The organism is Bordetella parapertussis, from assembly GCF_020735925.1.
Lineage (GTDB): Bacteria > Pseudomonadota > Gammaproteobacteria > Burkholderiales > Burkholderiaceae_B > Bordetella > Bordetella pertussis.
Genome location: NZ_CP085971.1, coordinates 2445711 through 2898402, shown reverse-complemented (window position 1 = coordinate 2898402; position 452692 = coordinate 2445711). Strand labels below are relative to the sequence as shown.

The following is a 452692-nucleotide window of genomic DNA, read 5'->3' as shown; positions in this document are numbered from 1 at the left end:
TTGCAGGCCGCCGGCCTGACGGCCGGCCCGGCTGCGCCGGCCGCGGGCGCCAGGCCCGAGGCCAGGCCGGCGGGAGGGCCGCGCGCCAAGGCGGCTGCCGGCCGCTAGCCTGGCCGGCGGCGCGGGAGTCCCTGGCGCCAGCGCGGCTAAACCGCCTCGGCCGATCCGGGGCGGTTATTATCGGCGGCATGAGCACTCCTACCTACCCCACTATCGAGCAAACCGTCGGCAATACGCCGCTCGTGCGCCTGCAGCGCATTCCTGGCGCGGCCGGGCAGGCGCGCGGCAACGTGATCCTGGCCAAGCTGGAGGGCAACAACCCTGCCGGCTCGGTCAAGGACCGTCCTGCCCTGTCCATGATCCTGCGCGCCGAAGAGCGCGGCGAAATCCATCCGGGCGATACCCTGATCGAGGCCACCAGCGGCAATACCGGCATCGCGCTGGCCATGACGGCGGCCATGCGCGGGTACCGGATGGTCCTCATCATGCCCGACAACCTGTCGCTCGAGCGGCGGGCCGCCATGACCGCCTATGGCGCCGAACTGATCCTCACGCCTGCCGCCAAGGGCGGCATGGAATACGCCCGCGACCTGGCCACGGCCATGCAGGCCGAAGGCAAGGGCAAGGTGCTGGACCAATTCGGCAACCCGGACAACCCGCGCGCCCATATCGAGGGCACCGGCCCGGAAATCTGGAACCAGACGGATGGCCGCGTCACGCATTTCGTCAGCGCGATGGGCACCACCGGCACCATCATGGGCGTGTCCACCTACCTGAAGTCGCGCAACGCGGCGGTGCAGGTGGTTGGCGCGCAGCCGGCCGAAGGCTCGCAGATCCCGGGCATCCGCAAGTGGCCCGAGGCCTACATGCCGAAGATCTTCGACCGTTCGCTGGTCGACGCCTATGAGTCCATCGCGCAGGCCGAGGCGGAGACCATGGCGCGCCGGCTGGCCGCCGAAGAAGGCATATTCGCCGGCATTTCGTCGGCGGGCGCCCTGGTGGCGGCGTTGCGCGTGGCCGAGCGGGTCGAGAACGCCACCATTGTATTCATCGTGTGCGACCGCGGCGACCGCTACCTGTCGACCGGCGTCTTCAACTGACGCAGGGCCGGGCGCGGCGTCCGCCCGCGTGGCGGGCCGCGCCGCGGCACGGGGCATCAATAGCCCGTGCGGGCCTGCAGTTCGGCCGCCAGGTCGGCCACCGCCGTGGCATAGAAGTAGCTGCGGTTGTATTGCGTCAGGGCAAAGAAATTGGGCGTGGCGGTACGGTATTGCACGGTGCCGCGCGCTTCCTCGACCAGGTCCACGATGCCCATGGGGTGCTCCTGCCAGGCGCCGCGTCCGGCGCCCGCCGCCGGGCGCGCGCCGGCGGCCTGCAGACCGTTCCAGTCCAGCGTCGGCGTAAGGCCGCCGGCCACCAGCGGCGCCGGATCGGCCGGCAGCGCGACCGGCGCGAACACCGGCAGGCCGCGCTGCCAGCCATGTTCGACCAGGAAGTTGCCCACCGACATGACCGCGTCCGCGACGCTGTTGGTCAGGTCGATGTGGCCGTCGTCATCGCCATCGACCGCATAGCGCATGATGCTGCCGGGCATGAATTGCGGCATGCCGATGGCGCCGGCGTACGAGCCGCGCGTCTCGGGGTCCAGCTTGTCCTGCAGCGCCAGGGTGATGAAGTCGCCGAGCTGGCCGCGGAACATGTCGGCGCGCTCGGGCTTGGCGGGATCGGGGTAGTCGAACGCCAGCGTCGCCAGGGCATCGACCACGCGGAAGTTGCCCACGTTGCGGCCGTACAGGGTTTCCACGCCGATGATGGAGGCGATGATCGAGGCCGGCACGCCGTAGCGCTGGGCGGCGCGGTTGAGCAGGTCCTGGTTGGCGGTCCAGAATTCCACGCCCCAGGCGATGCGCTTGGGTTCGACGAAACGCCCGCGATAGGTCAGCCAGCTGCGCCAGATCTTCTTGCCCGACGCGCCGGACGGGGCGATGAGGCGGGCGACGGTCGCGTTGTAGCGCGTGCTTTCCAGGCTGGCCAGCACTTGCGGCAGGGGCAGCTCGCGCTGTGCCGCCAGCTGTTCGGCGAAGGCGCGGACGTCGGGCCGCAGTTCGCCGGTCGGCGTCAGCGTGGCGGGGCCTTCGTCGCTCGATACGGGTTTGTCCGGGCCGATGCGGACGCGGTCGGCCTGGCCTGTGGCGGCCTGCGCGGGAAGATGCTGGGCTTGGGGTGTTTGGCTGGAGGTGGCACAGCCGGCCAGCAGGGCCGACAGCGTGCCGATTTGCAGGAATCGCCGACAGTTGAACATAATCTTCCTTATGGAGACTATGTATCTTACCCACCCGTCATGCCGCTTGCATGAAATGGGCGACTGGCATCCCGAGAGCCCGCAGAGGCTCGATGCCATTTCCGATCAATTGCTGGCCAGCGGCCTGCTGCCCTACCTGCAGGAGCGGCAGGCTCCGGAAGCCTCGCGCGCCGACATCCTGAGGGTGCATACGCCGGCCTACCTGGACAGCCTGCGCGCGCACCAGCCCGAGCATGGCTATTACGCGATAGACGCCGACACGTCGATGAACCGCCACACCTACGAGGCGGCGCTGCGCGCCGCCGGCGCCGGGGTGGCGGCGGTCGACGCGGTGCTGGGCGGCGAGGCCATTACGGCATTCTGCTCGGTGCGTCCGCCCGGCCACCATGCCGAGCGCGACCACGCCATGGGATTCTGCTTCCTGAACAATGTCGCGATCGCGGCCCGCCATGCGCTGGACTTCCATGGCTTGCAGCGGGTGGCGCTGGTGGATTTCGACGTCCACCATGGCAATGGCACCGAACATGCCTTCGCGGGCGATCCGCAGGTGCTGATGTGCAGCTTCTTCCAGCATCCGTTCTTCCCCAGCAGCGGCGCCGACGATCCGGCGCCCAATATGCTGAATGTGCCGGTGGCGGCCTACACCGGCGGCGCGTCGATACGGACGATCGTGCGTGAGCAGTGGCTGCCGCGGCTGCACGAGCATCGCCCCGAACTGATCCTGATCTCGGCCGGTTTCGACGCCCATCGCGAGGACGATATGGCCCAGATGGGCCTGGTCGAGGCCGATTACGCCTGGATCACCGACCGCCTGGTCGAGGTTGCCGACCAGCACTGCCAGGGCCGTATCGTCAGCACCCTGGAGGGTGGTTACAACTTGTCAGCCTTGGGCCGCAGCGTGGTCGCGCATATACGATCCCTGTCGAAGCTGTAGAATCGAGAAAAAATTGTGCAATGCGGTCCCGGGTTTCGCCGGGTAATTATTGTTATTTTGGAGACTGCTGGATGAAGGTTCTGGTACCAGTCAAGCGCGTGGTCGACTACAACGTCAAGGTGCGCGTCAAATCGGATCAAACGGGGGTAGACATCGCCAACGTGAAGATGTCCATGAACCCGTTCGACGAGATAGCGGTCGAGGAGGCCACGCGGCTCAAGGAGAAGGGCGCGGTGGCGGAGGTGGTGGCGGTTTCTTGCGGCGCCGCACAATGCCAGGAGACGCTGCGCACGGCGATGGCGATCGGGGCAGACCGCGCGGTGCTGGTGCAGACCGACGCGGAGCTGCAGCCGCTGGCGGTGGCCAAGCTGCTCAAGGCGCTGGTGGACAAGGAGCAGCCGCAGCTGGTGATTCTGGGCAAGCAGGCGATCGACGATGACGCCAACCAGACGGGGCAGATGCTGGCGGCGCTGCTGGATTGGCCGCAGGCGACGTTTGCGAGCAAGGTGGAGCTGGGCGATGGTCAGGTGACGGTGACGCGCGAGGTCGATGGGGGGCTGGAGACGCTGTCGCTGAATCTGCCGGCGATCGTGACCACGGACCTGCGGCTGAACGAGCCGCGCTACGTGACGCTGCCCAACATCATGAAGGCCAAGAAGAAGCCGCTGGAGACGGTGAGCCCGCAGGATCTGGGGGTGGATCCGGCGCCGCGCCTGAAGACGCTGAAGGTGAGCGAGCCGCCGGCGCGCCAGGCCGGCATCAAGGTGCCTGATGTGGCCACGCTGGTGGACAAACTGAAGAACGAAGCGAAGGTGGTGTGATGACGACGCTGGTAATAGCCGAACACGATAACGCGCAGCTGAAGGGCGCGACGCTGAACACGATCGCCGCGGCGTCCAGGCTGGGCGGCGAGGTGCATGTGCTGGTGGCGGGCTCGGGCGCGCAGGCGGTGGCCGAGCAGGCCGCGCAGGCGGCCGGGGTGTCCAAGGTGCTGCTGGCCGATGCGCCGCAGCTGGCCGAGGGGCTGGCCGAGAACCTGGCCGCGCAGGTGCTGGCGGTGGCCGGCGGGTACAGCCACATTCTGTTCGCGGCCACGGCCTCGGGCAAGAACGTGGCGCCGCGGGTGGCGGCCAAGCTGGATGTGGCGCAGATCTCGGACATCATCGGAGTGGAGTCGGCCGATACGTTCCAGCGGCCGATCTACGCGGGCAACGCGATCGCCACGGTGCAGTCGGGCGATGCGGTCAAGGTGATCACGGTGCGCACGACCGGTTTTGACGCGGTGGCCGCGCAGGGCGGGTCGGCGGCGGTCGAGGCGCTCGATGCGGTGGCCGATTCGGGGCTGTCGCGCTTCGTGGGCCGGGAGGTGGCCAAGAGCGACCGTCCGGAGCTCGCCGGCGCGCGGGTGGTGGTCTCGGGCGGGCGCGGGCTGGGCAGCGCGGAGAACTTCAAGATCCTGGACCCGCTGGCCGACAAGCTGGGCGCGGCGCTGGGGGCCTCGCGCGCGGCGGTGGACGCGGGCTACGCGCCCAACGACTGGCAGGTGGGGCAGACGGGCAAGATCGTGGCGCCGCAGCTGTACGTGGCGGTGGGCATCTCCGGGGCGATCCAGCACCTGGCGGGCATGAAGGACTCCAAGGTCATCGTGGCCATCAACAAGGATCCGGAAGCGCCGATCTTCGGCGTGGCCGACTACGGCCTGGTGGGCGACCTGTTCCAGGTCGTGCCCGAACTGACCGGCGCGCTCTGAGCGGCGCGCCGCACGCAGAGAGAAAGCCGCGGGCTGTCGCCCGCGGTTTTTTTTTCGGCCATGCACGGCATGGGGCCGTCGGCGAGGGCGCTCGCGTGGTTACATCTGCCGCCCGGAATGAGGTTGCCCTGCGTGGCGAGGCCGATTATCGTCGCTTGGCATACTCTACGAAATCCGCCGGCGCGCCGCGCCGGCACGCACCCTGCAAATGCCCGGCCGACCTGACCGCCAGCCCGCATCAAGACTACGGAGACAAAATGACTTACGCCACACCGTTGCAGGATTTCCGCTTCGCGCTCAATGAGCTGGCCGGGCTGGAGGAAATCCTGAAACTGCCCGGGTTCGAAGAAGTGACCCCGGACCTGGTGGACGCCATCCTCGAAGAAAACGCGCGCTTCGTGCAGCAGGCCATCGCGCCGCTGAACGTGGCCGGCGATACCAAGCCGCCGGTCTGGAACGACGGCCAGGTGACCACCACGCCGGGTTTCAGCCAGGGTTTCGCGGACTATACGGCGGGGGGCTGGCAAGGCCTGCAGCATCCGCAGAAGTGGGGCGGGCAGGGCCTGCCCAAGGTCGTGGCGGCGCCGGCGGGAGAAAACATCCAGGCGGCCAGCCTGGCGTTTTCGCTGTGCCCCATGCTGACCGATGGCGTGATCGAGGCGCTGCTGACGGTGGGTTCCGAGGCGCAACGGCAGACCTACGTGCCCAAGCTGATCGGCGGCCAGTGGACCGGCACCATGAACCTGACCGAGCCGCAGGCCGGCTCGGACCTGGCCCAGGTGGCCACGCGCGCGGTGCGGCAGGACGACGGCAGCTACCGCCTGAGCGGCCAGAAGATCTTCATCACCTACGGCGAGCACGACCTGGCCGAGAACATCATCCACCTGGTGCTGGCGCGCACGCCCGATGCGCCGGCCGGGGTCAAGGGGATTTCGCTGTTCATCGTGCCCAAGTACCTGGTCAACGAGGACGGCTCGCGCGGCAAGCGCAACGATGTGTGGTGCGCCTCGCTGGAGCACAAGCTGGGCATCCACGGCAGTCCGACCGCGGTGCTGCTGTACGGCGCGGGCAAGGGCGAGGTGGGCGAGGGCGCGGTGGGCTATCTGGTGGGCGAGGCCAACCGCGGCCTGGAATACATGTTCATCATGATGAATGCCGCGCGCTATTCGGTCGGCCAGCAGGGTATCGGCGTGTCGGAGCGTGCCTATCAGCATGCGCAGGCTTACGCGCGCGAACGCGTGCAGGGGCGCGCCATCGAGGGATCGGCCGCGCCGGTGACGATTGCGCACCACCCCGATGTCCAGCGCATGCTGCTGACCATGCGGGCGCTGACCGAAGGGGCCCGCGCCGTTTCCTACGTGGCGGCCGCTGCGCACGACAAGGGCACGCATCATCCCGACGCCGAGGTGCGCGCCCGCAACCGCGCCTTCTATGAATACCTGGTGCCGATCGTCAAGGGTTTCTCGACCGAGTCGGCCGTGGAAGTGGCGTCGCTGGGCATCCAGGTGCATGGCGGCATGGGTTTCATCGAAGAGACCGGCGCCGCGCAGCATTATCGCGATGCGCGCATCCTGCCCATCTACGAGGGAACGACCGCCATCCAGGCCAACGACCTGGTGGGGCGCAAGACGCTGCGCGACGGCGGGGCCACGGCCCATGCCTCGATCGCGGCAATGCGCGACACCCTCAAGGCGGTGGCGGCCGAGGCGCAGCGCGCCGATACGGCCGACCATACCGCCTTGCGCGTGCTGCGCGACAATTTCGACCAGGCCATCCAGTCCTATGAGGGCGCGGTCGAATTCATTCTGGCGCACGCCGCGTCCAATGTGCGCGCGGTGTATTCGAGCAGCGTGCCTTACCTGATGCTGGCCGGCGTGGTGCACGGCGGCTGGCAGATGGCGCGCGCGGCATTGGCGTGTCGCCGCCATCTGGCGGCCGGCTCCGGCGATGCGTTCCATCACCATAAATTGGGCACGGCATTGTTCTACGGCGCGCACATCCTGCCGCGCGCCTTGGCCCTGGCGGCGGCGGTGCGCGCCGGCGATGTGGCTGATTCGTGCGGCAGCATGGCTGATATCGCATAAAGTTATATGCCTTACGTATTTCCCCCCAAATAAGTTTGATGCAAGAATCAGAGCGCCACTCAACCTGAAGCAGGAGACGTCAATGGGTCAACTCCGTCTGGGCGATACCGCCCCCGATTTCGAACAAAAATCTTCCATCGGTCCCCTCCGTCTGTACGACTATCTGGGCGACAGCTGGGGCGTGCTGTTTTCGCATCCGGCCGATTTCACGCCGGTCTGCACCACCGAGCTGGGCTACACCGCCAAGCTGGCCGGCGAGTTCGCCAAGCGCAACGTCAAGGTGCTGGCCTTGTCGGTGGATCCGGTCGATTCGCACACCAAGTGGATCGACGACATCAACGACACGCAGTCGACCACGGTCAATTTCCCCATCCTGGCCGACGACGACCGCAAGGTGTCCGAGCTGTACGACATGATCCATCCCAATGCCAACGCCACCCTGACGGTGCGCTCGGTGTTCGTGATCGATCCGGCCAAGAAGGTGCGCCTGACCATCACCTATCCGGCCAGCACCGGCCGCAACTTCGACGAGATCCTGCGCGTGATCGACTCGCTGCAGCTTACCGACAGCCACAGCGTGGCCACGCCGGTCAACTGGAAGGACGGCGAGGACGTGATCATCGTGCCGTCGCTGAAGGACGAAGCCGTCATCAAGGAGAAGTTCCCCAAGGGCTACAAGGCGCTGCGTCCGTATCTGCGCATCACCCCGCAGCCGAACAAGTAAACCGGCCGCTTCGGCGAGAACGCCCCGCAAGGGGCGTTTTTTTTGGTTCATCGCGCATTGCCGGGGAAGGCGGCACGGATTTTGAGGAAGAAGTATTCCTGGTCGCGGTAGCCGTAAGCGTGCCGCTTGATGACCTTGATAGTGTTGTTGATGCCCTCGACAATGCTGGTGTTCAGGGGATGTCGGCATCTGGCCAGGATGCCGTGCAGATAGCCTTTCAAGCGCTGAGCGAAGGTGTTCAAGGCGGCTATTCCGCTTTGCTCGGCCTGCTCGTACCAGTGGTTCCAGGCTTGTCTTGCCCAGGCAGGTCTTTGGTAGAACCAGAGCCGTTTGAGTTCGTCACGCAGGACATAGACCGTCAGCAGCGGCTGGTTGGCTTGCAGCAATTCGTCGAGCCGGACGGCCTGCTGCCGATCCAGGTTGTCACGGTTGCGCAGCAGCAGCCAGCGACTCGATTTGATGATCCTGCGTGCGGGACGATCCTGGCGTAGTTGATTGGCCTGATCCACGCGCACCCGATCAATGACCTCTCGTCCATACTTGGCCACGACATGGAACAAGTCATAGACGATCTCCGCCTGTGGGCTGTGGGCCTGGATCTCCAACTCGTAGGCGGTGGTCATGTCGATGGCAACGGCCTTGATGCGTTGGGCGGCCCCAGGCGGCAATTGTTCGAAGAACGCCCGGGCCGTCTCGCGTGAGCGTCCTGGGCCAATCCACAGCACCTGCCTGCCGATCGGATCGACCACCACTGTCGCGTAGCGATGCCCTTTGTGCAGGGCAAACTCGTCCATCGCCAAATACTCGATCTTGGACCAATCCGGTTCGCGCACCGACGCACGCAGCCGAGCCTTGTCCAGCGTCTTGACGGTATGCCAACCCAGCTCGAAGAACCTCGCCACCGCCTGCACGTTGCTCGATTGCAGCAATTGGCTGCAGGCCTGCGCCAGCCGATCCGTCACCCGTTGATATCGCCCCAGCCAGGCAAGCCGCTCCAGGCGCGGGCCGCCGCATTGCTCACACCACAAGCGTCGGCGCGGCACGTGCAGAACGACCCGATACTCGAATAACGGCAGATCTCGCACCCGTCGAACCGTGGTCTCATGCACCTGGCGACACCGCGCGCCGCACTGCTCGCACAGCATCACCTTGGCCGTTGGCTTCAAATAGATCGACAGCGTGCGCCCTGGGTCTTCGGGCCATTCCACGCGTTCGACGCCATAGCCCTGCCAGCCTCCCAGCGACTCCAGCAACTTGCGATCCAGCATCTCCCTGCACTCCTGATGGCAAATACCTGCCGTCAAGAATACGAAAACTTGCCAAACCCCTCCACGCTATTGCGCGATGAACCCTATTTTACCGGGCGGCGGCCCGGGCGTTTGCCGCCTTCGGCAACAGGCGTAGACTGGCGCCCTATGCTGCATGTATTGGGTTCCCTCTATCTGGACGAACGCGAGCTGGATTTCGACATGATCCGGGCGCAGGGCGCGGGCGGACAGAACGTCAACAAGGTGTCCAGCGCCATTCATCTGCGCTTCGATGTGCGTGCTTCGTCGCTGCCCGACAGCGTCAAGGAAACGGTGCTGGCATTGGCGGACCGGCGCATTTCCAGCGATGGCGTCATCGTCATCAAGGCGCAGACGCATCGCAGCCAGGAGAAGAATCGCGCCGATGCCGTCGAGCGCCTGCTGGCGCTGCTGCGCGAGGCCCTGCGGCCGGTGCGGCCGCGCCGCGCCACCCGGCCGACCCTGGGCTCGCAGCGCCGGCGCGTGCAGCGCAAGGTCCAGCACGGCGAAACCAAGCGCCTGCGCGGCAGGGTGCGCGATGACTGAAGCGCGCGCCGGGCTGTTTGCCCGCCGGCGCTATCTGCCGGCGCTGGCCGTGCTGTACGCGGCGCTGTAGCTGGCGCTGGCCATCGAGCCCCATGACCGCTCCGACTGGCTGCTCGAGAACGCCCTGGTGCTGGGGTTCGGCGTCGCGCTGTATGCGACGCGGCGCTGGTTCGTGTTCTCGCGCGTGTCCTACACCTTGATCTTCCTGTACCTGTGCCTGCACGCCGTGGGCGCGCACTACACCTATTCGCTGGTGCCCTACGATGCCTGGTGGCAACGCCTGACCGGCCACAGCCTGGACCAGCTGCTGGGCTGGGAGCGCAACCAGTTCGACCGGCTGGTGCACTTTTCGTATGGCCTGCTGCTGGCCTACCCGATCCGGGAGATCTTCCTGCGGGTGGTGGAGGTGCGCGGCTTCTGGGGCTATCTGCTGCCGCTGGACGTGGCCTTGTCGACCTCGGCCCTGTACGAGCTGATCGAATGGGGCGCGGCCGAATTCTTCGGCGGCGAACTGGGTGTGGCATACCTGGGCACGCAGGGCGATATCTGGGACGCGCAGAAGGACATGGCGCTGGCCGGGCTGGGGGCGCTGATCGCCATGCTCCTGACGGCGCTGTTCAATCGCGGCGCGCGGCGCGATCCGGCGCGCGATTGGGTCGACCGCATGAAGCCGGGGCATACGTAGCGGGACGCCGCCATTGACGCGCCATGGCCGGCGGCGGCAAGATCGAAGCCTTTGGGCTTCGGCCCTGGACCCACCAGGCGCGCGCATGGCGCCGCAAAGGACTTCCATGAACGCAACCGCAGCATTCCTGCTCGCGGCGGCCTTGTTGCCGCTGGTTCCCGCGATCGCGGCCAAGGCCGGCGGCCGCCGCTACGACAACAATGATCCGCGCCCCTGGCTGGCCGGCCAGGCAGGCTGGCGGGCGCGCGCCAATTCGGCCCAGGCCAATACCTTCGAGGCCTTGCCGTTTTTCTTTGCGGCGGTGCTCTACGCGCTGCATAGCCAGGCGCCCGCCGCCACGCTGCATGTGCTGATGGGGGCATGGCTGGTGGCGCGCCTGGTCTACGTGGCGCTGTACATCGGCGGCCGGGGCAATCTGCGTTCGCTGATATGGCTGGCCGCGCTGCTGGTCAACGTGGCGATACTGCTGGCCGGGTCTTGAGCGCGGCGCCTGCCCGCGCAGTGCGCCTGTCCCCGCATGGAGACCGGCGCCTGCGGCATGGTGTGCCTGTCCCCGCCGGGACAGGCACACCGCTCTACGCCATGAACGGTTGACTGCCAAGACGGTATCTGTCTCCGCCGGGACAGGCACACTGCACGGGCAGGCGCCGCGGCATCCGCTCAGCCGCCGTAGCCGGGCCGGCTCGACGGGCCCTGCAGTTTCCGGTGTATCTCATGCATTTCCGCGCGCAGCGCACGCGCGATGCCGGGCCATCTGTCGGCGGGCATTCTGTGGCTCACGGCGGACACGCTGAGCGATCCGATCGGCCGTCCGTCCTCGATGCAGATCGGCACGGCAACCGCCGTCACGCCCAGCGTCACCCAGTTGCCGCACACCGCGTAGCCGCGCTCGCGCGTTTCCTGCAGCAGCATGCGCATGATGTCGGTGCTCATGCGGTTGTACCGGTCCAGCTTGGATTCGCTGGCCTGGATGACGGTTTCCGCTTCTTCCTCGGGCAGGCAGTCCAGTATGGCCAGCCCCGCGGCGCCCACGCCCAGCGGGCGGCGGCTGCCGATGTCCAGCGTCAGCACGCGTATGGGCGATGCGCCCTCGCGCCGGTCGATGCACACGGCATCGAATCCGCTGCGCATGGTCAGGTAGCAGGTGTCCTGCGTTTCGGCCTGCAACCGGTCCAGCGAATCGCCGCACAGGCCCCGGATGTCGCAATGTTCGGCCGCCGCCAGGCCCAGCTCGAAGGTCAGCGTGCCCAGCCGGTATATCTTGGTCGCGGGATCCCACGCGACCATGCCCAGGCCGGTCAGGTGGCGCAGCAGCCGCAAGACGGTAGGGTGCGGCAGGCCGGTCATTCTCGATAGTTCACTAAGTGAAAATCCTCGCTTCATTGGTGCGGACAAGGCCTTCAGGATTTCGATCGATCTGCGCAGGGATTGCGCGGTATCGCGTGGGGCGGATGCGGGGATGTTTTTCATGTTTACTTAGTGGACAATTTAATTGAGGCTGCCTGGTGATTTTCCTATAGTCCGCCTGCGTTTTGTGTATTGTTTTCGGAAACTCAGGAGCATTCATGGCAGCAAGATTTCCCGGTTACGTACCCGCGGGCGTGATCCCCGCGGCGCTGATGCCGTTCAACGAAGACCTTTCCATCGACGAGAAGTCCCTGCGCGCGCATATCCGCGACCTGGCGTCGGTCCGCGGCATTTCCGCGCTGTGCGTCAACGGCGTCTCGCAGGAGATCCCGGGGCTCACGCTCGACGAGCAGCGCCGCGCATTGGACGTGATGGCCGACGAGGTCGGCGACCAGGTCCCGCTGATGCACGGCGTGTATGCGCACGGTCCGCTGGACGCCGCGCGGATCGCGCGGCAAGCCGAGGCCGGCGGCGCTTCCTGCCTGCTGGTGTTTCCGCCGGCCGTGTTCGCGCGCGGGGCGGCCATGTTGCCCGAGATGACGCTGGGCCACTACAAGGCCATCGCCGACGCCACCGATCTGCCGCTGATCGTTTTCCAGTACGAGACCTCGACCGGCATGGCGCATCCGCTGGACACCCTGGTCAAGCTGGCCGAGGCAGTGCCTTCGGTGATGGCCATCAAGGACCGCAGCAACAATCCCATCGAGCACGAACGCAATATCCGCGTGCTGCAATCGCTGGCGCGCCCGGTCAACGTGCTGACGACGCACAGCGCATGGCTCATGCCCTCGCTGGTGCTGGGCTGCAACGGCATCCTGTCGGGCTCCGGCAGCGTGCACGCGGACTTGCATGTCGCGCTCTGGGAGGCGGTGCAGGCCAACGACCTGGCGGCCGCGCGCGCCATCAACGACCAGATCTATCCCATGGCCAGCTGCTTCTACAGCGCGCCGACGCTCGACATGCACACGCGCATGAAAGAGGCCCTGGTCATGCTGGGCCGCCTGCCCAGCGGCCGCGTACGCCTGCCGTGGGTCGACCTGAGCGACGCGGAGCGCGCGCGCGTGCGGGCCGCGCTGGTCCAGGCGGGCAGGCTGCCGGCCTGAGCGACGGCCGATCCACGAAACCATACAAGGAGAAAAGGGTGAGAGTGATGCAGAAAGGCCTGATGGCCGCGCTGCTGCTGGGCAGCGCCTTGGCGAGCGCGGCAGCGGCGGATTCGTTTCCGCAACGGCCCGTGACCATCGTGGTGCCGTTCACGCCGGGCGGCGCCGTCGACATCGTTGCCCGCACGGTGGCGGCGGGCTTGTCCGAGCAGTGGTCGCAATCGGTCGTGGTCGAGAACAAGGCCGGCGCCGGCGGCGCCATCGGCATCCAGTCGGTGGCCCGCGCCAAGCCTGACGGGTACACGCTGCTGCTGGGCTCGGTCGGGCCGGTCACGGTCAACCCCAGCCTGGGGCCGGTCGGCTACGACGTGGCCAAGGAGCTGGCGCCGGTGGTGCTGCTGGCGAAGACGCCGGCGGTCCTGGTGACGCTGCCCTCGGCGCCCGTCGACGATGTCGCGTAATTCGTGAAGCAGGCCAAGGCGCAGCCGGGCGGCCTGAACTATGGCTCGGCGGGAACCGGCAACATCACCCACCTGGTCAGCGAGTACTTCCTGAGCAGCGCCGGGCTGGCCGCCAACCACATCCCCTACAAGGGCAGCGCGCCGGCCATCACGGACATGCTGGGCGGCCGGCTCGACTTCATGTTCGATGTCGTGCCCACCGCCCAGCCGCTGATCAAGTCGGGCAAGTACAAGGCGCTGGCCGTCACCACCATCAAGCGCTCCGATGTGCTGCCGGACGTTCCCACCCTGGACGAGCTGGGATACAAGGGGTTCGACGTCAGTTCCTGGTTCTCGCTGATGGCTCCGGCCGGCACGCCGGACGCGGTCACCGGCCAGATCAATGCGGCCGTCAACGAGGTGCTGCGCTCGGATGCGTCGCGCGAACGCCTGGCCGCCATCGGGGCCTACAGCGCCGGCGGCACGCCCGAGCAACTGGGTGAGTTCGTGCGGTCCGAAACCGCACGCTGGAAAAAGCTGATCGACGAGCGCGGGATCCGCGCGAATTGACGGCTGCGGCCTGGTGTCGGGGCCGTGGGCGCCTGTCCCAACCAGGGGGCTGGCGCCCGTGGCCCGCCGCGCTTCAGCGCCGGTACGGCCTCAGTCTTTCCATTCGAACACCGCGCGTGCGGTGCTGCCCGGACGCACGCTGACCTGGCGGGTCTGTTCGACGCCGCCCGAGGTGGCCTTGACGCGGTAGGTGCCGGCCGGCAGCTTGGCCAGCAGGTAGGGGCCGTCGGCCTTCGCATCGAGCACGGGTTTGCCGGTCCGGTCGAGGATCTGCACCGCGACGTCGGCCAGGTACAGGCCGGCGCGGCCATTGCCGCGCGCCGCGAAGGTCAGGGCCAGCGGATAGTCCTTGCTGGCGGCTTTCATGGCCTCGGATTCGTCCAGGCCGACGCCGCCGGTAACGAATTGGACACTGCCTTGTTGTTGCACCGCGGGCAGCGCGCCCTGCGCCTGCACGGCGCCGCCCAGCGCAATGCTGCCGGCGGCCAGCGCCGCCGCCATTCATGCGCGTTCATGACGTTTGTTCATGGAAAGTTCTCCTGTAAGGCGGGCGCGCGCGCCAGTCGGAACTGCTTAGACACAGGAGGCGCGGTGAAGTTCGGCGCGCGCGGCGCGCCACGGGAAGTCCAGGTCGGCCTGTCCGGCGATGGCGCCGTCGGGACGGAAGCGCCGCTCGTGCAATTCGCCCCGGCCATCGTCATGCAGCGCCAGGATGCAGGCGCTGCGGGTGCCATAGTCGGGGCTGACGATGAAGGGGCTGCTGAGCAGCCGTTCGCGCTCCAGGGCGAGGCCGGTGGCCGGCAATTCGTGGTCGGCCGCGGGCGTGGGGTCGGCCAGGGCCGCATACAGCGCGGCCAGGTCGGGTTGCGGCGTGGCGGCGATGATGCGTTCGAAGGCGGCCTTGGTGCGCGCCAGCTTGGGCCAGGGCGTGTCGAGCAAATGGTTCGACAGGGCGTAGACGCCCGCGGCCAGGCGCCGCGGCGCGCCGTCGCGGTTGCTGCAGTACCAGGCGCCGCCGGCGTCGCCGACGATCAGGTTGAAACCGTTGTAGCGCGCGCCACGGGCATGTACGTCGCGCAGGTACTCCTGCGCGCTGGCCGCGCCGCGCAGGAAGGCTTCCACCAGGGCGCCGCGCGAGGGGGCGTCGGGCTGGATGTTGCGGGGATCGCGGAAATTGGTGACCACCGCATAGCGGCCCTGGTCGCTGACGCCCATCCAGGTGCCGCCGGCCTGCAGGTCGCGGCCGGCGTATATGGCGGGGCTGCCGGGCCAGCGCGTGGCCTCGGCAGTGGGGCGGGCATGGAATTCGTCGCGGTTGGCGGCGATCAGTACCGGCAGGCCGGGAATGGCGTGCAGGGCCAGGACGGCAAGACACATGGCGGATTTCCGGGAAGCGAGCAGGCTCGATAGGGCGATGATACGCCGCAGGCGTAAGAATTCTTGTGTCTTTCCCATGGCGTCGCCGGCCGATGGTGTAATGGGCGGGTCATGGCCGGCCGCCCACGCCGCGGACCGCCTCTTCCCCAGGAGCGACGCATGAAAATACTGATGGTGCTGACTTCGCATGACCAGCTGGGCGACACCGGCCGCAAGACGGGGTTCTGGCTCGAGGAGTTCGCCGCGCCTTATTACGTATTCGTCGACACCGGCGCCCATGTCACGCTGGCCTCGCCGGCCGGCGGCCAGCCGCCGCTGGATCCCAAGAGCGACGAGCCCGACGCCCAGACCGAGGCGACCCGCCGCTTCGCGGCCGACCCCCAGGCGCAGCAAGCGCTGGCGCACACGGCGAAGCTGGCCGATATGCGCGCGGCCGATTTCGACGCGCTGTTCTACCCGGGCGGACATGGCCCGCTGTGGGACCTGGCCGAAAGCGCGCATTCGACCGCATTGATCGAGACCTTCCTGGCCGGCGGCAAGCCGGTGGCGGCCGTGTGCCATGCGCCTGGCGTGCTGCGGCACGCCCGCGCCGCCGACGGCGCGCCGCTGGTGGCCGGCCGGCAGGTGACCGGCTTCAGCAACACCGAGGAAGCGGCCGTGCAATTGACCGAGGTGGTGCCGTTCCTGGTGGAAGACGAATTGGTCGGCCTGGGCGCGCGCTACAGCAAGGCCGAGGATTGGCACGCCTACGTGGTCAACGACGGACTGCTCATCACCGGCCAGAACCCGGCCTCGTCCGAGCGCGCCGCCCGCGCCATGCTGACGGCCCTGGACAACGGCCGCGGGGGCTGACGCCCCGACGTGGCGACACGCGCCCGCAAGGGGCGCGTGCGCTGCGCGCGCTTTCTTTTTCACTCGCCATTCGTTGACGTGTCATTTTTGCCGCCCTATAATTTGTCCAATAAATAGACATAGCGTCTAAATAATGGACATTCAAGGCGCGGACCAGCCCGGCCAGGGCCGGCCGCCATCCAGGGAGGGGCACATGGCGTCGAGTCATCGAGCGGTGCGGCCGGGCAATCCGGCCGGGGAGAGCGTGCAATGATTGTCGATCTGCGGTTGCGCCCGCCTATACCGGGCTTTGCGCGTTCCACGCTGTACCAGGCCGGCCCCAAGACCAGCCATCCCGACTTTCCGGTCGAGCCGTCTGTCGGGCAGTGCTCGCTGCCCCTGCTGATCTCCGAAATGGACGCGGCCGGCGTGGCGGTCGGCGTGGTTCCCGGCCGGTATTCGATGGAGCCCTTCGGCATCGTCTCCAACGATGAGCTGGCAACCCTGTTTGCCGATTATCCGGGCCGGTTCGTCGGCTTCATGGGCCTGGATCTGGGCTGGCCCATGCAGCGCATGCTCGACGAGATCGATGCCCGCGTGGGCACGCCGGGTTTTCGCGGCGTCGCGCTGGAGCCGACGATTTCCGCCGATGCCAGTTTCTGCGGCATGAACGACAAAAGGCTCTATCCCATTTACGAAGCATGCGTAAAGCATGGCGTGCCGGTCAGCGTGACGCTGTCCGCGGTGCTGCAGGCATTCACGAAGCGGCCTTATGAACACAGCAACCCGGTGCAGGCCTATCAGGTGGCGATCGATTTCCCCAGCCTGGATATCGTGATCGCCCACGCGGCCTACCCTTGGGTGATGGAGATGATCGGCGTCTGCCTGACCTGTCCCAATGTCTGGCTGTCGCCCGACCTTTACCTGACGAACGTGTTTCCCGGCGCGCAGGAGTACGCCAAGGCGGCCGCGACGTATCTGCCTCGGCGTACGCTGTTCGGCACGGGTTATCCAGCCAAGCCCTTCAAGCCCATGATCGATGCCTATGCCGCCTGGGGGTGGCCGCAGGATGTCGTCGCGGCGATCCTGGGCGGCAATGCCGCGCGCCTGCTCCGGCTGGCAGACCAATGAGCACGCGAACCACTTGATCAAGGAGGCGGGAAATGAGTGCCCAGGAAGTGAAGGAAGTGGATGTCGTCGTCGTCGGAGGCGGGCTGGCCGGGCATAGTGCGGCGATCGAGGTGTCGAAGGCGGGAAAGAGCGTGGCGGTGCTGGAAAAAATGCCCGACATCGGCGGAAGCACCGTGCTGAGCGGCGGGTCGTTCGCCTTTGCCGGGACGCCGGAGCAGGCCGGGCAGGGCATCGACGACAGCCCCGAGCGGCTGCGGCGCGACCTGCTCGCCTGCGCGGCGCGCGAGCAGGCGCGCGAGCTCATCGACGTTTACGTGGCGCACCAGCTCGACGCCTATCGGCTGCTGCGCCACCTGGGCGTGGTGTTCGACCCGATCCAGTTTTCGTCCAACCAGTCGGTGCCCCGCAGCCATCCGACTTCGCCGGCGCGGGTCATGGCGTTAATGAACGAGCATTTGCGCCAGCAATACGGCGTCGCCGTGCAGACCTCGGCGCCGGTCTCGGCCTTGTACCGCGACCCGGCCAGCCGGCGCATCGTCGCGGTGACGGCGCGGCATGCGGGCCGCGCCGTCGAATACCGCGCGCGGCAGGGCGTCATCCTGGCCAGCGGTGGCTTCTCGCAAAGCCCCGAGCTGATGTCGATGCTGGCGCCGCACCTGGAGAACGTGCTGCTGACAGGCGGGGCGGGCAACCAGGGCGACGGCTTGAAAATGGCCTGGGCGCACGGCGCGGCGATCGCGGACATCGACGCGCTGGTGCCCACGTTCGGGGCCTTGCAGGAGGCCGTGCCGAGCGAGCCCAACACGATTCTGCTTGCGTACTATCGCGGCGGAATCGTCGTCAACAGCGCGGGCGAGCGCTTCGTCGACGAATCGAAATCGTACAAGGCGATAGGCAAGGCAAGCATGGACCAGGCCGGCGCGCGCGGCTTCCAGATCTTCGACCAGAAGGTGATGGACCTTTCCGTACGATCGCCCAAGACGCTGGACTTCCAGCGGGCTTTCGACCTGGGGCGGGTGACGGCGGCGGACACCATCGTCGAGCTGGCCGAGCGGATCGGCATCGATCCGCAGGCGCTGGCGCGCACCGTGTCCGAATACAACGACGGGATACGCCAGCAGCGCGACAGGTTCGGCCGCAGGCATTTGTCCAACCAGGTCGGCGAGGCGTTCCCCCTCGAACATCCCCGTTACTACGCCTACGCCACGGTTCCCTATATGGCAACCACGTATGCCGGCATCAAGGTCGACCGACGGATGCGGGTGGTCGACGTATGGGGCAAGCCCATCGACGGCCTGTACGCCGCCGGCGAGATCATCGGCGGCGCCCACGGGCGTGGCTATATGACCGGCGCGTCGCTGGGCAAGGCCCTGATATTCGGCCGCGTGGCGGCATGGTCGGCGATATCGGGTTGAGCGGCGCCGCGCCGACAACCCGCGAGGAGACAGGAAAAATGAAGACATCCATGCATTTCGTGCGTACCTGGTGCGGCGCCCTCTGCGCACTCGTCGTTCTGGCTGGCGCTTCGCTGCCCGCCAGGGCGGAGTACCCGACCCGCAGCGTCACGCTGATCGTGCCGTTTCCCGCCGGCGGCTCCGTGGACATGTTGGCCCGGCTGTTTGCCGCGCACGTCGGCGAGCCATTCAAGGACAAGGTGGTCGTCATCAACCGCCCCGGCGCCAGCGGCGTGGTCGGCGAGACGGCCATGGCGCGCGCCGAACCCGACGGCTACACCATCATGTTCCAGGGGGCGCCGGCCGCCATCAATGCGGAGATCTACAAGCAGCCGCTCTACGACGCGAAGGACCTGCAACCCGTGGGGCTGATCATGACCGCGCCCTTCGTGGTCGCGACCTATCCGGAAAGCGAAATCAAGACACTGGCCGATATCAAGACGGTGGCGGCCGGCATGCCCAATGGCCTGACGACCGCCGAGGCGGGGATATCGACCCGGCTGGTCGCGGAAATGTACCGCCTGATCACGAAGGACAAGCTGTACCTGGTGCCCTACAACGGCGGGCCGGCGGCAGCCATGTCGTTGGTGCGGCATGAGACCGGCCTGTATTTTTCCGACCTGACCTCGGTCACGCCGTATATCCTCTCGGGCCAGTTCCGTCCGCTGGCCGTGACTTCCGCCAAGCGCGTCAAGGACCATCCCACGATTCCGACCACCGCCGAAGCTGGCGTTCCCGAGTTCACGCCGCAGACGTGGTTCGGTGTATTCACCCGCACGGGCACGCCGCCGGAGATCGTGCAGGCACTGAACCAGGCGGTCGACGGTTTTCTCAGGAATCCTGCGGTCATCCAGAAGATCGAACAGGTCGGCGGTACGCCCACGCACATGTCGGTTGCGCAGTTCGAGGATTACTACGGCCGCCAGCGCCTGTTGTGGCGGGATGTGATCAAGCGGGCCGAGATTCCGCTGCAATGATGGCCACGCCAGCGGGCACGGAGGATGAGGCTGGGCAGCGCGCGCGCCGCACCTACGTGGTCAGCGGCAGCGCGTGGGGCATCGGCGCGGCGACGCGGCGCGCGCTCGAGGCGGCGGGCGCGACGGTGATCGGGATCGATCTGCGCAATGCGGAAATCGAGATCGACTTGTCCGATGCCGGGCAGGTCGGCCTGGTCGGGGCGCGCCTGGCCGCGCAGGGTGTCTCGGTGGTCGATGGCGTGCTCACGTGCGCGGGCGTGAGCGGAAAAACCGGCAGCCCGGAAGCGATCGTGGCGGTCAACTACTTCGGCACCACAGGCGTGCTCGAACAATTGCACCCGTTCCTGCGCCGTTCTGGTCACGGGCGCGCTGTGGCCCTGTCGTCCATCGCCATGCTGCGCCAGGCCCACGCCGGCCTTTATGCCGCATGCCTGGATGGTCGTCGCGCCGACGCGCTGGATCTGGCCCGGGCCGGCGGCCTGCACCCGCGCACGGCGTACGAAACGACCAAGCGCGCTGTCTCGGCCTGGATACGGCATCAGGCCCTGCAGGACAGATGGGTCCGGCATGGCGTCCTGCTCAATGCCGTGGCGCCCGGGATAATCGATACGCCGCTGACGCGGCACATCGTGCAGGATCGCCAGGCGCTCGACATGGCGCTGGCGCGCGCGCCGCAGGCCTTGGGCGTGGGCAGGCCGGAGCACGTGGCCGCGCTGGCCGCGTTCCTGGCCGGTCCGGCCAATGGATTCATCACGGGGCAGACGATATTCGTCGACGGCGGCCATGAGGCGCAGGTCGGGGCCGGCCTGCCGGCACTGTCGGCGCAGGCCCAGGCGGATTACGACGCCTTGGCCTCGCGCGCTTGAGCGCGCGTTAGCCGCCAATACGGCGCGACAGCTCGCGGGCGGCCTCGACCAGGACCGGCGCGTAGCCGTCCAGCTTTTTCAGCGTCACCCGGGTATCGGGGCCGGTGACCGAGATCGCGCCGAGCGCTTCGCCGCCCGGTGCGGTGATCGGCACGCCCAGCGAATTCACGCCCTCGCGCCATTCGGACGTATTGATGGCATAGCCCCGCTCGCGGGCGATGGCCAGTTCGGCGATGAGCGCGTCGCGCGTGGTGATGGTCTTGGCGGTGTAGCGTTCGAATTTCTCGGGCAGGGCCAGCAGCTCGCTGTGCGAGCAACGCGACAGGATGGCCTTGCCCGGGGCGGTGCAATGCACCGGCGCCCGCGCGCCCAGCAGCACGAACGTCCCGACGGGCTTTTCGGTCTGGATCTTGTCCAGGAAGCAGACTTCGAGCCGCTGGCGCACCGCCAGCAGGATGGTTTCGCCGGTATGCGCGGCGAGCGCCTGCATGGTGGGATAGGCCTGCTTGCGGATGTCGAAGCGCTGCACGACGACGTTGCCCAGCTCCCAGAGCCGCAAGGTGGGGCGGTACTTCGCCGAGTCGGCGATGGCCTCCACGTAGCCTGCATGCGCCAGGGTCTGCAGGGTGCGATGCACGTTGCTGCGCACTAGGCCCAGCTCCTGGGCGAGTTCGCCGGCCGACCGGCTTTCGCCCGAGCGCACCAGCGCCTCGAGGACAGTCAGGCCTTTCAGCGTTGTCGTATCCATGCTTGCGTCCTACCTCGTACCGGGACCGGGCCTGCGCCCCAGCGCTGCAGGGCGCTGCGAAATCGTCGGGGCTAACTATATCAGGCCAGCCGGTAGTGCGCGGCCACGGCCTCGAACTCGGCCAGCGTGGCGCGGCTCCAGGCTTCGTCGTGGCCGAGTTCCTGCGCCAGGATGCGGGCCACTTCGGGCGCGGCCAGCAGGGCGGCCTCGGCGTCCAGGAACAGGGCGCGATTGCGGCGGGCCAGCACGTCCTCCACGGTGCGCGCGAGTTCGTGGCGGGCGGCATAGCGCACGTGCGCCTCGGTCAGGGCGCTGGCCTTGACCAGCATGCGGTCGGCGCCAGGCAGCGCGCGCAGCGTCGCCAGGTCGGTGCCGTAGTAGCTGTCGGGCGTGCCGTGGGGCGCGCCGCTGGGCTGCCCGTCGGTCGGCGCGCCATGCAGCGGCAGCTCGGACGTGCGGCATGGCGCCGCGGCCAGCAGCTTGTGCTGGATGGCGGTGTCGACCACATCCTGGGCCATCTTGCGGTAGGTGGTCCATTTGCCGCCGGTGACCGTGACCAGCCCGCCCTTGGAGACCACGATGGTGTGTTCGCGCGACAGCGACTTGGTCGAGGCTTCGCCGGTGGCCTTGACCAGCGGGCGCAGGCCGGCCCACACGCTGGTCACGTCGGCGCGGGTGGGCTTGCGGCTCAGGTAGCGCGCCGCGGTGGCAAGGATGAAGTCGATTTCGTTCTGGCCGGCCTGCGGATCGAGCGGCAGGTCGGTGCGTGGCGTGTCGGTGGTGCCGACGATGGTGTGGCCGTTCCAGGGCACCACGAACAGCACTCGGCCGTCGTCGGTCTTGGGTATGAGAATGGCGTCTTCGCCGGGCAGGAAGTCGCGCGGCAGCGTCAGGTGCACGCCCTGGCTGGGCGCCACCATGGTCTGCGCGGCGGGGTCGTCCATGCGGCGCACCGCGTCGACCCACACGCCGGTGGCGTTGACCACGCATTTGGCGCGCAGCGTCACGCGCAGCTCGCCCAGCGCGTCGGCCACCGTCACGCCGTCGACGCGGCCGTCCGTGCGCGTCAGGCCGACCGCGCGCGCATAGTTCAGCGCCACGCCGCCCAGGTCGTACAGGGTGCGCATCAGGGCGATGGCCAGGCGCGCGTCGTCGAACTGGCCGTCGTAGTACAGGATGCCGCCGCGCAAGGCTCGTCCATTGACGCGCTCGGCCACGGTGGCGGCGTGGCGCAGCGTTTCGCCGCGCGACAGCCAGCGGCTGGGCGCCAGGTTCAGCTTGCCGGCCAGCATGTCGTACATCTTCAGGCCGACGCCGTAGAACGGCTGGTCCAGCAGGCTGTAGGCCGGCACGACGAAGCCCAGCGGCCACACCAGGTGCGGCGCGTTGCGGTTGAGCAGGCCGCGTTCGTGCAGGGCCTCGCGCACCAGGCTGATATTGCCCTGCGCCAGGTAGCGCACGCCGCCGTGCACCAGCTTGGTGGCCTTGCTGGAGGTGCCCTTGGCGAAGTCGGCGGCCTCGACCAGCAGGGTGCGGTAGCCGCGCGCGGCGGCATCGACGGCGGTGCCCAGGCCGGTGGCGCCGCCGCCGATGACGATGACATCCCAATCGGGGGCGCCTTGCAGGTCGGCAAGCAGTTGCGCGCGCGCGGGCGGGTCGATGGGAGCGAGGGTAGGGGCGGTCATGGATTCTGTTCGGGGCGGGAAAAGGGGCTGGGCAGGCGCTCAGGCCGTGGCGGCGCCTGCCGACTGCGCGGCGACGTCGCAGCGCACGCCGGCGTCCTGCAGCACCTGGGCCAGCGACTCTTGCGGCTGGGCGTCGGTGAAGAAGCGGTGGATGCGCGAGACATGCGCCAGCTCGACCATGGCCTGGCGCTGGAACTTGCTGCTATCGGCGGCCAGCCAGACCTCGCGCGATTGTTCGATGATGGCGCGCGCCACGCGCACCTCGCGAAAGTCGTAGTCGCGCAAGGTACCGTCGGCCTCGATGCCGGATATGCCGATCAGGCCGATGTCGACCTTGAACTGGCGGATGAAGTCCAGCGTGGCCTCGCCGACGATGCCGCGGTCGCGCGAACGCACCACGCCCCCGGCCACGATGACTTCGCAATCCGGGTTGTCGGACAGGATGTCGGCCACGTGCAGGTTGTTGGTGATGACGCGCAGGCCGCGATGGCGCAGCAGGGCGCGCGCGATGGCTTCGGTGGTCGTGCCGATGTTGATCAGCAGCGAACAGCCGTCGGGCACCGCGCGGGCCACCGCCTCGGCGATGCGGCGCTTGCCCTCGGCGTGCAGCCCCTGGCGCTTGCGGTAGGCGATGTTCTCGATGGTCGACGACTCGATCCGCACGCCGCCATGAAAGCGCGACAGCATGCCTGCTTCGGAAAGCAGGTTGACGTCGCGCCGCACGGTCTGCAGGGTAACGTCGAAATGGCGCGCCAGCGCTTCGATGGTGGCCGAGCCCTGGGTGCGAACCAGTTCGACCAGGGCGCTTTGTCTGGGATTGAGGGTCATGTTCGCATCATAAAACAACAAAACCGAAAAATAATGACGCGGTGCAAGATTGTTTTTCTTTCGCTTGTTCGTTAAAACGCAAAGAAAGCAACGAAAGCAATCGTACCGCGTTTGCCGGAGGAGAGATGCAGCTGGTTCTGGACGGAATTCAACTGCGCGCGGGGTCACAGGTACACCTGTACCCGCTCAGCTTGCAGCCCGCGCCGGGCGCCATGACCGTGCTGCTGGGGGCGACCCTGGCCGGCAAGACCTCGGTGATGCGCATCATGGCCGGGCTGGACCGCCCCACCGAGGGCAAGGCGCTGGTCGACGGGGCCGATGTCACCGGCGTGCCGGTGCGCCAGCGCAACGTCGCCATGGTGTACCAGCAGTTCATCAACTACCCGTCGATGCGGGTGGCCGACAACATCGCCTCGCCGCTGCGCCTGCGCGGCGCCGCCGATATCCCGGCGCGCGTGCGGGCCATGGCCGAACGCCTGCATATCGAGCACCTGCTGGAGCGCTATCCGTCCGAACTGTCCGGCGGCCAGCAGCAGCGCGTGGCGCTGGCGCGCGCGCTGGTCAAGGATGCGCCGCTGGTGCTGCTGGACGAACCGCTGGTCAATCTGGACTACAAGCTGCGCGAAGCCTTGCGCGAAGAGCTGGCCGGCCTGTTCGCCCAGGGGCGCTCGACCGTGGTCTATGCCACCACCGAGCCCGCCGAGGCCCTGCTGCTGGGCGGCCATACCGCGGTGCTCGACGCCGGCCGGCTGCTGCAATACGGTCCGACCGCCGAGGTCTTCCATCGCCCCAATTCCATCCGGGTGGCGCGGGCCTTCAGCGATCCCCCCATGAACCTGTTCCCGGCGCGACGCGCCAACGGCGGTTTCATGCTGGCCTCGGGCGTGATGGTGCCGTGCGCGCTGCCGCCGCCGGAGACCGGCGACGATGCGCTGACGGCGGGACTGCGCGCCGGGGTGTTCCGCACCGAGGCGCGCGCCGCCGACGTGGCCTTGCCGGGCGTGGTGGAGCTGGCCGAGATTTCCGGATCGGATTCGTTCGTGCATGTGCGCACGCCCGCCGGCCCGGTCGTGGCGCAATTGACCGGCGTGCACCGCTATCCGCTGGATTCGCGCCTGACGCTGCATTTCGATCCGGCCGACAGCTACGCCTTCGGGCCGGACGGCGCGCTGCTGGCGGCGCCGCGCCGCGCCGGGGAGGAGCGCTGATGGCCAGCATCGAGCTTGACCTGGCGCACGCCTATGGCTCCGATCCGCGCGGCGAGGACGACTACGCGCTGCTGCCGCTGCGCTTCACCTTCGAGGACGGCGGGGCCTACGCCTTGCTGGGGCCGTCGGGCTGCGGCAAGACCACCTTGCTCAATTGCGTGTCCGGCCTGCTGCGGCCTTCGCAGGGCCGGGTGCTGTTCGACGGCCAGGATGTGACCGGCCGCACGCCGCAGCAACGCAACATCGCCCAGGTCTTCCAGTTTCCGGTGGTCTACGACACGATGACGGTGGCCGACAACCTGGCCTTTCCGCTGCGCAACCGCGGCGTGCCGCAGGCGCATATCCGCGAGCGGGTCGGCCGCATCGCCGAAATGCTGGAGCTGTCGGCGGTGCTGGAGCGCCGCGCCAGCGGCCTGACGGCGGACGCCAAGCAGAAGATCTCGCTGGGGCGCGGCCTGGTGCGCAGCGATGTGTCGGCCATCCTGTTCGACGAGCCGCTGACGGTCATCGACCCGCACCTGAAGTGGGAGTTGCGGCGCAAGCTGAAGGAAATCCACCACGAGTTCAAGCTGACCCTGATCTATGTCACGCACGACCAGACCGAGGCCCTGACGTTCGCCGAGCGGGTGATGGTGATGTCGCGCGGACGCGCGGTGCAGGTGGGCACGCCCGACGACCTGTTCGAGCGGCCCGCGCATACGTTCGTGGGTCATTTCATCGGTTCGCCCGGCATGAATTTCCTGCCGGCCGAGTGGCGCGACGGCGCCCTGCGCATAGGTTCGCAACGCCTGGAGGGGCTGACGGCCGGCCAGGCAGAAGCGCTGGCGCAGGGTGGGCCGGTAAAGCTGGGCGTGCGGCCCGAGTACCTGCGCCTGGTCGCCCCGCACACGCCTGGCGCGCTGCCGGTGCGGGTGGTGCGGGTGCAGGACGTCGGTACCTATGCCTTGCTGGGCGCCGAGTTCGAATCCAACGCGCTGCGGGCGCGTCTGCCGCTGGATGCGGCGCTGCCCGGCGCCGGCGACACCGTCTGGCTGGCGGTGCTCAATCGCCATACCTGCTTTTACCGCGACGAGGAGCTGATCCGATGAAACCGATCGATCACCGGGCCTGGCTGCTGGTGCTGCCCGTGGTGCTGTGCGTGGCGTTCTCGGCCATCCTGCCGCTGATGACCATCGTCAACTACTCGGTGCAGGACATCATCGCGCCCGACCGGCGCGTCTTCGTGGGCACCGAATGGTTCGCCGCGGTATTGCAGGACGAAGAGCTGCATGGCGCGCTGTGGCGCCAGATCGGCTTTTCGCTGGCGGTGCTGCTGATCGAGATCCCGCTGGGCATCCTGCTGGCGCTGGCCATGCCGGCCAGCGGCTGGCGGGCTTCGGCCGTGCTGGTCGTCATCGCGCTGTCGCTGCTGATTCCCTGGAACGTGGTGGGCACCATCTGGCAGGTGTTCGGGCGCACCGACATCGGCCTGCTGGGCGCGGCCCTGGCGGCGCTGGGGCTGGACTACAACTACACCGGCGACGCGCTGGACGCGTGGCTGACCGTCCTGGTCATGGACGTATGGCACTGGACCCCGCTGGTGGCGCTGCTGTGCTACGCCGGCCTGCGCGCGATTCCGGACGCCTATTACCAGGCCGCGCGCATCGACGGCGCGTCGGCCTTCGCGGTGTTCCGCTATATCCAGCTGCCCAAGCTGCGCGGCGTGCTGATGATCGCCGTGCTGCTGCGCTTCATGGACAGCTTCATGATCTACACCGAGCCTTTCGTGCTGACCGGCGGCGGGCCGGGCAACGCCACCACCTTCCTGTCGCAGTACCTGACCCAGAAGGCGGTGGGGCAGTTCGACCTGGGCCCGGCGGCGGCGTTTTCGATCGTCTACTTCCTGATCATCCTGCTGCTGTGCTTCGTGCTTTACAACTGGATGCAGCGCGCCGGCACCGCCGGCGGGCTGGACGAGGAGAGCCGCCATGGCTGAGCGCCGTTCGTCCTGGCGCGGGATCTTTCTCGCGCTGTACCTGCTGTTCGCCGTGCTGCCGCTGTACTGGATGGTCAACATGTCGTTCAAGACCAATACCGAGATCCTCGGCAGCCTGACGCTGTGGCCCAGCGACTTCACGGTCGAGCACTATCGCACCATCTTCACCGATCCGGCCTGGTATTCGGGCTACATCAATTCGCTGATCTACGTGCTGATCAACACGGTGATCTCGCTGGCGGTGGCGCTGCCGGCCGCCTATGCGTTCTCGCGGTATCGCTTCATCGGCGACAAGCACGTGTTCTTCTGGCTGCTGACCAACCGCATGACGCCGCCGGCGGTGTTCCTGTTGCCTTTCTTCCAGCTGTACACCTCGCTGGGACTGATGGATACCCACCTGGCGGTGGCGCTGGCGCACCTGGTGTTCAACGTGCCGCTGGCGGTGTGGATCCTGGAGGGGTTCATGTCGGGCGTGCCGCGCGAGATCGACGAGACGGCCTATGTGGACGGCTACAGCTTCCCGCGTTTTTTCCTCACCATTTTCCTGCCGCTGATCAAGGCCGGGGTGGGGGTGGCGGCGTTCTTCTGCTTCATGTTCAGCTGGGTGGAACTGCTGCTGGCGCGCACGCTGACCTCGGTCAACGCCAAGCCCATCGTGGCCACCATGACGCGCACCGTGTCGGCCTCGGGCATGGACTGGGGCGTGCTGGCCGCCGCGGGCGTGCTGACCATCGTGCCGGGCGCCATCGTGATCTGGTTCGTGCGGCACTACATCGCGAAGGGCTTCGCGATGGGCCGGGTCTGAGGGGAGGGCGCCATGTTCGGCTGGATGGTATGGACGACGCCGGTGGCGGTGTTCTTCGCCTGCATCGCGCTGATGCTGGCGGGCATGACGATCTGGGAGCTGCGCTCGCCCACGCGCCTGCGCAAGGGGTTCCTGCCCATTGCCACCACGCGCGGCGACCGCCTGTTCATCGGCCTGATGATCGCGGCCTGGATCAATCTCGCCTACGTGGGGCTGGGCAGCAAGGCGATGGAGTGGTTCGCGCTGGACCAGCCGCCCACGGTCTGGATCGGTTTTGTGCTGTCGATGGTGGTGCTGGCGCTGGTGATGCGCAAAGGGTAGCGGCACGCATCCGCTGCCCCGGAAAATCGTTGGGGGTCTTACCAGGACAACGGCCCAGCCTTCCCCGGCCCGGCGTCCCGCAGCAAAGACAGGGGAGGCGCATCGAGGAGACAAGTCATGAAAATGCGCATGCATGCCATGGCGGCCGCCATCGCCCTGATCGGGACGCAGGCGGCCTGGGCTGGCGAGCCGGAGGCGAGGAAATGGGTGGACAGCGAGTTCCAGCCCTCGTCGCTGTCCAAGGACCAGCAGATGGCGGAAATGAAGTGGTTCATCGACGCGGCCGAGAAGCTGAAGGCCAAGGGAGTGAGCGAGATCAACGTGGTGTCCGAGACCATCACGACGCACGAGTACGAAGCCAAGACACTGGCGCGCGCCTTCACCGAGATCACCGGCATCAAGGTCAACCACGACCTGATCCAGGAAGGCGACGTGGTCGAGAAGCTGCAGACGTCCATGCAGTCGGGCAAGTCCATCTACGACGGCTGGATCTCCGATTCGGACCTGATCGGCACGCACTACCGGTATGGCGCCATCCTGCCGCTGTCGGACTACATATCGGGCGCGGGCAAGGAGTACACCAATCCCGGACTGGACCTGAAGGACTTCATCGGCACCAAGTTCACCACGGCGCCCGACGGCAAGCTGTACCAGTTGCCCGACCAGCAGTTCGCCAACGTATATTGGTTCCGGGCCGACTGGTTCGCGCGCAAGGACCTGCAGGACAAGTTCAAGGCCAAGTACGGCTACGAACTCGGCGTGCCGACCAACTGGTCGGCCTACGAGGACATCGCCGAGTTCTTCTCCAACGACGTCAAGGAGCTCGATGGCAAGCGGGTCTATGGCCACATGGACTACGGCAAGAAGGATCCCTCGCTGGGGTGGCGCTTCACCGACGCCTGGCTGTCGATGGCCGGCGCGGCCGACAAGGGCCTGCCCAACGGCATGCCGGTCGACGAATGGGGCATCCGCGTGGCCGACGACAAGTGCACGCCGGTGGGCGCCTCGGTGGCGCGCGGCGGGGCCACTAACAGCCCGGCCGCGGTCTATGCGCTGACCAAGTACGTGGACTGGATGAAGAAGTACGCGCCGCAGCAGGCCACCGGCATGACCTTCTCCGAATCCGGCCCGGTGCCGGCGCAGGGGCAGATTGCCCAGCAGATCTTCTGGTACACCGCCTTTACCGCCGACATGACCAAGAAGGGGCTGCCGGTGGTCAACGAAGACGGTACGCCGAAGTGGCGCATGGCGCCGTCGCCCTATGGACCGTACTGGAAGGATGGCATGCAGAACGGTTACCAGGACGTCGGTTCGTGGACATTCTTCAAGTCCACCGACGCCAACCGCCTGGCCGGCGCGTGGCTCTACGCGCAGTTCGTGACGTCCAAGACGGTGTCGCTGAAGAAGTCCATCACCGGCCTGACCTTCATCCGCGACAGCGACATCAACAGCGAGTTCTTCACCAAGAACGCGGCCAACTACGGCGGCCTGGTCGAGTTCTACCGCAGCCCGGCGCGCGTGGCGTGGACGCCCACCGGCAACAACGTGCCCGACTATCCCAAGCTGGCGCAGCTGTGGTGGAAGAACGTGGCCACCGCGGTCACGGGCGAGAAGACGCCGCAGCAGGCCATGGACACGCTGGCCAACGAAATGGATCAGGTGCTGGCGCGGCTGGAGCGCGCCGGCATGGCGCAGTGCGCGCCCAAGCTGAACCCCAAGAGCGATCCGGCCAAGTGGCTGTCGGACCAGCACGCGCCATGGAAGAAGCTGGCCAACGAAAAGCCCCAGGGCCAGACCATCGCGTATGAAAAGCTGCTGCAGGCCTGGAAGGAGGGCAAGGTGCGCTGAGTCAGGCGGGCCGGGGGAAGTCGGGCAGCACGATGTCGGTATGCCCCGGCCCGACCCAGCGCGCGCATTCGCGCGTGGCATCGATGCAGCCGCCCTCGGCGTAGATGCCCTGCGGATCGCGGATGCGCACCATGCGTTCGAGCACGCGCGCGGTGGCCTGCGGGTCGGCCATGGTCGCGTGCACGCGCGCCTCGACAATGGACTCGTCGATGATCAGCTTGCCGGCCTCGTTGCGGCGCGCGCCGTGGCGCCAGTGGTAGATCTCCACGCATTTGCCGGCCAGCGTGTACGGCTGGTCGCGCTTCCAGAAATTGTTGAACAGTCCCGAGCCCAGGTAGAACACCCACGACCCTTCGTAGCCTTCGACGTTGGACGAATGCTCGTCCGGGTTGCGGAACCACAGGCGGTCGCCCGGCACGTAGTAGCGCGGCGGCAGCGGGTCCTGCAGCGAGCCGTATTCGCGCAGGAACGTGTCGTGGAACAGCCCGGACATCACCGCGCGGGTTTCCCACTGGCGCTGCAGGCGCGCGGCCAGTTCGGGGTTGCAGGCCTGCAGCTCCTGGGCGATCCCCAGCACGGTCACGTATTCGGTGGCGCGGTAACAGGAGAACGAATACAGCCGGCCCGACTCGTCGGGCTGGGTGGCCTTGCGCAGCGCCTCGACCAGCGGGCGGCCCGGCAGCACGGTGAAACCGCGCTGCTCGTCGTAGACCCAGTCGTCCTGCGGCCGCTCGGCCTGCTCGGTATCGAACGCCAGCGCGGTGCGTCGCGCCGCCTGCACGATGTGGCGGCGGATGCGCACCGCCGAGGCCAGCTCGGCAGCGTCGGGCAGGGGAAAGGCCACCGGGCTGGCGAGGATGGCAAGCAGGATCTCGCGCTCGAGGTCGCCGCTGTCGTGCTCGGGACGCAAGCCCAGCGAGGCGGCGATACCGGTCGTGTCGTGGCCGGGCGCATGGCGCGCCTGGAACGCGGGCGCCAGGGTCATCGACAGGGCCGCGGTCTCGCCGCGCCGGATGCAGGACAGCGTGACCGCGTCGGCCAGGCCCAGGCCCTGGACATATTGCAACAGTGCTTGCTGGCTGGCGTCGGCCGCGGCGGCGGCGCATGCGATCAGAATGCCGCCCGGGACGGGCGCTGCGGTGGACATGGATAGGCTCCCTGAGCCGTCGTGGCGCCGGAGGGGCCCGGCGCGGGAGGCAATCATTGCCAATCGGCGCGAAATCCGCAAGAGGCGGCGCGCCGATCCGCCCCGCCGGCGCGCGGGCCTGGGGCGGATCAGGCCTGCGGGCCGCCCGCCGCCGGCGGGGCGGGGGGCGCGGGCGGCGCCGGCGGCGCGGCCACCGTGCCGCTGGCCGCGCCGTTCTCGGCGCGCGCCATCCAGGCGATCAGGGACGAGCGCATGGCTTCCTCCACCGACATCTGGATCGGATGCACCCACTCGGTGGGCACGAATACGGTGTAGCCGCCGATCATGTAGCCCATGGGCAGGTAGACGGCCACGCGGTCACCCTGCGTGAACCCGTCCGGCAGGCCCTCCAGCGTGCGGCGGGTGACCAGGCCCACCAGTTCCAGCGGATTGCCCGGCATGCGCAGGATCACGACCTGCTGCGAGCTGGTCTTGGCGCTGGGCGAAAAATAATCGGCGAAGCTCTTGAGCGACGAATAGATGCTCTTGACCACCGGCAGGTTGGTAAACGGCATTTCCAGCAGCAGCAGCCAGCGCTGCACGCGCTGTTTCGACACCAGGTAGCCGATGGCCAGGATGCCGAGGATGCCCAGCGCCAGGCCCATGCCCGGGATATAGAAACTGCCGATGAACGGGCGCAGCAGGGTGAGCGCCAGCGCTTCGGTCCAGGCCAGGAAAATGAACAGCAGATACAGCGTCAGCGCGATGGGCAGGACGGTGATCAGGCCGCGGAAGAAATATCGGTACAAACGGCTCATGGATGAGGCTCCTGCGCCGCGCCGGCGGGCGCGGACGGCGGGCATGAAATGAAATACGGCTCAGAATGGTACAGAAAAAAGATGAAGCGTCCCCGATTCATGGCGGGCGGCGGGATTCAGCGGTCCACCGGCAGGTAGAGGGTTTCCTTGATTTCTTCCATGACCACGTAGCTGTGCGATTCCGCCGAAGCGGGCAGGCGCTTGAGAATCTCGCCCAGCAAGCGGCGGTATTCATTCATTTCCGATAGCCGCGCCTTGACCAGATAATCGAAATCGCCCGAGACCAGATGGCATTCCATGACCTCGGGCACGTACAGAAGTTCCTGCTTGACCTTGTCGAACACATCGCCGGACTTGGCCGAAAGGCGGATTTCCAGGAATACCAGCAGCGTCTTGCCCAGCGCCGCCGGATTGATGCGCGCATGGTAGCCGGTAATCACGCCCTCGCGTTCCAGGCGCCGGACGCGCTCGGAACAGGGCGTGGCCGACAGGCTGATTTTCTCCGCCAGTTCGGTAATGGATATACGCCCTTCACGTTGCAGAATATCGAGGATTTTGCGATCGATGCGGTCCAGTTCGCGCATTTCACTTCCAAAGGTAAGAAAACCCGCGGCGGCCAGTGGAAAGGCCGGCGTTCCGGAATGATTTTAGTGATTATCACTGCCTGGGGCCTCCTAGACTACAGGAATTCACGTATGTAAAAGAGTGTGGGAGATTCTATGCACGTCATCGTCCTGGGCAGCGGCGTCATCGGCACGACGACCGCCTATTATCTGGCGCGCCAGGGCGCGCAGGTCACGGTGCTGGAGCGCCGCGCCGGGCCGGCCGACGAAACCAGCTACGGCAATGCCGGCCAGGTGTCGCCGGGCTACTCCACGCCGTGGGCGGCGCCCGGCATCCCGCTCAAGGCGCTGAAGTGGATGTTCCAGAAGCATGCGCCGCTGGCCATCCGCGCCGACGGCAGTTTCTACCAGTGGCGGTGGCTGGCGGCGATGCTGGCCAATTGCTCGGCCGGCCGCTACAGCGTCAACAAGGAACGCATGCTGCGCCTGGCCGAATACAGCCGCGACTGCCTGCGCACCTTGCGCGCCGATACCGGCATCCAGTACGAGCAGCGCACCCAGGGCACGCTGCAGCTGTTTCGCACCGCCGCGCAGATGGAAGCCGCGCGGCGCGACATTGCCGTGCTCGAAGAGTGCGGCGTGCCGTACGAATTGCTCGACCGCAACCGCCTGCCCACCGCCGAGCCGGCGCTGGCGCGCGCGCTGGACAAGCTGGCCGGCGGCCTGCGCCTGCCCAACGACGAAACCGGCGATTGCCGGCGCTTCACCCTGCAGCTGGCCGACAAGGCCAAGGCGCTGGGCGTGCAATTCCGCTTCAACCAGCAGGTCGAGGGGCTGGACGTGCGCGGCGGGCAGGTGGCTGGCGTGCGCGTGGGCGGCGAGCAACTGGCGGCCGACTGCTACGTCGCGGCGTTCGGCAGCTATACGCGTGGCTTTCTGCGTCCGCTGGGCCTGGATCTGCCGGTCTACCCGGTCAAGGGCTATTCGCTCACCATCCCCATGACCGACGAGTCCGCCGCGCCGGTTTCCACCATCCTGGATGAAACCTACAAGGTCGCGGTCACGCGCTTCGACCAGCGCATCCGCGTCGGCGGCATGGCCGAGCTGGCGGGCTTCGACCTGCGGCTGAAGGAGGCGCGCCGCAAGACCCTGGAGCTGGTGGTCAACGATTTGTCCCCCGGCAGCGGCGCGGTCGAGCAGGCCGAGTTCTGGACCGGCCTGCGGCCGATGACGCCGGACAGCACGCCCATCATCGGCGCTACCAAGTATGGCAACCTGTTCCTGAACACCGGCCACGGCACCCTGGGCTGGACCATGGCCTGCGGGTCGGGCCAGTTGGTGGCCGACCAGGTGTGCGGGCGCCAGCCGGCCATCCGCGCCGACGACCTCGCGCTGTCGCGCTACGGCGCGGGCGGGCAGGCGGGCGGCGGCGTGGCGCGCGCGCAGCACAACGCGGCCTGAGCCGTCGGCGCGCGCCGGCGCCTGTGCCACAATCCGGGCATGACGACAGGCGCGGCGCGCGCCCGACCGGAGCTTCGTGACCCGATTCATTCATACCGCGGATTGGCAGATCGGCCGCCAATACGGCCAGTTCGACAGCGATGACGCGGCCGTGCTGGCCGAGGCGCGGCTGGAGGCCGTGGCCCGCATCGCCGCCCAGGCCAGCGAACTGGCCGTCGACGCCGTGCTGGTGGCCGGCGACGTCTTCGATACGCAAAGCGTTTCCGATCGCACGATCCGGCGCCTGTTCGGCGCCATGCAGGCCTACGAGGGCCCGTGGGTGCTGATCGCCGGCAACCACGATGCGGCGCTGGCCGACAGCGTCTGGTCGCGCGCGCGCCGGCTCGAGTGCATCGGCACCAACGTCCACGTTCCCCAGGGCACGGCCGCGGTCGAGCTGCCGCAGGCGGGGCTGGCCGTGCTGGCCGCGCCGCTGACCCAGCGCCATACCTATGACGATGTGACCGCCGCGTTCGACACCATGGACAGCGCCGCGGGCCTGGTGCGCGTGGGGCTGGCGCACGGCAGCGTGGCCGACCGGCTGCCCGAGCAGGCCGATGCAGCCAACCCGATCGCGCCGGACCGCGCGCAGCGCGCCCGGCTGGACTATCTGGCGCTGGGCGACTGGCATGGCTGCCTGCGCATCGACGAACGCACCTGGTATGCCGGCACGCCCGAGCCCGACCGCTTTCGCGGCAATACCCCGGGATATGCGCTGCTCGTGGAGGTGGCCTCGCCAGGCGCGCCGCCGCAGGTGCGCCAGCTGGAGGTCGGCAAATATCGCTGGTCGCACTGGGTCGAGCGGCTGGACCTGGCTTCCGATGCCGAGGATCTGGGCCACCGGTTGGCAGGCCTGCAGGCCGGCGACGTGCTGCGCCTGGAACTGCACGGCGCGCTGTCGCTGGCGCGCTGGGACGCATTGCGCCGCGATGTCGAGCGCGCCGCGGCGCGCGTGCGCGCGCTGGTCGCCGACAGCGCCGGACTGGTGCTGGAGCCGGATGCGGCCGACCTGGCCGCGCTTTCGGTCGATGGCTACGTGGGCGCGGCCGCCGCGCGCCTGCAGGCCATGCAGGGCGACGGCGCGCAGGCCTCCGCAGCGCGCGTCGCGCTGCGGCTGCTGCTGCAATACCAGCGCGAACTGGCGGAGGGCGCTTCGTGAAGCTGCGCCGCATCGCCCTGGAGGCGTTTCGCAAATTCCGCCAGCCTGTCGCGCTGGAAGACCTGGACGGCGGCCTGAACATCATCGTGGGCCCCAACGAGGCGGGCAAGAGCACCTTCGTCGCGGCCCTGCGCGCCGCGTTCCTGGAGCGCTACGCCACCAACAAGCCGCTGGCCGACCTGGCGCCCTGGGACATGCCGGACGCGCGCCCCTCGGTGACGGTGGATTTCACGCACGACGGCCACGCGTATTCGCTGCGCAAGCAGTTTCTGCACCGCGCGCGCTGCGAGTTGCTGATCGACGGCGGCGCGCAACGCCATGAAGGCGAGGAAGCCGAGAACCTGTTGGCGCGGCTGCTGGGCTACGAGTTCGCGGGCCGCGGCCTGAGCCGGCCCGAGCACGCGGGGGTGCCGGGTCTGTTGTGGATCCAGCAGGGCGAAGGGCAGACCCTGCTGGCGCCGGCCGGGCATGCCGGCATGCACGTGCGCGCGGCGCTGACCGAGGTGTCGGGCGAGCTGGCCGCCACCGACGGCGATCGCCTGTTCGAGCGCGTGGCGGCCGAGCGCGCCGCCTTGCTGGATGCGCGCGGCGGCAGGCCCAAGGGGGCCTACAAGGAAGCCGAGGAAGCCTGGGCGCGGGCCCGCGAGCAATGCGAGACGCTGGCCGCCGCCAAGCGCCAGGTCGACGACGACGTCGACCGGCTGGCGCGGCTGCGCGCCGAGTATGAGCGGGCCCAGCGCGAACAGCCCTGGCAGGCAATGGCCGAGCGGGCCGCGCAGGCGCGCCAGCGCCTGGAAGGCATCGCGCGCGAACGCCAGGCCCTGGAGCAGTTGCAGCGCGAACTGGCGCAGGCCGGCGAGACCCTGGCGCTGCTTGCCGAGCAGGTCGGGCGCGACCAGCATGACGCCGAGGCGCTGGCCCAGTTGCGCAACGACGCGCAGGCCGCGCAGCAGGCCATGGAGCCGGCCCGGGCCGCGCTCGAGCGCGTGCAGGCCGGGCAGGGCGAGCTGGCTGCCCAGGTGGCGCACTGGCGCGAACGCCTGGCCGGCGCGCAGGCCGGCGCCGAACGCGGCGATCTGGCCGAGCAACTGGCTCGCCTGCAGGCCGATGCGCAGCGCCAGCAGCAGGCCTTGCAGCAGGCTGCCGAACTGGCGGCGGCGGTCGCCGGGCATCAGGCGCAATTGGCGGAGTCGGCCATCGATGCCGATACCGTCGCGCGCCTGCGCGAGCAGGAGCGCCTGCTCAACGAATTACGCGCGCAGCAGCGCGCAATGGCCACGCGCCTGCACCACCGGTTGTTGCCGGGCAAGCAGGTCGAACTCGACGGCGTGGCGCTGGCCGGCGACGCGCAGGTGCTGATCACCAGCGCGGCGCGCGTGCGCATCGACGGGGTCGGCGAACTGGAAATCCTGCCCGGCGGACGCGACCTGCCGGCCCTGCTCGACGAGCTGCGCGCGCGCGGCGCCGAACGCGATGCGCTGCTCGGCAAACTGGGCGTGCCCGACCTGGCCGGCGCCGAGGCGCGCCTGGCGGCCAGCGAGCAGGCCCGGCGCGACCTGGACATGGCGCGCAAGGCCTTGCGCATCCACGCTCCCGACGGTGTGCCGGCCCTGCAGGCCGAGCAGGCCGCCACGGCCCGGCGCCGCGACCAACAGCAGGCGCGCCTGCAGGCCTTGCCGCCGGCGGCGGCGGGGGACATGCCGCCGCTGGCCGAAATCCAGCAGGCGCTGCGGGCGGCCGAACAGGCTGCCGAGCATGGCGCTCGGGCAACGGTGGCGGCACGCACCGAACTGGATGCCCAGGCCGCCCGCGCACAATTGCTGCAGGCCCAATGGCAGGCGCGCCAGCAGGATTACGCGGGCGAGCAGCGCAGCGCGCAGCGCGCCCAGCGGGGCTTGCGGCTGGTCGAGGCGCGCGCCTTGCGCGACAGCCTGGCCCGCCGCGCCAAGGAGGCCGGCGCGGCGCTGGCGGCGCACCAGCCCGAACTGGTCGAACAGGATCTGCAGCGCTACGAGCGTTCGGCCGCGCTGGAGCGCGAGGCCCAGCATCGCCGCCATGGCGAGTTGCTGCAATTGCAGGGCCGCCTGGAGCAGGCCGGCGCCCAGGGACTGGGCGAGCAGTTGCTGCTGGCCGAGGCCGACTTGCAGCGGCTGGCCCGGCGGCGCGCCGAATACATGGAACGCGCCGAGGCGCTGGACTTGCTGTGGCGCCTGCTCGACGAACACCGCACCGCCGCCACCCAGCGCCTGCTCGAACCCCTGGCCCGCCGCCTGCAGCACTACCTGGCGCTGCTGTTCCCGGGCGCGCAATGGCGCCTGGACGAGACGCTGATGCCGGTGGCGCTGCGGCGCGACGGCCTGGAAGATGGCCTGGAGGCGCTCAGTTTCGGCACGCGCGAGCAACTGGGCGTGCTGGCGCGCCTGGCCTACGCGGATCTGCTGGCGCAAGCCGGCCGGCCCGCGCTGCTGGTGCTGGACGATGCGCTGGTCCATGCCGACGACGCGCGGCGCGACCTGATCAAGCGCGCCCTGTTCGACGCCGCCTCGCGGCACCAGGTGCTGCTGTTTACCTGCCACGCCGAAGCCTGGCGCGACATGGGCGTTCCATTGCGGGAACTGCCGTCGGGCGGGTGAGGCAAGCATCCAGCAGGTGCCTGTCCCCGCGGGGACAGGCACCCCAGTCAGTTGAGCTGGATTTTCTGTTCGGTGGCGATGCGTTTGCGCAGTTCCAGTTCGCGCTTGATGAGGCTGGCGTATTCGGTGGGGGTGCTGCCTTCCACGATGGAGCCGCCGTCTTCCAGGCGCTTGCGGATCTTCGGGTCCTGCAGGGCCTTGACGGCCGCGTCGTGGACGCGCTTGACGACTTCGGGCGGTACGCCGGCCGGCGCGACCAGGCCGTACCAGGCCATGTTGTCCATGGCGGGGTAGCCGGCTTCACCGAAGGTCGGCACGTCGGGCAGGGCGCTGACGCGCTTGGGCGCGGCCACGGCCAGGGCGCGCAGCTTGCCGGCCTGGATGTGCGGGATGGACGACGGCAGATTGTCGAACTGCGCGTTGACCTGCCCGGCGATGGTGTCGTTGAGCGCCGGCCCCGAGCCGCGGTAGGGCACGTGGACCATGTCGGTGCCGGTCAGCGATTTGAACAGCTCGCCGTCCAGGTGCGAGATGCTGCCGGTGCCCGACGAGGCATAGCTGTACTTGTCCGGGTTGGCCTTGACCAGGGCGATGAATTCCTTGAGCGTCTGGGCCGCGATCTTGGGGTTGACGGTCATGACGTTGGGCACGCTGACCAGGTTGGTGATGGGCGTGAAGTCCTTCAGCGGGTCGTACGGGGTCTGGGGGTTGGTGGCCGGGTTGGTCGCCATCGTGCTGACCGTGGCCACGCCCAGCGTATAGCCGTCCGGGGTGGCCTTGGCCAGCGCGTCGGCGCCGATCGCGCCGCCGCCGCCGCCGCCGCGGTTTTCCACCACGACCGGCTGCCCCAGCTCGCGTCCCAGCCCCTCGGCCACGATGCGGGCCACGATGTCCGTGGTGCCGCCGGCGGCAAACGGCACGATCAGGCGCACCGCATGGTTGGGGTAGGGCTGGGCCTGGGCAGCGGCGCCTGTGACACAGGCGCCGGCCACCAGCGCGCCGAGCAGGATCTTGATGGAAGCGGGTTTGCGCAAGGTTGTCTCCTGGTTGTTCCAGAGGGGCTGCATGGGCGGCCGTTCGTGACGGCCGCGTCCTGGGGTGCGCCATTGCACCGAAAATGCAGACAGGCGGAAATGCGGATCAACCCCAACATGCGATAACCTGCTTTCAGCTGGTAGACAGCTACGGGAAAACTGCCGCAAACAGCCCGCTTTTGCATAGATCCGTGCGTAACTTACAAGAATCTGATATTTTTCGGGTGAGATTCTTGGCCGGTCTTACCAGAACGCTACCCGATATTTCGATTGACAGCGCTTGTTCTCCGGGCGATCTTGCCTTCGAGACGCGTGGGTGTGAGTTGTTGCGACGTGCTGGGCCAGGGTTCCGCCGATAGCCCCCCGGCCACGCTCGCCTTTCGCCGCCGCGAGAGAGAGGGCCGGACCCTTCCCGGAGCGCCATGTCGCTATTACTAGTACTCGCCCTGCCGTTTCTCGGCAGTCTGTGTGCCGCTTTGCTGCCGGCCAATGCCCGCAATGCGGAAGCCTGGCTGGCCGGCCTGATCGCCCTGGCCTGCACCTTGCTGGTGGCCAGCCTCTATCCCCAGATCGCCGCCGGCGGCGTGATCCGGGCCGACCTGTCGTGGGCGCCGGCGCTGGGGCTGCAGTTCACCCTGCGCATGGACGGCTATGCCTGGCTGTTCGCCCTGATCATCTCGGGCATGGGTGCGCTGGTCGTGCTGTACGCGCGCTACTACATGTCGCCGGAAGACCCGGTGCCGCGCTTTTTCTCGTTCTTCCAGGCGTTCATGGCCGCCATGCTGGGCGTGGTGATGTCCGGCAACCTGATCCAGCTGGTCATGTTCTGGGAAATGACCAGCCTGGCCTCGTTCATGCTGATCGCCTATTGGCACCACCGGCTCGATGCCCGGCGCGGCGCGCGCATGGCCCTGACGGTCACTGGCGCCGGCGGCCTGAGCCTGCTGGCCGGCGTGCTGATGCTCGGCCACATCGTCGGCAGCTACGACATGGACCAGGTGCTGGCCGCGGGCGATATCGTGCGCGCCGATCCCTGGTATCCGGCGGTGCTGGTCCTGATCGCGCTGGGCGCGCTGACCAAGAGCGCCCAGTTCCCGTTCCAGTTCTGGCTGCCCAACGCCATGGCCGCGCCCACGCCCGTGTCGGCCTATCTGCACTCGGCCACCATGGTCAAGGCGGGCGTTTTCCTGCTGGCGCGCTTCTGGCCCGTGCTGGCGGGTACCGACGAATGGTTCTGGATCATCGGCGGCGCCGGCCTGTGCTCGCTGGTGCTGGGCGCCTACGCGGCGATTTTCCAGCAGGACATGAAAGGGGTGCTGGCCTATTCGACCATCAGCCACCTGGGGCTGATCACGCTCATGCTGGGCTTGAACAGCTCGCTCGGCCTGGTGGCGGCGATCTTCCACATGGTCAACCACGCCACCTTCAAGGCCTCGCTCTTCATGGCCGCGGGCATCGTCGACCATGAAACCGGTACGCGCGACGTCGGGCGCCTGAGCGGCCTGTACGGGGCCATGCCCATCACGGCCACGCTGGCCATGGTGGCGGCCGCCTCGATGGCCGGGGTGCCGCTGCTCAATGGCTTCATCTCCAAGGAAATGTTCTTCGCCGAGACCACCTTCGTCAGCGGCGACGTGCTGGTGCGGTGGGGCCTGCCGCTGATGGCGACGCTGGCCGGCGCGTTCAGCGTGACCTATTCGCTGCGCTTCATCCTGCAGGTGTTCTTCGGCCCGCCGGCCGAAGACCTGCCGCGCGCGCCGCACGAGCCGCCGCGCTGGATGCTGCTGCCCAGCGCCTTGCTGGTCATGGTGTGCCTGGTGGTGGGCGTGCTGCCCGGCGTGACGCTGGGGCCGATCCTGCACCTGGCCGCCAGCAGCATCCTGGGCGAGCACATGCCGCAGTACAGCCTGTCGGTGTGGCATGGCTTCAACCTGCCGCTGGCCATGAGCTTCGTCGCGCTGACCGCCGGCGTGCTGCTGTACCTGGCGCTGCGGGCGCGCCAGCGCGCCCATCCGGGGCTGGTGCCGTTCATCTATCGCTTCGACGGCCGGCGCACCTTCGAGTACCTGCTCGATGCCTCCAGCGTGGCGGCCGCCTGGCTGCTGCGCTACCTGGCGTCCTCGCGCATGCAGGTGCAGATGCTGGTCATCGTGCTGGGCACCCTGTGGGTGGCCTGGCTGCCGCTGCGCGCGGGCGGCTGGCTGTCGGGCCAGGCGCGCCTGACGCCGGCCGACCCCGCGTTCGCGATCCTGTGGGTGGTCGGGGCGGCCTGCGCGCTGGGCGCGGCCTACCAGGCCAAGTATCACCGCCTCGCATCGCTGACGCTGTCCGGCGGCGCGGGGCTGATCACCTGCCTGACCTTCGTCTGGTTCTCGGCGCCCGACCTGGCGCTGACCCAGCTGGCCGTGGAGGTGGTGACGGTGGTGCTGCTGCTGCTGGGCCTGCGCTGGCTGCCGCGGCGCATCCAGACCGGCGGCGACGAAGAGCGTCCCGACCTGCGCGCGCGGGTGCGCCGCCTGCGCGACCTGGGGCTGGCGGGCGTGGCCGGCGCCTGCATGGCCGCGCTGGCCTACGCGGTGCTGACGCGTCCGGTGGGCGACACGATCTCCAGCTTCTTTACCGAGCGCGCGCTGCCCGATGGGGGCGGGACCAACGTGGTCAACGTGATCCTGGTCGATTTCCGCGGCTTCGATACCCTGGGCGAAATCACCGTGCTCGGCATCGTGGCATTGACGGTCTACGCGCTGCTGCGCCGCTTCCGGCCGGCGCCCGAAAGCGTCGAGCTGCCGCATCAGCAGCGCGAGCAGGACGGCATGCCGACGGTCGACGAGACCGGCGAGCGGCCGGCGCCGGACACCAAGTCGCCGTTGCCGGCCGGGCCGATGATGATTCCGGCCGTGCTGGTGCGGCTGCTGCTGCCGGTGGCGGTGCTGGTGTCGGTTTACCTGCTGCTGCGCGGCCACAACCTGCCCGGCGGCGGCTTTGTCGGCGGCCTGGTCATGGCCACCGCGATCATCCTGCAGTACATGGTCGGCGGCGTGTACTGGGTCGAGTCGCGCAGCCGCTTCAATCCGCAGCACTGGGTCGGCCTGGGCCTGCTGGCCGCCGGCGGCGCCGCGGTCTCGGCCTGGCTGGCGCTGCGGCCGTTCCTGTCGGCGCTGGCCTGGGACGTGGCGCTGCCCGTCGTCGGCCATGTGCACCTGTCCAGCGTGCTGTTGTTCGACCTCGGCGTCTACATGCTGGTGGTCGGCGCCACGGTGCTGGTGCTGGTGGCGCTGGCCCACCAATCGTTGCGCGCGCAACGCCAGGCGGCCGTCGAGGCCCAGGCGGTCGCGCAAACCGGGAGTCCTGCCTGATGGAAGTCGTTTATGCCCTGGCCATAGGGGTGTTGGCCGGTTCGGGAGTGTGGCTGCTGCTGCGGCCACGCACCTTCCAGGTCATCATGGGCCTGTCGCTGCTGTCGTACGCGGTGAACCTGTTCATTTTCGGCATGGGGCGCCTGACGGTGGGCAGGCCGCCCGTGGTCAGCGCCTCGGCGCCGGTCGACGCCGCGGCTTATGCCGACCCCTTGCCGCAAGCCCTGGTGCTGACCGCGATCGTGATCGGTTTCGCCACCACGGCGCTTTTTCTCGTGGTGCTGTTGGCCTCGCGCGGGCTGACCGGCACCGACCACGTCGACGGCCGGGAGCCTGAATCTTGATCGACTGGCTGCAACACCTGCCTATCTACCCCATTACGGTGCCCCTTATCGCGGGCGCGCTCATGCTGTTGCTGCCCGATACGCAGCGCAAGACCCGCGCGGGTATCGGTTTGCTGTCCTCGCTGCTGCAGCTGGTCAGCGCCATCGCCTTGCTGAGCCTGGCCGCCGGTGCCGGCGGCCTCTGGCCCGACGGCATCGGCGTGTACCTGCCGGGCGATTGGCCGGCGCCGTTCGGCATCGTGCTGGTGGTCGACCGCCTGGCCGCCGTCATGCTGGCGCTGACCGCCGTGCTGGGCCTGGCCGCGCTGATCTACTCGCTGGCCCGCTGGGACCGCGCCGGGGTGCATTTCCATTCGCTGTACCAGTTCCTGCTGATGGGGCTGAACGGCGCCTTCCTGACCGGAGACCTGTTCAACCTGTTCGTGTTCTTCGAGGTGCTGCTGGCGGCGTCCTATGGGTTGATGCTGCACGGCTCGGGCATCGCGCGCGTCACGGCCGGCCTGCAATACATCGCGGTCAACCTGGTGGCTTCGTTCCTGCTGCTGATCAGCATCGCGCTGATCTACGGCGTGACCGGCACGCTCAACCTGGCCGACCTGGCCTTGCGCGCCGGCACGCTGACGGGCGGCGAGCGCAGCCTGTTCGAGGCCGGCGCGGCCATCCTGGGGGTGGCCTTCCTGGTCAAGGCCGGCGCCTGGCCGCTCAACTTCTGGCTGGTCAAGGGGTACGGCTCGGCGGCCGCGCCGGTGGCGGCGCTGTTTTCCATCATGACCAAGGTCGGCATCTACGCCTTGCTGCGCATCGGCTCGCTGCTGCTGCCCACCGGCGCGCCGGCGGCTTTCAGCCTGGACTGGATGTTCGCGGCGGGACTGGCCACGCTGGTGTTCGGGGGACTGGGCCTGCTGGCCAACCAGCAGCTCGAAAAGCTGACCGGCTATTGCGTCATCGTCTCGGCCGGCACGCTGCTGACGGCCTTGGGCATGCCCGGCGTGACCTTGACCGGGCCGGCGCTGTTCTACCTGATCAGCTCGGTACTGGCCACCGGGGCGCTGTTCATGCTGGTCGAACTGATCGAGCGCACCCGCAGCTTCGGGGCCAACGTGCTGGCCGTCACCATGGACCTGTTCGACCTGGACGACCCGTCCACGCCCAACCGGTCCGACGACGTCGTGGGCGTGGCGATTCCGGCCGCAATGGCCTTTCTCGGCCTGGCCTTCGTGTCCTGCGCCTTGCTGGTGACGGGGCTGCCGCCGCTGTCGGGCTTCGTGGCCAAGTTCTCGCTGCTGTCGGCGGCGGTGACGGCGGCCAATACGCCGTCCGTGGCGCTCGATGCCTGGGTGTTGGTGGCGCTGGTGCTGTTGTCGGGCCTGGCCGGGCTGATCGCGCTGGGCCGCGTCGGCATACGGATATTCTGGAGCTCCGATGACCGGGTCACGCCTCGCCTGCGGCTGATGGAGGCCGGGCCGGTCGCGGTACTGCTGCTGCTGTGCGTGGTGCTGGCCGCGGGCGCCGGGCCGGTATCGGCCTACCTGGACGCTGCCGCCCAGTCGCTGGACCGGCCCGCTACCTACGTGAACGCGGTGCTCGCCAAGCAGCCGGCGCGCGCGCTGTCGGAGGGCCTGTGATGCGGCGCTACTACCTTGCCTTGCTGCCGCTGGCCATGCTGGCGCTGTGGCTGATGCTCAACCAATCCGCCTCGGTCGGCCAGCTGGCGCTGGGCGCGGCGCTGGCGCTGTGGCTGGGCTGGGCGTCCAGCCGGTTGCGGCCGCTGCGCGGCAAGCCGCGCCGCCTGTGGCTGCTGCCCGGGCTGGCCGCGCGCGTGTTCGCCGACATCGTCCGCTCCAACGTCGCGGTGGCGCGGCTGGTGTGGCAGCGGCGCCCGGATTTCTCGCCCGGCTTCATCGCCATTCCGCTCGACCTGCACGACCCGCACGGCCTGGCCATCCTGGCCTGCATCGTGACCTACACGCCGGGTACGGTGTGGGTCGACATCATTGACGGCAAGCTGGTCCTGCACGTGCTGGACCTGCAGAATGAAGAGGCGTGGATCGCGCTGGTCAAGCAGCGCTACGAACGCACCCTGATAGAGGTATTCGAATGATGAACATCGTCCTGTACTGGTCGGCGTCGTTCGCCTTGCTGTGCTTTGCGCTGGCGATGGCCTGCGCGGCGATCCGGCTGCTGCGCGGGCCGACCGCGCAAGACCGCGTGCTGGCGCTGGACTCCCTGTACGTCAGCGGCATGCTGACCATGCTGGTGTTCGGCATCCGCGCCGGCACGCCGGTGTATTTCGATATCGCGCTGCTGATCGCGCTGTTCGGCTTCGTCGGCTCGACCGCGATGGCGAAGTTCCTGCTGCGCGGCGAGGTGATCGAGCCATGATCGACGTCGACATTCCGCTGTGGGCCGGCATCCCGGCCGCCATCCTGCTGGTGCTGGGCGGGCTGCTGACCCTGACCGGCGCGCTGGGCATGCTGCGTTTCGGCCATTTCTACGCCCGCATCCATGCGCCCACGCTGGGCAACACCATGGGGGCGTGCAGCGTGCTGACCGCCTCGATCCTGGTGTTCTCCAGCCTGTCCATGCGGCCGGTGGTGCACGAATTCGTGATCGGCATGCTGCTGGTGCTGACTTCCCCTGTCACCGGCATGCTGCTGATGCGCGCGGCCGTGTACCGCGCGCGGCGCGCCGACGACAGCGCCTGAGGGTAGGGCGGCGCCGGTTTACGTGTGCCAGGGTCTTGTAACATTTTCGTAGCCCAGGCGACCGGGTAATCCCTTATGGTAGAAAGGTCAGCGGCAGGCCATGACGGCCGCCGCCTACTTCAAGGAGCGAAACATGTCGAAGATTCGTATCCAACGATGGTGCGGGGCCCTGGCGCTGGGCGCGGGCAGTCTGATGGCCTTCGGCGCGCATGCGGCCGGCACGGGTTCCGGCCAGAGCCAGTACCAGATGGACGTGCAGCGCTGCAATAGCGGCGACACCAGCCAGGACCGCGCCACCTGCCTGCGCGAGGCCGGCGCCGCGCGCCAGGAAAGCCAGCGCAACCGGCTGGACGACAAGCAGGAAGGGCGCTACCAGGACAACGCCATGATGCGTTGCAAGAACCTGCCCGCCTCGCAGCAACAGGATTGCATCACGCAGATGACCTCCGGCAACACCACCACGCGCGGCAGCGTCGGCGGCGGGGGCGTGCTGCGTGAAACCGTCATTCAGGTGCCGGCCGGCACGCCGGGCTCGACGCCGGGCACGCCGATGCCCGGTGGCCAGATGCCCAGCGGCCAGATGCCTGGCGCCGCTCCGGGCGGGCTGCAGCCGCCGCCCGCCGGTACGGTGGCGCCGCCGCCGGTCATGCGCTGAACGGACACGCCCGGATGCGCGAGCGGGCCCGGCCAGTGCCGGGCCCGCTCGCATTCAGGCAAAATGTCGGCTGTCCGACCCTTTAAGTCCTTTATCCATGTCCGACGTCATCGCCCTGGTTTTCGATTTCGACGACACGCTGGCCTCCGACAGCACCACCGGCTTTCTCGAGAGCATCGGCGTCGATACGGCGTCGTTCTGGAAAGACCAGGTCGATCCGCTGCTTTCGCAGCAGGACTGGGATCCGGTGCCGGCCTACCTGTACCAGATGATCCAGCTGTCCAGGCAGGGCAGCCACGGCCTGATCACCCGCGAGCGCCTGCGCGAATGGGGCGCCCGGCTGGCGTTGCACGACGGCGTGCAGACGCTGTTCGGCCGCCTGCGCGCCGCGGTGCGCGCCGAGCACCCGAAGGTCCAGCTGGAGTTCTACCTGATTTCCAGCGGCATCGGCGACGTGGTGCGCGCCACGCCGATCGCCCACGAATTCACGGAAACCTGGGCTTCCGAGTTCGTCTACGGCGAAGACGGCGGCATCAGCTTCCCGCGCCGCATCGTCAGCTTCACCGACAAGACGCGCTACCTGTTCCATATCCAGAAGGGCCTGATCGGCCGCGAATATCGCAACAAGCCGTTCGAGGTCAACCGCAAGGTGCCCGAAGACCGTCTGCGCGTGCCATTCGACCAGATGGTGTTCGTGGGCGACGGCTACACCGACATCCCGTGTTTTTCGCTGATCCGCAGCGCCGGCGGCTTTGCCTTCGGCGTCTGGGATCCCAAGCACCGCGACAAGCGCAGCCGGGCCTGGGGCTTCATCGAGGAAGGGCGCGTGTCCAACCTCAACCAGGCCCGCTACGACGAGCAGGCCGAGCTGTACCAGTGGCTGGAAGAGGCCGTCACCAGCCTGGCCGGGCGCATCGCGCTGAAGTCGCGGGTCTATCGTGGCTGATGCGCTCGTGAGCGAAACCGATCCCTGCGTCGCCGACGACGCGCGCCTGATGGCGCTGGCGCTGGAGCAGGCGCAAGAGGCCGCGCGCCTGGGCGAAGTGCCGGTCGGCGCCGTGGTGGTCGATGCCCAGGGCGAGGTGCTGGGCGCGGGCTACAACCGCACCATCATCGACCGCGACCCCACCGCGCATGCCGAGATCGTGGCGCTGCGCGCCGCGGCGCGTCGGCTGGACAATTACCGGTTGCCAGGCGTGTCGCTGTACGTCACGCTGGAGCCCTGCGTGATGTGCATCGGCGCCATGCTGCACGCGCGCCTGGCGCGGGTCGTCTACGGCGCCCGCGATCCCAAGACGGGCGCCTGCGGCAGCGTGCTCGACGTGGGGGCCGTCGGCCAACTGAACCATCACACGACCATTACCGGCGGCGTGCTCGCCGAGCCCTGCGGCGAATTGCTGCGAGGTTTTTTCCGTGCCCGCCGCGCCAAGGAATCCCCAGTATGACCAAGAAGAAAAACCCGCCGGCCTCCCACGGGCACGACCACCACGAGCATCACGGCCACGAACCTGGCCATGTCTGCGACGCGGGCTGCGTCCACGCGCCGGCGCAGGCCAGCGGCATTTACCTGGTATCGCCGTCGTCGGCGGTGCGCGACGCGGCCGAGCTGGAACTGGCCTGCCAGCGGCTGGCCGCCGAGGGGTTCCAGGCCAAGGTCGACCGCGCCGCGCTGGCGGTGCACCAGCGCTTCGCCGGCACCGACAAGCAGCGCGCGGCCGGCCTGCAGCGGGCGATCAAGCAAAAGCATCCCATCGTGATGGCCACCCGCGGCGGCTACGGCCTGATCCGCCTGCTGCCCATGATCGACTGGCGCGCCATGGCCGACAGCGGCAAGCGTTTCGTCGGCATGAGCGATTTCACCGCCTTTAACCTGGCCTTGCTGGCCCAGACCGGCGCGGTCAGCTACAGCGGCGCGACCGCCGTGCGCGACTTCGGGCTGGCGAAAACCGATGAACTGACCGTGGCGCTGTTTGGCGAGATCATGCGCGGCGAGCTGGAGATCCTCAGCTTCGAGACGCGCGACGCCGATGCCTTCGACGGCCGCGGCGTGCTGTGGGGCGGCAACCTGGCCACGCTGGTGTCGCTGCTGGGCACGCCGTACATGCCCAAGGTGCGCGGCGGCATCCTGTTCCTCGAAGACGTGGCCGAGCATCCGTACCGGGTCGAGCGCATGCTGGCCCAGCTATGGCAGGCTGGCGTGCTGGAGCGGCAGAAGGCGATCGTGCTGGGCAGCTTCTCCGACTACCGGCTGGCCGCCCACGACAATGGCTACGACATGCATGCGGTGGTGGGCTGGCTGCGCAAGACGGTGAAGGTGCCGGTCGTGACGGGCCTGCCGTACGGCCATACCGATACCAAGGCCACGCTGCCCATCGGCAAGAAGGTGGGCCTGGCCACCGAACGCGGCATGGCCCACCTCGTCATCGACGAGCACACCCACTGAACGCAGGCCCCGCTACTGGTCCTGCTGGGGCACCCAGGCGGGCTGGCGTTTTTCCAGGAAAGAGGCCAGGCCCTCGCGGCCGTCGGCGCTGGCGCGCTGCTCGGCGATGCGGGCGGCGGTTTCTTCCAGCAGGGCGGCGTCGATCGGCGCGCCCGCCACGTCGCGGATCAGCCGCTTGGCCTGCGCCACCGCGTGGGGCGAGGTCAGCATGAAGCTGCCCAGCAATTCGTTGATCTGGCCGTCGAGCCGGTCCGCCTCGCACAGTTCGTGCACCAGCCCGATGCGCCAGGCCTCGGTCGCCTCGAAGGCCTCGGCGCTCAGGAACCAGCGGCTGGCGGTGCGGGCGCCCATGGCGCGCAGCACGTAGGGCGAGATCACCGAGGCGATCAGCCCCAGGCGCGTTTCGGTCAGGGCGAAGCGCGCCTCGTGCGAGGCCACGGCAATGTCGCAGGCCGCGGCCAGACCCATGCCGCCCGCCATGCACGGGCCGTGGATGCGCGCGATGGTGGGCTTGGGGCAGGTGTAGATCGTGTGCAGCATGGTCGCCAGCGTCTGCGCGTCGGCGCGGTTCTCGGCGTCGCCGGCCTGCGCGCTGCGCCGCATCCAGTTGAGGTCCGCGCCGGCGCAGAACGCCTTGCCGCGCCCGGCCAGGACGATGGCGCGCACCTCGTTGTCGGCCCCCAGCGCCATGAAGGTCTCGGTCAGCTCGGCGATCATCCGAGGGTCCAGCGCATTGCGCACATCGGGCCGGTTCAACCAGACCACTGCGGTCTGCGGCCCGTAGGCAACTTCCAACGTTTGCAGCATATGACGGCGACTCCATGAAACGGGGACCGGCCACGCGGGGCAGGGGTTCTAGCGGTACAGGACCGTGGGCAGCCACAGGCCGATGCCAGGGAACATGTACAGCAGGAAGATGGCCAGCAACTGAATGCCCATGAACGGTATCATACCCAGGAAAATCTGGTTCAGCGTCACGTGCGGCGGCGCCACGCCCTTCAGGTAGAAGGCCGACATGGCCACCGGCGGCGACAGGAACGCCGTCTGCAGGTTCAGCGCCACCAGCAGGCCGAAGAACAGCGGGTCGATGCCGAAGGCCTTGAGCAGCGGCACGAAGATCGGCATGAAGATCACGATGATCTCCGTCCACTCCAGCGGCCAGCCCAGCAGGAAGATGATGATCTGCGCCAGCAGCATGAACTGGATCGGCGTCAGTCCCAGCGACAGCACCCATTGCTCCACGAGGCCCTGGCCGCCCAGCAGCGCGAAGGCCGCCGAGAAAATCGACGAGCCGACGAACAGCCAGCACACCATGGCGCTGGTCTTGGCCGTCAGGTATACCGACTCCCTGAGCACCGGCATGGTCAGGCGCCGGTAGGCCAGCGCGAGCAGGGCGCCGCCCAGCGCGCCCATGGCGGCCGCCTCGCTGGGCGTGGCCAGGCCGAACACGATCGAGCCCAGCACCGCCACGATCATCAGGGCCAGCGGGAAGAACGAGCTCATCAGCAGCCGGACCACTTCCAGGCGGGTCCAGTTCAGCAGGGCATAGAAAACTGCCAGCAGCGCCACGCAGACCGCGAAGAAGACCCAGAATCCGTAAGGCGCCGGCAAGCGTTCGGCGGTGGCGTCCTCGGCGTCCTCGGCGGCCTCGGCCGCCTCGGCCTGCGCGGCCGCGGCCTCGGGGGCGGCGGCCGCGCCGGGCGGCTCGGCCAATCCGCCGTCCTCGCTGGGCGGCTCGGCCAGTCCGCTGTCGAAGCTGTCGCCGCTGCCCAGCCGCAGTTCGTCCGGGATCTCGTAGACGACAGGCGGTTCGGTCACCGTGCTGTAGGTGGCGCCGGTGATCAGCACGAAGGCCGCCAGCGGCGCGGCCACCAGCATCAGGTTGCGCGCCAGGAAGCTGCCGGTGATTTGCGGGTCGCGGCGCTTGAACAGCCCCGCCAGCAGCCCCGGCACGGCGTGGCGATAGCCTTGGCGCCGCAGCGCCTCGGCGCCCGGCTGCAGCGGGATATGGCGTTCCTCCTTGGACAGCGGCGGCGCCATGTCCGGGCGCAGCTTGGCCACGATCATGACGTACAGCACATACAGGCCCGCCAGCATGATGCCCGGGAAGAACGCGCCGGCGTACAGCTGCACCACCGACACGCCGGTGGTCGCGCCGTAGACGATCAGCATGACCGAAGGCGGGATCAGAATGCCCAGGCAGCCGCCGGCCGTGATCGAGCCCGCGGTCAGGCGCACGCTGTAGCCGGCCTTGAGCATGGCCGGCATGGCCAGCAGGCCCATCAGCGTGACCACCGCGCCGACGATGCCGGTGGCGGTGGCGAAGATGGCGCAGGTGATCAGGGTGGCCACGCCCAGCGCGCCGGGCAGGCGCGCCAGCGCCAGGTGCATGGAGCGGAACAGCCGTTCGATCAGGTTGGCCCGTTCCACCAGATAGCCCATGAACACGAACAGCGGCACCGAGATCAGCGAGTCGTTGGTCATGGTGGCGTACGTGCGCTGCACCATCAGGTCCAGCGTCTGGCGGACCGCGCGCGCGCCGTCCTCGTGCTGCATGAAATAGGCCAGGAAGGTGAACAGCACGCCCATGCCCATGAGCGTGAAGGCGGTCGGAAAGCCCAGCATGATGGCGACGACGATCAGGGCCAGCATCAGCAGCCCGATGTGCCCCGTGGTGAGGTGATCCCACGGGGTCAGGAAAGCGATCATCAACAACACCAGCCCGATGCACGACAAACCGAACCACAGTGCTTTGTGGATTTTCATCGGGTCTGCTCTCCCTTTTCAACGTATTGGTCCAGCTCGGCGATGTCTTCGTCCTTGACGTGCACCATTTCCTTGAGCTTGTCGACGTCGACCTCTTCCACGTCCTCGGCGCGCGACGGCCACTGGCCCTTGCGCAGGCACAGCAGGCAGCGCGCGATCTCGGCCAGGCCCTGCAGCAGCAGGAACGCGCCGGCGATCGGGATGAAGGCCTTGAACGGATAGATGGGCGGCCCGTTGGCCATCAGCGACGAGTGTTCGCGGATGGCGATCGACTCGCCGGCGTAGTACCAGCCGGCCCACACCATGGCGACGACGCCGGGAATGAAAAACAGGATGTACAGCAGCAGGTCCAGTCCGGCCTGCACGCGCGGCGGCAGAAAACCGTAGAGGATGTCACCGCGTACGTGGCCGTTCTTGGCCAGCGTATAGGCGCCCGCCATCATGAACAGGATGCCGTAGTACATCAGTTGCAGGTCGAAGGCCCAGGCGCTGGGCGTGTTGAGGATGTAGCGCGCCGAGACTTCCCAGCATATGTGCAGGGTAAGGACGACAATGAGCCAGGCAAAGGCCTGGCCCACGAAAGTGGACAGCCTGTCTACCAAACGTATCAATCGCAGCATGAGCGCGGGCCCCGTTCATGGGATGGGAGGAGTAACGCGCTGCGCGGGCGCGTCGCGACGCGGCACGGCTTGCGCCGGCGCTGCGCGCCGTGGGACGGCGGGCAGCGCCGGCGCAAGGCGGTCCGGTCAAGCGGGTTGCTTGCGGGCGAAGTAGTGATTGAACGCCATGCGGAAATTGACGTTGGTATCGTTGCTCCAACGACCGGCGCGTTCGGCGAACTGGCGTTGCGAATCCAGCACTTTCTTGAACAACGGATTCTCGGCCGAGCGCTTGGCGATCATCTCGTCCCAGATCTTGAGCTGCTGCTGCAGTATCGCGTCGGGCGTCTTGTAGAACTTGACGTTGTGGTCCTTCTGCAGCTTGATGTAGTCCTTGGAGTAGCGGTCCGCGGCCTTCCACGACATGTCGGCGCTGGCCGCCTGCGCGGCGTACGCCAGGATGTGCTTGAGATGCTTGGGCAGGGCGTCGTACTTGTTCTTGTTGAACAGGATCTCGAACTGTTCCGCGCTCTGGTGGAAGCTCTGCAGCATGCAGATCTTGGAGACGTCCTGGAAACCCAGCGCCAGGTCGGACGAGGCGTTGTTGAATTCGGCGCCGTCGAGCAGGCCGCGGTCCAGGGCGGGCACGATTTCACCGCCGGGCAAGGCGTTGACCGCCGCGCCCATGGCGCTGTACATGTCGATGGCCAGGCCCACGGTGCGGAATTTCGCGCCCTTGACGTCGTCGGCCTTGGTGATGGGTTTCTTGAACCAGCCGAACGGCTGGGTCGGCATGGGGCCGTACATCAGCGAGGTCACGTTCACGCCCATGGCCTTCTGGATTTCAGTCAGCAGTTCCTTGCCGCCGCCATATTCGTGCCAGGCCAGCAGCATGTTGGCGTCCATGCCGAACGAGGGGCCCGAACCCCACAGCGCCACCGCCGTATTCTTGCCATACCAGTACGCCACCACGCCGTGGCCGCCGTCCAGCGTACCGGCCGATACCGCGTCGAGCAGGTCGAAAGCCTTGACCACCGCGCCGGCCGGCAGCACCTCGATCTTGAGCTGGCCTTCGGCCATGTCGTTGACCTTGCGGGCGTAATCCTGGGCGAACTCGTGGAAAATATCGTTGGCGGGCCAGGTGCTCTGGAACCGCAGGCTCACCGGGGAGCCCTGGGCGCGCGTGACGGCGGGAAATCCCAGCACGGCGGTCCCCGCGACCGCTCCGGCACCGGAAATGAATTTGCGACGGGACTGCGTAACGTGTTGCATGGCGTGTTGTCTCCTGAATGGACTACAAGGACCAGCTTTTTGTTACTGCGGTAAGTCTGCGCGAGGGATCGCGCCGCTGCGCGAGCCGATTGGTATTGAATACTGAAGGGCACTGGCAGCGCCGGACGGGGTATGCAAACATTTGCATACAAAACCGTGTTTCTTTCAGTAACCTTTCATTATCAATCGGCCCTGGGGGATTAAACCTTGCATGGCGCTGCCTGACAATCAGCCTAACGTCGGGAATAACCCTAGCACCTGCACAGATATCTCCGCGGCGGCAGCGGCGGCGCGTTGGCGAGGCGAGCGGCGCAACTTGGTACACTACCGGGTTTATCTCCATTGCGCCCTTGCGGCGCGTCAGGCTCGCACATACACCGTGATTTCCACTGCCAATCTCACTATCCAGTTCGGCCCCAAGCCGCTTTTCGAAAACGTCAGCGTCAAGTTCGGGGAAGGCAACCGGTATGGTCTGATCGGGGCCAACGGTTCCGGCAAGTCGACCTTCATGAAAATCATCGGCGGCGACCTCGAGCCCTCGGCGGGCAACGTGTCGCTCGAACCCGGCGTGCGGCTGGGCAAGCTGCGCCAGGACCAGTTCGCCTTCGAGGAGGTACGGGTGCTGGACGTGGTCATGATGGGCCACACCGAGATGTGGGCGGCCATGTCCGAGCGCGACGCGATCTACGCCAACCCCGAGGCCACCGAAGACGACTATATGCGCGCGGCCGACCTGGAAGCCAAGTTCGCCGAATACGACGGCTACACGGCCGAAGCGCGCGCCGGCGAACTCCTGCTGGGCCTGGAGATCGCCGTGGACCAGCACAACCTGCTCATGCGCGAAATCGCGCCCGGCTGGAAGCTGCGCGTGCTGCTGGCGCAGGTGCTGTTCTCCAACCCCGACGTGCTGCTGCTGGACGAGCCCACCAACAACCTGGACATCAATACGATCCGCTGGCTGGAGAACGTGCTCAACGGCTACCAGAGCACGATGATCATCATCAGCCACGACCGGCACTTCCTGAACCAGGTCTGCACCCACATGGCCGACGTGGACTATGGCGAGATCCGCGTCTACCCCGGCAACTACGATGACTACATGCTGGCCTCCACCCAGGCCCGCGAGCGCCTGACGGCCAACAACGCCAAGGCCAAGGAGCGCATCGTCGAACTGCAGGACTTCGTGCGCCGGTTCGCGGCCAACAAGTCCAAGTCGCGCCAGGCCACGTCGCGCCTGAAGCAGATCGACCGCATCAAGGCCGATCAGGTCGAGGTCAAGCCCTCGTCGCGCCAGAACCCGTACATCCGCTTCGAGCAGAACAAGGTCATGCACCGCCTGGCGGTCACGATCGAGAAGCTATCCAAGTCGTACGACCAGCCGGTCATCCGCGATTTCTCGGCCATGGTCGACGCCGGCGAGAAAGTCGCCATCATCGGCGCCAACGGGGTGGGCAAGACCACGCTGCTGCGCATGCTGGCGACCGACCTGGCGCCGGATTCGGGCACCGTCAAGTGGTCCGAGAACGCCGACATCGGCTACATGGCCCAGGACGTGTCCGACCAGTTCCAGCAGGGCGACATCAACCTGTTCGACTGGATGGCCGAGCATCGCCAGCCGGGCGACGACGACCAGTCGATCCGGTCCGCGCTGGGCCGGCTGCTGTTCTCCGGCGACGATCTGCCCAAGGCGCCCAAGGTGCTGTCCGGCGGCGAGAAGAACCGCATGACCTTCGGCCGCCTGATGTTGGGCCGGCACAACGTCATGCTGCTCGACGAGCCCACCAACCACCTGGACATGGAATCCATCGAATCGCTGCAGTTCGCGCTGGAAAAGTACGAAGGCACGCTGATTTTCGTGTCGCACGACCGCGAGTTCGTCTCGGGGCTGGCCACGCGCATCATCGAGATCCTGCCCGACGGCGAGCTGGTCGACTACCGCGGCGGCTACGAGGATTACCTGGCTTCGCGCGGCATCGAGGCGTAAGCGGGGCGCCCGCGCGCGGCCTGGCCGGCCGCCCGCGGCGTGCTTATAACGACAGGTAGTTAAAACATTCTATAAATATAGTTTGTGTTCATATAACCGATTGTTAGATTAGGGCCTGTCCTTTCGTTTGGCGCCGCGGCGCCCGAGCAAGCCCATGAATCTGACTTTCGATCACGTCCACAAGAGCTTCGGCTCGCTCAACGTCGTGGACGGCTTTTCCAGCGAATTCAAGACCGGCGAGCTGGTTGCGCTGGTCGGTCCCTCGGGCTGCGGCAAATCGACCCTGCTGCATCTGGCGGCCGGCCTGGAGCAGGCCTCGCAGGGCCGTGTGCTGGCCGACGGCAAGCCGGTGCAGGGGCCGCACCCCAGCCGCACCCTGGTGTTCCAGGAGCACGCCCTCTATCCGTGGCTGACGCTGCGCGACAACGTGGCGCTGGCGCTGGAATTCCAGAACGCGCCCAAGGCGCAGGCGCGCCAGCAGGCCGTGCACTGGCTCGAGCGCGTCGGCCTGGGCGGTTTCGACGCCTACTATCCCCATCAGGTTTCCGGCGGCATGCGCCAGCGCGCCGCCTTGGCGCGCGCCTTCATCGCCCAGCCGCAGACGCTGCTGATGGACGAGCCTTTCGGCGCGCTGGATGCCCTGACCCGGCTGAGCCTGCAGGACGTGCTGCGCCAGCTGATCGAGCAGGAGAAGCCGTCGGTGGTGCTGGTCACCCACGACGTCGACGAAGCCCTGTTCCTGGCCGACCGCATCGTCGTGTTCAGCCAGCGCCCGGCCCGCGTGCTGCGCGAATTCAACCTGGCCCACCGCGCCAGGAGCCACGACCTGTCCGACCTGGCCAGCGAGAAGCGGGAAATCCTGCGTCTGCTTGGCATCGAAGTCGACAGCCATGGCCACGGCCATGGCCCCAAGGTGGCTCTGGCCGCCTGAGGCAGGCCTCGTTCCGTCATACCGATACCGTGTCGCGGGCCCGCCGGCCCGCGGCCTATTTGCCGATCCCTGGAGACTCGCATCATGAAACTGAAGCAATGGCTGTCCCTGCCGCTGGCCGCGGCGCTGCTGGCCGCCGCCCCGGCGATGGCCGCCGAGAAATTCCGCGTGGGCTATCTGCGCGTGATGGACGATGCGCAGGCCATCGTCGCGCAAGAGGGCGGCTACTACAAGAAGGCCGGGCTGGACTCGGAGCTGATCGAATTCAAGTCGGGCACCGACCTGATCAAGGCCATCGTGGGCGGCCAGCTCGACATCGGCGTGCTGGGTTTCACCAACGCCGTGGCCTGGGCCTCGAAGGGCGCCGACCTGAAGGTGGTGGGCGGCGCGCAGCAGGGCTACCATTCGCTGCTGGTGCGCGACGATTCCGGCATCAAGGATATCGCCGGCCTGAAGGGCAAGACCCTGGCCTCGCAGGCCGAAGGCAGCACCGCCGACGTGGTGCTCAAGGGCGTGGTGCTCAAGGAAGGCAAGCTGGGCGCCGACGACGTCAATGTCATGGGGGTCAGCCCCGCCGTCGCGGTGCAGTCGCTGGTCGGCAAGCGCGTGGACGCCGCGTTCCTGTTCGAGCCGTACGACCGCATCGCCCAGCTGGTGGCGCCGGTCAAGCAGATCTACGAAGTGGGGCAGGCCTGGCCGTTCCCCTGCATGGTGGTGATCACTTCCGGCGATGTGCTGGCCAAGCGCAAGGATGACGTCTGGAAGGCGCTCGACGCGCAGAAGGAAGCCATCGAGCTGCTGCAGAACAAGCCGGCCGGCGCGTCGCGCCTGATCGCTTCCTATTTCATCGCCGAACCCACTCTCAAGACCCTGACCCGTGGCGAGCTGCCGCGCGAGACGGTGATCTCCGAGGCCATCAGCACGCAGGTGTTCACGCCCAAGCTGACCGACAAGGACACCAACCGCATGCAGGAGATCGCCGATATCCTGCAGGCCCAGGGCTCGCTCAAGACGCGCGACGGCAAGCCGTACGACGTCTCGAGCATCGTCGACCTGTCCTGGCAAGAGGCGCGTAAGCTTTGAGCTCCTCCACCCGTGTAACCGGCGCACGCAAGCACCTCGCCGGGGTGCTGGGCGTGCTGTTCATCCTGGCGCTGTGGCAGGCGGCGGCCTGGGTCCTGCCTGATTTCGTGATGCCGGGTGTGCCCACCGTGGCGCAGCGCCTGGTCGAGGACCTGGGCCAGGCTTCGTTCCACCAGAGCCTGCTGGGCACGCTGGGACGCCTGGGCGCGGGCTACGGCCTGGCGCTGGCCGCCGGTATCGGCTTCGGCCTGGTCGCCGCGGTGCTGTTCTTCTTCCGCGAAGTGCTGCGCAGCGCCATCGTCATCCTGCAGTCGATCCCGTCGATCGCCTGGGTGCCGCTGTTCCTCATCGTGATGGGCTTCGGCAACACGCCCATCATCGTGGTGGTGGCGCTGTCGGCGTTCTTTCCGGCCGCGCTCAGCGTCATGAACGCGACCGAGTCCGTGCAGCGCGTGCACGTCTCGGCCGCCCGCGTGATGGGGGCGACGCGCTGGGGGCTGGTCAAGCGCGTCTACCTGCCGGCGGTCATGCCCGAGCTGATCACCGGCGCGCAACTGGCCTTCGGCAATGCCTGGCGCGCGCTCATCTCGGCCGAGATGCTGATCGGCTTCGGCAAGGGGCTGGGCCGTTCGCTGGCCTACTCGGGCGAGATCGCCGACATGACCGGCGTGATGACCAACATCCTGGTCATTGCCGTGCTGGCCGCGTTGATCGACCAGTTCGTGCTGGAAAACCTCAAGCATCGCCTGTTGCGCTACCAATACGTCTGAACCACGCGCGGGCCTGGCGCCCGCGCCTTGATCGCCATGACCGCGCCGTCTACCTCCCATCTTTCCCGCCTGTGCCTGGCCGCGCTGCTGGCCATGGCGCTGCCCGCGCTGCCCGGCGCCGCGGCCGACCCGCTGGCGGCGGCACGCGCGCGCGGGGTGCTGGTCGTCGGCGTGCCGTTCCTGGCGGATGCGCCGCTGGCCGGCGCGAAGGTGCGTACGCCCGAACGCCTGGACGGCGTAGCGGCCGAACGGCTGGCCCGGCAACTGGGCCTGCCGCTGCAGTTGCGCCGCCTGGCGGCCGGCGACGCCGCCGCGCAGTTGGCGTCGGGCGCGGTCGACCTGGTGCTGGCCGATCGGCGCGATGGCGCGCCGCTGGCCGCGCAGGCGCCCGGCATGGCGGTGGTGGGAACGGGATATGCGACCGCGCCCAAGGCGGTCATCCGCGGCGATACCGCATTGCGGCGCTGGCAGGACGTGGCCGGGCACAGCGTATGCATGGCCGATGCCGCGCAGGGCGCGCAGGCGCTGGCGCAACGCCATGGCGCGACCGTGCGCACCTATCGCGCGCCGTCCGATGCGTTGGTGGCGGTGCGCGAAGGCGCCTGCGACCTGGCGCTGATCGACGACGCGGTATGGGCGCCGCTGATGAAGTTTCCCGAGTGGAAGAAATTCTCGGCCACGTTGGCGCCGCAGGGGCCGCGCGCCGAACTGGTATGGGTGGCCGCGCCCGCCGACGCGGCCTGGCTGGCCGCGCAGATGCAGGCCTGGCGCCGCGAGGGCGCCTGGACGGCCATGACGGCCAAATGGGCGCGCGACGTGGCCTTCGACGTGTACCTGGACCAGGAAGTGCCCGACTGCCACGGCTAGGGGGTATCCGGCGCGCCGCCACGTACAATGGCGCCGTATGATGCACACGCTTGCCGCCGCCTGCCGCCACCAGGAAGAAATCAAGAAAAGCCGCTTTGCCGCCTATGCCGCGCCCGTGGGCACGATCGCCGAGGCCATGGCGCATTTCGCTGCGCACAGCGACCCGGCGGCCACGCATAATTGCTGGGCCTACCGCATCGGCAACGAATACCGCTTCAATGACGACGGCGAGCCGGGCGGCACGGCCGGGCGGCCCATCCTGCAGGCCATAGACGGGCAGGGGCTGGACCGCGTGGCGGTGCTGGTGGTGCGCTGGTTCGGCGGCATCAAGCTGGGCGCAGGCGGCCTGGTGCGCGCCTATGGCGGCTGCGCCGCCAACTGCCTGCGCGCCGGCGAGCGCTTGCCGGTCATCGCGCTGGCGACGGTGCGCTGCCGCTGCGGCTTCGCCGAGCTGCCGCTGCTGCAGGCGCGGCTGGCGCAGGCGGGCGCCAGCGTGCGCAGCGAAACCTTCGACGCCGACGGCGCGCAACTGGAGCTGGACGTGCCGTGCGCCGCGCTCGAAGAGCTGGCGCGCACGTTCGCCAACATCACCCGCGGGCGCGGCGGCTGGGACGTGCAGGCCTGAGCCAGGCCCGCCGCGGCCTCAGGCCTGTTCGCCTTCGCCGTTTTCGCGCGCCTGCGCGATATCGCGGTGCACCTCGGCCATGTCGACTTCCTTGACCTTGGTCAGCAGCTCGCCGAGCTGGCCGGCCGACAGGGCGCCGGGTTGCGAGAACAGCAGGACCTTCTCGCGAAACACCATCAAGGTCGGGATCGAGCGGATGCCCAGCGCAACGGCCAGCTCCTGTTCGACGTCGGTATTGACCTTGGCGAAGGTCACGTCGGGGTGTTGCTCGGCCGCCTGCTCGAACACGGGGGCGAAGCCGCGGCACGGGCCACACCAGGGGGCCCAGAAGTCGATGATCAGGGTGCCGTCGGGCGTGATGGCGTCCTGGAAGGTGTCCTTGGTCAGTTCAACGATGCTCATGCGTGTCGTCCTTGCCGCCCGCGTAGGGTGGCGTCTGGGGCCCGTGGGCCCGGTTGGCGCGGCCGGGGCCGCGCAGTGGATGTTCCGTCCGTGGTCGGTGGGCGAAACGCGTGGCGCGATCGCGCGCCGTGCCGGTCAGGCGTTCGCGGTGCGGGTCGATACGCCTGCGTCCTGCTTGAGCGAGGCGACGATCTCGTACGAACGCAGCCGATCGGAAAAGTCGTAAAAATCGGAAACGATCATCACCTCGTCGGCCTGGGTCTGCGCGACCAGGCTCTCCAGTTCGCGCTTGACCGTATCGGGGCCGCCAACGATGGCCGCGCCCAGTCTCTGTTGGACCGCGGAGCGCTCCCACTCGTTCCATATGCCGTCCATGCTTTCCACGGGCGGCTGCAGCGGCAGGCGGTTGCCGCGGATCAGCGACAGGAATTTCAGTTGCTGGGTGGTGGACAGGAAATGCGCCTGCTCGTCGGTGTCGGCCGCCACCACCGGCACGCCTATCATGGCATGGGCGCGCGCCAGCGTCTGCGACGGCTTGAACAGTTGCCGATACAGGCGCATGGCGGCCATGCCTTCGGGCGAGAAGTGGCCCGCGAACGAGAAGGGCAGGCCCAGCTCGGCGGCCAGCCGCGCGCTGAAATCGCTCGAGCCCAGCAGCCAGATGGGCACGTCGGTGCCGGCGCCGGGAATCGCGCGCACCGGCTGGCCCGGCCGCGCCGGCGCGAGGTACGCGCGCAGCTCGTGCAGCAGTTCGGGAAAGTCCAGGCCGCTGCGCGGCCCGCGCCGCAGCGCCTGCTGGGTGGCCCCGTCGCTGCCGGGCGCGCGGCCCAGGCCCAGGTCGATGCGGCCGGGAAACAGGCTCTCCAGGGTGCCGAACTGCTCGGCGATGATGAGCGGCGCGTGGTTGGGCAGCATCACGCCGCCCGAGCCCACCCGCAGCGTGCTGGTATGCGCGGCGACGTGGCCGATCAGTACCGCCGTGGCGCTGCTGGCCACGCCGGTGATGTTGTGGTGTTCGGCCAGCCAGAAGCGGCGATAGCCCCAGCCTTCGACGTGGCGCGCCAGGTCGACGGTGTTGCGAAACGCCTGCGCGGCCGTGCCGCCCTGCACGATGGGGGCAAGGTCGAGGACCGAGAACGGCACGCTGGCCAATACACTCATGCGGGTGCTCCGGTTGTGTCGCGGCGCGGCGCGCCCGACGGGTCAGGAATATATGGAGAGTGTATCGGCGATTTCAACCGCGCACCCGAACAACCTTGGGCGCCATCGGGTCGATAGTCTCGCTGTATCGCGGCGATTGAAGGCCTCGAAAGCAGGCAGGCCGCGCGAGGCGGCCTGCTTGCGGGGCGAGGCGCGCGGCCCGGCCTTATTCGGGGAAGAAGGCGTAGCGGACGATGAACAGGATCGCCACCAGCCAGGTGGCCGGGTGCACCTCGCGGATGCGGCCGGTGCAGGTCTTGAGCACCACGTAGCTGATGAAGCCGAAGGCCAGGCCGTTGGCGATGGAGTACGTGAACGGCATGACCAGGGCGGTCAGCGCGGCCGGCGTGGCCTCGGACACGTCGTTCCAGTCGATGTCGATCAGCTCGCGCATCATCAGCCCGGCGACATACAGCAGCGCGGGCGCGGTGGCGTAGGCGGGCACCGAGCCGGCCAGCGGCGCGATGAACAGCGCGGCCAGGAACAGCAGCGCCACGACCAGCGCCGTCAGGCCGGTGCGTCCGCCCGCCTGTACGCCCGAGGCGCTTTCCACATAGGCGGTGGTGCTGCTGGTGCCCAGCATCGAGCCGGCCACGATGGCGGTGCTGTCGGCAAACAGCGCGCGTCCCAGGCGGTTGGGGCGGTCTTCCGGCACCAGGCCGGCGCGCTTGGCGATGCCCATCAGCGTGCCGGTGGCGTCGAACACCTCGACCAGCACGAACACCAGGATCACGTGCACGAAGCCGGTGTGCAGGGCGCCCAGGATGTCCAGTTGCATGAACGTCGGGGCCAGGCTGGGCGGCGAGGAGAAGATGCCGTTGAACTGGTTGTAGCCCAGCAGCATGGACAGCACGGTCACCGACAGGATGCCGATCAGGATCGCGCCGCGCACGTGCAGCGCACCCAGCGCCGCGATGATGAAAAAGCCCAGGATGGCGAACAGCGGGCCGGGCTCGCGCAGGTCGCCCAGCGTCACCTTGGTGGCGGGGTGCGCGACGACGATGTTGGCGTTGGACAGCGCGATGATGGCCAGGAACAGCCCGATCCCGGCGGCGATGGCGCTGCGCAGCGAGTGCGGGATGCCGCGGATGAGCCAGGCGCGGATGCCCGAGATGGTCAGGAACAGGAAGATGACGCCCGAGATGAACACGGCGCCCAGCGCCTGCTCCCAGGTGTAGCCCATGGTCTTGACCACGGTGAACGCGAAGAACGCGTTCAGGCCCATGCCCGGCGCCATGCCGATCGGCCAGTTGGCCACCAGCGCCATGATCAGCGAACCCAGGGCGGCGGCCAGGCAGGTCGCCACGAACACGGCATTGCGATCCATGCCGGTGCTCGACAGGATGTCGGGGTTCAGGAAGATGATGTACGACATGGTGAGGAATGTCGTCAGCCCAGCCACGATCTCCGTGCGTACGGTCGTGGCGTGGTCACGCAGTTGGAATAGCTTCTCCAGCATGGAAGTCCCCGGGGGTTTGAGAGCGGTTGTTGTGTGCTTGCGCCGGCGCCGCCTGCCGCGCTGGCGATAATGTAAGCGCAAAACCCGTATTTTTGCACCAGGGCCCGCGGACCCTGGTTGTAAACTCTGCGCCCATGATCATTCTCGGCTTTGAAAGCTCGTGCGACGAAACCGGCGTGGCCGCCGTCTGCACCGAGCGCGGCCTGCTTGCGCACGCCCTGCATACCCAGATCGCCATGCACCAGGAATATGGTGGCGTGGTGCCCGAACTCGCCTCGCGCGACCATATCCGGCGCGTGGTGCCGCTGACCCGCCAGGTGCTGGCCGAGGCCGGCCTGACGCTGGCCGACGTGGGCGCGGTGGCCTACACCGCCGGGCCGGGCCTGGCCGGCGCCTTGCTGGTGGGCGCCAGCGTGGCCCAGGCGCTGGCCTGGTCGCGCGCGCTGCCGGCCATCGGCATCCATCACCTGGAAGGACATCTGCTGTCGCCGCTGCTGGCCGAGCCGCGTCCCGAGTTTCCGTTCGTGGCCTTGCTGGTCTCGGGCGGGCATACCCAGCTGATGCGGGTCGACGGCGTGGGCCGCTACGAACTGCTGGGCGAGACGCTGGACGACGCCGCCGGCGAGGCCTTCGACAAATCGGCCAAACTGATGGGCCTGGGCTATCCGGGCGGCTCCGCGCTGGCGCGCCTGGCCGAGCAGGGCGACGCCAGCCGCTACGACCTGCCGCGTCCCATGCTGCACAGCGGCGACCTGGATTTCAGCTTCAGCGGATTGAAGACCGCGGTCCTGACCCGTGTGAAAGCGGCCACGCGCGATGGCGGCGAACTGGGCGAACAGGACCGCGCCGACCTGGCGGCGGCAACGCAGGCCGCCATCGTCGAGGTGCTGGCGGCCAAGGCGATCCGCGCCTTGAAGCAGACGGGCCTGCGCCGCCTGGTGGTGGCCGGCGGGGTGGGCGCCAACGCGCTGCTGCGCGCGCATCTGGCGCGCGCGCTCAAGCCCTTGCGGGCCGAAGCCTATTTTCCGCCGCTGTCGCTGTGCACCGACAATGGCGCCATGATCGCGTTCGCGGCGGCCGAGCGGGTCAAGGCCGGACTGGCCGACCTGCGCGAGGGCGACCACGCCTTCACGGTGCGGCCGCGCTGGGACCTGGCGGATATCCAGGCCGGGTAGGCTGACGGGGGGCCTGTCCCCGCGGGGGCAGGCTCCTGAGTGGGTTACTTCTTCTTCCCGATGCGGCTTTCGGTGCCCTTGAGCAGCCGCGCGATGTTGGCGCGGTGGCGGTAGAACAGCAGGGCGCTGATGACGGCGATGGCCAGGCCGACTTCCAGCCGCGCATGCCAGGCTGCGCCCGAGCCGAATACGTAGTAGACGGGCGCGAAAAATGCGGCGACCAGGGCCGCCAGGGACGAATAGCGCGAGAACACGGCCACGATCAGCCAGGTTGCGATGGTGGCCACGGCCAGCCATGGCTCGATGGCCATCAGTACGCCCAGCGCCGTGGCGACGCCCTTGCCGCCCTTGAAGCGCAGGAACAGGGGGTAGAGGTGGCCGAGGAACACCGCCAGCGCCACCAGCGCGTAGGCGCCCCAGGAGAGTTCGGGGACCAGCGCGCGGGCCAGCCACAGCGCGAACCAGCCCTTGGCCGCGTCGCCCAGCAGGGTCAGCGCGGCGGCGGTCTTGTTGCCGGTGCGCAGCACATTGGTGGCGCCCGGATTGCCGGAGCCGTAACTGCGCGGATCCTGCAGCCCCATCAGCTTGCTGACCACGACGGCAAAGGGGATGGAGCCGATCAGATAGGCCAGGACAATCAGTGCCGAACTGGACAGGAGCGAAGGGGCGGTCAGGACCATGGTGGCAGGCATTCCGTTACGGTTGCGTCGTTTGGCTGCGGATTCTACCTCGGGCGGCGATTCTGACGCGATGATGCCGCTTCATGACGGTACAATCGGTCGCGGTTTGTGGCGATCCCCACGATTCAGGAAGATTGATGCGTATTCTGGTTTCAAACGACGATGGTTACAACGCCCCCGGGCTGGAAGCGCTGGTCGAGGCGCTGTCCGGGCTGGGCGAACTGACCGTGGTCGCGCCGGAGACGAATCACAGCGGCGCCTCGAATTCCCTGACCCTGAACCGGCCGCTGACGGTGCGCACCGCTTCCAACGGCTTCATCTACGTCAACGGCACGCCGTCCGATTGCGTGCACGTCGCCCTGACCGGCCTGATGGATGCGCGCCCCGACCTGGTGGTGTCCGGCATCAACAATGGCGCCAACATGGGCGACGACACGCTTTATTCCGGCACGGTGGCCGCGGCCAGCGAGGGCTACCTGTTCGGCATTCCCTCGATCGCCTTCTCGCTGATCGAAAAAGGCTGGCAGCACATCGAATCGGCCGCGCGCGCCGCCCGCCAGGTGGTCGAGCGCCAGATCGCGCAGCCGCTGGCCGCGCCGGTCCTGCTCAACGTCAATATCCCCAATCGCCGCTACGAAGACATGAAAGGCTACGCCGTCACGCGGTTGGGCAAGCGCCATCCGTCCGAGCCGGTGGTGCGTACCACCACGCCTTATGGCGACACGGTGTACTGGATCGGCCCGGTCGGCCTGGCCGCCGACGCCACGCCGGGGACGGACTTTCACGCCACGGCGCAGGGGCAGGTCTCGGTGACGCCGCTGCGCCTGGACCTGACCCAGCACAGCCAGCTTGACGATGTGCGCAACTGGGCGGAGCCGCTATGCGTAAACGCGTAGACCCGCCGGCCGGCGGCCGCCTCGCGCCCGGCATCACGCCGGCCAACAGCAACACCCGCATTTCGGCCGGCGCCTTGCCGCGCGCGCCTGCGCAGCCCGCGCCGCTGGCCAGCGGCAACCTGGGCCTGAACTCCGACCGGCTGCGCCAGGCGATGGTGCAGCGGCTGCGCACGCAGGGCATCGTCGACGAACGGGTGCTCAACGCCATGGCGGCGGTGCCGCGCCATCTGTTCGTCGATGAAGCGCTGGCCAGCCGTGCCTACGAAGACGCGGCGCTGCCCATCGGGCACTCGCAGACCATTTCGCAGCCGTGGGTGGTGGCCCGCATGATCGCCGCCGTCTGCGAGGACCGTGCCCCGGCCCGGGTGCTCGAGGTTGGCGCCGGCTGCGGCTACCAGGCGGCGGTACTGGCCCAGATCGTGCGCGAGGTGCATGCCATCGAGCGCATCCGCGGCCTGTACGAGCTGGCGCGCGGCCATCTGCGGGCGCTGCGCCTGGCCACCCGGGTGCGCCTGATCCATGGCGACGGCATGCTGGGCGTGCCCGGCGTGGCGCCGTTCGATGCTATTGTTGTGGCTGCGGCGGGCCTGGCCATTCCGCAGGCCTTGCTGGATCAGCTTGCGCCGGGCGGGCGGCTGATCGCGCCCGAAGGGTCCACCCACCAGCGGCTGGTGCTGATCGAACGCACCGGGGCCACCGCCTGGAGCCGAAAAGAACTCGAAGCTGTACGTTTTGTGCCCCTCAGGGCCGGAATACAATCTTGAGCAAACAGGAGAATCGTATGCTCAACGGGCAGTTGCAACTGACCGAATCCCAATCCGTGGCTGGCGCATCCGCCGCCGCCGCTTCCCGACCCGTTCTCTGGGCGGGCGTGCTGGCCATCGCCTTGCTGGCCGGCTGCGCCTCGAAGGGCCCGCGCGCGCCCGTGGTCGACCTCACCGGACAGCCCGGCGCCTCCGGCCCGACCGACGGCAGCTATGTCGTCAAGCCTGGCGATACGCTCTACAAGATCGCGCGCGCCAACAATGTCGATATCGAAAACCTCAAGCGCTGGAACAACCTCACCGATCCCAACCAGATCAGTGTCGGCCAGGTGCTGCGCCTGTCGAGCTCGGGCGCCGGCGGCGCGCAGACCACGCCGGTGACCTCCTCCAAGCCGCAACCCAAGCCGCTGGACCAGGGAAGCGCCGAAACGCCGGCCGGCGGCATGGAAGCCGGCGCCGGCGGCGAAACCGGCGGGGCCACCACCCCGCCCGCGGCAACGCTGCCCGATCCCAAGCCCGCGCGCGCGGCCGATGCCGCCGTCATCAACTGGGGCTGGCCGGCCAATGGCGCCATCCTGCAGACCTTCAACAGCAACACCAAGGGCATCGACCTGGCCGGCTCGCTGGGCGATCCGGTGATCGCGGCGGCCGATGGCAAGGTGATGTACAGCGGCAATGGCGTGCGCGGCCTGGGCAACCTGATCATCATCAATCACCAGAACGGCTTCATCACGGCCTATGCGCACAACCGCGCGCTGCTGGTCAAGACCGGCCAGAACGTCAAGCGCGGGGCCAAGATCGCCGAGATCGGCGAGACCGACACCACGTCGCCGCGCCTGCATTTCGAGATCCGCCGCCAGGGCACGCCGGTCGACCCGATGCAGTATCTGCCGCCGCGATGACGCCCACGCTCGTTTTCGATCTGGAGACCATCCCCGACGTGGCCGGCCTGCGCCGGCTCAACGACTGGGGCGGCGAGGTGTCCGACCTGGAAGTGGTCGAGCGCGCTTTCGCCGCGCGCCGCGAAGCGGTGGGGCACGACTTCCTGCCCCTGCACCTGCACCAGGTCGCGGTGGTCGGATGCGTGTTTCGCGACGACCAGGGTTTCCGCGTCAAGACGCTGGGCCAGCCCGACGATCCCGAGGCGGCGCTGCTGTCGGGTTTTTTCAAGACCATCGAGCGCTACACGCCGCGGCTGGTCAGCTGGAACGGGTCCGGTTTCGACCTGCCGGTGCTGCACTACCGCAGCCTGATCCACGGCGTGCCGGCGCCGCGCTATTGGGATACGGGCGACGAAGACCGCGATTTCAAGTTCAACAACTACATCAGCCGCTACCACAACCGCCACATCGACCTGATGGACTTGCTGGCCAAGTACAACGGCCGCGCCAATGCGCCGCTGGACGAACTGGCCAAGCTGTGCGGCTTTCCAGGCAAGCTGGGCATGGACGGCAGCAAGGTCTGGGAAGCCTGGAACCAGGGCAAGGCCGACGAGGTGCGCGCGTACTGCGAGACCGACGTGGTCAATACCTGGCTGGTGTACTGCCGCTTCCGCTTCCTGCGCGGCGAACTCGACCGCGTCGCCTACGACGCCGAGATCGCCCTGGTGCGCGACACGCTGGCGGCCAGCGACGCGCCGCACTGGAAGGAATACCTGGCGGCCTGGGACGCGGCATAAGGCGCGTCGGCAATCGACTGAAACAGATGGGCCGGGTGCGAAACCCGGCTGAAACCGCGCCGCCCGCACAATGGCAGCGCGTTTCAACCTTTCAGGAGATCACCATGTCCCGACACGCTATCCGTTCCACTCTGGCAGGCCTGACCCTGGCGCTTTCGGCGGGCGTCGTGGCGGCTCCCGCCCTCGCGGCCACCCAGGAAGGCCCGGCGGCCGGCCATATGAAAGAGCAGGGCCGTCACCACCACAAGAAGATGATGCGCGACGGCGTCTGGTTGCCGGGCGTCGGCCCGCTGTCCAAGGCGCAGATCGAGTCGCTCAAGCTGGACGCCAAGCAGCAGGGGCTGGTCGACCAGGCTCGCCAGGCGCAGCGCGATGTGCACAAGAGCCGCCGCGACGCGGGCGCCACGGGCCGCGACGCGCTGAAAGCGCAACTCGACAGCGGCAAGCTGGATCCGCGCGCGCTGTTGGCCGAATCGGACAAGCGGCACGAGCAGTTCCGCGCCCAGGCTACCCAGGTACGCGACAAATGGCTGGCGGTCTGGGATAGCCTGAACGAGGTCCAGCGCGGCCAGGTCACCGAGATCGCCAAGGCCAACCAGGCACGCATGAGCGAACGCCACGCCCGCATGCAGGAGCGCATGCAGGAGCGCATGCAGAAGCGGCACGCCGAAGGCGGCCAGTCCGCCGCGCCGGCCGGCGCCGCCACGGCGAACTGATCCACGCCGATCCGCAGGAATGACGCCCCGGGGCTGCAACGCCCCGGGGCGTTTGCGTTGGCGCGCGAGCCAGCCTGGCGCGCCATGCGCCGAAACAAGGCGGAGCAGGGCCGGGGTGCACCGCTGCGGTGCGCCGCGGCGCCGTGCGCGCGCGCCATGCCGGCGCGGGCGGGCTGGCATGGAATGTGCTTTTCATGGGGTAAGCCGTCAGGGGAGGGGACTTGCCCCGCGGCTGGGAGGACGGCTGCATGCCGCGTCCTTATTCCAATCGATCAGGAACCGCACATCATGAAAAAGCCCTTGTTCGCCTTGCCCCTGGTACTGGCCGTCTGCGCCGCCGGCGCGCGCGCCGAGCCGACCGACCTGGGGGCGGGATTTTCGCTGAGCGGCAACGCCGCCATGGTCAGCGACTACCGTTTCCGGGGTTACTCGCAGACCGATTTCCGGCCTGCCATCCAGCTGGGGTTCGACCTCACCCACACTTCCGGCCTCTACCTGGGCAACTGGAATTCGAACGTCTCCGACTTCGTCTTCACCGACGGCAATCTCGAAATGGACTTCTATGGCGGCTGGAAGGGCGAGGCGGGCGGCGGCGTCGGCCTGGACGTGGGCGTGCTGCACTACTACTACCCGGGCTCCAGCTCGCCCAAGGGCGGCAACTACAACAACACCGACCTGTACCTGGGCGTGAGCTATGCGAACTACTCGCTGAAGTACTCGTACACGCCCGGCGATTTCTTCAGCACGCCCGATACCAAGGGCACCTGGTACCTGGACGGCACGGCGACGTTCGACCTGGGCGATGGCTGGGGGCTGGTCGGCCACCTGGGCTACCAGAAGCTGAAGAAGGCGCAGGACATGGACGGCGACGCGCTGGGCCACTACGTGGACTACAAGCTGGGCGTGACCAAGGACCTGAGCGGCTGGGTGCTGGGCCTGGCCGCAGTGGGCGCGACCCGCGACAATTGGCTGCCTACCAAGAACGGGCATCCCTCGGGCAGGCTGGGAGCGGTGTTTTCGGTGGCGCGGACCTTCTGAGGCGCTGCCGGGGACGTCCCGTCCGGTGGGGGACGGGGCGTCCGCTCGGACAGCCGTTTCCGGCATGGCCCGAGCTCTTTTACAATGCCGGCCTGCCTGTGTATCTGGACTGTGCGAGATGGTCGACGTTTTGAATATTGAGTCCCTGGACCTCGAGGCCCGGGGGATAGCCCACCGTGACGGCAAAGTGCTGTTCGTGGAAGGCGCCTTGCCCGGCGAGCGGGTCACGGTGCAGACGGTGCGCCGCAAGCCGTCCTACGAGATTGCCAAGGTCGAGGAGATCCTGCGCCCGTCCTCGCAGCGCGTGGCGCCGCGCTGCCCGCATTTCGGCGTTTGCGGCGGCTGTGCCATGCAGCACCTGGCGCCCGCGGCCCAGGTCGCCATCAAGCAGCGCGCGCTCGAAGACACTTTCTGGCACGTGGGCAAGCTCAAGCCGGCGCGCATCCTGCCGCCGCTCTATGGCCCGACCTGGGGCTACCGCTATCGCGCCCGCCTGTCGGTGCGCGTCGTGCCCAAGAAGGGCGGGGTGCTGGTGGGCTTTCATGAACGCAAGAGCAGCTACGTGGCCGACATGCGCGAATGCCATGTGCTGCCGCCGGCGGTCAGCCGCCTGCTGCTGCCCCTGCGCGCCATGATAGCGGCCATGTCGGCGCCGGACCGCATGCCCCAGATCGAGGTCGCGCTGGGCGATGAGGCGATCGTGCTGGTGTTGCGCCACCTGTTGCCGCTGACCGACGGCGATATCGCCGTGCTGCGCGCGTTTGCCGCCGAGCACGGGGTGCAGTGGTGGCTGCAGTCCAAGGGCCCGGATACCGTGCATCCGCTGGAGCGCGAGCATGCCGACGCGCTGGCCTATACCCTGCCGGAGTTCGGGCTGCGCATGCCTTACCGGCCGACGGATTTCACCCAGGTCAACCACGCCATCAACCGCGCCATGGTGTCGCGCGCCCTGAAGCTGCTGGATGTGCAGCCGCAGGACCGCGTGGCGGACCTGTTCTGCGGCCTGGGCAATTTCACGTTGCCGCTGGCCACCCAGGGGCGCGAGGCGGTGGGGGTGGAGGGCAGCAAGGCGCTGACCGACCGCGCGCACGAGGCGGCGGCGCGTCATGGGCTGGGCGAGCGCACCCGTTTCGCCACGCTCAACCTGTTCGAGGTCGATGTGCAATGGCTGCGCGGGCTGGGCTACTTCGACCGCATGCTGATCGACCCGCCGCGGGAAGGCGCGCAGGCTGTCGTGCAGGCGCTGTCGCTGCTGGCCCCCGGCGAGCGGCCGCGCCGCATCGTGTACGTCTCCTGTAATCCGGGCACCCTGGCGCGCGACGCCGCCATCATGGTGCACGAAGGCGGCTATGCGCTGCGCAGCGCTGGCGTCATCAACATGTTCCCGCATACCGGCCATGTCGAATCGATCGCAGTGTTCGAGTCGCTCGACGAGGCGACGGTGCTGCAAGCGCAGGCACAGGCGCGGCAGAAGGCGCGCGAGGAGGCCGAGCGCCTTGCCGAGGCGGCCGCTGCCTGAGGCGGCCGGCCGGGCGGCGGCGTTCAGCGCTGCCCGGTGTTGCTCAGTTCTTCGATGATCGGGCAGTCGGGCCGGGTGTCGCCATGGCAATGGTGCGCCAGGTGCTTCAGCGTGTCGGCCATCTGGCGCAATTCGTCCGCTTTGCGCTCCAGTGTGGCGACATGCTCGAGCGCAATGCGCTTGACGTCGGCGCTGGTGCGGCTGCGGTCGCGCCACAGCGCCAGCAGTTCGTTCATCTGTTCGACCGAGAAACCGAGATCGCGGGCGCGCCGCACGAAACGCAGCGTATGCAGTTCCGCATCGCCATAGACGCGATAGCCGGATTCGGTGCGCGCGGCAGGGCCGATCAGTCCGATGCTTTCGTAGTAGCGGATCATCTTGGCCGAAATGCCCGAGGCCTGGGCGGCGTCTCCGATATTCATGGGCAGTGTCCCTGGCCCGCCGACGGCGGGCCGGTTGCGCGCCTTCCGGCATGGAAGGCGTCGCTTCCATTCTACGCTTGACCTTCACATCATGGGAAGGTTTAAGCTCTCTCCAACGTTCGAAAACCGGACGCTGTCCGCCGGCGCAAGGCCGGCCCTCATCCAGGAGAAAACCATGACTATCGCCTTTCACGTTCCCGACATGACCTGCGGCCACTGCGTCAAGAGCATCACGCAGGCGGTGCAGCAGGCCGTGCCCCAGGCGCTGGTCCAGATCGACCTGGCGGCGCGCCGCGTGACGGTGGAAGGCGCGGCAGCGGCCGAGCCGGTCGCCCAGGCGATCCGCGCCGCCGGCTATGCCGTGCAAGCAGCTTAATCAATATTGAGCAGTCGATTGTTTATGGCTATCAATTGATTGGATTTATTAAATTTGATTAATTGATAGCCAACGATTATCATCTCTTCATGGTGGTTGTTCCACAGAATGTCGCAAAGCTAATCCAAGGAGATATGAATGCTGCAGAATCGCGAAGGTCAACGTGTACCGAGCGTGACGTTTCCCGTCCGTGAAAACAATGCCTGGAAGCAGGTGACGACCGACGACGTCTTCAAGAACAAGACCGTCGTGGTGTTCTCGCTGCCCGGCGCCTTCACGCCGACCTGCTCGTCCACGCACCTGCCGCGCTACAACGAGCTGGCTCCCGCCTTCTTCGCCGCCGGCGTCGACAGCATTGTCTGCGTTTCCGTCAACGACACCTTCGTCATGAACGAGTGGGCGAAAGACCAGGAATCCGCCAATGTGACGCTGTTGCCCGACGGCAACGGCGAGTTCACCGATGGCATGGGCATGCTGGTCGACAAGAAGGACCTGGGCTTCGGCAAGCGCAGCTGGCGCTATGCCATGCTGGTCAAGGATGGCGTGGTCGAGAAGATGTTCATTGAGCCCGAGAAGGAAGGCGATCCGTTCGAGGTCTCGGATGCCGATACGATGCTCGCCTACGTCGCGCCCCAGGCCAGGAAGCCCGACCGGGTCGTGGTGTTCTCGAAGCCGGGCTGCCCGTTCTGCGTCGACGCCAAGGCCCTGCTCAAGGGCAAGGGCTTCGATCCGATCGAGATCCCGCTCGACAACAAGGTGCGCGGCCGTGTGATCGGCGCCGTCTCGGGTGGCGATACCGCGCCCCAGGTGTTCATCAACGGCAAGCTGATCGGCGGTTTCGACGCCCTCAAGGCCTACCTGGCCTGATGCCTGGCCGGCGGCGCTGCCGCCGCCGGCTTTCCCCTCCCTTCGTGCCGACGCTGGCCGCTTCGCGGCGGCCAGCGCGTCTGCCTGTCCGCGCGCCGCCTGGGCGGCGCGCCCGCACTCATGAGGATAATCGATGAAAACCTTGCACACTGACGTGGCCATCATAGGCGCCGGCACGGCCGGCCTGGCGGCCTATCGCGCCGCGCGCGCCGCCGGCAAGCGCGCCTTGCTGATCGAAGGCGGCCAGTACGGCACGACTTGCGCGCGCGTGGGTTGCATGCCGTCCAAGCTGTTGATCGCGGCCGCCGAGGCGGCCCATGCGGCGGCGCACGGCGGGCCCTTCGGCGTGCATATCGATGGCGCGGTGCGGATCGACGGAGCGCAGGTCATGGCGCGCGTCAAGAGCGAGCGCGACCGCTTCGTCGGCTTCGTGCTCGAGGGCGTGGAGAACATCCCGGCCGAGGACAAGCTGCGCGGCATGGCGCGCTTTGTCGAAGACACGGTGCTGCGCGTGGATGGGCACACCGAGGTGCGCGCCGGCAGCGTGGTCATCGCCAGCGGCTCGCGGCCCGCGGTGCCCCCGCCGTTCCTGGCGCTGGGCGACCGCCTGGTGGTCAACGACGACGTCTTTGCCTGGGACACGCTGCCGGCGCGCGTCGCGGTGTTCGGGCCCGGCGTGATCGGGCTGGAACTGGGCCAGGCGCTGGCGCGCCTGGGCGTGCAGGTGCGCGTTTTCGGCGTGAGCGGCAGCCTGGGCGGCATCACCGACCCGCGCGTGCGCCAGAGCGCCCGCAAGGCCTTCCAGCAGGAGTTCTACCTGGATCCGGACGCGCGCGTGCTGGAAACCAAGCGCGTCGGCGACGAGGTCGAAGTGCGCTACGTGGCGCTGGACAATACCGAGTGCACCGAGCGCTTCGACTACGCCCTGGTCGCGACCGGCCGGCGACCCAATGTCGATGGCCTCGATCTGCACAACACCAGCCTGGCGCTCGATGCGCGCGGCGTGCCGCATTTCGACCGCCATACCATGCAGGCGGGCCAGGCGCCGGTGTTCATCGCCGGCGACGCCAACGCCGACGCGCCGCTGCTGCATGAAGCGGCCGACGAAGGGCGCATCGCCGGCGAGAACGCCGCGCGCTATCCGGACGTCGCGCCGGGCCTGCGCCGGGCGGCGCTGGGCGTGGTGTTCTCCGATCCGCAGATCGCGCTGGTGGGCACGCCGTTCGCGCGGCTGGAAAGCGGCACCTTCGTGGCCGGCGAAGTCGATTTCGGCGACCAGGGCCGTTCGCGCGTCATGCTGCGCAATCGCGGCATGCTGCGCGTCTATGCCGACATCGAGTCGGGGCGTTTCGTGGGCGCGGAAATGGTCGGTCCCAGCGCCGAGCACATCGGCCACCTGCTGGCCTGGGCGGCGCAACAGTCGCTGACGGTGGCGCAGATGCTGGAAATGCCGTTCTACCACCCCGTGGTGGAAGAGGGGTTGCGCACCGCCTTGCGCGACGCCGCGGCGCGCCTGGCGCAGGCCCGCCCGCAGCGCCTGGCGGCCTGAGCCTCAGGGGTTCTCGCGGTACTGCAGCGTGAAACCGGCCCGGTCGTCCTGGGTCAGTTCGCGCGCCAGCAGCGGCATGGCCGGCTTGAGCGCGTCGTGCAGAGTCCAGGGCGGGTTGACCAGGAACATGCCGCTGCCGTGCAGCCCGAAGCCGTCGGCGGCGGGTTTGCGTACGGTCAGCGTGGCGTGCAGCCAGCTCTTGACCGGCAGCCGCTCCAGCTGGCGCGCCATCTCCGATGCCTCGCGGCGCTGCACCAGCGGGTACCAGACGACAAAGGTGCCGGTGGCAAAGCGCTTGACGCCTTCACGCACGGCAGTCAGCGTGCGCCGGTAGTCCTGCTTGTCCTCGTAGGAAGGATCGATGAGCACCAGGCCGCGGCGCGTCGGCGGCGGCAGCAGCGCCTTGACGCCCTCGAAGCCATCCGCGGCGAAGACCGTGGTCTGGCGCAGGGCGGTGCGCTCGTTGCGCCGTTCCAGGTTCCTGACCAGCACGTCCGACTCGCTCGGGTGCATCTCGAACAGGCGCAGGCGGTCGCGTTCGCGCAGCACGTCCAGGGTCAGCCAGGGCGAGCCCGGGTAATGGCGCAGGACGCCGTCCGTGTTGTAGTCGCGGATGCGGGCGACATAGTCGGCCAGCAGCGCAGGCAGGCCGGAGAGCTCCCACAGGCGCGCCACGCCGTCGGCATGCTCGGCGTTCTTGCTGGCCCAGTCGCTGCCGAGCGCGTACAGGCCGGCGCCGGCGTGCGTGTCCACCACCCAATAGGGCGCTTCCTTGCGATTCATGTAGTCCAGCACGTGGACCAGAATGGCGTGCTTGAGGACGTCGGCGTGGTTGCCGGCGTGAAAGGCGTGTCGGTAACTGAACAAGGCGGCTCCGCGTCAGACGGCGGGCCGGATGGTGGCCAGCTCGTCGGTGAAAATGGCGTCCATGCCCCAATCCAGCAGCAGCCGGGCGCGGGCCGGGTCGTTGACGGTCCAGGCGGCGATGCGGTAGCCGGCCTGGTGCACGGCGTCGACCAACTCGCGGCTGGCGTCGCGCTGGTTGATGTTCAGCGCGATGCAATCGTATTTGCGCAGCCGTTCGAGCCAGTCGGCCGGCACGCGTTCCACCAGCAGCGCGCGGGGCAGCTGCGGGGCGGCGCCGCGGGCCGCGTGCAGCGCGGGCTCGGCAAACGAGGACAGCAGCGGGGCGGGCTGGGCATCCTGCCACAGCGCGGCGGCCGCGCGCGCCACGGCCGCGCCGGTCTCGGCCTTGCGGCCCGGGCAGGGTTTGATCTCGACATTGCAGGCGATGCCGTTGGCCAGCGCATAGCGCGCCACCGCCGAAAAAGTGGGGACGGGCTCACCCGCGTACTGCGGCGCATACCAGCTGCCGGCGTCCAGCTGGGCCAGCTCGGCGTACGTCTTGGACGCCGCCGGGCCGTGGCCATTGCTGGTGCGGTCCACGTCGCCATCGTGCAGCAACACCTCGACATTGTCGCGGCTGAGCTTGACGTCGAATTCGAACATGGTGAACCCATGGGCCGCGCCGACGCGCATGGCGGCCAGGGTGTTTTCGGGCGCCAGGCGGCCGCCGCCGCGGTGCGCGATATAGGGAGAATAGGGCCAGGCGGGAAGGGGTGCGGTCATGATGCTCGGTTTCGGGAAATGGGGCTGCGCACAGCCGCGCTCAAGCCTGCAAGCATACCCTGAACGCCGCCTTCTTCCGTGCACGGCGGGGGTGGTTCGCCGGCCTGTTGGTGGTAAACTCCGGCGGCTGATCCGGTACAGTTTCCGGCACGGAGTAAGGCGAATCGGGTTCGCCTTTTTTTATGCGTTTTCTTGCGGCTTGGCGCGGCGAAGGTTCGCGCAAGCGCGGCAACAGGGGTTCCATGTTTGAAATAATTCGCACCCATCGACGCTGGATGCAACTCATCCTGCTGCTATTGATCGTGCCGTCGTTCATGCTGGTCGGCGTCCAAGGTTACGACAGTTTCATCAATCGTGAACCCGAACTGGCCACCGTGGCCGGGCAGCCCGTCACCCGCTCCGAGTTCGACCAGGCCCACCGCAACCAGCTCGAGCAGCTGCGCCAGCGGCTGGGCTCGCAGTTCGACCCGGCCATGATCGATACCCCGGCGATGCGCGAGCAGTTGCTCAACCAGCTGATCGACCAGCGCCTGCTGGCCGTGGTCGCCGCCGACAATGGCTTCTCGGTGTCGGACGGCACGCTGCGCAACACGATCGCCGCCATCCCGCAGGTCCAGGACAACGGCCGCTTCTCGCCCGAGCGCTACCGCCAGGTGCTGGCCGCGCAAGGCATGTCCCCGACCTCGTTCGAAGCCGGGCTGCGGCGCGACCTGGCGGTGGCGCGCGTGCTCGATCCGATCAGCCAGTCGGCCAGCGTGCCGGCCGAAGTGGCCAGGTCGGTCGAAGCCGCCCTGACGCAGCGGCGCACGGTGCAGCTGCGCCAGTTCGCCGCCTCCGACTTCCGCGCCAAGGTCACCGTGTCCCCGCAGGACATCCAGGCCTGGTACGACGCCAACCAGGAGCAGTTGCGCGTGCCCGAGCAGGTCCAGGCCCAGTACCTGGTGCTCGACGAGGCGGCCGCGACCGAAGGCGTGCAGGTCAAGGACGAGGACATCGCCAGCTATTACGAGCAGAACAAGTCGCGCTTCGGCCAGCCCGAGCGGCGGCGCGTCAGCCACATCATGATTTCCATCCCGCCCGGCGCCTCGGAGGAGGCGCGCAAGGCCGCCGCGGCCAAGGCGCAGGAAATCGCTGCCCAGGCGGCCGCCGATCCGGCCGGGTTCGCCGAGCTGGCGCGCAAGAACTCGCAGGATACGGGTTCGGCCGCGCAGGGCGGCGACCTGGGCTGGGCGCCCCTGCCGGCGCCGCTGCAGCAGGCCGCGCAGGCCCTCGCCAAGGACCAGGTCTCGGGCGTGGTGGACACCCCCACCGCCTTCCACATCCTCAAGGTCACCGACTTCCAGCCGGGCTCGGTCAAGCCCCTGTCCGAGGTCAAGGACGAGGTCGTGAGCGAGATCCGCAAGCAATTGGCCTCGGCCCGCTTCGCCGACATGGCCACGGACATGACCAGGCTGGTCTATGACCAGCGCGACAGCCTGCAGCCCACCGCCGACAAGCTGGGCCTGAAGCTGCGTACCGCCGGCGGCATCACCCGCACCGGCCTGCTGCCGGCCGAGCAGGCCGGCGCCGGTTCCGCCGCCGGTGGCGACGATGCGCAACTGCTGGACAACCCGCGCGTGCGCCAGGTGCTGTTCTCGCCCGATGTGCTGCGCGAGAAACTCAATTCCGGCGTGATCGAGCTGACGCCCGATACCATGCTGGCCGTACGCGTGGCGGCGGTCGAGCCCTCGCACATTCCGCCGCTGGAGCAGGTCCGCGCCAGCATCGAAGACCGCCTGCTCGGAGAGCGCGCCGCCCAGGCTGCGCGCCAGGCCGGCGAGGCCGCGCTCAAGAGCGTGCAGGCCGACGCTTCGGCAACGCCGGAGGGGTTCGCGCCGGCCATCGTGGTCTCGCGCCAGGATGCGCAGAACCTGCCGCGCCGCGTGCTCGACGCCGTCATGCGCCAGGCGCCGTCGCCGCTGCCCGCCTACACCGGGGTGGAACTGGGCGCCGACTACGTCGTGGCGCGCATCGAGAAGGTCGAGGCGGGCCAGAGCACCGAGCAGGACCTCGACCTGCTCAAGACGCAGCTCTCGGGCGCCTGGGGCCAGGCCGAGGACGCGGCGGTGCTCAGGCAGCTGCGCGACCAGTACAAGGTGCAGATCCTGCCGGAGGCCGCCGAAGCCATCAAGGGCGACGCTCAGTCGGCCGCGGGCTGAGCCAGCATCGGCTCGAGCACGGGCCAGACATTGTCAAGCAGCGCCGGCTGGGCGTCCTCGTTGGGATGGATGCCGTCGGCCTGGAACATGGCCCGGTTGGTGGCGATTCCTTCCATGAGGAACGGCACCAGCCGGGCTTTTTCCTGTTCGGCCACGGCTGGAAAGACCTGCGCGAAGCGCTGTGTGTAGTCGCGGCCGTAGTTCGGCGGGATCTGCATGCCGACCACCAGCACCGATGCGCCGGCCTGGCGCGACGCCTGCGCCATGGCGCGCAGATTGCGCTCGGTCATGTCCAGCGCCAGGCCGCGCAGGGCATCGTTGGACCCCAGTTCCAGCACGACGACGGCCGGCGCGTGCTGGCGCAGCAGCGCCGGCAGGCGCGCCAGCCCGCCGCTGGTCGTATCGCCGCTGATGCTGGCATTGACGACGCGGTAGTTGGGGTATTGTTGCGAAACCCGCTGGGCCAGCATCGGCACCCAGCCGGACCCGCGCCGCAGGCCATATTCGGCCGACAGGCTGTCGCCGACCACCAGGACGGCGTGCGGTGCGGAACCTGTGGGCGCGGCCGCGGTCTGAGCCTGGGCCGGCAAGGTGGCGGCGAGCGCGATGGCGGCAAGGCAAGGTGAGAGCAAACGGAAAACAATGCGCATGGATAACGGCAACTCGATTGAAGTGAAAGGGCTGGGCAAGCGTGTGGCCGACGCCGGCGGTGAACTGTCGATCCTCGATGGCATCGATTTTACGGTCCGGGCCGGCAGCGCCGTGGCCATCACCGGCAGTTCCGGCTCGGGCAAGTCCACCTTGCTCGGACTGCTGGCGGGCCTGGACGTTCCCTCGTCAGGCAGCGTGCACCTGGCCGGCCAGGATCTTTTCGCCCTCGACGAGGATGGCCGGGCGCGCCTGCGCGCCAGCCATGTGGGCTTCGTATTCCAGTCTTTCCAGCTGCTGCCCAACCTCACGGCGCTGGAAAACGTCATGCTGCCGCTGGAGCTGGCCGGCCAGCCGGCGCGCGAGGCGGCGCAGGCGATGCTGCGGCGGGTAGGCCTGGGCGAGCGGCTGCACCACTACCCGCGTACGTTGTCCGGGGGCGAGCAGCAGCGGGTGTCGCTGGCGCGCGCCTTCGTGGTCCAGCCCGATCTGCTGTTCGCCGACGAGCCCACCGGCAGCCTCGATGCGGCCACCGGCGAAACCGTCATCGACCTGATGTTCGATCTGCACCGCGAGCACGGCACGACGCTGGTGCTGGTCACCCACGACCCCGAACTGGCCGCGCGCTGCGGCCGGCAACTGGTGCTGGCCGCGGGCCGCCTGCAGGACTGAGCCTCAGGTGGCCGCGGGCGCCAGGCGGCGCCCGCGGCGCCATTCCAGCACGCCGATGACGCTGCCGCTGGCGCAGATGATGGCGATGCCCAGCCAGGTGATCGCGTCGGGGAAATGCCCCCAGAAGAGCCAGCCTATGGTGGTTGCGCTGACGATCTGCAGGTACACGAAGGGGGCCAGCGTGGAAGCGGCCGCATTGCGGTAGGCGCCGATCTGCAGCAGGTGGCCCAGCGCCCCGGACACGCCGGTCGACAGCAGCAGCCAGTTCCCCAGGCTCAGTTCGCGCAGCACCGGCATGGCCGGCGGCAGGATGAAGGGCAGGGCCGCGGTCAGGCACAGCGCGCCGACCGCGCCGCTCCAGATGAGCGAGGTATAGGGATCGTCGCCGGCCACCTTGCGGGTGGCGATGTACTGCGCGGCAAAGCAGCAGGCCGTCAGCAGGCCGAACATCACGCCCAGCGGATGCAGGCCGCCGTCGGGCCGGATGACGATCAGTACGCCCAGGAACGCCACGCCGGCCGCCACCCAGCGCGACAGGCGCGGCGGCTCTTTGAGCACCCAGGGCGCGATCGACAGCACGATCAGCGGCGCCAGGAAATTGATGGCGGTGGCCTCGGCCTGCGGCAGGTAGCTCAGGGTCGTGAAAAAAAGCAGGGTGGCGCAGAACATGGCCGCCCCGCGCACGATCTGTTCGCGCGGACGGGTGGCGCGCAGGATGCGCAGGCCGCGGGCGGGCAGCACCAGCGTCAGCACCAGCACCAGGTGCACCAGGTAGCGCACCCAGCACAGCACCAGCAGCGGCACGCCGGCGGCCATGACCCACTTGCCGCTCGCGTCCAGCCCCGACAGCGTCCACATGGATAGGATCAACAGCGCCACCCCGATCAGCGGGCGCGCGGTGAAGGGCGTCGGGGTGGTCGAGGCCGGCGGGCGCGCGGCCAGGCCGGACTGGCGCCGGTGCATGGTGGTCTCCTGTTTCGATCGCGGTTGCGCGGCGGCCGCCGCCGGTGGGCGGCCAATCCGGCACGGCGGTCATGATACGCTCATCCGGCTATAGGAACGGCACATGATAGACCTCAAACACATCGAGACCTTCTTCTGGGTGTCCACGCTGGGCAGTTTCCGCGCCGCGGCCGAGAAACTGAACACCACGCAGCCTGCGATTTCGCAGCGCATCGCCTCGCTGGAAGCCGACCTCGGTGTGCGCCTGTTCGAGCGCGACGCCCGCGGGGTCTCGCTGACCGGCAAGGGCCAGGAGCTGCTTTCGCATGCCGAGCGCACGCTGCAGATGCGCCACGACCTGATGCAGGCCGCGCGCGAGCAGAATGTCATGAGCGGCACGGTGCGCATCGGCGTGGCCGAAACCATCGTCCAGACCTGGCTGCCGGCGCTGATCGAACATGTGCACGCCGCCTATCCGGCCCTGGTGCTGCAGATCGAGGTCGACACCACGCATGTGCTGCGCGGGCAACTGATGGCGCGCCAGATCGACGTCGCCTTCCTGATGGGCCCCATCCTGGAGGCGCGCATGGAAAACATTCCCTTGTGCGCCTATCCGCTGGCCTGGGTGGCCAGCCCCTTGCTGGAGCTCGGCCCCGAGCCGCTGACGCTCGAGCGCATCGGCACCTTGCCCGTCATTACCTATCCGTCCAGCAGCGAGCCGTACCGCCAGGTGCGCGACATGCTCACGCGCGCCGGCGTGGCGGCGCCGCGCATGTACGGCAGCGCATCGCTGGCCATGGTGGTGCGCATGACCAAGGATGGCATCGGCACCAGCGTGATCGCGCCGGTGTTCCTCGACGAGGAACTGGCCCGCGGCGAGCTGCGCCTGCTCAACGTGCAGGCCGACCCGCTGCCCGACCTGAGTTTCACCGCCAGCTGGGTGCAGGGACCGGACAGCCACGCCGCGCGCGCCATCGCGCTGCTGGCGCAGCGCACCGCGGCCGAGCACGGCGGCGCCATCGGCGCCGGCTAGCCCCAAGGGCCTGCGTTCGCCGCTTCGGGCGCCGCAAGCGCCTAGGGGATTTCCCTGACGAAACGCCTGCGCCCGGCTGCGGGCGCGGCGTCGGCGCGTCCATGGCGCGGCTGGCCCGTCACCCCGCAAGCCACGTGGATACTGGCTTTGCGCGACACGCCCGGGCGCGGCGCCGCGAGGGTTAAGAAAAATTTATACCCCCTCATCCCAACTAACGATTGGACGCTGCCGTTGGCGTGCAGTGCAATGGCGCCGATTGACAAGGCCGATGGCATACGCGCGCCGCCAGGGTAACGGGGCCCCGGCGCGTATCCGATATCCCGCCTGCAAGGAGAGTTGCCCATGAAGAAGCCTTTTGTTTTCGCCGCCGCCTTCGCCGTGGCCGCGTTGACCGGCGCCGTGCACGCGCAGGACCTGCCCAAGACCAAGGTCAAGGTGGTCGGCGGGCTGAGCAACCTGACTGCCTACAACGATTACGAAAAGCCGTTCTGGACCAAGACCGTGCCCGAACTGTCCAAGGGGCAGGTCACCGCCGACATCAAGGGTTTCAACGAGATGGGCCTGAAGGGGCCCGAGATCCTGCGCCTCATGTCGCAGGGCGTGATCGAGTTCGGCACCGCGACGCTGGCCTATTTCGCCTCCGACAACCCCATCAACGAAGCGATCGACCTGGCCGGCCTGGCGCCCGACGTCAAGACGGCGCGCCAGGTGACCGACGCGTTCGAGCCGGTGTATGCCAAGCTGTACGGCGAAGGCGCCAACGTCAAGCTGCTGGGCATCTCCACCTATCCGGCGCAGGTGCTGTTCTGCAATGCCGAGATCACGGGCCTGGCCGACATCAAGGGCAAGAAGGTGCGCACCAGCAGCCGCACCACTGCCGAGTTTGTCGAGGCGCTGGGCGGCTCCAGTGTCACCATGGCGTTCGGCGAAGTCGTTCCGGCCCTGCAGAACAAGGTAGTCGATTGCGCCATCACCGGCTCGCTGTCCGGCTACTCGGCCAAGTGGTACGAAGTGTCGACGCACCTGTATGCCTTGCCGATCAACTGGAACCAGCAGATCCACGCCGTCAACCAGAAGGCGTGGGACAAGCTGGACCCCAAGGTGCGCACGTTCCTGCAGGACAACATCAAGAACCTGGTCGACCAGATCTGGGATGCCGCCGCGCGCCAGACGCAGGAAGGCTATGACTGCAACACCGGCGCGGCCGCGTGTGCCCGTATCCGGTCAAGGGCAAGATGGTGCTGGTGCAGCCTACCGACGCCGACCGGGCGTTGCTGAAGAAAGTGACCGAAGAGGCGGTGCTGCCCAAGTGGGCCGCCCGGTGCTCGGCGCAGTGCGTCAGCGACTTCAACGCCACCATCGGCAAGACGCTGGGTCTGGTCGCCAAGAAGTAAGTCCGGACGCGGGCCGGCCGGCCCGCCCCAATGCTGCAACGCGCGCCGCGGCCCGGTCGCGGCGCGCCTGGTTTTTCGCCACCGCGGGCATGCCCGCAGAGGTTCATTCATGACCCGATCCGAACATTTTCGCGCCCTGGGTGGGCCGCTGCGGCGCGCCGAGTCGCTGTCGCGCCTGGCCGTATGGGTCGGCGGCGCGTTGACCATCGCCAGCGTGCTGCTGATTTCCTTCGACGTGCTGGCGCGCAAATTCTTTGGTTTTACTACCGGAGGCGCCGACGAGCTGTCGAGCTACGCCTTTGCGATAAGCACCTCGTGGGCGCTGGCCTTCGCCACCTTGCAGCGCGCCAACGTGCGCGTCGACGTCGTCTATCAATACCTGCCCGTACGCGTATCGGCCGTGCTCGACTGGATCGCCCTGGTCGCGTTGGGCGTCTTCATGGTTTTCATGACGTATTACGCCTATGAGGTCGTGCAGACCTCCTGGGCGCAGAAATCGGCCGCCAACACGCCGTTGGCCACGCCGCTGTGGATTCCGCAAGGCCTGTGGGCGCTGGGGCTGGCGTGGATGTGCGTGACAGTGGCATTGATGCTGGTGCGTGCCTCGGCCGCGTTGGTCACTGGCGACCTCGACCTGGTCAAGGAAATCTGCGGCGTGCGCTCGGCGCAGGAAGAAGCCGAAGAGGAAGCCGCCGCCGGCGAACGCATGGTCAAGGGAGCCTCCGCATGATCGCCACCGCCCTGATCCTGCTGCTGGTCCTGATCGGCATTTCCATTCCGGTGGGCGCCGCGCTAGGCGTGCTGGGCCTGATCCTCGATCCGCTTTACTCGATGCTGCCGCTGACGCGCGCCATCGGCGAGGTGACCTGGAGCGCCAACAACGAATTCCTGCTGGTCGCCATCCCGCTGTTCATCATGCTGGGCGAGGTGCTGCTGCGCGCCGGTTTTGCCGAACGCATGTATGCCGCCATGAGCCTGTGGCTGTCCTGGCTGCCGGGCGGGCTGATGCACGCCAACATCGGCGCCTCCACGCTGTTCTCCGCCACATCCGGCTCCAGCGTGGCCACCGCCGCCACGGTGGGCACGGTAGCGATCCCGCAGATCAAGAAGTACGGCTATAACGAGCCGCTGTTCCTGGGCAGCCTGGCCGCCGGCGGCACGCTGGGCATCCTCATCCCGCCGTCCATCAACCTGGTGATCTACGGCGTGCTGACCAACTCGTCGGTACCCAAGCTGTACCTGGCCGGCATCATCCCCGGGTTCGCCATGGCGGCCTTGTTCATGATGACGGTCGTGGTGGCCTGCGTCGCCAAGCCGTCATGGGGCGGACACCGCATCTAGGCCTCCTGGGCCCAGCGCATCGCCAGCCTGGTGCACCTCGGGCCGCCCATGGCGATCTTCTTCCTGGTGGTCGGGTCGATCTACGCCGGCCTGGCCACGCCGACCGAAGCTGCCGCGCTCGGCGTGCTGGGCGCGCTGATCCTGGCAGCCTGGTTCCGCCGCCTGACCTGGACCATGCTGCGCGAGGCGATCGAAGGCACCATGCGCTCGACCGCCATGATCATGCTGATCGTGCTGGCGGCCAGCTTCCTGAACTTCGTCATGTCGGCCACCGGCCTGACCGATGCGCTGGTGCAGTCCATCACGGGGCTGGGGCTGTCGCCGGGCTGGATGCTGCTGATCGTGGTGATTTTCTATCTGGTGCTGGGCTGCTTCATGGAAACGCTGTCCATGATGATCACCACGATCCCGATCGTGGCGCCCATCATGATCGCGCTGGGCTATGACCCGATCTGGCTGGGCATCCTGATCATCGTGCTGGTCGAGGCCGCCCTCATCACGCCGCCCGTTGGCCTGAACCTGTTCGTGGTGCAAAGCCTGCGCAAGAGCGGTTCGATGACGGCCGTCATCAACGGCGCGCTGCCATTCGTGCTGGCCATGTTCGTCATGCTGGCGCTGCTGGCCTTCTTCCCCGACCTGGCGCTGTGGCTGCCGCGCGTGTTCGGGTAATCGTCCAGGGACAGGCGCGGCCATGGCGGCCGCGCGTTTTACTGCAAGGTATCAAATGAAAATCGCATTCCAAGTCCAGGCCGATGGCGCCACCCGCACTGTCGAGACCGAAATCCGCAACCTGGTCGTGGCCGGGTGGGCCGGACGCGACCGCGCCGCCATCGAACACCACATCGAGGAGCTCGCGGAACTGGGCGTACCGCGCCCGAGCAGCGTGCCGCTGTATTACCGCATCGCCGAGAACCAGTTGAGCCAGGCCGGCCGCGTGCAGGCCGTCGGCCCCGATTCGTCGGGCGAGGCCGAAACCTTCGTCTTCAGCGTCGGCGGCGAACTGTACGTCAGCCTGGCCTCCGACCATACGGAGCGCAAGCTGGAGGCCCATAGCGTCGCCCTGTCCAAGCAGGTCTGCGTCAAGCCGGTGGCCAGCGACGCATGGCGCCATGCCGACGTGGCCGAGTACTGGGACGAACTGGTGCTGCGCTCGTATATCGTCGAGAACGGCGCCGAGGTGCTGTACTAGGAAGGGACGCTGGCCTCGCTGCGTACGCCGCAGGACCTGATCGCCGGCTACACGCAGGGCCAGGCATCGCTGCCCGAGGGCACGGGCATGACCTGCGGCACGGTGGCCGCCATCGGCGGCATCCGCGCCTCGACCACGTTCATCATGGAGCTGCACGACCCGCGCCGCCAGCGCACCCTGCGGCACCGCTATGATGTGGAAGTATTGCCGGAAATCGCCTGAGCGGCCGGCGGGCCTTTCCTCAACCCCCAACCGCCGCGGCGCGGCACACGGATTGTTCCCATGCTACCGACGTTGACACAACAAAGCCTGGCCTTGCAGGAAGGCCGCGACACTTCCAGCGGGCTGACGCAAGCCGCCCTGGCGCGCGCCGCCGATCCGGCCGGGGAGGGCGCGCGCGTCTTTACGCGCGTGTACGCCGAGCAGGCCCGCGCCGAGGCCCGCGCGGCCGATGCGCTGCGCGGCGCCGGCGTCACGCGCTCGGCCATCGACGGCCTGCCCATCTCGATCAAGGATCTGTTCGACGTCGCGGGCGAAACCACCATGGCCGGTTCGGTCGCGCGCCAGGGCGAGCCCGCCGCGGTCCGCGACGCGGTGGTGGTGCGCCGCCTGCGCGCCGCCGGCGCGGTCATCGTCGGACGCACCAACATGACCGAGTTCGCCTATTCGGGCCTGGGCCTGAACCCGCACTACGGCACGCCCCGCAACCCCTGGGACCGCGCCACCGGGCGCATTCCCGGCGGCTCCTCTTCGGGCGCGGCCGTCTCGGTGACCGACGGCATGGCCAGCGGGGCCATCGGTTCGGACACCGGCGGATCGGTGCGCATTCCGGCCGCGCTGTGCGGCCTCGCCGGTTTCAAGCCCAGCGCGCAGCGTGTGTCCATGCAGGGCGTGTTGCCGCTGTCGGCCAACCTCGATTCGATTGGCCCGCTGGCGCCCTCGGTGCGGTGCTGCGCCACGCTCGACGCCATCCTGGCCGGCGGCGACGACGCGGACATACCAGCGCCGGCCGCGTTGCGCGGCCTGCGCCTGGCAGTACCGACCACGCTGGCGCTCGACGGCCTGGATGCGCATGTGTCGGCCACTTTTGCCGCGACGCTGGCGAAACTGGCCGAGGCGGGAGCGTGTATCGACGAAATCGCCGTGCCCGAGTTCGCGCAACTGGCCGACATCAACAGCAAGGGCGGCTTTACCGCGGCCGAGGCCTGGGCCTGGCACCGCGACTTGATCGAACGCGCCGCCGATCGCTACGACCCGCGCGTCGTGGCGCGTATCCGCCGCGGCGCCGACATGTCCGCGGCCGACTACATCGATCTGCTGGCGGCCCGGCAAGCCTGGCGGGCCCGGGTCGAGGCGCGCATCGCCGGCTACGATGCCCTGGTCCTGCCGACCGTGCCGGTCGTCGCGCCCGCCATCGCCGACCTGGAAGCCTCCGATGCCTTGTTCGGCTCCACCAACCTGCTGATCCTGCGCAATCCCACGCTGATCAACTTCCTCGACGGCAGCGCGCTCAGCCTGCCTTGCCACGAGGCCGGCACCGCCCCGGTCGGGCTGATGGTCGCCGCGGCCAATGGCTCGGACCGGCACGTGCTCGCCATCGGCATGGCCATCGAAGACCTGCTGGGCGGGTAACCATCCGGCGGGCCGGCGGTGCGCCGGCCCGTCCCTTACCATCGAGTTGCTGCCATCATGACGATTCTTTCCCTGGCCGGCGCGGGCCATCAGGCGCGCCTGGACGCGCGCGGCGGGATGCTGACCGGGCCCACGGCCAACCTCGCGCCCGGCCATGTACAGGCCAACCTGGCCATCCTGCCGCAGGCCGTGGCGGGCGACTTCCTGCGCTTCTGCCAGCGCAATCCCAAGCCATGCCCCTTGCTGGCGGTCTCCGAACCCGGCGACCCGTCCTTGCCCGAGCTCGGCCTAGATATCGACATCCGTACCGATGTGCCGCGCTACCGCGTCTGGCGCGACGGCAAGCTGGTGGACGAGCCGCTCGACGTGCGCGGCCTGTGGCGCGACGATCTGGTGGCCTTCCTCATCGGCTGCTCCTTCTCGTTCGAGGAGGCCATGCTCGAGAATGGCCTGCCGGTCCGCCACATCGAGCAGGGCTGCAACGTGCCCATGTACCGTACCAACATCGCCACGCATCCAGCCGGCCCGTTCTCGGGGCCGCTGGTGGTTTCGATGCGGCCGCTGAAGGCGGCGGACGCAATCCGCGCCATCCAGGTCACGTCGCGCTTTCCGTCCGTGCATGGCGCGCCCGTCCATCTGGGCGACCCCGCATTGATCGGCATCGCCGACCTCGGCCGCCCGGACTACGGCGACGCGGTCGAAATCCGCGCCGGCGAGATACCGGTTTTCTGGGCCTGCGGCGTTACCCCGCAATCGGTTGTCGCGGCCGTGCGTCCGGAATTCTGCATCACCCATGCGCCCGGCCACATGCTGGTCACCGATCTGCTCAACAGCCGGCTGGCCGCCTTCTGAGAGATGGGCGAACGCGCCCACGCAGTACGATTGGGAAAAGTACGGCGGACATGTGAGTTGTGTCCTATGGCTTGGATGGCATCGGTCCATTCCAATATGATGTTGTTCATTTCGCCAACGTCAGTACTGCTCCATGATCCACTGGACCAACAGCGCTCGCAGCAGCTTCGAGGCTTCCCTCAGTCCGTCCCGGCGCACCCTGCGCGCCCGGCTGGCGCCCGTCGAAGGGCCCACCGTCGCAGAACTGCGCGCCGCGCTCAAGCGCGATGAATTCATTCCCGCATTCCAGCCCGTGGTCGATGCCGGCACGGGCAGCCTGTTCGGCGTGGCCACGACGATACAGTGGGCGCACCGGCATTGGGGGCTGGTGCCCGAGCACTGCTACATGGCCGCCTTGGTGCGCGACAACCTGCATATCGCGCTGGCGCAACAGCTGCTGGCGCAGGTTTTCGACCTGGCCGCGGCCATGCGCCGCGGCAACCGCCATGTGGGGCTGTTCATCCAGCCAGAGCCCATATGCCTCATGAGCCGCAGCTACAGCGACGACGTCCTGCGCAATCTGGACCACCGCGGCCTGCCCCCGTTTGCGCTGACGCTGGCCGTTTCGCCCAGCCTGCTTCAGTCGCCCTATGGCCAGCAAAGCCTGCATAGCCTGCGGCGGCTGCACCGGGCCGGATGCAACCTGGTGCTTACCGTCAGTACGTTCGATGCCGAGTCGCCGCCGCACCTGGACGCGCTGGAAATCTGCGGCATCGCCCTGATGCCAGAACTCATGTATGCCCTGCGCCAAGGCGGCAGGGCCGGCGAGGCGTGCCGTGCCATCGCACAGCAGGCCTCGGCGCAGCGGATTCCCGTCATGGCCACCGGCGTGGTCGACGAGGCCATGGCCCAGGCCGCCGATCTGCTGCCATGCCGGTATCTGCTGGGCGACCATGTGGCCCCGCCCATGACGGGCCAGCGCTTCCTGTATTGGTACTACCGCCGCGAGATGCCGCCCAATTATCCGTAAGGTCCGCGCAAGCAGGGATGCCTGTTCGGGCGGGTGCGTCGTGGCTTCAGGGCTGGCCTTGATGCGGCCGTTGCTCCAGCCAGGCGCGTAGTTGCGTCTCCAGCGCGGCGGACTGCGCCGCAAGCGTACGTACCAGGCCGTCGATTTCGGGCGAGGGGCCAGCCTGGCCTTGCGCTTTTTTCTCCAGCGCCAGCGCAGTGTCTATCATGGCCTTGGCATCGACCACGCGCGCGCCGCCGGCCAGCCTGTGCGCCATGTCCGAGACCTTCGGCCAATCGGCCTGCTGGTGCAGCTTCTGCAATTGATCGACGTCCGCCCGGTTGGTGCGAATCACTTCTTCGAGCAATTGCCGGATCAGCGCCTCGTCGTTCTGCGTCAGGGCAAGAATCGACTCGGCCGAGAACGCCGCCGGGGTGGCGTCGTGCGTGGCCGGCGCGGCAGCCTGGGGCGAGGGGGGCGTGGGGAGCGCGGCCCGTGCCGCGGCTTCGTTCAAGCGTTGCCGCAAGGCGTCCACGCCGATCGGCTTGAACAGGCAGTCGTCCATGCCGGCGGCGCGGCAGCGCTGCGCTTCGTCCATCTGCGCCGAAGCCGTGAAGCCGAACAGAATGCACCGCGTACGTCCGTAACCGGGCGCGGCCTCGGCGGCGCGTATGCGGCGCGCCAATTCGTAGCCGTTGATACCGGGCATGTTGCAATCGGTGATCACGACGTCGAACGCATGCTCGTGCCACAGGGCCAGGGCGGCTTCGCCGGAGTCGGCGGCGACGACACGCTGGCCCAGGTAGTCCAGCTGCTGGCGCAGCAGCATCAGGTTGGGCTTGTGGTCATCGACGACCAGCACGCGCAGCGATACCTGCGGCTTGGACGGCGTGGCCTGAGCGGCCGCAGCGGGCGGCGTGGCCTGCGCGGATTTTTCGATCATGGTCAGCCTCAGGTCCACCGAAACCGTTGTGCCCACGCCTGGCGCGCTGCGCATGACCAGCGTTCCCCCCATCAATTCGACGAGGCGGCGGCTGATGGACAGGCCCAGGCCAGTGCCCGGCGCCGGCCCGGCCTCGGCGCTGCCACCCACCTGCGAGAACGGTTTGAACAGCTGCCGTTGGTCGGCCTCGCTGATGCCGCAGCCGGTGTCGCTCACGCTGAACTGCACGTGCGCGGCCTCGCCGTCGGGGCGCGCGGTTACGGTAAGGACAACCTGGCCTTCGGTGGTGAACTTGATGGCGTTGCCCACCAGGTTCGAGAGCACTTGCTTCATGCGCAAGGGGTCTATCAATACATCGTCCACGCCCACGATGTCGGTCTTCAATACCAGCTCTATGCCTTTCTGGCGCGCCAATCCATCGAAGAGGCGGATCGCCCCTTCGGGCAGGGCGCGCAGCGCCGTGCGCACCGGCGCCAGGTCGAATTTTCCCGCCTCGATCTTCGCAATGTCCAGGATGTCGCCTATCAGCTCCAGCAGGCTGCGGGCCGAGTCGTACGCGACCTGGATGGACTGGCGGTCCGGCTCCTGGTCGGCCGGACGGAGCAGCGCCAGCTCCAGCATGCCGATGATCGCGTTCATCGGCGTGCGGATCTCGTGGCTCATCGTTGCCAGGAACGTGGTCTTGGCCCGGTTGGCGGCGTCGGCGCTTTCCTTGGCGTCGTGCAGCTCGCGCAGCAGCTCGGCGCGTTCGGTAATGTCGATCCAGCCGCCGATGATGCCCTTGAGTTCGCCCAGCGAGTCGCCGTACGGAACCGTCCACTGGTAGACATGGCGGGTGCGGCCGTGCAGCGTGACATCGCGGTCCTCGAAGCGCGGCTCGCGCTCGGCGGCCATGCGCGTGAGCAGGAACTCGTGCATCTCGCGAGCCAGCGCCGGGTCGCCCACCACGTTGGCCTCCGGGATGGTCTTGCCCAGTACCGCATCGGCAGTCACGCCAAAGGTGTCGAGGTAGGCGTCATTGCACAACAGCATGCGGCCTTCCTTATCGCGCACATAGATGGGGTTGGGCGTGCCGTCGATGAGCACGCGCATGAATTCCAGCTGGTCGTTCAGCGCCCGCTCGGCCCGCTTGCGCTGGCGGATCTGGCGCCGCAGGTAGACGATCCAGCTCAGGAACAGCAGGGCCGACAACAGGCCCAGCCCGATCAGCAGGTAGATCTCGTTGCGGTAGGCGTACCAGGTGCGCGGATCGCCGTCGCTGCCGCGCCAGCGGCTGACGATGGAGGCGAGTTCGTCGTTCGAAATGCTGTAGAGCGCCTTGTTCAGGATGGATATCAGCTCGGTCTGGCCGCGCGCCGTCGCCAGCGCGATCTCGGCCGGCGGCAGGTCCAGCGCCGAGGCAATGCGCAGTTTTCCGGCGAAGTAGCGGTTGACGTAGTAGCTGGCGCTGATCTGCGTCTGCACGACGGCGTCGGCCTGGCCATCGGCCACCAGCAGCATGGCTTCGGTCGGGTTGTCGGCGGTCACGACCTTCGCCTGGGGATAGCGCTGCTGCAGGAGCGGGATGGCGGCGCTGTTGCGCACCATCGCAATCGTGCGGCCGTCGAGGTGATCGGCGTCGGCGGGCGCGGCGGGGTCCTGGCGCGTGACGATCACCATGCCATTGCGCACATACGGCCGGCTGAAGCTGAGGACGGATTCCCGCGCGGCATTGACGAACAGGGCGCCGGCCATGTCGGCTTCGCCCGAGCGCAGCTTGGCGATCAGCTCCTCGACCGTGTCGACGCCGATGATCTGGAAATCCAGGCCGGTGCGCAACTGCAGCAGTTGCAGCACGGCGGCACTGATGCCGCCGAACTGTTCATCGGTGCGAAACAGGGTGAAGGGCGCGAACAGGTTCAGGACCGCCACCTTGACGACCGGATGGTTTGCCATCCACTGCTGCTCGCGCGCTGAATAGGCGGGGCGCGCGAAATCGAGCGAAATGCTGCTGCCCAGGCCCCAGCGGTAGATCAGGCTGCGGCGCTCGGAGGCCGGAATGGCTTCGAGCACGGCATTGACCACCCGCAGCAGGCGGGTATTGTCGGCGCGCACGCCGAAGGATTCCCCGCCCGTCACGATCTGGGCCGGGGCGACGACGCGAACGTCGTTGAAGTAGCTTTGCGAAACGAGGTGCGAGGTGGTCAGCGCATCGCCGATGAACACGTCGGCTTGTCCATAGGCCACCGCGGCCAGCGCCTGCTCGGACGATGGGAAGTAATGCAGCGTTGCCTGGGGATAGGCCTGCTGCAGCGTTTCCCTGGGCAAGTAGTTGGCGTCAACCGCCAACCGCTGGCCTGCCAGGTCCGCGGGCGGAGCGCGGCGCGCGCCGATGGGCATGACCAGCACCGGGTGGTCGGCCGCGTAGGGAACACTCAGGCGCAGGCTCTGCAGCCGGCCCTCGATGCCATTGACGGTGCCGATGAGGTCGATCTGTCCGCTTTCCAGTGCGCCGACGGCTTGCTCGCGCGTGGGGTAGCGCAGCACTTTTGCCTGGACGCCCAGGTTGTGCGCGATGATCGCCATATAGTCGGCCGTCAGGCCTTCGTAGCGCTCGTCATAGGTGACGTCGAACGGGGGAATGTCCGGCGCGTACACGCCCAGCGTCAGCACCCGCTTGCGCGCCAGCCAGCGCCAGTCGTCGCCGTCGAGCGCGATCTCGACGTCGGGAACGGCAGCCTTGCCGACCAGGGTCAGCTCCTGGCTTGCCTGCGCGGGCGCCCATGCCAGCAAAGCCCATACCAATAGCGCCTGAGCCAGGCAGATCAGACTGCGGGGGTACAGGCGGTGCGGGGCGGGCATGCGCGGCGCTAGGCGAGATTGTTGCGTTTGGCGAGGTCTATCAGTTCCACCAGCGACGTGGCGTTCAGCTTCTGCAGCAGGCGCGTCTTGTAGGTGCTGACGGTCTTGTTGCTGAGGAACATGCTGTCGGCGATGTCCTTGTTGGACATGCCTTGCGCCAGCAGTTGTAGGACGGTCAGTTCGCGGTTGGACAACACGCTGATGAGCGTACTGTCGCTCTTGGCGTTGTCGCCCATGCGCATCTCGCTGAGCGTGGTGCTGGGGAAGTAGGTGTAGCCGGCCATCACCGCCTTGGCGGCATTGATGACCTCGTGCAGGTTCTCGTGTTTGCACACGAAGCCTGCGGCGCCGGAGTTCAGGCAGCGGCGGGCGAACAGCGAAGGCGGCTGGCCGGTCAGCACCAGAACGCGCAGCGGCAACCCCAGCGATTGCAGCCGGGCGATGACTTCCAGCCCGTCCAGCTTGGGAATGCCGATGTCGAGTACGACGAGGTTGGGAATTTTCTCGCGGGCGATCTTGAGCCCGTCGATACCGTTATCGGTTTCGCCGATGACTTCGAATCCTTCCTTTTCCATCAGGACCCGGACGGCGAATCTCAGTACAGGGTGATCGTCAATGATGAGGACTTTGTTGTACATGATAAGAAGAATATGCTTTAAGTTTCGTGGCGAGAAAAAAATCCTGCAACGCATAATGCATTGATGCGTCAAAGGAATGGCTGCGAAATTTCATATTCTCCTATACGTCAGCAAGCGACGATACGGGCATGAGTGCTGCTAAACGGTATCCTACGCCAAAATAGGAAAATTCTGAATTCCCGCGCTGGCGCCCGCGGCGAGCCAGGGGAGTGGGTTGTCGGCGCGCGCCCATGTGTGCCGCACGGGTTTGATGGTTGGTATAGGAATTTTCCTACAAGTCATGCAGAAATATCCGCTGATGGATGGGCGCATTACTGACTGACGAAGTGCTGAGGTTTATCCAGACTACTACGCTGGATTTCAAAACCTAAAACGAGCAGGCCGATAACGGATTCTGCCGATTGCTTCACTTCGCTGGTCGGAATATGAACACGAACCTGTATAGGCTGGTCTTCAGCCATGTTCGCGGCATGCCTGTTCCCGTGAGCGAGCATTGCACCGTCGGAAACACCTCCTGCGGGCGCACGCGTGGTCAAGCGCGAAGCGGGGCCCGCGCCACGAGCCTGTCCGTAGCGCCCAACGCGCTGGCCTGGGCCCTGATGTTGGCGTGTGCGGGCCTTCCGTTAGGAACGCACGCCCAGGGCTTGGTTCCTCAGGGGCAGACACAGGTGCTGCAGGGCGGCAACAAGGTTCCCGTTGTCAATATCGCCAACCCAAATTCCGGCGGCGTCTCGCACAACAAGTTCCAGCAGTTCAACGTCGCCAACCCTGGCGTGGTCTTCAACAACGGCCTGACCGACGGCGTATCCAGGATCGGCGGGGCGCTGACCAAGAACCCCAACCTGACTCGCCAGGCCTCGGCCATTCTTGCCGAAGTCACGGGCACTTCGCCCAGCCGCCTGGCCGGTACGCTCGAAGTCTATGGCAAGGGCGCCGACCTCATCATCGCCAACCCCAACGGCATCAGCGTCAACGGCCTGAGCACGCTCAACGCCAGCAACCTGACGCTCACGACGGGTCGTCCCAGCGTCAACGGCGGCCGCATCGGCCTTGATGTCCAACAGGGCACCGTCACGATCGAACGAGGCGGCGTCAATGCTACCGGCCTGGGCTATTTCGACGTGGTGGCGCGCCTGGTCAAGCTGCAGGGCGCCGTGTCGACCGAGCAGGGCAAGCCCCTGGCCGATATCGCGGTGGTCGCCGGCGCCAACCGGTACGACCACGCAACCCGCCGCGCCACGCCGATCGCCGCAGGCGCGCGCGGCGCCGCCGCTGGCGCCTACGCGATCGACGGCACGGCGGCGGGCGCCATGTACGGCAAGCACATCACGCTGGTGTCCAGCGATTCAGGCCTGGGCGTGCGCCAGCTCGGCAGCCTGTCCTCGTCATCGGCCATCACCGTGTCGTCGCAGGGCGAAATCGCGCTGGGCGATGCCACGGTCCAGCGCGGCCCGCTCAGCCTCAAGGGCGCGGGGGCCGTGTCGGCCGGCAAACTGGCTTCCGGTGGCGCGGTGAGCGTCGCGGGCGGCGGGGCGGTGACGGTCGCGTCGGCCAGCAGCGTTGGAAACCTCGCGGTGCAAGGCGGCGGCAAGGTGCAGGCCACGCTGTTGAATGCCGGGGGGACGTTGCAGGTGTCGGGCCGCCAGGCCGTCCAGCTTGGTACGGCGAGCAGCCGCCAGGTGCTGTCCGTGAACGCGGGCGGCGCCCTCAAGGCGGACCAGCTGTCGGCGACGCGGCGGCTCGACGTGGACGGCAAGCAGGCCGTCACGCTGGGTTCGGCCGCCAGCCGCAATGCGCTGTCGGTGCGTGCCGGCGGCGCCCTCAAGGCGGACCAGCTGTCGGCGACGCGGCGGCTCGACGTGGACGGCAAGCAGGCCGTCACGCTGGGTTCGGTTGCGAGCGACGGTGCGCTGTTGGTAAGCGCTGGCGGGAACCTGCAGGCGAAACAATTGGTCTCCAATGCCGGACTGGACGTGCGCGGCCAGCGGGAGGTTTCGCTGGAAGCGGCGTCCAGCGTGCGCGGCATGACCGTGGCTGCCGCAGGAACATTGGCGGCCCGCAATCTGCAGTCCAAGGGCGCCATCCGCATACAGGGCGGACAGGCGGTCAGCGTGGCCAACGCGAACAGCGACGCGGAACTGCACGTGTCCGGGCGCGGCCAGGTGGATCTGGGCGATCTGAGCGCAGCGCGCGGCGCGGATATCACCGGCGAGCAACGCGTCAGCATCGGCCGTGCGCACAGCGATGGCGATGTGAATGTCGCCGCGCGCGGCGCCTTGTCGATCGATAGCATGACGGCCCTCGGTGCGATCGGCGTCCAGGCAGGCGACAGCGTGTCGGCCAAGGATATGCGCAGCCGTGGTGCCGTCACAGTCAGCGGCGGCGGCTCCGTCAACCTGGGCGATGTCCAGTCGGATGGGCAGGTCCGCGCCACCAGCGCGGGCGCCATGACGGTGCGAGACGCCGCGGCTGCCGCCGACCTTGCGCTGCAGGCCGGCGGCGCATTGCAGGCCGGATTCCTGAAATCGGCCGGCGCCATGACCGTGAACGGCCGCGATGCGGTGCGACTGGATGGCGCGCAGGCGGGCGGGCAACTGCGGGTTTCCAGCGACGGGCAGGCTGCGTTGGGCAGTCTCGCGGCCAAGGGCGCGCTGACGGTATCGGCCGCGCGCGCGGCGACCGTGGCCGAGTTGAAGTCGCTGGACAGCATCTCCGTGACGGGCGGCGAACGCGTATCGGTTCAGAGCGTCAACAGCGCGTCCAGGGTTGCCATTTCGGCGCATGGCGCGCTGGAGGTAGGCAAGGTTTCCGCCAAGAGCGGTATCGGGATCGAAGGCTGGGGCGCGGTCGCAGCGGACTCCCTCGGTTCCGACGGCGCGATCAGCGTGTCCGGGCGCGATGCGGTCAGGGTCGATCACGCCCGCAGTCTTGCCGACATTTCGCTGGGGGCGGAAGGCGGCGCCACGCTGGGCGCGGTGGAGGCCGCCGGTTCGATCGACGTGCGCGGCGGATCCACGGTGGCGGCGAACTCGCTGCGCGCCAATCGCGACGTTCGGGTCAGCGGCAAGGACGCGGTGCGCGTAACGGCCGCCACCAGCGGGGGCGGTCTGCATGTGTCGAGCGGCCGCCAGCTCGATCTGGGCGCCGTGCAGGCGCGCGGCGCGCTGGCCCTGGACGGCGGCGCCGGCGTGGCGCTGCAATCGGCCAAGGCTGGCGGCACGTTGCATGTGCAGGGTGGCGAGCACCTGGATCTGGGCACGTTGGCTGCTGTAGGGGCCGTGGACGTCAATGGCACGGGAGACGTGCGCGTTGCGAAGCTGGTGAGCGATGCAGGCGCCGATCTGCAAGCGGGGCGCTCCATGACGCTGGGTACCGTCGACACGACCGGCGATCTGCAGGCACGCGCGCAGCAGGCGCTGGAGCTCGGGTCGGTCAAGACCGAGGGCGGCCTTCAGGCCGCCGCCGGCGGGGCCCTCAGCCTGGCGGCGGCGGAAGTCGCAGGGGCGCTGGAGCTCTCGGGCCACGGCGTCACCGTGGACCGGGCCAGCGCCAGCCGGGCACGCATCGACAGCACCGGTTCGGTCGGCATCGGCGCGCTGAAGGCAGGCGCTGTCGAGGCCGCTTCGCCACGGCGGGCGCGCCGCGCGCTGCGGCAGGATTTCTTCACGCCCGGCAGCCTGGTGGTCCGCGCCCAGGGCAATGTCACGGTCGGGCGCGGCGATCCGCATCAGGGCGTGCTGGCCCAGGGCGACATCGTCATGGATGCGAAGGGCGGCACCTTGCTGCTGCGCAACGACGTCTTGACCGAGAACGGGACGGTCACCATATCGGCCGATTCGGCCGTGCTCGAGCATTCCACCATCGAGAGCAAGATCAGCCAGAGCGCGCTGGCTGCCAAGGGGGACAAGGGCAAGCCGGCGGTGTCGGTGAAGGTCGCGAAGAAGCTGTTTCTCAATGGTACGTTGCGGGCCGTCAACGACAACGAGGAAACCATACCCGGGCGCCAGATCGACGTCGTGGACGGACGTCCGCAGATCACCGACGCGGTCACGGGCGAAGAGCGTAAGGACGAATCGGTTGTGTCCGACGCCGCGCTCGTGGCCGATGGCGGTCCGATCGTGGTCGAGGCCGGCGAGCTGGTCAGCCATGCCGGCGGTATCGGCAACGGCCGCAACAAGGGGAATGGCGCCAGCGTCACCGTGCGCACGACTGGCAACCTGGTCAACAAGGGCTACATCTCGGCCGGCAAGCAGGGTGTGCTCGAGGTGGGCGGCGCCTTGACGAACGAGTTCCTGGTCGGCTCGGACGGCACCCAGCGCATCGAGGCGCAGCGCATCGAGAACAGGGGCACCTTCCAGAGCCAGGCTCCGTCCGGCACGGCCGGCGCCCTGGTGGTCAAGGCTGCCGAGGCCATCGTGCACGACGGTGTCATGGCTACCGAAGGCGAGATGCAGATCGCCGGCAAGGGCGGCGGGTCTCCGGCCGTCACCGCCGGCGCAAAGGCGACGACCAGCGCGAACAAGCTGAGCGTCGACGTGGCGAGCTGGGACAACGCGGGACGCCTGGATATCAAGAAGGGCGGCGCGCAGGTCACGGTGGCCGGGCGTTATGCCGAGCACGGCAAGGTTTCGATACAGGGCGATTACACGGTCTCGGCCGACGCCATCGCGCTGGCGGCGCAGATCACCCAGCGTGGCGGCGCCGCGAACCTGACCTCGCGGCACGATACCCGTTTCTCCAACAACATTCGCCTGATGGGGCCGTTGCAGGTCAACGCTGGCGGCGCGGTGTCCAATACCGACAGTCTGAAAGTGCGCGAGGGCGTGAGCGTGACGGCGGCGTCGTTCGACAACGAGGCCGGGGCCGAGGTCATGGCCAAGAGCGCCGCGCTAACGACTTCCGGGGCCGTGCGCAACGCGGGCAAGATGCAAGTCAAGGAGGCCGCCACGATCGTTGCCGCCAGTGTTTCCAATCCCGGCACATTCACGGCCGGCAAGGATCTCACTGTTACCTCGCGTGGAGGATTCGACAACGACGGCAAGATGGAGTCCAACAAGGACATCGTCATCAAGGCGGAACAGTTCGGCAATGCCGGGGTTCTCGATGCCAAGCATGATCTGACGGTCACGGCGAGCGGGCAGGCGGACAACCGGGGCAGCCTGAAGGCCGGCCACGATTTCACGGTGCAGGCCCAGCGTATCGACAACAGCGGAACCATGGCCGCCGGCCACGACGCCACGCTGAAGGCGCCGCACCTGCGCAATACGGGGCAGATCGTGGCGGGACACGACATCCATATCATCAACAGCGCCAAGCTGGAGAACACTGGGCGCGTGGATGCGCGCAACGACATCGCTCTGGATGTGGCGGATTTCACCAACACGGGATCCCTCTACGCCGAGCATGACGCGACGCTGAGGCTTGCGCAAGGCACGCAGCGCGATCTGGTGGTGGACCAGGATCATATCCTGCCGGTGGCGGAGGGGACGTTACGCGTCAAGGCCAAGTCGCTGGCCACCGAAATCGAGACCGGAAATCCCGGCAGCCTGATCGCCGAGGTGCAGGAAAATATCGACAACAAGCAGGCCATCGTCGTCGGTAAGGACCTGACGCTGAGTTCGGCGCACGGCAACGTGGCCAACGAAGCGAACGCGCTGCTGTGGGCCGCCGGGGACCTGACCGTCAAGGCGCAGAACATCACCAATGAACGGGCCGCGCTGATCGAGGCGGGCGGCAACGCCAGGCTGACGGCGGCCGTTGCCTTGCTCAACAAGCTGGGCCGCATTCGCGCGGGCGAGGACATGCATCTGGATGCGCCGCGCATCGAGAACACCGCGAAACTGAGCGGCGAGGTGCAACGCAAAGGCGTGCAGGACGTCGGGGGAGGCGAGTACGGCCGCTGGAGCGGTATCGGCTATGTCAACTACTGGTTGCGCGCCGGCAATGGGAGGAAGAAGGCGGGAACCATCGCCGCGCCGTGGTATGGCGGTGATCTGACGGCGGAACAGTCGCTCATCGAGGTCGGCAAGGATCTCTATCTGAATGCCGGGGCGCGCAAGGACGAGCATCGCCATCTGCTCAATGAAGGCGTGATCCAGGCGGGCGGCCATGGCCACATCGGCGGCGACGTGGACAACCGGTCGGTGGTGCGCACCGTGTCCGCCATGGAGTATTTCAAGACGCCTCTCCCGGTGAGCCTGACTGCCCTGGACAATCGTGCCGGCTTGTCTCCGGCGACCTGGAACTTCAACTCCACGTATGAACTCCTGGATTATCTGCTGGACCAGAATCGCCACGAGTACATTTGGGGGGTGTATCCGACCTACACCGAATGGTCGGTCAATACGCTGAAGAACCTCAACCTGGGCTACCAGGCCAAGCCGGCTCCCACCGCGCCGCCGATGCCCAAGATGCCCACGCTCGATCTGCGCGGGCACACGCTGGAGTCGGCCGAAGGCCGGAAGATCTTTGCCGAGTATAAGAAGCAGCAAGGCGAGTACGAGAAGGCGAAGGCGGCCGTCCAGGCCGTGGAGGCTTACGGCGAGGCCACTCGGCGCGTCCATGATCAGCTGGGCCAACGTTATGGTAAGGCCCTGGGCGGAATGGACGCCGAGACCAAGGAGGTCGACGGCATCATCCAGGCGTTTGCCGCGGATCTGCGAACGGTCTATGCGAAGCAGGCCGGCCAGGCGAGCATCGATGCAGAGACGGATAAGGTCGCCCAGCGCTACAAGTCGCAGATCGACGCGGTGCGGCTGGAGGCGATCCAGCCTGGCCGGGTCATGCTGGCCAAGGCGCTGTCGGCGGCGCTGGGAGCCGACTGGCGTGCGCTGGGCCACGCCGAATTGATGCAGCGCTGGAAGGATTTCAAGGCGGGCAAGCGCGGCGCGAACATCGCGTTCTATCCCAAGGAACAGACCGTGCTGGCCGCCGGCGCCGGGCTGACCCTGTCCAACGGGGCGGTCCACAACGGCGAGAACGCCGCGCAGAATCGCGGCCGGCCGGAAAACCTGAAAATCGGCGCACATTCGGCGACTTCGGTGGGTGGCTCGTTCGACGCCTTGCGCGACGTGGGGCTGGAAAAGCGGCTGGATATCGACGATGCGGTGGCTGCCGTGCTCGTGAATCCGCATATTTTCACGCGGATCGGGGGGGCGGCCCAGGGGGCACTTGCCGACGCCGCCGCAGGGCCGGCGCTGGCGCGCCAGGTCAGGCAAGCGCCGGGGACCGACGGCATGGTGGATACGCGAGGGCTGGGCAGCGCCGACGCGCTCGCTTCCCTGGCCAGCCTGGACGCGGCGCAAGGGCTGGAGGTATCCGGCAGGCGCAATGCGCAGGTGGCCGACGCCCGGCTTGCCGGGCCGAGCGCCGTCGCGGCGTCGGCCGTCGGGGCGGCCGATGTCGGCGTGGAGCCTGTCGCGGGGGACCAGGTCGACCAGCCTGTCGTGGCGGTCGGGCTCGAGCAGCCTGCCGCGGCGGTCCGGGTCGCGCCGCCAGCCGTCGCGTTGCCGCGGCCGCTGTTCGAAACCCGCATCAAGTTTATCGACCAGAGCAAATTCTACGGCTCGCGTTATTTCTTCGAACAGATCGGCTACCAGCCCGATCGCGCCGCGCGGGTGGCGGGCGACAACTATTTCGATACCACGCTGGTGCGCGAGCAGGTGCGGCGCGCCCTGGGTGGCTACGAAAGCCGCTTGCCCGTGCGCGGTGTCGCGTTGGTGGCCAAGCTGATGGATTCGGCCGGGACGGTCGGCAAGGCGCTGGGCCTGAAGGTGGGTGTCGCGCCGACCGCGCAGCAGCTCAAGCAGGCGGACCGCGATTTCGTCTGGTACGTGGATACCGTGATCGACGGCCAGAAGGTCCTCGCTCCCCGGCTGTACCTGACCGAGGCGACGCGCCAGGGCATCACGGATCAGTACGCCGGCGGCGGGGCGCTGATTGCCTCCGGTGGCGACGTGAACGTCGACACGAACGGCCATGACGTCAGTTCGCTCAACGGGCTGATCCAGGGCAAGCGCGTCAAGGTGGATGCCGGCAAGGGCCGTGTCCTGGTGGCCGACAGCAAGGGGATGGGCAGCGGCATCGAGGCCGACGAAGAAGTCGACGTCTCAGGCCGGGATATCGACATCGAGGGCGGCAAGCTGCGCGGCAAGGATGTCAGGCTCAAGGCCGACACGGTCAAGGTCGCGACCTCGATGCGTTACGACGGCAAGGGCAGGCTGGCGGCGCGCGGCGACGGCGCCCTGGATGCCCAAGGCGGCCAGCTGCATATCGAGGCCAAGCGCCTGGAGACGGCCGGCGCGACGCTCAAGGGCAGCAAGGTGAAGCTGGATGTCGATGACGTCAAGCTGGGCGGCGTGTACGAGGCGGGGTCCAGCTACGAGAACAAGAGCTCGACGCCGCTGGGCAGCCTGTTCGCCATCCTGTCGTCGACGACGGAAACCAACCAGTCGGCACGCGCGAACCATTACGGTACGCGCATCGAAGCCGGCACGCTGGAAGGAAAGATGCAGAACCTGGAGATCGAGGGCGGTTCGGTCGAGGCCGCGCATACGGACCTGTCCGTGGCGCGCGACGCGAGGTTCAAGGCCGCCGCGGATTTCGCGCACGCCGAGCACGAGAAGGATGTGCGCCAACTGTCCCTCGATGCCAAGGTGGGGGCCGGCGGCTACGAGGCGGGTTTCAGCCTGGGCAGCGAAAGCGGTCTGGAAGCGCACGCCGGCCGCGGTATGACCGCGGGCGCTGAAGTCAAGGTAGGTTATCAGGCATCGCACGAACAGTCCTCGGAAACCGAAAAGTCCTATCGCAACGCGAACCTCAATTTCGGTGGAGGCTCTGTCGAGGCTGGCAACGTCCTGGATATCGGCGGCGCCGACATCAACCGGAACCGGTACGGCGGCGCCGCGAAGGGGAAAGCAGGGGCCGAGGAGGCCCTGCGCATGCGCGCGAAGAAGGTCGAGTCCACCAAGTACGTCAGCGAGCAGACGAGCCAAAGCTCCGGCTGGAGCGTGGAGGTGGCAGCGACGGCCAGTGCCCGTTCCAGCGTGCTGACGGCCGCCACGCGCCTGGGCGACAGCGTGGCGCAGAATGTCGAGGACGGCCGCGAGATCCGCGGCGAGCTGATGGCTGCGCAAGCCGCCGCGGAGGCCACGCAACTGGTAACTGCCGACACGGCGGCGGTGGCACTGAGTGCCGGAATCAGCGCCGACTTCGACAGCAGCCACAGCCGCTCCACCTCGCAGAATACCCAATATCTGGGCGGAAACTTGTCCATCGAGGCCACCGAGGGCGATGCGACGCTGGTGGGCGCGAAGTTCGGTGGTGGCGACCAGGTCAGCTTGAAGGCAGCGAAGAACGTGAACCTCATGGCGGCCGAATCGACCTTCGAATCGCACTCGGAGAGCCACAACTTCCACGCCTCCGCCGACGCGAACCTTGGCGCCAACGCCGTGCAGGGCGCCGTTGGCCTGGGGTTGACTGCGGGCATGGGTACGTCGCATCAGATTACCAACGAAACCGGCAAGACCTATGCCGGAACCTCGGTGGATGCGGCGAACGTGTCGATCGATGCAGGCAAGGATCTGAACCTTTCCGGGTCCCGCGTGCGGGGTAAGCACGTTGTCCTGGATGTCGAGGGCGATATCAATGCGACCAGCAAGCAGGATGAGCGCAACTACAACTCCAGCGGTGGCGGCTGGGATGCCTCGGCAGGCGTGGCGATTCAGAACCGCACGTTGATTGCGCCCGTGGGGTCTGCCGGCTTCAATTTCAATACGGAACACGACAATTCGCGCCTGACCAATGACGGGGCGGCCGGTGTCGTTGCCAGCGACGGGTTGACGGGCCATGTGAAAGGCGACGCCAACCTGACCGGCGCGACCATTGCCGATTTGTCAGACAAGGGCAATCTCAAGGTCGACGGCGCGGTCAACGCGCAGAACCTGAAAGACTACCGCGACAAGGACGGCGGCAGCGGCGGCCTGAACGTGGGCATCTCGTCGACCACGCTGGCGCCCACCGTGGGCGTGGCGTTCGGCAGGGTGGCCGGAGAGGATTATCAGGCCGAGCAGCGCGCCACGATCGACGTCGGTCAAACCAAGGATCCCTCGCGCCTGCAGGTCGGCGGCGGCGTCAAGGGGACCCTCAATCAGGATGCCGCGAAGGCCACGGTCGTTCAGCGCAACAAGCACTGGGCCGGAGGCGGGTCGGAATTCTCGGTGGCAGGCAAGTCACTGAAGAAGAAGAACCAGGTCCGCCCGGTGGAGACGCCGACGCCGGACGCCGTGGATGGACCGCCTAGCCGTCCCACCACGCCGCCTGCGTCGCCGCAGCCGATCCGCGCGACGGTCGAGGTCAGTTCGCCGCCGCCGGTGTCCGTGGCCACGGTGGAAGTCGTGCCGCGGCCGAAGGTCGAAACGGCCCAGCCGCTTCCGCCCCGACCGGTGCCGGCCAAGGCGGTGCCGGTGGCGCCTCCCAAGGTGGAGGTCGCCAAGGTGGAGGTCGTGCCGCGGCCGAAGGTCGAAACGGCTCAGCCGCTTCCGCCGCGGCCGGTGGTGGCCGAGAAGGTGACGACGCCGGCGGTCCAGCCCCAGCTTGCCAAGGTGGAGACGGTGCAGCCGGTGAAGCCCGAAACCGCCAAGCCGTTGCCCAAGCCGCTGCCGGTGGCGAAGGTGACGGAAGCGCCGCCGCCGGTTATGGAGACCGCCCAGCCGCTGCCGCCGGTCAAGCCACAGAAGGCGACCCCTGGCCCCGTGGCTGAGGTTGGCAAGGCTACGGTCACGACGGTGCAGGTGCAGAGTGCGCCGCCCAAGCCGGCCCCGGTGGCCAAGCAGCCCGCGCCTGCACCGAAGCCCAAGCCCAAGCCCAAGCCCAAGGCCGAGCGTCCGAAGCCGGGCAAAACGACGCCCTTGAGCGGGCGCCACGTGGTGCAACAGCAGGTGCAGGTCTTGCAGCGGCAAGCGAGTGACATCAACAACACCAAGAGCCTGCCTGGCGGGAAGCTGCCCAAGCCGGTCACCGTGAAGCTGACAGACGAGAACGGCAAGCCGCAGACGTACACGATCAACCGGCGCGAGGATCTGATGAAGCTCAACGGCAAGGTGCTGTCTACCAAGACGACACTGGGCCTGGAGCAGACCTTCCGCCTGCGGGTCGAGGATATCGGCGGCAAGAACTACCGGGTCTTCTATGAAACCAACAAATAGGTAGTCGCTGCCCGCCGCCGGCCCGGCGCATGGGGATTCGCAGGGTTCTCATGCGCCGGTCAATGCCGGCCAACGGCGCCGCCTTTCCACCCTATTGCAGCCCATCCTTTCGGATGGGCTTTTGTTGAAATTTCCTATAAGATCAATTGAATTAAACTACGCGTAATTGCGCGTAGGACTGCAGGAAAGCTGGATGAGAATTTTTAGAATTCTTCTCGTTGTTGATTTGTTTCCTTCATCTCTAAATGAATATTCTTAGGCATCGGGCTCCATTCCTGGATTCGTTTTTCACGGAGCGCCGATCGCCTGGTTTTCGGATTAACAGGGGTCGATCATGAATCTCAAATTTGCAGGAATCGCACTGGGGCCTGACCGCCTGTGCATTGACATACCAGCATCAGGTTTTCGCGGCGGACGGCACGCTCGTGATTACCGGCGCCATCACCGATACGACGTGCAAGATCAATGGCGCGGAGCCTCCCACCAACATAGCGGTGCAATTGCCGACCATTTCGCGCACCGCGCTCAAGGACGTAGGGTCGACGGCAGGCGGGACAGTTTTTGACGTGAAACTGACCGAGTGTCCGCAGGCATTGAATGGTCAGCAAGTGGGATTGTTCTTCGAACCTGGCGGCACGGTTGACTATACGTCGGGAAATCTGTTTGCGTACCGGGCCGATAGTCAGGGCGTAGAACAGGTGCCGCAGACGAAAGCCGACAACGTGCAATTCCAGCTTGCCAATCTGGATGGTTCCGCCATTCATTTGGGTCGCAACGAGGGTGCGCAGGCTGCTCAGACGTTTCTGGTATCGCAGACGGCAGGGTCGTCGACGTACGGGACGACCCTGCGCTATCTGGCACGCTACATCCGTTCGGGCGCTGGCTCCATCGTTGCGGGGAATCTCCGCAGTCAGGTGGGGTTCTCCGTGATGTATCCGTAGCCCGTGAAAGAGGGGCCACCCATTGCGGGGGGGCCCGGTACGGGATGGTCGGCTTGTCACGAGATTCTTGTTTTCCATTTCTTTCTTTTCACGCGGTCGCAGCGCCAGCTTGATGCATGCAAAGCATCGATAGCTACGAACGGCCGCGATTCTTGAATCATGAATACATACGCTTGTGACGGGGCGCTCGCGCAGAGCCGGCCCCAGGGATGGTTTACGCCTGCATTTACGGTAAAGCGGCAAGGCAGCATGGCGCGCTGGCGCCGGCGGCTGGGCGTCGCGGCGCTGGGCGCCGCCATGCTGGCGAGCCTGGCGCCGGCCGCCCGGGCCAGCCTCGTCATCACGGGTACGCGCGTGATCTACAACGCGGGCTCGCCCGAGACCACGGTGAAGATGAGCAACGAGGGGCAGGCCCCCGCGCTGATGCAGGCATGGATCGATGACGGCAATGCCGAGGCGAAGCCGGACGAAGTCCAGGTGCCGTTCTTCCTGACGCCTCCGCTGGCGCGGGTGGACCCTGGCAAGGGGCAGACCTTGCGCATTTTCTTCAATGGCTACCCGGATGGCAAGACGCTGCCGTCCGACCGCGAATCGGTCTTCTGGCTGAACGTTCTCGAAGTGCCGCCCAAGGCGACGCCCGAGGAAGGCCACGGGGTCCTGCAGCTGACCATCCGCTCGCGCCTGAAGCTGTTCTATCGGCCCAAGGGCCTGCCCGGCAACCCGCTGACGGCCGCCGCCGACCTGACCTTCAAGCGCAAGGCCAACGGCGTGCTGGAGGTGCACAACCCGACGCCGTACTACGTGAACCTGCAAAAGCTGGAGGTGGGCGAGAACGGCGCGCACGGCAGCAAGACGCCGTGGATGCTGGCGCCGCTTTCCTCGGATGAGCTGCGGCTGAAAGGGACGGGGGCCAAGTCGGTGCAGTACTGGGCCATCGACGACTTCGGCGGCGTGACGCCATATCAGGCGGCCATAGCGGACTGACAAGACGGGGGCATCGGGACTGGCGCGCGTCTTGGGGACGTTGCCGAAACCCACGCTGAATCATGAAACAGATACCACTGATTCTCGCGATGAGCCTTGCCTTCGCCGCCGCGGCGAAGGGCGAATCCGCGCCGGATATGCAGGCGGCGGTCAACTTCGACTCGGCCATGCTGTGGGGCGGCGCCAATGGCGCGGATCTGAGCCGATTCAACTACAGCAACGCGCTGCGGCCGGGCAACTACATCGTCGACATTTACGCCAACAACTATCCGCTGATCCGGCAGCAGGTTCGATTCGTCGCGGCGCAGACGTCCGGGCAGGGCTTGAAGACGGCGCCGGCGGTGGCGTGTTTCACCTATGGCCAGCTGGAAGCGATGCAGGTCCGGCTGCGCGCGCTCGATCCGGCCTTGGTCGCCGACCTCAAATCCAGCGGGCGCTGCGAGGTGCTGGGCAAGCTGTTCCCGGATAGCCGCGAGTCGTTCGATTTCGGCGAGAACCGCCTGGAAGTCAGCATTCCGCAGGCCTATACGATCAACCGCTTCCGGCGCGACATCTCGCCCGATGAGTGGGATAGCGGCATTACCGCGTTCCGCCTGGGATACCAGTACAACTATGCCGATTACATCGGCGGCTTGCGCGCGGGGCGGCGGCTGGACCTGAACCTCTACAGCGGGTTCAACTTCAAGGGCTGGTATCTGCGCAACAGCTCGACGCTGGGATGGGGCCAGGGCCGCTTCACGCGCCGCAGCCAGCGCACCAGCCTGCAGACGGATATCCCGTCCTGGCGGGCGCGCCTGGTGTTCGGCGACGTGTTCTCCAGCGGCGAGTACTTCGCGCCGTACTCGATGCGCGGCATGCTGGTCGGCAGCGATACCGCCATGCTGCCGTACTCGGAGCGGCTGTACCGGCCGACCATACGCGGCGTTGCGCGCACCCGGGCCAACGTCAAGGTGTATCAGGCCGGCGTGCTGGTTTTCCAGGACGCCGTGCCTCCCGGGCCGTTCGCGATCGACGATTACAGTCCGGCCTCGTATGGCGGCGACCTGCGGGTGGTGGTGACCGAGGCGAATGGCGCGGTCCAGACGTTCACCGTGCCGTACGCCAGCGCGGTGCGCCTGATCCTGCCGGGCCAGACGCAGTGGTCGTTCAGCGCCGGGCGCTATCGCAACTATCGCAACGATGGGCAGGACCGTCCCTGGGTGACCCAGCTGACGGGCCGCCATGGCGTGGCCGACGGCGTCAACCTGTACGGCGGCCTGCTGATCGCCCAGGCGTACCAGGCCGGCCTGGCCGGCCTGAGCTGGAACACGCCCTGGGGGGCAATGGCGGCGGACGCCACGTTGTCGCGCAGCCAGTTGTCCACCACGGGCAATGCCAACGGGTCGAGCCTGAGGTTCTCCTACAGCAAGACCTTGTCCGGCACCAACACGGCGATCCGGCTGGCCACGTTGCGCTACTCGTCGAGCGGGTTCTGGAATTTCGCCGATGCGGTCAATGCCGGTCCGGCCGAGACGAACGGGCGCAACGGGCGGTTCGGACTTTATTCGCTGCTGGGCCGCGAGCGGCCGCGCGGCGATTTCAGCGTCACGCTGAGCCAACCGCTGGGTGGATACGGCAGCCTGTACGTGTCGGCGCTGCGGCGGACCTACTGGGGTTCGTCGCGGGTCGACCAGCAGACCCAGCTGGGCTATTCGACCCAGGTCGGCCGCGTAGGCGTGAACCTGGATGTCTCGCGTACGGAGAACCGTCGCAGCACCGAGCATCAGGTCATGCTGAATCTTTCCATTCCGCTTTATGGCGCGACCTCCAGCGGCGTGGTGACGGGATCGCTGGCGCGTACCGGTTCGGCGCCCGTACAGCAAAGCGTCAACTACAGCGGCATGTCGGGCGAGCGCGACCAGTACACCTATGGCCTGGGCGTGCAGCGCGCCGGCACGAGCGCGCAGTACGCGTTGAACGGCTCCTGGTCAGGCACGTACGGGGAGGTAAGCGGACAACTCACCCATGGGCGCAGCTACAGCCAGTACCAGATCAATGGCAGCGGCGGCTTGGTGGCGCACGCGGGCGGCGTGACCTTCGGCCAGTACCAGGCGGGCACCATCGGCCTGATCCAGGCCGAGGCGGCGGCAGGCGCAAAGGTCGTCAATACGCGCAACGCCGCCGTGGACCGCAGCGGCTATGGGCTGGTGTCGCTGACGCCGTATTCCCTCAACGAGGTCGAACTGTCTCCGCAGGACCTGCCCCTGGACGTCCAGCTGGAGTCCACGGTGGAGCAAGTCATCCCGCGGGCGGGCGCCGTCGTGGCGTTGCGCTTTCCGACGCGTCACGACGTCGCCGCCATGCTGGTTGCCGAACCCGGCAGCGAAGGCGCGCTGGCATTCGGCACCGAAGTGCGCGACGGCGCCGGCAAGGTGGTGGGCGTGGCCGGCCAGGGCGCAAGCGCGCTCGTCAGAGGCGTGTCGGCATCGGGCACGCTGGAGGTGACGCGCGCAGACGGGTCGATATGTCGCGCCACGTACGACTTGAAATCGGCCGGGCAGGCCGTGCACGGCCTGCCGCGCATTGCGCTGGCGTGCGCGCCGCAAGGCGGCGGCGAACGTGGTGCGCGGGCGGCGGTCCAGGCCGTGGCGCAGCCGGCACCTATCTCCATTTCGGGCAAAGATCATGGGCCAGATATTCGCTGACCGCCGGGCCGCCGTGCCCGCGCGCGTAATTTCCTTCTGCGGGGCCGCGCTTGCCGTCTGGGCAGGCCTGGCCGTGCAGCCCGCCATGGCCGTCGATCCGCCGGTGGACTGCGGCCGGGCGATAGGCTTGCATTTCTGGTCGAGCACCTCGCTCATCTCCGACCAGACACCCGATGGGACGCTGATCGGCAAGCCCGTGGTCGGGCGGTCTCTGCTGTCCAGGAGCTGCGAGGTGCCGGACGACATCAAGGACGAACTCAGCGACAAGCATGACGGCGAACCGGTCGACATCGTGCTGGAACTGGGCAGTAGCTACAAGATACGGCCGCAGTCCTATGGCCATCCGGGCATCGTGGTCGACTTGCCGTCCGGCTCCACGGAGGAGACCGGCATCGCCATCTATATCGATTTCGGCAGTTCGCCGATGCAGAAGGTCGGCGAACGGCAGTGGCTGTATCCCCAGAAAGGCGAAGTGCTTTTCGACGCGCTCGCCATCAACGGCGACAACGCGGAGGTTCGCTATCAGGCGATCAAGGTGGGGCCACTCAAGCGGCCGCGCAAGCTGGTGCTGTCGCAGTTTCCGAATCTGTTCACCTACAAGTGGGTATTCATGCGCGGGACCAGCCAGGAGCGCGTGCTGGCGACGGGGACCATAAGCACCGACGTCGCCACCAGCACCATCGACCTGAAAACCTGCCGCTATACCTCGCAGACGGTCAGCCTGCCCACCATCCAGCGTTCCGCGCTGACCGGCGTCGGTACGACCCTGGGCACGACCGATTTCCAAATGCCGTTCTGGTGCTATGGCCGGCCAAGGGTATCGGTGTACATGAGCGCGGCGAATACGCAGACCGGCGTCGACGGCGTGGCGTTGCCGGCGACCGGCCAGGCGGCCGGCATGGCCAGCGGCGTAGGCGTCCAGTTGATCAATGGCAAGACGCAGCAGCCGGTCAAGCTGGGCCTGCAGGGCAAGATCGCCTTGCCCGAGGCGCAGCAGACTGAGTCGGCGACGTTCTCGCTGCCCATGAAGGCGCAGTACTACCAGACCTCCACTTCAACCTCGGCGGGCAAGCTGTCCGTCACCTACGCCGTGACCTTGAACTATGACTGACGCAACGAACCGTTACCGGCCGGGCCTGGTTGTTCGGGCGCTGGTCCGGGCAGGCCTGCTGTTCGCCGTGGCCGCCTGTGCGCAGGCGCAGCTGCTGCCCGGCGCGCGCGACCTCAACCGTATCGACGATCGCCAGCGCAAGGAGCAGCTGCAGCGCGATATCGAGCGCGCCTTGACGCGGCCTCCGGTGGAATTGAATCCACAGTCCGAGGCCGCTTCGCCGGCGCGCAAGCCGGACGCCACGTCCGGCCACACCGTGACGGTACAGGCCGTGGACCTGGACTTCGGCGTCGAGGGCCGGCTGTTCGACCCCGCGCCGTTGGTTCAGGACTACCTGAACCGCCCGCTGGACAACGAGCAGCTGTTCCTGCTGGTCAAGGCATTGAGCGCGGCCCTGTACGACCGCGGCTACGCGACCAGCATCGTGACTTTCGTGCCGCCGGGCGTGGTGGACGGCGTGCTCAAGCTGAAGGTGGAATGGGGCCGCATCAAGGGATGGCTGATCGACGGCAAGCCGCTGGAGGGGACACGCGACCGCATGATGGTGTTCTCGGCCATGCCAGGCTGGCAGGACAAGGTGCTGAACGTATTCGATATCGACCAGGCGATCTATAACATCAACAATGGCGGCAAGACCGGCAACATCACCATCGTTCCCGCGGACGAATACGGCTATTCCTATCTCGATCTGCAATTGCAGCGGCGCGCGCTGCCCCGCGTCTCGCTGGGCATGGATAACTCCGGCCCCGGCACGCCCGAGAACGGCCGCTACAAGTACAACGCCTCGGTGACGGCCAACGACCTGCTGGGCCTCAACGACACGCTGGGCCTGTATATCGGCAACCGCTACTATCGCGACGCCGGCCATGACGCCGAGCGCAATTACGATTTGATGTACAGCGTGCCGCTGGGGCGTACTCGCCTGGATCTTCAGACCGGCTACAGTACCTATCGCAACCTGCTCAAGACCCGCTACGGGCAATACCAGTCCGCCGGAAATTCGCGCAGTTTCGGACTGAAGGCCACCCGCCTGCTTTACCGCGATACGCGGTCGCAGTTCAGCGTGTATGGCGGTCTCAAGCTGCGCCAGAACAAGAACTATCTGGCCGGCACGCGCCTGGACGTCAGCAGCAAGCACTACAGCGACGTCACGGTGGGGATGCAATACTCCACCCAGCGAGGCGCCAACGCCTATTTCGGCGACCTGTCGTTCACGCGCGGGGTGGGCATCAACAACGGCAAGTATGCCGCCTACGACGAGCGCGGCCCGCAGGGCAATGTGTCGCGGCTCAACGGCAGCCTGGCCTGGACGCGCTACATGGCGCTGGCCGATCAGCCGTTGCAGTGGACGTCGCAGCTGGGTTTCCAGTACTCGCGCCAGCAGCTGCTCAACAGCTACCAGATCACCGTGGGAGACGAGTACACGGTGCGCGGCTACAACCTCAGGACGTCGCAAAGCGGTGACAGCGGCGTGTACCTGAGCAATACGCTGACGGTGCCGGTGCAGTTCAGCCTGTTCGGCAAGCAGGCGTCGATGGCGCCGTTCGCGGGCGTGGATGTGGGGGCGCTCAAGAGCAATCACCCCGACGCGCGCACGATACGCATGGCGGGCCTGGCGGCCGGCGTGCGGTTCGACCTGCCGTATGCGCGGTTGTCGTTCACGTATTCGAAGCCCGTGGGCGCGCAGCCCGGCGGCGCGCCGCGCGCGCCGGTCTGGTACATCAACGCCGGCCTCAGTTTCTGAGCCCGGCGAGAACACGGCCGCGACGCTACAGCGTCATGTGTTGCGGCAGCCAGGTGGCGATGCCGGGCAGGTAGTACAGCAGCAGCACGGCCACGATCATCAGGAAGAACATCGGCAGCGAGGCGCGGGCGATGTAGGGCAGCTCGCGTCCGCTCATGCCGGCAAGCACGAACAGGTTGAAGCCGACAGGCGGGGTGATCTGCGCCATCTCGACCACGAACACGATGAAGATGCCGAACCAGATCAGGTCGATGCCGGCGGCCTGCACGGTGGGCAGCAGCACGCCCATGGTCAGGACGACGATGGAGATGCCGTCCAGGAAGCAGCCCAGCACGACGAAGAACACCATCAAGGCCATGATCAGGCCGAACTGGGACAGGCCCAGCCCGCCGATCCACTCGGCCAGCGCGCGGGGCAGGCCGATGTAGCCCATGGCCAGGGTGAGGAACTGGGCGCCGGCCAGGATGAGGGCGATCATGCAGTACAGGCGCGTGGCGCCCAGCAGCGAGGTCATGAAGCTGGTGCGTGTGAGCGAGCCCTGCAGGGCCGACAGGATCAGCGCGCCGACCACGCCCACGGCCGCCGCCTCGGTGGCGGTGGCGATGCCGGTGTAGATGGAGCCGAGCACCGCGCCGATGAGCAGCAGCACCGGGATCAGGTGGCGGGACTGCTTCAGCTTCTGCATGAACGAGATGCCCGGATCGGCGGCAGGCACGGCGCCGGGGTGCCGGATGGCCCACCAGGCGATATAGCCCATGAACAGCAGCGCCAGCAGGAGACCGGGGAAAATGCCGGCGATGAACAGCTTGGCGATGGAGACGTCGGCCGCCACGCCGTAGACGATCATGATGATGGACGGAGGAATCAGCAGGCCCAGGGTGCCGGCGCCGGACAGCGTGCCGAGGATCTTGTCCTCCGGATAGCCGCGCCGCGTCAGTTCGGGGATGGTCATCTTGCCCACCGTGGTGCAGGTGGCGGCCGACGAGCCGGAAACCGCGGCGAAGATGGCGCAGCCGATGACGTTGGTGTGCAGCAGCCGGCCGGGCAGCCGGTTCAGCCACGGCGCGAGGCCCTTGAACAGGTCCTCGGACAGCCGGGTGCGGAACAGGATCTCGCCCATCCACAGGAAGAGCGGCAGGGCGGTCAGCGTCCAGCTCGACGAGGCGCCCCAGATCGTGACGGCCATGGCGTCGCCGGCCGGCTGGAGAGGACTTCCATGCCGATCCAGGCCGTGCCGGCCAGGGTGAGGCCAATCCAGACTCCGCAACCCAGCAGCGCGAAGATCGAGACGACCAGCAGGGTGACGATCAGGATTTCATTCATGGATTTGCTGCGATTTTGCGAAGCCCTGCCCACGGACGCGCCGCACGAGTTCATCGAGCAGGGCGATGAAGAACAGGATGGTGCCGGCGGCCATGGTCAGCTGGGGAATCCATAGCGGCGTGGCGTCGTTGGCGGTGGAGATGTCGTTGAACAGCCAGGAATCGTGGGCCAGCTTTACGCTGAACCAGGCGAAGGCCGCAGCCAGGATGGCACCGACGCAAAGCGCGAAGATGTCGAGCCGGCGATGGCCGGGCGCCGAGAGCGCGTTGAGCAGCAGGGTGACGCGGATGTGTTCGCCATGCTTGAAGGTGCTGGCCAGGGCCAGGAAGCCGGCGGCTGCCATGAAATACCCGGCATAAGCGTCGGTGCCGGGTATGTTCAGGCCCACTTGGCGGGCGATGATGGCCGCCAGCACGGAAACCAGCACGCCGATGGTGCACAGGCCGGCCAGCAGGCCGGCCGCGCCGTACAAGCGATCCAGGAAACGGCGCATCGTGCTTTATTGCTTCCGATAGGCGTCGATCATGGCCTGTCCGTCGGCGCCGGCTTTCTTGAGCCAGTCGTCGAGCATGCGCTTGCCGACCTCGGTCAGGCCGCTCTTGAGTTCGGCGGTGGGCGCGATGATGGCCATGCCGTTCTTGGCCAGTTGCTCCTTGTACCAGCTGTTCTTCTCCTGCGACAGTTTCCAGCCGCGCTCTTCGGCCTGCGCGCCGGCCTTCTTGAGGGCTTGCTGGGTGGCGGGGTCGAGCGCGTCGAAGGCCTTCTTGTTGACCAGCACCGCGTTCTTGGGCAGCCAGGTCTCGGTGTCGTAGAACTTCTTGATGTACTCGTAGGTCTTGGTGTCGAAACCGGTCGAGCCGGACGACATGTACGAGTCGATCACGCCGGTGGCCATCGCCTGCGCCAATTCGGCCTGCTGCACCGTTACCGGTTGCGCGCCGACCAGTTCGGCGATCTTGGCCGTCACCGGGCTGTAGGCGCGCCACTTGAGGCCCTTCATGTCGGACACTTGCTTGATGTCGCGGTTGGCGAAAATGCCCTGGGGCGGCCAGGCGACCGAGTAGAGCAGCATCATGCCCTGCGAGGCCAGTTTCTTCTCGAGGAAGGGCTTCTGGGCCTGGTACAGCTTGAACGAGGCATCGTAGCCGGTGGCCAGGAACGGCAGGCCATCCAGTTCGTAGACCGGGTCTTCGTTGGCGAAGTTGGTGAGAAGGATTTCGCCGATCTGGGCCTGGTTGCCCTGGACCGCGCGCTTGATTTCGGGCGCCTTGTAGAGCGACGCATTGTTGTGCAGCGTGATTTTCAGCTTGCCGCCCGACAGGCTGTCGACGTCCTTGACGAACTGGGTCAGGTTCTCGACATGCAGGTTGCTGGCGGGATAGGCGGTCGGCAGATCCCATTTGGTCTGGGCTTGCGCGCCCGCGCCGAAGGCGAGAACAATGGTGCCGGCCAGCAAGGAGAGCTTCTTGTACATGGAGACGTCCTTCGTAATGGAATTTTCGAATTGCGGCATACCGCGGAGCACACCGCAAGGCATGGGCAACCACGGGCGGGCGATGGCAGCCGCGCCCTTGAAACGCTGCAATTCTAAGTCCCCGTGCGCGCCGCTACACGGTCCCGCGCGGGCTTTAGGGGTAATTCCTAGGTAAGTCGGCCCATCGGCAGAATTGTTTTAGGCTTGAATCGTCCTGGCGGCCCGGCGGCGCCTTGCCCTGGGGCAGGCGCCGCCGTTCGCGGCTACCGCATCGCCAGCGGCAGCGCGGTCACGATCGCCGGAAATATCGTGATGATCGCCGTGGCCAGCACCAGCAGCAGGAAGAACGGAAAGGCCATGCGCACCAGCTCGAACAGGTTGCGTCCGGTAATGCCCTGGATCACGAACAGGTTGAAGCCCACCGGCGGGGTGATCTGCGCCATCTCGACCACCAGGATCAGGTAGATGCCGAACCAGATCGAGTCGATGTCCGCCGCCTGGATGGCCGGCATGAGCACGGCGGTGGTCAGCACGACGATGGATATGCCATCGAGGAAGGCGCCCATCAGGATGAAGAAGACGGTCAGCACCGCGATCAGTCCATACTGGCTCAGGCCCAGCGACGAGATCCACTCGGCCAGGTTGGCCGGCAGGCCGGTGAAGCTCATCGCGCTGGTGAGATAGGCCGCGCCCAGCAGGATGAACGAGATCATGCACGAAGTGCGGGTCGCGCCCATCAGGCTGTCGATGAACGATCTGCGGTTGAGCGACTTGCCCCAGGCGGCGATCGCCAGGGCGCCGATGACGCCGATCGTGGCCGCCTCGGTGGCGGTCGCGATGCTGGCGTAGATCGAACCGATGACCCCGGCGATCAACGCCACCACCGGCAGCAGCAGGCGCAGGCGGGCCAGCATGGTGAGCCAGGGCACCGCGGGCTCGCGCGGCGGGACCCGCGCGGGATTGCGCAGCGACCATACGCCGATGTAGCCGGAGAACAGCGCCATCAGCAGCAGGCCGGGCAGGATGCCGGCGATGAACAGCTTGATGAGCGAGACCTGGGCCGCCACGCCGTAGACGATCATGACGATGGACGGGGGGATCAGCAGGCCCAGCGTGCCGGCGCCGGCCAGCGATCCGATGGCCAGGCCGTCGTCATAGCCGCGAGCCTTGAGCTCCGGCAGCGAGATGCGGCCGATGGTCGCGGCGGTGGCGGCGGACGAGCCGCTGACCGCGGCGAAAATCCCGCAGCCCAGCACGTTGACATGCACCAGGCGGCCCGGCAGGCGACGCCCCCAGGGGCCCAGTCCGCTGAACATGTCCTCGGCCAGGCGGGTGCGGTAGAGGATTTCGCCCATCCAGATGAACAGCGGCAGCGCGGTCAGGGCCCAGTTGGCCGAGGCGTCCCAGCTCTTGGTGGCGAAGATGATGCCGGCTGGTGCGTCGGTGAACAGCAGCAAGGCCACCAGGCCGCTGGCCACCAGCGCCAGCGATACCCATACGCCGGCGGCCAGCAACAGCAGGAGGCTGGCGATGAGCACCAGGCTTTGCGCGAGCTCACCCATGAGCGGTCTCCTCGGGTTGCCGGCCGCGCGCCACCATGGCCAGGCGCCGCGCCAGCATCAGTGTCAGCAGGGCCAGGCCGATGGGCATGCAGATCTGCGGAATCCACAGCGGCACGCGCAGCATGCCCTGGGCCACCTCGTCGTAGGCGAACGATTCGTGGACGAAGCCGGCCGCCTGCCACGCGGCCCAGGCCGACAGCGCCAGGCCCAGGGCCGTGGCCGCCAGTTCGTAGGGACGGTGAGCGGTCTTGGGCAGGAACTGCAGCAACAGGGTCACGCGGATATGGTCGCCGCGCAGCATGGCGTAGGGCAGGGCCAGGAACACCGAGGCCGCCATCGACCAGGCGGCGAAGTCGTCGGCCGCGGGGATCTGCATGCCGAGCAGGCGGCTGGCGATCTGCGCGGCGACGATGGCGCCGATCAGCGCCAGGAACAGCGCGGCCACGGCGCCGCTGGCGACGGCGATGCGATCGAATATGGGCATGGCGTCGTCCGGCTCACTTGCGGTAGGCATCGAGCAGCTGCTGGCCGTCGGCGCCGGCTTTCTTGCTCCAGTCCGAGACCATGGTGGCGCCGATGGCCTGCAACTCCTTGGCCAGCTGCGCAGGCAACGGCTCGACGCTCATGCCGTTGCGCGCCAGGGTGTCGGTGAGTTCGCGAGTCTTGGCGCGCGCGGTCTGCCAGCCCCGGATTTCGGCCTTGGCGCCGGCATCCAGCACCGCCTGCCGCACTTCGGCGGGCAGGCGCTGGAAGGCCCGTTTGTTGGCGATGACGAAGCTCTGGGGGATGAACGCCTGGGCATCGTAGTAGTACTTGACGTAGTCCCAGGCCTGGCCGTCCACGCCGGTGGCGGGCGAGGTGAGCATGGCGTCGATCACGCCGGTCGAAAAGGCCTGCGGGACCTCGGGCGTCTGCACGGTGGTGGGCACCGCGCCCATCAGGGCGGCCATGTGGCTGGTCGATGCGCTGTAGGCGCGGAAACGCGTGCCCTTCAGGTCGGCCAGCGCGGCGACCGGCTTCTTGGTGTAGATGCCCTGCGGGGGCCAGGGCGACCCGTACACCAGCACGATGCCTTGCTTGTCCAGGCGCTGGGTCAGCAGGGGGCGCGTGGCTTTCCACAGTTTTTCCGACTCGTCGAACGAGGAGGCCAGGAACGGGACGCTGTCGATTTCGAACAAGGGGTCTTCGTTGCCCAGCGCCGAGACCAGCACCTCGCCGATCTGCACCACGCCCTGCTGCACGCCGCGCTTGACTTCGGGACGCTTGAGCAGGGTGCTGTTGGACTGCACCTTGATCTCCAGCGCGCCGGCGGTGGCGGCCTTGACCTCGTCGGCGAACTGGCGTGCGTTCTGGGGCAGGTAGTTGGCGTCGGGCTGCTCCGCCGTCATGGTCCAGCTGGTGGCGGCCTGCGCGCCGGCCGAGAAGGCGAGGGCGGCGGCAAGTACGGCGAAGGTCGTTTTCATGTCGGTCTCCTGGGGCAGGTTCAAGGGGCGGCGCGCAGATCGTCGGCGCGCAGGTCCCACAGCAAGTGGAAGGTCTGGATGCCGTCGGTGGGCAGTTCCAGCTGTTCGGCCAGCGAGCGGGCGGCGGCGGCGGCGGCCGGCTCGGTGGTCGCGTCGATGATCAGGACGGGGTCGAGCACGCGTGCGGCGGGGTCTTCGGAAGGCAGCGGGGTGGACAGCTGCGGATCGGGGGTCAGCACGCGCAGCGCCAGGACGCCTTCGATCTCCTGTGCGCTGGCGGCCAGCGCGGCGGCGCGGGCGGCGAGTTCGACGCTGCCCAGGCGCAGCAGGCCCAGCGCCGCGCCGGTGCCGACGCCTGCCAGCGGCGAAACCACCATGACGCGCCGATTGGTGTCGCGCATGCGCGCGAAATTGGCCAGCGGCCACGGCGTCTGGCGTTCGAACGCCTGCCGGTACGCGGCGCTGCCGAATACATGCAGGTCCTCGGTGCGGTACAACGCCAGGTAGCGCCGCCGGCCGTGCTGCGAGCGATAGCGGCGGGCCCAGCGAAAGCCCGCGATGCCGGCGCGCTCGGCCATGTGTTCGCGGTCGTACCACTGGTTGAAGTCTTCTTCGTGCGCGGGGTCGATGTCCGTCCAGATGAACAGTTCGCCCATGGCGTCGCGTTCGTGCCGGATTGGTGCTGCCACGTGTTTCTCCATCGCGCGGCCTGGATGGGCCGTCATGGAGGCTGATTCTCGGCACCGGCGCCGGCAGCGGCAAACGGTTTATTCCGGTGCGGCGGGTTAAGAAAAAGTTATCGCGCGCGCGGCCCGCGCGGCGCCGCCGCCGGCGTGGCGGCAAGCCTGGGCGCGCTGGGGAAAACCCCGAAGGCGGCGCGCTCCGGCGTCACAGCGCCAGCACGCCGCTGTCGAGCGGCGGCAGCGCGTCGTCGTTGTGCTGCGCGTACAGGCGCATCTCGTCCAGGGCCAGCCGTACCACCGCCTCGGCCAGGCCGGCCACGCGGTCCGGCCGCCAGCTGGCCACCAGCCGCAGATGCGGCAGGTCGGGCGTGCAGCACACTTGCCGGTAGCGTCCGGCCGCCAGGCCGGGACGCACCGCCGCCAGCGGCAGCGTGGCCGCGCCCAGGCCTGCCTCGATGAATTGCGTGCACGCGGCGATGGACGAAACGAAATGGATGCGCCCGGCCTGCACGCCCGCCGCGTCCAGCACGTCGAGCAGCTGCAGGTGCGGCTGGGAATGGCGCGGAAAGGTGACCAGGGGATGGGTGGCCAGTTCGGCGACGCTGGCCTGCGCGGGAATTCCCGCCGCGGGGCTGCAGATCCAGCCCATTTTCAGCATGCCCATGTCGCGGTTGCGCACATCGTCGCCCACGATGGGGTCGGTCTGCAGGGCGACGTCGATGCTGCCGTGCTTGAGCAGGTCCTGCAGCCGCCGGGTCGATTCGGCGGTCAGCTCGATCTCCAGCTCCGGGTGCGTTTGCGACAGGCGGCGGATGAATGGCGTGAACCAGGTATGGACGATGGATTCGACCACGCCCAGGCGCACGCGGCCGCGCAAGGTTCCGCTGCCGCGCAGGGCCTGGCGCATGGCGTGGTCGGTATCGAGCATGCGCTGGGCGTAGTCGAGCAGCGTGCGCCCGGCCGGCGTCAGCCGCGTGTCGCGGCTGCCCCGCTCGAACAGCAGTTCGCCCAGGTCGTTCTCGAGCGCGGCAATGCGCCCCGAGATGGCGGCCTGGGTCAGGTGCAGTTTGCCCGCGGCGGCCTTGAAGCTGCGCAGCTGGGCGACCCAGATAAAGGTTTCGAGAAAGCGGATATTCATGGCGTTCCCCGTGCGCGAGTCGCGGCGGCCGGGTTGCGCGGGTAATCCCCAGTGCGCCGGCCGGGCGTTGCTGTGTGTTTTTTTTTGATGAAATATAGATAAATTATTAGTATTTCGTCTACAAGAACTTTCGGCCACCCGTCATGAGCAGCACGCCCCTGATCGCTTCTTCCGCCCATCTGGCCAGCGGCCGCGCGCCCGATCTGTCCGAGGTCGAGTTCGGCCTGATGATCGCCAGCCATGCCTTCAACCGCTGGACGGTGCGCTGCATGGCGGCGGCCGGCCTGCCGGACCTGACCGCCAACGACGTCATGGTGATGCACCACGTGTACCACCGCCAGCGTCCCAAGAAACTGGCCGACATCTGCTTCACGCTGAACGTCGAGGATACGCACATCGTCAGCTATTCGCTCAAGAAGCTGGAGCGCCACGACGTGGTGCGCGGCGATCGCAGCGGCAAGGAGGTGTTCTACAGCGTTACGCCGAAAGGAGCCGAAATCATCAAGCGCTATGCCGAGGTGCGCGAGCAATGCCTGCTCGATGGGCTGGAGGCGGGCGCAGCCGGCGGGCTGGAGTTCACGCGCCAGCTGGCGCATACCCTGCGCTCGCTGTCGGGGCTGTACGACCAGGCCGCGCGGGCGGCCACCTCGCTGTAAATCCATCATGCATCGGCGCGCGCCCGCCGGGCGGGGCGCGGCCTTTCCCCCTGTTACGCCTGCTAATCCGAGGACGCTATGAAGTGGCAATTCTGGGTTGACCGTGGAGGCACGTTCACCGATATCGTGGCGCGCCGGCCAGACGGCGCCACCGTGACCGCCAAGATGCTGTCGGAGAATCCCGAGCAGTACCGCGACGCGGCGGTGGCCGGCATCCGCAAGCTGCTGGGCATCGCGCCGGGCCAGCCGGTGCCGGCCGACCAGGTCGAGTGCGTCAAGATGGGCACCACGGTGGCGACCAATGCCTTGCTCGAACGCAAGGGCGAGCGCACCCTGCTGGTGACCACGCGGGGATTCCGCGACGCGCTGCGCATTGCCTACCAGAGCCGGCCGCGCCTGTTCGACCGCAACGTGCAGCTGTCCGAGATGCTGTACGAGGCGGTGGTCGAGGCCGACGAACGGCTCGATGCCGACGGCACGGTGGTGCGCGCGCTGGCGGAGGACGGCCTGCGCGCCGACCTGCGGCGCGTGTTCGACGATGGCATCCGCGCCGTCGCCATCGTGTTCATGCACGCCTGGAAGGAGGGCGTGCATGAGCGGCGCGCCGCCGCCATCGCGCGCGAGATCGGCTTTACGCAGGTGTCGACCTCGCACGAGGCCAGTCCGCTGATCAAGTTTGTCTCGCGCGGCGACACCACGGTGGTCGATGCCTATCTGTCGCCCATTCTCATGCGCTATGTCGAGCAGGTGGGCAGCGAGTTGCCTGGCGTGCGCCTGATGTTCATGCAATCCAGCGGCGGCCTGACCGACGCGCACCGTTTCCGCGGCAAGGACGCCATCCTGTCCGGCCCGGCCGGCGGTATCGTCGGCATGGTCCGCACCAGCGAGCTGGCGGGCTTTGACCGCGTGATCGGCTTCGACATGGGCGGCACGTCCACCGACGTGTCGCACTACGCCGGCGAGTTCGAGCGCGAGTTCGAGACGCTGGTGGCCGGCGTGCGCATGCGCGCGCCGATGATGAGCATCCATACCGTGGCGGCCGGCGGGGGATCCATCCTGCATTTCGATGGCGCCCGGCTGCGCGTCGGCCCCGATTCGGCCGGCGCCAATCCGGGGCCCGCGTGCTACCGGCGCGGCGGCCCGTTGGCGGTGACCGACTGCAACGTTCTGCTGGGCAAGATCCAGCCCGACTTCTTCCCCAGCGTGTTCGGCCCCGATGCCGACCAGCCGCTGGATGTGGCGGCGGTGCGCGCGCGCTTCGCGGCCATGGCCGAGGAGGTGCGGACGGCCACGGGGCGCGAGATGAGCGCCGAGCAGCTGGCCGAAGGTTTCCTGGAGATCGCCGTGGGCAACATGGCCGAGGCGATCAAGCGCATCTCGGTGCAGCGCGGCCACGACGTGACCGAGTATGCGTTGACCACTTTCGGCGGCGCTGGCGGCCAGCATGCCTGCCTGGTGGCCGACGCGCTGGGCATGACGACGGTGTTCGCCCACCCGCTGGGCGGCGTGCTGTCAGCCTATGGCATGGGGCTGGCCGATCAGACGGAAATGCGCCAGAAGACGGTGGAGCAGGTGCTCGACGCCGCGCTGATGGCGCAACTGGAGGCCGGCCTGGACGAGCTCGCCGGACAGGCCAGCGCGGAGCTGCTGCGCCAGCACGTGCCGGCCGACAAGGTGGCGGTGCAGCGGCGCCTGCACCTGAAGTACCGCGGCACCGATACCGCGCTGGAGGTCGCGTTCGGCCCGCTGGAGCAGGTGCGCGCCGCGTTCGAGGCGGGCTACCGCCAGCGCTACTCGTTCCTGATGCCCGGCCGCGAACTGGTGGTCGAGACCATTTCGGTCGAGGCCACGGGCGGCGGCGAGGCCGCCACCGAGGCACCGGTGACGCGCACGCGTGCCGCGCCGCTGGCGGCGCGCCGCACGATACGCATGTTCAGCGCCGGACAATGGCGCGAGACGCCCCTGTACGTGCGCGAAGACCTGGCGCCCGGCGACATGATGGCCGGACCGGCCATCATCTCCGAGCCGAACCAGACGACGGTGATCGAGCCGGGCTGGCAAGCCGAGGTCACGCCGCGCGACCACCTGGTGCTTCGGCGCGTGCAGGCGCGCGCGCAGCGCCGCGCCATCGGCACGCAGGCCGACCCGGTCATGCTCGAGGTTTTCAACAATCTGTTCATGTCGATCGCCGAGCAGATGGGATACCGGCTGCAGAACACCGCCTACTCGGTCAACATCAAGGAACGCCTGGACTTCTCGTGCGCCATCTTCGACGCCGCGGGCAACCTGATCGCCAACGCGCCGCACATGCCGGTGCACCTGGGCTCGATGGGCGAATCGATCAAGACGGTGATGCGCGCCAATGCGTCGCGCATGCGGCCGGGCGACGCCTATGTGGTCAACGATCCGTACCACGGCGGCACGCACCTGCCCGATGTGACCGTCATCACGCCGGTGTTCGACCGCGCCGGCCGGGACATCCTGTTCTTTGTCGGCTCGCGCGGGCACCATGCCGACATAGGCGGAACGACGCCGGGCTCGATGCCGCCGGACTCCCGGACGGTGGAAGACGAAGGCGTGCTGTTCACCAATTTCCAGCTGGTGGGCAACGGCGAGTTCCGCGACCGCGAGGCGCGCGAGATCCTGGCCTCGGGGCGCTGGCCGGCGCGCAATCCGGACCAGAACATCGCCGACCTGCATGCGCAGATCGCCGCCAACGAGAAGGGCGTGCAGGAGCTGCTGCGCATGTGCGACCACTTCGGCCTGGACGTGGTGCGGGCCTACATGGGGCACGTGCAGGACAACGCCGAGGAGGCGGTGCGGCGCGTGATTTCGGTGCTGAAGGACGGGCGCTATACCTATCGGCTGGACAACGGCGCGGTCATCGAGGTGGCCGTGCGCGTCGACCGCCAGGCGCGCAGCGCGGTCGTCGATTTCACCGGCACCTCGGGCCAGCTGGAGAACAACTTCAATGCGCCGGGCGCGATCGCGGTGGCGGCGGTGCTGTACGTGTTCCGGACCCTGGTCGATGACGAGATCCCGCTGAACGCAGGCTGCCTCAAGCCGCTGGAGATCATCATCCCGGAGGGGTCGATGCTGCGCCCGAACCCGCCCGCGTCGGTGGTGGCGGGCAACGTCGAGACCTCGATGTGCATCGTCAATGCGCTGTATGGCGCGCTGGGCGTGCTGGCGGCCAGCCAGGGCACCATGAACAACTTCACGTTCGGCAATGCGCGCTACCAGTACTACGAGACCATCTCGGGCGGCACGGGCGCCGGGCCGCTACGCATCGACGCGGCGGGCCCCGCGGATGCCGGTTTTGCCGGCACGTCGGTGGTGCAGGCGCACATGACCAATTCGCGCCTGACCGATCCCGAAGTGCTGGAGCTGCGCTTTCCGGTGCGGCTGGAGTCGTACGAGATCCGCCATGGGTCGGGCGGAGCCGGCCGCTATCGCGGGGGCGACGGGGGCGTGCGCCGAGTGCGCTTCCTGGAGCCCATGACGGCCGCCATCCTGTCGAACAACCGCCGCCATGTGCCGTTCGGCCTGGCGGGCGGCGGGGCAGGGGCGATGGGACGCAACTACGTGGAGCGCGCCGACGGCCGCGTCGAGCCCCTGGGTCCGCAGGACAGCGCAGAACTGGCCGCCGGCGACGTGTTCGTCGTCGAGACGCCCGGCGGAGGAGACTACGGCCCGGCCTGAGCGGGCGCCGGCCTCACGCGGCCGGGCACACCGTCACGCGCAAGGCGGGCTGGTCGCGCCGGTCATGCACCTGCAGGGTCAGCCCGCCATCGCGCATTTCGAACAAGGCGGTGGCCAGCGTGTTTTCCTCGTCAGGGTCGTCGGCGCCGCAGCGCAGGATGGGCAGCTCGCCTTCGCGATCCAGCAGCGTGGCCACCAGGCGCGCGCCATCGACGGGCGGCTGCCAGTGGTCCATCAGGTTCTCGATGTGGCGCTGGCGGCTGCGCGACGAATCGGTCACGATCTGGCCGATGGCCTCGCTGCTAGGATGCACCAGGTGGTTGGCGTGCCCGTTGCCGCGCGCGACCTCGCCGATCGAGCAGGCCGCCGGGGAGGCCTCGACGCTGTAGAGGCGCGGCTCGCCGGCCGCGCCCAGCGTGTGGTGAAAACCGCCGGCGCGCGGATGATCGCGCAGCACCGCCAGCGCGTCGTCCAGCGTGGCGCAGTCGAGCACCGCGCGCGCCAGCAGCATGCGCGGCACCCCGGCGTGCCGCTGGCGGATGCGCACATTGTTGATCGTCTGCACCAGCCCGGCGCGGTTGGCGCCAAAGGTGTGGCCGGGCAGCGAGCCGGGATAGTAGAAGCTGATGTAGCCGGGGGCGTCGTCGGTCCGCACGTCCACCATGTGGCAGCGGCCGTACAGGAACGGATCGCCGTCTTCGTTGTGCGCGATCCAGCGCGCGTCTTCGTCGCCGCGCCATGCGATCGACGTGCAGCCGTCCGAGGTCTTGTGCAGCAGGTCGCCGCGGCAGTTCCACAGCAGTATGTCCACCAGCGGCATGCGCAGGCCTTCGGCCAGCCCTTCGAGCTCGTCCCAGATTTCCGGCAAGGCCTGGCTGGCTTCGTGCGCCAGGGCCTCCAGGTAGGCGTGGCCGCGCCAGGGACGCAACGCAGCCCAGACGGTGCTCTGCTCCCCAGGTAGGTGGCCATGAGCGGGCGCGCCAGCTTGCCCAGGGCCTGGCCGGTCTGGCGCCGCGTACCGGTGATGCTGACGGGTTTGAAAGCCATGGCAGGCTCCTGTCGTGGGTCGCTTCTGGTTTGATTGTAATGACCCGCGGGGGGATGGCGGCGGGGGACGTATGCGTTAAGATGATCCGCAGGTCCGCGCCGGATTACCCATGCGGCACGGACTCGGAGATGGTAGCCCCTTACAACAAATGGCTGGGGCCTGAGCAGACCCCAAGAGGAGAGTTCCATGATCAAAGCGAAAGTTGCGGCCGTACTGATCGGCGCGTCGGCGGCCCTGCTGGGCGCCGTGTCCACGGCGTCGGCCCAGGACAAGGAACTGGTGGTCGCCACCGACACCGCGTTCGTGCCGTTCGAGTTCAAGCAGGGCAACACCTATACCGGCTTCGACATTGATCTGTGGGCGGCCATCGCCAAGGAGCTGAACCTGAAGTACAAGCTGCAGCCCATGGATTTCAACGGCATCATCCCCGGCCTGCAGACCAAGAACATCGATGCGGCGCTTGCCGGCATCACGATCCGGGACGACCGCAAGAAGGTCATCGACTTCTCCGATCCCTACTATGAGAGCGGCCTGGCCATCCTGGTCAGCGAGAAGAACGACAGCATCAAGGAGGCCAAGGATCTCTCCGGCAAGAGCGTGGCCGTCAAGACCGGCACCGCCACGGTCGACTTCATGAAGTCGCAGGTGCCCGACGCCAAGCTGAAACTGTTCCCCAATATCGACAACGCCTATCTCGAACTGGCCACCGGCCGCGTCGACGCGGCGGTGCATGACACGCCCAACGTGCAGTACTACGCCAACACGGCGGGCAAGGGCCGCGTGAAGGTGGTCGGCACGGTCAAGAGCGGCGACTTCTACGGCATCGCCTTCCCCAAGGGCAGCGAACTGGTGCCGCAGGTGAACAAGGCGCTGGCCACGCTGAAAGCCAACGGCCAGTACGACGCCATCTACACCAAGTGGTTCGGCAAGCAGCCCTGAGCCGGCTGGCATCCGCGGGCCGGCGCATGGCGCCGGCCTGACCCGCATCCGCTGGCAGGGGGAAGACTGTGGATTTCGATTGGTCGGTAATCGGGACGGCATTGCCCAATCTGCTTGACGGCACGTTGATGACCGTCAAGATCACTTTCTGGGGGCTGGTGGGCGGCTTCGTGGTGGGCGCCCTGATCGGCGTGGCCCGGGCCTACGGGCCGCTGTGGCTGGCGGGGCTGGCGCAGGTGTACGTGGCCGTGATCCGCGGCACCCCCATCGTGGTGCAGGTGATGTTCATCTATTTCGCCTTGCCGCTGATGATCGAAGGCATGCGCGTCGACGTCGTGGCGGCGGCAATCGCCACGCTGATCATCAACTCCGGGGCGTACATCGCCGAGATCGTGCGCGGCTCGCTGCTGTCGGTGCACAAGGGCCTGAAGGAGGCCGGGCAGGCGATGGGCCTGCCGTTCTACAAGATCCTGCTGTACATCATCGGTCCGGTCGCTTTCCGACGCATGATTCCCCCGCTGGGCAACCAGTGCATCATCAGCCTGAAGGACTCGTCCCTGTTCATCGTGATCGGCGTGGCCGAACTGACGCGCCAGGGCCAGGAAATCATGGCCAGCAATTTCCGCGCGGTCGAGATCTGGTCGGCCGTGGCCATCGTGTACCTGATTCTTACCGGGACGATGGCCCTGGGCCTGCGGATGCTGGAAAAAAGGATGCGCATACTATGAGCATGGTCGAATTCCACAATGTCACCAAGAAATTCGGCGATTCGACGGTGCTCGACGGCATCACGCTGGATATCGACGCGGGCGAAGTGGTGGTGGTGGTCGGGCCGTCCGGATCGGGCAAGTCCACTTTCCTGCGCTGCATCAACGTGCTGGAGACCATCAACGACGGCGACCTGCTGGTCGGCGGGCAAAGCGTCAAGGGCGATGCCGCCCAGGTGCGCGAGATCCGCCGCGAAGCGGGCATGGTGTTCCAGCAGTTCAACCTGTTTCCGCAGATGACGGCGCTGGAGAACGTCATGTTCGGCCCGGTGCATACGCGCGGCGCCGCGCGTGCCGAGGCGCGCCGGCAGGCCGAGGAGCTGCTGGGCAAGGTGGGGCTGGCCGAACGCATGAACCACTATCCGTCCGAGTTGTCGGGGGGCCAGCAACAGCGCGTGGCCATCGCCCGCGCGCTGGCCATCAAGCCCAAGCTGATGCTGTTCGACGAGCCGACTTCGGCGCTCGATCCGGAGTTGCGCCACGAAGTATTGAAGGTGATGCGCGACCTGGCCGAGGAGGGCATGACCATGATCGTGGTCACGCACGAAATGGAGTTCGCGCGCAAGGTGGGCAGCCGCCTGATCTTCATCGATTGCGGCAAGATCGCGCACGACGGACCGCCGGCCGAACTGCTATCCAATCCGCCCAGCCAGCGGCTGAAGGACTTCCTGCAGCACGTATCCTGAGCGGCGCGCCGCTCAGCCCTTGACGCGCACGATCTTCTGGACTTGCGGCACGTGCCGGATGGCGCGGATGACCTGCGCCAGGTGCTTGCGGCTGTCCACCTGCACCGTCAGGTGCAGCGAGACCGTGGAAACCGCGTCGTCGTGCATCGTGACATGCACGATATTGGCGTCGGCCGCCGTGACTTCGGCCGCCAGCCGGCCCAGCACGCCGCGCTCGTTGCGCGTGACGATGTCCAGGCGCGTGGGCAGGTGCTTGGCGGTCTGGGCGTCCCAGGCCACGTTGATCCAGCGCTCGGGCTCGCGCGCGCGGGCGCGCAGCGCGACCGGGCAATCGGAGGTATGCACGACCAGGCCGTGGCCCAGCCGCATGCCGGCGATGATGGGGTCGCCGGGCAGCGGGCCGCAGCATGGCGCCAGCTGGACCGCCTGGCCTTCGCTGCCCTGGATCAGGATGGGCGCGGCGCGCGCCGAGGTGATCTGGTCCACGGCGGCGGCAGTGGTGGCGATGAGATCGTGTTCGGGCGCGAAGCGCCGCGCCACCACTGCGGCCAGGCGCTTGCCCAGGCCGATATCGGCCAGGATTTCATCGCGCGAGCTGGCACCCGAGCTGCGCGCCAGCTTGTCCCATTGCGGATCGTCGGTGCTGGGCACGGGCAGGTGCAGCTCGATCATCGCCTGTTCGAGCAGGCGCTCGCCGAAGGCCACGGACTCCTCGTACTTGACGGTCCGAAGGTAATGGCGGATTTCGGAACGGGCGCGGCCGGTGCGCACGTAATTGAGCCATTGCGCGTTCGGGCGCGAGGCCGGCGAAGTGATGATTTCGACCGTGTCGCCGCTGCTGAGCTCGGTGCGCAGCGGGACGAATTCGCCATTGACCTTGGCGGCGACCGCCTGGTTGCCGATGTCGGTATGGATGGCGTAGGCGAAATCGACCGGCGTGGCGCCGCGCGGCAGGGAAATGATCTTGCCGCGCGGGGTGAAGACATAGACCGCGTCGGGGAACAGGTCGACCTTGACGTGTTCGAGGAACTCGCCCGAATCGCCGGTCTGGCTCTGGATGTCGAGCAGCGACTGCAGCCACTGGTGGGTGCGCTTCTGCAGCTCGTTGAGCGTCAGGTCGGCATCCTTGTAGAGCCAGTGCGAGGCCACGCCTTCCTCGGCGATGTGGTGCATGTCGCGCGTGCGGAACTGAAACTCCACCGGCGTGCCATACGGACCCACCAGCGTGGTGTGCAAGGACTGGTAGCCGTTGACCTTGGGAATGGCGATGTAGTCCTTGAACTTGCCGGGCACGGGCCGATACAGCTGGTGCAGCGTGCCCAGCGCCAGGTAGCACTCGGGCAGGGTATGGACGATGACGCGGAAACCGTAGATATCCAGGACTTCGGAAAACGATTTCTTCTGTTCGGTCATCTTGCGGTAGACGCCGTACAGCGTCTTCTCGCGGCCGGTCACCTCGGCCTCGATGCCGGCTGCCGGCAGCGCCGCGCGCACGGCGTCCTCGATCTTGCTGATGACTTCGCGCCGGTTGCCGCGGGCCGCCAGCACGGCGCGGTACAGTACCTGGTAGCGGTTGGGGTACATCGCCGCGAAGCACAGGTCCTGCAGTTCGCGAAACAACAGGTTCAGGCCCAGCCGGTGCGCGATCGGCGCGTAGATTTCCAGGGTTTCGCGGGCGATGCGGCGGCGCTTCTCGGGGTTGACCGCGTCCAGCGTGCGCATGTTGTGCAGGCGGTCGGCCAGCTTGATCAGGATGACGCGCACGTCGCGCGCCATGGCCAGCAGCATCTTGCGAAAGCTCTCGGCCTGCTGTTCGGCCTTGGTCGCGAAGTCCAGCCGGTCCAGCTTGGACAGGCCGTCGACCAGTTCGGCGACTTCGGGGCTGAACTTCTCGGCCAGCTCATGCTTGCCCACGCCCTGGTCTTCCATCACGTCGTGCAGCAGGGCGGCCGACAGCGCATTGGCGTCCAGCTTCCAGCCGGCGCAGATCTCGGTAACGGCGATGGGGTGGGAAATGTACGGCGCGCCGCTGGCGCGGAACTGGCCCAGGTGGGCCTGGTCGGCGAAACGGTAGGCTTCGCGCACGCGTTCGACCTCTTTGGGGTCGAGGTAGGTGCTGATGATCTCGGTCAGCGGCGCCAGCGAGGCGACCGGCGAGGCGGCCGCGTCGACAGCTTCCTGGGCGCCGGGAGACGGAGAGGGAGGCGTGCGGCCTTTCTTACCGGTGCGCCGTCCCAGGCGCAACGCGGCAAGCAATCCTGAAGAGGCGTACTTCAGCCCGGGAAAAGCCATTGCCACCGCCTCCCTGGGTAGGTATCAGGTCGGGACTTTGCGCAGCATTTCCAGGCCGGTGAGACCGGAGGCGATTTCCCGAAGCGCGGTGACCGTGGGCTTGTCCTTGCTGTCCAGGCGCGGCGCGTGGCCCTGGGCCAGCTCGCGGGCGCGATAGGTCGCCGCCAGCGTGAGCTTGAAGCGGTTGGGAATCTGGTTCAGACAGTCTTCGACAGTGATACGGGCCATGGAAAATACCTGGAGCTGACGGAAAGTGAAGGGAGTTCGCCTCAGTGCGCGGCGGGTATGCCCAGTTGCGAGAACAACTGCGCATTGCGCACGGCCTGGGACGAAAAACGCAGCCGCGCGGCACTGATGATTTGCACCAGTTCCGTCAGGGCTACGCTAAATTCTTGATTAATAATAACATATTCGCATTCAGGCGCGTGCGCGATCTCGCCGCCGGCAGCCAGCAGGCGGCGCGCGATGACCTGGGGCGCGTCCTGGCCGCGGGCCTTCAGGCGGCTTTCCAGCTCGTCGATGGAAGGCGGCAGGACGAATATGCCGATGGCCTCGGGGTAGCGCTGCTTGACCTGCCGCGCGCCCTGCCAGTCGATTTCCAGCAGGACGTCATGGCCGGCGCGGGTGGCCTCGTCGATGCGGTCGCGCGGGGTGCCATAGAAATTCCCGTGCACCTCGGCCCATTCGAGCAGCTGTTGCGCATCGCGCAGGCGGGCGAATTCGGCCTGGTCGACGAAGCGGTACTCGCGGCCGTCTTGCTCGCCGGGGCGCGGCGCGCGCGTGGTGCACGAAATGGACAGCACGAGAGAGGGATCGCGGTCGAGCAGGGCGCGAACCAGGCTGGACTTGCCGGCGCCGCTGGGAGCGACGACCATGAATACATTGCCGGAGGGTGCGGACATGGACAAAAACGACACAAGGGGCAGAACCGAAGAATAGCAAATCGGCCGGCGCGCCGGGAGCGGCCGGCCTTTTTTTCGCCTTGGGGGCGGCCCGAGGGCGGAAAAGCCCCCGGGGCCAGCAAGCCCTCGCGCCGCCTACTTGCCGGCCGCCCGCAGCTTGCCGCCGGACGGCGGCGCTGCGCTGCCCAGCAGATGGCCGTTGACTTCCATCCCGTACAGGGAGTCGTCCGAATCGTGGTACTTGGCGCGCGTCTGTGCCACCGAGCCCTGGTAGCGGGGGGCCTGCGGGCGTTCGTGGGCGTTCGTGAAGTACGCCACGTCCCAGGCTTCCTGGTCGCTCAGCAGGCCGGCCTGGCCCAGCGGCATATTGGCCTTGATGAAGCCGGCCGCGTTGCCGATCTGGTGCATGCCCGCGCCCCAGTTGAACGAGTGCTCGCCCCACAACGCGGGGAAGATCCAGTGCCGGCCGTTTTTCTGCCCCTGGCCTTCGGCGCCGTGGCAGACGGCGCAATATTGCGCGTAGGCGGTCTTGCCGCGCAGGTAGTCGGGTTTTTGCGGCGGCGCCGGCAGCTTGCGATAGCCCTGGCCCGCCAGCTTGACGCCGGTCGGGGCCTTGCTCGCCAGCCAGTACATGTACGACTGCAGGGCGACCAGCGTGGGGTCGTCGGCCGGCGGGGATTCGCCATTCATGCTGTAGCGAAAACAGCCCTGCAGGCGCTCGGCCAGCGTGTTGACGTGCTCGTTCTTGGCCCGGTAGGCCGGATACAGCACGTAGGCCGCCCACATGGGCGCGGAATCGGCGCGCCGGCCCGCGTCCAGGTGGCAGCTGGCGCAGGTCAGGTCGTTGCCGACGAACTTGGCGGCGCGCTGCGGGGTATGCAGGAAGATCTGCTCTCCCTCGCGCACCACTTTGCCGAACTCGTTATCGGGAATGGCGTCGGCCGCGGGCGGCGTGAACGCGGGCGGGGCGTCGGCGGCCAGGGCTGGCGCGGCCGGCAAGGCGGCGGCCAGCAGCGAGGCCAGCGCAAGGCGGTGGATCAGTGCGTGCTTCATTTGGAGGCCTCCGGTCGCGGCGCGGCGGCCTGCTTGGGAAGGTTGGCGTAATAGGCCGAGACCGCGTCGATCTCGGCATCGCTCAGGCGGGTGGCGACGGCGGGCATCAAGGCCAGCGGGCCGGGCGGTCGCTGGCCCTGGCGCCATGCGCGCAACTGGCCGGCGATGTAGGCGGCCGGCTGGCCGGCCAGCGCCGGGAAGGCCGTGCCTACCCCGATGCTGCCGGGTCCGTGGCACTGGTTGCAGGCGGGTATGTTCCTGTCCCAGGCGCCGCGCACCGCCAGCCAGGCGCCGGTATCGGCCTTGGCGGGCTCGCCCAGGTGGGTGGCGGCCAGTCGGTCGGCTTCGAAGGGGGCGGGCAGGCCGGCGTAGTACTCGGCCAGGGCCTGGCGCTGCGCGTCGCTCAGCCCTTTCGCAATGGGCGCCATGACCGGGTTGGCGCGCGAGCCGTTGGCCAGGGCGGTGAGCTGCTCGTACAGATAGCCCGAACCCAGGCCCGCCAGATGCGGAAAACCGGCAGCCGGGTTGCCTTCGCCCTTGGCGCCATGACAGGTGACACAGGCGGCCACGCCGTCGGCCCCCTGGCTGGCGATGCGGGCGGCGTCGGCGGGGGCGGGGGCCTGCGCGTGCGCCGCCGGGCTACAGAGGGCCGCGACGGCCAGCGCCGACAGGACGGGCCAGCGGCAACGGACAAGCCGGTGTGGGTACATGGGTGACTGCTCCTTGGTAAGCGCATCTGGCGCTGCCGGTATCCGGGGCCAATCCGCTTGGGGTAATAAGTAAATACCCAAAAATTATATAAGGCGTTGGCTGACCAGTCCCTAACAGGGGCAATGTCGTTCATCCTGGTCGAACGGACTCGTCCGAAAAAGTCACGGGCACTTGCAGCAGCTGTCCGACGATTGGGTTAGGATGCGCCGAACACGTGACACAAAGAGGAGAGGGGCATGCAAGCCAACGCTAATTCGGGCGTCAAGGTCGCATTGGTGACGGGGGCGGGCACGGGTATCGGCCGTGCCGTGGCGCTGGAATTCCTGGCGCAGGGGTATCGCGTGGTGCTGGCAGGCCGGCGCCGCGAGCCGCTGGAGCAGACCCGCATCGCCGCCGGCGAGGATGGCGTGCGCGCGCTGGTGGTGCCGACCGACGTGGCCCGCGAGGAATCGGTGCGCGAGCTGTTCGACGAGACGCAGCGCGCCTATGGCCGGCTGGATGTGCTGTTCAACAATGCCGGGCGCGGCGCGCCGGCCGTGCCCATCGAGGAGTTGCCGGTCGAGACCTGGCGCGACGTGGTGGATACCAACCTGACCGGGATGTTCCTGTGCGCGCAGGCGGCGATCCGCCTGATGAAGGCGCAGCAGCCGCAGGGCGGGCGCATCATCAACAACGGTTCGATTTCCGCGCATGCGCCGCGGCCGTTCTCGATCGCCTACACCGCGACCAAGCATGCGGTCACGGGCCTGACCAAGTCGATTTCGCTGGATTGCCGGCCCTACGGCATCGCCTGCGGGCAGATCGATATCGGCAACGCCGCCACCGAGATGACCGAGCGCATGGCCGCCGGTATCCTGCAGGCCGATGGCAGCACCCGCCAGGAGCCGCGCATGGACGTGGCGCATGTCGCGCACGCCGTGGCCGAAATGGCCCGCCTGCCGCTGGACACGAACGTGCAGTTCATGACCATCATGGCCACCAACATGCCGTTCGTGGGACGCGGCTGAGGTTTCAGTTCTCGCTGGCGGCCAGCAGGGTGCCGCCGGCGGCGGGCGTGTCGAGATAGCGGCGCGCGCCGACGAAGCGCTTGTTCCAGTAGCGGTTGTCCATGCTGTCGACGCGGACCTTGGAGCCGCGCGTGGGGGCGTGCACGAACTGGTCCTGGCCGATATAGATGCCTACATGCGAGGTCACGCCGCGGCCGCGGGTGGCAAAGAACACCAGGTCGCCCGGCCGCAGGTTCTTGCGGGCCACGGTGTGCCCGGCGCCGCGCTGCGCGCGCGCGGTGCGCGGCAACTCCAGCCCGGCGGTGTGGCGGTACACGAACAGCACCAGGCCGCTGCAATCGAAGCCATCGGCGGGGTCGTCGCCACCCCAGCTGTAGGGTGTGCCGATGGCGTCCAGGCCGGCCTGGACGACGCGGTCGCGCAGCGTGGGAACGGTGGGTTCGCCGGCCAGGCGCAGGCCCTGCAGCGAAGGGCGGGCCTTGGGCGAGAGCGCGGCTTGCGCGGTATCGGGGGAGAGCGACAGGCCCAGCGCGAGCAGCGGGGCGGTCAGGAAGGCGGGCAGGGACAGCGACAGGAGTCGGGCTTTTCGCGTAGGGGGAGTCATTACGGCACTTCGGGAAAGACAGTGGACGGCATGGCTGGACAAGGCGCGCGCCGGCGGCGAAGACGGTCCGCGAGGGAACGCCTGCGCTGCATTGTAATGGAATAATATTCCATTACATTTGCAAAGGCTTGCAGCATCGAGGCAAGCGCATGTAGCCGCGCCGGTGTCCGGCCGGCGACACGCTGGTGGGGCATAATCGACGCAACAGACAAGCTGTCGTGTCACTACGGAATCCGTCCCGCCCATGCCCTCCGACTATTCGATCGCTCAACTGCATTGCCCGGACCCGGTGCCCTTCGAGGCCTTCGACAGCGCGGTCGCCGCCACCGACCGCCTGATCGAGCTGTACCGCCGCAATACCGGGTTCGTGCGCGAGCTGTTCCACGAGGTGGTGGGCGGGCGTGAGTTGTCCGGACGGGTGCGCGCCTACTACCCGGCCATCCGCATCGGCGTGCAGACCTACGATCCGATCGATTCGCGCCTGTCGTACGGGCACGTGGCCGAGCCGGGCGAGTACCAGACCACCATCACGCAGCCGCATCTGTTCCGCGACTATCTCATCGAGCAGATCGGCCTGCTGCTGCAGAACCACCGCGTGCCGGTGGAGGTGGGCGAATCCGATATGCCGATTCCGCTGCATTTCGCCTTTCCGGACGGCACCTACGTGGAAGGCGAGCATATCGAGAACCTGCGGCGGCCGCTGCGCGATCTGTTCGACGTGCCCGACCTGGCGGTCACCGACGACGCCATCGTCAATGGCTCGTGGCGCGGCCAGCCCGGCGAGCCCCGGCCGCTGGCGCCGTTTACGGCCACGCGGGTGGATTATTCGCTGCATCGCCTGCAGCACTACACGGCCACCGCGCCCACGCACTTCCAGAATTTCGTGCTGTTCACGAACTACCAGTTCTATGTGGACGAATTCTGCGTGTGGGCGCGCGGGCTGATGGCCAGCGGCGGCGGCGACTACGACGCGCTGATCGAGCCGGGCAACCGCATCACGCGGCGCGGCGACCAGGCGCCGGTGGAGGCGGCGGCGGTGCGCCTGCCGCAGATGCCGGCGTACCACCTGGTGCGCCCCAATCATTCGGGCATCACGCTGGTCAATATCGGCGTGGGGCCGTCCAACGCCAAGACCATTACCGACCACATCGCCGTGCTGCGCCCGCATGCCTGGCTGATGCTGGGCCATTGCGCCGGCCTGCGCGATTCGCAGCGCCTGGGCGATTACGTGCTGGCGCACGGCTACGTGCGCGAGGACCACGTGCTGGACGCCGACCTGCCTACCTGGGTGCCGGTGCCGCCGCTGGCCGAGGTGCAGGTGGCGCTGGAGCAGGCAGTCGAGGAAGTGGCGGGCCTGTCCGGCTGGGAGCTCAAGCGCATCATGCGCACCGGCACGGTGGCCACCATCGACAATCGCAACTGGGAGCTGCGCGACCAGGGCGAACTGGTGCAGCGGTTCGCGCAATCGCGCGCCATCGCGCTGGACATGGAATCGGCCACCATCGCGGCCAACGGCTTCCGTTTCCGGGTGCCGTACGGCACGCTGCTGTGCGTGTCCGACAAGCCGTTGCACGGCGAGCTCAAATTGCCCGGCATGGCCAGCGCCTTCTACCGGCGCCAGGTCAACCAGCACCTGGAGATCGGCATCCGGGCGCTGGAGCGCCTGCGCGAAATGCCGCCTGAGCGGCTGCAGTCGCGCAAGCTGCGCACCTTCATGGAAACGGCGTTCCAGTAGGCGCGGCCGGCGGGCGCTGCGATAAAGCCGGCGGTTCCTCGCACGCCAACGGTGACAGTCAGGCCAGCGCTTCGATCACCGCCTGGGGATTCCGGTCGATCACGTTGAGCAGAACCAGCGCGGCCCCCCGGGGAGTGCGGTCGCCACGTTCCCAGTGCCGCAGGGTTGCGGGCGAGAAACCGAACTGGGCGGCGAACTGTTCCTGGGTCATGCCCACTTTGGCACGCACGGCCTTGACATCGACCTGGCGGGGGCGATGCACGCGCACGCCATGAACATTGCCCTTGGCGTGAGCGATCGCTTCCGACAGGCCCTGCCTAATATTGTTGAATGCAGTGCTCAAGATTTCGCTCGTCCTTTCCAGATGTTCACCAACACATCGACCAGGCCGGCCAGCTCATTACGCTCGGCTTTGGTCAGATTGGCTTTGTCGCCCTTGGCAAAGAGCGCCAGCAGATACAGTGGCATGAGGTCATCGTGCTAGTAGTAGATGACGCGCACGCCGCCCGTGTCTTCCATGATGTCTCCGGCTTCAGGATGTGCGGCCAGATAGCCGATCAGGTCTTGGCGCTCTTGCGGGCCCAAGAGCTTGTCGGCCAAGCGAATGTAGGTGGGCAGTTCGGCAATGCCGTGCATGATTTCGTAGATGTTCTATTCTAATCCAATGGATTAGTTGAAACAACAACGACTGAAAAGGATTTCAGGGGCACCGGTCTATGCCGGGGGCGATGCTGTCGGCTGCATTGTATTGAGACCTACCCGGCTGATTGAGAAGCCCGAGACGAATTTGTCACCCATTTCTGGGTTGATTGGGCAATGTCTCTTGCGGCAATCAGGCGGCGCTTCGGAGTCTGTGGCGGCGGATGCGGCAGCGGCAGGGGGGAAGGCCAGGGCCCTCCCGTCGCCTCACTCCAGGTTCTGCGCCTGTTCGCGCATCTGCTCGATCAGCAGCTTGAGATCCATCGCCGCGCGCGTGACTTCCAGGCTGCCGGCCTTTGGAACCCAGGGTGTTGGCCTCGCGGTTCATTTCCTGGAACAGGAAGTCCAGGCGCTTGCCGGCGCTACCGCCGCGCTTGGCGTCGGATTTGGCGGGGCCGTCGCCCAGCAGGTGGCGCAATTCTTCGAGGTGCGAGCGCAGGCGCGAGAGTTCTTCGGCGACGTCGATGCGCAACGCGAAAAGGGTGGCTTCCTGAGTCAGGCGCTCGGACAGCTCCGGTCCGGTGATGTGGGCGAAGCCGCCGGGGAAGGCCGATTCGACCGCTTCGCGCAGCTTGAGCGCCAGCTTCTCGCGGTGATCGGCCAGCAGCTGGGGCAGGTGGGTTTCGACGCCGTCAACAATGCGGCCCACGCCGTCGGCGCATTCGCGCATCATCGCGGCCAGGCGCTCGCCTTCGCGGGCGCGGCCTTCCTGCATCTGCGCCAGCGCTTGCTGGGCGGCCTGCATGCAGGCCGCGCCCCAGGCCTGCGGATCGAGCGCGTCGTTGCCGCGCTGGCCGGGCCAGTTGAACAGTTCGACCAGGCGCGGCGCGGCGACTTCGGGCAGGACGGCGCGCGCGTTGTCCAGTTGCGCGGCCAGCGAGCGCAGCCATTGCGGGTCCAGCGTGGAGAGTTCGGTGGAGGCGGCGCGGGTATACGACACGCGCACTTCGACCTTGCCGCGCGCCAGCTTGGCGGTCAGCAATTCGCGCAGCGGCGTCTCGACGTGGCGCAGCTCGTCGGGCAGGCGGAAATACAGGTCGAGATAACGGCTGTTGACGCTGCGCAGTTCGAGCGCGAGCGAGTCCTGCTCGAGGTCGGCGCGGGCGTTGCCGAAGGCAGTCATGCTGCGGATCATGGGGAGGATTCCAGGTGATTCGATGAAAGGCCCGCCGCGCGCAGGCCGGCGGCAGGATGCTTGCAGGATAACCGATGCGCGCGCGCCGCCGGCACGTACAATCCCGCTATTGTCAGATTTCCAGGAGCCGATAACCGTGAGCACTTCCGCCGCCGATACTCTTTCCCGTCCGTCCGTCCGTCCGGCCGGCCGCGCCGTCGACGCCTTGCGGCCGTTCAGCCTGGAGCGCGGCTTCACGCGTTATGCCGAAGGCTCGGTGCTAGTGCGCGCGGGCAATACGCATGTGCTGTGCACGGCCAGCGTGCTCGAGAAGGTGCCGCCGTTTCTGAAGGGACGCGGCGAAGGCTGGGTGACCGCCGAGTACGGCATGCTGCCGCGCGCCACGCATACGCGCGGCGACCGCGAGGCCGCGCGCGGCAAGCAAAGCGGCCGCACCCAGGAAATCCAGCGCCTGATCGGCCGCAGCCTGCGCGCGGTGTTCGACCTGCGCCTGCTGGGCGAACGCACCCTGCACCTGGATTGCGACGTGCTGCAGGCCGACGGCGGTACGCGTTGCGCCAGCATCACGGGCGCCTGGGTGGCCGCCGCCGACGCCGTGGCGCTGCTGATGCAGCGCGGCGACCTGGCGCACAACCCGATCCGCGACGCGGTCGCCGCCGTGTCGGTCGGCCTGGTGGATGGACGCGCGGTGCTGGACCTGGATTACCAGGAAGATTCGGCCTGCGCGGCCGACGTCAATGTGGTGATGACCGGCAGCGGCGCATTCGTCGAAGTGCAGGGCACCGGCGAGGGCGCCACCTTCACGCGCGGCGAACTCGACACGATGCTGGGGCTGGCCGAAGGCGGCATCGCCCAGCTCGTGCGGGCGCAGCGCGAGGCATTGCAGTAAACCCGCGTGCCTGTCCCCGCAGGGGGACTGGCACGCGCTGAATCCGGGGTGCCTGTCCTCCCCGCTGATCTGGTGTGCCATGCGCACTCGACCGCCGGGACAGGCACCCCGTGGTCCGTCCTGGCCACTGCCTTACTCGCTCAACAGCTTGCCCACGCGCTCCTGCTCGGCGATGCGCCATACCCGGTCGATCAGGGCGCGGACTTCGCTTTCGGTAGCGTGTCCGCCGTAGCGCGCCAGCCGCGCGACCTTGTCTTCGATTTCGGGGCGCGAGAGGGTGTTGCCGGGGTCGCCCTTGGGCTCGTCGACGCGGCCGTGGAGGCGGCGGCCGTCGGTGGTGGTGACGTTGACCTTGCCGATCCAGCGCCTGGGGTAGGCGCGGTTCACCTCGTCGTCCAGCGTCATGCGCACCTTGTCGCGCAGCGCCGCCACCTCGGCGTCGCCCGGGGCGGCGTCGAATTCGGTGAGGCCGGCGTGGCCGCGCAGCGCGATCAGCGCCAGCACGGTGCCCATCGAGAACTTCGATTGATGGACGGTGGCGGGGGCGGTGACCGGGCCCAGCACGTCGATGGCGCCCTGGTGCACCAGGGTTTCGACCGCCGCCAGGTCGGCGGCGCGCAGGCCATGTTCGCGCATCACGTGCTGCAAGGCATCGGCCGCCGGGTGGGTGTGGCGGCACGAGGCGTGGTATTTGAACGAGGTCTCGGCCAGGGCCCAGCGCTGGCCCAGGCCGTCGAGCAGCCGGCTGGGGTCGGCGTCGCTGGACATGCCGGCGGCCAGGCCCTGCGCGCCCTCGAGGATGCGCTGCGCGCCGGTGAAGCCGTCCTGCGCCAGGTAGGCCGCCGTGATGCCCGCGGCGGCGGCGTGCGCGGTGTGCAGTTGCTTGGAGTCCGCGGCATCGCGCAGGAACTCCCACAGGCCGGCCGATTGCGTGCCCGCCGAGCCCAGGGCATGCAGCATCTGCGCGGCGTCGAGCCGCAGCAGATGGCCGACCGTGACGGCGGCGGCCAGGGGGCCGACCGTGGCGGTGGTATGGAAGATCCTGTAGTGCGAACGGCCGAGGAATTCGCCGATGCGGATGCCGGCCTCATAGCCGGCCACCGCCGCGGTCAGCAGCTCGCGGCCGCTGCGGCCAAGCGCTTGTGCGACCGCCAGCGCCGGCGGGAATACCACCGCCGCGGGGTGGAACACCGCGCCGTTGTGCACGTCGTCCTGTTCGACCACGTGGCAGGCGGCGGCGTTGACCATGGCGGCGAACAGCGGCGTGGTGCCGGTGCGCGTGACCAGGTTCTGGGAGGGACCGTCGGCCGGGCCCATGGCGGCGGCATAGCGCGCGATGGCCTGCACTGGTGGCGCGCCGGCGCCGGCCAGGATCGAAGCCAGGCTGTCGAGGAACAGGTCTTCGGCGCGCCGGAGCACGGGAGGCGGGATGTCCTCGTAGCGCAGGCCAGCGGTGAATTCGGCCAGCCGGGCGCTGGGGTGATCGGATGGGGAAGGGATCATGGTCATGGTCGGAAGGAGCGACGCATGCCCAGCACGTGCCCGGCGACGTAGGGCAGGACCAGGGGCTGCGTCTTCTTTTATGATGGGGTTTGCGGAAACGTAATCGAGCACTGTGCCCCAAGCCCGGCGCCCTGCCAATTTACGATTGCCGAACACTGGGTTATGGATTACCGAAGGAGGGGGGGCGCATGGCCGCGCATTTCGATTTGACCGACCTGCAGCTGCTGGTGCATATCGGCGATTGGCACAGCCTGACGCGCGGCGCCGAGAAGTCGCACCTGTCGCTGCCGGCGGCCAGCACGCGGGTCAAGAACCTCGAAGAGCATTTCGGCACCCAGTTGCTGTACCGCACCAGCCAGGGCGTGACCCTGACGCCCTCGGGCGAGGCCATGCTGCGCCATGCCCGCACGGTCATGCAGCAGGTCGAGCAGATGCGCGGCGACATGCAGGAGTTCGCGCGCGGCGTCAAAGGACATGTGCGCGTGCTGGCCAACACGACGGCGATGACCGAGTTCATGCCCGCCGTGCTGGCGCGCTACCTGGCGGCGCACCCGGACGTCAACGTCGAGCTGCGCGAACGGCTGAGCTACCTGGTGGTGCGGGCGGTGGCCGATGGCTCGGCCGATATCGGCGTGGTCGCCGGCTGCGCCCCGGACCAGAAACTGCAGTTCATCCCGTACCGCAAGGACAGGCTGGTGGTCGTGACGCCGGCCGGCCACCGGCTGGCTGCCGAGGAGTCGGTGGCGTTCGCCGATACGCTGGCCGACGATTATGTCGGCTTGTCCGAGTGGAGCGCCATCCATCCGTTCCTGGTGCAGGCGGCCGCCAGCCTGGGGCGCACCTTCAAGTTCCGCGTCGAGGTGGGCAATTTCGAAGCGGTCTGCCGCATGATCGAAAGCGGCGTGGGCATCGGCGTGATCCCGGAGTCGGCCGCGCTGCGCTACGCGCGCAACCTCGATATCGCGCTGGTCGGGCTGACCGACGAGTGGGCCGTGCGCGAGCTGCAGATCTGCGTGAAGAACCTGGACAGCCTGCCGGTTTTCGCGCGCGAGCTGGTGGAAACCTTGGTGGCCGACGGGGACGCGGCCGGCTGAGCGTGTCAACAATCTGCAAGACTGCCTGCCCATAATGGCGGCGACGCCGCCATGCGCGGCTTAGCCTCACTTGCGGATCCCGATGCGAAAGAAACTCAAACTTGCGGCCGCGCTGTCGGCCACGCTGGCATTTTTCGTGCTGTTGTTCGCCGCGGCGGCCGGCGCGGGCGTGGCGGTGCTGCGCGACAACCAGGCTGCCATCGAAGCCCTGGGCCGCGGCAATATCGAACGCGCCAGCGACCTGGGCGATACGACCAGCTGGCTGTTTCAGGCCCGCGCCGTGCTGGCCGACGCCAAGACGTATATGGAAGGCGGGCTGGAGGAGCAGCGCGACGCGGCCCTGGCGCAGGCGGCCACGCTGCTGGAGCAGGCCCGCGCCAGCCAGGAGCGCCTGCGCGCCAACCCCGAGATGGCCGCGCAGGGCGCGTCCTTGTATGACGAGGTGCTGGCCGGCTACGACGCGCTGGCGGTCCAGGCGCTGGCGCCGCTGCATGCCGCGCTCAAGGGCTGGAACGGCATCGAGGCCAACCGGCTGGCCGAACGCGCGCTGCCGCAGGCGGCCGAGCGCTACATCGAGGCGGTCGATGCCTTCCAGGGCTATGCGCGGGAGCAGGGGCGCGCCGCCGTGGCCGATGCCGCGCGCGTGCTCGAACGCATGGTGCTGGGCGCGGCGGCCTTGCTGGCGCTGGTGGCCGTCCTGGCCGTCGTGATCCGGCTGGGCTTTCGCCGCGCGATGCTGCGGCCCTTGACCGAGGCCGGCCGCCATTTCGACCGCATCGCCGATGGCGACCTGACCGCCGCGATCGCGGCGCGCGGCGACAACGAGATCGGCGTGCTGTATTCGGCGATGCGACGCATGCAGGGCGGGCTGACCCGCGCGGTCGAATCGGTACGCCATGGCGTGGAGGAGATCCACACCGGTTCGGGCGAGATCGCCGCCGGCGGCGTGGAGATGTCCGGCCGCACGGCGCGCCAGGCGGGCGCGCTGCAGGAGGCCGCCGCCAGCATGGCGGAGCTGGCCGGCACGGTACGCGCCACCGCCGAGCACGCCGACCAGGCCAGCCGGCAGGCGGCCGGCGCCACCGAGCTGGCGCGCCAGGGCGGAACGGCGGTCGCGCAGGTGGTCGCCAGCATGCGCGACATCGCAAGCGGCGCGCAGCGTATCGCCGAGATCGTGGGGCTGGTCGACAGCCTGGCGTTCCAGACCAATGTGCTGGCCTTGAACGCGGCGGTGGAGGCGGCGCGGGCCGGGCCGCAGGGCAGGGGTTTCGCCGTCGTGGCCGGGGAAGTCCGGTCGCTGGCCCAGCGCAGCGCCCAGGCGGCGCGCGAGATCAAGGGCTTGATCGACGATTCGTCGGCGCGCGTGGCCAGCGGGGTGCAGCAGGTCAACCTGGCGGGCGCCACCATGGGCGAGATCGTGCAATCGATCGACCGTGTGACGCAACTGGTGGCCGGTATTTCGGAGGCCAGCGCCACGCAGGCCGCGGGCATTGCCTCGGTCAACCTGGCCGTGGCGGACGCCGAGCGCGCCACGCAGCAGAATGCCGCCATGGCCGAGCAGACCGCGGCGGCGGCGGCCTCGCTGGAAGCGCAGGCGCAGGCCTTGCGCCAGGCGGTGGCGGTGTTCCGGTTGGCCGGCGTGGCGCCGCGTTCAGGCGGCGCGGGCGGGCAGTTGGTAGCGCTGGACCAGCAGCGCCAGGTTGCCGTGCTTGACCTGCTGCTTGACGCGGGCGGCGGCCGAGGCGAGGTCCTCCGGGCGAACGTGGCTGCCTAGTTCGACCGGGCTGACCTCCAGCGCGCCGATGCCCAGGGTGACGCAGGGGAAAAAGCGCAGCACGCCGTAGCGGTCTTCGGCGCGGATGCCGCCGTCGTGGCGGCCCTGGTCGTCGTACAGGTCGAGGGCGCGCAGGTTGAACTCGGCGATGATGCGCTCGATCCGCAGGCGCCAGTCGGTGCTGCGCAGCATGACGACGAAGTCATCGCCGCCGACGTGGCCGACGAAGTCGCGGCGCGCGTCGCAGTGGCGCTTGATGCTGTCGGCGCACAGGCGGATCATGTCGTCGCCGCGCCAGTAGCCGTAGACATCGTTGAACGGCTTGAAATTGTCCAGGTCGGCGTAGCAGACGACGAAGTCGAGCGCATGGTCGAGCAGGTGGGCGATGTGCTGGCTGATGGGGATGTTGCCCGGCAGCGAGGTCAGCGGGTTGGCGTAGCGCGCGGCTTCGAGGCGCATTTCGGTGACCGAGCGCACCAGCGCTTCGCCGGTGCCCAGGCTGTCGTAGCGGCCGCCGCGCGTGATGACGAAGCCATCGGCCAGATAGCGCTGGTCGTCGGACAGCAGCACGTGGCTGAGCTGGTCGATCGACGTATGCACGTCCACCAGCACAGGGTCGGGGTTCATGAACGTCGAGCATGGATTGCGCCCGAACAGGTCGCGGGTATAGCGCTGGGCGTAGTGCTCGGAGAAGTCGCGCCGGTTGATGATGCCTACCGGCCGGCTGTCGGTGTCCAGCACCGCCACGGCATGCAGGTGGCGATGCTCCTGGAACAGCCGCTGCACGTCGTCGTTGGTGTGGCGCGCCAGCATGACCGGCGGCGCCTCGACCCGCAGCGCCAGCGCCGTGTGGCCCGGGATGCGCGTGGGTTGCGTCGCACAGGCTGGCTGCAGCGAGGCGCGCGCCGCCGTGGGCAGGTCGGTGCGCGGCTCGTTCTCGGGACGGCCCAGGAACCAGCCTTGCGCGTAGCGTATGCCCAGCTCGTAGACCGTGCGCAGGTCGTCGGCATTCTCGATGCCCTCCGCCACCAGGGTGGAGTTGAGCTGGCGCGCCGTCGACACCATGGAGCGCACCAGTTGCAGGCGGCGCTCGTCGCGGCTGATGCCATTGAAGAAGTAGCGGTCGATCTTGACCAGGTCGGGGGCCAGTTCGGCCCATAGCTGCAGGCTGGCGTTGCCGACGCCGTAGTCATCCAGCGCCACCCGCATGCCGCTGGCGCGCAGGCAGGCCAGGGCCTGGTTCAGGGCCGGCAGGTCGCCGCCCACCGGATCGTATTCGGTGATCTCGATGACCACGCGGTCGGCCGCCAGGCCGCTGTCGGCCAGCAGCATGACCGGCAGCCCGCTGCCGTAGTGGCGCCAGCACGCCACCAGGACGGCGCCGGAGAGATTCAGGAACAGGTTGCCGGGCGAATCCAGCTCGATGAAGCGGCGCGCGCCGGCCTGCAGGCTGGCCAGTTCGAGTTCGGCGTGCAGGCCGTCGCGGCGCGCCGCGGCGAACAGGGCGTCGGGCATGTGCAGCACGCTTTGGTGCGGCCCTCGGATCAGGCTTTCATGGCCGAAAATACGATCCTGCGCCAGGTCGGCCACCGGCTGGTAGCAGGGATTGAGCAGGCCGCCCTGGAGAATGGCGGCCAGGCCGGCGTCGGCATGGAGGTCTGCTGCGGAAGACGAGATCATGCTGGGCGTATGCGCAAAGGGCCAGGCAGGCCGGGGTCAATATCATGACGAGTCATTATTGCCGCGATGTTGCGTAGGTTCGCCAGTCGCGCCGAGGCGGCCGCATCCCGTTCTACAATGTTGCCCATGTCCGCAGAAATACTCAATCCAAACTTGCGTCGCGTGGTACTTGCATCCAACAATGCCGGCAAATTGCGCGAATTCTCGGCCCTGTTCGCCCCGCTTGGGATAGAACTGGTGCCGCAAAGCGAATTGGGCGTCTCGGAGGCCGCGGAGCCTCACGCCACCTTTGTCGAGAACGCGCTGGCCAAGGCCCGCCACGCCAGCCGGCATACCGGCCTGCCGGCCCTGGCCGACGATTCGGGCCTGTGCGTGGTGGCGCTGGGCGGGGCGCCGGGCGTGCATTCGGCCCGCTACGCCCAGCAGCCCGGCGGCGCCCGCAGCGACGCGGCCAACAACGCCTTGCTGGTGCGCGAGCTGGCCGCGGCCGGCGACCGGCGCGCCTGGTATGTGGCGCTGCTGGCGCTGGTGCGCACCGAGAACGATCCCTGTCCGCTCATTGGCGAAGGGCTCTGGCACGGCGAGATCGTCGATGCGCCGGCCGGCGAGCATGGCTTCGGCTACGACCCGCATTTCTATCTGCCGCAGCAGGGCTGCACCGCCGCCCAACTGGCGCCGGAGCACAAGAACCGCATCAGCCACCGGGCGCAGGCCCTGGCGCAGCTGCTGGACAAGCTGCGCGCAACCGGGCCGGTGGACCGGCCCTAGCCGGTCGAGGCGACTACGCGCATGGCCATCACGATTCCCATCCGCAACCTGGGCGGGCCGGCCGCCGGCGCGCGCGTCCTCGCGCCGGCCGGCGCCACGCTGACCAGCCTGCCGCCGCTGTCGGTCTATGTGCACGTGCCCTGGTGCGTGCGCAAGTGTCCCTATTGCGACTTCAATTCGCATGCCGCGCCGGGCGAGATTCCCGAACGCGCCTACCTGGACGCGCTGCGCGCCGACCTGGAGCAGGCCGTGCCCGAGGTATGGGGGCGCCAGGTCATTTCCGTCTTCATCGGCGGCGGCACGCCCAGCCTGCTGTCGGCGGCGGGGCTGGACGAGCTGCTGGCGATGCTGCGCGCCTGCCTGAACCTGCTGCCGGACGCCGAAATCACCATGGAGGCCAACCCGGGCACTGCCGAGGCCGGACGCTTCCGCGATTACGCGGCCAGCGGCGTGACGCGGCTGTCGCTGGGCATCCAGAGCTTTGACGATGCCCAGCTGTCCAGGCTGGGCCGCATCCATGACGCGGCCCAGGCGCGCGCGGCCATCGCCATGGCGCAGCAGGCGGTCGAGCGCGTCAACCTGGACCTGATGTTCGCCTTGCCGGGCCAGGAGCTCGAGCAGTGCCGCGCGGACTTGCGCCAGGCGCTTGCCTTCGGCACGGAACACCTGTCGCTGTATCACCTGACGCTGGAGCCCAATACGGTTTTCGCCAAATACCCGCCGGAATTGCCGGACGACGATGCCAGCGCCGCCATGCAGGACATGGTCGAGGAGACCCTGGCCCAGGCCGGGCTGGCGCGTTATGAGGTCTCGGCCTATGCCCGCCGGGGCGCGCGTTGCCGGCACAATCTCAATTACTGGGAGTTCGGCGACTACCTGGGCCTGGGGCCCGGCGCCCATGGCAAGCTGTCGTTTCACGACCGCATCGAACGCCAGGCGCGCCTGCGCAATCCGGATTCCTGGATGCAGCGCGCCATGGCGCGCGATGGCAGCCATGTGGCCGAAAGCCGGGTCGTCGGGGCGGGCGAACTGCCGTTCGAGTTCATGCTCAATGCGCTGCGCCTGAAAGAAGGCGTGGCCGCGTCCTCGTTTGGCGAGCGCACTGGCCTGTCGCTGGCGGCCATCGCGCACCAATTGGAAGCAGCGACCCGGCGCGGCCTGCTCGACGCCGATCCGACCCGCCTGCGCGCCACCGCACTGGGCTGGCGCTTCCTGAACGATCTGCAGGAAATGTTCCTGTAATCGCTGCGCACCAAAGTAGGGCAACCAGCGCCCCGTGTTTTGCACCATAATGGTGCTGAATTCCTGTTTTCGCATTCCGCGGCCGCCTCCTTCCAGGAGTGCGGGACCTGGCGCGCATTTTGCTTGCCTGTTTATTGCCAGTCGGGCAACCAAGGCCCTCGACGCTTTTATCTTATGGAGATGACATGGCAAGCCCCAAAGACGTTCTCAAGCAGATCGCCGACAACGAAGTCAAGTTCGTGGATTTCCGCTTCACCGATACGCTCGGGCGCGAGCACCACGTTTCCGTTCCCACCTCGGCTGTCGACGAGGACAAGCTGGAGAGCGGGCAGGCGTTCGACGGGTCGTCGATCCCGGGCTGGAAGGGCATCGAAGCCTCCGACATGCTGTTGATTCCCGACCTGGACACGGCCAACCTGGACCCGTTCCGCGAAGAGCCGACCTTGATCCTGAGCTGCGACGTGGTCGAGCCGTCGGACCTGAAGGGCTATGACCGCGACCCGCGTTCGCTGGCCAAGCGCGCCGAAGCCTACCTGAAGTCCTCCGGCCTGGGCGATACCGCCTACTTCGGTCCGGAACCCGAGTTCTTCGTGTTCGACGGCGTGACCTGGAACACCGACATGTCGGGCACCTTCGTCAAGATCAAGTCGGAAGAGGCGCCGTGGTCCAGCGGCCTGGAATTCGAAGGCGGCAACATGGGCCATCGTCCGGGCCCCAAGGGCGGCTACTTCCCCGTGCCGCCGGTCGATTCGTTCCAGGACATGCGTTCCGAAATGTGCCTGCTGCTCGAGCAGATGGGCGTGCCGGTCGAAGTGCACCACCATGAAGTGGCCGCGCCCGGCCAGCTGGAAATCGGCACCAAGTTCAGCACGCTGGTGCAACGCGCGGACTGGAACCAGGTCATGAAGTACGTGATCCACAACGTGGCGCACGTATACGGCAAGACCGCGACGTTCATGCCCAAGCCCATCGTCGGCGACAACGGCTCGGGCATGCACGTGCACCAATCGATCTGGAAGGACGGCCAGAACCTGTTCGCGGGCAACGGCTACGCCGGCCTGTCGGAGTTCGCGCTGTACTACATCGGCGGCATCATCAAGCACGCCCGCGCGCTCAATGCCATCACCAATCCGGGTACCAACTCGTACAAGCGCCTGGTGCCGCACTTCGAGGCGCCGGTGAAGCTGGCCTATTCGGCCCGCAACCGCTCGGCCTCGATCCGCATCCCGTACGTCGGCAACCCCAAGGCGCGCCGCATCGAGACGCGCTTCCCGGATCCGTTGGCCAACCCGTACCTGGCGTTCTCGGCCCTGATGATGGCCGGCCTGGACGGCGTGCAGAACAAGATCCACCCGGGCGACCCGGCCGACAAGAACCTGTACGACCTGCCGCCGGAAGAAGACGCCAAGATCCCGACCGTCTGCGCGTCGCTGGAAGAGGCCCTGGCCGCGCTGGACAAGGATCGCGAGTTCCTGACCCGTGGCGGCGTGTTCAGCAACGACATGCTCGACGCCTACATCGAACTGAAGATGGGCGAAGTCACGCGTCTGCGCATGACCACGCATCCGGTCGAATTCGACATGTACTACAGCCTGTAATCCGGGAGGCTGTGCGGCGGCGGGCCTCGCGGCCCGCCCGCCGCGCCGTCCCGGTTGCCTCCTATGACGAATGTCGATGCTTTTGATCTGCTGGCCACATCGGTCTTCCTGCTGAACGAGCGCGGGCATATCGAATACGCCAATGCCGCCGCCGAGGACCTGTTCGGCCGTTCCCGCAAGCAGTTGCGAGGCCTGTCGGCCGCGACGCTGTTCGACAATCCCGAAGACCTGCAATCGGCCATCGACAGCGCGGCCGCCGGCAAGTTTGCCGACGTGCGCCAGCTGGCCTCGCTGCGGCGGGTGGTCGAGTCGGTGGAGGTCACCGTCACGACGGTGTCGCTGTCCGGCCAGGCCTGGCCGGTATTGATCGAGACGCGCGAGATCGAGCAGCGCGTGCTGGCCGATCGCAACCAGCGGCTGGTCGACGAAATCGAATCGCATCGCGAATTGCTGCGCAATCTCGCGCACGAGGTCAAGAACCCCCTGGGCGGCCTGCGCGGCGCGGCCCAGCTGCTGGAAGCCGAGCTGCCCAGCGCGGCCCTGGCCGAATATACCCAGGTCATCATCACCGAGGCCGACCGGCTGCAGGCGCTGGTCGACAGGCTGAGCGGTCCGCAGCGCGTGCCGCTGGCCGCGCGGCCGGTGAACATCCATGAAATCTGCGAGCGCGTCTGCGCGCTGATCCAGGCCGAGTTCCGCGACGCGGTCGAACTGGTGCGCGACTATGACGCGTCGGTGCCCGAGCTGCGCGGCGACGCGGCCAGGCTGATGCAGGCGGTGCTGAATGTGGCGCGCAACGCGGCGCAGGAGCTGGTGCAGCAGAAGCCGGGCGCCGACGTGCCCGCGCCGCGCGTCGTGCTACGCACGCGGGTGGCGCGCCAGGTCATGCTGGCGCACCGGCAGCACCGGCTGGCGCTGGTCGTGTCGGTGCTGGACAACGGGCCGGGCGTGCCCGAGCACATCCGCGAGCGCATTTTCCATCCGCTGGTGACCGCGCGCGCCGGCGGCACCGGGCTGGGCCTGAGCCTGGCCCAGGATTTCGTGCAGCAGCACGGAGGCATCATCGAATTCGAGTCCCGTGCGCGGCACACCGAATTCCGGCTGGTATTACCGATGGAGCCCCCACTTTGATGAAACCCGTTTGGATTGTTGACGACGACCAGGCTATCCGCTGGGTGCTCGAGAAGGCCCTGGCGCGGGCCGGCATCGCCACCCGCAGCTTCTCCCGGGCCGCCGATGTCCTGCAGGCGTTGGCGGCCGACGTGCCGTCGGTGCTGGTGTCGGACATCCGCATGCCGGGCGGCGATGGGCTTGAACTGCTGCGCCAGATCAAGGAGCGCAATCCCGGGCTGCCGGTGATCGTCATGACCGCCTTCGCCGACCTGGACAGCACGGTGTCGGCGTTCCAGGGCGGCGCGTTCGATTACCTGGCCAAGCCATTCGACGTCAACGAGGCGGTGGCGCTGATCCAGCGCGCCATGCAGGAGGGCGAGCCGGCGGCCGACGCGGGCGCGGCGGGCGAGCCGGCGCAGAACGGCGAGCGCTGGGTGATGACGCAGTCCTCGTCCACCGCGATGCAGGAAGTGTTTCGCGCCATAGGCCGGCTGGCCCAGTCCAAGGTGACGGTGCTGATCACCGGCGAGTCCGGCACCGGCAAGGAGCTGGTGGCGCGGGCCCTGCATGGGCACGGCGCGCGCGCCGGCGGGCCGTTCGTGGCGCTGAACGCCGCGGCGATTCCGCGCGACCTGCTGGAGGCCGAGTTGTTTGGGCACGAGCGTGGGGCCTTCACCGGAGCCAATACGCTGCGGCGCGGACGCTTCGAGGAGGCGCATGGCGGCACGCTGTTCCTCGACGAGATCGGCGATATGCCGATCGAGTTGCAGACCCGCCTGCTGCGCGTGCTGGCCGAGGGCAGTTTCTACCGCGTGGGCGGGGCGCAACCGGTGCGCGTGGATGTGCGCATCGTCGCGGCCACCCACCAGCCGCTCGAACAGCGCGTCGAGCAGGGCCTGTTCCGGGAGGACCTGTTCCATCGTCTCAATGTGATCCGCCTGCGCCTGCCGCCGCTGCGCGAACGGGTCGAGGATATTCCGGCGCTGGCCCAGCACTTCCTGGCCACCAGCGCCCGGGCGCTGGGCGTGCCGGTCAAGCGCTTGACGCCCGACGCGCTGGCCGTGCTGGCGCGTTTCGATTTTCCCGGCAATGTGCGCCAGCTGGAGAACTTCTGCCATTGGCTGACGGTCATGGCTCCGGGGCAGACGATCGATCGCAACGACCTGCCGCCCGAAATCCGGGCGGTCGAACACCAGCAGGCGGCGGCCCGGCAGGCCGAACCGGCTGCCGCGGCGGCCGCGGCCGGGACGGCGCCGGCCCCGGCCGAGGCGCCGGATGCCGCGCCGCGCAACTGGCACGCAGCCTTGCTGCGCGATGCGCAGTTCCGCCTCGAGCGCGGCGAGCCGGCGGTCATGGCGACGCTGACGCGCCAGTTCGAGAAGATCCTGCTGCAAAGCGCCCTGGATGCGAGCCGGGGGCGGCGGGTGGAGGCTGCATCGCGGCTGGGCATCGGCCGCAATACCATCACGCGCAAGCTGCGCGAGCTGGGTATCGACGACGAATAGCGCCAACCTTCACGACACGCCCAGCAGGCTTTCGCACAGCCGGGGCGAGCGCAGCCGCTCCAGCCACCACTGCAAGGCCCGCCCGGGGTTGGGATCGCGCCAGGCGTAGACCACCTGCTCGGTGAGCGGCACGACGTCGTCGGTGGGGCAGGTCGCCAGCAGGCCCTGGGCGAGGTAGGGCGCGGCCAGGGTCAGGGGCAGGTGCCCCACGCCGATGCCGCGCACCTGGGCGTCGATCTTCGCCTGCATGGTGGGCATGACGATCACGGGCTGTTCGCGCAGCAGGCCGCGCGTGCGGGGCGGCAGGTCGCGCGACGTGTCGGCCACCACGATGGCGCAATAGGCCGCGATGTCGCGCGCGCTCAGGGGGCGCCCCAACGCGGCCAGCGGATGATGCGGCGCCACGCAGAAGGCGAACTGGGTCTGCCCCATGGCCTGGGTGCGGTAGGCGCCCGACGGCGCGCCCGCCGCGTCGGCGCCGATCAGCAGGTCGGCGCGGCCGGAGGCCAGCGCATCCCAGTTGCCGCTGAGCACTTCGGCGGAAAAGCGCAAGGTGGTGGCGCCGGCCAGGGCGCGAAAATCCTCGATCAGATCGTACAGCGGCGTCCAGGGCAGCACGGCGCTGACGGCGATGCGCAATTCGCCTTCCCAGCCGGTAGCGACGCGCTTGACGCGGCTGGCCAGCGCGTCGAGCGATTGCAGCACGTGGCGGCCTTCGGCCAGCAGGGCCTGGCCGGCGGGCGTGAGGGCGGCCCGATGGCCGCTGCGGTCGAACAGCAGCACGTCCAGTCCGTCTTCCAGCTTGCGGATGGCGTAAGTGACGGCCGAAGGCACCTTGCCCAGTTCGCGCGCCGCTTTGGCGAAGCTGCCATGGCGGGCGATGGCGTCGACCATGACGAGCAGGTCGGGCGTGATGGGCTGGCCGGGGGGCGGGGCGGCGCGTGGACGGGGCATGGCGACTTCCACTTATTCAAATTAATTGAATGATGTCATCAAATCCATCCCTCATCAAGGCGCCGGGGGAGGGGCACAATGGACCCATGTTGTGAATGCCTGCACTCGGCATCCGGCCGATGCACGGAACATTCATATTATTGAAATAAGGAGTTCGCCATGCTTACCCTGCGTCGCAGCGCCGAACGCGGCCATGCCAACCACGGCTGGCTCGATACGCACCATACGTTTTCCTTCGCCAATTACTATGATCCGGCCCATATGGGCTTCGGGCCGCTGCGTGTGATCAACGATGACCGCATCGCCGCCGGCCGGGGCTTCGGTACGCACGGCCACCGGGACATGGAAATCATCACCTATGTGCTGGACGGCGCGATCGCGCACAAGGACAGCATGGGCAGCGGCTCGACCATCCGCCCCGGCGATGTGCAGCGCATGAGCGCCGGCCGCGGCGTGATGCATTCGGAGTTCAACCCGCAGCCGGATGCCGCGACCCATATGCTGCAGATCTGGATCGAGCCCGATGTGGCGGGCATTGCGCCCGAGTACGAAGAGAAGCGTTTTCCCGAGGCTGACAAGCGCGGCCGGCTGCGCCAGCTGGTTTCCCCCGACGGCGCCGACGGATCGCTGCGCATCCACCAGGATGCGCGCCTGTACGCGGGCCTGTTCGACGGCACGGAAAGCGCCGAGCTGCCGTTGGCGGCCGGACGCCGCTCGTGGGTGCACGTGGCGCGCGGCAGCCTGGTCGTCAATGGCCAGAGGCTGGGCGCGGGCGATGGCCTGGCGCTGCAGGACGAGGCCGCGGTGCGGCTGGGCGACGGCGAAGGCGCCGAAGTCCTGGTATTCGATTTGCCGTAAAGTGAGACGGGCGCCGCCAGCCGGCGCCCATTTTTCCACGGCGCGGCCGCGCGGCCAGCCGGTACAGGAGGAGAGCCATGTCGATTTTGAACAATGCGCCGCAGTCGGCGGTACAGACCATCGTGGTGCCGCGCACCAGCGACCTGGGCGGATTCGAAGTGCGCCGCGCCTTGCCGTCGGCGCAGCAGCGCTCGGTGGGGCCGTTCGTGTTCCTCGACGAGATGGGCCCGGTGCAGTTTCCCGCCGGCGTGGGCATGGACGTGCGGCCCCACCCGCATATCGGGCTGGCCACGGTGACCTATCTCTACGAGGGCTCGCTGGTGCACCGGGACGGGGCCGGCAATGTCCAGACCATCCTGCCCGGCGAGGTCAACTGGATGACAGCCGGCCGCGGCATCGTGCATTCTGAGCGCACCGCGCCGGAAAGCCGGCTGGCCCCGCTGCGCATGTATGGCCTGCAGATGTGGGTGGGCCTGCCCAAGGAGCAGGAGGAAACCGACCCGGGTTTCGTGCACTATGGCACGCAGGCGCAACCGGTGGTCGAAGGCGAGGGCGTGCGCGCCCAGGTGATCGCCGGCTCGCTGTTTGGCCAGACCTCCGGCGTGCGCACGCTGTCGCCGCTGTTCTACGGCGACGTGCAGCTGCAGGCCGGGGCCACGGTGGTGGTGCCGCCCGAGCACGAAGAGCGCGCCGCCTACCTGGTCGAGGGGACGGTGGACATCGAGGGGCAGGCGTACGAACCCGGCCGCCTGATCGTGTTCGCGCCGGGCGTGGCGGTGACGATCCGCGCGCAGACGGCGGCGCGCATGGCGCTGGTGGACGGCGAGCCCCTGGACGGCCCGCGCTTCATCTGGTGGAACTTCGTCTCCAGCAGCAAGGACCGCATCGAACAGGCCAAGGAAGACTGGACCAGGAACCGCTTCGGCCAGGTCGTGCCGGGCGACGAAACCGAGTTCATCCCCTTGCCGCCGCCGCGCTCCTGAGCGGTCCGCCGCGTCCCTGCTAGCGCCCGCGGTCGAACGCCTGCAGGCGCTGTTCCACCAGGGCTTCGCGGCGGATGAAATCGCGCACGAACGGACTGGCCGGGTGCTGGTGCAGGTTGTACGGGGTGTCCCACTGCTCGATATGGCCGCGCGCCATGACGCCGATGCGGTCGGCGATGGCGAAGGCCTCGGCCTGGTTGTGCGTGACCAGGATGGCGGTGTGGCCGGTGCGCTTGAGGATCTCGCGCACCTCGAAGGCCAGGCGTTCGCGCGTATCCACGTCGAGATTGGAAAACGGCTCGTCGAGCAGGAGCAGGTCGGGCGAGGGCGCCATGGCCCGCGCCAGCGCCACGCGCTGCTGCTGGCCGCCGGAGATCTCGTGCGGATAGCTGTCGGCCGATTGCGCCAGGCCGACCAGTTCCAGCATTTCGGCCACGCGCTGCGCGCGCGCCGGGCGCGACAGCCGGCGCAGGCCGAAGGCCACGTTCTGGCTGACGCTCAGGTGCGGGAAGAGGGCGTAGTCCTGGAACATCATGCCGACGCGGCGCAGCTCGGGCGCCACCTGCACGTCGGGCGACGAAATGACGGCGCCGTCCAGCGCGATGTGCCCGGCCAGCACCGGCTCGAAGCCGGCGATGGCGCGCAGCACGGTGGTCTTGCCGCAGCCGGATTCGCCCAGCAGGCAGCCGATGTGGCCGGCGGGCAGGCTCAGCGACAGATCGTCGATGATGGTCTTCAGGCCCTGGGGCGTGTCGTAGCCCAGCCGGATGTGATCGAGTTCTAGCAGGTCGGCCAAGGTATCAGTGTCCCATCTTCAGATTGGTGCGCGCCAGCAGGATGACCGGGATCAGGCCGGCCGCGACGATGGCCAGCGCGGCGACCGCTCCTTCTTCGTAGGTGCCGCGCGCCGCCTCCGCGTACAGCCAGGTGGCCAGCGTCTCGAAATTGAGCGGGCGCAGCAGCAGCGTGGCGGGCAGTTCCTTCATGGTGTCCACGAACACCAGCAGCGCGCTGGCCGCCAGGGCGGGGCGCTGCAACGGCAGGTGGACGCGGCGCAGCGTGCCGGCGGAGGTCTCGCCCAGCAGCCGCGAAGCCTGTTCCAGCGAGGCGGGAATGCGCGCCAGGCCGGCTTCGATGCCGCCGGTAGAGATCGCCAGGAACCGGATGGTGTAGGCGCATACCAGCGCGCCCGTGGTGCCCATCAGCAGCAGGCCGTTCCAGCCGAACAGCGTGGACATGGTGTGGTCGAGCCAGGCGAAGGGCGCCAGCAGGCCGATGGCCAGCACCGTGCCGGGCACGGCATAGCCCAGGCTGGCGATGCGCCCGCAGGTGCGGCCGGGGTTGAACGAGGCGCTCTCGCGCAGGCTGCGGCCGGCCCAGGCCACGACCAGGCCGCACAGCAGCGTGACGACGGTGGCCAGGGTGGCCACCATCAGCGTATTGCGCAGCCCGGCCCAGAGCTGGTCCGAGACGCCGCCCACCGGATGCAGGCGCTTGTAGGTTTCGACGATCAGGTACAGGGCAGGCGCCACGAAGCCCAGCACCACGGGAATCCAGCCCAGCACGGCGGCCAGCGCGGCGGCCGGACCATGGAGCCGGCGCGGCTGCATGGCGCGCATGCGCTGCGTGTTGGCGTAGCGCTGCCGCTTGCGGCCGTGGCGTTCGAGCAGGATGAGGGCGATGACGAACACCAGCATGGTCAGCGCGATCTGCGCCGCGCTGGCCAGGTCGGAGCGGGTGATCCAGGTGGTGTAGACGGATACGGTCAGTGTCTGCACGCCCAGGAATTCGGAGGCGCCGATGTCGTTGAGCGTCTCGAGCAACGCCAGGCTGACGCCGACCGCGATGGCCGGCCGCGCCATGGGCAGGGCCACGCGCAGGAACACGCCGACGCGGCCGGCTCCCAGTGTGCGGGCGGCTTCCAGCAGGCTGGCGGCCTGGGTCATGAACATCACGCGCGTGCTCAGGTACACGTAGGGGTACAGCACGAAGCCCAGCACGAAGATGGCGCCGTAGATCGAGCGCAGGTCGGGCAGGCGGAACTGGCGCGGGCTGTCGTATCCCAGCACGGCGCGGATGGCGCCCTGCACCGGCCCGATCGGATGCAGCAGGTCGAGATAGGCGAAGGCGATGATGTAGGTGGGCACGGCCAGCGGCAGCAGCAGGGCCCAGGTCAGGGTGCGGCGGGTCGGGAACTCGTAGGCGGTGACCAGCCAGGCCGCGCCGGTGCCCAGCATCGTGACCAGCACGCCTACGCCGGCCAGCAGGATCATGGTGTTGGCCATGGCCTGCGGGAGCACGTAGCGGGTCAGGTGGGTCCAGTGCGACAGGTCGGCGTGCAGGGCCCACCATGCCAGCGTCGCCACCGGCGCCAGCACCGCCAGCGCGATGAGGGACGCGCCGGCCAGCCAGCCGGCGCCGCGTTCGCTGAAGCGGGTCCGCGCGCTGCGCGGCAAGAAAGTGGTGTGCATGCTACGGGGAAAAATGCAAAGCGGCCGGATGGCCGCTTTGCCGACAAACAAGGCAGTTCATGCCGTGCGCCAGGCAACGCCCGCGCCGCCGCAATGGCGTGGCGGGCGTGAGTGTAGCGCGGCTCAGTTGTCGAAGCCCACCTTGTCGACCAGTTCGCTGGCCTGCTTGCGGTACTTGGCGATCTCGGCCACGGGCAGGGTATCGACCTTCAGCGGGCCGAAGCTGGCCACCACCGCGTCCAGCTTGACGCCGGCGCGCACCGGGTACTCGTAGTTGGCCTGGGCGTACAGCGTCTGGGCAGGCTCGGAGACCAGGTACTCCAGCAGCTTGACGGCGTTGGCCTTGTTGGGCGCGTGCGCCGCGACCGCGGCGCCGCTGATGTTGACGTGGGTGCCGCCATCCTTGGCGGTGGCGAAGGTCGGGCGCACTACCTTGATGGCGTCGCCCCACTTGCGGGCGTCGGTGCCCGGCTCGGCGTTCTTCATGTGGCCCACGTAGTAGGCGTTGGCCAGGCCGATGTCGCAGATGCCGCCGAGGATGTCGCGCGCCACGTCGCGGTCGCCGCCGGCCGCCTTGCGGGCCAGGTTGGCCTTCACGCCGCGCAGCCATTTCTCGGTGGCCTCGGCGCCGTCATGGGCGATCATGGCCGCCACCAGCGCGGTGTTGTAGGGGTGCTGGCCCGAGCGGATGCACACCTTGCCCTTCCATTTGGGGTCGGCCAGGTCTTCGTAGCGGAAGCTGTCCAGCTTGAGGTCTTTCTCGACGTAGAGCACCCGGTCGCGCAGCGACAGGGCGTACCAGCTGCCTTCGGCGCCGCGCAGGTTGGCGGGCACCACGCTGTCGAGCGTCTGCGACTGGATTTTCTGGGTGACGCCGCCATTGACCAGGTCGATCAGGTTGCCGATGTCGACCGTCATCAGCACGTCGGCCGGCGACTTGTCGCCCTCGGCCCTGACGCGTTCGAGCAGGCCGTCCTTGACGAAGACGGTATTGACCTTGATGCCGCTGTCCTTGGCGAAGGCGTCGAGCAGAGGCTGGATCAGCTTGGGTTCGCGCGTGGTGTAGAGGCTGACCTCATCGGCGGCCAGCGCCTGGGCGGAGAACGTGGCAACGCCCGCGAGCGCCAGGGCGCGCAGCAGCGGGATCAGGGAGGAACGCTTGGTCGACGGCATGGAATGACTCCGGCAGGACAGGAACGCACGCCGATGCGGATTGCAGTTGCGTGCGCTAACGAAAATGATTATCAACTGAGACGGGCACAATAACAGGAAGCGGACCGCTGTTCAACTTCTTGAAAGGTCAGTTTGCGGGCGCGGCGGGGTGGGGATTGACCCCGATCAAACGGCATATGGGTATTACGATTAATAAGAGCAGTTCTCAGCTACTTGCGTTAAAATCAGGATTAACCCTAGGTTCGCCCATGCGTTGCGCGCGGCGAGGCCTCTTCCCGTTTCTTCCTTTGTGCGCTGGAAGGCGCCGTAATTTACAACGACATGGCAGCTTTCAATACCGAGCGCGTGCTCAGCGTGCGCCACTGGAACGACACCCTTTTCTCCTTCACCACCACCCGCGATGCGGCGCTGCGCTTTCACAATGGCCATTTCGTCATGATCGGCCTGGAAATCGAAGGCAAGCCGTTGATGCGCGCCTACAGCATCGCCAGCGCCAATTACGAGGAAAACCTCGAGTTCCTCAGCATCAAGGTGCAGGACGGGCCGCTGACCTCGCGGCTGCAGCACCTCAAGGAAGGCGACACCATCCTGGTCAGCCGCAAGCCGGTGGGCACGCTGGTGGTCGACGATCTCAAGCCGGGCAAGCACCTGTATCTGTTCGGCACCGGCACGGGCCTGGCCCCGTTCATGAGCATCATCAAGGATCCCGAGGTCTACGAGCGGTTCGAGAAAGTGGTGCTGGTGCACGGGGTGCGCTGGGCCAGCGAGCTGGCCTATGCCGATTTCATCGAGAAGGAACTGCCCGGCAACGAGTTCTTCGGCGACATCGTGCGCGACAAGCTGGTCTATTACCCCACCGTGACGCGCGAACCGTTCCGCAACCAGGGCCGCATCACGCAGCTGGTCGACTCGGGCAAGCTGTGCGCCGACATCGGCCTGCCGCAGCTGGACCCGGCGGTCGACCGCGCCATGATCTGCGGCAGCCCGCACATGCTGGCCGATATCCGCGCCATGCTGGACAAGCGCGGGTTCGAGGTTTCGCCGGGCGTGGGCGAGCCGGGCGACTACGTGTTCGAGCGCGCGTTCGTGGACAAATAAGGCCGTGCGCCGCCAGGAAAAGCCGCCTTCGGGCGGTTTTTCTTTGGCCGCGCGCCGGCGCCGTTCATGCGTCGAACGGCCGGGCGCCCAGCGTCTCGATCACGTGGTCCACGAAGCAGGTGATGCGCGCGGCCAGCGCGGTGTTGCGGTAGTAGACCGCGTTGACCGGCTGGCGCACGTCCAGAGTCTGCCTGGCGAACAGTTGCACCAGTGCGCCGGCGCGGCGGTCCTCGCCGGTCATGAAGTCCGACAGGCAGACGATGCCCAGGCCCGCCAGGGCCATGTGGCGCAGCGTTTCACCGCTGGACGAGGCGATGGTCGGCCGGATGCGCAGGACGGTGCCGTCCGCATCGCGCAAGGGCCAGTCGTTCAGCGTCTCGGGCTGGGTGAAGCCAAGCAGGGCATGTTGCGCGAGTTGCGCGGTGCGGGTGGGCGCGCCGCGACGCTCGAGGTAGGCGGGACTGGCGAGCACCCGCAGGCGGCTGGTGCCGACGGCGCGGGCGTGCAGGGTGGAGTCTTTCAGCACGCCGATGCGAAACGCCACGTCGGTGCGCTTTTCGATCAGATCGACGATGCCTTCGTTGGAATTGAGCTCCAGCTCCACCTCGGGGTAGCGGGCATGAAAGCCTGCTATCAGCGGTACCAGCACATGCAGCATGAACGGAGTGGCCGCGTCGACCCGCAGCCGTCCGGCCGGGCGCATGCGGCGGGCCGCCATCTGTTCCTCGGCCTCGTCGACCGAGGCCAGGATGGCGCGCGCATGCTGCAGGAAAGCGGCCCCTTCCTCGGTCAGCTCGAGCCGGCGGGTCGTGCGGCGCACCAGGGTGGTCTGCAGCTTTTCCTCCAGCCGGCCCAGCGTGCGGCTGGCGGCCGAGACCGTCAGCCCGAGCTGTTCCGCGGCCGCGGTGATCGAACCCGTGTCCACGACGGCCACGAAGGCCTGCAATTCGTCCAGGGTGGTTTTCATTGTTGAATTCAAATCAAAAGAATTTGGTTCATACAGAGCTTAATCCGCAAATATAAACCCGGCACACTGTCGCCATTGGACTTTTTCAAGGAGAAGCGGCGATGAAATCCTCGGCCGCATTGTTTGCCCTGGCCACCGGCGCATTCGCCATCGGCACCACGGAGTTCACGCCGATGGGGCTGCTGCCCGTCATCGCCGACGGTGTGCAGGTAAGCATTCCCAGCGCGGGCATGCTGATCTCGGCCTACGCGGTGGGCGTGATGCTCGGAGCGCCGGTCATGACCCTGCTGTTTGCCCGTTTCGGCAAGCGCGCGGCCCTGATGCCGCTGATGCTGATCTTCACCGTCGGCAACCTGCTCTCGGCGTTCGCGCCGAGCTACTCGACCCTGCTGCTGTCGCGCCTGATCACCAGCCTCAACCATGGCGCCTTCTTCGGCATCGGGGCCGTGGTGGCGGCCAGCCTGGTGCCGCGCGAAAAGCAGGCCAGCGCCATCGCGGCCATGTTCATGGGCCTGACCCTGGCCAATATCGGCGGCGTGCCGGTGGCGACCTGGATCGGGCAGCAGGTGGGCTGGCGGCTTGCCTTCGGCGGGACGGCGGCCCTGGGCCTGGTCACCATCGCCGCGCTGTGGCTGGCGCTGCCCAAGGGCGAGCCCGGCAAGCGTCCGGACGTGCGCCGCGAGCTGGGGGTGCTCACGCGCCCCGAGGTCCTGCTGGCCATGGGCACCACGGTGCTGGGCGCGGGCGCCATGTTCGCGCTCTACACCTATGTGGCGCCGGTCCTGGCCGACCTGACCCACGCCAGCCCCAACTTCGTGGCCTTCGCCCTGGTGTTGATCGGCATCGGCTTCACGCTGGGCAATACGCTGGGCGGCCGCCTGGCCGACTGGTCGCTCGACGGCGCCACCAAGCTGATCCTGGGGCTGCTCGCGGTCATCATGGCCGTGCTGCCGCTGCTGCTGACCACCCATGCGGGCGCGGCCATCGGGCTGGTGGTGTGGGCGGCCGCGGCCTTCGGCATCGTTCCGCCGGTGCAGATGCGGGTCATGCAGGCGGCGGCCCAGGCGCCGGGCCTGGCCTCGTCGGTCAACGTCGGCGCGTTCAACCTGGGCAACGCGCTGGGCGCGGCGCTGGGCGGCGCGGCCATCGGCCAGGGCCTGGGCTATGCATCCGTGCCCCTGGTCGGCGCGGCGCTGGCCGCCGGCGGCCTGGGCCTGGTTTGGCTGGGCAATGCCGGCCGCCGCCGGGTGGCGCAGGGCGCCTGAGCGGGCCGGCGCCGCCGGCAGGCCGTCGACAACCTTCATATTCATCCGTCTTGCATTCAAGGAGTCTTCGCATGACCATCCCTTCCTTTGGCGTGGGTACCTTCCGCCTGACCGGCCAGACCGTGATCGACTCGGTCCGCAACGCCATCGACCTGGGCTATCGCGCCGTCGACACGGCGCAGATCTACGGCAATGAAACCGAGGTCGGCCAGGCTATCGCCGAAAGCGGCGTGGCGCGTTCCGAACTGTTCGTGACCACCAAGATCTGGACCGACAACTACGCCCGGGCTAAGCTGCTGCCCAGCCTGCGCGCCAGCCTGGAAAAACTGCGCACCGACTACGTGGACCTGACGCTGATCCACTGGCCCGCGCCGGGCAACGGCGTGGCCTTGCCCGAATACATGGAGGCGCTGGCCGAGGCCAAGGCGCTGGGCCTGACGCGCCGGATCGGTATTTCCAATTTCAACATCGCGCTGACCAGGCAGGCCATCGCGGCGGTGGGACAGGGCGAGATCGCCACCAACCAGATCGAACTCAGCCCCTATCTGCAGAGCGCCAGGCTGACGGCTTTCCTCAGGGAGCAGGGTATTGCCGTGACTTCCTATATGACCCTGGCCTACGGCAAGGTACTGAAGGATCCGGTGCTGGCGCGGATCGCGGACAAGCATCGGTCGACCGTGGCGCAGGTGGCGCTGGCCTGGGCCCTGCAACAGGGCTATGCGGTGATTCCGTCCTCGACCAAGCGCGAGAACCTGGCGAGCAATCTGCTGGCCCGCGGCCTGGCGTTGGACGCCGACGACATGGCGCGGATTGCCGCGCTGGAGCGTAACGGTCGCGAAGTCGATCCCGAGGGCCTGGCTCCGGCGTGGGACTGAACGATCGGAGTGCTGGGAAATGTTCCAGGGTTGCTGGCAAGACAGGCGAGACGTTGGGGCTTTTCGCCAGATGCCACGGTAAGAGCTGATAGGCCTGTATATGGACGGTCGGCAGACTGCGCGGATTGCTGCATGAGGGATGCAGCGTTCGCAAGAGGATGCCATGCTCAGGTCTGTTTCACCGTTGTTTTCCTTGCCTGTTTCCGGGCGCCGCCAACCGGTCCGAATGGTCGCAAGCGCAGCGCGGCCGGTGCTTGCCGTGGCGCTGGGCGGCGCGATGATCGGGGCGCCGCTGGCCCGTGCGGAGCATTGGTCCGGCGCCACGATCAAGAAGACCGGCCAGGGCGAGATCGGCATCGAGGTTCCGGACAAGACCGCGGCCTTGCATACCGGGCCCTGGGGCGCGCGCAAGATGACGGTGGAAACCACCGGCGCGCGAGGGGTGGGCGTATTGCTGGACAAGACCGGCGTTTCGCTGACGCTGGAGGAGGCCGCGATCACTTCCAGCGGCGACCTCGGCCTGGATAGCAGTTATCAGCCGCGCGGCACGGTGATGGTGCGGGCCGGCGCGCTGACCGCGCGCGGCACGACCATCCGCAACCGGTACGGTTCGAGTGCCGGCGACTGGAGCCGTCGGCCACTGGCCTTGCGTGTCGCCGGCCCGGATGCGTCGCTGATCCTGTCCGACAGCACGGTCGAAGGGGAGCAGGGCATGCAGCTGGTCAGCAGGGCCCGGGCGGATATTGTGCGCAGTACCGTGCGTGGCCTGCATGCCACGGGCTTGTCGATCAAGTACGCCGCCAAGGCCAGTCTGGCTGACAGTGAGGTGCTGGGCGAGCGGGCGGCCAGGGTGGATGGCGATGGCGAGCTGGCGGCGCGCAACACCCGGTTCAGCGGCCGCTCGGGCCTGCTTCTGAGTAGCGGTGGGCGGGCCGACCTGAGTGGCGGGTCGCTGGCGGCGAGCAACGGATCCGCCCTTGATCTGTACGGTGGCGTCGAGGGGCAATTGCGTGATGTGGAAGTGAGCGCGCAAGGGGCGCCCGCCATCGATCTGGTTTCGACCCTGGCCGGCGATTCCGCGGGCGATTCGCCTGCGCGCCGGGATCCTGTGCTGCGTGTGGTGGGTGGTTCGATTTCGGTCGCCGGCGCGCACGCGCCGGCACTGTCACTCGGTGGCGGGCAGGCAAGGCTGGACACGGTGGATGTTCGTACGGCCGGCTCGCCGGCCGTCGAGCTGGTCGCGGGAGCGCTCGGCGTCGCGGGTGGAACGGTAAACGCGGGCCAGGCGCCGGTATTCGTCACGGGCGCCTACGATGCGGTGCTGGCGGCGGCGAATGTTTTTCTGCGGCCAGCGAAGGCCGCGCCGCAGGACGGCATGCCTGCGGTTACCGTCACCTTGTCGGGGGCCAAGGTCGGCGGCGCGCAGCTGTTGCGCCAGACCACGCCGGTGCCGGTGCGGCTCGTCCTGCGCGGCGCGGCGGTCGCGCAGGGCGATGTCGTGCGCGCGCCCGAGACGGCGCCGGAGAAGGATGGGTTCGGCACGCCCGTGCGGCCGGGCTTGCGCGTCGGGCTGGACCAGGCGCCGCTCGAGCTCGATGTGGCCGACGGCGCGCAGTGGCATGGCGCGACTCAGTCGCTTGACAGGCTGGCCCTGGGCGCGGGCGGCCAATGGCGCATGAGCGCGGCATCCAGCGTGGGCGAACTGAGCATGGAGCCTGGCGCGGCCGTCGTGTTCGGCGATGCGGCCGGACCGGGTTTTCAAACGCTGACGGTGCGCACCCTGGCGGGCGCCGGTTCGTTCGAGATGCGTGCGGACGCCGCGCTGGAGCATGCCGATCAACTGGTGGTGACCGACCAGGCCGAAGGGCGGCATCGCGTGTGGTTGCGCGCGCCGGCCGGCGCCGAGCCGTCGAAGGCACAGGCCGTGCTGGTGCGCGCGCCCGCAGACGGCAAGGCCAGTTTCGAACTCGACGGCAGCGACGGCAGGGCCGACTTCGGCACCTATCGCTACGGGCTGGCGCAGCAGCCGGGCGGCGCCTGGGGCCTGGTCAGGACGGGGTATTCGTCCACCGCCGCCGCGGCGCTGGATACCGGCGGACTGGGCGCGGTGCAGGGGTTGTGGTATGCCGAATCCAACGCGTTGGGCAAGCGCATGGGCGAATTGCGCCTGAACCCGGACGCCGGCGGCGCCTGGGGCCGGGCGTTCAGCCAGCGCCAGCGCATCAGTCCGCGCGCGGGCCGGCATTTCCAGCAAGGCGTCAGCGGCATCGAGCTGGGCGCCGACCGGGCCTGGCCCGTGGCCGGCGGCCGTTGGCATGCGGGCGGGTTGCTGGGCTACACGCGCGCGTCACGCGGGTTTTCCGGCCAGGGAAAGGGGCACACCGACAGCGTGCACGTGGGCGGCTATGCCACCTATATCGGCGCCAATGGCGTGTACGCCGATGCCACGCTGCGCGCCAGCCGCTTCGAGAATTCGTTCGACGTACCTGGCTGGGCGGGGCGCACCGTGTCCGGCAGCTACCGCGCCAATGGCGTGGGCGTGACGCTGGAGGCCGGCCGGCGTCTGGCGCTGGACCGGCACTGGTTCGTCGAGCCGCAGGCCGAACTGGCGTGGTTTCGTGCCGGCGGCGGTACGTACACGGCCAGCAATGGCCTGCGTATCGAGGATGACGGCGGCACGTCGCTGCAGGCGCGGGTAGGCGCGCAAGCCGGCCGCCGCTTCGACTTGCGCGGCGGCGCGGTGGTGCAGCCCTACGCGCAGCTGAGTTGGGTGCAGGAACTCAAGGGCGTGAGCACGGTGCGCACCAACGGCATCGCGCACCGTACCGACCTGGGCGCGGGCCGCGTCGAACTGGGACTGGGCGTGGCGGCCGCGCTGGGCAAGGGCCACAATCTGTACGCGTCGTACGAGTACGCGCACGGGCCCAGGCTCAGCCTGCCGTGGACCGTGCAGCTGGGTTACCGCTACGCTTGGTAAACCGGTCCGCAATGGCGGTCGCGCATTGCCGGCGGCTGCCCGGCCTCTGTACCATCCGCTCATGGCGCAATGGCACGCGAGGCTCGTCCAAATGGTTGAGGGCGGGCCACTTTCGCAAATGCCTATTGCTGATTAAACTCCGATAGTCGATGTTCCCTATCACGAGGACTGTCCCCATGAGCAAGCAGATCATTCATACCGACGCCGCGCCCGCCGCGGTCGGCCCGTACTCCCAGACGGTCGCCGCCACCGGCGCCAAGACGGTCTACCTGTCGGGCCAGATCGGCCTGGAGCCGGGCACCGGCGACCTGGTGTCCGAGAATTTCGACGCCCAGGTGCGCCAGGCGTTCGCCAACATGCAGGCGGTCATCAAGGAAGCGGGCGGCACGCTGGACGACATCGTCAAGCTGACGCTGTTCCTGACGGACCTGAACAAGTTCGCCGCCGCCAACGCCATCATGGCCGAGCTGATCCCGCAGCCGTTCCCGGCCCGCTCGACGGTAGGCGTGGCCAGCCTGCCCAAGGGCGCCCAGTTCGAAGTGGAAGCGGTGCTGGTGCTGTAACGCCGGGAGCCGCCCATCAGCAGTAACGACGCGCCTGCCGCGCCCAAGCCGGCCGCCAAGGCCAGCGGCGCGGCCCGACCCACAGATACCGAGCGCAAGCTCCATAATCTGGGCTTGGTCGTGCCCGAGGATTTCGTGCTGCATCTGCCGTTGCGCTACGAGGACGAGACCCGCGTGACGCCGGTATCGTCCTTGCGGCCGGGGTTCGCCGCGCAGGTCGAAGGCGAGATCCTGCGCTCCGAGGTGCTGTACCGGCCGCGCCGGCAACTGACTGCCGTACTGGCCGACGACTCGGGCGAGTTGCAGTTGCGCTGGCTGAACTTCTATCCCAGCCAGCAGAAGCAGCTGACGGTGGGGCGGCGCCTGCGGGCGCGCGGTGAAGTGCGCGGCGGATTGTTCGGCCGCGAGATGGTGCACCCGCGCATGAGCAGCGCCGACCAGCCATTGCCGGCGTCGCTGACGCCGGTCTATCCCAGCACCGACGGCCTGCCGCAGCCCACGCTGCGCAAGGCCATCGGCCAGGCGCTGGCGCGGGCCGATCTCTCCGATACCCTGCCCGAGGAGGCGCGCCGGCGCTATGGCCTGGCCGAATTCGCGCCCGCCGTGCGCCTGCTGCACGCGCCGCCGCCGGATGCGGCCGAGCACGAGCTGATGGAGCGCATCCATCCCGCCTGGCGCCGCATCAAGTTCGACGAGCTGCTGGCGCAGCAACTGTCGCTGGCGGCCGCGCGCGCGGCGCGCCGGGTCAAGCGCGCCGAGCCCTTGCCGGCCAGCCAGGACGAGGACGGGCTGGTGGCGCGCCTGTACGAGGCCTTGCCGTTTGCGCTGACCGGGGCGCAGCAGCGCGTGGTGGCCGAGATCGCCGCCGATCTGGCGCAGCCTTATCCGATGCACCGCCTGCTGCAGGGCGACGTGGGCAGCGGCAAGACCGTGGTGGCGGCCATCGCCGCCGCGCAGGCCATTGCCTGCGAGGCCCAGGTGGCGTTGATGGCGCCCACCGAAATCCTGGCCGAACAGCATTTCCGCAAGCTGGTGGGCTGGCTGGAGCCGCTGGGCGTAGCCGTGGCCTGGCTGAGCGGCAGCCTGAGCGCCAAGGCGCGCCGCGAGGCTGCCGCCGCCGTGGCCGATGGCAGCGTGCAGCTGGTGGTCGGCACGCAGGCGCTGATCCAGGATCACGTCATGTTCCAGCGGCTGGGCCTGTCCATCGTCGACGAACAGCACCGCTTCGGCGTGGGCCAGCGGCTGGCCCTGAGCCGCAAGGGGGAGACCGGGCGCGGGGTGATCGTGCCGCACCAGCTCAACATGAGCGCCACGCCCATCCCGCGCACGCTGGCGATGACCTTCTTCGCCGATCTGGACGTCTCGGTGATCGACGAATTGCCGCCCGGCCGCACGCCGGTGGTCACCAAGCTGGTGGCCGATGCCCGGCGCGAAGAGGTCATCGGCCATATCGCCCATGCGGCGCGCCAGGGACGGCAGGCGTACTGGGTCTGTCCCCTGGTGGAAGAGAGCGAGGCGCTGGAGCTGCAGACGGCGGTCGATACCCACGAGGCGATGCGCGCCGCCTTGCCCGACCTGCGCATCGGGCTGGTCCACGGACGCCTGCCGCAGGCCGAGAAGGCCGAGGTCATGCGCGCGTTTCGCGAGGGCGAGATCGACCTGCTGGTCGCCACCACGGTCATCGAAGTCGGAGTCGACGTGCCGAACGCGTCGCTGATGGTCATCGAGCATGCCGAGCGCTTCGGGCTGGCGCAGCTGCACCAGCTGCGCGGCCGGGTCGGGCGCGGCACCGCCGAGTCGATCTGCGTGCTGCTGTACCAGGCGCCGTTGTCGCAGGTGGCGCGCCAGCGGCTGCGCGCCATGTTCGAGACCAGCGACGGATTCGAAATCGCGCGGCGCGATCTGGAGCAGCGCGGGCCGGGCGAATTCCTCGGCACGCGCCAGTCCGGGTTGGCCTTGCTGCGCTTTGCCGACCTGGAGGCCGACGTGGCCATCGCCGAGCAGGCGCGCGAGGCGGCGGTGTGGCTGCGCGCCAAGCATCCCGAGGCGGTGGCCGCCCACCTGGCGCGCTGGATGCGGGGGCGCGAGGATTTTCTACGTACTTGAAGGGCCGGCGCCGACACGGGGCGGCGCGGCATACCTGGAGCGAGTGGCGCTATGACACTGACCGAACTCAAATACATCGTCGCGGTGGCGCGCGAACGGCATTTCGGCCGTGCGGCCGAGGCCTGTTTCGTCAGCCAGCCGACCCTGTCGGTGGCGATCCGCAAGCTGGAGGACGAGCTGGGCGTGACCCTGTTCGAGCGCGGCGGCACCGAGGTGGGCGTGACGCCCATCGGCCAGCGCATCGTGGCGCAGGCGCAGAAAGTGCTGGAGGAAAGCGCCAGCATCAAGGAGATCGCCCGCCAGGGCCACGATCCGCTGGCCGGGCCGCTGCGGGTGGGCGTGATCCACACCATCGGCCCGTACCTGCTGCCGCGCCTGGTGCCCGAGCAGATCGCGCGCACACCGCAGATGCCCTTGCTGCTGCAGGAGAACTTCACGGTGCGGCTGGTCGAGCTGCTGCGCCAGGGCGAGATCGATTGCGCCATCATGGCCTTGCCGCTGCCAGAAGCCGGCCTGGTCATGCAGCCGCTGTACGACGAACCGTTCGTGGTGGCCGTGCCGCATGACCACGAATGGGCGCAGCGCAAGGCCATCGACGCGCAGGATCTCAAGCAGCAGACCATGCTGCTGCTGGGCAGCGGCCACTGTTTCCGCGACCAGGTGCTGGAAGTGTGTCCGGAGCTGTCGCGCTTTTCCGCTTCCAGCGACGGCATCCAGCGCACCTTCGAAGGCTCCTCGCTGGAGACCATCCGCCACATGGTGGCGGCCGGGATCGGGGTGACGGTGCTGCCGTTCACCGCGGTGCCGAATCCGCCGCAGCCCAAGAGCCTGTTGCGCTACCTGCCGTTCGATGGCGAGACGCCCGAGCGCCGCGTGGTGCTGGCGTGGCGGCGCAGTTTTCCGCGCCTGGCGGCCATCGAGGCGCTGGCCCAGGCGGTGTATGCGTGTGGCCTGCCGGGCGTGCGCATGCTCGACGAAGAGGCCGCCAGCGCGCAGGTGGATTGAGGGCAGCGGCCTGGTCAGGCCGGCGTGGCGAAGCCCGGCCGGAAATGCTCGGCCAGGGCTTGCTCGACCACGCGGTGCGCCTTGGTGGGCGTGGCCGAGAACGGCTTGAGCAGGTAAAGCGAGCGCCCGAATCCCGCATAGCAGTCCCACTGCGGCAGGACCGGCTCCAGGTCCGCGCAATCGCCCAGGCTGAAGTCCGGCACCATGGCGATGCCCAGGCCGTGGGCCGCGCTCTCGCGCAGCAGCTCGCTGTTGTTGACGCTGAGGCAGTCCACCGGTTTGACGTGCACGGCCGCGCCGCGCCCCTGCCTGGGGGCGAACGACCACTGCGGGCTGCGCTCGTCGCCGCGGTACAGCAGGCAGCGATGGCGGGCCAGTTCCGATGGGTGCGCAGGACGGCCATGGCGGGCCAGATAAGCGGGGCTGGCCACCAGGTGGGCACGGGTGGCGCACAGGCGCTTGCTCACGTAGGCATCGGAGACCTGGTCGGCGTGCCTCAAGGCGAAGTCGTACCCTTCCTGGCGCAGGTTGACGAAGCGGTCCGATAAATAGACTTCCAGCGCGATGTCCGGGAAATGTTGGCCCAGGCGCGCCAGCCAGATGCCCAGGTGCTGGCGGCCCAATGCCACGGGGGCGGTCAGGCGCAGGCGGCCGCGCGGTGCGCGGGCGAGATTGCGCACTTCGCCCAGGCTGTCCTCGAGCGTGTCCAGCGCCGGGCGGGCCCGCTCGACCAGCAGGGCTCCGGCTTCGGTCGGACGCACCGAGCGGGTCGTGCGCAGCAGCAGGCTGACCCCCAGCTCCTGCTCCAGGGCCTTCATGCGCAGGCTGATCAGGGACTTGGAGACGCCCAAGCGCTGGGCGGCCGCGGTAAAGCTGCGCGTGTCGGCCAATACCGCCAGCATTTTCAGGTCGGCCAGCCGGTCGAAAGCAGGGGTGCTCATTATTGTTTAACCAGATAAACAGTCTTTCCAACTATAAGGGATTACTGCGGCGGCGTGTCTTGCCTAGACTGAGGCTTCTTTCTCAGTGGGAGCGAAGCATGGCGAATCAGACCGCGCAGGTGGCGCATTGGATCGGCGGACAAGCCGCGTATGGCGCCGAACATGGCCTGCAGGACATTCATGATCCGGCCACCGGCGAGGTGGCGGCGCAGGTGGGGCTGGGCGGCGGCGACACGGTGGCGCAAGCCGTCGCGGCGGCCCGTGCCGCGCAGCCGGCCTGGGCGGCCAAGAGCCCGCTGCATCGGGCGCGGGTGCTCAACCGCTTCCTGGCCTTGCTGGAAGACAACAAGGAGACGCTGGCGCGCATGATTTTGCGCGAGCACGGCAAGGTGATCTCGGATGCGCGCGGCGAAGTCATGCGCGGGATCGAAGTGGTCGAATTCGCCTGCGGCGCGCCCGAACTCATGAAAGGGGCGATGTCCATCAACGTGGGCGGGGGGATCGATAACTGGGTGCAGCGCGAACCGCTCGGCGTGGTGGCCGGCATCACGCCGTTCAATTTCCCGGTGATGGTTCCTTTGTGGATGATGCCGATGGCGCTGGCCACCGGCAACGCGTTCGTGCTCAAGCCCAGCCCGCTGGACGCATCGCCGTCGCTGGCGCTGGCCGAGATGCTGGGCCAGGCGGGCCTGCCGGCGGGCGTGGCGAGCGTGGTGCAGGGCGGCGTGCAGGCGGTCAATGCCTTGATCGACCACCCCGATGTCAAGGCGGTCTCGTTTGTCGGATCGACCGCGGTGGCGCGTCAGATCTATGAGCGCAGCGCCCGCGAGGGCAAGCGCGTGCAAGCCCTGGGCGGGGCCAAGAACCATCTGGTGGTGATGCCGGACGCCGATCCGGAGGGCGCCGCCGACGCGCTGGTGGGCGCGGCGTTCGGCAGCGCGGGCGAGCGCTGCATGGCGATCTCGGTCGCGGTATTCGTGGGCGGCGCGGCCGAGGCGGTCATGCCGCATATCCTGCGCAAGGCGCGCGCGCTGAAGGTCCGGCGCGGCATGCAGGAAGACGCCGAGATGGGCGCCATCGTGAGCGCGGCGGCGCGCGACCGTATCGCCGCGTATATCGCCTCGGGTGTCGATGAGGGCGCCAGCCTGTTGCTCGACGGCCGCGAGATCGCCGCGGCCGACTGCGGCGAGGGCTGCGGCAACGGCTATTGGCTGGGTCCCACGGTGTTCGACCGGGTCCAGCCCTCGATGCGCATCTATCGCGAGGAAATCTTCGGCCCGGTGCTGGCGTGCGTGCACGTGGAGACGCTGGAGCAGGCCATCGACCTGATCAACGGCCATGATTTCGCCAACGGCGTCAGCCTGTACACCGATAGCGGCACGGCCGCGCGCGCCTTCGTGCAGGGCATAGAGGTGGGCATGGTGGGCGTGAACGTGCCCATCCCGGTGCCGGCGGCCTGGCAGGGCTTCGGCGGCTGGAAGCAGTCGCTGTTCGGCGATCTGCACGTGTACGGCGAAGAGGGCGTGCGCTTCTACACGCGCCAGAAGAGCGTGATGCAGCGCTGGGCCGCCAAGGCCGCCGGGATGTCGTTCGCCATGCCCCGTTCGGGCTGAGTGCGCGCCGGCGCGGCCGGGCGCCGCGCCGGGCTGCCTTGTTGCGTTCCTCGGTGGTATTCTTGACATGTTTCCATCCCCTGGACAAGGAGCACTACATGGCAAAACCGACCAAGAACAGCAGCGCCGCGCCGCGTATCAATATCGGCATTTCCGACAAGGACCGCGCTGCCATCACCGGCGAACTGTCCAAGCTGCTGGCCGACTCGTACACCCTGTACCTGATGACGCACAACTTCCATTGGAACGTGACCGGGCCGCTGTTCAATACGCTGCATAACATGTTCATGGCGCAGTACACCGAAGAATGGAACGCGCTGGACAGCATCGCCGAGCGTATCCGCGCGCTGGGCCATTACGCGCCCGGCACGTATCGGGAGTACGCCAAGCTGTCGTCGATCGCCGAGCCCGATTCCGTGCCCGACGCGCTGGAGATGGTGCGCATGCTGGTCAAGGGCAACGAAGCCGTGGCCAAGACGGCGCGGGCGGCCTTCGACAAGGCCGACGCGGCCAACGACCAGCCCACTGCCGATCTGCTCACGCAGCGGCTGGACGTGCACGAGAAGAACGCCTGGATGCTGCGCAGCCTGCTGCAGTAACGCGCGGCGCGCAGAAGAAAAGCCGGCATCGAGAGATGCCGGTTTTTTTCTTGCCGGGTGCCTGTCCCCGCATGGGGACTGGCACCCGCAAACTTCACGCCTGCCCCCGCATGGGGGACGAACGCGCCGAGCCAGGACTCAGGCGGGCGCGCTTTGCAGGAAGCGCTCCAGGATGCGGCGGCTTTCGCTCAAATTGCCGGTGCGCAGGTTCTGCACTGCAAGCTCGATGTTGGCGTCGCGGTCCAGCGGGCTGGCCTCGATGATGCGCTGGGCGCTGGCCATGAGGTCTGCCGGGGTGGCCTCCTGCGCCCGCTGCGAACGGAATTCGCGCTTGTGGGCTTCGGACAGCGAGCGTTGCAGCGAGGTCAGGCCGGCGTAGCCGGGGTCGATTTCGCGGATCGACGCCAAGGCCTGCTCGGCGTCGCGCAGGCGTTCCTCGGTGATGCATGCCCGCACGCTGCGGGCCAGGGCGCGCAGGCATTTGTCGATGTACTCCTGGGCCGTGGCCGTGTCCATGGCGCCGCTGTTGGCCAGGCGGCGGTACACGGAGGCGGCGGTGCGGTGCGCCTCGAGTTGCGACAGCTTGCTGGCGGCCAGGGCCACGGTATCGCGGCCGGCCGGCAGCTCGGCGCCGGCGAGGTGCTCCCAGCACTTGGCGGCGGCCTGCTTGCGGCGGTGCGCGTGCAGCATCTTGGCGGCGCGCTGGATGTAGCGCGGATCGACCTCCGGCAGCGCCGCCAGGTCGGCAAGCAGCGCGATGGCTTCGTCGCTGTTCTGGTACTCGGGCGTGTCCTCGTAGGCCCGCAGCAGGCGGCGGTAGGCCTGGTTGATCAGGTCGGCGTCGTGCGCGGCGCCATGTTCCGAGGGCAGGGTGCGCACGGCGTAGAAGGCGCCCAGCGAGGGCAGCAGGGCGCCGGCGCGTCCGGCGTGCCGGACTTCGCGCGTGGCGCGCTTGAGCACCGTCTGGCGCACGCCGTCGACGCTGCCGGGATCGGCCGCCGGCGTGGTGGTCAGGGCATTGACCATGCTGGCGGCGTCGGCCAGCGGGGTATGGGCGCGCGCGGCGAAGCGCAGGCTGCGGGCCGGATCGCTGGCGGCGCAGCGGCGGAACACCTGTTCGGCCTGCGTGTTCATGCCCAGGCGGGTATAGATGCGGCCCAGCAGCAGGGCGGTCTTGTCGTCGTCCTCTTTCTGCAGCGAGGCTTCGGCCCATTCGCGGGCGCGCTCATGGTCGCGCATCTAGAACGCGGCCTCGGCGGCCTGGCGCAGCACGTACGGGGTGCGGTTGCTGTCGGTGGCCAGGGCCAACGACCAGGCTTCGAGCATGTCCTCGGTCTGGTCCAGCGCCGTGACGGCGCGCGCGCGCAGCACGTAGGCCGAGCCGCTGCCGGGCTTGAGCTCGATGGCGCGGTTGGCGAAGAGCAGCGCGAGGTCCCATTCGTGCGCCTGGGCCGACTGCTTGGAGCGCTCCATGCACGCGCGGAAGTCCAGGTTGTGCAGGCTGTCGGCGGCATCGTCGGTGATGGCGGGGCCGAGCAGCTTGTCGCTGATTTCCTTGCCCACCAGCTTGGCGAAGGCCGGTGTGTAGTGGGCGGTGTCCAGGCCTTCGTCGGGCATGCCGCGTTCCTGGCCGAAGCCGGCCAGCAGCGCGCCCGGGTCGACCGAGACCAGGCCCAGGCGGGCGGCGGCCTGGGCCACGCGGGCCACCATCTTGGCGCGTTCGGCGATCAGTTCGCCGGTGGCGTTCTTGGCATTGCAATGCGTCACCAGCACCAGCTTCGGCCCCAGCAGCTGGGCGATGGCGTGCAGGTCTTCCTCGATCTCGGCGGCGGCCTGGCTGCGCACGACGGTGTGCGTCAGGGCATGCTGGATGTGGGTGGCCAGGCGGGCGAACGAGGGCGTGGCCTGCAGCAGCTGCAGGCGCTGGCCGCGCTGATCGGCGCCAGGGTGGTCGAAGAAGATCTTGCGCAGGTTCGGGCAGACGCTGAGCGCTTCCTTGAAGCGCACCAGCTGCAGGTACAGGCCGTCGAGCTCGAGCACCTTCACGGAGCTGATCTCGACCACGTAATGGGCGCCCTGGGGGGGCGGGGTGCTGTTGCCGTTGCGAAACGGCTGGTCAGAAATGAAGGGCCACAGGCTTTCGGGCAAGCGCAGCTCGCCGCGCATGAAGCGGATGGCCTGGATGGTTTCCTTGGTGTTGTGGGTGAATCCGTACAACAGCCGGTTATCCAGTACGAAACTACGCTGCGCCTGGAGCTTGGTCACGGGGCCGGCCACGCGGCACGAACCTATTGTTGAAATAATCACGGGTCAATACTCCTTCTTAACAGCAGGGAAAAAGAGGCCCCGCGCCGTGCCCGCCGCGCGGGCGCCGTCGTGCTGGACGGGCTTTTGCCTTGGGCCGGTCCGGCGCGACGCATGGCGGGGCTCGGGGCTGGCATGGCTTACGACACCTTCAGGTGCAGCAATTGCGGTTCGGCGCGCCGGCCGGGTATGTGCGGCTGCGGCGTGGCGGCCTGCAGCAGCAGGGCGCCGATGGCCTCGTCGTAGTCGTGCCAGGGCAGATCGCGCTGCACGCTTTCGCGCGCGCGCTTGCCCAGCTCGCCGGCCTCGCCCAGCACCTGCTGCAGGTGCGCGGCGGTTTCGGCGGCGGGCGCGTTCAGGTCGATCGGCACGCCGTTGCGGCCAGCCTCCACATGGGCGGCGTAGGCGGGCGCCGGGCCGACGGCGGGGCACACGCCCAGCGCCATGCATTCGAGCAGGGCCGCGGCCGACGGCACCAGGCTGACTTCGGCGCGGTTGTCGACGTAGGGGAACAGGGCGATCTCGACGCGCCGCAGCAGTTGCTCGCGCGAGATGGCGTCGCTGGCCGGCGGAGCGAATACCACCTGGCCTTCCTGCAGGCCGATCGCCACGGCATGGTGGCGCATCGCGGCGGCAGCCTTGCCGTTGGACATGACCAGCAAGACGGCATCGGGCTGCACGAACGAGATTTCCGCATACAGATCGATCAGCGCGCGCGCCGTCGCCACGGCCGGCTCGTCCTCGGTCACGGCGAACACCCGCTTGCCCTCCAGGCGGCGCAGCGTGGCGGCCAGGTCCGGGGGAGCTTCCTTGCGGTGATTCATCGGCGGCAGGGGCAGCGGCGGCACCAGCGCGACCGGGCGCGAGCCGTCCAGCAGGTTCTCCAGCGCGCCTTGCAGCGCCGGGGAGCCCAAGGCCAGCAGATCCGCCTGGCGCGCCGCCAGGGTCAACAGATTGAGGTCGACGCGCGCGCGCTCGGACAGCAGATGGTTGGCCGCCGTCTTCTGGAAGAAGTCCAGGCTTTGCAGCACCAGTCCATAGGGCACGCGCAGGGTCTGGGCCGCCGCGCTGGCCCCCAGCGCGCAATAGGCGTCGTCCCAGGCCAGCACCGCGCGCGGCTGCTGGCGCACCGTGGCGGCCAGCACCGTCTCGGCCATGGCCGCGCACACGTCCTGGAACGACGGCGTCTGGCGCGATATGGCCGGCGCATGGCGGTACGCGACGCCATCGACGACCAGCCCGGTGCGCGCATGCAGCGCGGCGTCGGCCTGCTGGCCGGGCGCGGCGTCGGCGGATTCGGCGTGCTGAGCGGCCAGGCTGATGACCATGGTGTCGCCGTAGCGGGCCTGCATGCTCAGCGCGAAGCGGTGCAGCGCGTTGCTGGCGGCGTTGCGGCCTTGCAGGATGGAGACGGGCGAGAGGATGACGATGGGACCCTGCGCGTCGAAATCGAAGGTGTAGTCGCCGCGCGCGGCGGGTTCGATGGATTGGGCCAGGATGCCTTGCGCATGTTCGATGCGCTCGGCGCGCAGGCGCTCGGCCGTGCTGAAGGTGGCCCCGGCGGTGCGGGCGGCGCGCAGCAGCTGGGCCGACGCGTCGACGATGCCGGCGTCATAGAGGCTGAATGCGAGCTGGCGCACGTGCGGCGCGGCGGGGTCGAGCCCCAGCAGTTGCTGGACGATTTGCTCGGCGATCTGCGGATAGCTGGTGCGGGCCCATTTGGCCACTTCGCAGAAGACCTTGGCGCGTACTTCGGCCGGCCACGGCTGGCGTCCGATCCACAGGATGACCTCGGGGCTGCGCACCCGCTTGACGTACTCCAGCGCCTCCTTGATGGCGCTGGCGGTTTCGGCGGGCAGTGCGGCCGAGGCGTGCTTGCGCACCACGGGCGCGTGGCGGCTCTGGCGGCGATGGTCTTCGGACAGCTTGATCAGGCGGTAGGGCAGCAGCACGTAATCCTTCAGCGTGCGCGCGCGCGTGACCGCCTCGCCGAACTGCCAGGTCAGCGTGCGGCGCTGCTTGGCGAGCTGCTGGTTGGTTTCGCGCAGCAGCGCCTTGACGCCGGCGAGGTCTTTCTCGGCCTGCACGCGCGCGGCGCGCTCCTGTTCCAGGCGGGAGTAGGCCAGCTCGTTCTCCTGGGTCAGCTGGCGCAGGCGGTCCGGCGCGGCTGCCCGGCGAGCGGCCGGGGCGGACATGTGGCGTACGGTATTGTTGTCGTGTTCCATGGGCGCAAAGAAAGTGGTGCGTGGCGTCAGGGCGTGCGTAGCGGCGCCAGGCTGGCGTGGCGCCGCATCCAGGTCTCGCGGTAGGCGATCCGCCGCTGTCTGCCCTGGTCGGAGCCCAGGCCGGTCGCGCCGTGCTGGGTCAGCGACTGCGGCCGGTGCAAGGCCACGGTCTGGACCGCGCGGCTGCGGGCGATGCTGTGGAAACCCAAAAGAACCTGCATGCGATGCTCGTACTCCTCATCGGCGCCGAAGCGCATTTCCTCGAACTGCCCGATGACGGCCAGCGCGTCGCGCCGGATCATCAGCGAGCAGGGGTTGTGCCGGACGAAGGGAAACACGCGCGGGGCGGCCAGTTGTCCGTCGGCCGTCAGGCGCAGCAGGCGGCTGACGGCGGCGCAGGCGCCGCTTGCCTGCAGCAGGGCCGCCTGATCCTGCAGGCGGGTGGCCAGCATTATGTTGTCGGCATCGAGAAAGGTAATGAATTCGCCTTTTGCCCGCTGCAGGGCCATATTGCGAGCCGCATATACGCCGTGGTTTTTCGTCCTGGCGATATTTATACGCGGATTTTGAGCGGCGGCGGCGCTCAGATGTTGAAATGTGTTATCGGTCGAGCCGTCATCTATCGCAATGATTTCAATATTAGGATAGGTTTGCGCCTGTATGGATTGCAGCGCATTGTTGATATAAGGCGCGGCGTCACGGGCGCAGATTATGACGCTTATCAGCGGGGCGCCGGCGGCGACGGGCCGGGGGGAAATCGGCGCCAGGCCAATGAAATCGGCGGGCCGCAGCGGCGTGTCGCCGGGCGGCACGTAAATGCGCGAATCTGTCAGTAGCTGCGATAAATTATTTCTGGCCGCAGAGAAATCCCCCAGGCAGGTGTGCGCTGCAGCAAGAATTTCATGCAAATTCTTTGATTTACTAATATTGCTCGCAGATTTCCTTGCCTTGTGTAAGGCCAGGTCAGCGCGGCCGGCAGCCAGGTCCAGGGCGAGATCGAGTTCCCAGTCGGTTGGCGCCAGCCATTGGCGCGCGCTTTCGGGGTCGTGACGCGCCAGCGTCAGGGCGTATTGGCGCCGCGCATGGTCGGAGACGCGGGCGCGCAGCCGCGCGGGATCGGGGCGGCGGGCCGCGTGGCTGCATTCCAGCGCGGCCCGCGCCCGGCACAGTCCCTGTTCGGCGCCGCGCGCCGGGACGGCCGCGGCGCTCTGGAACAGACCCAGCCGATTGAGCAGGGCGGGATTATCGGCGGCGCGCGCCAGCAACTGCGCCAGCGGCAGGCGGCTGGTAAGCGCTTGTACTCTTTTCTGATAAATATTAAGCAGTGCGGTGCGCAGCATGGCGGCCTTGCAAGTGTGCCGCCCGGCCGTCGACGGATGCGCGGCATTGGTTTGCCGGGAAAATCCCGGTTGTGATGCACCTGGATTATAGGCTGCCAATACACCATTTTTGTGAAGCGATTGATCGCCGCATGGATGGTGTTGATTTGATATATCTTGAAATCAACGGCCGGTGCCCCGAAATTATCATTCTCCCGTTCCGACTGCCGTCCGACATTTTGGGCGGTTTTGTTTTTGTTTATATGGAAGTGGCGCGCCGATAATCCATCGGGTTATTAAGCGCGCCGCAAGGGAGCGAAGGATGCAGGTATCGGGAGCCCAGGTTTGAGCTCGGCGCTGACGGTACAGGCGCGGGTGATCGGGTCTTTGATATTTCGCGAAACACGGGTGCGCTTCGGCGGCACGCGCCTGGGTTATCTGTGGGCGCTGATCGAGCCGATCCTGCACGTGGCGGTGCTGTCCACCATCTACGTGGTGTGGGGCCGGCAGGCGCCGGTCGGCAACCTGCAGATGTTCTTCATCACCGGCATCATGCCGTTCTTCCTGTTCAGCCACACGTCGTCGCGGCTGGCACGGTCGATTTCGTCGAATGCGTCGCTGCTGCGGCTGCCGCCGATCACCAACATGGACATCGTGTTCGCCAAGGCCTTGCTGCAGGCGCTGACCTGGGTGGCGGTGTTCGCCATCCTGCTGTTCCTGGTGATGCTGGGCGGCAAGCTGATCCTGCCGCAGCGCCTGGAAGAGTGCGCCGCCGCCGCGCTGTTCACATTCCTGCTGGGCTTCGGCGTGGGCCTGATCAACGCGGTGCTGAACATGCTGTTCAAGTCGTGGGAGCACCTTTATTCGGCGCTGACCCGCCCGCTGTACCTGCTGTCGGGCGTCTTCTACCTGGTGGATGCGTTGCCGGAGCAGGCGCGCCGCGTGCTGGTCTGGAATCCGCTGGTGCATGCCATCGAGTGGTTCCGCGCCGGGTATTTCACCCATTTCAGCTCGCTGACGCTGGACCGCGGCTATCTGATCAAGTGGGCCGTGGGCAGCGTCGTGCTGGGGCTGTGCCTGGAGCGCGCCATGCGCCGCCGGCTGCACACCCGTTGATGGAGACGGCCATGGACCAGGACACCATCATTTCGCTGCGCAATGTCTGCAAGGGCTATCGCTCCAAGAAAGGCATCAGGCGCATTCTCGATGACGTGTCGTTCGATTTCCGCGGCGGCGAGAACCTGGCCATCCTGGGCGGCAACGGCTCGGGAAAATCGGTGCTGCTGCGCATGATCTGCGGCATGGAGCTGCCCGACTCGGGCACGGTGCAGCGGGCGGTCAGCATTTCGTATCCGCTGGGGTTCGCCGGCGGCATCAGCTCGAACATGACCGGCCGCGACAACGTGCGCTTCATCGCGCGCATCTACGGCTGCGATGTCCCGGACGTGGAGCGCTTCGTCTACGACTTCTCTGAACTGGGGCGGTCGTTCGACCTGCCTGTGGTCACCTACGCCAACAGCATGCGCGCGCGGCTGTCCTACGGCATATCGATGGCGCTGCGCTGCGATGTGTACGTGGTCGACGAGATGGCCGCGGTCGGCGACGTGAACTTCAAGCGCAAATGTCTCGAGGTGTTCGCCGAGCGCTCGCGCGGCGCCACCATCATCATGGCGGCCAACGCGCCCACCACGGTGCGGCGCTTCTGCAGCCACGGCGTGATCATGCAGCACGGCACCATGGCGCACTACGGCCCCTTGGACGAAACCATCGCGCGCTACACGCAGAGCGCGCCCGCGCCGGCGGCCGAGGCCGAGCCGGTCGTCGACACGGTCGACGCTGAGCAATCCTGAGCCCGATTCGATCGGCAATTCACCTGAATCCAGAAGCGACTATGACTAGTACGGAGAAAACCTATACAGGGCCGCGCCTGCCCGGCATGACGCCGGGCAAGCCCGCCAATTACCTGCGCTGGTCCGCCATCGCGCTGATCGGCATTCCCGGCGTGCTGCTGGCCTTGTACCTGTTCTTCATTGCGTCCGACCAGTATGTCTCGGAGGCGCGCTTCGGGCTGCGCGCGGGCTCGCAGATGCAGCAGGCCAGCGCCAACCGCGACGGGCATTCGTCGATGGGCAGCGGCGCGATGGCGACCGAGCTGTTCGTCGATTCGTTCGCCGTGGTCGATTATGTGAAATCGCGCCAGATCGTACAGGAGCTGGACAAGGAACTGAACCTGCGCGAGATGTGGTCCAAGCCGATGATCGATTTCTGGTACGGCATGAACCAGGACGAGACCGAGGAAGGCCTGTGGCGGCAATGGAATCGCATGGTGGACATCGAATTCGACATGTCCACCGGCGCGATCATCCTGCGGGTGCGGGCCTTCTCGCCGGAGGAATCGCTGCAACTGGCCCAGGCGATCCTGCAGGCCAGCGAGAAGCTGGTCAACCAGATGTCGGCCAAGTCGCGCGAGGACAGCGTGGACTTCGCCCGCGTCGAGGTCGGCATCGCCGAAAAGCGCCTGGCGCAGGCACGGGTGCAGGTCCAGGACCTGCGGGCCCGCACGGGCGTGCTGGACCCCGTCAAGGAGGCGGAGGCCAATCTGCAGCTGGCGGCCAAGGTGCGCGGCGACGTGGCCACCGCGGCCGCGGAACTGGACGCGATGGGGCGTGGCGGGCTGCGCAGCGGCCCGGCCTACGAGCGCGTCAAGGCGCGCCACGAAGCGCTGATGCGCCAGCTCAAGGACCTCAATGACCATCAGATCAGCGGTGGGCGCAGCGAGAACGGCAACACGCTGTCCAAGCTGCTGCGCGAGTACGAGTCGGCCGAGACCGAGCGGCAATTCGCCGAGGCGTACTACACCGGCGCCCTGAAAACCCTCGAGGACGCCCGCGGCCTGGCGGCGCGCCAGGTGCTGTACACGGTGATCGCCTCGCAGCCGCAGCTGGCCGACGAGTCGCTGTACCCGCGCCGCTTCACCGATACCGCGCTGGGCCTGCTGGGTCTTTTCATTCTGTGGATCGTGGCGGTGCTGGTGGTTTACGCCGTCAAGGACCACGCCTGAGCCATCGTTCAACCGTCAACGAGATCACGCCATGTTTTCGTTTCTGTCCCGCATCCGCAAGCCGCGCCGCGCCGATACCGCGGCCGGCCCGACCGGCGGCCCGGCGTCCGGGCCGACGATTCTCGACCTGCTCGAGGCCGCGCTGGCCGAGCCGGGCGAGTCGGAAGAAGCCGGCCGCGAGCTGTTGCAGCAGGCGCGCCAGGTGCTGGAGCGCCATGCGGCGGTCCACAAGCCGGCGGCCGCCTTGCCCGAACTGCTGGATTACGTCCGGCGTTATCCGCATACCGAGCTGTTCCAGGTGCTGGTGGCGCGGGCGCTGGAGGCGGCCCACCGCAGCGATGAAGGCCTGGCGGTATGGCGCGGCATCCATCAGCGCTTTCCCGACTCTTCCGAGGCTTTCATCCTCATGCTGCGCGGCGTCAAGCGCCAGCAGGGCATCGAAGCCGGGCGCGCCGAGATCGAACTGTACTTCTCCGGCGGCAGCAGCAGCGCACGGGAGATCCTGCTGGAAGCCAAGAGCTGGGACGAAATCGGGCAGAGCGAGCAGGCCGACGCCTGCTTCGAGCGGCTGTCCCGGCAACACCCCGAGTTCGAGAACGGCTATGTCGGCTGGGCGCAGTCGCTGACGCGCCGCGGCGCGCTGTGGCGCGCCCGCGATGTGCTGCAGGCGGGGCTGGACGCCATCGGCGACGGCGCGCGCAAGCTGACGCGGCGGCTGGTGGACCTGAATGCCGACCTGGCCGCGTTGCGGCGCCTGGGCGTGGAGGGCGATGGGCGCGATGTGCCGGTCAGCATCCTGGTGCTGGAGAAAATGCTGCAGGAGATCGGCCGGCGCCGCAATGCGGAATACGATGCCGGGCCGGAATCGTTCGTCGGTCCGGTGCTGATGATCAATGGCTCGCTGGGCGCCGGCGGCGCCGAGCGTCAATTCGTCAACACCGCCGTGGCCCTGCAAAGCGCCATCCAGCAGGGGCAATCGATTGCCGGCTACGGCGTGCTGGGTCCGGTGCAGGTCGTGTGCCGCTCGCTGCGCAGCCGCGAAGGCGCCGATTTCTTCGCCGCCACGCTGCGCGACGCCGGCATCCCGGTTTCCGTCTATTCGGACATGCAGGCATGGGGCGGCTGCGAGTTCTCGTCGCTGCTGGCGCCGTACCGCGAGTACCTGCGCTTCCTGCCCAAGCAGATCATCGAGGGAACGACCAAGCTGACCGACGTGATGCGGTCGTCGGTGCCCAGCGTGGTGCATATCTGGCAGGACGGTTCGATCTTCGCCTGCGCGCTGGCGGCGCTGCTGGCCGGCGTGCCGCGCATCGTGCTGTCGGTGCGCACCATGCCGCCGGTGGACCGGCCGGACCGCTATCGCGTCGAGTACGACATCATTTATTCGGAACTGCTGAAGATGCGCGGCGTGGCGCTGAGTTCCAATTCGCAATTCGCCGCGCATCGCTATGCCGACTGGCTGGGCGTGGACGAGCGGCGCATTCCGGTGGTCTACAACGGGCTGGCGCCGCTGAAGTCGGTGCAGGACGACGCCTGCACCGCCATGATGGCGCAGTTCGACGCCCGCACTTCGGACGCGCGCTTTACCGTCGGCACGGTCATGCGGGTCGACGACAACAAGCGCCCGTTCCTGTGGGTGGAGGCGGCGCAGCGCTTTGCCGCCAGCCACCCGAATGTCCGCTTCATCATGGTGGGCGGTGGGCCGCTGCTGGAGTCGGTGCGGGAGTTCGCGCAGCGGCTGGGCATGGGCGAGCGCATCCTGTTTACCGGCCTGTCCAGGCGGGTGGGCTACTGGCTGACGCAGTTCAACGCGTTCCTGCTGCTGTCGCGCTTCGAAGGGCTGCCCAATGTGCTGATCGAGGCGCAGTTCTCGGGCGTGCCGGTGGTGACGACGCTGGCCGGCGGCGCCGGCGAGGCGGTGCAGGAAGGCGTGACGGGGCTTACCCTGCCGGCCGACACGGTGACCGCGCCGGACGTGGCCGAGGCGCTGGCGCGCATCCACGACATGTGCGCGGCCGACCCGGGGATCGCGCGCAAGGCGGCCGACTGGGCCTCGGCGCGTTTTTCGCTCAACCAGATGATTGCATCGACGGTCCGGTGCTACCAGATGCCATGACCATGCCGCCCAAACTCTTCGTGCTGGGCAGTTGCCGTGTGCACCGGCCGGCGCGCCTGCTGCACGACGGCGGCCTGGTGCAGCCGCTGACGGCCGGGATAAGCGGCTACATCCACAGTACGCGCGAGGCGGTGCAGCGCGTGCAATGGCTGGCCGACCGGACGCGTCCCGACTCCCAGCTGCTGCCGTTCATGTTTCCGGCCGGCCGCACGCCCGTGGTGACGCCGGCGCGCGCCGACGAACTGGCGCAGGCCGACGCGGTGCTGGTCGAGGCGGCTTCGGAGCGCAGCGTGAGCGTCAATGGCGTGTTCCTGCAGAAGAACCTGGTGGTCAAGCACCTGGTGCGCGAGCTGGGCGACGAAGGCCGCAACTGGTGGCGCTCGCTGGTGCGCGCCGGCGAAGTGGCGCCCGAAGCCTACGAGGCCGTGGCCGGCCTGTACCGAGACCAGGCCGAGGAGACGGTGCTGGCGGGCGGCTTGCGCGTGCTGCGCGAGGCGCGCTGCGCCGAGGACAGCGAGGCCGTGGTGCGCGCCGACCTGATGTACCTGGCGCTGCGCCTGGGCAAGCCCGTGCTGGTGGTGACCCACGTCGACGCCGAGCGCGCCGACGGGCGCCGCATCGCCGCGCGGGTCCGCCACGTGGCGCGCATCAAGGCCGCCGCGCGCGGACTGCACCAGGTGCACGTGATCGACCCGCTGGATGCCGCGCCCGATTGGCCTTCAGCGCGCCTGCTGGCCAGCGACGGCGCCGACATGAACCATTATTCGCCGGAGTTCGAGCCGGTGCTGGCCGGGTACATGCATACGCGCATCCGGGCCGCGCTGGCCGCTTCGAGCGGCGCGCTGGCGCCTTCCCAGTTTCTACCGGAGTACCAAGACGGACCATGAACCATAGACTCATACGTTGCCTGAGCATCGCGCTGCTGGCCCTGCTGTCGGGCTGCAGCATTCTCTCCGGGTCGGGCCCGACGCGATCGGCCATCATGGACGGTGGGTCGACCGACGCGACCGGCGCCAAGCCCGGCTCCTACGACCTGGTGGACCTGCGCGCCGACACCATTGCGCCCTATGTGCTGGTCAAGGCGGTGTCCAAGGATGGCGCCACCTCGGACGGCTACGTGGGCAATATGCGCGTGATGCCGGGCGATGTGCTGCGCATCCTGGTAGCCGACAGCATGGAGACCGGACTGTTCGCGCCGCTGGCCGCCGGCGGCACGGTGTTCGAAGCCGTGCGGGTCGCGGCCGACGGCAGCATCTCGCTGCCCTATGCGGGCCGCCTGAAAGTGCAGGGCAAGTCGCTGGCGCAGATCGAGCAGCTCGTCAAGGGCAGCCTGCGCAATACCGCGGCGGTGCAGCCGCAGGTCATGGTGGATCTGGCCGACGACCGCTCCAATTCGGTGCTGGTGGCCGGGGCGGTGCCGCGCCCGGGACGCTTCGGCGGCAACAAGGGCCCGCTGACGGCGCTGGATGCGATCACGCAGGCGGGCGGCTCGACCCTGCCGGCCTACCAGGCCGACGTGGTGATCCGGACTGGCAGCAAGGTGCAGCGCATTCCTTACCAGCAATTGCTCAACGGCCGCAACGTGGCGGTGGAGCCGCGCTCCGAACTGGTGGTCGAACCGAACCTGAAGCGTTTTGTGGCGATGGGGGCCCTCACCAAGCCGGGCCTGCACGAACTGCCGTCGAACCAGACCAATCTGCTCGACGCCCTGGGCGTGGCCGGAGGCCTGAACGACCGCGCGGCCGACGCCACCGGGGTATTCGTTTTTCGCCTGGACGGCCGCAACGCCGATGGCCGCCCGCGGCCCACGGTGTTCAGGCTGAACATGCGCAATCCGGAGTCCATGTTCCTGGCCAAGCAATTCGAGCTGCTGCCGGAGGACGTGGTGTATGTCAGTAATGCGCCCATGTACGAATGGGAAAAGATCATTACGCCTATCGTGCAGGTCCTGATCGTGGGCCAACGCGTGGGTACTTACTAATTTTCACTGGAAGGTAGCACCAATGCCGAAGAAGTTTTCCAATCCTGCAGATGTTCATCTCGCCGTCGTCGGCCTGGGGTATGTCGGGCTGCCGCTGGCCGTGGAGTTCGGCAAGAAGCGCCCGGTGATTGGCTTCGATATCAACGAGCGCCGCATCGCCGCGCTCAAGGCCGGCCACGATCACACCCTGGAAGTCGAGGACGACGAACTGGCCCAGGCCGGGCAGCTCAGCTACACCGCCGAGCGCGAGGAACTGGGCAAGGCCAATGTGTTCATCGTCACCGTGCCCACGCCGATCGACGAGTACAAGCAGCCCGACCTCACGCCGCTGGTCAAGGCCAGCGAGACCATCGGCGCGGTGCTCAAGCGCGGCGACATCGTGATCTACGAATCGACCGTGTACCCGGGCGCCACCGAGGAAGACTGCGTGCCGGTGCTCGAGCGCGTGTCGGGCCTGAAGTTCAACCAGGACTTCTACGCCGGCTACAGCCCCGAGCGCATCAACCCGGGCGACAAGGCGCACCGCGTCAACACCATCAAGAAGGTGACCTCGGGCTCGACGCCGGAAGTCGCCGAGCTGGTCGACCAGCTGTACAACGAGATCATCACGGCCGGCACCCACAAAGCCTCGAGCATCCGCGTGGCCGAGGCCGCCAAGGTGATCGAGAACACGCAGCGCGACGTCAACATCGCGCTGATCAACGAGCTGGCGCTGATCTTCAACAAGATGGGCATCGACACCGAGGCCGTGCTGCAGGCCGCCGGCACCAAGTGGAACTTCCTGCCGTTCCGTCCGGGCCTGGTGGGCGGGCACTGCATCGGCGTGGATCCGTACTACCTGACGCACAAGGCGCAGTCGATCGGCTACCACCCCGAGATCATCCTGGCGGGCCGCCGCCTGAACGACTCGATGGGCGGCTACGTGGTCTCGCAGCTGGTCAAGGCCATGGCCAAGCGCCGCATCCACGTCGAGGGCGCGCGCGTGCTGCTGATGGGCCTGACGTTCAAGGAAAACTGCCCCGACCTGCGCAACACGCGCGTGGTGGACATCGTGCGCGAGCTGGGCGAGTACCACGTCGACGTGGACGTGTACGACCCGTGGGTGGACCCGGCCGAGGCCGAGCACGAGTACGGCATCACGCCGGTGGCCAAGCCGGCCGCCGGGGCGTACGACGCGGTCATCCTGGCGGTGTCGCACCACCAGTTCGTCGAGATGGGCGCCGAGGCGATCCGCAAGTTCGGCAAGGCCGAGCACATCCTGTACGACCTGAAGTATGTGCTGGCCCCCGACCAGGCTGACCTGAGGCTGTAAGAAGGAACTCCATGACGAATCGCTTTGAGACCACGTGCGCGCAGTTGCGGGCCCAACCCCAGAAATGGCTGGTGACCGGCTGCGCCGGCTTCATCGGCTCGAACCTGCTCGAGACGCTGCTCGGGCTGGACCAGGCGGTGGTGGGGCTGGACAACTTCGCCACGGGGCACCAGCACAACCTGGACGAGGTGCGCGCGGCGGTGACGCCCGAGCAATGGGCGCGCTTCACCTTCATCGAAGGCGACATCCGCGACCTGGCGGCCTGCCAGCGCGCCGTGCAGGGCGTGGACCGGGTGCTGCACCAGGCCGCGCTGGGTTCGGTGCCGCGTTCGCTGAAAGACCCGATCACGACCAACGAGGTCAACATCGGCGGTTTCCTGAACATGCTGGTGGCCGCGCGCGACGCGCAGGTCCAGGCGTTCGTCTATGCGGCCTCGAGCTCGACCTACGGCGACCATCCCGACCTGCCCAAGGTCGAGGAGCGCATCGGCAATCCGCTCTCGCCGTACGCGGTGACCAAGTACGTCAACGAGCTGTACGCCGACGTGTTCGCGCGCTCGTACGGGTTTTCCAGCGTGGGGCTGCGCTACTTCAACGTGTTCGGCAAGCGCCAGGACCCGGACGGCGCGTACGCGGCGGTGATTCCGAAGTGGACGGCGGCGATGATCAAGGGCGAGGACGTCGTGATCAACGGCGACGGCCAGACCAGCCGCGACTTCTGCTTCGTGGAGAACGCGGTGCAGGCCAACCTGCTGGCGGCGATGGCCGCACCGGAAGGCGCGAACCAGGTCTACAACGTGGCGTACAACGCGCGCACGACGCTGACCGAGCTGTTCGAGCACCTGCGGCGCGCGCTGGCCGGGCAGGGCGTGTCGTACGAGAAGGCGCCGGTGTACGCGGAATTCCGCGCCGGCGACGTGCGCCACTCGCAGGCCGACATCGGCAAGGCCGGCAAGCTGCTGGGCTACGAGCCGGCCTACGACATCCTGCGCGGGCTGGAAGCCGCCATGCCCTGGTACAAGCAGTTCCTGCGATGATCGAGCTTCATTCGTCAGGCATCGCGCGTATTCCGTACCTGACGGAGCTGCTGGGCGCGCCGGTCACCCGCTACCGGCGCTTCTGGCCGCCGGGCGGCGCGGCGCCGCGCCCGTTCGCTGGGCGTGCCCTACATTGCGCTGGAAGACGGTTTCCTGCGCTCGTTCGGCACCGGGCGCCATTTTCCGCCTCTGTCGCTGGTGGTCGATCGCCTGGGCATCTACTACGACGCGACGCGCGAATCCGAGCTGGAGTGCCTGCTGGCGTCGTCGCGCACGCTGCTCGACGGCATCGAGGACGCCGTGCCCGAAGCCATGGAGCTGGTGCGCGAACGCCGCCTGTCGAAGTACAACCATGGCGGCTTCCTGGCCACCGGCGTGCCGGCCGACGGCCGGCGCCGGGTGCTGGTGGTGGACCAGACCGAAGGCGACATGAGCGTGACCCTGGGTTGCGCCGAGGCGGCCACCTTCGAGGCCATGCTGGCGGCGGCGCGGGCGGAGAACCCTGGCGCGCTGATCTGCGTCAAGACGCATCCCGAGGTGGCGGCCGGCGACAAGTCGGGCTATCTGTCGCGGGTTACCGACGACGCCGATACGTTGGCGCTGCGCCACGACATGAATCCCCTGGCCTTGCTGGAACAGATGGACCGGGTCTATGTGGTCAGTTCGCAGATGGGGTTCGAAGCCTTGATGCTGGACAAGCCCGTGATCTGCTTCGGCATGCCCTGGTATGCCGGCTGGGGCGTGACCGACGATCGCCAGCGCTGCGAGCGGCGCGGCCGCGCGCGCAGCGTCGAGGAGCTGTTCGCCGGCGCGTATTTCCACTACACCCGCTACCTGGATCCGGTGCTGCATCGCCGCGGCACGATCTTCGACGTGATCGACTGGCTGACGCGCCAGCGCGACATGGCGCAACGCCTGCCGTCGCGCGTGATCGGCGTGGGCATGCGCCGCTGGAAGGCGGCCGCGCTGGCGCCCATGCTGGCGTTAAAGCCCGGCCAGGCGGTGTTCGCCGCCGACGCCGCCCGCGCGCGGGACCTGCGGCCGGCCGCGGGCGACGCCCTGGTGCATTGGGGCGCCCGGGCGCCCGCCGGCGTGGCCGAGCTGGCCGAACAGAGCGGTTGCGCGGTGCTGGCCGTGGAGGATGGCTTCCTGCGGTCGGTCGGCCTGGGGTCGGACCTGATCCGGCCGCTGAGCCTGGCGCTGGACGGGCGGGGCATCTACTTCGACCCCCGCCAGCCCAGCGATCTGGAGCATGAATTGAACCGGGGCGGGTTCAGCCTGGGAGAGCTGGCCAGCGCGGCGCGCATCCGCGCGCTGGTGGTCGCCCACGGCATCACCAAGTACAACGTGGCGCAGCCCCAGCCGGCCGACTGGCCGGCGCGCGGGCGCGAGATCGTGCTGGTGCCCGGCCAGGTCGAGGACGATGCGTCGGTGCGGCTGGGCTGCGACGAAGTCCGCACCAACCTGGACCTGCTGGCGGCCGCGCGCGCCGCGCATCCCGACGCCTACATCGTCTACAAGCCGCATCCGGACGTGGTCAGCCGCAACCGCCGCGGCCGCGTGGCGCTGCGCGAGGCGCGCCGCCATGCCGATCATGTCGAGTCCGCGCTGTCGGTGGTCAGCTGCATCCAGGCGTGCGACGTGGTGCACACCATGACCTCGCTGACGGGCTTCGACGCCTTGCTGCGCGACAAGCGCGTGGTGACGTACGGCAAGCCGTTCTATGCCGGCTGGGGCCTGACCGAGGACCGCGCCGCCGATTGGCCGCGCGACCGGCGCACCCGCCGGCTGAGCCTGGACGAGCTGGTCGCCGGCACGCTGCTGCGCTATCCGCTGTACTGGGATTGGGAACTGCGCGGATACACCACGTGCGAGGCGGTGCTGACGCATATTTTCGAGACGCGCGAACGCCTGCAGCGCGAAGGCCGCCTGCAAGGGCTGCGCGCCGGCTATGCGCGCCGCCAGGTGCGCAAGCTGCAGACATTGTGGCTGGCCCGATGAGCCGGAGCATGGCATGAGCGCCTCGTTCCTGTTCCTGCAGGGCGTCTGTTCGCCGTTCTTCGATCGCCTGGGGCGGGCGCTGCGCGAACGCGGCCATGCGGTGCGCCGCGTCAACTACACGGTGGGCGACGCGGCGTACTGGCGCGGCGGCCAGGCGTACGCTTATCGCGGCGCGGCGCAGGCCTGCGGCGATTTCTACGCCGAATTGCTGGAGCGCCACGCCGTCAGCGACATCGTGCTGTTCGGCGACCGCCGGCCGGTGCATCGGCCGGCGGTCGCGCTGGCCCGCGCGCGCGGCGTGCGCGTGCATGTGTTCGAAGAGGGTTATTTCCGGCCGCACTGGGTGACGCTGGAGCGCGGCGGCGTGAACGCGCATTCGTCGCTGCCGCGCGATCCGGCGTGGTATCGCGCCAGCGCCGCGCGCGTGCCGCAGGCCAGCCCGCGCGCGTTCAGGTCGCCGTTCTGGCTGCGCGCCTGGCACGACGTGGCCTACCACGCATGCAACGCCTGGAACCCGCTGCTGTTTCCGCGCTATCGCACGCACGCGCCGCATGGCGCGGCGCGCGAGTACGCCGCCTATGTGCGGCGGGCCCTGCGCTTGCGCGCCCGGCGCGCCGAGGACGCCCGCGCCATGGCCGACCTGGCGGCGCGGCGCGCGCGCTTCTTCCTGCTGCCGCTGCAGCTGGACAGCGACGCGCAGATCCGCGACCACTCTCCCTACGGCGATATGCGCGAGGTCCAGGATGCGGTGATGGCCTCGTTCGCGCGCCACGCGCCGCCGGACTGCCTGCTGGTGGTCAAGAACCACCCGCTCGATCCGGGCTTCGTCGACCAGCGCCGGGTTACCGCGGAAACCGCCCGGCGCCACGGCCTGCAGCGGCGCGTGCGCTACCTGGAGACCGGGCATCTGCCCGGCTTGCTGGCGCACGCCGCCGGCGTGGTGACGGTCAACAGCACCGTGGGCAGCGCGGCGCTGGCGGCCGGCTGCGCCACGCTGGCGCTGAGCCAGCCCATCTACGCCATGCCGGGACTTACCTGCCAGCACACGCTGGACGATTTCTGGCGCGACCCCACGCCGCCACAGGCGGCCCTGTTCGCCGCGTTCCAGGCCGTGGTGATCCATGCCACCCAGGTCAACGGCGGCTTTTATTGCGCGCCGGGCATCGACCTGGCGGTGGCCAATGCGGTGGGACGCCTGACGGCGCCGCGCTCGGCCCTGGAGGAATTGCTATGAGATCGAACTGGCCGGCATGCGTGCTGCTGACCGGCGCCAGCGGCGAGATCGGCCGGGCGCTGGCGCTGGAGTACGCCGCGCCCGGCGTGCGGCTGATCCTGCAAGGCCGGCGCCTGGGGCGGCTCGACGAGCTGGCCGGGCTGTGCCGCGAGCGCGGCGCCACCCTCAGCGTGGCGGCTTTCGACATCCGCGCCACCGAGCGCCTGCTGGCGTGGCTGGAGGAGGTGAACGCTACGCACCCGCCCGACCTGGCCATCATCAACGCGGGCGTCAATATCGACATCGGGCCCGATCGCGCCGGCGAGCGCTGGGAAGACGTGTGCATGGTGATGGACACCAATCTGCGCGCGGCCCAGGCGACGGTGCATGGCCTGCTGCCGGCCATGCGCGCGCGCGGCCAGGGGCAGATCGCGCTGATGAGCTCGCTGGCCGCCTGGCGCGGCCTGCCCGACACGCCCAGCTACAGCGCCAGCAAGGCCGCGGTCAAGGCGTATGGCGAGGCGTTGCGCGACTGGCTGGCGCCGCAGGGCGTGCGGGTGAATGTCATCATGCCGGGCTACGTGGCCTCGCCGATGTGCGCGGCCATGCCAGGGCCCAAGCCATTCCTGTGGCCGCCCGGGAAAGCGGCCCGCGCGATACGGCGCGGGCTGGCGGCCAACCGCGCGCGCATCAGCTTTCCGTTTCCGCTCAACCTGGGCTGCTGGTTCCTGGGGCTCGCGCACCCGGCGGTCTCCAGCCGCCTGCTGCGCTGGCTGGGCTACGGTGGCTGAGACGTTCTGGCTGGCATTGGCGCCCGCCTGGGCCGGCGGACTGGTGCTGTCGTGGGCGCTGGAGGCATTGCTGCGTCCGCCGGTGCAGCCGCCATGGCGGCGGCCGGCCTGGACGCTGCTGCTGCATGCCGGCGTCTGGACCCTGCTGTTCGCGCTCGAGCTGGCCCTGTTTCGCCGGCCGTACTTCGGCGCGATCAACGTATTGGCCATCGAGGCGGTGCTGGTGCTGGTCAGCGCCGCCAAGGCGCGCGTGCTGCGCGAGCCGTTCGTCTACAGCGATTTCGAATACTTCACCGATGCGCTGCGCCATCCGCGCCTGTACCTGCCGTTCCTGGGATGGCCGGCGGCGCTGCTGCTGGCGTGCGGGTACGGCCTGGCGTTGTGGGCCGGACTGGCGCTGGAGCCCTCGGCTACCGGGGCGCGCACGGCGGCCTGGGCCGCCCATGCTGCGCCGGCCCCGTTCTGGGGCGCCACGCTGGCGCTGGCGGCTGCCGGCGCGGCGCTGGCTGTGCTGGCCGGCCACCGCGACGCCGGGCTGACCTACGAGGCGGATCAGGACTTGCGGCGCCTGGGTCTGGTGGCCACCCTGTGGCTGTACGGAAGGGCCGAGCGCCAGCCTTGGACGCCCGCCATGCGATCCGGTCCGTTCGGCGCGGCGCCCGCGGCGGCAGGCGCCGGCCCGCTGCCGCACCTGGTCAGCGTGCAGAGCGAGTCATTCTTCGACGCGCGGCGCGTGTTCGGGACGCTCAAGCCCGAGGTGCTGGCCGGCCTGGATGCGCTGCGCGCCGAGGCCCTGGAGCACGGCCAGCTCGAGGTGGCGGCCTGGGGCGCCAATACGGTGCGCACCGAATTCGCCTTCCTGACCGGGCTGGCCGCGTCGGCGCTGGGCGTGCACCGCTACAACCCGTACCGGCGCCTGCGCCAGCCGCAGCCCAGCCTGGCCAGCCATCTGCGCCAGCGCGGCTACCGCACGGTGTGCGTGCATCCCTTCCACGCCAGCTTCTACGGCCGTGACCGGGTCATGCCCTGGCTGGGCTTCGACGAGTTCGTGCACCTGGACGCCTTCGCCGACGCGCCGCGCGCCGGGCCCTATGTGGCCGACGCGGCGCTGGCGCGCTACGTGGCCGAGCGGCTGGCCGGGCAGGGCAGCCAGCCGTTGTACGTGCATGTCATCACCATGGAGAACCATGGTCCGCTGCATTGGGAAAGCGTCGACGCGGCCGACGCCGCGGCGGTGCTGGACGGGCCGCTTGCGCCTGGCTGCGCCGACCTGGTGGCGTATGCGCGGCATCTGCGCAATGCCGACGCCATGTTCACCGGCCTGGCGGCGGCCATGCGCGGCCTGTCGCGCCCGGCAGGCCTGTGCGTGTATGGCGACCATGTGCCCATCATGGCCGAGGTGTACCGGCGCCTGGGCGAGCCGGACGGCCGTACCGATTACCTGATCTGGCAGGCCGGCGGCCAGGGCGGCGCCGCACCCGGCCTGCGCCGCGTCGACGAGCTGGCGCAGGTGTTCCTGCGGCACATGGGGTTGGCCCCGCCCGGCTAGGCGCGGTCGATTTGGAGTTGCCGACGATGGCGGGTATGACGGCCAGGCCGCTGCTGCTGCCGGTGTCGATGCCGCGCGCGCGCGCCTGCCGCAGGAAGTCGCGGCCGCGCGCCTGCAGGGTGGCGACCCGTTCGGGCATTTCGCGCATGCGCGCCAGGGCCGCCAGGGCCGCCAGGGCCGCCGCGGCGACCGCCGGCGGCATGCCCACGCTGTACAGAAAGCCGGGCGCGAGGAACTTCAGGTGCTCGACCAGGGCGTGTTCGCCAGCGATGTAGCCGCCGCAGCCGGCCAGCGTCTTGCTCAGCGTGCCCATCCAGATATCCACGTCGTTGCCGGCCAGGTCGAAGTGCTCGCGGATGCCGCGTCCGCGTGCGCCCATCACGCCCAGCGAATGCGCCTCGTCCACCATGAGGAAGGCGCGATGGCGGCGCTTGACCTCGATGAAGCGGGGCAGGTCCGGATAGTCGCCGTCCATGCTGTAGATGCCTTCGAGCACGATGAGCACCCGTTCGAAATGGCCGCGCTGTTCGTTCAGCAAGGCGTCCAGCGCGGCCCAATCGTTATGGGGAAAGGACAGGCGCCGCGCGCCGGCCAGCTGGATGCCTTGCAGCACGCTGTTGTGGATGTATTCGTCGTGCAGCACCAGGTCGTTGGCGCCGAACAGATGGCCGATGGTCGATACGTTGGTGGCGTGGCCGCTGACGAAAACGACCGCGTCATCGACTTCGTAAAGCCGCGCCAGTTCGCGCTCCAGCTCGCGATGCACGGGCCGCTCGCCCGATACCACGCGGCTGGCCGAGACCGACGTGCCGTAGCGGTCGATGGCCTGCTTGGCGGCGTCGTTGACGCGCGCGTCGCCGGACAGGCCGAGGTAGTTGTAGCTGGCGAAGTTCAGGTAGGGCTGGCCGTCGATGCGGGTGGCCGCGCCGGCGCTGCCTTCGTGCAGCTTGAAGAACGGACTGTCGATGCCCAGCTGCGCGGCGCCGTCATTGATGATGCGCAACTGCTGGTAGGCCGGATGCTGGTCGAAGCGGCAATGGGCGTCGCCCACGGCGACGCGCGCACCGGCCGCCAACGGCGAGGCCGTGGCCGGCGCCGCGTTGCGCAGCTTGCGCTGCAGCGCTTGCTGGATCAGCTTCTGTTTGATGCCGGCCGCCAGGCCGGGCAGGGTCTTGCTGTGCGTCATGGGATTCAATGGATCATTTTCTGGCGAGGCGCCGTGGCGTCGAGATCGGCGGCGAACTCCGCCAGGGAGTCTGCCGGCACGTCGGCCGCGTGTTGCGCCGCCACTTGCCGCACCTGCGCGGCAGTCGCGTCGGCCGGCATGTCGGATTCGCCGCGCAGCAGCGCGACCAGGCGTTCGGCCAGCTGTTCGATGGTGGGACTTTCGCTCAACGCCATCACCGGCAATTTCAGCCCGCAACGGTTCTCCAGCGCCACCATCAGTTCGACCCCCATCAGCGAGTCCAGGCCCATGTCGTACACGGAACGGCTCGCGTCGAGGCGGTCCATCGGCACGCGCAGGATTTCGCCCACTTCCGCTTTCAGGATCTCGACCAGGCGGGCCTGCAGCGCGGCGTCGTCCAGCGTGGCGGCCAGGTGGCGGATGTCCTCGTCGTTCAGGTCGGGGCCGCCGGCCTGGGCGCGGCGGCGCGCCACATCGCCGAACTTGGGACTGGCCGCGCTGGGCAGGAAGCGCGCCAGCGCGTTCCAGTCCAGCTCCAGCACGCCCAGGTCGCTGCGATCGGCCAACAGGATGTCCTCCAGCGCCTGCAGGGCCACGTCCGAGCGCAAGGCCTGGCCGCCCATGCGTCCGGCCAGCGCGTCCTTGACCTTGACGTTGCGGGCCAGATAGCCCACATCGTCGAGCGCGCCCCAGGCTACGCAGGTGGCCGGCAGGCCGCGCTCGCGCCGGGCGCGGCAGAATGCTTCGAGCCAGGCGTTGGCGGCGACATAGTTGCTCTGGCCGGGATTGCCGAACAGCGTCGTGGCCGAGGAGAAGCAGACGAAGAAGTCCAGCGCCAGCCCGGCCGTCAGCGCGTCCAGGTGTTGCGCGCCCAGCAGTTTCGGCGCCAGCACGCGTTCGATGCGCGCCGCGTCGGTATTGCGCACCAGGGCGTCGTCGATCACCATGGCTGCGTGCACGATGCCGCGCAGCGGCGTCTCGGCCGCAATGCCGGCCAGCAGCGCCGCCAGGGCGGCGCGGTCGGTGACGTCGCAGGCGACGGCGTGCACGGCCACGCCCTGGCGGCGCAGGGCGGCCAGCGCCGCCAGCGTATCGGGTTCGGTGGCGCCACGCCGGCTTGCCAGCACCAGATGGCGCGCACCCTTGTCGGCCAGCCACTGCGCCGTGCGCAGGCCGAACCCGCCCAGCCCGCCGGTCACCAGGTAGCTGGCGCGCGGATCGAGGGCGAGCGCGGCGTCCGGCCGCGCCGCCGTGGCAGGCGCGGGGCGGACCTCGTCCATGCCGGCGACCACGATCTTGCCGATCTGGCGGGCCTGCTGCATGTGGCGGAAGGCATCGACCACCTGGTCGGCATGAAACACCGTGTACGGCAGCGGATGCAGCGCGCCGGCCTCGAACAGCGCCATCATGTCGGCGAACAGCCGCTGGGTCAGGGCGGGACGGCGCGCCATCAGCTGGTCGGCGTCTATGCCGAAGTAGCTGATGTTGTTGCGGAACGGCCGCAGGCCGATGCGCGTGTTCTCGTAGAAGTCGCGCTTGCCCAGTTCCAGGAAGCGGCCAAAGGGCTTGAGCACCACCAGGTTGCGATGGATCGCTTCGCTGGCCAGCGAGTTGAGCACCACGTCGACGCCGGCGCCGCCGGTGTTGGCCAGCACCTCGTCGGCGTAGGACAGGGTGCGCGAATCGTAGACATGCTGCACGCCGAGCAGGCGCAGGAAGTCGCGTTTGTCGGGCGTGCCGGCGCTGGCGTGGATTTCGGCGCCGCGCCATTGCGCATACTGGATCGCCGCGATGCCCACGCCGCCCGCGGCGCCGTGGATCAGCACTTTCTCGCCAGGTTCGAGCTGCGCCAGATGATGCAGCGCGTAGTAGGCGGTGAAGAACGTGCTCGGTATCGTGGCGGCCGCCTCCAGCGACATGCCGGCCGGCACGCGGGCCACGGCGGCGGGCGTGGTCAGCACGCGGTCGCCGAAGCTGGCCGGTCCGAACCCGACCACCGCGTCGCCCGCCGCGTAGCCCTGGACCTGGGCGCCCGCGCGCGTGACCGTGCCGGCGAACTCCAGGCCCAGCGTGGGGCCGGCAAAGCCGTTTTCGATCGCTACGTCGGACAGCATGCCCAGTGCGTACATCACGTCGCGGAAGTTCAGGCCGGTGGCGGCCACGGCCACTTCCAGCTGGCCCCCGGCCGGCGCCGGCAGCGGCGCGTGGCGCCAGGCCAGGGCGCGCAGCTGCCCGGGCAGCTCGAAGCCCAGCTGCACCGCCGCGGCGTCCTGCGGCGCTTCGGCCGGGCAGTCGGCGCGCGGCGCGGGCGGCTGCGCCAGGCGCAGGCGCGGCGCGTGGCGGCTGCCGCCGGCGGCCAGGACGAGCTCCTGCTCGGTGTCGGGCCACAGCAGTTCGCGCGTCAGCGCATCCAGGGGCAAGTCGGCCATGTTGCGCGGCAGATCCAGCATGCGCACAGCGTTCGACTCGTTCATCAGCGTGCGGCCGTAGCCCCACAGCGCGCTGTCGGCGGCGGGGGCGACGGCGTCGTCGCCGGCCAGGTGCTGGGCGGCGCCGCGCGTCAGCAGCCACAGCGGCGCGTCGGCAAGCGGCGGCCCGGCCTGCAGCGTGGCGGCGGCCAGGGCACAGCGGCGCACCTGGTGGCGCAGCATGGCGGCGGCGTCGATGTGGGCGGTGGCGGCCAGTCCCGCGGCGTGGATCACGCCATCGACCGGACCGCTCTTGGCGGCCTCCTGCAGCCAGAGGGCCAGACCGGCGTCGTCCTCGGGGGCATCGCCGGCCGTGATCACTTGCTGGCCAGCGGCGCGCAGTTGGGCCGCCAACGGCCTGGCCACGGCGGCGTCGGCCGCGTCGGCCAGCAGCAGCCAGCGGCGTGCGGGCGGCGCGTCTACCGTATCGCCGCTGTCGCCGTCGGCCACCGTGGCCACGGTGGCCGCCAGCAGGTAGGGGCCGCTGCGGGTGTCCGGCAGGAAGTCGGCCGCCGGCTCGCAGGCGCAGCCCAGGGCCTGCAGTTCGCGGCGCCAGAAGGCGGCCGGCTGCAGCGCGGGCGTGGCGTCGCCCGCGACCGAGTCGCTCCACCACTGGCCACGCGCGCCGAAGATGAAGTCCAGCCACGCGGTGGGCTGGTTGGCCAGCAACAACAGCACGCCGCCGGGCGCCAGGCAGTGGCGTACGTGGCCCAGGGCCTGGCGCGCCTCGTCCAGCGTCGGCCAGTTGGCATGCAGGATGGCCAGGTCGAAGCGACCTGCCGGCGGTTCGGTATGGTCGATGGCCTGCACGCTCAGATCGGGGCAGCGCTCGCGCAGCCGTTCGGCCTCGTCGATGGCCGCGCTGCGCGAGCTGCGGTAGACGCAGTCGATGCGGTCGTCGTCGAGGGCCTGGTAGTAGTCCAGGCCGAAGGCGGGGCCGTCGGCGCCGCATTCGAGCACCCGCAGGCGCGCGTCGCCGCGCAACTGCGCCACGGCCGTCGCCAGCCAGCCGGCGATGTGCTGGCCGAGGCGGCGCTGTTGTCCCGCAGGCAACAGTTGCGCGGTCAGCGAGCCCGGCGTAAGCGCAGGCGGATGGACTTCGTCCAGGGTGCGTTCGCCGCGCAGCAGCGCAGGCAGGCTGAGGCCCACCCGGCCCACCGCCTGGGCGACGCGGAAGTGCTCGGGGTACTCGCGCACCAGCGCGTTCCAGATATCGGTGGCGCGCGGCTCCTGCGGGTCGGCGGCGCGCAGCCGCCAGCCGGACGGCGTGGCGTCGAGCTGTCCGTCCTCCTGGGCCTGGCGCAGCAATTGCTCGAGCAGCGGGGCGCCGCCATCGGCGGCGTCGCGGCAACGCGTCACGGTCGCCGCGGACAGCAAGCCGTCGTCGTCGGCCAGCGCGTGCAGGGCTTCGCAGGTGAACTGCCGGCACAGGCTGTCGAGCAGCGGATCGACCTCGTACGCATAGCGTTTGAGGGAGTCGGCATCGATGGCCTGCAGGATCGCGCGTTCGCCGTCGGCCACCTGCAGCGGCGGCGGCGCGTCGGTGTGTGGGTGCGGCCGCGGCACGCCGACGTAATGCAGGAAATCGAGCGCCTCGCCGGCGCCCTTGCGCAGGCGGATGCTGCGGAACTGCGCTTCGCGCGCGTGGGCGATCTGCTTGCCGCGGGCGTCGAACAGCGCGAATTCGGCCATCAGGGAATGCGGGTTGCGGCGCAGCAACCGCACGCGCGCCGAATGCACCGGGCCGGCGGCGCGCCGCCATGCCAGGCGGCCGATGCGGGCCGGCACGTAGGTCAGCCCGCTGTCGCGTTGCGCGTCGTCGCGGAACCAGTGGATGATGAGCTGCAGCACGCTGTCGAAAACCGCCGGGTGCAGATGGTGCGCGGCCAGTTCCGTGGCGATGGGCTCGGGCATGCGCAGCTGCGCGACGATGTCGCCGTCGTCCTGCAGCCAGCCGCGCTCCACGGCGCGAAACGCCGGGCCATAGCTCAGGCCCACGCTTTCGGTCAGCGCCAGATGGCTGGCGGCGTCGAAATCGGCGGGGCGTTCGGGCAAGGCGGGCGCACGCTCGCCCAGCAAGGCGGCGCCGGGCTCGCTGAGGATGCGCGCGGTGGCATGCGTGGTCCAGGCGCCGTCGCTGCCCTGGTCGCGCGCGCGCACGTGCCAGCGGCCGTCCTGGGGGTCGACGGCGCAGCGCGTCACCTTGGCAGCGCCTGCGGCCAGCAGCAGCGGCGCGTGGATTTCCAGGTCTTCGAGTTCGACGTACTCCCCATCCTCGTGCCGGGCCTGCGCTGCCGCCAGCGCCATCTCGGCGAATCCGGCGCCCGGGAACACCACGGCCTGGCCCACGACGTGATCGGCCAGCGCCGGATGGGTGCTGCAATCGAGCTGGTTTTCCCAGGTCGATTCATGCTGGCGCAGCGGGTAGCCCAGCAGGGGATGCACGCGGCGGCGCTCCAGCAGTCCGATGCCGGACGGCGTGAGCGGATGCCAATGGCGTTCGCGCTGCCAGGCGTAGGCCGGCAGCCCGACATGCCGGCCCGGCCACGGGAACAGCGTTTGCCACTGGGGCGCGGCGCCGCTGGCCACCACCTGGCCGGCGGCGTCGTGCACGCGCTGCGGGTCGTCTTCGCCGCGCGTCGCGGTGACGATGACGCGGCCTTCGACGTTGGCCTGCTTGAGCGCATCGTTGATGTAGCCGCGCACCACCGGGTGCGGTCCGATCTCGACGAAGATGTTCTCGCCCTGTTCGATGAGCGCGGCCATGGCCTGGTCGAAACGCACTGGCTGGCGCACGTTGCGCCACCAGTAGTTGGCGTCCAGCGCGGCGCCGGCCATGCATGCGCCGGCGACGGTGGAATAGAACGGGATTTCCGCCTCGCCGGGCGTCAGGCCGGCCAGCGCTTCGTGCAGCGCGCCGCTGATGCCGTCCATGGCGGGGCTGTGGAAGGCATAGTCCAGGTCGAGCCGGCGCTGGAAGGCGCGCCGCTCGCGCAGGGCATTTTCCAGCACCGCCAGCGCATCGGGGTTGCCGGCGATGGTGGCGCCGCGGCTGCTGTTGTGGCCGGCCACGCTCAGCACGCGCGACAGGCCCAGTTCGGCGATCAGCGCCAACGCGGCGCCGCCGTCCACGCCCACCGCGGTCATGGCGCCGCGCCCGCGCGTCAACCCTTGCAGGCGGCTGCGATGGAAGATCACTTGCACGGCGTCGGCCAGCGTCAGCGCGCCGCTGGCCCAGGCGGCCGCGACTTCGCCGACGCTGTGGCCGGCGACCGCGCGCGCGACGATGCCGCGTTGGTTCAGCATGCGGGTCATGCCCACCTGCATGGCGAACAGCGCGGGTTGCGCATATTCGGTGCTGTCGTAGCGGCAATCGCCCGGGGCGGCGCGCAGCGCATCGCCCAGCAGGTAGCCGGCCAGCGGATGGAAGTAGGCGTCGATCTCGTGCACCGCTTCGGCGAACACCGGGTTGTGCATCAGGCGCTCGCCCATGCCGGCCCACTGCGAGCCATTGCCCGAGTAGACGAACACCGGTCCCTGGGCGGCGGGCACGGCGCGGCCGCTGGCGACCAGCCGGCGCGGCCCGCTTTCGTCGGCCAAGGCGGTCAGCGCCTGGGCGATGGCTTCGGAAGTGGCGCCATACACGACGGCCCGCTCTTCGTGCCAGTCGCGGCGCAGCGCGGCCTGGTAGGCGATATCGTAGAGGGCGCGCGACGGCTGGCTGCGCAGGTGCCGCGCCATGTCGCGCGCGGCCGCCTTGAGCGCGGCGGGCTGCTTGCCGCTGATGACCAGCGGGATGGCCGAGGTGGTGGCCAGTGTGGCAAGCGGCGCATGCGGCTCGTCCGGCGGCGTCTGCAGGATGACGTGGGCATTGGCGCCGCCGAAGCCGAACGAGTTCACGCCCACGGTCAGCGTGCCGCGTTCGGGCAGGGCGCGCCGCTGGCGCACGATGTCGATGTTCCAGGCGGCGCAATCGATGTTGGGGTTGATCTCGTCCACGCCGATGGTGGCGGGCACTTTCCGGTGGCGCAGGCAGTACAGCGCCTTGACCAGGCCGGCGACCCCGGAGGCCGCTTCCAGGTGGCCCTGGTTGCTCTTGACCGAACCGATGGGCAAAGGCGCGTGGGCCGCCCGCTGCCGGCCCAGCGCCATGCCGATGGCGCGGGTTTCGATGGGGTCGCCCACCGGCGTGCCGGTGCCGTGCGCTTCCAGGTAATCGATCTGGCGCGGGTCGATGCCGGCCTGCGCATAGGCCTGGCTCAGCAGCCTGGCCTGCGCGTCGGCGCTGGGCACGGTCAGGCCGGACTTCCTGCCGTCGGTGTTGACGGCGGTGCCCGCCACCACGGCCAGGATGGGGTCGCCGTCGGCCAGGGCGGCGTCATAGTCTTTGAGGATGAACAGGCCGCCGCCTTCGGCGCGCACATAGCCATCGGCGCTGGCGTCGAACACGCGGCAACGGCCGCGCGGCGACAGCATGGAAGCCTTGGAGAAGGTCACGAACCCGTACGGGTGCAGGTGCAGGCTGACGCCGCCGGCCACAGCCATGGTGGCGTCGCCGGCGGCGATGGCGCGGCATGCCTGGTGAAAGGCCAGCAGCGACGACGAGCACGCGGTGTCGACGGCCATGCTGGGGCCGCGCAGGTCGAACACGTAGGACAGCCGGTTGGCGGCGATGCTGCTGGTATTGCCGGTGGCGATGGAGGCATCGACCACCTCCAGATCGTCGGCCAGCCGGTAGGCATAATCCGCGCTGGCGATGCCGATATATACGCCGCAATCGCTGCCGCGTACCCGGGACGGCCGCAGGCCGGCATTTTCGAAGCCTTCCCAGCACAGTTCCAGCAGCAGGCGCTGCTGTGGATCCATCAAGGCTGCTTCGCGTGGCGAGATACCGAAGAAATCCGCATCGAAGCCGGAAATGTCGCCGAGCGAGCCCGCGCTGCGGGTATATGCGGTGCCCGGATGATCGCGCTGCGGGTGGAAATAGGCATCGCTGGACCAGCGCGATTCGTCGACCTGGGAGACCAGATCCTTGCCCTGGAGCAGGTCGCGCCAGTAATCGGCGGTATTGGTGCGGGGGAATCGGAACGACAATCCGATGACGGCAATACGCTTTGCCATTGAACATCCTTCTAGCATGCTGTCTGACAGCGGGCCATTAATGGGCGCGCTCCGCCGCGGTGCGGCAGAGCGTAGGAATTGCGCACTGCACAACGATAAATCCAGGCCGCGCGGCGGGTTATGGCCGATCAGGCAGCCGTTATCGGGCAGGGCCTGGCGCCGATGCCGTTGAAACGGCGCGCCATCCCGCCCGGAAGCGGAGAGCTGCGGAGGATTCTAGAGGGCGGCCTGTCGACAAATATTTCAAGCCCCGACATTCTCAATGCCAATGTTGCGTCGCCTGATTAGCCTGGAGCGTGTGCCGTAGTCACGCGGCGCATATGAGGTTGCAGTGCGGTACAGCTGCTTACATGGTTATCCTTGCGCTTACACGTTGCCCGCCGCGGAAATAATGCTGTAGCGCGGCCGTGTTTGCGGCGCCGCGTCGCGGATCGCCGGATTTATTAATTCCCGGATTATCGATTCTGCTTGCCAGGCTATTTTTTCCGTGCGCAAAAATATTAACGGACGCCAGGCGTCCGTTAATATCGGCAGGCCGCGCGCGTGCGCTAGCCGTAGCGCGGCGGCGCCATGATGCCGGCGGGCACTGGCGGGATTTTCTCGGCTGGCGGGCTGATGCGCCAGCAGGCGCGCCGGCGCAGCGCGGCCAGTTGTTTCAAGCCCTGCGGCCATGCGCCCAATTGGCTGTCGGCGTTGATATGGCCGGCGCCCTGCAGCACCACCAGCCGACTGCCCCAGTCCTGGGCGAACTGGCGCGCGCGCTCCAGCCGGCAGTAGGGATCGTCGTCGCTGGCGATCACCACGCTTTGGTACGGCAGCGATTGCCGCGGCACCGGGCCGAAGGCGGCGATGGCGGCGGGCGCGCCGGGCCGCTCGACATCGGCCGGCGCCACCAGCAGGGCGCCCGCCACCTTGGCGCGCAGCGCGATCGGCAGCGCCGCGCTGACCAGGCAGCCCAGGCTATGGGCGACCAGCAGCACCGGCGTAGGCGCGGCGTCGACGGCGGCGGCCAGGGCCGCGACCCATTCGGCGCGCTGCGGCTGGTGCCAGTCGCGTTGCTGCAGCCGCACGGCATGCGGCAGCGTGCGGCTCCAGTGCGTCTGCCAGTGTCCGGGGCCGGAACCTTGCCATCCGGGGACGATGATGGGTTGGAGTCTCATGGGCGTGATGATGCCGTCGCCGCTTATGAACGCAAACGAAGAAATGCTCCATTGCATATACGCGCGCGGGTATAACGAACGGCTGCGCGAGGCTTCCGGGACGCGCCGCAACATGCCCGGAAACAGGGCCTTTCAGTGTATGCTTGCCCTGCTATAGGCCGGGCGCGGGCGGGCATTGCCGGTCCACGCGCCAGGCCGGTCGATATCAATGATTAAAAGCCAAGGAGCAGGCATATGAACAAGGCATTTCGTTTCACGCCGGTGATCGCGGCGCTGGGCATGGCGGCAGGTATCGCCATGTCGGCCGGCGCCCACGCGCAGACGATCAAGATCGCCGTGGTCGGCCCCACCACCGGCCAGGTCACCCAGTATGGGGACATGGTGCGCGAGGGCGTGGATACGGCGATCGAGCGTATCAACGCCACCGGCGGCGTCAACGGCAAGAAGCTGGAGGCCGTGGTCATCGATGACGGCTGCGAACCGAAGCAGGGCCCGGTGGCCGCCAACCGCGTGGTCAACGACAAGATCGGCTTCGTGGTGGGCCACGTATGCTCGGGCGCGACCATCGCCGCCACCGAGATCTACAACAATGAAGGCGTGGTCATGGTGACGCCTTCGGCCACCTCGCCGGCGGTCACCGACGGCAAGAACTACGAGTTCATCTTCCGTACCATCGGCCGCGACGACCAGCAGGGCCCGGCGGCGGCCAAGTTCATCCTGGAGAAGATCAAGCCCAAGACGGTGGCCGTGATCCACGACAAGCAGTCGTACGGCCAGGGCATCGCCACCGCCGTCAAGGACACGCTGGAGAAGAACGGCACCAAGGTCGTCATCTTCGAAGGCATCAACGCCGGCGACAGCGATTATTCGGCGGTGATCACCAAGCTGAAGGCCGCCAAGGTCGACTTCGTGTACTACGGCGGCTATCACCCCGAGATGGGCCTGCTGCTGCGCCAGGGCGCCGAGCAGGGCCTGGATGCCAAGTTCATGGGGCCGGAAGGCGTGGGCAACCCGGACATCAACGCCATCGCCGGTCCCGCCGTCGAAGGCATGCTGCTGACCTTGCCGGCCGACTTCACGCTCAACCCGGCCAACGCCGAGATCGTCAAGGCGTTCAAGGACAAGAAGCGCGACGCCAGCGGCGCGTTCCAGCTGACCGCCTACGCGGCCACGCAGGTGATCGCCGACGGCATCAAGGGCGCCGGCAGCGAGGATCCCACCAAGGTGGCCCAGTACCTGCACGCCAACAGTTTCCAGACGCCGATCGGCAAGACCTCGTGGAACAAGCAGGGCGACTTGAACGCGTTCGAGTTCGAGGTGTTCACCTGGCACAAGGACGGCAGCAAGACGTCGTACAAGTAAGGCGCATGCGCGCGGCTCGCCGCGCACGGGCGCCTGTCCCCGCTGCGGCAAGGGTGCCTGTCCCCGCGGGGACAGGCACCGAATACGTCAGAGCCCTTCGACGCGGCGGCCGGTATCGGCCTCGAACCAGTGCAGGGGGTGGCGGCCGTCGGGGCCGATGGTCAGCGTGTCGCCGACCCGGGCGGGCGTCTCGGAAAACTGGCGGGTGCTGCAGCGCACCACCACCATGTGCTTGCCGCAGCGGCCATGGACGAGTTGCTCGGAGCCCAGTGTCTCGATCATTTCGATTTCGGCGGCCAGGCCCTGCGCGTTGAGCAGCATGTGCTCGGGACGCAGGCCCATGACGACCTTGCGGCCGCGCACCTGTTGCGGCACGGCCAGCGGCGAAATGTCGAGCGCGATGCCATCGCTGGTATGCACGATGCCGTCGCCGCCCACGGCGACTTCCAGCAGATTCATGGGCGGCGAGCCGATGAAGCCCGCCACGAAGGTCGAGGCCGGCTTCTCGAACACCTCCATCGGTGTGCCGATCTGCTCGGGCACGCCCTGGTACATCACCACCATGCGGTGCGCCAGCGTCATGGCCTCGACCTGGTCGTGCGTGACGTACAGGCTGGTGGTGTTCAGGCGGCGATGCAGCTTGAGGATTTCCAGCCGCATCGCCACGCGCAGCTTGGCGTCCAGGTTGGACAGCGGCTCGTCGAACAGGAATACCTTGGGTTCGCGCACGATGGCGCGGCCCATGGCCACGCGCTGGCGCTGGCCGCCGGACAGGGCGCGCGGGCGCCGGTCCAGCAGCTTGCCCAGCTCGAGGATCTGCGCGGCGGCCTCGACGCGCTTGCGGATCTCGTCCTTGGGCAGCCTGCGGATCTTCAGGCCGTAGGCCATGTTGTCGAACACGCTCATGTGCGGGTAGAGCGCATAGTTCTGGAACACCATGGCGATATCGCGCTCGGCCGGCTCCAGCGTGTTGACGACCTTGTCGTCGATGAGGATCTCGCCCTCGGTGACGGTTTCCAGGCCGGCCACCATGCGCATCAGGGTGGATTTGCCGCAGCCCGACGGGCCGACGATGACGATGAACTCGCCATCGGCGACGTCCATGTCGCTGCCGTGGATCACCGGCACGTTGCCGGCATAGGTTTTCTTGACGTTGCGAAAGCTGAGAGTAGCCATACGGATGTAATCGTCTGCGTGATTCTGGGGCGGAAGGCGGGCGGCGGCTTACTTCTCGGTGTCGACCAGACCCTTGACGAACCATTTCTGCATCAGGATGACCACCAGCGCGGGCGGGATCATGGCCAAGATCGCGGTGGCCATGGTGATATTCCATTCGGTGACGCTGTCGCCCCCGCTGATCATGCGCTTGATGCCGATGACCACGGGATACATGTCTTCCTGGGTGGTGATCAGCAGCGGCCACAGGTACTGGTTCCAGCCATAGATGAACTGGATCACGAACAGGGCCGCGATGCTGGTGCGCGACAGCGGCAGCAGCACGTCGCGGAAGAACCGCATCGGGCCGGCGCCGTCGATGCGCGCGGCCTCGACCAGTTCGTCGGGCACGGTCAGGAAGAACTGGCGGAACAGGAAGGTGGCCGTGGCCGAGGCGATCAGCGGCAGCGTCAGGCCGGCGTAGCTGTTGAGCAGGCCCAGGTCGGCCACCACCTTGTAGGTGGGCGCGATGCGCACCTCCACGGGCAGCATCAGCGTGACGAAGATCATCCAGAAGAAGAACATGCGGCCGGGGAAGCGGAAATACACCACCGCGAACGCCGACAGCAGCGAGATGGCGATCTTGCCCAGCGAGATCGCCAGCGCCATGATCAGGCTTACATACATCATGCGGCCCACCGGCGCGCCGTACGAGCCGCCGCCCGAACCGGCGAACAGCGCCTGCATGTAGTTGTCGACGAAATGCTTGCCGGGAATCAGCGACATGGGCGCCGAGGCGACTTCCTGCGCCGTCTGCGTGGAAGCCACGAAGGTGACGTATATCGGGAAGGCCACCAGCGCCACCCCGCACAGCAGGATGAAGTGGGCCAGGATGTCCAGCCAGGGACGACGTTCTACCATGGTTGTTGACCTTCTGCTTTCAATACTGGACCTTGCGGTCGATGTAGCGGAACTGCAGCACGGTGAGCGCCACCACGATGGCCATCAGCACGACGGACTGCGCCGCCGAGGAGCCCAGGTCCAGCCCGCGGAAGCCGTCGCTGTAGACCTTGTAGACCAGGATGGAAGTGGCCGTGCCGGGGCCGCCTTGCGTGGTCGTGTCGATGACCGCGAACGTATCGAAGAACGCGTAGATGATATTGACCACCAGCAGGAAGAAGGTGGTGGGCGAGAGCAGGGGAAACACGATGGTCCAGAAGCGGCGCGCGGGCGAGGCGCCGTCGATGGCGGCCGCTTCGATCAGCGAGCGCGGGATCGATTGCAGCCCGGCCAGGAAGAACAGGAAATTGTACGAGATCTGCTTCCACACCGCGGCGATCAGCACCAGGATGAGGGCCTGGTCGCCATCGAGGCGGGGGTTCCAGTTCACGCCCATGCCGTTGAGCGCCACGGCCAGGATGCCGACCGAAGGCGAGAACAGGAACAGCCACAGCACGCCCACTACCGCCGGCGCTACGGCGTAGGGCCAGATGAGCAGGGTCTTGTACAGGCCGGCGCCGCGCAGCACGCGGTCGGCCATCACGGCCAGCAGCAGCGAGACCGCCAGCCCGACGAAGGCCACCAGCGCCGAGAACACGGCGGTGACGCGGAAGGAGTCCAGATAGCTTTGCTGCGAGAACAGGTCGGCGAAGTTGGCCAGCCCGACGAACTCCGACGACAGTCCGAAGGCATCTTCCAGGCGCAGGGATTGCCACATGGCCTGGCCCGCCGGCAGGAAGAAGAAGACGATGGTGATGATGATCTGCGGCGCCAGCAGCAGGTAGGGCAGTGTCTTGTGGCCGAATACGACGCGTTTTTCCATGGAGCGGAAGTCCAGGTGAGAATACAGGCGGCCGGCCGGTAATGCCGGCCGGCCGCTACAGGCACAGGCCAAACGCACGAGGCTCCGAACCCGCTCATGCCGCGAAGTCAGGGCCCGTTTGCGGCGGCGCATGACGCATCATGCGCCAGGCCGCCTGGCGCCGGGCGAAAAGCCCGCTACTTTACACTTTTCTCGAACTTCTCCAGCAGCTCGTTGCCGCGCTTGACGATGCTCTGCAGGCCGTCCTTGGCCGGCACCTTGCCCGCGACGATGCGCTCGATCTCGGCGTCCTCGATCTCGCGGATCTGCGGCAGGTAGCCCAGGCGCAGGCCGCGCGACTGCGCGGTGGTTTCCACGTTCAGCTGCTTGACGCCGACGTCGGTGCCGGGATTCTTGTCGTAGAAGCCCTGCTTCTGCGTCAGTTCGTAGGCGGCCTTGGTCACCGGCACGTAGCCGGTCTGCTGGTGCCAGCGGGCGGCGATCTCGGGGCTGGCCAGGAACTTGAAGAACTTGGTCACGCCCTTGTAGGTCTCGGGTTTCTTGTTGGCGAAGACCCACAGCGAGGCGCCGCCGATGATGGTGTTCTGCGGCGCGCCCTGCACGTCGCTGTAGTAGGGCAGGGTCGAGGTGCCGAACTCGAACTTGGCGTTCTTGGCGATGTTGGCGCGCAGGCCGCTCGAGCCGGTGATCATGGCGCACTTGCCGCTGATGAACAGCGAGTTGGGCTCGTCGCCGCGCCCGCCGTACATGAAGATGCCTTCCTTGGCCAGCTTGGCGAGGTTGTCGAGATGGCGCACGTGCAGGGGCGTGTCGACCGCCAGGCGGGCGTCCAGGCCGGCGAAGCCGTTGTCCTTGGTGGCATAGGGCACGTTGTGCCAGGCTGAGAAGGTCTCCAGCTGCACCCAGGACGGCCAGGAGGTGGTGTAGCCGCATTCCTGGCCGGCTGCCTTCAGCTTCTGGCCGGCGGCGGCCAGCTCTTCCCAGGTCTTGGGCGGCTTGTCGGCGTCCAGGCCGGCCTTCTTGAAGGCGTCCTTGTTGTAGTAGAACACCACGGTGGAGCTGTTGAAGGGCATGGATACCAGCTTGCCCTCGGGCGACGAGTAGTACCCCGCGACCGCGCCGATGAATTGCTTGGGATCGATGGGGGCGCCCACTTCCTCGGACATCTGCTGCACCGGCTTGATGGCGCCCTTGGCGTACATCATGGTGGCGGTGCCGACTTCGAACACTTGCAGGATGTCCGGCGCGTTGCCGGCGCGAAAGGCCGCGATGCCGGCGTTCATCGATTCGCCGTAGTTGCCCTTGTAGACCGCCTTGATCTGGTAGTCGGCGTTCTGCTTGTTGAACTCCTCGACCAGGCCGTTGACGCGATCGCCGAGCGCGCCTTCCATCGAGTGCCAGAACTGGATTTCAGTGGCGGCGTGCGCCGAGGCACCGGCGAACGCGGCCATGACGGCGGCGAAAGTGAGCGCTAGACGTTGGGATCTCATGAAGGGGTTCCTCCGGTTGTAGACCATCGCATCGGCGGTTCGCGCAATGCGAAAGTGTGACACCTTATGAATTGTTTGTGACAAAGGCGTGACTTTTACACCACAGCCCGGTGCTGTCAAACGCCGGGCCGCGCCCGGCCTGCCTTCCAGGGCCGATCGCCCGGTGAGGCCATTCTGCATCCTGGGGCGGCGGTTTACAATCACGGCACTATGAAAAACGATCTCTCCATCGCGTTCATCGGCGGCGGCAACATGGCCGCCGCCCTGGCCAGCGGCCTGGCCGGCAAGGTCTGCCCGGCAGCCAATATCCATGTCGTCGACATCAATGCGGACTCGCACGCCGGCTGGCGCGCCCGCGGCATGAGCGCCGCGGCGGCGCCGGACGCCACCCTGGCAGGCTGCCGGGTGTGGGTCTATGCGGTCAAGCCGCAGCATATGCGCGAGGCCGTGGCCGGCACGCGCCCGTGGCTGCGCCCGGACACGCTGATCGTCAGCGTGGCGGCGGGCATCCACGCCGATACGCTGGCCGGCTGGCTGGGCGAACCGGGCCAGCCATGGCAGCGCCTGGTGCGCTGCATGCCCAATACGCCGGCGCTGGTGGGGGCGGGGATGACCGGCCTGGCCGCCTTGCCGGGCGTGACCCCGCAGGACCGCGAACTGGCCGGCCAGCTGCTCACTTCGGTGGGCGAGGTGGTCTGGGTCGACGGCGACGCCGGGCTGGACGCCGTGACCGCGCTGTCGGGCAGCGGCCCGGCCTATGTGTTCCTGTTCATCGAGGCGCTGATCGCCGGCGGCCGCGCCGTCGGGCTGACCGACGAGCAGGCGCGCCAGCTGGCGCTGGGCACGCTGGCCGGCGCCACGCGGCTGGCAGCGCAATCGGATGAACCGCCGGCCGTGCTGCGCGAGCGGGTCACCTCCAAGGGAGGCACCACCGCCACCGCGCTGGACGTGTACGCCCAGGGCGACTTCGCCGGCCTGGTCGAGCGCGCCATGCAGGCCGCCGCGCGCCGGTCGCGCGAGCTGGCCGAGGAGTTCGGCCGATGAGTTCGGCGTCGCGCCGCTACGAGCCGCTGCGCAGCGGCCCGTTCCTGCTGGCGGTGTTTTGCATGGGCCTGGTGGTGGTGGGGTCCAATATCCTGGTGCAGGTGCCCCTGAACGACTGGCTGACCTGGGGCGGCCTGTCCTATCCGGTGGCATTCCTGGTCACCGACGTGCTGAACCGGCGCTACGGGCCGGACGCGGCGCGCCGGGTGGCCTGGTTCGGCTTCGCCGCGGCGCTGGCGGTGTCGGTCTGGGTGGCCTCGCCGCGTATCGCGCTGGCTTCGGGCCTGGCCTACCTGTGCGCGCAGTTGATCGACATCCGGGTGTTCGACCGGCTGCGCGACCAGCGCTGGTGGCGCGCCCCGCTGATCTCCGGCGTGATCGGGGCGGTGGCGGACACGGCGGTGTTCTTCAGCGCGGCGTTCGCCGGCTCCGATACGCCCTGGGTCACCTGGATGCTGGGCGACCTGGCGATCAAGCTGGCCGTCAATATCAGCATGCTGGCGCCGTTCCGGGCGCTGATGTGGAACCTGGCGCGGCCGGCCGAGGCGCGGCCCGCTCAGGCCTCGACGGGGCGTTGAACCGGGTCTGGGACGACGCGGCGTAAGTTTCGTGAAAGCCGCGTCGTATAAGGCTCGCGCGGCAATTCACGGCGTCATGTGTCACGCATTTCGACGGGGTCCCAAACATTGGGGATTACACGCAGTGACACGCTTCTTCCTAGCTCGCAGAATACCGGCCACATTGCTTTTTTGCCCAAGAAGCCGGCAATGCCCGTTGCGATGCGCAGCCCACCCTGTTGCGCAGTCCGATGCAAAGCCGCTCAAAACCTCTAGCCGGGAGAATTCCGCATGAAGTTTTCGCAACGCTTTACCCCGCTTGCCGTTGCACTCGGCGCACTCGCCTTTGCGGGCGCCGTGCATGCCGCCGACACGATCAAGATCGGCATTCCCCAGCCCATGACCGGTCCCAATACCCAATACGGCGACCAGATCCAGGCCGGCGCGCTCACCGCGATCGAAACCATCAACGCCAAGGGCGGCGTGAAGGGCAAGAAGCTGGAGCCCATCCTGATCGACGACGGCTGCGAACCGAAGCAGGCCGTGCCGGCGGCCAACCGCGTGGTCAACTCGGGCGCCAAGTTCGCCGTGGCGCATGCATGCTCGGGCGTGACGGTGGCCGCGGTCAACGTCTACGAACAGGAAGGCATCGTCGCCATCACCCCGGGCGCCACCTCGCCGCTGGTGACCGACACCATCAAGCCGCATTTCTTCTTCCGCACCATCGGCCGCGACGACCAGCAAGGCCCGTTCGCCGCCCGCTACATCGCCAACACGATCAAGCCCAAGAAGGTGGCCGTGCTGCACGACAAGCAGACCTACGGCTCGGGCGTGGCGACCCAGGTCAAGGACACGCTGGAGCGCAACAAGGTCAACGTGGCGCTGTTCGAGGGCATCAACGTCGGCGACAGCGACTACTCGGCCATCATCACCAAGCTGAAGTCGGCCGGCGTGGACTTCGTCTACTTCGGCGGCTACCACCCCGAGCTGGGCCTGCTGCTGCGCCAGGCGCGCGAACAGGGCCTGAACGTGCAGTTCATGGGACCGGAAGGCACCGCCAACCAGGACCTGGTGGCCATCGCCGGCCCGGCCATCGACGGGCTGCTGGTGACGCTGCCGTCGGACTTCACCAAGCTGCCTGGCAATGAAGGGGTGGTCAAGGCGTTCCAGGACGCCAAGCGCGACCCCGACGGCGCGTTCCAGATGCCGGCCTATGCCGCGGTGCAACTGCTGGCCGAAAGCATCAACGCGGTGGGCGAAGACCCCGCCAAGGTGGCCGACCACCTGCACAAGAACACCTTCAACACCGCCATCGGCAAGGTCGAGTACGACGCCAAGGGCGACCTGAAGGACTTCGAGTTCGCCGTCTTCAAGTGGGACAAGAACGGCAAGAAGACCCAGCTGTAAACACGCGACGGGCCGGCTATCCGCCGGCGCCTCAACGTACGCCCAGGTTTCCGGCTCCGGGTCGCACTACCGGAGCCGGAGCCATTTGGAGCACGAGTAAACATGTCAGACCTCATCCCACAACTTACCCAGCAGTTCTTCAACGGACTGTCCCTGGGGGCGATCTACGCGTTGATTGCCATTGGCTACACAATGGTCTACGGCATCATCGGTATGATCAACTTCGCCCACGGCGAGATCTACATGATCGGCGCCTACGTCGGCCTGGTCACGCTGACGGCCATCGGCACCAACAGCGGCCTGCCGCTGCCTTTCATCATCGCCGCCATGCTGGTGGTCGCCATCTTCGTGACCGGCGTCTACGGCTATAGCGTCGAACGCGTGGCGTACCGGCCCGTGCGCGGCAGCCCCCGCCTGGTGGCGCTGATCTCGGCCATCGGCATGTCGATCTTCCTGCAGAACTGGGTCGCTCTCGGGCAGGGCGCGCGCGACATGGCCGTGCCGGCGCTGGTCTCGGGCGCGGTGCAGTTCCACATGGGTTCCAGCTTCGACGTCACCGTACCGTATTCGCGCATCATGATCATCGTGGTGACCGTGGTGCTGATGGTGGCGCTCACGCTGTTCATCAAGTATTCGCGCATGGGGCGCGCCTCGCGCGCCTGCTCGCAGGACATGCACATGGCCAACCTGCTGGGCATCGACACCAACCGGGTGATTTCCTTCACCTTCGTGCTGGGCGCCATGCTGGCCGCGGTGGGAGGCGTGCTGATCGCCATCACCATCGGCAAGCTGAATCCGTTCATCGGCTTCCTGGCGGGCATCAAGGCGTTCACCGCCGCGGTGCTGGGCGGCATCGGCAGCATTCCCGGCGCGATGCTGGGCGGCGTGCTGCTGGGCCTGGCCGAAACCTTCGCGGCCGCCTACATCTCATCGCAATACAAGGACATCGTGGCTTTTGCGCTGCTGGTGCTGATCCTGCTGTTCCGTCCCACCGGGCTGCTCGGCAAACCTGAGGTGGAAAAAGTCTGATGACCCAACAAAGTCCTCTCAAGAATGCCACGATCGCCGCGGTCATGACCGCCGTCATCGTGACGCCGATCTTCGGCCTGCAGCTGGTGCGCCAGGGCGCGCGCACCCTGATGGAGCCGCGCTGGGACCTGGTCGCGCTGGCCTGCGCGCTGGTTTTTGCGTTCCAACTGTTGCGCCCATGGATTTCCAAGCCCTTCAAGGCGCTGAAAACAGGCCTGCCGACGCTGCCGTCGGCGCCGGCGCGCGGCCACAAATGGCTGGTCGTGCTGCTGATCGCCGTCGCGGTGATCTGGCCGTTCTTCAGCGGGCGCAGCTCGGTGGACATCGCCACGCTGGTGCTGATCTACGTCATGCTGGGCCTGGGGCTGAACATCGTGGTCGGCTTCGCCGGCCTGCTCGACCTGGGCTTCGTGGGCTTTTACGCGGTCGGGGCCTATACCTACGCCTTGCTTTACCACTGGGGCGGCTGGAGCTTCTGGGAAGCGCTGCCGTTCTCGGGCGCGGTCGCGGCGCTGTTCGGCTTCGTGCTGGGCTTTCCGGTGCTGCGCCTGCGCGGCGACTACCTGGCCATCGTCACGCTGGGCTTTGGCGAAATCATCCGCCTGCTGCTCATCAACCTGAACATGCTGACCGGCGGCCCGGACGGCATATCCGGCCTGCCCAAGCCCAGCGTGCTGGGCATGGAAATGGCGCGCCGCGCCAGCACGGAAGGCGGCCAGACCTTCCATGAGATCATGGGCTGGACCTTCCAGAACCAGCACATGGTGATCTACCTGTACCTGATGGCGCTGGCGTTGGCGCTGGCGACGCTGTTCGTCTCCACGCGGCTGATCCGCATGCCGGTGGGGCGCGCCTGGGAGGCGCTGCGCGAAGACGAGATCGCCTGCCGCTCGCTGGGCCTGAACCCCACGCGCATCAAGCTGTCGGCCTTCACGCTGGGCGCCATGTTCGCCGGTTTCGGCGGCGCCTTCTTCGCGGCCCGCCAGGGCATGGTCAACCCCGAGTCGTTCACCTTCATCGAATCGGCGCTGATCCTGGCCATCGTGGTGCTGGGCGGGATGGGCTCGCAGATCGGGGTGATCCTGGCGGCGATCCTGCTGACGGTGCTGCCGGAGCTGGCGCGCGAGTTCGCCGAATACCGCATGCTGATGTTCGGCCTGGTGATGGTATTGATGATGATGTGGCGTCCGCAGGGATTGCTGCCCATGAAGCGTCCGCATGTGGAGCTGCGCAAATGAGCGAAACCCTGTTGAAAGTATCCGGACTGACCATGCGCTTCGGCGGCCTGCTGGCCGTCGACAGCGTGGCCTTCGAGGTCAGGCGCGACGAAGTGTTCGCCATCATCGGCCCCAACGGCGCCGGCAAGACCACGGTGTTCAACTGCGTGGGTGGCTTCTACAAGCCGACCGCCGGCGAGATCGTGATGGACGGCAAGCCGATTACCGGCATGCCCAGCCACAAGGTGGCGCGCCATGGCCTGGTGCGCACGTTCCAGAACGTGCGGCTGTTCAAGCAGCTGACGGTGCTGGAGAACCTGCTGGTGGCGCAGCACACCCAGGTCGAGGCGCGCCTGCTGCCGGGCCTGCTCAAGCTGAAATCCTACCGGCAGGCCGAAGCCGAGGCGCTGACGCGAGCGGCCCAATGGCTGGACTTCATGGGCTTGCGCGAATTCGCCAACCGCGAGGCGGGCAACCTGGCGTACGGCCACCAGCGCCGCCTGGAGATCGCGCGCTGCATGATCACCAAGCCGTGCCTGCTGATGCTCGACGAGCCGGCCGCCGGCCTGAACTCGCAGGAAAAGCGCGACCTGCAGTCGCTGATCGATCAGTTGCGGCGCGAGTTCGGCGTCGCGGTGCTGCTGATCGAGCACGACATGAGCCTGATCATGGGAATATCCGACCGCATCCTTGTCATGGAACACGGCAAGCCCATCACGACCGGCATCCCCGATGAGGTGCGCAACGACCCGCGCGTCATCAAGGCGTACCTGGGGGAAGAATAAATGCTGAAGCTGGAAAACATCCACACCTACTACGGGGCCATCCAGGCGCTCAACGGCGTATCGGTGGAGGTCAAGCAGGGCGAGATCGTCACCCTGATCGGCGCCAACGGCGCGGGCAAGACCACCTTGCTCATGACGGTATGCGGCAACCCGCGCGCGCGCGAAGGCGTCATCACCTTCGAGGGCAAGGACATCACGCATGCCGAGACGCACCACATCATGCGCAGCGGCATCGCCATCTCGCCCGAGGGGCGGCGGGTCTTCAAGGACCTGACCGTGGCCGAGAACCTGATGATGGGCGGCTTTTTCTCCAGGCGCGAGGAAGTCGACGCCGGCCTGGAGCACGTCTACACGCTGTTTCCGCGCCTGAAGGAGCGCGCCGGCCAGCGCGCCGGCACCATGTCGGGCGGCGAGCAGCAGATGCTGGCCATCGGCCGCGCCTTGATGACGCAGCCTCGGCTGCTGCTGCTGGACGAACCCACGCTGGGCCTGGCGCCGTTGATCATCGCGCAGATCTTCGACATCATCCGCACCATCCGCGAGCAGGGCGTCACGGTGTTCCTGGTCGAGCAGAACGCCAACAAGGCTCTGCAAGTGGCCGACCGCGGCTACGTGCTGGAGAACGGCCGGGTGGTGCTGCACGACACGGGCGCCAACCTGCTGGTCAACGACCAGGTGCGCAAGGCCTATCTGGGCGGGTAGGCCGAGGTGCCTGTCCCCGCATGGGGGACTGGCGCCTGCAGGATTTCATGGCGTCTGCCCGCGTGTGCCTGTCCCCGCTGGGACCGGCACACTGCCGTGCGCCATCGAAGACGGTATCTGTCCCCGCCGGGACAGGCACCCGCGCGCAGCGTTACGCGACCAGCTTCTGCGCCTGCTGGTCGGCCTCGTAGTGTTCGATGGCGGCCAGGGCAAGCGCGTCGATGGAGTCGGTCAGCCTGATTCCCAGGCCCGGCCGCAGGGCGTGCGGGACGGCCAGGGGCAGCTCGGTGCAGCCCAGCACCACGGCATCGGCGCCGCGCGCTTTCAGGCGGGCGATGCATTCGGCGGCCGGCTCGTAGGCGAGGTCCAGGCGGTTGGCCTTGACGGCGCGGATCGAACCCATGCAGTAGCGCTCGACTTCGTCGGGCTCGGGAATGATGCAGCTGTAGCCCTGGCGCTGCAGCGTCTGCTGGTACAGCCCCAGCGCCAGCGTGGCCGAGGTGCCCATCAGGCCGATGCGTCCGCCGTGCAGGCCCTGGCGGCGCAGGTCCTGCGCCACGGCTTCGATGATGTGCAGCACGGTGCAGCCGGCCACCGCGGCCAGCGGCTCGTACCAGAGATGGGCCGTGTTGCACGGGATCGCGATCAGGCGCGCGCCGGCTTCGCGCAGGAAACGCATGCCCGCGATCATGGCGGGCAGGGGATCTTCGCCGCCCTGCGTGCGGGCATTGCTGCGGTCGGGAATGCGAGGGTCATTGAGCAGCAGCGTGGGAATGTGCTGCTGGTCGGACTGGGCAGGGGTCAGGGCCGCCAGCCGCAGCGCGAATGCCGCGCCGGCCATGGGTCCCATGCCGCCGAGTACGCCCAGGTAACAACTTTGCGTGGGGGCTGTCATCTGTACTTCCGCAGGGCGCCGCAATCGCGGCGACGCCCACCGGCGCGCGCCGTGCGCGCCAGGGTGGTCGATCTGTGAATCGGAGCCCGCATCATACCCCGCGGGCGCCAGGCGTATTACGAAAGCCCTTCGGCCTTCAGCGCGGCTTGCACCGCCGGGTCGGCCTGCATGCGCTCGAAGAACGCCGCCAGGTTGTCCTGGCCGGAAAGGTCGATCTGCTTGCCGTGGGCCCAGCGCAGGACCACGTATAGGTAGGCGTCGGCGATGGAAGGGCGGGCGCCCGCAAGGAAAGAGCGGCCCTGCAGATGGGTGTCGAGCTGGCCGAACAGGCCGCGCAGCATGGCGGCGGCCGAGGCGCGCACTTCCTCCTGCGCCGCGGCGTCGGCCACGAAGCGCTGCGGGCCGAACACCGCCGAGAAGGTCTTGTGCACGTCGGAGTTGATGAAACCCAGCCAGCGGCGCACCTCGGCGCGCGAGCGCGCCGAGCCGTCGCCCAGCAGATTCAGCTGGGGCGCCTGTTCGGCCAGGTATTCGAGGATGGCGGCGTTCTGCGTCAGGGCCCAATCGCCTTCGGTCAGCGCGGGCACCGCGCCCAGCGGATTGATCTTGAGGAACGCCGGCTCCTTGAGCGCTTCGCGCGACAGCGCATGCGTCTCGTAGGGCTTGCCGATCCATTCCAGCACGATATGGGCCGCCAGCGAGCAGGCGCCGGCCATGTAGTACAGTTTCATCGTAGAGGGTCTCCGTAGCGGGGCGCGCGCCGCGCCCCGGCCCGGGTATGGTACGCCAGTTCGATGGCGCCCCCGGCGGGCCCGCCTGTCGCATACACCAACCACCTGTCGCGGGGAGGCTTCGATGTTGCGCGTACTTGCTGCCACGATCATGCGCCATGGCGTCCTGCCGGCACTGCTGGCCGCCCTGGCCGCGCCGGCCACGGCGGCGCAGGTCGCGTCCGAGCCGACGCGGGCCGATGCCCGCGTCACCGAGGTGGCCGACGGGCTCGAGCATCCCTGGTCCCTGGCCTTCCTGCCCGATGGCGGCATGCTGATCACCGAGCGGCCCGGGCGCCTGCGCCACCTGGCGCCCGGCGGCGCGCTGTCGGCGCCGCTGCAGGGCGTGCCCAAGGTCGCGGCCCAGGGGCAGGGCGGCCTGCTCGATGTGGCGCTGTCGCCGGATTTCGCGCGTGACCGCCTGGTCTACCTGTCGTACGCCGAGGCCGGCGAGGACCGCAGCGGCACGGCGGTCGGGCGTGGCAGGCTGTCGGCCGACCTGACGCGGCTGGACGACTTCACCGTGATCTTCCGCCAGCAGCCCAAGCTGTCGCGCGGCCAGCACTACGGCGCGCGCCTGGTGTTCGACCGCCAGGGGTTCCTGTTCGTCGCGCTGGGCGAGAACAATGACCGGCCCACGGCGCAGGACCTGGACAAGCTGCAGGGCAAGGTGGTGCGCCTGCATGCCGACGGATCGGTCCCGGCCGACAATCCCTTCGTGGGCCACGCCGGGGCGCGCCCGGAAATCTGGTCGTACGGCCATCGCAATCCGCAGGGCATGGCGCTCAATCCCTGGAACGGCCAGCTGTGGGAGCACGAGCATGGTCCGCGCGGCGGCGACGAAATCAACGTGGTGGTGCGCGGCGCTAATTACGGCTGGCCGCTGGCCACGCACGGCATCAATTACTCGGGCCTGCCGATTCCGGAGGCCAAGGGGGACACGCTGCCCGGCGGACAGGAGCCGCGGTACTGGTGGCGGCGCTCGCCGGCCATCAGCGGCATGGCGTTCTACACCTCGGACCGGTATCCGCAATGGCGCGGTTCGCTGTTCATCGGCGCATTGGGCAGCGAAGAACTGATCCGGCTGCAGCTCGACGGCGAGCGAGTCGTGGCCGAGGAGCGCCTGCTGGGCGAGCGCAAGGCGCGCATCCGCGATGTGCGCCAGGGGCCCGACGGCGGGATCTATGTGTTGACCGATGCGGCCAAGGGCGCGCTATGGCGCGTCGCGCCGGCCGCGGTTTCAGGAGGCGGATCATGAGCACGTACGAACTGATCGGCTCGCGCGGGTGCGGGTCGGCCATCGTCGAGATGGCCCTGGCGCTGGCCAATGTGCCCTATACCCTGACGGACTTGCCCTATCTGAAGCCGGGGCCGGGCCGCGACCGGCTGTTGAGCCTGAACGTGACCGGCCAGGTGCCGACGCTGGTGCTGCCCGATGGCGAAGTCATGACCGAAAGCGCGGCCATCGTCATGCACCTGCACGATGTGGCGCCGGCTGCCGGCCTGGCGCCGCCGCCCGGCAGCGCCGAACGGGCGCGCTTCTGGAACACGCTGGTGCGCCTGGTGGCGGGCGTGTATGCCACCTTCACCTACGGCGACGATCCGGCCAAGTGGACCTTGCCGGGCGATGCGGCCGAACTGCTGCGCACGCGCGTGCACGACCGGCGCGCGCAGCTGTGGCAGGAGATCGAACGCGGGGCTGGCGCGCCGCACGTGCTGGGCCGCCGTTTCAGCACGCTGGACCTGTATGTCGTGGTCATGACGCGCTGGCGGCCGGGGCCGCCATGGTTTCAGAGCGTCTGTCCCAGGCTGGCGGCGGCGGCCCGCCGCGCGGCCGAGGAGCCCAACGTGGCGCAGGTGCTGCGGCGCCATTTCGACCCGCCGCTGGAATAGCCGGTCCGGCGCCTAGCTGCGGCGCCGGCTGGTGGCGCGCCAGGCGATGTACAGGCCGCTGCCGGCAATGAATGCCGCGCCCACGCAGTCGAGCAGGTCCGGCGTTTCGTGCCAGAACAGCCAGCCCAGCAGCGTGGCCCACAGCAGTCCGGTGTAGTCGAACGGCGCGACCACCGAAGCCGGCCCGATGCGAAAGCCCTGGGTGATCAGCGTCAGGCCGAGCGTGCTGAACAGCGCCACGCCGGCGAAAAAGGGCAGGTCGGCCCAGACCGGCGTGGTCCAGAACCAGGCCACGGCCACGGCGCTGCACACCAGTTGGCCTGCCACGATGTAGAACATCGTGGTCAGCATGCTTTCGCCGCGGCCGATGGCGCGCGCGGTCAGCATCATCACGGCGTACAGCAGCGCCGTGGCCAGCGGCCACAGCGCTGCGGCCTGGAAGCTGGCCGAGCCGGGGCGCACGATGACCAGCACGCCGGCAAAGCCTGCCGCCACCGCCAGCCAGCGCGCCGCGTCCACGCGCTCCTTCAGGACCAGCACCGACAGCGCGGTGACGAACAGCGGCGCCGCGAACGCGATGGCGGCGTTCTCGGCCAGCGGCAGCGCCTGCAGGCCCAGGTAGAAAAAAGGTTCATCGCGCATTGCCGGGGAAGGCGGCACGGATTTTGAGGAAGAAGTATTCCTGGTCGCGGTAGCCGTAAGCGCGCCGCTTGATGACCTTGATAGTGTTGTTGATGCCCTCGACAATGCTGGTGTTCAGGGGATGTCGGCATCTGGCCAGGATGCCGTGCAGATAGCCTTTCAAGCGCTGAGCGAAGGTGTTCAAGGCGGCTATTCCGCTTTGCTCGGCCTGCTCGTACCAGTGGTTCCAGGCTTGTCTTGCCCAGGCAGGTCTTTGGTAGAACCAGAGCCGTTTGAGTTCGTCACGCAGGACATAGACCGTCAGCAGCGGCTGGTTGGCTTGCAGCAATTCGTCGAGCCGGACGGCCTGCTGCCGATCCAGGTTGTCACGGTTGCGCAGCAGCAGCCAGCGACTCGATTTGATGATCCTGCGTGCGGGACGATCCTGGCGTAGTTGATTGGCCTGATCCACGCGCACCCGATCAATGACCTCTCGTCCATACTTGGCCACGACATGGAACAAGTCATAGACGATCTCCGCCTGTGGGCTGTGGGCCTGGATCTCCAACTCGTAGGCGGTGGTCATGTCGATGGCAACGGCCTTGATGCGTTGGGCGGCCCCAGGCGGCAATTGTTCGAAGAACGCCCGGGCCGTCTCGCGTGAGCGTCCTGGGCCAATCCACAGCACCTGCCTGCCGATCGGATCGACCACCACTGTCGCGTAGCGATGCCCTTTGTGCAGGGCAAACTCGTCCATCGCCAAATACTCGATCTTGGACCAATCCGGTTCGCGCACCGACGCACGCAGCCGAGCCTTGTCCAGCGTCTTGACGGTATGCCAACCCAGTTCGAAGAACCTCGCCACCGCCTGCACGTTGCTCGATTGCAGCAATTGGCTGCAGGCCTGCGCCAGCCGATCCGTCACCCGTTGATATCGCCCCAGCCAGGCAAGCCGCTCCAGGCGCGGGCCGCCGCATTGCTCACACCACAAGCGTCGGCGCGGCACGTGCAGAACGACCCGATACTCGAATAACGGCAGATCTCGCACCCGTCGAACCGTGGTCTCATGCACCTGGCGACACCGCGCGCCGCACTGCTCGCACAGCATCACCTTGGCCGTTGGCTTCAAATAGATCGACAGCGTGCGCCCTGGGTCTTCGGGCCATTCCACGCGTTCGACGCCATAGCCCTGCCAGCCTCCCAGCGACTCCAGCAACTTGCGATCCAGCATCTCCCTGCACTCCTGATGGCAAATACCTGCCGTCAAGAATACGAAAACTTGCCAAACCCCTCCACGCTATTGCGCGATGAACCAGAAAAAAGTGGCCGAGATGACGTTGATGGCGCCACGCACCAGGTGCACCAGCGGATACTGCGTGCGCAGGGCGCGCCGCCCGCCCAGCGACGCGGTCAGCGCCAGCACGACGGGCATGGCGATCAGGGCGCGCAGGAACAGGATCTGCACCGGGCTGTAGCGCTCGCCCAGCCACTTGGCCTGGGCGTCGCTCAGGGTAAGACAGAAGATGCCCACCGCGACGCAGGCGATGCCGACCAGCGGCGAGGCGGCGCGCGTGTTCGCGGTTGCGATCATGCGGGCGCGCGCCAGGCCGCCCAGGCGACCATCGCCCATGCCGCCAGGAACGCCACGCCGCCCAGCGGGGTGACGGCGCCCAGCCAGCGGGTGCCGGTCAGCACCAGCACGTACAGGCTGCCGCAGAACAGCAGGATGCCGATGAACATGACCAGGCCGGCCATCGACAGCAGCGGCGAGCCGAAGCGCGCGCCCAGCAGGGCGACGACGAACAGGCCGAGCGCGTGGATGAGGTGATAGAGCACGCCGGTGTGCCAGATGGCCAGCAGGGTGGGGTCGACCACGCGCCTGAGGCCGTGTGCGCCGAACGCGCCGGCGCCTACGGCGACCATGATATTGAGCGCCGCCAGCACGATGAGTTGCCGATCCGTCATGAGGTTTCCTTGCATTGCGGGATACGAAAGATGCCTATGATAAGGGGCCGGCGCTCCCGCGCGCGGCGCGCCCGGTCTTGCGATGGGGTTTCATATGGAATATAATATGTTCTAAATGGAATTAACTGTCCTGTGCAGGAGGCTCGCCATGAGCATTGCCATCGCCGAGAAAAGCCCCGCCCGGGGCGCGCCCAAGCGGCGCGCGCCGGCGGCGCGCAAGCGCGCCCTCGAGGAAGAGGCGCGCGTCGATTCCTTCGCCGACCTGGTCGACAGTCCCTTGATCGCCATGGCGCACGGCGTGCAGCGCGGGCTGTCGCCGCGCCTGCTCGACGACGCGGCCGATTACCTGCAAGTGCCCAAGTCCGAGATCATGGCCATCACCGAGGTGAAGGCCGCCTCGCTGTCGCGCTGGATGCGCGACGGGCAGGCGCTGCCCCTGGGCGAGTCGGACCGCCTGGCGCGGGTGGCGCGCGTGACCAAGGTGGCGCGCCAGGTGCTGGGCGGCGACGCCGAAGCGGTGCAATGGCTCAATACGCCGGTGCCCGCCCTGGGCAACGTCAAGCCGCTGTCGCTGCTGACCTCGGACGCCAGCAGCCGCATCGTCGAGGATACCCTGGCCCGCGCCGCCGCCGGGGTCTACGCTTGAGCCATGTATCGCTGTGGCGCATCGCCACCACGGCGGGCAAGTACCGCGCCGACGACCTGAGCGGCGCCGGCGCGGCGGCGGTGGGCGGGCGCTACAACAGTCCGGGCACCGCCGTGGTGTACACCTCGTCCTGCGTGGCGCTGGCGGTGCTGGAGACCGTGGTGCATTTCGCCGCGCCGGCCACCGCGCAGGCCAACCGTTACCTGATCGAGATCGTGGTGCCGCGCGCGGTGTACGAGGCGCGCCAGGTCCTGGAGGTCGACGCGCTGCACAAGCGCCATCCCTTCTGGGACGCGGTGCCGTTTGCCGAAGTGTCGCAGCGCATCGGCGACGCCTGGGTGCGCGACAACGGCTCGGCCCTGCTGCAGCTGCCCAGCGCCATCGTGCCGTGCCGCGGGGTGCCGGACTGCAATCTGCTGATCAATCCGCAGCATCCCGATGCCGCGAGCGTGCGGGTGGCGCGGCGCGAGAAGTTCATCTACGATCCGCGCCTGGCGCCCGGCGGGCCGCGCCAGTGAGGGCCATGCCCCGCGGCGCCACGTCCTGTACCCGTCCCGCGGCAGCCTGATCCCCTTGCCGGGCGCAGGGCTACCGGCCCGGCCGCGCGGCCCGTGCGGCACAATGGGATTTTTGGCGCAAGGCGAGGCGGCAATGCGGATTCGAAGCGGCTGGATGCAATGGTTGGGCGCGCTGGCGCTGTGGTGCGCGGCGGCCGGCGCGGGCGCGGCCCAGCAGGCGCCGCTGCGCATAGGCGTGATTGCCAGCGTGGCCAACGAGGCCACCGAGATCGCCATCGCGCAGGCGCGGGCGCAGGGGCTGGAGGTCAAGCTGATCGAGTTCAACGACTGGGTCATGCCCAACATCGCCGCGGCCGAAGGCTCGATCGACGCCAATTTCTTCCAGCACGAGCCTTTCCTGCAATTGTTCAACCGCAGCCGGGGCACGCACCTCACGCCGATCGCGTACGGTTATTCCACCACCATCGGCCTGTTCTCGAAGAAACTGAAGAAAGGCGATGCCATCCCGCAGGGCGCGACCATCGCCGTGCCCAACGACCCGGTCAATACCGGGCGCGCGCTGCAGCTGCTGGCCTCGATCGGGCTGATCGGGCTCAAGCCCGGCGCCGGGCACCAGGCCACGCTGCAGGATGTCACCGACAATCCGCGGCGCATCAAGCTGGTGCAGCTGGAAGGCTCGCAGTCGGCGCGCACCTTCGACGACGTGACGGCCTCGGTCACCTACACCACCTTCGCCAAGCACGCGGGTATCGACGAAAAGGACGGGCTGGCATTCGACAACACCGACCCCGAAACGGTGCGCCGCTACGCCATCCGCTGGGTCGCCACGCCCGAGCGGGCGCAGGATCCGCGCTTGCTGGCCTTCATCCGCATCTACCAGTCCTCGCCCGAGGTCAAGGCGACCCTGCGCCGCCTGTATGGCGAACTGATCGACTTCCCCTGGGAGTGAGGGGACCGCGCCTTACAGACGGCGCAGCAGCCCGGGCGCCATGGCGGTGCAGCGCGTCACGCCCAGCATGGCCATGTTGCGGTCGATCTCCTCGCGCAGCAGGCCGATGGCGTGCGCCACGCCGGCTTCGCCGCCCACCGCGGCGGCATAGTTGAAGGGCCGGCCCAGGAACACGAAGCGCGCCCCCAGCGCCAGCGCCTTGAGCACGTCGCCGCCGCGCCGGATGCCGCTGTCCATCATGACGGCCATGGCGCCGGCCGCCTCGGCGATGTCGGGCAGCACGCGCAGGGGCGCGCAGGCGCCATCGAGCTGGCGCCCGCCGTGGTTCGAGACGATGATGCCGTCGGCCCCATGGGCGCGCGCCAGGGCGGCGTCGCGCGGATGCATGATGCCCTTGATGACCAGCTCGCCGCGCCAGGACCGGCGGATGCGCTGCACATGGCTCCAGTCCAGGTGGTCGCGCGCCGAGAAATCGCGCAGCACGTTGGCCGACAGGATGGGCGCGCCGCGCGTGGCGAACGAGTTCTCGAAATGCGGCATCCCGTGCGCCAGCAGGGTGCGCAGGAAGGTGCCGGTCAGCCAGCGCGGGCGGCTCAGGCCGTCCCAAGCCAGCCGCAGGCCAGGCTTGAGCGGGGTGGAGAAGCCCGTGCGCACATTGTTCTCGCGGTTGGCCGAGACTGGAATATCCACGGTCAGCACCAGCGTCCGGTAGCCGGCGCGCGCCACGCGCTCGACCAGCGCGTCGATGCGCGCGGGGTCGCCGGGCAGGTAGGCCTGGAACCAGGTGCCCGGCGCCTGGCGCGCCACTTCCTCGAGCGGGATGAGCGACGATCCGCTCATGATGGCGGGGATGCCCGCCGCGCGCGCCGCGCGGGCCAGCACGATGTCGCCGCGGTAGGCCGACAGGGCGCTGATGCCCATGGGGGCGACGCCAAAGGGCGCGGCCCATTCCTGGCCGAAGAGCTCGGTGCGCGTATGGCGCGCCGAGACGTCCACCAGCACGCGCGGCAGGAATCCGTATTCGGCGAAGGCGCGCCGGTTGTCGTCGAGTGCCTGGTTGTCCTCGGCCGCGCCCGCCACGTAGCCGAAAATCGGCCGCGGCAGGCGGCGCCGCGCCGCCGCTTCGAAGTCATTGAGCGACAGCAGCTTGCGCAGCGAGGCGGGAACGGCGGCGGCGCGGGCGGCGGAGGCGGCGGACAGGGGCAGTGCGGAAGACGACATGAGAGCTCCAGAAACGGCGGCGATGGCCAGGCCGCAATCTAGCAAGCCCTCATGTATCGATAAAGCGAATTTATTATGAGATGTTTATTCGCTTTCTGGAAATGAAATGGCGGTGCTGGCGGGCAATGCCAGGGTTTCGCCCATCCGTACCGGCCCGCGTACCGAGGGCAGGTCCAGCCAGCGCAAGCGCTTGGGGCCGAACAGCACGATGACGGTGGAGCCCAGCTTGAAGCGGCCCATTTCGGCGCCCTTGTCCAGATGGATGGGCGCACGGGCGGCGGCGTCGTAGCGGACGCTGCGCACCTGGCGCTTGTGCGGCGTCACCAGGCCGGCCCAGACGGTTTCGATGGACGCGACGATCATGGCGCCGACCAGCACCAGCGCCATGGGGCCATGCTCGGTGTCGAACAGGCAGGCCACGCGTTCGTTGCGCGCGAACAGTTCCGGCACGCTGCGCGCGGTCAGCGGGTTCACGGAAAACAGGCGGCCGGGCACGTGCACCATTTCGCGCAGCGTGCCGGCCAGGGGCATGTGCACGCGGTGGTAGTCGCGCGGCGACAGGTAGATGGTGGCGAACTGGCCGCCGGCAAACGGCGCGGCGCGCTCGGCGTCGCCGCCCAGCAGGTCGGTCAGCCCGAAGCTGTGGCCCTTGGCCTGGAAGATGCGGCCGTTGTCGATGGCGCCGATCTGGCTGATGGCGCCGTCGGCCGGGCACAGCGCCGCGCCGGGCTCGTCGTCCAGCGGGCGGGCGTCCGGCTTGAGCGCGCGCGTGAAGAAGTCGTTGAAGCTGGCGTAGGCCAGCGGGTCCTCGACCAGGGCTTCGCTCATGTCGACGTTGTAGCGGCGTACGAAGCGCGCAATCATGCGGTTCTTGATTTCGGGGGCGCGGCAATCCGCCACGCGGCCCATCAGGCGCGAGACCAGGTGATGCGGAGCGAGATACTGGCTGGCGAGAAAAAGCTGGTCTTTGAAAGGCATGTATGGGTTCGGCGAACGGCGCCGGGCAGGCGCCGCACTGGTGGGAACGGATACAGACGGGCCGCGCGCGGCGTCCGTGGCGACAGGCGGCAATTGTAACGTGGAATGGGCGCGCGCCCGCGTTGGTCAGGGCTGGGGCAGGCGCTCGACCGGCACGTCGGCCGGTACGCGCGTCAGGCGCTCGCGGTCGATGCGGCGGCTGACGAAGCTGGTGCTGCGCGCGGCGGCGTTGCGCAACAGCACCGACAGCACGGCGCCCTTGTCCTGGATCCAGCGCGGCTTGGCGCGCAGCAACTTCATGGCGCTGTCGGGGTTGCCCATCCGGTAGTTCATGCCGTTGATGGCGGTGGTGCGCTTGCCGTCGAAATGGGTCTCGTCGAGCTCGGTGATGGCGGCCGCGTCCAGGTTGTTGCAATCGTGTTCGACGCGATAGACGAACTTGATGCCGCTGTGCGGATCCTTGATGACCACCAGCTTGTCGGCGCCCGAGATATCCGAAAGCATGCCCACGACGATGGACTCGACCCATTGGTTGCCGCGCTGCTCCTCGGTGTACAGCAGGATGGTGGCGGGCGTGGGACGGGCGGATTCGGTCATGGGCGGTGCGGTCGTAGAGGGGCGCTCGCTGCGCGGCAGCCGCATGATAGGCGCGGCCGGCGCGCGGCAAAGGCGCGAACAACGGGCCTTGCGCCGCGTTGTTCGGCGGCGCCCGCCGCCGGCACTCAGCCCGCCGGGATGAACTCGGGGCGCAGAACGCCGCGCAGGCGCTCGTAGGGAATGAGGATTTCCGGCTGTCCGTGCGAATACGGCGCGATGGTATAGGCGTCGTACTTGACCACCAGCCCCTGGCGGGTGAGGGCGAAATTGGTGGTTTCCTGGAACGGCCACATGCGGTCGTAGGCGGCGCGGTCGCGCTGCGCGTCTTCGTTGGCGGCCAGCCATCGCTGGTGTGCCTCGCGCATGGCGACGACATACTCGGCCTTGCGGCTGGGGATCAGGACCTCGTCCAGCGTCAGCGGGCGGCCCTGGCCGCGTTGCCAGTTCAGGTAATGCGTGGCGGGGATGCCGTGCGCCGCGCCGGTCAGGAACTGGGTGGTGCCCAGCTCGACGGCGACGATGTCGCCCACCACGTCCTTGACGCTGGCCTTGAAGTAGGTGGCGTCGCGCGCCTGGGCGGTTTTCCAGAAGTACTGCGTGTATTCGGACAGCGTCTGGTAGCGGCCGCGCAGGTTCTGGTCCACGCCGGTCATGGCGGCCAGCTGGCGGTCGACCAGCTCGCTCAGGGCCAGGATGCCGGGGAAGGACACGCTGTCGATCTCGACGCGCGGGCATTCGCCGGTGCAGCCCGGCTTGGCGCTGGCCCATTGGATGCGCTCGGTGCGCACGTCGCCGATGGTGGCCGGCTCGGCGCCGGCCGCGGCGGGAGCGGCGCCGGCCAGCGTGATGTCGGCCGGCGGCGCGCTGCCGCAGGCGGCCAGCAAGGCCAGCGCGCCGGCGGCGCAAAGCAGTTTCAGGCGGGGCGGGGGCAGCGCGGTCGCGCGGTACTTCATGGGCGTTGCTCCAAGAGGGCGGAAGGCATCAGGGAACGAGGGCAGTCCACTCGGGGCTGGAGAATTTTTCCTCGGCCTGGCGTTGCGCCGCCTGCAGGGTGGCCGCGCCGATCTCGGCGGGCGTCAGGCGGCACATGCCGGCAAAGGTCTGCAGCATGCGTTCGATAATGGTATCGCGAGCCAGGCCGGTCTGGCTGCGCAGCGGGTCCACGCGCTTCCTGGCGCTGGTCGTGCCCTTGTCGGACAGCTTCTCGCGGCCGATGCGCAGCACCTCGACCATCTTGTCGGCGTCGATGTCGTACGACATGGTGACGTGATGCAGCACCGCGCCGGCGCGGCGCGCCTGGGCGGCGCCGCCGATCTTGCCCGCGTCCGAGGCGATGTCGTTGAGCGGCTGGTACCAGGCCTTGATGCCCAGCTCGTGGAGGGCGCGGATGACCCAGGCATCCAGGAAGGCATACGATTCCTGGAAGCTCATGCCGGCCACCAGCGCCTGCGGCACGCTCAGCGAATAGGTGATGGTGTTGCCCGGCTCGACGAACATCGCGCCGCCGCCGCTGACGCGGCGCACCACGGTCACGCCGTGGCGGCGCGCGCCGTCGGGGTCCACCTCGTTCCTGAGCGACTGGAAGCGCCCGATGATGACGGCCGGCTGCGACCATTCCCAGATGCGCAGCGTGGGCGGACGCTGGCCCGCGCCGACCTCGTCGGTGATGGCGGCGTCCAGCGCCATGTGCAGCGCCGGCGGCAGCGGGCCCGGGTGGATCAGTTGCCAGTCGTAGTCGGTCCAGGCGGTGCGGTTCATGACAGCGCCCTCTGCACGACCACGGCCACCGCCTCGGGGCTGAAGCCGAACAGCTCGGCCTCGGCCGGCAATGCAGCGCGCACGGCCTGCGCGATGCCTTCGGCGCCGGCGTCGGCCGGCAGCCCGTCCAGGCCGCGGTTGATGGCCTCCAGCGCCTCGGGCGGCTCGAGGAAGAAGTCGCCCGACAGGCGCACCTGGCGCAGGCGGCCCTGCGCGACCTCCAGGTCTATGACGACCAGCTTGCCGCCGGGAACTTTGTATTCGCCATGCATGGCCGGGATTCCTTTCATGCCAGGTCCAGTTTCATGCCCTCGTGCGTGGCCTTGAAACCCAGGGATTCATAGAAGCGCCGGGCGTCGGCGCGCTGCTTGTCGGTGGTCAGCTGCACCAGGCCGCAGCCCTTGTCGCGGCACTGGGCGATGGCCCACTCGAACAGCGCGCGGCCGGTGCCCGCGCCGCGCTCGCTGGCCGCCACCCGCACGCTTTCGATCTGCCCGCGCCACAGGCCGCGGCGCGACAGCCCGGGAATGAAGCTGAGCTGCAGGCAGCCGATGATCTGGCCGGCGCGCTCGACCACCGCCAGGAACTGGTTGGGATCGCGGTCGATGGCGCCGAAGGCCGCCAGATAGGCCGGCTGCGGCGGCATGGTCGGGTCTTCGCGCTGCTGGCCGAGGGCGTCGTCGGCCAGCAGCGCGATGATGGCCGGCAGGTCGGTCGCGGCGGCGCGGCGGAAGCTGAGCGTGGCGGTCATGGCGGCCTCGCTCAGCGGCGCACGTTGGCGGCGGTCTGGCCGAACAGCACGCGGCGGGACTCCTCGGTGTCGACCGACGGCTTGGTGTTGATCCGGTCGGCCAGCGCGTAGGCGCGCTGCGTGGCCGGGCGGGCGCCGATGGCCTCGAACCAGCGCTTGAGGTTCGGAAACTCGTTCAGGTCCTGGCCCTGGCGCTCGTGCGGCACGATCCAGGGATAGGCCGCCATGTCGGCGATCGAGTAGTCGCCGGCGACGAACTCGCGCTGCGCCAGCTGGCGGTCGAGCACGCCATACAGGCGGTTGGTTTCCTTGACGTAGCGCTCGATGGCGTAGGGGATGCGCTCGGGCGCATAGGCCGAGAAGTGGTGGTTCTGGCCGGCCATGGGGCCCAGTCCGCCCATCTGCCAGAACAGCCACTGCAGCACGTCGGCGCGCCCGCGCAGGTCGGCGGGGATGAATTGGCCGGTCTTCTCGGCCAGGTACAGCAGGATGGCGCCGGACTCGAACAGCGGGATCGGCGCGCCGCCATCGGCCGGCGCCTGGTCGACGATGGCCGGGATGCGGTTGTTGGGCGCGATGGCCAGGAATTCCGGCTGGAACTGCTCGCCCTTGCTGATGTTGACGGGGTGTATGCGGTAAGGCAGGCCGGTCTCTTCGAGAAAGAGCGTGATCTTGTGGCCGTTGGGAGTCGTCCAGTAGTAGAGATCGATCATGGCGCGTCCTGAGCGAATGCCGGGCGGAGCCGGCGGGCAGCCGTCATGATAGCGGGTCGCGCCGCGCGGGCGCGCCATGTCCACGTCAGCGGGTCGGGCAGGGGCGCCGCTAGGGCGTCGGGCCGGGCGCGGCGCAGGCGCGCGCGATGTCGTGGCGCAGCGATTCGGGCGTGTGGGCGGGCGCGTAGCGCCGCAGCGGCAGGCCGTCGCGCCCGACCAGGAATTTGGTGAAATTCCATTTGATGGCGCGGGTGCCCAGCAGGCCGGGCTTGTGTGCCTTCAGCCAGCGGTACAGCGGGTGGGCGTGGGCGCCGTTGACGTCGATCTTGGCGAACAGCGGGAAGCTGATGGCGTACTGGGTTTCGCAGAACTGCGCAATGGCGGCCTCGTCGCCCGGCTCCTGGCGCCCGAACTGGTTGCACGGAAATCCCAGGACGACAAAGCCTTCGTTGCGGTACGAGCGGTACAGTTCTTCCAGGCCCGAGTACTGGGGCGTGAACCCGCAGCGCGAGGCGACATTGACCACCAGCGCCACCTGGCCGCGAAAATCGGCCAGCGCGCGTTCCGCGCCCGTTATGGTGGGGGCGCTGAAGTCGTACATGGTGTTCATGCAGGCTCTCCAGGGGGACGGTTCAGGCCGCAGCGGCCTGCGTGGCCAGTGTAGCGCCAGCGCGCCGTCAGTGGCGTGCGCGTCAGACCAGCTTGAGGTCGAGCGGACGCGCGCCCGGAAACACGGCCTGCAGGCGTTGCGCGTCGAGGCCATACAGGCGGCCGAACAGGCCCGCGAACAGCGCGCGGTAGTCGGTCAGCACGGGGTAGTCGCGATCCTGGAACAAGGTGTCGCGCTTGACCGCCACCTGCTCGCCGGCGATGCGTCCGCCGCGCACCCCGCCGCCCAGCACCCAGTACACGCTGCCATGGCCGTGGTCGGTGCCCTTGTTGCCGTTCTCGCGCAGGGTGCGGCCGAATTCGCTGATGACGACCACGGTGGTATGGCGCCAGGCCGGGCCCATCGCCTGCGCGTAGGCGGCCAGCGCGCGTCCCAGCTGGCCCAGCTTGGTGGCCAGCACGCCGTTGGCCGCGCCCTGGCCGACGTGGGTATCCCACCCGCCCACGTCCACGAAGCCGAGGTTGTAGCGCTCGGCCATGAAAGTGCCGATGCGGCGCGCCTCCTGCTCCAGTTTCTCGGTGCTGCCGGCACCGCCGTTGGCCTCGCGCATTTCGGCCTCCAGCGCGGCGCGCGCCTGGCCCATGGCGGCCAGGCCTTCGTTGACCGAGGCATCCAGGCCGGTGCCCTGGTACATCTGGGCGATGGCGCTGCTGCTGTCGGCCGTCAGGCGCGACTTGCGCTTGGCCCCGCCCAGGTCGATATTGGGCACGCGCGCCTGGCCGCGGAAGATCTGCGGCACGTCCTCGGTGAAGGCCGCCGGCCTGCCGGCCTTGCCGTCGAACTGGGCGGCCAGCCGGTTGAGAAAGCCGGAGGCGGGCGCGGCGCCGCTGCCGCCGGCGCGGCCCAGTTCGATGCGGTTCTGGGTCTCGAAGTGGCTGCGGCTGGCGTCGTCGGTGCCGGCGAAAGGAACGAAGGCCAGCTCGCCGCGCTGGTAGAACGGCAGCAGGCTGTCCTTGACGGCCGGGTGCAGGGCCCAGCCGTCGGACAGCGCGGCGGCGGCGTCGCGGGCAATGGCGATGTGCGGACGGGACTCGTAATAGAACTCGCTGGTCGTGGGCACGAGCAGGCTGGTGGCGTCGTAGGCGCCGCGCATGAACACCACCAGCAGGCGGGTGTCGGGCGGGCCGGCGGCCAGCAGGCGGGTGCCGTACAGGGTGAGCGGGGCGGCGGCGGCCAGTTTGAGCAGTTGGCGTCGGTGCATGGCGATTCCTGGAATGCGGGCGTTCAGCGGCGCATGAATTCCGGCGAGGCCAGCAGGTAGGTATTGGCGTCGCGGACGTTGGGGGCCGATTCGATGGCGCGGCGCGTGGCCGGCGACAGCGCCGAGAACGGCCCCGCGCCGGCGCCATAGGCCTGGACCAGGGGCGGCAGGGGCGGCACGCGCGGCCTGTCGTCGCGGTCGGCGCGGTAGAAGGTCGCGGGCGCGGCGGCAATGGCGCGCGCCGCCTCGAAGCGCGTGGTCATCTGTCCGGAACCGGCCCAATCGGATTCGTTCATGGGATAGCCGTCCGGCGTCAGCCGCTGGTAGAGCGGCTGGCCCATGCGCTTGAGCCAGTCCAGCGCGGCGTCGGGATTGCGCAGCGGTTCCCTGCCGTCGTAGGCCAGGCGCAGGGCCGAGTACAGGTAGTGGGCCGGGTCCTTGAATTTTCCGCGCGCCAGCGAAGCCTCGAATTCGGGCGACTCGAACATGGCGGCCAGCGTGGCGGCGATGTCGCCGTCGCTGCCCCGGAACGCGCGCGCCATCCGCTGCACCAGCGCATCGGGCGGCTGGTCGGCCACGAAGTACTGCGCCAGCTTGCGGCTGACGTGGCGGGCCGTGGCGGGATGGCGCGCCAGCAGGTCGAGCGCCTCGTCCAGTTCGGCCAGGCCGCGCCCGCCGCGTATGGTGTGGCCCAGCACGGTCTTGTCGCCGTGGTCATGGCGCCCCGGATCGAACAGGAACAGGCCGTCTTCGACCAGCTGCTCGCGCTGCGCGGGCTTGACGCGCGGCGCCTCGCCGGTCTGGTTCAGGCCCACGCCCGTGAGCACGCGCGCCAGTTCCTGCACGTCGCGCTGGCTGTAGCCGCCTTGCACGCCCAGGGTGTGCAGCTCCAGCAGTTCGCGCGCGTAGTTCTCGTTGATGTGGCCGGCGCTGTTGCGGATGTTGTCCAGGTAGATCAGCATGGCGGGCGAACGGGCGGTGGCGGCCAGCAGGTCGCGGAACTTGCCCAGCGCATGCGGCCGTATGGCCTGGTCTTCGTAGGCGTCGAGCACCGTGCCGACGTTGGCCTTGCCGGCGTAGATGCTGAAGTGGTTCATCCAGAACCAGGTCATCTGCTCCTGCAACTGGTTGGGGGAATAAAGCGCCAGCCAGACGGCGCGCTGCATGGTTTCGTTGGCGCGCTGGCGCGACACCATGCGGTTCTCGCGCGAGGCCGCCAGCTTGCGGGCGGGGTCTTCGATCTGGCGGATTTTCGCGGTCCGCGCGCGTTGCGCCAGCAGCGCGTCGCGCGCCGGCACGCGCGTGATCGACAGCGCGTCGATCCGGGCCTGCACCGCCGGCGGCAGCGCGGCCGGCCGCGGCCGCAACTGCTCCTGCAGATAGACGGTCCAGCTCAGCCGCTGCGCGCGGGCCAGTTCGGTGGGGGTGACGCCCCAGCTGACGCGGTCGACCTGGGCGGCCAGGCGTTGCGGGCCGGCCGGGGCGGCTTGCGCGGCGGCCGGCGCGGCCGGCGCGCTGGCGGCGGCGCCGGCCAGCAGGGCGGCGCAGGCCAGCCGGCGCCAGACTTTCATCCACGATGGAAACAGCACGATCGATGGCACAGTGGGTTCCTGCATTGTTCAGGTATCGGATCGCACTATGGCGGAATAATTCGCCCTGCACATCGATTTGATACGCACCGACACAGACGGTTTTCCCCTGTCGGAACGCGGACATGCGGGCGTCGCGGCGGGAGCTGGCCTATCATGAACGAACGCGGCGCCCTGGGGCGCCTTTGCCGGAGAGGGCCTTATGCAAGCCATGACCGAGCGCCTGGAAGCCATGCTGGCGCAGGGTACCGACAACATGTTGTTGCGTTTCACGCTGGGCAAGACCTACGCCGAACACGAACAATTCGACGCGGCCTTGCCGCACCTGCGCGCGGCGCTCGATTTCGATCCCACGTACTCGGTCGCCTGGAAGTGGCTGGGCAAGACGCTGCAGGGACAGGGCGACCGCGCCGGCGCGCGCCAGGCCTGGGAAAGCGGACTGGCGGCCGCGCAGTCGCGCGGCGACCAGCAAGTGGTCAAGGAATTGCAGGTTTTCCTGCGGCGATTGGCGCGCGAAGACGCGTAGCACGGCGGCTAGGGCGCGGCGACCGCGCTACACCCTATGTAAAATTTACAAACAGATGTGACGCCGGCGCCATGGACGCGGCCAGTGGCGCCCGCCGGCGCGGTCAATTCGTGAAACACCGTCGCGGCGCCCGCATCTTGACGCAACCCAGGGCTGGACATGTAATCGCCTCATCAGCTCGTGAGCACCGAAGACTGCAATGGGAAACCTGAAGGATCTCCACCCGCCCGTGGCGCGAGGGCAAGCACATACCGCCAAGGGGGCCCGGGTAGCCCTGCAGAACCTGTGGGGCGCCGCAGGCCTGCCCGACGAGGCGCTCGACCACGTCGAGCTGCATGGCGCCGAGCCGGTGCTGCCCTCGTCGTTCGCCGTCGGCACGGCCGCCCAGGCCAGCATCGCGGCCGCCGCGCTGGCCGCGGCCGAGATCTGGCATCTGCGCGGCGGGCAGCGCCAACGCGTGGCGGTGGACATGCGCCACGCGGCGCAGGAGTGCCGCAGCTACTTCAAGATCAACGGCGTGACGCCCAATATCTGGGACAAGATCACCGGCGTCTACCCATGCGGCGACGGCGGCTGGGTGCGCATCCATGCCAATTTCCCGCACCATCGCGACGGCGCGCTGGCGCGCGGGCGATTTCGAGCAAGTCGCCGCCGATGCCGGCATGGTGGTCGCCGCCATGCGCAGCTTCGATCAATGGGACCGCCATCCGCAAGGCCTGGCGACCGCTTCGCAGCCGGTGGTGCGCATCGAACGCATCGACAACGCCGATCCGCGGCCTCTGCCCAAGTACGGGCACGAGGCCACGCCGCTGCAGGACATCCGCGTGCTCGATCTCACGCGCATCATCGCCGGCCCGGTATGCGGACGCGCGCTGGCCGCCTACGGCGCCGACGTGATGCTGATCAATTCGCCGCATCTGCCCAATATCGACAACATCATCGACACCAGCCGCGGCAAGCTGTCGGTGCACGCCGACCTCGAGACCGCCGACGGCCGCATTGCGCTGGGCAATCTGTTGCGCAGCGCGCATGTGTTCGTGCAGGGCTACCGGCCCGGCGGCCTGCAGGCGCTGGGTTTCGGCCCGGAGGACGCCGCGCGCATCCGTCCCGGCATCGTGTACGTGTCGCTGTCGGCCTACGGCGATAGCGGTCCGTGGGCCGGCCGGCGCGGCTTCGACTCGCTGGTGCAGACGGCCACCGGCTTCAACCATGCCGAGGCCCAGGCGGCCGGGCAGGAAGCCCCCAAGGCCATGCCTGTGCAGATCCTCGATCATGCCAGCGGCTACCTGATGGCCTTCGGCGCGCTGGCCGCGCTGGCGCGCTAGCGTATCGAGGGCGGCAGCTGGCACGTGCGCGTGTCGCTGGCCAGCACGGCGCGCTGGCTGCGCGAGCTGGGACGCGTGCCCGACGGGCTCGCCTGTCCGATGCCGCCGATCGAGGAGCTGCTGTACGCCGAGGAGTCGGGGTTCGGCGAGCTGACCGCCGTGCGCCACGCGGCGCAGTTCTCGTTGACGCCGGCGCGCTGGACGCGGCCGGCCATGCCACCGGGTTCGCACCCGACCGTGTGGCCGTTTCGCTGAATGCAGGCGGCCGCGGGTAGACTATAGGGTGGCCTGATGTTCCACCGAGGAGTCTGCATGTCTGCCACCATCTACCACAACCCGCGTTGCAGCACGTCGCGCAACGTGCTGCAAATGCTGCGCGACGCGGGCATCGAGCCCACCATCATCGAATACCTGAAGACGCCGCCGTCGCGCCAGACGCTGGCCGGCCTGATCCAGCAGTCCGGGCTGAGCGTGCGCGAGGCGGTGCGCGCCAAGGAGCCGATCTACCAGGAACTGGGCCTGGACGGCGTGGACGACGAGGGCCTGCTCGATGCCATGGTCGACAACCCCATCCTGATCAACCGGCCTTTCGTCGTCACCGAGCGGGGCGCGCGCCTGTGCCGCCCGGCCGAGAGCGTGCGCGAAATCCTGCCGTAGGCGGCGGCTTCAGAACCTGCGCGCCCGATTGAGGGCGAGTGATTGCGGCCTGGCGCGGCAAGACGCGCCAGGCCGCTTTCGTTGACGGCCGGATGCGCGCGGGCGTCTATTTCTTCCTGGCCTGCCAGTCGCGCAAGGCCTGCAGGGTGTTGGCGACGTGGCGGTCCGGGCTCATGTCCGTGAACTCGTAGACGATGCGGCCCTGCGGCGATATCACGTATGAAATGCGCTGGGCGTATTCGGGCCGCCTGTCGTGCACGGCATCGTAGGCCTTCATGATGGCGCCGTCTGCATCGGCGGCCACCGGAAATTTGCCGCGGCATTCGCCGACCGAGAATTTGCGCAGGGTTTCGATGTCGTCGCCGGAGACGCCGATGACGGTGGCGCCCAGCGCCCGATACTGGTCGATGGCCTCGGCGAAATTGCGGGCCTCGATGGTGCAGCCCTGGGTGAAGGCCGCCGGATAGAAGTACAGCACCACCGGCCCCTGGCGCAGCGCCTGCGCCAGTTCGAAGGTGAAGGTGTTGCCGCCTTGCGAAGCCTGCGCGCTGAAATCGGGCGCGGGCGCGCCCACCGGCAGGGCGGCGTGCGCGGCGGGCGCCGCGATGGACAGGAGGGCGGCCAACAGCAGTGCGGGGCGTGACATGATGAACTCCGGATGGGCAGGGCCCGGCGAGGCGGGCCGATGCCCTTACTGTAGCGGCCTCGCGGCGGATCGGTCCAGCAGGACGGAAGGACCTAGCCGTCGCGCCCGCGTCCGCCGCCGTTGCCGCGCTCGCCCGGGCCGCGTTCGGCCTTGCCCCGCCGTCCTGGCGGCCAGGCGCGCGCGGCTGCGAGGCGGCGCGCTCTGCCTGGGGGCGCGATTCGGCGCGCGGCGCCGGCGCGGGGCGCGATGACCGCTCGGGAGGGCTGCCGGCGTCGCGCCGCGGTTCGGCCGGCCGCGCGCGCTCGGGGCGCGGCGCGTTGTGCTGGCGCGGGGCGCTTTCCTGGCGCGGCGTGCTTTGGTTGCGGCGGACGTTTTCCTGGCGGGTATTTTCCTGGCGCGCGCCGGCCTGGCGCGGGACGCTGTCCGGGCTGGGGCGCGCGTCCCGGCGCGGCGCGGAAACATCGTCGGCGCGCGGGCCGCCTTGTCCGGCCGCGCGGTCCTGGCCGGGACGGCCTTGTCCGGCCGGCCCCCGCGCACCGGGCGCAGGCGCGGCCTGGTCGCGGCGCGCGCCGCCGTCGAATTGGGCGCGGTCACGGCCGGCCTGGCGGGCGTGGTCGCGTTGCATGTCGGTGGGCGGCGTGTGGCGCTCGCGCGCGGCGGCCATCTCGCGCGGGTCGGCGCGCCGCTGGATGCCGCGCGGTCCGCCGTGGTAGCCGACGCGGCTCCTGTCGATGTGCTGGACGACCACCCTGCGTTCGTAGACGTGGGTGACGCGCGTGATGTTCACATTGGTGACGGCGCGGTTGTAATAGAAGCGGTCGCGGTTCCAGTAGCCGCCTACGTAGCCGAAGCCGATGTAGCCATAGCCGTAGTTGATGCCGCCGTAAAAGCCGATGTGCGGACCCCAATAGCCGCGCCGCCACCGGTAGTAGCCGGCATCGTAGGCCCAGTAGCCCGGCGTCCACAACGCGCCCGGGTAGGGCGCCAGCATCCAGACGCCGGGCACCCAGTAGAACCCCAGGGCGTTGAGCGCCCAATAGCCCGGCACCCAGATGTAGCCGTCGCCCGGCACGGGCGGTTGCTGGTAGACCGGCAGGGGCGGCGGGGCCTCGCGGGCCACTTCGACGGGGGCCAGGTTGGCGGCGGCGGGGTCGGCGCCGGCGGGCTCGTCGTAGGCCGGTTCAGGGTCGTAGCCGACCTGTGCCAGGGCAGGTGGCGTACTCACGCCCAGGGCCAGGGCCAGGGCCAGGGCCAGGGCGGCGAGAGGGGCTTTGGCAGTATGCATGGCAATCCGCCGCGAGCGGCGTCCATAAATCCCGATGTCAGGATTAGGCCGTCGTTTCGGCCTTGGGGTTCGCCAGCGTAACGGGTTGGAAACACAACAAGCGTGACAGTTGATTACCAAGCGTCCAAAAAAACAGGGCCGCCCGAGGCGGCCCTGCGATCGCGGCGCGGCGCTCAGTTCCAGCGACCGCCCGACCCGGCCAGGCTGAAGCGGCCCGCGCCCATGAAGGCCAGGGCGAGCGCGCCGAACAGGAACATGCCTTGCAGCTCCAGGGCCCAGCCGCCGGTGTTGCTGATGGAGAACAGTTGGCCCATGTGGGCCAGCAGAATGGCCACCACCATGTTGAGCACGACCAGCAGGGCGCCCAGGCGGCAATAGATGCCCAGGATGATCAGCAGGGGGCCGACGATTTCGCCGACGTAGGCGAAGTAGGCGAGGAAACCGGGCAAGCCATGCGAAGACAGCATGCCGGCGATGCCGCCCACGCCGCTGCTCAGTTTGGCCAGACCGTGCATGATGACCAGAATGCCCAGCGCAAGGCGAAGAATCAGCTTGCCGGCGTCGTCAGATTTAATCATGGGGATCTCTATGTTCCAGAAGTTGATCGGCGTACAGGAGCGTAAGGGGCAAGAAAAAGAGTTAGGAAAACTTCCTTACAAGCGCGCTAATTATTGCAAATTCCGCGCAGAATACAAGAGTGAATAGGTAGGATAAAGTTGCTGGAATGGGACGCGCGCCCGTGGCGAGAATCGGGCGCCCCGCAGCCTGGCAGGAGGAATGCGATGAAGCGACCTACCTCGAAAGCCGCGCGCCCGAGCGTGGTGCCGCCTTACTTGCTGGACCGGCTGGCGCAGGCGGCCGACGCGCGGCTGAGCGCGCGCGCCGTCAACACCTTGCGCATCGACACCAGCCAGCGCGCCGTGCGGCTTGCCGCGCCGCCGGCGCCCGCGTCCGCGCGCCCGCCCGGGCAGGTCGACAGGCAGGTGCACGATGCCGGCGGCGGCCTGCAATTGCCGGGCGCGCTGGTGCGGTCCGAAGGGCAGCCCGCGCATGCCGACGTGGCGGTCAACGAGGCTTACGATCATCTGGGCGCGACCTATGCGCTGTTCTGGCAGGCCTACGGCCGCCATTCGCTCGATGGCGCGGGGCGGGCGCTGGTGGCCAGCGTGCACTATGGCGAGGAATACGACAACGCGTTCTGGAACGGCGCGCAGATGGTGTTCGGCGACGGCGACGGCGACGTGTTCAACCGCTTCACCATCGCGGTCGATATCGTCGCCCACGAACTGACGCACGGGGTGATCGACCACGAAGGCGGCCTGCGCTACGAAGGCCAGTCGGGCGCGTTGAACGAATCCCTGTGCGATGTGTTCGGTTCGCTGGCCAAGCAGCATGTGGCGGGCCAGCGCGCCGACCAGGCGGACTGGCTGATCGGGGCGGGGCTGTTCACCGCCAAGGTGCGGGCGCGCGCGCTGCGCTCGATGGCGCAGCCCGGCAGCGCCTACGACGATCCCCTGCTGGGCCGCGACCCGCAGCCGGGACACATGCGGGACTTCGTGCAGACCGGCGAGGACAATGGCGGCGTGCATATCAATTCCGGCATTCCCAACCGTGCATTCCATCTGGCCGCCACCGCGCTGGGCGGCCATGCCTGGGAGGTGGCCGGCCGGATCTGGTACGACACCTTGCGCCTGCCGGCGCTGACGCCGCAGGCCGATTTCGCCCTGTTCGCGCGCCTGTCGGTGGAACAGGCCGGCCGCCATGGCGCGGCCCAGGCGGCGGTGCGGCAGGCCTGGACCGATGTAGGGGTACTGACATGATTGCGCTGCCATCGCTGGAGCAGGCCGCGGAAGTGCGCGTGTCGCGCCAAGGCGGCGTGGCGTTCGTGCCGGCCCTGGTCCGCACCCGGCGCTTCGAGCTGGGGGCGTGCTCGGCAACCCTGCGCGCGCAGATCGATGCCGCCCTGTACAGCGCGGCCGGACAGGCGCGCGATGCATGCGGGCAAGGAGACCAGCGCTATTTTCGCGTCGAGGTGCATTTTGGCGCCGGGTCGCGCGCCGAACCCTTGCGTTTCGACGTGCCCGAAGAGCTGGCGCCGCACGACCTGGTATGGCTGTGGCGCAGCGCGCCGGCGCGCTGAGCCTAGGCTTTGTCGTTCCAGAATGACAGCGGCGGTGGCGCCGCCATGCCGGCGGCCAGGTTGTCGCGCATGTGGGCGGCCCGGCCGGTGCCGGGTATCGCGCAGGTGACCGCGGGATGGCTGAGCACGAACTTCAGCAACACTTGCGCCCAGCTGGTTGCGCCGATGTCGGCCGCCCAGGACGGCAGGGGCCGGCCGGCCAGGCGGCGCAGCAGGCCGCCGCCGCCAAACGGCCGGTTGACCAGCACCGCCACGCCACGGTCGGCGGCCAGCGGCAACAGGCGCTGCGCGGCCTGGCGGTCGTCCAGCGCATAGTTGATCTGCAGGAAGTCCAGCCGCTCGGCGCGCAGCACCGCCTCGACTTCGTCATACGCGCTCGCCGTGTAATGGCTGATGCCGACGTAGCGGATGCGGCCGGCGGCCTGCCATTCGCGCAGCACCGGCAGGTGGGTGCGCCAGTCGAGCAGGTTGTGGATCTGCATGAGGTCGATGCGCTCGCCGCCCAGCTGGCGCAGCGACGCCTGCATTTGCGCCAGGCCGGCGGCGCGGCCGCTGGTCCACACCTTGGTGGCGACAAAGGCGCGCTGGCGCAGGCCGGCTTCGGCCAGCAGCCGGCCGGTGACGGCCTCGGCGCGTCCGTACATCGGGGAGCTGTCCAATACCGTGCCGCCGGCGGCGAACAAGGTCCGCACGACCTCGCCGAGGGCGTCGTACTCGGCCGAGGGCCGGGCGACGTCGAAACCGATGTAGGTTCCGCAGCCGATCACGGGCAGCGGGGAGCCGTCGGCCGGGACCGGCCGCGTCAGCAGACTGGGCGCGGCCGGGACGCGCGGGGCGGCCAGGCCGAGGGCAGCCGCGCCGGCCAGGCGCAGGAAGCGCGCCCGGCTCATGGGCAGGTACTCGGCCGGGCGGGGCGCGGGACCTACTTCACCAGCGTGATCGGCACGTCGGCCAGGTGGATCACCTTGCGCGCCACCGATCCCAGCAGCAGGCCGCCGACCGCGCCCAGGCCCCGGGTGCCCATGACGATACGGTCGCACTGTTTCTCCTTGGCGTAGTTGGCGATGGTCTCGCCGTACTGCCCGGTGCGCATTTCGGATTCGAACGGGATGCCGGACTCGGCGACGACGGGCAGGACGGTGGCCAGGGCGGCTTCGCCTTCGGCCTGGTAGTAGCTTTGCAGCTCGTTGTGGCGCAGGAACATCTTGGCGTGGCCGGAGATGAGCGGCAGCTGCACGTTGAGCAGATGCAGCTGGGCGCCCTTGCTGTCGTTGGCGACCTTGATGGCTTCACGCACGGCGCGCACGGCGCATTCGGAACCGTCCACGGGAACCAGGATTTTCAGCATATCAGCCTCTGTGTTGAGAGTTGTCCATGGTTCAGCATAGGTTATCGCCTTTTTCAGCGCATTGACAGGAATCAATCCTGGTCGCGGCGCCTGCGTTGCCTGGCGCCCAGCAAGGCGCCCAGGCTCATGCCCACCAGCGCCAGGGCGTAATCGGCCAGCGCGACGCGCAGGTGGGTGGCTTGCGCTTCGGGGGGCAGACAGGCGTAGGACAGTCCGTGGCGGTCGAACCAGACTCCCGGCGCGAGCTCGGCCGGCCGGCCATCGGGCGGCAGGTGGGCGCGGGCGCGGTTGTACAGGCCGAGGTTGCAGCCCAGCGGCGTGGCGGCATCGATGGCGGCGAGCTGGGCCGGCGTGCATTGCTGCAGCCAGGTCGTGGCGGCGGCCAGCAGCAGGAATGCCAGTGCGGCCACGGCCAGGGCCGCCACCCGCGCGCGCGGGGCCAGGCGCGCCAGCACGGCGCCGGCGGCCAGGGCGCTGAGCAGGGCGAGAAAGAATGTGAGGCTCACCCGGCCGATGGGCAGCCGCTGCTGCACGGCCGGCGCAAGGTGGTTGGCCAGGATGGCATGGAGCGCGGCGCCCACCACGCCGGCCAGGCCGATGCGGGAGAACTTCGACATGGCGCGCACTATATTATGAGGGCCCGATCGCGAATCGCTGGAACAGCAGGCTAAATCGGCCGTTGCGCCGGGTCATCGGGGGGCGGCGACAAGGGGGCGATGGCCGCCGGGTGCAGGCAGGCATCCACCGAGCACGGGCCCGGGCCGTGGCACCACAGCAGCGCCAGGCAGGCCAGCCACAGGGCCGAGGGCAGGGGTATCCAGAGGCCATGGGCCGGCAAGGCCAGTGCGACGCCGGCGATATGGGCGGCGGTCATGCCGGCGGCGGCGATGCGGGTGGAGGCGCCGGCCATCAGCAGCACCGCGCAGCCCGCTTCGAATGCGGCGTAGAGCGCCAGCGGCGTGGCGCCGGCGGCCACGCCATCGAACAGCGGGCGAACCGGCCGCAAGTCGACCAGGTAGCGCCAGGCGCAGAACAGTCCGCTTATGCCCATGCCCACTCGCAGCGACAGGACCGTGGCCGCCCAGGCCAGGGACAGGAGCCGGTGCGGGCGGGGGGCGAGAGAAGAGAGGCTGGTGCGCGACATCTGAGGGCGTTCGGAAAATAACCGCCCCATTATGGGAAGTCGCCTGGTTGATGTGGTCAGGACTTTATTTACAGAAGCGTAGGATATTTCTTAAGTCCGTCCAGCGCGTCCAGGCACAGCCGCAGGTCGCGCGCCAGGCGGCGCGCCGTGGCGTGCTCCAGCGTGGCGATGGTGATGCGCAGGCCATGGACGTCCTCGCGTACGCCGAAGGACCTGCCGTTGCGCAAGCGCCAGCCGCGATGCGCGAGCTCCAGCAGCAGCGCGGGGCTGTCCTGGGCCAGCGGCACCCACAGGTTCAGGCCGTCGGCCGGCCACTGCGCGGCGATCCCTTCGGCGCGCAGCGCGTCGGCCAGCCAGGTGCGCCGTTGGGCGTAGGCCCTGCGCGCCTGGGCCATCCGCGCTTGCACCGGCGCGGATGCCAGGCAGCCCGCCACGACGTCCTGCAGCAGGTGGCTGACCCAGGTCGTGCCGCTGGCCAGCCGCAGGCGCAGGCGCCGCGAGGTGTCGGGATCGCTGGCGACGAAGGCCAGCCGCAGGTCGGGCCCGAGCGCCTTGGAAACCGAGCGCACCAGGGCCCAGCGCAGGGCGGCGGCGGGAATGGGGCTGTGATAGGGCGAGGCCGACAGGTGGGCGAAGTGGTCGTCGGCGATGACCATGACATGCGGGTAGCGTTGCAGCACCTGGCGCAGCGCCCGCGCGCGGGCGCGGGTGAGGCTGGCGCCGGTCGGGTTCTGTGCGCGGGGTGTCAGCAGCACGGCCTGCGCGCCGTCGGCCAGCGCGCGCTCGAGGGCGTCGGGCAGCATGCCGGCGGCGTCCAGCGCCACGCCCTCGGCGTGCAGGCCCAGCGCGCGGAGCGCATTGATGCTGCCGAGAAAACCCGGAGCCTCGACCGCCACCGTGTCGCCCGCGGCGAGGTTGGCGCCCAGCAGGCGCTCGATGGCGTCGATGGCGCCGTGGGTGAGATCGACCTCGAAGGCGGCCGGGCAGTCGCCGGCATACCACTGGCTTGCATAGGCCTGCAGGCGCGGGTCGACCGTGGCTTCGCCGTACAGGCGCGGCGGGCTGGCGCGTCCGGCCATGATGGCCAGCGGATCGGGCAGGCGGGCGGGGTCGGGGTTGCCGCTGGCCAGGTCGATCAGGGGCGAACCGGGATGCGCGCCGTCCTGCTCGCCCGGCTCGGACGGGCCGCGGATGATGGTGCCGCGCCGGCCCTGGCTGAGCGCCAGGCCGGCGCCGACCAGCCGCTTGTAGGCGGCGGCCACGGTATTGCGATTGACCCCCAGCGTCTGCGCTAGCTCGCGCACCGGGGGCAGCGCCTGGCCGGGCAGCAGGCGGCGCGCCTGCGCCAGCTGGCGCACGCTGTCGAAGATCTCGGCCGCGCTGGCGCCGGTGATGCTCATCTGGCCTGGGTCGTTATATACTTTGTCATAGGACAAATTCTATAGGATTCGAAACAGCCATGCACGCCGATACTGCCCAGGATGCGCCCGACGCGGCGGCGCGTTACCCCCGCGCCGACAGCGTGGCCGATTTCGAGCACAACCTGGCGGCGGTGCGGGCCCGCATGGCGGCGGCCTGCCAGCGGGCCGGGCGCGACCCGGCCGGCGTGCGGCTGTTGCCGGTCAGCAAGACGGTGGACGAGGCCCGCATCCGCATGTCGTATGCCGCCGGCTGCCGCGAGCTGGGCGAGAACAAGGTCCAGGAGGCCTACCGGAAATGGGAGGCCATGGCCGACCTGGCCGACTTGCGCTGGTCGGTGATCGGCCATCTGCAGACCAACAAGGCCAAGCTGGTGGCGCGCTTCGCGGCCGAGTTCCAGGCGCTCGACAGCGTGCGCCTGGCCGAGGCGCTGGAGCGCCGCCTGCAGGCCGAGGGGCGCGCGCTGGATGTGTACGTGCAGGTCAATACTTCGGGCGAGGCCAGCAAGTACGGCCTGCATCCGGACGAGGCGGCGGCCTTCATCCGCCAACTGCCGAGCTACGGCGCGCTGCGTGTGCGCGGGCTGATGACGCTGGCGGTGCTGTCGGCCGACGCCGCGCGCGTACGGCAGCTGCGTACCTTGCGCGACCGCCTGCGGCAGGAAGCGCCGGCCGGCGTGAGCCTGGACGAGCTGTCCATGGGCATGTCGGGCGACTACGAGATCGCCATCGAGGAAGGCGCCACCGTGGTGCGGGTCGGCCAGGCGATCTATGGCGCGCGCGCCTTGCCCAACGATTATTACTGGCCCGACAGCGGCGCGGCGGACCGGGCGGAGGACGAATGATGAAGCTGGCGGCCCCCAATCCGCAGGCGCTTGCGCCGCTGCCCATCGACGTGGTGTCGATCCAGTCGCAAGTGGTGTACGGCCAGGTCGGCAACAGCGTGGCCGTGCCGGTGTTCAATGGCTTCGGCCTGCGGGTGGCGGCGGTGCCCACGGTGGTGCTGAGCAATACGCCGCACTATCCGAGCATGCATGGCGGCGCCGTGCCGCTGGATTGGTTCGAGGGTTATCTGGCTGACCTGGGCGCGCGCGGCGCGCTGGCGGGGGTGCGGGTGGTGCAGCTGGGCTACCTGGGCGGGCCCGCGCAGGCCGAGGCGCTGGGCCGCTGGATCGCGGGCCTGGTGGCGGTGCGTCCCGACCTGCGCGTGCACATCGATCCGGTGATCGGCGACCACGACAGCGGCGTGTACGTGGCGCCCGGCATGGTCGCGGCGTACCGCGATCATCTGCTGCCGCTGGCGCAGGGCTTGACGCCCAACGGCTTCGAACTGGAATGCCTGACCGGGCTGCCCACCGGCACCATGGAGCAGACCATCGCCGCAGCCCGCACCCTGCTGGGCGGGCGCGCCCGCTGGGTGATCGTGACCAGCGCGGCGCCGGCCACCTGGCCGCCGGGCCGGGTGCGCGTGGCGGTGGTCACGCACGACGACGCGCAGGTGCTGGAGCATGCCCATGTCGACACGGCGCCCAAGGGAACCGGCGATATGTTCGGTGCTGCGCTTACCGGCCACCTGCTGGCCGGCCAGCCGGTGGCCGAGGCCGCGCGCCGCGCCGCCCTGCAGGTCATCGAGGCGCTGGAACGCACGCGCGAGGCGGGCTGCGGGGAGCTGCTGCTGGCGGGGCCGCTCAGGTAGCGTCGTGTTACCTCGCGTAGTGGTATGACCGGCGCGGCCTGCAATACAGTGGTTCATTGGGCCGGCGGCAGCCGGCCATGGCCGCCACACGAGGACCGCGATGCTGCGCAAGGGAGACCGGGTTTCCAGCCCGTGGACGAATACGCTGGCGCGTCTGGAGGACGAGCGGGTGATGCTGCAGCGCATCGCCGCAGGCGTGCCCTTGACCGACGTGCTGCTGCACGTGATGCAGGCGGTCGAGGCGCAGTCCAGCGTGGAGCTGCTCACCTCGATCGCGTTCGTGGATGACTCGGGCATGCGCCTGCGCCATGTGGCGACGCCCAGCCTGCCGGCGGCCTATGTGCAGGCCACCGATGGCGCGGCGATCGGCCCGGGCGTGGCGTCGTGGGGCGCGGCGGCGTTCCTGGGCACGCCGGTCTATGTCGAGGACCTGACCGTGCATCCCAATTGGCCGCCCTGGCGCGAGGCGGCGACGCAGCACGGCTTGCGCGCCTGCTGGTCCACGCCGATCAAGGCGACCGACGGGCGCACCCTGGGCGTGTTCTCCAACTACTATCGCCAGCCGCGCCTGCCCACGCGCGAGGACATCGAGGCGATCGCGCTGGTGACGCGCACCGCGGCGCTGGCCATCGAGCGCCACCTGACCGAACAGGCGCTGCGCAACAGCAGCGTGCGCTGGCGCGGCATGTTCGAGCGCATGCAGGAGGGTTTCTTCCTGGCCGAGGCGCAGCGCGACAGCACGGGCAGCGTGGACGATTTCACGCTGCTGGAGATCAACCCGGCATTCGAGACGCAGAGCGGGCTGGCCGTCGGCCAGACGCTGGGCCCCATGCTGCGCGTCATGAGTCCGGCCGCGGCCGACAGCATCATGCGGATCTTCGTGGGCGTGATCGAGAGCGGCGAGCCGGCGCAGTTCGAAGTGGAAGCGCCCGGGCCGCCGCAGGCCTGCTACGAATGCCGCGCCGGCAAGGAAGGGCATGATCGGGTGGCGGCCTTGTTTCTCAATGTGACGGCGCGCAAGCTGGCCGAGAGCGAGCTGTGGGAGCGGCAGTACCGCAAGAATTTCCTGCTGACCCTGGGCGATCGCATGCGCGAAATCCACCAGCAGGACCAGATCGAGCAGATGGTGTGCGAGGAGTTGGGCCGGCACCTGGAACTGGGCGCGGTGGCGGTAATGGAATCCGTGCCGCAGCGTGGCGACCGCATCGCCGCAAGCTGGGGGCCGCGGCCGCCCTACGATGGACGGTCGATGCTGGAGTCCGCGCCGCTCACGCCCGATTACTACGAGGCGGTGCGCAAGGGGCGCACGGCCTATCTGTCGCCGTATCTGGCCGGCCCGGCGGGCAACCAGCAGCCTTCGGCCATCGTGGTCCCGCTGCGCCGCTGGGGCCGCGCCGACGGCACCTTGCTGGTGCGGCCCGATCCGACCCATCCGCTCAAGGGCACGGACATCGCTTTTATCGAAGAAGCGGCCGAGCGTATGTGCGAAGCGATCGAACGTTCGCAGTACGCGCGCGTGCTGGAACAACGCGTCGAGCACGCCATCGCCGAGCGCGACCGCATCTGGCGCCTGTCGCCCGAACTGCTGGCGGTGGCCGACCATGGCGGACGGCTGGTATCGGTGAACCCGGCAGTGCGCGCCATATTGGGCTGGTCGCCCGAACAGTTCCTGGCGATGGGGCTGGACGAGGGCGTGCATCCCGAGGACCTGGCGTCGATGCAGGCCACGCTGGAGGCCGAGCCCGCCGAGGGCATGCAGCCGGTGCGGCACCTGGAAAGCCGCCTGCTGCACAAGGACGGTAGCTATCACTGGATTACCTGGAGCCTGTCGCGCGCCGAGGGTAATGTGTACCTGGCCGGGCGCGACGACACCGACCTGAAGGCGCAGGCCGAAGTGCTGCGCCAGACGGAGGACGCCCTGCGGCAGTCGCAGAAGCTGGAGGCGGTGGGCCGGCTGACGGGTGGGATCGCGCACGACTTCAACAATATGCTGCAGGGCATCTCCGGCGCGCTGTACCTGATAGACCGCAAGCTGCGCCGCAGCAAGCCGGAGGAGGTCGGCAAGTATGTGCGCACCGCCCAGGAATCGACCGACCGCGCCGCGCGGCTGACCCAACGGCTGCTGACTTTCTCGCGCCAGCAGGCCATCGATCCGCAGGTGTTCGATCCGGGCGATATCCTGCGTTCCATGGATGAGCTGTTTCGCCGCTATACGGGCGAGCAGGTGCGCCTGACGCTGAAGCTGCCGGCGCAGTCGTGGCGGGTGCGCTGCGACATGAACCAGTTCGAGAACGCGGTGCTGAACCTGGTGATCAACGCCTGCGACGCCATGCCGGCCGGCGGCGATCTGGAGATCGAGGTCGCCCACCGCGAACTGGACGCGGCGGCGGTGCAGACCAATCCCTGCGCCGAGGCGGGCGAGTTCGTCGAGGTCTGTGTCTCGGACATGGGATGCGGCATGGCGCCGGACGTGCTGGCGCGCGTGTTCGAGCCGTTCTTCACCACCAAGCCGATGGGGCAGGGAACCGGCCTGGGGTTGTCGATGATTTATGGTTTCGCCCAGCAGGCGGGCGGCATGGTGACGATAGCCAGCGTGCAGGCCGAAGGCACCGCGGTGCGGCTGTTCCTGCCGCGCCATGTGGGCGAGCCCGTGGCCCTGCCGGCGCCCGAGTCGTCCGAGCCGCCCGCCGCGCCCGCGCATGCGGCGGTGGTGGCGCTGGTGGAGGACGATGAGCATGTACGCGACATGGTGCGCGCGGCGCTGGAGGAGCTGAACCTGACCGTGCTGACGGCGGCCGACGGCGACGCCGGCCATCGCCTGCTGCAAAGCGACGCCAGGATAGACCTGTTGTTGAGCGATGTAGGGCTGCCCGGCATGAACGGCCACGCGCTGGCGCAGGCCGCGCGGGCGCTGCGGCCGGCCCTGCGCATCATTCTGATGACGGGCTACGCCGATGAACGCGAGAATGGCTGGGCCCGGCAGGAGCGCGACGTCAGCCTGATACGCAAGCCGTTCTCGCCCGGGGAGCTGACCGCCCGCGTGTGCCGCTTGCTGGCTGCCAGTCAGGACTGAACGCGGCACAGCGCCACCGGCCAGCGCGCGAGCAGTTCGCTCAGCGCCAGGGCGCGGCCCTGGTGGCCGGCGTGGGTAAGGATGTCGCGCCAGGGCGGGGCGTCGGCCGGCAGGTGTACGCAGGTGTCGCGCCAATGCGCGGCGGCGTCCCGGTCCGGTCCGGTCTGCCCGGCCAGCGCCAGGGCGCTGGCGCGCGGCACGACGATCAGGGCCTGTTGCGGCCCGCGGGTGCGCAGGCAGGCCAGCACATGCCGGGCGCGCGCGCCGCTGACGCGCAGCCAGCGGCAAGCGCCGTGTTCGAACAGCGCGGGTTGCTCGCGGCGCCATTGCAGGGCGCGGGCCACCAGGGCCTGCTTGGCGCGGCCGTCGCGCCACAGCTCGGGCAGCGCCAGCGCGCCGTTGCCGAGACTGGCCAGCGCGCCGCGCCGCGCGGCGTAGTCCACGGCGCGGCGGTTGTCCGGGTCCACCAGGCTGAGGTCCCACGTTTCACAGCCTTGGTATAGATCCGGCACGCCGGGCAGGCCCAGCCGCAGCGCGGTCTGGGCCAGGCTGTTGACCAGTCCGGCCGGCGCCAGCCGGCGCGCCAGGGCGGCGACGGCGGGCAGCGCCGCGCCATCGTCGGCCAGGGCGCGCAGATAGCGCGCGCACAAGGTTTCGTGGGCCAGGTCGGGACAGGTCCAGCTGCTGCGCTGCCTGGCTTCGCGCAGGGCCTTGGCCTGCCAGGCGGCCACGCGCCGCAACAGCGCGGCCATGCCGGCCTGGTCGTCGGGCGCGAGGTCGGCGGGCCAGGCGCCCACCAGGGTCTGCAGCAGCATGTAGCGGTCGGCCCAGGCGGGCGGGGCGGCGCTGCCGCCGGCGTCGGCTAGCCATTGCCGGGCCCAGTCGCACCATTGTTGCGGCATTTCGCTCAGCACCGCCAGGCGCGCGCGCACGTCCTCGCCGCGCTTGTGGTCGTGGCTGGCGGTGGCCAGCAAGGCTTGCGGATGGCGGCGCGCGCGCGGCCACACTGCGGCGCAGCGCGCCGCCGCCCAGCGCGAACTGGGCCGGCGCGGCGCCGACTTCGTTGCGCGAGAGCAGGGTGCCGTCGCGGTAGAACCAGGTATCTTCGAGGGCCTTGGCCGCCAGGGGCGGGGTGAGTTGCTGCAGGCGCCGCAGCGCCAGACGGTGCGGCGCGTCCGCCATGCGTCCGTCGAGAGCCAGGCAGAGCGCGGCCAGCAGCGCCTGCTGGGCAGGGTCGAGGTGGGCGTTGGCGCGGGTCTGCGCCGTCTGGCGCCAGGCCTGGTCGGCGGCCTGGCCGGCGCCGCCTTCGGCATAGGTGCGGTAGACGGGAAAGCAGGCCAGCCATTGCGTGAGCACAGGGTCGATGGCGGCCGCCGAGGCGCGCAGTTCGGGCAAGTCGGCCAGGCTGCGCGCCAGCGCGCGCCGCTCGGCGCCGAAGTGGCGCCGCAACAACCATAGACGTATCCGCCGCAATTGTTCGCGCCAGTGTGGCCAGGTGCCGGCATTGTCGCGCCAGAACGCGGCCAGCGGCGTGGCGCCGCGCGCGTCGTGCAGCCAGGCCGAGGCTTCGTTCATGAAGTCGTAGCCGGTGGTGCCCTGGACCGGCCAGTCGGCGCGCAGCGTCTCCTTGTCGCCGAGGATCTTCTCCACCACCACATAGGGTTCGGCGCTCAGGCCGCGCGCGGCGCGCGCCTGGCCGGCCTGCGCGAGCTCGGCGCGCAGGCGGCGGCAATAGGCGCCGGGCTCGGCCAGGCCATCGACATGATCGATGCGCAGCCCATCGATCAGGCCCGCGCGGTACAGTGCCAAGGGCAGTGCATGCACGGCGTCGAATACCTCGGGCCGTTCGACCCGCACGCCCACCAGATCGCCGATCTCGAAGAAGCGCCGCCAGTTGATGGCCTGCGCCGCGCTGCGCCACCATGCCAGGCGGTAGGCCTGCGCCCGCAGCAAGGCATGCCATTGGGCGGGCGTTCCGCCATGGTGCAGCAGCAGCGCGGCCATGGGCAGGCTCGCCGGCGCCAACGGCAGGTCCAGCCCGTTGGCATGCAGCGCCGGCGTGCCGTCGGAGCCGGCGCGCAGCCCGATCTCGCCGCTGGCCAGCGCGGCGCGCGCGCCGCAGGTGAGCACGGGCAGCAGCACCCGGCCGCGCAAGGTCCGGCCGGGGGGGCGCCAGTCGATGTCGAACCAGTCGGCATAGGCGCTGGCCGGACCGTCGCGCAGCACCTCGCGCCACCAGCGATTGTCCGGATGGGCGGCCATGTGGTTGGGCACGATGTCGAGGATCAGGCCCATGCCGCGCGCACGCGCCGCGCCGGCCAGGCGCCGCAGCGCCGCCAGCCCGCCCAGTTCGGGGTTGACCTGGGCGTGGTCGATCACGTCGTAGCCATGGGTGGAGCCGCGCCGCGCGCGGGCGACCGGCGACAGGTACAGATGGCTGATGCCCAGCGCGTCGTAGTAGTCCAGCTGGGCGCCGGCGGCGTCGAGCGTGAAGCCGGCATGCAACTGCAGGCGGACGGTGGCGCGGATCATGGCCGTCCCCGGTGCGCGGCGATCGCCGCCAGCGCCAGGCGCGCGGCCGGCTGCACCAGCATCGCCGCGGCGGTTGCGGGCATGCGCCGGCGCCAATTGGGATGGTCCGGGCAGCCCGGCACGTTGGGCTGTTCGGCCAGCCCCGCCAGATCCTCGAGCGGCACCAGCATCAGCGGCGCACGGCTGCGCGCCACATGGGACAGCAGGGCGGCGCAGGGCGGCTCGGCGGGCGGCGCCGTAGCGGCCAGGCCGGGCGGGGCCGCCTGGCGCCACAGGGCGCGCCGGTCCTGGTCGCGCTGCCGGCGCTGCGCGTCGGCCTCGTGCGCAGGCACGCACCAGTCCAGATCGCGCGCCTGCCACCAGCCTCGCAGGGTAGGCAAGTCGTGCGTGCTGGTCATGGCGACGGCGCTGGCGGGCCAGCGGCCCGGCGGGCGAAAGCGTCCCGCGCCGCCTGGCCCGGTCTCGCGCTGCAGCCACAGTACGTCCATCCCGAGCACGCCGTGCGCGCGCAGGCGCGCGTTGAAGTCCCGCGGCACCGTGCCGAGGTTCTCGCCGATGAGCACGGCGCGGTGGCGCCACGCTTCCAGGGCCGCCAGGCGCAGCAGGTCTTCGACCGGAAAGGCCAGGTACGCGCCCTGGTCGGGCGGCGCGCCCTCGGGGATGACCCAAAGGCGCGCCAGGCCGAGTACGTGGTCGATGCGCACGCCGCCGGCGCTGGCCAGCGCGCGACGCAGCATGTCGATGTAGGCCGCGTAGCCTTGCGTGGCGAGCGTGGCGGGCGAGCAGGCGGTCAGGCGCCAGTCCTGCCCGCCGGGGTGGCGCAGGTCGGGCGCCGCGCCCACGTTCAGCCCGCCGAGCATGGCGTCGGGCTGGGCCCAGGTCTGGCTGCCGGCCGGGTCCACCCCGACGGCGAGGTCCGCGATCAGCCCCACGCCCATGCCCGCCGCGCGCGCGGCGGCCTGGGCGTGCGCCAGGCTGCGCCGCGCCAGCCACTGGGCAAAGACGTGGAAATCCATCTCGCGCGCATGTTCGCGCGCGCAGCCGGCGGCCAGCGCCGCGGCGGGGCGGCGCCACGCCGCCGGCCAGCCGCGCCAGTCGGTGGCGCCATTGGCCGCGTGCAAGGCCTCGAACAGGGCGTGGTCGCGCAGCGCCTGGCCGCCTTCGGCGCGAAAGCGCGCCAGTTCGGCGGCGCGCGGGTCGTCGGCGGCCAGGCCGCGGTGCAGGCGCCGCAACATGGCCAGCCGCGCGCCCGCGGCCTGCGGCCAGTCGATCAGGGGGGCGTCGGCGCCGGACGAGGGCCGGCGCGCGGCGGCGCATTCGGCGTCGCTGAAGGTGTCGAGCGGGTCCGCGTACAGGATGTTGAGGAACAGCCGCGTGGAGGGCGAGTACGGGCTGCAGCGCCGCGGAGCGGCGGCAAACAGCGCGTGTGCGGGGCTGAGCGCCACCGCGTCGGCGCCGTGGCCCGCCGCGGCGACCGCCAGTTCGGCCAGCGCGCCGAAATCGCCATGGCCGCCATCGGGGTCGGCCGTGCCGCGCAAGCTGTAGATCTGCGCGGCCACGCCCCAGCGGCGCGGCCGTGGACTGGCGAGCAGGCGCGCCAGCGTGGGCGCGCGCGGCGGCGCGACCGCCAAGGCGATGGACGCGCTGCCCAGCCGCAACGTGTGGTAGCCGGGTTGCCTGGGTGCGCGCAGCGCCAGGCCGCCGGCGCCATCGGGCTCGGCCAGGCCGTGCGCCACCTGGCCGTTGTCCAGTTCGATGGCGTAGGGCGCGGCCGCGTCGCCGGGCACGCGCAGCATCCCGCCGGCGCGCGCGGTCAGCATGGCCGGACGCCGGGCGCGCCAGCGCGCCAGGGTGTCGGCGGCCTGGGCCGGCGTAGCCGCGGGCAGGTCGAGCGCGGCCAGTACCGCGCGCAAGACCGGCGGGGCGACGGCACGCGTGCGGCCCCATACATCGGTCCAGCGCGGCGAGACGCCCGCCAGCGCGCACAGCCGGGCGAGGGCCTGGTTCTCGCTCATGGCGCGGGCTCCCACAGCGCCAGCGCGCAGCCGCCGCGCAGCACGCCGGCGGCCAGGTCCTGGCCCGCGCCGGCCAGTCTGGCATAGGCCAGCTGGCCCGCCGGCGGCGCGGGCACGATGACGCTGCCGGGCAGCAGGTTGGCGTACAGCGTGAGCCGGGCGCCATCGCCCAGCCGCCACGCGGCGCGCACCGCCGCCGGGCCCAACGCCGCGGCGCCGTCTGCGCGCGCGCCAGTCAGGCGCCCGCCCAGCAGGCGCGCGCGCAGGCGCAGCAGTTCGCGGTAGTACTCGAACCAGGCCTGGCGTTCGGCGCCGGGCGGCGGCCAGGGGCACGAGCGGCGGTAAGTGTCCGGATCGTTCGGATCGGGCGGGGGATCGCAATCATGCATCGACGCCGCGAACTCGCGCGCCCGGCCCGCGCGCACCGCGGCGGCCAGCTCGGGACCGTGGCTGGTGAAGTAGAAGAAGGGCGCGGTCGAGCCGTACTCTTCGCCCATGAAGAGCAGGGGAATGTGCGGCGCCAGCAACTGCAACGCGATGGCCGCGCGCAGGGCCGGCGAGCCGGGAGCGAGCAGCGAGGTCAGCCGCAGGCCGTCGGCGCGGTTGCCGACCTGGTCATGATTGTGCAGGAACAGCACGAAGGCCCACGGCGGCAGGTGCGCGCTGGGCTCGCCGCGCGCGCGCCCGCCGCGCGTGGGCGCGGCCTGGCCCTGGTACACGTAGCCTTCGCCGAGCGCGCGCGCCAGCAGCGCGGCGGGCGCCTGCGCGTAGTCGGCGTAATAGCCCTGCCGCTCACCGGTCAGCAGATGGTGCAGGACATGGTGGGCGTCGTCGTTCCATTGGGCATCGAACCCCTGTTCCAGCAGGCTGGCCTGGTTGGCGTCGTTTTCCACCACGAGGTGGACGCGGCGGTCCGGACAGGCCGCGCGCGCCTCGCGGGCCAGCCCAGCCAGCCAGTCGGTGCGGCCCATGGCGTGCACGGCGTCGAGCCGCAGGCCGTCGAAACGATATTCCCGCAGCCAGTACAGCGCGTTGTCGATGAAGTAGCGCTGCACGGCCTGCTGCCGCGGCCGTGCGCGAAACCCGCGCCCGGGTGCAGCGCGCCCTGCTGGCCACCGTCATGCTGGCCGACGGCACGCCCATGCTGCTGGCCGGCGACGAGTTCGGCAACAGCCAGGGCGGCAACAACAACGCCTACTGCCAGGACGGCCCGATGGGCTGGCTGGACTGGGCCGTCGCCCAGAGCACGCCGGGCCGCGCCCTGACCGCCTACGCCGTGCGGCTGGCAGCGCTGCGCCGCGCCCACCCGAGCCTGCGCGCGACGCGCTACGGCGACCCCGCGCACCAATGGCAGGAAGGCCTGGGCGCCATCGACTGGTTCAATGCGCGCGGCGCGCCCATGACGTCCGCGGACTGGGACGCGCCCGAAGGCCGTCTGCTGGTCCTGCGCCGCGCCCTGCCGGACCCGGCCCAGCCTGGCCGCGTCGACGTCACCCTGCTGCTGTGCAACGCCGCGGCCGAGCCGCGGCCCTGCGTCCTGCCGGCGCCGACGCTGGCCTGGACCCTGGCGCTCGACAGCGCCTCGCCCGAGGCGCCGGCCGCGCCTTGCGGCGGGCCCGAAGCGATCGTGGGCGCGCGCGCCGTGCTGCTGTTGACGGCGTCGGTCGACGGCGCGCACACGCCATGAACCGGCCGGCCGCCATGGGCGCAACGGTCTGCGCGCCCGGCAAGATCCGCTTCCGGCTCTGGGCCCCCAGCGCGCCGCCCGCGCTCGCCCTGGAGATCGAAGGCCGCGCGCCCATCGCCCTGCGGCCCGGCCCCGACGGCTACGCCCAGGCCATCGTGGACGGCGCGCCCGGCCTGCGCTATCGCTATCGGCTCGCCGTGGATTGCGCCGTACCGGACCCCGCCTCGCGGCTGCAGGACGGCGACGTGCACGGCCACAGCGTGGTGGTCGGACCCGACCGCTATCCGTGGCGCCACACCGGGTGGCGCGGCCGTCCCTGGCAGGACAGCGTCATCTACGAAGCGCATGCCGGCCTGTGCGGCGGCTACGCCGGCCTGCGCCGCCGCCTGCCCGAGGTGGCGCGCCTGGGCGTCACGCTGCTCGAACTCATGCCCATCGCGGATTTTCCCGGCCCGCGCAACTGGGGCTACGACGGCGTGCTGCCGTACGCGCCGGACACCGCCTACGGCACGCCCGATGAACTGAAGGCCCTCATCGACGCGGCGCACGGCCTGCAGATGGGCGTCATGCTGGACGTGGTCTACAACCACTTCGGGCCCGACGGCAATTACCTCCATCGCTACGCCGCCGACTTCTTTGACGCGCGCGCCGACACGCCGTGGGGCGCGGCCATCGACTCGCGCTGCTGGCGGCTCCCTCGACGCCCCAGTTGCTGCTGTAGTTCTCGCCGTGGCCGTCGGCGCCGTCCTCGCCGTTGGCCTCGTTGTGGCGCTCGGCGAAGCTGACCACGTCCTGCAGCGTGAAGCCGTCATGGGCGGCGGCGAAATTGATGCTGCTCCAGGGCCGCCGGTGGCGGTGGTCGAACACGTCGCGCGAGGCGGTCAGGCGCGTCGCCAGCGCGCCGGCCATGCCCGGGTCGCCGCGCCAGAAGCGCCGCGCGGTGTCGCGGAACTGGTCGTTCCACTCGGCCATGCCGGGCGGGTGGCGGCCCAGCTGGTAGCCGTCGGGGCCGACGTCCCAGGGTTCGGAAATCAGCTTGACGCGCGCCAGCACCGGATCCTGCAGCAAGGCGTCGAAAAAGCCGCTGCCGGCATCGAAGCCGGTACCCTCGCGGCCCAGGGTCACGCCCAGGTCGAAGCGAAAGCCGTCGACGCGGTAGTGGACGGCCCAATAGCGCAGCGAGTCCATGACCATCTGCAGCACGCGCGGATGCGACAGGTTGAGGGTGTTGCCGGTGCCCGTGTCGTCGATGTAGCGGCGCTCGTCGCCGGGCACCAGCCGGTAATAGCTGGCGTTGTCGAGCCCGCGCCACGATAGCGTGGGACCGAGTTCGTTGCCTTCGCAGGTGTGGTTGTAGACCACGTCCAGGATGACTTCGATGCCGGCCGCGTGCAGGCGGCGGATGGCGCGCCGCAGGTCGTGGGGCTGGCCGTCGGCCAGATAGGCCGGCTCGGGCGCGAAGTACGCCAGGGTGTTGTAGCCCCAGTAGTTGCGCAGCCCGCGTTCGACCAGGGTGCGGTCCTGCAGGAAGGCATGCACCGGCATCAGTTCCAGCGCGGTGACGCCCAGCCGGTGGAGATGGTCGATGAAGCGGGGGTCGGCCAGGGCGGCGCAGGTGCCGCGGATGGGTTCGCGCAGGTCGCTGCGCAGCATGGACACGCCGCGCACGTGCGCTTCGTAGATGACCGTGTGCGCCCACGCCGCGGCGGGGCGCCGCGTTGCGCCCCAGTGGAACGCCGGCTCGGTCACCACGGCTTTGGGCACGCCGGCGGCGCTGTCGCGCCGGTCCATGCTGAGGTCGGCGCGCGGGTGCTGCATGCGGTAGCCGAACAGCGCGTCCGACCAGCGCAGCGCGCCGGTCAGGGCGGTGGCGTACGGGTCGAGCAGCAGCTTGTGCGGATTGAAGCGATGGCCGGCGCGCGGGTTGTACGGTCCGTGGGCGCGATAGCCGTAGACCAGGCCCGGCTGCGCGTCGGGCAGGTAGCCGTGCCACACCTCGTCGGTGCATTCGGGCATGGGCAGGCGCGCCAGCTCCTTGCGGCCGCGCGCGTCGAACAGGCAAAGCTCGATGCGCGCGGCGTTGGCCGAGAACACGGCGAAATTCACGCCCAGGCCGTCGCTGGTGGCGCCCAGCGGGGCGGGCAGGCCGGGCAGCAGTCGGTCGGGCAGCGACGGATACATGGCTTTACTCCGAGTGGCGCAGGTACAGCGCGGTGAAGCCGGGCAGGTCCAGGACCAGCGATTGCGGGTGCCCATGGGCCGGGATGGGTTCGCTGCGCAGGCAGATGGGCGGACCGCCGCCGGCGCCGCCGTAGCGCGTCGCCCCGGTGTCCACGCGTACGCGCCAGTCGCCCGCGTGGGGTACGCCGAAGCGATAGCCCGGTCGCGGCACCGGCGTGAAGTTGCACACGGCCACCAGGCAATGGCTGGCGTCCACGCGGGCGAAGGCGAGCACGCTGTTGTCCGCGTCGTCGCCGACGATCCAGGCGAAGCCGCTCGGGTCGGCGTCGCGGCAATGCAGTTCGGGCAGGGTGGCGTAGACGTGGTTGAGATCCGCGACCAGGCGCTGCAGCCCGCGATGGGCCGGATCGTCCAGCAACGACCACTGCAGCATGGCGTCGTGGTTCCACTCGCCTTGCTGGCCGAACTCGCCGCCCATGAACAGCAGCTTCTTGCCGGGATGGGCCCACATGAAGGCGTAGTACAGCCGCAACTGGGCCAGCTGGGCGGCCCGCTCGCCCGGCATCTTGCCCAGCAGCGAGCCCTTGCCGTGCACCACTTCGTCATGCGAGAGCGGCAGCACGAAGCGTTCGGCATAGGCATAGACCATGCCGAAGCTGAGATCGTGGTGGTGATGGCGGCGATGGATCGGATCGCGCCGCATGTAGCGCAGCGTGTCGTGCATCCAGCCCATGTTCCACTTGTAGTCGAAGCCCAGACCGCCGTTGGCCACTGGCGCGGTCACGCCGGGCCAGGCGGTGGACTCCTCGGCCACGGTGATGGCGCCGGGGCACTGGACGCCCACGGCGGCGTTGAGTTCGCGCAGGAAGTCGATGGCTTCGAGATTCTCGCGCCCGCCGTGGCGGTTGGGGATCCACTGGCCGGCCGGGCGGCTGTAGTCGCGATACAGCATGGACGCGACCGCGTCCACGCGCAGCCCGTCTACATGGTAATGGCGCAGCCAGTGGATGGCGCTGGCGATGAGAAAGGCCCGCACCTCGCGGCGGCCGTAGTTGTAGATCAGCGTGTTCCAGTCGGGATGGCGGCCTTCGTGCGGGTCGGCGTGCTCGTAGAGCGGCGTGCCGTCCAGGCGCGCCAGCCCGTGCGCGTCGTCGGGGAAGTGGGCCGGAACCCAGTCCAGGATGACGCCCAGCCCGGCCTCGTGGCAACGGTCGACGAAATGCGCGAAGTCGGCCGGCGCGCCGTGCGCGGCCGCCGGCGCGAACAGTCCGAGCGGCTGGTAGCCCCACGAACCGCCGAAGGGATGCGCCATCACGGGCAGCAGCTCGATATGGGTGAAGCCCAGCGAGCGCGCGTATTCGGGCAGGCGGGCGGCCAGGCTTTGCCAGCGCGGCGCGCCGGCGTCGTCGAACCAGGAGCCGGCATGCACTTCGTAGATGGAGATCGGCGCGTCGCAACGCTGGCGCGCCGCGCGTTGTTCCATCCAGGCCTCGTCGGTCCACGCGAAGGGGCGTTCGTCGGGGACGATGGACGCGGTGGCAGGCGGCGCCTCGGCCTGGCGCGCCAGCGGGTCGGCCTTGAGCACGGTATGGCCGTCGGCGCCCAGCACCTGGAATTTGTAGCGCGCGCCCGGCCCCACGTCGGGCAGGAACAGCTCCCAGACGCCCGCCGGATAGCGCAGGCGCATGGCGTGGCGCCGGCCATCCCAGCCGTTGAAATCGCCCACCACCGCCACGCGCCGAGCATTGGGCGCCCATAGCGCGAAGCGGGTGCCCGCGCAGCCGTCCACGCTGGCGGCGTGCGCGCCCAGCAGGCCGGCCAGGTAGCGCCAGCCGCCGGCCGCGCAATGGTCGAGCTGGGCGGTGTCGAGCACCGGCCCGAATGCGTAGGGGTCGGCGGTGTGCTGGATGCCTCCCTCCCATTCGATGCACAGTCGGTAGGCTGCCGGCGCGCCCGGCTGCAGGCCCGGCACGGTGTTTTCGAACAGGCCGGGCTGCATGGGCAGCAAGGGTGTGCGCTGGCCGCCGGGCAGCACGGCCATCACGGTGCGCGCGCCGGGCGCCAGCACGCGCACCACGGTATGCGCGCCGGCCTGGTGCGGCCCCAGCACGGAAAACGGATCGGCATGGCGGCCGGCCAGCAGCGCGTGCTGGGTGGCCGCGTCCAGCGTGCCCTGGATGGAAGGCGAATCTCGCATCATGGCGCCGGTCCTTCATCGTGGTCGACGGCGGCCGCCAGCAGCGCGGCGCGGGCGGTTTCGGCCAGGCCATGGATGGGCACCGGCAGGCGCTCGGGCCGGTAGGCCGACTCGTAGCAGATTTCGTAGGCGGCCTTCTCCAGCAGGTACAGGCAGGTAAGCGCCTGGGCACGCTCGGGCGGCAAGGCCAGCACGGGGTCGATGGCATTACCATAGCTGGCCAGCAGGGCCGCGCCGGCGCGCTGCCGGAAGCGCGCCAGCAGCGCCTCGCGCGTTTCCCGGGGCGCGCTGGCCGGGTCGGCCGGCTCGGCCACGCCGGTGTTGAAGTCGCGCGGCGCGCCGCCCAGCGGATCGTCGCGGCTGAGTTCGGCCACCGCATAGTCGAACGAGCGCAGGATGCCGGCAACGTCCTTGAACGGGCTGCTCAGTTGCCGGCGCTCGGCCATGGGCCGGGCCGGCTCGCCCTCGAAATCGATCAGGTAGGCGTCGGTCTGCGCGACCAGGATCTGGCCGAGATGGAAGTCGCCGTGCACGCGGATGCGCAGCGCGCCGGTTTCGGCCTGCGCCAGTGTCATGATGTGGGCCGCCAGCCGGTCGCGATGCTCGAACAGCCATTGCGCGCAGGCGTGCGATGCAGGGGCGAGCCCGCTCTCGCACGCCCGCAAGGCCTGCAGCGCGCGGTCTAGCTGCGCCACCGCGTGCTCGCCCGCCAGGGCGGCGTCGCGCTCGCTGGCCGGCCGCGGCGCGAAGCCCGGCAGTTCGCCGGCACGCGCCAGCACCGAGTGCATCTGAGCCAGGCGTTGCCCGATGGTGCCGGCCAGCACTTCGTAGCCGGCCAGTTCCTGCTGGTAGTCGTCGGCGCTGGCGCCGGTCAGCATGGCGGCGTCGACCGTGCGCTTCAGGTAGGCCACGGTCCAGTTCCACGCATCGCCTTCGTTGACGACGTAGGCGTGGGCCAGCGCCAGCGTATGGGGCGCCTGGTCGCCCTGCACGCGCACGACCTCGCCCAGCAGCGCCGGCGTATGCGCGTAGCCGGCCTGGGTGAGGTAGCGCGTCATCTCGGCTTCGGGGTGCGGGCCGGCATGCAGCTCGCGCAGCAGCTTGAACACGACGCGCTCGCCGACCAGCAGCGAACTGTTGGACTGGTCGGCGCTGAGCGCGCGCACCTTGCTGTCATCGCGCAGCGCCAGGTCGGCCAGGCCCGGCTCGGGCAGGAAGCGCAGCCGCACGGCGGGCTCGCCGCCGGCCTGGATATCGCGGCCGGCCGTCAGGGCCGCCAGCAGCACGCGCGCATAGCCGGGCTGCAGCGAGGCGTCGGTGAGCGTGCCCAGCTGCGCGCCGCGCCGCACGCGCGCCAGCGGATACTGGGCGGCGGTATCGTCCTGCCAGGCCAGCGCCACCGGCGTATGGAAGCGGCGCGGCGGTCCGTCGTCGCTGACTTCGATCTCGGCTTCGTAATAGCTTTCCACGTCGTCGTTCAGCGGCACGCTGTAGGCCAGCCGCATGACGCCGGGTTTGCGGCGCGCGGCCTACCAGCGCTGCCGCTGCAGGTAGGCCGGCAGCACGTCCGCTTCCAGCTGGCGGCGCGATGCCTCGGTCAGGCGCAGCGCCGCGCCCGCGCCGCGCGACACCAGGGTGATCGATTCCGGCATTTGCGGCGGCAGCTCGCTGTGCCACGCGGGCGGCGCGGCGCCGGCGCTCAGGTCCAGCCAGTAGAAGCCGAAAGGCGGCAGCGTCAGCAGATAGGGCAGCTCGCCGATCTGCGGAAAGGCGGTGCCGCCCAGCATTTCCACCGGTACGCGGCCGGCGTACTCGGACAGGTGCAGTTCGACCGGCTGGGCCGCCTGCGAAAGGTTGGCCACGCACAGCACCACCGTGTCTTCCCAGGTGCGCAGATAGGCCAGGATCTTGCGGTTGCCCGGATACAGGAACGACAGTTCGCCACGGCCGAACACATGGCTCTGGCGGCGCTTGGCCAGCATGCGGCGGGTCCAGTTCAGCAGCGAATGCGGGTCGCGCTGCTGCGCCTCCACGTTGACCGCCTCGTAGCCGTACAGCGGCCCCATCAGCAGCGGCAGCGGCAGGCGCTCGGGGTCGGCGCGCGAGAAGCCGCCGTTGCGGTCGGGCGACCATTGCATGGGCGTGCGCACGCCGTCGCGGTCGCCCAGGTGGATGTTGTCGCCCATGCCCAGCTCGTCGCCGTAGTACAGCACGGGCGTGCCCGGCATGGACAGCAGCAGGCTGTTCATCAGTTCGATGCGGCGCCGGTCGCGCTCGAGCAGCGGCGCCAGGCGGCGCCGGATGCCCAGGTTGATGCGCGCGCGCGGCTCGGCCGCGTAGACGTTCCACAGGTAGTCGCGTTCGCGGCTGGTCACCATCTCCAGGGTCAGCTCGTCGTGGTTGCGCAGGAAAATGGCCCATTGGCATTGCGGCGCGATGGACGGCGTCTGGCGGATGATGTCGGTGACGGGCAGGCGGTCCTCCTGCGCGATGGCCATGTACATGCGCGGCATCAGGGGAAAGTGGAACGCCATGTGGCATTCGTCGCCGGCGCCGAAGTACTCTTGCGCGTCCTCGGGCCACTGGTTGGCCTCGGCCAGCAGCATCCTGCCGGGATACTCGCTGTCGATGACGCGGCGGATGCGCCGCAGGATGGCGTGGGTTTCCGGCAGGTTCTCGTTGTTGGTGCCTTCCCGCTCGACCAGGTAGGGCACCGCGTCCAGGCGCAGGCCGTCCACGCCCATGTCCAGCCAGTAGCGCATCGCGCCCAGCACTTCGCGCAGCACCTGCGGATTGTCGTAGTTCAGGTCGGGCTGGTGCGAATAGAAGCGGTGCCAGAAATAGGCGCCGGCCACCGGGTCCCAGGTCCAGTTGGACTTTTCCGTGTCGCAGAAGATGATGCGCGTGCCGGCATAGGCCTTGTCGTCGTCCGACCAGACGTAATAGGCGCGGTGCGCCGAACCCGGCCGCGCGGCGCGGGCGCGCTGGAACCAAGGGTGCTGGTCGGAGGTGTGGTTGATGACCAGCTCGGTGATGACGCGCAGGCCGCGCGCGTGGGCCGCCCGCACCAGCCGCCGGGCGTCGGCCAGCGAGCCATAGTCGGGGTGCACCCCGCGATAGTCGGCGATGTCGTAGCCGTCGTCGCGGCGCGGCGACGGATAGAACGGCAGCAGCCAGATGGAATTGACGCCCAGCTCGACGATGTAGTCCAGCTTGGCCAGCAGGCCGGCGAAGTCGCCCACGCCGTCGTCGTTGGCGTCGAAGAAGGACTTGACGTGCAACTGGTAGATGACGGCGTCCTTGTACCAGAGCGGGTCGGGAGCGGGATGGGTGGCAGGCATGATCGGTACGCTCAGGATGACAGGGGTCGGGACCACAGGCGCCACAGCCGGTATGGACGTTGCGGCGTCAATTCCAGGTCCAGCGCGACCTCGCGCCAGCTTGCGCGCGCGCCGTCGAGCAGGTCCTCGCCGTGCAGGTCGGCGCTGTCGTCCAGGCCGAACAGCCAGCGCGGCAGGGCCACCCGGACCGATTGCGGCGCCCAGGGGTCCAGGCTGACTGCCGCCAGCACCACGCTGGCCCGGTTCGGAGTGGCCTTGCAGAACGTCAGCACCTGCTCGTTGGCGCACTGCAGCGGCACGTAGCCCAGGTGGCTGTGCAGCGCCGGGTTGGCGCGGCGGATGCGATTGAGCGCCGCGATCTCGGCGGTCACGTTGCCGGGGGCATGCCAGTCGCGCTGGCGCAACTGGTACTTCTCGGAGTCCAGGTATTCCTCCTTGCCGGGCACCGGCTGGGCCTCGCACAGTTCGAAGCCGCTGTACATGCCCCACAGTCCGCTGCCGGCGGTGGCCAGCGCGGCGCGGATGAGAAAGCCGGCCCGGCCCGAGGCCTGCAGGAAATACGGATTGATGTCGGGCGTGTTGACGAAGAAGTTGGGCCGGAACCACTCGCAGACCGGCGGGCGCGACAGTTCGCGCAGATAGCTGTCCAGCTCATGGCGGGTATTGCGCCAGGTGAAATAGGTATACGACTGGGTGAAGCCCAGCTTGGCCAGGCGGTACATCATGCGCGGGCGCGTGAAGGCTTCGGAAAGAAACACCACGTCGGGGTGGCGGGCGTGGACGTCGGCGATCAGCCACTGCCAGAACGGCAGCGGCTTGGTATGCGGATTGTCGACGCGGAAAATGCGCACGCCGGCGTCGATCCAGTACAGCAGCACATCGCGCAGCGCGCGCCACAGCGCCCGGCGCGGGCGGCCGCTGGCCTGGTCGTAGAAGCTGACATTGACGATGTCTTCATAGCGCTTGGGCGGGTTCTCGGCGTGCCGGATCGAGCCATCGGCGCGGTGCTCGAACCAGTCGGGGTGGCGTTGCAGCCAGGGATGGTCCGGCGAACACTGGATCGCGAAGTCCAGCGCGACTTCCATGCCATGCGCCGCGGCGGCTTGCACCAGCCGCGCGAAGTCGGCCCGGGTGCCCAGCTGCGGGTGGATGGCGTCGTGGCCGCCGTCGGGCGAACCAATCGCGTAGGGGCTGCCGGGGTCGTCGGCGGCGGCCTGCAGCGCGTTGTTGCGGCCCTTGCGCTGCGACTGGCCGATGGGGTGAATGGGCGGCAGGTACAGGACGTCGAAACCCATGGCGCGCAGCGCGGGCAGGCGCGCGATCACGTCGTCGAAGGTGCCGTGCGCGCCGGCGGGCACGGCCTGCGACCGCGGGAACAGTTCGTACCAGCTGCCGTGGCCGGCGGCCGCGCGGTCGACCCAGAGCGGTCGGCTTGCGCTGGTGTGCATGAAGGGCCGCGCGGCCAGCGCGCGCATGGCCTGGGCCAGTCCGTCGCGCAGCAGGGCGGCCACGGCGTCGGCCGGCGCCGGCCCGCCATTCAGCATGGACAGGGCCGCTTCGATGGGCGCGCGGCGCGCGTCGCCGCGCGCCTGGCGCCGCGCCAGGGCTGTCCGCAGGTGCGCGGCGCCCTCGGCGAGGTCCAGCGCGATGTCCTGGTCGGCCTCGTGCTTGAGGCGCAGCTCGCGGCAGAAAGTCAGCCAGGTGTCGCGCCAGGCGCACACGCGGAACTCATGCAGGCCGATCCGGCGCGGCGCGAAGCGCGCGTGCCAGCGGTCGTTGTCGCCCGGCGCCAGCGGCACGCCGTGCCAGCCGGCCTGGTCGACGGCCCGCCATTGCAGCTCGCCGGCCAGCTGTTCGTGTCCGTCCGAGATCAGGTCGACGCCGACTTCGACCGGCACATGGGCCAGGGCCTTGGCGGCCAGGCTGCCGTGCGCCACCGAAGGCGCGACGTGCTCGAAGACGACGCGGGCGTCGCGGTCGCACGCCGAGGGCGGGCCGGGCAACAGCGCGCCCGCCGTGGCGCGCACCGGACGCTCGGCGGCAACGCGGTACAGCGCGCAGTGTTCGACCGGGTCGGCCAGGTGCCTAGGCACGCCGGCCGGCAGCAACGCGGCGCCGGCGCTCCAGTCGACCCGCGGCTCATGCGCGGCCTGCGGATCCAGCGCCAGCACATGGCTCGTGCCGGGCGGGCCCGGGCGGATGATCAGCGTGGCCCAGCCGTCGCGCCCGCACAGCAAGACCGGCCGGCCGCGCGGCGCGGCCTGGCGGCGCCAGCGCAGCGCGCGCGCCACGGCGGGCATCATGCGCTGCAGTTCGCTGCCCACCAGCAGCCCGTCGCCCCACAGCGCGGCCACCCAGAGGGCGCGCAGCGCGGCGTGCGCGGCCGCGCTGGCGGGCGCCAGCGGCGCGCCGCCGGCCGGGGCGAGCGGGGCGGCGAGCAGCGGCGCTATCTCGCGCAGGCGCTGCGATTCGGCGTCCAGCCACGTGGCGTCGGGCGACCACCAGGGGATCGAGCCGAATACGCCGTCGAACCCCACGCCGGCCAGGGCGGCCGATTGCGCCGGCGTCAGGCCCGCGGTCCAGGCCAGCAGCCGCAGCGCCGGCCGGCTGGCCCGCAAGGGTTCGAACAGGGCGCGCCAGTCGGAAGGATCGAGACGCTGCGGCGCGGTGCAGCGAAAGCCGGCCACGCCGGCGTCCAGCCATCCGGCCAGGCGGGACTGCCAGGCCTGCAGGAAGGCGGCCGGCGCCGGGCGGCCGCGCACATAGCGCACGCCGTGCCGCGCAGCGGGCTGGCGCGGGTCGCCGGCCGGCTCGTCGGCCGGGCTCTCCAGCCATTGCGCCTGCGCGGTGCGCGGCGCGGCGTCGCGCGCCACCCGGTCGGGCTCCAGGTCCAGCAGCAGTGTCAGGCCTTGCGCGGCGGCCTCGCGCGCCAGGCGCGCCAGGGTGGCGTCCATGGCGCCGCCGCCCCAGCGCGCGTCGGCATGGTCCACGTCGGCCGGCGCGCCCTGGATGTCATCGGGGCACTGCCATGGCGGCGTCAGGCACACCGCGTTGAAACCGCAGCGGCGCAGCCGTACGCACAAGGTCTGCCACGCCGCGAACGAACCGGCGGGCGTATCGCGCGCCAGGGCGATCGCGGCGGCGTGAAAGGCCAGCAGGTGGGCGTCGCGATCGAGTCGGGCGGCGGCGCGGCGAACCATGGCGCCGTGCCTCAGGCCGCGTTGGCCAGCAGCGGCAGCGTGGGCGCGGGCACCCGGCCGCGCTGCGGCGCGCTGGCCAGGCTGGCGTACAGGCCCGCATAGGCCTGCGCCGAAGCGCGCCAGCTGAAATCGGCCTGCATGGCGTTGCGGCGCATGGCGTCGCACACCGCCGGCTTGGCCAGCGCGCGCAGCGCGCGCGCCACGGCCAGCTGCATATCGGCGGGCTCGCTGCCATCGAACAGGAAGCCCGTACCCTGGCCGGCGCAGGATTCCTCGACCGCCGGGCCGGGATCGCGGATGGTATCGACCATGCCGCCCACCCGCGAGGCCACCGGCAGGGTGCCGTAGCGCATGGCGTACAACGGGGTCAGGCCGAAAGGCTCGAAGCGGCTGCCGTGCAGCAGCAGGTCGGCACCCGCGTGCAAACGGTGGGCGAGCGGCTCGTCGTAGCCGATGTGGACCGCGCAACGGCCCGGGTAGCGCGCCGCCAGGGCGCGCAGTGCCGTCTCCAGGGCCGGCTCGCCGCGGCCGATCAGCGCGAACTGCAAGTGTTCGTGCGCCTCCAGCAGGGCGGGCAGGGCGGCGATGGCCACGTCGGCCATCTTCTGGCCGGTCAGGCGGCTGCCCATGGCCAGCACGGTCGCGTCCGCGCGCGGCTGCAGGCCCAGCTCGGCCTGCAGCGCGGCCTTGCAACAGGCCTTGTTGCGCATATCCAGCGCGTCGAAGCGCAGGCCGCCCAGATGCGGGTCGGCGGCCGGATTCCACAGCGCGGTGTCGATGCCATTGGGCACCGGGCTCAGGTCGGCGCCGCGCGCGCGCAGCAAACCGTGCAATCCGCAGCCGAACGCCGGCGTGAGAATCTCGCGCGCATAGGCGCGGCTGACGGTGGTGACGCGGGTCGCATAACGGATGCCGGCCTTGAGGAAATTCACGCTGTCATCGGACAGCGCGCCGTCGTCGTGCCGGCACGCCAGCGGGATGCCCAGCGCGCTAGCCAGCTCGGCCGGAAACGTACCCTGGAACGCCAGGTTGTGAATGGTGAGCAGCGTCTTGACGTAGTGCAGTCCGGCCGCGTGGATGAGCAGCGGCGCGAGCGCGGCATGCCAGTCGTGCGCGTGCACCACGTGCGGCGGCCGCAGCCCGGGCAGGCCCTGCGCCAGCCGGGCGGCCGCGTGGGCCAGGGCCGCATAGCGGCGGGCATTGTCCGGGTAGCCCTGGCCGCTGTCGTCCACGTAAATGCCGGGCCGGTCGTACAGCGCGTCGTTGCGCAGCAGCAGCACCGACAATCCCGAGCCCGGGCAATGGCCGCGCACCAGGCTGGCCGGGCCGCCGGGCAGTCCGCCCAGCCGCGCGACCGTGCGCGGCCGATACACCATATCCAGCGTGCCGCGATAGGCAGGCATCAGCAACTCGCACTGCACGTCCACACCGCCCGGCCGGTGGCCCAGCGCCTGCACCATGCCCGACACGGCGTCGCCCAGGCCGCCCGTCTTGGCCAGCGGAAACGCCTCCGCGGCCACCACCAAGGTACGTATGGTCGTCATGCAAGCTCCCTGAGAGGATGCCCGCGCCGCAAACAGGGACGTGATCGGGCCGATGCGCTGGTTCCGCAAGCGCCGTGCCCGGGTTGTTCGCCAGCCGTATCCGGTCGTCGGCGGCCGTTGCGAGCCCGCGTATCGGCGGGGCGCGCGCTGCCGGCGCTGCGCCGTTGTTGCATGCGCCGGTAATTCCGCCTCGTCGGTCGGCGCGCAATATTTGCCGCCGCCAGCAGTGATGCGCTGCAACGCAGGCGACGGGCCGCGTGGCCGACAGGCACGCCGCTTGCGAAATGGAGGGGCCTTACCTGGAGGACATCGATATGAAGCAACGAAGCCTGATTTACCTGGTTGCCGGCGCCATGGCCGCGCTGCTGGCGCATGGCGGCGCCCTGGCGCAAAGCGGCACCGCGCCGACCACGCCTTCGACCACGCCCAACGATTCGACGGCCGTGCCGCCGAACCGGCCGGTGCCGCCGGGCCAGGTGCCGCCCGCGCCCGGCACCACCACCCACGACGGGATGCCCAAGACGCCGCAGCAGCACATGAACGAGCATCGCGGCAACGACACGCGCGGCGACATGCCGCGGCGCCAGCCCGACATCAACGACAACCCGCCGGCCACGCCGGCGCAGGGCGCTTCGCCGCCGCCGGGATACCCCAACACGGGCGGATCGAAGTAGCGGCGGGACCGGTCCGCGCCGGCGCGCGTCAGTAGTACTGGCGGCGCGTGTCGGCGGCGGGCAGGCGCAGCTGCAGCCGGTACTTGGACACCGTGCGGCGCGCCACCACGATGCCGTCGCCGGCCAGCCGTTTGGCCAGGGTCACATCCGACAAGGGCATGCGCGGGTCTTCCGCGTCGATGTATTCGCGGATCAGCGCGCGCACGGCCGCGGCCGAACACGTGCCGCCCGATTCGGTGCTCAGTTCGCGCGAGAAAAAATGGCGGAACTCGAACACCCCGCGCGGCGTCGACATGTACTTGTTGGCGGTGGCGCGCGAGACCGTGGACTCGTGCATCTCCAGCTCGTCGGCCACCTCGCGCAGCATCAGCGGCCGCAGCGCGATCTGGCCGAACTCGAAGAACATCTGCTGGCGCTGCACGATGGCCTCGGCCACGCGCCGGATGGTGGCGTAGCGTTGCTCGACATTGCGCACCAGCCAACGGGCTTCCTGCAGCTCCTGCGCCATCGGGCTGCGCTCGTCCATGCGGGCGCGCCGGAACAGGTCGGCATAGGCCTGGTGCAGCCGGGCATGCGGCATGGCGCCCCGATTCGGCACCACCAGCCATTGCTGGCGCTGTTTGCTGACCACCACATCCGGCACGACGTAGCTGGGCGGTTCGTGCGCATAGCGGCGGCCGGGCTTGGGGTCGAGGCCGCGGATCACCCCGCACGCCTGGCGCAACACCGGTTCGCTGCAGCGCAGCGCGCGCCGCATGCCGGGGTAATCGCTGCGCGCCAGGCGCGGCAGGTGGGCGGCGACGATGGCCAGGGCGGCGTCGCGCACGGCCGGATCGAGCCGGCTACAGGCGCGGATCTGCAGGGCCAGGCATTCGGGCAGGTCGCGCGCGGCCAGGCCCGGCGCATCGAGTTGCTGGACCAGGTGCAGCGCCGCCTGCCATTCGCTGGCGTCGGGCGGCGGGTCGAAATCGGCGACGCCGGCCAATTGGGCCAATTCCTGCCGCAGGTAGCCGTCGTCATCCAGTCCATCCACGATGAACTCGGCCAGCGCACGGTCGCGTTCGCTCAGCACATAGGCGCCCAGCGCCTGCGACAGGCGTTCGTGCAGGCTCAGGGTGGCCGGCACCCAGGCCGCCGCGTCGCTGGCCACGCCAGGCTGGGCGGCGGCGCTGCGCGTGGGATAGTCGCCGGCATAGGAGGGCGGCTCGGGCGGCGGCTCGGATGTCGCGGGCGGCTCGGACGCCGCGGGCGGCGCCGGCGCGTCGTCCTGCGCTTCGGTCTCGTCGGCGTCCTCCAGGAACGGATTGGTCGCCAGGGCCTGCTGCACCGTCGTGGTGAACTCCAGCGCCGACATTTGCAGCAGATGAATGGACTGCTGCAGGCGTGGCGCCAGCGTGGTTTGCTGGCGCAGCCGCAGATCCTGCAGGACGTGGCTCAAGTTTTCCTCCGACAGGGACGCGCCTGGGCGCGGGAACATACCAGAGGAGTACGCAAGATCGGTGCCAGCCTGCGCTCCTCTCGGGGCGCGGCGTTACGGCAGCGCGCGGCGGAGCCAGGAGTTACAACGTCGCCGTATTTTTTGGTTCATCGCGCAATAGCGTGGAGGGGTTTGGCAAGTTTTCGTATTCTTGACGGCAGGTATTTGCCATCAGGAGTGCAGGGAGATGCTGGATCGCAAGTTGCTGGAGTCGCTGGGAGGCTGGCAGGGCTATGGCGTCGAACGCGTGGAATGGCCCGAAGACCCAGGGCGCACGCTGTCGATCTATTTGAAGCCAACGGCCAAGGTGATGCTGTGCGAGCAGTGCGGCGCGCGGTGTCGCCAGGTGCATGAGACCACGGTTCGACGGGTGCGAGATCTGCCGTTATTCGAGTATCGGGTCGTTCTGCACGTGCCGCGCCGACGCTTGTGGTGTGAGCAATGCGGCGGCCCGCGCCTGGAGCGGCTTGCCTGGCTGGGGCGATATCAACGGGTGACGGATCGGCTGGCGCAGGCCTGCAGCCAATTGCTGCAATCGAGCAACGTGCAGGCGGTGGCGAGGTTCTTCGAGCTGGGTTGGCATACCGTCAAGACGCTGGACAAGGCTCGGCTGCGTGCGTCGGTGCGCGAACCGGATTGGTCCAAGATCGAGTATTTGGCGATGGACGAGTTTGCCCTGCACAAAGGGCATCGCTACGCGACAGTGGTGGTCGATCCGATCAGCAGGCAGGTGCTGTGGATTGGCCCAGGACGCTCACGCGAGACGGCCCGGGCGTTCTTCGAACAATTGCCGCCTGGGGCCGCCCAACGCATCAAGGCCGTTGCCATCGACATGACCACCGCCTACGAGTTGGAGATCCAGGCCCACAGCCCACAGGCGGAGATCGTCTATGACTTGTTCCATGTCGTGGCCAAGTATGGACGAGAGGTCATTGATCGGGTGCGCGTGGATCAGGCCAATCAACTACGCCAGGATCGTCCCGCACGCAGGATCATCAAATCGAGTCGCTGGCTGCTGCTGCGCAACCGTGACAACCTGGATCGGCAGCAGGCCGTCCGGCTCGACGAATTGCTGCAAGCCAACCAGCCGCTGCTGACGGTCTATGTCCTGCGTGACGAACTCAAACGGCTCTGGTTCTACCAAAGACCTGCCTGGGCAAGACAAGCCTGGAACCACTGGTACGAGCAGGCCGAGCAAAGCGGAATAGCCGCCTTGAACACCTTCGCTCAGCGCTTGAAAGGCTATCTGCACGGCATCCTGGCCAGATGCCGACATCCCCTGAACACCAGCATTGTCGAGGGCATCAACAACACTATCAAGGTCATCAAGCGGCGCGCTTACGGCTACCGCGACCAGGAATACTTCTTCCTCAAAATCCGTGCCGCCTTCCCCGGCAATGCGCGATGAACCTTTTTTTGGGCGTGCGACGCGGTGCCTGTGCCCGCAGGGGGAGCGACACCTGCGGCCAGGGTGCCTGTCCCCGCCGGGACAGGCACGCCGTCATGCGCCAGCGGCATGGGGACTGACATCTGCGGCTGGGTGCCTGTCCCCGCCGGGACAGGCACACTTGCCGTATGCCATCGACGCCCGCCTGCCGGGGGGGCGGCATCTGCCCCTACGCGGACCGGCGCGCGGCGATCAGCGGCCTTTTTCCGTCCGGCGTCGCCGCGGCTTGGCGGCCGCAGGCGTGCCCAGTTTCGCGACCACCAGGTCGTACAGCGCCTGCGCGGCGATCGACAGCCTTTCCTCCTGCCGGCGGACGATGTAGATCTGGCGCGTCAGGCCCGGCAGCGAGATGGGGCGGATGAGCAGGCCGGGTCGTTCGAACTGGTACAGCGTGAAGGTCGGCACGACGCTGATGCCCAGCCCGGCTTCGATCATGCCCGCCACGGTCGCGAGCTGCGCGACTTCCAGTATCGTTTTCGCGACCTGCGGGCGCAGCGCCGCTTCCACCGTCTGGCGCACGCTGCTGTTGCGCGTGAGATGGATGAAAGGCCACGGCGCCAGGTGCTTGAGGGTAAGGCGCGGCTCGCGCGCCAGCGGATGGTCCTTGCGGCAGATCAGGTGGAACGTGTCGCTGCACAGCTCACGCGCATGCAGGACCGCGGGGTCCGAGGCGCGGATGCCGCGCGAGGCAAGCGCGAAATCGGCCTGGCCGCTGCGCACCAGTTCGATGCACTCGTCGGACAGGACATCCGAGAGCATGAGTTCGATGTCGGGGTGCTCGGCGTGGAACTCATGCAGGACTTTCGGCAGCCATCCCGCCGCCAGGGAGGGAAGGGCGGCGACATGGACGCGCCCGCGCCGCAACTCGACGAAGCTGGCGATGTGCGTCATGGCGTGGCCAAGGTCGGCCAGCAGCCGGCGCGCCAGGGGCTCGAACAGCTCGCCTTCCTGCGTCAGCACCACCCGCCGCGTACTGCGATCGAACAGCTGCATGGCCAGCGTCGCCTCCAGGGACTGGATCAGTGCGCTGAACGCGGGCTGGGACAAATGGCATGCCTGCGCGGCCTTGGTGAAGTGGCGCAGGTCGGCAAGCATGACGAAGGCGCGCAATTGGCGGGTGGACAGATCGGCCTGTGGTCTCATTGATTTGAAGTATCTATTAATCAATCCAAAAAATCGATTTTTCTTATCGTACTGCCGATTCTAAACTGGCTGCCATTGTCACTTCGTGATTCCGCAATGCGTTCACTCCCTTCCCTGTTGATCGGCTGCGCCGCAGGCTTCTCGGGCGACCGTGTCGACGCCGCCGGCCCGGTGGTGGATACGCTGATCGCCCGCCTGGGCGGCGTTCCCGCCAACGGCCGAGCCTTCCTGATTTTCGAGACCCTGGCCGAACGCACCCTGGCGCTTGCGCAGCTGCGCAAGCGCGCCGATGCCCAGGCCGGGTACGAGCCGCTGCTCGAGGACATGCTCGGACCGGTGCTGGCGCGCTGCCTGGCGCACGGCATACGCATCGTCAGCAACTTCGGGGCCGCCAATCCGGAAGGCGCGGCGCGCCATATCCTGCGCATGGCCGCGCGGCTGGGCTTGCGCAAGCCGCGCATCGCGGTGGTCAAGGGCGACGATGTTTCCGGCGCGCAGCATGCCGGCATGCTGGCCGAGTACCTGGGCGAGCAATACGATCCCTCCAGCATCGTCAGCGCCAATGCCTATCTGGGAAGCGAACAGATTCGCGACGCGCTGGACCATGGCGCGGAAATCGTGGTGTGCGGCCGCGTGGCGGACCCGTCGCTGACGGTGGGCCCCGCGATGTCCTATTTCGGCTGGCAAGCCGACGACTGGGACCGCATCGGACGCGCCACCATGGCCGGGCATCTGCTCGAATGCGGCGCGCAGGTTTGCGGCGGCTATTACGCCGACCCCGGCTACAAGGACGTGCCCGGGCTGGAGCAGGTCGGCTTTCCGGTCGCCGAGATCGACGAGGACGGCCATTGCATCATCGGCAAATCCGATGGCACGGGCGGCCTGGTCGACGAGGCCACCGTCATCGAGCAGTTGCTCTACGAGGTCCATGATCCTGCCGGCTATCTGACGCCCGACGTGGTTGCCGACATTTCGCAGGCCGAGGTCCGGCGCGTGGCGGACAACCAGGTCCGGCTCACCGGCGTGCGCGGCCACCCCCGGCCGGCGGCGTACAAGGTCAACGTGTGCCTGGAAGGCGGCTGGCTGGCCGAGGGCGAGATTTCATACGCGGGCCCGCGCGCCGAGGCGCGCGCGCGCCTGGCCGCCGAGGTCGTGTGCAAGCGGCTGGCCGACCTGCGCATCCGCACCGACCTGATCGGCCACGTGAGCATTTTCGGCGACGACGCCGGACGCCTGCTGGCCGGCGCGCCGGCGGGCGATGGCTAGGACGTGCGCTTGCGCCTGGCGGCGCACGCCGTCACGCGCCAGGACGCCATGCGCCTGACGCGCGAAGTGACCGCGCTTTACTGTTGCGGCCCGGCCGGCGGCGGCGGTGTGCGCACCACGCTGACGCCGCGGCTGGACATGGTTTCATGCCTGCTGCCGCGCGACCTGGTGCGCGCCGGATTCGAAATGGTGGATGCCGATGTCTGATGTGCTTGTTCCCCTGTTTCGCGTCGCGCACGCGCGCACCGGCGACAAAGGCGACCGCTCGAACATCAGCGTGATCGCCTGGGATCGCGCCTTGTATCCCTTGCTGGTCGAACAGCTGACGCCCGAGGTGGTGCTGGCGCAATTCGCGCATCGACGGCCGGCCGGGGCGCAGCGCTACCTGCTGCCCAAGCTGGGCGCCATGAACTTCGTGCTGGACGCCGTGCTCGACGGCGGCGTCAATGGCGCGCTTAACCTCGACGCGCATGGCAAGGCGCTGTCCTATTTGATCCTGAAGACGGAAATCGCCGTTCCGTCCGACCTGGTCTGCCGCCTGGCCGGTTCGCCCGGCTGAGGACGGTCAGTCCGCTTATAACAACTCAACTGATAAGGGGCCCCCTGATGCGATACCTGAAAAGTACCTATGCAGCCGTCCTGCTGGCTATCGGCACGGCCGTGCCGCACGCGACCACCCTGGCACAGGAAGTCAAGGTTGCGGCCGAGGCGCCATTGAGGCTGCTGGACCCGGTGGGCACGACTGCGTATATCACGCGCAACCACGCCTACATGGTCTATGACACGCTGTTTGCGCTGGATGCGCAGCTCAAGCCGCAGCCACAGATGGTAAGCACCTGGAGCGTGAGCCCCGACAAGCTGGTCTACCGCTTCACCTTGCGCGACGGGCTGAAGTTCCATGACGGCAGCCCGGTTACCGCGGCCGACTGCGTCGCGTCGATCAAGCGCTGGGCGCAACGCGACCTGACCGGCTTGCGCATGATGGCCGCCGCCAAGGAAATCACCGCCAAGGACGACAAGACGTTCGAGATCGTGCTGGAGCAACCCTTCGGCGCCGTCATCGAAGGCCTGAGCAAGGCCAGTTCGCTGCCGGCCTTCATCATGCCCAAGCGCATCGCCGATGCGCCGGCCAGCCAGGCGATCACCGAGGTGATCGGGTCCGGGCCGTTTCGCTTCGTGGCGTCGGAGTACCGCCCCGGCCTGCAGGTCGTCTATGAGCGCAACACCGACTATGTTCCGCGCAGCGAGCCCCCCAGCGGCCTGGCCGGCGGCAAGGTCGTGAACGTGGACCGCGTCGTCTGGCTGTCGCTGCCCGACATCCAGACCGAGGCCAATGCGCTGGCCAAGGGCGAGGTGGACTATGTGCAGACCGTGTATCCCGACGTGGTGCAGACGCTTCAGGCCAGCAAGGACGTCGTCATCCAGAAACTGGCCAGCACGACCACGCCGACCCTGCGCCTGAACTGGCTGCAGCCGCCGTTCAACAACCAGAAGGTGAGGCAGGCGCTGCTGCATGCGGTGAGCCAGCGCGACTACATGGATGCGCAGGTCGGCGACCCCAAGGCCTATCGCGTGTGCTGGGCCATGTTCGGCTGCGACTCGCCGCTGGCCAGCACGGCGGGCGTGGTGTCCCAGGACGACGAGGCCGATCTCAACGCCGCCAAGGCCTTGCTCAAGGAAAGCGGCTACAAGAACGAGAAGGCGGTCGTGCTGCACGCCACCGACTATCCGCCCACCTCGGCCATCGCGCCTTTCACGGCGCAGATCCTGCGCTCCATCGGCATGAAGGCGGAAGTCCAGTCCATGGATTGGGCGACCTTCCTTACCCGGCGCGGCAAGCAGGACCCGGTGGAGAAGGGCGGCTGGAGCGTGGCCTACGGCAGCTGGAACACCCTGGACCTGATGTCGCCCATCGCCAACCTCAACCTCGATGGCCGCGGCAAGGAGGGATACGCGGGCTGGACCGAGAGCGCCGAGATGGAGTCGCTGCGCACGCAGTACGCGCAGGCCACCGAGCCCGCCAGCCGGCAGCAGATCGCCGCGAAGATACAGCAGCTGGCCTATGACCAGGTCTTCTATATTCCGCTGGGTACCTACAGCAATTACGCCGCCCGCCGCAGCAACGTGACGCCGCTGCTGGACGCGCCCGTGACGGTATTCTGGGGAATATCCAAGAACTGAGTCGCCGCGCGGCGCCGCCATGGCGCCGCGCAGCACGTAGGAGATCGTTTTCGTGCAAATTCTGAGGTTGCTGTTCCTGCGCCTGGCCAGCGCCATTCCCGTGGTGCTCGTGGTGGTGACGGTGGTGTTCCTGCTGGTCAGGCTGACCGGCGATCCCGCCACGATTCTCGCCGGCGACATGGCCAGCCCCGAGGTGGTCGCCAGCGTGCGCGCCGACCTGGGGCTGGACCGCCCCTTGCTGGGCCAGTATGCCCAATGGCTGTGGGATCTGTTGCAGGGCAACCTCGGCACATCCATCGTCACCAAGCAGCCCGTGGCGACGCTGATCGGCGAGCGCCTCGAATCGACCCTGGTGCTGTCGCTCAGCGCGCTGGTGGTCACGGTGCTGCTGGCGGTGCCGCTGGGCGTGCTGGCGGCCTGGCGCCACAACACGCTGGTCGACCGGGTCGTGATGATCTACGCGGTCATCGGCTTCTCGCTGCCCAGCTTCGTGGTGGGGTACCTGTTGATACTCATGTTCTCGGTCTGGCTGGGCTGGCTGCCGGTGCAGGGATACGTCAGCATCACCGACGATATCTGGCTGGCCGCGCAACACCTGGTATTGCCCACCCTGGCGCTGGCGATCTTCTACATGTCGCTGATTTCGCGGGTGACGCGCGCCAGCGTGCTGGAAGCCCTGAACGAGGATTTCGTGCGCACCGCCAAGGCCAAGGGGGTGCCGTCGCTGCGCATCCTGTCGCAGCACGTGCTGCGCAACGCCGCGATTCCCATCGTCACCGTCATCGGCATCGGGCTGGCCTTCCTGATCAGCGGGGTGGTGATCACCGAGAGCGTGTTCAACCTGCCCGGCCTGGGCCGCCTGACCATCGACGCCGTGCTGTCGCGGGACTACCCCGTGGTCCAGGGCGTCATCCTCTTTTTCGCCTGCGTCTACATCCTGGTGAACCTGTTGATCGACATGCTGTACGTGGTCATCGATCCACGGATCCGCTACTGACGATCCGGAGACGAGACATGACATCCATTCTTCGCCACAACAGACTGGCGCTGCTGGGAGGCGGCGTGCTGCTGCTGATGGTCGCCATCAGCGTCGCGGCTTCCTGGATCGCCAGCATGGACCCCGCGATGATGCAGCCGCGCATGCGCCTGACGCCGCCGGGAGAGGCCTTCCTGCTGGGCACCGATGCGCTCGGGCGCGACGTGTACTCCCGCGTCGTGCATGGCAGCCGCATGTCCCTGGCCATCGGCGCGCTGGTGGTCGTCATCACGATTGCGATCGGCACCCTCATCGGCCTGGTGGCCGGGGCCTCGCGCATCATGGACCGCGTCCTCATGCGGATCATGGACGGCGTCATGGCCATTCCCGGCATCCTGCTGGCGGTGGCTCTGGTATCGCTGTTCGGCGCCAGCCTGGCCTCGGTCGTGATCGCGATCGCCGTGCCCGAGATTCCGCGCGTGGTGCGCCTGGTGCGCAGCGTGGTGCTCTCGGTGCGCGAAGAGCCCTACGTCGAGGCCGCGGTCGGGCTCGGGGTGCCGTATCCCAAGGTCGTCTGGCGGCACATCCTGCCCAATTGCTTCGCGCCGCTGATCGTGCAGGCCAGCTACGTGTTCGCCGCGGCGATCCTGCTCGAGGCCGTGCTGGGCTTTCTGGGCGTGGGGTTCCCGCCCGAGATCCCCACCTTCGGCAACATCCTGGCCGAGGCGCGGCCGGTCTTCCAGCGCGCGCCGTGGGCCACCGTGGCGCCCGGCCTGCTGCTGGCCGTCACCGTGCTGGCGGTGAACCTGCTGGGCGATGGACTGCGCGACAGCCTGGACCCGAAACTCGCGAGGCGCGCAAATGATTGAGAACACACCGAAGCAACGGGTGCTGGAGGTGTCCGGCCTGGCCATCCGCGCCGGCGCGCGGACACTGGTGCAGGACGTCACGCTGAGCCTGGCCCAGGGAGAAATCCTGTGCCTGGTGGGCGAATCGGGGTCGGGCAAGTCGCTGACGGCGTCGGCCGTCATGGGGCTGCTGCCGGGCAACCTGGGCGTGAGCGCCGGCAGCATCCGGCTCGATGGCGAAGACCTGACCGCGGCGTCGCCGGCGCGCATGCAGGCGCTGCGCGGCGACCGCATGGCCATGGTGTTTCAGGAACCCATGACCTCGCTCAATCCGCTGATGCGCGTGGGACGCCAGATCGCGGAGGTGTTGCAGGTGCACCGGCCGGACCTGGGCGCCGGGCAAGTGCGGGCGCGGGTGCTGGAGCTGATGGGCGATGTGCGCCTGCCCACCCCCGAGGCGCTCATGGACGCCTTCCCGCATCAATTGTCGGGCGGGCAGCGCCAGCGCATCATGATCGCGATGGCGCTGGCGCTGGAGCCCGCGCTGATCATCGCCGACGAACCCACCACGGCGCTCGACGTCACGACCCAGGCGCAGGTGCTCAAGCTGTTTCGCCAGTTGCTGGCCAAGCATTCGAGCGCGGTGCTGTTCATCACGCATGACTTCGATGTGGTGCGCGATATCGCCGACCACGTGGCCGTGATGCAGCTGGGCCGCATCGTCGAACAGGGGCCGGCCGGGCAGGTGCTGGACGCGCCTCGCCACGACTACACCCGCAAGCTGCTGGCCGCGGTGCCGAGCGGCGTGCCCAAGACGCAGCAGAACGCGTCGTCCGATGAACTTCTGTCGGTTAGCGGCCTGAACCTGGTTTATGAGTCGCGCGGCCTGCTGGGCCCGGCGCGGCGCACGCATGCCGTCGCCGATGTCGGCTTCACGCTGAAAAAGGGCGAGACCCTGGGCGTTGTCGGCGAGTCGGGCTCGGGCAAGTCGACCCTGGGGCGCTGCATCACGCGGGCGCACGCCCCCACGTCGGGCCGGATCGTCTTCGACGGCGTGGACATCGCGGGGCTGTCGGGCAAGGCGCTGCGGGCGGTGCGCCGCCGCGTGCAGATGGTGTTCCAGGATCCCTACCGGTCGCTGAACCCGCGCCGCAGGATTCTGCATGCCTTGATCGAAGGCCCGATCGAAAGCGGGGTGGACCGCAAGGCGGCCTGCGCGCGCGCGGCCGAATTGATGGCCCTGGTGGGCTTGCCGGCCGACGGCCTGCAGCGTTATCCGCACCAGTTCTCGGGCGGGCAGCGGCAACGCATCTGCATTGCGCGCGCCCTGGCGATGGAGCCCGACCTGATCGTCGCGGACGAGGCCGTGTCGGCGCTGGACGTGTCGGTGCAGGCGCAGGTGCTGGAGCTGTTCGAAGATCTCCAGAAGCGGCTGGGATTCGCCATGATCTTCATTACCCACGACTTGCGCGTGGCCGCGCAGGTCTGCGACCGCATCGGCGTGATGCAGAAAGGGCGCCTGCTCGAGCTGGGCCCGGTGCGGCAAGTCATCCATGCGCCCCAGCACCCCTATACCCGCCACTTGTTCGATTCGCTGCCCGGCCGCGTGGGCCAGGCGGCGGAACCCGCCATGGAGCTACAGGCATGACCAGTACTGACCAGCATATTGCCCGGGCCGGCGTCGCCGAGCTCGCCAGGGGGATCGCCCGGGGCGCGTTCACGCCCGCCGAGGTGACCGACGTCTTCCTGCGCCGCATCCAGGACCTGAATCCCGCGATCGGGGCGTTCGTGGCCGTCTACGAGGACGAGGCCCGGCACGCGGCCCGCCAGGCCACGCAGGCGCTGGCGCAAGGGCAGCGCCTGAGCCCCTTGCATGGCATTCCGTTCGCCGTGAAGGATATCGTCGACGTGGCCGGCAGATTCACGACCTATGGCTCGCGCACCGGCGCGGGGCGGCAGGCCGGCGCCACCGCCGAGTACGTGCGTGCGCTGCTCGATGCCGGGATGATCCTGCTGGGCAAGACGCACACCGTGGAATTCGCGTTCGGCGGCTGGGGCACCAACCAGCGCATGGGAACGCCGCGCAATCCGCTGCGCGCGGACGTGCCCTGCGCGACGGGCGGATCGAGCAGCGGATCGGGGGCCGCCGTCGGCGCGCAGATGGTGCCCTTCGCGGTAGGCACGGACACCGGCGGCTCGATCCGCATTCCTTCGGCGTTCTGCGGGCTGACCGGCATGCGGCCCAGCATGGGGCGCCACAGCGGCGCGGGCGTCATGTCGCTCAGCCACACCCTGGACACCATCGGACCGTTGGCGCGCACCGTCGAAGACGTGCAGATGCTCGACGACCTGTTGACCGGCAAGACCGCCACGGACACCGCGCAGCCGGGTTCGCAGGCCGTGGCGCGCGTGCGCGACGCGCGTATCGGCGTGCTCGGCGCGCAATGGCTGGGCGCCATCGAGCCCGAGGTGGCGCACGCCTATGCGCAAAGCCTGCGGGCCTTCGAGGCGATGGGTGCGACGCTGGTCGAGCTGGCGCTGCCGTTCGACCGGGAAGCGTTCGCCCAGTTGACCTCCACGCTGATCGCCTGCGAAGGCCTGCAATTCGCCGGGAAGTACGTCCACGACCCACTGTCCGGCATGGACGAGGACGTGCGCGCGCGCTTCCTGGTGGGCGACCGGTACGATGCCGCCGCCTATGCCGAATTGCTGGGGCGCCGCAGCGCGATGATCGATACGTTCACGCAGGCGATGGCCGGCGTCAAGGCCTTGCTGATGCCTACGACGCCGTGCGTGGCGCAGCCGCTTGCGGGGCTGGAGCAGTCGCCGTACAACCCGGCGGTGTACACGCGCATGCCGGCGTGGCTCGGCTGCTGCGCGCTGGCGGTGCCCAACGGCTCGGGGGCGCACGGCTTGCCGACCTCCCTGCAGATCGTCGGCCTGCCCGAATCGGACCGGCTGGTGATGTCGCTGGGGCGCGCCTACCAGGAATATGCGTAGGGCGCGACGCGCTGCGGGCCGGCCGCTGGCCGGCCTTTTTTATGGCCATGCAGATCGCCTGGCAAGGCATGGTGCCCGATTGATCCATGCGTACATGTCGGTCTAGGCGCGCCCCGCCGGCTGCGTCACCATGCCTGGCATCCCGCGGCCGTCGCGCCGCCTTGCCAGGAAAGTCGCATGGTTCGATCGCTGTCCATAGTGTGCCTGCTGGCCGTCTTGCAGGCCTGCGCGGGCCCGCGCCCGGCCGCCGTCGCGGCCGCCTGGGACGAGGCGCCGGCCGGCCAGTACCGCTTCGACTGGCAACTGTCGGGCGACCCGGCGGTGGCGCCGCTGCAGGTGTTCGACGATGCGCGGCGCATTTGGCTGCAGTTCGCGCCGGGCCAGCCGATACCGGCCATCTTCGCGCACGGCGCCGGCGGCGAACGTCCGGTGCCGTACCTGCGCCGCGACCCCTACATCGTCGTGGACGGCGCCTGGCCCGCGCTCAGCCTGCGCGGCGGCCGCTATGTCGCGCGCATACAGCGCAGCGGCGCGCCGATTCCGGCGGGCGCGCCGGTTGTCCGCGCCGAGGGGCCGGCCCCGGTCCCGGCCACGCCATCCGCCGTCGCGCCCGCCGAGGCCGCCGAGGCCGCGCCGCCGGCGCCGCGCTTTCGGGCCGCGCCGCCCGACCTGACCTTGCGGGCCGTGCTGGCGCGCTGGGCGCGCGCCGCGGGCTGGACGTTCGAGGCCGAACACTGGGCCCTCGACGTCGATATTCCGCTGGCGGGCAAGGCCGAACTTCCGGGTGATTTCAAGACCGCCGTGCGCGCGCTGCTGGCGGCCACCGAATTGTCCGAGCCGCCGGCGCAGCCGTGCTTCTACGCCAATCGCGTACTGCGCGTCGTGCCGCTGGCGCAAGCCTGCGACCGCACGCGCGCCGCCGCGCCGGGGCTGACATGAAGGCGCGGCGCCTGGCCATGGCGGGCCTGTCGCTGGCGCTCGGCGGATGCTCGCTGTCGCAGCAGATGCAGGCCATGCGCGACGCCGCGACGTCCCTGCGCGCACGCCTGCTCGAAGGGCAGCAGGCCGTGGGCCGGGCCGGCGAGCGGCCGGCGCGCGAAGCCGCCCAGGACGTCGCGCGGCCCTGGCTGGCCGGTCGCGCCCAGCCACTGGCACGCGAGGTGCTGCTGCCGCCGGCGCTGCGCGCCGATGTCGATACGACCCTGCTGTTCGCGGGCAAGGCCACGCTGCTCGTGCTGGCCGAGCGCCTGCATCGCGCCACCGGCATCGCCGTGCGCGTGCATCCCGACGCGCTGCTGCCGCGCGCCGCCTTCCTGCCGCGCCTGGCGGGGCCGGCCGAGCTGGCGGCCGAGCCTCCCGCCCAGGCCGAACTGCGCGCCGGGCCGCGTCCGCTGGCCGACACGCTCGACGCGCTGGCCGCGCAGCTGTACGTGCACTGGCGCTACCATCGCGGCGCCATCGAGTTCTACCGCACCGAAACGCGGGTCTTCGATGTGCGCACGCTGGCGCTGGCAGCCAGCGCGCAGGCTCGGCTGGGCCGCGCCGGCAGCGGCGAGACGGGCAGTTTCGGCCATGCCTCGAGCACGGTGCTCAGCGCCGACGCCGGCAAGGCGCTGCAGGCCGTGCGAGACCGCGTCGCCGCTTTCCTGACGCGCGCCGGCGTCATCGCCGAGATCGAGGCGGGCGGAAGCACGCTCGCGGTCACGGATACGCCGGAGGCGCTCGCGCGCATCGAGAAATACCTGCAAGGCGAGAACCGCGCCCTGACGCGCCGGGTACGCCTGGTGTTCGAAGAACTCACGGTGCGCACCACGGCCGCCGCCGAAGGCGGCATCGATTGGCAGGCGGTCTACGCCAGCGCGCGCGCCGCGGCGTCGTACGTCATGCCCGGCGGGGCAGGCGCGGCAGGCGCGCTCGGGGCCCGCGTGCTGGCCGGGCCCTGGCGCGACGCGCGCGCCCTGATCGCCGCGTTGAGCACCATGGGAGCGGTACTGCGCCATCGCAGCATACCCATGCTGACGCTGAACCGGCGCGCCGTCACCCACGCCGTGCGCACCACATTTTCCTACGTGGACCAGGTGCAGCGCCTGAGCCCGACCGCGGCGGCGCCCGGTGGGCGCGATGCCGTGCCCGGCTTGGCGGTGCAGCAGAAGCGCGAGACGGTGGGCACGTTCCTCACGCTGTTGCCCAAGGCGCGCGATGACGGCCGCATCCTGCTCTCCATTTCCTATGACAACACCATCGCCCAGCCGCTGCGCACCCTGACCTTCGGCGAGGGCGGCCAGCAAGTGTCGCTGCAGCAGATCGCCATCGACGGCAGCGGCATCGTGCAGCAGGTCGAGCTGCTGCCCGGCCAGCCCGTCATCCTGTCGGGCTTCGACCACAGCGAAGACCAATACGAACGCCACCGCCTGTTTCCCGATGCGCCGCTCGCGGCCGGCGGGCACGACCGCACGGCGCGCGAGCGGGTCACGACCGTGGTCATGGTCACCGCGCAGATCGACGAGGGTTGAGCCATGCGCGCCGCCACGCATCCGCCGCTGGTGCTGCAGCAGACGCAGGGCGGGCCCATGCTGGCCTTCGGGCTGACATGGTTCGCCGTGCTGGGCAGTCACGCCGCGCTGCAGGGGCGGGCCCGCGCCCGCGCCTTGCGCGCCACACATTACCTGGTGGGCGGCCGGCACGCGGTTGCCGCGGGTTGCGCGCGCCTGCCTCGCCGCTATGGCGCGCTGGCGCTCCACAGCGCGGCGCAGGCGTACGCCAGTCTGCACCCGGATGGCGCGCAGGCCGGCGTGGCCAGCCTGCCGGACGGGCAGGGCTGGCTGATCGCCGTGCAGGACGGCGCCGTGCTTGCCAGCGCCGACCGGCTCTTTGCGGATGTCGCGCAGGCGCAGGCCTGCCTGCGCACGCTGTTGGCGCAGCGTCCCGACCTGCGCGAGGTGCCGGCGCAGGCCGCGCTGGATACCTTGCTGGCCAGGCCGGATCCCTCCGCGCGCCTGGCGCCGCTGGCCTCGCGCTGGTCGCGTGCGCCGGTAGCGGCGCGAGCGGTCGTGCTGGCGCTGGCCGTGGCCGGCGGCGCCTCGTTGTGGCGCGGCCTGCGCCAGGGGCCGCCGCCCGCCGCGCCCGATCCGCGGGCCGTCTGGCGCGCCGCCCAAGCGGAGTTCCTGCGCGGCTGGCCGGTGCATACCAGCAGCGAGCTGGCGCGGGTGCTCGATACCTTGCAGGCCTTGCCGCTGCGGGTCGCCGGCTGGGCGCTGCGGCAGGCGCAATGCGTGCCGGGCCCGGCGTGGCACTGCGACGCCGACTACCACCGCGTCGATGCGGCGGCCACCAGCCTGGCGTTTGCCGCCGCGGTTCCGCCCGGCTGGCAGATGCGGCTGCATACGCTGGAGCATACGCGCGTGGCCTGGACGCTGGCCGGCGACCAGCACGGGCTGGATCGCACCGCGCCGGCCTCGCCGGCCGACACGCTGGCGCTGGCCGCCACGCTGCAGCGTGCCAGCGCCGCCTTCACGCATGTCTCGGTGGGCGCCGCGCAGGCGCTGGCCGGCCCGGCCTGGGATGGCCCGCCCGAGCTCGCGCCGCCTGCCGCGCCCGAGCTCCGCCGGCGCGAGGTCGTGCTCGACGGGCCTCTGCGTTCGCTGGCGCTGGTGTGGCCGCTGCCGGCGCCCATCGGATGGGCCACGGTGTCCCTGCGCGTGGTCCCGGACGCGATCGCGACGCTGCGCGCCAGCGTGCTGTCGCTGCATCTTCAAGGATCCCTCTATGAGCAGACGACTTCACGTTCCTAGCGGGGCCTTCCTGCCGGCGCTGGTATCGGCCCTGACGGTTCATGCCGCGCAGGCCCAGCCGGCCGCGCCGCCCGCACCCTGGCCGCACGCCGATACCGTGCGCGAGCTGCTGCGGCGCGAAACCCTGGCGGCCGCACAGCCGCCGCGACCGGCAGCCCCGGCGCCGTGGAGCGACGCGCCAGCCGCGCGCAAGGCAGCGCCGGCGGCGCCGGGCCCGCGCGCCGACCGCATCGTATTGCTGGCCATCTACGGCGTCGGCGCTGCGCTGCGCGCGGAGGTCTCCATCAACCGGCGCCATTGGCGCTACCTGGCGGGCCAGCGCAGGCCGTCCGGCCAGGCGCCCGAGGCCCGCTACCAGCTCGAAGCCATAGCCGTGCCATGCGTGCACTTGCGCAGCGGCGCGGTCCGCCGTACCGCCTGCCTGGCTGCGGCCGCGAGCCTGGACAACGGCGCGGCGTCTGCCGCAGGGGCCGCGCCATGAGAATCCGATCCCACAGGCCGGTCTTGCACAGCCCGTGCACCACGCTTGCTCCCTTCGTGGCCGACCACGAGGCGCTGGGCCGCCTGCGTCCCGCGTTCGTGCGTGCGCTGGCGCGGGAGTTCGACCTCGGCGCCCTGGCGGGACGCCTGTGCCCGGTGCTGCTCGAAGGCAGCTACGCCGCCCTGTTCGCGCTGGCCGACTACGTACATGGCGACCAGGCCGACGAACTCGAGCGCCTCATGCGCAAGCGCGGCTACCGGCTGGCGGCGCCGGCGCGCTATGTGTTGCCGTCGCCCTTGCTGCTGGCCGTGGCGCGCGAGGCGGCTGGCGCCCCGGGCCTGCATGCGGCCGACCATCCCGCGCAACGGCGCACGGCGCTGCAGGCGCTGTTCTTCGACATGGTGCGCTGGGGCGTGCGCCACGGCGCCAGCGATCTGCACCTGCACGCCGACCGACGCGCCGCCACCGCGCAGGTTCGCTATACCGTGGGTGGCGCCTATGTGGCCGCGCCATGCTTCAATGGCCTGTCGCATGCCTGCCTGCTCGAAATCCTCGCGGTGGCCTGGATGGACGTGCGCGCGGGCAACGGCGCGGTGTTCGATCCGCGTGCCGAACAGCAGGGACGCATCGCGCTGCAGGTCGACGAGGTGCCGGTCGTGCTGCGCTGGGCCTCCCTGGCCACGGATCACGGTCCGTCCGTATGCCTGCGCATCCTGCGCCAGGACCCGCCGCAAGGCGGGGCCAGCCTGGCGGAACTGGGCTATCTGCCGGCGCAGGCCGCCACGCTCGAGCGCGCCTGCCAGCGCGCTGGCGGGGCGGTGGTGTTGGCGGGCACGGTGGGGGCCGGCAAGTCCACCACCATCGCCACCATGCTGCGCGGCCTGCCGGCCGAGCGCAAGCTGGTCACCCTGGAAGACTCGGCCGAGTACGCCATCGCCAACGCCCTGCAGAACAGCGTGAGCCGCTCGCTGGAAGGAGAGGCCGGCGCGCCGTTCGATGCCAAGCTGCTGACCATCAAGCGCTCGGCCATGCACGACCTGTACCTGGGCGAGGTCCGGGATCGCCAGACCGGACGCGTCTTCACCGACCTGGCCGGCTCCGGGGTCAGCCTCTACACCACGACGCACGCCGGCTCCGCCTTGCTGATTCCGGAACGCCTGGCATCCGACTTCATCGGTGTGTCGCGCGACTTCCTGGCCACGCCCGGCGTGCTCAAGCTGCTGGTCTACCAGACCTTGCTGCCGCGCCTGTGTCCGGCATGCGCCTTGCCCCTGGCCATGCTGTGGCACCGCGGCGCCGGCCGGTCCCACGCGCAGCGCCTGGCGTGGCGTTGCTGGGCCGCGCGCCTGCGCCGCGCCGGCGTGGCGCTGGCGCAGGCGCGCGTGCGCAATCCCGCCGGTTGCGCGGCCTGCGCAGGCGCCGGTCTGCCGGCCCTGCGCGGCTACGCGGGGCGCACCGTGGTCGCCGAACTGCTCGAGCCGGAAACCGACGCCGTCCTGCTCGATCTCATCCGTCGGCGCGACAATCCGGCGCTGCGCCGCTTGCTGGGGCGGCGCGCACGCCGGCAGCCGCCCGACGCGCCGCTGCGGGCAGTCGATTGCGCCTGGCGCAAGGTCGAAGCAGGCGTGGTGGATCCGCGCCTGGTCGAACGCTGTTTCGCGCTGTCACCCGCCTTGCGCACGCCGGTGGGCGCCGAGGACGGCCATGGCTGAGCACGCGGCGCTGGCGTTGGCGTGGCGCGCGGCCGGCGCGCTGGGCCAGCGGCTCGACGCATGGCGCTTCGGCGCCGAGCGGGGCGACTACTACGAATACCTGGCCGACATGCTGGAAGGCCTGCAGGGGCGCCAGACCCTGCGCGACATCTTCGAGACCGACGCGGCGCGCCATGGCGAGGCGAGCGTGCGCGGCCGCCTGGCGCGCCGCTGGCTGCAGCGCTACCAGGATTGCGGCGGCGACCTGCGCGCCACCTGGGCCCGTTGCCTGCCCGAAGGCGATTGCACGCTGCTGGCGCTGGCGCAGTCGGCGGGCGGCGGCGCGCTGGGCATCGTGTTGCGCGACCTGGCGCACCTGACCCGCCTGACGCAGGGAATGCGGCGCGAGTTCTGCGTGACGATCGCCGCCGGCTTGGTTGCCATGACGGTGGCCTGCGCCTTGCTGGCGGCCGTGCCGGCCTTCAGCGCGCCGCGCCTGCGCCTGGTATTCCAGGCCGTGCCGCCGGATTACCACGGCGCCTGGTCGGCCGGCCTGTTCGCGCTGGCCAGGTACGTCGAAGCGGCCTGGCCAGCGGCGGTGGCGGCATTGACGGCGGCGGTGGCGCTGGTGTGCTGGTCGCTGCCCCGCTACGCCGGGCGCGCGCGCGTGTTCCTGGACCGCTGGCAGCCATGGCGCCTGTACCGCGATATGCAGGCGATCCGCTTCCTGGCGCTGGCCACCGTGCTGTTGCGCCAGCGGGGCAACATCGACACGCGCCTGCGCACCGCGCTGCTCGTCCAGGGGGCCGACGCGCCGCCGTGGCTGGCCTGGCACCTCGAGCGCATGCTGCTGCGGGTCGACGCCGGGGTGGTCGATGCCAGCGTGTTCGATACCGGGCTGTTCGAACCCGCGCACGCCTGGTTCATGGCCGACATGGTCGCCGCGCATGGCCTGGCCGACGGCTTGGCGCGGGCGCGCACGCGGGTCGAGGCGCACATGCTGCCGCGCCTGCGGCGCCAGGCGCAGGGCCTGCGCTGGGTACTGCTGCTGGGCGCGGTCGGGGCGGTGCTGGCCCTGGCGTTTTGGCATTACGCCGCCATCGACGATCTACGGCGCGCATTGGTCAGTTTCTACGCCAGCCAATAAGCCTCGGCAGGCGTTTCTTCACGCAGGAGGATTCTTCATGTCACACACGATTCTGTCCGGCCGCCAAGCCGGCTTCTCCCTGGTCGAGGTGTCCATCGTCACGGCCATCGTCTTGCTGGTGGCCATCATCGGCATTCCCGCCATCGGCTCGTATGTCATCGAAAGCAAAGTGCCCCGGGTCGGAGAGGAACTGCAGCGTTTCGTGGCGCGGACCAAGGCCAATGCGCAAGGCGATGGCGCGGCGCCCTACACGGGCATCGGCACGGCGTCGCTGGCGCATGCGCTGCGCGATTCCAGCGTGGTGTCGGTGCGCGGCGAGGGCGCGTCGGCGACGGTCGCGCACGGCCTGGGCGGGCAGGGGGCTGGCGCCCATGGCGTCATCAGCGTGGCGCCGGCCGCGCCGGGCGGCGCGCCGCCCGGTTCGGCGTTCACGCTGACGCTGACCAATGTCAACGGCGCGGCCTGCCCGGCGTTGGCCTCTGTCATGCAGCGCGTATCCGACATCATCGCCGTGCAGGGCAAGGCGGGGCCGGTGGTGGTCAAGAATGCGCTGGCCGTCCCGGCGTTGCCGTACCGCGCGCAGGCCGCCCAGGCGCAGTGCGTGGCGGGCGATCGCAACACCTTCGCGTTCACGGCGCGATGAGATCCGCGCACACCCAGGGCGGCCTGGCCTTGCTGGAACTGGCCGTGGCCGCCGCGCTCGCGGCCATGGCGGCGGTGTGGGCCGCCAACCGGCTGGTGCAGGATGCGCAGGACGCGGCCGCACGCGGTGCCGGCGTCTGGCTGGGCGAAATCCAGCGCGGCCTCGACCAACTGCTGCAGCGGTATTTCGACACGCTGGCCGATGGGCTGGCGCCGCGCGATGAGCGCGGGCGCGCGCTGTTTCGCGATGCCTGGCGTCCGACGCTGCCCGAGCTGCAGGCCGCCGGCCTGCTGGCGCGTTCCCTGCCGAGGCGCTCGCCCCTGGGCACGGGGGTGATCATGCTGGTCCGGCGCGATCCGCATTGCCCGCGGGCGGGCTGCCGGCTGGACGCGCTGGCCTGGCTGGACCGCCCCTTGCTGGATGGCCACGGCCAGGTCGACCTGATGCGCATGGCGCCCCTGGTGGCCGCCACCGCCGGCCGTGGCGGCTTCGCCGTGGCCGGCGGGGTGCGCGGCGCGGCGTTTCGCTTCGCCAATCCGCCCTGGCCGGACGTGGCGCGGCTGCCCGCCGGCACGCCGCTGGCCTGGGCCGGCCTGGCGGCGGGCAAGGCATCGCCGGCGTTCGGCGGCGCCTATTCGGTGAATTCCCACGTGGGCTGCCGCTCGTACAGCGGTCATACCAGCCGCAACCCGCTTACCGGACAGTGTTCGTGCCCACCGGGCTACGCGTCGGTCATCATGGCGCAGGCCACCGACCGCGTGGACGGCGCGCCGGGGTTCACCAGCTTCGTCTGCGTGCGTCCGGGCAAGGAGTAGGGCGGCGGCGCTGGCATCGGCCTGCCGACCCTCTATAATCAAAAATTCGCCAAAATCCCGATTCATCCACGATGAAATCCTCTGAGATTCGCCAGAAGTTCCTGCAATTCTTCCAGTCCAAGGGCCACACGATCGTTCCGTCGTCGTCCCTGGTGCCGGCCAACGACCCCACGCTGCTCTTTACCAACTCGGGTATGGTGCAGTTCAAGGACGTATTCACCGGCAAGGAAGCGCGCGCCTACAAGCGCGCCACGTCGTCGCAGCGCAGCGTGCGCGCCGGCGGCAAGCACAACGACCTCGAGAACGTGGGCTACACCGCCCGCCACCATACGTTCTTCGAGATGCTGGGCAACTTCAGCTTCGGCGACTACTTCAAGCGCGAGGCCATCCAGTACGCCTGGGAGCTGCTGACCCAGGTCTACAGGCTGCCGGCCGAGAAGCTGTGGGTCACGGTCTACCAGGAAGACGACGAGGCCTACGACATCTGGGCCAAGGAAGTCGGCGTGCCCGCCGAGCGCATCATCCGGATCGGCGACAACAAGGGCGCCCGCTATGCGTCCGACAACTTCTGGCAAATGGCGGACACCGGCCCTTGCGGCCCGTGTTCGGAAATCTTCTACGACCATGGTCCGGAAATCTGGGGCGGCCCTCCGGGCTCGCTCGAGGAAGACGGCGATCGCTACATCGAGATCTGGAACCTGGTGTTCATGCAGTTCGAGCGCGACGCCGCCGGCAACATGGAACGCCTGCCCAAGCCCTGCGTGGACACCGGCATGGGCCTGGAGCGCATCGCGGCGGTGCTGCAGCACGTGCATTCCAACTACGAGATCGACCTGTTCCAGAAGCTGATCGCCGCCGCCGCGCGCGAGACCGGCGTGAAGGATCTGGCCGATAACTCCCTGAAGGTCATCGCCGATCACATCCGCGCCTGCGCCTTTCTCATCGTCGACGGCATCATTCCCAGCAACGAAGGCCGCGGCTACGTGCTGCGCCGCATTGTGCGCCGCGCCCTGCGCCATGGCTACAAGCTGGGCCAGACCAAGCCGTTCTTCCATCGCCTGGTGCCGGACCTGGTGGCCGAGATGGGCGAAGCCTATCCCGAGCTGGCCCAGGTGGCCGAGCGCGTGGCGCAGGTGCTGCGCCAGGAAGAAAAACGCTTCGGCGAAACGCTCGAACACGGCATGAAGATCCTGGACGGCGCGCTGGCCAAGGTCGCCAAGGGCGACCCGCTCGACGGCACCACATTGTTCACGCTGTACGACACCTACGGCTTTCCGGTCGATCTCACCGCCGACATCTGTCGCGAGCGCGGGGTCGAGGTGGACATGGCCGGCTTCGAGGCGGCGATGCAGCGCCAGCGCGAGCAGGCGCGCGCCGCGGGCAAGTTCAAGATGGCCGAGGGCCTGAGCTACGAAGGCGCCGAGACGCGCTTCGAAGGCTACGAGAGCCTCGAATTGAGCGGCGTCAAGGTGACGGCGCTGTATGTCGAGGGTACCCAGGTCGAGCAGGTGTCGGCGGGCCAGGACGCGGTCGTGGTGCTCGATGCCACCCCGTTCTATGCCGAGTCCGGCGGCCAGGTGGGCGACACCGGCCTGCTGGAGGCTGGCGGCGTGCGGTTCGCGGTGGCCGACACCCTCAAGATCCAGCCCGGCGTGTTCGGCCATCACGGCACGCTCGAGGCCGGCGCGCTGAAGGTCGGCGATACCTTGCTGGCGCGCGTGGATGCGGTGCGTCGCGCCCGCACGGTGCGCAACCACTCGGCCACGCACCTGATGCACAAGGCCTTGCGTGAAGTGCTGGGCGCCCACGTGCAGCAGCGCGGCTCGCTGGTCGATCCCGACAAGACCCGCTTCGACTTCGCGCACGACGCGCCCATGACGGCCGAGCAGATCGCCCGCGTGGAAGCCATCGTCAATGCCGAGGTACTGGCCAACCAGGCCACAGAGGCCAAGGTCATGGCCTACGACGACGCCGTCAAGGGCGGCGCGATGGCGCTGTTCGGCGAGAAGTACGGCGATACCGTGCGCGTGCTCGACATCGGTTTTTCGCGCGAACTGTGCGGCGGCACGCACGTGCGGCGCACCGGCGACATCGGCCTGTTCAAGGTGGTGTCCGAAGGCGGCGTGGCGGCGGGCGTGCGTCGCATCGAAGCGATTACCGGCGACAACGCGCTGGCCTGGGTGCAGGACCAGAACGTGCTGCTGCAGCGCGCCGCCGGCGTGCTGCGCGCCCCGGCGCACGAGCTTCCCGAGCGCATCGCCCAGGTGCAGGAACAGCTCAAGGCGCTCGAGAAAGAGCTCGAGCAGGCGCGCACCAAGCTGGCCGCCAGCGCCGGCAACGACCTGGCCGCCACGGCCACGGTCGAGGTCAAGGGCATCAAGGTGCTGGCCGCCAGCATCGGCGATGTGGATCCCAAGGCCTTGCGCGGCATGGTCGACAACCTGAAAGACCGCCTCAAGCCCGCCGTGGTCCTGCTGGCCGCCGGCTCGGCCGATGGCAAGATCAGCCTGGTGGGCGGCGTGACGGCCGATCTCACCGGCCGCATCAAGGCCGGCGATCTGGTTGGCTTCGTGGCCGGCCAGGTGGGCGGCAAGGGCGGGGGCCGTCCCGACATGGCGATGGGCGGCGGCACCGATCTGGCGGCTCTGCCGGCTGCCGTGGCCAGCGTACAGAAGTGGGTCGATGAGCGCCTCTGATACCGGCGGCCTGCCGTCCTACCAGCACGAAGTCGATGCCAGCGGGCTGACCTGTCCGCTGCCCATCCTGCGCGCCAAGAAGGCGCTGGCGCAAATGGAAAGCGGCCAGGTGCTGCGGGTGGTCACCACCGATCCCAACGCCATCCGCGATTTCCAGGCCTTCGCGCGCCAGACCGGCAACACCTTGCTGGCGCAACGCGAGGCCGAGGGCCGCGGCGAGCACTTCCTGCAGCGGCGCTGAGCGCCTGCCGGCAAGCAAACGGCCCGCGCAAGCGGGCCGTTTGTCTTGGCGCGCGAGCGTGCGGGGGGCTAGCGGCTGCGCACGGCGGCGGCCAGCGCCCGCGTCACCGTGAAGTCGACCAGGTCGCCTTCCTTGAGGGTACGCAGTTTTTCCTGCGCCGCGGCGCTGCGCAAATGGAAGGTCTCGCGGCCGCCCTGCGGGCCTTGCAGGATGACCGTGCGGCCGTCCTTGGCGATGTGCCAGATTTCGGCCGTGATGGTCGTGCTGCGGCCCACCGCGCCTTGCGGCAGGGCGCCTTCCTTGGCGCGGGTGGCGACGGTCTCGCTGCGGACTTCCGGTACACCGCTGCCCTTGGCGCGCGTGGCGATCGACACGGACTCGTAGTAGTCCACACGCATGGTGTCGCCCACCTTGATGCGGTCGAAATTGCGCACGTCGGGGCCGGCCTACAGGGGAACTTCGTTGCCTTGCGGGCCGCGCACCGTTACCGTGCGCGTGGCGGGGTCCACCGCGGTGATCTGGCCTGTGACCGAAACCAGGGCGGCGTCGCCGACCCGGGCGGCCGCCGGCAGGGGCGCCGCCAGGACGGCGGCCAGGGCGCCGCAGGCGGCCAGGCGGGTAAGCGGGGCAAGAATCGAACAATGCTTCATGATGGAAAGCTCCTGTCGATGCGATGAAACAGCGGGCGGTGTATGCTTGCATACCTGCCGGGCCGGCTGCCTTTGCAGGCAGGCCGGCGCGCCGCTTGCGAGGGGCCTTCGGGCCGCCCGCGTGGCCGCCCCCCGGTTGCGTCACGCAAGCATACGCCTGTGGCGCGGGCGGCGTTCAGCGTAGTTGGGCATTCGTCCCATTTTTTTGTCTGTCCATAGGGGAAAAACGCAACTTCAGTTGCCACCAGGCAACTTTAAGTGCTAGAATTTCCCGTTTTTCACAACCAATTCAAGGGATTACCTATGCTGGTGATTCGTCTGGCCCGCGGTGGCTCGAAGAAGCGTCCGTTTTACAACCTGGTAGCTACCGATTCGCGCAATCGTCGCGATGGCCGTTTCGTCGAGCGCGTTGGCTTTTACAACCCGGTTGCCGCTGAGGGCACCGAGAATCTGCGCATCGCCCTGGGCCGCGTGCAATACTGGACCGGCAACGGCGCGCTGCTGTCGCCCGCCGTCGAGCGCCTGGTCAAGGAATACTCGGCCAAGGTTTCGGCTGCTGCCTGAGCCCGCTGCCGGGTGCGGCGGGTGCGGGCGCGCGTAAGCGTACCCCCGGCCGTGCCCCCGTGCGCGTCTGGCCGGGGCTTTGCCATGCCCGCCAGCGCCTGCATTTCTTGAAAGCGCTGCCTATGCCAGCGCTTTCTTTGTCCGCAACTTTGCTACACACGACACATGTCTGAAGCCGCACATTCCGGCGCGGCGCCCGCGGATCTGGTCGAGCTGGGCCGCATTGCATCGGCCTACGGTGTCAAAGGCTGGGTAAAGGTGCAGCCCCACTCGGCGCAGGCCGAAGTGTTGCGCACTGTCTCTCACTGGTGGCTGACTCGCCCCGCGCCGCAAGCGGCCCGGGGCGTTGTCGCGTCCGTGCCGCGCGCCTATCAGGTGCTGCAGGCGCGCGTCCATGGCGGCGCGGTGGTGGCCCAGCTGGCAGGCATCGACGACCGCGATCAGGCCGAGGCCTTGCGCGGTTGCCTCGTCCAGGCGGCGCGCAGCGCCTTTCCGGCGCCCGCCGACGACGAATACTATTGGGTCGACCTGATCGGCTGCGCGCTCTACAGCGATGCGGACGGCGAGTCCCGCTTGCTGGGCGTGGTCGACGAGGTGTTCGACAACGGCGCGCACGCGGTCCTCAAGGTCTTGCGCCAGCAGCTCCAGCCCGGCCAGCCCGGGCCGGTGCCGCTGGTCGACCCCAAGGGCCGGCCGCTCGAAGAGCTGGTGCCGTTCGTGCGCGCCCATATCCGGCATGTCGACCTGGCCGCGCGCCGCATCGACAGCGACTGGCCTCTGGACTACTGATGCGCTTCGACGTCGTCACGCTGTTTCCCGACATGTTCGGCCTGGTGCGCGACCAGGGCGTGACGGGGCGCGCCCATGCGCAGGGCCTGTGGGCGCTGCACGCCTGGAACCCGCGCGATTTCACCCAGGACGTGCATCGCACGGTTGACGACCGCCCCTACGGCGGCGGCCCAGGCATGGTGATGATGGCCGCGCCGCTGGAAGCCGCGGTGGCGGCCGCGCAGGCCGCCCGCGCCGCGCAGGGCCTGCAGGCCGCGCCGGTGATCCTGCTGTCTCCGGCGGGCCGGCGCTACGACCAGGCCGAAGCCACCACGCTGGCGGCGGGCACGGGCGCGATTTTCATCTGCGGACGCTACGAAGGCGTGGACCAGCGCTTCATCGAGCGCTGTGTCACGCATGAGCTGTCATTGGGCGATTTCGTGCTGTCGGGCGGCGAACTGGCCGCCCTGGCCATGATGGACGCCGCGGTGCGCTTGCTGCCCGGCGTGCTCAACGATGGCGACTCCGCGCTGCAGGACTCCTTCAACGCGGCGCTCGACGGCCTGCTCGACAGCCCGCATTACACCCGTCCGGAAGTCTACGAAGGCGTGCCGGTGCCGCAGCCGTTGCTCAGCGGTCATCATGCCAACATCGCGCGCTGGCGCCGCGAGCAGTCCCTGCGGCTGACCGCCAGCCGCCGCCCCGAGCTGATCGAGCGCGCGCGCGGCGAGGGCCGGCTCAGCAAGGCCGACGAACGCTTCCTGGCCGGCCTGGCGGGCGAGCGCAAAAGCTAGGGCGTGCGGCGCGCCAGCGCGGCCAGCGCGTCGAGCAGCGCATCGATCTCGGCCTCGGTGGTCAGGTAGCTGACCGAAGCGCGGGCGATCTGCCGCAGCCCGCGCGCCTGCATGTCCAGGGGCGTATAGGCCACCCCGTTGCAGCCCAGCGCGATTCCCTGGCGCGCCAGCTCGCGTTGCACCGCGTCGGCCTGCCAGCCTGCCACATCGAAGGCAATCAGCCCGGATCGCACCCGTCCCTGGTCCAGCAGCGTGATGCCGTCGAGCGCGGCCAGGCGCGTGCGCAGACGCGTGGCCACGGCGTCGATGCGCGCGCGGATCGACGCGATGTCCAGCTCCAGCGCTTCGTGCAGCGCGTGGGCCAGCCCGCAGCGCAGCGCCACGCTGTTTTCGGCCGACTCGAAACGGGCGGCGTCGCCGCGCACGATGGGGCAGCCATCCTCGCCCAGCGGCGCCGACCAGGTATCGACCCAGGCCGGCGCCAGCCGCTCCAGGAAGGCCTGGCGCACATACAGCAGCCCGGTGCCGCGCGGCCCGCGCAAGGCCTTGCGGCCCGTGCCGCTCAGGACGTCGCATCCTACCTCGGCGACATCGATGGGCAATTGCCCGACGGCCTGCGCGGCATCGACGAAATAGGCGATACCGTGGCGCCGCGCAATGCGCCCGACGGCGGCAGCCGGATTGACCAATCCGCCATTGGCCGGCAGCCATGTCAGCGCAATCAGGCGCACCCGCTCGTCCAGCATGGCCTGCAAGGCGCCGGGGTCCACCGCGCCGCTCTCGTCCGAGGCAATGGTTTCTATCGTCGCGCCGGCGCGCTGCGCGGCCAGGCGCATGGCCGCCAGGTTGCCGCTCCATTCGTGGCGGGCGACCAGGATGCGGTCGCCGGCCCGCCAGGGTCCGAGCGCGGCGAAGGCCGCGCCCCAGCCCGCCGAATTGCCCGTGGTCAGCGCAACCTCGGCTGGCTGGGCGTTGAGCAGGCGCGCGGCCAGCAGGCGTGCGCGCTCGGCCTGTTCGCGCGCCCGTACGCCGGCCTCCATGGGCCCCTGCGTGGCCTCGAGGCGCAGATGCGCCTCGATGGCCTGCAAGGTGCCGGCCGAGGGCAGCGAAGCGCCCGCGTGGTTGAAGTGGATGAATGCGCCTTGCGCGCCCGGTGTGCGGGCACGCAGGACGGCGACGAGCTCATCGGTCAGCGTGGCGGGCATGGTGCGATCCTGGCGTCGGGGCGGCTCAGGCCTGCGCCAGCGCGACCACGGCCTCGACTTCGACGGCGACGCCGTTGGGCAGCGAGGCCACGCCCACCGCGCTGCGCGCATGGCGGCCCGCTTCGCCGAACACATTGACCATCAGGTCCGATGCGCCGTTCGCGATGGCGCTGTGGCGATTGAAGTCCGGCGCGGCGGCCACGAATACGCCCAGGCGCACGACGCGCGCCACGCCCTGCAGGCGGTCGCCGGTGGCGGCGGCCAGTTGCGCCAGCACGCCCAGCGCGGCCTGGCGCGCGGCCTGCACGCCTTCTTCGTCGCTCACGCTGTCGCCAAGGCGGCCCAGGTGGACGGGCTTGCCGTCCACGCGCGGCACCTGCCCCGAGATGTACAGGAGGTTGCCGTCGCGCACGAACGGCACGTAATTGGCCGCCGGGGCGTTGGCCGGCTCGAGAGTCAGGCCGAGTTCGGCGACGCGGGCGGAGATCGAAGCAGTCATTGTCGTACACCTGTTCAGAGAGTGGAGCCCCACATCCTAGCGGTTGCGGCGCATGCTGGCCAATTCCTCATGCGCTAGCTGCGCGGCGCGAAGCCCACGGCGATGCCGAAGCCGCGGCCGTCCAGGCCGGCGCCGCAGTCGATCCGGGCACGATGCAGGCGGGCGATCTGGGCCACCAGCGACAGGCCGATGCCGCCGCCGCGCTGCGCCTGGCCCGGCTGGCGATAGAAACGCTCGAAGATGCGCTCGTGCCGGTCGGCGGGCACGCCCGGCCCGTTGTCCAGCACGCGCAGGCCGACCGCGCCGTTCTCCAGCGGGCCGCAGTACACGACGACCCGGCCGCCCTCGGGCGTATAGCGCAGTGCATTGTCGACCAGGTTGCTCACCAGGATGCCGAGCGAATCCAGGTCGCCGCTCACGAAGGCGGGCCGGACGTCGAGCTGGATGCGTTGATGGCGCGCCTGCGCGCGTGCCTGGTGGTCGGCGATGATCATGGCGGTCAGCGTGGCCAGATCCACTTCGCCGCCAGGCACGCTGGCTTCCATGGCGTCCAGGCGCGCCTGGTCGAGCAACTGCTCGGACAGGCGGGCGGCGCGCCGCGCCGCGTCCAGCAGTTTGCACAGCGCGCTGTGCCGTTCGTCGGCGTGGCGCGCGCCAAGCGCGACTTCCGCCTGCATCTTCAGCGCGGCCAGGGGCGTGCGCAGTTCGTGGGCCGCGTCGGCGATCAGGCGCCGTTCGCGCGCCAGCGCCGTGTGCACACGCCCGAACTGCCGGTTGATCGCCGTGATCAGCGGCCGCAGTTCCGCCGGCACGTCGCCGTCGGGCAGGGGGGCGAGATCCAGCGGATCGCGTTGCTGGACGGCGCGGCCGACACGGTCCAGGCGCCGCATGGCGCGGTCGATCGCCAGCAGGATGCTCAGGGCCAGGAACAGGAACAGCAGGGCCGAGGCCTTCAGGCTGGCGCCCAGCCATTGCAGGATGTCGCCGCGGCGCGCGGCCAGCGAATGGCCGGCCTGCGCCTGTATCCGGCCCTCGGCGTCGGTCACGCTGTAGACGCGCCACGGCTCTCCATCCAGCTCGACGTCGGCATAGCCGTCGGCGAAGGCCGGGTTGAGCGGGCCGGGCGGCGCGTTCACGCTGTGCACGATCTGGCGGCGCGACGCCATGCTCCAGATCTGGAAGCTCATGCGCAGCTCGCTGGTCTGCACCGGCTCGGGCAGGCGAAAGCCGGTCGGCTCCGAACGCTCCATGATGTCCAGCGGCATGGACAGCACGGCCTGGCTGGCGACATCGCGCAGCCGGGCGTCCCAGGTGCCGGTTTCGCGCCGGCCCATTTCGAAGGTCTGCCAGCCCAGCCAGACTCCCCAGTTCAGCAGCAGCGCGGCCAGTACCGCGGTCAGAATGCGTCGCTTGAGCGATTTCATGCGCCTTCCTGGCCGATGCGATAGCCGTAGCCGTGCACCGTCTCGATCAGGTCGTCGCCCAGCTTGCGCCGCAACTGGTGCACGTACACGGCGACCGTGTTGCTTTCCAGCGCCACGCTGGCGCCGTAGACATCGTGCTCCAGCTGCTCGCGCGAGACCGTGCGGCCGCGCCGCTGCATCAGCGCCAGTAGCGTGCGGTATTCGCTCTGGCTGAGCGCGACGGGCCGGCCCGCGCGCGACACCTGGCGCGCCGCCGGGTCCACCAGCAGCTCGCCATGCCGCATGAGCGGCGCCACCTGGTTGTGGCTGCGGCGCAGCACGGCGCGCAGGCGCGCCAGCAGTTCGTCCAGTTCGAACGGCTTGACGATGTAGTCGTCGGCGCCGCCGTCCAGGCCGCGGATGCGGTCGCTGAGCTGGTCGCGCGCGGTCACCAGCAGCACCGGGGTGGTGTCGTAGCCCTCGCGCAGCGCGCGCAGCAGCGCCAAGCCGGACTGGCCGGGCAGGCCTATGTCCAGCAGGATCAGCTGGTAGGCGTGGTCGACCAGCGCAAGCTGCGCCTGCGCGCCGTCGCGCACCCAATCGACCCGGGCGCCGAGTTCGCGCTGCAGCGCGGTCTGCAGCGCGTCGCCCAGCATCGGGTCGTCTTCCACCAATAGCAAATGAGTCATGTCGTGTCGCCGGGCTATCCGCGTCCAGTGTCGCAGCCGCCGATTAAAAAGAATTTAAAACGCGGCGCGCACAATCGCGCCGTTGGGGCAGGCCGCCTGCGCGGCGCCCCGGTTTCCCAAGGAATGACAATGAAGCACGCATGGTGGCGCGCGACCGTCGTGTGCCTGGCCGGCACGCTGGGCACGGCGGCGCAGGCCCAGAACTACATCGGCATATCGGCGGCGGTGGCGCCGCGCTACGAGGGCGCCAAGGACTACCGCTTCCTGCCGGTGCCGCTCATCCATTACGAGAACGGGCCTTTCTTCATTTCGCCGCGCGCCGGGCTGCCCAGCGCCGGCCTGAAGTGGCAGCTCGGCGAGCATGTGCATGCCGGCGTGTTCGTCGGCGCGCACCTGGGGCGTGACGCCGACGATTCGGACATTCTCCATGGCCTGGACGACATCGATATGCACGCGACCTACGGCGCCTACATCGAATGGCAGTATGGCGCGCTGGGCCTGGGCGCCGCATACCGCCAGGCCGCGCGCAGCGGCTACGGCGGAGTGGGGGAGCTGCGCGCCACCTACCGCGTCTGGCAGACCGGGCGCGACAGCGTCTCGGTGGGCGCGCGCACCGAGTGGGCCAGCGACGACTACATGCGCACCTGGTACGGCATCAGCGCCTCCCAGGCCGCCCGCAGCGAGGCCGGGTTGCGCCGCTACTCGGCCTCGTCGGGATTCAAGTCCGGCGGGATCTTCGCGTCCTGGACGCACCGCCTGGACCAGCGCTGGGCCGTCAACGCCACGGCGGGGGTCAATACCCTGTTCGGCGATGCGCGCGACAGCCCCGTGAGCGAGCGCTCGACCAACTACTTCGGCGGCGTGGGCCTGACCTACGCGTTCTGAACCGTGCCGGCGCCGCCTGTGCGCTCGCGCCGCTGTGTCCATTGCGCTTGCCATGGGCAGGAACCCCCGGCCGCGCCGGGGGTTCCTTGCGTTCAGGCGCCCAGCTTGACGCGCTGGCCGCGTACTTTCTTTAACGTTTCGCTGAACTGCGCCAGGCGCGCCTTCTCCTGTTCGACCACGGCCGCCGGCGCGCGCTCGACGAAGCTGGCGTTGCCCAGCTTGCCGTTCGCCTTGGCGATTTCGCCCTCCAGGCGCGCGATCTCCTTGTCCAGGCGCGCGCATTCGGCCGCCACGTCGATTTCGACATGCAGCATCAGGCGCGCGTCGCCCACCACCTGCACCGGCGCGCCGGCGTCGGGCAGGGCGGCCACCACCTCGACCTCGCTCAGCTTGGCCAGCGCCGCCAGGTAAGGGGCATTGCGCGACAGGACGTCGGTGGGGCCTTCGGCGACCAGCGGGACACGCTGGGCTGGCGACAGGTTCATTTCGCCGCGCAGCGCGCGCACGGCCTCGACCTGGGATTTCAGTTCGGCCACCGCGGCTTCCGCCTCGGCGTCGACGGCCTGCGGATTGGCGCGCGGGTAGGGCTGCACGCTGACGCTGGCCACGGCGCCGGCGGTCCGCTTGCCGGCGACCAGCGCGACCTTCTGCCACAGTTCTTCCGTGATGAACGGGATGACCGGATGGGCCAGGCGCAGCACCGCCTCCAGTACGCGGATCAGCGTACGGCGGGTGCCCAGCTGCTGGGCCGGTGTGCCCTGCTGGATCTGCACCTTGGCCAGCTCCAGGTACCAGTCGCAGTATTCGTCCCACACGTAGCGGTACAGCGCGTTGGCCACGTTGTCGAACCGGTAGTCGGCGAAGCCGCGCTCGACCTCGGCTTCCAGCGCCTGCAGCTGGCTGACGATCCAGCGGTCGGCAAACGAGAGTTCGCCGCCGTCGCCGTCCAGCGCGTGTCCTTCGGTGTTCATCAGCACGAAGCGGGTGGCGTTCCACAGCTTGTTGCAGAAGTTGCGGTAGCCTTCACAGCGCTTCAGGTCGAAGTTGATGTTGCGTCCCAGGGTGGCATAGGCCGCCATGGTGAAGCGCAGCGCGTCGGTGCCGAACGCGGGAATGCCGTCCGGGTACTGGCGGCGCGTGGCCTTCTCGATGGCGCCGGCCTGCTTGGGGTTCATGAGGCCGAAGGTGCGCTTGCGCACCAGGCCTTCCAGGTCGATGCCGTCGATGAGATCGACCGGGTCGAGCGTATTGCCCTTGGACTTGCTCATCTTCTGGCCGTCGGCGTCGCGGATCAGCCCGTGCACGTACACATGCTTGAACGGCACGCTGCCGGTCATGTGCATGGTCAGCATGACCATGCGCGCGACCCAGAAGAAGATGATGTCGAAGCCGGTGACCAGCACGCTGGAGGGCAGGTAGCGGCGCAGGTCGGGCGTGTCCTCGGGCCAGCCGAAGGTGGTGAAGGGCACCAGGGCCGACGAGAACCACGTATCGAGGACGTCCGGGTCGCGCGTCAGCGGGCCGGCCACGCCGGCGGCGCGCGCCTGCTCCTGCGCCTCCTGCTCGGAGCGAGCCACGAACACCTGGCCGTCCTCGCTGTACCAGGCCGGGATCTGGTGGCCCCACCACAGCTGGCGCGAGATGCACCAGTCCTGGATGTTGTTGAGCCACTGGTTGTAGATCGTGGCCCAGTTCTCGGGGTAGAAGGCGATGCGGCCGTCGGCCACCGCCTCCAGCGCCACTTCGGTGATGCTCTTGCCGGGGTTGAGCGTGCTGGCCGGGGCGGGCTTGCTCATGGCGACGAACCACTGGTCGGTCAGCATGGGTTCGAGCACGACGCCCGTGCGATCGCCCTTGGGCTGCATCATCTTGTGCGGCTCGACCTTCACCAGGTACTGCTGCGCCTGCAGCTCGGCCACCACGGCCTGGCGCGCTTCGTAGCGCTCCAGTCCCTGGAACTGCTTGGGGCCGTTCTCGTTGATGTGGGCGTCGAGCGTGAAGATGACGATGAGCGGAATGTCGTGGCGCAGCGCGCAGGCGTAGTCGTTGAAGTCGTGCGCGCCGGTGATCTTGACACAGCCGGTTCCGAAATCGGGGTCGACGAAATCGTCCGCGATGATGGGAATGTTGCGGTCGCACAGGGGCAGCTCGACCAGCTTGCCGAGCAGGTGCTTGTAGCGCGGATCGTCGGGGTGCACGCACAGCGCGCCGTCGGCCAGCATGGTTTCCGGGCGCGTGGTGGCGATGGTCATGCCGCGCAGTGTGACGGTGTTGCCGTCCTGGTCGGTGATGGTCTGCGGGCCGTCGACGAAGGGGTAGAGGATGTGCCACATGTGGCCATCCACCTCCTCGGACTGTACTTCAAGGTCCGACACGGCCGTCAGCAGCTTGGGATCCCAGTTGACCAGGCGCTTGCCGCGGTAGATCAGCCCTTGCTGATACAGGCGCACGAACGTCTCGGCCACGCCGCGCGACATGCGCGCGTCCATCGTGAAGTACTCACGCGGCCAGTCGGCCGACGCGCCGAGGCGGCGCACCTGGCCGGTAATCGTGCTGCCGGACTGTTCTTTCCACTCCCAGACCTTTTCCACGAACTTCTCGCGGCCGAGGTCATGGCGCGAAACCTTCTGGGCATCGAGCTGGCGCTCGACCACGATCTGGGTGGCGATGCCGGCGTGGTCGGTGCCGGGCACGAATACGGTGTCGTCGCCCAGCATGCGGTGGTAGCGCACCAGGCCATCCATGATGGTCTGGTTGAAGGCATGGCCCATGTGCAGGGTGCCCGTGACGTTGGGGGGCGGGAACTGGATGACGTAGGGCTGGGGGTCGGTCCCCGTTTCTACGTGCCGGCCGGCGTCGAAGTAGCCGCGCTTGGCCCACTCGTCGTACCAGCGGGTTTCGATTTCGGCGGGTTCAAAGCTCTTGGACAGTTTCTGGGATTCGTTCACGGGTTGATTGGGTGCGGCGTCAGTCATTGCGGGTTCCGGCGGTCAGCCTGGGAAGAATAGGGGGCAAGCAAACGATCGATTTTAAGATGTAATACGTTCTTGCCGGCGTGTTAGAATACCCGGTTACTGTAAACCTTTTAGAAGTGCCTGTTTTTATTGGGAAAATCTGATCGGTATGCAGTCGCGAATCCTTGCTTTGACGTTCGGCCCGAGCCTTTCGGGCGTTTCGCGCGCCCATGGCGCAGGCCGCCCGCGGCGGCGCCCCCGGGTGCCCGGGCAGCAGGCTGCGCGGATTTGAGCGTCATAGCCCCTCGGAAATATATTCTTTAGTCAGATCCTGGAGTTTTCATGTCCATCGAACGCACCCTTTCGATCATCAAGCCCGATGCCGTCGCCAAGAACGTCGTCGGCCAGATCGTCGCCCGCTTCGAGCAGGCCGGCCTGAAAGTGATTGCCGCCCGCATGCAGCAACTGTCGCGCACCGACGCCGAGCGTTTCTACGCCGTGCACAAAGAGCGCCCCTTCTTCAAGGACCTGGTCGACTTCATGGTCTCGGGCCCGGTCTTCGTGCAAGTGCTCGAAGGCGAAAGCGCCATTCAGAAGAACCGCGACCTGATGGGCGCCACCGATCCCAAGAAGGCCGCGCCGGGCACCATCCGCGCCGACTTCGCCGACAGCATCGATGCCAATGCCGTGCACGGCTCGGACGCGCCCGAGACGGCCGCCGTCGAAGTGGCTTTCTTCTTTCCCGAAATCAACATCCACAGCCGTTGATTCCCGGATATAACGCCTGAACCGATCATGGAATCCGTCGAACGCGTCAATTTGCTGGGCCTGGATGGCGCCGCATTGTCCGAGCTGGTGGGGCAGTGGGGCGGCAAGCCGTTTCGCGCCCGGCAATTGCAGCGCTGGGTGCACCAGCGCGGCGCCGATTCGTTCGACGCCATGACCGACCTGGCGCGCGATTTCCGCGCGCAACTGGCGCGGGACTGCGTGATCGAGGCGCTGCCGGTCAATACCGAGCAGCGTTCGTCCGACGGCACGCGCAAGTGGCTGTTCGATGTCGGCCAGGGCAATGCCATCGAAACCGTTTTCATCCCCGAAGACGACCGCGGCACCCTGTGCATTTCCAGCCAGGCCGGCTGTGTGGTGAACTGCCGCTTTTGCTCCACGGGCCACCAGGGCTTCAACCGCAACCTGCGCGCCAGCGAGATCATCGGCCAGCTGTGGTGGGCCAAGCGCGTGCTCGAGGCGGCGGCGGATACCGCCCGGCTGCCCGGCGGCAAGGCCGGCGAGGACACGCGCGTCATCAGCAACGTGGTCATGATGGGCATGGGCGAACCCCTGCTCAACTACGACCAGGTCCTGCCCGCGTTGCGCCTGATGCTCGACGACAACGCCTATGGCCTGTCGCGGCGGCGCGTCACTGTCTCGACCTCGGGCGTGGTGCCCATGATGGACCGCCTGTCCCAGGATTGCCCGCTGGCGCTGGCCGTGTCCCTGCACGCGCCCAACGATGCGCTGCGCGACGAGCTGGTCCCGCTCAACAGGAAATATCCCTTGAACGCGCTGCTGGCTGCTTGCGAGCGCTATCTCGCCCATGCGCCGCGCGACTTCATCACCTTCGAATACTGCATGCTGGACGGCATCAACGATACCGACCAGCACGCCCGGGAACTGATCCAGCTGGCGCGCCAGGTGCGCTGCAAGCTGAACCTGATTCCCTTCAATCCTTTCCCGGCCTCCGGCCTGAAGCGCTCGCCGTCGGCGCGCGTCAGGGTATTCGCCCAGCGCCTCATGGATGCCGGCATCGTCACCACGGTGCGCAAGACGCGCGGCGACGATATCGACGCGGCCTGTGGCCAGCTGGCCGGCGAAGTGCGCGATCGCACGCGCATCACTGAACGCAACGCCACCCGAACCATTCCCATTCAACAGGTGCACGCATGACGCAGGATCCCGCTTCGGCCGCTTCGCCCGCCGCAATCGCTCCCGGTGCTGCGGCGCCTACGGTGGGTTCGGCGCTGCGGGCGCTGCGCCAGGCCAAGGGGTGGTCGCTCGAAGAGGTCTCAAGCCGCATCAAGTTCTCGACGCGCATGATCCAGGCGCTCGAAGAAGAGCGCTGGGAATCCCTGCCCAAGGGCGTGTCGCTGCGCGGCCTGGTGCGCAACTACGCCCGCATGCTGGGCGCCGACGCCCAGGCCGTGGTCGATTCGCTCGATCTCGAGGCGGCACGCACGCCCGCGCCGGCCCGGCCGGCGCCGCGCGGCGGACAGGGCCTGCGTCCGGCTGGCGTCAATATCTCCGTCGATGACGAGCGCTCCTCCGGCTCCTAGGGATGGCTGCTCGCCATCCTCGTGGTGGTCGCCGCCGCAGTGGCCTATGCTTTTTGGCAAGGCTGGCTGCCGCAGGAGTGGCTGCCGGCGCAATGGTTTTCTCCGGTGACCCAGTAACAACGGGTGCGATACATGCAAGATAGCTCTATGCCCTGCCAGGACGCGTCGCCGCCGGACGTCGGCGCGGCGCCGCGCCGCGCCACGCGCGCCGTGCGGGTGCAGTGGGGCGGGCGCACGGTCACCGTGGGCGGCAATGCCAGCGTGGTCGTGCAGTCCATGACCAATACCGACACCGCCGATGCGGTGGCCACCGCCATCCAGGTCAAGGAACTGGCCCAGGCCGGCTCCGAGATCGTGCGCATTACCGTCAACACCCCCGAGGCCGCGCGCGAAGTCGCCGCCATCCGCGAACAGCTCGATCGCATGGGCGTCGAGGTGCCGCTGGTGGGCGATTTCCACTACAACGGCCACAAGCTGCTGACGCAGTTTCCCGAGTGCGCGCAGGCGCTGTCCAAGTACCGCATCAACCCGGGCAACATGGGCGGCGGCAAGCGGCGCGACGACAATTTCGCCCAGATGATCGAAGTGGCGTGCCGCCACGACAAGCCCGTGCGCATCGGCGTGAACTGGGGCAGCCTCGATCACGAGCTGATGGCGCGCAAGATGGACGAGAACAGCCGGCGCGCGCAGCCCTGGGAAGCCCAGGCCGTCATGCGCGACGCCCTGGTGGTGTCGGCCATCAGCAATGCGCGCCGCGCCGAGGAGCTCGGCCTGCGCTCCGACGCCATCGTGCTGTCGTGCAAGGTCAGCCATGTGCAGGACCTGATCGCCGTCTACCGCGACCTGTCCGCGCGCTGCGACTATCCGCTGCACCTGGGCCTGACCGAAGCCGGCATGGGCAGCAAGGGCATCGTCGCTTCCACGGCGGCGCTGGCGGTGCTGCTGCAAGAGGGCATCGGCGATACCATCCGCATCTCGCTCACGCCCGAACCGGGCGGAGACCGGACCCGCGAAGTCATCGTGGCGCAGGAAATCCTGCAGACCATGGGCTTGCGCGCGTTCACGCCCATGGTGGTGGCGTGTCCGGGCTGCGGGCGCACCAGCAGCACCTTCTTCCAGGAACTGGCCGACAGCATCCAGTCGTTCCTGCGCCGGCAGATGCCCTTGTGGCGCACGCGCTACCCCGGCGTCGAGAGCATGAATGTCGCGGTGATGGGCTGTGTGGTCAACGGGCCGGGCGAAAGCCGGCACGCCGACATCGGCATCAGCCTGCCCGGCACGGGCGAGGTGCCCGCCGCGCCGGTTTTCATCGACGGCGAGCGCACGGTCACGCTCAAGGGCGACCATATCGCCGAAGAATTCCAGGCCATCGTCGAAGACTACGTCGCGCGCCGCTACGGCGCCGGCATCACTCATCAGGAATAAGGGACCAAGCCGCCAGGCCCTCTTCGATGCGGGTGTGGTGGGCATGACGAAGATGACGCAAGTTTTCCAGAAAGTCTCCGCCATCCGGGGCATGAACGACGTGCTGCCCGGGCCCAGCGCCCGCTGGGAAAAATTCGAAGAAATCGTGCGTGGCTGGCTGCGCAGCTACGGTTATCGCAATGTGCGCACGCCGGTGCTCGAGCACACCAGGCTGTTTGCCCGGGGCATCGGCGAAGTCACGGACATCGTCGAAAAAGAGATGTACACCTTCACGGACGCGCTCAACGGCGACTCGCTGACGATGCGTCCCGAGATGACCGCCGGCATCGTGCGCGCCAGCATCGAACACAACATGCTGTACGACCGGCCGCACCGGGTCTACGCGATCGGCCCCGTGTTCCGCCACGAGCGTCCGCAGCGGGGGCGCTACCGCCAGTTCCACCAGATCGACGTCGAGGCGCTGGGCTTTGCCGGCCCCGATGTCGATGCCGAAATGATCGTCATGCTGGCCCGGCTCTGGAAGCTGCTGGGCCTGCAGGACGTGCGCCTGGAGCTGAACTCGCTGGGCCAGCCGGCCGAGCGCGCCGCCCACCGCGCCGCACTGATCGAGCATCTGGAGCGCCACCAGGACATCCTCGACGAGGACGGCCGGCGCCGCATGTACAGCAACCCCTTGCGGGTGCTGGACACCAAGAACCCTGCCATGCAGGAAATGGCTGATAGCGCCCCGCGCTTGTTCGATTTCCTCGGAGAGGAATCGCGCAGCCATTTCGACGGCCTGTGCCAGCGCCTGGCCGACGCGGGTATCGAATACCGCCTCAATCCGCGCCTGGTGCGCGGGCTGGATTACTACAACCTGACCGTGTTCGAGTGGGTGACCGATCGCCTGGGCGCGCAAGGCACGGTCTGCGGGGGCGGGCGCTATGACGGCCTGGTCGAGCTGCTGGGCGGCAAGCCGGCGCCGGCGGTGGGCTTCGCCATCGGCATGGAGCGCCTGCTCGACCTCTGGGAGCAAAGCGTCGAGATCGAACAGCCGGCCGAGTGCGAGGTCTACATCGTGCACCAGGGCGAGGAAGGCCAGCGGCTGGCGGCCCGGGTGGGCGAACAGCTGCGCGACGCCGGCCTGGATGTCATCGTGCACGCGGGCGCGGCCGGCTTCAAGGCGCAATTCAAGCGCGCCGACGCCAGCGGCGCGCGTATTGCGGTTATTCTTGGCGGCGACGAAGTGGCCAGCCGCACCGCCAGCATCAAGCACTTGCGCGGGCCGGTCGGCGCCGACGCGGCGCAGCAGCAGGTGCCGCTGGCGCAGTTGGCCGATGTTTTGAAATCCAAGGGTTAGCATGGCATACGATCTCGAAGAACAGGAAAAACTCGACGCAATCCGGGCCTGGTGGGCGCGTTACGGCACGCTGATCCTGACGCTGGCCACGCTGGTGGTGCTGGCATGGGGCGGCTGGTCGGGCTGGAAGGCCTACCAGAACTACCGCGCCAACCAGGCCATGGGCTATTTCGAGGCGCTCGAGGACGCCGCCCGCCTGGGCGGCGCCGATGCCGCCACGCGCATCAAGGCCGCGGCCGCCACGCTGCGCACCGACTATCCGGCCACCGGCTACGCCGGCCGCGGCGCGTTGATCGCGGCCCAGGCGCTGCAGAGCCAGCAGGACGTCGACGGCGCGCGCGAGCAGCTCGAATGGCTGGCCGCGCAGGCCAAGCAGCCGGCCCTGCAGCCGGTGGCCCGCTTGCGCCTGGCCGGCATCCTGCTGGACCAGAAGCAATACGACGCTGCGCTTGCGCAGCTGAACAACCCGCCGGCTTCCTTCGCGGCCTTGTTCGCCGACCGGCGCGGCGACGTGCTGGCCGCGCAAGGCAAGCGCGATGACGCGCGCGCGGCGTGGCAGAGCGCGATCGACGGGCTGGGAACCAGCAACCCGTTGACGCAGGTCGTGCAACTGAAACTCGATGCCTTGAGCGGAGCCTGATCTTGATGCGTAATTCCCGCCCCGGCCGCGCATGGCGCGGCGCCGTCGTGCTGACGGGCCTGCTGGCCCTGAGCGGCTGCTCGATGTTCTCCAGCGACGACGATCGCTACAAACCGGCCGAGCTCACGCAATATGCGCCCGGCATGTCGGTGCGCACCGCCTGGACGGCCTCGGTCGGCAGCGGCTCGGGCCTGGGCTTCGCGCCCACGGTGCTGGGCGAGTCGATCTACGCCGCCACGCCCGACGGGTCGGTCGGCAAGTTCGACCTGCTCAGCGGCCGGGCCATCTGGAAGTCCTCGGCCGACGCCAAGCTGTCGGCGGGCGCCGGCAGCGACGGCCAGACCACCGCGGTGGCCACGCCCGACGGCGAGGTCATTGCCTTCGACGATACGGGCAAGATCAAATGGCGCGCCCGCGCCACCAGCGACGTCGCCATCCCGCCGGTGGTCGGCTATGGAGTGGTCGTGGTGCGCAGCGGCGATTACCGCATCCAGGCCTTCAACGCCGAGAACGGCGAGCGCATGTGGAGCATGCAGCGGCCGGGTCCGGCGCTGGCGCTGCGCAGCGCCGCGCAGATGGTGCTGGCCGAAGGCCTGGTCATCAGCGGCCTGCCGGGCGGCAAGCTGCTGGCCATCAACAGCGCCACCGGCAACGTCCAATGGGAAGGCACGGTGGCCACGCCGCGCGGCGCCAGCGACCTGGAGCGCCTGACCGACGTGGTGGGCGCGCCGCGCATCGCCGGCCGCCTGATGTGCGCGGTCGCCTACCAGGGCCGTATCGTGTGCTTCGACGTATCGGCGGGCGGACGCCCCATCTGGGCCAAGGATTTCTCCAGCGCCAGCGGCATGGTCATCGACGACCGCTTCGCCTACGCGCCCGACCAGGGCAGCGTGGTCAGCGCCTTCGCGCTGGACAGCGGCAACAATGTCTGGAAACAGGCCGAGTTGAAGAATCGCCTGCTGACCGCGCCGGCCTTGCTCGGCGAGGCCGTGGCGGTGGGCGATTTCGAAGGCTATGTCCATTTCCTGTCGCGTAGCGACGGCCGCCTGCTGGCGCGGCTGTCGGTGGGTGGGGGCGCCATCGTCTCGCCGCCGCAGACCACCTCCCAGGGCGTGCTGGTGCAAACCGGCAATGGCAGCCTGGTGATGGTTCGCGCCAACTGAACTTTTCCTATAGCAAGCCTCATACCGTGTCTTTCAAGCCTGTCGTTGCCCTGGTCGGCCGTCCCAATGTGGGCAAGTCGACCCTCTTCAACCGCCTGACGCGCTCTCGCGCGGCGCTGGTGGCCGATTTCTCCGGCCTGACCCGCGACCGCCACTACGGCGAGGGCAGGGTGGGCGACACGCCCTTCCTGGTGATCGACACGGGCGGCTTCGAACCGGTCGCCAAGGACGGCATCCTGGCCGAGATGGCGCGCCAGACGCGCCAGGCCATCGCCGAAGCCGATGTGGTGGTGTTCCTGGTCGATGCGCGGGCGGGCGTCAATGCGCACGACCACGAGATCGCGCGCCTGCTGCGCAAATCCGGCCAGCAGCGCGTGCTGCTGGCGGTCAACAAGGCCGAAGGCATGGGCGTGGGCAATGCCACCGGCGATTTCCACGAGCTGGGCCTGGGCGAGCCGCATCCGATTTCGGCCGCGCACGGCGACGGCATCGTCGACCTGATCGAGATCGCCTTGAGCGGCCTGGTCGCGCCGCCGGCCGACACCGGCGAGCAGCTCGAGCAGGATGTCGTCGACCACCGCATCAAGCTGGCCATCGTCGGCCGGCCCAACGTGGGCAAGTCCACCCTGATCAATACGCTGCTGGGCGAAGAGCGCGTGATCGCCTTCGACATGCCCGGCACCACGCGCGACGCGATCGAGATCGACTTCGAGCGCGACGGCAGGAAGTACACCCTGATCGACACCGCCGGCCTGCGCAAGCGCGGCAAGGTGTTCGAGGCGATCGAGAAGTTCTCGGTCATCAAGACGCTGCAGGCCATCGAGGCCAGCAACGTGGTGCTGCTGATGATCGACGCGCAGGCCGAAGTGTCCGAGCAGGACGCCCACATCGCCGGCTTCGTGCTGGAGACCGGCCGCGCCGTGGTGGTGGCCATCAACAAATGGGACGGCCTGGACAGTGACCAGCGCGAGCGCATCGAGCGGGAGTTCCAGCGCAAGCTGCGCTTCCTCGGCTTTGCGCGCATGCACACCATTTCGGCGCTCAAGGGGCAGGGCGTCAAGCCCTTGCTGAAGTCCGTCAACGCCGCGCACGCGGCGGCTTTCGCCAAACTGTCCACGCCGCGGCTGACGCGCGAATTGCAGGCCGCCGTCGAGCAGCAGCCGCCGCCGCGCAAGGGTATTTTCCGGCCCAAGATGCGCTACGCGCACCAGGGCGGACAGAACCCGCCCCTGATCGTGATCCATGGCAACGCGCTGGACGCGGTGCCCGATTCGTACCGCCGCTATCTGGAGACGCGCTTTCGCAATGCCTTCGACCTGGCCGGTACGCCGCTGCGCATCGAGTTCAAGTCGTCGCGCAACCCCTACGTCCAGGAAAACTGATCCATGAGCCGCTACTGGAGTCCCGTGGTCGGGACGCTCAGTCCCTATGTTCCAGGCGAGCAGCCCAAGCTGCCGGACCTGATCAAGCTGAATACCAACGAGAACCCGTACGGGCCGTCGCCCAAGGCGCTGCAGGCCATTGCCGCGGCGGCCGGCGACACGCTCAGGCTGTATCCGGATCCGGCCTCGGACGACCTGCGCGGCGCGATTGCCGCGGCCGTCGGGGTGCAGGCCGACCAGGTATTCGTGGGCAATGGTTCGGACGAGGTGCTGGCGCACGTCTTCATGGCGCTGTTCAGGCACGGCCGGCCGGTGCGTTTCCCGGATATCAGCTACAGCTTTTATCCCGTCTACTGCGGCCTGTACGAGATTCCCTATCAGGTCGTGCCGCTGACCGATGACTTCCGCATCGATCCGGCCGACTACCAGCCCGGTGGCCAGGCCGCGGGCGGGATCATCTTTCCCAATCCCAATGCCCCGACCGGCCGCGCCCTGGCGCGCGACGAGGTCGAGCGCATCGTGACCGCCAACCCCGATACCGTCGTGGTGGTGGACGAGGCCTATGTCGACTTCGGCGCCGAGTCGGTCGCGCCGCTGGTCGATCGCCACGACAACCTGCTGGTGGTCCAGACCTTGTCCAAGTCGCGCTCGCTTGCCGGCCTGCGAGTCGGTTTCGCGCTGGGCAGCCGGGCGCTTATCGACGGCCTGGAGCGGGTCAAGAACAGCTTCAATTCCTACCCCATAGACCGGCTGGCGTCGGCGGGCGCGCAGGCCGCCATGCAGGACCAGGCGTATTTCGACCGGACGCGCCAGGCCGTGATGGCCACGCGCGAGCGCATGAGCGCCGATCTGCGGGCGCTGGGTTTCGACGTGCTGCCTTCGGCGGCCAATTTCGTGTTCGCGCGGCACCCGGAGCATGATGCGGCGCAGCTGGCCGCCCGGCTGCGCGAGCGCAGCATCCTGGTGCGCCACTTCCGGCAGGCCCGTATCGATCAATTCCTGCGTATCACGGTGGGTACGGACGCCCAATGCGAGGCATTGATCGGCGCGCTGAAGAAAATTTTTTCGTCGTGACGCGCACTGGGGAATTTCCTGAAAACTCTGGTGTCATATTTGCGTATATCGCAAGTGGCACCGCCCGGGAAAACCCTGTAAGTACTGATTTCGGCGCACTGTGCCGTCACTTAAAACAAACAAATGGAGCCTGGCCAATGAGCAATAAAGGGCAAACTTTGCAAGATCCGTTTCTGAACACGCTGCGCAAGGAACACGTGCCCGTGTCCATCTACCTGGTAAACGGCATCAAGCTTCAGGGGCAGATCGAATCGTTCGACCAGTATGTCGTGCTGCTGCGCAATACCGTGACCCAGATGGTGTACAAGCATGCCATCTCCACCGTGGTGCCGGCGCGCGCCGTCAATTTCCAGGTGGAAGTTCCCGCTGAATAATCGCCTCGCTCCAGCATTACCCTTGATTGCCCGCCGCGCGGCCAGCGCCGGCGGGCATTTTCGCTTTGGCTCCAAAATGGTGCATGTATGCGCGCACTGATCATCAGCGTCGATCTCGGCAATCCTGACTACCCGGCCCACGCCGAGGAGTTCGCCATGCTGGCCAAGGGCGCCGGCGCCGAGATCGTCGGCACGCTGACGGCGCGGCGCGACCGGCCCGACGCCAAGTTCTTCATCGGTTCAGGCAAGGTCGAGGAGGGCGTGGCGATGGCCGGCGCGCTGCTGGCCGACATCATCCTGTTCGACCAGCCGCTGTCGCCGGCGCAGCAGCGCAACCTCGAGCGCGAATTCAACCTGCGCGTGGTCGATCGCGTGGCATTGATCCTGGATATCTTCGCGCTGCGCGCCAAGAGCCACGAAGGCAAGCTGCAGGTCGAGCTGGCCCAGCTGCAGCACCTGGCCACGCGCCTGACGCGCATGTGGAGCCACCTGGAGCGGCAGCGCGGCGGTATCGGCATGCGCGGCCCGGGCGAGGCGCAGCTCGAAATGGACCGCCGCATGATCGGCGCCAAGGTCAAGGTGCTGCGCGAGCGCCTGGATCGGGTCGAGCGCCAGCGGGTCACGCAGCGCCGGGCGCGGGCGCGCGGCGGCGCGCTGTCGGTCTCGCTGGTGGGCTATACCAACGCCGGCAAGTCCACGCTGTTCAACGCCATGACGCGCGCCGGCGCCTATGCCGCAGACCAGCTGTTCGCCACCCTCGATACCACCACGCGGCGCATCTGGATCGACGGCGCCGGGTCGGTGGTGCTGTCGGACACGGTCGGGTTCATCCGCGACCTGCCTCACAACCTGATCGCGGCATTCCGTGCCACGCTCGAGGAAACCGTGCATGCCGACCTGTTGCTGCACGTGGTCGACGCGGCCAGCGCGCAGCGCGACGAGCAGATCGCCGAGGTCGACAAAGTGCTGGCCGAGATCGGCGCGGCGCAGATTCCGACCATTCTGGTATACAACAAGATCGACCGCGCGGGCCTGGAGCCACGGGTCGACCGCGACGCCCATGGTACGATTGCGCGAGTATTCGTAAGCGCTACCGAGCGCGCCGGTCTGGATGCGTTGCGCGGGGCAATTGCAGAGATCGGCCAGATTGTGGGAAACAATGTCTCGAATCACCAAACTCTTCAATCTGAATGACCCCGGCTGGGGCCGTGGCAACAATAACGGCAACGGCTCCGAGCCGCCGCGACGTCCACAGGGCGGCGGCGACGGTCCGCCCGATCTCGACGAGGTCTGGCGCGACTTCAACAATCGCATAGGCGCATTGTTCGGCCGCAAGGGCGGAGGGGGCAACAATCGCCCCAACAACCGCGGCGGCATGACGCCGCCTTCGCCGCGCGGCGCCCGCATCGGCCTGGGCATCATCGCCCTGGTGCTGGTGCTGCTGTGGCTGGCCAGCGGATTCTTCATCGTCCAGGAAGGCCAGGTCGCGGTCGTCACCCAGTTCGGCAAGTACAAGAGCACCGCGCCGGCGGGCTTCCAGTGGCGCATGCCTTACCCGATCCAGAACCACGAAATGGTCAACGTGTCGCAGCTGCGCACGTTCGAGGTGGGCTTTCGCGGCGGTTCGCGCAACAAGGTGCTGCCCGAGGCCTTGATGCTGACCACCGACGAGAACATCGTCGACATGCAATTCGTGGTGCAGTACCGCCTGCGCGCCGACGGCGCGCCCGACTACCTGTTCAAGATGCGCGACCCGGACGAATCCGTGCGCCAGGCGGCGGAGACCGCCATGCGCGAAATCGTCGGCAAGAAGCCGATGGACTTCGTGCTCTATGAAGGCCGTACCGAAGTCGCCGCCGAAGTGCAGAATCTCATGCAGCAGATCCTGGACCGCTACAGCGCCGGCATCCAGATCAGCACGGTCGCCATCCAGAACGTCCAGCCGCCCGAACAGGTGCAGGCCGCGTTCGACGACGCCGTCAAGGCGGGCCAGGACCGCGAGCGCCAGATCAACGAAGGCCAGGCGTACGCCAACCAGGTCGTGCCGCTGGCCAGCGGCCAGGCCTCGCGCATGATCGAGCAGGCCGAGGGCTACAAGGCCAAGGTGATCGGCGATGCGCAGGGTAATGCCTCGCGCTTCTCGTCCATCCTCAACGAGTACGAGAAGGCGCCCCAGGTCATGCGTGAACGCCTGTACCTGGAAACCATGCAGGAAGTCTTCACGCGCGCCAGCAAGGTCATGGTCGATACCAAGGGCGGCAACAACATGTTGTACCTGCCGCTGGACAAGATCATGCAGCAGGCCGCGCAAGACGCCGGCAAGCCGACCTCCTCCAGCCTGGGCCTGCCCGGCGCGAACCAGCCGGCGATTCCGCAGGCGCCGGCGCGCGGTTCGGCCAGCGGCCAGTCTTCATCCGGCAGCAGCACCAGCAACACGCTGCCTCGCGACCGCATGTCGCGCTAACCCGGAGGAGTCCCCAACATGCAACGTCTCATGCCCATCCTGGTCGGACTGCTCGTCGTCCTGGCCGTCCTGTCTTCATGCGTCTTCGTGGTCCGCGAGCGCGACTACGCCCTGGTGTTCTCGTTGGGCGAGGTGCGCCAGGTCATCAGCGAGCCGGGCCTGTATTTCAAGGCGCCGCCGCCGTTCCAGAACGTCGTCACGCTGGACAAGCGCATCCTCACCATCGAGTCCAGCGATGCCGAGCGCATCCAGACCTCCGAGAAGAAGAACCTGCTGATCGACTCGTACGTCAAGTGGCGCATCGCCGATCCGCGCCTGTACTACGTGACCTTCGGCGGCAACGAGCGCGCCGCCCAGGAGCGCCTGCAGGCGCAGATCCGCGACGCGCTGAACGCGGCGGTCAACGTGCGCACGGTCAAGGACGTGGTGTCGGCCGAGCGTGACAAGGTCATGGCCGAAATCCTCACCAACGTCGCCAAGCGCGCCGAGCCGCTGGGCGTGCAGGTGGTCGACGTGCGCCTGCGCCGCATCGAGTTCGCGCCCGAGATTTCCGAGTCGGTCTATCGCCGCATGGAAGCCGAGCGCACCCGCGTGGCCAACGAGCTGCGTTCGATCGGCGCGGCCGAAAGCGAGAAGATCCGCGCCGAGGCCGACCGCCAGCGCGAGGTCATCGTGGCCCAGGCCTATGCGCGCGCCCAGGGCATCATGGGCGAGGGCGACGCCCAGGCCGGCAGCATCTACGCCCAGGCGTTCGGCCGCAATACCGAGTTCTACACCTATTACAAGAGCCTGGAAGCCTATCGCGCCGCGTTCGGCAAAACCGGTGACGTATTGGTGGTCGATCCGACGTCGGAGTTCTTCCAGTTCTTCAAGAACCCTGGCAAGGGCGCGGCGGGCGCCCCGGCACCGGCGAATTGACGCCGGCGCGGTAAAGTAGGGCGGTTCGGGACAACCTCTAGGAACAGGGTGCCGATCCATGTACAATACCGCGTAAGCTAGAAAACATTCCGCATACGGCTGAGCGGGCTTACGCCCTCTCAGCCGTTTTTCGTTTGGGCAACGCCCGCGCATGTTCCGGGCGTGATTCAGGTATAGAAATCCATGGGTAACTGGTTGCTGCCCGAAGGCCTTGCCGATGTTCTACCGGCCGAGGCCCGGCGCATCGAGGAACTGCGTCGCGAATTGCTCGATCTCTACCGTACCTACGGTTTCGAGCTGGTCGCGCCGCCGCTGGTCGAATACATCGATTCGCTGCTGTCGAGTACCGGCAGCGATCTGAATCTGCGCACCTGCAAGCTGGTCGACCAGCTGTCCGGTCGCACCCTGGGCGTACGCGCGGATATGACCTCGCAGGTCACGCGCATCGACGCCCATCTGCTCAACCGTGCCGGCGTGACGCGCCTGTGCTACTGCGGCAGCGTCCTGCACGCGCGTCCGGCCGACCTGCTGTCGAGCCGCGAATTGCTGCAGATCGGCGCCGAAATCTACGGCCATGCCGGCTTCGAGGCCGACCTGGAAATCATCCAGCTGGTCATGGACACGCTGGCCACCGCCGGCGTGCGCAATGCCCGCCTGGACCTGTGCCATTCGGGCGTGATGCGCGCCATTTTCGACGCCGACCCGCAGGCCTCGCGCCATGCCGGCGACCTGTGCACGCTGCTGCGCGAGAAGGACGTGCCGGGGCTGGCCGAACTGGCGAGCCGTGTCGACGGGCTGGGCGAGGATACCGTGCGCGCGCTGCAGGCGCTGGCCACGCTGTATGGCGGGCCCGAGATCATCGCCCGGGCGCGGCGCGAGCTGCCGGCGGTGCCCGGCATGGCGCAGGCGCTGGACGCCCTGCAGGCCCTGGTCGATGCCATGCCTGGCGTCACGCTCAGCGTGGACCTGGCCGACGTCGGCGGATATGGCTATCACTCCGGCGTGACCTTCGCGGTGTACGGCGAAGACTGGCACGACGCGCTGGTGCGCGGCGGCCGCTACGACGATGTCAGCCGCGCTTTCGGCCGGGCCCGTCCGGCCACCGGTTTCAGTCTCGACCTGCGCAAGCTGGCGGCGGGCCTGACGCCTGCCGAGCCGGCGCGCGCCGTGCGCGCCCCTTGGGGACAAGACCCCGCCCTGACCGACGCGGTGCGTCGTTTGCGCCGGTCGGGCGAAATCGTCGTTCAGGTACTGCCCGGTCACGAGCAGGGCCTGGACGAATTCGTTTGCGATCGCGAGCTGGCGCTGCAGGATGGCGCCTGGACGGTCAGAACGCTGTGACTAACTCCCTCCCGGCAACGGGAGGGCCGCGGGGAGATTTCCGGATTTCCCGAGAAACTCGATATTGATTCGTAAAATGAGCAAGAACGTAGTTGTGATCGGCACCCAGTGGGGTGACGAGGGCAAAGGCAAGATCGTCGACTGGCTGGCCGAGTCCGTGCAGGGCGTGGTGCGCTTCCAGGGCGGCCACAATGCCGGCCACACGCTGTGGATCAACGGCAAGAAGACCATTCTTCGCCTGATCCCGTCGGGCATCATGCATGACGGCGTCACGTGCTTCATCGGCAATGGCGTGGTGCTGTCGCCCGAAGCGCTGCTCAGGGAAATCGAAGAGCTCGAGGCGGCCGGCCTGGACGTCCGTTCGCGCCTGCAGGTCTCCGAGATCTGCACGCTGATCCTGCCGTACCACGTGGCCGTCGACAAGGCGCGCGAGGCGCGCAAGGGCGAGGGCAAGATCGGCACCACCGGCCGCGGCATCGGCCCGGCCTACGAAGACAAGGTCGCGCGCCGCGCCCTGCGGGTGCAGGACCTCTTTAACCCGGCGCTGTTCGACGAGAAGCTGGCCGAGGTGCTCGATTACCACAACTTCGTGCTGACCCAGTACCTGGGCGCCGAGCCCGTGTCGGCCAACGAAGTGCGCGATCAGGCCATGGCCCTGGCGCCGGCCCTCGCGCCCATGGTGCGCGATGTCTCGAGCAACCTGTTCGTGCTCCAGCAGGAAGGCAAGAACCTGCTGTTCGAAGGCGCGCAGGGCGCGCTGCTCGACGTCGACCACGGCACCTACCCGTTCGTCACCAGCAGCAACTGTGTGGCGGGCGCGGCGTCGGCCGGCGCCGGCGTCGGTCCGCAAGCGTTGCAGTACGTGCTGGGCATCACCAAGGCCTACACGACCCGCGTCGGATCGGGGCCGTTCCCCACGGAGCTGGTCGACGAGATCGGCACGCGCCTGGCCACCATCGGCAAGGAGTTCGGTTCGGTCACCGGCCGTCCGCGCCGTTGCGGCTGGTTCGACGGCGCCGCGCTGAAGCGCTCGGTGCGCCTGAACGGCATTTCCGGCCTGTGCATCACCAAGCTGGACGTGCTCGACGGCCTGGAAACCATCCAGCTGGGCGTGGGTTATCGCGTCAACGGCGAATTCCGCGACGTGCTGCCGTACGGCGCGCACGCCGTGGCGCAGGCGCAGGCGGTGCTCGAAGAACTGCCGGGCTGGACCGAGTCCACCGTCGGCATCACCGAGTACAGCAAGCTGCCGGTCAACGCGCGCCGCTATCTCGAGCGCGTGGCCGAAGTGTGTGGCGTGCCGATCGACCTGGTGTCGACCGGGCCCGACCGCAACGAAACCATCGTGCTGCGCCACCCCTTCAAGGGGTAGGGCGCCGCGGGCCGCGCCCCGTTGTGGCGCGGCCTCGGTTATTATTCGCCAGGCCGCCGCGGGTCGTTCCGCAGGCGGCCTTGTCATTTTCTTTTGCAGGGAGATATCCGCCTATGAGCTCGCCGAGCAGTGACGATAGCCATTTGTGGGTGACCTGGGATGATTACCACCGCCTGATCGAGCGTCTGGCGCTGCAGGTGTACCAGTCCGGCTGGCAATTCGACCAGATCCTGTGCCTGGCGCGCGGCGGCGTGCGGGTCGGCGATGTGATGTCCCGGATTTTCGACGTGCCGCTGGGCATTCTGGCCACCAGCAGCTATCGCGAGGCGGCCGGCACCAAGCAGGGCGACCTGGATATCGCCCAGTTCATCACCATCACGCGCGGCACCTTGTCCGGGCGGGTGTTGCTGGTGGACGACATGGTCGATACCGGCCATACCTTCAACAAAGTGCATACCCATCTGAGCGAGCAGTTCCCCGCCATTTCCGAGTTGCGCAGCGCCGTGCTGTGGTGGAAGGGGCATTCGCAGGCCACGCCCGACTACTTTGTCGACAAATTGCCCACCAACCCGTGGATCTACCAGCCATTCGAGGACTACGACAGCCTGCGTCCGCACCAGCTTGAAGCCTGGATCCGGAAAGGCTACAAATAGAAGGCGGCCCGGCCGGGGCGCCCAGCCAGGGCCCCTCAGGGGCTGCCCCTGGGCAGAATGGCGTCAATCGTGCTAGAATCACTGGTTATCGCTAAACCGAACCTGGCGTCTTGTTTCCTGGTAATACACCAGGGGTGGCGGAAAACGCTGGTTGGGCTGTGCTACTGATGCGGCAAGTTGTCTTAGCTTGTCGCCATGGGCGCATAGCCGCGGCAGCCAAGCCAGGTTAGTGGTCAACCCGTTACCCACTTATTGCTATCCATAAAGGCCAACCACTTTATGCCTATCGTTCGACTGAAGGAAAACGAACCGTTTGAAGCCGCGCTGCGTCGCTTCAAGCGCACCATCGAGAAAACCGGCTTGCTCACCGAACTGCGTTCGCGCGAGTTCTACGAGAAGCCCACGGCCGAGCGCAAGCGCAAGCACGCCGCCGCGGTGAAGCGCCACTACAAGCGGATTCGTAGCCAGCAACTGCCCCCGCGCCTGTATTGATGCCTGATTCCCGAATCTATTGATTCCAGAATCATTCATCCAGGATTTGCTCGCCCGGGTCGACGTCGTTGACGTCGTCGGGCGATATGTGCAGCTGCGCAAGGGTGGGGCCAACCTGCTTGGCCTTTGCCCGTTTCACAACGAAAAAAGCCCGTCGTTTACTGTCAGTCCGACCAAGCAGTTCTATCACTGTTTCGGTTGCGGCGCCCACGGCAGTGCCATCACCTTCCTGATGGAGCATACGGGCGCGAGTTTCCCCGAGGCCGTACGCACGTTGGCGGCCGCCGTGGGGCTCACGGTTCCCGAAGAAAACCGCAGTCCTCGTCAGCAGGCCGAATCGGCCCGCCGCAAGGCCGAGGTGTCGCGCCATACGCAGGTGCTCGACGCCGCGCAGGCGCACTACCTGCGCCAGTTGCGCGGCTCGCCGCAAGCCATTGCCTACCTCAAGCAGCGCGGGCTGACCGGCGAGATCGCCGCCCATTTCGGGCTGGGCTGGTCGGGCACCGACCGCCATGGCCTGTCCCATGTGTTCGACAACTACGAGGATCCCGTGCTGGTGGAAGCCGGCCTGGTGATCGAGTCGGAGGACGGGCGGCGCTACGACCGCTTCCGCGAACGCGTGATGTTTCCCATCCGCAATGCGCGCGGCAGCCTGATCGGCTTTGGCGGGCGCATCATCGGCAAGGGCGAGCCCAAATACCTCAACTCGCCCGAGACCCCGCTGTTTTCCAAGGGCCATGAACTCTATGGCCTGTGGGAGGCTCGCCTGGCCATACGCCAGGAGGGCCAGGTCGTGGTGGTCGAGGGCTACATGGACGTCGTGGGGCTGGCGCAGCAGGGCATCGCCAACGCGGTGGCCACGCTGGGCACGTCGACCACGCCCGACCATGTGAAGAAGCTGCTGCGCGCCAGCGACAAGGTGATTTTCAGCTTCGACGGCGACGCCGCCGGCCGGCGTGCCGCCTGGCGGGCCCTGCAGGCCTGCCTGCCGGTGCTGCGCGACGATATCGCCATCCGCTTCCTGTTCCTGCCTGCCGAGCACGATCCGGACTCGTATGTGCGAGAGCTGGGCGCCGAAGCGTTTCGTACCCGCCTGGGCGAAGCCGTGGCGCTGTCGCGCTTTCTGCTCGACGAGCTGGCCTCGCGCCATACCATGGGCGAGGCCGAGGGGCGGGCCAGTTGCCTGCACGAGGCCAAGCCGCTGCTGGCCGCCATCCCCGAGTGCGCGCTGCGCGTGCAGATCGAACGCGAGCTGGCGCGCCTGGTGCAGCTCACGCCCGAGGAAATGGCCCAGGTGCTGGCCCAGCAACCCGCCCGGCCGCTCGCTTCGGCCGCCGCGCCGGCCCAGGCGTCCGCGCCGGCTGCTGGCCGCGAGGGCGGGCCGGGGCATGCCGACGAGGCGCCGCCGGACTGGGCGTTCGAGCCGGTGCACGACTTCGAACCCGATGCCTATTCCGTTGGCGCCGTCGACGGGGAGCCGGGCATGCCGGCCGCGGGCGGCTGGCAGGAGCGCAAGGGCAGGCAGGGCGGCGACTGGAAGGGCAAGAAGGGCGACTGGAAAGGCAAGAAGGGCGACTGGAAAGGCAAGAAGGGCGACTGGAAGGGGCGCCGCGACAATGATACGGGTGGTTACGAAGGCCGCCGTACCATGCCGTCGCTGGCCAGGCGGCTGCTGTGCCTGCTGCTGGCCCACCCCGAGCTGGTCGATACCATGGGTGACCAGCAGCTTGAAGTTATCGACCATGGCCCCCATTTAGGACTGGTAAGGGACCTGATCCTGCTGGCGCAGACCAGTGGCGCGCGCCATGTGGGCGCGCTGATGGAGGCTGCCGACCCGGATTCCGATCTCTACGTGGTGCTCAAGGGCCTGCGCGCCGATGTCCTGGCCCAGGAAGACCTGCCGCACCCGCAGACCGAATGGGACGACGCGCTGCGGCGCATGGAGTTCGACGCGGCTCGCGCCGAAATGGCGAAACTGGCCGAAAGCGGCCTGGCGACCGACGAGGCGCGCCGGCGCTACCTGGAACTGTCGAGCAGAATCATGGTCTTAAAGAATGCCGGGGCACATTAATTGCGGTAAGATCGAGGGTTTTCGCTTAAAGGCGAAATTGCGGTTTTGAGTGTTGCCCTTCGGGTGCCGCGCCGGGTGTTTTTCTGACCCGCGGAATGCGGACGGAAGTGGCGGCATCGAATTGAATATGGCACTGGCGAGCGGGCGCTTGGCGTTTGCCGCGGGTGTGCAGGGATGGACGAGTACCGGCTGACGCGCGGTGCGCAGGGTCATGGCGGGTGGCGGCATTCATGTGCCGGGCCGGCGCATGGCCTTTTGCGGTTTGCGGCGCGGCAGCCCTGAGGTCCGTCCCTGATATGTTACAAACGTATTAGCAGGAGGCAGGTTCAGCAGTCTGGCGTGGACATTGTCCCGCGGCATTGCAGTCGGGTGTTGTGTTTGGAGAGCAGCGAAGGGCAGTGCCCATTGAGCTGACCAGGCCTGTAACAGGCGAGACAACCCCGCGCGTTGCCCGGCATGCCCGCCAGGTGGCATGGCGTACCGGCGCGTCTTTGGGCCCAAGGGCCAGAAAGGACGCGCCACGGCCCGCAGGCGGGCCGGGCTGCGACACCAGCGCAGCGCGTCGTGCCGGCGAACCGGCCTTGTTTTACTCGATGTCAACGTGTTTCGTGCGATGCTCGAAAACGCGTTCATGCGGTGCAATGACCCCAATGGGTTGCGACGACCACGGAAGCGACTATGACCAAATCCACAGGCAAATCCCCCTCTGCAATCGATGCGGCAACTGCCCAATCCACGACGGCCAAGCGTGCTGCAAGCATGGCGGCGGAAAAGGCCCCTGCCAAGACTGCGGTGAAGGTCGCCAAGCCCGCTGCCAAGACGGCCGCCAAGAAGACGGCCACCAAGACGGTCGCGGCCAAGACGGCTGCCGCCGACAAGCCGGCCAAGACCACCAAGGCGCGCGCCAAGAAGGCCGAAGACAAGCTGGCCGACCTGGTCGGCGCCGCGCGTCCGGCGCCCAGCGGCCGCCGTCCCGGCCGCCCCGCGAAGAACGCCAACAACGATAGCGATGCTTTCGACGACTCCATGGACGGCGAAGGCGAAGTGCTGCCCGACCTGAAGCCGCCCAAGCGCGGCGGCAAGCGCGGCAAGGCCGATCCCAAGGATCTGATCGTCCGTGGCCCCGTCTCGCCCGAAGAATACGAAGCGCGCCGCAATCGCCTCAAGCAGCTGATCAAGCTGGGCAAGGACCGCGGCTACCTGACCTACGGCGAAATCAACGACCACCTGCCCGACGACCTGGTCGACGCCGAAGCGATCGACGGCATCATCAGCACCTTCAGCGACATGGGGATCGCGGTCTATGACCAGGCCCCCGACGCCGAAACCCTGCTGATGAGCGAGAACGCGCCGGTTGCCTCCAACGACGACGATGTCGAGGACGAGGCCGAGGCCGCCCTCACCACCGTGGACTCCGACTTCGGCCGGACCACCGACCCCGTGCGCATGTACATGCGCGAAATGGGCTCGGTCGAGCTGCTCACGCGCGAAGGCGAAATCGAAATCGCCAAGCGGATCGAGGACGGCCTCAAGCACATGGTGATGGCCATCTCGGCTTGTCCTACCACCATCAACGAAATCCTCGCCCACATCACGCGCGTGCGTGAAGGCCAGGCCCAGATCGACGAAGTGGTCGATGGCCTGGTCGACCCCGAAGACGGCGAGGAATACGCCGGCGCCGGCGTGACCGCCGACGAGGACGAAGCCGATGACGGCCCGGCCGGCGGCATGTCCAGCAAGCAGCTGGAAGACCTGCGCGTCAAGGCCCTGGCCAAGTTCGACGAGGTGAGCAAGCAGTTCGAGAAGATGCGCCAGTCCTATGAGAAGGAAGGCTATAAGTCGGACGCCTATCTCAAGGCCCAGGACATCATCCAGACCGAACTCATGGGCATCCGCTTCACGGCCAAGATGGTCGAGAAGCTGGCCGATACCCTGCGCGCCCAGGTCGAGGAAGTACGCCAGCTCGAACGCGCGGTGCTGCATACCTGCGTCGACCGCGCCGGCATGCCCCGCTCGCACTTCCTCAAGGCCTTTCCCGGCAACGAGACCAACCTGCAGTGGGTGCTGGACGAAGTCGCCGCCGCCCATGCCTACAGCGAAACCCTCGAACGCCAGATCCCGGCTGTACAGGAACTGCAGCAAAAGCTGATCGACCTGCAGACGCGCGTCGTGCTGCCGCTGAAGGACCTCAAGGACGTCAACAAGCGCATGGCCACCGGCGAAGCCAAGGCCCGCAAGGCCAAGCGCGAAATGACCGAGGCCAACCTGCGCCTGGTGATCTCCATCGCCAAGAAGTACACCAACCGTGGCCTGCAGTTCCTGGACCTGATCCAGGAAGGCAACATCGGCCTGATGAAGGCGGTGGACAAGTTCGAATACCGGCGCGGCTACAAGTTCTCGACCTACGCCACGTGGTGGATCCGCCAGGCCATTACGCGCTCCATCGCCGACCAGGCGCGCACCATCCGGATTCCGGTCCACATGATCGAAACGATCAACAAGATGAACCGGATCAGCCGTCAGATCCTGCAGGAAACCGGCGCCGAGCCGGATCCCGCGACCCTGGCGCAGAAGATGGACATGCCCGAGGACAAGATCCGCAAGATCCTGAAGATCGCCAAGGAGCCGATCTCCATGGAAACGCCCATCGGTGACGACGACGACTCGCACCTGGGCGATTTCATCGAAGACACCGCCACCCTGGCGCCTTCCGACGCGGCGCTGCACGGCTCGATGCGCGATGTGGTCAAAGAAGTGTTAGACTCGCTCACCCCGCGCGAGGCCAAGGTGCTGCGCATGCGTTTCGGCATCGAAATGAGCACCGACCAGACGCTGGAAGAGGTGGGCAAGCAGTTTGACGTCACGCGCGAGCGCATCCGTCAAATAGAGGCCAAAGCGCTGCGCAAGCTGCGCCACCCCAGCCGCGCCGACAAGCTGAAGAGCTTCCTCGAAGGGCAGTAAACATTTCCTGGGCCTCTAGCTCATGCCTGGTTAGAGCAGCGGACTCATAATCCGTTGGTGCCGAGTTCGACTCTCGGGGGGCCTACCAAAGAAATCCTGAGAAATCAGGTACCTACAGCCGCCAGCAATGGCGGCTGTTTTCTTTTTCGCGTCCGTCCGGCTCGGTCCCTGGACGCCGGAAACCGGAAGTGGCTTGCGATAGTCCCAAATTGGGACTATGAATTCAATTCATGCGAGTCATAGCCCTTAGCACCCTCCGCCAGTTCTGGGAAAAGCACCCGGCGGCTGAGCAGCCCCTCAAGGCTTGGGTGGACGAGGCGAGCAGGGCCCGATGGGCCCCGCCCGCGGACCTCAAGGCCCAATACCGGAGCGCCAGCGTTCTCAAGAACCGGCGCGTGGTATTCAAGATCAAGGGCAATGACTACCGTCTGATTGTCGCTGTCGCCTTCAAGCTGGGCATCGTCTACGTGAAATTCGTCGGCACCCATGTGGAGTACGACAGGGTCGATGCCGAGACAGTCGAAATGGAGTGAACATGGAAATCCGCCCCGTACGCACCGAGGCCGATTACAAGTCGGCTTTGAAGGAAATTTCTCGGCTCATGGAGTCGGACCCTGAGCTGGGTACGCCCGATGGCGATCGGCTGGACGTGCTGGCCACGCTGGTGCAGGCCTATGAGGCGCGGCATTACCCGATCGACCTGCCGGATCCGGTCGAGGCGATCAAGTTCCGCATGGAGCAAGGTGGCCTGACTCCCAAGGACCTGGAGCCCATGATCGGGAAGCGCAACCGGGTCTACGAGGTCTTGAACCGCAAGCGCGGTCTTACCCTGCCCATGATCTGGCGCTTGCACACCGAACTGGGCATCCCGGCTGAAAGTTTGATCCGGCCGCCGGCGCACGCCTAGTCAGGCTCGCGTGGTGCCCTGGATTCTGCCGCAGGTGCAAGTCCTTCCGCAGCCGCCAGCAATGGCGGCTGTTTTCTTTTCCGGCGCCTGCGCGGCCCGAGAGTCTTGATTCTTGCTGATTGCCGCCCGCGGTTCTGATGGAACGCGAGCGTTGCCTGTTCCACTAATCGGGCGCGGATGACGGCACGGGCCATCGGGCACGCGCCGCCGTCCGGGTAGCCCGGCATCCCGCCGGTATCCAGAACGGTTCGAGGGCATATCGATGCCAGCGTTGATGTTTTTGCATGGCTGTGCCCTACGGCATGGCCCAGGCGTGCCGCAAGGAGGGCGTTGACCATGGGGTTTCAGCTTTCCGCGCGCGATCGCCAGCGCCTGGCCGGGGTGTACCCGGACCTGGCGGCCGTGGTGGAGGCGGCGGCCGGTGCATACAACGGGCGGTTCACCGTCCTGGAGGGCGCGCGCTCGGCGCAGCGTCAGTCCAGGCTGCTTGCTCAAGGCGTCAGCCAGACGCTGCGCAGTCTGTACATACCCCAGCCGGACGGTTGGGCCCATGCCGTGGATCTGGCGCCGCTGGTGGAGGGAACGATTTCCTGGGAGGACTGGGCGTCGTTCAAGCGGTTAGCGGAGGTGATGAAGGAGAGCGCGGCCAGGCTGGAGATACCGCTGGGATGGGGCGGCGACTGGACGACGCTCAAGGATGGGCCGCATTTCCAGCTGCCGCGCGGTTGGCGCGGGAAAGCGTGAGCGCGTTGTTCAGGTTGGTCGCGCCGTATCTGATCGGCGCTGGCGCACGCCGCGGCCTGGACCGTGCCCGGTCAATTGCCATTTGTTCCGTCCGTGGTATCGGGGTAGCCGCCATGTGGCGGCGGATTTGCAAGGACTCTTGTAGCGGGTCGGTCTGGATACTGCTTTCGGCGGAGTTACCGTTTGTGCCGTTCTTGCTAGTCTGCTCCTTCGCACGACCAAGGAGGGTGGCAATGAAAACATTCCGGTATGCAGTCGGCCTGGCGGGCCTGCTGGTCGCCAGCCACGCGATGGCTCAGTATGGCGTCTGGACGAAGAAAAGCGCCAACGGATCATGGGTGGCACCGCGGACGGGCTTTACTTCGCTCGTCCTGTCTCAAGCCGAAATCAATGCGTTTCGCGAGTGCGTGCTGCCTGGCAGGTCGGGGGGCGATAACAGCGCGACCAAGATCGTGGAAACCGCCACGGGCAAGGAAGTGAAGCTGCTCGATTGCGAAGCGATGCGCGCCGAGCGCAAGGCCGAGCAGGACAGGTTGAATGCAAAGAAGTAGCTCAGTCCAGCATGGCTTCGGCCTCGATCTCGATCAGTCATTCGGGTAGCGACAGGCCGCTGACGATGATCCAGGAGGAGGGCGGCGGGTTGTCCGGAAAGCGGCGGCGCAGCGCGTCGGCGACGACTTCCTGATCGCCGCGCGCGTCTTCGCAGATGTAGATGCGCAGCATGATGATGTGCCGCATCGCGGCGCCGGCGGCCGCCAGCACGCGTTCGATGTTGTCCAGCGCGGCGTCGGTCTGCTCGTTCAGGCCGGGGCCCACGGTGCGTTCCTGGGCGTCGACGCCGACCTGGCCGGACAGCATGATGCGGCGCTGCCCTGTGACGATCAGCCCCTGGCTGAAGCCGTATTGCAGGGAGTCGAAGACGGTGTCGGGGTTGAGGGCGGTTCTGGGCATGCCGGCTCCTGTCTGTGCCTAGGGATGTGAGGGCATTCTATTGCGTCCCGGCGTAGCGGCCGGGCGGGCGACGCAACGCGGATATTGCAATCCGGCATGGCGTTCTTATAATAATCAGATTGGTCGATTAATTAATTACGGGAAACGCTATGGCCATGGACAGTATCGCAATCATTGGCGCCGGACAGGCGGGCGCGGCGTTGGCGGCCCGCCTGCGCCAGGCCGGTTTCCAGGGCGGAATCGACGTTTTTGGCGCCGAGAGCGCGCCGCCTTACCAGCGGCCGCCCCTGTCCAAGAAATACCTGGCGGGCGACTGGGAGCAGGAGCGTTTGTGGCTGCGTCCGGCGCAGTTCTGGCGCGAGCAGGGCATTGCGCTGCACCTGGGCGGCACGGTCGAGGCGCTGGACCTGGCGTCGCGCACGCTGCGCTGCGGCGGCCGGCGCCATGGCTGGCGCAAGCTGGCGTTGACCACGGGCGCCGCGCCGCGCCCTTTGCCGGCGGCGTTCGCGGGCCGCAGCAATGTGTTCGAGCTGCGCAATCTGGCCGACGTGCAGCGCTTGCAGCCGGCGTTCCTGGCCGGGCGCAGGCTGCTGGTGCTGGGGGGCGGCTATATCGGGCTGGAAACGGCCGCGGTCGCCGCGCAGGCGGGGTTGTCGGTGCAGGTGGTGGAGCGCGCGTCCCGGGTTCTGGAGCGGGTGGCGTGCCCGGCCACGGCCGCGGCCATCCGCGCCCTGCACCAGCGCCACGGGGTGCTCATCCATGAGGGGCGCACGGTGGCGGGTACCGAAGGCGACGAGGCTCTAACCGGCGTGGAGCTGGACAATGGGCTGCGTATTGCCTGCGACCTGGTGGTGGCCGGGGTGGGGGTGGCGCCGCAAACGGCGCTGGCCGAGGCGGCCGGGATCGATTGCGACGACGGGATCCTGGTCGATGCGTACGGACGTACCTCGGCGCCGGATGTCTGGGCGGCGGGGGATTGCGCGCGGTTCGTGCTGGGCGGCGAGCCGGCGCGGCTCGAGAGCGTGCAGAACGCCATCGACCAGGCCGAGGCGGTGGCCGACGATATGCTGGGGCAGGGGCGGCCGTATCAGCCCGTCCCGTGGTTCTGGTCGGATCAATACGACATGAAGCTGCAGATCGTCGGGCTGAACCGCGGCTACGACGCGGTGGTCAGCCATGCGTCGGCCAAGGGCGAGTCGCATTGGTACTTCCGCGCCGACCGCTTGATTTCGGTCGATGCGCTCAATGACGGGCGGGCGTATATGGTCGGCAAGAAGCTGCTGGAAGCCGGGCGCGCGGTCGGCCGTGGCGAGGTCGAGCGGCCCGGCTTCGAGCCGATGCAGTTGCTGCGCGATCAGGCCGAGAGCAGGTTGAGGTAGCCGTCCAGGAACAGTTGCACGGTGCGCTCGGCGAGCGCATCGGGCGAGACGCTGCCATCGGCCTTGTACCAGGTGTAGGTCCAGTTGATCATGCCGAAGAACAGCATGGTGTCGACGTGGGCCAGGGTGCGGTTGGCGGCCATGTCGGGGCGCAGTTGCAGAAGCGCGTCGCGCACATAGGCGATCAGTTCGCGCTGCTTGGCGATCAGCGCCTTGCGCTGGTCTTCGGGCAGGGCGTCCAGGCAGGTCAGCATCACGACGTGCCGGTCGCGCGAGGTGGCGTAGATCTCGAGAAACAGCTTTACGATCTGGAGAAAGCGCGTCTTCGGTTCGTTCGAGCCGTACAGGACCTGGCGGCAGCGTTCCAGCAGGGAGTCGACGTGCGTGGTGAGCATGTCGCGCAATACCGCTTCCTTGCTGTCGAAGTAATGGTACAGGCGCGATTTCGAGCACTCGCAGGCCCGGGCGATATCGCCAATGGATGTTTCCGAGTAGCCTTGGCGCGCAAACATTGCCGCCGCGCGCTCGATGATGGTGTCGCGGATATTCTCGTAATCCGCAGATCTCGTACGGGCCAAAACACCTCCGATGACGCGAGTGCCGCGATGGCTGTTCGTCGTGCCGCTGTTCGTCGTACACTCGCCGCCTGCAGTGGGCGGTGCCTGGCATAGGCAGGACGCGCCCGCTTAAGACGCTGCCCGATGCCAAGCAACGACAGCGCGTGAACTCATGACTGAGGCAACCTCTAATTGTAGGGCCACATGGCCTCGGGGGCAATGCGCGGGCCGGCCCGCGCCGCAGGGTTCACCGCATGGTTCATATCCCCAGGTAGGCGGCGCGTATGCGCGGGTCGGCGATCAAGGCGCTGGCCGCGCCTTGCATGGTGATGTTGCCGGTTTCCATGACGTAGCCTCGGTCGGCGATCTGCAGCGCGCCGTAGGCATTCTGTTCGATCAGCAGCACGGTGACGCCGAGCGCCTTCAGTCCGCGGATGACGTCGAAGATCTGCTGCACGATGATCGGCGCCAGGCCCATCGAGGGCTCGTCCAGCAGCAGGCAGGACGGCCTGCCCATCAGGGCGCGCGCCATCGCCAGCATCTGCTGCTGCCCGCTCGACAGGCCGCCTGCGGCCAGATGGCGTTTTTCGCGCAGGATGGGGAACATCTGGAAGGCGTCGTCCATGTCGCGTTCGACCCGGTCGTCGGCGTACAGGTAGGCGCCCAGCCGCAGGTTTTCCTCGACGCTGAGGTTGGTGAAGATCTGCCGGCCTTCGGGCGAGTGCGCCAGCCCGCGCGCCAGGCGGCGATGGGCGGGCACGGCGGCCAGGGCCTCGCCGCGAAAGGTAATGGCGCCGGCCGAGACGGGCTGCACGCCGGACAGGCAGCGCAGCAAGGTGGTCTTGCCCGCGCCATTGGCGCCGACGACGGTGACGATCTCGCCGCTGTCGACCTGCAGGTCGATGCCGTGCAGCACTTCGATGCGCCCGTAGCACGAGCGTAGTCCTTGCACGGTCAGCATGGGCGGTCTCCCGGCTGGCTGTCGGTGCCCAGGTAGGCGGCGATGACCGCCGGGTCGCGGCTGATGGCGTCCGGCGGGCCTTCGGCGATTTTCTCGCCGTGATCGAGCACGACGATGTGGCTGGAAATGCGCATGACCATTTTCATATCGTGTTCGACCAGCAGGATGGCGACGCCCGTGGCGGCGACCTCGGCGATCAGGTGGTCGATTTCCTCGGTTTCGACCGCATTGCAGCCGGCGGCCGGTTCGTCCAGCAGCAGCACCTTGGGCTGCAGGGCCAGCGCGCGGGCGATCTCCAGCCGCTTGAGCGAGCCGTAGGAGAGGCTGGCGGCCTCGCGTTCGGCCGCGCGTTCCAGGCCCACGCGCTGCAGGAGCGCGCGGGCGCCTTCTTCGGCGCGCCGGGCGCGGGCCTGCGAGGCGCGCAGGTTGAAGAGGTCGGACAGCAGCGCGCCTTGCTCCTGCAGGTGAAAGCCCGCGATGGCGTTCTCCAGCACGGTCATGTTCTGGAAGATCTGCAGGTTCTGGAAGGTGCGCGACATGCCGCGCCGCGCCAGGCGGAACGGCGCCATGCCGGTGACGTCGTCGCGGTCCAGCACGACGCGGCCGGCGCCGGGCCGGTAGATGCCCGAGATCATGTTGAACAGGGTGGTCTTGCCCGCGCCGTTGGGCCCGATGACGGACACGATCTCGCCCGGCTCGACGCTGAACGCGACGTCGTGCACGGCGCGCAGGCCGCCAAAGGTAATGCCCAGGCCGTGGATTTCCAGCAGGCTCATTTTTTCCTTCCTCGTATCGTGCGCATGATGGACGGAACCAGGCCTTCGGGCAGGAAGATCATGACCAGCATCATGGTCAGGCCCAGGATGAGGGGTTCGTAGTCGGCGAACACCGTCAGCACCTGCGGAAGCAGGGTCAGCAGGCTCGCGCCGAAGATTGCGCCGGCGACCGAGCCGACGCCGCCCAGCACCGCCATGGTCACCATTTCGATCGAGTGCATGAAGCCCGCGATGTCCGGCGTGATGAAGCGGTTCTGCAGCGCTAGCAGCGAGCCCGAGACCGAGGCGTACACGGCCGAGACGACAAACGCCTTGAGCTTGGCGCCCGCCACGTCGATGCCGACGGTGCCGGCGGCGATCTCCGAACCGTGCAGCGCGCGCAGCGCCCGCCCTGTCGGGCTGTGGTAGAGGTTGAGCGCGAGCCAGGCGCCGATCACCAGCGCGATGCCCGTCATGGCGTACCAGAACTGGCCATTGGACAGGTCCAGGCTCCAGCCCTTCAACAGGCTGCGCAGACCGGGGTCGGGCACGGCGATGCCGTCCGGCCCTTTGGTGAGCTGGCGTTCATTGTTCAGCACCATGGCCACCAGGATGCCGAAGCCCAGCGAGGCCACGCCCAGGTAGTAGCCCTTCAGGCGCAGGATGGGGCGGCCGACCAGCCACGCCAGCGCGCCCGAGACGGCCGCGCCCAGCACGACCGACAGCGCCGAGGGCAGCCCGAGGTGCACGGGCGCCAGCGCGCAGGCATAGCCGCCGATGCCGGCGAATCCCGCGTGTCCCAGGCTGATCTGGCCGGCGTAGCCGGTCAGGATGACGATGCCGGTGACCGCCAGCGCGTTGACGAAAATTGTCGAGCCCACGCGGAAGTAATAGCCGGAGGGGAAGAACAGCGGGGCGATGGCGATCAGCGCGGCCAGGACGATCAGCGTCCAGTGTTTCGATGATATCCGCATGGCTTATACGCGATCCGTGGACTTGTGTCCGAACAGTCCCTGCGGCATGAAGAACAGCACCGCGAGAATGGTGAGGAAGGCCGCCGCGTCCTTGTACTGCGACGACAGGTAGCCGGCGGTCAGGGATTCCAGCAGGCCGAGCAGAATGCCGCCGGCCAGCGCGCCCTTGGGGCTGCCCATGCCGCCCAGCATGGCGGCGGCAAAGCCCTTGAGCGCCAGGGTCAGGCCCACGTCGTACGAAGTCAGCGTGATCGGCGTGATCAGCACGCCGGCCAGGGCGCCGATGGCCGCCGACAGCGCGAACGACAGGGTCATGATGAATCGGGTGTTGATCCCGACCAGGCGGGCCGCCAGGCGGTTGTTCGAGGTGGCCAGCACCGCGCGGCCTATCAGTGTCCTGGTGAAGAACAGCCACAGGACGATGAATACCGCCACCGCGCCGCCGATCATCCACAGGCTTTGCGACAGGATGGTGGCGCCCAGCACGTGTATCGGGTCGTCGCCCGAGAACGCGGGCAGGCTGTGGATCTGCTTGCCGAACAGGCTTTGCACCGCGCCCCGGATGAAGATCGAGGCGCCGATGGTGATGATGATGAGCGAGACGACGGGGGCGCCGCGCGCCGGCTCGATCGCCAGGCGGTTCAGCGCCACGCCTGTCGCGGCGGTCACGGCGATGGCGAGCAGCGCGGCCAGCGGCAGCGCCAGGCCCGCGCCGTGCGCGAAGACAGTGATCATGCCGCCCAGCATGACGAACTCGCCCTGGGCAAAGTTCACCACGCCGGTCGCGTTGAAGATGATCGCGAACCCGAGGGCGACGAGCGCGTAGACCGCGCCCACTGTCACTCCCGAGAAAATGAACTGCATGAATTCCGACATGGGCACTCCGGCGTTTGTCTGGACTGGGATGGCGGGCCCGTGCTCGGTGCGCCGGCGACGGGCCGCCGTTCAGGCGCTCAGTCGACGACTTTCCACTTGCCGCCGCGGATCTCGAGCACGCGGAAGGCCGAGAGGTCCAGGCCCAGGTGATCGGTCGGCGAGAAGGTGTAGACGCCGGTGGTGCCGGCCAGCTTGCTGGTTTTCTCGATCGCGTCGCGGATCGCGGTGGGCTTGGTCGAGTCGGCGCGGTTCAGCGCATCGACCAGGATCAGGAAGGCGTCGTGCGCATAGCCGCCGAACGTGCCCACGGGGGCGCCGGTCTTGGCTTCGAAGGCCTTCTTGTAGGCGATGGACGGCGCGGCCTGGGGATCGCTGGCGGGCAGCAGGTCCGCCACCAGCAGCGCGGTTCCCGGCAGGCGGAAGCCTTCGACGACGTCGGCGCCGGCCAGGTCGATATAGCCCTGCGATGCGACGCCGTGCGAGGCGTAGAACGGCAGGCTCATGCCGAGCTGGCGGTAGTTGCGCGCCAGCACCGCCGCGCTTTGGCCGAACCCCGGGTTCAGGACTGCCTGCACGCCGGGGATGCCCCGGATCTTGGTCAGCTGCGCCGTCATGTCGGCGTCCTTGGGCTCGTAGGTTTCGCTGTCCACCAGTTCGATGCCGTACTGGCCGGCCACGGCCTTGCACTGCGCCTGCATGGAAGCGCCGAAGCCGTCCGTGGAGCCGATCAGCGCCACCTTGGTCCAGCCGTTCTTGCGCATGTCGGCAAACACCTTCTGGCATGCCATGCGGTCGGTATGCGGCGTCTTGAAGGTATAGGGCTTGACCGGGTCGATGATGTCGATGGCGCCGGCCAGCGAGATGAACGGCACCTTGGCGTCTTCGGCGACCGACAGGATGGACATCGAGGTGCCGGTGGTGGTGCCGCCGATGATGGCCTGCACTTCGTCGTCCTCGACCAGCCGGGTGGCGAAGGTGCGCGCCTTGTTGGCGTCGCCGCCGTCGTCGTACAGCACCAGCTTGATCTGCTCGCCCTTGATGCCGCCGCGCGCGTTCAGTTCCTGCACGAGCAGTTCCAGGGTGCGGGCTTCGGGGTCGCCCAGGATGCCGGCCGGGCCGGTGGCCGAGACCGAGGCGCCGAGCCGGATCTCGGCCGCGGCGGGCAGGGCGCAGCCCAGTGCGAGCAAGCCCGCGACGATTGCCTTGCTTGTGTTCATGACTCCTCCTGTATGGCGGCTCGATATGTGGTGTGAGCCTATTATTGAACAACCGTTCGTGTAATTTATCAGGGCTTGAGAGGCTTGGCTATAGTCGGTTCCGCGCTTTTCCGACATGTTGCGGGTAGTCTGGTGTTTTGTAAAAACACTTATAAATCAAATATATATGTTTTCTTTTAAGGTGTTTTTAAGAAATCTCCCTAATGGTTTCCCCTGATTCGATTCCCGGAAGTTGTTGTAAAAACCGAATGGTCGATTGGTTATAAAAATCTGTACTTGACATGCCATCGCCTCCTCATTTATAAATCGAACGACCATTCGGATTATTAAATAATTCACAAACCATCGGAGGTGAGGGCGATGTCTTCCATCAGGAACGAGATCGACTACCGGGCGCTGATCGAGCCCACGCGGATCAATAGCCGCCTGTACGTCGATCCGGAGATCTTCCAGGAGGAGCTGGACAAGATCTGGCACAGGACCTGGGTATACGTGGGTCACGTCAGCGAAGTGCCCAACAAGAACGACTACGTGACCAAGAGCATCGGCACGACGCCGGTGCTGTTGCTGCGGGACCGCGACGGCGAGATCCGCCTGTTGCTGAACAAGTGTCCGCACCGGGGCAACCAGCTGTGCGCCTACAAGGAAGGCAACCGCAGCACCTTCACGTGCCCGTACCACTCGTGGACCTTCTCGAACACCGGCGACCTGATGGGGTACGCGCTGGCCGACGGCTACGAGGGCGCCTCCAAGGCTGGCGTCGGGCTCGGCAAGGTGGCGAGGATAGGCATCTATCGCGGCTTCGTGTTCGGATCGTTCGCCGAAACCGGTCCGAGCCTGGACGAGCACCTGGGCGGGGCCAAGGCCGCCATCGACCAGTTGTGCGACAACTCGCCCAACGGCGAGCTGGACCTGCGCGCCGGGTTCCTGCAGCACCGGGCCAAGGCCAACTGGAAGTTCATGCTGGAGAACGAGACCGACGGCTACCACCCCGGCTTCGTGCATGGTTCCATCTTCCAGGTCACCAACAGTCCGATCGCCAATCTCTACGGCAAGGATTCGACCGCGCTGACGCGCGACTACGGCAACGGCCATACCGAGTTCGATCTGCGGCCGGAGTGGCGGCGCATCGACAAGCCGCTGTACTGGTTCGGCTCGTCGGTCGAGCGGATGGCGGACTACGCCGTCGCGATGGACCAGGCCTACGGCGCCGAGCGGGCGCGCCAGATCATGATCGACGGCTCGCCGCACACGATGATCTTCCCCAATCTGTTCATCGCGGAGATCCAGATCTTCGTGCTGCAGCCGGTATCGGTGGAGGAAACCATCCAGCACGTGACGGCGGTGCAGTTCAAGGACGCGCCCGACATCAACCGCCGGCTGCGCCAGCAGACCATGGGTTCGGTCGGGCCGGCCGGCCTGCTGCTGGCCGACGATACGGAGATGTACGAGCGCAACCACCGCGGCGCGAAGATCCGCGACCCCGAATGGCTGATGCTGACCCGCGGCCTGCATCGCGAGCGCAAGGACGAGAACGGCTACACCGTCGGGCATTCGACCGACGAGGTCCCGCAGCGCGGGATCTGGCGCCACTATTTCAAGCTGATGCAGGAGTAATCCGGATGACCGCACGCCCCGAAACCCGTCCGGCCGCTGACGATCTGCAGGCGCTGGACGAACTGACGCTGCACCATCGGGTGTCGCAGTTTCTCTATCACGAGGCCCGGCTGCAGGACACGCACGACTACCAGGGCTGGGAGTCGCTCTGGGAGGATGACGCCATCTACTGGATTCCGGCCAATGGCGACGATATCGATCCCGAGCAGAAGATGTCGGTGATCTACGACAACCGGTCGCGCATCCGTGTCCGCATCGAACAGTTGCTGACCGGCCGCCGCCATACGCAGACGCCGCGCTCGGCGCTGGCGCGCCTGATTTCCAACATCGAGATCGTCGATGTCGCGGGGCAGGAAGTGACGGCGCTGGCCAATGTGCTGATCTACGAGGACAACCTGCGCGGCGAAACGCATTGGGCCGCCCGCAACGAGTACCGGCTCCGGCTGGTCGATGGCGCCTTCCGCCTGGTGCGCAAGAAGATTGCCCTGGTCAATGGCGCCAAACCGATTTTCACCCTGTCCTTCCTGGTATGAGGAGATGACGATGACGACTGCAAACCCCGAGACCTGGATTGGCGAGGGTCCTGTGCTGCTGGACTATGCGGACCATGTGGCCCGCATCACGTTGAACCGGCCCGATGCGGCCAACGGCATGAATATCGAATTCATGAAGGCGTTGCACGAAGCGGTGATGCGCTGCCACCGCGAGCCCGATGTGCGCGTGGTGCTGTTGCGCGGCGCGGGCAAGCATTTCTGCGCCGGCGGCGATGTGCGCGAGTTCGCCAGCAAGGGCGAGGGCCTGGGCGACTTCCTGCGCGAAGTGACCGCCTGGCTGCAAATGGCCATCGGCGCGCTGATCAGGCTGGACGCCGTCGTGGTGGCGCAGGTGCAGGGCTACGCGGCCGGCGGCGGCCTGGGCCTGGTATGCGCGGCCGACATCGTCGTCGCCGCGCAGGGCGCCAGGTTCCTGGCCGGCGCCACGCGCGTGGGCATGGCGCCGGACGCGGGCAGCTCGGTCATCCTGCCGCATCTGATCGGTTTTCGCCGCGCCATGGAAATGATGCTGTCGAACCGCACGGTGGGCGCCGACGAGGCGCTCGAGATGGGCCTGGTCAACCAGGTGGTCGCCGACGCCGAGCTGGACGAGAGCGCGGCCCGCCTGGCCGCGACCTACGCCGCCGGAGCGCCGCTGGCGCAGGCGGCGACCAAGCGCCTGTTGTGGAACACGCTGCAGGTCGAACGGGCGCTGCCCGAGGAGGCCCGTACCGTATCGACCCTGTCGGCCACGGCCGACAGCCGGGAAGGGCTGGCGGCGGTGATCGGGAAGCGCCAGCCGGTTTTCCGGAGGCACTGATGCCGCGGCACGCGCTCGTTACCGGCGGCGCCAACGGCATCGGCGCGGCCACCGTCGCGCAGCTATGCCGCGACGGCCTGCGCGTCACGTTCTGCGACCGCGACGCGCAGGCGGGCGCCAGCGTGGCCCAGGCCACCGGCGCCCGCTTTGTCGCGCTCGACGCCACGGACGCCGAGGCGGTGGCCGGATTCTGCGCCGGCGCCGCGCCGTTCGACATCCTGGTCAACAACGTCGGCGCCGACCAGCACGCGTTCTTTTCCCGGACGACCCCGCAGGACTGGCGCGCGCTGCTGGCCGTCAACCTGGAGAGCGCGTTCGCCTTCACGCTGGGCGTGTTGCCCGGCATGCAGGCGGCGCGCTTCGGCCGCATCGTCAATGTGTCGTCCGAGGCGGGCCGCCTGGGTTCGCGCGGCGGGGCGGTCTACGCCGCCGCCAAGGCGGGCCTGCTCGGATTCACCCGCTCGATTGCGCGCGAGAACGCGCGCTACGGCGTAACCGCCAATGCCGTGCTGCCCGGGCCGGTCGACACGCCGATGCTGGCGCGCGCCGTCGACGTCGCGGGCGCGCAGATGCGCGTCGACCTGGAGGCGTTGACGCTGCTGCGCCGCCTGGGCCGGCCCGAGGAAGTCGCCGCGGCGATTGCGTTTTTATGCTCCGAAGCCGCCGGCTTCATCACCGGCGAGGCGCTGGGCGTCTCCGGCGGGATGGGCTGCGGCGCTTGATACACGACGGGAACGCCTCGTATGACAACGATTATTTTCATCGCCTCCAATGAGGCTCGCCACGTCGTCCAGGCGGACGACGGATTGAGCCTGATGGAGTGCGCCCGGCGCGCCAATGTGCCGGGCATCGCGGCCGAGTGCGGCGGCGCGTGCACCTGCGCCACCTGCCATGTGCATGTGGGACAGGAGTGGATGCAGGCCGTGGGCGAACCCGGCGACATGGAGCGCGACATGCTGGACTTCGCCAACGATGTCCGCGCCGAGTCGCGTCTTTCCTGCCAGATTACGGTCGCGCCGGCGCTGGAAGGGCTGACCGTCAGGGTCGCGCCGCAGTGATGGCGCAAGGAGAGGGCATGGCGCCTGCCTTGCAGGGTTTGCGCATCATCGAAATGGTGGGACTGGGGCCGGCGCCGTTCGCGGCCATGATGCTGGCCGATCACGGGGCCGACGTGGTGCGCGTCCATGCGGCGCACAGGAAGGGGGACTTCCCCTTGCTGGACAGCCGCTTCGACGTGCTGGCGCGCGGCCGCCGCTCGCTGGCGCTGGATCTGCGCGCGCCCGGCGCCAGCGATCTGCTGCTGGAACTGGTCGGCGCCGCCGATGGGCTGATCGAAGGTTTCCGGCCCGGCGTGATGGAGCGCATGGGCCTGGCGCCCGAGGCATGCCTGCGGCGCCAGCCGCGGCTGGTGTACGGGCGCATGACGGGCTGGGGCCAGCAGGGACCGCTGGCCCGCCAGGCCGGACATGATCTGAACTACCTGGGCCTGACCGGGGCGCTGCACGCCATCGGGCCGTCCGACCGTCCGCCGCCGGTGCCGCTGAACTACGTGGCGGATTTCGGCGGCGGCGGCATGCTGCTGGCGTTCGGCATGCTGGCCGCCTTGCTGGCGGTGCGTGGCGGGGCGCCGGGCCAGGTCGTCGACGCCGCCATGGTGGATGGGGCGGGCCTGCTGGCTTCGATGTTCTGGGGCTTTCGCGCCGGCGGCGGCTGGTCCGACCGGCGCGAGGGCAACCTGCTGGACGGCGGCGCCTATTTCTACGCCACCTATGCCTGCGCCGACGGGCGCTTTCTGGCCGTGGCCTGCGTCGAACGGCGCTTTCATGATCTGCTGGTCGAACGGCTGGGCCTGGACCCGGCCGTGTATACCCACGATCGCGACCCTGCCCAATGGCCGGCCTTGCGCGCGCGGCTGGCGGCGCTGTTCGCCACCCGGCCGCGCGACCATTGGGCGGCGCTGTTCGAGGACAGCGACGCCTGCGTGACGCCCGTCCTGGATTGGCGCGAAGCCGCCCATCATCCGCATGCGGCGGCCCGCGCGGGCTATATCGACGTCGAGGGGGTGACGCAGCCGGCGCCGGCGCCGCGCCTGAGCGCCACGCCGGCGCGCCAGCCCGCCGCCGCGCCCGCAGTGGGCGCGCATTCGGTCGAGGTGCTGCACGAATGGGGCCTGGCGCCCGAGCGCGTGGCCAGCGCGCTGGACAGCGGGCTGATCGTCCAGGCATGAGGGGCGGCGCGCCTTGCGCGCCGCCTGGCGCTAGTCTTGCCGCAGATGGCGGCCCAGCGCGTCGATCGACTCCCGCGCTTCGGCCAGCGCTTCGTAGATCTGGAAGTGATGGCACATGCCGGGAAAGACCTGCAGTTGCACCTGCCCGCCGGCGGCGCGCACGCGTGCGGCCAGCGTATGCGAGTCGTCCAGCGTGATGTCGTGCGCGCCGGCGTGCACGACGATGGGCGGCAAGCCTGACAGATCGTCCCAGAGCGGCGAGGCCGGCGGCGCATCCGGCGGCGGGCCGAGGCGTCCCAGATAGCTGCGCGCCATCGCGCGCAGCTGTGCCGGCTTGGAGAAAATGTCCTGTTCGGCCAGCTCCACGTAGCTGCGGCCTTGCATGGACAGATCGAGCCAGGGGGAGAGCAGCACGAGGGAGCGCGGCAGCGGCAGGCCGGCATCGCGCGCGCTGCGCGGTCTGCAACGCCAGGGCGCCGCCCGCGGAGTCGCCGATGATGGCCGCTGGCGCGCCGCCGTTGGCCAGCAGCCACTGGTAGGCCGCGAAGGCGTCGTCGATCGCCGCCGGATAGCGATGTTCGGGCGCGAGCCGGTACTCGACGGCCAGGATGCGGGCCTGGCCGGCCTCGGTCAGCCGGGCGATCAGGCTGGCGTGCGAGGCGATGCCGCCAATCTGGAAACCGCCGCCATGGCAGTACAGCGCGCGCCGCGCACCCTGGCCGATCCAGGCGCCGGCCAGCGCCGGCGCCAGGGGTTGGGGCCGGGGGCGGGCCATCGCCGCGCCGCGCGGCCCCACCTCGGCCAGGCGGGCGCGGATGGCGGCCAGCGGATCGCGCGCGGTCATGCTTCGGGACGATGCAGTACGCGCACGGCCTTGGCTTCGTAGCGCGGCAGCGTGCCTTCGGGATGGCATTCGACGCAGACCTTCATGCCCAGGCGCGCGTGGATTTCCCGGCCCACTTCATGGCTGAGCTGTTCGGCCGGACGGCCGGCCTGGGCGGACGCCTCGATCGCCACGGTCATGGTGCCGATGGTCATGCATTCCTTGTCGATATAGATCTGCCAGGCTTCCTTGACCACGCCGGCGACGCCGGTGATGACGTCCTCGATCTGCGACGGGAAAACGATCACGCCCTTGAACTTGATCATGTCGTCGGAGCGCCCGATGATGCGTCCGATCTTGCGCATGCCGCGCCGTCCCGACGGGCAGTCGTAGGGGTGCGACGACAGCCTGACCAGGTCATGCGTGCGCCAGCGGATCACGGGCGAGGCTTCCTTGGTCAGGGTGGTGATGACGATCTCGCCCACTTCCCCTTCTGAGACCGGCTTGAGCGTGACCGGATCCAGGATCTCGGTCAGCACCGTGTCTTCATTGATGAGATGCAGTTCGTCGTCGGCGTGCGTGTACGGCGTCGAGATGGCCAGGATCGGGCCGCCCGCCTCGGTGGTGCCGTAGATGTTGTGCGACACGAATCCTTCGGGCATTTCCGCTTCCAGCTGGGCGCGGAATTCGGCCGAGACCGACTGGCCGCCCAGGATGGCTGTGCGCAGCGCCCAGTCGGTCTTGGGGTTGATGCCCTGGGCGCGCGCGGCCTGCGCCAGGCTCATCAGCCACAGCGGCGACATCGAGGCCACTTCGTAGGCATGGTCGCGCATCCAGCGCGCCGCCAGGTCGCCGCGGCCCGGGCCCAGCGGGAAGTTGACGCAGTCCATTTCCTTGAAGCCCTGGTCCAGCGCCAGACCGCCGATCCACAGGCCGTAGCCGTAGCCCTGGTAGGCGCGCGCGCCGCGGCGCACGCCCGCCGCGGCCAGCAGGCGCGCGGTCTGGCTGGGCAGTAGCTCGTGCAGGTCGCGCCGCGTCAGGCCGAACATCACCGGCAGGCCGGTGGTGCCCGAGGTGGCGACGAACCGCTCCACGTCTTCGAGGGGAACGGTCAGGAACGGGTAGGGATACTGCTGGCGCAGGTCGGCCTTCTGCAGGAAGGGCAGGTGTTCGAAGGCGTCCGGCGAGGCAAGGTCGCCGGGCGTCATGCCGACGCTGGCGAAATGCTCGCGCCATTGCGGGCTGTGCTGCAGGCGCTGGCCCAATCGCGCCAGCCGCTCGCGCTGGATCTTGAGGATGCCGTCTCGGTCCAGCAGTTCTATCTCAGGGTGAAGCATCTCAGTCTCCTCCTGTGGGCAGGATGGTGTTGATAATTGTGCGCGGCCCCCGCGGGCCGGCGCGGCCCGGTGTCAGGCCGCGCCGAGTATTGTGATCGAACACACGTTCTGCGCGGGCGCGCCGCCCAGATTGTGGGTCAGGGCCAGCGAGGGCGCGGGCAGCTGGCGCGCGCCGGCGCGGCCGCTCAGTTGCAGCCAGGCCTCGTAGAGCATGCGCAGCCCCGAGGCCCCCACGGGATGGCCGAAGCATTTCAGGCCGCCGTCTATCTGGCAGGGCAGCGCCCCGTCGGCGTCGAAGCGGCCGTCGAGCATGCCGCGCCAGGCCGTGCCGGGCTCGGCCAGGCCAATGTCTTCCAGCGTCACCAGTTCGGTGATCGAGAAGCAGTCGTGCAATTCGGTCAGGCTGAGCTGCGCGCGCGGATCGTCGATGCCCGCTTCGGCGTACGCCTTGCGCGCCGCCACGCGGGTGGTGTGCACGTACGAGCCGTCCCAGTCCGATTGCTGCAGCTCCCAGCCGTTGGACGTGGCCAGCTGGATGGCCTTGACCAGGACCAGCGGGCCGCGGTTCAGGCTGCGGGCGATCTCGGGGGTGGTGACGATGGCGCAGGCGGCGCCGTCCGACACCGGACAGCAATCGAACAGTCCGATGGGGTCGGCCACCAGCGGCGCGCCGGCGGCCTGTTCGCGGCTGATGGCCTTGCGCAGGTGCGCCTTGGGATTGTGCAAGGCGTTGGCATGGCTTTTCACCGAGGTATGGGCCATGGCCGCCTTGAGGTCTTCGCGGGAGACGCCGTGGCGGGCCTGGTAGGCGCGCGCCAGCTGCGCGAAGTTGCCCGGGTTGCTGTGCGTGGGCAGGTACATGGGCGCCAGCGTGCCGCGCGAGGCCAGCGGCAGGCCGGCGAAGCCGGTGTCTTTCAGCTTTTCCACCCCGAGCGCCAGCGCGATGTCCGCGGCGCCGGAGGCGACCGCGTAGACGGCGCCGCGAAATGCCTCGGTGCCGCCGGCGCAGAAGTTCTCCACGCGCGTCACGCCGATGTCGGGCAGGCGCAGGGCCATGGCCATGGGCGTGCCGGCCTTGCCCGCGCCGATGTCGTCATAATGCGACGAGTACCAGGCCGCCTCGATGGCGCGCGGCTCGATGCCGACGCTGGCGAGCGCCTCGGCGTAGGCCTCGACCATCAATTCTTCCTGGCCCACGTCCCAGCGTTCGCCGAAACGGGAACAGCCCATCGCCAGAATGGCGACGCGATCCTTGATTCCTGTAGCCATCAGTCTGTCCTCAATCGGCCGTCGGCGCGGCCAGCGCTTTCCAGAAATAGCGGCGGTAGCCGGTTTGCGGGTCGAGATCCTTGATGCGCAAGGCGAACGCCACGGCCGCGCCGGCCTCGAGCTGGCTGGCTTGCGGGTCGGTGAACTCCATCAGCACCCGCCCGCCGCCATCGATGTCGACCAGCCCGTAGCAATTCGGCGGGCATGGCGAAAATGCCAGCAGGTCGGCGGTGAAGGTGGCGATGCGTCCGCCCCGGTCCGCCAGCGGCCAGGGTTCCTGGGTATCGAGATGGAAGCCGCCCGTGGCGGCCAGGCGCGTGGGCGGGAACTGGACCTGGCCCGTTTCGCGGCAGCGTCCCGCTACGAAGCCGAGCAAGGCATCGGCGTTGCGCCAGGCCGTGCTCAAGGCTTCGTTGACCAGGAAACGGCCGCGCAGGCCGCGGTCCCAGGCGATGCGGCCGCGAAAGGCCAGCAGCTTCATGTAGTTGTCCTCGGCCAGCCCGCCCTGCAGGGCGGGCGAGACCGGCGCGGCCAGGCCGGCCACGGCCTCGTCGGCCTCGAACAGCAGCGCGGTCGCGCCCTGGCCGAACTGGGCGACCAGCACCTTCTGGCCGGGGGCGGCATCTTCGAGCGCGCGGCCCAGCATGACGAAGGCATGCGCCGCGCCGGTGTCGCCGCAGTTCTCGGCCAGGGCGCTGGCCAGGCGCGCCTGGCCCAGGCCGGCCTTGGCGGCGACGGCCGCCGCCACGCCGGGCACCGGGCACGGCAGTACGAAATGGTCGACCTGTTCGGGCCGCAGCGACGCCGCCTGCAGCGCACGGCCGATGGCGTCATGGACCAGCTCCAGGTAGCCGGCTTCGCGCAGCCAGCGCTCCTCCCATTCCTGCGGGTAGTCGTGGCCGGCGGCGCGGTAGCGGTCGGTGAACGGCGCGCTCAGGCTGGCGCCGCCCAGGTAGCGCAACAGCCCCGGTTCGTCGCCGGTCAGCACCGCGGCGCCGCCATCGCCGGCGCGCGCCTCGGCCGTGCTGCCCGGCAGCGCCGTGGGCAGGTCCGCCGCCGCGACCAGGGTCCGCGTGCCGCTCTCCAGGGCCATGTGCAAGGCAAGCAGGCCGGCGCGCGGCGTGCCGTGGACATCCTGGGTCAGGGTGGTCGCCGGCAGGCGCAAGGCGGCGCGCACGAAGGCCGCGTTCTGCGGTTCGGCGAACGGCGGCGTGGTGCTGGCGAACTGCAAGGCGTCGATGGCGGGGGCGGCCTGGCGGGCCAGGGCATGGCGCGCCGCGGCCACGGCCATGGTGACGCTGTCTTCGTCCCAGTAGGCCAGGGTGCGGCTGCCCTTGCCGGCGCCGGCGCCGCCGCTCAGCCAGCCCAGCGCGTTTGCCATGGCCCTGCGGGACAGGCGCAGCCGCGGGAGATGGACCCCGATAGCCAGAATGTTGGACACGCGATTGTCTCCTGCGTCGGCGCAGCCGGGCGCGAGGGCGGCCTGGCAGCACATCTATTTAAATAATAGTCAGAATGACCGGTCAATTAATAATACAGGAAACGGAATCGGGAAGAAAGAAATTTGAATGAGGGGTGTCGGGCCCGGATCCGGCGCGTGCGGCGGCCGGCGGGCGCGCCGATGGCCGCCTGGAAATCCCGTGCCGGCCAGGCGCGGAAACGATGCCGTGGCGCCGCGCCGGTCGGCGCGGATGCGCGGCAATGCCGCGGCCGCCGGGGCGGCGGCCGGGCGGGGCGGCGTTACGCCTTTCGTTCTATATAGATCGGGCTGGAGTAGATGAAGAACCCGTCCTCCGTCGTGGCGCGCAGGTACAGGGCGTTGTCCTGTTCCGTATGCAAGGGGACCTGCACGCGCGCCTTCAGGTGGCAGGCGGGGTTCTCGTCCGGCAGGCGGAACACTTGCAGGCGCCGGCGTATGCCGCCGTTCTCGAAGACCAGCGGCTCCAGGCCGATGTCGGCCACCGGGATGCGCGCCTGGATCAGGTCGGTGTCGATGCACAGCGTGCCGCGCCCGGCGTCTTCGAGCATCACGTCCACGCCGCTGAAGCCGCCCGTGGTCAGCGACTGCCAGCACAGGTGGTTGGGCTGCGGCTGTTGCAGCGTCTTGTCGAGGTTCCAGAAATTGATGGGCTTGGGGTCGACAAAGGCGTTGTCTTGCAGCGTGGCGCTGCCGTCCCATACGGTCTGCCGGCCGCGGCCGCGGTACTCCGAGCCTTCCCAGACGATGCGGATGCGGCGGCCCAGGTCGGCTGGCTTGAAGGGACGCAGGGTCTGGACCACGTCCATGCGGTTGCGCACTTCCACCGATTCGATCGGCGCCTCGGTGGCGAGGTCGAATTCGAACTCGACCATGTCGGTGTCGCAGGCGAGGATGGCGCCCATGTCCGCGCTGCGCACCTGCGTGCTCGCGGCATCGGGGGCGAGCCTGGGATCTTCGGCGTAGCGGCGCGCCGGCGCATCGAAGTGCGCCGCCACGTCCAGGTAGGCGCGGCAGCCGGTGGTGGCGTAGTGGCGGCGCTGGCGCAGGCACTCGGCCAGCGATTGGCGGCTCAGCGTGTCGGCGATCAGGCAGCTCAGTCCGCCGTAGGCGCCGAACAGCGAGGCGCCGGGATGGCTGGCGCCGTGGCGTCCCTTGTGGCCGTCGCTGTTGGCGAGGATGCCGACACGGTAGCCCTGCTTGAAGGCGTCCTCGAGCAGCCATTCGAACGTGCCCCAGTCGGAGTGGATTTCGATGGAACGTTCGATGCGCGGGTCGTGCGACAGCGTGATGTCGGCGTAGCGGCCGCCGATGTGCGCGAAGACGACGGCGTCCTCGTCCTTGATGGCCTGGAACAGCGCATCGGCGCTGTTGGCGTCGGAGTCCAGGTCGGACAGGTCGTCCACCAGGGCGTGGGACGAACGGTGCAGCGGACGGCCTTCGTGCAGGTACAGCACGTTGCGGTCACCGCCCAGGCCGGTATTGCCCGACCATTCGTAGCCGGGGAAGATCACGAAGCGGCTGGGCTCGTCGTAGCGGGCGGTCAGGGTGTTCAGGTGCTCCCAGAATTCCTGGGTGATCTGGAAATCGTTGCCCTGGTGGCTCATCGCGTCCAGGAAGGCGCGGTCGCGCGCGAACAGGATGAGCTCCTCGGCGGAGTTGGTGCCGATGGTCTCTTCCGACTGGCCGTGCAGGTCGGCCCAGTAGTGGTTGCGCGCCGCCTGCGCGGCGACGCGGCACGGGTTGCTGCGCGCCACGACCCGGTCGCCGTGCAGGACTTCCAGGCGCAGGTCGCCGGTCTCGGCGGCGACGATGCCTTCGATCGCGTGGGCATAGGCGCCGGCGGCCATCTCGAAGGACTCGGGCATCCGCGCCATGCGCAGGTTGCTGCGCAGGGTGTAGCGGCCCTGCGCCTGGTCGGAAGGGTTGCCCCATTTGTCCTCGCCCTTGAAGCCCAGGCGCAGCGGCTGGCCGGCCAGCGACAGGCTGGGCAGCACGGCCTTGTACCGGACAGGGGGGCCGGCCACCACGGAGATCGTCGGCGAGGCCTCGATCTCGACATAGTTGTACGTGGCGAAAGCGTCCACCAGCACCTTGAATTCGAAGGTCGGCTCGTGGAAGGTCTGCACGCGCATGCCGGGCGAGCCTTGGCGGGTGTCGCCGAAGCGCACGATGATCTGTTCGCCTTCCTCGAGATAGCCGCGCACGACGCGGATGAACAGGGTCTTGTCCCACGGGCGGATATTGCGCTTGCCGTCGTACTCGACGTGCAGCACCGCGCCATTGCCGGCTTCGACGGTGGTGTAGTTCCAGCCCTGCGGATCGGTGAACTGCGGCTTGCCCATGTCGCTGGCGAAGCGGTGCACGATCTTGATCGAGCCGGTGTCGTCGATGCCGAAGTAGCCGGCGGTGTAGGTGAGGGTGAAGCTGGCGAAGCTGCCCGCCTCGAAGGCGCCGGTGGGATCTATGGTGGCGGAGTCCATGAGGTGGCGGGCGTAGTCGGAGTGCGGCATGGCGGTCTCGGTGTGCAGGAGGGGTTTTTGCCATGCTATGGAGGCCACGCCCATATTGCTATAGTATTCGAGCTATTCCTGCATGATGCGACGTTATGATGGATGCTATCGAATCGGTTTCCCTGCGTCAGTTGCGCGCCCTGGTCTCCATCGGGGATACGGCCAGCTTCACCGGCGCGGCCGAGCAGCTCGGCATGTCGCAGCCGTCCGTCAGCCATCTCATCCGGCGCCTCGAGGCCGAGGTGGGGCAAACGCTGGTGGTGCGCGGCCGCGAGGTGACGCTGACGCGCCAGGGCCAGGCATTGGCCGACATCGCGCGCCGGGCGATCCTCTCCATCGACGGCGCGGTGCGCGAATCGCGCGACCAGTCGGCGCTCAAGTCCGGCTCGGTCAGCGTCGCCGTCGGCCACGTCAGCGCCGCCACCCTGCTGCCGCGCATCCTGGTGGCCTTCAATCAGCGGCACCCCAATATCGAATTGATCGTGGTCGATTGCGTGGTCGAACAGATCCGCAACAAGCTGCTGTCCCACGAGGCCGACGTCGGCCTGGGCGCCGTGGTCGGCAGCGACGATTCGCGCCTGTCGACCGAGCTGCTGTGGGACGGCGGGGTGTCGCTGTTCATGCGCGACGACCATTATCTGGCTGACCGCGAAGCGATCGACGCGGCGATACTGGCCGAGCTGCCCTGCATCCAGCTCAACCCCAACGCGCCGCCCTGGCTGGTGATCAGCCGCCTGCTGGTGGCCAACGGCATCCACCCGCGCGTGGACCAGCGCGTCGTGCTGGTGTCGACCGCGGTGGGCATGATCCAGGCGGGCATGGGCGTGGCCATGTTGCCGCATGCGGCGGCGGCGCAGGCGCCGCGCGGCGTGCGGGCAGTGCCGATCCGCAATCCGTTCCTGAGTTGGCCGATTTCGCTGGTGCGGCTGTCGAACCATCCGCTTTCCCCGGCGGCGCAGGCCTTTGCCGCGATCGCGCGTGACGTGCTGCGCCGGTTTTGACGCAGCCGGGCCATTACATGACGACATGACGCTATAGCGCTTCACGCCTATTTCACGCACAGACCTTCGGATAACCTGCCTTGCAGGCGTGCCACCCGACACGGCGATGGCGCCCGACGACAAACAAGGGGAAGTGCATGAAGAACGTGTTATGGATGGCGCTGCTGGCCAGCGTCCTGTCTGAAGGCGCGCTGGCCGCGGAGTTTCCCACCCACCCGGTGACGCTGGTCGTGCCGCTGGCGGCGGGCAGTACGGCCGATATCCTGGCGCGGGCCATACAGCCGGGCCTGAGCAAGGCGCTGGGCCAGACCGTGGTGGTGGAAAACCGTCCGGGCGCGGGCGGCCAGCTCGCCATGAGCTATGTCGCCAAGCAGGCCGCCGATGGCTATACCATCGTCATGGGGTCCAATGGCACATGGGCGATCAACCTGGGCCTGTACGAGAAGCTGCCTTATCGGCCGGTCGAGGATTTCGCCCCGGTCGCGTATCTGGCGGGCGGCTCGAACATCCTGATCGTCAAGCCGAGCAGCCCGTACACCTCGGTCGCCGCGCTGATTGCCGCGATGAAGGCGGCGCCCGGGAAACTGACGTATTCCTCGGGCGGCAACGGCACCACCCATCACCTGTCCTCGGAATTGCTGAAGTCCCTGACGAATACGCAGGCCATGCACATCCCGTATGGCGGCGCGCCCCAGGGGGTCAGCGCGGTCATGGCGGGCGAAACCGACTTCGGGTTCTACAACACGCCCAGCGTGTCCAGCCTGGTCAAGGAGCGCAAGCTGCGCGCGCTGGCGGCGACCGGAACGATACGCACGCCGATGCTGCCGGAGGTCCCGACCATGATGGAGGCGGGGGTGGCCGGCTATGTGATGTCGGTGGATTTCGGCCTGCTGGCGCCAGCGGGCACGCCGGATGACGTCGTTCTCAAGCTGAACCGGGCCGCCAACGCCGCCATGGCGCAGCCGAAGCTGCAAGAGACCCTGAAGAACTATGGATTCGAGGTCTTCGAACAGGGCACGCCCGGCGATATGGCAAAGCGGGTCAACGCGGATATCGACAAATGGGTGCCCATCGTCAGGCAGGCGAAAGCCAAGGTCGACTAGCCGCCCGGCGCGGCTTTCCTTTCCCGGCGGGCGGCTGATCCGTCCGCCCGCGCAGGCGTAGCAGGGCGATACCGCTTCGCACGCGCATCCCGACGCCCGGCCGAGAGCCGGGCGCGCCTATTGCGGCGCCTTGCCGCCCCGGCATCCCATCCCGCGCGGCCCCATCCACCTTTTCGATACGTTCCGGCAAGCACCGATGCGCCGGGATTGTCGTGCGTCTGCCTTCCTAAAAATTCTTGTGAAGGAATAAATATTCAATGGCAGGAATTATTCATGGTATAGTTTTTCGACCCCGCGCCCAGGCGCCATAGAGCGGCCGCGCGGGCTGCGGTACGGCGCACGACACATTCAGGAGACAACATGAAGATCCGGTTCAAGACGCTGGTGGCGGCAGGTTGGCTGGGCGCGCTCGCGTTCGGCACGGCGGTGGCGCAGGGCGGCTATCCCAACCAGCCGATACGGTTGATGGTGGGTTATTCGCCCGGCGGTTCGGTGGATATTGTGGCGCGCGAGTACGCGCAGCACCTGGGACGCCTGCTCGACCAGTCCGTGGTGGTGGAAAACCGCGGGGGCGCCAGCGGCACGATCGCGGCGCAGGCCGTGGCCAGGGCGCCGGCCGATGGGTACACGCTGTTCTTCACGGCCAGCCCGACCGTCACCATTACCCCGGCCCTGCAGAAGACGCCGTTCGACCCGGTGAAGGACTTCCAGCCGGTGGCCTCCGTGGTGAGCTACACCAATGTGCTGCTGGTCAACGCGCAGGCGCCGTATCAGGACATCCAGGCCCTGGTGGCAGCGGCCAAGGCCGACCCCGGCAAGCTGACCTACGGATCGGCGGGCGTGGGCGCGTCGAACCACCTGTCCGGCAAGCTGTTCGAGGACAACGCGAACATCAAGCTCAGCCATGTTCCGTACAAGGGCAATGCGCCGGCCCAGAGCGACCTGATCGCCGACCGGATCACCATGCTGTTCGACCTGAACACCACGGCCAAGTCGCTGGTCGAAAGCGGGCGGGTCAAGGCGCTGGCGGTGACCTCCGGCCAGCGCAACCCGATGTTCAAGGACGTGCCGACGATGGCCGAGGCCGGCTATCCGAACTTCATTTTCGACGGATGGCTGGGCATCCTGGCGCCGGCGGGTACGCCCGAGGCCGTCGTCAAGACGCTGGCCGACGCGACCCGGAAGATACTGGCCGACAAGGCGTTCAGCGAGCGGATGCAGGCGTCGGGCTACACGATCACGGCCAGCTCACCGCAGGAACTGGGCGCAATCGTGGCGCGCGAGGGCAAGCAGTTCCAGGACCTGGCCGAGCGCGCCAATCTTCGCCAATTCTGAGGGAGCAGTTTGATGTCGAAATACCTGACAGGGCATCTGGTCGCGGACTCTTGCCCATAACGGGGTGGAGACCGTTTTCGGCATTATTTCCGTCCACAACATCCCCATGATGGACGGCATCACGCTGAACAAGCGTATCCGCATGGTGATGACGCGTGGCGAGACCGGGGCCGCGCACATGGCCGACGGGCTGGCGCGCGCCACCGGCGCGATGGGCGTGGTGATCAGCAGCACCGGGCCGGGCGCCTCCAATACCGTGCCGGGCCTGGTCGAGGCGCGCTTTGCCGGCACGCCCTTGCTGCACATCACCGGACAGAGCGCCACGGCCCATCTCGGCCGCGATACCGGGGCGGTGCATGACGTGCCGGACCAGCTCGGCATGCTCAGCGCCGTCAGCAAGCAGGCGTACCGGGTGCGGTCGGCCGAGGAGACGCTGGATGTCCTGAAGCAGGCCTGGACGCAGGCCATGAGCGCGCCGGCCGGCCCGGTCAGCGTCGAGATCCCCATCGACATCCAACGCACGCCGGTGGCCCGGCCGGCCGACAGCCAGGCGTATCGGGTGGCCGCGCCGCGGGCGCTGGCGCCGTCGCCGGCGGCGCTGGACCAGCTGGCGCAAAAGGTGCGGGCCGCCAGGCGGCCGCTCGTCTGGGCGGGCGGCGGCGCGCGGGCCGCCGGCAAGGAACTTGCCGCCCTGGTGGAGCTGGGCTTCGGCATGGTGACCAGCTGGAACGGGCACGGGGTGGTCAGCGACGATCATCCTGCCAATCTGGGGGCGCTCAACGGGCCGGGCAGTCCGGCGGTCCAGGCCCTGTACGAACAGGCGGATCTGTTGCTGGTGGTCGGTTCGCGCCTGCGCGGACACGAGACGCTGGACCACAAGCTGGCGTTGCCGCAGAACCTGGTGAGGATCGATGTCGATCCCGCCGCGCAGGCGCGCGGCTATGCCAGCACGCTGCTGGTCTGCGGCGACGCGGCCGTCACGTTGCAAGGGCTGCTGGAGCGCTTGCGCGAGCAGGGGCCGGACATCGACGCGGCCTTCAAGCAGGCGGTGCGCGAGGCCAAGCCCAAGGCCGCCGAGCACTTCCGGCAAACGCTGGGCCCCTACAAGGATTTCGCGTCGCAGCTGCGCGCGGTGATGCCCGCCAGCGCCGTGTTCGCGCGCGACATCACCCTGAGCAACAGCCCCTGGGGCCATCGCCTGTTCCCGCTGCACGCGCAAAGCCAGAACATCTATCCGGTGGGCGCGGGGATAGGGCAGGGGCTGCAACTGGGGATCGGCGCGGCGATAGGCAGCAAGGACCGCAAGGTGGTGCTGCTGACGGGCGACGGTGGCTTCTTCTTCAACATGACCGAGATGTGGACGGCCGTGCAGGAAGCCGCGGATATCGTGATGATCGTCATGAACGACGGCGGCTATGGCGTCATCAAGCACATGCAGGACGCGATGTGCGAAGGACGCTATGCGCACAGCAGCCTGCTGGCGCCGGACTTGCTGAAGCTGGCCGAGCTGGCGGGCATTCCTGCATGGCGGGTCGAGCGCGCCGCCGATTTCGGCGCGACGGTGGCCCAGGCCCTGGCCACGCGGGGCCCGACGCTGGTCGAGGTGGACATGAACGCCATCGGGCCGTTCCCGCCGTACTACCCCTATTCGGCCATGATCAGCGCCGCGCGCGAGCAGGCCGGCGCGCGTTGAAGGAGACGAGATGCGAACCATCACCAGCCTGATCGACGGCCAATGGGCGGGCGGCGCCGGCGACAGCGAGAACATCAATCCGTCCGACCTGTCGGCGCCGGTATGCCTGGTGGCCCAGGCCAGCGCGCAGCAGGCGGCGCAGGCCGTCGAGGCGGCGCGGCGGGCCCAGCCGGGCTGGGCCGCCACGGGCCTGGCGGCGCGGGCGCAGATCCTCAAGGACATCGGCCGCGGCATCGTGGCCAACAGCCAGCAGCTTGCGCATATCCTGGCCAGCGAGCAGGGCAAGACCCTGCCCGAGGCGCGCGGCGAGGTGCAGCGCGCCGCGGACATCTTCGACTACTACGCCGGCGAGGTGTTCCGGCTGGGCGGCGAGATGTTCCCGTCGATACGCGCCGGCGTCGAGGTGGAGATCTCGCGTGAGCCGCTGGGCGTCGTGGCCCTGATCACGCCGTGGAACTTCCCCATCGCCATTCCCGCCTGGAAGACGGCGCCGGCCTTGGCCTGCGGCAATGCGGTCGTGCTCAAGCCGTCGGAGTTCACGCCCGCCACGGCGGTCATGTTGGCCGAGATCATCCGGGCCGCCGGCGTGCCGGACGGCGTGTTCAACCTGGTCCTGGGTACGGGGGCGGACGTCGGGCAGGTATTGACCGGCCATCCGGCGGTCGCGGGCGTCAGTTTCACCGGGTCGAGCGCCACCGGGCGCAAGATCGCCGCATCGGCGGTTGCCGGGCACAAGAAACTGCAGATGGAAATGGGGGGGAAGAACCCGCTGGTGGTGTTGGACGATGCGGACCTCGAGATCGCGCTGGCCTGCGCGCTCGACGGCGCCTTCCATGCCACGGGCCAGCGCTGCACCGCCTCCAGCCGGCTCATCGTCACGCCGGGCATCCATGACCGTTTCGTGCAGGAGCTGGCGCAACGGGTCATGGCCCTGAACGTGGGCCATGCGCTGGACGAGCGGAGCCAGATCGGTCCGGTGTCCAACGGCGCCCAGTTCGACAAGGATCTGTCTTACATCGCGCTGGCGCGCGACGAGGCGCAGCGCGTTATCGGCGGCGCAGCCTTGCAGCGGGCGCAGCGCGGCTATTACCTGCAGCCCTGCCTGGCCCTGGATGTGAGCCTGGACGCGCGGATCGCCCGCGAGGAGGTTTTCGGCCCGCTGGCCTGCGTGCTGCGCGCGCAGGACTACGAGCACGCGCTGGCCATCGCCAACGACACGGAGTACGGCTTGTCGGCCGGCATCTGCACGCAGTCGCTCAAGCATGCCACGCATTTCCGGCGCCACGTCCAAAGCGGCCTGGCCATGGTGAACATGCCGACCTCGGGCGTCGATTTCCACGTTCCGTTCGGCGGGCGCGGGGCGTCCAGCTACGGCAGCAGCGAGCAGGGCCATTATGCGCGCGAGTTCTTCACCAGCCTCAAGACCTCGTACATCCGCCCATGAGAAACGCCGCAGACACGCTCGCGGCCATGGCGGCGGGCAGCGCATTGGACGGCATACGCGTCGTGGACCTGTCGCGGGTGCTGAGCGGGCCTTATTGCACCCAGATACTGGCCGACCACGGCGCGGACGTGGTCAAGATCGAACCGCCGGGCGGCGACGAGACGCGCGCCTGGGGGCCGCCGTTCGCCGGCGAGGTTGCCGCCTATTACCAGGGCATCAATCGCAACAAGCGCGGCGCCTGGCTGGATCTGTCGTCCGAGGCCGGGCGCGCCGCGCTGCTGGCGCAGCTCGACGGCGCCGATGTGCTGGTGGAGAACTTCAAGTGCGGCACCATGGAGCGCTGGGGGTTGGGCTTCGAGGTGTTGAGCGGGCGGTTTCCGCGCCTGATCCATTGCCGGGTATCGGGCTTCGGCGCCGACGGCCCCATGGGGGGCATGCCCGGCTACGACGCGGCGATCCAGGCCATGTCCGGCATCATGAGCGTCAACGGCGATCCCGGCGGCGAGCCTACCCGCGTGGGGGTGCCCATCGTGGACATGGTGACCGGCATGAACGCGGCCATCGGGGTGCTGCTGGCGTTGCAGGAGCGCCAGCGCAGCGGCCGCGGGCAGTTCGTCGATATCGCGCTGTTCGATTGCGCGCTATCCATCCTGCATCCGCATACGGCCAGCCATTTTGCCGCCGGCGTCACGCCCGGCCGCACCGGCAATGCCCATCCCAACATCACCCCTTACGACATTTTCCCCACGGCGACCGATCCGCTGTTCCTGGCGGTCGGCAATGACCGGCAATTCCGGATCCTGTGCGAGGCGCTGGGCGCGGCGGCGCTGGCCGACGATCCGCGCTACGCCTCCAACGGCCAGCGTTGCGCCAACCGGCAGGCGCTGACCCGGTCATTGGCCGCGCTGCTGAGCCGGCACGCGGCGCAGGGACTGGCCGAGCGCCTCATCCGCGCAGGCGTGCCTTGCTCCAGCGTCCTGGACATTCCCCAGGCGTTGCGGCATCCGCAGGCCGTGCATCGGGAAATGGTCGTGCAACGCGACGGCTATGCCGGCGTGGCTTCGCCCGTCAAGCTGGGCCGCACGCCGGCGCGCTACCGCATGCCGCCGCCGCGCTTCGGCCAGCACCAGCTCGAGCTCGACTTCCCCGCCGCCTCGGGCCGCTGAACCGCGTTTTCGACCTTCAACCTGGCAGGACAAGACATGGACTTCCGTCTGAGCGACGAACAAGAGCAAATCAAATCGGCGATCGAACGCTTGTGCGAGCCGTTCGACGACGAGTACTGGTTCAACCGGGACCGGGAAGGGGGCTTCCCGCACGAATTCCACCAGGCGCTGGCGCAGGCCGGCTGGCTGGGCATCGCCATGCCGCAAGCCTACGGCGGCGCGGGGCTGGGAATCAGCGACGCGGCGCTGATGATGCACACGATCGCGGCGACCGGCGCGGGACTGTCGGGCGCCTCGGCCGTGCACATGAACATCTTCGGCCTGCATCCGGTCGTCGTGTTCGGCACGGCGCAGCAGAAGCAGCGCTGGCTGCCGCCGCTGATCGCCGGGCAGGACAAGGCCTGCTTCGGCGTGACCGAGCCCAACACCGGGCTGAATACGCTGAAACTGAAAACCCGCGCCGTGCGCCAGGGCGACCACTACGTGGTGACCGGCCAGAAAGTGTGGATTTCCACCGCGCAGGTGGCCAACAAGATCCTGCTGCTGGCGCGCACCACCCCGATCGAAGCGTGCACGGGCAGCGAAGGCCTCAGCCTGTTCTATACGGACCTGGACCGCGCCGCCATCGAAGTGCACGAAATCGAGAAGATGGGCCGCAAGTGCGTGGACTCGAACCAGCTGTTCATCGATAACCTGCGCATCCCGGTCGAAGACCGGATCGGGGAGGAGGGCAAGGGGTTCAGCTATATCCAGCATGGTCTCAATCCGGAGCGGATCCTGATCGCCGCGGAGGCTGTCGGCCTGGGGCGGGCCGCGCTGCGCAAGGCCGCCGGCTACGCCAGGGAGCGCGAGGTCTTTGATCGGCCTATCGGCAAGAACCAGGGCGTCCAGCATCCGCTGGCGCGTTCCTGGATGGAACTGGAGGCCGCGCACCTGATGGTGCAGAAGGCGGCCTGGCTCTACGACCAGCAGCAGCCGTGCGGCGCGGAAGCCAACAGCGCCAAGTTCCTGGGGGCCGAAGCCTGCTATGCGGCGTGCGAGAACGCCATCTTCACCCACGGCGGGATGGGGTACGCGAAGGAGTACCACGTGGAGCGCTATCTGCGCGAGGCGTGGATACCGCGCCTGGCGCCCGTGAGTCCGCAGATGATCCTCAGCTTCATCGCCGAGAAGGTGCTCGGGCTGCCCAAGTCCTATTGAGGCTCGGCGCGGGCGCCAGCCCGTACGCCTGTACGTTCGCGGCGGTTCAGTTGCCGGCGCTGCGCCGCAGCCGCGCCATTTCGGCCTGGTTCAGGCGCCTGGCCTCGGCATAGTCGCGTTCGTCCGCCTCGTACGAGCCCTCGTAGATACAGCCGCTGCGGTTCCACCTGCACTCGTCGCTGACGCGGCTGGCTGTGGATTTGCGATCCGAATCCCCCAGCCCGACCCAGGAACACCCGGAAACCAGCGCCACGAGGGACAGCGAAGCGGCCCAGCGACTCCATATTTGAACGTACATCTCTTCCAGCCCGGCAAAGACAACACAGCCCCGTTTATAACAAGCCCGCAGGGGCGTTCCAAGTGGCGTGGCCCTTCAGCGCCGGGAAATGGGCCCGCGGGGCTTGCCCGCGGCGTCACGAGCCGCGGGCAAGCAGCCACTCCACCAGCTCGACGGTGCAGACCATGATCACCAGCGCGATGCCGGCGACATGCAGGTAAGAGCTCCAGCTGACGCGTTCGTCGGCGTCCTCCTTTCTTCTTCTTTTCACGATTCTCTCCAGGTGCGTACGGTTCCAAGGCAACCATAGAGAAAGCGCGGGCGCGGTTGTATCGGCCGGTGTCAGTAGGCCTTTCGCGCGAACGGGTGTGTCATGCGTTTGGTCGAAGCAGGGAGGCTGGCGCGCCTGCCATGAGCCGGAAAACCGCCGTCGCGCCGCCGGGCTGGCGAATATCGGCAAAAGGTCGAATGCTGCAAAATTTTGACATTTGGCGCAATTCTTGGATGCGTTTTGTCAAACAAACTGCTAGCATCCGATCCAGCGGCGTAGGACGCCGTTGATTCGAGTGCGATGTTGCCAGATCCGCATTGCGCGCAGGATGGGCCTGGTAGTGAGTGGCCGGCGATCCCGGCCGGTTGTCTGACGCCCCGCCGGCAGGCGAAATGGGCATGACGCAGGGCCACGTCATGTCCGGGCGGGAAGCCAACAACATGACGATCAGATATCTTCCGGTCCGGCACAGACTGCTTTTCTTCGTTGTGCCTGTTCTGGCCTGCGGGCTGGTGGCGGCAGCGATCGGCTATGCCTGGAAAGGCATGCACGCGACCAGCATGGTCGAGCACGACAACGCCCATTTCCTGGCGCGCTCGCTGGATATCGCGCGCGAGCAGCTCGATATCGTGCTCGAGGCGCGCGTGGCCCCCGCGGCCTGTTCGGAGGGGGATCTCGCCGCCTTGCGGCAACGGGTCTTTCGTTCGAAGTACGTCGCCGACATCGCGCGCATTGACAATGGCGCCTTGCGCTGCTCCGCCGTATGGGGCGTATGGCGCCATCCGCACGTGCTGCCGCGCGGGGGCAGGACGGTGCGTGACGGGGTCTTCCTGTGGCAGAACATGGAGAACCCCATCCAGCCGGAGCTGTCGGGCGACGTGCTGGCCAGCGAGCGGCTGGCGGTTTTCACGATTCCGGGCATCTTCGACGACATCGTGCGCCGCGCGGGCGGGCAGAAGACCACGCTGTATTCGCGCAAGCAAGGCCATGTGTACAAGGTGTTCGGCGCGTCCGCGGCCGAGGACTGGCAGGGATGGGGCGCTGGGTTTCAGCTCGTGCGCACGGCCGCGGCCTGCGCGCCAGTGGGGGGGCCGGATATCTGTGTCGAAACCACGGCGCGCGTGGACGCGCGCGGCGCGGTGGCCGTTGCCGGTCTGGGCGGCATGGCGCTGGGCGCCGGGGTCGGGCTTATCGTATTCCTCTGGTGGCGCAGGTCGTTCGGGCTGCGCGCCAGCCTGGTCGACGCGCTGCGCAAGGGCAAGATACAGGTGGCTTATCAACCGCTGCGCGTGCTGGATTCGGGGCGCATGGCGGGCGTGGAGGCGCTGGCGCGCTGGACGTATGACGAGGTCGGGCCGATCTCCCCGGTCACGTTCCTCGGGTGGGTGGAGGCGATGGGCCTGCGCCAGCCTTTCACGCGCTACATCGTCCAGGCCGCGCTGGACGGCATGAAGACGCGGATGGCGGGCGACGCGCCGTTCTACCTGAGCATCAACGTCTTTCCGGAAGATCTCGAGGACGAGTCGTTCCTGGATTTCCTTACGCAAAGCGTGCGCGAGCGCGAGCTGAGCCCGGGCAGTGTCGTGCTGGAGGTCACCGAATCCGCGGTGTTTTCGACCGCCTCGCCGTCGGTGCTGTTTCGCCGTTTCCGGGCCGCGGGCTTTCGGATCTTCCTGGACGATTTCGGCGTGGGCTATTCGAACCTGGGGAACATCATCCGCTGGGAGGTCGATGGCATCAAGCTGGACCGGATCTTCATGCAATCCCTCGGCGATTTCGACAGCGCGGCGCCGGTGCTGGACCAGGTCATAGAAATGGCCCGCCAGCTCGACCTGCACCTGGTCATCGAAGGGATAGAAGTGCGCAGCCAGGCCGACTACATCTTCAAGCGGGCGCCGCACGCCGTCGGCCAGGGCTGGCTGTTCGGACGCCCCGGGCCGGCCTGCGCGCTGCCGGCGGCCTGAGGGCGGGCCTGCGCCGCGTCACCGGCTCGCCAGTTTGAGGGCAATGCCGATCGCGATGCCGATGCCTATGCCGGCGGCAATGTTGCCCATCGCCACGCCGATGGCCACACCGATCGCCACGCCGATTGCCAGCCATGCGCCCGAGTTCATCGGGCCACGATAGCACGGCGGGCCAGGCGGGCGCCGGCTCAGGCGCCGGGCGGATGGCGGATCAGCTCGAACACGCCGTCGATGATGAATTGCACGCCCATGCAGATGAGCAGAAAGCCCATGACGCGCGAGATGGCGTCGATGCCGGACTGGCCCAGCATGCGCATGACCCGCTCGGCGCTGCGCAGGCAGGCCCAGAACAGCAGCGCCAGCAGGAGCGTGACGGTGATGACGGCGAAATGGTGGATGAGGGTGATGCCGCCATGGCTGTGCAGGGTCGAGGCGGAGCTGATGATCAGGGCGATCGTGCCGGGGCCGGCGGTGCCCGGCAGCGCCAGCGGCACGAACGAGATGTCGCGCGGGCGCGGGCCGGTGTGCGCGGCGCCCGGGACCTGGATGTGCGGGTCGTCCGGCGCCATCTCGACTTGCGCCTGCGCCTCGTTCTGCGAGGTGGCCGGGAACAGCATGGTGAAGCCGATGTAGGCGACGATCAGTCCGCCGGCGATGCGCAGGCCGGGAATGGAAATGCCGAAGCTGCTGATGATGGCGTTGCCGGCATAGAACGAGGCCAGGATGATGGCGGCCACATATACGGTGGCGCGGCCGATCTGGCGGTTGCGCTCGTCGCGCGTGAAGCCGCTGCCCAGCGCCAGCAGCAGCGTGGTGCTGGTCAGCGGGTTGGCCACGGGCAGCATGGTGACCAGGCCGAGGCCGACCAGTTGCAGGTATTCGATGATCACGCGCGTGTCTCCTGCCGATGCGGTGGCGCGCCGCCATGGCCCGCCGGGTTGGAAGGCCGGCCGGCGGCGATGCGCCGTACCGGCCCGGGTCCGACCCTGGCAGTGTACAGGCAGGGGGGCGGCTCAAGTCGCGCGCGCGCCATCGTCGGCGGCGTCGATCTGCCTGAGCCAGCGCCACAGCGTCGAGCGGCTCACGCCCAGCTGCGCGGCGGCCTGTGCGCGATTGCCATCGGCCTGGCGCAGGGCCTGCGCGATGCGCTCCGGACGCGGCGCGTCCATGGCGGCGGGGTGCTCGAACAGCTCGGGGCATTCGTGGCGCAAGGCGTCATGGCGGATCGCCTCGGCGTCGTCGAACTGCAGCAGGAACACCGCGATCCGCTCGCACAGGTTCTCCAGCTCGCGCACGTTGCCCGGCCAGGGATAGGCGGCCAGCCGCGGCAGCAGGGCGGCGAGCGCGGCCTCGGCGTCCAGGGGCGAGCCCAGCCGGTCCAGGCAGCGCGCAACCAGGCGGGTCGCCAGCAAGGCGATGTCGGCGCCGCGCTCGCGCAAGGGCGGCAGCGGCAGCCGCAGGGCGTTGATGCGGTAGTACAGATCCTGGCGGAAGCGTCGCTGGGCCACCAGCTCCTGCAGCGGCTGATGGGTGGCGGCCAGCACGCGCACGTCCACCGGCACCGGCGTGGTGGCGCCCAGGCGCGTGATTTCGCCTTCCTGCAGCACGCGCAGCAGGCGCGTCTGCAGCGACAGCGGCATGTCGCCGATCTCATCGAGAAACAGCGTGCCCGTATGCGCGGCCTCGATCAGGCCGCGCTTGCCGTCGCGGCGCGACCCGGTGAAGGCGCCGTCCTCGTAGCCGAACAGTTCGCTCTCGAGCAGGGTTTCGGGCAGCGACGCGCAATTGATGGCGACGAAGGGGCGGTGGGCGCGCGCGCTGGCGTTGTGGATCGACTGGGCGAACAGCTCCTTGCCGACGCCGCTTTCGCCCTGGATCAGCACGCGCAGGTCGGTGCCGGCGTAGCGGCGCGCGGTGTCGACGGCGCGCATGAACGCGGGGCTTTGCCCGAGCAGGGTGTCGAAGCGGTGGCGGGCCGCGCTCTGGCGACGGCGTTGCTGCATGCGCAAGCTGCTGTCGGCCTCCTGGATGCGGTGCGCGTCATACAGGGTCAGGGCGGCGCCGACCAGCTTGCCGTACTCGAGAATGGGCGTGCGATTGGCGATCCAGTCGCGCCTGGCGTAGCGCTGCACGGCGGCGCGCTCGGCCCGGCCCGAGTCCAGCGTGGGCTGCAGCGACAGCTCGGGTTCGACGGCATCCAGGCGCTGCCCCAGCAGCGTGCGGTTGGGCATGTCCAGCAGCTCGCGCATGGGCGGATTGACGGCGATGATGCGGTGGTCGCGGTCGACCGCCAGCACCGCCTCCTGCAGGTTGTGCAGCACGCCATTGAGCTGCTCGTAGCGGCCGGCCTCCAGGCGCGCCACGCGCGCCAGCTCGATGGCGTCCTCGAACCCCTGGCGTATGCTCGCCAGCGAATAGGCGAGGATGCCGCGCAGGCCCGCTTCCTCGGCCAGCTCGACCACCAGGCTGGAGCCCACGATCACCTGGAAGCCGTCGCGCCGCAGCTGTTCGAAGCCCTGGCGGGCGTGATACGGCGTCTGGTAGGCGTACTGGGTGATCTCGATATTGAGCAGCTCCTTGACGGCATCGAGCTCGGGCAGCGTCTGGCCGTACATGACCACCCCGACCCGGCTGGCGATGCGCCGCGCCCGGATGAGGGCCTGCAGCAGATCGAAGCCGCCCAGCTGGATGGTGGCCACCGGGGCCTGCAGGTTGGCGCGCAGGATGCTGGCGTTGGCGCCCGCGCTGATGAAGGCGTCGACCGCATTGCGCTCGATGCGGTCGCGCGCGACCGCCAGGGCATCGGCGAAGGTGCCGTCCACTACGTCGATGGCGGCCCGGTTGCGGTATTCGGCGATCACCGGGGCGGCGAATTCGCGGATCTGGCGGTAGCTGACGAAGCACAGGCGCGGCAGGGGCTGCGCGGCGGAAAGCGCGGGCATGGCGTGTTTCACCGGAACAGATAAAGGTTTCACGAGTGTTGCATGAAACGTCTCGATGCGTGCGGCATGGCAGTAAGCGCATAGGAATCAATGACTTGCCGTCGTGGCGCAAGCTGGCACGGCATTTGCGTATGGGTAGGTATCGCATTGCACATGATGGAGACTGAAACCTTGGCGCTGCAACACATTACCGTGCTGGACCTGACCCACATGCTTTCCGGCCCCTACGGCACGATGCTGCTTGCCGACCTGGGCGCGCGCACCATCAAGGTGGAGCCGCCCGGCGCCGGCGAGGGCACCCGCCGCCTGCTCGAGCACGATCCCGATTATTCGCGCGACGGCATGGGCGCCTACTACCTGACGCTGAACCGCAACAAGCAAAGCGTCTGCGTGGACCTCAAGAGCGAGGCCGGCAAGGCGGTCTTCCTGGACCTGGTGCGCCAGGCCGACGTGGTGTTCGACAACTTCGGCGTGGGCGTGACGCAGCGCCTGGGCATCGATCATGCGTCGCTGGCGCGGGTCAACCCGCGCATCATCACCTGTTCGGTGACCGGCTTCGGGCAGACCGGACCGCAGACGCAGCGTCCCGCGTTCGACCAGGTGGTCCAGGGCATGGGCGGCGGCATGTCCATTACCGGAACGCCCGAGACGGGACCGATGCGCAGCGGCATCCCCATCGGCGACCTGGGCGGCGGCCTGTTCGGCGCCATGGGCGTGCTGGCGGTGCTGGCCGAGCGCGAGCGCACCGGGCGCGGACAGCATGTGGATGTCTCGATGCTGGACGCGCAGATCTCGATGCTCAACTACATGGCGACCATGTACCTCATGTCGGGACAGGTGCCGGCGGGCATCGGCAACGGCCACTTCGTGCACGTGCCGTACAACACCTATCCCACCTCCGATGGGCACATCATCATCGCCTGCATCGGCGACGCCTTCTTCGAGCGCTTCGTCGAGTGCATCGACCTGCCCGAACTGCGCGATCCCGCCTACCGCCAGCAGCCGGCGCGCTTCGCGGCCAAGGCGCGGATCGACGCCATCGTCGGCGCGGCGCTGCAGGCCAGGCCGACGGCGTACTGGCTGGAGCGGCTGGGCGCGGCGCGCATTCCGTGCGGCCCGGTCAACGATTTTGCGCAGGCGCTCAACGACGCGCAGGTGCGCGCGCGCGACATGGTGGTCGAGGTGCCGCTCAAGAGCGGCGAGCGGCTCGGCATGCCGGGCAACCCGGTCAAGCTGTCGGCGGCCGCGCCGCGCGCCTTTACCTGCCCGCTCGCGCTGGGCGAGCATACCGAAGCCGTGCTGGCCGAGCTGGCCGGCTATGGTCCTGCGCAACTGGAGCGCCTGCGTGCCGCCGGTGCGATCGGGTGGGGCCATGCAGGAGCGCATCCACATCACCGACGTCTCGCCTCGCGACGGGCTGCAGAATCAACCGGCACAGGTGCCCACGCAGGAGAAACTGCGCCTGATCCGTCTGCTGGCCGAGGCGGGCGTGCGCAGCGTCGAGGCAACCAGTTTCGTGTCGCCGCGCGCCGTGCCGCAAATGGCCGATGCGGCCGAACTGGTGGCACAGGTCCACGCGGCGCTGCCGGACCTGCGCACCTCGGTGCTGGTGCCCAATCTCAAGGGCCTGGAGCGTGCGCTGGCCGCCGGGGCGCGCGAGATCGCCGTGGTGCTGTCGGCCACCGAAACCATGAATCGCAAGAACATCAACATGGGCCTGGCGCAGGCCGTCAGCGTGAGCGAGCAGACGCTGGCCGCGGCGCGCGGCGCCGGCTTGCGCACGCGCGCCTATGTGGCGGTGGCGTTCGACTGCCCGTTCGAGGGCGCGACGCCGCTGGCCGATGTGCTGCGCCTGGCCGCCGCCATGTACGCGGCCGGCGCCGACGAGATCGTGATCGCCGACACCATCGGGTCGGCTGCGCCGGGCGAGGTCAAGACGCGCCTGCGCGCCCTGCGCGACGTGGCGCCGCTGGAGCGGCTGGCGGTGCATTTTCACGACACCCGCGGCATGGGCGTGGCCAATGCGTGGGCGGCCCTGGAGGCGGGCGTACGCCGTTTCGACGCCAGCGTGGGCGGTATCGGCGGCTGCCCGTTCGCGCCGGGCGCGGCGGGCAACCTGGCCACCGAGGATCTGGTGCTGATGGCCGAGCGCAGCGGCTTTGCGTCGGGGATTTCGCTCGACGGCCTGCTGCGCGCGGTCGATGCCGCACAGGCGCAATTGCAGCGTCCGCTGGGCGGGCGCTCGATGGCGTGGCTGCGGCGCCAGGCAGGCAGTGCGGTTCGAGTCCAACAACCATAAAGGGAGACATCGATGCTAGGGAAATCTGCAGGCAGGTGGAGCTTGGGGCGCGTAGCCGGCGCGGCAATGCTGTGCGCGGCATGGGGCTGGAGCGCCGCGGCCGGCGCCGAAGCCTATCCGGACAAGCCGATCAGGCTCATCGTGCCGTTCGCGCCCGGCGGGGTCACGGACACCGGCGCGCGCGTGGTGGCCGACAAGCTGGGCCAGCGCCTGGGACAACAGGTGGTGGTGGACAACCGGCCGGGCGCATCGGGCAACATCGGCACGCAGATGGCGGCGCGCGCCGCGCCCGACGGCTATACGCTGGTGGTCGGGTTCGACGGCACGCTGGTCATCAATCCGCACATCTACCGCGACCTGCCGTTCGACCCGGTGCAGGACTTCGCGCCGGTCAGCAAGATCGGCGACGCCGTGCTCATCATCGTCACCAACCCCAAGGTGCCGGCGAAGAACCTGCAGGACCTGCTGGCCTATTCCAAGTCGCTGCCGGCCGGCGTGTCGTACGGCAGCGCCGGCATCGGCAGCACGCCGCACCTGGCCGGCGAGCTGCTGAAGATGCGCACCGGCGCCAATTTCGTCCACGTGCCCTACAAGGGCGGCGGGCAGGCCATGGCCGACCTGGTCGGCGGCACGCTGCCCATGCTGTACACGGCCGTGGCCGGGGCGTACCCGTTCATCCAGAAAGGCCAGGTCCAGGCCATCACGGTATCGAGCCGGCAGCGCCTGGCCTCGCTGCCCGACGTGCCGACCGTGGCCGAGTCAGTCCAGTTCCTGGATCGGCATCCTGGCGCCCAAGGGTACGCCGCAGCCCATCGTCGACAAGCTGCAGCGCGAACTGCACGCGGTGGTCAGCGAGCCGCAGACGCGCGAGCGCCTCGCCGCGCTGGGCATTTCCGCCTCGGGCAACACGCCGGCCGAGTTCGGGCAGGAAATCCAGGCCGATCTGCAACGCTATGGCGAGATCGTGCGGGCGGCGCAGATACGGGTGGACTAGCCAATGGGGCGGGCGCAGCGTCTAGGGGCGCATGCGCTTGAGGGCCTGGACCAGGCGCGTGCCCCACCACGCCAGGTCGTCGAACAGTAGCGCCAGGCACAGGACGATGCCGCCCACCATCGCGCCGTAGAGCAGGGCGTGGCCCCAGGACGGGGCCGCCTGGCGCAGCCAGCCCGCCACCAGCGCGGAGGCGAGGAAGGCAAGGACGAAGGCGCAACGCCAGAATGTCGATCGGAACCGGCTCATGCGCCTAGCATAGCCGCAAACGGGGCCCGCGACGGCGGGCCGCCTGCTCACCGCGACACGCAATGAAAGATCGTGTGACAAGTGCGGGTCAGGCCCCCGGGTAGAATCAGTCGCGTCCACAGCCCGTGTGCCACGGGCTGTCCCCATGTTCACGATCCGGAAGCCATGAAGCGTATTCTTGCCCTATCCGCGTTGGCAGTGCTGCTGCAAGCCTGCTCGTCGTCCCCAACCGCATCCGGAGATCCAGCCACGATGCCTGCCCGCTCATCCACGGCGGCCGCCCAGCCGGCCACGCTGACCACGCACACCTGGCGGCTGGCCGCGGCGGTCGACCGGCAGGGCCAGCCCATCGCGCCGCTGCAGATCGGCCTGGAGCGGCCGCTGCGCCTGGCCTTCTCCGAGCGCGCCATCAACATCAGCGGTGGCTGCAACGCGCAGTTCGGCGGCTACACGTACGGCAAGGGCCGGCTCGAGATCGCCAACCTGGCCGCCACGATGAAGGCATGCGAAGCCGGCTTGATGGCGCTCGATGCCGCGGTTGGCGAACGCCTGAAGGGCAGCCTGCGCGCGACCCTGGGCGAGCAGGCCGGGCAGCCCCGGCTGGTGCTGGTGGCGGACAACGGCGATACGCTCAGCTTCGACGGCGAGCCCACGCCCGAGACCCTGTACGGCAGCAAGGGCGAGACCGTGTTCCTGGAGGTGGCCGCGCAGCGCGTGCAGTGCAGCCATCCCATGATCCCCCAGCATCGCTGCCTGCAGGTGCGCGAGCGCCGCTACGATGCGGCAGGCCTGCAACTGCCCGCGCAGGACGACTGGCGTCCGCTGTACCAGTCGGTGCAGGGCTACGAGCACCGCGACGGGGTGCGCACGGTGCTGCGCACCAAGCGCTACGAATGGAAGAACCCGCCCGCCGACGCGCCGTCCACGGTGTATGTGCTGGACATGGTGGTCGAGCAGGAGATGGCGCCTGGCGGCAAGCGCTAGCGCCAGGCCGGCGCGGGCCCGCCGGGCGGCCCGCGCGGCCTAGCGGCGGGGCTCGGCGCAGTCGCCGCTGAGCATGGCGTTCAACTCGCGGTTGCGCATGCGCAGGTCGGGGAACTGCATGTCGCGGTAGCGCACGAAGCGCGAGCCGCGCACCAGGCGATAGCCCGCCCAGATCGCCAGGAACAGCGGAATGCCGACATAGGTGGCGGCCGCGCCGGTCCAGTCGATGCGGTCCTGCAGGAAGGCGTGGTAGTTCTGGCCCAGCGTGATGACCAGGCACAGGACGAACGCGAACAGCGGGCCGAACGGGAAGAAGGGCGAGACATACGGCAGGTCGGCCAGGTTGTTGCCCTGGGCGACATAGCCGCGGCGAAACCGGTAGTGGCTGATGGCGATGCCCAGCCAGGCGATGAATCCGGTCATGCCCGAGGTGTTCAGCAGCCAGATGTACACCGCCTTGGGGCTGAACAGGAACGACAGAAAACACAGCGCGGCGACCGCGGTGGTGGCCAGCAGCGCCCACAGGGGCACGCCGCTGCGCGACAGGCGGCCGAAGCGCGCCGGCGCCTTGCCGTCGCGGGCCAGGCTGTACAGCATGCGGGTGGCGGCGTACATGCCGGAATTGCCTGCCGACAGCACCGACGTCAGCACCACCGCATTCATGATGGAGGCGGCCGCCAGCAGGCCGGCGCGCTCGAAGATCAGCGCAAACGGGCTGACGCTGACGTCGGACACCTCGTTGCGCAGCAATTGCGGATCGGTATAGGGAATCAGCAGGCCGATGACGGCGATGGCCAGCACGTAGAAGAGCAGGATGCGCCAGAACACCTGGCGCACGGCGCGCGGCAGGTTGCGGGCCGGGTCCTTGGATTCGCCGGCGGCGATGCCGATCAGCTCGGTGCCCTGGAACGAAAAGCCCACTACCATGGCCACGCCGATCAGCGCGGCGAATCCGCCGGCGAATGGCGCGTCGTCCAGGGTCCAGTAGGCCAGGCCGCCGTGCTCGCCGCCGCGGATGATGCCCAGCAGCATCAGCACGCCCATGGCAATGAACGCCAGCACCGCGATCACCTTGATCAGCGCGAACCAGAACTCGGCCTCGCCGAAGCCGCGCGCCGACAGGGCGTTCAGCCCGACGATCAGCGCCAGGAAGGCGGCGCTCCAGAGCACGCCGGGCATTTCGGGAAACCAATAGGCCATGACCAGCTGCGCGGCAACCAGGTCCACCGCGACGGTCACGGCCCAGTTGTACCAATAGTTCCAGCCCAGCGCGAAGCCGAAGCCTTCGTCGACATACTTGGCGCCGTAGGTGGAGAACGAGCCCGCCACCGGCATGCTGGCCGCCAGTTCGTCCAGGCTGGTCATCAGGAAGTACACCATGATGCCGACCAGCAAGTAGGCCAGCAGGGCGCCGCCCGGGCCGGCCTGGGCGATGGTGGCGCCCGAGGCGACGAACAGGCCGGTGCCGATCGAGCCGCCGACCGCGATCATGGTCAGGTGGCGCGCCGACAGGGTGCGGCGCAGGCTCGTCGGTTCGGGCAGGCGCGTGGCGGGCCGGGCGTCATGGCGGTGGCCGTTCGCCGGGCTGGGGACGACGTGGCCCGGTGGAGCCATTGTGTTTCCTTTGCGTCATGGGCGCGCGCCTGGCTTGTGGCCCGGGCGCCCTTCGAGAATTCCAGGCAGCCGGCGAGCATAACGCAAAGCGGCCCCTCTTCGCGAACCGAAAAGGGGCCAGATGAGGGCGCGTGGCCCGGGCGCGTCGCGCCGTGTCAGCGCGACAGCCAGCGCAAGGCGGCAGGCAGGCGCGGCAGCAGCAGGCGGTCGAGCGACCAGCGGCCGCCTCCCGACAGCACGAAGGACAGGCAGATGAAGGCCCACATGGCGGGGAACTCCCAGCCGCCGCCGGGGTTGGCCCAGGTGAAGCCGAGGTGCTGGTGGTTGCCGATGAACAGCGCGATCACCAGGTACGCCGCCGTGCCGGCCGCCGCGACCCGGGTGAACAGGCCGAATGTGAAACCGATGAAGGCGGCGAACTCGCACAGGCCGGCAAGCAGCAGCATGGACTGCGGGTTGGCGGTGACGGTAGAGAAATAGTGCAGGACGTCGGCGTATGCCTGCGCGCCAAGCAAGCCGAACTTCTCGGCGAAGTGATGGGTGAAGTCCAGTCCGATATAGACACGTATCAGTGTGAGCTGGATTTCTCTGGCCGGCATCAGGTGCTCCTCCCGGGCCGGAACGCCATCCGGCCGCGTATGGTTTTCAGGAGGCGCCATTATCGGCATCGCGCGGCGGGTGTATACGGGCTTGCCGGGGTATCGGAAAGAACCTTCGTAACCAAAGCGCCGCCTGACTCGTGGGTTCCTCATGGCGACGGCATGGGCGAGGGGGCGCAACGTGGCGGCGCAGGCGCATGCCCCGGGGGCCTGTCCGGCCGCGCCGGCGCCGGATCAGTCCTCGGCGGGCGGGATGGGCGCGGGCCGTGGCACGGCCACGCGTTGCCGGCTTTCCTGGATGCGCGCGGCCAGATGCGCCAGCAGGGCGGCGGACGTAGGCGGCCTGGCGGCCTGGGCCTCGTACCAGGCGGCCGCGAGGGCCGCGCACGTGGCTTCCTTGTTGCCGGTACGGATTGCCCACCGCCGTGCGATGGCGCAGGCCTGTTCGATGCTGCCGATGATTCTTTCCATGTGTGCCACCGCCTTGCTGGTCGAGCGCGCCGCGCAGCACACTTATATTCTCATCGCGGCCGCACGGGGATAGGGCGCAGGCGTAGTTGCGCAGGCACGACAGGGCGCGCGGACACGGCGGCGCTATGCGCCGGCCGCGCACGCGCGCGGGCGCGCGCTGGCGGGCTGGTCGTCATTCCGATGGACGAGGGGGGCGTGCTTATGGACGATGGCGCGGCAGCCGGAACCGTCGCGCGCGGCGGCCTAGATGTCGATTCTCAATAGGTTATTCACATCTGGGATACGCGTGATGGGTGGCTGATGTCCGAGAGCGGAGTGTGGCCGACACCAGTTGTAGCGGTCAATGAAGGGCTGCAAGGCAGCCTGTCGTTCGGCTGAGCTCGTGTAGGGCCTGGCGTATGCCCACTCCCGTAAGCAGGTCTGCACGAGGCGCTCGGCCTTGCCGTTGGTCTTGGGGGTGTAGGGGCGGGTGCGGATGTGACGGATTCCCAGCTCCACGCACACCGCCCGAAAGGTCCTGGAGACGTAGCCGCTGCCGTTGTCGGTCATCACGCGGTCGATGCGCACGCCCAGACTGGCGTAGTAGGCGGTGGCTTGGTGCAGGAACTCAGCGCACTGATCGCCGCCCTCATCGTCGAGGATGCGAGCAAAGGACACGCGCGAGAAGTCATCGATGGCCAGGTGCACAGCGTCCCAGCCAATGCCGCGGTTGCGGTTCTGGGCCCGATCGCCGGTGATGCGATGGCCCACGCCCCGGATGCGGCCCAGCCGCTTGGTGTCGATGTGCAGCAGCTCGCCTGGGCTGGCGCGTTCATAGCGGCGCACCGGCGCCGGCGGCTCCAGCGAGGCGAGTCGACTCAGGCCGATGCGTTCCATATACCGCGCCACGGTGGCCAGGCTGCGGCCGGCTTCACGCGCGATGCGCCACAGCGGCAGACGCTGGCGGCGCTGCTGGGCGAAGTGCTCAACCTGCTCGGGCGCACAGGCCTTCGGGCTGCGGTGCGGGCGAGAACTGCGGTCAAGCAGGCCGTCCAGACCTTCGCTTCGGAAGCGGGCAAGCCACTTGTAACCGGTGCGCAGGCTCACCCCTGCCGCCTGGCTGGCCTGCCTCATCGTCCAGTTCTGTTGCATCACCCTGTTAACAAGAAGGGCTCGACCTAGGCGGGTCAATCGCGCATGCTTATGGTTGTTCATCCAGTGTCCTGCCCTGAGTTGCGATGGCGTGGTAACCACAGCATCCCAGGTCCGGCCTGGATGAACAACCTATTGAGACATCACAGCTAGGCGCGGCGGCGCGGGGCGGGCGGGCGCTTCAGGCGCGGATCGCGCCGCGCTGGCGCAGCGCGTCCAGGCGCGTGGCGTCCAGGCCCAGTTCGTCGCGCAGCACCGCCAGGGTGTCGGCGCCGGCGTCCTTGCCCAGGCTGCGCACGGCGCCGGGGGTTTCGGACAGGCGCGGCACCACGTTGGGTACCGTGACTTCGCCCAGCTGCGGATGCGGCAGGCGCGCCAGCGCGCCGCGCGCCTGGAAGTGCGGATCGGCGAACACGTCGTCCACGCCGTAGATCTTGGCGTGCGGAATCTCGGCCTGCGTCAGGCGCGCCAGCACCGTGGGGCAGTCGTGGCGGCTGAACCAGTCCTGGATGGCCGCGTCCAGTTCGGCGTCATGCCTGGCGCGCTGGCCGGGCTCGGCAAAGCGCGGATCGTCGGCCAGCTCCGGCGCATCCAGGGCGGCGGCCAGGCGCCGGAACAAGGCATTGGTCAGCGTCGTGACGTGCACATAGGCGCCGTCGGCGCAGCGGTACAGGTTGTTGGGCGCCGACCCGGGCAGGCGCGAACCGGCGCGGTTGGCCACTTCGCGCAACTGGTCGTACGCCATGACGTGCGGCTCCATGAAGCTGAAGGCGCATTCGGCCAGCGCCGTGTCCACCACCTGGCCGCGCCCGGTGCGGCGGCGCGATTCGAGGGCCAGCAGCGCGCCGAACGCGCCATACAGGCCGGTGATGTAGTCGGACAGCGAGGTCGCCACGCGCGAGGGCGGCCGGTCGGGGTCGCCGGTGACCGAGCGCAGGCCGCTGTGGGCCTCGCCGATCACGCCATAGCCGGGCCGCCCGCTGTAGGGGCCGTCCTGGCCGTAGCCGCTGATGCGCACCATCACCAGGCCGGGGTTGGCGCGGCTCAGCACGTCGTAGCCGAGATTCCATTTCTCCAGCGCGCCGGGGCGGAAGTTCTCGATCAGGATGTCGGCGCGGGCGGCCAGTTCGCGCACCAGTTCCTGGCCGTCGGGCTGGCGCAGGTCGATGCTGACCAGTTCCTTGTTGCGCAGCAGGGACAGCGCATAGAGCGAATGGCCGCCCTTGTGGCGCCCCATGGAGCGCAGCGCGTCGCCCTCGGTCGCCTCGACCTTGATGACGCGCGCGCCGAAATCGGCCAGCAAGCGGCCGCAGAACGGGCCGGCGATGGTGGAGCCGAGCTCCAGCACGGTGTAGCCGGCCAACGGTCCGGCGCCGGCTGCGGGTTGGGTCATGAGTGGTGTCTCCTTGCCAGGTATCGGGGGCGGTGCGGCGCGCGGGCTACTGCACTTCGAGCATCGCCACCACGTCGCCTTCGCCTATGGCGTCGCCTTTCTGCACGGTGATTTCCACCAGGCGGCCGGCGGCCGGCGCGTCCACGGGGATTTCCATCTTCATGGACTCCACCACGATGAGCGTTTCGCCTTCCTCGACCCGGTTATCGCCGGCCTTGAGGACTTCCCAGACGTTGCCGGTGACTTCGGATTTCACGGGGATTTTCTTCATGTCTATTCCTGAGAGGGTTATCAAGCAGTGAGCGCGGCCGGCGCGGGCTCGGCCAGGGTCCGGGCCACGATGCCGGTGTGCAGGCGGCCCTGGCGCCAGGGTTCGAAGGCCAGCGCGCGCGCCAGGAAGGGCAGGTTGGTCTTGACGCCGGCGATCTCGGTGTCGGCCAGGGCCTGCTCGGCGCGCGCGATGGCCTGGGCGCGATCGGCGCCGTGCACGATGATCTTGGCGATCATGGGGTCGTAGTGCGGGCTTACCGCGTTGCCGGCGTGGTAGCCGGTCTCGGTGCGCACCCCGGGCCCTTGCGGCAGCTCGAACACGGCCAGCGTGCCCGGCGACGGGATGAAGCGCACCGGGTCTTCGGCGTACACGCGCAGCTCGATGGCGTGGCCCGAGGGCTGCAGGTCTGCCGGCACCACGCGGTCCAGCCGCTCGCCGGCGGCCAGGCGGATCTGCGCCTGCACCAGGTCCAGGCCGTATCTGTCGATCAGGTCGAACACCGTGTCGGCGGCAGTGCCCACCATGTGCAGCAGCGGCTCGCCGCGTTCGCGGCCATGGCGCGCCAGGATCTCGTCCGGATCGTGCTTGATGCCCGGGATGACCTGGCCGCCGTTGCGCCCGGAAGCGCCCCAGCCGGGGTCGCGCGCCTCCAGCACGCAGGCGCGCAGGCCGCGTTCGGCCAGGTGCAGGGCGGCCGACAGGCCGGTGATGCCCGCGCCGACGATGGCCACGTCGCAGTCGGCGTGGCCGGCCAGCGGCGCTGTGGCCATCGCGGGCGCGGCAGTGTCCGTCCACACGGAGCGCATGGCGTCGTACGGCAGGGGCGGGGGCATGGCGGGATCAGGCCTGTGGCGTCGTGGGGAAGTCGAAAGGCGTGTCGTGCGCGAAGCGGCTCAGCACATTGGCGGTGATGCGCGAGACGTTGTTGTCGTAGCCGTTCCAGGCCAGCGAGGCGCCCCAGGTGATCGAGCCGGTGGAGAACACCGCGCCGCCGTTCAGGCATTCGTAGAACAGCAGGTCGGCGTAGCAGTACTTGGCTTCCTCGCCGTTGATGGTGGGGTGGTGGTAGGTGGTCTCCTCGGGCACCACGTTGTAGTAGCGCGTGTGCTTCTCCGAGCGCGCCACGATGAGCGCGTGCGGCGGCGTGCCCAGGCGGAAATCGGCGCGGTCGATTTCGTCGCCGGCGGCGCCGCCGCCGCTGCTGCCGAAGTCGCCGATGATCTCCTCGCTCACGCCGTCGAACATGAAGGCGACCCGCGGGTCATGGCTTTCCGGGCGGCGGCGGTAATATGACGAGGCGTCGAAGCCGGTGGCGGTGGTGCCGATGCCCACCAGCGTCTGCGGCGCGATGCCGATGCGCCGCCAGGTGCCGCCGTATTCGCCGTTATAGCTGTGGTAGCTTTCGCCGGCCGGGGTCTCGCTGTAGCGCGCGCCCGTTTCGGTGCGGCGCAGCTCCATCAGCCAGGGCTTTTCGGGGTGGTAGGCGCAGCGCCAGTAAAAGCCGTTGCCGCCCATGTACATCAGGCGCCCGCCCTGCGCCTGGTAGGCAACCATGGCCTGCCACATGCGCGTGCTCCAGTACTCGGGGTGGGCGCCGGTCATGACGGCGCGGTAGCCCTGCAGCGCGGCCAGGCCCTCGGCGTGCAGCATGTCGTCGGTGATGACGTCGTACTCGAAACCCTTTTCGTCGAGCCAGTCCAGGAAGTGGGTGTCGCCGTTGAGCGACCAGGTGCGGCACTGCAGGTGCATGCTGAACACCGGCCGGCGGCGTGTGGCGTAGTACACGCCATAGCCGTCGGAGTGGGTGTCGTACATGGACAGGCCAAGCTCGCGGTGTTCGCCCAGGTAGGTCTCCCAGGGATAGAGCACCATGAAGTTGCCCGATTTCATTTCCATGCCTTCCTCGTCCAGGCGGTAGTGCGAGTTCGAGTAGGCCGTGTAGGTGGCGGTCGAGGCGAGAAAGGCGATGCGCTTGCGCGGCGCGCCGGCGCGCGGGCGCACCACGAAGGTGATGCGCTCCTGTTCGCCTTGGGCGCCGGTCAGCCGCGCGGCATACAGGCCGCTGGGCAGGTTGGCGGGAATCTCGAGGCTGAAATCGGTGTCCCAGTTGGCGTCTTCCAGCGTGTCGTCATGGAAGTGCAGCGCGCCGTAGTGGTCGGGGCCGTCCTGCCAGCGCATGATGCTGGCGTCCCAGCGCAGGCCGGGTACGGCGCGCGCGGGCAGGTTCTCGATGCGGCCCTCGGCCCAGGAGATGGCGGTGTTGACGATCACGTCGCTGTCGATGCGCAGGCCGAAGTCCCAGGCGGCCAGCGGCGCCGCGCCGCTTCCACCCGCAACTGGGCCAGGTCGGCGTCGCCGGCGCGGCACGGCAGCAAGGTGGGCGAATCGATGCGGCCGTTGTAGTGGTGCAGGTAGGCCGGCGCGCGGCCGCCGCTGGGACGGGCGCCGAACACCACGGGCAGCGCGTCGGTGGCGCCAGCGGGCAACGGGCTTCAGCGGACGCTGGCCTGGTCGTGGCTGTTGGCCGCCAGCAGCGGGTTGGCCGGCACTTGGCGCAGCGTCACCTCGCCGCTGTCGGCGTCGATGCCGACGGCCACCAGATACCATTGGCGGGCCACCACGGCGCGCGCCAGCGTCAGGCGGCGAGCCTTGCCCGCCTGCGCCTGCTCCCAGAACAGGCAGCCGGCCTTGTCCAGGCCCAGGGCGTAGCCGGTGCCGGCGGCGCCGTCGTGGCGCGCCAGGATGATCTGCTCATGGCCGCTTTGCGGCAGCGTGGGCATGATGGCCAGCACCCAGCTCCTGGCGCCGCGCGCCGGTTCGGCAAAGGGCGGCGCGACCGCGCGCGAGCCGGTCTCGGTGTGTTGCGGGCGGCCTTGCACGCCGCGCGCGATGCCGGCCAGTGCGACGGTCTCCTTCAGGCCGGGCGCGCCCGGCGAGACATCGCCGCTGCGGATGCGAACCAGGTCGGCGTCGTAGCGCAGCGCGCGGGCGCAGCTGGCCTTGAATTCGATGGTTTCCCCGGGAGCGACGGTCCAGGTGCTGGGGTAGCCAAGTATCTCGTACATAGGGGTTCCGGAAGAGGCGTTGGATTCGATGGCGCAGCGGCGGCGGCGGGCCGGGACTAGTCCAGGCCCACCACCGGCCAGGGATAGGGCGAGTGGATGGCCCAGCGGATCTTGAGAATGGCCCACTGGGCCTCGGCCAGCGTGGCGTAGCGTTCGGCGTGCAGCGCCACGGGGTCGCCGCGCCGCTCGCCCAGGGTGCCGATGGCGTACTCGCTGTAGGGCCGGGTGCACACGATGACCTGCTTGCCCGCCATGGGCTCCATGCGCAGGCGGTTGAGCAGCCGGTTCAGCTTGAGCGGCCGCGTCTTGGTCGTGGTGGTGCGGAAGTGCCTGAGCAGTTCGGCATCCTCGGGCTGGATCTCATACATGGACGGTCTCCGGTAGGGGGGCGATGTCAGCGCTCGCGCTGCGGGGCGGCGAACAGCTCCAGCCCCACGGTGCGCTCGAGCAGCAGCACCAGCGAAAGCGTGAACAGGATCAGGAAGGTGGCGATGACGGCGATGACCGGGCTGGCGCTTTCCTGGATCTGCGTCAGGATGCGCACCGGCAGGGTGTTGACGTCGGGGGCGATGAGGAAGATCGTCACCGTGGCTTCGTCGAACGACACGATGAAGCAGAACAGGAAGGCCGTGATCAGCCCGGGCCGCAGCATGGGCAGCGTGACGGTGCGCAGCACCTGCAGCGGCGTGGCGCTCAGGCTCATGCTGGCTTCCTCCAGCGCCGGGTCCAGCTTGCGCAGCGCGTTCAGGATGGGCCGGTAGGCAAACGGCAGGGTGATGATGCAATGCGCCAGCACGATACCCAGGTAGGTGCCGCCGATGCCCAGCAGGCCCAGCACGCCGAGAAAGGCCACGCCCAGCGCGGCGTTGGGAAACACCAGCGGCAGCATGATCAGGGTTTCGAGCAGCCCGCTGCCGGCGAAGCGGCGCCGCGCCAGCACCAGCGCGGCCAGCAGGGCCGCCGTGGTGCTGATCAGCGCCACCCCCAGCGCCACCGCGGCGCTGACCAGCAGCAGCAGCGAGATCCATTGCCAGTCGGTGAAGAACTCGACATACCAGCGCAGCGACAGCGCATCCAGCGGCACCGAGAAATAGCCGCTCTGGGTGAACGACGAGATGGCGACGATGACGATGGACAGCGGCAGGAAACCGAACAGCAGGCACAGCAGCAGCAGGCGGGCGGTCTTCATCTCAGGCGCCCCTTCCCGATACGCGGGCGGCCACGCGCCGTTCCAGCCATTGCAGCGGAATGACCAGCGTGAACGCGGTCAGCAGCAGCACCACGGCCATGCTGGCGGCCTTGGGGTAATCGAACACCTGCAGCACATCCTGGTAGATCTGCGTGGCCAGCATGCCGTCGCGCACGCCGCCCAGCAGCAGGGGCGTGACGATGGCGCCGGTCGACAGCAGGTAGACCAGCATGGCGCCGGTGATGACCCCGGGCATGCTCAAGGGCAGCGTGACGTGCCAGAAGGTCTTGAAGGGGCCGGCCGACAAGGTCTGCGAGGCCTCGTCCAGCGAGCGGTCCAGGTACAGCAGCACCGCCAGCACCGACACGATGAAGAACGGACAGAACACGTGCACCAGGCCGATGACCACGCCGGTCATGTTGAAGATCAGGCGCAGCGGCGTATCGATGACGCCGGCCGACAGCAGCATGGAGTTGAGCGTGCCGCGCGGGCCGAGGATGACCATCCAGCCATACGTGCGCACCACCACGCTGACCAGCCAGGGCATGATGACCAGCATCATCAGGAAATTGCGGTTGCCGCGGTAGCGCGCGATGGCGTAGGCGATCGGATAGCCGACCAGGGCCGCGCACGCCGTCACCGCCACGGCGATGACGATGGTGCGCACCAGCACCGCCACATAGTCGGGGCGCTCGAAAAAGCGCACGAAGTTGTCCAGCCCCCAGCCCGCGCCGGTGTGCAGCGATTCGACCACCAGGTAGCCGACGCCGACCACGAACAGCGCCACCAGCAGGGCCGGCGGCGCCAGCAGCAGCAGGGGAGGCCGGATCGCCCGCATCATGGCCCGCGCCTCAGCGCGCCGCGCCGGCCATGGCGCGCTCGACCGCTTCGATGCGGGTCTTGCGCGTCTTGGCGATCAGGTTCCAGTCGGGCTGGTACAGCTGGTCGCGCAGCTTGTCCAGCGGCTGGCCGAGTTCCTTCTCGGCCGCGGGCGACAGCCTGGCCTGGCTGTTGAGCGGCATGTAGCCGGCGATCTCGGCGATGCGTTGCTGGCCCTCGGGCTGGCCGACGTATTCCAGCCACTTCATGTAGTGCTCGCGGCCTTGCGCGCCCTTGGGCACCACGACCAGGTACGGCAGCATGAGCGCGCCTTCCTTGGGCACCACCAGTTCGACATTGCGCTGCCCGTCGCGCTGCATCTGCCAGATGCGGGTGGAGTAATAGGGCGCCGCGGCCACCTCGCCGCGCTGCAGCAGCTGGTTCATCTGCGCCATCGAGCTGTACATGGTCAGCGCGTTCTTGCCCAGCGCGGTCAGCAGTTCGAGGCCCTTGGCGGTGTCGCGCTCGCTGCCGCCCTCGGCCACCGACATGATGGTCAGGTCGTAGGCGGAGCTGTACACCGGGCGCGTGACCGACAGCTTGCCGGCCCACTTGGGATCGGCGAGGTTCTTCCACGAGGCGAAGTCGGCCGGCTTGGCCAGGTCGGTGTTGACGGCAATGCCGTAGTAGGCGAAGTAGGTGCTGACGCCGATCAGGCGGCCATTGGGCGCCTTGAGCAGGTACTTGTCCGGCATGTTCTTGAGCGCCGGGAAATCGGCCATGTCGAAATCCTCGAGCAGGCCGTCCTCGTACATCTGGGCGGCCTCGAACAGCGAGGACAGCACCGCGTTGAACTTGGGCGCGCCTTTCTGGGCCCGCACCTGCGCCTCGGGCGTGGGCACCTCGACGATCTTCACCTCCAGCTTGCTGGCCTTCATGAAGGGCTCGGCGTACGCCTCGCGCCAGGCCTTGCCGACCCCGCCGCCCCAGGTCGCCATGGTGATGTCCTGCGCGGGCACGGCGGCCGAGGCCCCCAGCATCGAGGCGGCCAGCGCCCACTTGGCAAATCGCTGCGTGATGTTCATGTTGGCTCCTGGAGAGTGCTGCGAGTCAAAGGGAAACGACACAGACGCGCCGGTCGTCCCAGGTCAGGCCGACGGTGGCGCCCGGCTCGGGCGGCGCGCCGTCCTCGGCGCCGTGCCAGTCGGCCAGCAGCTTGCGCTGGCCCACGGCCAGCCACAGGCGTGTGTTCTGCCCGGCATAGACGCGGCGCAGCACGGTGGCGCGCAGGCGGCCTTGCTCGAGCGCGGCGATGCGCAAGTGTTGCGGGCGCAGCGAGACGCCGACCCGCGCGCCCTCGGCCCACTGCGCGGCGGGCGGCTGCAGGCTGCAATCCCAGTCGGCCAGCCGCACGCGCGGCGCGCCGCCGGCCTGGCGGTCGACGGTGCCTTCGAGAAAATTGGTGTCGCCGACGAACTCGGCCACGAAGCGGGTAGCCGGACGTTCGTAGACGGCGGCCGGCGTGTCGACCTGCTCGATCGCGCCGTTGCGGAACACCGCGATGCGGTCGGACATGGTCAGGGCTTCCTCCTGGTCGTGCGTGACGAAGATGAAGGTCGTGCCCAGCGACTCCTGGATCTGCTTGAGTTCGGTCTGCATCTGGCGCCGGATCTTCATGTCCAGCGCGCCCAGCGGCTCGTCGAGCAGCAGCACGCGCGGCTCGGTCACGATGGCGCGGGTCAGCGCCACGCGCTGCTTCTGGCCGCCGGATATCTGGCCGATGTAGCGCTCGCCGTAGCCGGCCAGGCCCACCATCTCCAGCGCCTGCGCCACCTTGGCCTGGCGCCGGGCCGGCGGCACGCGGCGGATCTTCAGGCCATAGCCGATGTTCTCGGCCACGTTGAGATGGGGAAACAGCGCCAGGCTCTGGAACACCATGCCCAGCGGCCGTCGATGCGCACGTCGCCGGCGGTGGGCGTCTCGAAGCCGGCGATGATGCGGATCAGCGTGGTCTTGCCGCAGCCGCTGGGGCCCAGCAAGGTGAGGAATTCGCCTTCGCGCACGTCCAGGTCTATGCCGGCCAGGGCCGTGGTCGGACCGAACGTTTTGGTGACGCCGGATATCTCGAGGATCCGGGAGTCGCGCTGCGGGGAGTGACCTTCCATGCTCGAACAGCCTCGGGTTTGCGGGTAGGCGATGTCGGCAGGATAGGGGAACGGATATGCGCTGACAATAATGTTTACCCGTAAAACGGTTTAGAATTACCGTATAGCGATAATAATCACCCGAAATTCGGGTAAACGAGGAGTGCGTATGCTTGATTACGACGAGGAGCTGGCCAGCAATGCCATGTTCAACCAGTCGTTCGCCAAGGGCCTGAAAGCGCTGTTCGCCTTCCAGGGCCACCAGAGCGCCATGTCGCTGTCCGAACTGGCCGCGCGGCTCGACGCCAGCATCAGCTCGGTGCAGCGCACCGTCTTCACGCTGGAGCGCCTGGGCCTGATCAGCAAGTCGCCCAAGACCCGCAAGTATTCGCTGACGCTGCGCGTGCTGGAGCTGGGCTGCAACTACATCACGGCCGATGCGCTGGTGGAGGCGGCCAATCCGTTCCTGGCCGAGCTGTCGAACATCACCGGCGAGACGGTCAACCTGACCGAGCCGCTGGAGCGCGAGATGGTCTACGTCTCGCGCGTGGTGGCGGCCAAGTTCATTCCCATCCACATGCCCATCGGCAGCCGCATTCCCATGTATTGCACGGCGTCGGGCCGCGCCTACCTCAGCGCGCTGGACGACGCCCGCGTGCAGGCCATCCTCGACGGCTCCACGCTCAAGCGCCACACGCCCTGGACCGAGACCGATCCGGCGCGCCTGCGCGCCCTGATCGAGCAGGCGCGCGTGAGCGGCGTGGCGCACAACAAGGAAGAGCTGTTCCTGGGCGACATGACGCTGGCCGCGCCCATCGTGGGCGGGCGCGGCGCGCCGGTGGCCTGCGTGCACATCGTCGCGCCCACCAGCCGCTGGACCCAGGAAGAGGCCTTCGCGCGGCTGGCGCCGCCGTTGCGCGATTGCGCGCGCGGCATCGCCAACGCGGTGCGCGCCTTCACCTGAGCGGGCGCGTTCAGTTGGCCACGTAGCCGCCGTCGACCGGCAGCGTCACGCCCGTGATGTAGGCGGCCCAGTCGCTGGCCAGGAAGCAGATGGCGTTGACCACGTCGTCGACCGAACCGGGGCGCGCCAGCGGCACGCGGGCCAGGAAGCGGGTAAGCCCCTCGGGGTCGGCCACCGTGGCGCGCGTCATGTCGGTGACGGTCAGCCCGGGCGCCACGGCGTTGACGCGGATGCCGTCGGCGCCCAGTTCCAGCGCCAGCGCCTGCGTCATCTGCTTGATGCCGCCCTTGGACGCCGTGTAGGCGGCCGAATTCTTCACCGCCACGAACGAATGGATGGAGGCGATGTTGACGATGCAGCCGCGCGTGGCGCGCAGCTGCGGATAGAAGGCCTGCGCGGCCAGGTACGGGCCGTTCAGGTTGACGTCCAGCGTGGCGGCCCAGAAGTCGCGCGCCCGCGGGTCGTCGAAGGCGCTGCGCAGCAGCACCCCCGCATTGTTGACCAGCACGCCGCACGGCCCCAGCCGCTCCTGCGCGTCGCGCGCGGCGGCCAGCAGGGCGTCCTGGTCGGTGACGCTGATCGCGTAGGCGGCGGCCGCGCCGCCCAGCGCGGCGATGCGCGCGCAGGTGTCGTGCGCCGCTTCGCCGTTGATGTCGATCACCGCCACGGCGGCGCCGGCCTGGGCCAGCCGCAGCGCGGCGGCCCGGCCGATGCCGGCGCCGGCGCCCGTGACGACCGCGCTGCGGCCGGACAGGTCGAGGACCGGCGCGATGGACGGTACTGCCGTCATGGCGCGCAGCGTCAGGCGAGGTGGCGCTGCATGAACGCCACCGAGCGTTCCTCGGCCAGCGCGGCGGCCGCGGCGTCCCAGTGCTCGCCGCCGGGGCGGGCGAACGCGTGGTCGCAGCCTTCATAGACGTGCGCCTCGCATTGCGGCAGCTTGCCGGCCGCCTCCAGGATGACGGCGCGCGCCTCGGGCGGCACGAAGCGGTCCTGCTCGGCCACGTGCAGCAGCGTGGGCGCGGCCTGCGCGTCCACGGTGGGCAGCAGCTGGTCCAGCATCACGCCGTAGTAGCTGACCGCGCATTGCACCGGCGTGTCCATGGCCAGGCGCACGGCCAGGCGTCCGCCCAGGCAATAGCCCAGGCCGGCGACCTTGCCGCCGCTGCGTTCGGCCAGCCAGGCGCGGGCGGTGTCCAGGTCGGCGATGGCCTGGTTCTCGTCCATGGCCTGCATCAGGCGCACGGCCTGGCCGAAATCGGCCTCGGAGGTCGGGTCCAGCTGCACGCCCGGCTCCTGGCGCCAGAACAGGTCGGGGCACAGCACGTCGAAGCCCAGCCGGGCCCATTGGTCGGCGGCGGCGCGCATGGCGGGGTTAATGCCGAAGATCTCCTGGATCAGCACCAGGCCCGGCGCGCCGGCCGTGGGCGCCGGGGCGTGATAGGCCTCGAAGGTCTGGCCATCGCGGGTCTTGAGCGTGATCATGGTCATGTCGGATAGTCCTTTGCGTTGCGGTGGAACAGGCAACGCCCGCGCGGCGGGCGTCACGAAGATTGGGCGGCCGAGAAATCGATGCTGACTTTCTCGGGATGATGCAGCGAGCGCACGTATTCGACCAGCGCGCCGTCGGCCTCGTGCAGCCAGGCGCTGACCTGCAGCACCGGCGCGCCGGCCGGCAGGCCCAGCGCGCCGCTGGCGTAGCCGGGCAGGGCCACGGCGGTGACGCGGTGGCGCAGCCGAGCCACCTTCAGACTGTACACGCGCTCGATGACCGCATAGACGGAATCCAACTCGCCATGCAGCAGCGGCGCGATGCCCTGGTAGCGGCCGGGCACGAACACGCGCGTCCAGGTCGAGGGCGCGTCGTCGTCGACCAGGCGCCGGGTGCCGGTGACGCGCAGCCATTGGCCGGTGGCGTTGGGCAGCGCGGCCAGGCCCGGTTCGCCGCCCGAGCCCTCGACGATGGCGGTGTCGTCGATGCGCATGAGCGACTGGCCGGCGAACTCCAGCGCGTGCGCCAGGCCGTCCATGTGCTGCACGTAGCGGTGGCCGGGGGTATTGCGCAGGATGCGCGTACCCAGGCGCTTGACGCGTTCGACCATGCGATGCTCGACCAGGATCTCCATCGCATCGCGTATCGTGGCGCGGCTCACGCCCAGGCGCGCGGCCAGCTCGACCTCGGTGGGCAGGATGCTGCCCACCGGCATGGTGGCGATGTCGCCCATCAGGTCCTGGGCCACGCGGCGGTACAGCGGCGTTTTCTTGTCGGAATCGGTCATGGCGGGCAAGGATCTCAGTTGCGCAGCGTGCCGGGCAGCCACAGGACGATCTCGGGCCACACGGCCAGGGCCATGGCCCACGCCAGCAGCAGCAAAAAGAACGGCAGCGTGGCGCGCGCCACGAAACTGAGCGAACGCCCCGTGATCGATTGGATCACGAACAGGTTGAAGCCGACCGGCGGCGTGATCTGCGCCATCTCGACCACCACCACCAGGAAGATGCCGAACCAGATCGCATCGTAGCCCGCCGCCACCACCAGCGGCAGGGCGATGGGCAGGGTCAGCACGATGATGGAGGTGCCGTCCAGGAACATGCCCAGCACCACGTAGAACAGCAGCAGCAGCGCGATCAGCAGCAGCGGCGACAGGCCCAGTTCGCCGATGCGCGCGGCCACATACTTGGGCAGGCCGAGGTAGCTCATGGCCACCGAGATCAGCGCCGCGCCGGCCAGGATCAGCCCTATCATCGAGCAGGTGCGCACCGCGCTGCGGCCGACGGCCACCAGGCTGGCGCGCGTCAGCGAACGCTGCAGCAGCCCGATCGCCAGCGCGCCCAGCACGCCCACGGCGGCGACCTCGGACGGGCCGGCGATGCCCAGGTAGAGCGCGCCCATGATGGCGGCGATCAGCCCGATCACCGGCAGGATCTGCGCCAGCGCGGCGATGCGCTCGCGCAGCGTGTAGCCCGGCCCGGCGTCGTCGGGGCGCTGTGCGCGCAGCGCGATGTAGGCCATGTAGACGGCCGCCAGGCCCAGGCCGGGTAGCACGCCGGCGATGAACAGCTCGACGATGGACTGCTCGGCCAGCACGCCATAGACGATCATGATGAGACTGGGCGGGATCAGGAACCCCAGCGTGCCGGCGCCCGCCAGCGAGCCGATCGACAGGCGCGCGTCATAGCCGCGCTGCTGCAGCTCGGGCAGGGTGACGCGGCCGACGATCTGGGTGGTGGCCACCGAAGAGCCGCAGATGGCGGCGAACAGGGTGCAGCCCAGCACGTTGACGTGCGTCAGGCCGCCGGGCAGGCGTCCCACCCAGGGCGCCAGTCCGGCGAACAGCGAGCGGCCCACGCTGGTCTTGGCCAGGACCTCGCCCATCAGCACGAACAGCGGCAGCGACAGCAGTTCCTGGCTGGTCGACGCGGTCCAGACGATCTGGCCGGCCAGCACGTCCAGGGGCAGGTTGGGCTTGAACAGCAGCAACAGGAAGTAGGCCGCGCCGAACAGGCTCAGGCTGACCCATATCGAGGCGCCCAGGAACAGCAGCAGCAAGGCGGCGGTGACGACGGTGATGGCGATCATGATGGCGGGGCGGCGCGGGTCAATGGCCGGCGGCGCGGCCGCCGTCGGTTTCGGCCGGGCGGCCGGTCAGCTGGCGCGCGACGAAGGCCAGCGCCAGCAGCGCGGCGCCGGCCAGCACCACGGCCTGCGGGATGGCCAGCGGGGTCTGCATCACGGTGTTCGACACCAGGCCGCGCGCGATCGACTTGCCGGTCAGGCGCGCCAGTGCGACGACGATGACCGCCGACAGCGCCAGGCCGGCGCAACTGGCCGCGATATCCAGCAGCCGGGCCGGCCGCGCGGGCAGCGCATCGCGCAGGAACAGGACGCGGATGTGGGCGCCATGGCGCAGCGTGGCTCCCATGCCGAGGAAGAACGCGGCGGCCATGCCGTAGGCGCAGTACTCCCACGAGAACGGGATGCTGCGCCCCATGGCGCGCGCGCCCACTTCGGCCAGCATCAGCGCGGCGATGCCGTACAGCAAGGCGATGGCAAGGTGCTCGGCGCCGGCGCACAGCGCGTCGATCAGGCGTAGCAGGCGGTCCATGGCGGCTCGCTCAGGGCTGCTTGCGGTCTTGCAGATAGGCGTCGAGCAGCTGGCGCGCCTGCGGGCCCCGCCTGGCGCGCGAAAGCGTCCCACATCGGGCGGCCCACGGCGGCCACGCGCGCGCCGAGCGCTTCCGAGGGCGTGGCGATGGCGACCTTGTGCTCGCGCAGGATGGCCAGGTCTTTCTCGTCCTGCGCCGCGCTGATCTGCCAGAAGCGCGGCTCGAGCTCGGCGGCCGCGGCCTGCACGGCCTGTTGCTGCGCGGCGCTCAGCTTGTCCCAGGCGTCCAGGTTGACGGTGACCAGGCTGAGCGAGGTGGCCCAGTTCAGGGGCAGGAAATGCGGGGTGAATTCCCAGAACTTGCCGTCCACGCCGGAGGACGCGGAGGTGCCCACGCCATCGATGGTGCCCGCGGCCAGCGCCGGCACCACTTCGCCCCACGGCATCTGGGTGGGCGCCGCGCCCAGCTGGGCCATGAATTCGTAGGCGGCCTTGTCGTGCGCGCGCAGCTTCTGCCCCTTCATGTCCTCAGGAGTGGACAGGGCCTTGCGGCTGAACAGCCCGGGCGAGGGCCACGGCACGGCGTACAGGATGCGCTGGTTGTGGGCCGCGGCGATGCGGTCGTAGACCGGCCGGGCGTGGCGCAGGAAGGTTTTCATGTCGTCCTGGCCGGCGATCAGCCCGGGCAGGGCGTCCATGCCCAGGAGCGGCTCGACGCCGGCCTGTTGCGACACCAGCATGTCGGCCACCTGCACGATGCCGGACTCCACCGCCATCAGCGTGTCGGGCCCCTTGACGTTGAGTTCGCCGCCGGCGTGCACCGTGATCAGCACCTGGCCGCCAGTGGCCTCGCGCACCTTGGCGGCGAACGCCTCGGCGTTGCGGCTGTGGAAGTTGCCCGCCGGCCAGGCCAGCGACATGTCCCAGCGCTGCTGGGCATGGGCGGTCGCGGCGGCGGTCAGGGCGCACGCGCCCAGCGCGGCGCGAAGCAGGAAACGGACGGCGGCGGACATAGGTTTTCCCTTGGCTAATAAGTTCGTACTTATTCGATAAGTCCGAATCTTATTGGCGAACGGCGCCGCCGGGCACTAGGGAAAACACGGGCCGCGCGGGCGGCCCCGCGCTCAGCGCGCGTACATGGCGGCGAAGTCGGGCGCCGGGTCGGGATGGTCCAGCCCCAGGCGCTTGCACAGCAGCACCAGGCCTTCGACCATCAGCGCGGCCGCCAGCGATGCCGTGGTCCCATTGACGTCGTGCGGCGGGCTGACCGTATTGACGTCGATGGCGACGATGTTCAGGCCGGCCAGCCCGCGCAGGAACGCGATCGCCTCGCGCGCGCTCAGGCCGCCCCAGCTGGGCGCGCATACCCCGGGCGCGCAGGACGGATCCAGCACGTCCATGTCCAGGCACAGGTAGACCGGCCGTTCGCCCAGGCGCGCGCGCAGGTCCTGCAGCACTTCGGCCATGCCGCGCGCCAGCAGCTCGTTGAGCGGGATGATCTGGTAGCCGAAGTGGCGCGCATGGCGGAACACATGCTGGGTGAAGGTGGTGCCGCGCGTGCCGATATGAAACGCCAGCGAGGTGTCCACGCGGCCTTCCAGGGCGGCGTGCGTGAACTGCGTGCCGGCGTTGTATTCCTTGCCCTTGACGAAGGTGTTGGTGTCGGTGTGCGAGTCGAGGTGGATGACGGCCAGGCCCGGATGGCGTTTGCCGACCGCGCGCAGTTGCGGCAGCGACACGCTGCCGTCGCCGCCCATGGTGACCGGCACCGCACCGCCATCGACGATGGCGCCGACCGCCTGCTCGATGCGCTCGAAGGCATCGAGAATGTCGCTGGGCACCACGCGCACGTTGCCGCAGTCGATCACCCCGAGCCGCTGCAGCGGGTTGTAGTCGGCCAGTTCGGGGTTGAAGGTGCGCATCAGGCGCGACTGTTCGCGGATCGACTGCGGACCCTGGCGCGCGCCGATGCGAAACGCGTGCGTGCCGCAATCGAAGGGGATGCCGAGGATGGCCGCCCTGGCGCCGTCGATGGCATGGCGATGGGGCACGCCCATGAAGGTAGGTGGCGTGTCGCACAGGTCATGCAGCGCGCTGGGGGATGGCATGGCGGAGGTCTCCTGGCGGCGTGGCGCCGCCCGTGGTGGTTCGGGGAAGCGGCGGCGGCGCGCCGTTATTGCATGCTGACGCCGGCGGCGCGGGCGATGTCGCGCCAGCGCTGCAGGTCGCGCTGCAGCGTCTGGGCGAACGCCTGGGGTTCGCCGGCCTGCGCGACCACGCTCAGGCGCACGAACTGCTCGCCGATGGCCGGGTCCTTCATGACCTGGGCCAGCGCCTGCTGCAGCTTGTCCACGATGGGCTGCGGCAGTCCGTCCGGACCGAGGATGCCCCACCAGGTCAGGAAGGTCAGTCCGGGCATGCCGGCCTCGGCGAAGGTGGGCACGCCGGGAAAGGCCGGCAGCCGCTGCGGCGCGGTCATGGCCAACACTTGCAGCTTGCCCGAGGCGACGAAAGGCTGCGCCGAGGCATAGGTCGAGAACGAACCGTCCACGATGCCGGCCACGGTGTCGGTCAAGGCCGGCGCCGAGCCGCGGTACGGAATGTGGTTCAGCGAGATGCCCGCTTCGTGCTGCATGAGTTCGAGCAGCAGGTGGGTCGAGGTGCCGGCGCCGGCGCTGGCGGCCTTCAGCCTGCCCGGGTGCGCCTTGGCCTGGGCGATGAAATCGTCGAGGTCCTTGACCCGCCCGGCCGGCGCGTAGAGGAACGAGGGCGAGGTGCCGATGATGCCGACCGGGGCGAAGTCCTTGACGGGGTCATAGGTCACGGCCGGGTTGACCGCCGCGTTGACCACCAGCGGGCTGTCGGCCAGCAGCAGCGTATAGCCGTCGGGCGCGGCGCGGGCCACGAACGTGGTGCCGATCGCGGTGGCCGCGCCGGACTTGTTCAGGACCACCACGGGCTGGCCGAGGATCTCGCCCAGCGGCTTGGCCAGCAGGCGACCCAGCACGTCCGAGCTGCCGCCGGCCGGGTAGGGCACCACCAGTTCGATCGGGCGGGTGGGCCAGTCGGTCGCCGGCTGGGCGCAGGCCGCGGCCGCGGCCAGCAGGCCGGTGATGGCCAGCGTGGATTGGACGAACAGGCGCCGGGCGGCGGGCATAGTACGGAGCATGACGGTTTTCCCCTTGGTTCGAATCATCAGCCGGTAGTACCCTTTGCGCAGTCTCCGGCCGTGGCACCGAGTGTAGGAGGGTGTGCGGCGCGCCGGTTATAAGCATTCAAGGGGCATGCAGGCGGTTTGCTTATACGCGCGCCGCCCGCCGCGCCGCACCATGCCAGGGGAACGCATGCGCTTGCGCCATATCGAGGTTTTCCACGCCGTGATGGTCGGCGGGTCGCTGAGCGCGGCGGCCCGGCTGCTCAACATGACCCAGCCGGCCGTCTCGCAGACCATGAACAGTCTTGAACTGCAGCTGGGCTTCGCGCTGTTCCAGCGCGTCAAGGGCCGGCTTGCGCCCACGCCCGAGGCGCACGCGCTGCACGCCGAAGTGGAAAAGCTCAACAGCCAGCTCGATGCGGTCAAGCTGATGGCCGTCAACCTGCGCCAGGACGGGCCGGCGCGCCTGCGCATCCTGGCCGCGCCGGCGCTGGCGATGGAAGTGGTGCCGGACGCGCTGGCCGCCTTCATGGCGGACAGCCCCAATGCGCGCATGACGGTCAAGACCGGCTACTCGGGCGACATCCTGGCCGCCTTGCTGCTGCGCGATGCCGATATCGGCCTGGTCTACCGCTGCGCGCCGCAGGCGCTGATCCGCCAGGAAACGGTGGGCCGCGGCATGCTGGTCTGCGTGGCGCCGGCCGACCGCTACGCCGGGCGCGACCACGTCACGCTGGCCGACCTGCGCGACAGCGCTGTGTTCGTGCCGGAGCGGCGCCATCCCATGGGCCGCCGGCTGGCCGAGCTGTGCGCCGGCCAGGCGCTGGACGCGGACAACCACGTCGAGATCGAGCAGTTCCATGTGGCCCTCAAGCTGGCTACCGCCGGCCTGGGCGTGGCCCTGGTGGATTCGCTCACCGCGCTGGGCGCCGACTTGCGCCGGGTGCGCATCCTGGCGCTGCGGCCGGAGGTGGGGTTCGAGGTCTGCGTCGCCTATCCGGAGTTCGACGCGCATCCGCACCTGTCGCACCGCTTCGCGCGCTGCGTGCGGGAGGTGGTGGCCGCACGCCAGGCGCGCATGGCGCCGGGCTAGCCTGCACTTAGCGCGCCGCGTCGCAGGCAGCCATGGCGGCCACCCGCAGTTGCGGATCCTGCGCGACGAGGGCGCGCTGCAGGCAGGCGTCGTAGCCGCCGGCCGCTTGCGCCGGCGGGCCGCTGACCTGTTGCGCCAGCGACGCATCGAACTTGCGCAGCGCGCGCATCAGGACTTCGTTCTCGCGGCGATAGCCTTCGGCGATGGCGGTGGCGCCGCCGGTGCGCGCCCACATGTTGAAATGCTGCGCGTCTTCGCCGCTGGCGTCGGCAATGTGCCGCAGCTCCCGGTCGAAGAAGGCGACCTTGATGCGGGCGACCGAATCGTCCGCCGGATACGCATAGACATCGACGATCGCCAGCACGTCGCCGCTGGCCTGCGGCAGTTGGGCCAGGCTTACCTGTTCGACGCTGCCGAAATAGCGCTTCAGGGATGCCGCGACCCAGGCCAGCGGGTAATCGGGGTCGAACAGTTCAGCCCCGGCGCTGGCGATCGTGGCGTCGCCGAAGCGTTTGCCCTGCGCCATGGCGCGCGCGTTATCGTGGATTTTCCGTTTCCAGGCCGCGTTGGCCAGGGTGTTTTCGCTCAGTACCGCCACCGCCTTGACGTCGGGTCCGGCCGGCACCTTGGCCAGCGGCGACTTGGGGCGCTCGCCGGGGAAGATGCCGGCGGCGGCGTCCTTTTGCGGCGGAATGGGCGGCGCCCCGGCGCAGGCTGCCAGCAGCAGGGCGCACGAGAGAGCGCATAGCCGCATCAGGGCGCCGGGCAGGCGGCGCATGCGATCGGCGGTCACTTTGGCGCTCCCAGCGGATCGTAGGTGCCGAGGTGGTAGGGGCAGCCGGGCGCGGACGGGTCCGGGCAGCGCCCGCCGCCCTGAGGACCGGCCGAGCGCAGGTCGTACTGGGGCGAGTAGCCCGATCTCGACGGCGTGGCGGGCGGCTGTTGCGCGCCAGCCTGCCGCGCCTGCGCGGCGGCGGAGGTGATCGCCGCTGCGGCACCCAGGCCCGAGATGATGCTGTTGAAGGAGGCGTCGCGCGCCCTGCCACCGGACACTGCCGCATCGAAGCCGGCCTGCTTCGATGCGGGGTCGAAGCCGCCGGGTGCCAGGCCGGCGGAGAACGCCCGGGACGCGCCGCTATCGTCGGGCGCCGGGGCGGACTCGTTGGCCGCGAAGGCGCTCTTGCGGGCGCAGATGGCGCAGCCTTGCACCTTGACGTTGGCCGCCTTGATGGGCGAGGTGCCGGAGGTCGATTCGGTGTCCTGGTTGCGCCGTGTCAGCACCGTGGTGTAGGGCGTCTGGTCGATCAGGTACGACACGCGCGAGCAGGCGGGGGCGGAGCTTTGCACCAGCAGCTCGGCCGAGTAGGATGGCGCGCTGCCCCCCGTTTTCAGGATCCTGACCGTGGCGCTGCAGGTGCCGACCTGCTGCGCGCAATCGCATTCGAAGGCGTCGAAGGCCTGCGCTGGCGCGGCCAGCCAGAACCCGAGCAGTAGCGCAGGCAGCCTGTTGCGCAGCAAGGTCCACATGTTCGTCTCCCGTATGTGCGCCCGGCGCGACGCTTTCGGGAACGATTGTGAGGCCGCGCCGGCGCGCGCGCGCCCCCCATTTGGGGGGCCGGGCGCATCCGCTATCTGGCGGTCTCGATGCTCCAGCCCTGCGGCGGATAGTCGTAGAACGCGTACGGGTGGGTGTCGACGTTGGATTTGTCCACCACGGTGATGGGGACGTTGAAGTGCGGGTAGGGCACGCTGCGGGTCGGCTTGTCCAGCGGCGGCATGGGCAGTCCTTCGTGTTCGCGGATGGCGTACTGGACAATGAGGCGCCCCATGATGACGCCCGGCTCGGAGGCGACCGCGAGCAGGCGGCCCTCGCGGATCATGGCTTCGTTCTCCTTGACCATGGCCGAGGTCAGCACCTTGACGGGGCGGTTGGCCTGGCGGGCCGCGCGCACCGCGCCTATGCCCAGGAAGGTGACCGGGGTGAACACGTATTCGGCGTCCGGGGTGCGCATCAGCAGGTCCTGCGTCTGCGCCATGCCGTCGGCCAGGCTCATTTCGCCGCGGAAGGCCGCCGGCGTCAGCTTGGCGCCGCAGGCGGAGGCCACTTCCTTGAAGCCTTCGTAGCGCAGCCGCGGCCATTCCAGCCCGGCGGCTCCGGGCACGACGATGACCTGCTTGCCCTGCGCGCCGTCGTCGCACAGCGCCTTGCCCAGCACCTTGCCGATCAGGGTGTCGTCCTGCAGCACGCCGAAGGCGATCTTGTCGCTGTTGACCGGGATGCCGGCGGAAATGGTCTTGATGCCGGACCTGGCCAGGTCGGCGACCACCGGGTCGTAGCCCGAATAGGCCGCCGGCGACAGCACGGCGTAGTCCACGCCCAGGGTCTTGAACGACTGCAGTTGCGCGAACTGCTGCTGCACGTTGCCGTAGGCGCCGGCCACCGCCACCTGCACCACTTCCACGTTGCTGCGCCGCGCTTCGTCGACGATGCCGTAGGCGATGCCCTTGTAGAAATTGTCCAGCAGGTGCACCACGGTCACGCCCAGCTTGAGAGGCTGCCTGGCGACGATGGGTTCGACGATGCCCTGCAGGCGGTCGCCGTCGGATTCCTTGGCCTGCGCCGGCAGGCTGGCCAGGGCGCACGCCGCCAGGGCCAGGCCGGCAGCCTGGCGCGGCAGGCCCGGCCTGCGCGAGGTCTTGCCGAAGAGTGTCATGGTTGTATTCCCCTTGTGGTGTGACGGGCGCGGGCCCGGTTCAGCTTCGACGAAAGCGGTCCAGGATGACCGCGATGATGATGACCACGCCGACGACCAGCGTCTGGAAGTACGCCGATACGCCGGTGATGTTCATGGCATTGGAGAGCACGGACAGCACCAGCACGCCCAGAAAGACCTGCACGATGCTGCCGCTGCCGCCGGTCAGCGCGACGCCGCCCAGCACGACGGCGGCGATCGATTGCAGCGTCAGGCCGGGCACGGCTACCGGCTGGGCCGAACTGGTCCAGGCGGTCAGCACCACGGCGCCCACCGCGGCGCACAGGCCGCTGGCGGCATACACCATCACCGTGTAGCGCTGCACGTTCACGCCGGCCTTGGACGCTGCCGACTCGCTCGAACCCAGCGCGTAGACGTAGCGGCCGAACACGGTGCGCTTGAGCGCGAAGGCGGCGGCCAGCGTCACGGCGGCGGCGATCCAGACCATGTTGGGCAGGCCCAGGGTCCTGCCGAAGCCCACCGCGTTCACATAGGGCGCCGGCACGTCGTAGATGGGAACGCCGCCGGACAGGATCAGCGCGATGGCCTGGGTCACCGACAGCATGCCCAGGGTGACCACCAGCGGGGTGGTGCGAAAGCGCGCGATGATGAAGCCCGAGACGACGCCGGCGGCCAGCCCCACGGCCAGCATCACCGCCAGCCCCGCCGCGACGCCCCAGGCGGGCATGGCCAGCACGCCGGCCACGCCCGCCAGCGACAGCACGGACGACATGGACAGGTCCAGGCCGCCGCGCAGGATGGCGAACGCCTGCCCGACCGACAGGATCAGCAGCGGCACCAGCTGACAGGCCAGGTTGGTCAGGTTGTCCAGCGAGGCGAAACGCGGTTCGATCAGGCTGGCGACCAGCGCGATCAACGCGATGATCAGCGGCAGGATGGCGTCGGCCAGGCGCGCGGCCGGCGCGGGGCGCGCGGCGCGGGATACGGCCAGGGTCTTAGTGAGCATGCTGGGACTCCCGTTGGCCGAGGACATCGGCGAGGATGTGGGGTTGGCAATCCGGGCCGGGCTGCGCGTAGCGCGCGACGGCCGCGCCGTGGAAGAAGGTGTAGACGGTGTCGCACAGGGCGATCACCTCGGGCAGGTCGCTGGACAGCACCACGACGGTCAACCCTTGCGCGGCCGCCGCGCGCACCAGTTCGTGGATGTGCTGCTTGGCCAGGATGTCCACGCCGGCCGTGGGTTCGTGCAGCAGCAACAGCCGGCGCGCCGCGCCCAGGGCGCGGGCCAGCAAGGCCTTTTGCTGGTTGCCGCCGCTCAGGCTTTCGATCGGGTCGGCGGGGTCGCCGTGCTTGACGCCGGCGCGTTCGAGCTGTTCGCGCGCCCAGGCGGCCTCGCGGGCCGGATCGATGCATTGCCAGCGGCTGACGCGGTCGAGCTGGGTCAGCATCAGGTTCTCGCGGATCGAGCGGCCGGTCAGCACGCCGTGGCTCTGGCGGCCGGCCGGCAGCAGCCCCACGCCCTGGCGCAAGGCCGCGGCCGGATTGCGCGGCCGATAAGGGGCGTCGTCCAGGTAGTAGTCGGCGCGCGGCGGTCCGTCCAGGCCCACCAGGCCGTACATCAGTTCGCCCGCGCCGCAGCCCAGCACGCCATAGAAGCCCACCACCTCGCCGGCGCGCGCTTCGATGCCGGCCAGCCCGCCGCCGGCCGGCAGCGCGATGCGCAGCCGGGTGGCGCCGAGCCGGCGCGGCGCCTCGGCGGCGGCCGCCAGCACTTCGCGGCGTCCGGTCAGTTTCTCCAGCACCGCGTCGCTGGTGATGCCGGCGTGCAGGTCGAACGAGTCGACGCGCCGGCCATTGCGCATGATGGTGACGCAATCGCCCACCGCTTCGACGTCGTCCATGTGGTGGGTGACCAGGATGCAGGCGATGCCGTCGGCGCGCAGGCCGCGCACCACCTCGAAGAAGCGCTGCTTCTCGGCCGCGCCCAGCATGGCGGTCGGCTCGTCGAAGATCACGATGCGCGGGCTGCTCATCAGCGATTTGGCGATCTCCACCAGCTGCTGCACGCCGGCGGGCAGCTGGCGCACCGGCGCTTCCATGTCCAGGTCCAGCCCCAGCCGCGCCAGCACGGCGCCGACTTGCGCGGTCTCGGCGCCGCGCCGCAAGGGCGACCAGGGCCGGCGCCCGGCCTCGGCGCCCAGGCACAGGTTGGCGCGCACCGACAGGTCCGGCGCCAGCGACAGCTCCTGGTACACGACGGCGATGCCGCGCCGGCGCGCCTCGCTGGCGTCGGCCAGGCGCACTTCGTGGCCGTCGAGCAGCAGCGCGCCGCTGTCCGGCGCAAACAGCCCGGCGACGATCTTGCCTATGGTCGATTTGCCCGCGCCGTTCTCGCCCAGCAGGCAGTGCACCTTGCCGGCCTCGAACGATACGGACACATCGTCCAGCGCCTGGGTGGCGCCGAAGCGCTTGCTGATCTGCCGCAAGCGCAACAGCGGCGGCGGCTGGGGGGAGGGCGCCGCGCTGGCGGCGCCTTCGGAATGCATCATGGCGGCAACTCCCGAATGGCCGTCAGGGGCGGCGCAGGGTCAGATGACAGGGTTTTCCAGCACGCCGATCGGTTCGGCGCGCACGCGCACCACGTCGCCGCGGCGCAGGTACTTGGGCGGGGTGAAGCCGATGCCCACGCCCACGGGCGTGCCGGTGGCGATCACGTCGCCGGGCTGCAGCGTGATGGATGCGCCGATGGCGCGCACCAGGGTGGGAATGTCGAAGATCAGGTCCGACAGGCGGGCGGACTGGCGCAGTTCGCCATTGACCTCGCAGGTGATTTCCAGGGCGCCGATGTCGCCGATCTCGTCGGCGCTGACCAGGGCGGGGCCCATCGGGCAGTACCCGTCGATGCCCTTGCCCAGCAGCCATTGGCTATGGCGTTTCTGCAGGCCGCGCGAGGTCACGTCGTTGACCAGCGTGTAGCCGAACACGAAAGACCACGGGTCGTCGTCCGGGGCGACGCGCCCGGCCTTGCCGATCACCACGGCCAGCTCGGCTTCGTAATCGACCGAATCGCACGGATCGAGCGCGGTGTCGATGGCGTCGCCCGGCCCGCTGACCGACGAGGGCGGCTTGCTGAAGATGATGGGCGCGGCGGGAACGGCGCCGGCCGCCGCGCTGGAGTCGAAGCCGCTGCGGGCGAACTCGCGGGCATGCTCGTGGTAGTTCTTGCCCACGCAGAACACATTGCGCGGCGGATTGGGCAGCGGCGCCAGCACGCGCACCGCGTCCAGCGCCACCGTATGGCGCGCCTGCGCGGCCAGCCGGGCGACGTCGCCGGCCAGTTGCCCGTGCCGTTGCAGCAAGGTCAGCAGGTCGGGCAGGTCCATGGCGTCGGTGAGGTCGACGAGGGTGTCCGGGCCGGTCATGACGCCGGCATGGCGGCGGCCGTCGGGCAGTTCGAAGCTGATGTATTTCACGTTGGATTCCGTTGCGGGTGGGGATCAGTCGCGCGCGCGCACGACCGCCTCGACTTCGATGAGAAACTCTTCCTTGACCAGCCGGTCCACGATGAGCAGGGTGCTGGGCGCATAGGCCTTGCCGGCGAACAGCGTGGGGAACAGTTCGGCGCGCTTGCGCATGAAGCGCGGGATGTCCTGCGAGTGCACCAGGTAGGTCGTGAACTTGGCCACGTCGTTGAAATCGACGCCCAGGCCGGCCAGCACATCGCGCAGGTTGCCGAACACCTGGTCGAATTGCGCCTCGAAATCGCCGACGCCGGCCACGGCGCCGTCGCGGCCCACCGCCAGTTGCCCGGCGACGAAGTACAGGTCGCCCGCGCGCACGCGCGTGGCGTGCGAGTACAGGCCCTGCGCCGGCGCGGCGCCTTCGGGGTTGAGATACTGCACGGCTGCTTGACTCATGTTCATGTCCTTGGGGGAAGGCGCCGCGCGGCGCCCGGTTGGGAAGAATCGGAAGGTCACTGCACCAGGCGCCCGCAGGCGTTCTCCTGGTCGTACTCATAGACGCCGGCCAGGAAGATCTTGGTGCGTTCGTACCACTTGCGCACGCGCGGCGCCGGCGCGGTGCGGTCCACCGGCGTGCCGCCCTTGAAGATGTAGTCGAAGCGGCTGGGCCGCTGCAACAAGGTGATGTCCTCGAGCGGATTGCCCGGCAGCACCAGCACGTCGGCCAGGCGGCTGGCCTCCAGCTTGCCGACCTCGTGGCCGTGGCGCGCCAGCAGGCGTGTGCAGGCCAGCGTATTGGCGTGGATGGCCTGCAGCGGCGTCAGGCCCAGCAGCTTGACGAAGATCTCCATCTCGCGCGCGTGCCAGTGGCCGTACGGCACCGGCGACCAGCCGCTCTCGCTGCCGGCCAGCAGGGGCACGCCCGCGTCGTAGGCGCGCCGCAGATTCACGCTGGCCGCCTCGATCTCTTGGCGGAAGGCCTGGGCGCTGGACGCCCCCGCGTGCGATTGCTTGGCTTCGACAAGGTTGACCAGCAGGGTCAGCGTCGGCGTGATCACGCACCCGTTCTTCAGGCATGCCTCGATGCCTTCGTCGTCGATGTACGAAGCGTGGAACAGATTGTCGAAGCCGGCCTGCGCGGCATACAGCGCCGCGTCGCGCGAGCGGGCGTGCACGCTGCACAGGCGCCCCAGGCGATGGGTCTCGTCGGCGATGATCTTGAATTCTTCGTAGGTGAACGCCGACGACCCCAGCGCATCGGGCGTGATCAGGTTGTCGTTCGACCCCGATACCTTGATGGCGTCGACCTCGTCCTTGACCTGGTAGTGGATCGCCTCGACCAGGTCCTCGCGCGTCTTGACCAGCACCGCGCTTTGCCCGGGCGGAAACGCCATTTCGTTGGGGAACGAATCCTCCAGCCCATGGTGATTGGTCAGCTGCTTGCCCGAGACCGTGAAGCGCGGACCCTCGAACATGCCGGTGTCGATGGCGTCGCGCACCGCCTGGGCGATGTTGTAGCTGGTGGCCGCGTCGAAGGCGCTGGTCACGCCGGCCTGCAGCACCTTGCGGGCATACCACAGCGCCTTGGCGGTGCGGAACTCGACCGGCGTATAAAGCGCATTCTCTTCCTCCGAGCGGGACTCGCCGAAGGAGATATGGGTATGGGCGTCGATCAGGCCGGGCATGATGGTGCGCCCGGGCAGATCCACCACCGTATGGCGGTCGCCGGCGTATTGCGCGGGCAAGCCCGATTGCGGGCCGACCCAGGCGATGCGCTCGCCCTCGGTGACGACGGCGCCTTGCTCCAGCGCCGGACCGAGCGTGCCGTCGATGACCCTGCCTTTGAGTACGTAGCCTGTTTTCATGGGGATATTCAGAGAAAGTAGGGAAGTGCGCCAAACCGCTGGTGCACCATGGCGAGGAAAACGTCCGGCCGCTCGAAGGCCACCGAATGGGAGCAACCGGCCAGCAGCACCAGGTCGGCATCGGCCAGCTGTTCTGCGATCCGTTGCGAGGCGGCGGGCGGGAAGGCGGCGTCGTCGCGCCCGTGCAGCAGCGTCACCGGACAGCGGATGCCGCGCAGCGTCCGTTCCGACAGCGTGGCCGCGGCGATATAGGTTGCGGGCGCGGCGTCGAACATGGCGTCGAAGTAATCGGCATAGCCCGGCGCGAAGATGACCGGCTCGCGCACGGCGAGATAGGCCTCGTCGATGACCGAATGGTCGTGGATCAACCCCTGCAGCGCCCGCACCAGTTCCGGGCGGCTGCGCGGGCACTTCCAGGTGCGGCGCGTCGCGTCGTTCGGCGCGAAGGGGATGCCCATGGTGCCGGTGGCCACCACGCCGCGCACCGCCGGATTGCCGCTGGCCACCGTCAGCGCCAGGGCGCCGGCCAGCGAGTGGCCGACCAGCCCGATCGGCCCCTCGCCCAGGTGGGACATCATGGCGCGTACCTGGCGAACCCACATGTCGAAATCGAAATACGGCGCGGCGGGCTTGCGGCCGCTCTGCCCGAAACCGACCAGGTCCATGGCGACCACGTCGAAGCGGCGCACCAGCGCCGGCAGCACCGCGCGCCAATTGCCCAGGCTGGACGCGCCCGGACCGGAGCCATGCACCAGCAGCAGCGTCGGCCCGCTGCCGCCGCGCAGGTAGGCGCATTGCGTGCCTTCGAAGGGGAGATGCGAGAGGGTGTATCCGTCGGGTAGGGACATGGCATGGCAATGGTTGTTTCGAATTAAAATGGATTCTATGTATTCAAATCGATCAAAACAACACCGCGTAAACCCGTACAGTAGAATCCATACTTGCATTGAAAATCAGTTATGGGTGCCGCGTGTGCTACCATTGCCGCACTATTGGTCAGCCACATCATGAAAAACGCGAAGAACGGGCGCACACTCAATGCCGAGGTCTACGCGCAATTGCGCGCGCAGATCCTTACCGGACAATTCATGCCGCGCCAGCGGCTCAAGGTTTCCCAGCTATCCGAGCAGCACGGCGTCAGCCTGAATGTCGTGCGCGAGGCCCTCAATCGCCTGGCCGGCGAGCAACTGGTCGAGCTGCAGCCCCAATTCGGGTTCGCGGTGCGCGGGCTGTCGGCCGAGGATCTGGTGGATCTGTTCGAGCAGCGCGGCGTGGTCGAGAGCCTGGCGCTGCGCCAGTCGATCGCGCGCGGCGACCTCAACTGGCAGTCGGACGTGGTGGCCGCGCACCATCGTCTGGGCGGCACCGCCGTGGTCTCGCCCGACGACCCGCAGAAGCTGAACCCGGAATGGCTGGCGCGCCACGAGGAGTTCAACCTCGTCATGATGCGCGCCTGCGGCAGCCCCCGGCTGCTGCAGATCGTGCGCCAGCTGGCCGAGGCCTCGGCCATCTACCAGCGCGCGCTGTTGCCCCTGGCGGCCGTGGCGGCGGAGCTCGAGACCGAGCACGACGACCTGCTGCAGCGCATCCTGGACGGCGACGCCGATGGCGCGGTGCGCGTGCTGCTCAAGCACATGGAACAGACCCGCGACGCCATGCTGCCTTTCCTGGTCCAGCAGGAAGTCGCCGAGCAGGCCTGAGGAAGCGGCCTGGCGGGCATTCCATGCATTGAACCCGCAACGCCGCTCAGGATGGCGGCCGCGCCGGCTGGCGGCGCCTGCGTGGCGCCAGCAGCGGCGACTCGCCGATGCGTTGCGCGGCAAAGTGCGCGGCGGGAGCGGGCCGTGGCAGCCCCTCGTCGCGCGCCGTTGCGACCCAGTCGGGAACGGCGATCTGCCGGCGTTCGCTCAGCCGCTTCATACCCTCGTTCCATTCCCACAGCATGCGCAAGCCGACCGGCTCGAAACCCGGCGTATGGCGGATGTGCGCCTTGAGTTGCGGCACGGTGTCGGCGATCGCCGAACACACCCGGTCGACCAGCTCGCGCTGCGCAGCGGGTGCGAAACCGAGGTGCTGCTGCAGGTAACGCCACAAGGCCTTGGACATGGTCCATGACTTGCGGCCATCGAGGGCCATGCCGGGCGGATTGGCCGCATAGCGGTCGTAGGCAAGAATCGTCAACATGTCATAGACCGGTGCGATGCGCACGTCGTCGATCGTGTCATAGACGAGGGCAAGATTCTTGGCGTGGCAATCCGCGTTGCCCAATGCGAAACTCAGCAGCAGCGTGATCGCCAATTGGGTGCGGGCTTGCAGCCGTCCTTCCGGCCGCACGTAATCGCTGGCCACGCGGGCCACGCGCTCCCAGGTGCTGTCGTATTTTTCGTCGGCCGACAGGCCCAGCAGGCTGCAGAAGTCCTCGAAGCCCAGGCGGCGGCCGGTAGCCGGATCGATGTCGAATCGCTCGACCACCAGCACTTGTCCGTCGTCGGACACTCTGGTGCGTGCCACCGGGATGCCGGTGCCTTGCGCGGCCGTCATGCAAAGATGCTCGTTGAGGGCCACGAAGGGTTGATGCTCGGAGCTGCCCTTGACAATATGCCGCTCGGTGGCGATGGTGCCCTTGCGAAAGAGCGCCTGGGTTGCCGGCGTGAGGAATTTGGGGACCACGCCCGAGACGCCGGAGGCGGCGTATTGGGCCATCAGTTCCAGAAAGACCTGTTGCGATGCCGGCCCGTGCAGCAGCGGATCCAGGCTCTCGAGTGCCATCGCGGGCTCGAGCGTCGCGCCCGCGCTGACCTGGACGCGGCCGATCATGTTCGGGCCGACGACTGCCAGGAGATCCAGCTGCCTGGCGCCCAGTTGGGGACCGAGCTGCTCCTTGAGCAGCATGAGAAGAAATCCCTCGGGCAGGCTTACCTGGAAGAAGGGATGCAGCGTTGGCCAGCGCCAGGGCTCGGCGCGCACCGGCATCGTCAGCGATGCGAATCTGGCCGGGTCCGTTTCGGGCAGGTAGGCCAGCCGATGCTGGAAGCCATCGGGGCTGTCGAGGAGGGCGACTCGGGTCCCGTGGACGAAGACGTTCAGCTTCAAGACGGGTCCTTGGCGTCGTCCAGGCGGCCGCGTCGCTCGGCCAGCAGATCGTCGAGATCGGGGCGGCGCACGGCCGGCTTGAAGTCGAATTCCAGGTCCAGGGCCTGCAGCAGCGTCAGCAGCTTGTTCAGGGAAAAGTCGCTCGCCGAACCGGCCTCGAAGCGGGAGATGGCTTCCTGACGCATGCCCGTCGCGGCGGCCAGCTCGCGCTGGGTTTTGCGGGCCTGTTTGCGCAAGGTTCTGAAGCGCGCGCCCACGTCCGGCAAGGTCTTCATCGAAATATATGCGGCAAGAGGCATAAAATACACCCGACCAAGAAAAAAATGCTGTGAAACGCATAAATCGAAGAGCAGCGATCTGATGAGCACGTCTTAATTTATGCGATCGGTAGCATATTTTAGCAGTTAATCTGAAAATTATGCGTTCATCAGCATAATTCTCCTTGCGCGCTCCCATGGGCTGCGGCGCAAAGCGCCGCAACCCGGCTCGTCCGGGCTACCATTTGTTTAGAAGTCACTTTAAATAATCAAGATTAAAAAATATACTTAACTTGTTGATATTAAATATATTAAATAAAACACGGAAGTGATTTCCGCAGCCCATGAGCGCGCACGCACGCCGGGCTGGTGGTACGCTGGATGGCATTCCTCCAACCATCCCTGTTTATGAACGATTCCATTCCCGACGGTTTCGCGCCCTGGCGGCCGGGCAGCCCCTTCATGGCCCATCTGGCCGATCTAGGCACCTTCTACGTGCGCGAGGCCGACGACGCGCTGGCCGTGCGCGTGGGACCGCCGCATACCAACATGCACGGCATCGCGCACGGCGGGCTGCTGGCCACGCTGGCCGACAGCGCGCTGGGCTACTGTATCTCGCGGCGGGCACAGGCGTCGGTGGTGACGGTGCAGATGTCGGTCGAATACCTGAGCGCGGTCAAGCCGGGCGACTGGCTGCAGGCGCAGGTGCGCATCGACAAGCAGGGGCGCCGGCTCATCTACGCCACTTGCCTGCTGCAGGTCGAAGACAGGCTGATGCTCAAGGCCAACGCGGTGTTCGCCGTGCGGGCGGCGCCGGCGCCGGTTTCGGACGGCTAGCCGCCCGGCGTGGTGGAGGCCGATTCGTCGTGGGTCGGCCGGGCATGGCGGCGGCGGGCCGCCAGCCACTTGCCGGCCGCCACCACCACCAGCGCCCCGGCGGCTTCCACGGCCAGCTTCAGCATGGGCGCGGGCTCGCCCCAGCGCTCGACCACGTAGATGTCGGTGATGAGCATGCCGCCGGCGATCCAGCCCAGCAGGCCGGCACCCAGGGTGACGACCAGCGGGAAGCGGTCGATCAGCTTGAGCACCAGCGTGCTGCCCCAGACGATGATGGGCACGCTCACGCACAGCCCGAAGATCACGTAGTACAGCTGGTGGTCGGCCTGCGCGTTCTGGGCCGCGCCGGCGATGGCGATGACGTTGTCCAGGCTCATGGCGAAATCGGCCAGGATGATGGTGCGGATCGCGGCCAGCACCGAGGTGCCGCCGGTGATGTTGCCGTGCGCGTCCTCATGCGGGGCCAGCAGCTTGACGCCTATCCAGACCAGCAGCAGGCAGCCCAGGGCCTTGAGAAACGGAATGTCGAGCAGGACCAGCGCGAAGGCGATCAGCAGCACGCGCAGCAGCACCGCGCCGGCCGTGCCCCACAGGATGCCCTTGATGCGTTGCCGGCGCGGCAGGTTGCGACAGGCCAGCGCGATCACGACGGCGTTATCGCCGCCGAGCAGGATGTCGATCAGAACGATCTGGAATATGGCGCCCCAATGGAACGTCTCGATGGCCTCGACCATAAGTAGTCCGCCGAAAGGACGATGGAGCGCCGCATCGACGCGGCCCGCAGGCCGCTCCCTTGAAAGACACGCTCCTGCCGATTCTAGGCAGGGCGGCGGGCGGATCGGCCAGTACCGGTGACGCGCTCAGGGTTACTGGGCCGGGGCGCGGCGCGCGCCGGTCGTCGAGGCGCGGCCGTTGCGCGGTTCTTACGCGGCCGCGGCGCGCCCGCCGTCGATCTGGAAGATCGAGCCGGTCACGTGGCGCGATTCCTCGCTGGCCAGGAACACCGCCATCGCGGCGATTTCGTCCGGTTCGGGCAGGCCCAGCAGGTGGCGCGACACCGCCGCGGCCACGCGCGGATCCTCATCGATGAAGCGCGCCATGCGCTCGGACAGCACGGCGCCGGGCGCGATGGCGTTGCAGCGCACGCGCTGCTCGGCGAACTCCACCGCCATCGAGCGCGTGAGCGCATGCACGCCGCCCTTGGCGGCCGTGTAGGCGTCGCGCCCTTTCAGGCCGCGCAGGGCCGCGATCGACCCCATGTTGACGACCGCGCCGCCGCCGGCCGCGGCGATGCGCGGGATGGCATGGCGGCAGCACAGCACGGTGCCCAGCAGGTCGATGTTGATGGCGCGCCAGAATTCCTCCAGCGCGAATTCCACCACCGAGCGGTCGTTCAGGCTGGAGCCGCCGGCGTTGTTGACCAGGATGTGCAGCGGCCCATGCTCGGCCTCGGCCAGCTCCAACGCTTGCCGCACGCTGTCTTCGTCGGTCACGTCCAGGCGCGCGAAACGCGCGCGCGCGCCGGTTGCGGCCAGCTCCGCGGCCAGCGCCTGGCCGCGCTCGGCATCGATATCGCCCAGCAGCACGCTCGCGCCCTCGGCGCAGAAGCGGCGCGCCATGGCCGCGCCGATACCGACGGCCGCGCCGGTGATGAGGGCGTTGCGCCCCGAAAGTCGTCCCATAGTGTGTCCTGGTGAGGGCCGGGCCGCTTCGGCCCGGCCCGATGGTTCATTCGAGTCGGGTGCCCGAGCGCTTGACGATCTCGTCCCAGCGGGCGATCTCGTCCTGGATGAACTGGCCGAAGGCCGGGCCATCGAGCGTCTTGATGTCCATGCCCAGCGCTTCCAGGCGCTCGCGGATGGCCGGCTGCTGCACGGCGGCGATCATATCAGCCGACAGTTTCTCGGCGATCGGCGCGGGCGTGCCCGCCGGAGCCAGCACGCCGAACCAGGCGCGCACGTTGAAGCCTTCCAGCCCTTGCTCGGCCACCGTGGGCAGATCGGGGAAGGCCGACGAGCGATGCGCGGCGGTGACCGCGATCGGGCGCACCTTGCCGCTCTTGATGAAGGGCAGCGCCGCGGGCACGTCGACGAACATCAGCTGCACCTGGCCCGACACCAGGTCGGTCAGCGCCGGCACGCTGCCGCGATACGGCACGTGCAGCAGCTCGACGCCGGCGGCCAGCTTGAACAGCTGGCCCGACAGGTGCTGCGAGCTGCCGTTGCCGGCCGACCCATAGGCGACCTTGCCGGGGTTGGCGCGCAGGTATTCGATCAATGTCGGAATCGAGGTTACCGGCAGGTCGTTGTTGACCAGCACGATATTGGTCTGCTCGGCCAGCAGGGCCAGCGGGGTGAAACCCTTGACCGGATCGTAGGGCAGGCGCTCGCCATAGAGCGCGGGGTTGATGCCGTGGGTGGCGATGGTGCCCATGCCGATGGTGTAGCCATCGGGCTTGGCGCGCGCCAGCAGGTCGGTGCCGATATTGCCGCTGGCGCCGGTGCGGTTTTCCACCACGATCGACTGGCCGTAGCGGGTGGACAGTTCGCTGGCCATGGTGCGCGCCAGCGTGTCCAGCACGCCGCCGGTGGAGAACGCCACCAGCAGGTGAATCGGCTTGTCGGGGTAGGTACCGGTACTGGCGGCCGCCGGGGCGGCCAGGAATCCAGCCGAGCCCACCACGGCCAAGGCATGGGCAAATCGGCGAATCAATCGCATGCGAGTCTCCATCTTGTTGTCGTGACTGAAGGCAGGCGACGATCTCGCCCGCGCCAGGCGCACATTAAGGCAGACCCGGGCGGGCAGGCAAAACCAAATCTTTTTATGGATTCAGCAGAATATTTTATGAATGCGCGCGGCCGCGCGGCGCGGCCTGGAAAGTCCGCGAGATCCCGGCGGGTCAGAAGATCAGCGCGACGGTGCCCAGCACGGTGCTGTCGCTGTCGAGCCGGCGCGTGCTGCTGATGGTGGGGGTCCAGCGCAGGCTGAACGACAGCGAACGCTGGTCCGCCAGCTTGCGGTCATAGGTGAGGATGGGGCCGAGCGCCCAGTCGCGGCCCTCGAAGCCGTTGAGGCGGTCGGCCGTCGGGCCCTTGTCCGGCCCCAGCTGCTGCTGGGTGCCGACGATGAGCCCGGCGCCCACGCCGTTGCCGAACAGCTTGCGGCCCATCAGCTCCAGGCCGAAGATCGGCGCGTTGCGGTAGTCGGTGGCCGTATTGCGGGTATAGAACTGCACGTTGGCCACGGCGTCGAGCTGCAGGCCGTGTTCGGGGAACATGCCGGTATAGGCGACCTGCGGAATGAAGGTCCAGTTGTTCAGGCTGGGGTTGGCCAGCGCGTCGGCGTCGTACTTGCCGGTGGGCGCCCAGATGCTCAGGCTCAGGGCCAGGTGCTGGGTCTCGGAGAAGTGGTAGCCGGCGATCAGGGGCGTGAAGTTCAGGTCGAACAGATTGGACGCGATGTCGCTTTCGCGGGCCGCGCGTCCGCGCTCGCCGGCCAGCGTGGCGGTGATCTTGAGCCACAGGTAGGGGACGGTCAGGCTGGAGGCGAAGTTCCAGCGTCCGGGGCCGGTGTCCCAGGTCTTCATGAGCGTAGCCAGGGTCAGGGCCATTTCGGCGTCCAGGCCCAGCGAGGTCTTGCCCGCCACGGGCACTTCGCGGCTGCCGCCTATCCTGCCGTCGAGATAGAGCTGGCCCAGGCTCAGCACCGTAATGGGTTGCGGCGACACCACACCGGCATTGGGCTGCACCGTCGTGCCCGTGACCAGCCTGCCCAGCGCGCCTTCGGTGGCGCGTGCCGCGCCGGGCAGGGCGGCCAGCGCCAGACCGGCGTTGCAAAAGCGCCATGCAAACCTGCTGCGCATATTGTCTCCACGATCGCTGCGTAGGAAGCCGGACGGACGAGCAGCCAGGCGGCGGATGGCATCCGGAACATGGGGGGCTGGTCGGTGGATGCGCGCTGGCTCGCTGCCTGCCCGGCGAGTTTCTGCCGATTCCCCAGGGTCGTCAAGCCGGTGCGCAAGGTTACCGATTGCCCCAAAGTTGATGACAACTGAAAACAAAACTGGGTATCCTGCCAGGGTCGAATGTCTCCCTGGGCGCGGATCGGGGGACATTCAGCTGGATCTGGCAAGCCTTGGCGGTACCGTGTTGGCGATGGCGCCTCTGTGGGGCGCTCCGTTCTCAGACGCGTGACGGAGAAGGGCCGTGAAGCAGCAGCTGAAGATCGCATTGGCCATGGCGACCATCGTGGGCGCCGCGGGCGCGCTGGGCGCCTATGTGGCGAGCACGTCCGATGCGCCGCAGGCGCCCGCCGTCAGGCTGGGCGACGGCAAGGCGGGGCCGGCCGGCATGGCCTGGATTCCCGGCCACCAGTTCCTCATGGGCAATGACCACAAGCTGTCGCAGCCCAACGAGCGCCCCGCGCACCAGGTGCGGGTCAGCGGGTTCTGGATGGACGTGCACGACGTCACCAACGCACAGTTCCGCCGCTTCGTGCAAGCCACCGGCTACCTGACGACCGCCGAACGCAAGCCGCGCTGGGAAGACCTGCGGCCGCAGCTGCCGCCCGGCACGCCGCGTCCGGACGACAGCCAGCTGGCGCCCGGCGCCATGGTATTCGTGGGCACCCGGAGCGAAGTCTCGCTGCGCGACTATTCGCGCTGGTGGCGCTTCGTGCCGGGCGCCAGCTGGCGCCATCCGCAAGGGCCGGGCAGCGGCATCGACGGCAAGGACGACCACCCGGTCGTGCAGGTGTCGTACGAAGACGCGCAAGCCTATGCCCGCTGGGCCGGCAAGCGCCTGCCCACCGAGGCCGAATGGGAATTCGCCGCGCGCGGCGGGCTGGAGCAGGCCACCTACACCTGGGGCGACGAGCTGCTGCCGCAGGGCCAGGCCATGGCCAACATCTGGGATACCCGCCAGCAGCAGCCGTTTCCGGTCGTCAAGGACGAGAAAGTGCAGGTCGGCACGACGCCGGTGGGCAGCTTCGCGCCCAATGGCTATGGCCTTTACGACATGGCCGGCAATGTGTGGCAATGGACGGCCGACTGGTACCGGGCCGACGCGTTCCGGATCCAGGCCCAGTACCGCGAACCCCCGCTCGATCCGGCCGGCCCCGCCGACAGTTTCGACCCGGACGACGGCAATGTGCCGGCCGCGGCGCCCAAGCGCGTGACGCGCGGCGGTTCCTTCCTGTGCAGCGACACCTATTGCATCAGCTACCGCGCCAGCGCGCGGCGGGGCACCGATCCGCTCAATCCCATGTCGCACCTGGGCTTTCGAACGGTGATGACGCCGGAGCAATGGAAGCTGGCCCAGGCCCGCCAGGGCCGCCTCGCCAGCCGCTGAGCCGGCGCGCGCCGGCGGCCCGCGCACGTGGGCGCGGACACACACAGGAGCATGCATAGCCAATCGTGATGGCATTCTGGCGTTGGAACAGGCGGTGTCGGCGGCGGTGCTGGGGCAGGCGGCGGTGATCCGCCACGTGCTGGTCGCCTTGCTGGCCGATGGCCACGTGTTGCTCGAAAGCCTGCCGGGCCTGGCCAAGACGCGCACGGTCAAGGCGCTGGCGGCGCACCTGGACGCGACCATGCGGCGCATCCAGTTCACGCCCGACCTGCTGCCTTCGGACATCACCGGCGCCGACGTGCTGCAGCAGGACGCCGAAGGCCGCCAGCGCATCGAGTTCCAGCAGGGGCCGCTGTTCGGCAACCGCTGGCCGACGAGATCAACCGCGCGCCGGCCAAGGTGCAATCGGCCCTGCTGGAGGCGATGGAGGAGCGGCAGATCACGGTGGGCGGGGTGACGCGGCCGATGGCGCCGCTGTTCATGGTGCTGGCCACCCAGAACCCCATCGAGCAGGAGGGCACGTATCCGCTGCCGGAAGCGCAGATGGACCGTTTCCTGATGAAGATCCGGCTGGACTATCCGGCCGCCGACGACGAGAGCGCGATGCTGGCCTTGCTGCGCGCCGCGCCCCAGCCCGGCGCGGCCGCCGCGACGCGGCTTGCGCAGGAGGAGTTGTTTGCCTGCCGGGACGCGGCGGCCGCCCTGTATGTGGCGCCGGCGGTCGACCGCTACATCGTGGATCTGGTCAACGCGACGCGGCGGCCGGCCGACTACGACGCCGAGCTGGGCCGCTGGATACAGATCGGCGCCAGCCCGCGCGGCGCCATCGCGCTGGACCGCGCGGCGCGCGCGCATGGCTGGCTGGCCGGCGCCGACTTCAGTTCGCCCGACGATGTGCGCGCCGTGGCGCATCCCGTGCTGCGCCATCGCCTGCACCTGTCGTACGACGCGGTGGCCGACGGCGTCACGGCCGAACAGGTCATCGACCGGCTGCTGGACACCGTGGCCGTGCCCGCCTAGGAACGCCGATGCCGCGCGCCGCCCATCCCGTCCACCCGCCGTTGCCCGAACTGATGGCGCTGGAAGCGGCCGTGGGCGGCCTGTCGTTCGTGGCCGGCCAGCCGCTGGGCAGCGTGCTGGCCGGCCTGCATGGCTCGCGGCTGCGCGGCCGCGGGCTGGACTTCGCCGAACTGCGGCGCTATGTGCCGGGCGACGACCTGCGCCAGCTCGACCCGCGCGCGTCGCTGCGCTACGGCAAGCCGTACGTGCGCGCCTATACCGAGGAGCGCGACCGGCCCGCGATGATCGTGGCGGACCAGCGCATGAGCATGTATTTCGGGTCGGTGCGCGCCTTCAAGTGCGCGGTGGCGGCCCGTCTGGCGGCGCTGGCGGCCTGGACCGCCTATCGCGGCGGCGACCGCGTCGGCGGCCTGGTGTTCGACGACGACGGCGTGCGGGCGTTCAAGCCGCTGCGCAGCCGCGACCGGGTGCAGGCGCTGCTGGCGGAAGTGGCGCGCGCCAACGCCGGGCTGTCCGCGGCGCGGCCCGAGCGGCCGGCGGGCGCCGGACTGAACGCGGCGCTGCGCGGCGCGCTGGCGCATGCGCCGCACGATTGCCTGGTGTGCATCGTGAGCGACTTCGCCGGCGCCGACGCCGAGACCTTGCGCACGCTGCGCCTGCTGGCGCGGCACAACGACGTGGTGGCGATGCTGGTGTTCGATCCCATGGCGCAGGATCTGCCGCGCCGCGGCCGGCTGGTGGTGACGCAGGGCGAATTGCAGCTGGAGATTGCCGTGGGCCGGCAGCGCGAGCGCCAGCCGCTGGCCGACTTCTTCAGCGGCCGCCTGCGCGAAGTGGCCGACCTGCTGCGGCGCAGCCGTGTGCCGCTGCTGTCGATCGACACGGCCGAGGACGAAGTGGTGCAGCTGCGCCGCGCGCTGGGGCGCCTGCAGACGGGAGCACGGCGATGAGCGACGCGCTGCCCGGCCTGGACCAGTTGCAGGAGCTGCCGCTGCCGGCGGCGGTGCCGTATTGGCCGCAGACCTGGGGCTGGGCGGTGCTGGCGGCGCTTGTGCTGGCCGGCGCGGCATGGGCCGGCTACGCGGGCTGGCGGCGCCGGCGCCGCAACCGGTACCGGCGCCAGGCGCTGGCCGAGCTGCAGCGGCTGGCGCGCGCCGCGGCCGCCGATCCGCTGGCCGCGCGCGCCTTGCCGGGCCTGCTCAAGCGGACCGCGCTGGCGGCCGGCCAGCCCGCCGTGGCGCCGCTGGGCGGCCAGGCGTGGCTGGCGCGCCTCGCGCAGGATGCCGCAGGCGCCGCGTTCCCGGACGACAGCGCGCGCATGCTGGCGCTGCTGGCCTATGCGCCCGACGGCGCCGTGCGGGCGCTGGACGCGCCGGCGCTGGCGCGCCTGTTCGCGGCCAGCCGCCGCTGGGTGGAGAGCCATCATGTGGCGGCTTGAGTATCCCTGGCTGCTCGCCGCCGCGCCGCTGGCGCTGGCGGCCTATCGCTGGCTGCCGGCCTACGTGCAGGGCCGGCAGGCGCTGCGCCTGCCTTTTTTCGACGCCATGGCCACGCTGACCGGCAAGTCGCCCACGCGCCCGGGCGTGCAGCGCGGCCGGGCCCAGTTGTGGGTGAACGTCGCCGTGTGGCTGCTGCTGGCGCTGGCGCGTCCGCAATGGGTCGAGCCGCCGCTCACGCACGTAGAGCCCATGCGCGACATCCTGCTGGCCGTGGATATCTCGCAGTCCATGGACAGCGAGGATTTCCGCGATGTGCAGGGCCGGCCGGCGTCGCGCTGGCAGGCGGTCCAGGCGGTAGTGGGCGACTTCATCGACAAACGGCCGGACGACCGGCTGGGGCTGATCGTGTTCGGCGCCGGCGCCTACCCGCAGGCGCCGCTGACGCGCGACCACGCCGCGCTGCGCCTGCTGCTGCAGCGCACGGCGGTGGGCATGGCCGGACCCAACACCGCGCTGGGCGACGCCATCGGCCTGGGCATCCGCATGCTGGACCACGCCCGGGAGCGCGACAAGATACTGATCCTGCTGACCGACGGCAATGACACGGCCAGCGCCGTGCCGCCGGCGCGCGCGGCCGAGCTGGCCGCGCAGCATCGGGTCGTGGTGCACACCATCGGCATCGGCGACCCCGCCGCCAGCGGCGAGGACCGGGTGGATTTCGACGCCTTGCGCGACATCGCGCGCATCGCCGGCGGGCGTTTCTTCCGCGCCCGCGACCAGGCGTCGCTGCAGGAGGTGTACGCCACGCTGGACCGCATCACGCCGCACGAAGTGCGCACGCTGCGCCACCAGCCCAAGCGCGAGGATTTCTGGATGCCGCTGGGCGCGGCGCTGGCGTTGCTGGCGCTGTGGCATGGCGGGGCGGGGCCCTGGCCGCCTGGCGCTCGGCGCGCCCGGACCGGCAGGCGCGCCGGGAGGACGCATGGACATAGACCTGAGCGCCTTCCATTTCCTGCGCCCATGGTGGCTGCTGGCCGTGCCGCTGACCGCGCTGCTGTGGTGGGCGCGCCGCGGCGAGCGCGGCGCGCCCGGGCGCGACCTGCGCATCGCGCCGGCGCTGCTGCCGTACCTGGTGCTGCGCACGCCGGGCAGCCGCGGGCCGCGTCCCATCGATGCGCTGGCGCTGTTCCTGGCGCTAGGCGGCGTCGCCGCGGCGGGGCCCGCCTGGCAGCGCGACGAGCCGGCCTATCTGGACAACGTGGCGCCGCTCATCGTGGCGCTGGATCTGTCCGCTTCCATGGACGGCGCGGACGTGCCGCCCACGCGGCTGGAAGCGGCCAGGCGCGTGCTGCGCGACCTGGCGGCGCGGCGCGCGGCCGCCCGAACCGGGTTGATCGCCTATGCGGGCAGCAGTCATCTGGTGCTGCCGCCCACCGACGACGCGGGCTTGCTGGACCTGTTTGCGCAGGCCCTGGCCACCGGCCTGATCGAGCGCCCGGGCCGCGACGCCGACGGCGCGATTGCGCTGGCCGCACAGGCCCTGGCGGCCGAGCGCGCCGGCGGCACCTTGCTGATCCTGACCGACGGCGCCGACCGTGCGCGCATGGACGCCGTGCGCCGGCAGGCCCAGGCCGCGCGCGACATGCAGGTGCTGGTCATGGCGGTGGGCGTGAACGGCATCGATACGCAGGCCCTGCAGGAGCTGGCGCGCGCCGCCGGCGCGGCGCTGGGCAGCCTGACGGGCGGGCCGGACGACCAGGACTGGATCGCGCTGCATGCGCAGGCGCATTTCCGTGCGGTGCAGGATGCGCAGTCCGGGCCGGTGCATTGGAAGGACGCGGGATACTGGCTGTGCTGGCCATTGGCCTTGCTGGCGGTGCGCCGCGGCTGGAGCGTGGCCTGGAGCGCCGGCGTGCTGGTCGTGGCCATGGCCGGCATGCCGCAGCCGGCGCGCGCCGATGCGCTGGCCGATGCCTTCCTGACCGCCGACCAGCAGGGCCGCCGGGCCTTCGAGCACGGGCGCTACGACGAAGCGGCGCGGCATTTCCATGATCCGTACTGGAAAGGCCGGGCGGCCTACGAAGCCGGCGATTACAAGGCCGCGCTGGCGGCATTCTCGACCCTGCCCAGCGCCGAGGGCTATTTCTATGTCGGCAATACCCAGACTCGCCTGCATCGGTACGACGCCGCGCTGGCGGCCTACGACCGGGCGCTGGCGCTGAAGCCGGGCTGGCAGCCGGCCGTGGTGAACCGCGGCATCGTCGCGCGCCTGCTGGCCGCCATGGCGCAGACGCAGCAGGACCAGCCGGCCGAGCCGCCCGACCAGACGATTGCCGACCGGACCGCGCAGGCGGGCAAGATGAGCCAGGCGCCGGTGGCGCAGGCCGGCTCGGAAGAGGCCTGGCTGCGCAATCTGACGCTGTCGCCGGCGCGCTTCCTGCGCAGCAAGTTCGCCGCCGAGGACGCGGCGGCCGGAGCGCGGCCATGAGGCGCTGGCTGCCGCTCGCCTGCGCGGCCTTGCTGGCATTGGGGCTGGCCGGCGCGCCGCGCGCCCAGGACGCGCCACCGCTGCGCGTGACAGCGCGCCTGCCCGCAGGCGCGCCGGCGCAGGCTGGCGCCACGCTGCGCCTGGAGCTGGACGTGATGACCACCACCTGGTTCACACAGCCGCCGCGGCTGCCCGCGCTGACGCTGCCGGGCGTGATGGTGACGCCGCCGTCGGGCGAAGGCGAGCTGGTGCGCGCCGAACACAATGGCGTGGCGTACAGCGGGCTGCGCTACACCTATCTGCTCAGTCCCACCGCCGCGGGCCAGGTGCAGGTGCCGGCGCTGGCGGTCAGCGCCGAGGTGGGGCCGGGCAAGACGCCGGCCAGCGCCAGCAGCGCGCCGCTGTCGTTCACCGTCGGCGGCGCGGCGGGCGGGCAGCCGGCCCCGCACGGCGCGCTGACGGTGTCGCAGGACTTCGCGCTGGCGCCGGACCCGCTGGTGGCAGGCGGCCGGGTGACGCGCAGCATTACGCAGCGCGCCGAAGGGGTGCAGGCCATGCTGCTGCCGCCGGCGCCGTTGGCCGATGTGCCCGGTTTCAAGCGCTATGCGCGCGAACCGGAGGTGACCACGCTGACCGATGGCCGTGGCGGTTTCGTGGGCGGGCAACGTATCGATCGCGCCGATTACGTGGCCGAGCAGGCCGGCGAGCTGAGCCTGCCGGCAGTGACGCTGGCCTGGCGCGACGGCGCCGGCGGGCAGCCGCGCCAGCAGGCGCTGCCCGGCCGCACCTTCGCGGTGGCGGCCGCGCCGGCCGTCGCGCCGCCGTTCTCGCTGACCGACGATCTGGCCCGGCTGCGCCACGGCTTGCGCTGGGTGCTGCCGGCGGCCTGGCTGGCCTGGGCCGCCGGCGGTGCGCTGGCCTTGCTGGCGCTCTGGCTGGGTTGGCCCTGGTGGCGCCAGGGCCTGTGCCGGCTGCGCGCGCGGCGGCGGGCCGGCGAGCCCTGGCACTGGCGCGCCTGGCGCCGCGAGGCGCGGCGCGACAGCGGCACGCTGAGCGCGTTCTACCGCTGGCTGGCGCTGGCCGCCGGCGCGCCCGATATGCGCGGCGCCACGGCGACGCTGGACGAGGCGGCGCAAGGCGCGGCGGCAGCCGCGCTGCGCGACGCCTATGGCCGCGCCCCGGCCCGGGCCGGCTGGCGAGCCCGCCTGGGCATGGCGTCACGGCAATGGCGCGGCAATTGGCGGGCGCGCCGCGCCGCCGCGCCGGCGCATGGCCTGCCTGAGGTTCTCAACCCCGCGCGCGCCGCGCGTCAAGGAGCTGACGATGAACAGACATACGACCGAGAGTTGGCGCCGCTGGGCGGCGCGCCTGGGCGCGGCCGCCATGGCCTTGCTGCTGGCCGCCTGCGCGGCGCCGCGCCAGCAGGCCGCGTCCGTCGACGAGCTGCCGTCCTGGAACGACGGACCGTCGCGCACGGCCATCGTCGAGTTCGTGCGCGCGGTCACGCGCTCCGGCGGGCCGGATTTCGTCGCCGCCGACGAACGCATCGCCGTGTTCGACAACGATGGCACGCTGTGGAGCGAGCAGCCCATGTACTTCCAGATGCTGTTCGCGCTGGACCGCGTCAAGAGCATGGCCCCGCGCCATCCCGACTGGGCGCGCCGCCAGCCGTTCAAGGCCGCGCTCCAGGACGACCACGCGGCGCTGGCCAAGGGCGGCGACGCGGCGTTGATGAAAATCGTCGGCGCCACGCACACCGACATGAGCACCGACACTTTTACCCGCAGCGTCAGGTACTGGGCCTCGACCGCCCGCCATCCGCGCTTCGACCGGCTCTATACGGAACTGACTTTCGCGCCCATGCGCGAACTGCTGGACTATCTGCGCGCCCACGGCTTCAAGACCTATATCGTCTCGGGCGGCGAAACCGAGTTCATGCGGCCCTGGACGCAGCAGGCCTATGGCATTCCGCCGGAGCAGGTCATCGGCTCCAGCTTCGTCACGACCTACGGCGTGCGCGATGGCGAGCCCACGCTGTGGCGCCACGGCAAGCTGGAATTCAACGACGACGGACCGGGCAAGCCGGTGGCCATCCAGCGCTACATCGGCCGGCGCCCGATCCTGGCGTTCGGTAATTCGGACGGCGACCTGCAGATGCTGCAATGGACCGCGGCGGGCGATGGCAAGCGTTTCGCCGGCCTGGTGCATCACACCGATGCGCAGCGCGAATGGGCCTATGACCGCGATTCCCGGATCGGCAGGCTCGATCGCGCGCTGGACGAAGCGCGGCGGCAGGACTGGACCGTGGTGGACATGAAGACCGAGTGGAAGCGCGTATACGCATTCGAACAACCCTGAAGTTTGTTGACTTGGCGGCACAAGGCCCTGTCGGGCGAGGAGAGCAGTCATGAATGCAAGACGATGGTTGACGGCGGCGCTGGTGGCCGCCGGGGGGCTGGCGGTGGCGGCCGGCGCGCATGCGCAGGCCCAGGGCGATGCGGCCAAGCCGCAAGCCTCCGGCAAGCCGCCCAATATCCTGGTGATCTTCGGCGACGATATCGGACAGGCCAACATCAGCGCGTATACGCGCGGCGTGGTCGGCTACACCACGCCCAATATCGACCGAATCGCCAAGGAGGGCATCATCTTCACGGACTACTACGCCGAGAACAGTTGCACGGCGGGCCGGTCCTCGTTCATCACCGGCCAGTCGCCGCGGCGCACCGGCCTGTCCAAGGTCGGCGTGCCCGGCGTCGACGTCGGCCTGCAGGACCGCGACGTCACCATCGCGCAGGCGCTCAAGGCGCACGGCTACGTGACCGCGCAATTCGGCAAGAACCACCTGGGCGACCGCGACGAATATCTGCCCACCAAGCACGGCTTCGACGAATTCTTCGGCAACCTCTATCACCTCAATGCCGAGGAAGAACCCGAGCGGCCGTACTGGCCCAAGGATCCCAAGGATCCGGTGGTCAAGGCGTACAAGCCGCGAGGCGTCATCAAGGCCAGCGCCGACGGCAAGATCGAGGACACCGGCGCGCTGACCTCCAAGCGCATGGAGACCATCGACGACGAAACCGTGGGCGCCGCGCTGGACTACATCGACAAGCACGGCAAGGGCGACAAGCCGTTCTTCGTGTGGATGAACACCACGCGCATGCATATCTATACGCATATCCGGCCCGAGCACCAGGGCAAGAGCGGCATGCCCGGCAACGACTACGCCGACGGCATGTGGGAGCACGACCAGGATGTCGGCAAGCTGCTCAAGAAGCTGGACGACCTGGGCATCGCCGACAACACCATCGTGGTCTACACGACAGACAACGGGCCCAACCAGTTCAGCTGGCCGGACGCCGCCACCACGCCGTTTCGCAACGAGAAGGACTCGAACTGGGAAGGCGCGTTCCGGGTGCCCGCCATGGTGCGCTGGCCCGGCCACATCCCGGCGGGCGTGACCAGGAACGGCATGGTGTCCGGGCTGGACTGGTTCCCGACGCTGCTGGCCGCGGCGGGCGAGGGCGACATCAAGGAAAAGCTGCTCAAGGGCTGGGCCGCGGGCAACGGCGGCAAGAACTACAAAGTGCACCTGGACGGCTACAACCAGCTCGAGTACCTGACCGGCAAGAGCGACAAGAGCGCGCGCAACGAATTCTATTACTTCAACGACGACGGCCTGCTGGTCGCCATGCGGATGGAGAACTGGAAAATCGTGTTCTGCGAACAGCGCGCGCCCGGCGGCTTCGACGTGTGGAAGGATCCCTTCGTGTGCCTGCGGGTGCCCAAGGTGTTCAACCTGAGGATGGACCCCTACGAGCGCGCCGATATCGTGTCCGACCAGTACTACGACTGGCTGTCCAAGAACGCCTACCTGGCTTTCATCGGCTCGGCCAAGGCCTCGGAGTTCCTGGAGACCTTCGTCGAGTGGCCGCCCAGCCAGCGTCCTGCCAGCTTCAGCGTGGACCAGGTGCAGGAAGAGGTGGATCGCAAGATCATGCAGTACTTCGAAGAGCAGAAGAAGAAGCAGGGCAAGTAGGCGCGGGCGGGCGCGGGCAGGCCCCGCGCCCGCTTGCGTCGCGCACGCCATGGGCATGTCTTTTACGGATCACTCGACATGAGCAGCACACCCTTGCGGGCCGGGCGCGCGGCGGCGCCGCCGCGCGCCGAAGCTCGGCCGCTGGCCGGACTGTGGGCGCCGGCCCTCTTGCTGGCGCTGTCCGGCACTGCGGCGCTGATATTCCAGATCCTGTGGATCAAGCAGTTGTCGCTGATCGTCGGCGTGGAAGTGCACGCCATCGCGCTGGCGCTCAGCGCCTTCTTCCTGGGCCTGGCGGCCGGCGGCTGGTGGCTGGGGCGCCGGGCCGACCGCAGCCTGCGCCCGCTGCGCCTGTACGCGGCCATCGAGGCCGGCGTGGCGGTCCTGGCGCTGGCGGTCACGCTGGCGCTGGCGCGCGCCGCGCCGCTCTTCGTGCAGGGCGAGCAGTACAGCCCCTGGCTGGCCTGGCTGGCGGTGCTGCTGCTGGTGGGCGCGGCGCCGTTTCTCATGGGCGGCACCTTGCCGGTGCTGCTGCGCGCGGCCGGCGCGGGCCGGGTGGGGCGCTCCGGGGCCACGCTGTACGCGGCCAATACCGGCGGGGCCATCGCCGGCGCGCTCTTGCCGGCCTTCCTGCTGATTCCCGCGCTGGGCGTGCAGGGCAGCGCCTGGGCGGCCGCGGGCCTGAACCTGCTGGCCGCGCTGGGCGCCTGCTGGCTGGACCATCGGCGCGGCGCGGTCGCCGGACTCGCCGAGCAGCCCGTGGCGACGCCCGCGGCTGGCGAATGGTCGCCGGGAGCCCGCCTGGCCATCGGCCTGTACAGCGTGGCCGGCGCCATCGCCATGGGCTACGAAGTGCTGTGGTCGCAGATGATCGTGCCCTTCATGAGCACGCGCGCGTTCGCGTTTTCCATCGTGCTGGCGGTGTACCTGGCGGGGCTGGCCGGCGGCGCGGCCTGGTATGCCCGCTGGGAGAGCCGGCTGGGCGATCCGTGGCGGGTGTTCGGCCTGCTGATCGCCGGCGCCGGGGTGGCCGCGCTGGTCGAGGCGGCCTTGCTGGGCCGCTGGCTGGTGGCCGCGCAAAGCGTGGCCGAGGCCGCCGTGGTGGACTGGACCGCCAGCGGCCTGGCCGGCATGAGCGCGCGCTTCGCCGTGGCCGCGGCGGCGGTGGTGCTGGTGCCCACGCTCTTGCTGGGCGCGGCGTTTCCGGCCGTGCTGCGCATTGCCGTGCCGCCCGGGCGGCGCGGCCAGGGCGCCGGCGCGGTGCTGGCCGGCAATACGCTGGGCGGTATCGCCGGCACCGCGCTGACGGCCTTCGTGCTGCTGCCGTACCTGGGCACGGTGCGGGCCCTGGCGCTGCTGGCGCTGGCGGCATGCTGCGTGGGCGCGCTGGCGGCGTGGCGCGCGCCGGCCCCGGCCGCGATGGCGCGGGCGTTGGTGGCGGCGCTGACCGGCGCGGCGCTGATCCTGGCCTGGGCCTTGCCCGCCTCGCACCTGGCGCGGCTGCTGCCGGGCGCCCAGGGCGGCAGGCTGCTGTTCTACGAAGAGAATCATGGCGGCACCGTGGCGGTGGTGGAAAGCGGGCAGGGCGAGCAGCGCTTCCATCGTCTCTACATCCAGGGCGTCTCCAACTCGGGCGACGCCATGCCTTCGCTGCGCTACATGCGGCTGCAGGCCTTGCTGCCGCTCATCGTGCATGCCGGCGAACCGCGCTCGGCGCTGGTGATCGGCTATGGCACCGGCATCACGGCCGGCGCGCTGTCGCGCTATCCGGGGCTGCGCCAGCGCGTGGTGGCCGAACTGCTGCCCGACGTGCTGCACGCCGCGCCGCTGTTCCAGGGCGCCTACGGCGCGGCCGGCGACCCCGGCCTGCAAGTGCGGCTGCGCGACGGGCGGCGCGAGCTGCTGGCCAGCCCCGAACGCTACGACCTCATCACCCTGGAGCCGCCGCCGCCGTCGGCCGCCGGCGTGGTCAACCTGTATTCGCGCGACTTCTACGCGCTGGCCGCCCGGCGGCTGAACATGTACGGCATCGCCGCGCAATGGCTGCCGCTGCCCACGCAGAACCTGGACGATACGCGCGCGCTGGTGGCCAGCTTCATCGAGGTGTTCCCGCACGCCACGCTGTGGACCACGGAGTTCCACGAAATGCTGCTGGTCGGCTCGCTGGCGCCCCTGCCGCTGGACGCCGCCCGCATCGCCGCGCGCTACGCCCAGCCCGGCGTGCGCGAAGCGCTGTCGGAAGTGGGGGTGGATTCGCCGGCGGCGCTGCTGGCGACCTGGGTCACCGACCGCGCGGGGCTGGCGCGCTTTGCCGGCCAGACGCCCGCGGTGACCGACGACCGGCCCGCCATCGAGTATGCCGGCTGGGTGCGGCCGCGCGAAGTGGCGCGCACGCTGCCGGCGCTGATGGCGCTGCGCGGCGCGCCGCCCCTGCAGGGCGACGGCGTCATCGCCGCCGCCGAGATCGCCCGCGCGCGCGCCGAGCTGGACGTGCTTGTACCGCAGCGCCCTGGCCGCCTACCAGGGCGACCGGCAGGCATGGGCCAGCCATGCGCCGGCGCTGGCGCGCGCCAGCCGCGACAATCCGTATCTGCGCTGGTTCGTGGGCGGGGCCGGGGAGCGCTAGGCATGCGGCCGGCGGCCAGGCGGCTGGGCTCGTGGCTGATGGCGCTTGCGGCCTGCGCCGCGGCATCCGCCGCATGGGGCCAGCAAGGCTTGCGCCTGAGCAAGGACGACCTGCAAAAGCGCGCCAATGGCGTGCTGGCGCTGATGTCGTTTTCCATCGTTCCCGACATCACCACCAGCGCCTTGAACATCGCCGGCGGCGGGGGCTCGACCAGCGGGTCGACCGAGTTCTACATGACGCAGCTGGGCGGCGGCGACACCATCTCGAAATCGGTGCCCCTCTACCTGGAAGGCGTGCTGGCGGCCAGCCGCTACGACCCCACCTTCATCGCCACCCAAGGCGTCGAATCGCGCCGCATCCCCGCCAAGTGGAACAGCGTCTCGGCCACCGGCGGCATAGGCTGGGATTTCCCGCTGACCGACGAGCTGAAGCTGCGGCCCATCTTCAACGTGGCGCTGGGCAACGTGACCAGCGACCTGCGCGCGGCCAGCTGGTACGTGGGGCGGCAGACCGGGCAGGACATCGACTTCCTGGACCGCGGCTCGCTCAACGCCTACGGGCTGGGCGGGTCGCTGATGCTGGACTATGAGCATTACCGGCCGGGCTACGAGGTGGACGTGGAATTGCGCTACTCGGAGATCCGGCTGCGCAGTTTCGACAGCTCGGCGGCGGTGCGCGGCCAGGCCACGGCGCAATCGGCCAATCTGTGGGCGCGCTATCGGGCGCCCACCGGCGCGACGCTGCTGCAGCGGCCGCTGCGCTACGTGCTGGAGCTGACGCATTCGGAATTCCTGGGCGATCAGCGCGGCATCCTGGGTTTCGATCGCCTGACCTCGGTGGGCGCGGGCCTGGAGCTCGATTCCAGCGCCTACGACGTATTCATCACCCGCACGCGGCTGGTCGGCCGCTATGTGTTCGGCAACAACGTATCGGGGTTTTCGGTCGGCCTGGCAGTCAGCTTCTGAGCGGGCCCGCGCGGCACATGCAGTTCAAAATGGCTGCCGCGCGCCACCACGCGCCAGAGAAGGCGCGCCTCGATGGCGCGCGCGCGCCTGCATGCCGGTCAGGCCGCGCCCGGGCCTGGATGCGGCCGGCGCCTGGCGCGGACCGCAAAACCCCGCGCCGTCGTCGATGATGGTGATGACCGCGTGCGCAGGCTCGAGCCGGGTGCTCACGGTCAGGCGGCGCGCGCGCGCATGCTTGAGGATATTGGTGAACACCTCCTGCAGGATGCGCAGCACGTGCAGGGCGGCCGGCGGCGTCAGCCAGGAGACCGGCGGCAGCGGGCCGACCCGCCAGTCGATCGCCAGCCCGGCGGCCTGCAGGCGCGGTCCGAGCCGAAAGCGCAGCGTGGCCAGCAGCAGGGCCAGGTCGGTCTGGGCGGGTTCGAGCGAATCGATGGTCAGCCTGAGATCATCCAGGCATTCCTGCAACACCTGAGCGACCGCGCCCTCCGAACTGTTGCCGTGCTGGACCATGCGCAGCGCCGACACCAGCGAGGAACCCAGGCCGTCGTGCATGTCCTGCATCAGGCGTTCGCGCTCGCCGGCCAGGATGCGGATGCGCTCGACGTCGCGCAGGCGGCGGTGGCTGTGCTCCAGCTCCCGTTCGCGCTCGGCCAGGCGGCGCTGCAGCGTGGCCTGCGCGCCGGCGGCCCCGGCCAGCGCGTTGAGGTAGCGGCGGTAGGCCACATACAGGAAGATGACGAACATGCCGATGCCGGTATAGGGCAGCAGGTAGACGTGTTCCATGCTGAGCCTGTAGTTCTGCAGGAGCATGTCGTGCACCGCCACCGGGATGGCCGCCAGGTTCCAGCAGGCCAGCGCCAGGCCGTCGCGCGAACCGGCCCGCCACGCGCCCCAGACCGCCAGCAGGCAGGCGAACAGGCTGACCGCCGTAATGCCCAGGTAGGCCAGCGGCGCCAGCAGCACCAGATGCGGATGGATCTGCCACACCGGCAGCATGGCGGCCGTCAGCGCGCCCATGCCGGCCAGCATGGCGCGCTCGCTGCGCGGATAGGTGCGGCCGTGCAGGCGGAACGCGAAGAAATAGGACGCAATCGCCAGCCAGCCGACCGAGGTGATGGTCAGCCAGCTGAACCATTCGTCGTCGAGCAGCAACTGGAACGGCCCGGCGTGGTAATGCAGGCAACGCAGGTAGAACACCACGGAAGCCGCGAAGAACAGGCCGTAGATGGACTCCTTGCGGCGCACCGCCCACACGCCCAGCGCGAACAGCCCGATCGCCAGGAACACCGCGCTGGCCAGGTACGGCAGGTCCTGCTGCAGCCAGCGGCGCAGCTCGTAGCGCCAACGCAGTTCGCCGGCGGCGCCGACCCAGGCGGTCGACAGCCCCGCGCCCGCGCCGTCCAGGCTGCTGATGCGCAGCAGCAGCGTCGCGGGCGGCGGGCCGCCGGCAGCCAGGGGCAGCCACACCGGCCGGTTGAAGCCGCTCCATTGCGCGCTGCCGCCCGAGCGATACAGCAACTTGCCGTCGCCGTAGACGGCCAGGCGGCCGACGGTCTGCCAGCGCGGCAGATACAGCACGGGGTCGTCGACACCGCTGGCGTCGAGGTCCAGCCGGTACCAGGCCAGCGCCGCGTCGCCGGCCTGCGGATCGGGCACCACGCGGCGCTGCAGGCCGGCATGGGGCAGCGCCACGCTTTGCCAGTCGCCGGGCGGGCCCAACGCCGGCACGCGATCCGGCGCAGCGGCCGCTGCCTCGTCCTGCAGCAGGAACTGCGCGGCCGTGAAATGCCGCGGCTCGGCCAGCACGGCCGCGGGCAGCGCCAGCCACAGCCAGGCCAGCAGCGCCCAGGCCCGCCGCGCCAGGCGCCGGCGCTCAGCCATCCGGGCACAGGCCGCGCGCGGCATTGATGGCGTCGACCTTGGAGTGGACCTGCAGTTTGCGGTAGATGCGCCGCACGAAGGTCTGCACCGTGTGGCGCGAAACCTCGAGGTCGCGGGCGATTTCGTCGTAGGTGTAGCCCAGCGTGATCCGTTCGAGCACCTGATGCTCGCGTGGCGACAGCGCCATCGCGGCGGGCGGCGCGGCGGCAGGCAGGCCCTGGCGCAGCCGGTCGAGCAACTGGCGCGCGATCAGCGGGTTGATCGGGCTGCCGCCGTCGCGCAGGGCGCGGATGTCGCGCACGATGCCGGCCGGTTCGCTGTCCTTGAGCAGGTAGCCGCAGGCGCCGGCCTCGATGGAGCGCATCACGTGCGCCTCGTCGCCGAACATGGTGTTGACCATGATGTCGCAATCGTCCCAGAGCCGCCGCGCCTGCCGGATGACGTCGATGCCCGATCCGTCGGGCAGCCCCAGGTCGACCAGCAGCACGTCGGCCGGCGGGCCTTGCAGCATGGCCCGCGCCTGGGCGCAGGTCTGCGCCTGGGCCAGCACGGACATGCCGGGCTCGTGCGCGATCACCGCGACCACGGCGTGGCGAAACGCCGGGTCGTCCTCCACGATGGCGATACGCAGCGATCCGGCCGGCCGCGTCGGCGTACAGGTTTGCATGGCGTGCGTCTCCGTGCGGCCCCGGCTGTCCCCCGTTCGGGGGACAGACACAGAGCGAAAGTAATCGTAACTTTTGCTGCACTGTAGCGCGGCCCCAGGGTCGCGACAACCCGGACTCGATGCTCGTTCATGAAACCGATTTTTCGAATCGAACACCCATTTGGATCGTTGCCCGCGCGGGCCGCGCGCGGCGGACTGCTGCTGGCCGGCGCGCTGGCCTGTTGCGCTGCCGCGCATGCCGAGCTGCTGGGCGTGGACGGCGGCGGGCCGTCCGGCGGCGCGGGCGCCAGCGGCCCGGGGCTGGCGGGACAGCCGGGCAGCGGACCCGCGCCGGGCCTGGGCGGCGACAGGACGACGCCCGTACCCGGCGGTAACGGCGGCGCCGGCGGCGGTGCCGGCGCCGCGGGCGGCAGCAGCGAATCGACTCACTATGGCGGGGGCGGCGGCGGCAGTGACAGTGGCGGAGGCGGCGGCGCATTGGTCTACGAGATGGCGGGGGGGGGGGGCGGCGGGCGGCAACGGCGGCGGCGTGGCCCAGGCGCTCAGCGTCGGCGCGGATCTGCAGTCCAGTCGCGGCGGCGCGGGCGACGACGGCGGCGCCACGTGGCCGGTTACCCACAGGGCGGGCGCGGGCGGCGCCGGCGGGGCCGGCCTGTTCGTGTCGGCGTCGCGGTGGCAGGTGGAAACCGCAGGCCTGATCCAGGGCGGTAACGGGGCCCGGGGCGAGGCCAGCCGGGAACTCGACGGCGGCGATGGCGGCGCGGGCGGCGCCGGCGTGCGGATCGCCGGCAACGGCAATCGCCTGGTCAACGCCGGCCGCATCGCCGGCGGCCTGTCCGCGGACGGCCAGCAGGCCGACGCGGTGCGTATCGATGGCGCGGGCAACACCTTCGAGCTGCGCGCGGGGTCCGTCCTGCAAGGCAATGCCGTCGCCACGGGCGGCGCCAACGTGCTGGCCCTGGGGGGCGCGCAGCCGGGCGTCTTCGACGTGTCGGCGCTGGTGGCCGGCGCGCCGGCCGCGTGGAGCGGCGTGGCCCGGTATGGCGGCTTCACGGCGTACGAGAAGACCGGCACGGGCTCCTGGCGCCTGACCGGCGGCAACGCGGCGGCCCTGTCCTGGACCGTACGCGCCGGACGCCTGGCCGTGGATGCCGAGATGGCGGGCTCGGCCATGACGGTGGCCGCCGGCGGCACGCTGGGCGGCACCGGCACGGTGGGCGACACCACCGTCCGGGCCGGCGGCGCGCTGGCGCCGGGCAATTCCATCGGCACATTGCGCGTGGCGGGCGACCTGGTGTTCGAGCCGGGTTCGCGCTTCGAGGTCGAAGCCGACCCGGCCGGCACGGCCAGCGATCGCGTGACGGTCAGCGGCACGGCCGACATCCGCGGCGGCACGGTCCTGCATGTCGGGCCGGAAGGCGGGTTCGAGGCGCGCCAGCGCTACGTGATCCTCACCGCGGGCCGGCGGCTCGGCCAGTTCGATGCCGTCGGTTCGGACTACGCCTATCTCGCGCCGGCGCTGTCGTATGACGCGACCAGCGTGGCGCTGACCCTGCAGCGCCGCGGCGCGCCAGGCAGCGGCGAACTGGCTTTCGCCGACCTGGCCGATACGGCCAACCAGCGCGCCACCGCCCGCGCCGCCGAGACGCTGCCGGCTGCCCACCCGGTCTACCGCGCGATAGAGACGCTGCCCGAAGGCGCGCCGCCGGCGGCCTTCGATGCCTTGTCGGGCGAGGTGCACGCCAGCACGCGCAGCGCGCTGCTGACGAGCGCGCGCCAGGCGCAGCAGGTCAACCTGGGGCGTTTGCGCGACCACCTGGGCCTGGCCTGGCAGGCTGGCGCGCCGATGGCGGCCAGCGGCAGCGCGCCCGGCGCGGCGGCGCTGCCGGGCGCGCCGTCGCCGGCCTGGGCCGAGGTGGTCGGCGCCTGGCAACGCCTGGACGGCGACGGCAACGCGGCGCAGGTGCGCCAGCATGTCGGCGGGCTGTTCGTCGGCGCCGACACCGCGCTGGCCAACGGCTGGCGCGTGGGCGGCTCGCTGGGCTTTACCGATGGCCGGATCGAGGTCGACGCACGCGCCTCGCAAACCGACGTCGCCAGCTACACCGCCGCGCTCTATGGCGGCCGCGCCTGGGATACGGGCGCCGGACGCCTGAACCTGCTGGCTGGCGCCGCCTATACCTGGCACGACATCGCCAGCGAGCGCCGCGTCGACGTGGGCGACCTGCGGCAGGAACTGACGGCGGACTACGGCGCCAGCACCACGCAGCTGTTCACCGAACTGAGCTACGCCATGCCGCTGGGCATGACAGCCGAACTGGAGCCATTCGCGGGACTGGCCTGGAACCAGTTGCGCGTGCGCGGCTTCACCGAGACGGGCGGCAGCGCCGCGTTGAGCGGCGCAAGCAGCCGCGACGACATGGCCACCACGACCCTCGGGGCGCGCGTGGCGGTGCCGCTCGGCGCCGGCGCCACGCTGCGGGCGATGGCCGGCTGGCGGCATGCCTTCGGCGATCGCACGCCGCAAAGCACGCTGGCCTTCGGCCAGGGCAGCGCCTTCGAGGTGGCCGGCGCGCCGATCGCGCGCGATGCGGCCTTGCTGGGCGTGGGCGCCGGGATCGAGGTGGCGCGCAATGCCTTCCTGGACGTGGCGTACGCGGGGGAATTCGGCGGCGGCAACCGCCAGCACACCGCCAACGCGGTGCTGCGCTGGCGGTTCTGAATGGCGGCTTGCCTTACGCGGTCCGCAGCGCTCGCACGGCAATGTCCGGGGCGCTTGCCACGATTTTCAGAAGCGCCACGGCAGGGCCCGTCGGATTGCGGTGACCTTGCTCCCAGTTCTGCAGCGTACGGACACTGACGTGGATGGCTTTGGCGAATTCCGTTTGAGACATGTGCGTTTTTTCGCGCGTTGCCTTCACATCCACAGTCTCAACCTTGAATACACGCGATGGCGGCATCTTGCCTTGGCGAATGGCCACGGCTTGCTTCAGGCTGGCTTGCAGGTCGTTGAACACAGTGTTGTCTTTTTTCATCGTTACAGTTCCTTGACCAGTTCGCGCAGCGCCGCGATTTCGTCCGGGGTCAGGTTGATCTTCTTCGACTTTGCATAAGCCGCAAGCATGTAGATCTGACAATCCTGGCTGATCCAGTAATAAATGACCCGGATGCCACCTCGCTTGCCCGTGCCTTGCCGGCCGTAACGCATCTTTCGTATACCGCCGCCCCCACGCAGCAGATCGCCCCTTTCGGGGTTGTCGATCAGCAGCTGTTGCAGCCTGGAATATTCCTCATCCGACAGCAACGCGGTGATCAATTGCGTGAAAATTGGGGTTTCGATGAACTCCATTCATGGAAGGATATACGTCATTGACGTATATTTCAACCTCCAGCACACCGCCAGCGCGGTGCTGCGCTGGCGGTTCCGAACGGGACCCAGTGCTGCCTGCGGCGACGCGCCGCTCAGCCGTTCATCTCGGCCAGCGCGCGCTGCACGGCCGGCCGCGCGCCGACGCGCGCCAGGTAGTCGGCCAGCTTGGGAAAGCGCGTCATGTCGACGCTGTCGCCTTCCATCCAGCTGCCGACGGTGTACAGATAGCCGTCGACCACGCTGAAGCGCTCGCCCAGTGCCCAGGGACCGACGATCTGCGATTCCAGGTAGCCGGCGATGGCCGTCATGTTCTCGGGGATCTTGGCGCGCATGGCCTCGTGCGCGGCCGGGTCGTCGGCCCAGCGCGCGCCGCGCCGTTTGTGCGCGTGCGCGACGTGCGCGGTGGAGGCCAGGTAGTTGGCCAGTTCCTGCATGCGCGCGAACGCGAACGGATCGCCCAGCGGCGCCAGCTGCGCCTGCGGAAAGCTCTGCGCGATGAAAGCGAGCAGGGCGGGATTCTCGGTCAGCACGCCATGTTCGGTGGCCAGCGCCGGCACGCGGCCCTTGGGGTTGACGCGCAGGTAGTCGGGGCTTTGCTGCTGCGTGGCGCCGAAATCCAGCTTGACCAGATCGAAATCGGCGCCGGCTTCGTGCAGCGCGATGTGCGTCGCCAGCGCACAGGTGCCAGGGGCGGTATAGAAAGTCCAGCGGGACATCGTCATCCTCGTCGTGTGTCGTTTGCCAGCGGTATCGCCGCGTTGCCGCGGCGGACTGCGTACAGAGTAGCCGGCGTGGACCGCCAAGCAAAGCCCCGCCCATGCCCGGCGCCGCCGCTCAGGCGTCCGGAAACCGCATGGGCATGGCCTCGAAGACCGAGCGAAAGCGCACGATCTGCGGATGGGTCTCGGCGCTTTTGCGCAGGATCAGGCAGACCTGCATCGGCGCCACCCCCAGCGCGATGTCCAGTACCTTCACGCGGCCGCTGCGCGCGTGCGCCATGGCGGTGTGGCGGGGCGCCGCGGTCAGCAGGCGGGTGGCGGCGACGATGTCCAGCGCCTGGGTGTAGGTGGGGGTTTCCACCACGGGGTGGGGCAGCAGCAGCCCTTGGCGCAGGAAGGCCTCGGTCAGCGCCTGGCGCACGCTCGAGCTGATCCGCTGCAGCACCCAGTCGCACTGCGCCAGCCGGGCGTAGCCCGGTTTCTTCAGGCGCGCCGCCGGATGGTCGGGCCCGCACACCACGCACACGTCATCCTCGTACAGGTTGACGAAGGTCAGCGAGGCGATGTCGCGGCCCAGCTTGGCCACGTCCGGCGGCAGGCGCCCCAGCACGCAGTCCTGTTCGCCGGCCAGCAGCTGCGCCAGCAAGTCTTGCGCGCTGCCTTCCACCGTATGCAGATGACAGCCGCCGGCCTGGCGAAAGCCCTCGATGGCGCGCGGCAGCAGGACGGTGAACGCCTGCGGCACCACGCCGACCCGCAGCACCTCGTGCTCGCCGGTGTCCAGCCGGTCCAGCATGGCGCCCAGTTCGTCGAAGTCGTTCATGAGGATGCACAGCCGCGGCGCCAGCGCCAGCGTTTGCGCCGTGGGCGCCACGCCCTGGCGGCTGCGCGTGAACAGCTGCACGCCGAGCAGGTTCTCGATGTCGCTGAGCATGGCGGTGGCGGCCGGCTGGCTGATGCTCAGCCGCCGCGCCGCCTTGCGCAGCGTGCCTTCCTGCAGCAGGTACTGGATGAGGGCGATGTGGCGGAACTTCAGGTGCGAGAGCGCCGCGCGCGAACGTTGGACCATGGCGGAGGGGGAGTGAAAGGTATTGGTTATCACATAAGAGGATTTTTTGAATATTAACTTTGCAGCCCAATCCCTACACTCAGGTCTTTCGCTATGCAGACGAAAAGGGGAAGCGCATGAAAACAGTCTTACGTATCCTGCTGCTTGGCGCCGGCCTGCTGGGCGCCGCGGCGGCCAGCGCCGAGTGGCCGGCGGACCAGCCCATCAAGATCATCGTGCCGCAGGCGGCCGGCGGCACCAACGATACGGTTGCGCGCCTGATGGGCGTGGAGCTGGGCAAGGCCCTGGGCCAGACCGTGGTGGTGGAGAACCGGCCCGGCGCCTCCGGCGCCATCGGCATGCAGCTGGCGTCGCGCTCGCCCGCCGACGGCTACACCCTGGCCATTGCGTCCGACACGGCTTCCATCCTCAGCGCCACCCGCAAGATGGACTGGCGGCTCGACCATGACATGGCTGGCGTGGCGATGGTGGGCGACCAGCCCATCGGCGTAGCCGTCTCGATGCGCGCGCCGTACGCCAGCCTGGACGAGCTGCTGGCCGCGGCCCGCAAGGAACCGGGAACCATTGCTTTCGGCACCTCCGGCCTGGGCACGTCGCAGCATATCGTCGGCGAGTGGCTGACCCACCTGGCCGGCGTGCAGATGATCCACGTGCCCTACAAGGGCGGGGGCCAGGCGGTCACCGACCTGGTGTCGGGCACCACCCCGGCGGCGGTGCTGGGCTTCGCGCCCCTGCTGGGGCAGGCGCGCAGCGGCGGGATACGCATCGTTGCCGTCACCACTGCCGAACGCAACCCCGCCATGCCGGAGGTGCCGACGCTGACCGAACTGGGCTACTCGCAGATCACGCGCTCGCAATGGGTGGGCGTGGTGGCGCCGCGCGACACGCCGCCGGCGATCGTCAAGCGCCTGTCCGACGCCATGGCCGCCATCGGCGCGCAGCCGGCGATACAGGACAAGCTGCGCGAGATCGGCCTGACGCCCAAGTCGATGGATGCCGCGCAGTTCGACGCCTTCATCCACAAGGACGTGGCCGACTGGGGCCGCCTGGTCACGGAACTGAACATCAAGCTGGACTGATTCGGAGGTATTTCATGTCGCAAGTGACGCAACATCCCAACGTGGTACTGATCCTGGCCGACAACCTTGGCTGGGGCGAGCTGGGGTGCTATGGCGGCGGCGCCATCCGCGGGGCGCCCACGCCGCGTATCGATGCGCTGGCCGCGCAGGGCACGCAGTTTCTCAACTTCAACGTGGAAAGCGATTGCGTGCCCACGCGTTCGGCGCTCATGACCGGGCGCCACCCGGTGCGCACCGGCGCCATGCAGTCGGTGCCGGCCGGCCTGCCGCAGGGCCTTGTTCCCTGGGAGCGCACCTTGGCGCAGGCCTTCTCCGAGCAAGGCTACGCCACCGCCATGTACGGCAAATGGCACCTGGGCGACAAGGAGGGCCGTTACCCCAAGGACCGCGGCTTCGACGAGTGGTACGGGATCCCGCGCACCACCAACGAAAGCATGTTCATGGAGGCGGTGGGCTTCGACCCCGACGTGGTGGAAGTGCCGTACGTCATGGAGGGCCGCAAGGGCAGTCCGGCCGAAAGGCGCGAACGCTACGACCTGGAAATGCGCCGCCGCATCGACGAGGTGCTCACGCAGCGCAGCTGCGAGTTCATCGGTCGCCACGCGGGCAAGGCCCCGTTCTTCCTCTACGTGCCGCTGACGCAGCTGCATTTCCCCACCATTCCGCACCGCGAATTCGAAGGCCGCACCGGCAAGGGCGATTTTGCCGACTCCCTGGTGGAGATGGACGCGCGCATCGGGCAGATCCTGGATGCGGTCGACCAGCACGGCATCGCCGACGATACCGTCTTCATCTTCGCCAGCGACAACGGACCGGAGTACCGCCGGCCCTGGCGCGGCAGCGCCGGCATGTGGACCGGCACCTATCACACGGCGATGGAAGGGGCGCTGCGGGTCCCGCTCATCGTGCGCTGGCCTGGCAAGGTGCCGGCCGGCCGGCAGACCAACGAGATCGTGCACGTGGTGGACCTGTTCCCCACGCTGGCCGGCATCGCCGGCCTGCAGGTGCCGCAAGACCGGCCCATCGACGGCGTCGACCAGTCCGCGTTCCTGCTGGGCCGCGAGGAGAAATCGGCGCGCGAGGGCTTTGTCTACTACATCAAGAACGAGCTGCGCGCGGCCAAATGGCGCGACTGGAAAATGCACTTCGTCTGGGAGGTGGAGCCCAATGCCGGGCCCAACCACCTGGAGACGCCTTATGTGTTCAACCTGATGCAGGACCCCAAGGAAGAAACCGACGTCAACACCATGCAAGGCTGGGTGCGCGGACCCATACGCCGCATGGTCAATGCGTTCCAGGCCTCGCTCAAGTCCTATCCGCCGATCCCGCCCGGCGCGCCGGACGATTATGCGCCGTCCTACGACATGACGCCGCCGGCCGCCAAGGACGGCGGCCAGGAGGCGCCGTGAGCGACGCCCAGGCCGAATGGGCCGCGCATATCTGCCCGGACGCCGGCGCTGCATTGGCGGCGCTGCCGCCGGCATGCCGCATCGTCTACCTGGCCGACGGCCAGGCGCCGGCCCTGGGCCGCGCCGTGCGGGCGCTTGCCGCCGATCTCGTCGTGGGCCTGAGCCTGGACTATCCGCCCGGGCTGGACCCGCGCGAGCGCGGCGCGGCGGCGCCGGACACCGAGCTGGAAGACGCCTTGCTGGCGCGGCTGGCCGGCTTCGCGGCCATCGCGCGGCGCTGGGACCGCCCGCTGCGCACGGTAGGCTGCCACGGCGCCCTGGCACTGGACGTGGCCGACGACGAACGCACCACGCAGGTCGTGGCGCGCATGCTGCAACGCTACGATCCGGCGCTGTCGATGGCGGTGCCGGCCGGGCGGCGCGGCATCGCGGTGGCGCATCATTGCGGCATCGCCGTGGTGCGGGAAGCCTGGGCGCGCGCGCCTTCGTCCGGCGCCGCCGATATGTCCAGTGTGCGTGTCGACCGGTACCGGCTATGCCTGGACGCCGGCGCGCCGGGCCTGAGCCCGCTGCCTGCTCAGGCCCGGCGCGCCGCGGCGGCCGGTTTCCGGGGTTTTGCCTCCGACGGCGCCACGTAGCCCAGGCTGTGGCTCAGCCGTGCCGCATGCTCGATCAGCGCCTGGGTGTATTCGGCTTCCCGCCTGGCGTTGAAGCGTCCCTGGGGAATGGTCAGGCACAAGGATCCGAGCACGTTGCCGTCGACGCCGAAAAACGGCGCGCCCAGGCCGATGGAGCCGGCGATGCGTTGCCCCTTGGTCACGGCATAGCCGCGCTTGCGGATCTGGGCCAGGTCCTTGTGCACCGTTTTATCGGCCACGTCGGCTCCGGTGACCGACGGGCCGGCCTCGGCGAGGATGCGGTCGATATCGTCCTGGGGCAGAAAGGCAAGAATACTGCGCGCCGTGGCGCCCCATGCCATCTGCAGCGGCGTGTTCTCCTTGACGTCGTAGCGCAGGAGTTCCGTTCCGTGGTGGACGCTGACGATGGTGTAGCGGCGCTGCTGGGCCAGGTACAGGCACAGCAGGGTGGTTTCGTTGAACCGTTCCACCAGGGATTGCAGCAGGGGCGCGGCGAGGTCCTTGATCTGCGACGAATCCACCACCAGCGAGGCGATGCGCACGAATTCGACATCGCAGTAATACATCTTCGTGACGGGATCCCTGGCCACCAATCCTTCGTCCTTGAGCAGCGCCAGCAGGCGATGGATGGTGGAAGGCGCCAGCGCCAGTTCCGCCGCCAGGTCGCTCAGGGTGACCCGGTTGCTGCGTTCGGCCAGGATGCGCAGCAATGCGACCACGCGCGCGACGGTGCCCAACGTATTGTCTGTCTTTGCCATAGTTCCCATGTCGGTAGCGACGAGCGCGGCCGCCGGCCTGCCAGGCCGGCCGGCGCGCCGCCGTCCTGGCCGCGCAGGAAAGGCCTGCGCCGGCCCTGATGGCCGACATTGTAGCGGGGCGCCATGGCGCGGACAGCCACGGGATGGCGCCGGCCGGGAACTACATGACGACTTTCCTGGCCTGCATGGCCTGGATCTCCTGTTCGCTCCAGCCGAGCCATTGCGCCAGGATCGCCGGCGCGTCCTCGCCCAGGCGCGGCGGGTAGCGGGCCGGCGGCTCGGCTTCGCCCAGGAACTTGATCGGGTTGCCGACCACTTCGATCTCCGGTCCGCCTGGCCGCCGCAGGGGCATGACCATGCCGCGTCCGCTGGCGCGCGCTTCGCTCAGCGCCTCGGGCACGGTCTTGATCAAGGCCACCGGCACGCCGTTGGCCGCCAGCGGTTCGATCCATTCGGCGGCGGGACGGGCGAGGAAGGCCGCCTCGAGCAAATCCCACAATGGCTCGCGGTTCTGCAGGCGCATCTCCGCGTCGCAGAACCGGGCATCCTGGGCCAGCTCGCGCAACCCCAATGCCTCGCACAGGCCCTTCCACATGCGCTCGGTGTTGGCGGTGACCACCAGTTCGCGGCCGTCGCCGGCGAGGAACGACCGATAGGTGGGGATGGAGTCGTGCCGGGCCGCCTGGCGTTGCGGCGTCACGCCGGCCACCAGCGCGTAGGTGCTTTGGTACGAGAGCATGGCCAGTTGGCAATCGAGCATGGAAATGTCGATGTGGCGTCCCCGTCCGCCGCGCGCGGCGTCGGCCAGCGCGGCATTGACGGCGATGGCGGCGTACATGCCGGCCGCCAGGTCGCCGGCGGGAATGCCCAGGCGCACGGCAGGGCGGCCGGCTTCGCCCGTCAGGCTCATGACGCCCGACATGGCCTGCACGATCATGTCGTAGGCGGGACGGTCGCGCAGCGGGCCGACCTGGCCGAAACCGCTGATCGACGCCCAGACCAGGCTCGGGTGCTGCGCCATCAGGGCGGCAATATCCAGGCCGATCCGCGCCGCCACCCCTGGCCGGTAGTTCTCGACCACCACGTGGCTGCGGACGATCAGCGACTTGACCAGGGCCAGCCCCTCGGGCTGCTTCATGTCGACGGCCAGGCTCTTCTTGTCCCGGTTGATCCCGAGGTAGTAGGCGCTGTCGCCGTCCACGAAGTGCGGCGGAATGTGCCGGCTGGAGTCGCCGTCCGGCGCCTCCACCTTGATGACCTCGGCGCCGAGGTCGGCGAGGATCTGCGTGCAGAAGGGGCCTGACAGAAAGGTCGTCAGGTCCAGCACGCGATAGCCGGCCAAGGGCTTGGCGGCCGGCGCGGGGGACTGCTGTTGAACTTCATGCATGTTGCTGCTGTTCCAGGCTTGTTCTTGTCGCGGCGTCTCAGACGGCTTCGTACAGATGCACGGTGCATGCGCCATGGTCCAGGCCGGCGATGCCGCCGCCGGTCACGTGGCTGAGCGCGCGCCTGGCGCCGGGCACCTGGCGCTCGCCGGCCTGGCCCGTCAGGTGCCAATAGACCTCGACGGCCTGCGCCACGCCGCTGGCGCCCACCGGGTGCCCCTTGGAGAGCAGGCCGCCGCTGGGGTTGACCACGACCTGGCCGCCGTAGGTGGACTGGCCGCAGCGCAGGAACGCGGCGGATTCGCCGCGCGGGCACAGGCCGAGGGCCTCGTAATAGACCAGTTCGGCAATCGAGAATGCGTCGTGCAGTTCGACCACGTCCAGGTCTTGCGGGCCGAAACCGGCCGCTTCATAGGCGTCGCGCGCCGAGTCGGTGCTGATCTCGGGGTTGAGCATGTCGCGATATCCCGCGGTGACCTGGCCGCTATGGACGACCGAGGCGGCCACGCGCACGGCCGGGGCGGCGAGTTTGCGCCGGCCCGCTTCGGAGACCATGATCACCGCCGCGGCGCCGTCGCCGGTCGGGCAGCACTGCAGCAGCGTCAGCGGGTCGCAGATCGGCCGCGAGTCCAGCACTTCGTCGACCGTCACTTCGGAGCGAAACTGCGCATAGGGATTGCGGGCGCCATGCCGGCGGGCCTTGACGCTGACCTGCGCGAGATCCGCCACGGTGGCGTCGCGTTCGTACAGGTAGCGTTGCGCGCGCATGGCGTAGACGGCCGGCATCACGATGCCTAGCCGGACTTCGGGATCCTCGGCGACCAGCGGCAGCGTCCCGCCGCCGAACTGGGTCAGTTTGTCCACGCCGATGACCAGCACGATGTCGCGTATGCCGGCCTGGATATCCTTGTAGGCGAGGTGCAGCGCCGAGGCGCCGCCGGAACACGCGTTATCGACATTGAAGACGGGGACCGCGCCGATTCCCATTTCCTTGACGATGCGCTGGCCGGTCAGCATGCCGCCGAAGGCATGGCCGCAGACCACGGCTTCGACATCTCGCGGCGCGATGCCGGCCGAGCGCAGCGCGTTGAGCACGGCGGGGACGGCGAGGCCCGAGTAGCTGGACTGGCGGTGCTTGCCCATGGGGATCATGGCCGCGCCGGCGATGTAGACTTTGCTCATTGATATCTCCTGGTCCGGGTCAGGCGGGCGTGACGAACCAGCGCTCGCCATCGGCGCGCAGCCGGACGGATTGGCCGCAATGCAGGGGCTGGGCGGGGTCGGCCAGTACGTGCGCGAGCACGCGCACCCCGTTCGGAAAATCCACATAGCCGAGCGTGTAGGGCACGGGCCGCGCGGACGAAACGTGGACGGTGGTGTACGAATACAGCGTTGCGTCGGGGCCGAACAGGAACGGCTCCATGTCGCGCGCGCCGGTCTGCAGGCATACCTCCCGTTCGGGAAACGCCATGCTGCCCGAGGACCGGCTACGGCTGCCGCGCAGGTACACCACGGTGTCCTTGACCTCGAACGGCGGTAGCGGGGCTTCTTTCAAGTCCTCGATGGGGAGGGCGTCGTCGGCATACTGCTGGCCGCCGGTTGCCGGTGATGTTTCCTGCATTTTCCTTGCTCCTGTCGCTGTGTCTGGGGCGGCGGGGCGCTCGCCGTCCGGATGGTGTCGCCGTGCGGGCCGATGGCGCTCAGCTCGGATTGATGCCGGCATCCTTGACCAGCGTGATCCAGCGCGCGGTATCTTCCGCAATGACCTGCTCGAATTCCTTGCCGCCGCGGGTGTCGACCTGCATGCCCATGGACTGGTACGCGGTGCGTACTTCGTCCGTGCGCGTGGCCTTCTCGATGGCGGCGTGCAGTTTCCGGCGGACGGGCTCGGGTACGCCGGCTGGCGCGGAGATGCCGTACCAGATGGTCATCTCGAACGGCACGCCAAGTTCGCGCAGCGTCGGCACGCCGGGCCAGGCCGGGTCGCGCTCGCGGGACGTCACCGCCACGCCGCGCACGTTGCCGCCGCGGACCTGGGCCGATGCCGAGCCCGACGTATCGATGGCGAACTGCACGTTTCCGGCGATCAGGTCCACCATCATGGGCCCGGTCCCCTTGTAGGGCACATGGATCGCGCTGAGTCCCGCCGCGCTCAGGAACGAGGCCGTCGCCATGTGCAGCGCCGCGCCCACCCCGGAAGAGCCGTAGTACAGCTTGCCGTCGTTGGCGCGCAGATAGTCCAGGAACGCCTTGCCGTCCTTGACGGGCAGGTCCTTGTTGATCTCCAGGACGCAGGGCACCTGGCCGAGCAGGGAGATCGCCGACATGTCCTTGCTGAAGTCGTAGGACATGTTCTTGTACAGGGCCGGGGCCGAGGTCAGGGTGACGTTCGAGAGCAGCAGGGTGTAGCCGTCGGCGGCCGCGCGCGCGACATAGGCCGCGCCTATCGTGCCGCCGGCCCCGCCTTTGTTCTCGACGATGACCGATTGCCCCAGTTCGGCCGCCAGGGCCTTGGCGACGACGCGCGCCAGCATGTCGGTGGATCCGCCCGCGGCGAAGGGAGCGACCAGGGTGATGGGCTTGGCGGGAAAGGCGTCCGCGGCGTGCGCCGGCGATAGCGCGGCCAGCGGGGCCAACGTGAGCGAGCACGCCGCCGCGAGGGTTTTCAGTGCGCGGCGGCGCGGGGCGGCAACATCTTCGGGGTGGTGGTCCGGCATGGAAAGTCTCCTGTCTTTTCTCGGCCCGGGGCCGGGCGCTGGCGCGCGATAGTTGGTGTTAATTCCGTTGAACGGAAATGACTTCCGTTAAACAAAATTCTAAGCGCGCGACAAAAGACAGGGATAGCTAGGGTTTTCCCGTGCCTAGGGCCCGAGGCGCGCCAGGGCTCCGCCGTCCACGGGCAATTGCACGCCGGTAATGAAACCCGCCTGGTCGGACGCCAGGAACACCGCGGCGTGGGCGACGTCCCAGCTCGTGCCCATGCGCCCGCGCAACGGCACCATCGCATTGCGTTCGGCGACGATCTGTTCGCGCGGCTTGCCGGTCAACCTGACGCGAGCCTCGATGACCATCGGCGTATCGATCAACCCTGGCAGGATGGCGTTGGCGCGCACCCCGTGCTCGGCGTAGGTCATCGCGATGTGCTGCGTCAGGCCGAGCACGCCCATCTTCGTGGCCTTGTAGGCAACGTTGGGATACAGCGCGTAGGCCGCCGTCGATGCGACGTTGAGCACGCAGCCGCTGCGCTGCGCGCGCATGGCTGGCAGCACGTGCTTGCATGTCAGCATCATGCCTTTCAAGTTGAGATTGGCGAGCAAGTCGAACGCTTCGGCGGAGATATCCTCGACCGGCGCATCGCCGCCCGCGCCCGCGATGCCGACATTGTTGTGAAGAATGTCGATGCGACCGTGCGTTTCCATGACTTGCCGCACCATGGCCACGATGGCGGCTTCGCTGGTGATGTCGGCTTGTACCGCCATGGCCTGGCCGCCTTCGGCCAGGATCAGTCCGGCCGTCTCGCCGGCGCTGGCCATATCGCGGTCGACCGCCACGACGCTTGCGCCTGCGCGCGCGAATGCAATCGCGGTGGCGCGGCCGTTGCCCATGGTGCTGCCGGGCGTCTGCCCGGCTCCGACGACGATGGCGATCTTGTTTTCAAGAACATTGGACGGCATAGTTTTCCTTTTTCCGATGGAGCCCGCGGGCCCGCGCTGCAAATACAGGGGTTCCCCATATTTCCGTTTAACAGAAATTAATTCGTCACAGCGGAAATTAGTGTATTCGATCGGACGAGGAAGCACGGCCGCGCACGAGCGCGGCGCGGCGTGCGGCCGTCGACATGTGCGAGTCCGGCGCGCCGCCGGTCGTGCGGGCGCGCGCGTCGCCTGGGCCTAGGGCAGGCTGTCGAAATCGCGTAGCGGCTCCAGGCCGCCGATCAATCGCTCGACCAGCCCGTTCGCGGTGCTCTCGCGCCAGATCAGGCTGAGCTCCAGATAGTGCGGCGTGCCGGTCAGCGGCAGGAAGACCGCGCTGCCCTTGTAGATGCGCTGCAGGGAGCGCGGCACGATGGTGACGCCCAGTCCCATGGCCACCATCTGCAGCATGGTCGACTGGTGGCGGGCGGTATGGTGGATCTTGGGGCTGAAGCCGGCGTTCATGCACAGCGACACCATTTTGTCGAACAGCCCCGAGGCCAGCGTGCGCGGAAAGAACACGAATTCCTCGCTGGCCAGCTCCGCCACCGGCACGGCCTCGCGGCTTGCCAAGGGGTGCTGGCTGGGCACGGCGGCGTAGAACGGTTCGCGCAGGATCTGGCGTGTCCGCAGATCGGCCGTATCGATGGGGGTGTGGACCAGTCCGATGTCCAGTTCATCGCGCAGGACGGCGAGGGTCTGTTCGCGTGAACTCATTTCCGTCAGTTCGACCTTGCTGCCAGGCATGGATCGCTTCACCTGGGTCAGGATGTACGGGACCAGATGCGCCAGCGCCGAGCTGACCGTGCCCATGCGCACGGTGCCCAGCATGCCGGCGGCGATCTGGGTGGTTTCCTGCGCCGCCAGCCGCACATTGGCCAGGATGGCTCTGCTGGACTTGAGCAGGGCGGCGCCGGCGGCCGTGAGCGAGATGCCGCGCGGCAGGCGGTGAAAGAGCGGCGCGTTCAGTTCCTCTTCCAGCGCCTTGATCTGTTGCGACAGCGGCGGCTGCGAAATGTGCAGGCGCTCGGCGGCGCGGCTGAAACTGCGCTCTTCGGCCACCGCCACGAAATACCGCATCTGCTTCAGATCCATGGTCCTGTTCTTCGATTCGATGTTGGTAGTCGATTTTCATATGGGAAGGATATAAATTCAATATTTGTTCATATGGCACTGCGTTGGCTACGCTTCTCCCCGTCGCAACAAGAACCCGCAATCGGCGGGACAACGGGAGACAGGAAATGAACCGACGTGATGCGCTGGGCGCGCTCGCCGCGCTGGCAAGCACGACCTGGCTGGGCCGCGCCGCGGCCGCCAAGCCTTACCCGCAGCGTCCCGTGACGCTGATCGTGCCGTATTCGCCGGGCGGAGCCACCGACAACGTAGCCCGGGTCATCGCCGAACACCTGCAGGCCCGGCTGGGCCAGCCGGTGATCATCGACAACCGCGCCGGCGCCAACGGGCGGATCGGCACGCTGGCGGTGGCGCGCGCCGCCCCGGACGGCTATGTCCTGCTGCTGGGCGGTATAGGCCCGATCACGATCGCGCCGCACCTCGAGAAGGTTCCCTACGATCCGTTCAAGGACTTCGCGCCCGTCAGCCTGCTGGTCAAGAACGACGTCGTGCTGCTGGTCAATCCGGCGGTGCCGGCGCGCAAGCCGGAGGAACTGATCGCGCTCCTGAAAGCCGAGCCGGGCAAGTTCAACTATGCATCCTCGGGCACGGGCGGCCCGTTCCACCTGTCCGGCGAGCTGTTCAAGAGCATGGCTGGCGTGGAAATGACGCACGTGCCGTACAAGGGCGACGGACCCGCCCTGGTGGACCTGATGGCCGGCAATGTGCAGGTCATGTTCACGACGATTTCCGCGTCGGCGGCGCATATCCAGGCGGGCAAGGCCATTGCCCTGGCCAGCGCGGGCGAGGTGCGCTCCAGCCAGATGCCCGACCTGCCCACGCTGGCGGAGTCGGCGCTGCCCGGCTTTGCGTCGGAGACGTGGCAGGTGCTGTTCGCGCCGGGCGGCACGCCCGCGCCGACCATCGACGCCCTGCAGGCCGGACTGGCCGGCGCCATGCGCGATGCGCGCTTGCGCCAGGCCCTGCAGGCGCAGGGCAACAGCGTCGTGGCCAGCGACGTGCCGGCATGCGCGCAGTTCGTGCGCGATGAATACGAGAAATGGGGCAACGTCGTGCGCAAGTCCGGCTTGGCCGCGTGACCCAAGAAGGAGCGAAGATGAGTGGTGGCGGTGCAAGCAAGCCCATGCCGATGGACGGCATCCGGGTGCTGGATTTGTCGCGCGTGCTGGCGGGCCCGTGGTGCACGCAGATGCTGGCCGATTTCGGCGCCGATGTGATCAAGATCGAGCGGCCAGGGCAGGGCGACGACAGCCGGGCCTGGGGGCCGCCGTTCTACGAGTCGGCCGACGGCCATGAACGGGTGTCGGCGTACTTCTGCGCCGCCAACCGGGGCAAGCGCTCCGTGTGCCTGGACCTGGAGTCCGAGGCGGACCGCCAGGCGCTGCGCGAACTGGCGCTGCGCAGCGACGTCCTGGTCGAGAATTTCAAGGCCGGCTCGCTGGCGCGGCATGGGCTGGATTACGCCACGCTGTCGGCGCTGAATCCGCGCCTGGTGTACTGCTCGATCACGGGCTATGGGCAGACCGGCCCGTATGCGGCCAGGCCGGGCTACGACTCGATCATCCAGGCCGTGGGCGGAATGATGAGCGTGACGGGCCTGCCCGATGACGCCGCTGGCGGCGGTCCGCAGAAAACCGGGATTCCCATCATCGACCTGATGACCGGGGTCTACGCCTGCTGCGGCGTGCTGATGGCCTTGCGCGAGCGCGAGGCCAGAGGGCAGGGCCAGCACCTGGATCTCTCGCTGATGGACGTGCAGGTATCGGCGCTGTCCACCCTGGCCGCCAACTTCCTGGCGTGCGGCCAGGCGCCGCAACGCAACGGCAACGAACATCCGACCGTCGTGCCGGGCGACGCCGTCCAGTGCCTGGACGGCCCGCTCATGCTGATGGTGGGCAACGACCGGCAGTTCCAGCGCCTTTGCCGCCATCTGGACCGCGAGTCGCTGGCGCGCGATCCTCGCTATGCGACCAACGAGCTGCGCGTCCAGGGCAAGAATGCATTGATGGCGCAACTGCGCGAGGCCTTCCGCGGCCAGACACGCCAGTACTGGCTGGAACGCCTGCTGGCCGAAGGCATTCCCTGCGGGCCGATCCAGACCGTGGCGGAGGTGCTGGCCGATCCGCACGTGCGCCACCGGGCGCTCGTGGCCGCAGCGCCGGACCCGGTGTTCGGCGAAATCCGCGCGATGGGCAGCGCGTTGCGCATGTCGCGCACGCCGGCCCGCCACGGGCGGGCGCCAACCGTGCTGGGCGAGCACACCGAAGCGGTGCTGTCGTCGCTGGCCTCGTCCCGTCTTCAATCCAACCCGCAAACCAAATGAACACATCCCCGACCGTAAGATTCGAAACGCGCGAACAGATCGCGATCATCACGCTGAACCGGCCCGACAAACGCAACGCCATCAACCTGGAGATGCGGCAGGCGCTGATTGCCGCCTGGGAGCGGTTCGAGAACGATGCGGCGCTGCGGGTCGCGATCCTCACCGGCGCGGGCGAACGCAGCTTCAGCGCCGGACGCGACCTGTCCGAGAACACGGACCTCAGCCAGAAGACGTTCCTGCCCATACTCGGCGACAACGTCCAGGCAAGCAAGCCTGTCATCGCGGCGGTCAATGGCGCCGCACTGGGCGGCGGCTGGTTCTTCACGCAAATGTGCGACCTGGTGGTGGCCGCGGACCATGCCGTGTTCGGCATGCCGGAATCCAAGGTCGGCCGGGCGCCGGCCTGGGCGGTCTGGTTGCAGGGGGTGATCCCGCAGAAGCTGGTGCTGGAGCTGCTGCTGACCGGCAATCCCATCAGCGCGCAGCGGGCCGCCGAGATCGGCTTCGTCAATCATGTGGTGCCCGCCGCGCAGCTGATGGACAAGGCCATGGAGCTGGCGCGCGCCATCGTGGCCACGGCGCCGCTGAGCGCGGCGGCCTGCAAGGAGATGGTCTATGCCGCGGCCGAGATGGAGCGGGGCGCGGCCCTGCGGACGGCTTTCCATATCCTGGAGCCGCTATACCGCTCGGAAGACGCGCGGGAAGGCGCGCTGGCGTTTCGCGAGAAGCGCGCGCCGCGCTGGAGCGGACGATGAAGATTGCTCAACGAGGAGAAAGAACGGAATGACCCGGTTTCTAGAAGTGGAGCGGCGTGGCCGCGTTTGTATCGTCAGGATGAATCGGCCCGAGGCGCGCAATGCGCTGACCGATGCCGAGCAGTTCCAGGAGTTCGAGGACCTGGTGCGCGAGCTCAACGCGGACCTGGATGTGCGGGCGGCCATCCTGACCGGCAACGGCCCGTCGTTTTGCGCGGGCGGCAATGTCAAGAAGATGCTGGCGGACTACGGCCCGGACAGCGGACCGGCGGCGCGCATTCCCGCGAAGTACAGCACGGGCATCCAGCGCATTCCCATGGCCCTGGCGCAGCTTGACGTGCCGCTGATCGCGGCGGTCAACGGCGCGGCCATCGGCGCGGGCTGCGACCTGGCCTGCATGTGCGATATCCGCATCGCCGCCGACGATGCGCGATTCGCCGAGAGTTTCGTCAAGCTGGGCATCATCCCCGGCGATGGCGGGTCGTGGTTCCTGCCGCGCATCATCGGGCTGGCGCGCACCTACGAGATGGCGTTTACCGGCGATACGCTGGACGCGGCCACCGCGTTGCAATGGAACCTGGTGTCCAGCGTCGTGCCGGCGGCGCAGCTCATGGACGCCGCCTGCCAGCTGGCCGAGCGGATCGCCGTCAATCCGCCGCAGCAGGTGCGCTTCGCCAAGCGGCTGATCCGCGAAGGCCTGCACCAGCGGCTGGAGGCCATGCTGGAGTTCTCCAGGCTGTATCAAACCCTGTCGCACCGCACCGCGGACCACCAGGAGGGCATTGCGGCCTTGCTGGAAAAGCGCCCGCCTGTCTTTCACGGACGCTGAAGCCGTCCCGTTCTTGCACGAGAGGAGACCATGAGAAAAAAACACTTTGTTCTGTCGTTCCTGCTGGGCGCGGCGTCGCTGGCCGCGAGCGGCGCGGCCCTGGCGCAACAGGCGTTTCCCACGCACCCGATCCGGCTCATCGTGCCGTTCGCGCCCGGCAGCGGCACGGACAACACGGCGCGCCATCTGGCGCGCGAGATGGAAGCCGAGTTCGGTTCGCCGGTGGTGGTCGAGAACCACCCTGGCGCCAACAGTTTCATCGCCGCCAAGATGGTGGCCGCCGCGGCGCCCGACGGCTATACGCTGCTGATCTCCGGATCGTCGGCCATGACGGTCAACGCGGCCATCTTCAAGGCGCTGCCGTATGACCCCCTGAAGGATTTCGCGCCGGTGGCGCGCCTGGCGAAAGGCGCGATGGGCCTGGCCGTGAACGCGCAGTCTCCCTATCGTTCGGTGGACGACCTGGTCCAGGCCATGCGGCAACAGCCGGGCACGCTGAACTATGGCTCGGGCAGCGCGGCCTACCAGATCACGACCGAGCTGTTCCTGTCGATGGCCCAGGCCAAGGCCAGCCATATTCCCTACAAGGGCGCGGCCCAGGCATTGACCGACCTGGCCGGCCGGCAGGTCGACTTCGCGTTCGCCGACTATGCGGCGCTGGTGCCGTTCCTGCGCTCGGGCAAGCTGCGCCTGCTGGCCGTCAGCAGCGCCGAGCGGCTGGAAAGCGAGCCCGCGACGCCGACGGTGGCGCAGGCCGGCTATCCGGGGTTCGACATGGTGAACTGGACCTCCGCATTCGCGCCGGCGGGCACGCCCGCGCCTATCGTCGACACGCTGAGCAAGGCCATCGTCGCCATCTACGAACGCGAGCAGACGCGGGCGTTCCTGGCCGGCACCAACTGGGAGAGTTTCCCGGTAGGGCCCGCCGAACTGCGGCGCTACCAGGTCGACGAGATCGCCAAATGGAGCCGCGCGGCCGAGATCGCCGGCATCGAGAAACAGTAGGAGCCTGGATATGTCGGTAGCGATCGCGATGCGGGGCGACATAGGAGTCGTGACCCTGGACAGCCCGCCGGTGAATGCATTGGGGCGGACGTTGCGGCACGGCCTGGCGCAATGCCTGGAGCAGGCGTACGCCAGGCCGGATGTGAGGGCGCTGCTGCTGGTCAGCGCCCGTCCGGGCATTTTCTCGGCTGGCGCGGATATCAAGGAGTTCGACCAGGCAGGGTCGGACCAGGATGCCGGGCTGGCCGAACTGATAGACCGCATCGAGAACGCGCCGGTGCCCGTGGTGGCGCTGCTCGATGGCGCGGCGCTGGGCGGCGCGCTGGAGCTTGCGCTGGGGTGCCACTATCGGCTGGCGTCGCCGCGCGCCTCGCTGGGGTTGCCGGAGATCAAGCTGGGGTTGCTGCCTGGCGCCGGCGGCACGCAGCGCTTGCCGCGCCTGGTCGGCGCGCGCCATGCCGTCGAGATGGTGCTGGGCGGCGAACCCGTGGGCGGCGAAACCGCGCTGCGGTGCAAACTGGCCGATGCGCTGTTGTCTGCCGACGATACGCTGGAGCAGGCGCTGGCGTGGATGCGCAACGCGCCGGGCGGGCTGGCGCGGCGCCGCGTTGCCAGTTTGCCTGCGTTGGCGCCGGCATCGATCGCCGAGGCGGCGCGCGCGGCCGCCATCCGGCCGGTGGGCAGCGCGGCGGCGCGCGAGGCGGCGCTGGCATGCCTTGCCGCCGCACAGGGGCCGTTCGACGCCGGGCGGGCACTGGAGCGCGAGTCGTTCGCGCGCCTGCGCGACGGGGCCGAGGCGCGGGCCTTGCGCTATGCCTTTTTTGCCGAGCGGCCGCGCCCGCCGGCCGGCGATGTGTCGGCCCGGCGCATCGAGCAGGTCGCGGTCGTGGGGGCCGGCACGATGGGCACCGGCATTGTCATCTGCCTGGCCGACGCCGGCCTGCCGGTGATCTGGCACGACGTGGACGCCGACCGGCTGGCGCAGGGGCGCGCGCAGGTATGCCAGCATTTCGAGCGCCTGGCCGCGCGCAAGCGGCTTACGTCCAGGCAGGCCGAGCAGCGTGTCGCCGCCGTCGCGACAACCGGCGAGATGGCCGGCATCGCGCGGGCCGATCTCGCCATCGAGGCGGTGTTCGAGGACATGGCGGTGAAATGCGCGGTTTTCCGCGAGCTGGACCGGGTCCTCAAGCCCGGCGCCATCCTGGGCACCAACACGTCGACGCTGGATGTCGACCGGATCGCGCACAGCACGCGGCGCCCGCAGGACGTGGTGGGGCTGCATTTCTTCAGCCCCGCGCCGGCGATGCCCTTGCTCGAGATCGTGCGCGGCGCGGCCACCCACGCCGATGTGGTGGCCGCCGCGCAAGGGCTGGCGCGGCGCTTGCGCAAGACCGCCGTGGTGGCCGGCGTGTGCGACGGCTTCATCGGTAACCGCATGTGGCATCAGTATCTGCGGCAGGCGGCCTTGATGGTGCACGAGGGCGCCATGCCCATGGAGGTCGACGCGGCGCTGCGCGACTGGGGCTTCGCCATGGGCCCGTTCCAGGTCGCCGACCTGGCGGGCCTGGACGTGGGCGACAGCATCCGCCTGCGGCAGCGCAGCGAGATGCCGCACAGGCCCTGGCCCGACTGGCTGGACCGGGTCAGCGCGGCGGGCCGCCTCGGCCTGAAAGGAGGCAGCGGGATCCATGCCTATCCGGACGGCGGCCGGCAGCCCCGGCGCGATGCCGAGGTGGAGGCCATGATTGCGGCCGCTTCGCGCGAGGCCGGAGTATCCCGCCGGGCCATTGCGGCCGACGAGATCGTCGAGCGTTGCCTGCACGCGCTCGTCGTCGAGGCCGCGCGCCTGCTGGAGGAGGGCATCGCGGCCAGCGCGACGGACGTGGACGCGGTGTTCCTGGCCGGCTATGGCTTTCCGCGCTGGCGCGGCGGCCCTTGCCACAGCGCCGACGCCATGGGCCTGCCGGCGGTGGTGGCCGGCTTGCGGCGGCGCGCCGCCACGGCGGAACCGGAATTCTGGCAACCGCCCGGCCTGCTGGCCCGCCTGGCGGCGCACGGCGGCCGGCTGCAGGATCACGGCCAGGAGGGCGCATGAGCGACGATATCGTCATCGTATCGACCGCACGCACGCCCATCGGCAAGGCCTATCGGGGCGCCTTCAACAATACCCATGGCGCCACCCTGGGCGGGCACGCCGTCGAGCACGCGGTGCGGCGCGCCGGGATCGAGCCGGCCGAGGTCGATGACCTCATCATGGGGTGCGGCCGCCCGGAAGGAACGGCGGGCGAGAACATCGCGCGCCAGGCTGCCTTGCGCGCCGGCCTGCCGGTCGAGGTGCCCGGCGTCACGGTGAACCGGCTTTGCTCGTCCGGGCTGCAGGCCATCGCCATGGGCGCCCAGTCCATCCTGTGCGGCGGCGCCGATATCGGTGGCGGGCGGGTTGGATTCGATTTCATGCGTGCAGAACGAACACATGAATCACCACATGGAACAGGACCCCTGGCTGGCGCGGCACCTGCCGGAGATTTTCCTGCCCATGATCGATACCGCCGAAGTGGTCGCCCGGCGCTACGGCATTTCGCGCCAGCGCCAGGACGAGTACGCGGCGCGCAGCCAGCAGCGCGCCGCGCAGGCGCGCGCGGCCGGCCGCATGCGCGAGGAAATCGCGCCCATGCGTGTAAGCCACCTGGCGGCCGACCCGCACGGCGCGCCGCCCGTTGAAACCGAAATGCTGGTGGCCGAGGACGAAGGCGTGCGCCCCGGGACGACTTCCGAAAAACTGGCCGCGCTCAAGAGCGTGCGCGAGGGCGGCTGCATTACGGCGGGCAATGCCAGCCAGCTTTCGGACGGCGCCTCGGCCTGCGTGCTGATGCGCGCGACCGCCGCGCGGGCGCGTGGCCTGCGGCCCCTGGGCCGCTTCCGCGGCTTCGCGGTGGCGGGCTGCCGTCCCGATGAAATGGGCATCGGCCCGGTGCAGGCCGTGCCCCGCCTGCTGGCGCGCGCCGGCCTGGCGATCGGCGACATCGGCCTGTGGGAGTTGAACGAGGCGTTCGCCGTGCAGGTAATCTATTGCCGTGACCGCCTGGGCCTGCCCGATGAACGCCTGAACGTGAACGGCGGCGCCATCGCGCTGGGCCATCCCTATGGCATGTCCGGCGCGAGGCTGGTGGGGCATGCGCTGCTGGAAGGGCGCGCCCGGGGCGTGCGTTATGTGGTGGTGACCATGTGCGTGGGCGGCGGCATGGGCGCCGCGGGACTATTCGAGGTGCTATGAACGGATTCGAGTTTCGGACACATGCCCGCACGCTGGCGGGCGAGGGGACCTCGCAACGGTTGGGCGAGGCGGTCGCGGCGCAATGGGGGCCGTGCCGCATCCTGGTCGTCACGGACGAGCAGCTGGTGCGGCTGGGTCTGGTCGCGGCCCTGGCGCAAAGCCTGCGCGACGCCGGTCACACGGTCCAGGTCTACGACGGCGTGCTGGCCGATCCGCCCGAAGCGGTGGTGAGCCAGGCGATCGCGCGGGGCCGGGAAACGGACGTGCAATGCGTGATCGGCTTCGGCGGCGGCTCGTCGATGGATATCGCGAAACTGGTGGCGGCGTTCGCCGGCTCCGCGGCCGACTTTCGCGACAGCTACGGCATCGACCGCGTCGCCACGGCGCGCCTGCCGCTGGTGCAGGTGCCGACCACGGCCGGCACCGGCTCGGAAGCCACGCCCATCGCCATCGTGACCCGCGAGGACGCCTCCAAGGCGGGCATTGTCTCCCCCGTCCTGTACTGCGACATCGCCGTACTGGATGCCGCGTTGACCCGGGGCCTGCCGCCGGCCGTGACCGCCGCCACCGGCATCGACGCCATCGTGCACGCCGTCGAGGCCTATACCAGCCGGCTGCGCAAGAACCCGATCTCCGATGGCCTGGCGCGCCAGGCGTTGCGCCTGCTGTGCCGTTCCATCGGCCCCGCATGCCGCGACGGCGCCGACATGGCGGCCCGCCATGACATGTTGCTGGGCGCGATGCTGGCGGGGCAGGCGTTCGCCAATGCGCCGGTGGCGGCCGTGCATGCGCTGGCCTATCCGCTGGGCGGCGTTTTCCACGTGCCGCACGGCCTGTCCAATGCATTGATGTTCGGCGCGGTGCTGCGTTTCAACCTGCCGCAGGCCGGCGCCGCCTATGCCCAGCTTGCGCAGATCGCTTGTCCGCAGGTGGACGGCCCGCAGCAGGCGCGCGCCGAAGGATTCGTGCAGGAAATGGCCAGCCTGGGGCCGCGTCTGGGGCTGCCGCGGCGCCTGGCCGAAGTCGGGGTGGCCGAACGCGATCTGCCCATGCTCGCGCAACAGGCCATGCAGCAACAGCGTTTGCTGGTCAACAACCCCAGGGAGCTCGGCTACGACGACGCCTTGCGCCTTTACCGGGAGGCGCTGTGAACGATAGCGCGGGGCAGGCCCCGCGTCCGCAACGGTGGCAGCGGGCCGGCTTCAGCCATTTCGAGGCCATGCCGGTACGCTGGATGGATTGCGACATGTACGGGCATGTCAACAACGTCGTGTATTACGCCTACTTCGATACGGCGGTGAATCGCTACCTGGCGTCGGCCGGCCAGCTCGACCCGCAGGCGGGCGCCGTGATCGGCCTGGTCGTGGAAACGCACTGCAATTTCCACGCGCCGGCCGAGTTCCCGGAAACATTGCAGATCGGCCTGCGCGTGGCCCACGTGGGGCGCAGCAGCGTGCGCTACGAGCTGGGCGTGTTCCGCCCCGGCGACGAACTGTGCGCGGCCCAGGGCCACTTCGTGCATGTCTACGTCGAGCGCGCCAGCCGCCGCCCCGTGGCGCTGCCAGCCGGCCTGCGGGCCTGCCTGGGCCGGCTGGCGGCGGCCGGGCGCGCTTGAGGCGCGCGCCGCTGGCCGCCTGCCTGCCGTCTACGTGCCGGCGCCGGCCGTCACCGCTTCGGCCACCAGCTGGGCGGTCGCGGCCGACAGCGTCCATCCGAGGTGGCCATGGCCGGTGTTGTAGAACACGCCCGGCCGCTTGCCGGGCCCGACGCGCGGCAGCATGCTGGGCAGCATGGGCCGCAGGCCCGCCCAGGGCACGACGCGGCTGGTCGAGACCTGCGGAAAATACCGGCGCACCCATGCGACCAGCGGTTCGACGCGGTCGGCGCGGATATCGCGATTGAAGCCGTTGAATTCGGCGGTGCCGGCCACCCGGAACCGGCCGGCGCCGAGCCGGCTGGTCACGATCTTGGCGCGGTCGTCCAGCAGGCTGGTCCAGGGCGCGCCGGCCTGGCTGGCCTCGTCGTCCAGGCTCACCGTGATCGAATATCCCTTGACCGGATAGATGTTGACGCGGTCGCCCACCATGCTGGCGAAGCGGCGGCTGCCCACGCCCGCGCAGATCACCACCTTGTCGTAGCGTTCGACGGCTTCGGCGGTCGTGATGGCGATGGCGCCGCCGCGATGGTCGATGCCGCTGACTGGCGTTTCGTAGCGGAACAGGGCGCCGTGCCGCGCGGCGGCCCGGGCCAGGCCAGTGGTGAACTTGTGGATGTCGCCGGTGGAGTCCGACTCGGTAAAGAAGCCGCCGTAGAAGTCGCCCTGCAGGGCCGGTTCGATGGCGCGCATTTCCTCGGGCGATACGGGCCGCCGCTCCAGCCCGCCGGCGCGCAGCAGGGCGTTGACCCGCAAGGCGCTGTCGTACTCCCGCCTGCTGGCATAGAAGTGCAGGATGCCGCGCCGCTCATGATCGAAATCGATCCGTTCGCGGGCCGCGATGTCGAACAGATGCTGGCGCGCGGCGATGGCCAGCCGCACGGTTTCTATGGTGTTGGCTTCGTAGCGGGGGATCTGGCGCAGGAACTCTCCCAGCCACGAGTACTTGTGCCAGCTGGGCCGGGGATTGAGCAGCAGCGGGGCGTCGCGCCGCAGCATCCAGCGCAGGCCCTTGAAGAGCGTGGAGCGGCTGTTCCAGACCTCGGCGTTGCTGGCCGAGAGCTGCCCGCCGTTGGCGAACGAGGTTTCCATCGCGCTATAGCGGTGGCGGTCGAACACCGTGACCTGGTGATCGCGCAAGGCGAGCGCATAGGCGGTGGTGACGCCGGTGATGCCGGCGCCGATGACGGCGATTCGAGACATGGTCGTGGTCCCAGAGGAGGTTGGCGTCTGCCGGCCATCGGAATGGCCCGGCCGCAACCCCATCTGTCCATTTACCTGAGAGCTTCACCCGTGCGCCGCTGCAAACGCGCCAGGGATCCCCTTCGGTGGGCGCCGTACCGCGCGCCACTCTCCAGATGTTCCAGCAGGTCGGTCCTTTTGCCTGAGAGTTTCCGGGGTGGTTGCTCCGTCGGCGCCGTCCGCTGGACGGTCTCTCCCGAACTGCACGTTGGTGGAACCGGCACAAGTTACAGCGATTGCGCCGGCAGGACAAGACGCGGGCGCGCATCCAAGGGGAAACCCTGGCCACGCGCGGGCGGCGCCCTCAGACCGGTTCGGCGTCCACGTCGTACGTGAAGAGCCACTCGTATCTTTCGCGTACCCGGGCCTCGCTCCATTGCTGTTCGACATAGGCGGCCGCGCCGGCCGCGTGCGCCAGCTCCGGGTTGTGGAAGCGCTTGGCGTTCTCGGCTGAGCCGCGCACCACGCGCGCCGTGCGCTCGACGCGCAGATCCTGGTAGCGGACCAGCGCCTGCCGCGCATCGGCGCGCATGCCGTCGAGGCAGTGCGCCAGCACGTAGCCGTCCTCGATGGCCATGGCCGCGCCCGAGGCCAGCATCGGCAGGGTCGGGTGGCAGGCGTCGCCCAGCAGGGTGATGCGCCCGCTGGTCCAGCGCGCCAGGGGCTCGCGCAGCATCATCGCCCACTTGAAGGGCGTATCCAGCGCATGGATCAGCGTCTGCACGTCCTCGTGCCAGCCGGCGAAATCCCGCGCGCATTCCGCGATCGTGCCCTGCTGTGTCCAGGACTCGACCTGCCAGTCGTCGCGCTCCAGGATGCCGACGAAGTTCACCAGTTCGCCGCGGCGCAGCGGGTAGTGGATGACATGGGCGCCGGGGCCGACCCAGTTGACGGCATACGGCTCGCGCAAATGCGGCGGCAGCTTGTGCGCCGGGATGACGCCGCGCCAGGCCAGCGCGCCGGAGAAGCGCGCCTGGTCCTGGCCATGCAGGGCGGCGCGCACGCGCGAGTGCACGCCATCGGCGCCCACCAGGATGTCGGCCTGGCGCGTGCTGCCGTCGGCCAGCGTGACGCTGGCCGCGGCATCGTCCTGCGCGACGCTCTCGACCCGGGCGCCCAGTTCGATGGCCTGCGGATCGCGCGCCAGCACGGCTTCGGCCAGCACGCGGTGCAGGTCGGCGCGGTAGATGGTCAGGTACGGGTAGCCATAGCGTTCGACGGACTGCGCGCCCAGGTCGAACAGCGGCCAGGTCTGGCCGGTGTTCCACAGGCGGATGCGCTTGCCGGGCGCCGGGCTGGCCACCTGTTCCAGGGCCGCGCCCAGGCCCAGCTGGTACAGCACGCGGTTGGCGTTGGCGCTGAGCTGGATGCCCGCGCCCAGTTCGCGCAGCTGCGCGGCCTGTTCCAGCACGCGGACCTGGAAACCGCGCGCCTGCAGGGCCAGCGCGGCGGTCAGGCCGCCCAGGCCGGCGCCGGCGATCAGGATCCGGGGGGAGGAGGTGTCGGGCATCGTGGGTTGTCCTTCTGTGTCGCGTATGCGTAGGCGCGGTTACTGGGGCTTGACGCCCGCGCTGCGGACCACGCCGGTCCATTTGTCGAGGTCGGCGCGGATCGCCTGGGCGAACTCCTGCGGGGTGTCGCCGACCGGCTCCAGGCCCAGCGCGCTGAGCTGCTTGATGACCTCGGGATCCTTGGCGGCGGCGGCCAGCGCGTCGGTCAGGGCCTGCACCGCCGGCGCGGGGGTGCCGGCCGGCGCCAGCAGGCCGAACCAGGAGTAGGCCTCGAAGGGCTTGCCGATCGTCTCCGCGACGGTGGGCACCTCGGGCAGGCCGCTGTAGCGCTGGCTGCCGGTGACGGCGTAGGCGCGCAGCTTGCCGGCGCGGATCTGCGGCGTCAGCAGCGTGACCGTATCGAAGAACAGGTCGACCTGGCCGCCCATGACGTCGGTCAGGGCCGGCGCGCCGCCGCGGTAGGGCACGTGCAGCATGCGGGCGCCGGCCTCGCTCTTGAACATCTCGGCGGTCAGGTGGCCGATGGAGCCGGTGCCGGCCGAGGCCACGCTCAGGTCATGGTTCTTGGCGTAGTCGCGCAGCTGGCCGATGTCCTTGGGGCCGAGGTCGGGGCGGCTGACCAGGATCAGCGGGCCGCGCACGGCCATGCCGATGGGCGTGAAGGACTTGATCGGGTCGTACTGCAGGTTGGTGTAGAGGGCCGGCGCGACCACGATGCTGCTGGTGCCGCCCCACAGCAGGGTGTAGCCGTCGGGCTTGGAGCGGGTGACCACGGTGGTGCCGACACTGCCGCCGGCGCCGGCGCGGTTCTCGACGATGACGGGCTGGCCCAGCTTGTCGGCCATGACGGCGCCGAACAGGCGCGCGCTGGTGTCGGTCGGGCCGCCGGGCGGGAAGGGCACGACCAGGGTCACGGGCTTGGCGGGGAACGTCTCGGCGGCCGCCGGCGCGGCCGGGCCCAGGGCCAGGCTGGCGGTGGCGGCCAGCGCCAGCACGGCGCGCAGCGTCATGGTCAAAGCGGGCGAACTCGTCATGTTTCGTCTCCTGTGTCTCTTGTGGCAATGAGGCCTCGCATGGGCCGATGGGCTTATTTCACCGCATCGGATTAAATAAGTAAAAGAACAATATTGGATAAATTGACAAGCATTGCTTGTTAATATGAATGCCTGTTTCCCCCCCGGCCGGCCGACCATGAACTTCTCCTTTCGCCAGATGCGCGCCTTTCTCGCGGTGGCGCGCCATGCCAGTTTCACCAAGGCGGCCGAACAGCTGCACATCTCGCAGGCCGGGCTGAGCGCCATGGTGCGCGACCTGGAAACGCAGCTGGGCAGCCGGCTGTTCGAGCGCACCACGCGCGCGACCGGCATACGGCGGCAAACCGTTTTCCCGGCCCGGCTGGCGCTGGCCGTGCCGCGCGTGGAGGGCGAGCGGCGCCGGTCGGTGCGCTGGCCCCAGATCGACCGCGACGGGCTGATCGCCTTGCCCGACGAGAATCCGATCCAGCGCCTGGTCAACCGGCACCTGGGCGTGCAGGGCGATGCGCCGGCGCGCGTGGTCACGCACCTGGAAACGGTATTGGCCATGGTCGAGGCGGGGCTGGGCCAGGCCGTGGTGCCGTCGTTCGCCGCGGTGGCGCGCCGGCGCTGGCGCGTCAGCCTGGTGCCGGTGGCGCCGCGCGTGGCGGTCGATTACTACTGCATCATGCGGGCCGGGCAGGGGGATGGCGAGCGCATCGACGCCTTCGCGCAATGCTTCGGCTCGGTGGCGGCCGAACACATGGGCGCCACGGCCGCGCGCTAGATGCGGGCTTGCGCCGTGCGCCGCGACAGCGCCTCGGCGGCTTCCTTGCGCTCGCTGTAGCGATCGACCAGGTACGGCGACGCGTCGCGCGTGAGCAAGGTGAACTTCATCAGTTCCTCGGCCACGTCGACCACCCGGTCATAGTAAGGCGAAGGCTGCATGCGTCCCGCCTCGTCGAACTCCTGGTAGGCCTTGGCCACCGACGATTGGTTCGGGATGGTCAGCATGCGCATCCAGCGGCCCAGCACCCGCATCTGGTTCACGGCGTTGAATGACTGGGATCCCCCCGATACCTGCATGACCGCCAGCGTCTTGCCCTGGGTCGGGCGCACCGCGCCCATCGACAGCGGGATCCAGTCGATCTGCGTCTTCATCAGGCCGCTCATGGCGCCGTGCCGCTCCGGCGAACTCCAGATCATGCCTTCGGCCCACCGGACCAGCTCATGCAGCTCACGGACCTTGGGATGGTCCTCGCTGGCGTCGTCGACCAGCGGCAGCCCGGACGGGTTGAACAGCCGGGTCTCGCCGCCCAGCGCCCGGAGCAGCCGCGCGGCTTCCTCCGCGACCAGGCGGCTGTAGGAGCGCTCGCGCAACGACCCATACAGCAGCAGGAAGCGCGGGGCATGCGTGGCGCGCCCGGGCGGGAACAGCTCGGCCGCGTTCGGCTGCTTGAACCGTGACGGATCGATATTGGGCAGATCGGCGAGAACCTCAGACACGGTTGCCGTCCGCATCGATGACAGGCTGCCCGTCCTCCTTGTCGAAGGCGCCGCGCTGGGGCCGGGACAGGAGATCCAGAACGGTTTCCGACGGCCGGCACAGACGCGTTCCCAGTGGGGTTGTCACGATGGGGCGATTGATCAGGATCGGGTACTGGAGCATGAGATCGATCAGCTGCTCGTCTGTCCATTTCGGATCCGACAAACCGAGCTCGTCGTAAGGCGTGCCCTTTTGCCTGAGCAGGTCGCGCACCGGCATCCCCATGGCGACGATCAACGACCGCAGCGTTGCGGCGTCGGGCGGCGTCTTCAGATATTCGATGATGGCCGGCTCCTCGCCGCTGTTGCGAATCAGCCCGAGCACATTGCGCGATGTCGCGCAGGCCGGGTTGTGATAGATCGTGATGGAAGTCATGACACACCTCTGTTGATGCAAGACTAGGGCTTGATTGGGTCGGGCCGCGCGCGCAGCACGAGCAGCGCGGCGCAGGCCGCCAGGCCTATGCCCCCGGATAGCCACAAAGCGTTGGCGCGCCAGGCGTCCAGCGCCAGGCCGAAGAGAAACGGCGCCAGCGCCTGCGCGACCCGCGCCGGCATCATCAGCCAGCCTTGGCACGCGCCATAGCCCTGGGGGCCGAACAGCGCCAGCGGCAACGTGCCTTTGGCGATGGTCAGGATGCCGTTGCCCGCCCCATGCAGGATGGCGAGCAGCGGGGCCAGCGCCGGGCCGGCGGCCAACAGCACGGCAACGCCGGCCGGATGCGCCAGGGCCGCCAGGCGCGCCGACAGCAAAGGATGAACATGCCGCAGCAAGCCGAACTCGAGCAGGCGGCCGGCCACTTGCGCGGGACCGATGAGCGCGCCCACGGCCACGGCGGCCGCGAGCGTGGCGCCCGTGGCTTGCAGCATGCGCGGCAAGTGGGTGGCCATCGCGGTGCTGATGAACCACGTCGCCGCGAACACGAAGGCGAGCAGGGCGGTGGCCAGCCCCTGCGGTCCCGGCCGCGCAGCAGGGAGGGTCCCCTCCTGCGCGGCCGGGGCATCCGGGCTTGGCGTCTCGGCGGCAACGGCTTTGGGAAGCCAGGCATTCAACGGCAGGCCGATCATCAAATGCAAGGCCGCCCAGCCCAGGCATGCGCCGCGCCAGCCGAACAGCGTCTCCATCCAGGCGGAAAGCGGCCAGCCAACGGTGCTGGCGAAACCGGCGATCAGCGTGATTCCGGTGATGGCCCCGCGGGCGTGATGGCCATAAAGGCGTACCAGGCTGGAGAAGGCGGCCTCGTAGAGGCCGGCGCCCATCGCCACGCCCATGACGAGCGAGGCGGCAACCATCGTCCACAGGCCCTGGGCGGCGTCGAGCATGCCCAGCCCGAGGGCAAACAACAGACTGGTGCCGGCCAGGACCATACGGCCGCCGTGGCGGTCGATCGCCAGTCCCGTCCATGGCCCGATCAACGCCGATGCGACCAGGGCGGCGGAGAACGCCGCATAGACCGTCGGCGTGGACACGCCCACGTCACGAGCCATCGGATCCGCCAGCATCGCCGGCAGATAGTACGAGGAGGCCCAGGCCAGCGTCTGGGCGGTTCCCAGGATCCCGACGACGCGAACCGGTGCGCCTGGCATGGATCAGGCCCGCCTGGCGCCGGCGTCGCAACCGGCTGTGTTCTTTCGGGAATCGGACACCTCGCAGGTCGCGCCCTGGCAGCAGTGTTCGGTGAGATAGCCGAGCAATGCATTCATCCGGAAGAAATCGGCGCGGTAGATCAGATTGCGGCCGTGTTGCTCGACGCTGACCAGGCCGGCGTGCGCCAGCTCCTTCAGGTGAAAGGACAGCGCATTGCGGGCGATGCCGAGCCCGTCGGCCATGACGCTGGGCGTGAGCCCCGCCGGGCCCGCGACGACAAGGGCGCGAAACACGCTCAGGCGTTGCGCATGGGCCAGGGCGCCGAGGGAGGAAACGGCTTGTTCTGCATTCATGCCGAAATAATACAATGATTCTTGAATCATTGAATAGTCATGATGGGCTGCGCCGAATTGCCGGCCCGGGCGGGGCAGGTGGGCGGGCGAACGGCCTGGCGGCCGCGCCGTGGATCGGGAATCCTTGTCGCAGCATAAGAAATCCTTGCTTGTCGCTCGCGGGGTTCGCCGGTGTAATTCGTCGGGGCAGGCATTGCCGAATCCGGCCCCAACGCAGACGCGCACAGGGCAGCTCAATCGAGGAAGAAATGCACGACGAACAGGCACTTGATCTTGTCATCCGCGGCGGATTGCTCATGGACGGGCATGGCGGCGCGCCCCGGGTCGCCGACATCGGGGTGCGCGGCGCCCTGATCGCCGAGATCGGCGACATCGCGCCGGGCGCGGCCGCCGAGATCGACGCGCGCGGCAAGATCGTCACGCCAGGCTTCGTCGACATCCATACGCACTACGACGGGCAGATCATCTGGAATTCCCGCCTGGCTCCATCCAGCTGGCACGGCGTGACCACGGTGGTGATGGGCAACTGCGGGGTCGGGTTCGCGCCGGTGCGCGCGGCCGATCGCGGCAATCTGATCGAGCTGATGGAAGGCGTGGAAGACATCCCCGGCATCGCGCTGCACGAAGGGCTGGACTGGGCCTGGGAGACGTTTCCCGACTTCCTGCGCGCGACCGAACGGATCGAGCACGACATCGATTTCTGCGCGCAACTGCCGCACGCGGCGCTGCGCGTGTACGTCATGGGCGAGCGCGCGCTGCGGCTCGAGATGGCCACGCCCGAGGACATCGCGCGGATGCGCAGCCTGGCGGCCGAGGCCATGCGCCATGGCGCGATCGGCTTCTCGACTTCGCGCTCGATCAATCACCGCTCGGTCACCGGCGACCCGATGCCGTTGCTGCGCGCGGCCGAGGAAGAGCTGACCGGCATCGCCATGGGGCTGGCCGATGCCGGCGGCGGCGTGCTGGAGATCATCATCGACTTCGACGATCCGGACATGCTGGAGGCCGAGTTCGGCATGATGCGCCGCCTGGTGGAGAAATCCGGCCGGCCGCTGTCGTTCTCGCTGATGCAGAAGCACGGCAACAAGGACGGGTGGCGCCGGCTGCTGGCCCTGACGGCGCAGGCGGCGGCCGACGGCCTGCCCATCCGCGCGCAGGTCGCGCCGCGCGGGGTAGGCGTGCTGCTGGGGCTGCAGGGCAGCCGCAATGTCTTCTCTGACTGCGCCAGCTACAAGGCCATCGCCCAGCTTGCGCTGGATGAGCGGGTGCGCCGCATGCGGGACCCGGCCTTGCGCGCGCAGCTACTGCGCGAGAGCCAGGATACGCCGCTGGGCAAGCGCCTGAACGAGTTCGACAACATCTTTCCGCTGGGCAACCCGCCGTGCTACGACCCGGGCCCGGAACGCTCGATCGCGGCGCTGGCCCGGCGCGCCGACGCCGATCCGGCCGAGCTGGCCTACGACTGCCTGCTCGAGGAAGACGGCAAGGCGCTGCTGTTCTCGCCATTCGCGAACTATGCCGACCAGAACCTGGACGCCTGCGCGCAAATGCTTGCCGACCCGAACACGGTCATCGGCCTGGGCGACGGCGGCGCGCACGTGGCGCTGATCTCCGACGCCAGCTTCCCGACCTTCCTGCTCAAGCATTGGGGCGGGGGAGCAGGGCGGCCGGCCTTCGATCTGCCGTGGCTGGTCAAGCGCCAGACGGCGGACACCGCGCGGGCCGTGGGCCTGCATGACCGCGGCGTGCTGGAGGTCGGCAAGAAGGCGGACATCAACGTCATCGACCCCGCGACGATAGATCCCGGCGTGCCCGTCATGAACATGGACCTGCCGGCCGGCAAGGGCCGCTACCTGCAAAAGCCCAGCGGCTATGTGGCGACCATCGTGTCCGGCGTGGTGGTCTACCGCGACGCCGCGGCCACCGGCGCGCTGCCGGGCAGGCTGGTGCGCATGGCGGCCGAGTCCGCGGCCGCCTGATCGCGCCGTCACAGCGCGGCCGGCGACGGCCCACGAACAATAAACAAGGAGGAGAAGACCATGATGAAAGGCATCTGTGCAGCGTTTGCGTTCGCCGCGCTTGCGGCT

General features: G+C 68.9%; 377 protein-coding genes, 1 tRNA gene, 32 pseudogenes and 1 riboswitch (2 of these 411 only partly in view). Of the genes and pseudogenes, 227 read left to right on the top strand and 183 right to left on the bottom strand.

Annotated elements, in window-relative coordinates; translation table 11 throughout:
* A protein-coding gene (locus tag LK409_RS13715) for a helix-hairpin-helix domain-containing protein (RefSeq protein ID WP_227909705.1) crosses the window boundary here: on the top strand, nt 1-108 show its final stretch. The gene continues 117 nt to the left of window position 1, outside the view; the window shows 108 of its 225 coding nt (coding positions 118-225); the start codon falls outside the window, past its left edge; the stop codon is at nt 106-108.
* 80 nt (nt 109-188) lie between these two features.
* The gene (cysM, locus tag LK409_RS13710; RefSeq protein WP_003813345.1) at nt 189-1100 is read left to right on the top strand and encodes a cysteine synthase CysM; all 912 of its coding nucleotides are present in this window, start codon (nt 189-191) and stop codon (nt 1098-1100) included.
* Between the two features lie 56 nt (nt 1101-1156).
* Here the strand turns inward: cysM and mltB are convergent, their stop codons facing one another.
* A complete protein-coding gene (gene mltB / locus LK409_RS13705; RefSeq protein WP_010928905.1) occupies nt 1157-2302 on the bottom strand; it encodes a lytic murein transglycosylase B in 1146 nt (381 codons plus the stop codon).
* Nucleotides 2303-2321: 19 nt separating this feature from the next.
* Between mltB and LK409_RS13700 the strand changes: the two genes are divergently transcribed.
* The 5 genes from LK409_RS13700 to LK409_RS13680 all read left to right on the top strand — a co-directional run bounded on the left by LK409_RS13700 (nt 2322) and on the right by LK409_RS13680 (nt 7794).
* Complete coding sequence (locus LK409_RS13700) at nt 2322-3236, top strand: histone deacetylase family protein (RefSeq protein WP_010928904.1); 915 nt, start codon at nt 2322-2324, stop codon at nt 3234-3236.
* Nucleotides 3237-3307: 71 nt separating this feature from the next.
* On the top strand, nt 3308-4057 hold the full coding sequence (locus tag LK409_RS13695) for an electron transfer flavoprotein subunit beta/FixA family protein (protein WP_033447049.1): 750 nt from the start codon (nt 3308-3310) through the stop codon (nt 4055-4057).
* On the top strand, nt 4057-4986 hold the full coding sequence (locus tag LK409_RS13690) for an electron transfer flavoprotein subunit alpha/FixB family protein (RefSeq protein ID WP_003813337.1): 930 nt from the start codon (nt 4057-4059) through the stop codon (nt 4984-4986). The genes LK409_RS13695 and LK409_RS13690 overlap by 1 nt, the downstream gene beginning before the upstream one ends.
* Nucleotides 4987-5243: 257 nt before the next feature.
* Complete coding sequence (locus tag LK409_RS13685; protein ID WP_010928903.1) at nt 5244-7070, top strand: acyl-CoA dehydrogenase; 1827 nt, start codon at nt 5244-5246, stop codon at nt 7068-7070.
* Nucleotides 7071-7152: 82 nt separating this feature from the next.
* Nucleotides 7153-7794 carry a peroxiredoxin gene (locus tag LK409_RS13680; RefSeq protein WP_003813333.1) on the top strand — a complete coding sequence of 214 codons (642 nt, stop codon included), beginning with the start codon at nt 7153-7155 and terminating at the stop codon, nt 7792-7794.
* Between the two features lie 47 nt (nt 7795-7841).
* Here the strand turns inward: LK409_RS13680 and LK409_RS13675 are convergent, their stop codons facing one another.
* A complete protein-coding gene (locus LK409_RS13675; RefSeq protein WP_010928902.1) occupies nt 7842-9062 on the bottom strand; it encodes an ISL3-like element IS1001 family transposase in 1221 nt (406 codons plus the stop codon).
* 147 nt (nt 9063-9209) lie between these two features.
* Between LK409_RS13675 and arfB the strand changes: the two genes are divergently transcribed.
* The 3 genes from arfB (at nt 9210) to LK409_RS13660 (ending at nt 10792) form a co-directional block, all read left to right on the top strand.
* The gene (arfB, locus tag LK409_RS13670; RefSeq protein WP_003810909.1) at nt 9210-9626 is read left to right on the top strand and encodes an alternative ribosome rescue aminoacyl-tRNA hydrolase ArfB; all 417 of its coding nucleotides are present in this window, start codon (nt 9210-9212) and stop codon (nt 9624-9626) included.
* 70 nt (nt 9627-9696) lie between these two features.
* Nucleotides 9697-10311, top strand: coding sequence for a DUF2238 domain-containing protein (locus LK409_RS13665; RefSeq protein ID WP_226376574.1), 615 nt, complete (start codon nt 9697-9699; stop codon nt 10309-10311).
* 106 nt (nt 10312-10417) lie between these two features.
* Nucleotides 10418-10792, top strand: a complete 375-nt coding sequence (locus tag LK409_RS13660) for an MAPEG family protein (protein ID WP_010928900.1) — start codon at nt 10418-10420, stop codon at nt 10790-10792.
* Between the two features lie 179 nt (nt 10793-10971).
* Here LK409_RS13660 and LK409_RS13655 read toward each other — a convergent pair whose 3' ends face one another.
* Complete coding sequence (locus LK409_RS13655) at nt 10972-11781, bottom strand: IclR family transcriptional regulator (RefSeq protein WP_014905911.1); 810 nt, start codon at nt 11779-11781, stop codon at nt 10972-10974.
* Nucleotides 11782-11876: 95 nt separating this feature from the next.
* Here LK409_RS13655 and LK409_RS13650 point away from each other — a divergent pair, with 95 nt between their 5' ends.
* Both LK409_RS13650 and LK409_RS13645 read left to right on the top strand, forming a co-directional pair.
* Nucleotides 11877-12821: a dihydrodipicolinate synthase family protein gene (locus LK409_RS13650; RefSeq protein ID WP_003810917.1), complete on the top strand. Its 945-nt coding sequence runs from the start codon at nt 11877-11879 to the stop codon at nt 12819-12821.
* Nucleotides 12822-12868: 47 nt separating this feature from the next.
* Nucleotides 12869-13831, top strand: a pseudogene (locus LK409_RS13645) (Bug family tripartite tricarboxylate transporter substrate binding protein).
* Between the two features lie 90 nt (nt 13832-13921).
* Here LK409_RS13645 and LK409_RS13640 read toward each other — a convergent pair.
* Together LK409_RS13640 and LK409_RS13635 are read right to left on the bottom strand one after the other, a co-directional pair.
* Nucleotides 13922-14332, bottom strand: coding sequence for a carboxypeptidase-like regulatory domain-containing protein (locus tag LK409_RS13640; RefSeq protein WP_010928899.1), 411 nt, complete (start codon nt 14330-14332; stop codon nt 13922-13924).
* Between the two features lie 72 nt (nt 14333-14404).
* Nucleotides 14405-15208, bottom strand: coding sequence for an NRDE family protein (locus tag LK409_RS13635; RefSeq protein ID WP_033446814.1), 804 nt, complete (start codon nt 15206-15208; stop codon nt 14405-14407).
* A 159-nt stretch (nt 15209-15367) separates the two neighbouring features.
* Between LK409_RS13635 and LK409_RS13630 the strand changes: the two genes are divergently transcribed.
* The 5 genes from LK409_RS13630 to LK409_RS13610 all read left to right on the top strand — a co-directional run bounded on the left by LK409_RS13630 (nt 15368) and on the right by LK409_RS13610 (nt 20467).
* A complete protein-coding gene (locus LK409_RS13630; protein ID WP_003810926.1) occupies nt 15368-16060 on the top strand; it encodes a type 1 glutamine amidotransferase domain-containing protein in 693 nt (230 codons plus the stop codon).
* 249 nt (nt 16061-16309) lie between these two features.
* A complete protein-coding gene (locus LK409_RS13625; RefSeq protein WP_010928897.1) occupies nt 16310-17170 on the top strand; it encodes an amidohydrolase family protein in 861 nt (286 codons plus the stop codon).
* A 32-nt stretch (nt 17171-17202) separates the two neighbouring features.
* Nucleotides 17203-18585: an FAD-dependent oxidoreductase gene (locus LK409_RS13620; protein ID WP_010928896.1), complete on the top strand. Its 1383-nt coding sequence runs from the start codon at nt 17203-17205 to the stop codon at nt 18583-18585.
* A complete protein-coding gene (locus LK409_RS13615) occupies nt 18582-19601 on the top strand; it encodes a tripartite tricarboxylate transporter substrate binding protein (RefSeq protein WP_010926728.1) in 1020 nt (339 codons plus the stop codon). The genes LK409_RS13620 and LK409_RS13615 overlap by 4 nt, the downstream gene beginning before the upstream one ends.
* Nucleotides 19598-20467 (top strand): SDR family oxidoreductase, encoded by an 870-nt coding sequence (locus LK409_RS13610; RefSeq protein ID WP_010928895.1) that lies wholly within the window; start codon nt 19598-19600, stop codon nt 20465-20467. Before LK409_RS13615 ends, LK409_RS13610 begins: the two co-directional genes overlap by 4 nt.
* Before the next feature lie 7 nt (nt 20468-20474).
* On the opposite strand, the gene LK409_RS13605 is transcribed toward LK409_RS13610, so the two are convergent.
* The 3 genes from LK409_RS13605 to LK409_RS13595 form a co-directional block, all read right to left on the bottom strand.
* Complete coding sequence (locus LK409_RS13605; RefSeq protein ID WP_003810935.1) at nt 20475-21215, bottom strand: IclR family transcriptional regulator; 741 nt, start codon at nt 21213-21215, stop codon at nt 20475-20477.
* An 80-nt stretch (nt 21216-21295) separates the two neighbouring features.
* Entirely contained in the window at nt 21296-22900 is a 1605-nt protein-coding gene (locus LK409_RS13600) for a glycerol-3-phosphate dehydrogenase/oxidase (protein WP_010928894.1), read from the bottom strand.
* 39 nt (nt 22901-22939) lie between these two features.
* The gene (locus tag LK409_RS13595; RefSeq protein WP_041937438.1) at nt 22940-23728 is read right to left on the bottom strand and encodes a DeoR/GlpR family DNA-binding transcription regulator; all 789 of its coding nucleotides are present in this window, start codon (nt 23726-23728) and stop codon (nt 22940-22942) included.
* Nucleotides 23729-23853: 125 nt separating this feature from the next.
* On the opposite strand from LK409_RS13595, the gene LK409_RS13590 reads away from it, so the two are divergent.
* The 6 genes from LK409_RS13590 to LK409_RS13565 all read left to right on the top strand — a co-directional run bounded on the left by LK409_RS13590 (nt 23854) and on the right by LK409_RS13565 (nt 29885).
* Nucleotides 23854-24936: an ABC transporter ATP-binding protein gene (locus LK409_RS13590; RefSeq protein ID WP_010928892.1), complete on the top strand. Its 1083-nt coding sequence runs from the start codon at nt 23854-23856 to the stop codon at nt 24934-24936.
* Nucleotides 24936-26024 (top strand): ABC transporter ATP-binding protein, encoded by a 1089-nt coding sequence (locus LK409_RS13585; RefSeq protein WP_010928891.1) that lies wholly within the window; start codon nt 24936-24938, stop codon nt 26022-26024. The genes LK409_RS13590 and LK409_RS13585 overlap by 1 nt, the downstream gene beginning before the upstream one ends.
* Nucleotides 26021-26911, top strand: a complete 891-nt coding sequence (locus tag LK409_RS13580; protein WP_003810946.1) for a carbohydrate ABC transporter permease — start codon at nt 26021-26023, stop codon at nt 26909-26911. The genes LK409_RS13585 and LK409_RS13580 overlap by 4 nt, the downstream gene beginning before the upstream one ends.
* Complete coding sequence (locus LK409_RS13575) at nt 26904-27716, top strand: carbohydrate ABC transporter permease (protein WP_003810948.1); 813 nt, start codon at nt 26904-26906, stop codon at nt 27714-27716. The genes LK409_RS13580 and LK409_RS13575 overlap by 8 nt, the downstream gene beginning before the upstream one ends.
* Before the next feature lie 12 nt (nt 27717-27728).
* Nucleotides 27729-28037 (top strand): DUF2160 domain-containing protein, encoded by a 309-nt coding sequence (locus tag LK409_RS13570; protein ID WP_003810949.1) that lies wholly within the window; start codon nt 27729-27731, stop codon nt 28035-28037.
* Between the two features lie 117 nt (nt 28038-28154).
* Nucleotides 28155-29885, top strand: a complete 1731-nt coding sequence (locus tag LK409_RS13565) for an ABC transporter substrate-binding protein (protein ID WP_003810951.1) — start codon at nt 28155-28157, stop codon at nt 29883-29885.
* Nucleotide 29886: 1 nt separating this feature from the next.
* Here the strand turns inward: LK409_RS13565 and LK409_RS13560 are convergent, their stop codons facing one another.
* From LK409_RS13560 to LK409_RS13550, 3 genes are all read right to left on the bottom strand, one after another.
* The gene (locus LK409_RS13560) at nt 29887-31032 is read right to left on the bottom strand and encodes a lipoprotein (protein ID WP_003810953.1); all 1146 of its coding nucleotides are present in this window, start codon (nt 31030-31032) and stop codon (nt 29887-29889) included.
* Nucleotides 31033-31160: 128 nt separating this feature from the next.
* On the bottom strand, nt 31161-31829 hold the full coding sequence (locus tag LK409_RS13555) for a DUF502 domain-containing protein (protein WP_033446889.1): 669 nt from the start codon (nt 31827-31829) through the stop codon (nt 31161-31163).
* A gap of 116 nt (nt 31830-31945) precedes the next feature.
* Nucleotides 31946-32413, bottom strand: coding sequence for a winged helix-turn-helix transcriptional regulator (locus tag LK409_RS13550; RefSeq protein WP_003810957.1), 468 nt, complete (start codon nt 32411-32413; stop codon nt 31946-31948).
* A 135-nt stretch (nt 32414-32548) separates the two neighbouring features.
* On the opposite strand from LK409_RS13550, the gene LK409_RS13545 reads away from it, so the two are divergent.
* The 3 genes from LK409_RS13545 to LK409_RS13535 all read left to right on the top strand — a co-directional run bounded on the left by LK409_RS13545 (nt 32549) and on the right by LK409_RS13535 (nt 37684).
* Nucleotides 32549-33853: a D-amino acid dehydrogenase gene (locus LK409_RS13545; RefSeq protein ID WP_010928890.1), complete on the top strand. Its 1305-nt coding sequence runs from the start codon at nt 32549-32551 to the stop codon at nt 33851-33853.
* A gap of 76 nt (nt 33854-33929) precedes the next feature.
* Entirely contained in the window at nt 33930-35051 is a 1122-nt protein-coding gene (locus LK409_RS13540; RefSeq protein WP_003810961.1) for a metallophosphoesterase family protein, read from the top strand.
* Nucleotides 35048-37684: an AAA family ATPase gene (locus LK409_RS13535; RefSeq protein ID WP_010928889.1), complete on the top strand. Its 2637-nt coding sequence runs from the start codon at nt 35048-35050 to the stop codon at nt 37682-37684. The genes LK409_RS13540 and LK409_RS13535 overlap by 4 nt, the downstream gene beginning before the upstream one ends.
* A 47-nt stretch (nt 37685-37731) precedes the next feature.
* Here LK409_RS13535 and LK409_RS13530 read toward each other — a convergent pair whose 3' ends face one another.
* Nucleotides 37732-38718, bottom strand: a complete 987-nt coding sequence (locus tag LK409_RS13530) for a Bug family tripartite tricarboxylate transporter substrate binding protein (RefSeq protein WP_010928888.1) — start codon at nt 38716-38718, stop codon at nt 37732-37734.
* Between the two features lie 422 nt (nt 38719-39140).
* Between LK409_RS13530 and LK409_RS13525 the strand changes: the two genes are divergently transcribed.
* The 10 genes from LK409_RS13525 to LK409_RS13480 all read left to right on the top strand — a co-directional run bounded on the left by LK409_RS13525 (nt 39141) and on the right by LK409_RS13480 (nt 48221).
* Nucleotides 39141-42074, top strand: coding sequence for a monovalent cation/H+ antiporter subunit A (locus LK409_RS13525; protein ID WP_010928887.1), 2934 nt, complete (start codon nt 39141-39143; stop codon nt 42072-42074).
* On the top strand, nt 42074-42418 hold the full coding sequence (locus LK409_RS13520) for a Na+/H+ antiporter subunit C (RefSeq protein ID WP_003810969.1): 345 nt from the start codon (nt 42074-42076) through the stop codon (nt 42416-42418). The genes LK409_RS13525 and LK409_RS13520 overlap by 1 nt, the downstream gene beginning before the upstream one ends.
* The gene (locus LK409_RS13515; RefSeq protein ID WP_003810971.1) at nt 42415-44043 is read left to right on the top strand and encodes a monovalent cation/H+ antiporter subunit D; all 1629 of its coding nucleotides are present in this window, start codon (nt 42415-42417) and stop codon (nt 44041-44043) included. Before LK409_RS13520 ends, LK409_RS13515 begins: the two co-directional genes overlap by 4 nt.
* Nucleotides 44040-44519 (top strand): Na+/H+ antiporter subunit E, encoded by a 480-nt coding sequence (locus LK409_RS13510; RefSeq protein WP_003810973.1) that lies wholly within the window; start codon nt 44040-44042, stop codon nt 44517-44519. The genes LK409_RS13515 and LK409_RS13510 overlap by 4 nt, the downstream gene beginning before the upstream one ends.
* Nucleotides 44516-44800 carry a K+/H+ antiporter subunit F gene (locus LK409_RS13505; protein WP_003810975.1) on the top strand — a complete coding sequence of 95 codons (285 nt, stop codon included), beginning with the start codon at nt 44516-44518 and terminating at the stop codon, nt 44798-44800. Before LK409_RS13510 ends, LK409_RS13505 begins: the two co-directional genes overlap by 4 nt.
* Nucleotides 44797-45123 carry a monovalent cation/H(+) antiporter subunit G gene (gene mnhG / locus LK409_RS13500; protein ID WP_003810977.1) on the top strand — a complete coding sequence of 109 codons (327 nt, stop codon included), beginning with the start codon at nt 44797-44799 and terminating at the stop codon, nt 45121-45123. Before LK409_RS13505 ends, mnhG begins: the two co-directional genes overlap by 4 nt.
* 100 nt (nt 45124-45223) lie before the next feature.
* The gene (locus tag LK409_RS13495; protein ID WP_010928886.1) at nt 45224-45778 is read left to right on the top strand and encodes a hypothetical protein; all 555 of its coding nucleotides are present in this window, start codon (nt 45224-45226) and stop codon (nt 45776-45778) included.
* Nucleotides 45779-45875: 97 nt separating this feature from the next.
* Nucleotides 45876-46724: an HAD family hydrolase gene (locus LK409_RS13490; RefSeq protein ID WP_010928885.1), complete on the top strand. Its 849-nt coding sequence runs from the start codon at nt 45876-45878 to the stop codon at nt 46722-46724.
* Nucleotides 46717-47223 carry a tRNA adenosine(34) deaminase TadA gene (gene tadA / locus LK409_RS13485; RefSeq protein ID WP_003810985.1) on the top strand — a complete coding sequence of 169 codons (507 nt, stop codon included), beginning with the start codon at nt 46717-46719 and terminating at the stop codon, nt 47221-47223. Before LK409_RS13490 ends, tadA begins: the two co-directional genes overlap by 8 nt.
* The gene (locus LK409_RS13480; protein ID WP_003810987.1) at nt 47220-48221 is read left to right on the top strand and encodes an LD-carboxypeptidase; all 1002 of its coding nucleotides are present in this window, start codon (nt 47220-47222) and stop codon (nt 48219-48221) included. Before tadA ends, LK409_RS13480 begins: the two co-directional genes overlap by 4 nt.
* 12 nt (nt 48222-48233) lie before the next feature.
* Here the strand turns inward: LK409_RS13480 and LK409_RS13475 are convergent, their stop codons facing one another.
* The 4 genes from LK409_RS13475 to LK409_RS13460 form a co-directional block, all read right to left on the bottom strand.
* Nucleotides 48234-49028 carry an enoyl-CoA hydratase/isomerase family protein gene (locus tag LK409_RS13475; protein ID WP_003810989.1) on the bottom strand — a complete coding sequence of 265 codons (795 nt, stop codon included), beginning with the start codon at nt 49026-49028 and terminating at the stop codon, nt 48234-48236.
* A gap of 48 nt (nt 49029-49076) precedes the next feature.
* Nucleotides 49077-50987, bottom strand: a complete 1911-nt coding sequence (locus LK409_RS13470) for a TRAP transporter large permease (protein WP_010928884.1) — start codon at nt 50985-50987, stop codon at nt 49077-49079.
* Nucleotides 50984-51607 carry a TRAP transporter small permease subunit gene (locus LK409_RS13465; RefSeq protein WP_003810992.1) on the bottom strand — a complete coding sequence of 208 codons (624 nt, stop codon included), beginning with the start codon at nt 51605-51607 and terminating at the stop codon, nt 50984-50986. The genes LK409_RS13470 and LK409_RS13465 overlap by 4 nt, the downstream gene beginning before the upstream one ends.
* A gap of 126 nt (nt 51608-51733) precedes the next feature.
* Nucleotides 51734-52858, bottom strand: coding sequence for a TRAP transporter substrate-binding protein (locus LK409_RS13460; protein WP_003810994.1), 1125 nt, complete (start codon nt 52856-52858; stop codon nt 51734-51736).
* Between the two features lie 379 nt (nt 52859-53237).
* Between LK409_RS13460 and LK409_RS13455 the strand changes: the two genes are divergently transcribed.
* From LK409_RS13455 to LK409_RS13430, 6 genes are all read left to right on the top strand, one after another.
* Nucleotides 53238-54842 carry an ABC-F family ATPase gene (locus LK409_RS13455; RefSeq protein ID WP_041937251.1) on the top strand — a complete coding sequence of 535 codons (1605 nt, stop codon included), beginning with the start codon at nt 53238-53240 and terminating at the stop codon, nt 54840-54842.
* A gap of 154 nt (nt 54843-54996) precedes the next feature.
* Nucleotides 54997-55773, top strand: coding sequence for an ABC transporter ATP-binding protein (locus LK409_RS13450; protein ID WP_003810999.1), 777 nt, complete (start codon nt 54997-54999; stop codon nt 55771-55773).
* Between the two features lie 84 nt (nt 55774-55857).
* Entirely contained in the window at nt 55858-56856 is a 999-nt protein-coding gene (locus LK409_RS13445) for an ABC transporter substrate-binding protein (RefSeq protein ID WP_010928881.1), read from the top strand.
* Complete coding sequence (locus tag LK409_RS13440) at nt 56853-57626, top strand: ABC transporter permease (protein WP_010928880.1); 774 nt, start codon at nt 56853-56855, stop codon at nt 57624-57626. The genes LK409_RS13445 and LK409_RS13440 overlap by 4 nt, the downstream gene beginning before the upstream one ends.
* Nucleotides 57627-57653: 27 nt before the next feature.
* On the top strand, nt 57654-58493 hold the full coding sequence (locus LK409_RS13435) for a type 2 periplasmic-binding domain-containing protein (protein ID WP_010928879.1): 840 nt from the start codon (nt 57654-57656) through the stop codon (nt 58491-58493).
* Between the two features lie 37 nt (nt 58494-58530).
* Nucleotides 58531-59118: an IMPACT family protein gene (locus tag LK409_RS13430; protein ID WP_003811006.1), complete on the top strand. Its 588-nt coding sequence runs from the start codon at nt 58531-58533 to the stop codon at nt 59116-59118.
* A gap of 18 nt (nt 59119-59136) precedes the next feature.
* Here the strand turns inward: LK409_RS13430 and LK409_RS13425 are convergent, their stop codons facing one another.
* The 3 genes from LK409_RS13425 to LK409_RS13415 all read right to left on the bottom strand — a co-directional run bounded on the left by LK409_RS13425 (nt 59137) and on the right by LK409_RS13415 (nt 62179).
* The gene (locus tag LK409_RS13425) at nt 59137-59520 is read right to left on the bottom strand and encodes a thioredoxin family protein (protein ID WP_010928878.1); all 384 of its coding nucleotides are present in this window, start codon (nt 59518-59520) and stop codon (nt 59137-59139) included.
* A 135-nt stretch (nt 59521-59655) separates the two neighbouring features.
* Nucleotides 59656-60681, bottom strand: coding sequence for an LLM class flavin-dependent oxidoreductase (locus LK409_RS13420; protein ID WP_010928877.1), 1026 nt, complete (start codon nt 60679-60681; stop codon nt 59656-59658).
* Between the two features lie 205 nt (nt 60682-60886).
* Nucleotides 60887-62179 (bottom strand): NCS2 family permease, encoded by a 1293-nt coding sequence (locus LK409_RS13415; protein WP_010928876.1) that lies wholly within the window; start codon nt 62177-62179, stop codon nt 60887-60889.
* A 134-nt stretch (nt 62180-62313) separates the two neighbouring features.
* Here LK409_RS13415 and tsaD point away from each other — a divergent pair, with 134 nt between their 5' ends.
* Nucleotides 62314-63354, top strand: coding sequence for a tRNA (adenosine(37)-N6)-threonylcarbamoyltransferase complex transferase subunit TsaD (gene tsaD, locus LK409_RS13410; protein ID WP_010928875.1), 1041 nt, complete (start codon nt 62314-62316; stop codon nt 63352-63354).
* Nucleotides 63355-63398: 44 nt separating this feature from the next.
* Here tsaD and plsY read toward each other — a convergent pair whose 3' ends face one another.
* Nucleotides 63399-64046: a glycerol-3-phosphate 1-O-acyltransferase PlsY gene (plsY, locus tag LK409_RS13405; RefSeq protein ID WP_003811015.1), complete on the bottom strand. Its 648-nt coding sequence runs from the start codon at nt 64044-64046 to the stop codon at nt 63399-63401.
* A gap of 125 nt (nt 64047-64171) precedes the next feature.
* Here plsY and surE point away from each other — a divergent pair, with 125 nt between their 5' ends.
* The 7 genes from surE (at nt 64172) to rlmD (ending at nt 70645) form a co-directional block, all read left to right on the top strand.
* A complete protein-coding gene (surE, locus tag LK409_RS13400) occupies nt 64172-64930 on the top strand; it encodes a 5'/3'-nucleotidase SurE (protein ID WP_003811017.1) in 759 nt (252 codons plus the stop codon).
* Complete coding sequence (locus LK409_RS13395; protein WP_010928874.1) at nt 64915-65694, top strand: protein-L-isoaspartate(D-aspartate) O-methyltransferase; 780 nt, start codon at nt 64915-64917, stop codon at nt 65692-65694. Before surE ends, LK409_RS13395 begins: the two co-directional genes overlap by 16 nt.
* A 17-nt stretch (nt 65695-65711) precedes the next feature.
* Nucleotides 65712-66596 (top strand): peptidoglycan DD-metalloendopeptidase family protein, encoded by an 885-nt coding sequence (locus LK409_RS13390; protein ID WP_010928873.1) that lies wholly within the window; start codon nt 65712-65714, stop codon nt 66594-66596.
* A complete protein-coding gene (locus LK409_RS13385; protein WP_003811024.1) occupies nt 66593-67372 on the top strand; it encodes a 3'-5' exonuclease in 780 nt (259 codons plus the stop codon). Before LK409_RS13390 ends, LK409_RS13385 begins: the two co-directional genes overlap by 4 nt.
* Before the next feature lie 104 nt (nt 67373-67476).
* The gene (locus tag LK409_RS13380; RefSeq protein ID WP_041937250.1) at nt 67477-68088 is read left to right on the top strand and encodes a hypothetical protein; all 612 of its coding nucleotides are present in this window, start codon (nt 67477-67479) and stop codon (nt 68086-68088) included.
* A 288-nt stretch (nt 68089-68376) separates the two neighbouring features.
* Entirely contained in the window at nt 68377-69126 is a 750-nt protein-coding gene (locus LK409_RS13375) for a TorF family putative porin (RefSeq protein WP_010926716.1), read from the top strand.
* Between the two features lie 118 nt (nt 69127-69244).
* Nucleotides 69245-70645, top strand: coding sequence for a 23S rRNA (uracil(1939)-C(5))-methyltransferase RlmD (gene rlmD / locus LK409_RS13370; RefSeq protein ID WP_041937249.1), 1401 nt, complete (start codon nt 69245-69247; stop codon nt 70643-70645).
* A gap of 23 nt (nt 70646-70668) precedes the next feature.
* On the opposite strand, the gene cueR is transcribed toward rlmD, so the two are convergent.
* Entirely contained in the window at nt 70669-71067 is a 399-nt protein-coding gene (cueR, locus tag LK409_RS13365; RefSeq protein WP_010928870.1) for a Cu(I)-responsive transcriptional regulator, read from the bottom strand.
* Between the two features lie 175 nt (nt 71068-71242).
* On the opposite strand from cueR, the gene LK409_RS13360 reads away from it, so the two are divergent.
* The 3 genes from LK409_RS13360 (at nt 71243) to LK409_RS13350 (ending at nt 73859) form a co-directional block, all read left to right on the top strand.
* Nucleotides 71243-71443: a heavy-metal-associated domain-containing protein gene (locus tag LK409_RS13360; protein ID WP_003811035.1), complete on the top strand. Its 201-nt coding sequence runs from the start codon at nt 71243-71245 to the stop codon at nt 71441-71443.
* A 138-nt stretch (nt 71444-71581) separates the two neighbouring features.
* Entirely contained in the window at nt 71582-72310 is a 729-nt protein-coding gene (locus tag LK409_RS13355; RefSeq protein WP_010928869.1) for a redoxin family protein, read from the top strand.
* 133 nt (nt 72311-72443) lie between these two features.
* The gene (locus LK409_RS13350; RefSeq protein WP_010928868.1) at nt 72444-73859 is read left to right on the top strand and encodes a dihydrolipoyl dehydrogenase; all 1416 of its coding nucleotides are present in this window, start codon (nt 72444-72446) and stop codon (nt 73857-73859) included.
* 3 nt (nt 73860-73862) lie between these two features.
* On the opposite strand, the gene LK409_RS13345 is transcribed toward LK409_RS13350, so the two are convergent.
* Both LK409_RS13345 and ugpQ read right to left on the bottom strand, forming a co-directional pair.
* The gene (locus LK409_RS13345) at nt 73863-74726 is read right to left on the bottom strand and encodes a 23S rRNA (adenine(2030)-N(6))-methyltransferase RlmJ (RefSeq protein ID WP_010928867.1); all 864 of its coding nucleotides are present in this window, start codon (nt 74724-74726) and stop codon (nt 73863-73865) included.
* Between the two features lie 12 nt (nt 74727-74738).
* Nucleotides 74739-75488 carry a glycerophosphodiester phosphodiesterase gene (ugpQ, locus tag LK409_RS13340; protein WP_010928866.1) on the bottom strand — a complete coding sequence of 250 codons (750 nt, stop codon included), beginning with the start codon at nt 75486-75488 and terminating at the stop codon, nt 74739-74741.
* Nucleotides 75489-75670: 182 nt separating this feature from the next.
* Between ugpQ and LK409_RS13335 the strand changes: the two genes are divergently transcribed.
* Nucleotides 75671-77686, top strand: coding sequence for a SurA N-terminal domain-containing protein (locus LK409_RS13335; protein WP_010928865.1), 2016 nt, complete (start codon nt 75671-75673; stop codon nt 77684-77686).
* On the opposite strand, the gene LK409_RS13330 is transcribed toward LK409_RS13335, so the two are convergent.
* Nucleotides 77668-78336 (bottom strand): arylesterase, encoded by a 669-nt coding sequence (locus LK409_RS13330; protein ID WP_041937248.1) that lies wholly within the window; start codon nt 78334-78336, stop codon nt 77668-77670. The two genes, LK409_RS13335 and LK409_RS13330, sit on opposite strands and share 19 nt — an antisense overlap.
* Here LK409_RS13330 and LK409_RS13325 point away from each other — a divergent pair.
* Nucleotides 78335-79006, top strand: a complete 672-nt coding sequence (locus LK409_RS13325) for an ABC transporter ATP-binding protein (protein ID WP_010928863.1) — start codon at nt 78335-78337, stop codon at nt 79004-79006. The genes LK409_RS13330 and LK409_RS13325 overlap by 2 nt on opposite strands.
* 3 nt (nt 79007-79009) lie before the next feature.
* Here LK409_RS13325 and LK409_RS13320 read toward each other — a convergent pair whose 3' ends face one another.
* Nucleotides 79010-79969 carry a DMT family transporter gene (locus LK409_RS13320; RefSeq protein WP_010928862.1) on the bottom strand — a complete coding sequence of 320 codons (960 nt, stop codon included), beginning with the start codon at nt 79967-79969 and terminating at the stop codon, nt 79010-79012.
* A 103-nt stretch (nt 79970-80072) separates the two neighbouring features.
* Here LK409_RS13320 and LK409_RS13315 point away from each other — a divergent pair, with 103 nt between their 5' ends.
* The 8 genes and pseudogenes from LK409_RS13315 to bvgR all read left to right on the top strand — a co-directional run bounded on the left by LK409_RS13315 (nt 80073) and on the right by bvgR (nt 88398).
* Nucleotides 80073-80981, top strand: coding sequence for a LysR family transcriptional regulator (locus LK409_RS13315; RefSeq protein ID WP_010928861.1), 909 nt, complete (start codon nt 80073-80075; stop codon nt 80979-80981).
* Between the two features lie 342 nt (nt 80982-81323).
* Nucleotides 81324-82375, top strand: a pseudogene (locus tag LK409_RS13310) (TRAP transporter substrate-binding protein).
* A gap of 109 nt (nt 82376-82484) precedes the next feature.
* On the top strand, nt 82485-83105 hold the full coding sequence (locus tag LK409_RS13305; protein WP_010928860.1) for a TRAP transporter small permease subunit: 621 nt from the start codon (nt 82485-82487) through the stop codon (nt 83103-83105).
* A pseudogene (locus LK409_RS13300) lies at nt 83102-84385 on the top strand (TRAP transporter large permease). The gene LK409_RS13305 and the pseudogene LK409_RS13300 overlap by 4 nt, the downstream one beginning before the upstream one ends.
* 55 nt (nt 84386-84440) lie before the next feature.
* Nucleotides 84441-85127, top strand: a pseudogene (locus tag LK409_RS13295) (DUF2848 domain-containing protein).
* Nucleotides 85128-85187: 60 nt separating this feature from the next.
* Nucleotides 85188-86537, top strand: a complete 1350-nt coding sequence (locus LK409_RS13290) for an amidase (protein WP_010928859.1) — start codon at nt 85188-85190, stop codon at nt 86535-86537.
* A gap of 57 nt (nt 86538-86594) precedes the next feature.
* Nucleotides 86595-87389, top strand: a complete 795-nt coding sequence (locus LK409_RS13285; RefSeq protein WP_010930607.1) for a putative hydro-lyase — start codon at nt 86595-86597, stop codon at nt 87387-87389.
* 133 nt (nt 87390-87522) lie between these two features.
* Nucleotides 87523-88398 (top strand): virulence regulation phosphodiesterase BvgR, encoded by an 876-nt coding sequence (gene bvgR / locus LK409_RS13280; RefSeq protein ID WP_003811069.1) that lies wholly within the window; start codon nt 87523-87525, stop codon nt 88396-88398.
* 46 nt (nt 88399-88444) lie between these two features.
* Here the strand turns inward: bvgR and bvgS are convergent, their stop codons facing one another.
* The 3 genes from bvgS to LK409_RS13265 all read right to left on the bottom strand — a co-directional run bounded on the left by bvgS (nt 88445) and on the right by LK409_RS13265 (nt 93260).
* Nucleotides 88445-92161, bottom strand: a complete 3717-nt coding sequence (gene bvgS, locus LK409_RS13275) for a virulence factors two-component system sensor histidine kinase BvgS (RefSeq protein WP_010928858.1) — start codon at nt 92159-92161, stop codon at nt 88445-88447.
* Between the two features lie 8 nt (nt 92162-92169).
* A complete protein-coding gene (bvgA, locus tag LK409_RS13270) occupies nt 92170-92799 on the bottom strand; it encodes a virulence response regulator transcription factor BvgA (protein WP_010930609.1) in 630 nt (209 codons plus the stop codon).
* Between the two features lie 311 nt (nt 92800-93110).
* Nucleotides 93111-93260, bottom strand: a complete 150-nt coding sequence (locus tag LK409_RS13265; protein WP_162096902.1) for a hypothetical protein — start codon at nt 93258-93260, stop codon at nt 93111-93113.
* Between LK409_RS13265 and fhaB the strand changes: the two genes are divergently transcribed.
* The 6 genes from fhaB to fhaC all read left to right on the top strand — a co-directional run bounded on the left by fhaB (nt 93225) and on the right by fhaC (nt 111467).
* Nucleotides 93225-104003, top strand: a complete 10779-nt coding sequence (gene fhaB / locus LK409_RS13260) for a filamentous hemagglutinin/adhesin (RefSeq protein ID WP_010928856.1) — start codon at nt 93225-93227, stop codon at nt 104001-104003. The genes LK409_RS13265 and fhaB overlap by 36 nt on opposite strands.
* 347 nt (nt 104004-104350) lie before the next feature.
* Nucleotides 104351-104944, top strand: coding sequence for a fimbrial protein (locus LK409_RS13255; protein WP_226376424.1), 594 nt, complete (start codon nt 104351-104353; stop codon nt 104942-104944).
* 249 nt (nt 104945-105193) lie between these two features.
* Nucleotides 105194-105928: a molecular chaperone FimB gene (gene fimB / locus LK409_RS13250; protein WP_138142578.1), complete on the top strand. Its 735-nt coding sequence runs from the start codon at nt 105194-105196 to the stop codon at nt 105926-105928.
* Nucleotides 105929-105990: 62 nt separating this feature from the next.
* Complete coding sequence (locus LK409_RS13245; RefSeq protein WP_010928855.1) at nt 105991-108612, top strand: fimbria/pilus outer membrane usher protein; 2622 nt, start codon at nt 105991-105993, stop codon at nt 108610-108612.
* Nucleotides 108593-109723: a fimbrial protein gene (locus LK409_RS13240; protein WP_169507372.1), complete on the top strand. Its 1131-nt coding sequence runs from the start codon at nt 108593-108595 to the stop codon at nt 109721-109723. The genes LK409_RS13245 and LK409_RS13240 overlap by 20 nt, the downstream gene beginning before the upstream one ends.
* Nucleotides 109716-111467 carry a filamentous hemagglutinin transporter protein FhaC gene (gene fhaC / locus LK409_RS13235; protein WP_010928853.1) on the top strand — a complete coding sequence of 584 codons (1752 nt, stop codon included), beginning with the start codon at nt 109716-109718 and terminating at the stop codon, nt 111465-111467. Before LK409_RS13240 ends, fhaC begins: the two co-directional genes overlap by 8 nt.
* 25 nt (nt 111468-111492) lie before the next feature.
* Here fhaC and LK409_RS13230 read toward each other — a convergent pair.
* The 8 genes and pseudogenes from LK409_RS13230 to LK409_RS13195 form a co-directional block, all read right to left on the bottom strand.
* Nucleotides 111493-112790, bottom strand: a pseudogene (locus tag LK409_RS13230) (TRAP transporter large permease).
* Nucleotides 112783-113283 carry a TRAP transporter small permease gene (locus LK409_RS13225; protein ID WP_003811089.1) on the bottom strand — a complete coding sequence of 167 codons (501 nt, stop codon included), beginning with the start codon at nt 113281-113283 and terminating at the stop codon, nt 112783-112785. Before LK409_RS13225 ends, LK409_RS13230 begins: the two are co-directional and overlap by 8 nt.
* 6 nt (nt 113284-113289) lie before the next feature.
* On the bottom strand, nt 113290-114264 hold the full coding sequence (locus tag LK409_RS13220; protein ID WP_041937435.1) for a TRAP transporter substrate-binding protein: 975 nt from the start codon (nt 114262-114264) through the stop codon (nt 113290-113292).
* 263 nt (nt 114265-114527) lie between these two features.
* The gene (locus LK409_RS13215; RefSeq protein ID WP_010928850.1) at nt 114528-115826 is read right to left on the bottom strand and encodes a TRAP transporter large permease; all 1299 of its coding nucleotides are present in this window, start codon (nt 115824-115826) and stop codon (nt 114528-114530) included.
* On the bottom strand, nt 115819-116310 hold the full coding sequence (locus LK409_RS13210; protein WP_010928849.1) for a TRAP transporter small permease: 492 nt from the start codon (nt 116308-116310) through the stop codon (nt 115819-115821). Before LK409_RS13210 ends, LK409_RS13215 begins: the two co-directional genes overlap by 8 nt.
* 13 nt (nt 116311-116323) lie before the next feature.
* Entirely contained in the window at nt 116324-117289 is a 966-nt protein-coding gene (locus LK409_RS13205) for a TRAP transporter substrate-binding protein (protein ID WP_010928848.1), read from the bottom strand.
* 20 nt (nt 117290-117309) lie between these two features.
* A complete protein-coding gene (locus LK409_RS13200; RefSeq protein WP_010928847.1) occupies nt 117310-118014 on the bottom strand; it encodes a DUF4286 family protein in 705 nt (234 codons plus the stop codon).
* 163 nt (nt 118015-118177) lie between these two features.
* Nucleotides 118178-119110: a LysR family transcriptional regulator gene (locus LK409_RS13195; protein ID WP_003811101.1), complete on the bottom strand. Its 933-nt coding sequence runs from the start codon at nt 119108-119110 to the stop codon at nt 118178-118180.
* A gap of 143 nt (nt 119111-119253) precedes the next feature.
* Here LK409_RS13195 and LK409_RS13190 point away from each other — a divergent pair, with 143 nt between their 5' ends.
* Entirely contained in the window at nt 119254-119766 is a 513-nt protein-coding gene (locus LK409_RS13190; protein WP_003816465.1) for a winged helix DNA-binding protein, read from the top strand.
* A 78-nt stretch (nt 119767-119844) separates the two neighbouring features.
* On the top strand, nt 119845-123468 hold the full coding sequence (locus LK409_RS13185) for a hydantoinase B/oxoprolinase family protein (RefSeq protein ID WP_102967416.1): 3624 nt from the start codon (nt 119845-119847) through the stop codon (nt 123466-123468).
* Nucleotides 123469-123481: 13 nt separating this feature from the next.
* On the opposite strand, the pseudogene LK409_RS13180 reads toward LK409_RS13185, so the two are convergent.
* Nucleotides 123482-124515, bottom strand: a pseudogene (locus LK409_RS13180) (C45 family autoproteolytic acyltransferase/hydolase).
* Nucleotides 124516-124702: 187 nt separating this feature from the next.
* Here LK409_RS13180 and glnH point away from each other — a divergent pair.
* The 3 genes from glnH to glnQ all read left to right on the top strand — a co-directional run bounded on the left by glnH (nt 124703) and on the right by glnQ (nt 126908).
* Complete coding sequence (gene glnH, locus LK409_RS13175) at nt 124703-125455, top strand: glutamine ABC transporter substrate-binding protein GlnH (RefSeq protein ID WP_003811110.1); 753 nt, start codon at nt 124703-124705, stop codon at nt 125453-125455.
* A 68-nt stretch (nt 125456-125523) separates the two neighbouring features.
* On the top strand, nt 125524-126183 hold the full coding sequence (gene glnP / locus LK409_RS13170; protein ID WP_010928844.1) for a glutamine ABC transporter permease GlnP: 660 nt from the start codon (nt 125524-125526) through the stop codon (nt 126181-126183).
* Entirely contained in the window at nt 126180-126908 is a 729-nt protein-coding gene (glnQ, locus tag LK409_RS13165; RefSeq protein ID WP_003811113.1) for a glutamine ABC transporter ATP-binding protein GlnQ, read from the top strand. The genes glnP and glnQ overlap by 4 nt, the downstream gene beginning before the upstream one ends.
* 12 nt (nt 126909-126920) lie before the next feature.
* Here the strand turns inward: glnQ and LK409_RS13160 are convergent, their stop codons facing one another.
* The 5 genes from LK409_RS13160 to LK409_RS13140 form a co-directional block, all read right to left on the bottom strand.
* Nucleotides 126921-129200, bottom strand: a complete 2280-nt coding sequence (locus tag LK409_RS13160) for a RelA/SpoT family protein (protein WP_003811115.1) — start codon at nt 129198-129200, stop codon at nt 126921-126923.
* Between the two features lie 24 nt (nt 129201-129224).
* Nucleotides 129225-129428: a DNA-directed RNA polymerase subunit omega gene (gene rpoZ / locus LK409_RS13155; protein ID WP_003811126.1), complete on the bottom strand. Its 204-nt coding sequence runs from the start codon at nt 129426-129428 to the stop codon at nt 129225-129227.
* A 41-nt stretch (nt 129429-129469) separates the two neighbouring features.
* Complete coding sequence (gene gmk / locus LK409_RS13150; RefSeq protein WP_010930442.1) at nt 129470-130102, bottom strand: guanylate kinase; 633 nt, start codon at nt 130100-130102, stop codon at nt 129470-129472.
* A gap of 135 nt (nt 130103-130237) precedes the next feature.
* Nucleotides 130238-131155 (bottom strand): c-type cytochrome, encoded by a 918-nt coding sequence (locus LK409_RS13145; RefSeq protein WP_010928843.1) that lies wholly within the window; start codon nt 131153-131155, stop codon nt 130238-130240.
* Nucleotides 131152-131865, bottom strand: coding sequence for a c-type cytochrome (locus tag LK409_RS13140; RefSeq protein WP_010928842.1), 714 nt, complete (start codon nt 131863-131865; stop codon nt 131152-131154). Before LK409_RS13140 ends, LK409_RS13145 begins: the two co-directional genes overlap by 4 nt.
* A 237-nt stretch (nt 131866-132102) precedes the next feature.
* On the opposite strand from LK409_RS13140, the gene LK409_RS13135 reads away from it, so the two are divergent.
* Nucleotides 132103-132873 carry an SDR family oxidoreductase gene (locus LK409_RS13135; RefSeq protein ID WP_003811135.1) on the top strand — a complete coding sequence of 257 codons (771 nt, stop codon included), beginning with the start codon at nt 132103-132105 and terminating at the stop codon, nt 132871-132873.
* Nucleotides 132874-132877: 4 nt separating this feature from the next.
* Here the strand turns inward: LK409_RS13135 and LK409_RS13130 are convergent, their stop codons facing one another.
* Nucleotides 132878-133477: a C40 family peptidase gene (locus LK409_RS13130; RefSeq protein WP_041937246.1), complete on the bottom strand. Its 600-nt coding sequence runs from the start codon at nt 133475-133477 to the stop codon at nt 132878-132880.
* A gap of 244 nt (nt 133478-133721) precedes the next feature.
* Between LK409_RS13130 and LK409_RS13125 the strand changes: the two genes are divergently transcribed.
* Nucleotides 133722-135212 carry an AMP nucleosidase gene (locus tag LK409_RS13125; RefSeq protein WP_003811138.1) on the top strand — a complete coding sequence of 497 codons (1491 nt, stop codon included), beginning with the start codon at nt 133722-133724 and terminating at the stop codon, nt 135210-135212.
* A 58-nt stretch (nt 135213-135270) separates the two neighbouring features.
* Here LK409_RS13125 and LK409_RS13120 read toward each other — a convergent pair whose 3' ends face one another.
* The 4 genes and pseudogenes from LK409_RS13120 to LK409_RS13110 form a co-directional block, all read right to left on the bottom strand.
* Nucleotides 135271-135555 (bottom strand): helix-turn-helix domain-containing protein, encoded by a 285-nt coding sequence (locus tag LK409_RS13120; RefSeq protein ID WP_003811141.1) that lies wholly within the window; start codon nt 135553-135555, stop codon nt 135271-135273.
* Entirely contained in the window at nt 135552-135680 is a 129-nt protein-coding gene (locus tag LK409_RS22705) for a hypothetical protein (protein ID WP_010928840.1), read from the bottom strand. The genes LK409_RS13120 and LK409_RS22705 overlap by 4 nt, the downstream gene beginning before the upstream one ends.
* Before the next feature lie 12 nt (nt 135681-135692).
* Nucleotides 135693-135848 (bottom strand): hypothetical protein, encoded by a 156-nt coding sequence (locus LK409_RS13115; protein ID WP_010928839.1) that lies wholly within the window; start codon nt 135846-135848, stop codon nt 135693-135695.
* A 270-nt stretch (nt 135849-136118) separates the two neighbouring features.
* Nucleotides 136119-137046, bottom strand: a pseudogene (locus LK409_RS13110) (YicC/YloC family endoribonuclease).
* 136 nt (nt 137047-137182) lie between these two features.
* Between LK409_RS13110 and rph the strand changes: the two are divergent.
* Nucleotides 137183-137935: a ribonuclease PH gene (gene rph, locus LK409_RS13105; RefSeq protein WP_010928838.1), complete on the top strand. Its 753-nt coding sequence runs from the start codon at nt 137183-137185 to the stop codon at nt 137933-137935.
* Nucleotides 137936-138067: 132 nt separating this feature from the next.
* On the opposite strand, the gene LK409_RS13100 is transcribed toward rph, so the two are convergent.
* Nucleotides 138068-139444: an MmgE/PrpD family protein gene (locus LK409_RS13100; RefSeq protein ID WP_010928837.1), complete on the bottom strand. Its 1377-nt coding sequence runs from the start codon at nt 139442-139444 to the stop codon at nt 138068-138070.
* A 182-nt stretch (nt 139445-139626) separates the two neighbouring features.
* Between LK409_RS13100 and LK409_RS13095 the strand changes: the two genes are divergently transcribed.
* Both LK409_RS13095 and LK409_RS13090 read left to right on the top strand, forming a co-directional pair.
* The gene (locus tag LK409_RS13095; protein ID WP_003811152.1) at nt 139627-140532 is read left to right on the top strand and encodes a LysR family transcriptional regulator; all 906 of its coding nucleotides are present in this window, start codon (nt 139627-139629) and stop codon (nt 140530-140532) included.
* A gap of 82 nt (nt 140533-140614) precedes the next feature.
* Nucleotides 140615-142048 (top strand): annotated as a pseudogene (locus LK409_RS13090) (methyl-accepting chemotaxis protein); the annotation flags it as partial.
* Between the two features lie 135 nt (nt 142049-142183).
* On the opposite strand, the gene LK409_RS13085 reads toward LK409_RS13090, so the two are convergent.
* On the bottom strand, nt 142184-143986 hold the full coding sequence (locus LK409_RS13085; protein ID WP_003811157.1) for an EAL domain-containing protein: 1803 nt from the start codon (nt 143984-143986) through the stop codon (nt 142184-142186).
* Nucleotides 143987-144103: 117 nt separating this feature from the next.
* On the opposite strand from LK409_RS13085, the gene rdgB reads away from it, so the two are divergent.
* The 5 genes from rdgB (at nt 144104) to ntrC (ending at nt 150212) form a co-directional block, all read left to right on the top strand.
* On the top strand, nt 144104-144754 hold the full coding sequence (rdgB, locus tag LK409_RS13080; RefSeq protein WP_076879825.1) for an RdgB/HAM1 family non-canonical purine NTP pyrophosphatase: 651 nt from the start codon (nt 144104-144106) through the stop codon (nt 144752-144754).
* A 21-nt stretch (nt 144755-144775) separates the two neighbouring features.
* Nucleotides 144776-145996 carry a radical SAM family heme chaperone HemW gene (gene hemW, locus LK409_RS13075; RefSeq protein WP_003811160.1) on the top strand — a complete coding sequence of 407 codons (1221 nt, stop codon included), beginning with the start codon at nt 144776-144778 and terminating at the stop codon, nt 145994-145996.
* Between the two features lie 185 nt (nt 145997-146181).
* Nucleotides 146182-147594 (top strand): type I glutamate--ammonia ligase, encoded by a 1413-nt coding sequence (glnA, locus tag LK409_RS13070; protein WP_003811164.1) that lies wholly within the window; start codon nt 146182-146184, stop codon nt 147592-147594.
* Between the two features lie 63 nt (nt 147595-147657).
* Nucleotides 147658-148725 carry a nitrogen regulation protein NR(II) gene (glnL, locus tag LK409_RS13065; RefSeq protein WP_003811167.1) on the top strand — a complete coding sequence of 356 codons (1068 nt, stop codon included), beginning with the start codon at nt 147658-147660 and terminating at the stop codon, nt 148723-148725.
* A complete protein-coding gene (gene ntrC, locus LK409_RS13060) occupies nt 148725-150212 on the top strand; it encodes a nitrogen regulation protein NR(I) (protein ID WP_010930451.1) in 1488 nt (495 codons plus the stop codon). The genes glnL and ntrC overlap by 1 nt, the downstream gene beginning before the upstream one ends.
* Nucleotides 150213-150221: 9 nt before the next feature.
* Here ntrC and LK409_RS13055 read toward each other — a convergent pair whose 3' ends face one another.
* On the bottom strand, nt 150222-151166 hold the full coding sequence (locus LK409_RS13055) for a LysR family transcriptional regulator (protein ID WP_003811174.1): 945 nt from the start codon (nt 151164-151166) through the stop codon (nt 150222-150224).
* Nucleotides 151167-151325: 159 nt separating this feature from the next.
* Here LK409_RS13055 and LK409_RS13050 point away from each other — a divergent pair, with 159 nt between their 5' ends.
* Together LK409_RS13050 and LK409_RS13045 are read left to right on the top strand one after the other, a co-directional pair.
* Nucleotides 151326-152024 (top strand): pirin family protein, encoded by a 699-nt coding sequence (locus tag LK409_RS13050; protein WP_003811176.1) that lies wholly within the window; start codon nt 151326-151328, stop codon nt 152022-152024.
* A gap of 77 nt (nt 152025-152101) precedes the next feature.
* Nucleotides 152102-153007, top strand: coding sequence for a pirin family protein (locus tag LK409_RS13045; protein WP_010928833.1), 906 nt, complete (start codon nt 152102-152104; stop codon nt 153005-153007).
* 19 nt (nt 153008-153026) lie between these two features.
* Here LK409_RS13045 and LK409_RS13040 read toward each other — a convergent pair whose 3' ends face one another.
* From LK409_RS13040 to LK409_RS13030, 3 genes are all read right to left on the bottom strand, one after another.
* Nucleotides 153027-153803: an ABC transporter ATP-binding protein gene (locus LK409_RS13040; protein ID WP_003811180.1), complete on the bottom strand. Its 777-nt coding sequence runs from the start codon at nt 153801-153803 to the stop codon at nt 153027-153029.
* A 4-nt stretch (nt 153804-153807) separates the two neighbouring features.
* Complete coding sequence (locus LK409_RS13035; RefSeq protein ID WP_010928832.1) at nt 153808-155478, bottom strand: ABC transporter permease; 1671 nt, start codon at nt 155476-155478, stop codon at nt 153808-153810.
* Nucleotides 155479-155601: 123 nt separating this feature from the next.
* Nucleotides 155602-156651 (bottom strand): Fe(3+) ABC transporter substrate-binding protein, encoded by a 1050-nt coding sequence (locus LK409_RS13030; RefSeq protein WP_003811185.1) that lies wholly within the window; start codon nt 156649-156651, stop codon nt 155602-155604.
* A 321-nt stretch (nt 156652-156972) separates the two neighbouring features.
* Between LK409_RS13030 and LK409_RS13025 the strand changes: the two genes are divergently transcribed.
* A complete protein-coding gene (locus tag LK409_RS13025) occupies nt 156973-157749 on the top strand; it encodes a ferredoxin--NADP reductase (protein WP_010928831.1) in 777 nt (258 codons plus the stop codon).
* A gap of 64 nt (nt 157750-157813) precedes the next feature.
* Here LK409_RS13025 and LK409_RS13020 read toward each other — a convergent pair whose 3' ends face one another.
* Nucleotides 157814-158716, bottom strand: coding sequence for a LysR family transcriptional regulator (locus tag LK409_RS13020; protein WP_041937245.1), 903 nt, complete (start codon nt 158714-158716; stop codon nt 157814-157816).
* A 101-nt stretch (nt 158717-158817) separates the two neighbouring features.
* Here LK409_RS13020 and LK409_RS13015 point away from each other — a divergent pair, with 101 nt between their 5' ends.
* The 6 genes from LK409_RS13015 (at nt 158818) to LK409_RS12990 (ending at nt 167507) form a co-directional block, all read left to right on the top strand.
* Nucleotides 158818-159981, top strand: coding sequence for an MFS transporter (locus tag LK409_RS13015; RefSeq protein WP_010928829.1), 1164 nt, complete (start codon nt 158818-158820; stop codon nt 159979-159981).
* Between the two features lie 71 nt (nt 159982-160052).
* A complete protein-coding gene (gene dkgB / locus LK409_RS13010) occupies nt 160053-160856 on the top strand; it encodes a 2,5-didehydrogluconate reductase DkgB (RefSeq protein WP_003811193.1) in 804 nt (267 codons plus the stop codon).
* Between the two features lie 163 nt (nt 160857-161019).
* Nucleotides 161020-163833, top strand: coding sequence for a BB2941 family autotransporter (locus tag LK409_RS13005; protein ID WP_010928828.1), 2814 nt, complete (start codon nt 161020-161022; stop codon nt 163831-163833).
* Nucleotides 163834-164009: 176 nt separating this feature from the next.
* On the top strand, nt 164010-164396 hold the full coding sequence (locus LK409_RS13000) for a Rid family detoxifying hydrolase (protein WP_010928827.1): 387 nt from the start codon (nt 164010-164012) through the stop codon (nt 164394-164396).
* A gap of 15 nt (nt 164397-164411) precedes the next feature.
* On the top strand, nt 164412-166502 hold the full coding sequence (recG, locus tag LK409_RS12995) for an ATP-dependent DNA helicase RecG (RefSeq protein WP_033469730.1): 2091 nt from the start codon (nt 164412-164414) through the stop codon (nt 166500-166502).
* A 51-nt stretch (nt 166503-166553) separates the two neighbouring features.
* A complete protein-coding gene (locus LK409_RS12990) occupies nt 166554-167507 on the top strand; it encodes a LysR substrate-binding domain-containing protein (protein ID WP_003811203.1) in 954 nt (317 codons plus the stop codon).
* Nucleotides 167508-167521: 14 nt separating this feature from the next.
* On the opposite strand, the gene LK409_RS12985 is transcribed toward LK409_RS12990, so the two are convergent.
* Nucleotides 167522-168448, bottom strand: a complete 927-nt coding sequence (locus LK409_RS12985) for a LysR family transcriptional regulator (protein WP_041937244.1) — start codon at nt 168446-168448, stop codon at nt 167522-167524.
* A gap of 98 nt (nt 168449-168546) precedes the next feature.
* Here LK409_RS12985 and LK409_RS12980 point away from each other — a divergent pair, with 98 nt between their 5' ends.
* Entirely contained in the window at nt 168547-170061 is a 1515-nt protein-coding gene (locus LK409_RS12980) for a CoA-acylating methylmalonate-semialdehyde dehydrogenase (RefSeq protein WP_010928824.1), read from the top strand.
* A 98-nt stretch (nt 170062-170159) separates the two neighbouring features.
* Nucleotides 170160-170660: a Dps family protein gene (locus tag LK409_RS12975; protein ID WP_003811209.1), complete on the top strand. Its 501-nt coding sequence runs from the start codon at nt 170160-170162 to the stop codon at nt 170658-170660.
* A gap of 138 nt (nt 170661-170798) precedes the next feature.
* Here the strand turns inward: LK409_RS12975 and LK409_RS22815 are convergent.
* From LK409_RS22815 to LK409_RS12955, 3 genes and pseudogenes are all read right to left on the bottom strand, one after another.
* Nucleotides 170799-172967 (bottom strand): annotated as a pseudogene (locus LK409_RS22815) (capsular biosynthesis protein).
* Nucleotides 172968-173104: 137 nt separating this feature from the next.
* Complete coding sequence (locus tag LK409_RS12960) at nt 173105-175189, bottom strand: glycosyltransferase (protein ID WP_010928822.1); 2085 nt, start codon at nt 175187-175189, stop codon at nt 173105-173107.
* 26 nt (nt 175190-175215) lie between these two features.
* Nucleotides 175216-176529 (bottom strand): glycosyltransferase family A protein, encoded by a 1314-nt coding sequence (locus tag LK409_RS12955; protein WP_010928821.1) that lies wholly within the window; start codon nt 176527-176529, stop codon nt 175216-175218.
* Between the two features lie 324 nt (nt 176530-176853).
* On the opposite strand from LK409_RS12955, the gene LK409_RS12950 reads away from it, so the two are divergent.
* The 12 genes and pseudogenes from LK409_RS12950 to LK409_RS12895 form a co-directional block, all read left to right on the top strand.
* Nucleotides 176854-177624: an ABC transporter permease gene (locus LK409_RS12950; RefSeq protein WP_003811217.1), complete on the top strand. Its 771-nt coding sequence runs from the start codon at nt 176854-176856 to the stop codon at nt 177622-177624.
* The gene (locus tag LK409_RS12945) at nt 177624-178358 is read left to right on the top strand and encodes an ABC transporter ATP-binding protein (RefSeq protein ID WP_033447769.1); all 735 of its coding nucleotides are present in this window, start codon (nt 177624-177626) and stop codon (nt 178356-178358) included. Before LK409_RS12950 ends, LK409_RS12945 begins: the two co-directional genes overlap by 1 nt.
* Before the next feature lie 41 nt (nt 178359-178399).
* A complete protein-coding gene (locus tag LK409_RS12940) occupies nt 178400-179569 on the top strand; it encodes a capsule polysaccharide transporter (protein ID WP_003811220.1) in 1170 nt (389 codons plus the stop codon).
* Between the two features lie 31 nt (nt 179570-179600).
* A complete protein-coding gene (locus LK409_RS12935; protein WP_010928819.1) occupies nt 179601-181685 on the top strand; it encodes a glycosyltransferase in 2085 nt (694 codons plus the stop codon).
* Complete coding sequence (locus tag LK409_RS12930) at nt 181682-182572, top strand: capsular polysaccharide biosynthesis protein (protein ID WP_003811224.1); 891 nt, start codon at nt 181682-181684, stop codon at nt 182570-182572. The genes LK409_RS12935 and LK409_RS12930 overlap by 4 nt, the downstream gene beginning before the upstream one ends.
* The gene (locus LK409_RS12925; protein WP_003816414.1) at nt 182569-183666 is read left to right on the top strand and encodes a polysaccharide biosynthesis/export family protein; all 1098 of its coding nucleotides are present in this window, start codon (nt 182569-182571) and stop codon (nt 183664-183666) included. The genes LK409_RS12930 and LK409_RS12925 overlap by 4 nt, the downstream gene beginning before the upstream one ends.
* A gap of 22 nt (nt 183667-183688) precedes the next feature.
* Entirely contained in the window at nt 183689-184978 is a 1290-nt protein-coding gene (gene tviB / locus LK409_RS12920; RefSeq protein ID WP_003811228.1) for a Vi polysaccharide biosynthesis UDP-N-acetylglucosamine C-6 dehydrogenase TviB, read from the top strand.
* A gap of 11 nt (nt 184979-184989) precedes the next feature.
* Entirely contained in the window at nt 184990-186015 is a 1026-nt protein-coding gene (locus tag LK409_RS12915; protein ID WP_010928818.1) for an SDR family oxidoreductase, read from the top strand.
* A 123-nt stretch (nt 186016-186138) separates the two neighbouring features.
* Complete coding sequence (locus LK409_RS12910; protein ID WP_010928817.1) at nt 186139-188016, top strand: capsular polysaccharide biosynthesis protein; 1878 nt, start codon at nt 186139-186141, stop codon at nt 188014-188016.
* A gap of 13 nt (nt 188017-188029) precedes the next feature.
* On the top strand, nt 188030-189250 hold the full coding sequence (locus LK409_RS12905) for a capsule biosynthesis protein (RefSeq protein WP_010928816.1): 1221 nt from the start codon (nt 188030-188032) through the stop codon (nt 189248-189250).
* A complete protein-coding gene (locus LK409_RS12900; RefSeq protein ID WP_003811236.1) occupies nt 189247-190020 on the top strand; it encodes an SDR family NAD(P)-dependent oxidoreductase in 774 nt (257 codons plus the stop codon). The genes LK409_RS12905 and LK409_RS12900 overlap by 4 nt, the downstream gene beginning before the upstream one ends.
* A 631-nt stretch (nt 190021-190651) precedes the next feature.
* A pseudogene (locus LK409_RS12895) lies at nt 190652-191491 on the top strand (LTA synthase family protein); the annotation flags it as partial.
* Here the strand turns inward: LK409_RS12895 and LK409_RS12890 are convergent.
* The 3 genes from LK409_RS12890 to LK409_RS12880 all read right to left on the bottom strand — a co-directional run bounded on the left by LK409_RS12890 (nt 191409) and on the right by LK409_RS12880 (nt 201504).
* The gene (locus LK409_RS12890) at nt 191409-192764 is read right to left on the bottom strand and encodes an aminotransferase class I/II-fold pyridoxal phosphate-dependent enzyme (protein WP_370448368.1); all 1356 of its coding nucleotides are present in this window, start codon (nt 192762-192764) and stop codon (nt 191409-191411) included. The pseudogene LK409_RS12895 and the gene LK409_RS12890 overlap by 83 nt on opposite strands.
* Complete coding sequence (locus LK409_RS12885; RefSeq protein WP_010928815.1) at nt 192761-200344, bottom strand: type I polyketide synthase; 7584 nt, start codon at nt 200342-200344, stop codon at nt 192761-192763. The genes LK409_RS12890 and LK409_RS12885 overlap by 4 nt, the downstream gene beginning before the upstream one ends.
* Before the next feature lie 548 nt (nt 200345-200892).
* Nucleotides 200893-201504, bottom strand: a complete 612-nt coding sequence (locus tag LK409_RS12880) for an RBBP9/YdeN family alpha/beta hydrolase (protein ID WP_003811244.1) — start codon at nt 201502-201504, stop codon at nt 200893-200895.
* Nucleotides 201505-201738: 234 nt separating this feature from the next.
* Between LK409_RS12880 and LK409_RS12875 the strand changes: the two genes are divergently transcribed.
* Entirely contained in the window at nt 201739-202866 is a 1128-nt protein-coding gene (locus tag LK409_RS12875) for a branched-chain amino acid ABC transporter substrate-binding protein (RefSeq protein ID WP_003811246.1), read from the top strand.
* 87 nt (nt 202867-202953) lie between these two features.
* Here the strand turns inward: LK409_RS12875 and LK409_RS12870 are convergent, their stop codons facing one another.
* The 4 genes from LK409_RS12870 to ugpB form a co-directional block, all read right to left on the bottom strand.
* Nucleotides 202954-204042 carry a sn-glycerol-3-phosphate import ATP-binding protein UgpC gene (locus LK409_RS12870; protein ID WP_010928814.1) on the bottom strand — a complete coding sequence of 363 codons (1089 nt, stop codon included), beginning with the start codon at nt 204040-204042 and terminating at the stop codon, nt 202954-202956.
* Between the two features lie 48 nt (nt 204043-204090).
* Nucleotides 204091-204942 carry a sn-glycerol-3-phosphate ABC transporter permease UgpE gene (ugpE, locus tag LK409_RS12865; protein WP_003811259.1) on the bottom strand — a complete coding sequence of 284 codons (852 nt, stop codon included), beginning with the start codon at nt 204940-204942 and terminating at the stop codon, nt 204091-204093.
* A 19-nt stretch (nt 204943-204961) separates the two neighbouring features.
* Nucleotides 204962-205843, bottom strand: coding sequence for a sn-glycerol-3-phosphate ABC transporter permease UgpA (ugpA, locus tag LK409_RS12860; RefSeq protein ID WP_003811262.1), 882 nt, complete (start codon nt 205841-205843; stop codon nt 204962-204964).
* 176 nt (nt 205844-206019) lie between these two features.
* Nucleotides 206020-207333 carry a sn-glycerol-3-phosphate ABC transporter substrate-binding protein UgpB gene (gene ugpB / locus LK409_RS12855; protein ID WP_041937243.1) on the bottom strand — a complete coding sequence of 438 codons (1314 nt, stop codon included), beginning with the start codon at nt 207331-207333 and terminating at the stop codon, nt 206020-206022.
* 210 nt (nt 207334-207543) lie between these two features.
* Here ugpB and proC point away from each other — a divergent pair, with 210 nt between their 5' ends.
* From proC to LK409_RS12820, 7 genes are all read left to right on the top strand, one after another.
* Complete coding sequence (gene proC, locus LK409_RS12850) at nt 207544-208377, top strand: pyrroline-5-carboxylate reductase (RefSeq protein WP_010928812.1); 834 nt, start codon at nt 207544-207546, stop codon at nt 208375-208377.
* Nucleotides 208374-208955 (top strand): queuosine precursor transporter, encoded by a 582-nt coding sequence (locus LK409_RS12845; RefSeq protein WP_010928811.1) that lies wholly within the window; start codon nt 208374-208376, stop codon nt 208953-208955. The genes proC and LK409_RS12845 overlap by 4 nt, the downstream gene beginning before the upstream one ends.
* A 270-nt stretch (nt 208956-209225) precedes the next feature.
* On the top strand, nt 209226-210341 hold the full coding sequence (locus LK409_RS12840) for a branched-chain amino acid ABC transporter substrate-binding protein (RefSeq protein WP_003811271.1): 1116 nt from the start codon (nt 209226-209228) through the stop codon (nt 210339-210341).
* Between the two features lie 102 nt (nt 210342-210443).
* Entirely contained in the window at nt 210444-211370 is a 927-nt protein-coding gene (gene livH, locus LK409_RS12835) for a high-affinity branched-chain amino acid ABC transporter permease LivH (protein ID WP_003811272.1), read from the top strand.
* Entirely contained in the window at nt 211370-212608 is a 1239-nt protein-coding gene (locus LK409_RS12830; protein ID WP_003811274.1) for a high-affinity branched-chain amino acid ABC transporter permease LivM, read from the top strand. The genes livH and LK409_RS12830 overlap by 1 nt, the downstream gene beginning before the upstream one ends.
* Nucleotides 212605-213372, top strand: a complete 768-nt coding sequence (gene livG, locus LK409_RS12825; protein ID WP_010928810.1) for a high-affinity branched-chain amino acid ABC transporter ATP-binding protein LivG — start codon at nt 212605-212607, stop codon at nt 213370-213372. The genes LK409_RS12830 and livG overlap by 4 nt, the downstream gene beginning before the upstream one ends.
* Complete coding sequence (locus tag LK409_RS12820; RefSeq protein ID WP_003811279.1) at nt 213373-214074, top strand: ABC transporter ATP-binding protein; 702 nt, start codon at nt 213373-213375, stop codon at nt 214072-214074. It begins immediately after the preceding gene.
* 151 nt (nt 214075-214225) lie between these two features.
* Here the strand turns inward: LK409_RS12820 and cuyB are convergent, their stop codons facing one another.
* Nucleotides 214226-214969, bottom strand: coding sequence for a cysteate racemase (gene cuyB, locus LK409_RS12815; RefSeq protein ID WP_003811281.1), 744 nt, complete (start codon nt 214967-214969; stop codon nt 214226-214228).
* 116 nt (nt 214970-215085) lie between these two features.
* Nucleotides 215086-215700 (bottom strand): glutathione S-transferase family protein, encoded by a 615-nt coding sequence (locus LK409_RS12810; protein ID WP_010928808.1) that lies wholly within the window; start codon nt 215698-215700, stop codon nt 215086-215088.
* A gap of 124 nt (nt 215701-215824) precedes the next feature.
* Between LK409_RS12810 and LK409_RS12805 the strand changes: the two genes are divergently transcribed.
* Nucleotides 215825-216997, top strand: coding sequence for a PQQ-dependent sugar dehydrogenase (locus tag LK409_RS12805; protein WP_010926684.1), 1173 nt, complete (start codon nt 215825-215827; stop codon nt 216995-216997).
* Nucleotides 216994-217632: a glutathione S-transferase gene (locus LK409_RS12800; protein WP_010928807.1), complete on the top strand. Its 639-nt coding sequence runs from the start codon at nt 216994-216996 to the stop codon at nt 217630-217632. Before LK409_RS12805 ends, LK409_RS12800 begins: the two co-directional genes overlap by 4 nt.
* Before the next feature lie 12 nt (nt 217633-217644).
* On the opposite strand, the pseudogene LK409_RS12795 reads toward LK409_RS12800, so the two are convergent.
* The 4 genes and pseudogenes from LK409_RS12795 to LK409_RS12780 form a co-directional block, all read right to left on the bottom strand.
* Nucleotides 217645-218259 (bottom strand): annotated as a pseudogene (locus tag LK409_RS12795) (DMT family transporter); the annotation flags it as partial.
* Between the two features lie 4 nt (nt 218260-218263).
* Nucleotides 218264-219484 carry an ISL3-like element IS1001 family transposase gene (locus LK409_RS12790; RefSeq protein WP_010927279.1) on the bottom strand — a complete coding sequence of 407 codons (1221 nt, stop codon included), beginning with the start codon at nt 219482-219484 and terminating at the stop codon, nt 218264-218266.
* A gap of 81 nt (nt 219485-219565) precedes the next feature.
* Nucleotides 219566-219844: pseudogene (locus tag LK409_RS12785) on the bottom strand (EamA/RhaT family transporter); the annotation flags it as partial.
* On the bottom strand, nt 219841-220218 hold the full coding sequence (locus LK409_RS12780) for a DUF423 domain-containing protein (RefSeq protein ID WP_003811293.1): 378 nt from the start codon (nt 220216-220218) through the stop codon (nt 219841-219843). The gene LK409_RS12780 and the pseudogene LK409_RS12785, both read right to left, overlap by 4 nt.
* Before the next feature lie 148 nt (nt 220219-220366).
* Between LK409_RS12780 and LK409_RS12775 the strand changes: the two genes are divergently transcribed.
* The 3 genes from LK409_RS12775 (at nt 220367) to LK409_RS12765 (ending at nt 222331) form a co-directional block, all read left to right on the top strand.
* Complete coding sequence (locus LK409_RS12775) at nt 220367-220864, top strand: DUF2384 domain-containing protein (protein WP_003811295.1); 498 nt, start codon at nt 220367-220369, stop codon at nt 220862-220864.
* The gene (locus tag LK409_RS12770) at nt 220861-221382 is read left to right on the top strand and encodes an RES family NAD+ phosphorylase (RefSeq protein WP_010928806.1); all 522 of its coding nucleotides are present in this window, start codon (nt 220861-220863) and stop codon (nt 221380-221382) included. The genes LK409_RS12775 and LK409_RS12770 overlap by 4 nt, the downstream gene beginning before the upstream one ends.
* Nucleotides 221383-221515: 133 nt before the next feature.
* The gene (locus LK409_RS12765) at nt 221516-222331 is read left to right on the top strand and encodes a MetQ/NlpA family ABC transporter substrate-binding protein (protein ID WP_003811298.1); all 816 of its coding nucleotides are present in this window, start codon (nt 221516-221518) and stop codon (nt 222329-222331) included.
* Nucleotides 222332-222343: 12 nt separating this feature from the next.
* On the opposite strand, the gene LK409_RS12760 is transcribed toward LK409_RS12765, so the two are convergent.
* The 11 genes from LK409_RS12760 to LK409_RS12710 all read right to left on the bottom strand — a co-directional run bounded on the left by LK409_RS12760 (nt 222344) and on the right by LK409_RS12710 (nt 231836).
* On the bottom strand, nt 222344-223552 hold the full coding sequence (locus LK409_RS12760; RefSeq protein WP_010928804.1) for an alpha-hydroxy acid oxidase: 1209 nt from the start codon (nt 223550-223552) through the stop codon (nt 222344-222346).
* A gap of 84 nt (nt 223553-223636) precedes the next feature.
* On the bottom strand, nt 223637-224530 hold the full coding sequence (gene asd, locus LK409_RS12755; protein ID WP_003811301.1) for an archaetidylserine decarboxylase: 894 nt from the start codon (nt 224528-224530) through the stop codon (nt 223637-223639).
* Between the two features lie 126 nt (nt 224531-224656).
* Nucleotides 224657-225127, bottom strand: a complete 471-nt coding sequence (locus LK409_RS12750) for a hypothetical protein (protein WP_003811304.1) — start codon at nt 225125-225127, stop codon at nt 224657-224659.
* Between the two features lie 125 nt (nt 225128-225252).
* On the bottom strand, nt 225253-226080 hold the full coding sequence (locus LK409_RS12745) for an RsiV family protein (RefSeq protein ID WP_010928802.1): 828 nt from the start codon (nt 226078-226080) through the stop codon (nt 225253-225255).
* Between the two features lie 28 nt (nt 226081-226108).
* Nucleotides 226109-226885, bottom strand: coding sequence for a lipoate--protein ligase family protein (locus tag LK409_RS12740; protein WP_003811306.1), 777 nt, complete (start codon nt 226883-226885; stop codon nt 226109-226111).
* Complete coding sequence (locus LK409_RS12735) at nt 226882-227157, bottom strand: hypothetical protein (RefSeq protein WP_023852802.1); 276 nt, start codon at nt 227155-227157, stop codon at nt 226882-226884. The genes LK409_RS12740 and LK409_RS12735 overlap by 4 nt, the downstream gene beginning before the upstream one ends.
* 14 nt (nt 227158-227171) lie before the next feature.
* The gene (locus tag LK409_RS12730) at nt 227172-227636 is read right to left on the bottom strand and encodes a GNAT family N-acetyltransferase (protein ID WP_010928801.1); all 465 of its coding nucleotides are present in this window, start codon (nt 227634-227636) and stop codon (nt 227172-227174) included.
* Between the two features lie 11 nt (nt 227637-227647).
* Complete coding sequence (locus LK409_RS12725; RefSeq protein WP_033446421.1) at nt 227648-228349, bottom strand: glutathione binding-like protein; 702 nt, start codon at nt 228347-228349, stop codon at nt 227648-227650.
* Between the two features lie 109 nt (nt 228350-228458).
* Nucleotides 228459-228959 carry a glutathione peroxidase gene (locus tag LK409_RS12720; protein ID WP_010928800.1) on the bottom strand — a complete coding sequence of 167 codons (501 nt, stop codon included), beginning with the start codon at nt 228957-228959 and terminating at the stop codon, nt 228459-228461.
* Nucleotides 228960-229041: 82 nt separating this feature from the next.
* On the bottom strand, nt 229042-230220 hold the full coding sequence (locus LK409_RS12715) for a DUF1501 domain-containing protein (RefSeq protein ID WP_010928799.1): 1179 nt from the start codon (nt 230218-230220) through the stop codon (nt 229042-229044).
* Between the two features lie 23 nt (nt 230221-230243).
* Complete coding sequence (locus LK409_RS12710) at nt 230244-231836, bottom strand: DUF1800 domain-containing protein (protein WP_065956701.1); 1593 nt, start codon at nt 231834-231836, stop codon at nt 230244-230246.
* Nucleotides 231837-232011: 175 nt separating this feature from the next.
* Here LK409_RS12710 and LK409_RS12705 point away from each other — a divergent pair, with 175 nt between their 5' ends.
* From LK409_RS12705 to arsC (LK409_RS12695), 3 genes and pseudogenes are all read left to right on the top strand, one after another.
* The gene (locus LK409_RS12705; RefSeq protein ID WP_010928797.1) at nt 232012-232335 is read left to right on the top strand and encodes a tetratricopeptide repeat protein; all 324 of its coding nucleotides are present in this window, start codon (nt 232012-232014) and stop codon (nt 232333-232335) included.
* Nucleotides 232336-232534: 199 nt separating this feature from the next.
* Nucleotides 232535-233915: pseudogene (locus LK409_RS12700) on the top strand (CoA transferase).
* Between the two features lie 57 nt (nt 233916-233972).
* A complete protein-coding gene (gene arsC, locus LK409_RS12695; RefSeq protein WP_003811315.1) occupies nt 233973-234317 on the top strand; it encodes an arsenate reductase (glutaredoxin) in 345 nt (114 codons plus the stop codon).
* 106 nt (nt 234318-234423) lie between these two features.
* Here arsC (LK409_RS12695) and LK409_RS12690 read toward each other — a convergent pair whose 3' ends face one another.
* The 3 genes and pseudogenes from LK409_RS12690 to LK409_RS12680 all read right to left on the bottom strand — a co-directional run bounded on the left by LK409_RS12690 (nt 234424) and on the right by LK409_RS12680 (nt 236826).
* Nucleotides 234424-234963 (bottom strand): peroxiredoxin, encoded by a 540-nt coding sequence (locus LK409_RS12690; protein ID WP_010928796.1) that lies wholly within the window; start codon nt 234961-234963, stop codon nt 234424-234426.
* A gap of 1024 nt (nt 234964-235987) precedes the next feature.
* Nucleotides 235988-236248, bottom strand: a pseudogene (locus LK409_RS12685) (hypothetical protein); the annotation flags it as partial.
* 173 nt (nt 236249-236421) lie between these two features.
* A complete protein-coding gene (locus tag LK409_RS12680; protein WP_003811318.1) occupies nt 236422-236826 on the bottom strand; it encodes a DoxX family protein in 405 nt (134 codons plus the stop codon).
* A gap of 204 nt (nt 236827-237030) precedes the next feature.
* On the opposite strand from LK409_RS12680, the gene LK409_RS12675 reads away from it, so the two are divergent.
* The gene (locus tag LK409_RS12675) at nt 237031-238068 is read left to right on the top strand and encodes a M4 family metallopeptidase (protein ID WP_003811319.1); all 1038 of its coding nucleotides are present in this window, start codon (nt 237031-237033) and stop codon (nt 238066-238068) included.
* A complete protein-coding gene (locus tag LK409_RS12670; RefSeq protein ID WP_010928795.1) occupies nt 238065-238388 on the top strand; it encodes a protealysin inhibitor emfourin in 324 nt (107 codons plus the stop codon). The genes LK409_RS12675 and LK409_RS12670 overlap by 4 nt, the downstream gene beginning before the upstream one ends.
* A gap of 2 nt (nt 238389-238390) precedes the next feature.
* Here LK409_RS12670 and LK409_RS12665 read toward each other — a convergent pair whose 3' ends face one another.
* From LK409_RS12665 to ptsJ, 5 genes are all read right to left on the bottom strand, one after another.
* Complete coding sequence (locus tag LK409_RS12665; RefSeq protein ID WP_010926674.1) at nt 238391-239278, bottom strand: aldo/keto reductase; 888 nt, start codon at nt 239276-239278, stop codon at nt 238391-238393.
* A gap of 32 nt (nt 239279-239310) precedes the next feature.
* On the bottom strand, nt 239311-239736 hold the full coding sequence (locus tag LK409_RS12660) for a universal stress protein (protein WP_003811322.1): 426 nt from the start codon (nt 239734-239736) through the stop codon (nt 239311-239313).
* Between the two features lie 71 nt (nt 239737-239807).
* On the bottom strand, nt 239808-240353 hold the full coding sequence (locus LK409_RS12655; RefSeq protein WP_225665619.1) for a hypothetical protein: 546 nt from the start codon (nt 240351-240353) through the stop codon (nt 239808-239810).
* A 50-nt stretch (nt 240354-240403) separates the two neighbouring features.
* A complete protein-coding gene (locus LK409_RS12650; RefSeq protein ID WP_003811324.1) occupies nt 240404-240910 on the bottom strand; it encodes a hypothetical protein in 507 nt (168 codons plus the stop codon).
* Nucleotides 240911-240948: 38 nt separating this feature from the next.
* Nucleotides 240949-242280: a MocR-like B6 salvage transcription factor PtsJ gene (gene ptsJ / locus LK409_RS12645; protein ID WP_010928794.1), complete on the bottom strand. Its 1332-nt coding sequence runs from the start codon at nt 242278-242280 to the stop codon at nt 240949-240951.
* A gap of 59 nt (nt 242281-242339) precedes the next feature.
* Here ptsJ and LK409_RS12640 point away from each other — a divergent pair, with 59 nt between their 5' ends.
* From LK409_RS12640 to LK409_RS12630, 3 genes are all read left to right on the top strand, one after another.
* Nucleotides 242340-243143: a YggS family pyridoxal phosphate-dependent enzyme gene (locus LK409_RS12640; protein WP_010928793.1), complete on the top strand. Its 804-nt coding sequence runs from the start codon at nt 242340-242342 to the stop codon at nt 243141-243143.
* Nucleotides 243140-243994: a pyridoxine/pyridoxal/pyridoxamine kinase gene (gene pdxK, locus LK409_RS12635; RefSeq protein ID WP_010926672.1), complete on the top strand. Its 855-nt coding sequence runs from the start codon at nt 243140-243142 to the stop codon at nt 243992-243994. The genes LK409_RS12640 and pdxK overlap by 4 nt, the downstream gene beginning before the upstream one ends.
* Nucleotides 243995-244094: 100 nt before the next feature.
* The gene (locus tag LK409_RS12630; protein ID WP_010928792.1) at nt 244095-247067 is read left to right on the top strand and encodes a GAF domain-containing protein; all 2973 of its coding nucleotides are present in this window, start codon (nt 244095-244097) and stop codon (nt 247065-247067) included.
* Here the strand turns inward: LK409_RS12630 and treY are convergent.
* From treY to LK409_RS12615, 3 genes and pseudogenes are all read right to left on the bottom strand, one after another.
* Nucleotides 247058-249599 (bottom strand): annotated as a pseudogene (treY, locus tag LK409_RS12625) (malto-oligosyltrehalose synthase). The gene LK409_RS12630 and the pseudogene treY overlap by 10 nt on opposite strands.
* Nucleotides 249596-251614: a 4-alpha-glucanotransferase gene (gene malQ, locus LK409_RS12620; protein ID WP_010928791.1), complete on the bottom strand. Its 2019-nt coding sequence runs from the start codon at nt 251612-251614 to the stop codon at nt 249596-249598. Before malQ ends, treY begins: the two are co-directional and overlap by 4 nt.
* Nucleotides 251611-252681 (bottom strand): annotated as a pseudogene (locus LK409_RS12615) (DUF3459 domain-containing protein); the annotation flags it as partial. The gene malQ and the pseudogene LK409_RS12615, both read right to left, overlap by 4 nt.
* Between LK409_RS12615 and LK409_RS12610 the strand changes: the two are divergent.
* Together LK409_RS12610 and LK409_RS12605 are read left to right on the top strand one after the other, a co-directional pair.
* Nucleotides 252675-253301: pseudogene (locus LK409_RS12610) on the top strand (glycogen debranching protein GlgX); the annotation flags it as partial. The pseudogenes LK409_RS12615 and LK409_RS12610 sit on opposite strands and share 7 nt — an antisense overlap.
* Nucleotides 253298-253984, top strand: a pseudogene (locus tag LK409_RS12605) (alpha-amylase family glycosyl hydrolase); the annotation flags it as partial. The pseudogenes LK409_RS12610 and LK409_RS12605, both read left to right, overlap by 4 nt.
* Here LK409_RS12605 and glgX read toward each other — a convergent pair.
* The 5 genes and pseudogenes from glgX to glgA form a co-directional block, all read right to left on the bottom strand.
* Nucleotides 253926-255482: pseudogene (glgX, locus tag LK409_RS12600) on the bottom strand (glycogen debranching protein GlgX); the annotation flags it as partial. The pseudogenes LK409_RS12605 and glgX overlap by 59 nt on opposite strands.
* A gap of 4 nt (nt 255483-255486) precedes the next feature.
* The gene (gene glgB, locus LK409_RS12595; RefSeq protein ID WP_010928786.1) at nt 255487-257682 is read right to left on the bottom strand and encodes a 1,4-alpha-glucan branching protein GlgB; all 2196 of its coding nucleotides are present in this window, start codon (nt 257680-257682) and stop codon (nt 255487-255489) included.
* A pseudogene (gene treS / locus LK409_RS12590) lies at nt 257679-261020 on the bottom strand (maltose alpha-D-glucosyltransferase). The gene glgB and the pseudogene treS overlap by 4 nt, the downstream one beginning before the upstream one ends.
* An 11-nt stretch (nt 261021-261031) precedes the next feature.
* Entirely contained in the window at nt 261032-264220 is a 3189-nt protein-coding gene (locus tag LK409_RS12585) for an alpha-1,4-glucan--maltose-1-phosphate maltosyltransferase (RefSeq protein ID WP_102967418.1), read from the bottom strand.
* 11 nt (nt 264221-264231) lie between these two features.
* Nucleotides 264232-265764 carry a glycogen synthase GlgA gene (glgA, locus tag LK409_RS12580; protein WP_010928785.1) on the bottom strand — a complete coding sequence of 511 codons (1533 nt, stop codon included), beginning with the start codon at nt 265762-265764 and terminating at the stop codon, nt 264232-264234.
* Between the two features lie 257 nt (nt 265765-266021).
* Here glgA and LK409_RS12575 point away from each other — a divergent pair, with 257 nt between their 5' ends.
* Nucleotides 266022-266438 (top strand): hypothetical protein, encoded by a 417-nt coding sequence (locus LK409_RS12575; RefSeq protein ID WP_010928784.1) that lies wholly within the window; start codon nt 266022-266024, stop codon nt 266436-266438.
* Between the two features lie 28 nt (nt 266439-266466).
* Here the strand turns inward: LK409_RS12575 and LK409_RS12570 are convergent, their stop codons facing one another.
* On the bottom strand, nt 266467-267876 hold the full coding sequence (locus tag LK409_RS12570) for an RNA polymerase factor sigma-54 (protein WP_010928783.1): 1410 nt from the start codon (nt 267874-267876) through the stop codon (nt 266467-266469).
* Between the two features lie 226 nt (nt 267877-268102).
* On the opposite strand from LK409_RS12570, the gene LK409_RS12565 reads away from it, so the two are divergent.
* Entirely contained in the window at nt 268103-269323 is a 1221-nt protein-coding gene (locus LK409_RS12565) for an ISL3-like element IS1001 family transposase (protein ID WP_010928782.1), read from the top strand.
* Nucleotides 269324-269554: 231 nt separating this feature from the next.
* On the opposite strand, the gene LK409_RS12560 is transcribed toward LK409_RS12565, so the two are convergent.
* On the bottom strand, nt 269555-270505 hold the full coding sequence (locus LK409_RS12560; RefSeq protein ID WP_003810628.1) for a LysR family transcriptional regulator: 951 nt from the start codon (nt 270503-270505) through the stop codon (nt 269555-269557).
* A 96-nt stretch (nt 270506-270601) separates the two neighbouring features.
* Between LK409_RS12560 and LK409_RS12555 the strand changes: the two are divergent.
* The 17 genes and pseudogenes from LK409_RS12555 to LK409_RS12475 all read left to right on the top strand — a co-directional run bounded on the left by LK409_RS12555 (nt 270602) and on the right by LK409_RS12475 (nt 290281).
* Nucleotides 270602-271978: pseudogene (locus LK409_RS12555) on the top strand (acyclic terpene utilization AtuA family protein).
* Complete coding sequence (locus LK409_RS12550; RefSeq protein ID WP_161780343.1) at nt 271971-272330, top strand: AtuA-related protein; 360 nt, start codon at nt 271971-271973, stop codon at nt 272328-272330. Before LK409_RS12555 ends, LK409_RS12550 begins: the two are co-directional and overlap by 8 nt.
* A 47-nt stretch (nt 272331-272377) precedes the next feature.
* Nucleotides 272378-273952 carry an ABC transporter substrate-binding protein gene (locus LK409_RS12545; protein WP_010926763.1) on the top strand — a complete coding sequence of 525 codons (1575 nt, stop codon included), beginning with the start codon at nt 272378-272380 and terminating at the stop codon, nt 273950-273952.
* 58 nt (nt 273953-274010) lie between these two features.
* The gene (locus LK409_RS12540; protein ID WP_370448382.1) at nt 274011-274949 is read left to right on the top strand and encodes an ABC transporter permease; all 939 of its coding nucleotides are present in this window, start codon (nt 274011-274013) and stop codon (nt 274947-274949) included.
* 17 nt (nt 274950-274966) lie between these two features.
* On the top strand, nt 274967-275797 hold the full coding sequence (locus tag LK409_RS12535) for an ABC transporter permease (protein WP_003810639.1): 831 nt from the start codon (nt 274967-274969) through the stop codon (nt 275795-275797).
* A complete protein-coding gene (locus LK409_RS12530) occupies nt 275790-277424 on the top strand; it encodes an ABC transporter ATP-binding protein (RefSeq protein WP_010926762.1) in 1635 nt (544 codons plus the stop codon). Before LK409_RS12535 ends, LK409_RS12530 begins: the two co-directional genes overlap by 8 nt.
* Nucleotides 277421-278776, top strand: a complete 1356-nt coding sequence (locus LK409_RS12525) for an amidase (RefSeq protein WP_003810643.1) — start codon at nt 277421-277423, stop codon at nt 278774-278776. Before LK409_RS12530 ends, LK409_RS12525 begins: the two co-directional genes overlap by 4 nt.
* Nucleotides 278777-278953: 177 nt before the next feature.
* On the top strand, nt 278954-279715 hold the full coding sequence (locus tag LK409_RS12520; RefSeq protein WP_010928780.1) for a TcpQ domain-containing protein: 762 nt from the start codon (nt 278954-278956) through the stop codon (nt 279713-279715).
* Nucleotides 279712-281289 (top strand): hypothetical protein, encoded by a 1578-nt coding sequence (locus LK409_RS12515; RefSeq protein ID WP_010928779.1) that lies wholly within the window; start codon nt 279712-279714, stop codon nt 281287-281289. Before LK409_RS12520 ends, LK409_RS12515 begins: the two co-directional genes overlap by 4 nt.
* A gap of 3 nt (nt 281290-281292) precedes the next feature.
* A complete protein-coding gene (locus LK409_RS12510; RefSeq protein WP_010928778.1) occupies nt 281293-282567 on the top strand; it encodes a type 4b pilus protein PilO2 in 1275 nt (424 codons plus the stop codon).
* Nucleotides 282542-283048: a hypothetical protein gene (locus LK409_RS12505; protein WP_226376563.1), complete on the top strand. Its 507-nt coding sequence runs from the start codon at nt 282542-282544 to the stop codon at nt 283046-283048. Before LK409_RS12510 ends, LK409_RS12505 begins: the two co-directional genes overlap by 26 nt.
* Nucleotides 283045-284760, top strand: a complete 1716-nt coding sequence (locus LK409_RS12500; RefSeq protein ID WP_010928777.1) for an ATPase, T2SS/T4P/T4SS family — start codon at nt 283045-283047, stop codon at nt 284758-284760. Before LK409_RS12505 ends, LK409_RS12500 begins: the two co-directional genes overlap by 4 nt.
* Nucleotides 284753-285886: a hypothetical protein gene (locus tag LK409_RS12495; RefSeq protein WP_003810658.1), complete on the top strand. Its 1134-nt coding sequence runs from the start codon at nt 284753-284755 to the stop codon at nt 285884-285886. Before LK409_RS12500 ends, LK409_RS12495 begins: the two co-directional genes overlap by 8 nt.
* Nucleotides 285887-285923: 37 nt before the next feature.
* Nucleotides 285924-286529: a type 4 pilus major pilin gene (locus LK409_RS12490; RefSeq protein ID WP_010928776.1), complete on the top strand. Its 606-nt coding sequence runs from the start codon at nt 285924-285926 to the stop codon at nt 286527-286529.
* Nucleotides 286526-287344 (top strand): hypothetical protein, encoded by an 819-nt coding sequence (locus LK409_RS12485; RefSeq protein ID WP_010928775.1) that lies wholly within the window; start codon nt 286526-286528, stop codon nt 287342-287344. Before LK409_RS12490 ends, LK409_RS12485 begins: the two co-directional genes overlap by 4 nt.
* A 71-nt stretch (nt 287345-287415) precedes the next feature.
* Complete coding sequence (alaS, locus tag LK409_RS12480; RefSeq protein WP_010928774.1) at nt 287416-290040, top strand: alanine--tRNA ligase; 2625 nt, start codon at nt 287416-287418, stop codon at nt 290038-290040.
* Nucleotides 290027-290281, top strand: coding sequence for a sulfurtransferase TusA family protein (locus LK409_RS12475; RefSeq protein WP_004568544.1), 255 nt, complete (start codon nt 290027-290029; stop codon nt 290279-290281). Before alaS ends, LK409_RS12475 begins: the two co-directional genes overlap by 14 nt.
* Nucleotides 290282-290349: 68 nt before the next feature.
* On the opposite strand, the pseudogene LK409_RS12470 reads toward LK409_RS12475, so the two are convergent.
* Nucleotides 290350-290931, bottom strand: a pseudogene (locus LK409_RS12470) (hypothetical protein).
* A gap of 303 nt (nt 290932-291234) precedes the next feature.
* Between LK409_RS12470 and rpsP the strand changes: the two are divergent.
* The 3 genes from rpsP (at nt 291235) to trmD (ending at nt 293057) form a co-directional block, all read left to right on the top strand.
* A complete protein-coding gene (gene rpsP, locus LK409_RS12465; protein ID WP_010928773.1) occupies nt 291235-291495 on the top strand; it encodes a 30S ribosomal protein S16 in 261 nt (86 codons plus the stop codon).
* Nucleotides 291496-291660: 165 nt separating this feature from the next.
* Nucleotides 291661-292284: a ribosome maturation factor RimM gene (gene rimM, locus LK409_RS12460; RefSeq protein WP_003810674.1), complete on the top strand. Its 624-nt coding sequence runs from the start codon at nt 291661-291663 to the stop codon at nt 292282-292284.
* Nucleotides 292284-293057, top strand: coding sequence for a tRNA (guanosine(37)-N1)-methyltransferase TrmD (gene trmD / locus LK409_RS12455; RefSeq protein ID WP_010926756.1), 774 nt, complete (start codon nt 292284-292286; stop codon nt 293055-293057). The genes rimM and trmD overlap by 1 nt, the downstream gene beginning before the upstream one ends.
* Here trmD and LK409_RS12450 read toward each other — a convergent pair.
* The 4 genes from LK409_RS12450 to LK409_RS12435 all read right to left on the bottom strand — a co-directional run bounded on the left by LK409_RS12450 (nt 293054) and on the right by LK409_RS12435 (nt 296853).
* Nucleotides 293054-294262: an aminotransferase class V-fold PLP-dependent enzyme gene (locus LK409_RS12450; RefSeq protein WP_010928772.1), complete on the bottom strand. Its 1209-nt coding sequence runs from the start codon at nt 294260-294262 to the stop codon at nt 293054-293056. The genes trmD and LK409_RS12450 overlap by 4 nt on opposite strands.
* A 25-nt stretch (nt 294263-294287) precedes the next feature.
* On the bottom strand, nt 294288-294761 hold the full coding sequence (locus LK409_RS12445) for a RidA family protein (RefSeq protein WP_033448216.1): 474 nt from the start codon (nt 294759-294761) through the stop codon (nt 294288-294290).
* A 74-nt stretch (nt 294762-294835) separates the two neighbouring features.
* Entirely contained in the window at nt 294836-296185 is a 1350-nt protein-coding gene (locus tag LK409_RS12440; protein WP_003810681.1) for an ATP-binding protein, read from the bottom strand.
* Entirely contained in the window at nt 296182-296853 is a 672-nt protein-coding gene (locus LK409_RS12435; RefSeq protein ID WP_003810683.1) for a response regulator transcription factor, read from the bottom strand. The genes LK409_RS12440 and LK409_RS12435 overlap by 4 nt, the downstream gene beginning before the upstream one ends.
* 129 nt (nt 296854-296982) lie before the next feature.
* Between LK409_RS12435 and LK409_RS12430 the strand changes: the two genes are divergently transcribed.
* Nucleotides 296983-297738, top strand: a complete 756-nt coding sequence (locus LK409_RS12430; RefSeq protein WP_003810685.1) for a MipA/OmpV family protein — start codon at nt 296983-296985, stop codon at nt 297736-297738.
* 92 nt (nt 297739-297830) lie between these two features.
* On the opposite strand, the gene LK409_RS12425 is transcribed toward LK409_RS12430, so the two are convergent.
* Nucleotides 297831-300713 carry a valine--tRNA ligase gene (locus tag LK409_RS12425; RefSeq protein ID WP_010928771.1) on the bottom strand — a complete coding sequence of 961 codons (2883 nt, stop codon included), beginning with the start codon at nt 300711-300713 and terminating at the stop codon, nt 297831-297833.
* Nucleotides 300714-301034: 321 nt separating this feature from the next.
* Here LK409_RS12425 and ndk point away from each other — a divergent pair, with 321 nt between their 5' ends.
* The 24 genes and pseudogenes from ndk to LK409_RS12305 all read left to right on the top strand — a co-directional run bounded on the left by ndk (nt 301035) and on the right by LK409_RS12305 (nt 324893).
* A complete protein-coding gene (gene ndk, locus LK409_RS12420) occupies nt 301035-301460 on the top strand; it encodes a nucleoside-diphosphate kinase (RefSeq protein WP_003810689.1) in 426 nt (141 codons plus the stop codon).
* A gap of 27 nt (nt 301461-301487) precedes the next feature.
* Nucleotides 301488-302636 (top strand): 23S rRNA (adenine(2503)-C(2))-methyltransferase RlmN, encoded by a 1149-nt coding sequence (rlmN, locus tag LK409_RS12415; RefSeq protein WP_010928770.1) that lies wholly within the window; start codon nt 301488-301490, stop codon nt 302634-302636.
* Nucleotides 302633-303139: pseudogene (locus LK409_RS12410) on the top strand (helix-turn-helix domain-containing protein). The gene rlmN and the pseudogene LK409_RS12410 overlap by 4 nt, the downstream one beginning before the upstream one ends.
* Before the next feature lie 6 nt (nt 303140-303145).
* Nucleotides 303146-304447, top strand: coding sequence for a flavodoxin-dependent (E)-4-hydroxy-3-methylbut-2-enyl-diphosphate synthase (ispG, locus tag LK409_RS12405; RefSeq protein ID WP_003810695.1), 1302 nt, complete (start codon nt 303146-303148; stop codon nt 304445-304447).
* A 52-nt stretch (nt 304448-304499) separates the two neighbouring features.
* Entirely contained in the window at nt 304500-305786 is a 1287-nt protein-coding gene (gene hisS / locus LK409_RS12400) for a histidine--tRNA ligase (RefSeq protein ID WP_010926751.1), read from the top strand.
* Between the two features lies 1 nt (nt 305787).
* Nucleotides 305788-306426, top strand: a complete 639-nt coding sequence (locus LK409_RS12395; protein ID WP_010928768.1) for a YfgM family protein — start codon at nt 305788-305790, stop codon at nt 306424-306426.
* Nucleotides 306427-306428: 2 nt separating this feature from the next.
* Nucleotides 306429-307589 (top strand): outer membrane protein assembly factor BamB, encoded by a 1161-nt coding sequence (gene bamB, locus LK409_RS12390; protein ID WP_003810701.1) that lies wholly within the window; start codon nt 306429-306431, stop codon nt 307587-307589.
* A 26-nt stretch (nt 307590-307615) separates the two neighbouring features.
* On the top strand, nt 307616-308971 hold the full coding sequence (gene der / locus LK409_RS12385; protein WP_003810703.1) for a ribosome biogenesis GTPase Der: 1356 nt from the start codon (nt 307616-307618) through the stop codon (nt 308969-308971).
* A 3-nt stretch (nt 308972-308974) separates the two neighbouring features.
* Nucleotides 308975-310045 (top strand): histidinol-phosphate transaminase, encoded by a 1071-nt coding sequence (gene hisC / locus LK409_RS12380; protein WP_003810705.1) that lies wholly within the window; start codon nt 308975-308977, stop codon nt 310043-310045.
* A 137-nt stretch (nt 310046-310182) separates the two neighbouring features.
* The gene (gene hfq / locus LK409_RS12375) at nt 310183-310419 is read left to right on the top strand and encodes an RNA chaperone Hfq (RefSeq protein WP_003810707.1); all 237 of its coding nucleotides are present in this window, start codon (nt 310183-310185) and stop codon (nt 310417-310419) included.
* A gap of 87 nt (nt 310420-310506) precedes the next feature.
* Complete coding sequence (gene hflX / locus LK409_RS12370) at nt 310507-311613, top strand: GTPase HflX (RefSeq protein ID WP_033447752.1); 1107 nt, start codon at nt 310507-310509, stop codon at nt 311611-311613.
* Nucleotides 311579-312883 carry an FtsH protease activity modulator HflK gene (gene hflK / locus LK409_RS12365; RefSeq protein WP_010928767.1) on the top strand — a complete coding sequence of 435 codons (1305 nt, stop codon included), beginning with the start codon at nt 311579-311581 and terminating at the stop codon, nt 312881-312883. The genes hflX and hflK overlap by 35 nt, the downstream gene beginning before the upstream one ends.
* A gap of 18 nt (nt 312884-312901) precedes the next feature.
* Nucleotides 312902-313801: a protease modulator HflC gene (hflC, locus tag LK409_RS12360; protein ID WP_003810713.1), complete on the top strand. Its 900-nt coding sequence runs from the start codon at nt 312902-312904 to the stop codon at nt 313799-313801.
* Nucleotides 313802-313984: 183 nt separating this feature from the next.
* On the top strand, nt 313985-315142 hold the full coding sequence (locus LK409_RS12355; RefSeq protein ID WP_003810715.1) for an ATP phosphoribosyltransferase regulatory subunit: 1158 nt from the start codon (nt 313985-313987) through the stop codon (nt 315140-315142).
* A 76-nt stretch (nt 315143-315218) separates the two neighbouring features.
* A complete protein-coding gene (locus LK409_RS12350) occupies nt 315219-316514 on the top strand; it encodes an adenylosuccinate synthase (protein ID WP_033471197.1) in 1296 nt (431 codons plus the stop codon).
* 113 nt (nt 316515-316627) lie between these two features.
* On the top strand, nt 316628-317167 hold the full coding sequence (locus LK409_RS12345; RefSeq protein WP_041937239.1) for a phosphoribosyltransferase: 540 nt from the start codon (nt 316628-316630) through the stop codon (nt 317165-317167).
* A 279-nt stretch (nt 317168-317446) separates the two neighbouring features.
* Nucleotides 317447-317659 (top strand): 30S ribosomal protein S21, encoded by a 213-nt coding sequence (gene rpsU, locus LK409_RS12340; protein WP_006218592.1) that lies wholly within the window; start codon nt 317447-317449, stop codon nt 317657-317659.
* A gap of 19 nt (nt 317660-317678) precedes the next feature.
* Nucleotides 317679-319730: a DNA primase gene (gene dnaG, locus LK409_RS12335; RefSeq protein ID WP_010928765.1), complete on the top strand. Its 2052-nt coding sequence runs from the start codon at nt 317679-317681 to the stop codon at nt 319728-319730.
* 678 nt (nt 319731-320408) lie between these two features.
* Nucleotides 320409-322691: an RNA polymerase sigma factor RpoD gene (gene rpoD, locus LK409_RS12330; protein ID WP_010928764.1), complete on the top strand. Its 2283-nt coding sequence runs from the start codon at nt 320409-320411 to the stop codon at nt 322689-322691.
* 9 nt (nt 322692-322700) lie between these two features.
* Nucleotides 322701-322779, top strand: a tRNA-Ile gene (locus LK409_RS12325).
* A 142-nt stretch (nt 322780-322921) separates the two neighbouring features.
* Nucleotides 322922-323224, top strand: coding sequence for a type II toxin-antitoxin system HigB family toxin (locus tag LK409_RS12320; RefSeq protein WP_010928763.1), 303 nt, complete (start codon nt 322922-322924; stop codon nt 323222-323224).
* A complete protein-coding gene (locus LK409_RS12315) occupies nt 323221-323598 on the top strand; it encodes a helix-turn-helix domain-containing protein (protein ID WP_003810732.1) in 378 nt (125 codons plus the stop codon). The genes LK409_RS12320 and LK409_RS12315 overlap by 4 nt, the downstream gene beginning before the upstream one ends.
* 336 nt (nt 323599-323934) lie before the next feature.
* Complete coding sequence (locus LK409_RS12310) at nt 323935-324342, top strand: M15 family metallopeptidase (protein ID WP_010928762.1); 408 nt, start codon at nt 323935-323937, stop codon at nt 324340-324342.
* A 233-nt stretch (nt 324343-324575) separates the two neighbouring features.
* A complete protein-coding gene (locus LK409_RS12305; protein WP_010928761.1) occupies nt 324576-324893 on the top strand; it encodes a hypothetical protein in 318 nt (105 codons plus the stop codon).
* Between the two features lie 37 nt (nt 324894-324930).
* On the opposite strand, the gene LK409_RS12300 is transcribed toward LK409_RS12305, so the two are convergent.
* Complete coding sequence (locus tag LK409_RS12300) at nt 324931-325293, bottom strand: RidA family protein (protein ID WP_010928760.1); 363 nt, start codon at nt 325291-325293, stop codon at nt 324931-324933.
* Between the two features lie 155 nt (nt 325294-325448).
* Between LK409_RS12300 and LK409_RS12295 the strand changes: the two genes are divergently transcribed.
* Nucleotides 325449-326672 carry an NAD(P)/FAD-dependent oxidoreductase gene (locus LK409_RS12295; protein WP_226376562.1) on the top strand — a complete coding sequence of 408 codons (1224 nt, stop codon included), beginning with the start codon at nt 325449-325451 and terminating at the stop codon, nt 326670-326672.
* Here LK409_RS12295 and LK409_RS12290 read toward each other — a convergent pair.
* The 6 genes from LK409_RS12290 to LK409_RS12265 all read right to left on the bottom strand — a co-directional run bounded on the left by LK409_RS12290 (nt 326648) and on the right by LK409_RS12265 (nt 332012).
* Nucleotides 326648-327250, bottom strand: a complete 603-nt coding sequence (locus LK409_RS12290) for a TetR/AcrR family transcriptional regulator (RefSeq protein WP_010928758.1) — start codon at nt 327248-327250, stop codon at nt 326648-326650. The two genes, LK409_RS12295 and LK409_RS12290, sit on opposite strands and share 25 nt — an antisense overlap.
* A 238-nt stretch (nt 327251-327488) precedes the next feature.
* A complete protein-coding gene (locus LK409_RS12285) occupies nt 327489-328190 on the bottom strand; it encodes an ABC transporter ATP-binding protein (RefSeq protein ID WP_010928757.1) in 702 nt (233 codons plus the stop codon).
* The gene (locus tag LK409_RS12280; protein WP_003810746.1) at nt 328184-328966 is read right to left on the bottom strand and encodes an ABC transporter ATP-binding protein; all 783 of its coding nucleotides are present in this window, start codon (nt 328964-328966) and stop codon (nt 328184-328186) included. The genes LK409_RS12285 and LK409_RS12280 overlap by 7 nt, the downstream gene beginning before the upstream one ends.
* Nucleotides 328963-329919, bottom strand: coding sequence for a branched-chain amino acid ABC transporter permease (locus LK409_RS12275; protein WP_010928756.1), 957 nt, complete (start codon nt 329917-329919; stop codon nt 328963-328965). The genes LK409_RS12280 and LK409_RS12275 overlap by 4 nt, the downstream gene beginning before the upstream one ends.
* A 3-nt stretch (nt 329920-329922) precedes the next feature.
* Nucleotides 329923-330795 (bottom strand): branched-chain amino acid ABC transporter permease, encoded by an 873-nt coding sequence (locus LK409_RS12270; RefSeq protein ID WP_003810750.1) that lies wholly within the window; start codon nt 330793-330795, stop codon nt 329923-329925.
* A 77-nt stretch (nt 330796-330872) separates the two neighbouring features.
* Entirely contained in the window at nt 330873-332012 is a 1140-nt protein-coding gene (locus tag LK409_RS12265; RefSeq protein ID WP_010928755.1) for an ABC transporter substrate-binding protein, read from the bottom strand.
* Between the two features lie 360 nt (nt 332013-332372).
* Between LK409_RS12265 and LK409_RS12260 the strand changes: the two genes are divergently transcribed.
* Genes LK409_RS12260 through LK409_RS12235 form a run of 6 tightly spaced genes read left to right on the top strand, consistent with a single transcriptional unit; the run spans nt 332373 to nt 337209 of the window.
* Nucleotides 332373-333629 carry an aromatic ring-hydroxylating oxygenase subunit alpha gene (locus tag LK409_RS12260; protein ID WP_033448208.1) on the top strand — a complete coding sequence of 419 codons (1257 nt, stop codon included), beginning with the start codon at nt 332373-332375 and terminating at the stop codon, nt 333627-333629.
* A gap of 5 nt (nt 333630-333634) precedes the next feature.
* Complete coding sequence (locus LK409_RS12255; RefSeq protein ID WP_003810756.1) at nt 333635-334162, top strand: aromatic-ring-hydroxylating dioxygenase subunit beta; 528 nt, start codon at nt 333635-333637, stop codon at nt 334160-334162.
* Between the two features lie 4 nt (nt 334163-334166).
* Nucleotides 334167-334982 carry an enoyl-CoA hydratase/isomerase family protein gene (locus LK409_RS12250; protein ID WP_010928754.1) on the top strand — a complete coding sequence of 272 codons (816 nt, stop codon included), beginning with the start codon at nt 334167-334169 and terminating at the stop codon, nt 334980-334982.
* Nucleotides 334982-335704: an SDR family NAD(P)-dependent oxidoreductase gene (locus LK409_RS12245; RefSeq protein ID WP_010928753.1), complete on the top strand. Its 723-nt coding sequence runs from the start codon at nt 334982-334984 to the stop codon at nt 335702-335704. Before LK409_RS12250 ends, LK409_RS12245 begins: the two co-directional genes overlap by 1 nt.
* 21 nt (nt 335705-335725) lie before the next feature.
* Nucleotides 335726-336040: a 2Fe-2S iron-sulfur cluster-binding protein gene (locus LK409_RS12240; protein ID WP_003810763.1), complete on the top strand. Its 315-nt coding sequence runs from the start codon at nt 335726-335728 to the stop codon at nt 336038-336040.
* Between the two features lie 17 nt (nt 336041-336057).
* Nucleotides 336058-337209, top strand: a complete 1152-nt coding sequence (locus tag LK409_RS12235; protein ID WP_049788766.1) for a CaiB/BaiF CoA transferase family protein — start codon at nt 336058-336060, stop codon at nt 337207-337209.
* A 30-nt stretch (nt 337210-337239) separates the two neighbouring features.
* Here the strand turns inward: LK409_RS12235 and LK409_RS12230 are convergent.
* The 5 genes and pseudogenes from LK409_RS12230 to LK409_RS12210 form a co-directional block, all read right to left on the bottom strand.
* Nucleotides 337240-338053, bottom strand: a pseudogene (locus LK409_RS12230) (alpha/beta hydrolase).
* Entirely contained in the window at nt 338050-339369 is a 1320-nt protein-coding gene (locus tag LK409_RS12225) for a phenylacetate--CoA ligase family protein (RefSeq protein WP_003810767.1), read from the bottom strand. Before LK409_RS12225 ends, LK409_RS12230 begins: the two are co-directional and overlap by 4 nt.
* A 72-nt stretch (nt 339370-339441) precedes the next feature.
* Nucleotides 339442-340638: an acetyl-CoA acetyltransferase gene (locus tag LK409_RS12220; RefSeq protein WP_010928752.1), complete on the bottom strand. Its 1197-nt coding sequence runs from the start codon at nt 340636-340638 to the stop codon at nt 339442-339444.
* A 10-nt stretch (nt 340639-340648) separates the two neighbouring features.
* On the bottom strand, nt 340649-342019 hold the full coding sequence (locus tag LK409_RS12215; RefSeq protein ID WP_042145681.1) for a 3-oxoacyl-[acyl-carrier-protein] synthase III C-terminal domain-containing protein: 1371 nt from the start codon (nt 342017-342019) through the stop codon (nt 340649-340651).
* A gap of 359 nt (nt 342020-342378) precedes the next feature.
* The gene (locus LK409_RS12210) at nt 342379-344628 is read right to left on the bottom strand and encodes a hypothetical protein (protein WP_041937426.1); all 2250 of its coding nucleotides are present in this window, start codon (nt 344626-344628) and stop codon (nt 342379-342381) included.
* Nucleotides 344629-344723: 95 nt separating this feature from the next.
* Between LK409_RS12210 and LK409_RS12205 the strand changes: the two genes are divergently transcribed.
* The 7 genes from LK409_RS12205 (at nt 344724) to LK409_RS12175 (ending at nt 353570) form a co-directional block, all read left to right on the top strand.
* Nucleotides 344724-345629 (top strand): LysR family transcriptional regulator, encoded by a 906-nt coding sequence (locus tag LK409_RS12205; protein ID WP_003810776.1) that lies wholly within the window; start codon nt 344724-344726, stop codon nt 345627-345629.
* A gap of 137 nt (nt 345630-345766) precedes the next feature.
* Nucleotides 345767-346732, top strand: a complete 966-nt coding sequence (locus LK409_RS12200; protein ID WP_010928750.1) for a Bug family tripartite tricarboxylate transporter substrate binding protein — start codon at nt 345767-345769, stop codon at nt 346730-346732.
* A 360-nt stretch (nt 346733-347092) separates the two neighbouring features.
* A complete protein-coding gene (locus tag LK409_RS12195; RefSeq protein WP_010928749.1) occupies nt 347093-348067 on the top strand; it encodes a Bug family tripartite tricarboxylate transporter substrate binding protein in 975 nt (324 codons plus the stop codon).
* 64 nt (nt 348068-348131) lie between these two features.
* Nucleotides 348132-349760 carry a thiamine pyrophosphate-binding protein gene (locus LK409_RS12190; RefSeq protein WP_229131164.1) on the top strand — a complete coding sequence of 543 codons (1629 nt, stop codon included), beginning with the start codon at nt 348132-348134 and terminating at the stop codon, nt 349758-349760.
* A gap of 10 nt (nt 349761-349770) precedes the next feature.
* Entirely contained in the window at nt 349771-351204 is a 1434-nt protein-coding gene (locus tag LK409_RS12185; protein WP_010928748.1) for an aldehyde dehydrogenase family protein, read from the top strand.
* Complete coding sequence (locus LK409_RS12180; protein WP_049788723.1) at nt 351201-352370, top strand: CaiB/BaiF CoA transferase family protein; 1170 nt, start codon at nt 351201-351203, stop codon at nt 352368-352370. Before LK409_RS12185 ends, LK409_RS12180 begins: the two co-directional genes overlap by 4 nt.
* Nucleotides 352371-352406: 36 nt before the next feature.
* A complete protein-coding gene (locus LK409_RS12175; RefSeq protein WP_010928746.1) occupies nt 352407-353570 on the top strand; it encodes an acyl-CoA dehydrogenase family protein in 1164 nt (387 codons plus the stop codon).
* A gap of 46 nt (nt 353571-353616) precedes the next feature.
* On the opposite strand, the gene LK409_RS12170 is transcribed toward LK409_RS12175, so the two are convergent.
* A complete protein-coding gene (locus LK409_RS12170) occupies nt 353617-353823 on the bottom strand; it encodes a hypothetical protein (RefSeq protein ID WP_041937238.1) in 207 nt (68 codons plus the stop codon).
* Between the two features lie 160 nt (nt 353824-353983).
* Complete coding sequence (locus tag LK409_RS22700) at nt 353984-354118, bottom strand: hypothetical protein (protein ID WP_003810792.1); 135 nt, start codon at nt 354116-354118, stop codon at nt 353984-353986.
* 488 nt (nt 354119-354606) lie between these two features.
* Between LK409_RS22700 and LK409_RS12165 the strand changes: the two genes are divergently transcribed.
* Nucleotides 354607-356082, top strand: coding sequence for an EAL domain-containing protein (locus tag LK409_RS12165; RefSeq protein ID WP_226376560.1), 1476 nt, complete (start codon nt 354607-354609; stop codon nt 356080-356082).
* Between the two features lie 18 nt (nt 356083-356100).
* Here the strand turns inward: LK409_RS12165 and LK409_RS22695 are convergent, their stop codons facing one another.
* The 3 genes from LK409_RS22695 to prpR form a co-directional block, all read right to left on the bottom strand.
* Nucleotides 356101-356232 (bottom strand): hypothetical protein, encoded by a 132-nt coding sequence (locus tag LK409_RS22695; protein ID WP_256375450.1) that lies wholly within the window; start codon nt 356230-356232, stop codon nt 356101-356103.
* Nucleotides 356233-356270: 38 nt separating this feature from the next.
* A complete protein-coding gene (locus tag LK409_RS12160) occupies nt 356271-356972 on the bottom strand; it encodes a MarC family NAAT transporter (RefSeq protein WP_003810795.1) in 702 nt (233 codons plus the stop codon).
* Nucleotides 356973-357095: 123 nt separating this feature from the next.
* Nucleotides 357096-359024: a propionate catabolism operon regulatory protein PrpR gene (gene prpR / locus LK409_RS12155; protein WP_010928743.1), complete on the bottom strand. Its 1929-nt coding sequence runs from the start codon at nt 359022-359024 to the stop codon at nt 357096-357098.
* A gap of 171 nt (nt 359025-359195) precedes the next feature.
* Here prpR and LK409_RS12150 point away from each other — a divergent pair.
* From LK409_RS12150 to LK409_RS12140, 3 genes and pseudogenes are all read left to right on the top strand, one after another.
* A pseudogene (locus LK409_RS12150) lies at nt 359196-360389 on the top strand (CaiB/BaiF CoA transferase family protein); the annotation flags it as partial.
* Nucleotides 360390-360396: 7 nt separating this feature from the next.
* Complete coding sequence (locus LK409_RS12145; RefSeq protein ID WP_003810801.1) at nt 360397-361323, top strand: hydroxymethylglutaryl-CoA lyase; 927 nt, start codon at nt 360397-360399, stop codon at nt 361321-361323.
* A 12-nt stretch (nt 361324-361335) separates the two neighbouring features.
* Complete coding sequence (locus LK409_RS12140; protein WP_445979212.1) at nt 361336-362358, top strand: Bug family tripartite tricarboxylate transporter substrate binding protein; 1023 nt, start codon at nt 361336-361338, stop codon at nt 362356-362358.
* Here LK409_RS12140 and LK409_RS12135 read toward each other — a convergent pair.
* Complete coding sequence (locus LK409_RS12135) at nt 362339-362563, bottom strand: hypothetical protein (protein ID WP_003810805.1); 225 nt, start codon at nt 362561-362563, stop codon at nt 362339-362341. The two genes, LK409_RS12140 and LK409_RS12135, sit on opposite strands and share 20 nt — an antisense overlap.
* Nucleotides 362564-362815: 252 nt before the next feature.
* Between LK409_RS12135 and LK409_RS12130 the strand changes: the two genes are divergently transcribed.
* Nucleotides 362816-363547 carry an META and DUF4377 domain-containing protein gene (locus LK409_RS12130; RefSeq protein WP_010928742.1) on the top strand — a complete coding sequence of 244 codons (732 nt, stop codon included), beginning with the start codon at nt 362816-362818 and terminating at the stop codon, nt 363545-363547.
* Nucleotides 363548-363586: 39 nt separating this feature from the next.
* Here the strand turns inward: LK409_RS12130 and LK409_RS12125 are convergent, their stop codons facing one another.
* From LK409_RS12125 to LK409_RS12050, 16 genes and pseudogenes are all read right to left on the bottom strand, one after another.
* Nucleotides 363587-365161, bottom strand: a complete 1575-nt coding sequence (locus LK409_RS12125; protein WP_010928741.1) for an amino acid permease — start codon at nt 365159-365161, stop codon at nt 363587-363589.
* Between the two features lie 155 nt (nt 365162-365316).
* Nucleotides 365317-365760: a DoxX family protein gene (locus tag LK409_RS12120; RefSeq protein WP_003810810.1), complete on the bottom strand. Its 444-nt coding sequence runs from the start codon at nt 365758-365760 to the stop codon at nt 365317-365319.
* Between the two features lie 234 nt (nt 365761-365994).
* Nucleotides 365995-366231: a hypothetical protein gene (locus LK409_RS12115; RefSeq protein ID WP_223851083.1), complete on the bottom strand. Its 237-nt coding sequence runs from the start codon at nt 366229-366231 to the stop codon at nt 365995-365997.
* A gap of 243 nt (nt 366232-366474) precedes the next feature.
* Nucleotides 366475-367425, bottom strand: coding sequence for an IS481 family transposase (locus tag LK409_RS12110; protein ID WP_010928740.1), 951 nt, complete (start codon nt 367423-367425; stop codon nt 366475-366477).
* A gap of 118 nt (nt 367426-367543) precedes the next feature.
* Nucleotides 367544-368755 carry a CaiB/BaiF CoA transferase family protein gene (locus LK409_RS12105; protein ID WP_003811630.1) on the bottom strand — a complete coding sequence of 404 codons (1212 nt, stop codon included), beginning with the start codon at nt 368753-368755 and terminating at the stop codon, nt 367544-367546.
* Between the two features lie 46 nt (nt 368756-368801).
* Entirely contained in the window at nt 368802-369026 is a 225-nt protein-coding gene (locus tag LK409_RS12100; RefSeq protein ID WP_010928739.1) for an acetyl-CoA carboxylase biotin carboxyl carrier protein subunit, read from the bottom strand.
* Between the two features lie 20 nt (nt 369027-369046).
* Nucleotides 369047-369859 (bottom strand): FAD-dependent oxidoreductase, encoded by an 813-nt coding sequence (locus LK409_RS12095; RefSeq protein WP_010928738.1) that lies wholly within the window; start codon nt 369857-369859, stop codon nt 369047-369049.
* Between the two features lie 7 nt (nt 369860-369866).
* Complete coding sequence (locus LK409_RS12090) at nt 369867-371297, bottom strand: N,N-dimethylformamidase beta subunit family domain-containing protein (RefSeq protein ID WP_226376559.1); 1431 nt, start codon at nt 371295-371297, stop codon at nt 369867-369869.
* A complete protein-coding gene (locus LK409_RS12085) occupies nt 371294-371512 on the bottom strand; it encodes a hypothetical protein (protein WP_226376558.1) in 219 nt (72 codons plus the stop codon). The genes LK409_RS12090 and LK409_RS12085 overlap by 4 nt, the downstream gene beginning before the upstream one ends.
* A gap of 6 nt (nt 371513-371518) precedes the next feature.
* A complete protein-coding gene (locus LK409_RS12080) occupies nt 371519-372091 on the bottom strand; it encodes a hypothetical protein (protein WP_226376557.1) in 573 nt (190 codons plus the stop codon).
* A gap of 56 nt (nt 372092-372147) precedes the next feature.
* Complete coding sequence (locus LK409_RS12075; protein ID WP_010928737.1) at nt 372148-372459, bottom strand: hypothetical protein; 312 nt, start codon at nt 372457-372459, stop codon at nt 372148-372150.
* A 26-nt stretch (nt 372460-372485) separates the two neighbouring features.
* Nucleotides 372486-373280 carry an ABC transporter permease gene (locus tag LK409_RS12070; protein ID WP_010928736.1) on the bottom strand — a complete coding sequence of 265 codons (795 nt, stop codon included), beginning with the start codon at nt 373278-373280 and terminating at the stop codon, nt 372486-372488.
* Between the two features lies 1 nt (nt 373281).
* Nucleotides 373282-374121: an ABC transporter permease gene (locus LK409_RS12065; RefSeq protein ID WP_003811610.1), complete on the bottom strand. Its 840-nt coding sequence runs from the start codon at nt 374119-374121 to the stop codon at nt 373282-373284.
* 10 nt (nt 374122-374131) lie between these two features.
* Nucleotides 374132-375184, bottom strand: a complete 1053-nt coding sequence (locus LK409_RS12060; RefSeq protein ID WP_010928735.1) for an ABC transporter substrate-binding protein — start codon at nt 375182-375184, stop codon at nt 374132-374134.
* Between the two features lie 25 nt (nt 375185-375209).
* The gene (locus tag LK409_RS12055; RefSeq protein ID WP_226376571.1) at nt 375210-375674 is read right to left on the bottom strand and encodes a TOBE domain-containing protein; all 465 of its coding nucleotides are present in this window, start codon (nt 375672-375674) and stop codon (nt 375210-375212) included.
* Between the two features lie 174 nt (nt 375675-375848).
* A pseudogene (locus LK409_RS12050) lies at nt 375849-376264 on the bottom strand (ABC transporter ATP-binding protein); the annotation flags it as partial.
* Nucleotides 376265-376412: 148 nt separating this feature from the next.
* Here LK409_RS12050 and LK409_RS12045 point away from each other — a divergent pair.
* A complete protein-coding gene (locus tag LK409_RS12045) occupies nt 376413-377207 on the top strand; it encodes an IclR family transcriptional regulator (protein ID WP_010926601.1) in 795 nt (264 codons plus the stop codon).
* A 10-nt stretch (nt 377208-377217) separates the two neighbouring features.
* On the opposite strand, the gene LK409_RS12040 is transcribed toward LK409_RS12045, so the two are convergent.
* The 8 genes from LK409_RS12040 to LK409_RS12005 form a co-directional block, all read right to left on the bottom strand.
* Nucleotides 377218-377997: an SDR family NAD(P)-dependent oxidoreductase gene (locus LK409_RS12040; protein WP_003811603.1), complete on the bottom strand. Its 780-nt coding sequence runs from the start codon at nt 377995-377997 to the stop codon at nt 377218-377220.
* A gap of 11 nt (nt 377998-378008) precedes the next feature.
* A complete protein-coding gene (locus tag LK409_RS12035) occupies nt 378009-378698 on the bottom strand; it encodes a dienelactone hydrolase family protein (RefSeq protein ID WP_033446840.1) in 690 nt (229 codons plus the stop codon).
* Between the two features lie 53 nt (nt 378699-378751).
* The gene (locus tag LK409_RS12030; RefSeq protein ID WP_225665641.1) at nt 378752-379486 is read right to left on the bottom strand and encodes a GntR family transcriptional regulator; all 735 of its coding nucleotides are present in this window, start codon (nt 379484-379486) and stop codon (nt 378752-378754) included.
* 14 nt (nt 379487-379500) lie between these two features.
* Complete coding sequence (locus LK409_RS12025) at nt 379501-380787, bottom strand: TRAP transporter large permease (RefSeq protein ID WP_010928732.1); 1287 nt, start codon at nt 380785-380787, stop codon at nt 379501-379503.
* Between the two features lie 19 nt (nt 380788-380806).
* Nucleotides 380807-381313: a TRAP transporter small permease subunit gene (locus LK409_RS12020; RefSeq protein ID WP_010928731.1), complete on the bottom strand. Its 507-nt coding sequence runs from the start codon at nt 381311-381313 to the stop codon at nt 380807-380809.
* A complete protein-coding gene (locus tag LK409_RS12015) occupies nt 381292-382326 on the bottom strand; it encodes a TRAP transporter substrate-binding protein (protein WP_010928730.1) in 1035 nt (344 codons plus the stop codon). The genes LK409_RS12020 and LK409_RS12015 overlap by 22 nt, the downstream gene beginning before the upstream one ends.
* 111 nt (nt 382327-382437) lie before the next feature.
* Entirely contained in the window at nt 382438-383421 is a 984-nt protein-coding gene (locus LK409_RS12010; RefSeq protein WP_003811592.1) for an agmatinase, read from the bottom strand.
* Between the two features lie 65 nt (nt 383422-383486).
* Nucleotides 383487-384482, bottom strand: coding sequence for a tripartite tricarboxylate transporter substrate binding protein (locus LK409_RS12005; RefSeq protein ID WP_010926603.1), 996 nt, complete (start codon nt 384480-384482; stop codon nt 383487-383489).
* Nucleotides 384483-384657: 175 nt separating this feature from the next.
* On the opposite strand from LK409_RS12005, the gene LK409_RS12000 reads away from it, so the two are divergent.
* A complete protein-coding gene (locus LK409_RS12000; protein ID WP_003811588.1) occupies nt 384658-385560 on the top strand; it encodes a LysR family transcriptional regulator in 903 nt (300 codons plus the stop codon).
* A 7-nt stretch (nt 385561-385567) separates the two neighbouring features.
* Here the strand turns inward: LK409_RS12000 and LK409_RS11995 are convergent, their stop codons facing one another.
* From LK409_RS11995 to LK409_RS11955, 9 genes are all read right to left on the bottom strand, one after another.
* Entirely contained in the window at nt 385568-386353 is a 786-nt protein-coding gene (locus LK409_RS11995) for a hypothetical protein (protein ID WP_010928728.1), read from the bottom strand.
* A complete protein-coding gene (locus LK409_RS11990) occupies nt 386350-387087 on the bottom strand; it encodes a hypothetical protein (RefSeq protein ID WP_010928727.1) in 738 nt (245 codons plus the stop codon). Before LK409_RS11990 ends, LK409_RS11995 begins: the two co-directional genes overlap by 4 nt.
* 101 nt (nt 387088-387188) lie before the next feature.
* A complete protein-coding gene (locus LK409_RS11985; protein WP_010928726.1) occupies nt 387189-388274 on the bottom strand; it encodes a substrate-binding domain-containing protein in 1086 nt (361 codons plus the stop codon).
* 40 nt (nt 388275-388314) lie between these two features.
* Entirely contained in the window at nt 388315-389280 is a 966-nt protein-coding gene (locus LK409_RS11980) for an ABC transporter permease (protein ID WP_003811581.1), read from the bottom strand.
* Nucleotides 389270-390823 carry a sugar ABC transporter ATP-binding protein gene (locus tag LK409_RS11975; protein WP_003811578.1) on the bottom strand — a complete coding sequence of 518 codons (1554 nt, stop codon included), beginning with the start codon at nt 390821-390823 and terminating at the stop codon, nt 389270-389272. Before LK409_RS11975 ends, LK409_RS11980 begins: the two co-directional genes overlap by 11 nt.
* Before the next feature lie 39 nt (nt 390824-390862).
* Nucleotides 390863-391747, bottom strand: a complete 885-nt coding sequence (locus LK409_RS11970) for a fumarylacetoacetate hydrolase family protein (RefSeq protein ID WP_003811576.1) — start codon at nt 391745-391747, stop codon at nt 390863-390865.
* 24 nt (nt 391748-391771) lie between these two features.
* A complete protein-coding gene (locus LK409_RS11965; protein WP_010928725.1) occupies nt 391772-392191 on the bottom strand; it encodes a RidA family protein in 420 nt (139 codons plus the stop codon).
* Between the two features lie 56 nt (nt 392192-392247).
* Nucleotides 392248-393600 carry a metal-dependent hydrolase family protein gene (locus LK409_RS11960; RefSeq protein WP_010928724.1) on the bottom strand — a complete coding sequence of 451 codons (1353 nt, stop codon included), beginning with the start codon at nt 393598-393600 and terminating at the stop codon, nt 392248-392250.
* Nucleotides 393601-393608: 8 nt separating this feature from the next.
* On the bottom strand, nt 393609-394448 hold the full coding sequence (locus tag LK409_RS11955; RefSeq protein ID WP_010928723.1) for an alpha/beta fold hydrolase: 840 nt from the start codon (nt 394446-394448) through the stop codon (nt 393609-393611).
* Between the two features lie 159 nt (nt 394449-394607).
* Between LK409_RS11955 and LK409_RS11950 the strand changes: the two genes are divergently transcribed.
* Entirely contained in the window at nt 394608-395300 is a 693-nt protein-coding gene (locus LK409_RS11950) for a GntR family transcriptional regulator (protein ID WP_041937422.1), read from the top strand.
* A gap of 46 nt (nt 395301-395346) precedes the next feature.
* On the opposite strand, the gene LK409_RS11945 is transcribed toward LK409_RS11950, so the two are convergent.
* Nucleotides 395347-396693 (bottom strand): type II toxin-antitoxin system HipA family toxin, encoded by a 1347-nt coding sequence (locus tag LK409_RS11945; RefSeq protein ID WP_003811566.1) that lies wholly within the window; start codon nt 396691-396693, stop codon nt 395347-395349.
* The gene (locus tag LK409_RS11940; protein WP_225665640.1) at nt 396690-396968 is read right to left on the bottom strand and encodes a helix-turn-helix domain-containing protein; all 279 of its coding nucleotides are present in this window, start codon (nt 396966-396968) and stop codon (nt 396690-396692) included. The genes LK409_RS11945 and LK409_RS11940 overlap by 4 nt, the downstream gene beginning before the upstream one ends.
* A 363-nt stretch (nt 396969-397331) precedes the next feature.
* Between LK409_RS11940 and LK409_RS11935 the strand changes: the two genes are divergently transcribed.
* Nucleotides 397332-397787 (top strand): PaaI family thioesterase, encoded by a 456-nt coding sequence (locus tag LK409_RS11935; RefSeq protein ID WP_003811562.1) that lies wholly within the window; start codon nt 397332-397334, stop codon nt 397785-397787.
* Here LK409_RS11935 and LK409_RS11930 read toward each other — a convergent pair.
* The 4 genes from LK409_RS11930 to LK409_RS11915 form a co-directional block, all read right to left on the bottom strand.
* On the bottom strand, nt 397784-398521 hold the full coding sequence (locus LK409_RS11930) for a TerC family protein (RefSeq protein ID WP_010928721.1): 738 nt from the start codon (nt 398519-398521) through the stop codon (nt 397784-397786). The two genes, LK409_RS11935 and LK409_RS11930, sit on opposite strands and share 4 nt — an antisense overlap.
* Before the next feature lie 189 nt (nt 398522-398710).
* Nucleotides 398711-399469, bottom strand: a complete 759-nt coding sequence (locus tag LK409_RS11925) for an SDR family NAD(P)-dependent oxidoreductase (RefSeq protein ID WP_003811559.1) — start codon at nt 399467-399469, stop codon at nt 398711-398713.
* A 46-nt stretch (nt 399470-399515) separates the two neighbouring features.
* Nucleotides 399516-400505: a Bug family tripartite tricarboxylate transporter substrate binding protein gene (locus LK409_RS11920; RefSeq protein ID WP_003811557.1), complete on the bottom strand. Its 990-nt coding sequence runs from the start codon at nt 400503-400505 to the stop codon at nt 399516-399518.
* Between the two features lie 181 nt (nt 400506-400686).
* Nucleotides 400687-401649 carry a SphA family protein gene (locus LK409_RS11915; RefSeq protein ID WP_010928719.1) on the bottom strand — a complete coding sequence of 321 codons (963 nt, stop codon included), beginning with the start codon at nt 401647-401649 and terminating at the stop codon, nt 400687-400689.
* 343 nt (nt 401650-401992) lie between these two features.
* On the opposite strand from LK409_RS11915, the gene LK409_RS11910 reads away from it, so the two are divergent.
* The 11 genes and pseudogenes from LK409_RS11910 to LK409_RS11855 all read left to right on the top strand — a co-directional run bounded on the left by LK409_RS11910 (nt 401993) and on the right by LK409_RS11855 (nt 415709).
* Nucleotides 401993-403135: a formylglycine-generating enzyme family protein gene (locus LK409_RS11910; RefSeq protein ID WP_010928718.1), complete on the top strand. Its 1143-nt coding sequence runs from the start codon at nt 401993-401995 to the stop codon at nt 403133-403135.
* A gap of 55 nt (nt 403136-403190) precedes the next feature.
* Nucleotides 403191-404155: pseudogene (locus LK409_RS11905) on the top strand (AAA family ATPase).
* Between the two features lie 8 nt (nt 404156-404163).
* Complete coding sequence (locus LK409_RS11900; RefSeq protein ID WP_010926613.1) at nt 404164-405105, top strand: DUF58 domain-containing protein; 942 nt, start codon at nt 404164-404166, stop codon at nt 405103-405105.
* Nucleotides 405102-405593 carry a DUF4381 domain-containing protein gene (locus LK409_RS11895; protein WP_010926614.1) on the top strand — a complete coding sequence of 164 codons (492 nt, stop codon included), beginning with the start codon at nt 405102-405104 and terminating at the stop codon, nt 405591-405593. Before LK409_RS11900 ends, LK409_RS11895 begins: the two co-directional genes overlap by 4 nt.
* Nucleotides 405580-406586, top strand: a pseudogene (locus LK409_RS11890) (vWA domain-containing protein). Before LK409_RS11895 ends, LK409_RS11890 begins: the two are co-directional and overlap by 14 nt.
* Nucleotides 406577-408082, top strand: coding sequence for a VWA domain-containing protein (locus tag LK409_RS11885; protein WP_010928717.1), 1506 nt, complete (start codon nt 406577-406579; stop codon nt 408080-408082). Before LK409_RS11890 ends, LK409_RS11885 begins: the two are co-directional and overlap by 10 nt.
* Nucleotides 408079-409392 (top strand): annotated as a pseudogene (locus LK409_RS22875) (BatD family protein); the annotation flags it as partial. The gene LK409_RS11885 and the pseudogene LK409_RS22875, both read left to right, overlap by 4 nt.
* A 13-nt stretch (nt 409393-409405) precedes the next feature.
* On the top strand, nt 409406-410440 hold the full coding sequence (locus tag LK409_RS11870) for an HAD family hydrolase (RefSeq protein WP_010928716.1): 1035 nt from the start codon (nt 409406-409408) through the stop codon (nt 410438-410440).
* Nucleotides 410441-410489: 49 nt separating this feature from the next.
* Complete coding sequence (locus LK409_RS11865; RefSeq protein WP_010928715.1) at nt 410490-412118, top strand: arylsulfatase; 1629 nt, start codon at nt 410490-410492, stop codon at nt 412116-412118.
* A gap of 78 nt (nt 412119-412196) precedes the next feature.
* Nucleotides 412197-414744 (top strand): annotated as a pseudogene (locus LK409_RS11860) (spermidine synthase).
* A gap of 2 nt (nt 414745-414746) precedes the next feature.
* Nucleotides 414747-415709: a hypothetical protein gene (locus LK409_RS11855; RefSeq protein WP_010928714.1), complete on the top strand. Its 963-nt coding sequence runs from the start codon at nt 414747-414749 to the stop codon at nt 415707-415709.
* Between the two features lie 24 nt (nt 415710-415733).
* Here the strand turns inward: LK409_RS11855 and LK409_RS11850 are convergent, their stop codons facing one another.
* A complete protein-coding gene (locus LK409_RS11850) occupies nt 415734-417593 on the bottom strand; it encodes a sensor histidine kinase (RefSeq protein WP_010928713.1) in 1860 nt (619 codons plus the stop codon).
* Nucleotides 417586-418260 (bottom strand): response regulator, encoded by a 675-nt coding sequence (locus LK409_RS11845; RefSeq protein ID WP_010928712.1) that lies wholly within the window; start codon nt 418258-418260, stop codon nt 417586-417588. Before LK409_RS11845 ends, LK409_RS11850 begins: the two co-directional genes overlap by 8 nt.
* Before the next feature lie 129 nt (nt 418261-418389).
* Here LK409_RS11845 and LK409_RS11840 point away from each other — a divergent pair.
* Nucleotides 418390-420982: pseudogene (locus LK409_RS11840) on the top strand (autotransporter outer membrane beta-barrel domain-containing protein).
* A gap of 13 nt (nt 420983-420995) precedes the next feature.
* Here the strand turns inward: LK409_RS11840 and nadS are convergent.
* From nadS to LK409_RS11820, 4 genes are all read right to left on the bottom strand, one after another.
* Entirely contained in the window at nt 420996-421295 is a 300-nt protein-coding gene (gene nadS / locus LK409_RS11835) for a NadS family protein (protein ID WP_003811547.1), read from the bottom strand.
* Nucleotides 421296-421297: 2 nt separating this feature from the next.
* Nucleotides 421298-421609 carry a type II toxin-antitoxin system RelE/ParE family toxin gene (locus LK409_RS11830; protein WP_003811545.1) on the bottom strand — a complete coding sequence of 104 codons (312 nt, stop codon included), beginning with the start codon at nt 421607-421609 and terminating at the stop codon, nt 421298-421300.
* A gap of 113 nt (nt 421610-421722) precedes the next feature.
* Nucleotides 421723-422346: a glutathione S-transferase family protein gene (locus tag LK409_RS11825; RefSeq protein WP_003811542.1), complete on the bottom strand. Its 624-nt coding sequence runs from the start codon at nt 422344-422346 to the stop codon at nt 421723-421725.
* A 118-nt stretch (nt 422347-422464) separates the two neighbouring features.
* Nucleotides 422465-423418 (bottom strand): LysR family transcriptional regulator, encoded by a 954-nt coding sequence (locus LK409_RS11820; RefSeq protein ID WP_041937234.1) that lies wholly within the window; start codon nt 423416-423418, stop codon nt 422465-422467.
* A gap of 116 nt (nt 423419-423534) precedes the next feature.
* On the opposite strand from LK409_RS11820, the gene LK409_RS11815 reads away from it, so the two are divergent.
* From LK409_RS11815 to LK409_RS11805, 3 genes are read left to right on the top strand one after another with little or no spacing between them, the layout of a single operon-like run.
* Nucleotides 423535-424497, top strand: coding sequence for a Bug family tripartite tricarboxylate transporter substrate binding protein (locus tag LK409_RS11815; RefSeq protein ID WP_041937418.1), 963 nt, complete (start codon nt 423535-423537; stop codon nt 424495-424497).
* Nucleotides 424498-424511: 14 nt separating this feature from the next.
* A complete protein-coding gene (locus LK409_RS11810; protein WP_003811536.1) occupies nt 424512-425906 on the top strand; it encodes an arylsulfatase in 1395 nt (464 codons plus the stop codon).
* Nucleotides 425903-426544: a LamB/YcsF family protein gene (locus tag LK409_RS11805; protein ID WP_010928709.1), complete on the top strand. Its 642-nt coding sequence runs from the start codon at nt 425903-425905 to the stop codon at nt 426542-426544. Before LK409_RS11810 ends, LK409_RS11805 begins: the two co-directional genes overlap by 4 nt.
* Here the strand turns inward: LK409_RS11805 and LK409_RS11800 are convergent.
* The 7 genes from LK409_RS11800 to LK409_RS11770 all read right to left on the bottom strand — a co-directional run bounded on the left by LK409_RS11800 (nt 426484) and on the right by LK409_RS11770 (nt 433474).
* Nucleotides 426484-427302, bottom strand: a complete 819-nt coding sequence (locus LK409_RS11800) for an IclR family transcriptional regulator (protein WP_226376556.1) — start codon at nt 427300-427302, stop codon at nt 426484-426486. The genes LK409_RS11805 and LK409_RS11800 overlap by 61 nt on opposite strands.
* Before the next feature lie 160 nt (nt 427303-427462).
* The gene (locus tag LK409_RS11795) at nt 427463-428689 is read right to left on the bottom strand and encodes a CaiB/BaiF CoA transferase family protein (RefSeq protein ID WP_010928707.1); all 1227 of its coding nucleotides are present in this window, start codon (nt 428687-428689) and stop codon (nt 427463-427465) included.
* 37 nt (nt 428690-428726) lie between these two features.
* On the bottom strand, nt 428727-429869 hold the full coding sequence (locus LK409_RS11790; protein WP_010928706.1) for a thiolase family protein: 1143 nt from the start codon (nt 429867-429869) through the stop codon (nt 428727-428729).
* Between the two features lie 19 nt (nt 429870-429888).
* A complete protein-coding gene (locus LK409_RS11785; protein WP_010928705.1) occupies nt 429889-430308 on the bottom strand; it encodes a Zn-ribbon domain-containing OB-fold protein in 420 nt (139 codons plus the stop codon).
* Between the two features lie 79 nt (nt 430309-430387).
* Nucleotides 430388-431404: a Bug family tripartite tricarboxylate transporter substrate binding protein gene (locus tag LK409_RS11780; protein ID WP_003811501.1), complete on the bottom strand. Its 1017-nt coding sequence runs from the start codon at nt 431402-431404 to the stop codon at nt 430388-430390.
* Between the two features lie 144 nt (nt 431405-431548).
* Nucleotides 431549-432487, bottom strand: a complete 939-nt coding sequence (locus LK409_RS11775; protein WP_010928704.1) for an SDR family NAD(P)-dependent oxidoreductase — start codon at nt 432485-432487, stop codon at nt 431549-431551.
* A gap of 90 nt (nt 432488-432577) precedes the next feature.
* Nucleotides 432578-433474: a LysR substrate-binding domain-containing protein gene (locus LK409_RS11770; RefSeq protein WP_010928703.1), complete on the bottom strand. Its 897-nt coding sequence runs from the start codon at nt 433472-433474 to the stop codon at nt 432578-432580.
* 146 nt (nt 433475-433620) lie between these two features.
* Between LK409_RS11770 and LK409_RS11765 the strand changes: the two genes are divergently transcribed.
* From LK409_RS11765 to LK409_RS11725, 9 genes and pseudogenes are all read left to right on the top strand, one after another.
* Nucleotides 433621-434592 carry a Bug family tripartite tricarboxylate transporter substrate binding protein gene (locus tag LK409_RS11765; RefSeq protein WP_010928702.1) on the top strand — a complete coding sequence of 324 codons (972 nt, stop codon included), beginning with the start codon at nt 433621-433623 and terminating at the stop codon, nt 434590-434592.
* Complete coding sequence (locus LK409_RS11760) at nt 434589-435836, top strand: CaiB/BaiF CoA transferase family protein (RefSeq protein WP_076879823.1); 1248 nt, start codon at nt 434589-434591, stop codon at nt 435834-435836. The genes LK409_RS11765 and LK409_RS11760 overlap by 4 nt, the downstream gene beginning before the upstream one ends.
* Nucleotides 435833-436591 carry an enoyl-CoA hydratase/isomerase family protein gene (locus tag LK409_RS11755; RefSeq protein WP_010928700.1) on the top strand — a complete coding sequence of 253 codons (759 nt, stop codon included), beginning with the start codon at nt 435833-435835 and terminating at the stop codon, nt 436589-436591. Before LK409_RS11760 ends, LK409_RS11755 begins: the two co-directional genes overlap by 4 nt.
* Before the next feature lie 28 nt (nt 436592-436619).
* On the top strand, nt 436620-437420 hold the full coding sequence (locus tag LK409_RS11750; protein ID WP_003811489.1) for a crotonase/enoyl-CoA hydratase family protein: 801 nt from the start codon (nt 436620-436622) through the stop codon (nt 437418-437420).
* A gap of 30 nt (nt 437421-437450) precedes the next feature.
* Entirely contained in the window at nt 437451-438425 is a 975-nt protein-coding gene (locus LK409_RS11745) for a Bug family tripartite tricarboxylate transporter substrate binding protein (protein WP_003811487.1), read from the top strand.
* Nucleotides 438426-438435: 10 nt separating this feature from the next.
* Entirely contained in the window at nt 438436-440520 is a 2085-nt protein-coding gene (locus tag LK409_RS11740; RefSeq protein WP_010928699.1) for a 3-hydroxyacyl-CoA dehydrogenase NAD-binding domain-containing protein, read from the top strand.
* A pseudogene (locus LK409_RS11735) lies at nt 440517-441699 on the top strand (acetyl-CoA C-acyltransferase). Before LK409_RS11740 ends, LK409_RS11735 begins: the two are co-directional and overlap by 4 nt.
* Nucleotides 441696-442850 (top strand): iron-containing alcohol dehydrogenase, encoded by a 1155-nt coding sequence (locus LK409_RS11730; protein ID WP_010928698.1) that lies wholly within the window; start codon nt 441696-441698, stop codon nt 442848-442850. The pseudogene LK409_RS11735 and the gene LK409_RS11730 overlap by 4 nt, the downstream one beginning before the upstream one ends.
* On the top strand, nt 442847-443314 hold the full coding sequence (locus LK409_RS11725; RefSeq protein WP_010928697.1) for an acyl-CoA thioesterase: 468 nt from the start codon (nt 442847-442849) through the stop codon (nt 443312-443314). The genes LK409_RS11730 and LK409_RS11725 overlap by 4 nt, the downstream gene beginning before the upstream one ends.
* 30 nt (nt 443315-443344) lie before the next feature.
* Here the strand turns inward: LK409_RS11725 and LK409_RS11720 are convergent, their stop codons facing one another.
* From LK409_RS11720 to LK409_RS11710, 3 genes are all read right to left on the bottom strand, one after another.
* Nucleotides 443345-444556: a D-amino acid dehydrogenase gene (locus LK409_RS11720; RefSeq protein ID WP_010928696.1), complete on the bottom strand. Its 1212-nt coding sequence runs from the start codon at nt 444554-444556 to the stop codon at nt 443345-443347.
* Between the two features lie 159 nt (nt 444557-444715).
* Nucleotides 444716-444804: riboswitch (glycine riboswitch) on the bottom strand.
* Between the two features lie 95 nt (nt 444805-444899).
* On the bottom strand, nt 444900-446105 hold the full coding sequence (locus LK409_RS11715; RefSeq protein ID WP_010928695.1) for an FAD-dependent monooxygenase: 1206 nt from the start codon (nt 446103-446105) through the stop codon (nt 444900-444902).
* Nucleotides 446106-446144: 39 nt separating this feature from the next.
* Entirely contained in the window at nt 446145-447140 is a 996-nt protein-coding gene (locus LK409_RS11710) for a Bug family tripartite tricarboxylate transporter substrate binding protein (RefSeq protein WP_010928694.1), read from the bottom strand.
* Between the two features lie 157 nt (nt 447141-447297).
* Here LK409_RS11710 and LK409_RS11705 point away from each other — a divergent pair, with 157 nt between their 5' ends.
* On the top strand, nt 447298-447906 hold the full coding sequence (locus tag LK409_RS11705) for a LysR family transcriptional regulator (protein WP_041937231.1): 609 nt from the start codon (nt 447298-447300) through the stop codon (nt 447904-447906).
* Here the strand turns inward: LK409_RS11705 and arsH are convergent.
* The 4 genes from arsH to LK409_RS11685 are packed head-to-tail and all read right to left on the bottom strand — an operon-like array spanning nt 447903 to nt 450635.
* Nucleotides 447903-448625 (bottom strand): arsenical resistance protein ArsH, encoded by a 723-nt coding sequence (gene arsH, locus LK409_RS11700; protein WP_010928693.1) that lies wholly within the window; start codon nt 448623-448625, stop codon nt 447903-447905. The two genes, LK409_RS11705 and arsH, sit on opposite strands and share 4 nt — an antisense overlap.
* Nucleotides 448618-449040 carry an arsenate reductase (glutaredoxin) gene (arsC, locus tag LK409_RS11695; RefSeq protein WP_041937230.1) on the bottom strand — a complete coding sequence of 141 codons (423 nt, stop codon included), beginning with the start codon at nt 449038-449040 and terminating at the stop codon, nt 448618-448620. The genes arsH and arsC (LK409_RS11695) overlap by 8 nt, the downstream gene beginning before the upstream one ends.
* Before the next feature lie 23 nt (nt 449041-449063).
* Nucleotides 449064-450251 (bottom strand): MFS transporter, encoded by a 1188-nt coding sequence (locus tag LK409_RS11690; RefSeq protein WP_010928691.1) that lies wholly within the window; start codon nt 450249-450251, stop codon nt 449064-449066.
* A 3-nt stretch (nt 450252-450254) separates the two neighbouring features.
* Entirely contained in the window at nt 450255-450635 is a 381-nt protein-coding gene (locus LK409_RS11685; protein ID WP_010928690.1) for an ArsR/SmtB family transcription factor, read from the bottom strand.
* A gap of 218 nt (nt 450636-450853) precedes the next feature.
* On the opposite strand from LK409_RS11685, the gene LK409_RS11680 reads away from it, so the two are divergent.
* Both LK409_RS11680 and LK409_RS11675 read left to right on the top strand, forming a co-directional pair.
* The gene (locus tag LK409_RS11680) at nt 450854-452584 is read left to right on the top strand and encodes an N-acyl-D-amino-acid deacylase family protein (RefSeq protein ID WP_010928689.1); all 1731 of its coding nucleotides are present in this window, start codon (nt 450854-450856) and stop codon (nt 452582-452584) included.
* A gap of 60 nt (nt 452585-452644) precedes the next feature.
* Nucleotides 452645-452692, top strand: partial view of a Bug family tripartite tricarboxylate transporter substrate binding protein gene (locus LK409_RS11675; protein WP_003817440.1) — the start only. It continues 924 nt past the right edge of the window; the window shows 48 of its 972 coding nt (coding positions 1-48); its start codon is at nt 452645-452647; the stop codon falls past the right edge of the window.

What these genes read in the sequence shown, in the direction of transcription:
- LK409_RS12440 (WP_003810681.1), bottom strand. Translation starts at nt 296,185, where the DNA reads ATGAAATCGCTCAAGCGACGCATTCTGACCGCGGTACTGGCCGCGCTG.
- LK409_RS13385 (WP_003811024.1), top strand. Translation starts at nt 66,593, where the DNA reads ATGACGCCCACGCTCGTTTTCGATCTGGAGACCATCCCCGACGTGGCC.
- LK409_RS11715 (WP_010928695.1), bottom strand. Translation starts at nt 446,105, where the DNA reads ATGCCCGACACCTCCTCCCCCCGGATCCTGATCGCCGGCGCCGGCCTG.
- LK409_RS12660 (WP_003811322.1), bottom strand. Translation starts at nt 239,736, where the DNA reads ATGCTGAAAATCCTGGTTCCCGTGGACGGTTCCGAATGCGCCGTGCGC.
- LK409_RS13650 (WP_003810917.1), top strand. Translation starts at nt 11,877, where the DNA reads ATGGCAGCAAGATTTCCCGGTTACGTACCCGCGGGCGTGATCCCCGCG.
- LK409_RS12240 (WP_003810763.1), top strand. Translation starts at nt 335,726, where the DNA reads ATGACAACGATTATTTTCATCGCCTCCAATGAGGCTCGCCACGTCGTC.
- LK409_RS11975 (WP_003811578.1), bottom strand. Translation starts at nt 390,823, where the DNA reads ATGATGCATTCCGAAGGCGCCGCCAGCGCGGCGCCCTCCCCCCAGCCG.
- LK409_RS12940 (WP_003811220.1), top strand. Translation starts at nt 178,400, where the DNA reads ATGACTAGTACGGAGAAAACCTATACAGGGCCGCGCCTGCCCGGCATG.
- LK409_RS12080 (WP_226376557.1), bottom strand. Translation starts at nt 372,091, where the DNA reads ATGTACGAGATACTTGGCTACCCCAGCACCTGGACCGTCGCTCCCGGG.
- LK409_RS11785 (WP_010928705.1), bottom strand. Translation starts at nt 430,308, where the DNA reads ATGCAGGAAACATCACCGGCAACCGGCGGCCAGCAGTATGCCGACGAC.
- glnQ (WP_003811113.1), top strand. Translation starts at nt 126,180, where the DNA reads ATGAGCATGGTCGAATTCCACAATGTCACCAAGAAATTCGGCGATTCG.
- LK409_RS22705 (WP_010928840.1), bottom strand. Translation starts at nt 135,680, where the DNA reads ATGCCACTGTATCTGCTGGCGCTCTTTGCCAAGGGCGACAAAGCCAAT.
- LK409_RS13675 (WP_010928902.1), bottom strand. Translation starts at nt 9,062, where the DNA reads ATGCTGGATCGCAAGTTGCTGGAGTCGCTGGGAGGCTGGCAGGGCTAT.
- LK409_RS13185 (WP_102967416.1), top strand. Translation starts at nt 119,845, where the DNA reads ATGAAGTGGCAATTCTGGGTTGACCGTGGAGGCACGTTCACCGATATC.
- LK409_RS11690 (WP_010928691.1), bottom strand. Translation starts at nt 450,251, where the DNA reads ATGCCAGGCGCACCGGTTCGCGTCGTCGGGATCCTGGGAACCGCCCAG.
- gmk (WP_010930442.1), bottom strand. Translation starts at nt 130,102, where the DNA reads ATGTCCGCACCCTCCGGCAATGTATTCATGGTCGTCGCTCCCAGCGGC.
- rlmD (WP_041937249.1), top strand. Translation starts at nt 69,245, where the DNA reads ATGGTCGACGTTTTGAATATTGAGTCCCTGGACCTCGAGGCCCGGGGG.
- LK409_RS13685 (WP_010928903.1), top strand. Translation starts at nt 5,244, where the DNA reads ATGACTTACGCCACACCGTTGCAGGATTTCCGCTTCGCGCTCAATGAG.
- LK409_RS12105 (WP_003811630.1), bottom strand. Translation starts at nt 368,755, where the DNA reads ATGACCCAACCCGCAGCCGGCGCCGGACCGTTGGCCGGCTACACCGTG.
- LK409_RS12870 (WP_010928814.1), bottom strand. Translation starts at nt 204,042, where the DNA reads ATGGCTACTCTCAGCTTTCGCAACGTCAAGAAAACCTATGCCGGCAAC.
- LK409_RS13160 (WP_003811115.1), bottom strand. Translation starts at nt 129,200, where the DNA reads ATGGCTTTTCCCGGGCTGAAGTACGCCTCTTCAGGATTGCTTGCCGCG.
- LK409_RS11705 (WP_041937231.1), top strand. Translation starts at nt 447,298, where the DNA reads ATGAACTTCTCCTTTCGCCAGATGCGCGCCTTTCTCGCGGTGGCGCGC.
- LK409_RS12065 (WP_003811610.1), bottom strand. Translation starts at nt 374,121, where the DNA reads ATGATGCGGGCGATCCGGCCTCCCCTGCTGCTGCTGGCGCCGCCGGCC.
- cysM (WP_003813345.1), top strand. Translation starts at nt 189, where the DNA reads ATGAGCACTCCTACCTACCCCACTATCGAGCAAACCGTCGGCAATACG.
- LK409_RS12220 (WP_010928752.1), bottom strand. Translation starts at nt 340,638, where the DNA reads ATGGCTACAGGAATCAAGGATCGCGTCGCCATTCTGGCGATGGGCTGT.
- LK409_RS12450 (WP_010928772.1), bottom strand. Translation starts at nt 294,262, where the DNA reads ATGCCCGCCACGCTGACCGATGAGCTCGTCGCCGTCCTGCGTGCCCGC.
- LK409_RS12215 (WP_042145681.1), bottom strand. Translation starts at nt 342,019, where the DNA reads ATGGCAAACGCGCTGGGCTGGCTGAGCGGCGGCGCCGGCGCCGGCAAG.
- LK409_RS11740 (WP_010928699.1), top strand. Translation starts at nt 438,436, where the DNA reads ATGTCGGTAGCGATCGCGATGCGGGGCGACATAGGAGTCGTGACCCTG.
- nadS (WP_003811547.1), bottom strand. Translation starts at nt 421,295, where the DNA reads ATGAAAAAAGACAACACTGTGTTCAACGACCTGCAAGCCAGCCTGAAG.
- LK409_RS11915 (WP_010928719.1), bottom strand. Translation starts at nt 401,649, where the DNA reads ATGCGCAGCAGGTTTGCATGGCGCTTTTGCAACGCCGGTCTGGCGCTG.
- LK409_RS13625 (WP_010928897.1), top strand. Translation starts at nt 16,310, where the DNA reads ATGATTGTCGATCTGCGGTTGCGCCCGCCTATACCGGGCTTTGCGCGT.
- fimB (WP_138142578.1), top strand. Translation starts at nt 105,194, where the DNA reads ATGGCGCGCTGGCGCCGGCGGCTGGGCGTCGCGGCGCTGGGCGCCGCC.
- LK409_RS12810 (WP_010928808.1), bottom strand. Translation starts at nt 215,700, where the DNA reads ATGAAACTGTACTACATGGCCGGCGCCTGCTCGCTGGCGGCCCATATC.
- LK409_RS12710 (WP_065956701.1), bottom strand. Translation starts at nt 231,836, where the DNA reads ATGCAGGAACCCACTGTGCCATCGATCGTGCTGTTTCCATCGTGGATG.
- rpoZ (WP_003811126.1), bottom strand. Translation starts at nt 129,428, where the DNA reads ATGGCCCGTATCACTGTCGAAGACTGTCTGAACCAGATTCCCAACCGC.
- hflK (WP_010928767.1), top strand. Translation starts at nt 311,579, where the DNA reads ATGTCTCGAATCACCAAACTCTTCAATCTGAATGACCCCGGCTGGGGC.
- LK409_RS11955 (WP_010928723.1), bottom strand. Translation starts at nt 394,448, where the DNA reads ATGTCCCTACCCGACGGATACACCCTCTCGCATCTCCCCTTCGAAGGC.
- LK409_RS13115 (WP_010928839.1), bottom strand. Translation starts at nt 135,848, where the DNA reads ATGCACGGCATTGCCGAACTGCCCACCTACATTCGCTTGGCCGACAAG.
- LK409_RS12015 (WP_010928730.1), bottom strand. Translation starts at nt 382,326, where the DNA reads ATGTCCGCCGCCGTCCGTTTCCTGCTTCGCGCCGCGCTGGGCGCGTGC.
- LK409_RS12250 (WP_010928754.1), top strand. Translation starts at nt 334,167, where the DNA reads ATGACGATGACGACTGCAAACCCCGAGACCTGGATTGGCGAGGGTCCT.
- LK409_RS11925 (WP_003811559.1), bottom strand. Translation starts at nt 399,469, where the DNA reads ATGGGACGACTTTCGGGGCGCAACGCCCTCATCACCGGCGCGGCCGTC.
- LK409_RS12875 (WP_003811246.1), top strand. Translation starts at nt 201,739, where the DNA reads ATGAACAAGGCATTTCGTTTCACGCCGGTGATCGCGGCGCTGGGCATG.
- LK409_RS13605 (WP_003810935.1), bottom strand. Translation starts at nt 21,215, where the DNA reads ATGGATACGACAACGCTGAAAGGCCTGACTGTCCTCGAGGCGCTGGTG.
- LK409_RS13590 (WP_010928892.1), top strand. Translation starts at nt 23,854, where the DNA reads ATGCAGCTGGTTCTGGACGGAATTCAACTGCGCGCGGGGTCACAGGTA.
- LK409_RS11985 (WP_010928726.1), bottom strand. Translation starts at nt 388,274, where the DNA reads ATGACACTCTTCGGCAAGACCTCGCGCAGGCCGGGCCTGCCGCGCCAG.
- rdgB (WP_076879825.1), top strand. Translation starts at nt 144,104, where the DNA reads ATGTTGCCCATGTCCGCAGAAATACTCAATCCAAACTTGCGTCGCGTG.
- glnH (WP_003811110.1), top strand. Translation starts at nt 124,703, where the DNA reads ATGATCAAAGCGAAAGTTGCGGCCGTACTGATCGGCGCGTCGGCGGCC.
- ugpB (WP_041937243.1), bottom strand. Translation starts at nt 207,333, where the DNA reads ATGAGATCCCAACGTCTAGCGCTCACTTTCGCCGCCGTCATGGCCGCG.
- LK409_RS11885 (WP_010928717.1), top strand. Translation starts at nt 406,577, where the DNA reads ATGGACATAGACCTGAGCGCCTTCCATTTCCTGCGCCCATGGTGGCTG.
- LK409_RS12525 (WP_003810643.1), top strand. Translation starts at nt 277,421, where the DNA reads ATGACCAGTACTGACCAGCATATTGCCCGGGCCGGCGTCGCCGAGCTC.
- LK409_RS12650 (WP_003811324.1), bottom strand. Translation starts at nt 240,910, where the DNA reads ATGGGGCGGTTATTTTCCGAACGCCCTCAGATGTCGCGCACCAGCCTC.
- LK409_RS12075 (WP_010928737.1), bottom strand. Translation starts at nt 372,459, where the DNA reads ATGTATGAGATCCAGCCCGAGGATGCCGAACTGCTCAGGCACTTCCGC.
- LK409_RS12820 (WP_003811279.1), top strand. Translation starts at nt 213,373, where the DNA reads ATGCTGAAGCTGGAAAACATCCACACCTACTACGGGGCCATCCAGGCG.
- LK409_RS13050 (WP_003811176.1), top strand. Translation starts at nt 151,326, where the DNA reads ATGCTTACCCTGCGTCGCAGCGCCGAACGCGGCCATGCCAACCACGGC.
- LK409_RS12730 (WP_010928801.1), bottom strand. Translation starts at nt 227,636, where the DNA reads ATGACCGCCACGCTCAGCTTCCGCCGCGCCGCCGCGACCGACCTGCCG.
- livG (WP_010928810.1), top strand. Translation starts at nt 212,605, where the DNA reads ATGAGCGAAACCCTGTTGAAAGTATCCGGACTGACCATGCGCTTCGGC.
- LK409_RS13190 (WP_003816465.1), top strand. Translation starts at nt 119,254, where the DNA reads ATGAGCAGCACGCCCCTGATCGCTTCTTCCGCCCATCTGGCCAGCGGC.
- LK409_RS12060 (WP_010928735.1), bottom strand. Translation starts at nt 375,184, where the DNA reads ATGAACATCACGCAGCGATTTGCCAAGTGGGCGCTGGCCGCCTCGATG.
- LK409_RS13525 (WP_010928887.1), top strand. Translation starts at nt 39,141, where the DNA reads ATGTCGCTATTACTAGTACTCGCCCTGCCGTTTCTCGGCAGTCTGTGT.
- LK409_RS12780 (WP_003811293.1), bottom strand. Translation starts at nt 220,218, where the DNA reads ATGACGGATCGGCAACTCATCGTGCTGGCGGCGCTCAATATCATGGTC.
- arsC (WP_041937230.1), bottom strand. Translation starts at nt 449,040, where the DNA reads ATGACTTCCATCACGATCTATCACAACCCGGCCTGCGCGACATCGCGC.
- LK409_RS12270 (WP_003810750.1), bottom strand. Translation starts at nt 330,795, where the DNA reads ATGTCGGAATTCATGCAGTTCATTTTCTCGGGAGTGACAGTGGGCGCG.
- LK409_RS12005 (WP_010926603.1), bottom strand. Translation starts at nt 384,482, where the DNA reads ATGCTCCGTACTATGCCCGCCGCCCGGCGCCTGTTCGTCCAATCCACG.
- ntrC (WP_010930451.1), top strand. Translation starts at nt 148,725, where the DNA reads ATGAAACCCGTTTGGATTGTTGACGACGACCAGGCTATCCGCTGGGTG.
- LK409_RS11870 (WP_010928716.1), top strand. Translation starts at nt 409,406, where the DNA reads ATGAACAGACATACGACCGAGAGTTGGCGCCGCTGGGCGGCGCGCCTG.
- LK409_RS12115 (WP_223851083.1), bottom strand. Translation starts at nt 366,231, where the DNA reads ATGGAAAGAATCATCGGCAGCATCGAACAGGCCTGCGCCATCGCACGG.
- LK409_RS12000 (WP_003811588.1), top strand. Translation starts at nt 384,658, where the DNA reads ATGCGCTTGCGCCATATCGAGGTTTTCCACGCCGTGATGGTCGGCGGG.
- LK409_RS13265 (WP_162096902.1), bottom strand. Translation starts at nt 93,260, where the DNA reads ATGGCTGAAGACCAGCCTATACAGGTTCGTGTTCATATTCCGACCAGC.
- LK409_RS13130 (WP_041937246.1), bottom strand. Translation starts at nt 133,477, where the DNA reads ATGACTCCCCCTACGCGAAAAGCCCGACTCCTGTCGCTGTCCCTGCCC.
- LK409_RS12705 (WP_010928797.1), top strand. Translation starts at nt 232,012, where the DNA reads ATGCAAGCCATGACCGAGCGCCTGGAAGCCATGCTGGCGCAGGGTACC.
- LK409_RS12030 (WP_225665641.1), bottom strand. Translation starts at nt 379,486, where the DNA reads ATGACCGATTCCGACAAGAAAACGCCGCTGTACCGCCGCGTGGCCCAG.
- LK409_RS13095 (WP_003811152.1), top strand. Translation starts at nt 139,627, where the DNA reads ATGGCCGCGCATTTCGATTTGACCGACCTGCAGCTGCTGGTGCATATC.
- glgB (WP_010928786.1), bottom strand. Translation starts at nt 257,682, where the DNA reads ATGATGCGAGATTCGCCTTCCATCCAGGGCACGCTGGACGCGGCCACC.
- hfq (WP_003810707.1), top strand. Translation starts at nt 310,183, where the DNA reads ATGAGCAATAAAGGGCAAACTTTGCAAGATCCGTTTCTGAACACGCTG.
- hisS (WP_010926751.1), top strand. Translation starts at nt 304,500, where the DNA reads ATGACGCAAGTTTTCCAGAAAGTCTCCGCCATCCGGGGCATGAACGAC.
- LK409_RS13000 (WP_010928827.1), top strand. Translation starts at nt 164,010, where the DNA reads ATGAGCAAGCAGATCATTCATACCGACGCCGCGCCCGCCGCGGTCGGC.
- LK409_RS13045 (WP_010928833.1), top strand. Translation starts at nt 152,102, where the DNA reads ATGTCGATTTTGAACAATGCGCCGCAGTCGGCGGTACAGACCATCGTG.
- LK409_RS13680 (WP_003813333.1), top strand. Translation starts at nt 7,153, where the DNA reads ATGGGTCAACTCCGTCTGGGCGATACCGCCCCCGATTTCGAACAAAAA.
- LK409_RS11940 (WP_225665640.1), bottom strand. Translation starts at nt 396,968, where the DNA reads ATGAAGACCTTGCCGGACGTGGGCGCGCGCTTCAGAACCTTGCGCAAA.
- LK409_RS12255 (WP_003810756.1), top strand. Translation starts at nt 333,635, where the DNA reads ATGACCGCACGCCCCGAAACCCGTCCGGCCGCTGACGATCTGCAGGCG.
- LK409_RS13245 (WP_010928855.1), top strand. Translation starts at nt 105,991, where the DNA reads ATGAAACAGATACCACTGATTCTCGCGATGAGCCTTGCCTTCGCCGCC.
- LK409_RS12750 (WP_003811304.1), bottom strand. Translation starts at nt 225,127, where the DNA reads ATGACCGAATCCGCCCGTCCCACGCCCGCCACCATCCTGCTGTACACC.
- LK409_RS13610 (WP_010928895.1), top strand. Translation starts at nt 19,598, where the DNA reads ATGATGGCCACGCCAGCGGGCACGGAGGATGAGGCTGGGCAGCGCGCG.
- LK409_RS13205 (WP_010928848.1), bottom strand. Translation starts at nt 117,289, where the DNA reads ATGAAAACGACCTTCGCCGTACTTGCCGCCGCCCTCGCCTTCTCGGCC.
- LK409_RS13580 (WP_003810946.1), top strand. Translation starts at nt 26,021, where the DNA reads ATGAAACCGATCGATCACCGGGCCTGGCTGCTGGTGCTGCCCGTGGTG.
- LK409_RS12345 (WP_041937239.1), top strand. Translation starts at nt 316,628, where the DNA reads ATGAGCTCGCCGAGCAGTGACGATAGCCATTTGTGGGTGACCTGGGAT.
- LK409_RS13290 (WP_010928859.1), top strand. Translation starts at nt 85,188, where the DNA reads ATGCTACCGACGTTGACACAACAAAGCCTGGCCTTGCAGGAAGGCCGC.
- LK409_RS12630 (WP_010928792.1), top strand. Translation starts at nt 244,095, where the DNA reads ATGCTGCGCAAGGGAGACCGGGTTTCCAGCCCGTGGACGAATACGCTG.
- LK409_RS13620 (WP_010928896.1), top strand. Translation starts at nt 17,203, where the DNA reads ATGAGTGCCCAGGAAGTGAAGGAAGTGGATGTCGTCGTCGTCGGAGGC.
- LK409_RS12985 (WP_041937244.1), bottom strand. Translation starts at nt 168,448, where the DNA reads ATGAGCACCCCTGCTTTCGACCGGCTGGCCGACCTGAAAATGCTGGCG.
- LK409_RS11765 (WP_010928702.1), top strand. Translation starts at nt 433,621, where the DNA reads ATGAACCGACGTGATGCGCTGGGCGCGCTCGCCGCGCTGGCAAGCACG.
- LK409_RS12245 (WP_010928753.1), top strand. Translation starts at nt 334,982, where the DNA reads ATGCCGCGGCACGCGCTCGTTACCGGCGGCGCCAACGGCATCGGCGCG.
- hflX (WP_033447752.1), top strand. Translation starts at nt 310,507, where the DNA reads ATGCGCGCACTGATCATCAGCGTCGATCTCGGCAATCCTGACTACCCG.
- LK409_RS13450 (WP_003810999.1), top strand. Translation starts at nt 54,997, where the DNA reads ATGAATCTGACTTTCGATCACGTCCACAAGAGCTTCGGCTCGCTCAAC.
- LK409_RS11930 (WP_010928721.1), bottom strand. Translation starts at nt 398,521, where the DNA reads ATGGTCGAGGCCATCGAGACGTTCCATTGGGGCGCCATATTCCAGATC.
- alaS (WP_010928774.1), top strand. Translation starts at nt 287,416, where the DNA reads ATGAAATCCTCTGAGATTCGCCAGAAGTTCCTGCAATTCTTCCAGTCC.
- LK409_RS12745 (WP_010928802.1), bottom strand. Translation starts at nt 226,080, where the DNA reads ATGAAGTACCGCGCGACCGCGCTGCCCCCGCCCCGCCTGAAACTGCTT.
- LK409_RS12055 (WP_226376571.1), bottom strand. Translation starts at nt 375,674, where the DNA reads ATGTCCGACCGCATCGCGGTGTTCCGCAACGGCGCGATCGAGCAGGTC.
- LK409_RS13145 (WP_010928843.1), bottom strand. Translation starts at nt 131,155, where the DNA reads ATGAAGCACGCACTGATCCACCGCCTTGCGCTGGCCTCGCTGCTGGCC.
- LK409_RS12025 (WP_010928732.1), bottom strand. Translation starts at nt 380,787, where the DNA reads ATGATCGCCATCACCGTCGTCACCGCCGCCTTGCTGCTGCTGTTCCTG.
- cueR (WP_010928870.1), bottom strand. Translation starts at nt 71,067, where the DNA reads ATGAATATCGGAGACGCCGCCCAGGCCTCGGGCATTTCGGCCAAGATG.
- LK409_RS11965 (WP_010928725.1), bottom strand. Translation starts at nt 392,191, where the DNA reads ATGAGTCAAGCAGCCGTGCAGTATCTCAACCCCGAAGGCGCCGCGCCG.
- LK409_RS11680 (WP_010928689.1), top strand. Translation starts at nt 450,854, where the DNA reads ATGCACGACGAACAGGCACTTGATCTTGTCATCCGCGGCGGATTGCTC.
- LK409_RS13490 (WP_010928885.1), top strand. Translation starts at nt 45,876, where the DNA reads ATGTCCGACGTCATCGCCCTGGTTTTCGATTTCGACGACACGCTGGCC.
- LK409_RS11745 (WP_003811487.1), top strand. Translation starts at nt 437,451, where the DNA reads ATGAGAAAAAAACACTTTGTTCTGTCGTTCCTGCTGGGCGCGGCGTCG.
- LK409_RS12840 (WP_003811271.1), top strand. Translation starts at nt 209,226, where the DNA reads ATGAAGTTTTCGCAACGCTTTACCCCGCTTGCCGTTGCACTCGGCGCA.
- LK409_RS13575 (WP_003810948.1), top strand. Translation starts at nt 26,904, where the DNA reads ATGGCTGAGCGCCGTTCGTCCTGGCGCGGGATCTTTCTCGCGCTGTAC.
- LK409_RS13100 (WP_010928837.1), bottom strand. Translation starts at nt 139,444, where the DNA reads ATGACCATGATCCCTTCCCCATCCGATCACCCCAGCGCCCGGCTGGCC.
- LK409_RS12225 (WP_003810767.1), bottom strand. Translation starts at nt 339,369, where the DNA reads ATGCTTCACCCTGAGATAGAACTGCTGGACCGAGACGGCATCCTCAAG.
- LK409_RS12310 (WP_010928762.1), top strand. Translation starts at nt 323,935, where the DNA reads ATGGGGTTTCAGCTTTCCGCGCGCGATCGCCAGCGCCTGGCCGGGGTG.
- LK409_RS12180 (WP_049788723.1), top strand. Translation starts at nt 351,201, where the DNA reads ATGAGAAACGCCGCAGACACGCTCGCGGCCATGGCGGCGGGCAGCGCA.
- LK409_RS13415 (WP_010928876.1), bottom strand. Translation starts at nt 62,179, where the DNA reads ATGCTGGAGAAGCTATTCCAACTGCGTGACCACGCCACGACCGTACGC.
- LK409_RS12735 (WP_023852802.1), bottom strand. Translation starts at nt 227,157, where the DNA reads ATGCATGGCGAATACAAAGTTCCCGGCGGCAAGCTGGTCGTCATAGAC.
- arsC (WP_003811315.1), top strand. Translation starts at nt 233,973, where the DNA reads ATGTCTGCCACCATCTACCACAACCCGCGTTGCAGCACGTCGCGCAAC.
- fhaB (WP_010928856.1), top strand. Translation starts at nt 93,225, where the DNA reads ATGAACACGAACCTGTATAGGCTGGTCTTCAGCCATGTTCGCGGCATG.
- LK409_RS13135 (WP_003811135.1), top strand. Translation starts at nt 132,103, where the DNA reads ATGCAAGCCAACGCTAATTCGGGCGTCAAGGTCGCATTGGTGACGGGG.
- LK409_RS11865 (WP_010928715.1), top strand. Translation starts at nt 410,490, where the DNA reads ATGAATGCAAGACGATGGTTGACGGCGGCGCTGGTGGCCGCCGGGGGG.
- LK409_RS12355 (WP_003810715.1), top strand. Translation starts at nt 313,985, where the DNA reads ATGGGTAACTGGTTGCTGCCCGAAGGCCTTGCCGATGTTCTACCGGCC.
- LK409_RS13015 (WP_010928829.1), top strand. Translation starts at nt 158,818, where the DNA reads ATGAAATCCTCGGCCGCATTGTTTGCCCTGGCCACCGGCGCATTCGCC.
- LK409_RS13600 (WP_010928894.1), bottom strand. Translation starts at nt 22,900, where the DNA reads ATGACCGCCCCTACCCTCGCTCCCATCGACCCGCCCGCGCGCGCGCAA.
- LK409_RS13020 (WP_041937245.1), bottom strand. Translation starts at nt 158,716, where the DNA reads ATGAAAACCACCCTGGACGAATTGCAGGCCTTCGTGGCCGTCGTGGAC.
- ugpE (WP_003811259.1), bottom strand. Translation starts at nt 204,942, where the DNA reads ATGGTAGAACGTCGTCCCTGGCTGGACATCCTGGCCCACTTCATCCTG.
- LK409_RS11800 (WP_226376556.1), bottom strand. Translation starts at nt 427,302, where the DNA reads ATGGCAAAGACAGACAATACGTTGGGCACCGTCGCGCGCGTGGTCGCA.
- cuyB (WP_003811281.1), bottom strand. Translation starts at nt 214,969, where the DNA reads ATGACAGCCCCCACGCAAAGTTGTTACCTGGGCGTACTCGGCGGCATG.
- ugpA (WP_003811262.1), bottom strand. Translation starts at nt 205,843, where the DNA reads ATGGAAAAACGCGTCGTATTCGGCCACAAGACACTGCCCTACCTGCTG.
- LK409_RS12565 (WP_010928782.1), top strand. Translation starts at nt 268,103, where the DNA reads ATGCTGGATCGCAAGTTGCTGGAGTCGCTGGGAGGCTGGCAGGGCTAT.
- LK409_RS12830 (WP_003811274.1), top strand. Translation starts at nt 211,370, where the DNA reads ATGACCCAACAAAGTCCTCTCAAGAATGCCACGATCGCCGCGGTCATG.
- LK409_RS13505 (WP_003810975.1), top strand. Translation starts at nt 44,516, where the DNA reads ATGATGAACATCGTCCTGTACTGGTCGGCGTCGTTCGCCTTGCTGTGC.
- LK409_RS12040 (WP_003811603.1), bottom strand. Translation starts at nt 377,997, where the DNA reads ATGACGGCAGTACCGTCCATCGCGCCGGTCCTCGACCTGTCCGGCCGC.
- LK409_RS13240 (WP_169507372.1), top strand. Translation starts at nt 108,593, where the DNA reads ATGGGCCAGATATTCGCTGACCGCCGGGCCGCCGTGCCCGCGCGCGTA.
- mltB (WP_010928905.1), bottom strand. Translation starts at nt 2,302, where the DNA reads ATGTTCAACTGTCGGCGATTCCTGCAAATCGGCACGCTGTCGGCCCTG.
- LK409_RS12140 (WP_445979212.1), top strand. Translation starts at nt 361,336, where the DNA reads ATGCTAGGGAAATCTGCAGGCAGGTGGAGCTTGGGGCGCGTAGCCGGC.
- hemW (WP_003811160.1), top strand. Translation starts at nt 144,776, where the DNA reads ATGGCCATCACGATTCCCATCCGCAACCTGGGCGGGCCGGCCGCCGGC.
- mnhG (WP_003810977.1), top strand. Translation starts at nt 44,797, where the DNA reads ATGATCGACGTCGACATTCCGCTGTGGGCCGGCATCCCGGCCGCCATC.
- ugpQ (WP_010928866.1), bottom strand. Translation starts at nt 75,488, where the DNA reads ATGACCGCACCCCTTCCCGCCTGGCCCTATTCTCCCTATATCGCGCAC.
- LK409_RS13585 (WP_010928891.1), top strand. Translation starts at nt 24,936, where the DNA reads ATGGCCAGCATCGAGCTTGACCTGGCGCACGCCTATGGCTCCGATCCG.
- bvgS (WP_010928858.1), bottom strand. Translation starts at nt 92,161, where the DNA reads ATGCCCGCCCCGCACCGCCTGTACCCCCGCAGTCTGATCTGCCTGGCT.
- LK409_RS12515 (WP_010928779.1), top strand. Translation starts at nt 279,712, where the DNA reads ATGAAGGCGCGGCGCCTGGCCATGGCGGGCCTGTCGCTGGCGCTCGGC.
- LK409_RS13520 (WP_003810969.1), top strand. Translation starts at nt 42,074, where the DNA reads ATGGAAGTCGTTTATGCCCTGGCCATAGGGGTGTTGGCCGGTTCGGGA.
- LK409_RS13545 (WP_010928890.1), top strand. Translation starts at nt 32,549, where the DNA reads ATGCACGTCATCGTCCTGGGCAGCGGCGTCATCGGCACGACGACCGCC.
- LK409_RS13565 (WP_003810951.1), top strand. Translation starts at nt 28,155, where the DNA reads ATGAAAATGCGCATGCATGCCATGGCGGCCGCCATCGCCCTGATCGGG.
- LK409_RS13420 (WP_010928877.1), bottom strand. Translation starts at nt 60,681, where the DNA reads ATGAGTGTATTGGCCAGCGTGCCGTTCTCGGTCCTCGACCTTGCCCCC.
- LK409_RS11815 (WP_041937418.1), top strand. Translation starts at nt 423,535, where the DNA reads ATGAAAACAGTCTTACGTATCCTGCTGCTTGGCGCCGGCCTGCTGGGC.
- LK409_RS13330 (WP_041937248.1), bottom strand. Translation starts at nt 78,336, where the DNA reads ATGCGCATTGTTTTCCGTTTGCTCTCACCTTGCCTTGCCGCCATCGCG.
- LK409_RS12680 (WP_003811318.1), bottom strand. Translation starts at nt 236,826, where the DNA reads ATGATTAAATCTGACGACGCCGGCAAGCTGATTCTTCGCCTTGCGCTG.
- LK409_RS13035 (WP_010928832.1), bottom strand. Translation starts at nt 155,478, where the DNA reads ATGCACACCACTTTCTTGCCGCGCAGCGCGCGGACCCGCTTCAGCGAA.
- bvgA (WP_010930609.1), bottom strand. Translation starts at nt 92,799, where the DNA reads ATGTACAACAAAGTCCTCATCATTGACGATCACCCTGTACTGAGATTC.
- LK409_RS12205 (WP_003810776.1), top strand. Translation starts at nt 344,724, where the DNA reads ATGATGGATGCTATCGAATCGGTTTCCCTGCGTCAGTTGCGCGCCCTG.
- LK409_RS12980 (WP_010928824.1), top strand. Translation starts at nt 168,547, where the DNA reads ATGGCGAATCAGACCGCGCAGGTGGCGCATTGGATCGGCGGACAAGCC.
- LK409_RS13430 (WP_003811006.1), top strand. Translation starts at nt 58,531, where the DNA reads ATGATGCACACGCTTGCCGCCGCCTGCCGCCACCAGGAAGAAATCAAG.
- LK409_RS11895 (WP_010926614.1), top strand. Translation starts at nt 405,102, where the DNA reads ATGAGCGACGCGCTGCCCGGCCTGGACCAGTTGCAGGAGCTGCCGCTG.
- LK409_RS11935 (WP_003811562.1), top strand. Translation starts at nt 397,332, where the DNA reads ATGGCATTCCTCCAACCATCCCTGTTTATGAACGATTCCATTCCCGAC.
- LK409_RS12760 (WP_010928804.1), bottom strand. Translation starts at nt 223,552, where the DNA reads ATGTCGTCTTCCGCACTGCCCCTGTCCGCCGCCTCCGCCGCCCGCGCC.
- LK409_RS12210 (WP_041937426.1), bottom strand. Translation starts at nt 344,628, where the DNA reads ATGCCGCACTCCGACTACGCCCGCCACCTCATGGACTCCGCCACCATA.
- LK409_RS13315 (WP_010928861.1), top strand. Translation starts at nt 80,073, where the DNA reads ATGATAGACCTCAAACACATCGAGACCTTCTTCTGGGTGTCCACGCTG.
- LK409_RS13350 (WP_010928868.1), top strand. Translation starts at nt 72,444, where the DNA reads ATGAAAACCTTGCACACTGACGTGGCCATCATAGGCGCCGGCACGGCC.
- LK409_RS11980 (WP_003811581.1), bottom strand. Translation starts at nt 389,280, where the DNA reads ATGCTCACTAAGACCCTGGCCGTATCCCGCGCCGCGCGCCCCGCGCCG.
- LK409_RS12100 (WP_010928739.1), bottom strand. Translation starts at nt 369,026, where the DNA reads ATGAAGAAAATCCCCGTGAAATCCGAAGTCACCGGCAACGTCTGGGAA.
- LK409_RS13025 (WP_010928831.1), top strand. Translation starts at nt 156,973, where the DNA reads ATGGCAGCTTTCAATACCGAGCGCGTGCTCAGCGTGCGCCACTGGAAC.
- LK409_RS11855 (WP_010928714.1), top strand. Translation starts at nt 414,747, where the DNA reads ATGCGGCCGGCGGCCAGGCGGCTGGGCTCGTGGCTGATGGCGCTTGCG.
- LK409_RS12490 (WP_010928776.1), top strand. Translation starts at nt 285,924, where the DNA reads ATGTCACACACGATTCTGTCCGGCCGCCAAGCCGGCTTCTCCCTGGTC.
- LK409_RS13570 (WP_003810949.1), top strand. Translation starts at nt 27,729, where the DNA reads ATGTTCGGCTGGATGGTATGGACGACGCCGGTGGCGGTGTTCTTCGCC.
- LK409_RS12510 (WP_010928778.1), top strand. Translation starts at nt 281,293, where the DNA reads ATGCGCGCCGCCACGCATCCGCCGCTGGTGCTGCAGCAGACGCAGGGC.
- LK409_RS13125 (WP_003811138.1), top strand. Translation starts at nt 133,722, where the DNA reads ATGCCCTCCGACTATTCGATCGCTCAACTGCATTGCCCGGACCCGGTG.
- LK409_RS13305 (WP_010928860.1), top strand. Translation starts at nt 82,485, where the DNA reads ATGACCCGATCCGAACATTTTCGCGCCCTGGGTGGGCCGCTGCGGCGC.
- LK409_RS12305 (WP_010928761.1), top strand. Translation starts at nt 324,576, where the DNA reads ATGAAAACATTCCGGTATGCAGTCGGCCTGGCGGGCCTGCTGGTCGCC.
- LK409_RS13220 (WP_041937435.1), bottom strand. Translation starts at nt 114,264, where the DNA reads ATGTACAAGAAGCTCTCCTTGCTGGCCGGCACCATTGTTCTCGCCTTC.
- LK409_RS13085 (WP_003811157.1), bottom strand. Translation starts at nt 143,986, where the DNA reads ATGATCTCGTCTTCCGCAGCAGACCTCCATGCCGACGCCGGCCTGGCC.
- LK409_RS12960 (WP_010928822.1), bottom strand. Translation starts at nt 175,189, where the DNA reads ATGGAACACGACAACAATACCGTACGCCACATGTCCGCCCCGGCCGCT.
- fhaC (WP_010928853.1), top strand. Translation starts at nt 109,716, where the DNA reads ATGACTGACGCAACGAACCGTTACCGGCCGGGCCTGGTTGTTCGGGCG.
- LK409_RS12690 (WP_010928796.1), bottom strand. Translation starts at nt 234,963, where the DNA reads ATGTCACGCCCCGCACTGCTGTTGGCCGCCCTCCTGTCCATCGCGGCG.
- rimM (WP_003810674.1), top strand. Translation starts at nt 291,661, where the DNA reads ATGTCTGAAGCCGCACATTCCGGCGCGGCGCCCGCGGATCTGGTCGAG.
- LK409_RS13140 (WP_010928842.1), bottom strand. Translation starts at nt 131,865, where the DNA reads ATGTACCCACACCGGCTTGTCCGTTGCCGCTGGCCCGTCCTGTCGGCG.
- LK409_RS13690 (WP_003813337.1), top strand. Translation starts at nt 4,057, where the DNA reads ATGACGACGCTGGTAATAGCCGAACACGATAACGCGCAGCTGAAGGGC.
- LK409_RS13380 (WP_041937250.1), top strand. Translation starts at nt 67,477, where the DNA reads ATGTCCCGACACGCTATCCGTTCCACTCTGGCAGGCCTGACCCTGGCG.
- LK409_RS12675 (WP_003811319.1), top strand. Translation starts at nt 237,031, where the DNA reads ATGAAGCGACCTACCTCGAAAGCCGCGCGCCCGAGCGTGGTGCCGCCT.
- LK409_RS13030 (WP_003811185.1), bottom strand. Translation starts at nt 156,651, where the DNA reads ATGCCGTCGACCAAGCGTTCCTCCCTGATCCCGCTGCTGCGCGCCCTG.
- LK409_RS12125 (WP_010928741.1), bottom strand. Translation starts at nt 365,161, where the DNA reads ATGGCTCCACCGGGCCACGTCGTCCCCAGCCCGGCGAACGGCCACCGC.
- LK409_RS11920 (WP_003811557.1), bottom strand. Translation starts at nt 400,505, where the DNA reads ATGCGATTGATTCGCCGATTTGCCCATGCCTTGGCCGTGGTGGGCTCG.
- LK409_RS11795 (WP_010928707.1), bottom strand. Translation starts at nt 428,689, where the DNA reads ATGCATGAAGTTCAACAGCAGTCCCCCGCGCCGGCCGCCAAGCCCTTG.
- LK409_RS11820 (WP_041937234.1), bottom strand. Translation starts at nt 423,418, where the DNA reads ATGGTCCAACGTTCGCGCGCGGCGCTCTCGCACCTGAAGTTCCGCCAC.
- LK409_RS11850 (WP_010928713.1), bottom strand. Translation starts at nt 417,593, where the DNA reads ATGGCTGAGCGCCGGCGCCTGGCGCGGCGGGCCTGGGCGCTGCTGGCC.
- LK409_RS12485 (WP_010928775.1), top strand. Translation starts at nt 286,526, where the DNA reads ATGAGATCCGCGCACACCCAGGGCGGCCTGGCCTTGCTGGAACTGGCC.
- LK409_RS12035 (WP_033446840.1), bottom strand. Translation starts at nt 378,698, where the DNA reads ATGACCATGATCACGCTCAAGACCCGCGATGGCCAGACCTTCGAGGCC.
- LK409_RS13390 (WP_010928873.1), top strand. Translation starts at nt 65,712, where the DNA reads ATGCTCAACGGGCAGTTGCAACTGACCGAATCCCAATCCGTGGCTGGC.
- LK409_RS13395 (WP_010928874.1), top strand. Translation starts at nt 64,915, where the DNA reads ATGCGTAAACGCGTAGACCCGCCGGCCGGCGGCCGCCTCGCGCCCGGC.
- LK409_RS12070 (WP_010928736.1), bottom strand. Translation starts at nt 373,280, where the DNA reads ATGAAGACCGCCCGCCTGCTGCTGCTGTGCCTGCTGTTCGGTTTCCTG.
- tviB (WP_003811228.1), top strand. Translation starts at nt 183,689, where the DNA reads ATGCCGAAGAAGTTTTCCAATCCTGCAGATGTTCATCTCGCCGTCGTC.
- hisC (WP_003810705.1), top strand. Translation starts at nt 308,975, where the DNA reads ATGAGCCGCTACTGGAGTCCCGTGGTCGGGACGCTCAGTCCCTATGTT.
- LK409_RS11685 (WP_010928690.1), bottom strand. Translation starts at nt 450,635, where the DNA reads ATGATTCAAGAATCATTGTATTATTTCGGCATGAATGCAGAACAAGCC.
- LK409_RS12265 (WP_010928755.1), bottom strand. Translation starts at nt 332,012, where the DNA reads ATGAACACAAGCAAGGCAATCGTCGCGGGCTTGCTCGCACTGGGCTGC.
- LK409_RS12200 (WP_010928750.1), top strand. Translation starts at nt 345,767, where the DNA reads ATGAAGAACGTGTTATGGATGGCGCTGCTGGCCAGCGTCCTGTCTGAA.
- LK409_RS12975 (WP_003811209.1), top strand. Translation starts at nt 170,160, where the DNA reads ATGGCAAAACCGACCAAGAACAGCAGCGCCGCGCCGCGTATCAATATC.
- LK409_RS12740 (WP_003811306.1), bottom strand. Translation starts at nt 226,885, where the DNA reads ATGAACCGCACCGCCTGGACCGACTACGACTGGCAACTGATCCACCCG.
- LK409_RS12905 (WP_010928816.1), top strand. Translation starts at nt 188,030, where the DNA reads ATGAGCGCCTCGTTCCTGTTCCTGCAGGGCGTCTGTTCGCCGTTCTTC.
- LK409_RS12260 (WP_033448208.1), top strand. Translation starts at nt 332,373, where the DNA reads ATGTCTTCCATCAGGAACGAGATCGACTACCGGGCGCTGATCGAGCCC.
- LK409_RS13215 (WP_010928850.1), bottom strand. Translation starts at nt 115,826, where the DNA reads ATGGGTGAGCTCGCGCAAAGCCTGGTGCTCATCGCCAGCCTCCTGCTG.
- LK409_RS12535 (WP_003810639.1), top strand. Translation starts at nt 274,967, where the DNA reads ATGACATCCATTCTTCGCCACAACAGACTGGCGCTGCTGGGAGGCGGC.
- LK409_RS12945 (WP_033447769.1), top strand. Translation starts at nt 177,624, where the DNA reads ATGGAGACGGCCATGGACCAGGACACCATCATTTCGCTGCGCAATGTC.
- LK409_RS12885 (WP_010928815.1), bottom strand. Translation starts at nt 200,344, where the DNA reads ATGGCAAAGCGTATTGCCGTCATCGGATTGTCGTTCCGATTCCCCCGC.
- prpR (WP_010928743.1), bottom strand. Translation starts at nt 359,024, where the DNA reads ATGCCCGCGCTTTCCGCCGCGCAGCCCCTGCCGCGCCTGTGCTTCGTC.
- LK409_RS12955 (WP_010928821.1), bottom strand. Translation starts at nt 176,529, where the DNA reads ATGCTGCGCACCGCACTGCTTAATATTTATCAGAAAAGAGTACAAGCG.
- surE (WP_003811017.1), top strand. Translation starts at nt 64,172, where the DNA reads ATGCGTATTCTGGTTTCAAACGACGATGGTTACAACGCCCCCGGGCTG.
- LK409_RS11730 (WP_010928698.1), top strand. Translation starts at nt 441,696, where the DNA reads ATGAACGGATTCGAGTTTCGGACACATGCCCGCACGCTGGCGGGCGAG.
- ptsJ (WP_010928794.1), bottom strand. Translation starts at nt 242,280, where the DNA reads ATGAGCATCACCGGCGCCAGCGCGGCCGAGATCTTCGACAGCGTGCGC.
- LK409_RS12845 (WP_010928811.1), top strand. Translation starts at nt 208,374, where the DNA reads ATGAGTTCGGCGTCGCGCCGCTACGAGCCGCTGCGCAGCGGCCCGTTC.
- LK409_RS22695 (WP_256375450.1), bottom strand. Translation starts at nt 356,232, where the DNA reads ATGAACTCGGGCGCATGGCTGGCAATCGGCGTGGCGATCGGTGTGGCC.
- LK409_RS12020 (WP_010928731.1), bottom strand. Translation starts at nt 381,313, where the DNA reads ATGGACCGCCTGCTACGCCTGATCGACGCGCTGTGCGCCGGCGCCGAG.
- rpsP (WP_010928773.1), top strand. Translation starts at nt 291,235, where the DNA reads ATGCTGGTGATTCGTCTGGCCCGCGGTGGCTCGAAGAAGCGTCCGTTT.
- LK409_RS11900 (WP_010926613.1), top strand. Translation starts at nt 404,164, where the DNA reads ATGCCGCGCGCCGCCCATCCCGTCCACCCGCCGTTGCCCGAACTGATG.
- LK409_RS11830 (WP_003811545.1), bottom strand. Translation starts at nt 421,609, where the DNA reads ATGGAGTTCATCGAAACCCCAATTTTCACGCAATTGATCACCGCGTTG.
- proC (WP_010928812.1), top strand. Translation starts at nt 207,544, where the DNA reads ATGAAAAACGATCTCTCCATCGCGTTCATCGGCGGCGGCAACATGGCC.
- LK409_RS12145 (WP_003810801.1), top strand. Translation starts at nt 360,397, where the DNA reads ATGCAGGAGCGCATCCACATCACCGACGTCTCGCCTCGCGACGGGCTG.
- LK409_RS13635 (WP_033446814.1), bottom strand. Translation starts at nt 15,208, where the DNA reads ATGTGTCTTGCCGTCCTGGCCCTGCACGCCATTCCCGGCCTGCCGGTA.
- LK409_RS12430 (WP_003810685.1), top strand. Translation starts at nt 296,983, where the DNA reads ATGAAGCACGCATGGTGGCGCGCGACCGTCGTGTGCCTGGCCGGCACG.
- LK409_RS11770 (WP_010928703.1), bottom strand. Translation starts at nt 433,474, where the DNA reads ATGGATCTGAAGCAGATGCGGTATTTCGTGGCGGTGGCCGAAGAGCGC.
- LK409_RS12500 (WP_010928777.1), top strand. Translation starts at nt 283,045, where the DNA reads ATGAGAATCCGATCCCACAGGCCGGTCTTGCACAGCCCGTGCACCACG.
- LK409_RS13480 (WP_003810987.1), top strand. Translation starts at nt 47,220, where the DNA reads ATGACCAAGAAGAAAAACCCGCCGGCCTCCCACGGGCACGACCACCAC.
- LK409_RS12275 (WP_010928756.1), bottom strand. Translation starts at nt 329,919, where the DNA reads ATGCGGATATCATCGAAACACTGGACGCTGATCGTCCTGGCCGCGCTG.
- hflC (WP_003810713.1), top strand. Translation starts at nt 312,902, where the DNA reads ATGCAACGTCTCATGCCCATCCTGGTCGGACTGCTCGTCGTCCTGGCC.
- LK409_RS13200 (WP_010928847.1), bottom strand. Translation starts at nt 118,014, where the DNA reads ATGACGGCCCATCCAGGCCGCGCGATGGAGAAACACGTGGCAGCACCA.
- LK409_RS13320 (WP_010928862.1), bottom strand. Translation starts at nt 79,969, where the DNA reads ATGCACCGGCGCCAGTCCGGCCTGGCCGCGCGCCCGCCGGCCTCGACC.
- dkgB (WP_003811193.1), top strand. Translation starts at nt 160,053, where the DNA reads ATGACCATCCCTTCCTTTGGCGTGGGTACCTTCCGCCTGACCGGCCAG.
- LK409_RS13595 (WP_041937438.1), bottom strand. Translation starts at nt 23,728, where the DNA reads ATGACCCTCAATCCCAGACAAAGCGCCCTGGTCGAACTGGTTCGCACC.
- LK409_RS12285 (WP_010928757.1), bottom strand. Translation starts at nt 328,190, where the DNA reads ATGCTGACCGTGCAAGGACTACGCTCGTGCTACGGGCGCATCGAAGTG.
- LK409_RS12790 (WP_010927279.1), bottom strand. Translation starts at nt 219,484, where the DNA reads ATGCTGGATCGCAAGTTGCTGGAGTCGCTGGGAGGCTGGCAGGGCTAT.
- LK409_RS12640 (WP_010928793.1), top strand. Translation starts at nt 242,340, where the DNA reads ATGCACGCCGATACTGCCCAGGATGCGCCCGACGCGGCGGCGCGTTAC.
- LK409_RS12195 (WP_010928749.1), top strand. Translation starts at nt 347,093, where the DNA reads ATGAAGATCCGGTTCAAGACGCTGGTGGCGGCAGGTTGGCTGGGCGCG.
- LK409_RS12395 (WP_010928768.1), top strand. Translation starts at nt 305,788, where the DNA reads ATGGCATACGATCTCGAAGAACAGGAAAAACTCGACGCAATCCGGGCC.
- LK409_RS13335 (WP_010928865.1), top strand. Translation starts at nt 75,671, where the DNA reads ATGCGTTTTCTTGCGGCTTGGCGCGGCGAAGGTTCGCGCAAGCGCGGC.
- LK409_RS12110 (WP_010928740.1), bottom strand. Translation starts at nt 367,425, where the DNA reads ATGAACAACCATAAGCATGCGCGATTGACCCGCCTAGGTCGAGCCCTT.
- LK409_RS12720 (WP_010928800.1), bottom strand. Translation starts at nt 228,959, where the DNA reads ATGAACACCATGTACGACTTCAGCGCCCCCACCATAACGGGCGCGGAA.
- LK409_RS12010 (WP_003811592.1), bottom strand. Translation starts at nt 383,421, where the DNA reads ATGCCATCCCCCAGCGCGCTGCATGACCTGTGCGACACGCCACCTACC.
- LK409_RS12520 (WP_010928780.1), top strand. Translation starts at nt 278,954, where the DNA reads ATGGTTCGATCGCTGTCCATAGTGTGCCTGCTGGCCGTCTTGCAGGCC.
- LK409_RS13495 (WP_010928886.1), top strand. Translation starts at nt 45,224, where the DNA reads ATGACGGCCGCCGCCTACTTCAAGGAGCGAAACATGTCGAAGATTCGT.
- LK409_RS13195 (WP_003811101.1), bottom strand. Translation starts at nt 119,110, where the DNA reads ATGAATATCCGCTTTCTCGAAACCTTTATCTGGGTCGCCCAGCTGCGC.
- LK409_RS12425 (WP_010928771.1), bottom strand. Translation starts at nt 300,713, where the DNA reads ATGACTGACGCCGCACCCAATCAACCCGTGAACGAATCCCAGAAACTG.
- LK409_RS12775 (WP_003811295.1), top strand. Translation starts at nt 220,367, where the DNA reads ATGAGCATTGCCATCGCCGAGAAAAGCCCCGCCCGGGGCGCGCCCAAG.
- malQ (WP_010928791.1), bottom strand. Translation starts at nt 251,614, where the DNA reads ATGAGCGAGAACCAGGCCCTCGCCCGGCTGTGCGCGCTGGCGGGCGTC.
- LK409_RS12925 (WP_003816414.1), top strand. Translation starts at nt 182,569, where the DNA reads ATGAACCATAGACTCATACGTTGCCTGAGCATCGCGCTGCTGGCCCTG.
- LK409_RS12670 (WP_010928795.1), top strand. Translation starts at nt 238,065, where the DNA reads ATGATTGCGCTGCCATCGCTGGAGCAGGCCGCGGAAGTGCGCGTGTCG.
- LK409_RS12475 (WP_004568544.1), top strand. Translation starts at nt 290,027, where the DNA reads ATGAGCGCCTCTGATACCGGCGGCCTGCCGTCCTACCAGCACGAAGTC.
- LK409_RS12505 (WP_226376563.1), top strand. Translation starts at nt 282,542, where the DNA reads ATGAGCAGACGACTTCACGTTCCTAGCGGGGCCTTCCTGCCGGCGCTG.
- LK409_RS12990 (WP_003811203.1), top strand. Translation starts at nt 166,554, where the DNA reads ATGACACTGACCGAACTCAAATACATCGTCGCGGTGGCGCGCGAACGG.
- LK409_RS11790 (WP_010928706.1), bottom strand. Translation starts at nt 429,869, where the DNA reads ATGAGCAAAGTCTACATCGCCGGCGCGGCCATGATCCCCATGGGCAAG.
- LK409_RS12320 (WP_010928763.1), top strand. Translation starts at nt 322,922, where the DNA reads ATGCGAGTCATAGCCCTTAGCACCCTCCGCCAGTTCTGGGAAAAGCAC.
- LK409_RS12715 (WP_010928799.1), bottom strand. Translation starts at nt 230,220, where the DNA reads ATGCACCGACGCCAACTGCTCAAACTGGCCGCCGCCGCCCCGCTCACC.
- LK409_RS12560 (WP_003810628.1), bottom strand. Translation starts at nt 270,505, where the DNA reads ATGAGACCACAGGCCGATCTGTCCACCCGCCAATTGCGCGCCTTCGTC.
- pdxK (WP_010926672.1), top strand. Translation starts at nt 243,140, where the DNA reads ATGATGAAGCTGGCGGCCCCCAATCCGCAGGCGCTTGCGCCGCTGCCC.
- LK409_RS13355 (WP_010928869.1), top strand. Translation starts at nt 71,582, where the DNA reads ATGCTGCAGAATCGCGAAGGTCAACGTGTACCGAGCGTGACGTTTCCC.
- tsaD (WP_010928875.1), top strand. Translation starts at nt 62,314, where the DNA reads ATGATCATTCTCGGCTTTGAAAGCTCGTGCGACGAAACCGGCGTGGCC.
- LK409_RS13425 (WP_010928878.1), bottom strand. Translation starts at nt 59,520, where the DNA reads ATGAGCATCGTTGAACTGACCAAGGACACCTTCCAGGACGCCATCACG.
- LK409_RS12900 (WP_003811236.1), top strand. Translation starts at nt 189,247, where the DNA reads ATGAGATCGAACTGGCCGGCATGCGTGCTGCTGACCGGCGCCAGCGGC.
- LK409_RS11810 (WP_003811536.1), top strand. Translation starts at nt 424,512, where the DNA reads ATGTCGCAAGTGACGCAACATCCCAACGTGGTACTGATCCTGGCCGAC.
- LK409_RS12120 (WP_003810810.1), bottom strand. Translation starts at nt 365,760, where the DNA reads ATGCCGGCCAGAGAAATCCAGCTCACACTGATACGTGTCTATATCGGA.
- arfB (WP_003810909.1), top strand. Translation starts at nt 9,210, where the DNA reads ATGCTGCATGTATTGGGTTCCCTCTATCTGGACGAACGCGAGCTGGAT.
- LK409_RS13225 (WP_003811089.1), bottom strand. Translation starts at nt 113,283, where the DNA reads ATGCGCCGTTTCCTGGATCGCTTGTACGGCGCGGCCGGCCTGCTGGCC.
- LK409_RS13005 (WP_010928828.1), top strand. Translation starts at nt 161,020, where the DNA reads ATGCTCAGGTCTGTTTCACCGTTGTTTTCCTTGCCTGTTTCCGGGCGC.
- LK409_RS13055 (WP_003811174.1), bottom strand. Translation starts at nt 151,166, where the DNA reads ATGCCCCGTCCACGCGCCGCCCCGCCCCCCGGCCAGCCCATCACGCCC.
- livH (WP_003811272.1), top strand. Translation starts at nt 210,444, where the DNA reads ATGTCAGACCTCATCCCACAACTTACCCAGCAGTTCTTCAACGGACTG.
- plsY (WP_003811015.1), bottom strand. Translation starts at nt 64,046, where the DNA reads ATGCCTGCCACCATGGTCCTGACCGCCCCTTCGCTCCTGTCCAGTTCG.
- LK409_RS12800 (WP_010928807.1), top strand. Translation starts at nt 216,994, where the DNA reads ATGAGCACGTACGAACTGATCGGCTCGCGCGGGTGCGGGTCGGCCATC.
- LK409_RS12045 (WP_010926601.1), top strand. Translation starts at nt 376,413, where the DNA reads ATGCTTGATTACGACGAGGAGCTGGCCAGCAATGCCATGTTCAACCAG.
- LK409_RS12725 (WP_033446421.1), bottom strand. Translation starts at nt 228,349, where the DNA reads ATGATCGATCTCTACTACTGGACGACTCCCAACGGCCACAAGATCACG.
- LK409_RS12880 (WP_003811244.1), bottom strand. Translation starts at nt 201,504, where the DNA reads ATGAGACTCCAACCCATCATCGTCCCCGGATGGCAAGGTTCCGGCCCC.
- LK409_RS12095 (WP_010928738.1), bottom strand. Translation starts at nt 369,859, where the DNA reads ATGCCCCCGCCCCTGCCGTACGACGCCATGCGCTCCGTGTGGACGGAC.
- LK409_RS13285 (WP_010930607.1), top strand. Translation starts at nt 86,595, where the DNA reads ATGACGATTCTTTCCCTGGCCGGCGCGGGCCATCAGGCGCGCCTGGAC.
- LK409_RS12765 (WP_003811298.1), top strand. Translation starts at nt 221,516, where the DNA reads ATGCGGATTCGAAGCGGCTGGATGCAATGGTTGGGCGCGCTGGCGCTG.
- LK409_RS11750 (WP_003811489.1), top strand. Translation starts at nt 436,620, where the DNA reads ATGACCCGGTTTCTAGAAGTGGAGCGGCGTGGCCGCGTTTGTATCGTC.
- LK409_RS12350 (WP_033471197.1), top strand. Translation starts at nt 315,219, where the DNA reads ATGAGCAAGAACGTAGTTGTGATCGGCACCCAGTGGGGTGACGAGGGC.
- LK409_RS13375 (WP_010926716.1), top strand. Translation starts at nt 68,377, where the DNA reads ATGAAAAAGCCCTTGTTCGCCTTGCCCCTGGTACTGGCCGTCTGCGCC.
- trmD (WP_010926756.1), top strand. Translation starts at nt 292,284, where the DNA reads ATGCGCTTCGACGTCGTCACGCTGTTTCCCGACATGTTCGGCCTGGTG.
- LK409_RS12445 (WP_033448216.1), bottom strand. Translation starts at nt 294,761, where the DNA reads ATGACTGCTTCGATCTCCGCCCGCGTCGCCGAACTCGGCCTGACTCTC.
- LK409_RS11720 (WP_010928696.1), bottom strand. Translation starts at nt 444,556, where the DNA reads ATGTCTCGAATCGCCGTCATCGGCGCCGGCATCACCGGCGTCACCACC.
- LK409_RS13210 (WP_010928849.1), bottom strand. Translation starts at nt 116,310, where the DNA reads ATGCCCATATTCGATCGCATCGCCGTCGCCAGCGGCGCCGTGGCCGCG.
- bvgR (WP_003811069.1), top strand. Translation starts at nt 87,523, where the DNA reads ATGATCCACTGGACCAACAGCGCTCGCAGCAGCTTCGAGGCTTCCCTC.
- LK409_RS12295 (WP_226376562.1), top strand. Translation starts at nt 325,449, where the DNA reads ATGGACAGTATCGCAATCATTGGCGCCGGACAGGCGGGCGCGGCGTTG.
- LK409_RS12495 (WP_003810658.1), top strand. Translation starts at nt 284,753, where the DNA reads ATGGCTGAGCACGCGGCGCTGGCGTTGGCGTGGCGCGCGGCCGGCGCG.
- LK409_RS12435 (WP_003810683.1), bottom strand. Translation starts at nt 296,853, where the DNA reads ATGACTCATTTGCTATTGGTGGAAGACGACCCGATGCTGGGCGACGCG.
- LK409_RS12130 (WP_010928742.1), top strand. Translation starts at nt 362,816, where the DNA reads ATGCCTGCCCGCTCATCCACGGCGGCCGCCCAGCCGGCCACGCTGACC.
- LK409_RS11825 (WP_003811542.1), bottom strand. Translation starts at nt 422,346, where the DNA reads ATGTCCCGCTGGACTTTCTATACCGCCCCTGGCACCTGTGCGCTGGCG.
- LK409_RS13325 (WP_010928863.1), top strand. Translation starts at nt 78,335, where the DNA reads ATGGATAACGGCAACTCGATTGAAGTGAAAGGGCTGGGCAAGCGTGTG.
- LK409_RS12530 (WP_010926762.1), top strand. Translation starts at nt 275,790, where the DNA reads ATGATTGAGAACACACCGAAGCAACGGGTGCTGGAGGTGTCCGGCCTG.
- LK409_RS13475 (WP_003810989.1), bottom strand. Translation starts at nt 49,028, where the DNA reads ATGCTGCAAACGTTGGAAGTTGCCTACGGGCCGCAGACCGCAGTGGTC.
- LK409_RS12550 (WP_161780343.1), top strand. Translation starts at nt 271,971, where the DNA reads ATGTCTGATGTGCTTGTTCCCCTGTTTCGCGTCGCGCACGCGCGCACC.
- LK409_RS12300 (WP_010928760.1), bottom strand. Translation starts at nt 325,293, where the DNA reads ATGCCCAGAACCGCCCTCAACCCCGACACCGTCTTCGACTCCCTGCAA.
- rpoD (WP_010928764.1), top strand. Translation starts at nt 320,409, where the DNA reads ATGACCAAATCCACAGGCAAATCCCCCTCTGCAATCGATGCGGCAACT.
- LK409_RS12915 (WP_010928818.1), top strand. Translation starts at nt 184,990, where the DNA reads ATGACGAATCGCTTTGAGACCACGTGCGCGCAGTTGCGGGCCCAACCC.
- LK409_RS11950 (WP_041937422.1), top strand. Translation starts at nt 394,608, where the DNA reads ATGAAAAACGCGAAGAACGGGCGCACACTCAATGCCGAGGTCTACGCG.
- LK409_RS12135 (WP_003810805.1), bottom strand. Translation starts at nt 362,563, where the DNA reads ATGAGCCGGTTCCGATCGACATTCTGGCGTTGCGCCTTCGTCCTTGCC.
- LK409_RS12175 (WP_010928746.1), top strand. Translation starts at nt 352,407, where the DNA reads ATGGACTTCCGTCTGAGCGACGAACAAGAGCAAATCAAATCGGCGATC.
- LK409_RS12930 (WP_003811224.1), top strand. Translation starts at nt 181,682, where the DNA reads ATGACCATGCCGCCCAAACTCTTCGTGCTGGGCAGTTGCCGTGTGCAC.
- LK409_RS13655 (WP_014905911.1), bottom strand. Translation starts at nt 11,781, where the DNA reads ATGAAAAACATCCCCGCATCCGCCCCACGCGATACCGCGCAATCCCTG.
- LK409_RS13640 (WP_010928899.1), bottom strand. Translation starts at nt 14,332, where the DNA reads ATGGCGGCGGCGCTGGCCGCCGGCAGCATTGCGCTGGGCGGCGCCGTG.
- ndk (WP_003810689.1), top strand. Translation starts at nt 301,035, where the DNA reads ATGTCCATCGAACGCACCCTTTCGATCATCAAGCCCGATGCCGTCGCC.
- LK409_RS12665 (WP_010926674.1), bottom strand. Translation starts at nt 239,278, where the DNA reads ATGAGCCGGGCGCGCTTCCTGCGCCTGGCCGGCGCGGCTGCCCTCGGC.
- LK409_RS12235 (WP_049788766.1), top strand. Translation starts at nt 336,058, where the DNA reads ATGGCGCCTGCCTTGCAGGGTTTGCGCATCATCGAAATGGTGGGACTG.
- LK409_RS13630 (WP_003810926.1), top strand. Translation starts at nt 15,368, where the DNA reads ATGAAAATACTGATGGTGCTGACTTCGCATGACCAGCTGGGCGACACC.
- LK409_RS12655 (WP_225665619.1), bottom strand. Translation starts at nt 240,353, where the DNA reads ATGTCGAAGTTCTCCCGCATCGGCCTGGCCGGCGTGGTGGGCGCCGCG.
- LK409_RS12185 (WP_010928748.1), top strand. Translation starts at nt 349,771, where the DNA reads ATGCGAACCATCACCAGCCTGATCGACGGCCAATGGGCGGGCGGCGCC.
- LK409_RS13700 (WP_010928904.1), top strand. Translation starts at nt 2,322, where the DNA reads ATGTATCTTACCCACCCGTCATGCCGCTTGCATGAAATGGGCGACTGG.
- LK409_RS13550 (WP_003810957.1), bottom strand. Translation starts at nt 32,413, where the DNA reads ATGCGCGAACTGGACCGCATCGATCGCAAAATCCTCGATATTCTGCAA.
- LK409_RS13560 (WP_003810953.1), bottom strand. Translation starts at nt 31,032, where the DNA reads ATGTCCACCGCAGCGCCCGTCCCGGGCGGCATTCTGATCGCATGCGCC.
- LK409_RS11780 (WP_003811501.1), bottom strand. Translation starts at nt 431,404, where the DNA reads ATGCCGGACCACCACCCCGAAGATGTTGCCGCCCCGCGCCGCCGCGCA.
- LK409_RS13445 (WP_010928881.1), top strand. Translation starts at nt 55,858, where the DNA reads ATGAAACTGAAGCAATGGCTGTCCCTGCCGCTGGCCGCGGCGCTGCTG.
- LK409_RS11960 (WP_010928724.1), bottom strand. Translation starts at nt 393,600, where the DNA reads ATGAAAACAGGCTACGTACTCAAAGGCAGGGTCATCGACGGCACGCTC.
- LK409_RS13360 (WP_003811035.1), top strand. Translation starts at nt 71,243, where the DNA reads ATGACTATCGCCTTTCACGTTCCCGACATGACCTGCGGCCACTGCGTC.
- LK409_RS12545 (WP_010926763.1), top strand. Translation starts at nt 272,378, where the DNA reads ATGCGATACCTGAAAAGTACCTATGCAGCCGTCCTGCTGGCTATCGGC.
- LK409_RS12585 (WP_102967418.1), bottom strand. Translation starts at nt 264,220, where the DNA reads ATGGTTCGCCGCGCCGCCGCCCGACTCGATCGCGACGCCCACCTGCTG.
- glgA (WP_010928785.1), bottom strand. Translation starts at nt 265,764, where the DNA reads ATGACGACCATACGTACCTTGGTGGTGGCCGCGGAGGCGTTTCCGCTG.
- rpsU (WP_006218592.1), top strand. Translation starts at nt 317,447, where the DNA reads ATGCCTATCGTTCGACTGAAGGAAAACGAACCGTTTGAAGCCGCGCTG.
- LK409_RS13695 (WP_033447049.1), top strand. Translation starts at nt 3,308, where the DNA reads ATGAAGGTTCTGGTACCAGTCAAGCGCGTGGTCGACTACAACGTCAAG.
- LK409_RS13465 (WP_003810992.1), bottom strand. Translation starts at nt 51,607, where the DNA reads ATGCTGCGATTGATACGTTTGGTAGACAGGCTGTCCACTTTCGTGGGC.
- LK409_RS11755 (WP_010928700.1), top strand. Translation starts at nt 435,833, where the DNA reads ATGAACACATCCCCGACCGTAAGATTCGAAACGCGCGAACAGATCGCG.
- LK409_RS13460 (WP_003810994.1), bottom strand. Translation starts at nt 52,858, where the DNA reads ATGCAACACGTTACGCAGTCCCGTCGCAAATTCATTTCCGGTGCCGGA.
- LK409_RS12935 (WP_010928819.1), top strand. Translation starts at nt 179,601, where the DNA reads ATGTTTTCGTTTCTGTCCCGCATCCGCAAGCCGCGCCGCGCCGATACC.
- LK409_RS12805 (WP_010926684.1), top strand. Translation starts at nt 215,825, where the DNA reads ATGTTGCGCGTACTTGCTGCCACGATCATGCGCCATGGCGTCCTGCCG.
- glnA (WP_003811164.1), top strand. Translation starts at nt 146,182, where the DNA reads ATGGCAAGCCCCAAAGACGTTCTCAAGCAGATCGCCGACAACGAAGTC.
- LK409_RS13660 (WP_010928900.1), top strand. Translation starts at nt 10,418, where the DNA reads ATGAACGCAACCGCAGCATTCCTGCTCGCGGCGGCCTTGTTGCCGCTG.
- LK409_RS11845 (WP_010928712.1), bottom strand. Translation starts at nt 418,260, where the DNA reads ATGCAAACCTGTACGCCGACGCGGCCGGCCGGATCGCTGCGTATCGCC.
- LK409_RS11990 (WP_010928727.1), bottom strand. Translation starts at nt 387,087, where the DNA reads ATGTGGACCTTGCTGCGCAACAGGCTGCCTGCGCTACTGCTCGGGTTC.
- LK409_RS12280 (WP_003810746.1), bottom strand. Translation starts at nt 328,966, where the DNA reads ATGAGCCTGCTGGAAATCCACGGCCTGGGCATTACCTTTGGCGGCCTG.
- LK409_RS13555 (WP_033446889.1), bottom strand. Translation starts at nt 31,829, where the DNA reads ATGAGCCGTTTGTACCGATATTTCTTCCGCGGCCTGATCACCGTCCTG.
- LK409_RS13470 (WP_010928884.1), bottom strand. Translation starts at nt 50,987, where the DNA reads ATGAAAATCCACAAAGCACTGTGGTTCGGTTTGTCGTGCATCGGGCTG.
- LK409_RS11710 (WP_010928694.1), bottom strand. Translation starts at nt 447,140, where the DNA reads ATGACGAGTTCGCCCGCTTTGACCATGACGCTGCGCGCCGTGCTGGCG.
- glnL (WP_003811167.1), top strand. Translation starts at nt 147,658, where the DNA reads ATGACGAATGTCGATGCTTTTGATCTGCTGGCCACATCGGTCTTCCTG.
- asd (WP_003811301.1), bottom strand. Translation starts at nt 224,530, where the DNA reads ATGCCTTTCAAAGACCAGCTTTTTCTCGCCAGCCAGTATCTCGCTCCG.
- rlmN (WP_010928770.1), top strand. Translation starts at nt 301,488, where the DNA reads ATGGAATCCGTCGAACGCGTCAATTTGCTGGGCCTGGATGGCGCCGCA.